Here is a 457,261-nt window from a genome sequence, read left to right on the forward strand (position 1 = left end):
GGCCGCAAGCTGAACGTGCCCGTCTGGGTGACGCCGGGCCACGAGGACGACACGGTGACGATGTCGCTGGGCTACGGCCGCGACGGCCTGCACGAGCAGGTGGCCAAGGCGGTGGGCTTCAACGCCAACGCCCTGCGCACCATGAAGGCCCCCTGGTTCGACGGCGGCGCCACGCTCACCAAGGTGCGCGGCAGCTACAAGTTCAGCCTGACCCAGACGCACTGGCGGATGGAGAACCGCCCGCTGGCGCTGGACATGCCGCTGTCCGAGCTGAAGAACCCGTCCACCGCCACGGAGCACACGCTCCACCGCGTCAAGGGCGAGCTGAAGCTCGGCTTCCAGAACAACCTGCCCGACTTCGACTACAACAAGGGCCCCAGCAATCCGCAGGGCTACAAGTGGGGCATGGCCATCGACCTGTCCCGCTGCACCGGCTGCAGCGCGTGCGTGATTGCCTGCCAGGCGGAGAACAACATCCCCGTCGTGGGCAAGCAGCAGGTCTCGGTCAGCCGCGAGATGCAGTGGCTGCGCATCGACCGGTACTTCGAGGGCAGCGAGAGCGACCCGCGGATGGTCATGCAGCCCGTGATGTGCGTGCACTGCGAGAAGGCCCCCTGCGAGTACGTGTGCCCGGTGAACGCCACCGTGCACTCGGACGAGGGCCTCAACGACATGGTGTACAACCGCTGCGTCGGCACCCGGTACTGCTCGAACAACTGCCCGTACAAGGTGCGCCGGTTCAACTACCTGCACTACACGGCGGACAAGACGGCCACCGAGAAGATGCTGATGAACCCGGACGTCACCGTCCGCAACCGCGGCGTGATGGAGAAGTGCACGTACTGCGTGCAGCGCATCGAGCGGGTGCGCATCGACGCCCGCGTCGAGAAGCGGCTCATCAACGAGAAGGAGCTGCAGACGGCCTGCCAGCAGACCTGCCCCACGCAGGCCATCACGTTCGGCTCCCTCAACGACCCGCAGCAGCGCGTCACGCAGCTCCACGAGGACGAGCGCGCGTACAAGCTGCTGCACGAGCTCGGTACCCGTCCGCGTACCGCGCACCTCATCCGCGTCCGCAATCCCAACCCCGCCCTCGAGCCCGCCGCGCCCGCCGCTGCGAACCAAGGGAGCCACTAAGCCATGGCTGAAACGACTGCCACCGCTGCCCTCGATCCGCTCGAGCCGCGGCCCCTCGTCGCGCCACACCACGACGACGCGTCCCTGACCGAGACACTGCTGGACCATGTCTGGCGCAAGCCGGGCAAGGGCTGGTTCATGCTCTTCGGCCTGACGCTCAGCGCCCTGGGCCTGCTCGTCATCGGTGTCACCTACACGCTGGCCCGCGGTATCGGCGTGTGGGGCAACAACCAGCCCGTCGGCTGGGCGTTCGACATCATCAACTTCGTCTGGTGGGTCGGTATCGGCCACGCCGGTACGCTCATCTCCGCCATCCTCCTGCTCTTCCAGCAGAAGTGGCGCACGAGCATCAACAGGTTCGCCGAGGCCATGACGCTGTTCGCCGTCATGTGCGCGGGCCTCTTCCCGCTGCTGCACACCGGCCGTCCCTGGTTCGCCTTCTGGCTGTTCCCCTACCCCAGCACCCTGGGCGCGTGGCCGCAGTTCCGCTCGCCGCTGGTGTGGGACGTGTTCGCCATCTCCACGTACCTCACGGTGTCCGCGCTCTTCTGGTTCGTGGGCCTCATCCCGGACCTGGCGGCCCTGCGTGACGCGTCCAAGAGCAAGGTGCAGCGCGCCATCTACGGCCTGTTCGCGCTCGGCTGGCGCGGCTCCGGTCGGCACTGGCACAACTACAAGATTGCCTACCTGCTGCTGGCCGGCCTCTCCACGCCGCTCGTGGTGTCGGTGCACACCATCGTTTCGTTCGACTTCGCCGTCTCCCTGCTGCCCGGCTGGCACACCACCGTCTTCCCGCCCTACTTCGTGGCCGGCGCCGTGTTCAGCGGCTTCGCGATGGTGATCACCCTCATCATCCCCGCGCGCAAGTACCTGGGCCTGCGGGACGTGATTACGGACCGGCACCTGGAGAACATGAACAAGGTCATCCTCGCGACGGGCCTCATCGTGTCCTACGGGTACCTGATGGAGCACTTCGTCGCCTGGTACTCGCAGAACCAGTACGAGATCTGGACCTTCTACGTGAACCGCGCCACGGGCCCCTACGCCGGCGTGTACTGGCTGATGATTGCGTGCAACGTCATCACCCCGAACATCTTCTGGTTCAAGAAGGCCCGCACCAACATCGCCATCATGTGGGTCGCGTCCATCGCGGTGAACATCGGCATGTGGTGCGAGCGGTTCATCATCATCGTCACCTCGCTGAGCCAGGACTTCCTGCCCTCGTCGTGGGGCCTCTACACCCCGACCTGGGTGGACTGGTCCATCTACATCGGCACCCTGGGCCTGTTCGGCACCCTGTTCCTGCTGTTCCTCAAGTTCGTGCCCGCGGTCGCCATCAGCGAGGTGAAGGAGCTCCAGCTCGAGCTCAAGCACGCCGCCCACCACCACGGCACTGACGGTGCGAGTGCCGGCGCTGGCACCCTCACCCACGGAGCGCACTAGAGCCATGGAAGCCACCGTTCTGAATTCCTGGGTCCTGGCCGAGTTCCCGACGCCGGACTCCCTCGTCTCCGCCACCCGTCAGATGCGGGAGAAGGGCTTCGAGGGAATGGACACCTACTCTCCGTACCCGCTGCACGGCGGCTCGGAGGCCCTGGGCCTGCCGCCCTCGCGCGTGCCCTTCATCGCCCTGTGCGGCGGCCTGACGGGCGTCGTCACCGCGCTGGCCATGCAGACGTGGATGAACACCATCGACTACCCGCTCAACATCGGTGGTCGTCCGTTGCTGTCCCTGCCGGCCTGGGTGCCCATCACCTTCGAGCTGGGCGTGCTGTTCGCCGCGTTCGGCATCTTCTTCGGTCTGCTGGGGCTCAGCCGCCTGCCCCAGCCGTACCACCCCGTCTTCGAGTCCGAGGACTTCCGCAGCGCCTCCACGCACGGCTACTGGCTGAGCGTGCCCCAGGCGACGGGCACGGACGCGACGCCGGTCATGGATCAGCTCAAGGCCCTGGGCGCGACCCAGGTGACCCTCGTCACGGGAGAGAAGGAATGAGGTGGCTCATCCCCGCCGCCGGACTCGCCGCGCTCACGGGCTGCAACGTCAGCTCGGAGTTCCTCCAGCGCATGGAGCACCAGGCGAAGTACGAGTACTACGAGGCGTCCGACTTCTGGGCGGATGGCCGCGCCATGCGCACGCCCCCCATGGGCACCGTGCCGCGTGAGCGCTTCGCCAAGCTGCCCGAGCTGAAGGACCCGGCGCAGCGCCAGGTGGCCCTCACCGGCCGCAGCGCCGGCCAGCCGGTGGCCCACCTGCCCATCACGGTGGACCAGAACCTGCTGACCCTGGGTGAGAAGAAGTACAACATCGTCTGCTCGCAGTGTCACGGCGTGCTGGGCGACGGAAACAGCGTCGTCGCGGAGAACATGGCGCTGCGCCTGCCGCCCTCGCTGCTGGACCTGGAGAACAAGCCGGACGGCCACTTCTACGTGGCCATCAACGAGGGCTACGGCGTGATGCCGTCCTTCTCCGGTGAGCTCGACCTGCGCGAGCGCTGGGCCGTGGTCGCCTACGTCCGCGCGCTCCAGACGGCCCGCAATACCCGCACGGACGGCCAGCAGCCCGTTCCGCAGGAGAACCGATGAGTCCCCCCGTCACCACCTCGCACACGGAGCTCGGGCCCTACACTGGCACCCCGAAGCTGATGGTGCCCGCGTTCGCCGTGGGCGTGCTCGGCCTGCTGGCCACGCTGGGCGGCTTCTTCGCCACCGGCGCCAAGTCCGAGACGGCGCACGCCTACCTGATTGGCTTCACCTACTGGGTGGGCATCAGCGTCGCCTTCCTCATCATGCAGGCCATCTTCCACACGGCGAAGGCCAAGTGGCTCATCGTCCTGCGCCGCACCATGGAGACGGCCTCCGCGGTGATGCCCGTCTTCTTCGTGCTGGCCCTGCCGCTGCTGGCCATGGCCGTCTACCTGTACCCGTGGTGGCCCGGCTCCGAGCTGACCAAGGGCTTCTCCAGCCTGGAGCTGGAGCACCTGAGCCACAAGCAGCACGGCTACCTGAACAACGGCATCTTCGGCGTTGGCGTCCGGAACATCATCTACTTCGGCCTCTGGTCCTTCGCCGCCTGGCGGCTGCGGGCCTGGAGCCTGAAGCAGGACACCGAGGGCGGGCTCGACCTCACCGTGAAGCAGCGCAAGTTCTCTCCGGGTGTGCTGCCTTTCCTTGCCCTCACCATCACCTTCGCTTCTTTCGACTGGCTGATGAGCCTCACGCCGCTCTGGCAGTCGACCATCTTCGGCGTCTATTACTTCGCCGGAAGCTTCCTGGCGGCCTTCTGCATCCTGACCATCGTCACGGTGAACGCTCAGGGCAAGGACCTCTACGGCAGTCTCGTGAAGCTGGACCACTTCCACAACCTCGGCAAGCTGATGCTCGCCTTCACCGCCTTCTGGGCCTACATCGCGTTCTCCCAGTTCCTGCTGATCTGGATCGCGAACATCCCGGAAGAGGCGCCCTGGTACGGCATCCGCATCTTCGGCGCGTGGCGGCCGCTCTCCATCGCCCTGTTCTTCCTCCACTTCCTGCTGCCCTTCTTCGTGCTGCTGTCCCGCAACCTGAAGCTGCAGCCCCGGAAGCTGGCGGTGGTGGCGGTGTACCTGCTCATCATGCACGCGGTGGACCTGTACTGGCTGGTGTGGCCGGCGCTGACGGGTAACGCGGGCCCGACGTTCCACTGGTCGCTGGTGACGGCGTTCTTCGGCGTGGGCGGCATCGCGGTGGGCTTCGCCCTCTTCCTGGCGCGTGGCCAGTACACGTTCACGGTGAAGGACCCCTACATCGCCGAGTCCCTGAGGTACGTGCAGCCATGAAGAAGACCCAGTCTGAGCTCGAGTCGCGAGTCATCGTGGGCCCGCACGGCGTGGCGGCCGAGGAAGACCACCTCGTCATGGGCAAGGTGGTGGGCATCGGCGTGGGTTCGCTCGCCATCTTCGCGGTGGGCATCGTCTGGGCCTGGTGGATCCAGGTCCGGACCATGGCGGACATCCAGCCGGACGGCCCGCCGCCGCGCCCCGCGGCCATGGGTCAGTACGAGATTGGCATCGTCAACCAGCGCCAGTTCCAGCAGGACTGGCACGCCGAGGACAAGATTGGCGGGCAGGACCAGGCGCTGCGCGCCGGCTGGGGTGACCAGCCGGGGGTGAAGCAGCACCCCACCCTCGACGCGGCGATGAAGACGGTCATCGAGCAGAAGCGCAACCCGCCCCCTGCTCCGGCGCCCGAGCCGACCCCTGCCCCGGAGACCGCTCCCGGGCAGACGCCCCCCGCACCGCAGCAGTAGCCTTCGCCGTTTCCCTGTCGTAAGAGCCGTCCTGCAATGATGTCCACCCGCTCCCACATCTTCCCGCGCGCCCGCCGCGCGGGTCTCCTCGCCGCGGCGGCGCTGGTGCTGGCCGTCGCGATTCCGGCCTCGGCCATGCCGGGCGCCGGGAAGACGCCCCGGGCCATCCTGGAGGCTCAGCAGGACCTGCCGCCGCAGGTGAAGGGCGTGGACGTGCAGGAACACCTCGGGGAGCTGGTGCCCATGGACACCCGCTTCCTCGACGCCTCCGGGCGCGAGGTGCGGCTGGGCGATGTGCTGCCGAAGTCGAAGCCCACCCTGCTGACGCTCGTCTATTACAACTGCCCCATGCTCTGTAACCTGGTGCTCAACGCCCAGGTGCAGGCCATGAAGGAGCTGGGGCTCGAGCTCGGCAAGGACTACGAGGCCGTCACCGTCAGCATCGACCCCGAGGACACCCCCGCCCAGAGCCTGGACCGGCGGCGGCGGCACCTGCAGTCCATGGGCAAGCCGGAGACGGCCCCCTGGCACTTCCTCACCGGCACGGACGCGGAGATCCGCCGGCTCGCGGACGCGCTGGGCTTCAAGTACGTGTACGACGAGAGCACCAAGCAGTACGCCCACGCAGCCGTGGTGCACGTGCTCACGCCAGAAGGCAGCATCTCCCGGTATCTCTACGGGACGACGTTTCCCCCCTCGGACATGAAGCTGGCGTTGCTGGAGGCGGCCAACGGCCGCGTGGGTACCAGCTTCGATCAGATCATCCTGTCCTGCTTCAAGTATGACACCGCCACTCGGCGGTATGGCTTCTACATCTTCGGGTTCATCCGCCTGGGCGGCATTGCCGTGTTCTGCGCCCTGGCGACGATGCTGATCTATTTCTGGAGGCGCGAGCTGAAGAAAGGCGCGGCGGCATGAGCGAGCTTCTCAACGATATCCTGTTCCTCCCGGAGGCCGCGTCGACGTTCGCGGAGCGGATCGACTTCCTGCATCACTTCGTCGTCGGTACGACGATGGTGATGTCCACGGGCGTCGGTCTGGCGGCCCTGTTCTTCTTCTTCCGTTACCGCCGCCGCCTCCCGGCGCAGGCGACGGAGTACGTGGTCCCCACGCTGAAGACGGAGTTCCTGTTCGTCTCCGTCCCTCTCGTGTTCTTCCTGGCCTGGTTCGGTATCGGGTTCCGGGACTTCACGTGGGTCACCACGCCGCCCAAGGACGCGATGGACGTCTACGTCATGGGCAAGCAGTGGATGTGGAAGTTCTCCTACCCGGAGGGCCCCAACGGGGTGAACGTGCTGCACGTGCCGGCCAACCGCCCGGTGCGCCTGCTCATCACCTCGCGTGACGTGCTCCACTCGTTCTACGTGCCGGCCTTCCGCATCAAGATGGATGCGCTCCCGGGCCGCTACACGCAGATCTGGTTCGAGGCGACCAAGCCGGGCACGTACCAGGTGCTGTGCACCGAGTACTGCGGCCTGTCGCACTCGAAGATGCTGGCCGAGGTCGTCGTGCTCCCCGAGGAGGAGTACGAGAACTGGATCCAGGAGCAGCGCCGCGGCCGCCTGCAGGACCGCCAGGACGCGCTGGCGGACAACTCGCTGGTGCCGCCGGTGGCGCGCATGGTGGAGCAGGGCCAGGTGCTCGCGGGCACCCAGGGCTGCCTCAAGTGCCACTCCGTGGACGGCTCGCAGCACATCGGCCCCACCTTCCTGGGCATGTATGACCGCGTGGAGCAGCTCGAGAACGGCGAGACCATCCGCGTGGACGAGGCCTACATCACCCAGTCGATGATGGACCCGGGAGCCCACCTGGTGGCGGGCTACCAGAACGTGATGCCGACCTACCAGGGCAAGCTGCAGGGCCCGGAGACGGCCGCCATCGTCGAGTACATCAAGTCGCTTCGCACTCCGAACGTCCGTGAGGGCGCCTCCGAGGGACCCGCCTATGACGCCATCCAGTAGCATCGCAGCCCCGGGCGCCACCCCCGCGCCCGAGGAGCATCACGACCACCACCCGAGCTACCTGGTCGACGGCACCACCATCAAGTCGTGGCTGCTGACGGTCGACCACAAGCGCATCGGGATCATGTTCCTGTTCTGGGTCCTGCTCTTCTTCCTCGTGGGCGGCATCTTCGCGCTGCTCATCCGGGTGGAGCTGCTGACGCCGGGCCCGACCATCATGGACGCGATGACGTACAACCGTACGTTCACGCTCCATGGCCTGGTCATGATCTTCCTGTTCATGATTCCGGCCATCCCGGCCGTCTTCGGCAACTTCATGCTGCCGCTGATGCTGGGCGCCAAGGACGTGGCCTTCCCGCGGCTGAACCTGCTGTCGCTCTACATCTACCTGGGCGGCGGGTTCATCGCGCTGTGGGGCATGCTCAACGGCGGCCTGGACACGGGCTGGACGTTCTACACCCCGTACAGCGCGCACACGACGACCACGGTGGCGCCGGTGCTGTTCGGCGCGTTCATCATCGGGTTCAGCTCCATCGTCACGGGCATCAACTTCATCGTGACGGTGCACACCATGCGCGCGCCGGGCATCACCTGGTTCAAGATGCCGCTGTTCGTGTGGGCCATCTACGCCACCAGCTGCATCCAGGTGCTGGCCACGCCCGTGATTGGTCTGCTGCTGTGCCTGGTGACGGTGGAGAACCTGTTCGGGTTCGGCATGTTCGACCCGGCCCGCGGCGGTGACCCGGTGCTCTTCCAGCACCTGTTCTGGTTCTACAGCCACCCGGCCGTGTACATCATGGTGCTGCCGGCCTTCGGCGTGATGAGCGAGATTGTCTCGACCTTCAGCCGCAAGAACATCTTCGGCTACCGCGCCGTGGCCTACTCCAGCCTGGGCATCGCCTTCGTCGGCTTCTTCGCCTGGGGCCACCACATGTTCGTGTCCGGCCAGTCCACCTTCGCGGGCGGTCTGTTCGGCGTGCTGACCATGCTGGTGGGCGTGTTCACCGCCATCAAGGTCTTCAACTGGGTGGGCACCGTCTACAAGGGCGCGGTCGACTTCAAGACGCCCTTCGCCTACTTCTGCGGCTTCCTGTTCTTCACCGTGTTCGGTGGCATGACGGGCATCGCGCTGGGCACGGTGTCGCTGGACGTCCCCTGGCACGACACCTACTTCGTGGTGGCGCACTTCCACTTCATCATGGTGGGCGCGACCATCATGGCCTTCCTGGCCGCCCTCCACTACTGGTTCCCGAAGATGTTCGGGCGCACGTACCACGAGGGCTGGGGCCTGGTGTCCGCGGCGCTCATCATCCTGGGCTTCAACGCCACGTTCATTCCCCAGTTCCTGCTGGGCAACAACGGCATGCCCCGCCGCTACTACGAGTACCCGGAGCGCTTCCAGGCGCTGAACGTGGCCTCCACCGCGGGCGCGTCCCTGCTGGCGTTCGGGTTCGTCATCATCGCCATGTACCTGACCTACTCCCTGGTGTACGGCAAGGCGTCGGGCAAGAACCCGTGGCGCAGCAAGGGCTACGAGTGGATGTCCGAGTCTCCGCCGCCGACCCACAACTTCGTGGGGCCGCAGCCGGTGTTCCCGGAGGAGCCCCACTTCTACGTGGATCCCAAGAAGGCCGAGGTGCCCGATGCAGTCTAGTTCTCACGCCGCCGGGGGCGTCCTGCCCGTCCCCCGGCTCGCCGGCCACTTCGCCTCGCTCGAGGTGCAGAACCACGCCGCGCGCCTGGGCATGTGGCTGTTCCTGGCGACGGAAATCCTGCTCTTCGCCGGCCTCTTCATCTGCTACGGCGTCTACCGCTTCCTCTTCCCGGAGGCGTGGGCCGCCGCCAGCCGCAGCCTGGACCTGACGCTGGGCACCGTGAACACGGTGGTGCTCATCACCTCCTCGCTCACCGCGGCGCTCGCGGTGCACTACGCGAAGGAGGGGAAGAACAAGGCGGTGGCGGTGCAGATTGCCCTCACCCTGCTGATGGCGGTGGGCTTCCTCGTCATCAAGTACTTCGAGTACCACCACAAGTTCGCGATTGGCACGCTGCCGGGCCGCTTCTACTCGTACGAGGGCATCCAGCTTCCTGGCGTGCCCATGTACTTCACGGTGTACTTCTGCGCGACGGCCCTGCACGGCCTCCACGTCGTCATCGGCATGGTGGTGCTGGCCTTCTCCATGGTCCGTGCGCTGAAGAAGGCGGACTTCGGGCCGAACAACTACACGATGGTCGAGCTGGGCAGCATGTACTGGCACCTCGTCGACCTGGTGTGGATCTTCCTCTTCCCGATGCTGTACCTCGTCTGAAGGGTTCCTCCACCATGGGCATTGCCAACGAATCCCGGCAAGAAGAACAGAACATGCGCGAGGAGCACCACGGAGCGGGCCGCTACTGGCTCATCTGGGGCCTGCTGCTGGTGCTGACGGTGGTGACGGTCGTCACGGGCCGCATCCACATCCCGACGTGGGGCCTGGTGCTGGCGCTCGTCATCGCCACCACCAAGGGCGCGCTGGTGGCGCTCTACTTCATGCACCTGGCTGACCACCGGGGCGCCAACCGCCTGGTGTTCGCCGTCTCCATCTTCTTCGTGGTGCTGATGCTCGCCGTCCCGCTGGTGGACCTCGGAACCCGCTTCCGCGGCGCCACCCCGCCGGGCTCGACGTACAGCGACATGCAGGCCATCGACATCGGCGCGGGCGCCGAGCAGGGCCGCTACGGCGGCGGGCTCCGCAAGGAAGGGAAGATGGGCGAGGAGTCCGGCGCGACCAAGCAGTAAGGGCTGCGGGGGCGTCCACCGCCCCACTCCACGCCACGCGGCGCCGAGGGACTTCCCCGGCGCCGCGTTGCTTTTGCGGGCTACAGCATCACTTCGAAGTTCAGAGCCAGCGCGGTGTCCGTGGACACCTTGCCCGGGGGCGGCGCGCTGTCGTGCTTCACCAGGAAGCTGGTGCCCAGCGAGAGCTGCTTGGTGAGCCCCACGGACAGCTGCGTCTGGCTGTTGAACAGCATGCGCGACTCGCCGATGACGCTCACCAGCACCTCCACGTCCTCCTTGAAGGTGACGTTCTGCGCCAGGCCGTAGCGGAACACCGCGCCGAAGCGGGGGCCGCCCAGGTCGACGTCCGGCAGGTCCAGCCGCGTGGGGTAGTACTGGAAGCGCGTTTCGTTGGCGTAGCGGAAGGCCGCATCCGTGCGGAGGTAGGACTCGCGGCCCTTCTCCTTCTTCTCGTCCCACCAGAGCACGCCCAGACCGCCTTCGCCGTAGGTGCGCGACTCCACGCTCTTCACGTGGTCCGTCTCCGCGCCCGCCAGCAGGTAGCCGCTGATGACCTCGGTGAAGCGCCGGTCACCGCGCAGCTCCAGGCCCGCGTTGAACGCCACCACCTGCGACTCGGTCTCCGCGCCTTCCACCTCGGGCGGACGGCTGCGGCCATAGGAGCCGTAGGACTTGATGGCGTAGATCCAGTTCTCCGTCGTGCGCTGGGCGCTGGCGAGGCCGCTCACCGTCAGGGTGGAGGCGTTGCCCGTCAGCGAGATGAGGCCCAGGCCGATGGTGACGTCCCACTCCCCCTGCTTCTTGTCCGTGGCGGGACCGGCGGCGGGAGCCGGGGCGGCGGGCTGCGTGGCGACGGCCGCGACGCGCTCGGCGGCCTCGGCGGCGCGGGCACTGGCCTCGGCGGCGCGCTCGGCGGCAACGGCAGCGCGCTCGGCCGCGGCGGCGGCGCGCTCCTCCGCGGTGGCGGGGGCGGACTCGGGTGCGGCGGCCGCGGCGGCCGTCGTGGGAGCCGCGGGCGTGGAAGAAGCAGGCACAGGCGCCTGGGCCTGCAGGGACGTGGCAATCAGGAATGCAGCGGAAAGCATCGGGTCTCCAGGTCAGCGGCGCCGGCGAAAACTCATGTCCGGGTTCGGAAAACCTGTCGTTCCCCCCCGATGCCGACGCAGCCCCCTTCCTGCTCCAAAGGCGTGCCCCGCTTCAATGGCTTCTTGGTCGATTTTGAACGGAGGCCTGCCCTGGTGGGTCCATTCGCACCACCACCTTCACCCATCTTGCGAGAAAATCCGCGCTGGATTGAGGCCCGCCTCTCCCCGTCCCTGCGCATCCCCGACACGCTCATCATTGTGAGAAGGACGGAAGAGCGGACGAGCGGCCACCGCGGGGCTGCTGCGAAGGGACGCCGGCGCGGTTACCCTCCGCCGCCATGCATCTGGTCGTCGCCAACGAGGCACAGAAGGTCGAACGGGACCGCCACACCTATGCCGCCTGGGGCTCGCCCCTCACCGTCGAGCAGTTCCTCCAGCGCGAGCTCCGGCTGCGCGCCCACCCGTGGAGCCAGGCGCACATGCGCACCTGGCTCCTGTGCGACGACTCGGGCCGGGTGCTCACGTCGTGCGAGACGTTCCGCACCGGCAGCGTCCTGCGCGGCGCCGATGGCCAGGAGAGCCCAGGCGACAGCTTCATCATCGCCAGCGTCTTCACCGAGCCCGCGCTGCGCGGCCATGGGTATGCCACGCGGCTGATGGACCTGGTGGCGGCCGAGCTGGAGCGCACCGAGCCCCAGGCCCACGCGGCCGTCCTCTACTCCGATGTGGGCGCGCGCCTCTATGGCCGCTCCGGCTACCAGGAGGCCCCCGCCTGGGACTGGCACCTGCCCGTGCTCAGCAGCCTGGCGACGCGGCAGGTGGACTCGCTGCTCGAGGACGCGGACGTGCCCGCCGCGCTCGAGCGGATGCGGCGGCCCGAGGTGCCCTTCTTCCTGTGGCCCGACGCCCCGCAGGTGGACTGGCACCTGGAGCGGGAGCGCATCTACGCGGAGCTGCTGCGCCGTCCCCGGCCACGGGCCTGCGGCGCGGTGGTGGGCGCGTCCACGGCGCTCTGGGCCATGGTGGCCCGGCTTGGCGAGCTGGTGGTGCTGATGCTGGACGCGCGCTCCGAGGACGACGCCGCCGCGCTGCTGGAGGCCGCCCGGGCCCAGGCCCACAAGGCCGGGCTGGCGAAGGTGGTGCTGTGGGAGGAGCCGGGCACCATGCCGTGGGTGGCGCGGCTCCCCGATGCCAGCCGCGAGGCCCGGGACGGCTCGCTGCCCATGTTGCGTCCCCTGCGAGCGGGCCTGCCCGCCGCCGCCGACATCCACTTCCCTCGCGCGCTGTGGGCATGAGCGGACCCGCGCCCAAGCCCGTGGAGTGCACCCGCTGCGGCGCCTGCTGCGTGGCGCCCGACATCGCCGCGCTGGACAAGCCCCTGGGCCTGCGCTGCCCGCACCTCCAGGCGGACAACCTCTGCGGCGTGTACGAGCAGCGGCCCGCCATCTGCCGCGACTACCAGCCGGACGAAGTGTGCGCCCTCATCGAGGCGCCCACGCTGGAGGAGCGCGTGGAGAAGTACCTGGGCCTCTTCGGGCTCCAGTCCGAGGCCCGGGCCCTGCGCGAGCAGGGCTGCGCCTCCATGCGCATGGCCCGCCGCCTGGCCGCCCTGCCGCGTCCCGGCAGGAGCCAGGGCTAGGCACCGGGCCCGCGGACAACGGCGCTTGTCGTCACCGCGCACGGGCGTTATCCCCCGGCCGTGCGATTCCAGCCCACCCAGCCCTTCGTGCCCGCGCCCGGCCTGACGAACGAGCACGCACAGACCATCTACGCCTCGCTGGTGCGCCCCACCCGCACGCCCGCGCTGCGGCGGGAGCGCCTGGAGCTGCCGGACGGCGACTTCGTGGACCTGGACACCTTCGACGGTCCACCAGGAGCGCCGCACGTGGTGGCGCTGCACGGGCTGGAGGGCTCGTCCCGCGCCGGCTACGTCACCGCCATCCTCCGGGGCGCGCAGACCCGCGGCTGGGGCGCCACCGCGCTCAACTTCCGCTCGTGCAGCGGTGAGCCCAACCGGCTGGCGCGCTCGTACCACTCGGGCGACATCGACGACGCGCTCCGGGTGCTGAACGAGACGCGCGCCCGCGTGACGGGCCCGCTCTTCGCCGTGGGCTTCTCGCTGGGCGCCAACGTGCTGTGCCGGCTGCTGGAGGCGCTGGGCGACGACGCACCGGTGGATGCCGCCGCATCCGTCAGCGCGCCGTATGACTTGGATGCCTGCTGCCGCAAGCTCGACGCGGGAGGCCCCTTCCACCTGCTGTACCGCGAGCGCTTCCTGCGCACGCTGAAGCAGAAGGCCCGCCACAAGCTGCGCCACTTCCCTGGCGCCTTCGACGGCAAGGCCCTGGAGGCGGCGCGCACCATCCGCGCCTTCGACGACGCCGTCACCGCCGTGCTGCATGGCTTCCGCGACGCCGCCCACTACTATGCAGAGTCCTCCGCGGGCCCCTGGCTGCAGGCCATCCGCCGGCCCACGCTGCTGCTGAGCGCGGCCGACGACCCGATGCTGGAAGCGCCCGTCATTCCGCCCGCCGCCGCCGACAACCCCTTCCTGAGCATCGTGCTGACCGAGCGCGGCGGCCACGTGGGCTTCGTCGGTGGCCAGGTGCACCGGCCCCACTTCTGGGCCGAGGCGCAGGTGCTGGCGTTCTTCGACGCCGTGCGCGCCCAGGCCCGCGCGCCCTGAGGCGGCGCGCGTCAGCCGAACGACAGGAGGATGCCGAGCTTCGCCGTGGGCTGGATGTCGATGAAGCTCCAGCCGTGGAAGTCCGCGGGCTCCAGCGCCTCGCGGAACTGCTCGTCCACGCCCTCGATGCCCGGGCTGTAGAGCCGCATGATGCTGACACCGCCCCGGACGAAGAAGGTCAGGCGCCGCGGCGCCTGCCACTCGAAGCCCAGCAGGGCGCTGGCGTAGGAGTAGCCCACGCGCTCGAAGGAGTGGATGGGCATCTGCGTGCGGTCCACGATGCGCCGCTCCAGGCCCTCGCCGTTCGCGGGCCGCGCGTGGCCCGCCTCCAGCGTCAGCGCGGGCGTCAGGCTTCCCTTCCACGGCAGCAACGTGAGCCCCAGCCGCGCGCCGGGACGGACGCCATTGTGCGTGCCGCCGACGTGAAGCCGAACCATGCGCGTGGGACGGAAGGAGAGCGAAAGGCCCGCGCCCTCCGGCGCGCTGGCATCCAGCATGAGCCCGAAGGGGGCCAGCCGCTCCGGGTCCTGGGTCCGGCGCTGGAGGAGCCCCGATGCCAGGGCCGGCTGAGCCGTCAGCATCACCCCGACCGCCGCCAGCGCGGATACCGCCCCCATGTACCGCCTCCCGTGACGCATGCCCGCTCCCGCCCGTCCTCCCACCCCACCGCTCCGAATGGCCCCTCGGGTGAAGCTAGTGCTCACTCGCCACCCTGCATTCGCGTCCGCGCGTCGCCGTGGTTGCCCGCCCGGTCAGCGCGGAGCGGGAACCCGAGTCCCGCGGCTCCGCGCGCCCTGCATCCAAGGCGAGACGGGCTCCGGAAGGCCCCCCCGCCTCACCGGAACCCGCGCCCGTTCCACCGTGCCGGCGCGAACGTGCCGCGCTCCGCCCCCACGAAGCACAGCAGGTCCGCCCGTCACGCCCCCCGTCCCGCGCCCAAGCCACTCGTCGTGCCCGGCCCTGCTGGCGCGAACCCGCCGCGCTCCACCCCCATGAAGCGCGGCAGGTCCGCCCCTCTCCCCCCACCCTGCGCCCTGCCCTGACCACGAGCCGGGTCCTGCCGGCACGTCCGCCGCCGCCCCGCCCCCACGAAGCGCCGTCCTGCACGCGCCGTCCTGCGTCCCCCATCCCACCGAGGCCTGCCTCCCCACTCCAGGCACCACCCCGGTTCCGTCCCCGCCCCTGCAACCCGCGACACGCTCCGGCTCCTCACGCCCGCCAACCGACCCCATCCGCCGGCCCGCGTCGCACCGTGCCCAACGCCATAGCATTCGCCGTGCCGGGACCTCCGAAGGGCAAAGGCCAAGTCAATTCAATATGTTGAGAGCGCAGGGCGCGAAGCGCCGGGTCCGAGGACGGACAGGGGCCGGAAAAAACTACGTCCGCGGCCCGAACGGCCTGTCCCGGAGTCCCGGCCCACTGTCGAAGAGGCGGCGGGACCTCATGACGCGAACCGGTCGCGACCCGCGCGAGGACGGCCGCTCCGGCGTGCCAGGTTCACGGCGCAACAACCGCGGGACTCATGAGCGGCCCGGCCAGGCAGCCCAGGCGATGCGCCAACGAATCGCTTCGCCCGAGCCGCGTCAGGCGCTCAGGCCCGACCCACGGGCGGACGCAGCACGCGGAGCAGGTCCTGCGCGAGCAGGTCATGCACGGCCTGCTTCAGCGCACCGAGCAACTGGTGGAGCGCCTCCGCGGTATCCCCGTGGGCCTCCACCACGCGCTCATGCTGCCCATCGAAGATGCGCAGCCGGCCGGGCACCAGGGCGATGACGGGCTGCGTGGGGTGGCGCTTGCGCAGCAGGCCCAGGAAGAGCGGGTGGTCCTCGTCCGGGCGGCGCAGGTCCACCACCACCAGCGCGGGGGGCCTAGACGCCAGCGCGGCGAAGGCGTCATCCGTGTCCCCCGTCGCGGAGACCGCCAGGCCCGGCGCCTCGAGGATGCGCCGCAGCAGCTCGCGCGAGGGGACATGGGGACTGACGACGAGGACGCGGCGCATCTTGCCCTGGAATCTAGCCCTTCCAGACGACGATGGCGGCCCCCAGGAAGGCGACGCACGAGCCCACCACCCGAGGAAGCGTGGCCGGGCGGCCCTCCACCATCGCATCCCAGACGAGGCTGGTGATGAGCTGCGCGGCCATCAGCAGCAGCGTGCACTGCACGGCGCCCAGGCGGCTCATGGCCCAGGGCATGCCCAGGACGATGACGACACCACACAAGCCCGGCACCAGGTGCCAGGGCGTGAAGCCGCTCAGGCGGCCCTGGCCCGCGGCGGCCTCCGGCCACAGTCCCGGCACCGCGCGCAGGACCAGGAACACCCCGAAGGTGGCCACCGTCGCCACCACCATGTTGACGAGGACCGCGCTCATCAGGCCCCACTGGCCGGCGAAGCGACGGTTGAGACCAGCCTGGGCCACGACCGCCAGGCCGGCCAGCATGGGAACGAGCGAGATGAAGCGCATGTGGCGCGCTGGGTACCGTGAACAGCGCCTACCTGCAAGCCACCCCCCCAGGTCCGCGATGAGGCTGGCGAAACCCAGGATGACCGGATAGTTCCCAACGCGTCGATGCCGTCGCCCACCGAGCTCCACTTCGACTGCGGCACCCTCGTCGCGCCCTCGCTGCCGGAGGACGCGCGCCTGAGAGCCCTGTTCCAGAAGGATGGGCGCACCGGCGTGTACCGCGCGCCGGCGTGGCACTACCGCGAGGTGGTGCTGCGGCTGCGCGAGCTGGGCATCCCCTACGAGGACAAGGCAAAGCGCTTCGCGCCCCTGGAGCTGCCCCTCACCTCGCCCATCGAGCCCTTTCCCCACCAGCAGCAGGCGCTGGACGCCTGGACGCGCGCGGGAGGCCGTGGCCTGGTGGAGCTGCCCACGGGCGCGGGCAAGACGTTGCTGGCGGTGCTGGCCATCGCCCACGTGAAGCGGCCCACGCTCGTGGTGGTGCCCACGCTGGACCTGATGGCGCAGTGGCAGGGCGTGCTCGCGCGCCACTTCTCCGTGCCGGTGGGCCTGCTGGGCGGCGGCGTGAACGACCGGCAGCCGCTGACGGTGACGACGTACGACTCGGCGGCGATGCAGACGGAGTTCCACGGCAACCGCTTCGGCCTGCTGGTGTGCGACGAGTGCCACCACCTGCCGGCGCCCAGCTACCGGTTCATCGCGGAGGGCTCGCTGGCGCCCTACCGGCTGGGCCTCACCGCGACGCTGGAGCGCACCGACGGCGGCGAGCGCGTGTGCGAGGAGCTGCTGGGCCCGCGGGTCCACCACACGGACATCCGCCAGTTGCAGGGGCAGTACCTGGCGCCCTACGAGGTGAAGCGCATCGAAGTCCCCCTGACGCCCGACGAGAAGGCGCGCTACGACGCGGCGCGGGCGCTGTACCTGGGCTTCGTGCGGCGGCTGGGCGTGCCGCTCTCCGCGCCGGACGGCTGGGCGCGCTTCCTGGCGCAGAGCCAGCGCAGCGACGAGGGCCGCGCCGCGTACCGGGCCTACCGCGAGCAGCGGCGCATCGCCCTCACCTCCAGCGCCAAGCAGGAGGTGCTGTGGCGCATGCTGCTGGAGCACCGCGAGGACCGGGTGCTCGTGTTCACCGACGACAACGAGACGGTGTACACGCTGGCGCGGCGGCTGCTGCTCCCCGCGCTCACGCACCACACGCCCGTGCCGGAGCGCAAGGCGCTGCTGGCGGCGTTCGCGTCGGGCGAGCTGCCCGTGCTGCTCACGTCACGGGTGTTGAACGAAGGTGTGGACGTACCCGAGGCTCGCGTGGGCGTGGTGCTCAGCGGCAGCGGCAGCGTGCGCGAGCACGTCCAGCGCCTGGGACGCATCCTGCGCAAGCGCCCGGGGAAGCGCGCCCTGCTGTACGAGGTGTGCTCCGCGCAGACGGCGGAGAGCAGCATCAGCGAGCGGCGGCGCCAGCACGGGGCCTACCAGGAGGGCTCCTGAGATGCTGACGCGCGAGCGGCGCGAACGCCTGCTGCGCCAGCGTGACTCCGCGCTCGGCGCCCACCGGAGGGCCCCCGCGGTGCGGACGCGGCGTCCCCAGGCGCCTCGCTCCACCTTCACCGGAGGCCGCACGCGATGCTGACGCGCGAGCTCCTCAACTTCCGCGTGCGCCAGGGCGTCCTGCGCCCCGCCTTCGTGAAGCGGGACGACGCCGAGCTGCTGGCCTTCGCCCAGGCGCTACTCGCCGAGGTGGCGGCCTCGCGCGGCGGCCAGTGCGACGACGTCGAGGAGTCCCTGGGCCTGAAGGCCGGCGCCTTCAGCAAGCCCAAGGTGGCGCGCGGGCTGGTGAAGCTGGTGCTCGACCGGCTCCTCTTCGATGAACCCGCGCCCGGCGTCACCGAGGCCCGCTGGGAGCGCCTGAAGGCCGCCGGGCAGGTGCTGCGCGCGCTGCCCCCCGGCGCCACCGTGGAGGACTTCGAGGCCCGGCTGTCCCAGGCCCTGCCCGTCCCCCTGGCCGAGGCCCGCGAAGCCCTGTACGCCGACCTGCCCGGTCACCGGCGGTTGATGGGCTGGGATGGCGAGGCGCTCGACGCGCAGGGGCTGGTGGACCGCTACAACCTGGCGCTGGCGCAGGGCCCCCTGCTGTCCGCGCGCAAGCTGCGGCTGCGGGCCCAGGCCCCGGAGCTGCTGCGCGTGCGCAAGGTGCTCCGGTGGCTGAAGTTCTGCCGCCTGGTGGCCGAGGTCTGGCGCGACGGCGACAACTGGGCGCTGGACGTGGAAGGCCCGGGCGCGATGCTGGCCCTCCAGAAGAAATACGGCCTGCAACTGGCGACCTTCCTGTCCGTCGTCCCCGTGCTGGAGCGCTGGGAGCTGACCGCCACCGTGGAGCCGTCCCGGCGGCAGGCCACGCTGATGCTGAGCCACAAGGACCCGCTGCGCTCGCCACTTCCCGCCGCGCTGGGTCACATCCCTCCCGAGGTGGCGGCGCTGGCCGAGGGCTTCGTGGACGACAAGTGGGAGCTGGACCTCACGCCCCTGCCCCGGCACGTGGGCGCCTCCGGGCTGTGCGTGCCGGACCTCACCTTCCGCCACCGCGAGTCCCGGCGCGAGGTGGCGCTGGAGCTGTTCCACGCCTGGCACGCGGCCCCCCTGGCACGCCGGCTCACGGAGCTCCGCTCGCGGCCGGACGCGGGCCTGCTGCTGGGTGTGGACCGTGCGCTGGCGAAGGAGGCCGCGGAGCGGGAACAGCTCGAGGCCCACCCGCAGGTGGTGCTCTTCAACGGCTTTCCCTCGGCGCGAAAGCTGCGCGAGCGCCTGGCCCGGATGGAGCCAGCGGCCCCCGGAAGGGGGCCATGAGTGGCGCGCTCGCGACGGACCTGCGGGCGTCAGCTCCGCGGCTTGAACTGCGCCGCGAGCACGCTGAGGATTCGGATGGACGTCCGGTCGAGCTGCTTGGCCCGGCGCATCAGCCGCCGCAGCTCGGCGGACTCGCCGTAGTCACTGGGCGGCTCGGCGGCCCACTTCACCTCCTGCACGGGCTTGAGGCCCAGCGCCTCGTCCGCGGAGATGGAGAGCACCGTGCACAACCGGCGGAACGTCTGGATGCTCGGCAGCATGTGGCCGCGCTCCAGCCGGCCGTAGACTTCGCTCGCGATGCCAATCCGCTCCGCCACGTCGGCCTGGGTCAGGTTCAGGCGGGTCCGTGCGAGGCGCGCCGCTCCTCCAAGGCGGGATGCGAGGGTCTTTTCCATGGGTCGTTAACCTACCGGGTCCGCACATGTCGATATGACTTGAGAGGTTGGCATCCAAGAACTTCCTGAGTAGTCTTGTAGGTAGGCAACCTCGTGCGTTTGGCCAACCGCACAGGTCTTGATTGACCGGCGCGAAGAACATGCTGACCTTCTTGTTCGTGGATGAAGACCCGCGCTCGCTCGCGGCGCTGCGGCGGCTCGTGAGAGACCTGCCCGGCAGCAAGCGCTTCGCACGGGGCATGGAGGAGGCGCTCATGCTCGTGCGCGAGGAGCCGCCCACGGTGGTGGTGACGGGCGACCTCCTCCCGGATGGGGACGGGCTGGGGCTGCTGCAGCAGGTGCGCGCGCGGCATCCTCGGACGGCCTGCGCGCTGCACGCGGTGATGCCGCCGCTGGCCCGGGACATCACCTGGATGGACCGGGCCGCGCCGCCCAGGGAGGTGCACGCGCTGCTGCGGACGCTGGGCGCCGGATTGGGCATCCACCCAACCCGGGACAGCGGCCAACGCCGATAGGACCTTCTGGGTCGGGACCACTCGGAAGAGCATCCCCGGAACGCCCGCGTTAAGGTGCGCTCCCTCTCGCGCCATGAAGCTCTACGCCATCAGTGACCTGCACCTGCGCCACAACGACAACCGCCTGGCGCTCCAGGCGCTTGCGGCCCACCCGGAGGACTGGCTCATCGTCGCGGGCGACGTGGGCGAGACGCTGGCGGAGATGGAGCTCATGCTGAGCACCCTCACCCAGCGCTTCCGCCAGGTCATCTGGGTGCCCGGCAACCACGAGCTGTGGACGATGCCGTCCGAGCAGCCCCAGCTGAAGGGCGAGGCGCGCTACCAGCGGCTGGTGAGCCTGTGCCGCAGCTACGGCGCCCTCACGCCGGAGGACCCCTACCCCCGCTGGCCCGGCCCCGGCCCCGAGCGCGTCATCGTCCCCATGTTCCTGGGCTACGACTACACGTTCCGCCCGGACCACGTGCCCGCGGACAAGGCGCTGGAGTGGGCCTGGGAGGACGACCTGCTGTGCACCGACGAGGTGCTCCTGCACCCCGAGCCCCACGCGAGCCGCGCCGCCTGGTGCGCCGCGCGCGTCGCGTCCACGCAGGCCCGACTGGACGCGCTACCCGCGGGCTGCGCCACGGTGCTCATCAACCACTACCCGCTGCGCTACGAGCACGTGCGGCTGCCGCGCATCCCCCGCTTCTCCATCTGGTGCGGGACGAAGCACACCGAGGACTGGCACACCCGCTACCGGGCGGAGGTCGTCGTCACCGGGCACCTGCACATGCCCGCGACGCTGTGGCGGGACGGCGTGCGCTTCGAGGAGGTGTCGCTGGGCTATCCCGCGCAGTGGAAGTACCGGGGCGTGCGCGGCCTGGACAGCTGCCTGCGCGTCATCCTTCCCGGCCCCACGCCGTAGACATGCGAAGCCCCGGGCGCCGCTCGAAGCGGAGCACCCGGGGCCTCATCGGCGCGGACCAGGCCCGCGCCGTCACTTCAGACCTGGGAGGCTACAGCTCGTCGTAGGAGCCGATGAGGACGATGTTCTGGAAGCCGCCCTTCGCGCCGTAGACCTCGATGTAGTAGCGGCCCGCCGGCGCGTTCATGATGTTGCACACCTCCGACTGGTGGTTCTCCACGCTGCGGCAGTCGTAGTCGAAGTGCGTCGGGGCCCCGTCGCGCTTGACGTAGAGGTCGGGGTTGCCCTTGCCCTCGCCCGTCTGGATGTAGACGTTGTTCTTCCCGCTGCCCGGCACGAGCTCCGGCACGTCGAGGATGAACACCTGCGAGGAGCCCGGCGCGCCCGAGAGGTTCTCGACCGCGATGCCGCTCTGGATGGGAACGTAGCCGCCCTTCCAGGTCACGGTCAGCGACGCGTTCGTGTACGCGCTGAAGCCGTTCAGCATCACGAACCAGGTGCCGTGCTGCGGCGCGGGGAAGGTGCAGACCTCGTTGTTGCCCGAGCGGTACGGACGGCAGTCGTACGTGGAGGTGGTCGGCGCGTTGCCGTACCGGACGTACATGTCCGCGTCACCCGTGCCACCGGACAGGGTGAAGGTCAGGTCGTAGGCGCCCTCGGGGATGGCAATCTCGTAGTACTTCTTCTCGTTACGGTCGCCCGACACGACGATGGGCTCGTCCTTGACGATGGGGTCCGTCTCCGGAGGCGGAATCGGCACGCTCACGCCGACGGCCTTCCACGCGTTCGACACCGACTCGATGGTGGCGGCGTCGTAGCCCAGCTGCTCCGCGGCCTGCTCCGTGGCCACCTTGGCGGCCTCGAAGTTGGACGACGGGAGGAGGAGGTCCGCGTTGGCCTTGTAGAAGATCTGCGCGGCCTTCTCGATGCCGATGCCCTGGACCTCGATGGTGCTCCTGCCGCGCGGGTGCACGCCGCCCTGCGACAGGAGGTAGAACGCCAGGTTGGAGATACCGGAGCTGAAGTGCACGCCGGTGCCGGTCTGGTAGTTGTGGTAGTGGTCGAGCGACACGCCGTCCAGCGCCGGGTCATGCATGTAGCGCAGGGCGTCGCCCGGGGTGGGCGGGGTCCACACGGTGTCGCCAATCAGCCAGTGCCGCGGCAGGACCTCGTTCGCGCCGTCGCCGTACCACTCGCACACCGCGCCGAAGATGTCGGACATCGACTCGTTCAGGCCGCCGGACTCACCCGAGTAGATGAGGTCCGACTCGTGGTCCGTCACGGCGTGCGTCAGCTCGTGCGCCGTCACGTCCAGCGAGGTGGCCAGGTTGCCCGCGGTCACCCCGTCACCGTCGCCGTACACCATCTGGCCCGCGATGGTGTCCCAGAAGGCGTTCGCGTAGTTGACGCGGTGGTGCACGGTGCTGATGAGCACGCCACCTGCGTTGTCGAGGGAGTCGCGGCCGAACAGCTCCGAGTAGCAGTTGTAAACGGTGCCCAGGTGGTCGTAGTTGGTGTTGACCACGGAGTCCGCCACGGGCGCCTCGCCCTCACTGCGGACGCGCGGCCCCGGAATGGCATCCAGGTTCTGGCCGTCGTGGAGGCGGCGGTTGATGGCCTCCTTGATCTGCGGGATGCGCAGCATGACATCGCCATTGCGCGCGTCGACCAGGACCCAGTCGTGCACCGGCGTCTGGTCCGGCTTCTCGCCGCGCTGGACGACCTTGTACATCAGGCGCAGCTCGTCATCGATGCGCCAGTACACGAGCTCCGGGTTCTTGTCGGTGACCCAGCCCGGCTGCGTCTCACGGTCGGAGTCCACGGAGGACACCGCCACCGCACCGGCGATGGTCGCCTTGAGGTCGGCCTTCAGGTCGCTGCGAACGTTGGTGTTCGCCGCGAAGACCTTGCCGTTGCGGGCGTGCACGCGAAGCTCGCCGCCCAGCACCGCGATGTTGTTGTGACGTACGGCGTAGCGATAGTGGCTGTCGCCCCGCTTGTCCAAGTAGCCCTGCTCGAAGACGAGGTTCTTCGGGTCCAGCCGGAACATCGGCGCCAGGGTGTCGATGACCGGGGCCAGCGCGGACGCGTTGAGCGCCTTGGGACCGGCGGCGGAAATCTCAGGCAGCGGAATCGACAGGTTCGTCAGGAACTGCGCCGCCTGCTGGCGGTCCTTCTGAACGACCTTCGCACCATTCTCCAGAACCGCGGACTTCGTGACATCCGACGACTTTTCAGCCTCCGGAGCAGGGGTGGACTCATTGCAACCCACGACAACGGACAGCGCTGCGATACCGAGCGCGCCACGCACTCTCTTCTGCACCATGTAATCCTCCTAAGCGGAAAGATTAGGAAGCACGATGCCACAGGCCTGACCTGAATTTCAAGGTTGTGCGATTATTTCAGTTATTACCTACTTCTTAGATTTCGAGTTATTTGCCGATATTGCCTACGTTCCGTGAGCCTACGGGGTTCACTTTAAGTGCCATCCCGTATTCGCAGGACGTGTCAGGTCGTCCGCGTCCCGCCCGGTTTTCACGCCGGTGCCGCGACCGCTGCGCGGTTCACCCGGGCCCGTGCCCATGCACGCGAGGGGCTGGAATCGGCGGGGCTGGCCATTACGCTCCCCATCCGGGAGGCAACGATGCGCGCACTGCAACTGCAGCGGCTGGACGGGCCTGAGGGGCTCCAACTGGTGGACCTGCCGGAGCCCGAGGCGGGGGACTCGGTCCTCATCGATGTGGTGGCAGCCGGGGTGAGCTTTCCGGACCTGCTGCTCACCCGGGGGCAGTACCAGTTGAAGCCGGCACTTCCGTTCATCCCGGGCGTGGAGGTGGCCGGGGTGGTGCGGCAGGCGCCCGCGGGCGCGGCCGTGAAGCCCGGGCAGCGGGTGATGGCCTTCAGCTTCGGGCTGGGCGGCTTCGCCGAGGTCGCAGCCATTCCACCGGAGATGGTGTTCCCCATCCCCACCCACTGGAGCTTCGAGGCAGCCGCGGGCGTGGTGATGAACTACCACACCGCCCACTTCGCGCTGCACCGGCGAGGCCGGCTGAAGGCGGAGGAGATTGTCGTGGTCCACGGCGCCGCGGGCGGCGTGGGCACGGCGGCGGTGCAGGTGGCGCGCGGCGCGCAGGCCCGGGTCATCGCCGTGGTGAGCGACGCGCGCAAGGCCGAGGTCGCGAGGCAGGCCGGCGCGCACGAGGTGCTGCTGTCCACCGAGGATTGGGTCGCGCAGGTCCGGGAGAAGACGGGCGGCCTGGGCGCCAACGTGGTGGTCGACCCGGTGGGCGGCGACATCTTCGACAAGAGCCTCAAGTGCCTGGCGCCCGAAGGGCGGCTGCTGGTGGTGGGCTTCACAAGCGGACGCATCCCCGAGGTCCAGGTGAATCGCCTGCTGCTGCGCAACATCGACGTGGTGGGCGTGGCGTGGGGCGGGTTCCTCCTCCACGAGCCGTCCCTGACGCCCACCATCGCCAAGGACCTGGAGGCCATGGCGGAGCGCGGGGTGCTCGCGCCCATCGTGGGGCCGGTGTTCCCACTGGAACAGGGCGCGCAGGCCCTGCGTGAGCTGGAGGCAAGGCGCGCGACGGGCAAGGTGGTGCTGCGCATGCGCGAAGGCTGAGCCGCGCGCGGCCCTGGGCCGTGCGAGATGGACTGACAGCTGGCTCGGCGCGCGACGGGTGCAGAGGTCCTGCGCACGAGGCCAGGCTGAGCCGCGCCTGAAGCGGCCCCACTCGAGCAGGGCCGGGGGCTGGCTCGGCGCGCGGCGGCCGCGGTGATGCCGCGCACGAGCGCTGGCTGAGCCCCGCCTGAAGCAAGGCGGTGCGAGCTGGGGCCCGACGCAGCTTCGATGTGCGCTGATTGACCGCCGGGCATGCGGCCGGCCGTGTGTGACCGAGCCCGGCGCTGCCACCGCCGCGGCAGGCGCCCCACCTTGTTGCAGGAGGTGACGGCACCATGGCGGATGACCCCTTGGAGCGGCAGCACCAGCGCGAGCGGGAAGAGGAACGCAGGCGGCTGCGCGAGGAAGAGACGAAGGACCTGGAGGTGGAGTCCCACCGGGGACCACGCCCCCTGGAGGGCTACGCGGGGGGCCACACCACGTGGACCGGACAGCAGGACGATGACTCCGCCCGCCGCGTCCACGCGAGGGATGCCGACGCCTCCTGGGAAGCCAGCGAGCGGCAGGCCCGGCTGGAACCGGAGCCCGAGGCCGACACACCCGACACGGAGGACGCCCAGCCCCGTCGCGACACACGGGGACCTGAGACGCGGCGCGGGTAACTCGCCGTCCGAGCCTCGTCGGGAGGGCGCGCCCTCCCCGACACCTGGGCCACGCCGCACTTGCCCGCCCCGGGTTCCTCCGGGCACGCGTCCCCCGGAATGGACGGCTCGCGCGGAAAGAGGCCCGAGGGCCCGTTTCAGCGCAGCTCGGGCACCTCGCGCTCCAGCGTCTCCGCGGCGCGCGCGTCCTTGGGGACGCCGAAGCGCTGGCGCGAGCACGCCAGCAACTGCCCGGCATAGACGGTGTCCTCCAGCGCCTCCTGGTAACGCCCCGCCTGCGCGAGCGTGCGCGCCCGCTCGTCCACCAGCCGGGCCAGGATGCGCGCCTGCTCCGCGTGTGAGAACAGGCGGACCACGGAGCGCGCGTCGAAGCACACCAGCGTATCGAACTCCATGCTCAGCGTGGCCGTACAGGCCTCGCGGATCTGCTGCAGACTCGCGTCCAGGGAGGCCTCCGCCCGGGCCCGGGCGAGGTCCGGAGCCAGGCGGCCAAGCTCACGCACGGCATTCAGGGTGAAGGCGTAACGCAGGACGGGCATGCGGATGAGGACTACACCCCAGCCACGCGGTTTCATCCAGTCACCCGGTGTGCCCAGCCCCCTCCCCGGGCCTGTCGCGCGAGAACGTCACTGGCCGGGATGAAACCCCGCCGACTACAGTTTCACGTCGCGCGCCGGCCACCCCCACCAAGGACGACGAGAGCATGAAGGACCTGGACGCCATCCTCCGCGCACGCACGCGCACCCAGGGCCCCCTGGTCCTCGCCACCGTGGTCGCCGTCGCGGGCTCGGCGTACCGGCGCCCCGGCGCGCGGATGTTGATGGGTGAGGACGGGTGGCTGGCGGGCGGCATCAGCGGCGGCTGCCTGGAGGCCGACATCGTCCGCAAGGCCTTCTTCTGGACGGCGCAGGGCCCTCGCCTGCTGCGCTACGACTCCACCAGCGACAGCGCGGAGGACGAAGGCGCCTTCTCCTTCGCGCTGGGCTGCAACGGCGTGGTGGACGTGCTGCTGGAGCGCTGCGAGGCCGGCGCGGAGGAGGCGCTCACCTTCGCCGCCCAGGCCCGCGAGGCGGGACGCCGGGCCGTGGTGGCCACGGTGTACCGGGGGCCCTCGAACACCGTGGGTTCGCGCCTGCTGCTCCGCGACGACGGCACCGAGGCGGGCAGCCTCTCCGGCGCGCTGCGAGACGCCGTGCGCGAAGCGGCGCGCGAGGCCCTGGACGCGGGACGCACCTGGAGCGGCCCCTGCGGCGGCGCGGACGTGCTGGTGGAGGTGGTGGACCCGCCCCACCCGCTGGTGCTCTTCGGCAGCGGCTTCGACGTCGTCCCCGTGGTGAACCAGGCCGCGAGCCTGGGCTGGCATGTCACCGTGGTGGCGGACCGGACCGCGCAGAGCCTGCGAAATCGCTTCCCCCGCGCGCACGCGGTGGTGCCGGCGAAGGCCCCCGACGCCCCGAACGCGGTGCCGCTGTCGCCGCGCACGCTGGCGGTGCTGATGACCCACAGCCTGCCGCAGGACCGCGAGCTGCTGGCGCGGCTGCTCCCGCGTCCGCTGCGCTACCTGGGCGTGCTGGGGCCCCGCTCGCGCACGGACCGGCTGCTGGCGGAGCTGCCCACGGCGCCCACCCCGGCGCAGCTGGAGAAGCTGCACGCGCCCGTGGGCCTCGACCTGGGAGCGGAGGGCGCGGAGGAAATCGCCCTGGCCATCATCGCGGAGCTGCAAGCCGTGGTAGCGGGCCGCGAGGGCGGCAAGCTCCGAGAGCGCCGTGCCCCCATCCACACCGCGGCCCCACCGCCGGTGCGGAGGCTCGCGTGAGGGTGGGCGTGGTGCTGCTCGCCGCGGGAGGCTCCTCGCGGCTGGGGCACCCCAAGCAGCTCGTCCGATACCAGGGACAAACGCTGGTGCGGCGCGCCGCCGAGGCCGCCGCAGCCGTGCGGTGTGGCCCGGTGGTGGTGGTGCTCGGTGCCGCGCACGACGCGGTGGCCGCGGAGCTGACCGGCCTGTCCGTGCGCACGGTGCACCATGCGGGCTGGGCCGAGGGGCCCGGCGGCTCGCTGCGCGCGGGGCTGCGTGCGCTCACCGGCGGGGACGCGGCGCCGCTGGAGGCCGTGCTGGTGATGCTCTGCGACCAGCTTCGCGTGGACGCCGCGCACCTGCGTGCCCTGCTCACCGCCTTCGAGCGCACGCGCGCGCCCGTGGTGGCCTCCGCCTACGACGGCACCCGGGGCGTCCCCGCCCTCTTCGCTCGCGACGTCTTCCCGGAGCTGGAAGCGCTGAGCCCCGCGCAGGGCGCGCGCGGTGTGATTGCACGTGAGCCCTCGCGCGTGGCGGAGGTGGCGCTGCCTGGCGGTGGCGACGACGTGGACACGCCCGAGGATGTCGCGCGGCTGACGTGAGCCACGGCTCGCGCCGCGTCCGTCACCTCGCCGATACGCGCATCGGCCCCGGGGAGGGGGGCCTGGTACGGCAGTGCGTGTTGCCAGCGCCGCGCACCGTTCCCCACCTTCTCCAGCACGACGACATTCAGCGGAAGGGGTCTCCATGTCCAAGTTCAGGTTCCCTGCGGTGCTGGCCGCCTCGGCGGTGCTGAGTTTCTCGGTGGGCTGCGCCAGGAAGGCCAAGACGTCACAGGAGGGCATGCCCCCCACGGCGCAGCAGATGCCCCAGGACCAGGAGGGCCTGCCGCCCAACGCCCAGGCCGAGATGAAGCGGGACTGCCCCATGGAGGTGCCCGGTGCGATGGCGCGCGCGGAGGACATCCCGGAAGGCGTGGCCCTCATCATCGTCACGCCTGAGACGGACAAGGTGGCGGACCTCCAGCAGCGCAGCCGCCGGATGATGCAGTTCCAGCAGGAGCACGGCACGGGCGGCAGCGGCATGGCGCAGCCCCCGGGCGTGGACTACGACGAGATGGGCGGACGCGAGGAGCCTGGCTCGGCGGGTGCGCCGTCCGTGCCGTCCGTCGCCAGCGTGCACGACTCCCCGCAGGGCGTCGTCATCGTCTACACCGCCGTCGACCCGGCCCGGCAGGGGAAGCTGAGCTCCGAAATCCACCGGAACGCCCAGTACCTGGACACGGGCAAGTGCCCGGGCATGGCGGCGGATTGAGCCCCACCGCCGCGCCTCACGCCAGCGGCGGCAGGTGCGTCAACAGCCGCTGCAGGTCCGGCTGCAGCTCGTCCGGCGCGGCGCTGGCAAGCACGTCCTCGGGATGGGTGCCCCACGTCACGGCGTAGGTCTTCAGCCCCGCGGCCTGGCCCGCGCGCACGTCCAACGCGGTGTCCCCCACCATCCACAACCCGCCCGTCCCCAGCGCCGCCAGCGCGTGGTGGATGACGTCGGGCGCGGGCTTGTGCGGAAAGCCATCCGTGCCCTGCACGTGGTGCAGCAGCGGGCCCAGCCCCATGGCGTCCACGAAGCGGCGGGCCATGTCGGGGCGCTTGGTGGTGGCCACCGCGAGCAGGTAGCCCCGCTCGCGCAGCGTCCGCAGCACTTCCAGCACGCCGGCATAGGGCCGCGAGCGCCGGTGGAAGTGGAGCGGATAGTGCTCACGGTAGGCCGCGCACAGCGCGGGCACATGGTCCGGCGCGAACTGGCTGTACATCCAGTCGAGCGGGTGGCCGATGAGCGCGCGAACCTGCTCGTAGGTGGGCGCCGGAAGGCCGTGCCGCGAGAAGGCGTGCAGGAAGCTGTCGATGATGTCCGGCAGCGAGTCCACCAGCGTGCCGTCGAGGTCGAAGAGGATGCCGCGAGAAGGAGAAGCGCTCACGGGCCTTCCATATCCCCTCCGCCGCCCGCTGTCCCCCCTCGGGATGCCTCAGGGCGAGGCCTGCCGCGCGGGCGAGGCAGCGGCCGGCTCCAGCACGCACAGCCACAGCCGCTCTTCCTGCACGCAGCGCGTGCCGCGAATGGCGCGGAACTCGTGAAGCCGCTGGGGAATGGAGAGGTAGATGGTCTCCGGATCCAGCCTGCCTGCCCGGACATCGTCATCCAACCCCAGGCAGTACGGCTGGGCGCGCGCGTCATCCAGCCGCGCCACGTAGCCGCTGTTGAAGGTGAGCCCCAGCCGGTACGCGCGGTAGGCCCAGGGCTCGAAGTTCATGGGGCCCGCGCGGCAGCCCCGCCCCGAGCCGTCGTGCATCTGCGGCGGGTACATCACCAGGTGCTTGCGCCCCACGGCCGCCGCGCGCAGTGCCTCCGACGGAGGCGCGGTCCAATCCGAACCTCCCTGCGCCTGCCGGCCCTGCCCCAGGTTGAGGTCGAAGCCCTGCAGCACCACCGCCAGCGCCAGCAGTGACGGCGCCAAAGCGGGCCGCGGCAGCCGGATGAGCACGAGCGCGGAGCCCAGCGCCAGCAGGTAGTACAGCGGCCACACGAAGCGGCCGGAGGAACGGAACGGCTCCACCCACCGCATCACCGGTGCGTACAGGCTGGAGATGTCCGCGAGCAGCTCGCCGCGCAGGGTGATGCGGGAGGACAGCGCGAAGAAGAACAGCCCCAGCGCCACCAGCCCCACGGGAACGAACCGGCGCCACAGCCGCGCCACGGCCGGCGCGTCGCGCGCGACCAGGACGAGCGAGGCCCAGAGCGCGAAGAGCACACCGAGCCCCAGATAGCCGAAGCCCTCGTACTGGGCCCCCTGCCGGGGCAGGGCCCTCAGGAAGCGCGACCACACCGCGTCGCGGTGGTAGCCCAGCGGATTGATGAACGTCGCCAGGTCCGCGGAGAAGCCACCGAACGCGTCCGCGCCCAGCGTGCGGACCGTGCCGAGGTAGCCGAACACGTAGAAGAGCGCGAGCACGGCGCCCACGTTCACCACGGCCCCCAGCACCGGCCACCGCCAGGGCAGCCGCCTCTCCAGCGCGGTGCGCACGCACAGCGACACCGCGAGCGCCACCACCATGGCGGCAATCACCGGGTGCACGCCCGCGGCGAACACGCACAGCGCCAGCGCGATGCCCAGGGCCTGCTTCGCCTCGCGGGCGTCCCGCTGGGGCACCAGGTGCAGCCCCACCAGGAGGACCAGGGTCCAGTGCGCGCACAGGGCCTCGTGCGACATGCTCATGCGCGCCAGCAGCGTGGGCGACAGCACGAGCAGACCGCCCACCAGCCACTGCTGCGGCACCGACGCGCCCATCCGCCGCGCCACCCAGGCAGCCGCGGCGCCCTGGAGCATCAGGCACGCGCACATCCACGGGCCGATGTACTGGAAGTCGACCGGCAGCAGCGCGGAGAACGGCCGCAGCAGCACGCCCACCCAGGGGATGGCGTCCATGTAGCCGAGCGTCGTCCCGAGCGGATGGAGATACCCGTTGATGGCGCCCAGCGGGAAGCGCAGGGGCTCGTTGCGGAAGAACAGCCAGCCCAGCAGGTGCTGACTGAAGTCGTCACGGAAGAGCCACGCCAGCCGGGTCGGGTTCAGCGCCGCCGGGCCGTACAGCGCGAGGAAGGCCAGCAGCCCCACGCCAGCCGCGCCCAGCGGCCCCGCCTGCGCGGTGGCGAACGAGGTGACGGCCGCCAGGGTGCGCCGCAGCCGCTCGGGCAGGGCGGGCCTCATGGGCGGCACTCACCCAAGGCAGCGGAAGCAGAGGTGTCGCGCGCTTCGGGCATGGAGGCGCCGCTTGAAGCACAGCCGTTTCCGGCGCGTCAAGCCGCCCCCGCGCAGGCGGGAGCGCCGCTTGACTCCAGCTCCATGGCATCCACGTCCACGGGCTCGGCGGTGAGCCGCCAGAGCGCCTCCTCGAGGAAGCGCACCGCGCCGCGCAGGTCCGACGATGCGGCCTCCGGGGGCGCGCTCCGGGCCCGGGCGAGGCGCTGCCGCACCGACTCGAACGCCCGCTGCGTCCGCTCGGTGTCGTCTCGCGCGGCCCGCGCCTCCGCCAGGTCCACCGACGCGCGAAGCAGCCAGGCCAGCTCACGCAGCACCGGGTCGTCGCGCAGCTCCGGCGCGCCCTCCAGCACGACGAAGCTCGCCTCCGCCGCCGCGGCGTCGCCCACGCATGCCTCCACCACGGCCCGGTACACCGCGAAGCGCAGCACCTGCCCCCGCGACACCTGGCCCAGACCTGACACCGCCTCCGACAGCCGGGCCCAGGCCTCGCTCCACGCGCCCAGCGACAGCTCCGCGCGTCCCAGCTCGCCCAGGGCGCAGCCCTCCAGGAGCCGCTGCCCCAGCTGTCCGCCAATCCGGGCCGCGGCCTGCAGGTGCTCGCGCGCCTCCTGGGGCCGGCCTTCCTCCAGCAGGTAGCAGCCCAGGTTGAGCCGCGCCAGCGCGTGCCCCGCGCGGTCACCCACGCTGGCCGAGCGCGCCATCGCCTCCTCCAGCAGGCCCATGGCCTCGCGCGTGCGGCCCATCTCGCCAATCGCCACCGCGCAGTTGGTGAGGAAGCCCACCTCGAACGTCACGTCGCCCACGCCGTGGAACAGCGCCTGCGCCGCGCGCAGGTGGGGAATGGCGGCCTCCGCGCCGCAGCGCGCCTGCTCCACCAGCCCCAGGTTTCCCACGGTGTAGGCCTCCAGCCAGCGGTCGCCCTCGGAGGACAAGAGCCGCGCGTCGCGCACCAGCGCCCAGGCCTGGGACAGCTCGCCCTCGTGACGGGCGACAATCGACAGGTCCACCAGCACGCGCTTCTCGCCCGCCACCGCCCCCAGCGTCCGCAGCAAGGCGCACGCCACCTCCAGGTCCTTGCGCGCCAGGTCCAGGTGCCCCGCCTCCAGGTACACCCGGCCTCGCACCGCCACGGCCTCGGCCACCAGCCGGGGCGCCACCCGCACCCGCTCCGCCCGCGCCAGCGCCGCGTCCAGCCGCTCGAGCAGCAGCCGCACCGGGCCTCGCGCCACCACTTCCGGCTCCAGCGCCACCAGCGCCTCCAGGGCGCGCTCCACCGAGCGAGCGGTGACGGGCGTCACGGCCAGCGCGTTGTCACAGGCCGCCAGCAGGTTCTCCCGCTCCTGTGCCAGCCGCTGCAGGGCCTCCGCGCCGTCCTGGCAACGCACCTGCGCGCGCAGGCTCCGGGCCAGCCCCAGGTACCAGTCCGCATGTCGCTCGGCCAGCTCCGCCGCCGAGCCCTCCTCGGCGAGCCGGGCCGCGGCGTACTGGCGGATGCTCTCGTACTGTCCCAGCCGCGCCTCCCCGCCAGGCAGCTCCGCGTCCAGCACCCGCAGGAGCGACTTGGAGCGCAGCGACTGGAGCACGTCCAGCACGGCGGGCCCGTCCGAAGGCAGCCCCAGCACCGCCTCCGCCGCCTCCAGCGTGAAGCCGCCGCGGAACACCGAGCACCGCGCCAGCGCCGCGCGCTCCTCCGGCTCCAGCAGGTTCCAGGACCAGTCGATGGCCCCGCGCAGCGTCGCCTGCCGCGCGCGCCCGTCCCGGCGCCCCGCGCGCAGCAGCTCGAAGCGACGCGACAGCCGCTCGCGAAGCTGCCCCACGCTGAGCAGCGCCATCCGCGCCGCGGCCAGCTCGATGGCCAGGGCGATGCCATCCAGCTGCCTCACGATGTCCGCCACCAGGGGCGCCTCCTCCGCCGTCAGCTCGAAGTGCCCCCGGGCCTCGCGCGCCCGCAGCGCGAACAGGCGCACCGCGTCCGCGCGGGCCAGCTCTTCCAGCCGGGACTCGCCCTCTTCCGGCACCGACAGCGGCGTCAAGTCCAGGAGCCGCTCGCCACTCAGCCCCAGCGCCTCGCGCGACGTGGCGAGGAAGCGCGCGCGTGGCGCCAGTTGGAGCCAGCGCCCCAACGTGGCGGGCAGGTGCTGCACGGCCTGCTCCAGGTTGTCGAGGATGACGAGCACGTCCCCGCAGTCGTTCAGCGCGCGCCCCAGCCGCTCCACCGGCTCGGTGGGGTCGCCATCGCCGCGCAGGGTGATGCCCAGCGCCTGGCCCACGGTGAGGCAGAGCGCCTCCACCGTCCGGGCCTCGGCCAGCTCACACAGCCAGACGCCGCCTTCCCACGCGCCCGACTCCAGCTCCAGCGCGCCGACGTACGTCGCCAGCCGCGTCTTGCCCATGCCACCCGGGCCCAGCAGCGTGAGCAGCCGCGCGCCGTCCGCCAGCCAGCGGCGGAGCACCCCCAGCTCCAGCCCCCGGCCCACCAACCCATCCTGGAGCACCGGCACATTGCCCTGCCTGTCTCGCGGCGCGCGCGGCACCCCGAAGCGACGCTCCGACAGGTGCGCGGGGAGCACCTCCACCAGCGCCACGGCATCGTCGATGCCCTTCAGCCGGAAGGCGCCCAGGGGCCGCACCGCGGGCCGGCCCAGGGCCTCCAGCGCCTGCGCCGCCTGCGCCCACGCGCTGCCGCTCACCAGCACCTGCCCCCCATGGCCGGCTGCGGCCACGCGCGCCGCCACGTTCACCATGCGCCCCAGGTAGTCGGTGCGGCCGGAGCGTGCGTCAACCCGGCAGTCGGGCTCTCCCACGTGCACGCCCATGCGCACCCGCAGCCCGCGGAACAGCAGCCCGCGGGAGCCCACCTCTTCCGCCGCCTCCGGCTGCGCGAGGATGTCCGCCGGCCACGCCGCGCGCAGCAGCGCGTCCTGGGCCTCCAGGCACCACGCCAGCGCGTCCAGCACGGAGGGGAACGCAATCATGAAGGAGTCGCCCTGCGTCTTCACCTCGTAGCCGGTGCTGCCCACCAGGAGCGAGCGCAGGACGCGGTCATGGACCTCCAGCGCGCCGCGCATGCCGGCGCCACAGCGCTCCCACAGCCGCGTGGAGCCCTGGACGTCGGTGAAGACCAGGGCCACCGAGCCCTCGGGAGGTACCGCGGCGGCGGCCGGCGGCTCGTGCCCGGGCAGAGCCCTCAGCATGCTCGCCGCCGAGCCTGCCATCCTTCTCGAGGACCCATCACCCATCATCGCCCGCTCCTGCGATGCCAGTTCCCGCTGAAGAGATGACACCACGCGGGAGCCACACCGCCCACGCGCGACGGGCACATGCTCCGGGCCTCAACACAGGCAGCATCCATCAACCGACGGAAGCTCGCGGACGCGTCCACAACGCCACGGCCCCCTCGTCCCGCGAGGCACGTCCCCCAGGTCCTCCCGCGCCCCACTCCCGGCAGGCATCGACTGTCCGTGACTGCAAACATCACCCGGGGGTGCCGGTTGACCGCACGCATTGGTGGCGCAATTTTGCGCGCCGGCCATCCCGCCTCATGCCCGCACTCCTCGAAATGGCCTCGCCCGGGCACTCGCACCGCGAGCCTCCCGGCGACCTGGACCCACTTGGGGAGTCGATGAAAAAGACACTGTTTTCGAAGACGTTGCCGATGCTCGCCGTGACGACACTGGGCCTGGTCGGCTGCGAGCCCATGACCTCGGAGGCACCGCCGCCCGCGGGCGTGCGGGCGCAACCACAGGAGTCGGTCAACGGACTGTCCTTCAATGGCCTGTCGTTCAACGGCCTGTCGTTCAACGGGCTGTCGTTCAACGGGCTGTCCTTCAATGGCCTGTCGTCGACGGCCTTCTCCACGTGGTTCCAGGCCAACCCCACCCTGGCCGACATGGCGATGCGCTACGTGGTCCGCTGCGCGGTGCCCGCGGGCCAGACGCGCAGCTACACGTCACCCTCCACCGGGTTGCAGTACACCTGGGAGGGCGGGCTGGGGCTGGCCCCGGGTTGGGCCTCGGGCGCCGCGGCCACGCTGGCCGAGCAGCAGGTCGTCTCCGCCTGCCTCGCGGCCCATGGCAACCGGCTGGGTGAGTCGCTGCTCATCTCCGTCCTGGGCCGCGACGGCATGGGCAACGTCATCCCGTACACTGCGGGCGAGCTCTCCACCTACTCCCGGCAGGAGTCGTGCTTCTTCGGCAACCTCTTCCTGGACGAAGGCATCCACGTTGGCGCGGACCGCGCGCCGCTGGGCCCCCAGGAGAGCACCTCACGCGCCTGCGCGGGGCTGCTCCACGACGGCACGGAGGCGCAAGTCCCCTGCGCGCCAATGGTGTACGTGGGCGCCTGCGCGTCGCACTGCGCGCTGGACGCCAGCGGCCTCTTCTACGAGTCCTGCACGCTCGACGGCGTCACCTACCTCCCCATCACCACGCGCCTGTCGCCCGCGGATGTGAAGGAATGTGGGGACGGCGTGTGCCAGGCCACCGAGCAATGCGGCACGTCCAGCCGGTACGACAGCTGCGCACTGGATTGCGGCCCCTGCCCCTGAGCGGCGCGAGCGTCCGCTGGTAGACGCTTCGCCACGCGCTGCCCGCGGAATGCATTGGAAGGTGCATGGGCGTGACTACTTCCCTGGAACCCCTTGCCCTGGCGGTTCGCTCCCATGCACCTCCTCCCTGCCCACCTCCTCTTGCGCCTGCCCTGCGCGCTGCTCGTCGCGAGCGCGCTGCTGGCCTTCCCCTCCCACGCCCAGACCACGCCACTGGAGGACAACAACCGCATCACCGCGGGCTACATCGAGCTGGCCTATGACATTGGTGGCCTGCTGGACCCCAACCTCACCCCGGGCGGCGCCAGCGCCGTGCGGCCCAACTGGTTCGTCTTCGCGCCACACGCCTCCCGCACCGGAGGCGAAGGGCTGCTCGGCGCGTCGCTGGCCCGGAGCATCATCCGCGCCGCCCGCGGTCAGCCCTCGCTGTCGCTCCAGCAGGCGCTGGGCCGCGTCGGCCTGTCGGCCCACCTGCACCTGTCCGTGGAGCAGCTGGGCCTGCAGCTGGTGTTGTCCGGCCTGCCCTTCGACGCGGCGGCCTCGCTCGCCTCGCTCACGACGGCGCTGAACGCCGCGGCGCTGCTGGACCCGCGCACGCTGCTCGCCACCGCGGCCCGCTTCGCCGCGCTCTACGCGAGCGCCCCCGGCTGGCACCCGCTCGACAAGGCGGAGCGCGTGGTGGACACGCTGGAGCGCACGCTGAACGAGAGCAACCTCGCCATCTTCAATGACATCGGCGGCTCCGGGCGCCTCTACATGAACTGGCGCGCCAGCGCGGGCGTGGTGACGCCCGAGCGCGTGCTGACGGAGTTCACACTGGTAGACGCGGTGCCCGCCCAGTCCCGGCTGGCGTATGACTACGCGCTCGCCCACGCCTTCGACACGCCCCGCCCGTTCGAGTTCGACACCCTCTTCCCGGGTATGCACTGGAAGAGCCTGCTGGTGGCGGCCTTCGCGCTGTACGAGGAGGCCCGCCTGGCGCCCACCCCGGCCGCGCGCGATGCGCTGATTGCCATGGGCAACAACTACATCGCCTGGCGCGAGCAGCACGACATGGCCCAGCCCGTCTTCTCGCCCGCCGTCCAGCGCCCGGACGAAGTGTCACGCGTCGAGCTGCTGCGCGCCATCACCCCGCTGCTGTCCACGGACTTCGGGACGATGACGTGGACCTATGCGGACTTCGCCTACAGCCAGCCGGACCGGGACGGCAACCCGCTCACCTCGCCGCCCACTGAGTACAACTGGGCCGTCTTCTGGGACCGCTGGACGGGCATCCTCTTCGCATTCGACGCGGCCTATCTTCAGCCCACGGCGCTCTGGGTCATGCCTGAACCCCTGGTGGACCCCACGGCGGCAGCGAACGGAGGCTGAGCGCGCATGGGTGAGTCGGGGCCTGGGGGGGGCCGGAAACGGGGACGGCGGGACAGGCCTCGCGAGGCCTCTGATGCGTCGCATGCCGCCGCGAGCGACGCGCCAGATGGCTTGACGCCCCCGGATGGCCGGGAGACCTTCCCAGCCCCCATGAGACTTGCTCCGTCTTCCGAGCCCGGTCGTTCCTCGGAGCACGCCCCCTCCACCGAGCTGCCCGCTCACGCCGCCGACGAAGCCGGCCTGTCCGCCGAGGCCCGCCTCTGCGTGCTGCAGGAGATGATGGGCGAGGCCTTCTTCACGCTCGACGCCCGCGGCTGCGTGCGCGAGCTGAACGCGCGCGCCGCCGCCCTGCTGGGCCTGCCGGCCGAGCAGGTACGAGGCCGCGAGCCCTGGCTCGCCCAGCCCGAGCTGGCGGGCACGGCGCTCCATGAGCGGCTGATGACGGCGCTCACCGCGCGCGAGGGCGGACGCTTCCTCGCGGAGTTGCCGTCGCGGACCTGGTTGGAGGTGACGGTCCGCGTGGTGGGCGACGAGACGTGGGTGCTGGCCGCCGACATCACCCAGCGCCAGCTCGCCGAGAGCGAGGTGGCACGCATCGAGGAGCGCTACCGCCAGCTGGGTGAGCGCTTCCAGGTGGCGCTCGACTCGGCACAGATGGCCGTCTGGGAGACGAACCTCGTCACCGGCCAGGTGTTCCGCTCCGAGGCGCATGACCGGCTCTACGGCTACGCGCAGCCCCAGGCGGAGTGGACGCACGAGAAGTTCCTCGCCTCCATCCACCCGGAGGACCGCGCGGAGGTGGAGGCGCAGGTCTCCTCCATCTTCACCCAGCACGTGGACGCCTATACCTCCACCTTCCGCACCCGCTGGCCGGATGGCAGCTGGCACTGGCTCACCAGCCGCGCGCGCGTGATTCGGGACGCCAGCGGCGACGTGGCGGTGGTGCGCGGCGCCATCCTGGACATCACCGCGCTGAAGGAGACGGAGGCCGCGCTGCAGCAAGCGGTGCGCACGCGGGACGACTTCCTCTCCATGGCCAGCCATGAGCTGCGCACGCCGCTGACCTCGCTGCGGCTCCAGGTCCAGACGCTGCGGCGGCTGGGGACCACCGCGCCCACGGAAGTGCTCGGCTCGGACAAGGTCGCCGGGAAGCTGGACAACACGGAGCGTCAGCTCCGGCGGCTGGGCGCGCTGGTGGACAACCTGCTGGACGTCAGCCGCATCCAGACGGGGAAGCTGGACTTCCAGTTCGCGGATGGGGACTTGTCAGGGGTGGTGACGGACGTCGTCTCCCGCTTCACCGAGGAGGCACGGCTGGCGGGGGTGCGCCTGGACGCGCACGTGGACACTCCGGCGCAGGCGCGCTTCGACCGGCTGCGCATGGAGCAGGTGGTGAGCAACCTGCTCAGCAACGCCTTCCGCTACGGCGCGGGCAAGCCCGTGAAGGTGTCGCTGACGTGTGAGCCGCAGGTCATCCGCTTGAGGGTGCAGGACAGTGGCCCAGGAATCCCCTCAGCGGACCGCGACCGCGTCTTCGAGCGGTTCACCCAGGGCGACAACGCCCAGCGGCGCGGCGGCCTGGGCCTGGGGCTCCACATCGTCCGGCAGATCGTCGAGGCACACGGCGGCCGCGTCCACGTGGAGGAGGCGCCCGGTGGCGGGGCCGCCTTCGTGGTGGAGTTGCCGCGGTAGGTCTTGCGACCTCCCGCCTCGCGGGGAGGGTGTGACATCCACGCTTGAACACATGCGGGGGCTGCGCCACGTGCCTCGAACCGCTCACCCTCCGATTTCTTACACCCTGACGCCTTCCGGAAAGGACATGGCGCCATCAATGAACCGGGGCTTGCCAAACTCGTGCATCATGCAGTCACGGTTCGATGCCCGGCGGATGCCGCATGCGCCTGATGCATGCTCGCGCCGGCCTTCCGCCTGGAGGCGCTCGCATGTGGGTTGAGAGCATCATCATGCCGCGCGAGGATGACCTGGCGCCCTACGTCCCCGCGCCCCAGCGGGACCGGCGCAGCGGCCTCCAGTCCGCCATGGACGAGAGCCGGAAGCTGCGCGACGCGGTGCAACGCTTCGTCAGCGCCCATGACTTGTCGGACGGAGTGAAGTGGCTCAGCGAGCCGGGGTTCCTCCCCGTCATCACCATCCACTGCACGGACTTCGCGCTGGCCAGGCTGCGCGAAGCCGCGGACTTCGTGGTGGGCTGCGCCGCGCCCATCGACGCCTACCCCCCACTGGTGGGGACGCAGGGCCAGGTGGCTCCCGAGGCGCTGCTCACGTCCACCCTTCCGCACCTGCAGCACCGCGTCTGAGCGCGCGCTAGGGCGTGGGGATGCGCCGGTAGCGCGCCGCGCAGAGCTGGTAGACGGCGTACCCGACGAGCCCCAACGCCACCACGCCCAGAAGCCAGGGTCCGAAGGGCTGCGCCGCCAGCGTCCCCAGTGCCTCGCCCAGGCCCCCGGCTTCTCCCGGGTCCGCTCGCAGCGCGGCCTGGATGAAGAACCAGCCCACCAGCAGGAACACCACGCCCCGCGCGGCGACACCGGCCTTGCAGATGCGCTCGACCTCGGTCCGCCTGCGCGCGGCCAGTCCGGACAGCGACAGCTTCTCCAGCATGCGCCCCTTCCAGGCCCGGTAGAGCTGGTAACCGGCGAACGCCATCACCGACACGCCCACGAGGACGACCAGGGCCTGACCGAAGGGCTGGGACAGCAGCTTCGCGGTGAGGCTCTGGTTGCCGCCGCCACCGCCATCGCGGCCCTGGAAGACGTTGAACGCGGTGAGCGCGAGACTGGCGTGGAGCACCCCGCTGCCCGCCATGCCCACCCGCGCCGCCACGCCTTTGCCGGAGCGGCCCTTGCCTTCCAAATCCCAGGCGGCCTGCGCGAAGCGCCAGAGCGCGAAGGCCAGCAGCCCCACTCCCAGCAGCACGAGCAACACCGAGCCGAAGGGCTGGCGCGCCACTTCCTCGACGGCGCCGTGGGTGTCCGTCGTCTGGCCTCCCTCACCCGCGGCCAGCATCAACGCCAACACGCCAATCACCGCGTAGACGGCCGCACGCGCGGTGTAGCCCGCCCGGGCCGCCCACACCACGCCGCTCCGGCTCGCCTCCCGTCCTGTCCGAGTCACCCGCTGGATGTCGGGCCGACGCAACGTCCCGGTCGCCATGCCTCGTCGTTCCTTTCCGGTGCCACCTGCTCCAGGGCCACCTGCCGCAACCGAGAGGACACGATGCACATGGCCATGCCGCTCCCCAACGGGCGCTCGCCCGGCCGGCCGCCCAGTCCCTTTGGACAAGGGTCCGCCTCAACCGAAGCGCGCTTGGAACGCACGCAGGTTGGGTCCATCGCCCCGGTGTTCGTAGACGGCGAAGACGACATGCTCGAAGGCGCCAGGCAGCGAGCTCAGCGCGAGGGGCCTGACAGGAACAGCGCGGCCCGGTGCGACGTGTATGAGGTCCACCAGCCTACCGGTGAAGGACGACCCGGGAGCCACACCTACCCTGGCGCCAGCTGAATTCGTGGCACGCGGCGCCGGAGTCGTGCAGGAATCCGCGCCATGAAACTCTTCTATTCGCCCGGTGCCTGTTCGCTGTCGCCGCACATCATCCTTCGCGAGGGTGGCTTCACCTTCACGCTCGAGAAGGTCGACATCCGCGCCAAGAAGACGGAGACGGGCGCGGACTTCGTCGCCATCAACCCCAAGGGCTATGTCCCGGCGCTCCAGCTGGATGACGGCAGCCTCCTGACGGAAGGCCCCGCCATCGTCCAGTTCCTCGCGGACCAGGTCCCCGACAAGAAGCTGGCCCCGGCCAACGGCACCCTGGAGCGCTACCGCCTCCAGGAGGCGCTCAACTACATCTCCACGGAGATTCACAAGGGCTTCAGCCCCCTCTTCAACCCGGCGTTCCCGGACGAGGGCAAGCGCCTGACGCGTGAGAGGCTGGCGCTGCGCCTGGGCGTGATGGAGGCCGTGGTGGCGAAGCAGGCGTTCGTCCTGGGTGACCAGTTCACCGTGGCCGACGCGTACCTGTACACGGTGCTCAACTGGACCCGTCACACCCAGGTGGACCTCGAGCCCTTCCCGGCGCTGCGCGCCTACCACGCGCGCGTCGCGGACCGCCCCTCCGTGCAGGAGGCGCTGAAGGCCGAAGGCCTCGCGAAGTGACGACCGCCTTCGTCAAGCTGCTCGTCGCGGACAGCACGCGCTCGGTGGCCTTCTATGAAGCGCTGGGCTTCGAGCGCGTGAGTGCCGAGCCGCCCTTCGTCCACCTCCGGTGGGCGAACGCGCTGGACGTGTACCTCATCACCCCTCCGCCGCAGCTGAAGCTGGAGGGGCGACGCGGCACGGGTGTCCTCATCGGCTTCCGGGCCGAGGCACCGCACACCGTGGACGAGGTGCTCCTGCGGGCCCAGGCCCAGGGCGCCGCCGTGGACGGCCCCACGATTCAGCCCTGGTACACCCGGGAGCTCATCGTCACCGACCCCGACGGCTACCGGCTGAACTTCATCGAGCCCGCGTAGTCCGTTCCACCGCCGGACGGGACGAGCGGCCTTCCTCCAAGGCCGCCGTCCCCCACGCCGCGTGTTGACGCCGTGCGTTCCAAGCACGCCCCCCTGCTCCTGGGCTGGCTCCAGATATACTGGCAATCCACTAAAACCAGGAGGTCGCATGCGAGGACTTGTCGGAGCAGTGCTGGCCGTTGGACTGCTGATGGGCTGCGGAGGAATCGAGGAGGCCGCGGAGCCCCAGGGCGTCGGCGACAACGGCGAGGTCCAGGCGATGGCGTGCAGCGACTGTGGCTGGCTCTTCGTGCGCTGCATGTCGCGCGCGCAGACGCCCGAGGCAGAGCAGCAGTGTGAGGAGTCGCGGCTGCTCTGCGAGTTCACCTTCTGTGAGTGCCCAGGCCTCGGCTGTCCCAGCGCGCAGGCGGAGTAGTTTCGCGGTGGGTTGACGCCTGTCGTCCCTGCACGTCGACCTGGAAGGACAGGTCGGCGTGCAGGCGCGGCGACGGCGCCCGGCAGGCACCTCCCCGAGCGGCTTCACGCCGCGGACGTGGTGCATCGCCTCGAGCCGTGGAAGCGGGTTCCTCCACCGGTTACGGTGCGGGCCTGCTGTCCCATGGAATCCCGCGTCGCCGCCCTCTTCGCGCACGTCCGCGAGCACGCCGAGAACCGCCCAGGCGTCTACCGGATGCTGGGGCCGTCCGACGAGGTGCTCTACGTAGGCAAGTCGGTGCGCGTGCGCACGCGGCTGCTGTCCTACTTCCGCGCGGACGAGCATGAGAAGGCCGCGGAAATCATCGCCCATGCGCACCGCATCGACTGGGAGTACACGCCCAGCGAGTTCGCCGCGCTGCTTCACGAGTTCCGGCTCATCAAGGCGCAGCGGCCTCTCTACAATGTGGAGCACAAGCGCGACCGGGGACACTGCTTCATCCACCTCACGCGCGAGGCCGTGCCACGCCTGCGCGTGGTGGGCCGGGTCAACGGCGAGAGCGGCGACTACTACGGGCCCTTCCACGGCCGGAGCGCCGTGTCCGACGTGGTGCGCGCGGTGAGCGACCTGCTCGAGCTGCGCGACTGCGCGGCGGACACCCCCATGAGGCTGGCCGACCAGGGCCAGCTCTTCCCGCTGAAGCAGGAGCCGCTGTGCATGCGAGGCCAGCTCTCCCGCTGCCTGGCGCCGTGCGCCGCGGGCTGCACCCAAGCCGAGTACGGCGCGCGCGTCGTCCAGGCCCGCGCCTTCCTCGAAGGCACGTCCGACACACCGCTGACGCTGCTGCGAGAGCGCATGGCGCTGGCGGCCCGCAGGCTCCAGTTCGAGTACGCCGCGGAGCTGCGTGACAGGGCGGAGCGCCTGGAGCAGATGCGAGGCTGGGTGGTGGAGCTGAGCCGGATGCTCAAGCGCCTCACCTTCGTGTACCCGGTGCCCGGACACGGCGGCGAGGACCGCGTCTACGTGGTGCGCAGGGGCAGCGTGCGCGCGGAGCTGCCCGCGCCCGTCACCCCCGAGCAACACCGGGCGCTGGAGGCGACGGCCCGCGAAATCTTCGAGCGGCCCGAGCCGGAGACGCTGGGCTTCCGCGCGCACGAGGCGCAGGAGGTCATGCTCATCGCCCGCTGGTTCCGCCTGCACCCCGAGGAGCTGAACGTGGGGCGCTATCAACCGGCAGGGCCCATGTGTCCAACTTGTTAACCACCGCGGGCAGCCGAGCCTGACAACCCTGCTCCTTCGATGTCGCACCCTCCAGGGCGACGTCAGCTCCCTCGCTCCAATCGACGAATCGGGCGGTCTGTTCGCCGGAAGCGCGAGAAGTATGGCCCGAGGATGCGCCCGCGTTCGGCTGCTCGTGTGCGGTGCCGTCCGGCGGCCCGCGTCGCCCCTTCAACAGGTGCCCATCCCGCTCATGCGCCCTTGGCCTCGAGCAGACCGCGGATCTTCATCGCATCCGCCTCCTCCACCGGGTTGTAGATCAGCAGGGTCAGGTCAGGCCGGCCATCCACCGCGAAAGACGAATACTCCAGCGCGATGGAGCCAAGCACGGGGTGGCGCAGCCGCTTCACGCCCTCGCCGAAACTTCTCACATCGTTGTCGCGCCACATCGCCGCGAACTCCGGGCTGTCACGGCAGAGCTCATCCACCAGCGGTTGCACGGTCTGAGCCGCCCCGGCGCGTGCCGCGTCGCCGCGAAACACGCCGACCACGAAACGCGCCACCGCTTCCCAATCGAAATTGAGCTCGCGCGCCCCCGGGTTCAGGAAAAGCTGGCGCAGCACATTGCGGCGATCCGGCGGCAGCGTGCCATAGTCGGTCAGCACGACCGTCGCGGCGCGATTCCAGGCCACGATGTCCCAGGTCGCGGTGCGCACCATCGCCGGGCAAACGCCCATGGCGTCCAGCACGCGCTGCAAGCGCGGCGTGACACCTCCAAAGGGCCGATACCGCACCTCCGGCGGCCGGCCCAGCCCCAGCAGGAACAAGTGCTCGCGCTCGACGTCGGTCAGCATCAATGCCTGCGCAATGCGGTCCAGCACCTGCGCCGAAGGCGCGCCACCGCGCCCCTGCTCCAGCCAGCTGTACCAGGTGGGGCTGATGTTGGCCCGCTGGGCTACCTCTTCGCGCCGCAGTCCGGACGTGCGTCGCCGGCCGGCCGGATAGCCCAGCGCGACAGGATCGAGACGGGCGCGCCGCTCCCGCAAATAGGCGCCGAGCGAAGACTCCTTAACCATGAGCCCATCCTGTTGAACGTTATACCTGGATAATCTCTCGACTTTAACAGGATGGCCAACACGCCCAGAGTGCTTCTGCACACACGAACAGGAGGCGCAGATGCGCGTATTCGTTACCGGTGCCACCGGCTGGGTCGGCTCCCGGGTGGTCCAGGAACTGCTGTCGGCCGGACACCAGGTGCTTGGACTGGCCCGCTCGAAAGACAAGGCGGCGCGGCTGGCCCAAACCGGCGTCCAGGTGCTGCATGCCACCCTGGATGACCTGGACCGCCTGGCGGACGCGGCGACGCGGTCCGATGCCGTCATCCACACGGCCTTCAATCACGATTTCTCGAAGTTCGCCGACAACGCCAGACAGGACCAGCGCGCCATCGAAGTGCTGGGCGAAGCCCTGGCCGGAACGGACAAGCCTCTGCTGGTGACCTCCGGCGTGGCGCACCTGGCTTCCGGCCGCGTCGCCACCGAGGCCGACGTGCCCACGGACCACCCTGGCTATCCACGCCGCTCCGAATTCGCGACCGTCGCGCTGGCCGAGCGTGGCATCCGCGCGGCCACGGTGCGGCTGGCCCCCTCTGTCCATGGCCTGGGTGACCACGGCTTCATTCCCATTCTGATCCGGCTGGCGCGCGAGACGGGCGTCTCGGCCTACATCGGCGAGGGACTGAACCGCTGGTCCGCCGTGCACGTGTCGGATGCCGGCCGCCTGTATCGACTGGCGCTGGAGCGCGGCGTGACCGAACGCGCCTATCACGCCATCGCGGAAGAGGGCATCGCCATGCGAGACATTGCTCAAGCCATCGGCCGCCGCCTGGGCGTGCCGGTCGAGCCTCGAGGCCACGAGCACTTCGGCTGGTTCGCGGACTTCGCCGGGGCCGACATGCCAGCCGCGAGTGAACGCACGCGCGCGGTGCTGGGATGGCAGCCCAACGGACCGGCGTTGCTGGCGGACATCGAGCATCCTGGCTACTGCGAGGATTGAGGCCCAGCAAACGGTCGCGGCCCATTCCATGCGCACCTCGTGCTCTCGTTGGGCAGCATGACGGCCGGGGGGAAGACGCGACTGCGCAGTCTTCCCCGAACGGCAAGCGCGTCAGCCGGGTGAACGCACGGGTTCGCGTCATTCGCCCCCGCTGGGAGCATGAAAGGCTTTGCCCCACGGCTGACACGCTCAAGTCAGACGCGACCGTTCCCGAGGGGCCAGACCGCCGTCGATTCCTGACGTGGGTCACGGCCTCTCCCACGTTGATGACTGCCGCCCGGCTGGGGCTCGACATGCCCGAGGCCGAGGCGGCAGCGCCGAGCCCCTACCTCGCCGTCCAGACAGATGGGCGCGGTGTCATGCCCCTGCTTCGCACGGAGATGGGGCAGGGCATCACCACGGCCGTGGCCGCGCTCGTCGCCGAGGAGCTCGGACTGACGCTCGACAGGGTCGACGTGCGCGGCGCCGACGCGGACCCTCGCTGGGTCATCCAGCTCACCGGCCTGTCGTCGACAATGCACTTCCTCACGGGCCACCTGAAGTTGCCCCGCGAGTACCGTACCGCGAACCCTCACCCCTGAGCTGTCCGATGGGACGGTGGCAACTCCACCTCCGCCGCCCACGCCTCCACGGCCCTGCCTTCAGTAGTACTTCGCGCAGGCAGCCCAGTTGGCCATGTAGCACTCGCCCTTGTGGATGCGACCAACGCCTTCAGGGCACCTCCCCGGCTCCGATGTCGCCACCTTCACCCAGCACTTCGGGCGCTGCGCCAGCTCGGAGGCAAAGTCGTCACCGAACCCGTCCAGGGTGGTGCCGCGAAGCACAACAACGGCCACTGCCGCTCCGGCCAGCAAGACAGCAATGACAATCGCGAACACCCTCATCCGATTCATGACGTCCCCCGGGGAGTCAGCGAGGATACAGCGACTCGGCGGATGGTGCGCCTGACGGTGCTCGTGGTCGTGCTGGGCTCGGGCCCAGCGCCCGGTGCCGGTCCATCCGCGACCTGCAGATCCGAGCGCGGCTGCCCTGGACACCTCCTCCAGGCCCCGGGGCGTCCCAGTCCCGGGGCCTGGCCCCACACGCCAAGAATCAACAAATGTGGGGATGCACCGCATATTCAAGTCTTTCGGCTTACACAGTCCTTGCAATATGACCGGTAGCGGCCACGATGACCGACGATACCCTCAGCGCCGAGCACGCCCCCTCTGCTGAAAGCGGAACCGGAGCAGCGGCGCTCGTCCTTGCCTATACGCGCAACGCATTCATCGAGGATGAGCGTCATGGGCTCGGCAGGGGCGCGACGCTCCTGGGGCGTGGCGTCCCCCTCTTCTCCCGGATCGCCCTGGACGATGCCCGGCTCTCCCGTGGCCATGCGCGCATCGAACACGTCGGGGGGACCTGGTTCGTCGAGGACCTGGGAAGCCACAATGGCACCCAGCTCAATGGACGACCGCTCACGGGGCGCGCCGCCCTCGCGTGGGGGGATGTCCTTCGCATGGGGGACACGCTGTTTGTCTTCGCCGAGGCCTCCGAGGCCCCGAAGGGAGCGCAGCGTATCGACGGACTGGTGGGAAGCAGCGCGGCGCTGACCCGGCTCCACCGCGACCTCGAGCGGGCGGCGCGGCATGAGCAGTCCGTGCTCATCCTGGGCGAAACCGGGACGGGCAAGGAGGTCGTGGCGCGCGCGCTCCATGAACGGAGCGGCCGGAAGGGGCCCTTCATCGCGCTCAACTGCGGAGGCGTCGCGGAGAGCGTGCTGGACAGCGAGCTGTTCGGGCATGTGCGCGGGGCGTTCACTGGCGCGGCGGCCTCCCGGGACGGGCTCCTGCGCGAGGCGCATGGGGGCACGCTGTTCCTGGACGAGCTGGGGGAGATGCCCCCCATGCTCCAGGTCAAGCTGCTCCGCGTGCTGGAGACGCGGCAGGTCCGAGCCCTGGGAGGAGCGCAGGAGGTCCCCATCGACGTGCGGGTGCTCGCGGCCACCCACCGGGACCTCGTCTCCCAGGTGACCCAGGCCGCCTTCCGCGCGGACCTCTATGCCAGGCTCGTCCAGTGGCGCCTCCTGACGCCCCCTCTGCGCGAGCGCCGCGAGGACATCGCGCCGCTCGCGCGCCACCTGCTCGGCCGCATGAAGGCCGAAGCCCGGCCCATCGACGTGGGCCTCGCCGAGGCCCTGCTCCTGCACGACTGGCCACTCAACGTGCGGGGCCTGCTCAACGTGCTCTCCATCGCGGTCATCGCCTCGGACGGAGGCCCCCTGAAGCTGGGGATGCAGGTGGAGCACGAGCTGGAGGCGGAGCGACGGATGCTGACGGCCGGGGCCCCCGCGGTGGCGTCAGCGGAGGAGGGGCCGTCCCCGCCACCTGCTCGGCGCCCGGCGCGCGCGGTCGAATCCACCCCCCAGGAGCTGGAGACCCACCTGCGCGCGTACCAGGGAAGGGTCGCGGAAGTCGCCCGGCACCTCGGGTGCTCGCGGCAGCAGGTGTACCGGTGGATCGAGGACTTCGGACTCGAGCTGGACCACTACCGCGCTCCGCCGCCCCGCCTCGCCTGAGGCTGCCCAGAGGGTCCCATGCGTCCTTTCCTTCCCCTCGCGATGTTGTCCGTGATGGCGACGCTCAGCGGCCAGGACTGTGCTGAGCCCAGCGCATCCGGGCCGCAGGCCCAGGCCTCCCGCGAGGCCACGCCCCTCGAACCGAACCACGTCAACCCGCAGGCGCCCAGCCCTACCGGCTGGGCCGGAGTCGACGGCGGCAGCGTCTTCTTCCGGGCGCGGTTCGACGGGGGCGGCATCTGGACGGGAAGCGATGGGCGGCGCTACCGAATCATCGAGAGTCCGCCGGTGGACCCGTGCCTGCCCGCGGTCCTTCAAGACGCGGGCGCCCAGCTCAAGCTCTACACCGTGACCGACGTCGACCTGCGCCACAACGTCTGCGAGGGCAAGGGCTATCACACGCAGAACCCCCAGGAATGCTCACCGGACGCGGGCAACTTCTATGAAGGGAAGGCCGTCATCATCCCCGGCTGCTGGCTGCCGGACGGAGGCTTCAACGACGGGGGCGGCGCCGCCCCCTGCTTCACGGCGAGCTGCACGACGGGCGCGGTCGGCGTTTGCGCGCACTGGGGATACCTCCCGGATCAGGAGTGGGATGGAGGGCCCCCGCTCGCGCGGCTGTTCGAGGCGTGTGTGCGGGCCGCGCGCGCCGACTACAACGGCGACGGCGAGTCCTTCACGTGCCAGGGCACCTACGTCGACTTCGTCGACGGCCATGGCATCCAGACCCAGGACACCTTCGACGGCGGAGGGCTTCCACCGCTGCTCTTCGAGGCCGCCTGGAGCGAGCAAGGCGCCGTGCCCTTCGGCGTGATGCCGGATGGCGGGAGCTGCGTGCGGCCGCGTTACACCCCTTCCCCCCTCTCCAGAATCCGAGGAGCGCCAGGGACGCAGCTGACGGCGAGCTACGACTGCCAGCAGCCCGGTGACGCGGGGACGCCCTTGAGGAAGTACTTCGATGGGGGCGTGCCCTTCCTGTTGCTGACCCAGACCTGGAAGAACGAGTACTGCGTCACGGACGATGGGAAGGATGGTGGGCTCCGCATCCATTGTCCCGCGTGCGGCGGGGACCCCCTGGGGCCCAGGACCTGCCAGGGTGGGAGCTGCGCGTCCCCTCCGCTGCCGTGAGCGCCTCCGCCCCGGGGAGCTGGGAGCCGCCCCCAGCGTTCGACGAGTACCGCCTCATCCGCCTGCTGGGCCAGGGGGGAATGGGCCGCGTCTACCTGGCCGAGGACACGGCACTCCAGCGCAGGGTCGCCATCAAGTTCATCGGCGCGGAGCGGTCCGGCCCGGGCCCGCGCGACCAGCTCTTCACCGAAGCCCGGGCGCTCGCCCGCCTCCGCCATCCGAACGTGGTGATGGTGTACCGGGTCTCGGAGGTGGGCGCCCACCCCTACCTGGTGCAGGAGTTCCTCCCGGGCGTCTCCCTGAGGAGCCTGCCCATGCCGCTCCCGCCGGAGCGGGTCCTGGCCATCGCCCTGGGCCTGGGACGGGGACTGGCCGCCGCGCACCGCGCGCAGGTGCTCCACCGCGACATCAAGCCGGACAACGTCATGGTGCTTCCGGATGGCGAGGTGAAGCTCGTCGACTTCGGGCTCGCCCTCTCCTGGGCGGCGGGTCCGGGGGAAGACGCGCCCGCGGCCCGGCCCCCCGCCCCCATCGCCGGCACGCGCGGTTACATGGCGCCGGAGGCCTTGCGCGGCGAGCCGCCTGGCCCGCGGGGAGATGTCTATGGCCTGGGCATGGTGCTCCACGAGCTGCTGACGGGCCATCGCCCCCTCGACGCGCCCACCGCGAGCGGGGCAGTGGATGAACCGCTGGCTTTCGAGGCGCGCCCTCCCGGCTCGGAGCCGGCGCCGTCCGAAAGCGGGCTCGGCGCCCGGCTGCGCGCCATCATCCGCCGGTGCCTCGAATACGACCCGGCACGGCGCTTCGCCTCCGCCGACGCGCTGTGCGCGGAGCTCGAGCGGCTCGCGGAGCTCGCGCGGCTGGAGGGGGCCGGCGACGCGGTGCCGGCCCCTCCGGGCAACCCCTACCGCGGGCTCCAGGCCTTCGACGCGGAGCACCGGGGGTTCTTCTTCGGGCGTGGCGCGGAGGTCCGCGCCATCCATGAGCGCCTCCGCGCCCAGGCGCTGGTGCTCGTCGTGGGGGACTCAGGGGTGGGCAAGTCCTCGCTGTGCCGGGCGGGAGTGTCACCGCGCGTCACGCAAGCGGGGCTCGGGGACGGCTGTGCCTACACCGTGCTGGCGCTCATGCCCGGGCGCCGGCCATTCACGGCGCTGGTCGCCGCGGTGGCGGGCCGGCTCGGCCTGTCCGAGGAGACGCTGGCGGCCCAGGCGCGGCATGAGCCCGCGGCACTGGCGCGGGCCCTGCGGGCCGCCGGGCCCGCGCGAGGCACCCTGCTCTTCATCGATCAGCTCGAGGAGCTGTTCACCCAGAGCGAGCCGGACGAGGCGTCCGCCTTCACGCAGGTGCTCGGGCACCTGGCCATCCTGGCCCGGGGGGTGCGCACCCTGGCCACGGTGCGAGGGGACTACTTCACGCGGCTGGCGGCGCTGCCGGGGCTGGAGGATGAAGTGGCGCGCGCGCTCTTCCTCGTCAGGCCCCTGGGCCCGGAAGGAACGCGCGAGGCCGTGGTCGGTCCGGCGCGCGTGACGGGCGTCGCGTTCGAAACGGAGGCCCTGGTGGACACGCTCGTGGCCTCCTCCGCCCGCGCCCCGGGGGGACTGCCCATCCTCCAGTTCACGCTCGCCGAGCTGTGGGATGCACGAGACCGGGAGACCCAGCGCATCCAGGAGGCGTCGCTGGAGGCGCTCGGGGGCGTGGCCGGAGCCCTGGGCCGGCACGCGGACGGGGCGCTGGCGGCGCTGCCCCCCGACGCGCGGCTGGCGGCTCGCGGCCTGCTGCTGCGGCTCATCAGTCCGGAAGGCGCCCGGGTCCGTCGGACCACCCGGGAGCTCGGCGCGGAGACCGCCGCGAATCGCACCGCGCTGGAGGCCCTGGTCCGGGCCCGCCTCGTCGTGGTCCGGCAGGACGGCGAGGCGCACGTCCACGAGGTGGCGCACGAAGCCCTGCTCGAGGGTTGGTCCACCCTCCGCGGCTGGCTTGAAGAGGCCCGCCAGGAGCGGCAGGTGCTCGAGCGGGTGCGGCTCGCCGCGGCCGGCTGGGAGCGCGCGGGCCGCCCCACCTCGGCCCTGTGGAGCCGGCGTGAGCTCGACGTGGTGACCGCGGCCGGCGCGCTCGCGCTGACGCGGCAGGAGGCGGCTTTCCTCGCGGCCTCGCGGCGGGCCCTCCGGCGCACCTTCGCGCGGCGCCTGGGGCTGGCGCTGGCCCTGCCCCTCACCGCGATGGTGGCCGGGGGCGCGGCCTGGCTGAAGGGTCGCCACGCGCTGGAGCGCACGGTGCAGGCGCACCTGGATGAAGCCCGGGCGTCCATCGCCGAAGCCCGGACTCACCATGCCGCGGCGAAGGCCGCGCGCGCGGACGCCTTCCAGCGCTGGGACGCTCGAGGGGAGCGCGCCCTCACTGGTGCTCCGCTCGCGGGAGATGGAGGCGAGCCGGAGGAGACCTGGGCCGAGGCACGAAGGAGCGATGGCGTCGCGGACGAGGCCTACCAGCGCGCCACGCAGGCGCTCGACACCGCCCTGCTGCTGGACGGCTCGCGGCGGGAGGCCCGCGGACTGCTCACGGAGGTGCTGACCGGGCGGATGGAGCTGGCGGAGTGGTTCTTCCGTCCCGGACAGCGGCGCGAGGCCCTGCGCAGGCTGGCGAGCCTCGATGACGACGGCACCAGCCAGCGCCGGCTCCTCGCACCGCCCGTCCTGGACCTCGCCACGGAGCCGCCGGGCGCGGAGGTGCTGCTCCAGCACGACACGGGCGTGCCCGGAGGCCCCAGGCTGTCCGAAGGCATCTCCCTGGGCCGGACGCCCCTCGCGTCGCGCACGCTCGCGACGGGCCCGGGGTCCTACGTCCTCACCTTCCAGGCACCGGGCTTGGCGCGCGCGGTCCTGCCGGTGGTGCTCTCGTCGGGAGAGAACCTCCAGGCGCGCATCCCCCTGCCGCGGGCGGCCGACCTCCCCGAGGGCTTCATCTACATCCCCCCAGGCCGCTTCCTCTTCGGCAGTAGCGACGACGAGGCCCTGCGGCGCGAGTTCCTCCAGGCGCCCCCGCTCCGGCAGGTGACGACCGAGGGTTACCTCATCGCCCGCCATGAGGTGACGTTCGCCGAGTGGCTCGCGTTCCTCGATGCGCTGCCCCCCGACGAGCGGAGGCGACACACGCCCGGCGTGCGCTCAACGGCCGGCGCGCTGGCGCTCACCCGGGAGGAGACGGGCTGGCGGCTCATGCTGCAGCCCACGCGGCATCCCCTCCACGCGAGCAGCGGCGAGCCCATCCGCTACCCGGGCCGCGCCCACAGGGCCGTGCAGGACTGGTTGCGCTTTCCCATCTCGGCCATCTCGCTCGAGGATGCGCGGGCCTACCTCGCGTGGCTGGACCGCTCCGGACGCGTCCCGGGAGCCCGGCTGTGCTCCGAATACGAGTGGGAGCGCGCGGCGCGTGGCGCGGACGCCCGCCTGTTTCCCATGGGCGACCTGCTCGCGCCGGACGACGCGAACTTCGATGAGACCTATGGCCGCCAGCCGCTGGGCTTCGGTCCCGACGAGGTGGGCGCCCACCCTGCTTCCGCCAGCCCCTTCGGGGTGATGGACATGGCCGGCAACGTCATCGAGTGGGTGCGGTCGGTCCGCGAGCCCGGGGAGGCAGTGGCCCGCGGCGGGTCCTGGTACTACGACCGCATCTCCAACCGCTCCAATTCGCGAATGCCCAACGAGCCCTCGTTGAGGGACATCCGCGTCGGGCTCCGCGTCTGCGCGCCCGCCCCGGCTCCGCGTGACGCCCCGTGACGTGACCAGGGCCATCCGCGTCCGGACATGTCCGGACATGTCCAGGACCGGCGCGCGCACGCGACAGCGCCCCCTCGGCCACTGCGACCACCCTCTCAGTGCGGGCTGGCACATCGCGTGCTCATGGGGACGCCCGAGCCCACGCCGGGCTCCTCGACCCCCAGAGAGGTTTCACTCATGAAGCAGAGCAAGCTCTTCGGCCTCCTCTTCGTCCTCCCCATGCTGATGCTCAGCACCTCCGCCCACGCATTCGACATCAATGGGACGTACACCTCCGAGGCCGGCGAATTCGTCCTGAAGATCACCCAATCCCACGATTGGGACGGCTCCTTCAGCGGGACCTACTTCACCCAGTTCACCCCGGTCGGCCCCTTGAGCATCCCCGTCTCGGGGACCTTCCACTTCGTCAACAACCCCGACGGTAAGCTGGTGCCGCTCGCCCTCTCCTTCTCGGCGATGATGCGGCCTGATGCGGGCTGGCCCTATGTGCTGTTGGACGCCTGGTCGGGCGTTCTCACGCAGCCCGGCAGCATCTCCGCGACGGGCGTGAGGACCTTCCTGCCCGCGGGCGGCCCGGGCGTGATGTCGAGCCTCGGAACCCACACCCTGGACTGACGCCGGGAACAGTCGAGCCGCAGGCAGGGGAGGCAGTGGCGCAGCCAGGCCGCGCGCATCGCGAGCGGAGTGGCCGAGCGTCACCGCCTCCCCGTCCACGTCAGGGCCCGAGGCGCAAGCCGGCGGCGCTGTCCCCCCGGATGTGGCGCTGCTCCCCGCACCCACCCACCGAGGCGTGGTGGTTAGTACGTATGGCCATGTCAGGGGCGCGCCGTATGACGTCCACGTGCCGACACATGCACGGCGTGGACAAGCACCAACGCCTTGCTCCAGTGTGCGCGGCACCAACACGCCCGCTCCGAGGAGGAAGGCATGAGGACGACGCTCGCCGCGATGGCCCTGGTTCCCACCCTGCTCGCGTCATCCACCGCGTGGGCCGCGGTGACGGTGCGCTACCACAACCGCGATTCGCGCGGCCACACGTGGCCCGTGGTGTGTAGCGGCGTGAAGACGTCGGTGACGTTCGGAAAGAGCCAGACGGCCTCCGTCACCATCCAGGGCTCCGGGCCCTGCTCCGTGAAGACGGACGCGGGCACCGTGGTCCTCAAGGGTGGGGAGGACCTGGAGATCAAGGACGGCCGCATCCTGGTCAAGTGAAGGCACCGGCCAGCCGACCTCCAGGCCGCCCACTCGCCACCAGAGCACTCACCTTTATATTAAGTTTCGACGGATTTAGCCTACTTCGGCACCAAATAAGACTCCATCGCATTGAAGTTAGCCCAGAACGGACCCATACTGCATTGCGTCACTCTTCCGGGTGGAGGCGCAATGAAGAAGTGGTTTGCGGTGGCCCTTCTGGTGGGCGTGGGCATGGCGGGGTTGCTGGTAGAGCCCGCGGAGCAGTTGAAGCGAGGGGGGCCCATCAACACGGCGGACACGGCGTGGCTCCTCACGGCGACGGCGCTGGTGCTGCTGATGACGCCGGGGTTGTCCTTCTTCTACGGCGGGATGGTGCGGCTGAAGAACGTGGTGTCCACGCTGCTTCAGAGCTTCATCGCGATGGCGGTCATCAGCCTGCTCTGGGTGGTGGTGGGCTTCAGCCTGAGCTTCGGGGACAGCTTCCACGGCCTCATCGGCGACCCGCGCACCTTCTTCATGTTCAGCGGCGTGGGCGGTGACACGCATCCCGACCTGGCGCCCACGATTCCCCTGATGCTGTTCGCGCTGTTCCAGCTCAAGTTCGCCATCATCACCCCGGCGCTCATCACCGGCGCGTTCGCCGAGCGCGTGCGCTTCAAGGCGTACGTGCTCTTCATGGTGCTCTTCACGCTCGTCATCTACGCGCCGCTGGCCCACTGGACGTGGCATCCGGAAGGCTTCCTGCGGCAGTGGGGCGTGCTCGACTTCGCGGGCGGCACCGTGGTGCACATGTCCGCGGGCTTCGCGGCGCTGGCCGGCGCGCTGGTGCTGGGCCGCCGCCAGGTGCACGTGGAGAACGCGGCGCACACGCCCGCCAACATCCCCTTCGTCATGCTGGGCACGGGCATGCTGTGGTTCGGCTGGTTCGGCTTCAACGCGGGCTCGGCGATGTCCGCCTCGTCGCTGGCCACGCTGGCCTTCGCCACCACCAACACGGCGTCCGCCGCGGCGATGCTGGGGTGGATTGCCTTCGACTGGCTGCGCGGCCGCAAGCCGAGCGCCATGGGCGCCTGCATCGGCGCGGTGGTGGGCCTGGTGGCGGTGACGCCCGCGGCGGGCTTCATCACCGTGGGCCAGAGCATCGTCGTGGGTCTCGTCGCCAGCTTCGTGAGCAACGCGGCGGTGCACTTCAAGAGCCGCACCTCCGTCGACGACACGCTGGACGTCTTCCCCTGCCACGGCCTGGGCGGCGTGGTGGGCATGGTGCTGACGGGCGTGCTGGCCAAGGACGTGGGCCTCATCCACGGCGAGACGCGCACCTTCATGATGCACATGCTCGCGCTGGTGCTGGTGTCGGTGTTCTCCTTCGTCGGCTCGTTCCTGCTCTACAAGGTGGTGGACCGCCTCGTCCCGCTGCGCGTCAGCCGTGCGCACGAGGACGAGGGTCTGGACCTCAGCCAGCACGGCGAGACGGTGGGCGAGTCCGTCATCGTCCCCGTGCCCCAGCCCGCGCCCACCGCGACGGCGGCGGTCGCCACCGAGCCGGCTCCAAGCGGTCCGTCGTTGCCGCAGCCGGCCTGAGCGCCCGCTGGCGCTGAGCGCCATGCCGCCGCTCGGAGGCTCGAGCGGCGGCACGGGCTCATCGACGGCGCATCCCCAGAAGTGAGGCGCTCAGTACGGGTTCGCACCTGGCGGCTTCCGACACCCATGCCGCCCCAGACGGGCATCGATGAGCGGCCATTCGCACCAGGGCGACAGCAGGTTGGCGGCGTGCAGCTTCCGAGCTCAGCGCCGCCCCAGACAGGCATCGCGCACCGCCGCTCGAAGCCCGGGCAGCGGCTCAGCTCCCGACGCGAATCGCGCACCGCCGCTCGAAGCCCGGGCGGCGGCTCAGCTCCCGACGCGAAGCACGCACCGCCGCTCGAAGCCTGGGCGGCGGCTCAGCTCCCGACGCGAAGCACGCACCGCCGCTCGGTGCCGCGAGCGGCACGCCCGGCGCAGGCGCCAATACCCTTAGGAGCTCTTCTTCCTCGCGGCGGGCGCCCGCCGCTTCCGCGCCGCCGTTCGGGCCGTCGCGGCTTCCGGCATGGGCCCCGTCGTGGGCGCCCCCGTCTCCGAGGTGGGCTTCTGCCGGCGCTTCAGGCGGCGCGGCGGCAGCAGGTCCGGCTCACCGGGCACCTTCTGGGCCATGAAGATGGCGGCATCCAGCTTGTAGAAGTTCCGGGTCCGGTACCACGTCAGCGCGGACTCGTTGTTCTCGGCCACCTCCAGCACCAGGTGCGTGCAGCCCCGCGTCCGGGCCAGGTGCTGGAGCTGATCGAGCATGAAGCTGCCCACGCCCCGGCCCTGGTAGTCCGGATGGACGGCCAGCTCCTCCACGAAGAGCGGCCGCATGCCCCGCTTCTCGAACCAGCGGGGATTCACCCAGTTGTCGTCGCCAGTGGCCTCGAAGGCGCACTCCGAATACCCGACGATGCTGCCATCCACCTCATAGAGGAGCTGTTCGATCCACTCCGAGGTGTAGACCTCCAGGAAGCGCCGCTTGGAGCGGGGCCGCTGGTACTCCACCGTCTCGCGGTTCACGTCCCGGAAGACGAGCTTGAGGAACTCCCAGGTCCGGTTCAGGTCGCGCCGGTGGATACGACGCACTCGGACTTCGAGAGAGTCCGCGGGTTTGGGAGTCTTGGCCTTCGGCATACGCCCGCCTCCTTAGCAGGCCGCTGGAGGGACGCCCAGTCTCGTCGCATGCCACGCTCCGGCTGGGTGCGATGCGACATCAGGAGGGTTGCCTCCCAGGGGGGTGGAAGGATGGAATGGGCGAAGTTTCCCTGGAATGCCCTGCCTGAAAGCCTCAGCCCGATGACTCGACCCTCTGACGGCGACCTCCGTATCGATGAGGTCCTGCGGAACACCTACCGGATTGTGTCCCTGCTGGGGCGAGGCGGAATGGGTTCCGTGTACCTGGCCCAGCACCTGCGCCTTCCCGGCAAGCAGGTGGCGGTCAAGGTGCTGCGCGGCGGAGACCACCTGACGCCGGAAATCTTCGCGCGCTTCCGTCGCGAGGCGGAGATTGCCTCCCGTCTGGGTCACCCGAACATCGTCGAGGTGCTCGACTACGACACCCTGGAGAACGGCAACCCGTTCCTGGTGCTGGAGTTCCTGCGCGGAGAGAGCCTCCAGGCCCGGCTGGAGCGAGGGCGCCTGCCCATGGAGGACGTGGTCTCCTTCACCCGGCAGATCGGCTCCGCGCTCCAGGCGGCCCACGGGGCGGGCATCATCCACCGCGACCTCAAGCCGGCCAACGTGTTCCTGGTCCCCACCGACTCCGGCGGCGTGGTGGGCGAGCGCGTGAAGCTGCTCGACTTCGGCATCTCCAAGGTCCTCAGCTCCCAGACGGTGCAGACCCAGGAGGCGACCATCATCGGGACGCCCCAGTACATGTCGCCCGAGCAGGCGCAGGGGAAGAACCGGGAGATTGACGCGCGCACGGACGTGTTCGCGCTCGGGTGCATCGTCTACGAGATGATGGCCGGCAAGCCCGTGTTCGGCGCGGGCAGCCTCGCGCAGATGATCTTCCGCGTCGTCTACGAGCCGCCCGAGCCCCTGGCCCCGCTATGTCCCGAGGCCTCGCCGGAAGCCATCGCGGCGGTGATGCGCGCGCTCGCCAAGAGCGTGGACGAGCGCTATCCGGATGTCTCCTCCTTCATCGCGGACCTGACGGGCACTCCGTTGCACTCGCTGTCCACGGCCGTGGGGAACCAGGCCGCGCCGAGACCCCAGGCCCCCATGTCGGGCGTCGCCCTGCCCTCGGACGGCCCGCCCTCGCTGTCCTCCACAGCGCCTCCGGGCAGCCTCAAGGTGCCGCCGGACACGGGACGTGAAGGCTTCGATGCCACCCTGGCGCCCGGCACGGGCCGGCTGGGCCTGACGCCGGCCCCGGGGCACTCCGCCACCGGGCAGATGGGCGTCGCCCAGGCGCAGGGTTTCCAGCCCTCCGCGACGGGGCAGATGGGCGTCGCCCAGCAGCAGGGATTCGCCCCTTCCGGCACCGCACAGCAGCAAGGCGTCGGACCTTCCTCGACGGGACACATGGGCGTGGCTCAGCCGTCGGCGACGCCCTTGGTGGATCCACCGGGCCTCGAACCCACGCTCATCTCCAAGCAGGTCCCGGCCATCCCCGCGCCCGAGCGGCCAGCGCAGCCGTCCACGGCCGTGAGTGTCCCCGTCCCCATCCCGGGCGCCGAGGCCCAGGCCGCCGCATCGCTGCTGGCCGCCACGCCCTCCTCCGTGACGCCCGCCGCGCCCAAGGGCCGAGGCGCCTTTGTCGGCGCCACGGCGGCGGTCCTGCTGGCCTCAGGCGTGGGCCTCGTGTGGTGGCTGAAGGGCACTGCCTCGGACTCGGGTGCGCCCAAGGCGCCCGTGACGGACACGCGCGCTGCTCAGCAGGGCGCCCCGCCCGCCACCGACACGAAGCAAGCCGCCGGAGACACACAGCAGGCCGCGACGCAGCAGCCCGCCGCTGGTGACTCGCAGCAAGCCGCGGCGCAGCAGCCCGCCGCTGGTGACTCGCAGCAAGCCGCGGCTCAGCAGCCCGCAGCCGGCGACACGCAGCAAGCCGCGGCGCAGCAGCCCGCAGCCGGCGACACGCAGCAAGCCGCGGCTCAGCAGCCCGCCGCGGGCAACGACACGCCGCAGGTGGCCGTGGCCACCACGACGCACAAGCCAGCCACCGTCCGCCCGTCGCGCCCCGAGCCGAAGGAGGAGCTGCCCGAGCAGGTCCGCAAGCTCTTGAAGGAAGGCGAGAGCGCGCTGGCCTCGGGGGATGCCGCCCGCGCCATCGCGCTGGCTCGCAGCAGCCAGCGGACGCAGCGCTCCACGGCGGCGTACTCACTGCTCACCCGCGCCTACTGCCAGCAGAAGGACCTGGGCGGTGCCGTGAGCGAGTGGCCGAAGGTCGCGTCAGCGGAGCGTGCCAAGGTCCGGAAGTTCTGCCAGAAGCACGACATCGAGCTCTGAAACAGCGGGCCATCCGCGAAGGGGGGCCCTCATGCATCACGAGGTGATTCGCTTGAGAAACATGGTCGCAGTGATTGTCGCGGCAATCGCGCTGGGTGCCTCGCAGGCCCTGGCCGCCGCGCCGGTAGAAGCGGGCAAGGTGTACTCTGGCACGGAAGGCGAAGAGGTGGCGGTGGTGCCGCTCTCGCCGCGCTCCGACAAGAAGTTCATCCTGAGGGTGAAGGGCACGGGCTCCGACTTCGACGGCCTTGTCCTCCCCTGCGAGCTGAACGACTGGAGCACCCGCAGCACCGAGCAGTTCAACTACAGCACCCAGTGGCAGGGCCGGAAGTACACGGCGCTGCACCAGCGCGACACGCGGTACGAGCTCTACGTGCCCGGCCGTCAGCGCGCCATCCGCGTGTCCTTCGACGAGAAGAAGACCGCCGCGCTGAAGCCCGAGGAGGTCTACGCGCAGCACCAGAAGCAGATGGCCGACGGTACGCTGAAGAAGGTCATGGCCTTCAACCGCAAGGGTGAGGAGGCCGGCCAGGACAAGGAGTACGCCAACACCGTCCTCGAGATGAACAACGCCTGCGGCACGTCCGTGGCCGCCCGCATCGACTGGAGCAGCGTCGACGAGGACCAGCTCAAGGAGCTGAGCATCTCCAGCTACTGCGGCACGCCGCTGACCGTCCTCAAGGACCTGTGCGGCAGGTCCTCCATCGCGAAGCAGACCATCCAGGAGAAGGTGAAGCGGGTGAGCTGCCGCTTCGGCCCGGAGCTGGCGCCGAAAATCGAAGCGGACCACGTCATCTGGACGACGACCCGCGAGGCCAGCAACCAGGACAAGTTCGCCACCAAGTTCTTCAAGCAGAACCTGTAGTCGGAGCCTTCACGATGCGAATCCAGCGTTTCGCCTTCGCGGCGATGTCGTTCGCGTGTACCGCCGCCCTGGCGGCCGAGCCCATCCAGCCCCCCTGGGGCAAGGAATCGAACCTCGGCGAGAAGATGATGATGGAGGCCACGTCGGTGTGCACCGACGGCAAGGGCCACTTCGTGGTGCTCACGCCCGACGACGAAGACATCAACGCCGCCCTCTACTACGGCGATGGGAAGCAGTTCGTCCAGGTGGCCCACCCCGGTCCGTACACGTCGCCCACGTCCTTCCTGGACCCGCGCTTCTTCAACAAGGGCGCCAACCCCAACTTCCGTGGCATCGACTGGCGCGTGATGTCGGAAGTGGAGATGGATGCCAAGGAGCGCACCTGCGCCCTGCGCTGCGGCGAGAAGCAGCTGCCCCTCACCATGCTGGAGGGGGAGCAGGCCTCGGAGCTGCTGCGCAAGGCCACCTTCCTGCCCAACCCGCAGAAGTTCGCGCCGTACGCGCTGCTGCGTGACACCAAGGGCGTCTACTACTTCGTGGACCGCGGCTTCCACGAGGCGGAGAAGAAGAACTTCCGCGTCTTCATCGGCCCGCGCGGCAACCTGAAGCCGCAGAAGATGACCAACGTCATCGCCGACTCGGAAGGCGAGATCTTCTCCACCAAGCGCGGAGACCTCCGGCTGCTGCTCGACAAGTCGAAGCCCGCGCAGTGGATTGAGAACTCCAAGCGCCGCCTCGAGCTGCGCCAGGTGCCCGTGGAGGAGAACCTCCCGCTCATCTACAACGAGCTGGGTGTGTACGAGGGCGCCCGCCTGGGCACGCCCTGCGACGACCAGTAGCCGTCCGCCGACGCGTACGGGCCCGCGGGCCGGGAGCTGGCGTCCCCTGACGCCCTCCCGGCCCGTCGTGCGTCTGGGGTCCGTGGCTCCCCGCCGGAGCAGGGCTGGCTTCAGGAAGACGCCTCGCGGCGCTCCTCCGCATGTCGTCTCCAGTCGTGGTCGCCGGGTGTAGGCCGACCTCACCACCACTCCTGCGCGGAAAGGGCCATACTCCCGAGGGGGGATTCCGCGGCGCACGGGCACAGGCTCAACATGGGCCCCCTCCATGGGCAGAAGATGCGGCCCGATGCCTCCACCCGGTGGGAGGCCACGCAAGGGGGAGACACCGATGCAACCTGCCGTCTGGGTCCTGGGGCTCGTGAGCCTGCTCTCGTCCGGGCTCCTGGTCTTCACCGCCGTCCGGCTCGCCTCCGTGAGGAAGCGATTCAAGCCCGTGCTCGACGTGGAGGCGGAGCGCCAGCGCGTCTTGGGTGAGCTGGAGCGCGCGAAGGCGGAGTCCGCGCACACGCTGGCCCTGGAGCGCAACCGACTTGCAGCCGAGCTGACACGGACCCGGGAGGACGCGGATGCGGCCATCCGAAGCGCGATGGCGGACCTCGCACGGGCGAAGGAAGAGAGCGAGCGCGCCATCGCCCAGGAACAGGCCCACGCGAGGGCAGAAGTCACCCGCATGCGGGAACAGACCCAGGCAGAAGTCGCTCGAATGAAGGAGCAGGCGGAGGCAGCCGCCCGCGAGGCGGAGGTTCGGCGACAGCAGGCGCAGAGCGAGCGCGCCCATCTTGAGAACGCCATTTCCAAGCTGGCCGCGGAGCTGCGTCCCCTGGAGGAAGAGGCAGTCCTGCGCTCCTACGGGCTCTACAAGCCCATCTACAACTTCTCCACATCGGAGAAGTACGAGGAACGCCTGGAGGACATCCGCGAGCAGCAGAAGGCCATGCTCAAGGACAAGACGGCCGCCTATTGCACGACGGAGTGGGAGGTCAACGGCAGCAAGGCCGAGGGCCGCAAGCAGACGGAGCGCACACTGAAGCTGATGCTCCGCGCCTTCAACGGCGAAGCGGACGCATGCGTGGCCAAGGTGACGTACAAGAACGTCAAGGCCATGGAGGCTCGCATCCAGAAGGCGGCCGACGCCATCACCGACCTCGCGAAAATCCAGCAGTGCTTCATCGCCCCCAAGTACGTGGGCCTCAAGCTGGATGAACTGCACCTCGCGCACGAGTACCAGGAGAAGCTCCAGCAGGAGAAGGACGAGCAGCGGCGCATCCGCGAGCAGATGCGCGAGGAAGAGGCCGCGCAGCGCGAGCTGGAGCGCGCAAAGCTCGAGGCCGAGCGAGAAGCCAGGCGGGACGAGGAGGCTCTCCGCAAGGCGCGCGCCGAATTCGAGCGGAGCAGCGGCGCGCAGCAGCAGAAGCTCCAGGAGCGCATCGCCGAGTTGGAGCGGCGGCTGGCCGAGGACCTGGAGCGCCAGCGCGCCATCTCCCAGGCCCAGCTCACCCGCACCGGGCACGTCTACGTCATCTCCAACATCGGCTCATTCGGGGAGGACGTCTTCAAGGTGGGCATGACGCGGCGGCTCGTCCCGCAGGACCGCATCGACGAGCTGGGCGACGCCTCCGTCCCCTTCGAGTTCGACGTCCACGCCATCATCCGCACGCAGGACGCCCCCAAGCTGGAGGCCGAGCTGCACCGCACCTTCGCCCACCGGCGCGTCAACCGCATCAACGAGCGCAAGGAGTTCTTCCGGGTGAGCCTGGACGAAATCGCCGAGGCCGTGCGCAAGCACCACGGCGACTTCGAGCTCACGCGCGTCGCCGAGGCCGCCGAGTACCGCAAGTCACTCGCGCTCATCGAAGAGGAGCAAGGCACGGGGGTGTCCACGCCACGACGCCCCGCCGCTTGAGACCGCGGCTACGACGCAGCGGGCCAGACTCCTGTCGGACAACGCGGTGCGTCTACCGCGTCACGTCTGCGTGGCAGCAGGCTGCTTGCCTGGCGTGCGCGCCCACTCGTTGGAATCCCAATGACGTCATCCGTCCTCGTGGTGACATGCGCTTCGACCGGAGGCGCTGGGACGGCTCTGGAAACGTGGCATGGTGCGCTCGCCATGGCCGTCAGCATCTTCGACCTCTTCAAGATTGGGATTGGACCTTCCAGCTCGCACACCGTCGGCCCCATGCGGGCAGCGCGCATGTTCGCGCGCAAGCTGGCGGACGCGGGCCACCTGGAGCGGCTCACGAAGCTCAAGGTAGAGCTGTTCGGCTCGCTGGGCGCGACGGGCAAGGGACACGGCAGCGACAAGGCCGTGGTGCTGGGCCTGCTCGGAGAGACGCCGGAGGCCGTGGACGTGGAGGCCGTGCCCGCGATGATTTCCCGCTGGCGCGCGGAGGGCCGCCTGGCGTTGCTCGGCCAGCGTGACGTGACGTTCCGAGACGGCGAGCACCTCGTGATGCACCGCCGGCGCTCGCTGCCCTTCCATCCCAACGGCATGCGCTTCACCGCCAGCGGCGCGGACGGCGTGGAGCTGGTGTCGACCGTCTACTACTCCGTGGGCGGAGGCTTCGTCGTCGACGACACGGCGGCCGCCGCGGGCAAGGACCCGCTGAGCAAGGACACCACGCCCCTCCCCTTCCCCTTCCAGTCCGCCGCGGCGCTGCTCGCGCACTGCGAGCGCGAGCGCATGAGCATCAGCTCCATCATGCTGGCGAACGAGAAGACGTGGCGCGACGAGGCGGAGATTCGCGCGGGGCTGCTGCGCATCTGGGACGTCATGCAGGCCTGCGTGCGCCGCGGCTGCACCAGCGGGGGCATCCTCCCCGGAGGCCTCAAGGTGGAGCGCCGCGCCGCCGGGCTGTACCAGAAGCTCATCAGCCGCCCCGAGGCCGGGCTCACCAACCCGCTCACCGTGCTGGACTGGGTGAACCTCTACGCCCTGGCCGTCAACGAGGAGAACGCGGCGGGCGGCCGCGTCGTCACCGCGCCCACCAACGGCGCGGCGGGCATCATCCCCGCGGTGCTGCACTACTACTGGCGCTTCGTACCGGGCGCGAACGAGGACGGCGTGGTGCGCTTCCTGCTCACCGCGGGCGCCATTGGCGTGCTCTACAAGGAGAACGCCTCCATCAGCGGCGCCGAGGTGGGCTGCCAGGGCGAGGTCGGCAGCGCCTGCTCCATGGCCGCGGGCGCGCTCACCGAGGTCATGGGCGGCACGCCGCTCCAGGTGGAGAACGCGGCGGAGATCGCCATGGAGCACAACCTGGGACTCACCTGCGACCCCATTGGCGGCCTGGTGCAGGTGCCCTGCATCGAGCGCAACGCCATGGCCTCCGTGAAGGCCATCAACGCCACGCGCATGGCGCTCTCCGGCGACGGGCGCCACTTCGTCAGCCTGGACAAGGTCATCCGGACCATGCGCGACACCGGCCGCGACATGAAGGACAAGTACAAGGAGACGGCGCGAGGAGGCCTGGCCGCCAACGTCCTGGAAGTGGCGAACCTGAGCGTGGGCCTGCCGGAATGCTGAGCAGCAATCGTCCTGGGGCGTAGCGCTCACGCTGTGGGTGTCTTGCACGTCAAGCCGCGTCCCCTCTAAGACGCGGCGCAGGAGCGCGGCCCCATCGAGCCGCGCCCAAAGGACACACCCCGTGCTCAAGAAGATTCTCGGTGGCCTTGCCGCCGCCATCCTGCTGTTCGTCGGCTTCATCGCCACCCGTCCCGACACGTTCACCACTCAGCGCAGCGCGGTGCTCCCCGTGTCCGCGGACATCGCCTTCGCGCGGGTGAACGACTTGCGCCGCTGGTCCGACTGGTCCCCCTGGGCCGCCCTTGACCCGCAGCAGAAGAACACGTACTCCGGTCCGGAGTCGGGCACGGGCTCGAGCCAGTCGTGGGTGGGCAACGACCAGGTCGGTGAGGGCCGGATGACCATCACCGACAGCAAGGCCAACGAGCAGGTCACCCTCGAGCTGGAGTTCATCAAGCCCATCGCCTCCACCAGCACCACCACCTTCACCTTCAGCCCCGCCGAGGGTGGCACCCAGGTCGTCTGGACCATGTCGGGCGACCACAACTTCCTGAGCAAGGTCATGAGCCTGTTCATCGACATGGACGCGATGATTGGGAAGGACTTCGAGAAGGGCCTCGCGAACCTGAAGACAGTCGCCGAAGCCGACGCGAAGAAGCGCGCCGAGGCCGAGGAGAAGGCCCGCGCGGAGGCCGAGGCTGCCGCCGCCGCGCAGAACGCCGAGGCCGCTCCGGCCGTGGCCGCGCCCGCGACGCCCTGATGCACGCGAGACGCTCCCGTGGAAGCAGAGCCCCCCCTGGGAGCGTGAGGCCCCGCCGCCGGCGTGGCTCAGCCGCCCGCGCCGGACCGCCCCGCGAGCAGGCCGAGCACGAAGGCCAGCACGGCCAGGAGTCCCGCCCACAGCGGTGGGATTCCCTTCGTCTTGGAGGCACCGGCCGCCCCCGAGACGCGCACCGCCCCGGCCTCCTCTGGAACGATGAGCCGGACCTTGATGACGGCCTGGGTGAGCACCGCCTCGACGTCGTTGAGGAAGCGCTCGTACTCCTCGGCCTGCATCTCCAGCGGCTCGCCGTGGTGGAGCTCGTAGCGCTTCGCCACCGCCTCGAAGTTGCGCAGCTGCGCCTCACGCTTCGACACGTCCACCCAGCCACACGTCAGCGAGGGCCCGGCGCCCTTGCGCGGCACCAGGGAGATGGCCTGCCGTGCCAGCTTCCCGCCCGCGGTGCTCGGCCCCTCCGGCTCATCGATGCGCAGCACCCGGTGGGGCCCTCGCCCGTACATCTTCTTCGACAGCGCCTCGCGAAGCTGCTCCGCGAGCAGCGCCGAGTGGTTGGCGAACATCGTCCGCAGTGCCGGTGCCTCGTCCGCCGCCGCCACCTTGGCGCCCAGGGGCTCCAGGGGGCTGAGGCGCACCACGCCCGCGCTGGCAAGGGGCTCACTCGCGCGCGGAGCGCTGGAGCGCTTCTCCCCTCCCGCCGCAAGCCAGCCCGTGGGCTTCGCGGAGGCCCCGCCACCGCGCGCCAGGGGCGGCTTCGGCGGAATGACGTCCGTGCGCACCTCCGTGGCGGGAGGCGGCGGTGGTGATGCCGCCCGCGAGGGCTTCCCACCGGCACGTGAACGTCCAGAGCGAGGCGCGAGCCGCTCCTCCTCCGGGAGGCCCATCCGGGTCTCCTCGGTGAGCGGCTCCACCGGCCCCATGCGCGCGTCCTCGAAGCGGGGCTCCACCGGCCCCATGCGCGTCTCATCGGAGCGAGGCTCCACCGGCCCCATGCGCGTCTCATCGAAGCGAGGCGCCCTGGAGGCCCTCCGCGACTCCGCGGGGCCCATGCGCGTCTCCTCGGGGCGCGTCAGGAGCGGGATGTCCCGCGTCGCGTCCTCGTCCTCCTCGGGATGCGACAGGAGCGGGATGTCCCGCGTCGCGTCCTCGTCCTCCTCCGGCGCGATGCGCGTCTCCTCGGAACGCCCCGGGCGACCGGGCCGCCTGTTCCCGTCAGACATGTCGTCCCTCTCCGGGACGAGCATACTTCAAGGGCGGGGCGGCGCCGCTTCATGGACGCCGCCCGTCCGGCTCAGGCCCCCGCCACCGGCGCCGGCGCCTCGCCGCGCGGCAGGACGGCCTGCAGCACCAGGCCCAGCGCGACCACCAGCACGCAGCCAATGACGTTGAACCAGAGGTAGCCGATATCGGAGAGGAAGAAGAGGGCAATCACCGCCGCCTGGGAGAGGACGGCCGCGGCGAACACGGCATGGCCGCGCACGTGCTTCACGAAGAAGGCCACCAGGAAGATGCCCAGCACCGTGCCGTAGAAGATGGACCCCAGGATGTTGACCGCCTGGATGAGGTTGTCGAGCAGCGACGCGAAGGTCGCGAAGCCCACGGCGACCAGCCCCCAGAACACGGTGAACAGCTTCGAGGCCACCAGCACGTGCCGGTCCGAGGCGTCCCGGCGGAACACGCGGCGGTAGAAGTCCACCGTCGTCGTCGCGCCCAGGGCGGTCAGCTCGCTGGCGATGGAGCTCATGGCCGCCGACAGGATGACGGCGATGAGCAGGCCGAAGAGGCCGCTCGGCAGCCAGCGCTTCACGAAGGTGATGAAGATGTAGTCGGAGTCCTTCGTCTCCGCCCCGGGCAGCGCGCGGGCCACCATCTCCTTGGCCTCCTTCCGGACCGCGCTCGCCTCCTGCTGCGCGCTCCGGAGCAGGGACCGGGAGGCCTCACCGGCCGCGGCATCTCCCGCTTCGACTGCCGCGAGGTAGCGCTCCACCTCCGCGCGCTTGCCGGCCTGGACGTGCTCCCACTTCGCCTCCAGCGCGGCGTACTCGCCGGCCTGCGCCGTGGCCTGTACGCGCGTGCGCAGCGTCTCGTTGAAGAGCAGCGGGGGCGTGCTGAACTGGTAGAAGACGAAGACGAGAATCCCGACGAAGAGGATGAGGAACTGCATCGGGATTTTCAGCACGCCGTTGAAGAGCAGCCCCAGCCGGCTCTCGGTGACGGAGCGCCCCGACAGGTAGCGCCCCACCTGCGACTGGTCCGTGCCGAAGTACGACAGGGACAGGAAGAGGCCGCCGGTGATGCCGGACCAGAAGTTGTAACGGTCCTGCACGTCCAGGTCGAAGCTCACCACGTTCATCCGGCCGAAGGCGCCGGCGACATCCACGGCCTTGCCGAACGACACGTGCTCGGGCAGCTGCCAGATGATGACGAGCGCCGCCACCACCATGCCGCCCATCATCACCACCATCTGCTGCTTCTGCGTCTGGCTCACCGCCTTGGCGCCGCCCGTCACCGTGTAGAGGATGACCAGCGCCCCCATGGCGATGACCGTGGGCTCCAGCGGCCACCCGAGGATGGAGGACAGGATGATGGCCGGCGCATAGAGGGTGATGCCCGCCGCCAGTCCGCGCTGGATGAGGAAGAGGAAGGCGCCCAACAGCCGCGTCTTCAGGTCGAAGCGCGACTCCAGGTACTCGTACGCGGTGATGACATTCAGCCGGTAGTAGATGGGGACGAAGATGGCGCTGATGATGATCATCGCGATGGGCAGTCCGAAGTAGAACTGCACGAACCGCATGCCGTCTTCGTAGGCCTGCCCGGGCACGGACAGGAAGGTGATGGCGCTCGCCTGCGTGGCCATCACCGCCAGCCCGATGGTGGGCCACTTCAGCTCGCGGCCACCGCGCAGGTACTCCTCACTGGTGCCCGCGCCACGGGACTTCCAGATGCCCCACCCCACGATGAACGCAATCGTCCCGCCCAGGACGAACCAGTCGAGCCCCGTCATGCGTACACCTCGGTGAGGGCCCAACACACGGCGACGAACACCACGAAGGTGCCCATCACCAGCAGGTAGATGTTGCGCCACGAGCCGAGCAGCGGCGGGGCGTCGTCGAGCTCCGGCCGGGGCGCGGGGGCCTCGGTGGCGGGCTCACGGGGAGTCAGGTCGGGGGCGGTGCTCATTGCGAGAGGATGTTGGCCAACAGGCGGTAGGCGCCGGGAACACCGGCGGGGAGCTGACGGAAGAAGGAAAGCCCCGTGTAGACGAAGGTGCCCTTGCCGTGACGGGCGACCAGCAACGAGCCCTGGAGCGGCGCCTCGCCAGCATCATGCATGGAGAACACCGGACGGTAGCGGCCATCCCACGACGACGCGAAGTAGAGCCCGCGCTCCTGCACCCAGCCCTCGAAGTCCGCGGGCGTCAGCGCGTTGGGCGCGCGCAGCAACGGCTCGTTGGCCGCCAGCGGCGTCATCGCCGCCGTCTCGTCCGTCACGCGGTCGCGGCCAATCTCCAGCGGGTAGGGACTCACCAGTGAGGTGAGCGGCCCCACGCGGCTGTTGGTGTTGTACTGGACCACCAGCCGGCCACCGCCCTCCACGTACCGGAGCAGCCGCTCGCGGTAGGCGGAGAGGTGCGTGTTGGCGTTGAAGGCGCGCACGCCCACGAGGATGGCGTCGAAGCGCTCCAGCGGCTCCGACGCGAGCCGCGCATCGGGCAACAGCGTCACCTCGTAGCCCACCTCGGCCAGGCTCTCCGCCACGCGGTCCCCCGGGCCGGGGATGTAGCCAATGCGCCGGCCCTTCGTGGCCAACGAGAAGGGCACCAGCGTGGCCACGGATGGCTGACGCACCGTCAGCGGAGGAATGTGCGCGTAGGACACCGAGCGGGCCTTCCACGACCAGGCGCGGTCCCCGACGTCCACCCAGACGCTCAACGTCCCCTTCTCCGTGGCGCCCTTCGGCGGCGTCACCTGGAAGCGCAGGGTGCGCTCGTCTCCGCGCGACGCGAGCTTGAGCTCGACGGACGCGGGCTCCACGCGCCATCCCGGCGGCGCCTCCAGCCGGAGCGTTCCCGGGGCGTTGTCCATCCCCGCGGTCACCACCACCGGCACGGACCGGCTCTCACCATTGGGGAACATGATGACGTCCTGCGCCAGCGTCGCGGTGACGGGCGGGACGATTTCGAAGTCCCGGTAGAGCTCTCCTCGCACCGGGTCCGTCCAGGCGTAGACCACGGGCCGGACGGCGCGGAACCGGCGGCCCGCCACCTCGTACTCGAACGTGACCGCCAGCGCGGACGGCCCTTCCGGATGCCCGGTGAGCGCGCGGTCCTTTTCGTCCAGCGCGTAGAGGCCGCCGCTCACGGGCTGACGGAGCCAGTACGGCGTGGAGATGGGCGCTGACACCGGAAGCGGCACCGAGCGCTTGAGCCGAACGGGCGCATTCTCTCCCAGCACCTGCCCCACGGCCTCGGGCTTCGCACCCGGGAGCGTCATGCTCACCCACTTGAGCGAGGCGGGTGAGCGGTTCAGCGCCACGGCTTCCACGTCCACCGCCACGCCCGGAACCCCCGAGGGGCTGGCGGCGCGCACCTCCAGGAACAGGCCCGCGCATGCGGCGATGAGGGCCTCCGTCTCACGCAGCTTGACGGCCTTCCACGGGTGGGAATCCGGCAGCGCGGACAGCGCCTCGTGCACGCGGACGAGCGCGGGCAGGGAGCGGTGAGGCGCGGACGCATCGAAAGCCTTCGTCGCGGCGCTCACCGCGCGGGCCACGGCCTCGGTGCCCTTCCAGCGCTTCCACGTGAAGTCGAGCCCCTCGAACACGTCACGCTTCGGCAGCGTCCCCGCCAGCGGTGTGAAGTACTCCGGGATGGGACCGCGCTCGGCCGCCACGCCGAAGCCCTGGCTCTTGTGCTGGCTCCGGCTCTCCGCGGCCACCTCACCCCATGAACGTCCCAGCAGCGCGTCGTAGCCACCCACGTCCACCTGGAGGTAGCGGGACATGTCCTCGTCCGGCCTCCGGTTCCAGTGGGAGACGTTGTGCAGCAGCCGGTCCGCCTTCCAGGGCTTCACCTCGGTGAGCTGCTCGGGGAAGCGCTTCGGGTCCGCCGCGGCGACGAAGGCCTCGGCCGCCAGGAGCGCGGAGGCCGTGTGGTGGCCGTGGTTCGGCGGCTGCGTGGTGAAGCGGGTGATGATGACGTCCGGCTGGAAGCGCCGGATGGCGAGCACCACGTCCGCCAGCACCGCGTCATGGCCCCAGATGCGCAGGGCCTCGTCCGCGCTCTTCGAGAAGCCGAAGTCCCGCGCCCGGGTGAAGAGCTGCTCGGCCCCGTCCACGCGCCGCGCGGCGAGCAGCTCGTGCGTGCGGATGAGGCCCAGCATCGCGTCCTGCTCGCTCCCGATGAGGTTCTGCCCGCCGTCACCACGCGTCACGGACAGGTACCCCGCGCGCAGGCCCCGTGCGCCCACCAGCCATGCGAGCAGGCGCGTGTTCTCGTCGTCCGGGTGCGCGGCGACGTACAGCACGCTGCCCGTCACGCCGAGCCGCTTCAGCCCCGCGGCGATTTCGCCTGCATGCGGCTGCCGTGAAGGCTGCGCGTTTGCCGTCGACCCGAATCCAAGGCTCATGGCCAGCGTCATTCCAACGAGGAACAGGTTCCGCATCCGGTCGGACCCTACAACATGACTCCCGCACGCGCGCGGGCTGCGTGCGCTGTGAGGTGACGCATGCCGGCACGGCCGCACATGACGTGTGGGCCCGCACTTCTGGTGGCATGCCAGCGGCGACCTGTTATCACGGCATGCCGTGACGTCCTCGTTCTCGACCGCGTGGCTTCGAGGAGATGCGAAAGCGCTCTCCTTCCTTCCCGATGACTACCGACACCGAGAAGCCCGCGCCCGGGCCGTGGCCGCAGCCGCGTCGCGAACGGTGTCGCCCGTGCTGCTCGACGTGCTGGGGGCACAGAACGCGCGCCTCGCGCCCAGTCCCGCGCGTGAGCGTAACCTCGCGTTGCTCGCCCGGCCCGGCACCGTCGCGGTGGTGACGGGCCAGCAGATGGGCCTCTTCCTCGGCCCGCTGTACACGCTCTACAAGGCCGCCTCCGCCATCGTCACGGCGCGCGCGCTCCAGGAAGAAACCGGCCGCCCCTGCGTCCCCATCTTCTGGCTCCAGACGGAGGACCACGACCTGCCGGAGATTGACCACTGTGTCATCCCACGCCCGGGCGGCGGGCCATGTCGACTGGCGCTCGAGCTTCCGGATGCAGCAACGTCTCGAGCGCCCATCGCCCACCGCCACCTCGGCCCGAGCGTCCTCCCCGCCCTGGCCGCCCTCCGCGCCGAGCTGTGCGCCGAGCCCCACGCGGAGGAACACCTCTCCCTGCTGGAGCGGGCCTACCGTCCCGAAGCCACGCTCGCGGGAGCCTTCGCCGACGTCCTCTCGTCCCTCTTCGCCGAAGAAGGGCTCCTCTTCCTCGACCCGCGCGACGCACGGCTGGCACCGCTGGCCGCCCCCGTGCACCGCTTCGCGCTCCAGGAAGCCGCGGCGCTCTCCGCCGCGCTCGCGGTCCGCGTGGAGGCGCTCTCCGCCGCGGGCTTCGCGGTGCAGGTCCACATCCGCCCGGGCGCGCCCCTCAGCTTCTTCTCGCCGGACGCGGTCGACGGTCCACGCTACCGGCTGGACCCGGCAGGCCCCGACGCCTGGAGCCTCGTGGGCCACCCGGACAGTGCCTCCATCCGCCAGGACGCGCTGCACACCGCGCTGGAGCGCGAGCCCCTCCGCTTCACCACCTCCGCGCTCCTGCGTCCCCTGCTCCAGGACACCTGGCTCCCCACGGCGGCGTATGTCGGCGGGCCCGGCGAGCTGGCCTACTTCGCGCAACTGGCGCCGCTCTATGCGCACGCGGGCCTGCCCATGCCGCTGGCCATTCCCAGGGCCGGCTTCCGGGTGCTCGACGACCGCACGCGCCGGTGGCTGGGCAAGCTGGGGCTCCATGCCGACGAGGTCAATGTTCCTCGCGACGCCCTGCTGACGAAGCTGGCCACGCGCGATGCGCCCGAGCTCCTGGAGACGCCCGAGGCCCTGGAGGCGCGCCTGTTCGGCACCTTCGCCTCGCAGCTGGAGGAGCTCGCCGGGCCGGTGACGGCGCTGGACGCGAACCTCCAGGACGCGCTCCAGCGCACGCGGGCCACGGTGCGCGTCGCGGTGTCCCGGCTGACGGGCCGCTACCGCAGCGCGCTCGCCCGCCGTGACGCCACCGCCGCCGAGCGGGTGGACCGGCTGCGCACCTTCCTGTTTCCGGACGATGCGCCCCAGGAGCGCGTCCTGGGGCTGCCCTACTTCGCCTGCCGCATCGGCACACGCGCCTTCACGCGGATGGTGCTGGACGCGTGTGTGCCCTTCTCCGGCGACCAGAAGGACCTGACGCCATGAGCACCGCGGGAACGACCTACGGCATCGACGTCCTCGCCTTCGGTCCGCATCCGGACGACGTGGAGCTGTTCTGCGGCGGGCTCCTGGCGAGCATGGCCGCCCGGGGCCACCGCACCGGCATCGTCGACCTGACGCGCGGGGAGAAGAGCTCGCGCGGCACGCCGCAATCCCGCGCCGAGGAGACGCAGGCTGCCTCCCGCGCGCTGGGGCTGGCCCACCGTGAGAACCTGGAGCTGCCCGACGGCTGGGTCAATCCATGGTCCGGCTTCGAAACCCCCGAACCCGAGCGCGCGCGCACCGCCGCCGTGGCCCGCGTGGTGGAGGCGCTGCGGCGCCTGCGGCCGGAGCTCGTCATCGTCCCGTGGGAGAAGGAGCGGCACCCCGACCACGAGGCCACCAGCGCGCTGGTGACACGCGCCCTCTTCTTCGCAAGCGTGCGCAAGTTCGACGCCGAGCCCGCTTCGGAGCCCTTCACGCCGCGGCAGGTGCTCTACTACCCGCTGCGGCACCTGGCGGAGCCCAGCTTCGTCGTCGACGTCTCCGCCGTCTATGAGCGCAAGCTGGCGGCGGTGCATTGCTATGCCAGCCAGGTGCAGCCCCGCCCGGATGCGCCACCCACGCTGGTGGGCTCGCCGCTGTCGCTGTCGTCGTTGGAGGCGAGGGACGCTTTCTATGGCGCGCAGATTGGCGTCTCCCACGGCGAGCCCTATGTCGTGCGCGAGGCGCTGGGGCTGGCAGACCCGCTCGAGCACTTCCGCAGGAATAGCTTCGCGAGGCCCCTGTTCTTCCCGGCACGCACATGAATGCCCCGCTCAACGTGGCCATCACCTGCTTTCCGACCTTTGGCGGTAGCGGCATGGTCGCCACGGAGATTGGCCTCGCCATGGCCGACCGGGGTCACCGCGTCCACTTCATCGCGCGCGATTTGCCGGTGCGGCTCCACGGGAGCAACCGCAAGGTCTTCTTCCACGAGGTGACGGAGAGCGACTACCCGGCGCTCCAGCAGTCCAGCACCTATCCCATCGCGCTGGCCTCCAAGATGATTGAGGTGGCCAACTACGAGCGCCTGGACGTGCTGCACGTCCACTATGCGGTGCCCCACGCCACCGCCGCGTGGATGGCGCGCGAGGTGCTGGGCCACAAGGCCCCGCGCGTCGTCACCACGTTGCACGGCACGGACACCACGCTGGTGGGCATCGACCCCAGCTACCTGCCGATTACGCGCTTCTCCATCATCCGCAGCGACGCGGTGACGGTGCCGTCGGCCTACCTGCGCCGCGAGACGTGGCGGGGCTTCGACATCCCGGAGAGCGTCCCCATCGACGTCATCCCCAACTTCGTGGACACCGCGCGCTATGCGCCGGTGCGCGACCGCGCCTGCCTGCGCGCGCTCTTCCCGGCGCTGCGCGAGCACGAGCCGGTGCTCATCCACATCTCCAACTTCCGGCCGGTGAAGCGCATCGCCGACGTGGTCGCCATCTTCACCGAGGTCCACGCGCAGCGGCCCTGCCGGCTGGTGATGATTGGGGACGGCCCGGAGCGCTCTCCCGCCGAGCGCATGCTGCGCGAGCGGGGCCTGGAGGGCCGCGTCGCCTTCCTCGGCAAGCAGGACCGCTTCGAGGAGCTGCTCGCCGCGGCCGACGTCTTCCTCCTCCCCAGCGAGCAGGAGAGCTTCGGGCTCGCTGCCCTGGAGGCGCTGAGCTGCGGCATCCCCGTGGTGGCGAGCGACCTGGGCGGAATCCCGGAGCTGGTGCGGCACGGGGAGACGGGCTTCCTGGCACCCCTGGGTGACGTGAAGGCCATGGCCGGGCACGTGCTCACCCTGGTCGAGACTCCGGAGCGCTGGGCGGGCTTCTCGCGCCGGGCGCGGGCCCATGTCCTGGAGCACTTCCAGAAGGAGCCCGCCATCGACCGGTACGAGGCGCTCTACCGCCGGCTGCTCACGGGGCCCCTCCGTCGCTGACGCAGGAGCCCCGGAGCACACCGGGCTACTTCTTGTTCTTCCAGTCCGCCAGCGCCTTGGAGACCTGGTCACGGAAGAAGAAGTTCTTGTCCTTCTGCCCGAGGTCCCACGCGGCCTGCGCGGCCTTGCGGGCATCCGCGTACTTGCCCATGCGCGACAGGACGTCCGCGCGAATCCAGTGGTTGTACCAGGTGGGGTTGGCGGCCACGGCCGCGTCCGCGTGCTTCAGCGCGGCGGCGTAGTCCTTGGTGGTCTCCGCCACGTAGGAGGCCGCGCTCGCGTGCATGCCGGCCGTGCTCTTCTGCGCCTGCTCGATGTTCGCCTTCGCGAAGGTGGCCGTGTCCACCTGGATGGGCACGGAGATGCGCAGCTTCTCCCACTCCAGGTCCAGGCGCGTGCCGGTGTCGGTGGTGTCGGAGAAGACGTACGTCAGGCGCTCACGCGACGGAATCGCGGTGGTGGTGGCGTTCACCGAGGCCACGTCCTTCGAGGCGTCATACGGCGCGCCGCCCCGCCACAGGCCCAGGTCCGTGTTGAGCATCACCTTCCAGCCCTTCTGCGAGGGCAGGCTGACGATGGCGTAGGAGCCGGCCGGCACGGCCTTGCCGCCGAAGGTGACGGGGTGGCTGAAGGTAATCTTCGTCGCCGCGTTGGCGCCGCTGCGCCACGGCTTGTCATTGGGGACCAGCTCGCCCCAGATCTTCCGGCCCTTCACGGCGGGGCTGGAATATTCGACGGAAATCTCGGAGACACCCACCTCCTGCGTCACCTTCGCGGCGGGGCTGGGGGCCGGCAGCTTGAGCTGCGCCAGCGCGGGCATCGCCGTCAGGGTCATCAGCGCGGAGGCCACTCCGCTGAAAATCACGTTCCGCATCGTCCTCACTTCGTCCTTTCCCGACCCGGAGGGGTCGCAGAGCCGGCGGAGTGTATAGACGAGGTCTGGCTCCACCTCACGTTTGACCTCGGCCTGCACCGCGTCATGAGGCGGCCGTCCAGGGAGGGGCTCGGGCACCCTCTACACACGAACGGCGGTGGACATTCCGGAGCACGTCGTGGTTCCCCCGCGCGCCCACACTGGCCATGCTGCGCGCCAGGGAGTCCCATGAAGCTCACGCGGCTCGAGGTCCACCACTACCGGAACGTCGTCCCTGGCACCTCGCTGGTGTTCAGCCCGTCGTACAACCTCGTGCTGGGGGAGAACGGCACCGGGCGGACGACACTGCTGGAGCTCATCTCCACGGTGCTGGGCTCGGACTTCTCCGGCCTCATCCACGAGCCCTTCGCGCTGGAGTACGACCTGGCCTTTCCGGGCATGAAGCTGCACGTCTTCGTCCGGAACGAGCGGAACGCTCCGCCGCCAGACCCGGACGCGCCGGTCCGCAAGGGCGCCGAGCTGATGCCCCTGCGCACGCCCGTGACGGCCGAGTCCGCGCTGCACCCTCGCATCGAGGTGGACGTGCAGTTTCATTCGCCCTCGGCGCGGCTGGTGATGCGCGCGGACGCGGAGGGCATCGACTGCAAGGTGGACGGCGAGGCCGTGTGGTCGCGGAGCATGCACTGGAGCTTGCTGGACCGCTCTGTATGGACGCTGCTGTTCATGACGGCGCAGTACATCGACGCGGGCATGAAGGACCGGCTCAAGGACCTGCTGCGCCGCACCTTCCTGCTGGCGCCCCAGCGCTTCGATGAGGCGCTGGGGATGTTCGAGCGCATCGGCGCCATCCGCTACGCGATGGAGGTGCGGGACGGCGAAGTGTTCCCACTGGGGCTGATGGCGCTGCCCACGTGGATGCCGGGTTGGCTGCGCGAGCGCGTGGAAGAGGCACCTCCGGCGGACGTACTGGAGCTGACGCACGATGCGCGCGAAAGCAGCTTCCTGGCGCGCTTCGTTGCGCTGGCGGACTTCGAGGCGGGGCGCTTCCGCGTGGAGGTGCTGGAGAAGCGCCCGTTCGAGAATGGCGGGCGCGTGGGCTTCGGTGGCTTCGGGTTCCAGTTCAGGCGCCGTGACGGCCGCGAGGTGACGCACGAAGCGCTGGGCTTTGGCCAGAAGCGCCTGCTGTCGCTGCTGTACTACCTGGATGTGAATGAGGACTTCGCCATCGCGGACGAGCTGGCCAATGGGCTGCACCCGCGCTGGGTGGAGGCCGCCATGCGGGAGCTGGGGGCGAGGCAGGTGTTCCTCGCGAGCCAGAGCCCGCTGCCGTTCGAGCACATCCTCTTTTCTTCCGCCGAGGCGCTGCGGGCGTCGCTCCTGCTATGCGGCAACACGCGCGAGGACGGCCCGGAGCGCATCGCGTGGAGGAACCCCACGCACGAGGCCGCGGGCCGGCTCTTCGACGCACACGGCCTGGGAGCGCACCCGCTGGCGGAGCTGCTGCGCCAGCACCTGTTCTGGTGACCTTCCCCAGCACCTGCACATGAACCGGCCAACCCCTGGCAGGGAAACCCCGTACGGGGGTCGTTAGCCGCCCCCGGATGACACCATCTCAATCAAGCTGGTATTGTTTGAACGACAACCTGCCAGACAAGAGAGAGCGAGATGACTGGCCCCACCTCTGGTCCTTCTAGTTCGTCCTACCCTGACTTGGAACGGCTGAGAGTCGAAGGCGAACTGCGGCTCAGGGAGGCCGAGCTGGAGTTCAAGAGAAGGGAGCAGGAGAACACTCGAAAGACCGCTGCGTTATCATCGCCTGTTATCGTAGCGATTTTCTCAGCATTGTTCGGCGTTCTAGGAACAGGGTTGGGCGCAGGCCTGCAAGGCTACTGGAATGCAAGCCTTGAGCAGCAGAAGTTCGAATACGGCCTCCTTGAACGCGCCCTTGCAACCGACGACAACTCCCTCGCAGCCAAGAGGCTGCTATTCCTCGCAAGAAGCGGAATCATCAACAGGCTCGATCGAACACAGATCGAACAAATGGCGGCAGAGCCCTCTCAACTCCCACTGTACGACCAAGGCAAGCTCGCCGGCGTTTCCGCCAGGAAAATCATCAACGCCGTCGAGGCGTATCGCCAGACCCATGGCGCATACCCCGACACCCTGACAAGGCTCAGTGAGGAGTACCCTCAAATCGAAAACGAAATATCACTCCTCGGGAAGACCAAAATCCAATACACCCCAGATCCGGATCGCGGATACATATTCAAATTCGCAGGCCAGGATGGATATCTTGGCACGCCTGACGACAAAATTCACGACAAGACAGGCCTGACTCATTGACCCAATACGTTCTGGCCTCAATCCGAGAGGACAGCTCAGGTGAAACCGACGCGCCAGCGCAGCATGGTGCGGCGTACGAGTGGCTTCAGGGACATATTGGCGGGCAGTGTCGAAAGGTGAAGCCTGGTGGGCTGTTTCTCGTATCTGGGCCATTCGCAGAGCAGTCACGGTTCGCCGCCCGAGACCAATCCCACACCGCGCGTGTCCGACTGGAGCAGCACCGCCCAGCCCACGCTCGTGTCCTCTCCTTCCTCGACGCCTGCCTCGCCGGGGCCCGGGCCTGGGGCGCCATGCTCGCCTCCTCCACACGCCCCCTGGTGCATCAGACAATCCGCCGGAGCCACAAAGAGAAGTGCATGAGCAAGTACTATCAGCTATCCGAAGACTACTTCCTTGACCATGGCATTACCGCCGGCCCCACCCTACCAGATGAAAGCATCATGGCGGGGAAGCGGGTCGAGGCCGACGTACTGCCAGAATTGATCTTCGAAATAAGCACCCCTGACGACGAACCGTGCCAACACTTCATGAGCGGCGGGGCCGTCATCGTCAGTCAGCGCTTCATCGAAGTGCTGCGCGAGGCCGGCGTCACCAACTTCCAGGTATTCCCAGCGCTTCTCATCAACCCAGAGACCCAGAAACAACGCACGGGGTTCTTTCTGTTCAATGTGCTCGGAATAACAACGGCCGCAGATATGCAGAGATCATCCTTCGACGTCTTGATGGAGGCAGGCACGGGAGGGCCGGACGTCCCCTTGGTGTCATTCAAGCAAATCGTGCTGGATGCGACCAAGGCGCGCGGGCTGCATATGTTCAGACTGGCGGAATCCCCCAGCGTCCTGGTCATTGACGAAACAATAAAGACAGCGCTCAAGGAGAACCGTCCAGAAGAAGGCTGGGGGATTGTACTCGAGGAAATCGAACACGCCCCCACCTGACCCCTCCTCTGAGCATGAGACGGATAGGGGCGCTGGTGAGGGTGGCGGACTGAAGCGAAGGGCCCGAGGGTTGGACGGGAGCGCTCATCGTCTCGGAGGAACTCAAGGACGCCCTGGAGCGCATGAAGGCAACGGGGGTGAAGTTCACGGAGGTATCGCCTTCTCACCCACGACTTCATGAGCTCGGCTCGTACGCACGGGCCCGAGGTGAACCCTGGCCATCACCTCCTGCGGATGAGCAACTCGGCGACGGCGCGAGCAGAGGCGTCCGGGTCGTTGGCGAACTCTGCGGGCACCATGCCGTTGAGCCACAGTGAAGCGAAGCCGTGCACGATGGACCACGCGGCGAGCGCGGCAAGCCGCTCATCCTTCTCGAACCGCCCCCCGGCCAGGCTGGAGAGCCCCTGGTGCAGGGCCGCTTCCGCGCGAGCCTGCGCGGCGACGAGCGCCGAATCGTCCCGGTTGTACAGGTCCGGGCGATTCATGACCTCGAAGTGCGCGCGGTGCCGGATGGCGAACCGCACGTAGGCCACACCCAGCTCGACGAAGTCCCTGGAGCGCTCGCGCTCGGCGGCCAGCTCGTCCGCGAGCAGGGTGTAGCCCTCCTCGGCGAGCGCCGTGAGCAGCCCCGCCTTGTCCGCGAAATGATGGGTCAGCGCAGCGTGTGAGACCCCCGCTCGCCGCGCCAGGTCGCGCAGGCTGAGGCCGGCAGGCCCGCCCTCCTGGATGGCCGCGATGGTCGTGTCGAGCAGGGCTCGGCGCAAGGAACCGTGATGATAGGAGCGACGCGTCACCTGCCCACCCTATCGCATCTTTCCATTGACAAGTTCCCCATCGAAATGAATCTTTCCAATGGAAAGATTGAACGCTCGCAAGGAGCTGTGGATGGAGCCGCTCATCGCACTCGTCGTTGTCACACTCGTGCTGCTCACGTTGGGGGCCCTGGGCGTGAAACGGCTCAGGCCCTGGGTGGTGCCGCTTCGCGGCGGGCTCGCCGTGATGTTCCTGCTGACGGGAGGAGCCCACTTCATCGGAATGCGTGAGGACATGATCCGGATGGTCCCCCCTGTGCTGCCGGCGCCAGGATTGATTGTCACGGTGACGGGCGTGCTCGAACTGCTGGGGGCCGCTGGCCTGCTCTGGCGGCGCACGGCCCCCCTCGCCGCCGCATGTCTCTCGGTCCTGCTCGTCCTGATGTTCCCGGCCAACGTCTACGCGGCCATCGCGGGCGTCATGACAGCGCCCTATGACCAGCTCCTGCCCCGGACCTTGATGCAGATTGTCTTCCTCTCCGCCACGATGGCCGTCGTGGTGCATGACGTCCGCGCCCGTCGGCGCTCCCCCCACCTGTCTCTTTCACCTGTCAGGCAATCGTGAGCGCTGCCGCCCATGAGCGGCACGGAGCTTCTGCGAGCTGGGGGACTCGGGTCCTTGATGCACCCGCTGAGGCAGCTCGTCTGACTCGCCCCCAGCAGTCAGGCCACAGCAGGCGCTGCGCTGACCTGTTGGGCGTCAGGCGGGGGCTTCGACTCGCGAGACCTACCGCCTGTCGCTCGTTCAAGAGGCTTCACGCCGCTGGCGTGGACTCGTAGCCGGCGTCGCGTAGCGCCTCCACCATGGCCGTGAGCGAGGCGGAGGACGGGTCGTGCTGCACGTGCACCTTGCCCTCTTGCAATTGCACCTCCACGTCACCGATGCCCTCCAGGTTGTGGAGCGCCTCGGTGACGTGGCGCACGCAGGAGTTGCACGTCATTCCAGAGACCGCGAGGGTGATTCGCTGCGAGCTGCGCATGGACTTCGTCCTTTCATCAGGTGAGCGGGGCGGAGCACCTCGCCCGCCCCACTGAAAGGACGCGGCATCGCCGCGTGCATTACAGGTGCTGCCCCCTTGAGCACGTCGATGCCGTCCGCGCGCATCCGGGCCGCACTGGCCGGCCCAGCCACGGTGCTCGTTGGGTGCTGGTACCAACCATCGTGGTCCTCGGGTCGCGGGTTGCCGCGCACCTGGAGCACGGTGGACATCCCGCCCATGTCGATGAAGCTGAACGGCCCGTGGCCGCCCCGCCTGGGCAGGCCGTTGGGCGTGATGCCTGCCCGTCGCGCCCATCGTCATGTACTCGGGAGCTATCCGGCGCATGCGCCGAGCCCTCCCCCGCCACCAACGTCAGTGCCAGTCCCAAGAAGGCGGCTGTCCGCCCGCCCGGCGGGCATCCCGTCTCCAGCTGCAGTTCCTCCAGCTTCGGGGCTCAAGGGAGGCCCTCGTCGGGCTGTAATGGACGGAAAGGGGGACGCGTCATCCGGGGCATGAGCGGCAGCTTCGCCGCTGCGCAACCACAGGAGTGCGAGGCATGCAGACCCCGGTCCAGAAACTCCAGCTCGTGCAGGGAGGGGCTACGCCCAGTGCGCGTGACGAGTTGCCCATCCTGGGAATGACGTGCGCGAGCTGCGTCCGCCGCGTCGAGACGGCCCTTCAGAAGGTGGAGGGGGTAGAAGAAGCTTCGGTGAACTTCGCCACCCAGCGCGCGCAGGTGCTCTATGACCCGCGGCGCACCAGTCGCGACGTCCTCGCGCGCGCCGTGGTGGAGGCCGGGTATGAGGTCCCCGCGCCTGCTCCGGCGGTCCGCCCGGAAAGCGTGGAAATGGACGTGCTCGGCATGACATGCGCCGCGTGCGTGCGGCGCATCGAAAAGGCCCTGGGGGCGGTTCGAGGCGTCGCCTCCGCGTCGGTGAACCTGGCCCTCAAGCGAGCGAAGGTGACGTACGACCCGAGCCTGACGTCGCCTGCGCAGCTTGCGGAGGCGGTGAAGCAGGCCGGGTACCAGGTCCCCGACGTGCCGCGCGCGCAGGGCCGTGAAGGCAGCGCGTCCGCCCGCGGCGCGGAGGCCGCGGATGCTGCGGAGGAGAAGGAGCGACAGGTCCTGAAGAGGGACTTCCTCCTCGCCCTTGTGCTGACCGTGCCGCTGCTGGTGGTGGCGATGTCCCACGGAGCCATTCCCGGGAGCGACGGGCCGTGGGGCCGGTGGCTGCAGTTCCTCCTGGCCACGCCTGTCGTCTTCGGCCCGGGGTGGCGCTTCTTCCGTCTGGCGTGGGCGGCACTGAGGCACCGGGCGGCGGACATGAACACCCTCGTGGCCATGGGCACGGGCGCCGCCTGGAGCTACTCGACGGTGGCCCTCGTGGCGCCGGGGCTCTTCCCCCACGCGGAACACGGTGTCGTGCCGCACCTCTACTTCGAGGCGGCCGCGGCCATCCTCACCTTCGTGCTGCTGGGCAAGCTGCTCGAGACGCGGGCCCGCAAGCGCCTGGCGGATGCGGTGCGAGGGCTCGTCGCGCTGCAGCCGAAGATGGCGCGCGTGGTGGAGGGCGACGTCGAGCGGGACGTACCCGTGGAGGCGCTCACCGTGGGAAGTCTCGTGCTGGTGCGGCCCGGGGAGCGGGTGCCCATGGATGGGGAGGTGGTCCGCGGGCAGTCCGCCGTGGATGAGTCCATGCTGACGGGGGAAAGCATGCCCGTGGAGAAGGGCGTGGGGGCGCCCGTCTTCGGCGGCACCCTCAATCAGAGCGGCGCCCTCACCTTCCGGGTGACGCGCACGGGCGGGGACACGGCACTCGCGCGCATCGTGGAGGCGGTGGAGCAGGCCCAGGGCTCGCGCGCGCCCATCGCCCGTCTGGCGGACGTGGTGAGCGGCATCTTCGTGCCGGTGGTGCTGGTCATTGCCACGGTGACGTTCGGGGTGTGGCTGGCCCTGGACCCGACGTCCGCGGGTCTGGCCACGGCGGTGGAGCGCTTCGTGGCGGTGCTCGTCATCGCCTGCCCGTGCGCGCTGGGGCTCGCCACCCCCGCGGCGGTGGCCGTGGGCACCGGTCGCGGGGCGGAGCTCGGCGTGCTGGTGAAGGGCGGAGCGGCGCTGGAGGCGGCGAGCCGAATCGACACGGTGCTCCTGGACAAGACGGGCACCCTCACCGAGGGCCGGCCGACGTTGACGGACGTGGTGGACCTCTCGGGAGAGGGCGAGGAGGCGCTGCTCGCGCTGGTGGCCAGCGTCGAACGCGAGAGCGAGCACCCGGTGGCCCGCGCGCTGGTGGAGGGCGCGAAGGAGCGGGCCGTAACGCTCCAGCAACCGACGGCCTTCCGGGCCGAGGCCGGCTTCGGCGTGGAGGCCGAGGTGGATGGCCGGCGGGTGCGGGTGGGCACCGAGGCGTGGCTACTGCAGGTGGGCGTGTCCACCCTGCCGCTCGAGGAGGAGGCGGACCGCCTCTCCGCTGACGGGCGCACCCCCTCCTTCGTGGCCGTTGACGGGAGGCTCGCGGGCCTGGTGGCGGTGGCGGACCGGCCCGCCCCCAACGCGCGCGCTGCCGTGGAGGCCCTCCAGGGCATGGGCATCCATGTGGCCATGGTGACGGGGGACCGGCGCAGGACGGCCACCGCCGTGGCCCGCGAGCTGGGTATCCACGAGGTGCACGCGGAGGTGAAGCCCGAGGACAAGGCGCGCCTGGTGGCCCAGCAGCGGGAGCAGGCGAGGACGGTCGCCATGGTGGGGGACGGCATCAACGATGCGCCGGCTTTGGCCGGAGCTCACGTGGGCGTGGCCATCGGCAGTGGCACGGACATCGCCGTGGCGGCCGCGGACGTGGCGCTCCTGCGCGGCGGCGTCGCGGGACTGCCCGGGGCCCTGCGGCTGGCGCGAGCCACGCTGCGCACCATCCGGCAGAACCTCTTCTGGGCCTTCGTCTACAACGTCATCGGCATCCCCATCGCCGCCGGGTTGCTCTACCCCTGGACGGGCTGGCTGCTCTCCCCGGTGCTCGCCAGCGCGGCCATGTCGCTCTCGAGCGTCTCGGTGCTGGCCAACTCCCTGCGCCTGCGGCGCTTCCACCCTGCCTGAGCCGGGTCGCGCCCCGTGTGGAATGCCCACGGGGCGCTGTTGTCCATGCGCGCCCATGCCGAGGAGGCGCCTGCGCCCCGCGAGGGCCAGGTGCGCGTGGAGCGCGGCCCCCCGCCCGCATCGAGGTACATGAGGGGAAACGGGTGCGACATGAAGAGGGTCCGCGACGAGCAGCCGTCCTGAGCTAGGCGCTGGCGTCGGCAGCCGCCGCGGCCTTCTTCGCGCAGCCGCAGTCCAGGCACCCGTTCGCGGCGCACCCGCCACACACCTGCTCGAGGGCGCCCTTGAGGGCTCTGCGCGCGCGGTGGAGCCGCACCCCCGCGTTGTTCTCCGTGACCCCTGCCTCGGCCGCCACGTCCTTCACGCTGCGCTCCTCGAGGTCGACCTTGCGGAGCATGTCCGCGTACTCGGCCTTCAGCGTGGGCAGAACCCGGTGCATGCACTGGCATATGTGCGCGGGCGCATCGTCCGGGGTGTGGCTCTCCTCCGGGGCAGCGTCCTTATCGTCGCTCAGCACCTCCTGCCCGCCACGGCGGAAGTGGTCCGCCACCACGTTGCGCAGGACCTGCTGGAACCAGGCGACGGCCGCCTCGGCCTCACGCGGGGCGGCGCCTTTCTCCAGCACCTTCACGAAAGCGGCCTGTACGAGCTCGTCCGCGAGCGCCGCGTCCTTCACTCGCCGCTGCACGAAGGCGACGAATGCTTCGCGGTGGCTCAGCAGCAACTGCATCAAATCCTGGCTCATGGACGGACTCATCACCATACCGAGGGGGATGGCATCAATATGGAGCAGATGCGCCTGGGGCGCATGGCCGTCCGCCCGCCCTCCCTCCGAGGCCCGCGGGAGCGGCGGGGCCTGACGTGACGGGGGCGCAGTAATGCTGCCGCGCCGGCTCGCGTCCTTCGGGGAGAGGTCACTTCATCCACTTCTTCCCCACGAGGTACCCGGTGGCACACCCGAAGTCCGCGCTTTTCACCGCATTCGCTTACCTCTCGCTGCTGGCCGCGCCGCTCGCCCTCGCGGGCCCCGTACCTGGCCGGGCAGCGCACGCCCACGCTCCCCCTCGGTCCACGACGGAGTCACCCATGTTCAGCACGCAGCTGCGCTCAACCTCATCGCCAGTGCAGGCCGGAAAGCCCACCACGCTGGCACTGCAAGTACGGAACGCACAGGGCCAGCCCGTGCCCACGCTGCCCCTCTCGCACGGCAAGCCCATGCACCTGTTCATCATCTCCAAGGACCTGCAGCGCTTCGAGCACCTGCACCCGGAGCCTCGGGGCGATGAGTTCGTGCTGGAGCACACCTTCGACACGGGTGGGGACTACACCCTGTTCGTGGACTACGCGCGCCCGGGCGGCAGCGCCCCGGTGGAGCGGCATGCGCTTCGGGTGGAGGGCCCTCCCCGTCCCACGGCCGCGCTCGCTGAAACGTCCGGGACGCAGCACAGCGGCGGGCTTGCCTTCACGCTGCATGGAGCCGACGCCGTGCGCGTAGGCGCCGGCGCCCGTCTGCACATCGCGGTCGCTGACGCAGCGACAGGCCGGCCCGTGGACGACCTCGAGCCCTACCTTGGGGCCATGGCCCACTTCGTGGTGCTCAGCGAGGACGGGCAGGACTTCCTCCACGTACACCCGCTCGACACCAAGGCGGGCCAGGGCGTCGCCGCCCACGCGGTGTTCCCTCGCGCCGGCCTCTACAAGCTCTGGGTCCAGGTGCAGCGCCAGGGCCAGGTGGTGACGGTCCCCTTCGTGCTGCGTGTGCAGGTGGGCGCACCGCCCCAGGGGGCTCACCCGTCCCATCACTAGATGCGCTTCAGGGAAAAGCCGCGGACTGTAACGTTCGGCCTCCCCCGTTCGTCAGTCTCGGCAAGGGAGGCGGGAGGCGACCCACTGTGGGCATGCCACCGTCTCCCACCACACGCTGGAGCGACGAACATCCATGGGAGCAGGACATCACCACGGCGGCCACTCGCATGCACACGGACAGCCGCGGCTCGGGCGCGCCTTCGCCTGGGGCATCGGGCTCAACCTCGCCTTCGTGGCCGTGGAGGCCACCTATGGCGTCCTCGCCAACTCCCTCGCCCTGCTCGCCGATGCAGGCCACAACCTGAGCGACGTGCTCGGCCTGGCCCTCGCCTGCGGCGCGAGCGTACTGGCACGACGCGGACCGACCTCGCGGCACACCTATGGGCTGAAGAGCGCCTCCATCCTCGCGGCCCTGTTCAATGCCCTGCTGCTGCTGGTGGCCGTGGGCGGCATCGGCTGGGAGGCCATCCAGCGGTTCGGAGAGCCCGCCCCGGTGGGCAGCACCACGGTGATGACCGTCGCCGGCGTGGGCATCCTCCTCAATACCGGCACGGCCCTCCTCTTCTGGAAGGACCGCAAGAGCGACCTCAACGTGCGCGGCGCCTTCCTCCACATGGCGGCGGACGCGGGCGTGTCGCTCGGGGTGGTACTCGCTGGCGCCCTCATCGGGTGGACCGGCTGGGCGTGGCTGGACCCGGTGGTGACGCTGGTCATCGCAGCCCTCATCCTCGTCTCCACCTGGGGCCTGCTGCGTGAGTCGCTCGCCCTCGTCCTGGACGCAGTGCCTGCCGGGGTGGACCTCCTGGCGGTCCGCGAGCTCCTCGAGCGGGAGACCCGCGCGCGCGACGTGCATGACCTGCACGTGTGGGGCATGAGCACCACCGAGGCGGCCCTCACCGCCCACCTCGTCCTCCCTCACGGCACAGTCGACGACCAGCGCCTGGCCCATCTGCGCAATCAGCTCCACAATGCCTTCGGCATCGAGCACGTCACGCTCCAGGTGGAGACAGGCGAGCTTTCGGGCCGGTGCGCGGTCTCGTCCAACTGCACTCCCGATGCCTCCGCCGCACCGACACACGCCCATGCCTGACGCCTCAGCCCCCCCTGCTGCCCGACTCGCCGCGCTCCTTCAGGCGGAGCAAAGGCGGTTCCTCGGCTTTCTCACGCCCCGGCTCGGGAGCCACGAGGCGGCGAGGGACCTGCTCCAGAGCGCGCTGCTCAAAGCCATCGAAAGGGGCGAGTCCCTCCGAGAGGAGGAGAGCGCCAGGGTCTGGTTCTTTCGCGTCCTGCGCAATGCCCTCGTCGACACCTACCGCCACGGCGACGCGGAGAGGCGGGCGCTCGAGGTCCACGCGCGCGAGGTGGCCATCGCCGAGGAGGCGTCGCAGGCGTTCGAGCAGCACGTCTGCGCCTGCGTCCAGCTCCTCGCCCAGGCGGTCAAGCCTGAGTACGCGGCGGTGGTGCAGGCCGTGGACCTCCAGGGGCAGAGCATCACGGAGTACGCCGCCACCGCGGGGCTCAGCGCCGGGAACGCCCGGATTCGGCTCCACCGCGCCCGGGCGGCCATGGGCCAGCGCCTCATGGAGCTGTGCGGGACGTGCTGCGCCCAGGGCTGCCAGGACTGCCTCTGCGAGGAGCCCCGGCCCAGCCGGTAGTCACCCGGGCGGCCATGCGGTCGCCATGGGCTCGGGCGCTGGAGGCCATGGCCAACGCGCAGGCGCTCATGGCGACAGGGAGCAAGCCAGCCCTGGAGCCCAAGCCAGGCCGCCGCAGCTCGCTAGAACTGCCCCGCCCGCGCCTGGTCGAAGTCCACCCGGTGCTTCATGTACAGGGTGTCCAGCATGTGGTTGCTGATGGGGTTGGCGTTCCCATCCGTGAAGCGGTGCACCACCGCGCCCTTGCCCGCGTCCTTCAGGAAGGCCGCCGGGTCGATGCTGCCGCCCAGGCCGGTGAGCGTGGGCACCGGGTCCGCGTTGTTGATGTAGTGCACGTACTTCGGCCCATCCACGTAGCGCGTGGACGCCGCGCCGAAGGTCTCCACGCTGAGCTTGCCCAGCGTCTGCTCGACCTGCGCCTGGGACATGCCGTCCTCGATGCGCAGCCGCTTCGCCACGTCATCCAGCGCCCGCGCGGTGATGAGGCCGCCCTGGCTGTAGCCCATGAGGTGCACCTCACGGCCCGCCTTCAGCTCGCTGTAGAGCGTGTCCGCCAGCGTATCCACCGCGGGGTTGTGGCCCTTGTCCAGCTTGTCCGCCACGCACTGCGCCAGGTCCGCCACCAGCCCCTGCGTCGCGTTGTGGATGCCCACCACCTTCGCGTCCGCCGTATTGGCGATGGCCTGCATCTCGCCGAGCTGCCCCGACGTGGGCGTCAGGATGCCGTTGACGTAGAGAATCGTCTTCGACGGGTTCGGGTTGTCCAGCGGCGTCACGCCCGGGATGTCCTTCAGCGGCGTGTCCGGCGGGAAGGTCTGCCCCTTGGCCCCCACGAACTTGCCGTCGTTCATCCGGTCCGGCTTCACGTCCCCACCGAAGATGCGCTTCAGCTCGTTGACGTGCGCCGCCTGGAAGACGTCCTTGCCCATCTCGATGAAGCGGGGCACGTCGGCGACGCCGCCCTTGATGGCGTCCACCACCCCGCCCACCAGCGAGTTCTTCGGGGCCGCCGTGGGCGCCTTCACAGTCGGAGGGGAGACGGCGCTGCGGCTGCGGTCGATGGTGCTCACGAAGGCCTCCTGCCCGGCGGGGGGACGGGTGTTGTCCCCATCTTCTCAACGAAAGGGAGGGAAGTTGCGTCTGCCTCCGCAGAACCGGCCGATCCACACGGAGGGAGCGCGACGCGACGCATCAAAACGCCACCTCAGTGCGGCGTGTGTGGCTCGACGTCATCGTGGTTCAACGTCTGCTCCACGTGCTCGCGCTGGAGGCGGCGCGTGGCCGTCTCCTCCTCTTCCGTCCGCTGGCGTCGCTTCACCAGGCCCTGCGTCTCGTCCACGAACCAGAACACCACGCGGAAGAAAGCGGCGATGACGGTGATGAGCAACGAGGAGAGGACCCAGCTGAGCACGTAGCCCGGCCAGCCGCCCACCGTCACGCGGATGACCAGCGTCCCCGTGAGCGGCACCAGCGCGAACGCCACGTAGTGCGACACGCAATAGGGACACGACACCAGGTAGCCCAGCCACGTGTCCTTGCCGCCCAGCCGCGCGCGCAGCGGCGCGAAGATGCGCTCCCGCGACAGCGTCTGGGACACGCCCATCACCACGGCGGAGACGGCGAGGAGCTGGAAGAGGTCGCCCATCCCTCCAAGGTGGAGATGACGCAGCGGGCAAGGAATACCCGCCCTCCAGGGCGGGCCCTGTCCGCCCACTCGCCCCCTGCCCGCCGCACAGCTTGCGGCCCTGTCGAGCCGTGAACGCTCGGAAGAGACTTCCGTGGGGCTGGCTGTAAAAACGACCGGTTTCCGCCCTTAAGCATGGGTCGGCATGGATGCAAACCCCTGGACTCACTGGGAAACGGAGTCGCCACCCCCTGGCACGCCGGTCGCAAAGGGCAACCCCCCGTAGCGACATCGCGTTTCCCCCAACCAGATCTCTTTTTCCCCGAGAGACACCATGCAGGCTTCCAACTCCTTCGCCTCCCCTGATTCGCTCTCCACCTACCTGTCGGAGATCAACCAGTACCCGCTACTCACCCAGGCGCAGGAGCAGGAGCTGTCGAAGCGCTTCCGCGCGGGAGACCTGGCCGCGGGCCACCAGCTGGTGACGGCGAACCTGCGCTTCGTGGTGAAGGTGGCCTACGAGTACCGCTCCTACGGCCTGAAGATGTCCGACCTCATCCAGGAGGCGAACATCGGCCTGATGAAGGCGGTGCAGAAGTTCGACCCGGACAAGGGCATCCGCCTCATCTCCTACGCCGTCTGGTGGATTCGCGCGTACATCCAGAACTGCATCCTCAAGAACTGGAGCCTGGTGAAGCTGGGCACCACGCAGGCGCAGCGCCGGCTCTTCTTCAGCCTGGCCCGCACGCGCCGCGAGCTGGAGAAGATGGGCGCCGGCGAGGCGAACGTCGTCAACGCCGAGGAGATTGCGCGCAAGCTGAACGTGAAGGCCTCCGAGGTGCGCGAGATGGAGCAGCGCATGGGCGGCCGCGACCTGTCCCTGGACGCCCCCATGGGCGAGGACGGCGACGCCACGCACCTGGACTTCGTCGAGTCCGAGTCCGCGTCCGCGGTGGACGAGGTGGCCGACCGCCAGCAGGCCGACCTCACCCGCGAGCTCGTGCAGCGCGCCCTGCGGCGCCTGGACCCGCGCGAGCGCTTCATCATCGAGCAGCGCGTCATGGGTGACGCGGAGATGACGCTCAGCGAGCTGGGCGAGCACTTCGGCTTCTCGCGCGAGCGCGCCCGTCAGCTGGAGATTCGCGCCAAGGACAAGCTCAAGCTCGCGCTGGCCACGCTGATGGCCGAGGCCGGCGTGGACGAGTCCACGCTCAGCGCCTGAGCCACACCGTTTATTGGGGAAGAAGACGGCGCTCCAGCCCGGCCCGGCTGGAGCGCCGCCTCCCCGCACCGGCCCGACCCAAGCTGCTCGAGCCGGAACTGCTGGCAAGCGTCAGGAACGCGCCAGATATCACCTGGAAATCTCGAATTAAACGCAAATCTGAGCTTCTAGACACACGGCTCTTTTGCAGGCCACAAGCGGCGTCATCCCGCTCGGGCGAAGCGGATGTCGATGCGGCGGGCCTCATGGGCGGCGAAGGCGAGCAGCCGCGCCCCCTCGTCCATCAGCGCGGCGCGGTCCTCACGAGACAGGCGGGAGAACGGGGTGATGTGGAGCGCCGCGACGTCGCGCTCCCGCTCGAGGGTCCAGGTCCCCTTCACGAAGCCGTCGACGAGGAAGGTGGCGAGTACGCGGCCGTTGACGGTGAAGATACGCTGGCGAGCGGCATCCGAGAGGATGCGCGTGCGGTTCGCGTGCGACAGCAGCACGTTGTCGAACTCCGGAAGGAAGCGCACGGGCGCGGGCGTGTCGCCAGCGGGCCGCTGTGCATCCGGGATGTCGAACAACTCGGCACCGTCCGCGTCGCGGAAGATGCGTAGTCCACTCCGGAGCCGCTCCACGACTTCTCGCAGGCGCGGCAGTCCAGACCAGACCTGAAGGTCCTTGACGCTCGCGGGCCCGAAAGCCGCGAGGTACCGCAGCACCAGCGCGTCCAGGGACGTGGTGGGCTCGACGGCCTCACCAAGCCACGACTCGGCCGTGGTGTACACGGTCCGCTCGCCGCGGCCCCAGGTGCCACAGGGCGGCACGACGACCAGCGGCGACAGGCAGGTGACGCCCATGCCCAGCGCATTGGCGTCATGGTGGGGCCACTTCTCCTGAAGCCGCTGTCCCAGCTCGCCCCGGGGAGAGGGCCGCTCGGCCAGCAGCGCACGGCCCTCGGCCACCAGCGCCTGCATCTCCACGCCCGCCAGCTTCTTGCCATGGGCGGAGTGCTTCAGCACCCGCTCCAGCGCGGGTTGCAGCACCGGGCGCAGCGAGCGGCAGTCACGCGCGGTGACGAGGTGCAGCGTCGCGCGCATCATCGCGGTGCGAACCACCTGCCGCTCGGTGAGGAGCCGGGTCAGCGTCTCCCGCTGGAAGCCCTCCAGCCGCGTCCACAGGCCGTAATAGGGAGGATGCGTGGCCTGGGCCTGAAGGCCCACCAGGTGCTCCAGCGCCTCCGGCACGCTGGCCCCGGAGCGCCGCAGCAACCACTGGCGCTGGAGCAGGGCCCGGTTGAGGTCGCGTGTCCCGAGGACCTGGGCGGGCAGGCGTCGGCTCCGGGAGCTGACGCGGGCCCCTTGGGTCCGGCGTGGTGCGGCCGGCCCCGGTTCCGACGCCACGGCCTGCACCGGCGCCAGGGGCCGCGGTCGCTTCGCGGAACGGGAGCGCCTGGCGCTGACCGGGGTGAGGATGGGCAACAACATCAAGAAGGGAATCATGTCGGGCGGCACCTGGTGGAAGTCCTGCGCCCCTCGGGAATGAGCCACCCAGGGGGCTTCGTGCGGACCATCCTGCGACCCGACCCTGACAGTCCTATGTCAGGAATGAGCACCCCTTCGGAACACACCCTCAGCGCCTCGAAAGGCCATGGACGGCCATGACGATGTGCTCGAAGGTGCGCGCGGGCAGCAGCCGCTTGGACAGCAGCGCGACGCGCTGTGACAGATGGCCCACGGAATAGCGCACGTCCACGCGCTGGCCCTCCACGAGCATCAGGACCTTCCGCGCCACCTGCTCGGGTGGAACACCCTCCCCTTCCCCTGCCTCCACCAGGGCCAGGACCTTCTCGAAGACCTCATGGTACGCGGAGCCTGGGCCGGACCGGCCCGCGCGGACCCGGTACTCGCGCACGCGCGTACGGACGTCGCCGGGTTGGAGCAGGGTCGCCTCGATGCCGAAGGCGGCCACCTCCTGCCGGAGGCTCTCGGTGAGCCCCTCCAGCGCGAACTTGCTGGCGCTGTAGAGGCCCTGGAAGGGAAGCCCCGCGGCGCCGCCCATGGAGCTGATGTTGATGATGAGGCCGGAGCGCTGCGCGCGCATCACGGGCAGCACCGCCTTGCACATCCGCAGCACGCCGAAGAAGTTGGTGTCCATCTGCCGCCAGGCCTCCTCGACGGACACGTCCTCCACGGCCCCGGCCAACACGAACCCGGCGCTGTTCACCACCACGTCGATGCGCCCCTCCTCCGCCAGCACGCCCTCCACCACGCGCCGCACGGCCGCGTCGTCGGTGACGTCCAGCACCCGCATCCGGTGGTGCGCCCCATCCTTCGCGGGGTGCCGGCTGGTACCATGGACGGCATGGCCCTGGGCGCCCAGCAACTCCGCGCAGGCCAGCCCGATGCCAGAGGATGCACCCGTGATGAGGACCACCTTGCGCCGCGACTTGCTCATGCGTGCTCCCGCCCAGACTCGCGCCAGACGACGACGTGAAAGGGCATTCTGCCCGCGCCGAAGAGGCGGGACATGAATCTCATCGAGCCCTCCATCCTGGCGGGCGCGGTGGTGGGCACCGTCGCCGGCTCAGGCGCCAGTCGCGAGCTCCGGATGCCAGAGGACTTCCCACGTGTGCCCGTCCGGGTCCTGGAAGTAGCCGAAGTACCCCCAGGGCTGCTCGCTGGCCGGCACGGGGACCGTTCCACCCGCCGACCGCGCCCGCTGGAGGATGGCGTCCACCTCCTCCCGGGTGGCGACCGCATGGGACAGGATGGCGGCCGGCGGGCCCTTCACGGACTCGGGTTGACGTGTGGCCCTTGCCAGCTCCGCGCGCGGGTACAACACCAGTGACAGGTTGCCCTGAAGCGAGAGGGCCACGTGGTCATCCCCCTCCTTCAGCTCGGGCGCGGAGAGCCCCAGCCCATCACGATAGAAGGCGAGCGCACGCGACAGGTCGTCGACGCCCAGCGTGAGGATGTGGAGCGCGGGCCGCATGCGCGGCAGCCCCGGAGCGGCGGCCTGCTCACTCATGACGCGTCCCCTTCCGGGAACCAGAACCGCCGCGCTCGGGCTTGAGGAGCTCGCGCTCCAACGCATCGAGCCGGTCGTTCCAGAAACGTTCGTAGAAGCGCAGCCATTCGAGCGCGGATGCCAGCGGCTCCGGGGCGAGACTGCACCGGTGCGTGCGTCCCTCCACCGTCCTGCGCACCAGCCCCGCGCGCTCCAGCGCCTTGACGTGCTTGGACGCGCCCGCGAACGACATGCTGAAGGGCGCCGCCAGCTCGCCAATGCTCCGCGAGCCCGACGAGAGGCTGCGAAGCATCTCCCGCCGCGTCGGGTCGGAGAGCGCGTGGAAGACCGCATCGAGTTGCTCGGAGCGCTGCTGAACCATGGGGGTGACCATAATGACCTCCTCCCACATTAAACCATCCAGTTAAACAAGACACCAGGGAGACGAGCAGGCCTGCCGTTTCCATTTCGCCGCACGCCTACTGGCGCCAGGGCGTCAACGGGCGCGCGGCACCGCCGAGCCGCTGGAGTGGGCTGGTCCTGGTGTGTTCCCGCGCTACGGAAAGGGGGGCAGCAGGCGTGCGGCACCAGCAGAGCTGGCTGGCATGGGCTGGTCCTGGTGTGTTCCCGCGCCTCGGAAGGGGGGCAGCAGGCTTGCGGCACCAGCAGAGCCGCAGGAGTGAGCTCGCCCTGGCCCACGCTCCGTGTCTCGGGAGGCGCGGGAAGCGGGCGGGCAGCCAGCGGCAAACCCGCCGCGGCCCCTACCGACGCAAATGTCCGGACACGAGCAGCCGGCGGCCAGCACCCCTGTTGCCCCAGCGACGGCCCTGGCCGCGAGCCAACAGCCACAGCACCAGCGGGACAAGGCCCACCGCACCGCCTCCCCCCACCGAGCACCCCTCCCGGGCAGGCACCGCCGCCTCGTCACAGGGCAACCACAGCCGACACTCCGCCCCCGCCTTCACACACGGATGCCCGCCTTGCTCGCCGGTGCAGGGAGGCCCGTAGCGGCCCGCATCGAGCCCCGCCACCGCGCAGCTCCGTGCGCCGTCATTCCCGGTGACACACGCCATGCCCAGCGGACAGTCGGTGTGCGCACTGCACGTTCGCGCGCACGCATCCTCCTGGGCATCCACCGGTGCCCGGACTGGCGGCTGCCGCGAGACCTCCTCGATGGCCGCCAGGATGAAGTCCGCGTGCACGTCCACGCGCGTGTTCGTTCCCGCAGTGCAGGTGAGGTCGCCGAACGAGGTGACACCAGCGAGAGACTCGACGCCATCCACCTCGAGGAACACTGGCCCGCCGCTGTCCCCGCCGCACGACATCGCCGGCGCACCTTCGATGGAGAACGTCCCCGCCTCGACGGCCGAGACGCGCGCCAGGCCGCTGCGGCGGAGTCCCATGCCGCCCTGTCCATCCGCGCCGAACCCCACCACCCGCGCCAGCCGGCCCTCGCCGTCCGCGGGCATCGCCCGGAACGCCAGCGCGAGCGGCGCCACCGGCGCGTCCTCGGCGAGCAGCAACACGCCGATGTCGTTCACTCCGGGCCGCCAGGCGGGATGGAGCCGGCCCTCCACCACCCGGACGCGCTCGGCCGCGGACGCGCGCGCCGTCTCCGTGGAGAACACCACCGAGAACACCCGCGGCGCATCGGCGTTCTCCACGCAGTGCGCCGCCGTCAGCACCACCCTGGGCGCCACCAGCGTCCCCGTGCAGACGATAGGCGCCGCCGCGTCGGGCTCGCCGCAGAATGGCGAGACAGGGACGATGGCCGCCACGAAGGGAAAGCCCGGCTCGGGCTGGCCTCCCACCACGGGCTGCCGCGCCGTCGCGGCCTGTGCCGCGGCGGTGGGCATGGACGACGGTCCGCAGGCCACCGCCAGCAGGAGCAGCACGGCGGCGACCACGCCTTCACTCGTTGGTGAAGTCACCCTGCGGAACGTCCGTGGCCTGGCCCTCGACGTCCCAGTACTTCCACTCACCCGTCTTCTCACCCTTCTCGTACTGGCCCTGCGCGGCCAGCGCGCCGCTGGGATGCCATTCCGAATAGGTGCCCTGGGCACGGTGACCCGCCAGCGTCCCCTCCGCCCACTTCGAACCGTCGGAGCGCCAGGCGGTCCACTTCACCTCGCGCGAGCCGGGCGGGTGGAGCTCCTCGCGATTCTTCTGCCCCTCTTCGTAATAGAGGATCCACAGGCCCTGCTTGAGCCCGCCGCGGTACTCGCCCTCCAGCTGCTTCACGCCGTCCTCGAAGTAGTGGACCCAGCGGCCCTCCATCTTCCCGTCGACGTACGTGCCCTCTGTCTTCAGCGCCCCGTGCGCGTACCACTCCGCCCAGCGGCCGTGCTTCTTGCCGTCGGGCTTCGCGCACCACTGGAGAACGCCGTCTGGAGGCGCCCGACCATGGACCCGCGCGCCGTCCGGACAGGGCCCGGAGGCCCGGCTGCACCCCAGCACTGCCCCGGCGACGAGCGCCAGGGCACCCAACGTCACGAAGCGCCGCATCAGCTGCAGGTGCCCACGCCGCTGCAGCTGCAGTTGTTGCTCGCGAACGTGTAGTCGTCCGACGCCGCCGCGAAGCTGCCCAGGCCGTAGTCGTGCTTGGCGCAGTCCTGCGTGTACGCCGTGGTGCCCACGCAGCGCGGCACGCTGGTGATGCCGCAGCCCTGGCCGCAGCGGCCCTTGCAGCCATTGCCCGAGCCTCCCGTGCAGCCACAGCCCCGGCCCGCCGTGCGGTAGTAGCCGGAGCCGATGTACTGCCGGCCACAGGCGCAGGAGATGTGCGTCCAGCCGCGCTCGGACACGTACTCGTACGAGGTGAGGACCTCCCCCACCGGCACGATTTGCATGAAGCTCGTCTGGCGCTCGGCGGCGTTCTCCACGCGCGTGCGGCCTTCGTCCGGAAGGACCTGGGCGAGCCCCTCGAGCAGCGGCCCGAGCAGCTGTGCCTGGGCCGCGTCGAGCGGGCTGCCCGTCGGCATGAACTGGCCCACGCCCTGGCCGTAGTCGATGTGGAACCCGATGAGGGGGTCGCCAAAGTCGTACGTCACCTCGACGACGTCCGCCTGCGTCTCCACCACCAGCAGCCGCACGGACGCACCGCCAGAGCCATACGTGGCCTCAAGGGTCGTCGCGTCGTGCTGGAGGAGCTTGAAGCCCTCCGCCTCCACCGCTTGCTCCGTCGGCCCGTTGGAACAGCCGACCGCGACCGCCATCGTCAGGACACACAGCAGGAGCTTCCTCATGTCGCGCTCGCTTCCAGGGGTGGGGGAAATTCTCAGCGCCCGAGAAGCTAGAAAGACGCGCACATGGGCGTCAACTGGCTCACCCTGTAATTCAAACAAGCCCGGTCTAGAGTCGTCGGTCCGGCGACGAACGCCGGTACCAGGAGAGTCCCATGCCCCAGAATCGCGCAGCCCTGATGAGCCTTGCCGCCGCCCTGCTGATGGTTGGCTGTGGTGGAGCCATGGAGGAGACCCCGGCGGAGCCTTCCGCCACGGAGTCCGCGTCTCAGGCGCTCTACCCTGAGTACGACCCGAACATTCACTGTCTGGTCTGGTCCCAGTACGTGGACTGCGGCCCCGGCCGGCCGACCATGTACGCCTACTACAGCCCGGACTGGGGCTATTACATCGAGCGCAACGTCTGTGGCGGCAGCGGGCCCATCATCTGCCCGCTGAACTGATTCACAGGACGGGCATCCATCCCCGGCGCGGGCGGTGCTATCAAGCACCGCACCATGCCTGAAACGCCCCCTTCCCTGTTCGATGCGGTGCCCGCGGAGATGGACTTTCCCTCCGAGGAGCGCCGCATCCAGGCCTTCTGGAAGGACCGCCGCATCTTCGAGCGTTCGCTCGAAGCGCGTGAGGGAGCCCCCAGCTTCGTCTTCTACGAGGGCCCGCCGACCGCCAACGGCCTGCCTCACAACGGCCACGTCCTGACGCGCGTCATCAAGGACCTGTTCCCCAGGTACAAGACGATGACGGGCCACTACGTCCCCCGCAAGGCGGGCTGGGACACCCACGGCCTGCCCGTGGAGGTGGAGGTCGAGAAGGAGCTGCGCATCCACGGCAAGGCGGAGATCGAACGCTACGGCGTGGAGCCCTTCACCGAGCGCTGCATCGAGTCCGTCTTCCGCTACACCTCCGAGTGGGAGCGCCTCACCGAGCGCATCGGCTTCTGGGTGGACCTGAACCAGGCCTACGTCACCTACCACCGCCAGTTCGTGGAGAGCGTGTGGTGGGCCCTGGCCGAGCTGCACCGCAAGGGCCTCCTGTACCAGGGCCACAAGGTGGTGTGGTGGTGGCCGCAGGGCGGCACCGCGCTGAGCGCCGCCGAGGTGGGCCTGGGCTACAAGACGGTGGACGACCCGAGCGTCTACGTCGCCTTCCCGCTGCGTGACACGCCAGACACCGCTCTGGTCGTGTGGACCACCACGCCCTGGACGCTGCCGTCCAACATGTACGCGGCCGTCAACCCGGGCGTGGACTACGTCACGGTGGACGCCGGCGAGCGCAAGCTCATCGTCGCCGCGGCGCTGCGCGAGGCGCTGGCGAAGAAGCTCAAGCTGGACCTGCCGGTGCTCGCCACCCAGAAGGGCAGCGACCTGGTGGGCACGCGCTACCAGCCGCCCTTCGACCTCTACCACCAGCGCGCGGGGGAGACGCGGCTGCCGCTGAAGGACGGCGGTGACGACGCGCAGGCCTGGCGCGTGCTGGGCGCGGACTTCGTCACGCTCGACAGCGGCACGGGCATCGTCCACATCGCCCCGTCCTTCGGCGAGGACGACTACGAGGCCTTCCGCAAGGACAAGGCCCGCTTCGCGCAGCCGGACGCGCTGGAGCTGTTCTGCGCGGTGAAGCCGGACGGCACCTTCTCCGACGACGTGCCGCTCGTCGCGGGCCGCTTCGTGAAGGACGCGGACAAGGACATCCAGCGCCACCTGAAGGAGCGCGGCCTCGTCCTCTTCACCGAGCAGTACAAGCACGAGTACCCCTTCTGCTGGCGCGCGGACGACGACCCGCTCATCCAGTTCGCGCGGCCCGCCTGGTACATCCGCACCACCTCGGTGAAGGACCAGGCCATCGCCAACAACCGCGCCGTCAACTGGGTGCCCGAGCACATCAAGGAAGGCCGCTTCGGTGACTTCCTGGCCAACAACGTGGACTGGGCCCTGTCGCGCGAGCGCTACTGGGGCACGCCGCTGCCGCTGTGGGTGCACTCGGAGACGGGCGAGGTGGAGGCCCTCCCCTCGCTCCAGGCCCTGCGCGAGAAGCCGGGCAACAACGTGGCCGAGGTGGAGGCGGAGCTGCACGCCTTCCTCGCCGGCAAGCCCCACGAGGCCAACGCGAAGCACCTCATCGTCCACAAGCCGTGGATCGACAAGGTGACGTACGAGAAGCCCGGCACCCCGGGGCGCTTCCAGCGCGTGCCCGAGGTCGTGGACGTGTGGTTCGACTCCGGCTGCATGCCCTTCGCGCAGTGGGGCTTCCCGCACGCGCCCGGCTCGCGGGAGATCTTCAACCGCGCCTTCCCCGCGGACTTCATCTCCGAGGCCATCGACCAGACGCGCGGCTGGTTCTACTCGCTGCTGATGGTGAGCACGCTCGTCTTCGACGAGGAGACGCAGGCGCGCATGGGCCTGGTGCCCCAGCGCGACTGGCCGCACCCGTACAAGAGCTGCATCGTGCTGGGCCACGTCTCCGACAAGGAGGGCCGCAAGGAGTCCAAGTCCAAGGGCAACTACACCCCGCCGGAAATCATCCTGGACGAGGTGCGCATGGACTTCGCCGTGCTGACGGCCGCCGAGGCCGGCGTGCCCGGCGAGCCCGGCGTGGCGCTCATCGCCCGCGAGGACCTGGAGGGCCTGGACATCCAGGAGGGCGCCAAGGTGCAGCTCTTCCGGCCGGACCGGCCGGACGTCTCCGTCACCGCGACGGTGAAGGCGCACAAGAAGCTCAAGCGCCGCGTGGTGCTGCTGGCGCCCGCCGAGCTCCAGACGCTGGGTGTGGCCCCCTCCGCGCGCGGCGCCAGCGTCATGCCGGTGGAGGTGCCCCGGCTGGCGCCCTCCGAGCGCGTGGTGGTGAAGGACCCGTCCGCCAAGGCCCCGGGCGCGGACGCCTTCCGCTGGTTCTTCTACGCGGCGAGCCCCACCTGGTCGAACACGCGCCACTCGCTGGGCAACGTGCGGCTGTTGCAGAAGGACTTCCAGGTCAAGCTGCGCAACGTCTACTCGTTCTTCACCATCTACGCGAACATCGACGGCTTCAACCCCGCGGCGGGCAACGCGGACGCGGCGGACGCGCCATGGGAGGCCATCCGCCGCAGCCAGGGCTGGCGCGAGGTGAAGGCGCGGCCGGTGCTGGACCGGTGGATTCTCTCCGAGGTCCACCTCGCCCTGCGCGACGTCACCCGCGCGCTGGACACCTACCAGGTGTACGACGCGGCCCAGCGCCTGGTGGCGCTGGTGGACGCGCTGTCCAACTGGTACCTGCGCCGCAGCCGCTCGCGCTTCTGGGCGCCGGGCTTCGAGCAGGACAAGCAGGACGCGTACTTCACGCTCTACGAGGCGCTCACCACCCTCACCTCGCTGGCCGCGCCCTTCATCCCCTTCTTCACCGACGACATGTGGGGCAACCTGGTGCGCAAGCCGTGGCCCACCACGCAGCCGGAGAGCGTCCACCTGGCGCGCTTCCCCACGGTGAACGAGGCCCTCATCGACGAGGGGCTCGCGGCGGAGATGGGCGCGGTGCGGGACCTGGTCTCCCTGGGCCTCAAGGTCCGCACGGACAACCGGCTCAAGGTGCGCCAGCCGCTGTCGCGCGCGGACGTCATCCTCGCGCGCAAGGAGCTGACCGAGCGCGTGGCGGTGTACCGCGACCTCATCGCGGACGAGCTGAACGTCCACGAGGTGCGCTTCGTGGACCCGGGCAGCCCGGAGGCCAACGTGGTGCGCTTCCGCGTGCGCCCCAACCTGCGCGCGGTGGGCGGGCGGCTGGGCCCCAAGCTGGCGCCGGTGCGCAAGGCCTTCGATACCGGTGACGGCGCCGCGCTGCACCGGGAGCTGCTCCAGACGGGCCGCGTGGCCCTGACGGTGGCGGGCGAGGACATGGTCTTCACCCCCGAGGAGCTGGAGACGCTGGTGGAGGCCAACCCCGGCTACGCCGCCGCGGGCATGGGCGTGGGCGTGGTGGTGCTCCACACCGAGCTGACCGAGGCGCTCGTCGACGAGGGCCTGGTGCGCGAGCTGCTCGCCCGGGTGCAGGGCGCGCGCAAGGACCTGGAGCTGGGCTACACCGACCGCATCCAGCTCTGGGTGGACGGCGACGCGCGGGTGAAGCGTGTGACGGACGAGGCGCGGGAGCTGATTGCGCGCGAGACGCTGGCCTCCAGCATCCTCGTGGGCCCCGAGGGCCTCACCGGCCAGGAGGAGGAGGTCAGCCTCAACGGCCTGCCCGCGCGCATCCGCGTGGAACGGGCCTGAGCCCCAAAAGGCTCGGGCTGCCTCATCCCCGTCCGATGAGGCAGCCCGCCACGGTACAGCGGCGCGGCCCCCGCCCACGTGAAAGGAGGGCCGCGCCGGCCTTCACTCAGTTCGCGGTGAAGGTGGTGTCGTTGCGGTACAGCAGGGTCTGCGACCAGTTGGACGTGTAGACGAGCGTGTCCACACGGTACGTCCCGGCCGGACGCGAGGTCGGAATCACCAGCGTCGAGGTGAACGCGCGCGTCTGGCCCGCGGTGAACGCCTGGCTGTAGAACTGCTCGTCAATCAGCGTGTACGGCGACGCGGCGCTGCGAATCTCGTACTTCACCACCAGCGTCTGCGCCGTGGGCGACGTCACCGAGCCAGTGACCTGGAAGCTCTGCCCCCGCGTCACGGTGGACGGGCTCACGGTGGCCCTGGACGTCGACAGCGTGCCCCCCGGCGACGGCAGGTTCGCGTAGAAGCTCTTGAACAGCGCGGCCGCGTTCGGGAACTCCGTCTGGAAGGTGTGGCCACCGTTGCTGTCGACGTTGGAGAGCTGGTGGTGACCGTCCGGCGCCTGGTAGTCGAAGTAGGAGTGGTAGCCGACGTTGTTGGCCGGGTCGAAGATGAACGACAGCATCTGCTGCACGAAGTAGGTGTTGTCGCCGCCGCCCGTGGTGGCCGCGTCATTCACGCCCCATTCGGGCACGGACAGCCGCTTGCCGCGCGCCTGCGCGAAGTTGCGGAACCTGGTGAGCGCCGGGGCGAACTGGACGTTCCAGTTCTCCTGCCACCGGGCCAGCCGACACGCGCCCGTGCACCCGGAGGGAATCGGATAGCGGCCGTTCCACCCCTGGTCATAGAGGTCGAAGCCGATGTAGTCGACGTACGCGTTGCCCGGGTACGTCGCCGCGAGGTCGCTGGCGGAGATGTCGTAGTTCGGATTCCAGTCGAACTCGAAGCCCGCGTTGGGCTGCGCCGTGCGCATGGCCGTCACGATGCGGCGGAAGCACTCGGCGAAGTTCGCCTGCTGGCCGTTGCCCGAGTACCAGGGCATCCAGCTGCCGCTGAACTCCCAGCCCAGGCGGATGATGCTGCGCTGGAGGCCCGCGTTGGCCATGTTGTTGGCCAGGTTCCGGAACCGGAAGTCATAGGCCCCCGTCGCGCACTGCGCGAGCGAGCCCTGCCCGGACGGGAACATGGCCACGGAGTAGTTCAGCCGGCGTCCGGCCTTCGCCCTCACCCACGCGCCCCAGGCGTTCAGCTGCCAGGACGGGTTCTCGATGTTGGCCCAGCTGTCCTTCGGCTGGTGCCCCTGCCCCATCGTCACCTCGTGCCCGAGCCAGGCGGAGTACGCGTTGATGAGGTTGGGCGCGTTGTAGATCTCACCGCGATAGACGCCCGTGATGGGCTGCGCCTGCGCCCCAGCGGGAAGCGCGACGGCCCCCGCGACGGCCAGCAACGACGTGACGGCGGAGAACAGCTTCTGGACTCCCAGCTTCATGACAGCACTCCTCGACGTCGATGATTTCCACAGATTCGGCTTTTACTCGATTAACGAAACCTGAGACATGCTGTCAATCCAGACCCCCTCCCCTCCCCGTCGGAGTCCTGTCGCCTCTGAGTGAAAGTCGCACTTCCTGATGCCGTGGCCGCTGCCTTGACCGGCCTGTCGCAATCCCCGATAAGCGGCTGGCGCCGCAGTTGAGACTGCGACGCAAAACCAAAAACGGGATTGCGGATGTTCTCGGCATTCACCTCGCTCGCCCTGCTGCTCTCGGCGGCCCCCGCGGAGCCGGCATCCGCAGCGCCGCCCCCTCCTTCCGAAGCCGCGCCCGCGCAAGTCCAGCCGCCCACTCGCATCGACAGCGTCACCGTCCCCTATCCGGCGGTGGAGCTGGCCGCGGGGCGTGAAGCGGACGTGGTGCTGCGCCTGACCATCGACGAGCACGGCGTGGTGACAGAGGCGGAGGTGGTGCGCTCGGCGGGCGAGGCCTTCGACGAGGCGATTCGCACCGCCGCCCGCGACTTCCGCTTCGAGCCCGCCCGCGTCGGCGGGGAACCCGTCGCGTGCCAGATTGAGCTGGTCCACTCCTTCCGGCTGGGCACGGACGCGCCCCCCGAGCCCGCTCCCGAGCCCTCCCCCGAGCCGCTTCCGGAGGAAGCCCAGGCAGCCCCGGCGGAGCCGCCCCCGCCGGAGGAGAAGACGCTGGAGACCACGGTGTCGGGCCGCTCGGAGGCGGAGCGGATGCGCCAGTCCGCGGAGGCCGTGCGCGTCGTCAGCACCACGCGCGCGCGGGCGCGCTCGGTGGACATGGGCCAGGTGCTGGCGGCGCAAGAGGGCGTGGAGGTGCGCCGCAGCGGCGGCCTGGGCAGCACCATCCGCTTCTCGCTGAACGGCCTCACCGACGACCAGATTCGCTTCTTCCTCGACGGCGTGCCGCTCGACCTCTCCGGCTATCCCTTCGGCTTCGCCAACGTACCGGTGAACCTCGTCGACTCGATTCAAATCTACCGGGGCGTGGTGCCCTCACGCTTCGGAGCGGACGCGCTGGGCGGCGCCGTCAACCTCACCTCGGCGCCGCTCCGGGAAGGGGCCCATGGCGCCGTGTCGCTGCAGGGTGGCGCCTTCGGGACGTACCGGCTGACGCTGGGCGGCAGCTACCGGCCCGCCGCCCGTGGCTTCTACACCCGGGCCCACTTCTTCGCGGACACCTCCCGGAACGACTACCGGGTGGACGTGGAGGACACCGACGACAGCGGGCAGATTCGCCCCGTCACCGTGAAGCGCTTCCATGATGGCTACCAGGCGCTGGGCGGCGGGCTCGAGGCCGGCTTCGAGCAGCTCGCGTGGGCGGACCGCATCGCCCTGCGCGCCTTCGGCTCCGGCTACGACAAGGACCTGCAGCACAACCTGTCGATGAGCGGCGGTCCCTTCGGCGAAGCGCGCTACGGCGGCACCGCGCTCGGCACGCAGCTGCTCTACGAGAAGGCCTTCTCCGACACGGTGCGCGTGGACGCGCTGGCCGGCTACGCGCGGCAGACCACCGACTTCCAGGACACGTCCCTGTGGGTCTACGACTGGTTCGGCAACCGGGTGGCCGAGCGGCGGGTAGCGGGCGAGCTGGGCGGCGACGCCACGGACCAGACGATCTGGCAGCAGTCCTTCTACGGCCGCGCCAACGCGAGCTGGGACTTGAGCCGGAACCAGACGCTGCGGCTCGCCTTCGCGCCCACCTTCACGGGGCGCACCGGCGAGGAGCGGCGGCTGGTCAGCCCCAGCGACGTGGACCCGCTCTCCGCGGACCGCAGCGTCCTCACCGCCGTCACCGGGCTGGAGTACCAGCTCAACGCCTTCGACGACGCGGTGGAGCTGATTGTCTTCGGCAAGGACTACCTCTACGCGGCCCGGGCCCAGCAACTGCTACCCACCGGCGAGTGGCGCAGCAAGGACCGTGACCTGCACCAACTGGGAGGTGGCGCGGCGCTGCGGCTGCGCGTGGCCGAGCCCGTCTACCTCAAGGTCAGCTACGAGCGCGCCACGCGGTTGCCGCGGATGGACGAGCTGTTCGGCAACGGCGTCCTCATCCGGGAGAACCTCGACCTGGCGCCGGAGACCAGCCACAACGTGAACGCGGGCATCGCCACCGCGCCGCTGCGCACGGGGCTCGGGGTGTTCCGCGGCGAGCTGAATGGCTTCGCCCGGTTCGCGCAGGACCTCATCATGCTCGCGGGCAGGGGCCGCGACTGGACGTACCGGAACGTCTACGGGGCGCGGGCGCTGGGCATCGAGGGCGCAACGGGCTGGAGCTCACCGGGAGGCTGGCTGCACGTGGACGCCAATGCCACCGTTCAGGACATCCGCAACACGTCCAGCCAGGGCACCTACGGCGCCTTCGAGGGCGAGCGGCTGCCCAACCGACCGTCGTTCTTCTTCAACGCCACCGCGCGACTGTCACTGCGCGGCGTGGCCACGGCCGAAGACGAGCTGTCCCCCTTCTGGACCGCGCGCTACGTCCACGGCTTCTTCCGCAACTGGGGCGGACCGGGCATGGTGAGCACGAAGGACACCATCGACAACCAGTTCGCCCAGGCGGCGGGCGTCGGCTACAAGGTCCGGCTGCAGGGCTTCTCCCTGGGCCTCAGCACCGAGCTCGACAACCTCACCGACGCGCGGCTGTTCGACTTCTTCGGCGTGCAGCGGCCTGGCCGCTCGGGGTGGCTCAAGGCCACCGTGGAGTACTGACACAAGCCCGGCCGCCGCCCGCCTCCACAACGCGGGCGGCGCCATAGCGCGCCAGCTTCAGCGCACCTTCACGAGCTGGTAGGCCCAGCCCAGCGTCTCGAAGCGCTTCACCGCGGAGCCGTTACCGTTCAGCTCCCACACGGCGGTGGACGCGTAGTCCTGAGTGGGCAGCAGCAGGAAGGTCCGCCCTTCGATGGAGAAGGCGTAGTAGCCGCCGGCAATCCAGTCCAGGCCCTCGATGGGCGCGCCCTCGCCGGTCTCCAGGTTCACCTGCCACAGCTTCCAATGCGTGCCGTTGGTGACGTCGGCCGCCGTCGGCTCCGCGCTCAGGCCCGGGCTGTCGTCGTGGAACGCCGCCACCACGCCCACGCCGTCGCCGATGTACCGGAACGCAGCCGTCTGACGCCCGCCCACCATGGACGCCAGCGAGCGCGTCCACTCCTCGTCGATGGCCAGCTCACCCGCCTTGATGCGCACCGCGCAGGTGTCCGGCGCGGTGGCGTCCACCACGGGCGCGCCCGCGCTGAACACCCAGTTGCTGAAGTAGATGTTCCCGTCTTCGTCCTGCGTGGCCACGTCCAGACCGGGGCACGGCGCGTCCAGGAGCGCCACCAGGCTGTCATTCTCGTGCGAGTAGACAGCAATCTGGGAGCTGGGGGCGAAGCGATAGTAGTTGCCGTCCGTCCAGTAGAAGGGCTGGAACGAGTAGCCGCCACGCGCCACCACGGCCCGGTCATAGCTGGCGCGCACCACCAGCCCGTCGCGCTCCGTCGCCAGTCCGGGCGACTCGACAGGACCGGAGATGGTCATCGCCTCCGGGTTCCAGACGATGCGCCGCGACTCCTCCAGCTGCATGTACGCAGACGTCCCGTCCGCGAAGTGGTTGAGGTACAGCGGCGCCGTCGCCAGCCCGTAGCTGGCGAAGCTGATCTTCCCCGCCGCCTGGAAGCGCCCGCTGTCGAACACCGAGTAGCGGGTGAGCTCGGGCGCCTCGCCCGCGCCGACGAAGAGCTTCCCGCCAGCCGCGCCAATCGTCGCGAAGCCGGAGTGCTCGCTCGCCTGCTCCAGGTCGAGGCTCGTCACGTCGAGCGAGTCGAACACGCTCACGTACGTGACCGGCGACTCGCCCAGGATGGACGTGGCGAGGCTGTACATCGGCCCGCTCTCCGTCTCGTCGGGATTCACGTTCGGCTCCGAGTCCGACGAGCCACACGCCGTCAGCGAGGCGGCGAGGAACATGAGGGACGTCGTGGATGCAGTCGCCAGACGGCTGCGCTTGCGCATGGGTTTCTCCAAGGTGTGGTGAAGCGTGGACTCAGGTCGGCACCGCGGCGGGCATCGTCGCGGGAGCCTTCTTCTGAAGACGGGGGATGGCGCGGGCGGCGCCCACCAGCAGCAACGCGAGCACGAGGATTCCCACCTCGGTCGCGAGCACGAACGCGGAGCCGGAAGCCAGGGGCAGCCGCTGCATCCGGACCGCGTCGACAAGGGGCACGGCGAAGAGCCCCGCGCTGGCGAGGACCAGGAGGCGGCGCGCGGACGCCGCGGGCGAGCCCTCCACCCACGCGCTGACGATGCCCAGCGCCCAGGCCACGAAGAAGGCGGTGTGCTCCCAGCGGGGACGGTCCTCCAGCTCCGCGGGCAGCAGCTGGTTGGCCAGGAAGAGCACCGCCACCGCCAGCGTAAGCCCGGCGCAGACGCCCGCCGTCAGCCTGGCGAGCACGGTGTCGAAGCGGCTCTTCCCCTGCAGGCGCCGCCGCTCCAGCCAGAGCAGGTTGCCCGCCAGGATTCCGAAGGCGACGAGCCAGGACAGCAGCGCGTAGAGCACCTTGGCGGGGAAGCTGGCCCAGGTCGCGAAATGCAGGCCGTACAGCGGGTCCATCACCTGCGTGTAGAGCGTGCCACCGCCCGTATCGCGCGCCCAGATGACGTCCCCCTCGCGCGTCACCCGCACGTGCGTGAAGGCATGCAGCGAGCCCTCCGTCTCGCCCGGCAGGTGGACCGTGCCGTTCGCGTCCCCCAGGTGGTCGAAGAAGAAGTGGTGGTGCTCTGACCGCGGGAAGCGCGCCTTCGCCAGCGCCAGGGCCTGGCCCAGGTCGGGCGCGCCGCCGGGCTGTCCGGAAGGCGCGGTGGGCGTGGGCCAGTCCACGGCCACATCCGTGGCCTTCACGTCCCCGTCCAGCGCGGCGGACACCACCGCCGGCGTGTACCAGTCCGACAGGCACAGGATTCCGCCGGTGACGGCGAAGACGAACAGGAAGGGCGCGCTGATGACCCCTGTCACCTTGTGCGCGTCCGACCACAGCGTGCGCCGGGACGACTCCGGGCGGAACTGCACCAGCTCCCGCACCAGCCGGCCCAGCTGGATGAGCAGCCCCGTGACGACGAGGAGCAGCAGCACGCCCGACGCGATTCCCGCCAGGTGCTTGCCGAAGGGCAGCGGCTCCAGGAAGTGCATCGCGTTGAGGAACTCGCCCAGGTCGCTGCGCTCGCCGAGCTGCCGGCCCGACACCGGGTCCATCCAGGTGGAGCGGATGGCGCCGTCGGGCGACATGCGCCACAGCCGCAGCCACGGCTCCTCGTCGGTGGGCAGGGAGATGCCGAACCACACGGGCCGCGCCGCGGTCTCCGCCTCCGCCAGCCGCTGGGCGAGCTGGACGGCCTGCGCCTCCGGCACCGCGATGGGCGCGCGGAACGTGGGCTCCTGCCACGGCGCCAGCTCCTCCGCGAAGAGCGCGAAGGAGCCCAGGAAGAACAGCACGAAGAGAATCAGCGACGACAGCACGCCGGACCAGGCGTGCGCGTCCCAGAGGATGGAGTACGAGCGGGGAGACAGCTTCACGTGAGCACCAGGATGGCGGACGACACGGCGGCCACCACCGCCGAGCCCACCCAGGCCCGCGCGCCGCTTCGGGCCAGCAATGCCAGACACGCCGCGAGGACCATCGCCGGCAACACGACCAGGTACGCGAGCAGGTATCGGACGTCCCTGGCGGCGGGCAGCACCGCCACCAGCGCCAGCGTCGCCAGCACCGCGGCCGCGGGCGCCGCCGCCACCGCGGCGCCGATGCGGGCGGCGCCATGCACATGCTTCGCAGCCATCAGCGCGCCCCCACCCAGGCCAGCACCACGCCGAGCGCGCTGACCGGCACCACCCACCGCGTGACGCGCGGCCACAGCGGACCACACAGTGCGAGGACCGGTGCGGCCAGCATCGCCACCACCGTGGCCGTCGTCAGCCCGACGCCCAGCCCCTGTGCCCTCACACCCACGACCACGCCCGCCAGACACGCCACAGCGCCCACGGCGCGGAGCCACCCACGGTGACGGGTGAAGACGCCCTGGGGCGCACGAGCCGTCGTGGACAGGAGCACGGCGATGCCCAGCAGGATGAGCAGGGTCGAAACCGCCATGTTCTCCTCGAAGCAAAGCGCTATTGAGAATCACTCTCAATATCGAGAGGGCGCCATATCACCCCCGCCACGCGATGATGTCAAGACAGGCGCTCAGACGTGGAACGCGCGCTGGCTCGGCATTCCACGCACAGCGGGACGGAGCCGCGCCAGGCTCCGTCCGCGCCGTGACACGCTCAGTAGGGGCTGGCGGTGGGCCGGACGATGATTTCGCTCACGTCCACGTCGGCGGGCTGCTCGATGGCGAAGGCGATGCTCCGGGCGATGGCCTCGGCCGGAATCGCCATCCGCCGGAACTCGCGCATGCCCTCGCGTGCGCCCGGGTCGGAGATGGTGTCGGCGAGCTCGGACGTCGTCACGCCCGGTGAAATGACGGTGACCCGGATGTCACCGCCGACCTCCTGACGCAGGCCCTCGGAGATGGCGAGCACGGCGAACTTGGTCGCGCAGTACACCGCGGCCGTGGGCACCACGGAGTGGCCGCCGATGGAGGACAGGTTGACGAACTGGCCGGAGCGCTGGGCCTTCATGATGGGCAGCCCCGCGGCGATGCCGTGCAGGACACCGCGGATGTTGACGTCAATCATCCGGTCCCACTCGTCCACCTTGAGCGCCTCCAGGTTCGACAGGGGCATGACGCCCGCGTTGTTGATGATGACGTCGAGGCGGCCGTGCTCGGCGCGGGCGAAGCCCATGAAGGACTCGACGTCCTCCCGCTTCGTGACGTCCAGCTTGCGGTAGCGCGCCGAGCCCCCGCCCGCGCGGATGGCGGACACCAGGGCTTCGAGCCGGTCCGTCCGGCGCGCGCCCAGGACGACGTGCGCGCCCCGCTGCGCGAGCAGCCGAGCCGTCGCCTCCCCGATTCCGCTGCTCGCGCCGGTGATGGCAATGACCTTCCCTTCAATTCCAGACATGTGGATGCGCCTCGTGACTGCGGATTGGACGACCGCAATCTGCGCGCTCCCGCCGCGGAAGCAGTACTCCGATGCTCCCGGGTTCTTGCCCAATCCTGCACGAACGTGCGAATGACGCTGGCCTCGAGGGCCGGGCCGCATACGCTTCTCCGCAGGATGATGGCCCACCCCACCCCGAAGCAACCAGCCGAGCTGGCGCGGCTGCTGGAGAGGCACACGCCCGCGGACGGCGTCCATGAGAGCGCCATTCCGCGCGTGTTCCTGATTCGCGCCTCACGGCCCAGCGAGCCCATACATGCCTTGCACGAACCTGCGCTGTGCATCATCGCGCAGGGCCGCAAGCAGGTGATGCTCGCGGACCAGCTCTTCCCCTACGGCCCGGAGCAGTGCCTGGTGGTGTCGGTGGACCTCCCCGTCACGGGACAGGTCACGGAGGCCACGCCTGGAGCCCCCTACCTGTGCCTCCGCGTCGACCTGGACCCGGGACAGCTCAGCGCGCTGATGCTGGAGGCCTCGCTGGAGCCCACCGGGCGCAGGTCCCCCGGACCGGCCATGTCGCTCAGTCCTGCCGAGCCCGCGCTGCTGGATGCGGCCACCCGGCTCGTGCGGCTCCTGGACACGCCCCGGGACATCCCCTTCCTGGCGCCCCTCTGCATCCGGGAGATGCTCTACCGGCTGTTGTCGAGCGAGCACGGCGCGCGCCTGCGGCACATCGCCCTGGCCCAGGAGCGGCTCGACTCCGTCAACCGCGCCATCACCTGGCTCAAGCACCACTACACGGAGCCGCTGCGCATCGAGAAGCTCGCGCGCGTGGCGCACATGAGCACCTCCGCGCTGCACCACCACTTCAAGAGCATCACCGCCATGAGCCCGCTCCAGTACCAGAAGCACCTGCGGCTCCAGGAGGCCCGGCGGCTGATGCTGGGGCAGGCGCTGGACGCGGCCTCGGCGGGCCACTCGGTGGGCTACGAGAGCCCCTCGCAGTTCAACCGGGAGTACAGCCGCCTGTTCGGCGCGCCGCCCGCGCGGGACATCGCCCGGCTGCGCAGCACGCTCCAGGAGGGCAATGCGTCAACTTGACGCACACCCCACCCGGAGCGCCGGGATATGACGTGCGGGTGTCCACCGCGCCGACCCACACCGGAGCGCCGCCGCGCGACGCCCCGGCCGCGCCCCCGAGCCCGCCGCGCTCTGCGTTCCGGCGCACCGCTGGCGACATGGTGGCGCGGCTGTCCTCCAGCGACATCGCGCTGGGCTGGCTCGTCCGCCTGCGCTGGCACGCCGCCGCCGGTCAGGCGGTGACGGTGGCCTTCGCCGTCCGGGGCCTGGAGCTGGAGCTGCCGGTGGCACCGCTGCTGGCGCTGGTGGCCACGACGGCGCTGTCCAACGTGTTCCTCGCGCTCTGGCTCCGCCGCGCGCCGTCCATCCGACCGGGGCTGCTGGGCGCCGTGCTCGCGTTCGACACCGTGCTGCTGACGGGCCTGCTCGCGCTGTCGGGAGGCCCGTCCAACCCCTTTGGCATGCTGTACCTCGTCCACGTGACGCTGGCGGCCATCGTGCTGGGGCCACACTGGACGGCGCTCATCGCGCTGCTCTCCGTGGTGGGCTCGGCCAGCCTCTTCGCCGTCCACGTCCCGCTGCCGCCCTCGGTGAACGTGCCGGGCGCCCACGGGCTGGGCTCGCTCCATGTCGTGGGCATGTGGGTCGCCTTCACGCTCACCGCGCTCATCATCGCCTTCGTCGTCGCCCGCGTGGCCGCCGCGCTGCGGGACAGACAGGCCGCGCTGGCGCGCACGCAGCGGCTCGCGGCGCGCGCGGAGAAGCTCGCGTCACTGTCCACCCTCGCGGCGGGCGCGGCGCATGAGCTGGGCACGCCGCTGGGAACCATCGCCATCGCCGCCAACGAGCTGGACGCCCTCATCCTGGAAGAACCCCAGGAAGCCCTGGAGGACGCCCGCCTCATTCGCGACGAGGTCGAGCGCTGCCGGGACATCCTCGAGCGCATGAGCGCCCGCGCCGGGCAGACGCTGGGCGAGGTGCCCGAGCAGACGACGCCGGGCGCCGTCCTCGCGCGACTCCGGGAGCAGCTCGGCGCGGCGGAGCAGGCCCGCCTCCAGCTCGAGCCCGGGCCCGACGTGCCCTTCTGGTGCCCTGTGCGGGGGCTGGTGCAGGTCTTGATGAACCTGGTGCGCAACGGGCTGCACGCGAGCGAGGCCACCCAGGCGAGCGTCCTCGTCTCCGCGCACCGGGAGGCGGACCGCCTGCGCTTCGTCGTCGAGGACCAGGGCACCGGCATCCCTCGCGCGCTGATGGCCCGGCTGGGAGAGCCCTTCTTCACCACCAAGCCCGCGGGCCAGGGCATGGGCCTGGGGCTGTTCCTCACCCAGACGTATGCCGAGCTGTGCGGAGGCCGCTTGGAATTGAGCTCCGAGGAGGGCCACGGCACGCGCGTGACGCTGGAGCTGCCCTTGCGGACGGAGACGGTCCATGCCGCCGGGTGAGGCGCCGTCCCGAGTGCTCGTCATCGACGACGATGAGCGCTTCCGCGAGCGGCTGGTGCGGGCCTTCGTGCGGCACGGCTTCGAGGCCCGGGGCGCGGCCAGCGCGCGGGAGGCGCTCGACGCCGCGCGGGACTTTCGCCCGGGCTATGCCGTCATCGACCTGCGGCTGCCCGACGGCTCCGGCCTGGAGCTGGTGCGCGAGCTGAAGGCGATGGACGCGAGCACCACCGTCGTCGTGCTGACCGGCTACGGCAGCATCGCCACGGCGGTGGAGGCCGTGCGGCGCGGCGCCACGCACTACCTGGCCAAGCCCGCGGACGTGGATGACATCCTGCTCGCCTTCGCTGGCGCCACCCTCCCCTCCGGTCAGGAGGCCGCGCTCACCCACGAGGTGCCGTCCCTGGCGCGCGCGGAGTGGGAGCACATCCAGCGCGTGCTGGCGGACTGTGGCGGCAACATCTCCCAGGCGGCCCGGCTGCTGCGCATCCAGCGGCGGAGCCTGCAGCGCAAGCTGGCCAAGTACCCCGTCGCCAAGTGAGCGCGGTGGGGTGCGTCAGCAAGACGCACGAGGCGCTGGCCACGAGCCGTTAGGGTCGCTCGCGTCAGGAGGCTCGATGTCCGCGCCACGCTGGAGTGCCCTGCTGCTCACCCTCACCTTGTCGTTCGCCGGAGGCTGCACCCGGACGCCCGCCGACGGCGGGTGGAAGGAGGAGAACGGTGGCATCCAGTGCCAGGAACTCCAACACCTGGCCTGCACGGGCCTCTATGGCGCGGGAGGCAAGGGCTGGGCGGCCAAGGCGATTCCTCCCGAGGTTCGTCCCTACGAGCCCGGCCTCCAGCTCTGGAGCGATGGGTTGGACAAGGCGCGCTTCATCTACCTGCCCCCCGGCACGAAGGTGGAAACGTCGAACCCCGATGAGTGGCGCTTCCCGGTGGGGACCAAGCTCTGGAAGGAATTCAGTTGGAAGGGACGGCGCATCGAGACGCGCTTCCTCTGGAAGCGCCCGGACGGAAGCTGGCTTCGGACCACGTATCGCTGGAGCGACGACGAGAAGACGGCACTCGAGTTGACCAGCGGCGAGAAGAACGTGCCCGGGACGGAGGGCTTCGAAATCCCCAGCCAGGTGGACTGCCAGTCCTGCCACCGCGGGCGCGCGGACGAGGTGCTCGGCTTCGAGGCCATTGCCCTGGCCCATGAAGGCGCGCGCGGGCTCACGCTGGCGAAGCTGGTGGAAGAGGGGTTGCTGAGCCATCCGCCCCAGGACGTCCCCCGCGTCCCCGGCACGCCGGTGGAGCAGGCCGCGCTGGGCTACCTGCACATGAACTGCGGCGTGTCCTGCCACAGCGGCAACCGCATGGCGCTGGGGAGCAGCTCCGGGCTGCACCTTCGCCTGGAGGCAGGTGAGCTCGGCTCCGCGCAGGCCACGGACACCTGGCGCACGTCGGTGGGCGTGAAGGCGTTCTTCCAGACCTCGGGATTGTTTGGAGACAGCGCTCTGCGCGTGGCGCCTGGGGACGTGGCGCGCAGCTCGGTGCTCCACCGCATGAGTCAGCGCGGCGGCGCCATTCAGATGCCGCCGCTGGGCACGCACGTGGTGGACGAACAAGGCCGGGCGCTCATCCAGCGTTGGATTGAGTCCATGCCAGCGGCAAAGAAGGGTGGATAGACAACATGCTCTACTCGGTGGTGCTCCTCCTCCACTCCTGGCTGCGCTGGGGAGTGGTGGTGCTGGGCGTGCTCGCGCTCGTGAAGTCGCTGATGGGATGGAGGCGAGGCAGGGACTGGACGTCCGGAGACCGCGGACTCCAGGTTGCCTTCACCGCGACCTTCGACCTCCAGATGCTGCTGGGGATGACGCTCTACTTCGTGCTCAGCCCGCTCACGCCTCGCAGCCTGGAGGCGCTCCGGATGAACATGTCCATCGGCCAGCTGCGGTTCTTCGGACTGGAGCACCCGCTGCTGATGCTCCTGGCCCTCACGGCCGCGCACGTGGCCTCCGGCCTGTCTCGTCGAGCCACGAGCGCCGTAGCGAAGCATCGCGCCTGGGCCCTGGGCTTGCTCATCACCATGCTGCTCGTCGTCCTCGCCATCCCCTGGCCAATGCTGTCCTACGGCCGTCCGCTGCTCCGAGGCTTCTGACTCCCTGACGAGGAAGGGCGTTCCCCATGGCCTGCCGTGCCGTGCCCGCCTTCCTCTCGTACGCCAGCTATCGCTGACGCGCCTGTCGTTCAGCGCGATGAATACGCATGCGTATCGGAGTAATCCTCTGTTTGAGCGCGTAGAGTGCCGTGTATGCACAGACACGGGACGTCCAGGGGCACGACAGCAATGGTGGCCGCGGTGCTGCTCACCTGGAGCATGGCGCTGGGCGGCTGCGGGAAGAGCAAGGCACGCGAGGCGCTCGCCACGAAGCTGGAACAGCGCATCCGCACCGCCTCGGAGGCGGGAGGCACCTTCCACCTGCCCGAGGTCACGGACTTCGACTGGGACACGCTGCACATCTTCACGCCCTACGTGGGCGCCGACGAAGTCCGGAAATGGCTTGGCATTGAGTGGTCCGGGGCGCGGGATGTCCCCGAATCAGAATGCCTGCTCGTCTTCGTGAAGGGGGACGAGGTGGTCATGGACCTCGACTTTCCTCGCGTGAAGGGCGACTTCGCGGACTTGAAGAAGCATCGCCTCAGCCGGAACGAAGCCCGGTTCGCCGTCCCCCAGGGCGGCATGCGGCTCGAGAACGCCGTGGAGGCGCTCTAAACCTCTAGCCGAGAACGGACTCGCATCCCGTGACATCTCAAGGTGCGCCCAAGGCCTGGACGACCAGGACATCCAGCTCGATGACATCGCCTGGAGCACCTTCGGCGCCAGTCACCTCCACGGACACCCGTTCCGTTCCGGCCGGAGCCGTCAGCTCGCGAGCCGTCCGAACCCACTGCTCGGAGAGCACGGGGCTGGAGAGCGTCTCCGCCTGCAGCTCCCGGCCGCCCGAGTCGCGCCAGCTCACCCGCATCTCGGCAACCAGCGAGCGCCCCGGCGTCCCGCGTGCCCAGAAAGAGGCGCGGTGCGCCCCTGGCGATGCAGCGAACCCCGGCCAGTTATCGAGGTGGACGCCCCAGCCGTGCGGACCGGTCACCTGCACGCGCATGCCCGCTTCGCCCTCTCTCGCTGCGGCGGGCGCTGTCGAAACGGTCGCCGAGTACCACGCAATCCAGTATCCGAGCCCCGTCTCCAGGGAAGCCGTCTCGGCATCGAGCAGATTGGAGGTCGGGGAATGGTCGATGATGGCGGGCTCGCAGGCGGTCAGCGCCACGGCCAGCAACAGCTTGCTCCAGCGCCTCCGTCTCATCGCTCTGCCTCGCGGTCTCGGCCCTCACAGGACAGCGTCCCACGGGCACGCTGGACCGCCTCCGCGTAGTGCCCGCGCCGGAACTGTTGTTCGTGCCGGGCCCAGTGGACGCAGGCGCGCTGCGCGTCCTTGAGCTGGTACGTCAGCAACGAGCCCAGCTCGAAGCTGAGGCGCTCCCGCGTCGCCACCGGCTGCTTGCGCATCGCCTCCTCGAGGTACCTCGCCGCTTGCTCGAACTCGTGCCGACCGCGAAGGACCTCCAGCTCTCGCAAGACGTCCTCAGCGCTCGGAGCACGAACCGGCGTGGGGGAAACGCGGGAGGAAGCCGTCTTCCGACTGGGCGACGCCAGCGGCTGGGGCCGCTCTGGCTCGGGAGGCGCTGGCTCGGGAGGCGCTGGCTCGGCAGGTTCGGCCACTGGCCACTCCAACGTCTGACCCAACCTCACTTGAACTACCCCTCCACTGTGCCGACGGAAGGCAATGGCGCCTTCGTGCAGGGTGACCGCGCCTCCCTCCCCCCGCTCCTCCACCGTGAAGCGCGTGCCCATGACCTCGATGGCGCCGCCTGACACGAGCACGACGGCAGGGGGCGCACCCGGCTGGCGGTGATTCACCGAGAACTCCGCGCGCCCGCGGACCAGTCGCACCCCGGAGGGCTCGCGGCGTACGACGAGCGGCCCCTGGTTCCGGAGGGTGATGCCTCGGGCCGCGTCCATCAGGGCGGCCTCGCCCCCTTGAATCTCCACACCCGCGGCGCCTTCCCGCACCGTCAGGTCGGCACTGGCCTGCGCGACCTCGAGTCCCCCAAGAGAGCGCGCGGCGGGAGCGCGCATGAAGAACACCACGAGAGCCAGCGCCGCCGCCGACGCTGCGACTCCCCAGAACGCAGGACGTCTGTGCCATGCAGGCCTCGGCTCGCGTGCATCCCGCACTCGCGACCACAGCCGGGCCCGGACAGCAGGGGGCATCCCTTGCTCGCGGCGGAGCGAGTCTTCACGCCGGAGCTCTGCGCGGAAGTCACGGGGAGCCATCGTCCACCTCCCATCCCCAGGCCAACAGGCGGCCCTGGGCGCGGCTGATCAGCTTCGACACGTAGCCCTCTGACAGCGAGAGGAGCTGGGCAATCTCGCGCTGGCTCAGGTCATCCAGAATCTTCAATGCCATCACCACCCGCTCCTGCCCCGGCAAGCGGTCCAGCGTCGCCGTGGCGCTGCGCACCGCCTGTCGCCGCGCGAGGGCCGCCTCCGGCGTGGCCTCCGTCTCCGCGGGCTGCACTGGAAACAAGAGGTCGGCGATGCGCTGTCGAAACGTCTTCTCGCGCCGCAGGGCGGAGAACGCCACGTTCTGCGTGACGCGAAAGAGCCAGCCCCTCACATCCTCCTCGCGCAGCCAGGCCTGGTGCTCCCAGGCCTTGAGGAAGACGTCATGTGTGACGTCTTCGGCCCAGCCCGAACGACCGGCCGCATACCGCATGGCCCAGACGTAGACGGCCTCGGCGTGCTCCTCGTAGAGCGTGTCGAATGACACGGGCCGGGCAGGCAGAGCGGGCGGGGCCTTGGAGTGGAGAGCACGCGACATCCATCACCTGAGGACCTACGTTTGAAGCCGAAGAAACTTTCCTCGAAGGTTACTGCCCCCAGGAAAGGAGGGCGCCGGTTTCGAGCCTCGCGCCTCCCCGGGACCACAGCGTCCCGCCCTCGCTCACATGCGACACAGGCCGCAGCAGCCCCAGGGCCACGCGCAGCTCCGCCACGAGACGCTCGGTGAACCGCCACCGGAGCTTCATCCGGGCCCAGCCCGCGGGGGACACCTGGGTACCAGTCTGGTCCGTCACCCAGGCGTCCTGGAGCCGGAAGGCGTGGAGGACGAGTCCCACGCCCGCGCCAGGTTCGAGCTGCAGTCGCTCCGCCAGAGGGAGCCGATAGCTGAAGAAGGCGCCACCTTGCGCCTCGAACACGGTCAGCGCCGCTTCGCGGGACACCCCGAGCCCCGCCTCCGCATCCAGGCCGAATGCCCCCAGGTCACGCCTGACGGAGAGCAGGAGGAGTGGATCGACCCCGGGTCCGCGCCAGAGCGTTCCCAGCCCCAGGCTCAGGTCCAGCTCGGGGCGCGATGGGGCGACAGCGACCTCCGCGGGAGGCTGCAGCACGGGCTCGGGCAGAGGCGGCTCCGGCTCGGGCTGCACCGCCCGCGCCATCTCGGAGAGCTTCTGTGCGACTTCCAGATGAAGCTCCGCGAGCGAACCCCGCCCCACTCGAACGGCCTGTTCGACCCGTTGCCGCGGCCCGGTGGCCTCGAGCCACAGGCCTTCGGGAGTGAGGCTTGCGCGCAGTCGAAGCTGCGCCGGGCTCTGCGGAGAGACCACCGCGAAGCCCTCCTGAATCAGCCTCAGGGCGACCTTTCGCTCCAGCTCCACTCCATCCCACCGCCGATAGTCCTGCGCTGGAAGGGAACGAAGGTCGAAGGAAACCGACACCACCGGGGCCTGGGTCAGGACGGCGATGGAGAGCGCGCAGAACAGAGCAGTCATGCTGTGAAGGTGAGCGTACCGTCGCCCATGGCCCCCAGCCAGCTTCGACCGCCCCTTCACTTCCGGGCCTCCGGACAGGAAAGTTTTTTCGGCCCCGCGCGTAGCCAGGGTCATGACGCTTCCTCGCTACGTGAGCCTCCTGCTTCTTTGCGCCGGCGCGGTCGCCTGTGATGGCTCCGCCGGGTACGGTCATCCCCCCGACGGGGACGAGCCCGATCCGCCGACCGCGTCCGATTCCGTCGCACCAGCGCCAGCGAAGTTCTCCTGCGACGCGAACGCCGTCCCGGAGGAACTGCCGTTGCCCCGGCTGTCCCGGACGCAATTGCTGAACTCGCTTCGCTTCGCCATTTCCCGCGCGCTGCCGAATGAAGCCGACACCATCTGGGCGGAGCTCACGCCCATCCTCGCCAGGTACCCCACGGACCGGCGCACTCCCGCACCCGGTGACTTGAAGGGCGGCTTCAGCCGGCTCGACCAATCCATCCAGCAGACCCAGGTCGACGTCATGTACGACCTCGGCAAGGCCGTGGCCCAGGAGCTCACCAGCACCGACGCGCGCCGCAACGCGCTCCTGGGCAGTTGCGCGAGCGACCGCCAGACCACCAATGACCGAGCCTGCCTGGAGACCTTCATCCGGGAATGGGGCTCCCGCGTCCTGCGCTACCCACTGCCGACGGCGGAGGTCACCGCCTTCGCCGACATCGCCGGGGACACGCCGGTGGACAGGACGGCGGTGGCGGACGTCATCACCACCCTCCTGAACTCGCCCTGGTTCCTCTACCGGGTCGAGCATGGCACCACCGCCGGCCAGCCGGTGAGTCCCCTCTCCGCGTTCGAGCTGGCCTCGAAGCTGTCCTATCAATTCTGGCAAGCGCCTCCGGACGACGCGCTCTGGGCCGCGGCGACCGATGGCTCGCTCCTGACCGAGAGCGGCTTCAACGCCCAGCTCGACCGGATGGTGAAGAGCCCCCAGCTGCGAAGCTCGCTGGACGAGTTCGTCAGCGAGTGGCTGCGGCTGGAGGAGCTGCCGTCGCTGGTGGCGCTCCGGAGCGACCCGGTCTACCAGGCCTTCGTCGGAGCGGAGATGCCCACGGACGCCTCGCGCACCGCGATGTTCGAGGACGTCCAGCTCTCCGCCTGGAACACCGTTCTGTCCGGTGGCTCGGTGAGCGCGTTCCTTCACGACCGGAGGTCCTACACGGCTGACCCCTTCCTGGCCGCCATCTACGGTATCCCCGTCTGGAATGGCGCCGGTCCGGCACCCGTCATCCCGTCCCAGAACCGCAGCGGCCTGCTGACCCGCGCGGCGTTGCTGGCCACGGGGACCGCGTCGACGCGTCCCATCCACAAGGGATACCTGGTTCGAAACGCACTGCTCTGCCAGCAAGTCGGGGCACCTCCGCCCAATGCCAGCGACAGGCCTCCCGCGCCGACGGAGGACATGACGACGCGACAGGTGGTGACCCAGCTCACCTCCGGAGGCAGCTGCGGGGGATGTCATAACCACACCATCAATCCACCGGGCTTTGTGCTGGAAGGGTTCGATGCGCTCGGCCGGGAGCGCAGCGTGGAGCGGCTGTACAACCCGCTGGGCCAGGAGACCGCCGCGCCCTCCGTGGACACCTCGGCGGACGTGTGGCTCTACGACTCCGAGCAGCGAGTCATCTCCAGCGCCGCGGAGCTCTCGCGGATGATCGATGACAGCCAGCTCTTCGAGTCGTGCGTCGCGCAACACTACTTCCGCTTCGCGCACGCTCGCGTGGAGTCCACGTCCCGCGACGGTTGCCTGCTCTCGGAGATGGAGGCGGTCGCGCGCAGCGGCGCACCGATGGCCGACCTGCTGAAGACCGTCGCCAATCATCCCACGTTCAAGCAGAGGAACTTCCAATGAGCAACACACCTGTCTTCCGATGGGACCGCCGCATGTTCCTGCGCGGCGCGGGCGGAGCCGTGCTGGCGCTGCCGCTGCTCCCATCGCTCTTGAGCCCCCGCGAAGCGAAAGCCCAGGCTGCGCAGCGCCCGAAGTGCTTCGTGCATTTCCGTACCCCCCACGGCGCCATCTTTGGCGCGAGCATGTGGCCGGCGGACTCGGCGCTGACGCAGTCCCTCTTCTACGCGGACCACGACGTCCGACGGGGAGACCTGACCGCGACAACCAACGCGAGCGGTGATGCGGTCATCAGCCGGGTGCTGACCGCGAAGTCAACCATGCTCACGCCCACGCTCGTCTCGAAGATGAACATCCTGCGGGGACTCGATTTCCCCCTGTACATGGGTCACAACTTCGGCGCCGCGCTGGGCTACTACGACTTCGACAAGCAGCGGCCCGGCTCCCCCCGGGCGACCATCGATCAGGTGATGGCCTACTCACCGGCCTTCTACCCGAGCGTCGCCTCCGTCCGGAAACGGAGCGTCGCCATCGCCGCATCGGGCACCTCGAGCGGCAGCTGGGGGTACAACACTCCCGGGGTTCGCTCCTCCGGGGTCGCTTCGAGTTCCATCAGCGGCACCGAGAGCTCGCTCGCCCTCTTCGACACCTTGCTGGCCGGCAACAACAGCCCCGGCACCACCCGGCGCCCCGTGGTGGACAAGGTCCTCGAAAGCTACCGGCGGCTGCGCAACGGCAACGGGCGGCTCTCGTCCGAGGACAGGATGCGGCTGGACCAGCACATCGACGCGGTCGCGGAACTGCAGCGTCGGCTGGAGACCACCAGCACCGGCTGCCAGGTGCCGCCCCGTCCCACCACCGACAACCTGACGCTGCGAAACTCCGGTTCCTTCGCGGGAGACCCCGCGAAGAACGTCGAGTACTTCCGGCTCATCAACGAAGTGCTCGCCGTGGCGATGAACTGCGGCGCCTGTCGCATCGCCACCCTCAGCATCGACGAGAACAACCAGAACCTGACGTTCACCACCCGCGCGCCCCAGGGGGAAGACTGGCACAACAACGTCGTCCATCCAGCGACCGTGGCCGGGGCGAACCAGGACCTGGTGGTCCAGTTCAACCAGGTCTTCTTCTCGCAGGTGTTTCTCGACCTCGTCTCCCGCTTCGAGCGGTTCTCGAACGGCGCGGGGGGAACGCTGCTGGATGATTCGCTGCTCGCCTGGGGGCAGGAGAACGGCAACACGCCCCACTTCTCCTTCTCCGTCCCCGTCGTGACCGCCGGGAGCGCGGGGGGCGCCCTCAAGACGGGCAGCTACTGCGACTACCGGAACATCACGCGCAAGGTGAGTGGCGACTCGAGCACGGGCAGCGAGGGCAACTTCCTGTGGGCGGGCCTCCTCTACAATCAGTGGCTCGGCACGGCGCTTCAGGCAATGGGCATTCCGAAATCGGAATGGAGCGAACCCGACCACCCCGGCTACGGCTGGAAGGCGTCGTACCAGTCGACCTACGAGTACTTCTTCACGAACAGGGGCTTCAGCTCGGCGCAGGCCTATCCGGCGTCGATGTGGCAGAAGACCGGAGAGCTGCTGCCGTTTCTCGCGCCCTGACAGACTCGGGGGCCCCGGCCCCCTGGAGCGACGAACAGGCGCGGAGTCCTGCGCGGCACGCGCGCCATACCCGGACCCGGTGGCCTTGAGCTCCTCGGGTTGAAGGAACGGCTCCGCTGGCGACAGGCGGCGGTGGCAGATGGGACACGCGCCGTAGTCGCTCCCGCCGAAGCATCGCGAGCAGACCAGGCGCGCGCAGGGCGACAGCGCGAGCACCGCGTCCTGCGCGCCATAATGGATGCAGGGCTGCTCCGGCGACTGGAACAACCACCCCGGCATCCGCTGCACGTACAACCGGTGAGTGTCGTGAGGCACGCTGCCGGGGAAGTTCCGGAACAACGGAACGAAGGGCCGGTCACTCCCCACGAACGCCGCACAGGTGTCGTAGCTGAAGCGGCTGGACGCAGCCAGGGCTTCGGTGGGCAGCGCGAGCAGCGCCTTGCGCAGGTCGCTGGCGAGGACGTCCCCCCCGCGAGGTCCGCCGCCAACGCCTCCAGGGCCTGCTCCCGCGCGAGTGGCTCTCCGCTCGGCGACAGTCCGGTGGGGAGGAAGACCCGCCCCGTACTCCGGAGCAACAGCGCGGCGGTGCCGCCCGTGAGGTCGAGCGAGGGCGAGCCCATGGTGACTCCAGGGAGGAGGAAAACCGGGCGGAGAGCGGATGCGCTACATCGGGAGTGAGAAGGAAGCACTCCCAGGGCCGCCCCGTGAGGAGCCCTACCAGGGCCCATGGAGCGTTCGCTATCGCTGAAGCACGCGGTTGTCTCCCAGGGCTTCAATCACCACGATGACGCCGTTGCGCGCCCGCTCGTAGCGTCCCGGCGTGTCGTTGCGGGACGTCGCGGTCCACACGGGGCTCACGCCGGACCCGGTTTTGAAATGGACGGTCGTGCGCAGCGACTCGTCCCACGTCCGCCCCTCATCCCAGGCGAACAAAACAGACCATTCACCATGGACGGGGTCCGCGCCCCTGGTCGTACGCATCACGGCCGCGGCGATTGCCGCATCGAAACATTTCGCGGGGGGCGAATGAGGCGACGACCAGGGTGCGCGACGCCCTTCGTATGAACGGCACAACCCCTCGAGAGCCTCCCGTGAGAGCGTCACCCGCTTGGGCACATGTCCATCCAACCTCCGAGCTTCGCCCCTGGTCCTCGACGTCCGGCGGCACCTCGCTCACCGACGCGTCTGCATGGACGCGGGACGTGACTGCCACGCGGAGCACAGGCCTCCGGAGCGCCCCCGAGACACCGGAGCAACTCTGGAGGCTGCTCGTCGACTCGGGCTATTTCCATCTGGCGGGGCGGTCCGCCGACTGGTTCGAGTCGCGCAGGGAGCACTTCCTCGCGCTGGGCCGCCGGACCGCACACCTTCCGGAAATTCTGAAACAAACCACGTGGCACTCGGAGCGCGGCCTGGAGGCAACGCTCTCCATCATGAAGCCCTATCGCGCCACGTGGCTGGTGCATCAACTGGCTCGGCGACAGGGCGGCTCACGCTTCGAATCCGCTCCGGGACAGATGTTGCGAGACATCTACGTCCACAGCGTGGAGCACGCGCAACGCGACCCGGCCTTCCGGTGGCTCGCGTCCTATGTCGAGTCCACGGTGCCCTTCGTCCAGCGAACCCACATGGCCTTCGGCCGACGCGTGGCCCACGAGGGACAGGGCCTGCTGCTTCCCCTGAAGATGCTGGATGTCTCCTGCGACGCGCCAACCCACGTCTCCGTCCCAGGCGTGGAGCTGCGCCCGCCGAACGCCACGGAGCGGACCTTGTTCGCGGAGCACCTCCGCCGCACCCGGCTGGCCGCCTATGTCGAGGCCCTGGACCTGGGCCCCGGGTCGCTGGACTTCGGCGAGGCCGCGCGTCCCTGGCTCGATGCGGGCCTGGAGCGCGAGCGACACCTCCTGCTGGCGCGGCGCGGAGACACGCTGCTCGCCATGGCTGTGATGGAAGTCGGACCGCCCGGCGCGAATCCCTTCCAGCTCCTCGACGCCACGCGACTGTTTCCATGGGATGGCGCCGGCCGGGCTGCCTTTCCCGCACTGATGGATGCGGCACGGCAGTGGTACGCCGCCAGGGGCCGGGACAGCTTCGTCTTCCTGGCCGAAGTGGACGGTGACGCCGAAGCCGCCGGCCTCCAGGACGACACGTCGGGAGCACGGCCCTACCTGTGGCTCATCCCCGCCTCCCTCTCCGCTGACTTTCTTCAACACCTCCATCAGCAGACGGGGAACCGGCTGCTCTCCTGCAATGAAAAGGAACCGTCATGAGCCTGATTGACTCGCTGTACCTGCCCCATGTGCAGTCCACCCGCGCGCGGCTGGAGACCGAAGCCGTCATGCGCGCGCTGCTGTCGCCCGACATCTCCCCGACGCTGCTGGAGCGCTTCCTCATCGAGTGGTCCGCGCGCGGCGCATACATGACCGAGCCCGTGGATGGGTGGATTCGCGGCGCGGGTGAGCGCTGCATCGCGCTGGGGCACGTGAAGGCAGGCCAGGCGCTCATCACCCATGCACGGCACGAGGCGGGACACCACCTGATGACCATCGAGGACGCGCGCGGGCTCGCGCGCCGGTGGAACACCCGCCACGCGGAGCAACTGGACGCGGACGCCCTGGTGGCCCAGCCACCCACCGAGGCCATGCGCCAGTACCGGCAGGTCCATGACGAGGTCATCTCCGGCGACCTCCCCCTGGGACAGGCCGCCATCGAATACGAAGTGGGTTACCTCGCCGTGGCGCTGGTGCCCCGCATCCTCGACAACGTGAAGAAGGTGCTTGGCCAGGAGACGCTGGACCGGCTGACCTTCCTCACCGAGCACGCCGAGGTGGACGTGGGCCACACCGCCCTCAATGAGCGGATGCTGGAGGAGGTGCTTCGCTCCAGCCCCGAGGTGGGCCCGCGGCTGGCGGCCTATGGCTCGCGCGGCCTGGATTGCTACCTGCGCTTCCTCGGGGACTGCCTCAGCGCCTCGCAGGAAAGCCTGCACGCACTCAGCGCGGCGGCGTGAGCCTCCACGAACGCTGCGCCTTCAAACTTTCTGAACCACTTCAGCAGGGCCACGGACGCTGCGACTCTCCGTGGACCTGGAGTGGGAGGAGGCGTCAAACTGCGAGACATGCACTTCTCGCGAGTCGCGCTTCTCGTCCTGCTCCAGCCGCTGGCCGCCCAGGCCGCCGAATACCGCGTGGGCCCTGGCCAGCAATACACCCAACTGGGTGAGGTCCCCTGGGAGTCACTCGAGCCCGGGGACACCGTGCTCATCCACGCCCGGCCCACGCCCTACGCGGAGAAGTGGGTCCTGGGCCGACGCGGCACCGCCGACGCGCCCATCACCGTGCGCGGCGTGAAGGACGCGGAAGGCAACCTGCCCGTCATCGTCGGCGAGAACGCCACCACGCGCTCGCAGCTCAACTTCTGGAGCGAGGAGCGCGGCATCCTGAAGATTGGCGGCTCCAACCGCCCCGCGGACACGATGCCCGCGCACCTGGTGGTGGAGAACCTCCACCTGCGCCGGGCGCGCGGCGCCTTCACCGGCCGCAACGGCGCCTCCACCTACCAGGAGAACGCCGCCGCCATCTTCATCGAGAAGGGCGAGCACATCACCATCCGGGGCTGCGTGCTGGAGGACAGCGGCAACGGGCTGTTCATCGCCAACAATGCCTCGAACATCACCGTCGAGAACAACTACATCCTGGGCAACGGCAATCCCGGCAGCGCCTACGAGCACAACGCGTACACCGAAGCGCTGGGCATCACCTACCAGTTCAACCGCTTCGGACCGCTGTGCGACGGCTGCTCCGGCAACAACCTGAAGGACCGCTCCGCCGGCAGTGTCATCCGCTACAACTGGATTGAAGGCGGCAACCGGCAGCTCGACCTGGTGGACTCCTCGAGCGCCACGCTGCGCGCGTCTCCGACGTATGCGCGGACCTTCGTCTACGGCAACGTGCTGCTGGAGCCGGAGGGCGCGGGCAACCGGCAGGTCGTCCACTTCGGTGGAGACTCCGGCAACACGGCCAACTACCGGGGCACGCTCTACTTCTTCCACAACACCGTGGTGTCCACGCGCACGGACCGCACGACGCTGCTGCGCCTCTCCCACCAGGGCCAGACGGCGCACGTGACGAACAACGTGGTGATGGTGGCCGCGGCCAACGGCAACACGCTGTCCCTCACGGACGCAGCGGGGACGCTCCGCCATGGCGGCAACTGGTACAAGCCGGGCTACGTGAGCACCTTCGGCACGCTCACCGGCTCCGTGGTGGATACCGGGGGCAACCTCACCGGCAGCGAGCCGGGCTTCGTCAGCCTCGCCGGGCAGGACTTCCACCTGAGCCCGGGCTCGCCGCTGAGAGGCCAGGGCGTGACGCTCGCCGCGGAGACCGGTGATTTCCCTGTGGCCTGGCAGTACGTGAAGCACACGCAGGGCGAGCCACGCACCCAGGTGAGCCCCTCGCACATCGGCGCGTATGGCGACGCCGCGGAGCCCGGCACGGAGACCCCGGACGCGGGCACGCCTTCGGACGCCGGCACGGACGCGGGCACCGGCACCCCCGCCGACGCCGGTACGGACGCGGGCACCGGCACGCCGGACTCCGGCACGGGGCCGCAGCAGCCGGATGACGGAGAGGATTCGGATGGCAAGGGCGGCTGCGGTGCGACGGGCCCCGGCGCCGCGGCTTCGCTTGGGTTCATGCTCCTCGGCCTGCTGGGACTCCAGCGCAGGCGCGGAACCTCACGGCGCTGACGTCACAGTGCGGGGCACGCGGGCACCCGCGTGCCCCGAGAAGGTCCGGTGCGGCGCCCCTGACTCATCCGCGCCTCCGGAATGACGCCTCCCGCCTTGCCCGGAGCCGGAGCGCGCGGAATACAGTGTGCGCCCATGACAACCCGGATTGACGTGCGTCCGCTGGCCATGGGCCTCACGCTCGTGCTTGCCTCCGCGCTCCAGCGTGCGCGTCGAAGGTCAAGGTGACGGCCACGCTGACGGGCGGTGGACTCAAGGCCAGCAAGACGCTCGATACGTCCTTCCCCTGCGCCGAGTAGCCCGTATCCTCCCGGCGTGAGGTGGATGCGGCAGGGAGGACATCGGTGGGGCCCGGGCCCCTGGAGAATGGCCCAGGCCCGCCCGCGGCGCTGGACACCGCGAGCACCAACGCGCGGTGGGCGGACGTACCGGACCGTGGTGGCCCTGGCGCGCGTCTCCCGCGCCTTCGAGTATCCCCGCACCATTCTGCACGTCGCGCCTTCCGCGAGCGGCCCCGTCATCGTCAGCGAGGACGACGAGGGCCGCCGCTACCTCCAGTTCGGCTGGATTGGTGCCTTCCAGAGCGCCGTGTGGCCGGGCTTCCCCTTGCGCCTGGAGCTGGACTACACGCGCGCCGTCGCCGCCACGCTGGCCTTCGTGCCCGAACCCACGCGCGTGCTCGTCGTCGGCCTGGGCGGCGGCGCCATTCCGACCTTCCTCCACGCGGTGCTCCCGCGTGCCCACATCGACGCGGTGGAAATCCAACCCGAGGTCCTCGACGCGGCCCGGCGCTTCTTCGGCTTCCACGAGGATGCGCGCCTCCACGCCCACCTCACGGACGGACGGCGCTTCATCGAGACGCCGGGCCCCGCCTACGACCTCATCATCCTGGATGCCTACGGCGCGCGGAGCATCCCCGCCTCGCTGGCGTCACAGGCGTTTCTGCGAGCCACCCAGGCCCGGCTGACGCCGGACGGAGCGGTGGTGGGCAATGTGCTGCGAAAGTCGGGTCGGCCTGGCTCGGTGATGGACCCGCTCTGGAAGGCCAGCTTCCCCCAGCTGTTCGCGTTCGACGTGCAGGAGTCGGACAACCGCATCCTGGTGGGGCTCCCCCACGAGCGAAAGCCCACGCGGAGGGCGCTGCTGGCGCGAGCCGGGAAGCTCGCGCACGACTGGGGCGTGGCCTTCAATCTTCGCGCCCGGGTGCCACGGCCCGTGAGCCGCCTGCGCCCCCGGGCCGCGTCCAACGGCCGCGCCTGAGAAGGCCCAGCCACTGTCTCGCGGAGAGCTGCTGACCCAGCCCACGACGTCATGCCGGAAGCCGGTGCATGGTGCCTCGGAACGCGAGCCAACATGCACCGGTCCGACCGTCGACGGGCAACCTCGGGTCACGCGCCCGCGCGACCTTCAGCTGGGAACGGGCTCGTAGCAGGCGCCACAAACATTATTGAAGAGTTGCTCGAACTCCGTACAGGACTGCCCTGCCGCATTGAAGCACACGCGGTAGCGATTGCGGGGCTGTAGCTGTCCCGGCACCCGGAAGCAAATCGGGCGGCCGATCTGCGGATCGTATTCACAGACGCGACAGGACGCATCCGAGGTGCACGCGGACAGGCTGCCGCAGTCATAGTACTCCGACCAGGCCAGACACGAGCCATAGCCTGCGTTCACACAGGAATGGGTCGACGTCGGCTGGCAGGACTCCGCCAGCGCCTGTCGTGTCTCCGCATCGAGCGCCGTCGCGGAGGTTTCGGCGAGAGGGGCCTCGACGTCCGTCAGGGCCTCCTCGGTCTGCTCCACGCCACAACCCGACAGCAACGACAACACCACGACTCCAACGAAACTCGCGAAGCGCTTCATGTCGTCCCCTTGCTTTATCCAGGCTGATTGCGCCTTAGTCCAGACAAGCGCCAGGAGAAAGCCAGGGGCTTCTGTCTTTGTTCACCAGTTTGCGTGGACTACTTGCCCGCGCCGTCGTACGCGCGCTGCAGGCCCTGGATGTCAATCTTCACCATGCCCAGCATGGCCTCCATCACCCGCCGGGACTTCTCCGGGTCCTTGTCGCCCAGCATCTTTCCCAGCACGGAGGGGATGATCTGCCACGACAGGCCAAACCGGTCCTTGAGCCAGCCACACTGCTGAGGCTGACCACCCCCCTGCAGGAGCTTCGACCACAGCTCGTCCACCTCTTCCTGCGTCTCACAGTCCACGAACAGGGAGATGGCCTCCGAGAACTTGTAGTGAGGCCCTCCGTTGAGGGCCATGAACCGCTGGCCATGCAGTTGGAAGGTCGCGGACACGACCGGCGCCGCGTCCGTGTCCCCCGCCCGGCGCATCTCGAGAACCTTCGAGTTCTTCTTGAAGACGGAAACGTAGAAATTGACGGCTTCTTCCGCGTTGCCGTCGAACCACAGGAAGGGCGTGATCTTCTGCATGGTGCTTGCTCCTCTGTTCAGGATGCGCCCGGGGTCAGGCGCGCCTGGACTGCTTGGACCTTGATTTCACCGGCGGCTCGAAGAGCCCATCGATGTCGATGTACGCACGCGACTCTCGCAGGTGCTCGATGCCCCTCTCCGGCCGCTGGCGCGTCTTGCCCACCAGCATGGAGCCCTGCCACACGCTGTAGAATGACGTCCAGCAGCCGGCGCGGCTTCTCGAGCGGGTTCACGCCCGGTGCCACCTGGCCTCGGCGTAGCGCCCAACATACAGACTGGTCAGTACGCAGTGAACGCCATCCAAGGCCGTCAAGCAGGTGGGTTGCGCCATCCCTCGCGACAGGGGGAGCGGAAGCTTCCAGTGCCACGCGCACGGCGACGCCCTCCCCTCCACGCAATAATGACGCGGTCAGCGTTGCCCCAGGGGGGCCACGGCGGATAATCCGCGTGTATTGGCTCACAGCGGCCGGGCCACGGCTGTCACCGTCCCACCGCCCCTTTCGAACCGGAGTTCCTGGATGCAGTCACATCGCGCGGTCTGGAGCAGACGTCTGCTCCTCGTAGGGAGCGTCATCCTGCTGTCATGCGGGAAGGAGGGAATGGCGCCTCCAGGCGAAGACGCACGGGCCGCCGAACGAGGCCAGGCCCTCAGTCAATGGAAGCAGGCCCCGTCCGCCGCCACCGCACTGGCGCTCGCGCAGGCCTACTTCCCCGACCTCGAAACGCGCCCGGCACCCGCCGCGTCATCGGACCGGCAGCTGGAGGCACGGCTCGCGAGCGACGGCGGCCTGACGCTGACCACGCGAGGGTTGACCTTCCAGATCCGGCAGGCAACCTCCGCCGCGGGCACGCTCCGCCGTGAGCCCTCCGCCGCCTTCCAGGGCGAGCGGCACCTGTGGTGGCCGGTGGGCCCCACGACGCCCACGGCCGAGGGCTGGCGCACCTCCCGTGTCGAGGAGGCATGGATTCTGGACGCGCCAGCGGAAGGCCAGACGCACCGCGCGGAGTACACCGTCACGCTGCCGCCGTCCGTCCGGCGCATCCAGGACACTGGCGACTCCCTCCAGTTCCTCGATGAGCGTGCGCACCCCGTCCTCCGGTTCCACCCCTCGGTGGTACGAGACGCCAACGGCCAGTCCCGCGAGGGCAGCACGCGGCTCACGGGCGGGCGCATGAATCCGCGCACGCAGGTGTTCGACGTGGAGGGCGCGCAGATCCGAATCACCACCGAGGTCTCCCTCGCCGGACTCACCCCACCGCTCGTCGTCGACCCGGGCTGGTCCTCCACCGCCAGCATGGCGACCGCCCGCGGCCAGCACGCCGGTATCCTGCTCGGCACGGGCAAGGTGCTGGTCGTGGGAGGCGTCAACAGCATGGGCTTCGTGCGCACCGCCGAGCTCTACGACCCCGACACCGGCACCTGGAGCGCGGCGGCCGAGCCTGGGATTACGGGCAACGTCACCCAGGGCCTGCTCCTTTCCGATGGCCGGGCGCTCGTGCTGACGGACGGTTCCACGTCGGGGCGTCTCTACGACGCCGCCACGGACACCTGGTCCGCCACGGGCCTCATGGCCTCGGCTCGCGCCCTGTCCACCGTCACCCAGCTCGACTCGGGCCAGGTCCTGGTCTCCGGCGGCACCAACGTCGCGACCGCCGAGCTGTACGACCCAGCGAGCAACACGTTCCTCCCCACTGGTAACATGTCGAGCGTCCGTCGCAGCCACGCCTCGACCCTGCTGAGGGATGGACGGGTGCTCGCGGTGAGCGGCTTCAACACGGACCGCGAGGTGCCAACCGCCGACCTCTACGACCCCGCGACGGGGACGTGGACCGCCGCCGCGCCGCCGCTGGTCCCCAGGCACTACGCCACCGGCACCCTGCTCCCCGACGGCCGCGTGCTGCTCGCCGGAGGACACAGCACGAGCGGTGTCACCAACCACGCGGAGCTCTATGACCCGGTGGCCAACACCTGGACGGCCACGGGCCCCCTGAACTTCCCGCGCAACGGCCACTCCGCCACGCTGCTGCCCGACGGCCGCGTGCTCGTCACGGGCGGCGCCGACGGTTCACGCACACCGCGACCGGAGTCCGAGCTCTACGACCCCGCCACCGGACTGTGGACCGTCGCGGACAGTATGGTGATTGCCCGGGAGAACCACTCGGCGACGCTGCTCCCGTCCGGGAAGGTCTTCACCGCGGGAGGGTTCAGCCTGGCGGGGGCGTCCACGTTCTACGCGGACACGGAGCTCTACGACCCCGGCCTCCAGGGCTGGTCCGCGGCGGGAAGCCTGGGCGGAACGCACGTCGACCCGCTGATGGCGCTGCTGCCCACGGGCCGTGTCCTCGTGGCGGGCGGCCGCGATGCGGGCGGCGCTCCGACGGCGGCCGCCTCGCTGTATGAGCGGTCGACGAACACGTGGTCCGCGGCGGCGAGCCTCGCCGTCGCGCGAGCGGATGCCACGGCGACGGTGCTTGCGTCGGGTGAGGTGCTCGTCACGGGCGGAACGAACGTGGCCGGCGCCCTGGGCTCGTCCGAGCGCTATGCCCCGGACACCAACACCTGGGAGCCCGCGGCGTCACTGGCGCGCCCCCGGCACCTCCACACCGCGACGCGCCTGCCGGATGGCCGCGTGCTCGTCGTCGGAGGCCAGGACGGCGCGGAGGTGCTCGCCTCCGCGGAGCTGTATGACCCGGGCACCCAGGCGTGGACCGCCGCGGCGCCCGCGGCCGTGGCGCGCGCGGGGCATGCCGCTGCCCTGCTCCCCGACGGACGGGTGCTCGTCGCGGGAGGACGTAACGCGGGGGGCACCGCCCTCGCGTCGGCGGAGCTGTACGACCCGGCCACCAACACCTGGACGCCCGCCGCCAGCCTCGCCCAGGCCCGCGAGGCGCTCTCACTGACGGTGCTTCAGTCCACCGGCGAGGTCGTGGCGGCCGGAGGCGCATCGGGCGGCGTGGCGCTGGCCACCACGGAGCTCTATCGCATCGCGACGAACACCTGGACCGCGGGAAGTCCGCTGACGCAGGCGCGCTGGCGTCACACCGCCACGCGGATGCCCTCCGGCACCCTCCTCATCGCGGGCGGCCTGAGCGCGCCGGGGACCTACGCGGACTCGGCGGAGGCGTTCGATACGGCGCTCCGCGTCTGGGCCCCGGTCAGCGCGCCGGACGTGCGCGGTGGCGCCGCCGCCGTCGCCCTCCCCACGGGGGACGTGCTGCTCGCCGGTGGCACGGCCGCGACCACGGCCCAGCGCTACGAGGAGGTCCCGGCGCCCCCAGCCTGGCGCCCCGTCGTCTCTGCGCCGGAGTCGCTCTACCAGACCTGCCCCACCGTCCTCGAAGGCCAGGGCTTCCGCGGCATCTCGGAAGGCTCCTCCGGCAACTATATGAACTCGACCACGGACTTCCCCCTGGTGCGCCTGCACGCCGCCGAGGGCAGCGCGCTGTGGACGCTCCCTGGCACGGACATGTCCGCCACACGCGCCACTGTGCGAGTGCCCGCGGACGTTCCCCCGGGCCCCTATGCCCTGTCCGTGTTCGCCAACGCCATTCCCGGTGGGCGAATGGTGACGGTGCGCGCCAACACCGCCCCCACCGCGGAGGCCGTGCGCCTCACCACGATTTCCGGCATCCCGCAGGACGTCACGCTCACCGCGACGGACCCGGACGCGGACCAGACGTTGACGTGGACGATTGTCACCCCGCCCCAGCATGGAACGCTGAGCGGCACGCCGCCGGACCTCACGTACACGCCCGACCCCGGCTATGTGGGCGCCGACAGCTTCACCTACCGCGTCAGTGACTGCGGGCTCGACAGCAACGAGGCCTCGGTGGACGTCACGGTGGACGCCACCGCGCCCCTGGCCATCACCTGCCCCGCGGACACCGTCCTCGAAGCCACGGGCCCCGAGGGCGCCCCCGGCAACTGGCCCCCCGCGACCGCGACGCCCGGCCCGGGCGGCCCGGTCACCCTCACCTATTCGCCGCCGGAAGGCAGCACGCTGCCGCTGGGGACCACCACCGTCACCGCCACCGCGGAGGACGCCTCCGGTGCCCGCGCCACGTGCACGTTCCTGGTCGAGGTGCGGGACACCACCCCGCCGGAGCTGACGTGTCCTTCCGACATCCGGGTGACCTCCGATGACGAATCGGGCGCGACGGTGACGTTCGAGCTGCCCGAGGCCACGGACGCCGTCTCGCCTTCCACCGTCACGTCCTCGCCGGCCCCGGGCAGCACCTTCCGGCACGGCAACCACACCGTCACCGTCACCGCCACGGACGCCTCGGGCAATGAGGCCCGCTGCACGTTCCGGGTCGCCGTCCAGGCCACGGTCATCTCCATCGCCGGAGGCGGCTGTCAGGCCTCTGGCGGTGGCGCTGCCTCGTCACTGGCCCTGCTGGTGGTTCTGGCGTCGTGGAGCGGCCTGCGCCGCCGCTCGCGCCGCGCCTCGCACTGACCCTTCGGACTCCCTCTTTCTCGAATGGACTTCACCTTGCGTACACAGGCTCGGAGCTGGGCGCTGGCCGCGCTCATCGCGTCCCTCACGCCCAATGCCTTTGCCCAGAGCACCACGGGCGCTCTCGTCCCCATCGACCTGGAGCGGCTTCGCTTCACCCCCGCGGCCACGGACTCCATGCTCGTGGACACCGGACACGTGCTCCCCGAGGGGGCCTACCGGCTGATGCTCATGGCCGGCTACGAGCGCGGCATCCTCCTGCTCAAGGGCAGTGACGGACAGGAGCGCTCCATCCTCGACTATCGCGTCGCGGGCTGGCTCGCGGGCGCCTGGTCTCCCACCGAGCGCCTGGAGCTGTCCGCGCGGCTGCCGGTCATCATCCACCAGGGCGGCAATGGCGCGGACACCCTGGTCGGCGTCTCCACGCCCAGGTCCTTCGGCCTGGGAACCCCGGAGCTCGGCGCCCGCTACGCGCTGCTCCGGCGCGAGGACGGCGCCCCGGTGTTCCTCAGCCTGGGCCTGGACGTGGGCACGCCTGGCGGTACAGCGAGTGCCTTTGGCCGGCAGCAAGGCTGGGCGGGCCTCCAGGTCGCGCCCCGGGTGGCGGTGAGCCGCGAGCTGGGTCCCGTCGTGCTCGGCGCCAGCGCGGGCGTGCGCATCCGCTCCACGGAGAACGAGCCCGGCCGCGACTACGGCACGGAGCTGGAGCAGGGCATCGTGGTGGCCACGCGCGGCAAGGGGCTGCGCGCCGAGGTCGCCCTGCAAGCCGCCGAGTCACTGGTGGAGCCGGACCTCGCGCTGGAGCTGCTCGGCGGCCTGCGCCTGCCGGTGGGCGGTGGCTTCGAGGCCTTCGCGGTCGCGGGCCACGGCTTCACGGACATCCCGGGCACGCCGTCCATTCGCGCGGCCGCGGGCATCGCCTGGGCCCATGAGCCGCCCGCCCGGGAGAACGCGTGCCGCAGCGGAGGGAGCCACACGCCGGAGCAGTGCCCGGCCCTGGATGACGACGGCGACTCGGTGCCCAACGGGCAGGACCGCTGCCCGCTCGAGGCCGGTCCGCCCGAGAACGACGGCTGCCCGGACTCCGACTCGGATGGCGACGGTGTCGTGGACCGCGAAGACGCGTGCCCGAACGAGGCCGGCACCGCCGAGAACAAGGGCTGCCCGGACACCGACTCGGATGGTGACGGCGTCGTGGACCGTGAGGACGCGTGCCCGAACGAGGCCGGCACCGCCGAGAACAAGGGCTGCCCGGACACCGACTCGGATGGTGACGGCGTCGTGGACCGTGAGGACGCGTGCCCGAACGAGGCCGGCACCGCCGAGAACAAGGGCTGCCCGGACACCGACTCGGATGGCGACGGTGTCGTGGACCGTGAGGACGCGTGCCCGAACGAGGCCGGCGTCGCCGCCCACCGCGGCTGCCCCGAACCCGCGCCCGCGCCCCAGGCGCCCACCACCGAAGCGCCAACGCGGCTGCCGACGGAGCACCACGTCCAGTTCCCGGTGGGTCAGTCGACGCTCTCCGACTCGGAGCGGCGGAGCCTGGACGCCATCGCGGACTACCTGAAGGCCCGCCCAGGCGTGTCACTTCGCATCGAAGGGCACACGGACAACACCGGCCCCGAGCAGCTCAATCGCACACTGAGCCAGGAGCGCGCGGACGCAGTGCGCCAATATCTCATTCAGCAAGGAATCGAGAGCTCGCGCCTGGTCGCGAAGGGATACGGCCCCGACCGACCCATTGCGTCCAACGACACGCTCGAGGGACGGAGCGCCAACCGCCGCGTGGAGTTCATCACCAGCACGACAGGTGAATGAGAACACGCCTTATCTCTGAGTGAGAGGACGCACGGATGAAGTTCAATCCGTGCGTCAACAGGCAATTCAAGAACTCGCCTGAGAATCTTTTATGCACGAAACACTTGGATAAGTGTTCAGCGCTTAACTATAACGCCCCCCTGCATTCAACGAGGGGCGTCCATGGGTACGGCGAGAAACAAGCAGCCATTCGAACTGCCAGACTTCTATGTTCCCTGGCCGGCGCGCTTGAACCCCAACCTCGAGGGCGCCCGGGTGCACTCCAAGGCCTGGGCGCGCGAGCTGGGAATCATTGGCCAGCCGAAGGACGGCAGCGCTCCGGAAATCTGGAGCGAGGCGAAGTTCGATGCCATGGACTACGCCCTGCTCTGTGCCTACACCCATCCGGAGGCACCGGGCCCGGAGCTGGACCTCATCACCGACTGGTACGTCTGGGTCTTCTATTTCGATGACCACTTCCTGGAGCTCTACAAGCGCTCACAGGACCAGGCTGGCGCGAAAGCCTACCTGGAGCGTCTGCCTTTGTTCATGCCGGTCGAGCCCTCGGCCGCGCCGCCGCAGCCCACCAACCCGGTCGAGGCCGGGCTGCTCGACCTGTGGAACCGGACCGTTCCCAGCCGGTCTATGGCCTGGCGGCGCAGGTTCTTCGAGAGCACCAAGCACCTGCTGGACGAGTCGAGCTGGGAGCTGTCCAACATCAGCGACCGCCGCGTCTCCAACCCCATCGAGTACATCGAGATGCGGCGCAAGGTGGGCGGGGCCCCCTGGTCCGCGAACCTGGTGGAGCACGCCGTCTTCGCCGAGGTCCCCGACCGGGTCGCCGCCAGCCGCCCGATGCGGGTGCTGAAGGACACGTTCTCCGACGCGGTCCACCTGCGCAACGACCTGTTCTCCTACGAGCGGGAGATTCTGGAGGAAGGGGAGCTCTCCAACGGCGTCCTGGTGATGGAGAAGTTCCTGGGCATCTCCCCCCAGAGCGCCGCCCACCTCGTCAACGAGGTGCTCACCTCCCGCCTCCAGCAGTTCGAGAACACCGTCGTGACGGAGCTGCCGATGCTCTTCGCCGAGCACGGCCTGAACCCGGTGGAGCAGGCCCAGGTGCTCACCTACGTCCGGGGACTCCAGGACTGGCAGTCCGGCGGCCACGAGTGGCACATGCGCTCCAGCCGCTACATGAACAAGGGCTCGGGCGGTGCGGGTGGCTTCTTCCTCGGCCCCAATGGCCTGGGGACCTCCGCGGCGCGGCTGCCGCAGTCACCCACGGCCCTGGGGCTCACGCGCTTCAAGAGCTTCACCCATGTGCCGTACCAGCCGGTGGGGCCGGTGAAGCTGCCGAACTTCTACATGCCGTACTCGACGAAGCCGAGCCCCCACCTGGACGCCGCGCGCCGGGAGTCCAAGGCGTGGGCGCGGCGCATGGGCATGCTGGAGGTGCTGCCCGGCGTCCCCGGTGGCTCCATCTGGGACGACCACAAGTTCGACGTGGCGGACGTGGCGCTCTGCGGCGCGTTGATTCATCAGCACGCCACCGCGGCGCAGCTCAACCTGTCCGCGTGCTGGCTCGTCTGGGGCACCTACGCGGACGACTACTTCCCGGCCCTCTACGGGAACACCCGGGACATGGCCGGCGCGAAGGTGTTCAACGCCCGGCTGGCGCTGTTCCTCCCGGAGGACCCCGCCACGCCGCCGCCCCCGCCCACCAACCCGGTGGAGCGCGGGCTCGCGGACCTGTGGGCCCGCACCACCGAGGGCGTAACCCCGGCCTCACGGCGCCTGTTCCGCAAGGCCATCCTGGACATGACGGAGAGCTGGCTGTGGGAGCTGGCCAACCTCATCCAGAACCGCATCCCGGACCCCATCGATTACGTGGAGATGCGGCGCCAGACGTTCGGCTCGGACCTCACCATGAGCCTGTCCCGCCTGGCCCATGGCGACGCGCTGCCGCCCGAGGTCTTCCACACCCGGCCCATCCGCAGCCTGGAGAACGCCGCGGCGGACTACGCCTGCCTCGTCAACGACGTCTTCTCCTACCAGAAGGAGATTGAGTTCGAGGGTGAGCTCAACAACGGAGTGCTGGTCGTCCAGCGCTTCCTCGACCTGGACCCGGCGCGGGCCGTCACCGTCGTCAATGACCTGATGACGGCCCGGATGCAGCAGTTCCAGTACATCATCGCCAACGAGCTGGAGCCGCTCGTTCGCCACTTCAACCTGGACGGCAAGGCCCGGGACAAGCTGAGCCAGTACGTCCAGAAGCTGCAGCAATGGATGAGCGGCGTGCTCATCTGGCACCAGACGGTGGACCGCTACAAGGAATTCGAGCTGCGCGCCTCCCGCCAGCGGGCGCTGCGCATCCCCTCCGGCCCCACGGGCCTGGGCACCTCCGCGGCACGCATCACCTCGCTGTTCTCCAACCTGCGCTCCGGCGCCTGATCTTCCATTCAACTCGAAAGGCCAATCATGTCGAACATCATCAAGCCGGGTGGAGACACCGAGAAGTCCCAGCTGAGCCTGGGCACGGCCGCGGCGCGCCAGCTCGCGACGACGACCAAGTCCGTTCCGCAGATGCAGGGCATCTCGTCCCGGTGGCTGCTCAAGCTGCTGCCCTGGGTGCAGGTGAACGGCGGCGTGTACCGCGTCAACCGCCGGCTGAGCTACGCGGTGGGCGACGGCCGGGTGACGTTCACCACCACCGGCGCCAAGGTGCAGGTCATCCCGCAGGAGCTGTGCGAGCTGCCCCTGCTGCGCAGCTACGACGACGTCGAGGTGCTGACGGCGCTGGCCAACCGCTTCGAGCAGAAGACGTACAAGGCCGGCGAGGTCATCACCGAGGCGGGCAAGGAGGCGGACTGCATCGTCCTCATCGCCCACGGCAAGGTGAACATGATTGGCGCCGGCAAGTACGGTGACGCCACCGTGCTCGGCGTGCTGGCGGACGGCGACCACTACAGCTACGAGGCGCTGCTGGAGTCGCAGGACTACTGGAAGTTCACGGCCAAGGCCGTCACGGCCTCCACCGTGCTGATTCTGCAGCAGTCCGACTTCGAGGCCGTGGTGGCCCAGGCGCCGTCCCTGCAGCAGCACATCGAGCGGTTCAAGGCCCGCGCGAAGAAGAAGCAGGACACCACGGGCCAGGCCGAAATCGAGCTGGCCGCCGGCCACACCGGCGAGCCGGTGCTGCCGGGCACCTACGTGGACTACGAGACGTCGCCCCGCGAGTACGAGCTGAGCGTGGCCCAGACGGTGCTCCAGATTCACACGCGCGTCGCCGACCTCTTCAACGAGCCCATGAACCAGACGGAGCAGCAGCTCCGGCTGACGGTGGAGGCGCTCAAGGAGCGCAAGGAGCACGAGCTCGTCAACAACCGGGAGTTCGGCCTGCTCCACAACGCCGACCTCAAGCAGCGCATCCACACCCGGCACGGCCCGCCCACGCCCGACGACATGGACGAGCTGCTGGCCACCGTGTGGAAGGAGCCGTCCTTCTTCCTGGCCCACCCGCGCGCCATCGCCGCCTTCGGCCAGGAGTGCAGCCGCCGGGGCATCTACCCCACCAGCGTCGACTTCAACGGCAACATGGTGCCTGCCTGGCGCGGCGTTCCCATCTTCCCGTGCAACAAGATTCCCGTCAGCGACGCGCGCACCACCTCCATCCTGCTGATGCGCGCGGGCGAGAAGAACCAGGGCGTCGTCGGCCTGCACCCGGGCACCATTCCGGACGAAATCGAGCCCGGCCTCAACGTCCGGTTCATGGGCATCAACGAGAAGGCCATCATCAGCTACCTCGTCACCACCTACTTCTCCGCGGCCGTCCTCGTGCCGGACGCGCTGGGCATCCTGGAGAGCGTCGAAATCGGCCGCGGCGCCTGAGCCCTCCTTAACCGGACGACGTGGAGAGGTTTCACATGGCGAATCCATTTCAAACGGGCGCTGACGACACGGCGCGGTTGAGCCTGGGGACGGCCGCGGCGCGCCAGCTCGCGACGACGACCAAGACCGTCCCCCTGATGCAGGGCATCACCCCGCGGTGGCTGCTGCGCATGCTGCCGTGGGTGGAGGTGACGGGTGGCACGTACCGCGTCAACCGGCGCCTGAGCTACGCGGTGGCCGACGACCGCCTCGTGTTCAGCAACGTCGGCGCGAAGGTGCAGATCATTCCGCAGGAGCTGCTCAAGCTCCCGCTGCTGCGTGGCCTGAGCGGCGACGACGAGGTGGTCCAGGCCCTGGCCAGCCGGTTCACCCAGGCGGAGTACAAGGCGGGCGACGTCATCGTCGAGGCCGGCACGTCCGCCGAGCACGTGTTCCTGCTCGCCCATGGCAAGGCGCGGAAGCTGGGCACGGGGCCGTATGGCGAGCCCGTCATCCTGGACGTGCTCGCGGACGGTGACCACTTCGGTGACCAGGCGGTGGCGGAGTCGAACGACGTCTGGCCCTTCACCGTCAAGGCCACCACCCCGTGCATCGTGATGTCGATGCCCCAGCGGGTGTTCGAGGACCTGATTGCCCGGTCCGCGACGCTGCGCGCCCAGGTGGAGCAGTACCGGGAGCGGCTGAAGAAGCCCCAGGACAAGATGGGGCAGGCCGCCATTCCCCTGGCCGCTGGCCACTCGGGAGAGCCCGCCATCCAGGGCGGCTACGTCGACTACGAGCTCGCGCCCCGCGAGTACGAGCTGAGCGTGGCGCAGACGGTACTCCGGGTCCACACGCGCGTCGCCGACGTCTTCAGCGACCCCATGGACCAGACGGAGCAGCAGCTGCGGCTGACCATCGAAGCCCTGCGCGAGCGGCAGGAGCACGAGCTCATCAACAACCGGGACTTCGGCCTGCTCCACAACGCCGACCTCAAGCAGCGCATCCACACCCGGCATGGCCCGCCCACGCCCGACGACATGGACGAGCTGCTCAGCCGGCGCCGGAAGTCGCGCTTCTTCCTGGCTCACCCGCGCACCATCGCGGCGTTCGGCCGGGAGTGCACCCGCCGGGGCATCTACCCGACGCCCGTCGAGGTCCAGGGCACACCGTGCATGGCCTGGCGCGGCGTGCCCCTGCTGCCGTGTGACAAGATTCCCATCACCGAGCAGCGCACCACCTCCATCCTCGTGCTGCGCACCGGCGAGGAGGACCAGGGTGTCATCGGCCTTCGCCGCACCGGCCTGCCGGACGAGGTGGAGCCCGGCCTCTCCGTGCGCCGCATGGACATCACCGACAAGGCCATCACGAACTACCTCGTGAGCACCTACTTCTCCGCCGCGCTCCTCATCCCCGACGCGCTGGGCGTGCTGGAGAACGTCGAGCTCGGTGTTTGACGCTCCCCCCGGGACGGAGCCTGGCGCGTGTCGGCCAGGCCCCGTCCCGGCTGAAGCATGCCCATGCATCCCGCATGGGCCAGCGGCCCGTGCTGGACGGCGACGGACTCGGCCCCCACCGACTTTCGCGCGGGCAGCTGCACCGAGCCGTGCGGCGTCCATGACAACAACCGGTCCGACCATTCCGTCTGCCTTTGCGACAGGGTGGCCGTGGGCCCGGGCAAGGTCCACCGGGCGTGAGTCGCCCGCACGTCTCCCCGCGCCGCCTGGATGAACAGACATCCCGGGCGGCGTGGCCCCGCCCCCATCGGTCGATGGGGGATTGGATTTGTCCCTCCCGGTGGAGCAATGTCTGGCGCCATGCACCGCTCCGAGCAGCTCGGGCTTGTCATGGACCTGGCAGAAATCGTGGGCCCCCTGGGGCTTGGCATCCTGTACGGCGTCCTGGGCCGCATGTTCCTGGTGCCGAAGCTGATGCCGCTGCTGGGCCGCGCTGCCAGCGTGGTCCACTCGCCGGCCAATGTCTTCTTCAGCTACGTGGGGGTGGGACTCTGGCTGGGATTGGCGGTCGCCTGCCATTCCTGGAACGCCCCCACGACGCTCGCCTGGCTCCAGGCGCACCCCGTCCTCCCCATCGAGCCCACGCCCACGGTGCTCCGGGTCGTCTATTTCTGCGCCACCTTCCTCACGGGCAGCGGCCTGGCCACCCTGCCCTCGTCCTCCTCCGAGCTGGAGGCGCCCTGCTCCAGCGGCCCAGACTCCTCCCGAGGCGCGTGACGTGCCATCACCGCGCCCGGCCTGCTTTCCCCATGAGCCGGGGCAGCCAGGCGCAGCGCTCCGGACGGGCAACGTCAGACATCAGCCGCCCGTGCCGGCGATGACACGCTCGATGAGCGAGAGCATCGCGGCGCGGTAGGCCGCGGCATCCGCGCCCTCGCTGATGGCCAGGGCGGCCCGGTCGAACGCGGCCGACAAGAGGCTGGCGAGCGCGGGAATCAGCAGCCCCTCCCCCAGGACGGCGGCAAGCCCCTCCCGCAGCGAGCCCGCGGCGGAGGCCTCATCGAGCGCCATCATCTCCGTATGGCCGAACACCGCCGGACCATCCACGAGGAGCAGGCGCGTGCGGCCGGGAACCGCCATGGCATCGAGATAGGCGAGGCTCCCGGCGATGAGCGCCTCGCGCGCCCCGAGCGCGGGGGGCGTCGCTTCGTCAATGGCCCGGCGCAGCTCGCTGAACTCGCGCTCGAGCACCGCGCGCAGCAGCGCCTGCTTGTCCGCGAAGTGGTGGTACAGCGCCCCCCGCGTCACCGCGGCGGCGGCCACCACCTCCGGCGTCGACGTCTGCGCATACCCCTTCTCCACGAACAGCGCCCTGCTCGCGCTCACCAGCGCCTGCCGTGTCGTCGCGCTGCGCTCGTCATTGCTTCGCCGTGCCCTCGATTGCATACATGCAGTCTGTATGTTACTTCGACCGAAGACAAGCCCCACGGAGAGGAAGCCATGAAAGTCACCAGCTACTACCCGGTCATCATGACGCACGACGTCGCGGGCACCGCGGCGTTCTACACGGCGCACTTCGGCCTCACCCCGCGCTTCACCAGCGACTGGTACGTGCACCTCCAGTCGGACGACGACGCGCACGTGGCCCTGGCCATCCTCGACGGGCGTCATGAGACGGTGCCCGCGGTGGCCCGGGGCACGGTCGCCGGGACGATTCTCAACTTCGAGGTCGAGGACCCGGACGCCGTCTACCGGGACGTGCAGGCGGCCGGCCTCCCCATCCACCTGCCCCTGAGGGACGAGCCGTTCGGCCAGCGCCACTTCATCACCGCCGACCCCAATGGCGTGCTCATCGACGTCATCAAGCCCATTCCACCCAGCGAGGAGTTCGCGAAGCAGTACGCCGCCAGCGCGCTGCCCGTGGCCTGAAGACTGGGCCACGCCTGCGCGTCGTCGGAAGGGCGCCCTGGCGCTCCGCCGGGCTGCCAGCCAGGGAGGCGCCCGTCCGCGTGCCGCCGCGGACGGATGCCCTTCCACGAGCCAGGGAGCACCTTCTGCGCGGGAGGCAGAAGGCGGATGAACAGACGACCCGGTGCGCTTTTCCGAAGAGATCCGGCTGAAGTCCAGGGCGCGTTCTTCCTGGTGAAGGGCCTCTGGCCCCTGGTTCACCCCAGGAGCGTCGCCCGGCTCATGGGCCCCGTCCGCGAGCCCTGGCTGATGAAGACGGTGGGCGGGCTCGTCTCCGCGCTGGGAGCGACGCTGCTCACCGCGCATCAGCGAGGCCGCGTCACCTCCGACCTCCGGCGCCTGGGTGCCTGGAGCTCGCTGACCCTGATGGCCGTGGACATGTCCATGTACGCCGCGCGGCGCCACCGCCGGCCCGCCCTCTACCTGGTCGACGCGGCCCTCCAGGCGGCCCTGTTCGCGGCGCAGTGTCGCGCACGCACCCGCCAGCCCCTGACGGTCGACGTCCGGCCTGGAATCCCCGACCCATCGCGATACGGCGCGGGCGAGCTCGGGCGCTGGAACATCCTGCCCGGGGAGACGCGGGACGCCACGGGCAAGCGGGACATCGTCGCCGAAGGGTCCATGGAGTCCTTCCCCGCGAGCGACCCGCCTTCCTACATGGGCTGAACCTCCGGCCGGCGCGTGCGCGCCAGCACATGCCCCGTGTGTCGCCTGAGGCAGGCGGTGTAAACCGCTGTCGTGAGCGAGAGCTGGGAACGGCGCTTCCGCCGAGAGGTGAAGGAGATGGACGCCGCCATCCGGGGCGTCCTGGCCCGGAGGCAGTCCGACGAGGAGCTCCGCGCCGCGCTCGAGGCGCTGGCACGGCGCGCCCTCTTCCGTTCCTTCACCTGGCTGTGGGGCCCGGCGCTGAACACGCGGGACCGCGTCCGCTTCCGGCCGCTCATCCTCTCCTGCTTCTCTCCCAGCAGCCTCACCGCCGAGGGGAAGTGGGTGAATGCCTGGCGCGGGGAGAACGCCGCGGCGCTCGAGGCCTGGCTCGAGGACGCGGACCGCGCCGACGACGTGGAGCTGTTCCGCCGTCTCTACGCGTGGAAGCTCTCGGGCCTGAAGCCGAAGGAGCTGGACGCCGCGTGGCGACAGGAGGTGCTGCGGCGCACCCAGGCCGCGTCCACGCGCGCGGCGCGCCACACCGCCCTGGCCAAGGTGGACATCGGCGGAGGCAGGCTGGACGAGCCCACCGCCCTGGCGCTGGATGCACTGGACGCGGAGGCGGCCCGACCCTTCATCCTCGAGCACCTCCCCTGGCGCGGGCCCCAGGAGCGCGCGCCCATGTGGACCACGCTGCGCGAGCGCGCCCTCGCCCGAGGGGATGCGGCCCTGGCCTCGGCCGTCTACCGGCGACTGGTGGACGAGCCCACGTGGCATCGCGATGCCCTGGCGCTGGCCCAATCCCTCCAGGACCCGGCCACGCTGGTGCGCGAGCTGGAGGCCCACCACCCCGAGAGCCCCATGCCGGGCGCCGCGGAGCTCTTCGTCGCACTGGCGGAGGCGCGCGGCCGCGACGTGGTGCCCTATCTGCTCGGCCACCTGCGCGCGGTGTTCCCCCGCTGGGGCATGCTGGGCCGCAAGAACGCGAAGGGCCTGCCGGAGCTGCTGACGCTCGCGAGGGAACGAGGCTGGGAAGACGTCTGGGGCGCGCTCCTGCGCACGTCGGCCACGGCGGAGACGTATGACGCCGAGGTGCGGCGGCTGGTGAAGGACACCACCACGGACGTGGCGCTCACGCGACGCCGACTGCTGCAGCTCGCGGGCGCGGGCGGCGAGTGGAACTTCGCCGGGTGGGGTGCGGCCCAGGTGCAGCCGCTGACGGATGCCACCGCCACCGCCCTCTACGCGCGCTTCCCGGAGCTGGTGCGCGGGCCCTTCCGCATGCACGTGGCCTCCGGCTGGCGCGCCGCCTATCCCCAGTTGGTGCAGCGCGCCCTGGAGACCACCGACGAGGAGCTGCTGGACTACCTCGCCAGCCGCGCCGCCATGCACCTCCCTTCCACGGAGGACGCCAGGAAGTGGGGACCGGTGCTCGACGCGCTGGCCGACCACTACGAGGGCCTGCCCAAGGAAGGAGGCGCCTTCGCCCGCCGCGCCGCCAACGCGCTGGGCGCCCTGCCCGCCTATGCCATCTGGAGCTTCGATGCGCTGCTGGAGAAGAACCGGCTGGCGCGGCTGTTCTTCCTCCGCTCGGACGACCACTACCTGGCGGAGCCCCAGGCCGTGAGGGACCTGCTGGAGGCCCCGCAGATTCACGTCCAGGCCCTGGCCTTCCGGCTGCTCGGCCGGAGCTCCGCGCGCGCCCGCGCGGTGGCCGCCCAGAACGTGGACCTGCTCCAGGCCACCCTGCTGCGCCCCCTGCACCGGCGCACGCGGCACGCCGCCTTCGCCGCGCTGGCCAACGCCGCGGCCCACGACGTGGAGACCGCCCGCGTGCTGTTGCCGCGCGTGCGCGACGCCTTCGCGCTGCCGGACACGCGCTACCCCAAGGAGTCCCTGGTGGAGCTGCTGGCCCAGATGCTGGCGCGCTGGCCCCAGCTGCGAGCCCCCGCGGAAGTCCCCACCGTCTTCGGCCCCCCGGCGGAAGGAGGCCGCGCGTGACGGGCTTCCTCTACGCCACCCCCTCGGTCTTCGAGTCCACCCGGGAGCGCGCCCAGCTCAGCCTCACCGCGGACCAGCACCGGCCGGTGCGCTTCCACGCGCGCGTCGCGCGGGACGTGCTCCCGCTCCGGCTGGCGCTCCAATCCCTGGGCGGGCTCATCTGGCATTCGGACTCCTGGAACGGGGAGGGCAGCGGCGCCTGGCTGGACCCGCTCATCACCGTGCACCCCGACCGGCTCTTCTTCGAGGCCTTCAGCCAGGACCTGAGCGCGTACGGGCTCGTCATCGTGGACCGCGAGCGCTTCGTCCCCGAAGGCGAGGTCCACTGCGGCACCACCAACGTGGACTTCACCGCCTGGCTGTGGGCGGCGCTGGCGGAGATGCGCTCCAGCCGGGAGACGCACCTGCGCATCGGCCCGGAGGGCTTCGACGTCCGCACCACCGGCGCGGGAGGCCGCTTCGAGCAGAAGGTGGACGTCCCCGAGCCCTGGGTGCGGGGCCTGCTCCAGCTCCAGGGCGCCATGGCGATGCCGGGCACACGCCTGTCCGTGCGGCCCGTGGACCTGCTCGCGGCGGTGCGCTTCCTCAGCCACACCAAGGCCCGGGTGTCACCGCGCGCGCTGCGCTACGAGATGCAGCCGGGCGAGGACGCGCGGCTGATGCTGGAGCCCTGGGAGCACCCCATTCCCCTGCGAGGCGCGGCCCACGGCTACACGGAGCCACGCACCATCCGCGCCTGGGGCCGGCGACGGCTGCGGCTGCTGGAGCCGCTGCTGCCCTACGCGGAGCGGGTGGACATCTACCTGAAGGGCCGCGCGCTCCCCCACTTCTACGTCGCGCACCTGTCCGACGGCGTGCGCTTCCTGCTGGGCCTGTCCGGGTGGACGGCGAACCACTGGACGCACACCGCGGGGCTGGACCTGCTGCTGGAGCCGACCCACGACGCCCCGCTGGCGGAGCGCGTGCTCGACGTGCTGCGAGCGCGCTTCCATGCCTCGACCGAGGAGGTGGCCGCCGCCCTGGGCGTGGATGTCGCCCGGGCCGCTGGCGCCCTGGCGACACAATGCGCGGCCGGGCGCGCCCTCTTCGACGTGGAGGCACGGCGCTGGCGCCACCGCGAGCTGTTCGCCACGCCGGTGGACCTGGGCCGCCTGTATCCGCCGGACGCCCGCCGCGAGGAGGCGGAGCGGCTGGAGGCCGCGGGCCAGGTGGAGGTGACATCCGCGGCGCCGCGGGAGACGCGCAAGGTGCGCCGGCTGCCCACGCCCGAAGGCCCCGTCACGCGCGAGGTCGTCCTGCGGGACTGGGTGGTCCATGGCCGGGCCGGGCCCCAGGCGGGCCTCGAGCTGGTGATGAACGACGAGGACCGGCTCCTCTTCGGCCGCTGCGGCTGCGACCACTTCCGCGAGCACCTGCTCAACCAGGGGCCCTGTGCCCACCTCCTCGCGCTGCACCGCATGGCACGGGCCCAGCGCCGCGAGCTGGCCAGCTCCGTGCCCACCTCGGACGACGACACGCTCGTCGCGCGGGCGGAGGCGGGGGCCCGGCGGGAGCAGGCGCTTGACCCGGAGGATGGTGATGACGATAACGGCTAGTGCTCACGGGAGAGGCCAGGGCTCGCGGATGAGCCAGGTGTCCCGCGGTGCTTCGCCGCGGGGGTGTTCTGTTCCCTTCTCCTCGCCAGGGTCCCAGCGTACGCAACGCTGGGAGCCCCGGGTCCAAGGCCTCGCAGGTCATCCCCTGGCCTCTTCCGGAGCACCATGAGCTGGCTCGACTCCACCCTGTCCTGGCTCAAGGGGCTGTTCGGCGGCCCCGTGACGCGCAACACCACGGGGCTGGATGCGCCCCTGGGCGCGGACGGCCGCATGCAGGACGTGCTGCGTGAGACAGTCACCACCTCGGGCCCGCTGAAGCCCGGCCACCTCCGGCAGATTCGCCGGGACGCGCGGCTGCTGCCGAAGAAGCAGCGCCGCTACACCCCGGGCCGCAAGAAGTGGATGGACGCGGCCGAGGCCCGGCGCCTCTTCTCCGGCACGCTGCGCACCCGCAACCGGAACCTGCGGGACTTGCTGCCGGACGAGGCCCAGCTGGCGCGATATGGCCTGCCCGTCTGGCGCACCGAGGCGGACGTGGCCGCGGCCCTGGGCGTGTCCGTGGGCGTGCTCCGCCACTACAGCATCCACCGCCCGCGCGAGCGGGTGCGGCACTACGTCACGTTCGCCGTGCCCAAGCGCTCCGGAGGCGTCCGCCAGCTGCACGCGCCCAAGCGCCGGCTGAAGGCCTTGCAGCGCCGGCTGTTGGAGCTGCTGGTGTCGAAGCTGCCGGTGAGCCCGCAGGCGCACGGCTTCGTGGCGGGGCGCTCCATCAAGACGGGCGCGGCGCCGCACGTGGGCCGGCGGGTGGTGCTGAAGCTGGACCTGAAGGACTTCTTCCCGTCCGTCACCGCGGCGCGGGTGCGGGGGCTGCTCATCGCCCTGGGCTATGGCTACACGGTGGCGGCGACGCTCGCGGTGTTGCTGACGGAGGCCGAGCGACAGCCCGTGGAGGTGGAGGGCACCCTCTTCCACGTCCCGGTGGGCCCGCGCGTCTGCGTCCAGGGCGCCCCCACCAGCCCGGCCCTGTGCAACGCGGTGCTGCTGCGGCTGGACCGGCGGCTGACGGGGCTGGCCCGGCGGTACGGCTACACGTACACGCGCTACGCGGACGACCTCACCTTCTCTGGCGACGACGTGGCGGCCGTGGAGCGGGTCCGCGCGCTGGCGGCGCGGTACATCCGGGAGGAGGGCTTCGAGGTCAACCGCGACAAGACGCGCGTGCAGCGCCGGGGCGGTGCCCAGCGCGTCACCGGCGTCACGGTGAATGCGACGCTGGGCCTGTCACGCCAGGAGCGGCGCCGCCTGCGGGCGATGCTGCACCAGGAGGGCCGTGGCGGCGAGGACGCGGAGCAGCGCGCGCGCCTCGACGGACTGCTGGCCTATGTGCGGATGCTCAACCCCGAGCAGGCGGAGCGCCTGGCGCGCAGACGCAAGCCATGGGGGGCATGAGCGGGACGGGGTGCCGCCCCAGGCGATGCCGGGGGCGCACGCCTCACTCCGAGCCTCAGCGCTTGATGGGCCAGGGCCGGTCCCGAGTCCCCGCGGCCCAGTTGTCGTGACGTCCGTCCCAGTACACGACCTGGTACTCCGCGGGGTCGATGTCATCCAGGCAGTGGATGTTGATGGAGCGGAACTCGCCTCCCAGCTCCTCGACGTCCCCTCCCGCGAAGCAATAGATGCCGCAGCGCTTGCAGAACGCGCGGTAGTTCGGGCTCGCCCCCAGCCTGTGCTCGCCCAGGTGCTCCTCGGCCGCCGTGACGCGGAAGCCGCTCGGCTTCGTGTAGGCGTTCGTGCTGCCGAGCTTGGTGCAGATGCTGCAGTTGCAGCGGCTCACCGGCTCCGACAGGTCGAGCTCGGCCTCGAAGCGCACGGCACCGCAGAGGCAACCTCCGGTGTAGCGCTTCATGTTGCTGCGATTCGACGAAGAACCCTGTTCAACCTCGGCCATGACGGAATCTCCCAGAGAGGGGTGGACCAACGCCCACGGACTTAAGCCGCCTGGATGACAGGGGTATGTCAGGTTTCCCTTGGCCTCGGCACGCACCGCTCAGGGCCATGCCGCCCCCCATGCGGAGCCAGTGGACGCACGGCCCCGAGGGTGATGCGCCTTGGCGGGCCGGAACATGACATCGCCAGCGGCGACGCCTCGATGAACGACGCCCCTGGCACCTCGCTGGCGCCAGGGGCGTCTCATGGCGCGGGCCCGCGCCCCCACCAGCCCCCGCGCGCCTTGCGCGGCGGGCTCCGGGCTATTGCACGGTGAACTGCGCCGCGCAGTTGCTCCAGGTGTACCAGCGGCTCCAGTCCGAGGTGGAGACGCCGGTCGCCAGGCAGTACGTCCCCGGCGACAGCGTCGTCGGCACGGCGTGGTCGAGCTGGAAGGTGCGCGTCTGCCCCTGCGTGAAGGCCTGGTTGGCCAGCGGGTTGCTGGCAATGGTGGTGGTGCCGGCGGCGTTGCGCACGTCGAGCTTCACGTTCACCCCGGTGGCGGCCGCGCTCGCCAGGAAGGTGCTGGACAGTCGCACGGTGCCGCCACGGCTCACCGTCGCCGGCGTCGCGGACGAGGACACCCACGTGAAGCCCACCGTGGGCGCGGGGGCGCTGGAGACCGTGAACGAGGTGGCGCAGTTGTCCCAGTAGAGCCACTGGGTCCAGGTCGCGTTCGACACGCCCGACGTCACGCAGTAGGTGTCGTTGGGCAGGTTCAAGGGCACCGCGTAGGTGAGCGAGAAGGTGCGCGTCTGCCCCTGGGAGAAGGACTGGCTGGTGAAGGCCTGCTCCCCCAGCTTCGTGCCGGCGGCGTTGCGGACCTCCAGCTTCACGTTGCGGCCCGTCGCAGCCGCGGCGGCCTGGATGGACACGGAGATGCTGACCGTCTGCCCCGGCACCGCGCTCGCGGGCGAGGCCGAGCCGGCCTGCGTCGTGTACGCCTCGACAGGGGGCGGAGGCGTCGTGGTGCTGCCCGGCAGCGGGAAGTTCCGGGTGGTGTCATCCAGCGCGAGCACCCAGTCGTTGCCGGCACCGCTGCCAGGCGGCGTGAACTGGCGGGTGCCCGTGTTGGCATAGGTGCCCACCACCTGGGTGGCGCCATTGCGCGGGTTGTACCAGGTGGCGCGGACGGTCCCGCCGGAGAGGCGGCTCATGTTCACCGTGAAGGGCTGGCCGGACGCGCTGTAGATGAACGCATAGCCGCCGTCCGAGGCCCGCGTGGCCTGGATGCGGTTCGTCCCCGAGCCCACGCTGGACGCCAGCAGCGCCTGGTCCGGCGTGCGCACCAGCCCGGGGCGCGACTCGATGAGCCGGCGCAGGTACTGCATCTGCGCGGCGCCCGGATGGAGGATGGCCTGATGCCAGTCGCTCTGCGGGCTGAACTGCGGCGGGCGTCCGGGCGCGTACATCTGCCAGACGGCATTGTGTCCGTAGGTGTGGCCGAACGCTCCGGCGAAGACGCTCCAGTAGGCGAACTTGCGGACCTCGTAGTCGTTGGAGAACCCGTTGGCGGTGTTGAAGCAGATGGGGAACTGCTCGTAGAGCGGCTCGGCGTCCAGCACCGGCTTCGCGGGCGGGCGGGCATAGTCGGTGGCGATGCGGTCATACACCGCCGTGTTGGTGCAGTGGCCGTTCTGCTGCATGTTGAAGTCGAGCCACGGCTCCTCGTGGAACCACAGGGTGGACTGGTGCGCGCCCTTCGGGTGGAAGGTCATCAGCACCTTGCTGTAGTCCTCCGTGCCGGACACGCCAATGGCGATGCCCCGGGCCAGCGCGCGCCAGATGTGCTCGTAGCCCACGGGGCTCACGTCCCCCCCCAGCACCCAGATGATGGGCTTGCTGGCATAGCGGTTGCCCAGGAACTGGCCATAGGCCTGGGCGTTGGCCGCGGTGAGGTAGCCCGGCACGTAGGTGCCCCACGCCGGGAGCAGCGCCGTGTAGATGCCGCGCGACTCGGCCTCGTTGATGATGAAGTCGACGTGGTCCCAGTAGTCGTACTGGGTGGCGTTGTTCGGGTCATTGCCCAGCGTGACGGCGGGAGTCGCGAAATTGTCGTTGAGGAAGGGCTTGTCCCCGTGCGCGTTCGGCCCCACCCCCGCGAGGGGCCCCACGCCAACGGCCTGGATGACGTTGAAGCCCCGGTCCGCGCGGTTCTGCAGGTACGTCACCGCCTCGCTGCGGTTGAGGTAGGTCAGCAGCTGCCACGCGGTGTCTCCCAGCCAGAAGAACGGCGTGCCGTCCTCCTTCACCAGGAAGCGTCCATTGCTGCTGACCCGCAGCTTGGGCAGCGGAGACGCGAGCGCCGCGCCTTGGGAGTCCACGTCACCCTCGAGTGGCTCGGAATGGGGACCGCATGCGGCCAGAGCTGAAAGGCAACACAAGGACAGGAGGAATTGACGCATGACGACCTCCGGGTGAGAGGAGCACGACGGCGCCGGGTCCTAACACACCCCGCACGGAGATGTCTTGCAATTCCTGAATTTAGACGCTCCGCGCCGTGAGTCTTCCGCACCCTGTGTCCCATGGGCCTTGGCCCCAGGGTGGAATCGCGCCTGCCCGCCTGGCCTCGGCAGATGACACTGCTCCCTCCCCGTGGTAACCGGACTCTCCCTTCGTTGGTGGTCAAACGGTGTGTACCCACGCCCGGCCACCCGCCCAGGGTGGCCGTTGCGGACCCTCGCGGCCGTCCTGCTGACAAACAGGAGAGAAGAGGCGTGAGCGTCATGTCAAACGCGGCACTGGCCCTGTCCACCGGACGTCGCTACCGTGCCTACACGACCAGACACCTGGAGGAGCTGACGACGCGCGCGGGACTGGCGGCGGACGAGCGGCTCGCGGTGCAAGCGGTGGCGCACGTGCTGCCGTTCCGGACCAACAGCTACGTCGTCGACGAGCTGATCGACTGGGACTCCGCTCCCGATGACCCCATCTACCGGCTCGTCTTCCCGCAAGCGGACATGCTGCCCGCGGACGATGTGGCGCGGATGGCCGACCTGCTGCGCTCCGGCGCTTCGACGCTGGAGGTGAACGCGGCCGCCAATGAGATTCGCGCGCGGCTCAACCCGCACCCCGCGGGGCAGATGGAGCTCAACGTCCCCAAGCTGGCCAATGAAGAGCCCGTCCCAGGCCTCCAGCACAAGTACAAGGAGACGGTGCTCATCTTCCCCAAGCAAGGACAGACGTGCCATGCCTACTGCACGTACTGCTTCCGCTGGGCGCAGTTCGTCGGGGACGCGGACCTGAAGTTCGCCTCGCGGGAAATCGAGCCGCTGGTGGACTACATCCGCTCGCACCCCGAGGTCACCAATGTGCTGTTCACCGGTGGCGACCCGATGATCATGAGCGAGGCGGTCCTCGCGAAGTACATCGAGCCGCTGCTGGAGATTGAGCACCTGGAGGCCATCCGCATCGGCACCAAGGCGCTGGCCTACTGGCCGCAGCGCTTCGTCACCGACGCGGACGCCGACGACACCCTGCGCCTGTTCGAGAAGGTCGTCGCCTCGGGCAAGAGCCTGGCCTTCATGGCGCACTTCTCGCACCCCAACGAGATGGTCCCCGACATCGTCCAGGAGGCGGTGCGCCGCATCCGCGGTACCGGCGCGGTCATCCGCACCCAGGCACCGCTCATCCGAACCATCAACGACGACCCGGCCATCTGGGAGGGCATGTGGCGCACGCACCTGCGCCACGGCATGGTGCCCTATTACATGTTCGTCGAGCGCGACACGGGCCCGCAGGACTACTTCGCGGTGCCGCTCGCCGAGGCCTACGACATCTTCCGCCGCGCATACCAGAAGGTGTCCGGCCTGGCGCGCACGGTGCGCGGCCCGTCGATGTCCGCGACGCCCGGCAAGGTGTGTGTCGACGGGGTGACGGAGATTGGCGGCGAGAAGGTCTTCGTCCTCCACTTCATCCAGGCGCGGGACGCGGAGCTGGTCGGCAAGCCTTTCTTCGCGAAGTACGACGCGAAGGCCACCTGGCTGTTCGACCTGGAGCCCGCACTGGGGGCTCCCCGCTTCCCCTGGCAGAGCGCAACTTCGCAGTCGTAGCGGCCCGCGGCGGGAGGCCGAGATGGGCGGCCTCCCGCCGTTTCCTTTCCGATGCCTGGCTGCTTTCAAGGCGGACAGGCATCGGCGCGGCGCCTTCCTGCGGCGCCGGGCCGTGTTTACCGTGGCCTCATGCTCGGCAACCGTCCCTGGGAGGAGTGGATTTCGGAGTACTCGAAAAGCCACACCCATCCCGTCAACCGCATGTGCCACACGGTGGGCATTCCCATGATCGCGGCCTCGGTGCCGCTGGCCGCCGCGTCGCCGTTCGTCCCCCGCTTGTGGAAGGTCCCCACCGCCCTCTTCGTCGTGGGGTGGACCTTCCAGTTCGTGGGCCACGCCTTCGAGCGCAAGCCGCCCGAGTTCCTCAAGGACTGGCGCTTTCTCTTCGTCGGCCTCCGCTGGTGGGCCGCGAAGGTGGCGGGCCGGGCCTGACTCAAGGCACGCGCGGCGCCGCCGGCGAGTGGATGTGCTCGGGCCGGATGCCCATGCCCACGAGCCGCGCCGGGATGCGCCGCAGGACGGGGGCATGCTGCACCAGCCAGAGCGGGAGCGGCAGCCTGCGGGAGGATGACGGACTCCGCAGCGCGGGACCGAGCACGCGGTTCTGGATGAGGACCTGGGCCCGCTGCGTGATGCGCGTGGGCCACTCCCGGCGCTCCTGCACGTGGCGCAGGTGCATGGACGTCACATGACGGGCCAGCAGCGGCTCGGCAAGGATGTTGGCGGCGGCCACGGCGTCCTGCACGGCCAGGTTGATGCCCACGCCGCCCACGGGCGACATCGCGTGCGCCGCATCCCCGATACACAGCAGCCCCGGCTGGTACCAGGTGCGCAGCCGGTCCACGCGGACGGTGAGCAGCTTCACGTCGTCCCAGCTCGCGATTTCATGGGTCCGGTCCGCGAGGAAGGGCGCCAGCCGCGCGACGTCCTCCCGGAAGGATGCCAGCCCCGCCTCCCGCAGGGCTTCGAAGCTGCCCTTGGCGATGACCCGCCCGCACTGCCACGCATCGCCCCGGTTGATGAGCACGAAAACCTGCCCCTGTTCAAACCGCCCCATCGGGTCTTCAGGGTCACCCGCCTGGCGTGACATGCGGAACCAGAGCACGTCCATGGGAGCGCCCAGGACCTCCACCTCGAAGCCGGCACGCTGGCGCACGACGGAGTTGCGGCCGTCCGCCGCCACCACCAGCGAGGCCCTCACCTCCAGGGCGCCTTCCGGTGTACGCGCCCGGACGCCCACCACGGTCCCATTCTCGCGGAGCACGTCCGTCACCTCCGCGCGCTGGCGCAGGTGGAATCCCGGGTAGGCGGAGGCCTTCCTCGCGAGGAAGTCGAGCACGTCCCACTGCGGCATGAACGCGATGAAGCGCGCCTGGGTGGGCAGGTGGGCGAAGTCCGCGATGACCACGTCGTGGGTGCCGTTCTGGAAGCGCAGCATCGGGGCCTTCTGGTGAGGCAGCGTCAGCAGTTCCTCCAGCCACCCCAGCTCATGAATCAGCTCCAGCGTGGACGGGTGGAGGGTGTCTCCCCGGAAGTCACGCAGGAAGTCCGCGTGCTTCTCCAGGACCGTCACGTCCACGCCCGCGCGCGCGAGCAGCAAGCCCAGCATCATCCCCGCCGGGCCTCCTCCCACGATGCAGCACTGCGTGGTGCGCACCTCGTCAGCCATGTCACCCCTCCGTCCTGTCCACGAGACAGGCACACCCTAGTGCGCCAGGGCTGCCCTCGCAGCCCTCCAGGAGATACCACGGCGAACGACCAGACTTTTCAGGGAGCAACGTATCCCTCTGGCAGAAGGGGGAACGCCGGGGGACGGTTCTCGCCTGCCAGAAATCCAGGTTGCTGACGACCCGTCCGAATCAACCGACACGTCGTCTGGTCCACCGGCAGGAAATTCAGGATTAATGGCAAAATAGTCATTTTGAACTTACGTAGTAATTCGCGGGCACTGGTCGCAATCCCTGACCTCGGCGAGCGCCCGCGAGAGGGGGCTGCCCCTGGCCTGTACGCCGGGGACACCCGGCTCGTGCTCGTCGTCTGTTCTCAAAGGAATCAAACACATGTCGCGTTTCCGCGCTGTTTCAGTGCGCGCTCTTCGGGGCGCGTTGGTGTCATCCGTTTGCCTTGCGTCCGGCGCCTTCGCCCAGGACCTGCGTGGCACGCCCGCGCCGGTCTTCCTGAGTGGCGAAGACGCGCACTGGGGCTATTCACAGACCGTCAGTCCGCAACGCTGGGGTGAGCTCCCGGGCAATATGTTGTGCTCGGCGGGCCTGGACCAGTCGCCCATCGCGCTGGTGACATCCGAGGCGGACCCCTCGCATCCGGCCGCGCCCAGCTTCCACTACGGCACCAGCCGCGTGCGGATGACGAACAACGGCCACACCGTTCAGTTCACCTATGACGCCGGCAGCTATGTCGAGGTGGGCGGCAATACCTACCAGCTCGCGCAGTTCCACTTCCACACGCCCAGCGAGCACACCAAGGACGGCGTGGAGTACCCGCTCGAGGTGCACCTGGTGCACACCGATGCCACTGGCACCCCCGCGCTGGTCGTAGGCGTACTCATCAAGGAAGGCTTCGTGCACCCGGGACTGTTCACCGCGTTCCGCCACCTGCCGAAGCACGCGGGTGAGCACAGCCAGCCGACGGGCGCGGTCATCAACGCCAGCTCGCTGCTGCCGCTCAACAAGACGTTCTTCAAGTACGCCGGTTCGCTCACCACGCCCCCGTGCACCGAGGGGCTCCAGTGGTACGTGATGAAGCACCCGATTGAGATGTCGGACGCGCAGATTGCCGCATTCCAGCGCCTGCCCTATCTCAACCCGAACAACCGCCCCCTGCAGCCGCTGAACGGCCGCGTCATCAGCACGAACCACGGGCACTGAGCACGCGGGACACACCAGGCGTGTCCCCCCGGTAGGGAGGCTCCAGACGTGCGGCCTCCCCTACTCGTGTCCCAGCGGCACCTCCGGCGCGGCGTGGGACGTGCCGCGCTGCAGGCCCACGAGCCCTGCGACGTCGCTCCGCCGCAGGCTCCCGGGGACGGAAGGCGGCGGCTCCGGCCGCGCGCCGTCCTCGAGGACGCCGTGGGAGGGGAAGTTCGCCGTCGCCTCGTGGAACAGCCAGTCCGGCGGCGCGAACTGGATGATGTCATTCGCCGGCTGCGTGAAGAGCAACAGCGTATTCAGGCTGCGAATGGTGTCGCTGATTTCACGAATCTCTTCCAGGGGCAGGTGGACCCCGGCCCGGAACAACTGCTCGTTCGTGAAGAAGCCGAAGTCGTCATACATGTCGATGGACACCAGCCCCTTGGCCGCGAGCTCCTCCCAGATAGCCGAGCCGGGGATGGCGTTGTACCACTGGAGGTAGACGCGGACGTTGTACTTGACCAGCAGCTTCGAGGCGAACTCGATGGTGCGCAGGCAGTCCTCGCGCGTCTCGAACGGGAAGCCGACGACGAACGAGAAGACACACTTGTGGGAGAGCCCCACCGCCTGAAGCATGCTCGCGGCGCGCTCGAGCACCTTGGTGGTGCACCCCTTGGCAATCTTCTTCAGGCCCTCGTCATAGCCACACTCGGCGCCAATCAGCATGTGGTTGGTGATGGGCGCCAGGGCTTCACACACCTCGCCGCGGATGACGTCCGTGGCGCGCGCATCCAGGGTCGCCTGGATTTTCATGCCACGCCGGTGCACCTACCGGGTGACGTCCGCCACGCGCTGGATGTCCAGCGTGTAGAGGTCATCGATGATGCTGAACACCTTGTAGCGCGTGCGCTTGAGGTAGCGCTGCATCCGCTCCAGCCGGTCCACGAAGTTTCCCGCGGACACGCCGCGCCAGCTCCCGAGGAACTTCGTCGAACAGAACGTGCACTTGAACTTGCAGCCTCGGGCGGACTCGATGGAGAGCGACTCGTAGATGCCCGAGGGCAGCAGGTCATAGGCCGGGTCCGGAAGGCGCTCCACCGCGTCCACGGAGGCCAGGCCCCCGTTGGGCTGCAGCCGGATTCTGTCGCCATCGCGCCAGCCGAGCCCCGGCACGGAGGCGAAGTCGCGACCGCCCGACAGTTCCTCGACGAGCCGCACCAGCGGAATCTCCCCTTCCCCCGCGACGATGAAGTCGGCCCGGCACTTCGAGAACACATGCTCGGGATAGCCGCCGGGGTGGATGCCTCCGAGGACCACCGGCAGCGCCGGATAGGCCTCCTTGATGTGCTCGACGACGACTCGAGCGGTGGGCCAGTTCAGGGTATTGCAGGGGTAGCATCTGAAAGAATGTCATTGGCGAACAAAGCGCTCAAGGCACGCCGGATCACCCCGGCGGGCACGCGACAGCCTTTCGCCCCGCGAGGCGATTGCGGCGCGGCCTGGAGTCGTTCTTCCCATGAATGAAAAGCCAGACATCCAGACGGAGACAGCGTCCATGCCTTCCGGTGTCCTGGCCTGGGTGGCGACGCTCCTCCTCGGCGCCGGGCTTCCGCTCGTCCTGGTGCTGGCGGGTGGTGCGTCGTGGCGCGCAGCCGGGATGGGGGCCCTTTCGTGGGCCCTGGGCCTTGCCCTCAAGCTGCCCGTGGCGGGTGAAATCACGGTGAGGCTCACCCCGCGAGGCCCCGCCCGTCTGGCCATGGCGCAAGGGCTCGCGTCGGCGGCGTGCGAGCTCGGCATGGCAGCGGTGCTGTTCCGGTATGCGGACGTCTCCTCCCGCTCGGACGTCGTCTATGCCGTCTCCGCGGGATGTATCGAATGCCTGTTCCTGACGTTGAGCGCGATCCTGACGACGAGCGGCCCCCCGGGTCTGGTCGCCTTGCAATGGGCGGAGGGCGCGCGGAAGTCCCTGTGGATCCGCAACTCCATGTTCGTGGAGCGGGTCATCGCGGTGGCGGGCCACCTGGGCTCCCGGGGTCTGGTGGGCATCGCGCTGCTCACGGGCGCGGTGTGGCCCGCGCTGTTCGCCGTGCTTTCCTTCGCCACGACGGATGGCTGGGCGGCCTTCGGCCTCGAGCGCCGCTGGAACTGGTACTCGCTTCGGACGTTCCGGATGTTCCATGGCGGCTGTGCCGCCATCGCCGCCCTGGAGGTTGCGCTCTTCTTCGTGCTGCTCCAGAAGACAGACGTGTGACCCGGCACATCTGCGCACTCAACAATCGTATGAGTGCACTGCGTGCCCGGAGCCAGTGCTTCCTTCTCGCCGGCGGCGGTGCCACGGCCGCGCGATGGCAGCGACTGGCACGAAGGGGCTGGCCATCGCGATGATTGCGGTACCTGGACAAGCTGCTCCCCGACTATCCGGATGAGGACCGCTACTCGACCTGGTCGCACCTGGCCAGCGACGAACGCTGGCGCGCCATCACGCCGCGCGTCCGGCTCACCCACAGCCCGGGCTTCGCCAACTTCGGCTTCCTGGAGCCGGACGAGAGGCTGCGCATCCACTTCGCCCCCGGCAGTCGCTACGCGTACTCCGGGGATGACATCATCCTGATGCAGCTCGAGCGCGGGCTGGGGCTGGATGTTGGCACCGAGCCATGGCGACGCGTGTTCTACCGGCTCGGCGTGCGGAAGACCCACATGATGTGGCGGCCGGACTTCGCCCGGAACCTCGCCGACGGCTGGACGGCAGAGGGCTCCGTGGAGCCCCACGACGAACGCAGCAAGGTGCGCGGCCAGTTCGATGGACACCACCCTCGACGCTCGTGTGTCTGCAGCGCGGGCGCCGCTGCGTGCGCATCCTGGCCAACGGCGTGCGCGCCCAGGTCGCGTTCCCACACCCGGTGCGCTTCGTGCTCGGCGAAGCCGGCGTGACCCGCGGCGGCTAGTAACGGCCCGGCCCCGCTCCCGAGGAGGGCGGCGTGCCAGCGGACGAGGGAATCGGCGGCGCCAGTGCTCCCACGGTGCCGTAGCCTAACATGCGCCGGATGTTGTCACCGAAGAGGGTGAGCGTGAGCAAACCCAGCAAGACAACCAGCGAGAGCGCCGCCGTCACCGTCACGGCCGTGCCGAGCAGCGAGACGGCCTCCGCCCGCTGCTGCTCCCAGATACGCCGACAGTCGCCCGTCACGACGGTTCCATCCGGCCGACGGTAGAGCCGGGCACACACGCGCCCGCCAGACTGGAGCAGCGCCTCCAGTTCCCGCGTGGTCATCTCGCGCGCGTTGTAGACGGAAAGCCGGCAAGCACCGCAGTGCCGGACACGCGAATCCCCGCGCATGTCCTCCCAGCGCATGTCGCAGGGTGTTGCGATGGTGAGCCGTTCCATCAGGGTATGCGAATCCATGACCGGGGACGTTACGAGACGCGTCCCGCTCCACGCATCGGACATCCGTCCGTTGGACGAATGACCGACCCCTCATGCAGGAGCGAGCGCGGTCGTCGAGGGCCTCATACAGGCGGCCCCACCACGCCCGTGGACAGCACCCAGCCGACCACAGCCCCACCACCGTCCACACCCCGAGCACCGCGTCGAGCAGGCTGTCATTCCACTGCGCCCCCTGCCAATTCAACACGTGAATGTGGTTCGAACCGTTCGTGTGGCCCATCCGCTGTCCATGTAGAGCTGGGGTCACGAAAGTGGCGATGCGGTGAAGCAGGCACCGCGTGAGTCCACATGATTGGCAGGCGTTAATCCGGGCTTCCTGAGCTTGACGCTTTGATGTGGAGGAAGGCACGTCGCTCCGTACGTCTCCGCCAGGCTCCTCGGCTCGCGCTCGAAGCGAAGTGTGGTACGAGAGACGCCTTTCTGTGCACCGGAGGCTCGCTGTGACGTTGTTTCGAGTGTTTCTCGCTTCGCTGCTGGTTGGGGTTGTCGCCTGCGGCGGTTCCGACCCCGTGGTAACTCCGGATGCCGGGCAGTCCACGCCGGATGCTGGCACCGGGACGCCTGACGCAGGCGAAGAGACGCCCGACGCAGGCGAAGAGACGCCGGACGCAGGCGAGGAGACGCCGGACGCGGGTGAAGAGACGCCCGACGCAGGCGAGGAGACGCCGGACGCGGGCGAAGAGACGCCCGACGCAGGCGGGGAGCCCTCGGATGGAGGCTCCGAGACGCCGGACGCAGGCGCGCCGGACGAGGTGAGCGTCATCGACAACTGGGGCTTCGAGGAGTGGCCCGGCGCGCTCCCGGACATGTGGTTCGGGAGCAAGTCGAACATCGCCTCCGACAGCGTGCAGAAGGAGACGACGCGTGCCTTCGAAGGCGAGAACGCGCTCCGGCTGGTCAATACGTCGACCACTCACCGGCGCTTCACCACCCTGGCGAAGTCGATGCCCGCGGGCCGCTATGCCTGCACGTTCCAGGCGCGGGGCGCCGGTGACGTCCGGAACGCCTACTTCGACGACGACTACTCCAGCTACTCGGCCTACACCACGGTCAGCACCGAACAGTGGACGCAGCTGTCGTACAACTTCAACCTCACCAACGACGTCTTCGACACCTTCGAGCTCATCTTCAGCGTCCGGAGCACCAGCGGCGAGCACCTGCTCATCGACGACGTGCGCTGCCTGCGCGCCCCCGAGCCGTGTGACGCGGTCAGCTGCGAGGCCTGGGAGCGCTGCGAGAACGACACCGCGACGTGCGAGCCGCTCTCAGGCCGTTGCAGCGACGCCGCCGACTGCAGCGAGTGGCAGGCCTGCGATGCGACCCACACCTGCGTGGTCGCGGAGAACCGCTGCACCCGCCACGCGGACTGCGCGGGCACCCCGGAGACGCCGGTCTGCGATGTCGCCACGCATCTGTGCGTGGAGGGCGACCCCTGCGAAGGCGTGACGTGCAGCAACCCCGCGACGAGCTGCAACCCCACGACCGGCGTGTGTGAGCTCTCCGAAGGAGCCTGCTTCACCACCTACGACTGCGTCGGTGACCTGCCCGCCTGCGACCCGGAGACCAAGCGCTGCGTCTCCGCGGAGCACCCCGCGAACATCATCCGCAATGGTGGCTTCGAGGCCTGGAACACCTATTCCATCCCCTACCACGGGGACCATCTCATCCCTGACTACTGGTACGGCATCGACAACGGCGTCTCCGACCCGGGCACCGAAATCAAGCCCTCGCGACTGGCGCGCTACACGAACGCGGTGCACGGCGGCTCGGCGGCGCTGCAGTTCGTCGTTCCCATCCAGGTCGCCGAGCGCTTCACGACGGAGAAGTTCGACGTCCCGAGCGGCAACTACTCCTGCTCGTATCGGGTGCGGGGCCACGGCTCCATCCGCCATCGCATCTATTCGAGCGCCGGCTGGAACCCGCAGACCGACTTCCTCGCCGTCGACAGCGACGAGTGGCAGCCGGTGTTCTTCCGCTTCACGGGCAACGTGCGCGACTGGCGCCTGTTCTTCTACCCGAGCCGCAGCGAAGCCGACCGGGACCACCTCCAGGTCGACGACGTCGTCTGCACGAAGGACTAGCGGGCGCGCACGCCGCCACAGGCCCGCCGATGAGGCCCGGAGCGCCCCAGCCGAGGGGACTCCGGGCCCGCGCATTTCGCCAGCCCGAGCTAGCTGATGCTCAGTGACGACACGAGCGCGTCGAGCTGATCCATCGTCTCGCGCATGCCCTGCTCCATGCCGGACGCAAGGACAGCCTCCCGCACCTCCTTTGATGGATACAGCTCTCGCGAGACCATGTGTGTCTTGCCGTCGTGCTCCTCGAAGGTGACGGTGATGGTGACCGCCCCCGCGTCCGCCATCGGCTCGAAGACCTGCGTGTACACGAGCCGCGAGGGCGGATTGATTTCAGCGTACTGGCCGGAGAAGGCCACCTCACTGCCATCCGGGTTGCGCAGCACGTAGCGGTAACCGCCGCCAACGCGAACATCCGCCTCGCAGCTCGCCATGGTGACGCCCTGGCACTTCGGCGCCCACCAGCGCTTCACCAGGTCCGCGCGAGTCCACGCGTCGAACACGATGCGCGCCGGCGCATTGAACTTGCGAGAAATGACGATGGTGCGGTCCGACTCCAGCTCCATTGACGTGAGGCTCATCCCTTCATCCCTTCTTCTTTCGAGCGTGCCGCTGCGTGCCTTCCAGGTCCTGCGTCTTGAGCTCTTCGAGGAGCGAGTCGAGCTGCCCCAGCCGCTCGTCCCAGATGTCTCGGTAGCGCTCCAGCCACGCGTTCAGCTCGCGCAGCGGCTCGGGCCTCAGGCCGTAGAGACGCTGCTGGGCGCGCGCCTCCACGTCCACCAACCGGGCCTCCTTCAACACCCGCAGGTGCTTCGACACCTGCGGCTGGTTGAGGTGCAGCGCTTCTCCAATGGCGCCCACCGAGCGCGCGCCCCCACGTAGGTACTCCACGATGCGAAAGCGGTTCGGGTCGGCGAGCGCCGTGAAGGTCTCAATCACGGGCCATATATTCCCAACGGGACATATTCCCGTCAAGGAATATTCAGCCCGCGGGCTCCCCGTGTCGTGGCGCTCGAACCGCGGGCGTGCTCAACGGCTCAGAGCGTGTAGCCGCCGTCGCTCACCAACGTCGTGCCTGTCACCAGCGCGCAGTCATCCGACAGCAGGAAGCCAATCTGGCGCGCGACTTCCTCCGGCTTCGCATAGCGCCCCAGAGGGGTCGCCAGGGCCGCGAGCTCGGCGAACGCCGCCTCGCGCCCGACCTGCGCCACCCGCTCCGTGAACATGGGGACGGCATCCCATACCGGCGTCTCGACGCCTGCGGGCGCGATGGCGTTGACGCGGATCCGGTCGGCCGCGCCCTCCTTCGCCGCCACCTTCACCAGGTGAATCAGCGCCGCCTTCGACGCGCCATACGCCGCGACGCCAGGCTCGGGCTTCACGCCCGCCGCGGACGCCGTCGCGACGATGGAGCCACCGCGGCCCCGCATCGCGCGCATCGCGGCGCGCAGCGTCAGGAACGCGCCGTCCAGATTGATGGACAGGATGCGCCGCCATTCGTCGAAGCCATGGTCGACAATGGTCGATGCCCCGGCGACGCCCGCGTTCACCACGGCATGGTCAAGCCCCACCAGCCTGGGCGCCAGCGCGCCCCAGAATGCCTCGTCTCGCACATCGCCCACGGCGCGGTCGACCGCGCATGGAAGCACCACCGCCTCCAACGCCTCTCGCGAGAGGTCGACCAGAATCAGCCGTGCGGCGCCTTCCGCGGCCAGATGTCGCGCCACCGCCAGCCCGATACCGGAAGCAGCCCCCGTCACGAGCACGGTTCGATGAATGAATGGAGCCATCACCTCTTCTAGCCGCGCTTTTCGAGCGAAGTCGAGCGGTGCCGACTTGCCGGGCAACGAAGCGTCCTCTTCACGGACGCATGGAACCCTCCCAGTCAGTGGTCGCACGCCTGCTGCGGCTTCACCGTGCGCCCCACAGCAAGGGAGGAAGCGCGTATTCAGCGGGAAGACGGGGGAGTTCCTCGACATCTTCGTGCCAGCTGGCAGCGGAGGCGCCGGGACTGCCGCCACCCTGACGTTCATGCCCTCGAAGCACCACGGCCCGCATTCAAAGGCAGCGGACTGAGAAGGCGGCCACGGCTGCGAATCCAGGCCCGACGAAGCCCCTCGATTGAAACTTCAACCCGCCCCGGTCCGGATGCGCAGCGCTGTCTTCCTGCTGTTGAAGGCGGCCGGGCCCCGACTTCCATTGGATGGAGGGCGCCTGGGACGACTTCGAGGTGCCCTGCTCCCGTGCAATGACATGGCCAGATTCCAATGAATGGGCGCCGCGGCCCCTGGGCTGGAGCGGACGCGCTATGTCTCCGACGAAGAGACAGCGGAGCGCCACCGTCGCTCCTGTGAAGGGATCGCCATGAAGCTCGCATCCGTGTTTCCCCCTCCTCCTCCGACGCTGGCCAGCGTCGGGCTCCTGCTGCTCCGGGTCGTCTCCGGAGCGGCGTTCATGCTGCACGGCTGGTCGAAGATCCAGAACCCGTTCCACTGGATGGGCGCCGAGGCCTCCACGCCGGGCATCCTCCAGGCGCTGGCGGCGCTCTCCGAGTTCGGCGGTGGCCTGGCGTGGATTCTGGGAGCGCTCGTGCCCCTGGCCTCACTGGGGCTCTTCTTCACGATGGCCGTCGCCGTGCACTTCCACGCGGTGATTCGTGGAGACCCCTTCGTCGGCCACACCGGCAGCTATGAGATTGCGCTCCTCTACCTCGTCATCGCTGTCGTCCTGATGACCGTCGGCCCCGGCAGGTTCTCGGTGGACGCATGGCTTCGGAGCAAGCTCACCGGGTTTCGACCGGCCCCGGCCTGACGAGCCCTCCTGGCCCACGTTGCGCGGAGGCGCTGGTCGACGCCCTCGTGGACCGTCTGCGGCGTCAGCGGTTGCCTCGCGCGACCCGGAGGCCCTCCATCTGCCCTGAGCAGGGCGAAGCGTGGGCGCTCCAGGTCCTTCCGGGCGGGAGGCTCGGACCGCCGCCACCTGATGGCAGCGGCGGTCCTCCTGGCGTCGGTGTCACCCAGACCGGCCCAGGCCCGGAGCACGGGGCTCAGCGCGCGAGCGCCAGCTCCGGCTCAGGCACGACGGTCTGCATCAGGTAGCCCTCGTGGCCCGCCGTCGCTTCCGTCACGGTCGAGGTGCCCGGGATGAAGCCACCGGCATTGCCACCATTGCCACCGCAGGCCCCACCGCCACCGGCCGTGGTGACGGAGACTCCCGTCGTGGCCGGGGCGTTGATGCCACCCCCGCCGCCCGCGACCTGGACCGTGCCTGAGACGGAGGCCTGCGTGGGAACGATGAAGTGGACGATGCCACCACCGCCACCACCGCCACCGCCCTCACCGGCGCCACCGTTGCCGTTGAAGCCGTTGGCCCCCGTGCCACCATTGGCCTCGATGAGGCCAGCCATCGTGAGGCCCGAACGCGCCACGATGGTGATGACACCACCGCCGCCGCCGCCCGTGCCGAGGATGGAGGCACCCGCGGTCTGCGGGTTGACGCCGTCCTGGCCGTTCGCGCGGACCGTCGCCCCCGAAAGGATGCTGACGTTGCCACTTGCGGCGATGAGCAGGTTGCCGCCGCCCGCGCCACCTTCCGCGTTGGCTCCCGCATAGAGCCTCGCGCCCGCGCCACCGCCAGCCACCTGCGAGCGCACGGTCTGCGCGGCCTGGAGCATCGAGAGGGCTCGCCCACCGTTGTAGGTCGCCGCCTGGGAGACAGCCACCCCCTGGGGCGCCTCGGAGTTGCCGCTGTCCACGACGCCCGGCTGTACGGTGATGGTTCCGCTCACCGTGATGTTCCCGGTGGCGCGCAGGACGGTGCCACTGGGCACGATGAGCGAGCCCGCCACGTTGATGCTGCTGAAGTGGAGGTTGAGCCCGGAGGGAAGCTGATTCACGCCCGCGGCCGTGCTCAGGTCCAGCGTGTCCCCGTAGTTGACCGTCAGGATGCCTGCCGAGCCGTCACCGTAGAGCCCCTGGGTTCCCGCTGGCCCCTGAGGGCCAGTGGGGCCCGCGGGGCCCGCCGAACCCGCGGGTCCGGTAGCGCCCGGAGGGCCCATGGGCCCCGTGGCTCCCGTGGGCCCCGCCGGCCCCTGGATGCCCTGCTTGCCTTCCGGCCCCACTTCGCCCGCCGGGCCTGCTGGACCGATATCACCCTTGGGGCCCGCCGGCCCCTGGACGCCCTGCTTGCCTTCCGGACCGGCCGGGCCTGCGGGGCCCGCGGGACCGACGTCACCCTTGGGACCCACCGGGCCCTGGATGCCCTGCTTGCCTTCCGGACCAGGCGGACCCGCGGGACCGATGTCGCCCTTGGGACCCACCGGGCCTTCAACACCCTGGACGCCTTGAGGCCCCTGGATACCCGCGGGGCCCGCTTCTCCCGCGGGGCCCATCGGGCCCGTCTCGCCTCTGGGGCCCGCGGGACCAGCCTCACCTCGAGGACCCGCTGGCCCCGCCTCACCGCGGGGTCCCGCGGCGCCCGTCGGACCCACGGGACCGGGAGGCCCCATGGGCCCCGGAATACCAATGGGCCCGATGGCGCCAGGAACGCCCTGCGGCCCCTGAGGGCCCATCTCGCCCTGCGGCCCCTGAGGACCGGGCTCACCCTGCGGCCCTGAGGGCCCCATCTCACCTTGCGGCCCCTGGGGACCGAGCTCGCCCCTCTCGCCTTGGGGCCCCGCCCCACCTTGAGGGCCCGTGGGCCCGGACTCGCCCTGCTCACCCTGGGTGCCGGGGAGTCCGTCACTGCCAGGGAGGCCCTCATCGCCCGTACAGGCGGCCAGCACCATGGAGGCGCAGAGAGAGAGCACCCGGAATTGGGAGAACGCCCGGGAGGGCATCGAAAACACTCGCATCATCTTCAAAGGGGGTTCTTTCAGGGCAGACAGGAGCAGATACATGCAACTCAAAACGAATGCCGCCACTGCACTCGGGCGCAGGTGGCCGGCATCAAACCCTCGCACCCGTCCAGTCAATTCCTGCCACGAAGTCCCTCCTACCGTCCGCCTTGGTGGGACCCCCAACGTCCTCCCCACTTCGTCCGACACACCAGGAGTGTCATGGCGGTCCCTGACGACGGTGACGGGCGGACCGCCATCGCACTGCCGGACCTGTGGGGCGCGTCTCGCTGAGACAAGGGACAGGACCCGGCTTGCCGCCGCGATGCCTTCCGCGAGGGGACGTGACTACTGGCCCGGGCGTTGGAAGCCGCACGCGTACGCTGAAGCCGGCCCGCGGGAAGGGCCCTCTGCATTCCCCCTCTCGAACCGTGAGGGAGCAATGCGGCGCATGACCTACGCTGGGTCCACCCGCACGTGAAGCCCACGCCAGGGGACATTCTTGCCGTCTACCCCCTTGGCTCGACGCCAACACCGAGGGCTTCAACACGTTGGACTCCCTCCGCACCCTCATCTTCACCGAGGAGCGTGAGCGGATTCATGGCGCGCTGGTGGGCAGCTTCGATGCGGTGGACGAATAGCTCCGGTCCACCGAAGAAGCTTCCGCCGAGCCCCTGAACCGCGAGGCGCTGGGTCTCCGTGGTGGATTCGACTCGGAACGTCTGAGGATGCGGCGGACGTCCCTACCGGGGAAGGCTGCACGGACCCGTGGCGTCCACCGCGTAGGCCTCCACCCACTACGAGAAAGTCAGACTGCCGGGCACCAGTTGCCAGGTGCCCTCCTTCTGCTTGACGAAGAAGGTAAGCTGGAAGTCGGTGTCCCCGGTCTCCTTGGAGCTGACGGAGTAGGGGAAGCAGGCCGCGCTGGACTCCTTGAGATCGATGGAACAAGGCGAGTCGGCGTCCTCCACGAGCTCGTACTCCTTGTTCGTACGAAGCCGCTTGAGCAGCTCCCGGAGCCGCAGGCTCTTGGCCTTGAGGCCCAGGCGCTTGGCGGAGGACGGATGGAGCTTGACCTGGGCGTTGGTCTTCAGGAGCTCCTTCCAGATGGCCCCGCCGTTCCAATCCAGGCCCAGGAGGGAGGTCGTGGTGGGCGTGCAGGGAGGGGCCTTGCCCCATTGGGGAGGGAGCTCCAGGGTGACTGTCGCAGCATCGCAGAAAGCCTTGTTGCTGCACGCGGCGTGCATGAAGACGGAGTACGGCTGCTCGGGCGTGGAGGTGCCTCCCGAGTCGCTGAGCGCCAACGTCACCTCGATGTGGGGAAGCAACGACTTGAGGAGGGTACGGCTCGCCTCCTCGAGTTGGGGCAGGCACTCGGCGCGGAGCTTCTCAAGGCTCGCCTTTCGGCGCTGCTCCGATTCCGCCTCGCGGCAGCGGTACGTACCATCGGGACACGGATGCATGGGCACGAACTGGGCGCTCGACGTCAGGGGGATGAGCGCGAGGAGGAGCCATGGGGCGGCGTAGATGGAGCGCATGGGACAGGCCCGGCCTTGTGTTGTTCCACCCAGCTGAAGTCACCCACGATGGCGGGGTGGAGGTGGGTCCGAAGGATTGTACATAGGTTGCAGATACGGTTCTTCACCTTGTCGAGCCGACGCGGCGGGCGCGAGCGGGGGACAAGCCCTGGCGTGCGGTCGCAGACGTCGCCCATGGAGATGGGGACATCATGGAGACTCACGTCCCTGTCGAGGAGCACCTTGCTCGAACGTATCGTGGTGACCAAGCTCGAGGGGCTTCGCACCTTGCAAGGAGTGCGTGAGGTGTCTTGAGGACTGTCCACCCGCGACCGCCAACTGGGCGAGGCTCAGGTCTGCGATGAGAAGAATGCGCTCCTCCAATTGCGCCAGCGGCACGCCCCGGCTCGTCATCGCATGTGTCAGCAGCAATGGAGAGCCGCGGGTCAGTGCCAGCACCAGCGCGAGCCGCCCAGGTGAAGATTCGGGACCTCTGAGGATGCGGTGGGTTTCCCTACCAGGGAAGACTGCACGGGAGCGTCTTGTAGACCACGGGAGAGGCCGCACCGGTGGCATCCACCGCATAGGCCTCCACCCGGAGGGACCAGAGGTATTCCTCGCCGCGAACGGGAGCGCGCGGGCAGTAGAAGTGCTCGCTGCTGGCGCCCTGGTACCAGCCGCTCACGATGACGTTACCGCTCCAGGTCTGGGTCTCCGTGGTGTTCCAGTAGTACGTGAGGGGCGCGGTGCCGGCGCTCACGGTGTTCGTGAACACGGTGTCGCCCGATGCGGCGTTGCGGGTGAACGTCAGCGCGGACGTCAGCGCCTGCTCGCTGCTGCCGAACTCGGGAGCGGCCCCCTCCTCCAGCGCCGGTGAGCCGCACGCAGACAGCGAGGCACTGACCACGACGAGAAGCGCCTGCGGGGACTTGAGCTTCAGCATGCTGTCTTCTCCTGAGGAATGAGGAACCACCGCTGGAGAGGAACACATCACCGCTGCCGCTGGAACAACGCCCCGGGTTCTCCTCGAAGGCAGACGCATCCCGGCGTGTCATACGCATCGTGGCGTGCTCACACCGGGGCGCGTCCGCCCTCACCGACTTGCTTCGACAGCAAGCCTGAGGCGTCGAGCTCGAGATGCGACGCCAGCGAACGCAGGTAGTCCGCGGCATCGAAGACTTCGCCGGGTGAGCGGACGCCAGCGTGTGGGCCATTGACCAGGACGCGCTCGACGGCTTCGGCAACCAGCGGAGCGGTGAAGGCGTAGATGTCTCGCCCGCCGGCTGCGATGCGGCGCTCCTCATCTCCCCGGCGAGCACGCACCTCCACCAGGAATCGCTGCGCGGACCGGCCGGACGCGTCCATCGCAGCGGGAGGCGGTGTGGACGGGTCCCTCAAGTCGGCCAGGGGCTTGGTGTTGAGCCAGGTCCGCGCCTCCATCGCTTGCAGGTGCCGGTGGAGCAGGACGATTTCGGAGAAAGGCACCTCGGCCATCTCCTGCCTGCCAAAGGGGGCGGGAAAGTCCCACTCGGACAGCGCCGTCTCGCCCTTCGGCGCGAGCTTGCCTTCCTCGATGACCACTCGCGGCACGGTGTTGCGGCGGCCCGTGATACGCGTGCCCGACGTCGGCCACCAGGCATCCAGCGCGATGCCGATGCGCAACGCATCCACCTCCGTCCATCCGTCGGTTGCCACGGTGGCGAGCAGGTCGGCGAAGCCGCCATAGAAGCCCACCGCGGGCAGGACGAGTATCCCCGCGTCCTTCGCGGCCGCCGAGTACCGCTCGAACAACACCCGCGCGCTGGGCTGCTCCGCGCTCACATCGAGATAGTGAACCCGGGCGCGCAGCGCTGCCGCCACCATGGCCTCCGCGGTGTCGAGGAACGGCCCGGCGCAGTTGACGACCGCCTCCACTCCCTCGAACGCCCGCGCGAGCGCGTCGGCGTCCTCGAGACTGACGGCGCGAAGCTCTATCCCCGCGCTCCCCCACGCGGCGGAAAGCCGGGCGGGGTCGCGGCCCATGGCCACGACCCGATGGCCACGCCGCAGCAGCTCATCAACGACGAAGCGGCCGGTATGTCCATAGGCGCCGAAGACGGCGATGGCATGCCCGTTCCCTCGGGATGACTCGGAGGCGGTCAAGCGGTTCTCCTCTCACGGCGACGAAACAGACCTGTCTGTTCACGCAGGCTGCGCGGACACTACATACTGGTCTGTATCGCGTCAACGTCCCTGTGCGATGATGCGGAGACGAGGAGGAGCCATGGCGAGGACCCGCGAACGAAACAAAGCCCCCCAACCAGAAGCGCCCACGGAGGTGAGAGAGCGCATCCTCGCGACCGCCTCCGAGCTCTTCTACACCCAGGGCGTCCGCGCCGTTGGCGTCGATCTCGTCGTGGAGAAGGCGGGCGTCGCCAAGACCAGCCTGTACCGGTACTTCGGAACCAAGGATGACCTGATTGCAGCGTTCCTCCAGCGGGAGGACGAGGACTTCTGGGGCGGCTGGGACCGCGTGGCCCAGGCGAACGCCGATGCGCCGCTGGAGGAGCTGGAAGCGCACCTCAGGTGGATCGCCGAACGTGTCGCTCGTCCGAACTACCGCGGCTGCCCGCAGCTGAACGTCGCCGCGGAGTTCCCCGATGCGGACCATCCGGCGCGTCGTGTGGCGACGGCGCACAAGCAGGAACTGCGGCGGCGGTTGAAGCGCCTTGCCGAGCGCCTCGGCGCCGGGCGTCCCGATGAGCTCGCCGGACAGCTGTCCGTCCTCATCAACGGGGCGTTCGTGAGCTCACAGGTCCTCCATGCCAAGGAAGCCCTTCCCTTGCTGCGCAATGCCACGCTCGCGCTCGTCGAAGCCGCGCGCAAAGGGAAGGGTCAGGCCCCGAATCCCGGGTAGTGCGCGAGGGTTCGCGCCGCTGCGGGCCATTGGGCCCCATGGAGCCGGGAACCCCAGGGCGCCCGAGCGGAGGCAGGCCGGCCTCGCGGAGCCGTGGCAATCTTCGATAGACTCTCCACGGCACCCAGGCCTTCCCAGGGGGGACGACCCACCGTGGCTCTTCGATGGCTGTTCGCCGCTCTCAAGTTCGTCGTCGACCACTATGGGATCCTGCTGACAGGCGCCGTCTTCGGCCTCATCGCGGCGGCGCTGCTCTTGCGCAGAAAGTCCATGAGGGCCAAGGCATGTGGCGCGCTCTGTCTCGCCCTGATTTTGCCCTTTCTCTACCTGGTCGGCACTGGGTTCTCGAGCATTCGGGAATGGATTCATCACCACGGAGTGGAGGGTGAGCTCGTCCTCTCTCGCACGGAGCCCTCGGGCACGTTCATCAACAAGCAAGAGGTCCCCAAGTTCGTCGGCTTCATCAAGCTGCCCGAAAGCCAGACGCTCCATCCTATCGAGTTCCCAGACCACAACCTCCTCCAGTGGCCCGATGTCGCGGGTTTTCGTCCGCAGCTCGGAAAGCCATACACCGTGAAGTTCCCCGCCGCCTACCCGTCCCTCTTCATCTTCGACCATGGGAGCAACCGCGGGGCGGCGCCCCAGCAGGAGTGCCTCGAACGGCTGCGGCGACAGTCTGACCTCGTCGCCCAGAATCAACTCCTGCCTGAAGATGCCGCGCTCGGGGAAGCGCTACGGGAAAACACGACGTTCATCACCCGATTCTGCGGCCACCTCGACCGAGGGACACGGTCACAGGCAGGCTCGGCGCCATGACCCCACCGAGTTCCGCGTACGAAACAAATCCGGACACGCCCGCGCACCGCATCCTCGTGTCGCGTCACGCTCCCATGGCCTGGCTTCATCGGCTGTGCCTTCAGAAGACGCTTGCGCTGTCCTCGGTCGCGCTGCTCCTTTCCGCCTGCGGGCCCCGGCCCTACATCTGCGAGTACCGGGTCAACCACGTGGAGCTGTGTGACCAGGAGCTTGCCTCGGGAAACCTGTCGAGAGCGGAGACCTATTGCGACCTGGGCCTGGAGTTCTCGCCCGAGTTCGCGGACTTGTGGGCGCTCAAAGGTCGCATCGAGCGTCTCCGGGACAACCCCGCGAAGGCCAAGGAGCACTTCCTCCGAGCGCTCCGGTATGCCCCGGACCACCAACAGGCGCTCCTGTATCTGGGCTTCACCCACCTGGAGGAGGGAGCGTATGAGCTGGCCCGCGAGCATTTCACCCAGGCGCTGAAGGCGGACCCGAAGCTCCTCGACGCACGGCACGGCCTGGGGAGCGCCCTCATGGCGCTTGGCCGGAGGGAAGAAGCGCGCAAGGAGCTCACTGCCGTGCGGAATGCAGACCCTGGCAATGCCGACGTCCACCGGGCCCTCGGAAGGCTGGAGTTCAAAGAGCGGAACCTGGAGGCGGCCCGGCAGCACGTCTCGCGAGCCACGCAGCTCGCGCCAGAGGATTCGTACAACTGGCGCAACCTGGGTGCCGTGCTGCTGCACCAGCGCCGCTTCAGCGAGGCGGAAGCGGCCTTCCTTCGCTGCATGAGCCTCCCGGAGCCTTATCCCGACTGCCAAGAGGGGCTGGAACGCGCGCGGCGTCTCCCTGAGGAGGCCGCCGCGCCGTCGCCGCCGTGACACGAGCAGCGACCGTGTCCGCGCGCCTGTTGGACGTCTTGGCTGTATCCCGACAACCCGCCAGCGCCGAAGCGGACCCTGGCGGGTTGCCGGAGGCGTCAGCTCCTCACGGGGACGCTCACCACCACGGATACTCGCGGACCCTCACCTTGGAGGCCCCCGAGGTGGTGCTCCCGCTCCCCTGGTCCAGGACGAAGTAATACGTCTGGCCTTCGGTCGCCTCGAAGAGGGGGCTCTCCGAGCAGGCGGCTGGAGCGCAGGACTCCCCCAGGAGTCTCACGCCGCTGCCTTCCACGTAGTACGTCCGGGTCTCCGGCGCCGTGAAGGAGTACACGGAGTCCACCGTGGGACTCCCGGTGCTCTCACACGTGCCGCCGTAGGGGTTCACACTCCCAGGGCCGTAGTCGTTCGTCATCCCGATGTTCGAAGCGGCCACGCCTGGCATGGCATCGGACGCGACGGGAACGGGACGCGCGGTCGCGCACGTGTCATTGGGCGCGCCCAGGTGGGCGTACAGCCTGAAGGCACCCTCGTAGCCACGACTGTCGACATACAGGTAGTAGGTCCCTGGATTGAGCCTGGCGACTCCCGTCCCGACGCTCTGCTGGTAGCCGAGTGCATGGGGCGCGGCGCAGACGAGCTGATCCGCCAGGTTCGTCGTCGAGCAGGCGCTCCTCAGATAGACATACGGGATGAGGGTGCTGTCGACGGTCGGCTCGACCACGAACGAAAACTGCTGCGGCAGGCCGGGCGGCACCGTCACGGTGTAGACGAGGTCGTTCCCGGATTGCATGAACGTGCCGCACGACGGCTCGCCGGCCGTCGGACCGCTGTCGGAGGCGTACGTCGTGTCCCCCCGCTCGAACGCATCTCCGGCGGCATCGAAGACCAGCGGCTTCGCCGAGGAGCACGTGTCGTTGCGCGACGGCGTGTTGGTGGTGACTGTCAGCTCGTAGGAACCGGCGTCGGCCGCCGTCAATCCATCGACCCAGATGACATAGGTCCCCGGGGACTGCCGGCGGAAACGCCTGAAGTTCGGGCGGCCGGAGTCGCACGTGGCGCCGGTCAGGGCCAGCGTGCAGGAGCGAAGCTCACCCGTGTAGAGGACCGGCGTCCAGTCAGGGGCGGGCTGGATGGGCCCCAGATTGATGAAGACGTCCTGCTCCTCGTCCAGGGTGTACACATAGGCGACGTCAGGGCCCCGCAGCGGGCCGCCTGAGCCGCAGACCGAATGATGGTCATTCGACGCGTTGCGCGTGTCGCCTGTGACCCTGGCGACACCGTGCTCGAAGACGAGGGGCTGCGCGGTGCCACACGTCTCGTTCGACGGCGGCAGCACAGGCGCGCGCAGCTTCACCTGCAGCCCGAATCGCCCGAAGGAGGCAGGCCCGCTCGGGCCCTTGTAGGCGCCACCATCCACCCAGAGGAAGTACTCGCCCGGAGGAAGCTCTGGATAGAAGAGCTCCGCGGGCCCCGAAGCCTCGGCCTCGGTGACACTGCACGCCAGCTCCGTCTCAGCGATGGGGCTCGAGCAGTTCCCGGACTCACGCAGGTAGACGACTGGCGCCAGCCGGGCGTCCGTGGGGGTGACGGTCACCTGGATGCTCCGCGACTCCGTCAACGTCAGCCGATAGACGACGTCGTTGCCGGAGGCCCGGGCGGACGGTGAGCAGGAGGGAGAGGCATCCCCGCTCGCGTTGCTGTTGTCGCCCAGCGTCGTGTCCCCCTGGGCCTGGGCCACGCCCTCGCTGTTGAAGACGAGCGTCTCCGCCGCGTCACACGTGTCGTTGTCGGGGGGCACGGGGTTCGTGTCGGTGTACGAGCCCGTCAACGCCACGCCCGAGAAGGCCGAGGGGCCATGCAGCCGCGCGTGGTAGGTTCCCGGCAGCGGCAGCGTGATGGTGCAGGTCTCGCTGGTGGTGCTGCCCGCCGACTTGCAGTCATAGACGCTGGTGTTGCTCGGCGTGGCGCCGAACCGCACGTACAGGTCGCTGTTGCCCGAGCCGCCACGGGTGACGAACTTGAGCTGCGTCGCCCCCGCTGGCACCTCCAGGGTGTAGACGGACGACCAGTCCCAGCTCTCCCCGCTGATGTTCTCCTCCGGCGTACCGTTCGAGAGCGCGATGGAGGGGACGTACGTGCCCGTCAGGCGGGTGCCCGTGAAGTTCCTGACACCGTACAACCGCACGTAATAGGTCCCCGCGAGCGCCTGGGGGATATGGCACGTCCCCTGGTAGTAGCTCCCTGAGGACTTGCAGTCATACGCGCTGCTGTCCGGCGCGGAGCCATGCCGCACGTACACGGCGGCGCCCGCCGCGATCCCCTCCGACTCGAACACGAGGTCGGCCGCTCCCTCCGGCACGTCGAGGGTGTAGGTGCAGGACCACGTGTCGGCGCTCCCGTGGAGGCCCTCCACTGGCACGCCGTTCGACAGCGCCTGGGTGCAGTCGCTGGAGCTGTACGAGCCCATCAGCTTGACACCCGAGAAGGTGCCGGCACCGAACAGCCGCACATAGTAGGTGCCCGCTCGCGCCTGAGGAATGGTGCAGGTCTCACTGGAGGTGATGCCCGAGGACTTGCAGTCGAACGTGCTGCTGTCCGGCGCCGAGCCATGCCGCACGTACAGCGAGGCATTTCCGGTGCCCCCGCTCGTGACGAACTTGAGGTTGCTGGCGCCTGCGGGGACCTCCAGGGCATAGAGACAGGACCAGGCGTCCGCGCCCGCATGGAGGTCATTCACCGGCACGCCGTTCGTCAGGTTCTCGTTGCAGCCGATAGGGATGTACGCGCCGGTCAGGCGAACCCCCGAGAAGGCGCCGGCCCCACGCACCCGCACGTAATAGGTGCCCGCCTGGGCCTCCGGGAAGGTGCACGCCTCGGCCGTGGTGCTCCCCGTGGACTTGCAGTCATACGCGCTGCCGTCCGGCGCCGCGCCATACCGCACGTACAGGTCACCATTTCCCGAGCCCCCGCTCGTGGCGAACCGCAGGCTGCCCGCGCCCACCGGTACCTCCAGGGCATAGGTGCAGGACCAGTCTCCGGCCGCCGCGCCGAGGTTCGTCGCGGAGGAGCCATTGGCCAGGTCGATGACATCGGCACAGGCAGGTGGCGCGGGGGGCGTGTACGAGCCCGTCAGGCTGACGCCCGAGAAGGGCGTGGGCCCATGGACCCGCACGTAGTAGGTGCCCGCCTGCACCGCGGGGATGGCGCACGTCTCATGGGTGGCGCTGCCCGTCGACCGGCAGTCATACGACGTATCGCTCGGTGGAGCGCCGTGCTTCACGTAGAGGTCGCTGTTTCCCGTGCCGCCGGTGGTGACGAACTGGAGGTTCGTGGCCCCCGCTGGCACCTCCAAGGTGTAGACGGAGGACCAGGCTCCCACCGTCCCACTCAGCCCGTTCACCGGCACGCCGTTGTCCAGGACGGTGGAGGTGTAGGAAGCCATCAGACTGACGCCCGAGAAGCTGGTGTAGCCATACATCCGCACGTGGTAGGTGCCCGCCTGCGCCAGGGGGATGGTGCAGGCCTCACTGGCGCCGGTCGCCGACTTGCAGTCATACGCGCTGACCTCCGGGGCGGCGCCGAACCTCACGTAGAGGTCGCCATCTCCCGAGCCGCCGCTGGTGGTGAACTGGAGGTTGGCCGCGCCGGCCGGTACGTCCAGCGTGTAGTGGCAGGACCAGGTCCCCGCGGACGCGCCGACGCCGCCCGTGGGCGCGCCGTTGGACAGGGGGAGGACGCTGGTGCACCCCGGCGGGGCGATGGAGTTGTACGAGCCCGTCAGGCTGACGCCGGAGAAGGCCGCGGGGCCATGCATCCGCACGTAGTAGGTGCCCGGCTGCGCCGCCGAGATGGCACAGGTCTCGCTGTTGGTGTCGCCGGTCGACTTGCAATCGTACGAGGTGTCGCTCACGGGAGTGCCGCGCTTCACGTACAGGTCGCCGTTGCCCGTGCCCCCACTGGTGACGAACCGGACGTTGGTCGCGCCCGGCGGCACCTCCAGGGTGTAGAGGCAGGACCAGTCATGGGCCGCCGCGCCGACACCGCCCTCGGGTGTGCCATTGGACAGGGCGTTGGTACCGGTGCAGCCCACGGGCTTGCCGAGCACATACGAGCTCGTCAGGTTGACGCCAGAGAAGGCCGTGGTGGCGGGACCATACATCCGCGCGTAGTAGGTGCCCGCCTGCGCCACGGGGAGGGTGCAGGTCTCCGCGGAGGTGGTGCCCGTGGACTTGCAGTCGTACGAGCTGGCGTCCGGCGCCGAGCCGAACTTCACGTACAGGTCCCCGTTCCCCGTGCCCCCGCTGGTGATGAACTTGAGGTCCGTGGCCCGCTCCGGCACCTCCAGGGCATAGATGCAGGACCAGCGCTTCCCCAGCGCGCCGATGCCGCCCGTGGGTGCGTCCCGGGTGAGGGGAAGGACGGTGGTGCACTCCGGCGTGTACGTGGCCGTCAGGTTGACACCCGAGAACGGGGTGTAGCCCAGCATGCGCACGTAGTAGGTGCCCGCCCGCGGCTCCGCGATGGTGCAGCTCTCCTGGGTGCCGCTGCCCGCCGACTCGCAGTCACGGGAGTTGACGGTCGGCACGGCGCCGTACTTCACGTACAGGTCGCCGTCCCCCGTGCCCCCACTGGTGACAATCCGGAGGTCGGACGCGCCGGGCGCCACGTCTAGCGTGTAGACGCAGGACCAGTTGTGGATGGCCGCGCCGACGTTGACCGCGGGCGTGCCGTTGGTGAGCCCGATGACGTCGGTGCAACTGTTGGACTGATAATACGAGCCCACCAGGCGAGCTCCGGAGACCGAGGTGTTCCCCAGCACGCGCACGTAATAGGTGCCGGCCTGGGGCGCCGTGATGCGGCAGCTCTCGCTGTTGCTGCCCGCCGTCTGGGACTTGCAGTCCGATGAGCTGTTATTGGGCACGGAGCCGTACTTCATGAGCAGGGTGCCATCCCCCGAACCCCCGGACAGGGTGAACCGGAGGTCGGAGGCCCCGGCCGGCACGTCCAGGGTGTAGACGCAGGAATAGCTTCCCGCTGGCGCGTCGATTCCCTCCACGGGCGTGCCATTGGAGAGGGCGTGGGTGCTGTCACAGCTCGGCGGCCCGACGGGGGTGTACGTGCCCGTCAGGGTGACGCCGGAGAAGTCGGAATAGCCGAGCATCCGTACGTAGTAGGTGCCCTCCCGGACATTGGTGATGACGCAGCGCTCGTTGTTGTCATAGCCCGTGGACTTGCAGGTAGACGAGCTCGTGGTGGGGGCCTCGCCATACTTCACGAACAGGTCGCCGTCCCCCGTGCCCCCGCTGGTGACGAACTCGAGGCGGGTGGCCAGCCCTGACACGGTCAGGGTGTACGTACACGACCAGTCATCAGCCGCCCCGCTGACGTCGCCCATGGGCGTGCCGTTGCCGAGCGGAATGGGGTTGGTACAGCTCGCGGCGGAGACCTGGACCAGGGGCTGGGTCGCCTCGCTCCGCTGCTTCTCGGGCCTGGGCGTGGACCGCGCCGGGGTGTTGGTGGAGGGCTCGCCGCCACATGCGGCCAAGGCGCACGCGAGCCAGGCTGTGGTGAAGAACGTCCCGACTGTGTTTCTCAACGAAAGACTCCAGGGTATGGGAATGCTGCTGCGGCTGGCATCGCCGCGCTCCCCTCCCCTCGCCGCCTCGAGCCACCGAAACGGCCGGCGGGTCCGAGGCCGCCAGGAGCATCTTCCTGAGAGAAACGGGAGTACGGGGCTGCAGCAGTAACTGGAGTAATGATGCAGGGTCTGACATGGCGTCGGCCGCCGCTGCCGAGCACGGGGATGTCTCCGGGGAGGGTATGGCGGACCCCAACTTGCGGGGTCCTCCGCTCCCGCGACGCGCGCCCTTGGCGGCCCACCGAGAGGAGCCTATGTAGCAGGGGCGCGCCAATCTGGCGACACCGGTCGGGCTCGACGGGCGATGGCACGGTCTGGAGGGCCGTCCCATCCTTCGGCCGCTGTCATCAACAGACACATCCGTGCCACGGATGGTGAATGGCTTCGTGCCAAGAGGGGGAACACATGAAGTTGCGATTCGTACCCATGGGGCTGATTCTGGCTCTCGGGACCCCGTGGGGTGCATCTCCCGCCAGCGCACACAGTCAAGGCAGGACCATTGTCGTCGATGACGACGGAGCGGACTGCAAGAACCCCGATGCCCAGACCATCCAGGGGGGCGTGGACCTTGCCATGCCGGGGGACAAGGTCCTGGTCTGTCAGGGCACCTATGCCGGCGGGGTGGTGGTGAACACAGAGCAGCTCACGCTGCGGGCCAAGGGCGCAGTGACCGTCGACATGAACCTGACGAGCTCGACGATTGGCTTCTTGATTCAAGCCCGCAAGGTCGAGGTTCGCGGCTTCGAGATTGTCGGTGTGAATACCTTTGGCGCCCTGGGCATTGCGACCATCGCCCCGTGCACCCGGATGATTGACAACGTCATCCGTGACTTCACCGGGTTCGCGGCATCCGCCATCGGCGTCTTCTTCACCACTGACGCGGAGGTTGAGAACAACACCATCTTCAACAATACCTTCAGCATCTTCGCCAACGGGACGAGCGGCAGCGACTTCGACAAGAACACGGTCCGTGCCAATGGCATTGGCATCTTCCTCGCGGACTCCAGCAACAACGACATCGATCAGAATGTCAGCAAGGGGAACCAGGGCAGCGGCCAGGGCGAGGGCATCTTGCTCTGCGGCAACTCCACCGGGAACAGAATCAGGAACAACAAGGCCCATGAAAATGGACGTGATGGCATCCGCCTGGGGCTCTGCGAGCCGGGAGGCCCGCTCCCGAGCGGTAATCAGGTCAGGAACAACCGCATGAGGGACAATGGTGTCCTCGACCCCGCCGGCGTTGATGCGCACGATGCGTCCACCGGAGATGAGACGGCGGGGACTGCGAATACCTGGAAGAACAACGACTGCCTGACCGACATCCCAGACGGGTTGTGCAAGCGGTAGTGGTGGAGGCCGGAGTCCGAACCGGTCACCGACGGGCGTCGAAGCGGGTGAGGAGCAGCCCTCCATGCTCCTCACTCGCCTGAACAGCGTGGACCCACGAGCGGAGCGTCCGGGCAGAGGTCGAACGCTCACTTGAACTCCGTAAGCGTTCTGAGAGGCTGATTCAACAGCACGGTCACAGGCGTCGGGCCCGGCGCCTGCAAGACGCTTCGACGCGAGCTTTGCCCGAGCTTTCCAGGCCACGGCAGCGGTGAATGCTGAGCGCCGCATCATGCTCCCCAAAGTTCGAGCGAGCGGCGCCGGTGTGGCCCCTCGAGCGACAGCGGCGGATATGATGGTCGCACGCCATGGGGATGTCCGCCGAAGTGCTCGCAATCGGTCCGTTCCGACGCAGGCTGCTGTCCCGATCTGGACGCGCTGCGTGGGCTTGTTGGGGGAGATGACGCGCTCGTCGCCCAATTCACGGCCCTTCGGGCTGCGAACTTCCGGTTCTTCTTTCGAGTCTCGCCAGCGGAATCAAATTGAATGCAGCTCCTGCACTGCGAGGCCCCAAGCCTGTGTCGAGCGCCTTTTTGAGGCGGCGCTGGGGTGCAGGGGCGGCGAGCGAGCGGCTGCGCCACTGGGAAAGCGGGAGGTAGAGTGCCCGCGTCATGAGAGTCCCGCTCGAGCTTCGCCGCGCCTACAAGCTGCTCAACCACGGCCCCACCACGCTCGTCACGAGCGCCGCGCAGGGCCGTACCAACGTGATGGCCGCCGCCTGGGCCATGCCCATCGACTTCGAGCCGCCCAAGGTGGCCGTCGTCATCGCCGAGGGCACCTTCACCCGCGAATTGGTGGATGCCTCGGGTGAGCTCACCCTCTGCGTGCCCACGCGCGCGCAACTGGACGCGGTGTACGCCGTGGGCTCGGTCTCCGGGCGCGACGAGGACAAGTGGGCGTCGTCGGGGCTTCGGGCCGCTCCCGCCTCTTGCGTGAAGGCGCCGCTCGTGGAGGGCTGCGTGGGCTGGCTGGAGTGCCGCGTTCTCTCCGAGCCAGACGCCCAGCGCAAGTATGACTTGTTCATCGCCGAGGTCGTCGCGGCCTGGGTCGAGGACGTGGTGTGGAAGGACAACGGTTGGGACTTCAGCGCCGGAGAGGCCTATCGTCCCATCCATCACCTGGCGGGCGGCGTGTTCTTCGCCACGGGCGAGCGGCTGCAGGCGAGAAGGCCCTGACGGGCGACACCCACAGAGCAATGGACAACCCCGTATCCGTCCCCGCCCTCTTCCCTCCATGCCGACCCTCCTGGCGCTACTGCACATCGTGGGCTGCGTGCTGCTCGCGGCCGTCTTCTTCGCTCCCGCTGCGGTGCCCACGCTCGTCCACCTGCTCAAGGGCATCCTGCGGGAATACAGCCTGATGATGCTGGTGCCGGCGCTCCTCACGGCGCTGGTGGCTGTCTGGCTCGCTCACGTGGACGCGTGGAGGTGGCTGCGCTGGGGGACTGCGACATCCGCGCTGCTTGTCGGCGTCCTCGCCATGTGGCCCGCCGCCTCCGCGTGGCGGTTCGCCAGGGAGGCCGGCATTCCGCTCAGCCTTCGTGAGTATCTCCGACCCCTCGTCGGCGCCCGCCCTCTCCCGAGCCAGACCGTTCGTTTCGCCGTGGTCGAGGGACGCGACCTGCACGCCGACCTCTTCCTTCCCGAGGCCGCCGCACCATCCGGGGGCCGCCCCGCCGTGCTCTATTTTCACGGCGGCGGCTGGCGGGGCGGAGAGCGCGGCTATGCCCGCGCCTGGGCCGACTTCCTCACCGCGCGGGGCTATGCGCTCATCGCCCTCGACTACCGGCTCTTTCCTCCTGCCACCGGTTTGAAGGCCCCGGGAGACGTCAAGTGCGGCATCCGCTGGGTCAAGGACCAGGCGGCCACCTACGGTATCGACCCGGACCAGCTCGTCCTGTTCGGAGAATCCGCGGGCGGGCACCTCGCCACCCTGGCGGCGTACACCGAGGGAGATTCACGCCTTCCGTCCTCCTGCGCCCCCGGGGACACGTCGGTGGCGGCCGTCATCAGCTTCTATGCGCCTGGCGACCTGGTGGCCTACGCCGCGAGCGCCCCTGCTCCGCTCGAAGGCCTCACGGGTGTGCCCCTGGAAGGCCACCGCGAGCTGTACGAGCTGCTCTCCCCCATTCACCATGTCGGGCCACGCTCTCCGCCCACACTCCTGCTCCATGGCGGGGCCGACAGCGTGGTGCCGCTCAGCGCCTCGCAAGCGATGGCCGCGCGGCTTGCCCGGGCGGGCGTTCCCCACGCCCTCTTCACGCTGCCGTATGCGGAGCACGGCTTCGACATCTGGGATGGTGGCTTCGGCCGTCAGCTCGCCCGGGCGCTGGTGGGACGTTTCCTCCAGCAGCACGTGCCCGTCCATTGATGTCGTACCCCGTGTACGGAGAGGTCGATGTGAATGAACTCCATGTGCTCCCGTCATGAAGTGCACAGGGAGCGCAAGAACTTCAAACGAGGAGAAGTCCCATGCTGGCAGTTCGGAGTGGCTTCGAGAGCAGTCGTGCGCGTGAAATCCGGTCGTCCGTGAAGGGCAAGGGCTGGGCGGCGCTCGCGCTGCTGCTCTTGCCGCTGACGGCGGCGGCGGGGCCGGGGCCGAACTACCGCTGGGACGAGTCGCGCAACCGCCCCGGGCCCAACCGCTGCCACGACAGCATGCAGTGCGATGGCGCCCGCACGTGCAGCCCGGCCGGCTGGTGCCAGGGCGAGGCGCGCCCCACGCCGCCGCCTCCACTCCCCCCGCGTGGGGAGCAAGTCCACGGCGAGCGGGGCTGGGGCCCTGGCGGAGGAAGGCCGAGCCCCCAGCGCGGCACCTTCATCCGAAGCAGGCTCGCGGGGCTCGTCCTCGACATCGAGGGCGCCAACCGCGCGCCCGGCGCTGGGCTCGTCGCCTTCCGGGCCAAGTCCAATCGCGAGGGCAACGACAATCAGAAGTGGGAACTGGTGCCCACGCGGGGCGGCTACCTCATCCGCAGCCGCCTCAACGGGCTCGTCCTCGATGTGGAGGGCGCCAACAAGGCCTCGGGCACCCGCGTCGTCACCTGGGAGGCCCACGGGCAGCCCAATCAGGTGTGGAAGCTCGTGCCCGGCCGAGTCCGCAGCACCTACTACATCCAGAGCCAGCTCAACGGCCTCGTGCTCGACATCGAGGGCGCCAGGACGGATGGCTCGGGGCGGCTCATCACCTTCCCCATGAAGCGCGACGGCTCGGCGAACAACCAGCTCTGGCAGCTGGACATCTGACCCGAAAAACCTCGGGGCGCGCCAGACAGCGGGGCATGTACGGAGCCCACGCTCCACCTGGTGCACCACCGAGCATCCGGGCGCCCAGTCCACCTCTGCTTTCGAGTGCGCCCGGCGGGTGGCGCAGGCCCGCGTGCTGTCCGGCGCCTCCTCAATACGGCGCGTCGAGCTGCAGCGCCTGAATCAGCGGCGCGTCGACGGGCGCGAGCATCGCCTCCATTCCCAGGAGCTGGGCTTGCCACTTGCTGCCCCGTTCGGCCGCCCAATCGAACGACGAGAGCTTGTTCTCAGACACCATTGGACGTTCCTTCGTCATGAGGTTGCGCGGGGGCCCACAGGCGCCGCGAGCCGCCAGCCCTTGGCGCGCTCCTGCTCCTGCCAGAGGGTGGCATAAACGCCGCGCTTCGTGAGCAGTTCCTCGTGCTTGCCGGACTCCGCGACGCGGCCCTTGTCGAGCACGACGATGTGGTGCGCCCGCCGCACGGTGCGCAGCCGATGTGCAATCACGACGACCGTCTTCTGCTTGACCAGTTCGTCGATCGCCCGCTGGATTTCGGCCTCCGCTGACGCATCGACCGAAGCAGTCGCCTCGTCGAGGAGCACGATGGGCGCGTCCTTGAGGATGGCGCGCGCGATGGACAAGCGCTGACGCTCACCGCCGGAGAGCGTTCCACCTCCTTCTCCGAGGACGGTGTCGTAGCCGTTCGGCAAGGCAGTGATGAAATCGTGGGCGCGCGCGGCCTTCGCTGCGCGCTCGACTTCTTCACGGGAGGCGTCTGGCCGCCCGACCCGAAGGTTCTCGAGGATGGTCCCGGAGAAAAGGACGACGTCCTGGAACACCATGGCGATGTGCTGGTGGAGCTCCTCGAACGGAATGTCGCGGATGTCGACGCCGCCAATGCGGACGGCCCCCGGACGCGGGATGTCCCACAGACGCGCCACGAGGTGGACCAGCGTCGACTTGCCTGAGCCGGATGCGCCGACGAGCGCGGTGAGTGAGCGCGCCGGGAATCTCACCGAAACACCGTCGAGCACGGCCTCGTCTTCGTACGCGAAGGACACGGCGTCGACTTCCACGTCGAATGTCCGTATCGGCGCCGCCTTCGCGAGCGACTCCGCGAGCGGGCGCTCCGCGAGCAGCCGGTCGACGCGTCCGAGCGCGCGCTGTGACGCTCGAAGCAGGAGCAGTGCCACGCCCAGGTCCGCGACCTGGCGCACGACGCCCACCGTCACGACGAGGAAGACGAGCAGGGCCTCGGGCTGAATCGAGCCGCGCAACGCCAGCGCGCTTCCGGCGTAGGCCACCGCCACGAAGCTCACCTCGACGACGAAGCCGAACACGGCGAGCAGCGGAGAGGGCAAGACCTCCGCGCGGATGAGGGCATCACGCAAGCGCTCCATGGCCTTCACGAAGCGCTGATAGACCTCGCCGTGCCGGCCGAACGCGCGAAGCACGGCGATGCCCTGCACGTATTCGACCACCCGTGCGTTCACATCCGCCGCGGCCTCGAGCACGGCCTCGAACACTCGCACGAAGAGGGGCGTGGTCGCCGCCAGGACGATGAGCGCCACGGGCAGCGCCGCGAGGATGATGAGCCCCAGGCGCCAGTCGAGGAAGCAGAGGCCGAGGCCGACCAGCATCGGGAGTACGAAGCTCGACGTGAAGATGCCGAGGGTGTGTGACCACACGTCCTCGACCAGCGCGACGTCGGTGGTGAGCACGCCGGCCAGCTCTCCGCTCCTGCGCTGCGTGAAGAACCCCATCGGCAAGCGCCGCAGGTGGTCGGCGGCGCGGATGCGGGCTTGCCCCATGAGCGCGTGCGTGGCGATGAAGATGTTGGACATCGCTCCGCCCGAGAACACGAGACGCAGCAGGACGGAGAGCGCGATGCCCGCGGTGAGCCACCACGTCAGATGCATCGACAACCGACGTTCCAGCGCCTCGCGAACGAAGAAGAGGACCAGGGCGTAGGGCGCGGCGACCATGAGCGCCTCGGCGAAGGCGAAGAGCAGACCGCGCCGCAGACGTGCGTCCTCTCGACCTGCGAGCCGCTCGCCGAGCATGAAGACCTTCCGCAGCATCACACCACCTCCATGGCGGTAGCGGGCATGCCCGACTCGCCCAGCGACCAATCCAGCGCTTCGGTGTGGCTGCGCCAGAGACGTTGATACAGCGCACAGCGCGCAAGCAGCTCTTCGTGGGTTCCCTGGTCGTTCACCCGGCCGCCGTCGAGGACGACGATGTGGTCGGCGGTGGCGATGGTCGACAACCGGTGTGCGACGACGAGCACCGTCCGTCCCTCACACAGCTCGGAGAGCGCTTCCTGGATACGCGCCTCGTTTTCTTGATCGGCGAACGCCGTCGCCTCGTCGAGCAACAGCACCGGTGCGTCCTTGAGGATGGCGCGAGCAATGGACAGGCGTTGCTTCTCTCCGCCCGAGAGGCGTGCGCCGCGCTCACCGAGCAGCGTGTCGTACTTCCTGGGAAGCGCCTGGATGAAGTCGTACGCGCGTGCGGCGCGACAGGCGGCATCAATCTGCGCATCGGTGGCATCGGGCCGGGCGAGCCGAAGGTTCTCGCGAATGGTGCCGTGAAAGAGGAACACATCCTGGAAGACCATGGAGATGCGCGAGAGCAGTTCGTCGAGCGGGAGCGTACGCACGTCGACGCCACCGAGTTCGACCGCGCCATCCGTCGCCTCCCAGAGCCGAGGCACGAGCCGCACGAGCGTCGTCTTGCCCGCGCCCGACGGGCCGACCAGCGCCGTGACCTTGCCCGGTGGCGCCTCGAAGGAGACGCCGTGGAGGACCCGAGGTCCGCCGTCCTCATACTGGAAGCCGACACCGCGAAACGCGAGGCCATCGTGCGTGGGCCGCGCGGCGCTCGCGGGAGTCTCGAGGTCCGGCGCCGCGAGAATGGCCTGGATGCGTGCGTTACCCGCCTGGATCCGGTCAACGTTGCCCCATGCAAACATCAGCCGCATCATCGACATGAGGAGCTGTGGCCCGAGGATGAGGAAGAGCACCAGCGCCTCCAGCGAGAGCGAGCCGCGCGTATAGAGCCAGCCGCCCATGGGCACGAGGACGACCAGGCTCGAGCCGATGAGCGCGCCGAACGCGCCGTAACCACGACCGTTGGTGCGCATGAACCCCTCCATCCACGCGATTCCCTCTTCGATGGAGCGCGAGAGCGCGCCGAAACGCTGCGCGGAGAGGCCGAAGGTCTTGATGACGTGGATGCCTCGGAGGTACTCGAGCAGCGAGCTGTTCATCCGGCTCTGGACTTCGTCCCACTGCTGATGCGCCTTCCCGACATCGCGCATGGCGACGGCCATCGCAATGACGGCGAGCGGCGCCATCACGATGCTGGCGAGCGCCATGCGCCAGTCGACCCACAGGAGGGCGACCGCCGTCGCGAGGGGAACGACGAGCGCGGTGACCGCATCGGGGAAGTGATGGGCGACGAACGCCTCAATCTGGTTCACGTCGTCCATCAGCGTCTTCTTCAGCGCCCCAGCACCACGACGGCTGAAGAACGAGAGCGGAACGGCGCCCAGCTTCTTCGCGAGCCTCAGGCGCAGTGCATGAAGGATGTGGTACGCAGCCGTGTGCGCAAGCATGCTCGCGGCGGCAACGGAGACGTAGCGCAACCCGAGCGCGCCCGCGGCAACGAGGGCGAGGGAACGGACCGCCTCGAGGTCTGGTGGCGTTGCGAAGATGGCAGTGGCCATGCGCGCGACGACGAAGAACGGCACCAGCGCGAGGGCTGCCGCCAACGTCGAAGAGAGCGCGGCTCCAGCGACGAGCGACCCCTTCAGCCCGAGGAGTTCCCCGAGTCCCTTGAGCGAGCGTTCCTCGGCCCCTGCGGTGGGAAGGTCGGCGCTCATGACGGCCTCCCCTCCTGGCTCATGATGCAAGTCACTCGCATCATGCAGTCATGATGCGGCTTGTCCGTCCATGCCGGGCCTGTCAGTGCCCGCCGCGGGGCGCGTTCACTCGGTTCCATACCGCCGAGGAAACGCCGGGACCGGGCGTCGGTGATTGGATCTTTTTACCCGTAGACGGAGACGTGGTCGGTTCCCGTGACGCGCGCCGCGAGGAACTCGCTCGGGTTCGAGCCGGAGAGCGACCGGAACTCACGAAGGAAGTGGGCCTGGTCGAAGTAGCCATGCTCAGCGGCCAACGCGGCGCCCCTCAAGGTGCCGTGTTCGAGGTCCCGCAGCGCCGCTCGAAACCGGCGGACCCGCCAGAACGTCTTCGGGCTCAGTCCGACCTCCTCCCGAAACAGGGCCAGGAGGCGCTTCGGGGAGAGGCCCGTCCGGCGGTTGACCTCGGCGACCGACGTGAGGTCGGGTTCCTCGAACGCATCCAGCGCCACGCGAAGCGCGGCTCCCCGCTCGGAGGAGCGCCGCAGTCGCCGCAGGAGGTGTTCTTCGAGCAGTTGGACTCGCTCGAGCGGAGCGGAGGTCTCCATCATCCGTTCACGCAGTGCACGGGCCGGCGCGCCCCACAGCGCCTCTAGCGCGACGGTCTGCTCCGCGAGCGAGTGGGCGGGCACGCCGAAGAAGGGGTACGCACCACCCGGCTTGAATTGAACCCCGACAGTCGCGCCAAGCGCGGTACCGATGACCAGCGGGCTGCTTCGCGGACCGGACACGATGACACCCGGAGCGTCAGTGGCCTCGGTCGAGTGCTCGTCAGCATAGATACGTACCGGACTCTCTCCGAGATGGACGATGAGGTCCTGTGTGCCGGACGGCAGCACACGTTCTCGCGGCGCCTGCGCGACGTAGCTGTCGGTAACCCAGAAGGAGTCCACGAACGTGTCGAGCGGCGCCTTGGGGCGATAGAGCGAGTAGATCATGACGTGTGTTGGCAGCTCTTGCAGATGCCGAAGAGCTCGTGGACGTGTCCCGTGAGGCGAAAGCCAAGACGTTCCGAGACATCGCGCTGGAGCACTTCGAATGCCTCGAACTCGAACTCCACGACCTTCTTGCACGAGGTGCAGATGATGTGGTCGTGGTGGCCTCGCTCGAAGGCACGCTCGTAGCGCTGGCCCTGCCCGGCCGAGAGCAGGGACTCCTGAATCAGCCCAGCCTCCACGAGGAGCGGCAGCACGCGGTAGACCGTCGCGGCATGCGCCTCTGTCTCGCCTTTCGCGCGCACGACCGACAGCAGCTCCTCGGCGGTGAAGTGCCCCTCGTACTCGAGCGCCGCGCGCGCGACGGCGTCTCGAACCCCGGAGCGCTTGAGGCCCTTGGCACGAACGACGACGCGGAGCTGCTCCAGCGCCCGTCCGAGCCCGCGAGAGTCGATGGAAGGAGCGTGAACCCGGCGCATGTGCGCATCATGCGAGCGATTCGCATGGTACTCAAGGCCTGCCGGGGACGGGTAGGTCCCGCAGCGCTACGCTGGCCACACACCAGCCATCCCCTGCTCCGCTCCTGGTCGCGGAGCGGCCGTACCCACACGTGCGACGAGGCCTCGCTCCCTTGCAGGGCGAACGCCGCAGGTGGCAACATTCCTGGCCAAGGGCTTACAGGGGGAACCAATGGCTGTCTCAAGCAACTCACCTACTGGCTTCATTATCGCAGGGGCCGTCTTTTTCGGCGTGCTGGCCTTCATCATCATCGCGGGCCGGGCCGAACATGCCAGGAAGGTCCGCATCCGCACCCAGGGGAGGCGGGTCAAGGCGACGTTGAAGACGGTGGGGTCCGGCGGGCCTTACGTCAACGGCAAGCCAACCACCCGGATGACCTTCCTGGTCCATGAAGAGGGAGAAGGCGAAGACTGGCTGCTGGAGCAGAAGCGCAACCTCTCCAAGCCGGAGCTCTTCCACTTGCTCGTGCCAGGGACGGTGGTGGACGTGATGTATGACCCTGCGGCTCGCCAGAAGGATGTGCTGATTTTCCCGTTCGACGGCGACGCTTCGAGCTGACGCGTGCCTCATGGTGCAGGGCACCACCGAAGGCGCCGGGGCGGCCCCGTTTCAAGGTGCACGGCTGCATCGACAATGGGAGGGAAACCCCATGCACCTCTACCGGTCATCCCGGTCGCCTGTCCGTTCACTGCGCATGGGCCTCCTCGAAAGAGGGGGCTGGCAACATCATCAACGGTCTACCGAAGCGGGTGACACTCGCGGCGCGGGCACGCCCCGAGTGTCTCGTCACCCGGCGGCCGACCTCAGGTCCAGGTGCGCTGCTGGTTGCGAGCGTTCTTCTGGCGGAAGGCGTCCTCCAGGTCCACGCCAACGCGGTTGGCTATGGCCAGCAGGTAGTTGAAGACGTCCACCAGCTCCTCGCCAACCTGGGCGCGCGCCGCGTCGGTCGGTGTGCCGCGGCCCTCGTCGTAGAGCCTCTCGTGGCGGCGCACCGCCTTGAACACCTCGCCGACCTCCTCGCCCATGAGGAAGCAGTTGTGGACGAGGTCCAGCTTCAGCCAGCCGTGCAGGGCCTCCAGCTCGTGGATGTAGCGCTGGTAGTCCTTCATCGAAGCGCCAGGGGGAAGTTCAATCATCCCCTTGTCTTCAGTCACCGCCGGGCACGCGTCAACCTCGGACCGTGCGCGCCCCCCCGTCGCCGGACATCTGCGCCCCCATTCCTCCTCGAGCGCCGAGGCCCTGCCTGGCGCGTTGAGCAGCAGCCGGCGCACGGAGCCAGTGGGAGAGCAGATGCTCCCACTGGAGCTCAAGCGGACCGGCTTGCGAGCGGAGGACGCACGCGTGCGCTGCGACAGAGCGCGTCAGGCGTACGGAGCGGCACAAGAAGCTGCGGCCGGCGCGGCGCGAGCGGCACGCCATGCGAACACCTCTACATGCCTTCCACGGGTGGTAAGGCTCCGCGAGATGCCGTCGACACGCTGCGGCGTCAGCGATTCTCGAGGGGAGCGCTGGCCATCTCGCGTTCTTCGAGCAAAGCGCATGCGTCACAACTGTATCGACCACGAGACTGCAACAGCTCAGCATCCGCATCCGGGTCCGCGATAACTCAGACCCGGGTCAGACATTGTCTCTCGCGTGTCTTTCCTTACCCATCTTCCGCACGCCCGTGTCTCGTGGTCTTGCAAGGGTGCCGTGGCGACAGATTTCTCCTCCGGAGCGGGCGACAGGTGCCCTCCCGGCGCCACGGCACAGCTCCCCCACTGAGAAATGGAGTTCGTGATGAAGCACTCCCTCTTGAGCATGTTCGGGCTCACTGGCCTCATCTGCGCCGCGGGTGCCCCTTCCGCCGCCGAGGCCCAGGTCCCTTCCCCGTCCTGGGTACGCCAATTGGGCGCCAGCCTTGACGAGCAAGCCAACGCCGTGGCCGTCTCGGGTTCGAGCGTCTACGTGGTAGGGCAGACGTCCAGCCAGCTCGGTGCCGACCCGCAGGCCGGCGGCCAGGACGCCTTCGTTGCCCGGTACGACACCGCCGGCAACCTCCAGTGGGTCCGCCAGCTCGGCACCGCGCAGTTGGACCGCGCTACCGCCGCGGCCACCGATGCGGACGGCAACGTGTACGTGGCTGGCACCACCTTCGGGAGCCTCGACTTCTACACCAACGCAGGCGGCATCGATTACTTCATCGCCAAGTACGACGCCGCCGGCAACCGCCTGTGGCTGCGCCAGAACGGCACGCAGATGGATGACTTCGCCACCGGCCTCGCCATCGGCGTGGAGGATACCCTCTACTTCGCCGGCTACACCGGCGGCAGCTTCACCAGCGGCGGGAACCCCAACAACTACGACATCGTGGTCGCCCTCTACGATACCGCGGGCAACCCATACTGGCTCCAGCAGTACGGCACCGCCACGAGCGACATGGCGCGCGGCATCGCCGTCACGCCCGCCCACGAGGTCTACGTCGTCGGCAACACGTACGGCAGCCTCGATGGCACCACCACGCCGGTGAGCACCGACATCTTCCTGCTCAAGCTCAACATCCTCGGCGCTCAGCAGTGGGTCCGGCAGATCGACGCGGGCGACCTCGATGACGCCAAGAGCGTCGCCGTGGGCCCCGATGGCGGCGTCTACCTCGCCGGAGAGACGTTCGGCAGCCTCGACGGCAACACCAACAACGGCGTCGTCGACGTGCTGCTCGCCCGCTACGACAGCGCCGGCAACCGCCAGTGGAGCCGCATGCTCGGCGGCGCGCAGACCGACTATGCGTTCGGCGTCTCTGTCAGCGCGAACAACATCGTGCAGCTCGTGGGCTACACCACCGCCGAGCTCGACGGCAACCCACCCGCCGGCTCCTTCGATGCCTTCTTCACCCGCTACGACGCGCTCGGCACCAAGCTGGGCACCCGCACCCTGGGCACTCCGCTCTCTGACGTCGCGCGTGGCGTGGCCGTGGACGCCTCTGGCAACGCCTACGTGGCTGGCACCACGTTCGGGAGCCTCGGCGGCAACACCAGCGCCGGCGGCTACGACGCGTTCCTCGCGCGATTCTGATTCGAGGCGTCCCGTACGGGCCCGTCCCGGCCTGGCATTCCGGGCGGGCACCCACGCGCCCTTCGCGGTGGTCAGACGCGGAGGACGCTGCTGGGGCCCGGCGCTTTCACCAGCTCCACGGGAACCGCGCCCTCCCCTCAGCAGCGGCAGGCGAGAGGACTCCATTCAGCCCCTGCTTGCGAGACGAACGTCATCGCCCGCCGTGGGAGGGGTAGACCGGTGCCCCGGGCGTTGTCAGATTCCTGGGGAATCGCGTTCGAGGAGGACATCATGGCGCACCGCAGTCGGCTCGCTGGCTTCATCATCGATTGTGAAACCGGTGATGTGGACGCCGCGGCGACCTTCTGGAGTCAGGCCCTGGGGATGTCGCGGGGCGAGCCGTACACGGAGGACGGCGCCACCTACGTGGGCATGGCCAACGCGCCGGGCGGGCTGCACGTCGAGGTGCAGAAGGTGACGCATCCCTCCCGTGTCCACCTGGACATCGAGGCGGACGACCAGGACGCGGAGGCCGCGCGGCTGGAGGCCCTGGGGGCCCGGCGCATCGGCTGGGTGAAGCGCTGGTGGGTCATGGAGGCGCCCACGGGCCACCGCTTCTGCATCGTGAAGATGAAGAATCCGGACGAGGGGACACCGCCGTCGCTCTGGAAGTGAGGCGAGCCCTCGCGGCGTTCTCCAGGCAGCGTCGAGATGCGCCCGAAGGTGCCTGAGTCCTTGTTGAGGCGGTCCGCCGTCACCCCACAATCGCCCAGCCGCTGGCCATGGCAGGTGCGCGTTCAGGCGAAATCGCGCGAGCGTCCCTCGGCGCCGAAGCCCGCCGCATGCCTTCCCGGTGAGCGCCTGCTCCAGGCACGCCGCCACACGCCGAGTCCGTAGGGCTTCAATGGCCCTCGATGCCGCCACCGCGGCTGACGGGGTGTTGCGCCACGAGCAGTCGCGCTGCCCCGGAGGCCCAGCCCTGCCCCCTTGGTGGCTGGGCCGCCTGGGCCGGCCCAGGCCAGTGGCCGTCCCGCGGCAAGCGGATTCACTCCGGTTCGGTGCAGTTGTTGATCCCCTGCGGGTACAGTGCGCGCCATGAATGGCTCCTGGAAGCGCAACACGGCCCTGTTCCTGGGCAGTCAGGCCTTGTCGCTGCTCGGCTCCTCCCTGGTGCAGTACGCGCTGCTGTGGCAGGTGACCTTGCAGACACGCTCGAGTGTCATGATGACGCTCTACATCGTGGCCGGCTTCCTGCCCACGTTCCTCCTCTCGCCCTTCGCGGGCGTCTGGGCCGACCGGTACGACCGCCGCAAGCTCATCGCCCTCTCCGATGCGATGATTGCGCTGGTGACCCTGGCGCTGGCCGTGGTGTTCACGCTGCGCGGCACGGAGCTGTGGCTCTTCTTCCTGGCCGCGGCGGTCCGCTCCGTGGGGACGGCCGTTCAACAGCCGGCGGTGGGCGCGCTGCTGCCGCAGCTGGTGCCCGAGGACCAGCTGATGCGCGTCAACGGCATCCAGGGCACCCTCCTCTCGGTCAACATGCTGGGGGCGCCTGCACTCGCCGGCTTCCTCATGTCCGTGGCCCCCCTGCAGGTGCTCTTCTACATCGATGTGGTGACAGCGGCCCTGGCCATCACCCTGGTGATCTTCTTCGTCCGGGTCGAGGCGCGTCCCCGCGCGCCGGAGCAGGAGGGAGCCTCGCAGCTGAAGGAAATCCGCGACGGCTTCCGGTACATCCGCGGCCACACGCACCTGGTGCCATTCTTCGGCTACCTGGGATTCATCATGGTCCTCATCACTCCAGCCGCGTTCCTCACGCCGCTGCAGACGGCGCGAAGCTTCGGGGACGAGGTGTGGCGGTTGACGGCCCTCGAGATGGTCTTCTCAGTGGGCATGATGGTGGGGGGCGCAGCACTCGCATCGTGGGGCGGCTTCCAGAGCCGCATGCGTACGATGGTCGTATCCAACCTCATCATGGGCGCATGTACCGTGGCGCTGGGCGTGGTGCCCCACTTCGGAGTGTACCTGGCGGCCATGGGGCTCTTCGGCGTGGCGATGCCGCTCTACCACACGCCCGCCACGGTGATGCTCCAAGAGCGCGTGGAGCCGACCTACCTGGGCCGTGTCTTGAGCGTGATGACCATGCTCTCCACGGCCCTGATGCCAATGGCCATGCTCCTCTTCGGGCCCCTGGCAGAAATGGTCTCCATCGAGCGGCTCCTGCAAGTCACCGGCATGCTGATGGTCTTCTTCGGGCTGCTTACCTCGCTACATCGCCGGCTGATGTCCTTCGGCGAGCCCAAACAGACCCCGGCGGAGTCCCAGGAACTGGCCGGCTGAGGGCACGAGCAGTCCCCAGTGCGCCGGTCCATTGGCGACTGGCGTCGCTGGCGAGGCGTAGCCCAGCTGCGGCTTCGCACACCAGCCCACCTCCCCTCGATCCTCGTGGCCGCGGCTGCGGCTCACATGTGGGCACGCCGAAGCACCTGACGCCTGTGTTCCCGCCAGGCGCGGGCCCAGGGCCGCGCTCAGCCCCCGGCCGCGAAACAGCCATGGAGCGATGACGACGCCCAGGATTCGCACCCGGCCCCTGGACACGTCATGAACCCTGAATCCGCGACATCGGCGCCCCGACACCACGTCTTCAGGGCTCACTTGCGCACTCGCCCGTTGGGACATGAATCCCCATCGATGGTGACTCCTCCGGGCTCAACGGGTGAGCACGCGGCGCGGACGTCAGCCCCGCCTACGGACACGGCGCGGGAGAACAGTACGGTTGGCCGGGCATTCGCGAGCAGCAGTTGAAGCGGTCATTGCAGTAGACGGTGACGTCGCCATCCGAGCAGGCATAGACGCCCTGCTCCTGCGACTGCATCGGTTCCTCGGCAGGCGACTCAGCGTCCATCTCGCCACCACATCCCATCCACAGCAGCGATGCAGCCAGCAATACCCCTTTGACGAGCGACTGCATTTGCACAAAGCCTCCTCATTTGGCCGCCTGGATGGACGGCCCTGCGATGATAGCATCGTGCAATGAATTTCCCGCTTCGCCCCTATTGCCCTGGCACGTTGGACGGAGCCGAGACGATGACTGAGTTCAACGTTCCACGAGCGGCGTTCCGCCCCCCCGAAGCGCGACCACCTCGACCCCTTCGGGTGCCGCCACCACGCGAGCGACAGCATCCAGCGTGGACTTCTCCAGAGGATGGCCTGATGGTCACGAGGTGGGCAGGCTTTTGCTGGTGCGGGAGCGCGCCTGCTACTGCTACGCCTGCCGCGCGCCCTCACGCCCTTGCGCGAGCAAGGTCCCTCTATCCTCCAGCAGACACAGCACCTGGTGACGCTCCACCCTCGGAAACCACGCCACCTCTACGCGTGGGCCGCGGCAACGCCTCGAAGCGCACGCTGCCCTCGCCAGCACGATGTGAGGTAGAAAGCTTCGAGGACGATACGCCATGCCCCCCGCGCGCCCCGCCGCCATCACCACCTGGCGCCCCCCGGGATTCCCGGACGTCATGGTCTCACGTGTCGAGGAGGACACCCGCCTTTGGGTGGGCCACTCCACCGCGTATGTCATCACCGTGACGTACGCCGGAGCCTTCGACTTCTGGTACCGCGGGCAGGTCCGCACCCAGGTCGCGGGGCCGCGCCTCAAGCTCAAGGAGCCCGGCGAGGTCCACCGTGACGAACGGGTCCACGCGCCCGTCACCGCCCAGTCGGTCGCCTTCTCCCCGTCCCTGGTGGAAGGCGCGGCACGTCAGCTCGGGCGCGCCGCCATGCCCCACCTGCGCGAGGCGCTGAGCCACGGCCAGGGCCGCACGGAGGCCACGGCGCTCGCGCTCCATGCCGCGCTGACAGCACGAGAGGCGGACGCGTTGGAACTGGACAGCCGCATCACCGAGGTGCTCGGCGCGCTGCTCACCGAGTACGCGGAGCCTCCCGCCCCGCGGAACGTCCCCCCTCACCGCCCTGCGGTGCTGCGTGCGCGGGACTACTTGAGGGCGTGCTTCACCCGGAACGTGGGACTGGACGCGCTCGCGACAGCGGTGGGCCTCAACAAATTCCACCTGCTGCGCCTGTTCCGCGCGGAGCTGGGGCTGCCGCCGCATGAATACGTCACCCACCTGCGCGTGGCGCGAGCCCGAACGCTGCTGGCCCAGGGCATGCCCGCAGCGGAGGTGGCCACCGAGGTCGGGCTGTGCGACCAGAGTCAGCTCAACCGCCACTTCCGGCGCATCGCCGGGCTGACACCGGGACAATTCGTCCGCGCGCTGCGTCCGCGTCAATAACGCCCAAGCCCGGGGGCCCGCCGTGCCCCTATTCCTCGTCCTCCGGCCGCGGCCCCGGTGGCCTGCCCTTCCACGAGGAATCGATGACGCGCGTCCTTCGCCCCTTCGCTCCGCTTCTGCTGGCGACACATCTGCTGGGCGCCTGCGCCCTCTTCGGGCCCATGCCCACCACACCCACCGCTGCCCAGCAAGTCCAGGCCACGCCCTCAAACCGTCATGAGCCTTCCGCGCCCCTCCGGGTGACGTGGCTAGGACATGCCGCATTCGAGGTCGTCTCCCCAGGCGGCACGCGGCTGCTCATCGACCCCTGGGTGAAGGAAAATCCAAAGACACCCGCCGCCTGGAAGGAGCCGTCTCGCTACGCGACGGAGAAGCCGGCCGCCATCCTCGTGACACACGCCCACGGAGACCACGCGAGCGACGTTCCGGAGCTGGCGCAGATCACGGGCTCGCTCATCGTCAGCACCGGCGAGCACCTGCGCGCGATGAAGATTCCGGAGGAGCAACAGCACAGCGTCAACGTAGGCGGGGGCTTTCATGTGGGCGACGTGCGCGTCGACGCTGTGCCCGCGATGCATTCGACGGACCCCGGTGGACGGCCGCTCGGGTACGTCCTCACGTTCGCGGACGGGCGCTCGCTCTACCACACGGGTGACACGTGGATGTTTGGCGACATGTCACTCATCCAGGAGCTGTTCCACCCAGACATCGTTCTGCTCGCAGTCGGTGGTGGACGGTGGGCGCTGGACCCACGCACGGCGGCGCTCGCCATCCGCAAGTACTTCCGGCCCTCCATCATCGTCCCCATGCACTATGGAACCTTCGAACCGCTCGCGGAGGAGCCCGAGGTGCGCGCCGCGTTCCCCGATGACGCCCGCGTGCGCATCCTCACCCCGGGCCAACCCGCCGCGCTCTGAGCACACAGCTCAGCGTGGTGCTGGAGCGCGCTTCACCCCAAGCTCGCGCCTGAGAATTTGACCGAGCGGCCGTTCCCCGTGCGCGCGCCGCGGCTCCGCCGCGCACCGTACTCCCGCGTCACGTCCGTCAGCAGCGCGTCCTTGCTCCCGAAGGAAGGTTTCCCTCAGGGCCCGCCCTGAATGCACCACCGCCCGGCTCACGTGAGAAGCCGGGCAGTAGCGGGGAGGATTAGAGGCCGTCGTGGTAGCAGAAACCGTAGCCGCGGTCGAAGCCGCCACCGGCGAGCGCGTAGCCGACGTAACCCAGCTCATCGCCCGGGCCACACTCGGAGCGGGCGCGGTGGTAGGGGTAGCACTCGCCCTTGCCGTCGCGGTTCAGGTCGACACACACACCGCGCGCGCCCTCGGTGCCGCAGAACTCAGCGAACTCCAGGTTGCAGGTCTCGCCAATCAACGCGGGGTCGAACGCGAAGCCGGACTGTTCGAGGACGGGCTGCTCGACGCACAGGCCGTACACGCCACAGATGGTGCCGGAGGGACAGCCGGGGTTGGGTGCCATGAAGTCACACGTCTTGAGGCACTGGGCGTTCTCCGACAGCAGGTCGGTGCAGGCGAAGCCCTGCTCGCAATCCGTCGAGGCCAGTTCGTGCTCGCTCGCCGCCTCGGTCTTCGTGCAGGCCTCTCCCTGGACCTTGGTCCCCAGCGCGCGCTCCAGCGTGCCGTCGGAGGCTGCGTAGTCATCCGGGACGCAGGTGGTGTCCGGCAGGTTCGCCGTCAACGAGCCCTGGCGAGGGTCGCACCCACCCTGGCGCACGGTGTTCCACGTCGCGAAGCGAATCCACCGGCACTCGCCCCCCGGAACCACCGCGCTGCCCCAGTACGGCGCGTTGAGGGGCGGGGCATCCACCGATTCGCGCAGCGTCACATTGGCCAGCGCGCCAATGGTCTGCTGCGGAGACACCTTCACCGCGAGCAGGAGCGTTCCCGCGTCGGCGACGAAGAACTTCTCCATGGGTGAGCCCTCGTCCTGATAGCCGAAGACGCAGCGATCACAGGCGAAGGTGTTGCCTCCGCCCACGGACAGGTCATACAGGCCGGGCGCCGTGTTCACGTCGAGGCGGATGCGCGCGGGGTCCGCGAACGCCGGGTCACCCAAGCTGTTGAAGGTGCCGCGGTACGTCGGCTGCGGCGAGTACATCGCTGGCGTCAGCCCGATGCCGTTGGCCAGCTCCCCCATCGTGATTTCGGTACAGCCCTCGGGAGGTTGGAGCTTCTGCGCCTGCGCCTCCACGGCCTTGATGGCTTCCTGTTCGGGCGCCGGCTCCTGTGTCTCCTGGCCACAGCCAACCAGACCTGCCAGCAGCACCGCGCTCCACTGCATTCCCTTCACGTTCGCTGCCTTATGAAGCGGGAACGACATGTCGTGTCTCCGATTCCTCTCAGACGATGTCTGAGTTGCTTTGCCCGGACGCGCCGGGACCTGGTGAACGCTGATTCACGTGATGGAGGTGAAGCAGCGCCCCGGCCGTCGACTGGCGAGATGGAGGTTCGAGATGCAGCGATGTCGGCCTGCGCAGCAGATTAGCGAAATCCAACTGAGAATATCGCTCTCAGAATCCGCTAATTCACAACCATGTCAGACTTGAAGGAAGTGGGCCGGTGCAATGGAGCTGAAAAGAGCCGCTGAAGGGCGACGCACGCGCCATGCGCCGGGACGGCAGGTTTGGAAATGGGGACAGTGCCGAGTCGAATGGTGTATCGCGCCATGGCGCGCCCCAAGCCAGTCCGGCCCCACGATGCGCCGACTCCACCTCACGTGTCTTTCACCGCCGCAGCTTCTCGTTGTCGGAACGCACCGGGCGTCACGCCCACGCTTCGCTTGAAGGCCTTGCCGAAGGAGCTCTCCGTCTCGTAGCCCACGGCGCGCGCCACCTCCGCCATCGACCGGTGCCGCTCCCGCATCAAGCCCATGGCGCGATGCATCCGCCACCGGGTGAGGTACGCCAGCGGCGCTTCTCCCACCAGGGAGCGGAAGCGTTCCGCGAACACGGAGCGGGACATGCTTGCGATTCGAGCAAGTCCCTCCAACGTCCACGGTGCTTCGGGCTTCTCGTGCATTCGCTGCAACACCGCGCCGATGCGCGGGTCCACCAGCGCGCGTAGCCAGCCGTTCTCCCCGGAGGACGACGCCATGTGCGCTCGGAGTGCCTGCACGAAGAGCACGTCGGCGAGCCGGCCAACCACCGTCTCGTAGCCTGGCTGCTTCGCCTCGATTTCGGATGCCACGAATCGCAGCGTGGACTCCAGCCAGCGTGGCGTCGACTCCGCGTCGCCCTTCACGTGCAGCAGCGTGGGCAGGTGCCTGATGAGCGGGCTGTGCGTCTCTCCCTCGAACGTGAATGAGCCCACCACCAGCGTCACCGCGGCGCCCCCTCCGCCATAGTGGAGAAGGCCTCCACAGCGCATGTGGCCGCGCGTCGCGTACACCTCCGAGATGGGGAGCGCCCGTGTGCCCTTCCTGTCTCGGAGCACGAAGCGCACACCCGCGGGGATGAACACGAAGTCCCCTCCCGCCAGGGACAGCTCCTGGTCATCCGTGGACAGCAGACAGCTGCCTCGCATCACCGCGTAGAAGAGCGGGAACGGACACCCGTCGACACGCATGCCCCACGGCGCGGTCATCTCGTAGCGGGCGTCCACGCGGCTTCGCAGCCGCACGCCACGCAGCGCATCCGCGAGGACGTCCATCCCCGGCGGCTGGGTTCCGGACGATTGGACGAGAGAAACGGACTTCTGGCGCATGTTCGTCCTTTCCACGAGGACTATAGGTCCAGGCGCATCCTCACTGGGGAGACACAGCGCCATGAAGGCCATCCAATTGCGCGAGTTCGGCAGCCCCGAACAACTCCGTCTCGAAGAAGTGCCCGTGCCGACGCCGGGCGACCACGAAGTCCGCATTCGGGTCCATGCCGCCGGGCTCAACTTCACAGACCTGGGTCAGCGGGAGGGACGGCTGCTCGGCACGCCTCCGCTGCCCTTCATTCCGGGGCTGGAGGCAGCGGGCGTCATCGACGCGGTGGGCGGTTCGGTCCAGGGTCTCGCGCCGGGGATGCGAGTCGTCGCGCTCCTCCCCAACCAGGGAGCCTTCGCGGAGTACGCACTCGCGCCCGCGTCGGCGCTGCTACCGATCCCAGCGGCCGTGTCCTTCGAACAAGCGGTGGCGCTGCCCGCGCAGGCTCCCACGGCCCTGCTCGGTTTGCGCGTGGGCGCTCGTCTCCAGGCAGGGGAGTCCGTCTTCATCCCCTCCGCCGCGGGCGGGGTGGGCACATTGCTCGTGCAGCTCGCCAGGAAGCGAAGGGCGGCGCGGGTCATCGGCGGCGCGAGCAGTGAGCCCAAGCGTGCCCTCGCGACACGGCTCGGCGCGGACGCGACCGTGGACACCACGCAGCCGGACTGGCCCGCGCGAGTCCGGGAGGCCACGGGTGGACTTGGAGCGGATGTCGTCTTCGTCTCCGGAGGGGCCGAGGCTGGTGCGCGTGGCCTCCAAGCCCTCGCGGCCCGGGGCCGGCTGGTGCTCTTCGGCGCGGAGAGCATGTTCGACTCCCAGTGGAACCGCGAGCAGATGATGGGACTGGTCGCCCAGAACCAGTCCATCGTCGGCTTCGCCACCTTCACACTCCCCTTGGAGGAACGTCAGGCGGCGCTGCGCGAGGCGCTCTCCCTCGTCGAGGTTGGCACCCTCCAGGTCGTCGTCGGGCAGACCTTCCCCCTGGCGGACGTGGCACGAGCCCATCAAGCCCTGGCGGCGAGGGCGACCACCGGCAAGGTCATCATCCGCGTTGCCAGCCATTGAGGGACTGTGGATGTTCGGCGCACCCGTAATGCCTGGAGTCAATCCGCCGCCCGTCACCACTGCGGGCTCGAACGGGACGGTGGCGGCCACCGGCTCCAACACCTTCGTCGTGGGACGGACAGGCAGCCCGGCGGGCGCTGGTGCATCCGCCCGTTCGGACGCGAGGGCGGGTCTCTCATCCGCTTGCTCACTCCAACCCCACCCGGCATGTGACGGGGAATGGCCTGTACAGCTTCGCCCTCCTGCCAGAGGGGAGAGACGGCACGGACTCGCGTCGACCCGGCACCCCACGTATGGCTTTGCCCCGGAGTTGCGGCTGCGAATGCGAGAGACGGACCGCTGGGGACGCATGTACGGCGGCGTCCATCGGTGGCGACCTCGTCGTGGATGCGCAGGGCAACATGGTGACGTCGGGCAAGTTCAGCCATGAGACGGACCCGGGCGACAGCCCCCTGAATCCCTACCAGGCTGGCCAGGAGTGCACCTACGTGGCCAGCTACGGGCCCGACGGCAGCCACCGTTGGTCTCGAGCCGTGGGAGACGGACTGTCGCCGACGCTGCTGGGCCTGAACCCTTGGGTGAGGTGTTCTTCCTTGGCCTCCTCGAGGAGCTGGAGGTCATCCGCGTGGCTCAGACGGAGGACCCCTCTGAAGATGGGGGATTCGCCCTCCTCGTGAGGCTGTCGCCCTGAAGCCCACCCTGTCCTCCGGGATGGGGGCCTACATCCCGAACCAGTCGTCCCCCGACATGAGATTCAGGACATGGGCGGCAACAGGCTCCACCACCTCCTTGTGGCTGCGGGATGGGAGGGACTCCCGCACGAACGTGGAGCGAAGTACGGTTACGGGAGGCGCGGAGCGGCTGCCCACGCCCGCGAAGCAAGCCCGGCCCCCTCAGGAGAAATGCGGTGGCTGCGGGACGCGCTGTGGCCTCCTTTGCGCACCGCTCAGAGGCAGTACGATGTCGGGTAATAACACTCGGACACGTTCGTCGAGTACCAGGTCCCGTAGATGCAAATCTGCTGACGGCGTCGGGTGGCGGTCTGCGTGCAACACCCATCCCGCACCCATTGGGTCGAGTTATGGGAACAGGCGGCCGCCGTCACGGTGCCCTCCTCGGCCTGGGGCGGAACAGCCTCCCCGGAGTATGGCGCGAGCTCGGGTGACACCTCCGCCCCTGGCATCTCCCCCTCAGCACCGCATCCAGCGACCAGCGCACTGACTCCCACGAGCATGGCCAGCATGGGCATGGAATGGAATCTCAAGAGGCTGCTCCTTTCGCATTTGGCATTGCGAGGCTTAGCGTGCCCCCCATCTGGATGCGAGGGTGAATGCACAGACGGTGCTCGCCCCTGGACACTCTTCCCGGAGTGGAAACATCCACGGCCACGGTGGCATGGCCTCTCCGTCTGGCTTTTTCGGGAATCATGACTGGCGGGTCGCGCTTCTCCCGCGCGCAGGTCACTCATGGGGCAGTGGGAACGTCCACCTCGCCGCGGGCAAAGAGGAAGGGCCTCCCGCCCGCGAAGTGGTCGTGCTGGGGGACTTCAATGCTTCCACGCAGAACGAGCACGGCATGCCATCGCCCGGGGGGCACCGCCCCCCGGACGGCAATGGGGCTGGAGCTTCAACATCTCCCCCGCCTGCGCTCGGACGCGGCCTCTGCGTCCGTCGGCTTCATGCCGGCTGCGGGCCCGTCCGCCGTGGGCCTCCCACACCGCGCTCCATTCTCCGCGAGTCCTCCAGCCTCCGCCGGTTGGCGCCGAGCAAATCACTGCGGGTGAGGATGCCCACGACGCGCGTGGGCGCGTCGCGGTGCACCACCGGCAGCCGGCCCACGCCCTCCTCCACCATCAGGTCCGCCGCCTCGCGCAGCGAGCTGTCCGCGTACGCCACCGCCGGAGGACGCTTCACCAGCTCGCGCACGCGCCGGCCCGTGGCGTCGCGGCCGTCCAGCAGGTCGCGGCGGGTGACGACACCGACGAGCACCCCGCCAGCCACCACCGGGAAGCCCTGGTGCGTGGTGCCCGCCGAACCGGAGGCGAGCCACGCGCGCACCTCTTCCAGCGGCCGGTCCGCCTCCAGCGACACCACGGGCCTGAGCCCCACGTCGCGCACCAGCGCCTGTCCCAGCGCATCCACGCCGTACTCGGTGAGGACGCGCCCGCCGCGCCGGGCCAGCTTCTCCGTCATGATGGAGTGGCGCATCATCAGCGCGGACACGAGATACGCCGCCGCACAGCCGCCCAGCAGCGGCAGCAGCCCCATGGGCTGGCGCGTCGTCTCGAAGGCGAACACGACCGAGGCCAACAGCGCACGGGACGCCCCCGCGAAGATGGCCGCCATGCCCACCAGCGCCGCCACGCGCACGTCCACGCCCAGCCCCGGCGCCAGGTGCGTGGCCAGCAGCCCCAATCCGGAGCCCAGGCCACCGCCCAGCGTGAAGAGTGGCGCCAGCGTGCCGCCCGAGGTGCCGCTGCCCAGCGCCACCGACCAGGAGATGAACTTCATCGCGCAGAAGAACAGCATCGCCGTGCCCACGAAGCGGCCGGAGAGGATGTCCTCGATGTTGATGTAGCCCACGCCCAGCGTGCGAGGGGAGAAATAGCCCACCACGCCCACCACCACCGCGCCCAGCGCTGGCCACCACATCCAGTGCAGCGGCAGCTTCTCGAAGGCGTCCTCAATGGCATACACCGCGCGGGTGACCAGCATGGAGGCCACGCCCACCGCCGCGCCCAGCACCACGTAGAAGGCGAGCGCGGCGCCGCTCGGGGGCAGGAGGTCCGGCATGGCGAACGCGGGCGCGCCCCCCACGAAGGCCATGCGCACGCCCGTCGCGGTGGCGGTGGCCAGCGCCACGGGGATGACGGAGCGGGGCCTGTACTCGAACAGGAGCAACTCCACCGCGAGCAGCACCGCGGACACCGGCGCGCCGAATGTCGCCGCCATGCCCGCCGCCGCGCCCGCGGCCAGCAGGGCCTTGCGCTCGTCCGCGGTGACGTGGAGCAACTGCCCCACCAGCGAGCCCAGCGCGCCGCCCGTGGCGATGATGGGCCCCTCCGCGCCGAAGGGGCCGCCGGTGCCGATGGCCACCGCCGACGACAGCGGCTTGAGGAACGTCATGCGCGGCGGGATGCGGCTCTGATTGTAGAGCACGTTCTCCATCGCCTCGGGGATGCCGTGCCCGCGGATGGCGCGCGAGCCATAGCGCGCCATGAAGCCGACGATGATGGCGCCCACCACCGGCACCACGATGACCCACGGGCCCAACGTGTTGTCCGCCGGGGACACCGGCGCGGTGCTGAAGCGGCCGAAGAAGGCGATGTTGGTGATGAGCTCGATGAGCGAGCCCAGCGCCTGCGCCACCAGCCCCGCGGCCAGCGCCAGCACCACGGCGATGGCGCTGATGAACACCACGCGCCGGTCCACCGACTCCATTGCGCGCGGCGTGCGCACGCCCGCGAGCGCCGGCCCCATCGACGGGGCCACCGGCAACGTCTCCCGCGCCTCGGGGCCGCTGCCCTGGCCCTCCTCGACGCGCTCCACTTCAGGCCGCTCCATCCACCTTCTCCTTGCGCCGCCCGCGCGGCTTCGTCTCTTCCTCGAAGAAGAGCGGCGGCGAGTCGCCGTCCAGCCCCAGCTCCGACACCAGCGCGGACAGTCCGCGCGCCAATCCCTCGCGTACGCCCGGCTTCAGCCTCCGCAGCCCGGCGATGAGCTGGGCCTGGGCCATGGGCGGCGCCTCGCGCAACAACGCCCGGCCCGCTGGCGCCAGCGACACCTCCACCCGGCGGCCGTCCTCCGGCGAGGGCCGGCGCGTGACGAGCCCCCGTTCGATGAGGCGCGCCACCACCGCCGACACGCTGCTCTGGTGCGTGAGGGTCTGCTCGGCCAGGGTGTTGATGGAGCAGGGGCCGGCCTCCGCCAGCCGCTGCAGCACGAAGAGCTGCGCGCCGCTGATACCCACCAACCGCTCGGACGCTCGGGCCGAAACGCGCAGGAGGCGCACCAGACGGCGGATGCCGTCCATCACCTCTCGCACCTCGCCCTGCTCCGCACCTGCGACCTGATTTATATGGGAGCCCATGTAACTTGAGCGGAAGGTACGCGCGGGGTGTGCCGGCCGCAATCAAAACGCGTGGTGCCGGCCAGGCGGACAGGCGCCTGGACTTCCCGCGTGAATCACTCGGCCTGATGGGGGCGTAGGCTCCCGCGAGCGGATGCCAGGCAGTGGAGCGCCAGACAGTCGACAAACCCCACTCACTGCGGGCCACCGCCGCGGTCCTTTGGAAGCACGCCCCCGGATGCCCCCTGACCATGCGTGAGCCCATGGCAATGACGACGTGGCTCTGCTCGTCCACCCGTTCGTGAAGGCTGACGCTTTCGCGAATGATGTTCGCCCCGGGGTACGCGCACGCGAAGCGCGCACGGGACCCGCTGCTCGCGGCGCTGCATCGGTGGGGCTGGCGGCGCACGATGGGCGGGTGCGCGCTCCTCCACGAGGGGCTCGGGCGCATGCACACGCTGGAAACGAGCGTGACTGCGCGGCGGACTGCGGACGGCCTCCCCAATGTCACCGGGCTTGCGCCTATACCGACCATACGGTATGCCGCCTCCATATGCCCCGCCCGCCGAAACGCGCGCCTGAACGAGGCGATGCGAGGACCCGACTCCTCGAGGCCGCTCGCGAGACGATTCGCACCAAGGGCTTCACCGCGACCTCGGTCGACGAGCTCTGTCAAAGCGCCGAGGTGACGAAGGGCTCGTTCTTCCATCACTTCAAGAGCAAGGAAGCGCTCGGCGTGGCAGCCGCGGAGCACTGGGCCGAGACGACGAGCGCCCTCTTCGCGGGCGCGCCCTACCACGCCCCCAGCGACCCACTCGAGCGGGTCCTGGCCTACGTGGCCTTCCGCAAGTCATTGATCGCGGGAGACCTGGCTGAGTTCACCTGCCTGGTGGGCACGATGGTGCAGGAGGTCTACGCGAGCTCGCCGGACATCCGCGATGCCTGCGGCGCGAGCATCCTCCGCCATGCCGAAACGCTCGAGGCGGATATTGGCGCCGCCATGAAGAAGCGGCGCATCGCAGGGGGCTGGACGGCCAAGAGCCTGGCGCGTCACACCCAGGCGGTCATTCAAGGCGCCTTCGTTCTGGCCAAGGCGGGGAACGATCCCGCCCTGGCACGCGAAAGCCTCGATCACCTCGACCGGTACATCCGCCTCCTCTTCGGCTGCCCCCTCAAGGAGAAATCACAGCCATGACACAGCCCTCTCAGCTTCACTGCGCCTGCGGACAGGTCCATCTCCAGGTGGAGGGCGCCCCCATCGTCAGCGCTGAGTGCTGCTGCACCAGCTGCCGTACGGCAGGCACCCGGCTGCAGTCCCTCCCCTTGGCCCGACAGGTCCTGGGAACGAATGGCACCACGCGCTTCGTGCTCTACCGCAAGGACCGTGTCCGCTTCCTGGAGGGCACCGGCCAGCTCAAGGAGTTCCGCCTCACGCCTGAGGCGAAGACCCGCCGGGTCGTCGCCTCCTGCTGCAACACGCCCATCTTCCTCGAGTTCGAGAGTGGCCACTGGCTCAGTCTCTATGGAAGCCTCTGGCCCACGGGGACGCTGCCCCGGCTCGAGATGCGAACCATGACAGGCGACCTTCCGGCCGGCGTGGTGCTGTCCGACGATGTCCCGAACTACAAGACGCACTCGGGGTTCTTCTTCGTCAAGCTGCTCGGTGCGTGGCTCAGGATGGGATTCCGCAGCCCGAAGCTCACCTTCATCAACGGAGCGCTCCAGGCCTGACGCTGAGGGCATGCTCGCGGTTGAGCACGCGCCCTCGGAAAACAACCTTGATGCTCGCCGCTATCGCTTGTTGACGAGATAGCGCAGGGCCGAGATGAGGCCGGAGAAGCGGAACGAGGGGTCGATGTACCGCTCGATGACGTAGAAGGCGAAGTAGTAGGCGCGACAGAACGCCCAGATGGCGAGGCCGAGCAGGAGCAGGATGCGCCAGTCAGGCAGCTGCATGAGGATGAGCGCCGACGCTACCAGGCCGATACCAACGAAGAGGAGCGCCTTCACCCACATCCATCCGTGCGATTGCAGGTCCCGCATGCGCGAAACCTACACCGCGTCGGAGCACTCGGGCAGGGGCAGGAGCAACACATGCGCAGCTCCATCTCTCGGCCCTCCAACAGGCGAGGTGCTGAACCTGGCGCAGCCCCTCCCCACAATGCGCTGCCCACGCGCGTGAAGCGCCGCTCCTGGAGCACGCGCAGCGAGGCCTCGCTATGCTTCTGGAAAGGGCCGCGCGTCGCTTCACACAACCGGCCGGCACGAGGACAGCGAATGGACGATGATCGCTCCGAAGGCTGGGAAGAGATCGCCGATCGATTCATCGCCGCACGCTCACGAATCGGCGCCGACCTCGTCCAGGACTGGGCCAGGCGCCACCTGCGCGCGGGCGACGTGGTGCTGGACATTGGCTGCGGCTCTGGCGTGCCAATCGCCGAGGTGCTGCTCGCGGCGGGATTTCGCGTCTTCGGCGTCGACGCCTCCCCCACGCTCGTCGCGGCCTTCCGCCGGCGCTTTCCCGCGGCGGAGGCGGCGTGCGAGGCAGCGCAGGACAGCGTGTTCTTCGGCCGCCGGTTCGATGCGGCCGTGGCGATCGGCCTCATCTTCCTGCTGAGGCCCGAGGCTCAGCGTGCCGTCATCGCCCGCACGGCACGCGCTCTCGCGCCGGGCGGCCACTTCCTCTTCACCGCCCCGCGCCAGGCCTGCGGCTGGACCGACACGCTGACCAACAGGCCCTCGCACTCGCTTGGCCTCGATGCCTATCGCGAGCTGCTCGACCAGTCCGGCCTGCGCCTCGTCGCCACCTATGCCGATGAAGGGGACAATCATTACCTTCACGCAACGCGCGCCCCCGGCTGATTGCCGGCAGATGTCCCGGAACGGCAGCTAGAACTTTTGCGAGGGCTGAGCGCGCCCCCCCTCGCGCGGGAGCATGCAAGCTCGCCTCCTCCGGTTCGACGCCTTCACCTCGCAACGCCGCGCCGGCAACCCGGCCGCCGTGCTGCTTCTGGGAGCTCGCCCAGGGAGGCGCGCGGGTGCTTGCGGGTGGGCGGCTCACACGGACGGTGAGGACGCAGCCGCCACCGGCGCCCCCCACCCATGGAGGAGCGCCGGACGGCCGGAGCTGCTACTGCGGATCCCACCCCGCGTTCACCGTCATCTGGTCCAGCGCACGCACGGTGACGTAGGGGACGAAGCCCGCCGCGCGCGAGCGGGTATAGGCGTCCGCGACGTGAGCGGCCTGGGTGGCGTAGTCGGTGGAGAGCACCAGCTTGCCGGCCGCGCGGACCCGGGCGGCGTTCGTCCGGTTCTCCTCGCACCAGCCTTCGTCGCAGGGGTTGTCGTCGGACCAGTACATGTCCTCCATGCCCAGCCCGTCGATGGCGGGCAGGTAGGCGGGGTCATCCACCAGCTCCGGGGAGTTCTGCGGCATCACCTTGAAGGCCGGGTTGCGTGCCTTGGCGTACTGGCTGATGCGCTCGATGAGGGCCACCATCTTCCGCGCGAGGTCGGCGCGATTGGTTCCCGCGGAGTTCGCGGGAATCTCCTCGTACGTCACCACCATGTCCAGGTAGCAGCCGGTGAAGCCCGCGGCGAGCGCCTGGTCGATGCGGCCCTGGACGATGGGCCACCATCGCTCGTCCCAGTACTTCACGTACTGCTCGTTGGGCCAGCCGCCCACGGGGCCGAGCTTCAGGTCGTCAGGTACCTGGGACCACTCGGGGCGGTAATTCTCGATGGCGCCAATCTCGAAGTACGCGAGCACCTGCTTGCCCTGGGCCTTGAGCGCGGTGATTTCGGCAGCGGTGAACCAGTCATCGTAGCCGTCGCGCGCCAGGTCGACGATGGCGAGGTCGAACTTCGAGGCCGCGATGGTGTCGAGCTTCCCCTGGGGATAGTTCGTGAGCTGGTAGGTGAAGCTGTTGACGCCCTCCCACCCCAGGGGCGTGCCGGCGTCGGTTCCCGTTCCCGCGTCGGAGGGTGTGCCCGCGTCGCCAGGAGTCCCCGCGTCGCCGGGCGTGCCCGCGTCCGAGGCGGCGACCTGGATGCGCACCACGAGCAGGTCCAGCAGCGACGCATCCGCCGTGGACGTCGTGCGGTAGCGCAGCTTCACCGGGCCTCCGCTGACGAAGCGCTGGGGAGACGTCAGCGCGAGCGACGTGGCGGTCCACGTCCAGGACTGCGCGAAGGTGTTGTCGCCCACCAGCACCCAGGCGCCCCCCTCGTAGTCCCACGCCTCGAACAGCCAGCGCATCTGCGACTTGTGGGGCCCTCGATAGTTGATGCCCACCTCGGCGGCGATGACGTCGGCGGCGCCCACGTCCGAGGGGAGCGCATACGTGCACGTGGCGGAGCTGCCGGGCGAGAACTCGACGTACTCCGCCCAGCGGTCCTGCGTACCCGACAACGTCTGCGTGTGCAGCCCCTGGACGGTCTGTCCCGAGCCAATGTAGCCACTCGCGACCTGGAGACTGGCGCACGTCAAGGTTCGCGAATCCGCGAGGACAGCCGCGTCCCCGCTCCGCTCCGCGCTGTCCGCGCTTCCGGAGGAACCACCACAGGCGAACAGCGCGATGCACCACAGACTTGTCCACCCTACTACCGCGACTCGCATGTGCTCTCCCTGTCGCCGAAGCCAGGCCCGGCCCTGATGTCGATGCGCTCGGCGAGCGCGGCGGGCTTTACCGTCAGACGCGTGGAATCAGCAACGCGAAGTGACGCGCGACACGCGAAATTCATCCATGGGCTGGAACATTCGTTTCTGTCTGTGATGGGGTCTGGCCTCTGGTGGAAATTTGAAGCCCGCATGGGGAGGCGTGCGCCATCCCCTCACACGCCTGGCCCGCTCCGACGAGGACCTCCACCGGCCTGAAACACAGCTCGGACGGCCCCCCTCGATAGAGCCCCTATCCGTCAGATGCTCCTCGTCACTGATTGGACAGCGCGGTTCGAAGACTGTCGAGGAGATAGGAGTTGAGCTCCTCGCTCGACAGCTTCGGCTCTGCCCTGAGCCTGGCCCGGGCGAACTGCCGCCATTCATGCATCTCACGCGGCGTCGGCTGGCGGGACATGTCCGCGGGCATGCCTCGATAGGCGTGGAACAGGAATTCGTAGGCCTCTCGGATGAAGCGATCGATGTTGAGCTCCGCGGGCTTGCTCATGCCCGTCAGCTCGTTACGCACCGCATCGCTGATGGCGTACTTGAGCGTCTCCGGGGTGAGCTCCGGGTCGTCCTTCAGCTTCTCCGCCGCGAAGGCGCGCCAGCGCTGCAGCTCTTCCGACGTGGGGGCGCGAGACGTCCCCAGGTAACAGAGGGACACCCAGCCAATGGCCTCCATGATGTAGCGATCGATATGGGCGGGGGACAACGTCTCCACGCCCAGCGCCTGCGCCCGGATGGCGTCGGTGATGGCGTTCCGGAGCTCCTCCGGAGCCACCTTTGGATTCTCGGCGAGCTCCGCGTTGGCGAAGGCGCGCCAGTGCGCCAGCTCCGCCGGGGAGGCGTGGCGCTCGCGGCCCTCGTAACACAGCGACACCCACCTGACGGCGTCGTCGATGAACCGGTCGATGTTCTCGGGCGACGTGGAGTCCGTGCCCGTCATCTTCGCGCGGAGGGTATCGGTGATGGCGTACTTGAGCGCCTCCGGAGACATCTCCGGGTCCTCCCGCAGCTTCTCCGCCGCGAAGGCGCGCCAGTACGTCATCTCCGCCGGCGTGGCGCAGCGCTCCTCGCCCTGGTAGCAGAGCGTGACCCACTTGACGGCATCCTCGATGAATCGGTCGACGTTCTCCGGTGACGTCGAGTCCATCTTCGTCACCTTCGCCCGCACCGCGTCGATGATGGCGTACTTGAGGTCCTCCGGCTGGATGTCGGGATTCTCCCGCTTCTTCTCGGCGGCGAAGGCACGCCACTGGCGCATGTCATCCTCGGTGGCGGAACGCGCGTTGCCCTCGTAGCACCAGCTCACCCAGCTGATGGCTTCGCGGATGTACAGGTCGATGTTCTCGGGCGTCGCGACATCCAGTCCGTCCCGCTGGAGCCGCAGCTCGTTCGCGATGGCGGAGCGGACCTGTTCAGCGGTGATTTTCGGGTCCTTGGCTCGGAGCTCACGCGCGAAGCCCAGCCACTGGGACCGCTCCGGCCCGCGCGGCCACCGGTCGCCCTGGAAGGTTTCCCGGTAGGCCTCGTCGATGCAGCGCGCCAGCCGTTCGTCGGTCAGCACCCCCAGCAGCGAGGGAAGGACCTCCTTCGCGTGGGCCGCCTGCTGCACGGCGGTGGAAGGGCCCAGGGACTCGGTAGCGTAGTAGCGGGCGGCCGCGACCGGCGCGGCCCCCTGTGCCGAAATCACCGAGCCGAGCAGGTCCACGAACGCGCGGGCGGAGCGCACGTCCGCCACGGCGCTAGCATTGGACACAGCGACAGAAGGCAGACGCTCACCAATCCTCGTCATGAATCCCCCAGGCGACTGAATGCTCATCGCCTGGAGGGGTTAAGAGGCAGGGCCCGAGGGCGATAGGCCCTTTTTCGGAAATTGCCCCGGGCGGCCCTTCCCCGCGTCAGCGCCGCTGGCGCAGCGCCGGGATGTTGAGCAGTCGCTGCTCCCACGTGCCAGACAGATTTCCGTCCACAGCGCAGCCATGACGAGCTTCTTCCGGCCCATCGCCTTCATCCAGCCGATGTCCCGGCCATCCCAAGCGTGGCATGGAAGACCCGCCACAGCGCCGTCGATGGCATGAGAAGGTCCTTCAGGAGCGCGGCACATGAGCGATTTCGACACGGCGTGGCATGTGGAACATGCGGGCACAACGGGGGCGGACCGCGTGCTGGCCCTGACGCGAGGTGACGCGACGGTGCTCGTGGTGGCGGATGGGGCGGGGAACTCACGACGTGGCGCCGAGGCCGCGGAGGCCGTGCTTCGTGGCGTCCAGGACGCCATGGAGGCCGGGACCGACGTGGAATGCGCGGAGACCTGGCGCGACGTGCTGGTGCGGTGCGACGCGGAGCTGGTCGCCTCGGGACAGGGTGGTGAAACCACCGCCGTGGTCACCTGTGTCACCACGCGGCAAGTGGTGGGGGCCAGCGTGGGGGACTCGGAGCTGTGGCTGTTCCAGGGGGGCGAATCGACCGCGCTGACGGAGCATCAACACCGCAAGCCCCTGCTCGGCAGCGGGCTGGCGCGGCCCGTCGTCTTCGAGCGCGAGTGGCGAGGCGGTGTGCTCCTCGGCGCGACAGACGGGCTGTTCAAGTACGTAGACCTTCGCCACATCCAGGAGCGTGTGAGCCTCGCCGACGCAAATACCGCGGTGCTCGCACTGGCAGCGATGCCTCGACTCGCGAGCGGCGCGCTCCCGGATGACGTGGGTCTCGTCCTGTGTCGCCCGAGCGCTCCTCGCCCCTGATTCCGTTCTGGCACTCGCAGGGGTGTTCGCCATGAGCGAGGTCATCCGCTTCTAAAGCGGCACCAATGACCACGGCGGGTGCTCGAACTTCGCTCCATCCCCACTGCGGCCGCAGGGCAGGACCTGGCCCACCAGCGAGCACTCCTTCCAGGCCAGGAAGTTCGAGAACATGCTCGGCCGCATCCCGATGGACCTTCGTCAGGAGCTCCGCGCATGGCAGGAAGCAGGCGGCGCAGCCACTCCCCACCACTCTCGGCCCCCTCCTCAAGCAGGGCCGACCAGGGCATCCGTGGGCGCAAAGGGCGGGCACGGCCCTGACACCGCCTCGGCGCACGGCAGTGCTCGCCCCAGCCGCCTCCTCCTGGCACCAGCCCGCCGCACTGCAAGAGGGCTCCCATTCCGCCGATACGTGTCGGTTACCAGCTCGACTGGAGCGCCGCTGGTCCGCCAGCGTCAGGGGGAGGCACTCTCCCAGGTTCAAACGCGATGGCTGCCGTCGGTGTCGTCAGGGTCCGCATGGACGACTGCTCCGCCCATTCCAACACCACCAGCGCCGGCACCTCCTCCGCCGCCGGCACCACCGCCCCCTCGTCCGCCACCCTTGTCGCCGCCCTTGCCCCCTCCTCCGCCGCTGGGACGCAATGGGCCCTGGTCGGGAATCGCGAGCCCATCGGGGATGGGCTCGAGGTCGAGCGCCCGGCGGATGAAATCGCGCAGCGACACGACCAGCCGCGCGGTGCCGACCTTGCGCCCGGCGACCATGTCCGCGGCAGCCTCCGCGGCGAGCCGCACCTGCTCCTCGGTGCCGAGCAGCATCACGTCCGACAGCGCCGCCTCGACCGCGTCGCGCGTGCGCCGACGGCGTTCGAGCGCCGGGTGGTCGAGCGGCGACGCGAGCACGAGGCCCGGGTCGGGTTCCTGCTCGAGTGGCTCGCCAGCCGCGAGCCGACGGCGCATGTCGCGCAGGTGGGTCGGGTCCACGACGAGCTCACCGGTGAATGAGCCGCCGAGCGTCTTGTATGCGGCGATCAGCGTCTTCAGCCGCTCGTTGATCTGGCGGTTCTCGCGTTCGCGCCGGCGCTGCACGGTCTGCATCACCACCAGGCGGATGCTGACGACGACCAGCGACACCAGCACGAGGCTGGCCAGCGTCGCCGCGAGGCCACGCCAGGAAGTGAAGTCGAGAGAGCTCATCATCGCCACGACGATAGCGCGTCCACCGCACGGTCGCCTCGACGCGCTCGCGTGTACCGCTGACCTGTCTTGCAGAGGAAGCGCTGCCGAACCAGCTTGGCGCATCCTCGCGCGTATCGACGGCTTCTGCTCCGGCGAGAAGCGCTGAGCAAAACGCCGTTCTGGGAGGCTGGAGCGAGCGCCCCCGCGCCGCGGGATTGGGATATTTGACGAGGTAACCAAGCGGTACAAGCTCACGGGCCTCGACTCGAAGGACAAGCAACTCGAGGACGCGCGGGTCTGCGTCGACGCACGCCAGCCCAATACGTTCAAGGAGAAGTCGTAGGCATCCAGCCTCCGAGCAGACCCGGCCCCTGGCTTCCGGCCAGGGCCCCTACTTCGAGGTTCGGGGCAGCCGGCATGGAAGCTCCTGCTTTCGCCGTCGCGCCCCTGCGATTCCGCCCGGATGCGCCCGCCGTGGCGCTCCTCGATACCGCGGGCAACCTTCCCCCCAGGCCCAGCACACCACAGGAGAGGCCATGCGCCCGGCCGAGGCGCTCGAAGCTGCGCTCCAGCTTCTCCGCCGGAACCCTCCGCCCCGTACAACAGCGCCTCGGGAATCGCCGCTGAATCCGCCGACGTCAGCGCACCCGCATTCCGGCGGATGACTTCTTCGCGGCGCTCTTCTTCCTGGCCGAGGCGGTTTTCGCCTTTGCGGCCGCCGGCTTCCCTTCTCCTCGCGTCGCCTTCGCCTTTGCTGCCGCCTCCATCGCCTTTCGGGCTTCGGTCTTCTCACCGTTCCGCAGCGCGAGCGCCGCGGCGATCCACTCCGGTGCGTAGCTCGAAGTACACCCCTTCGGAATCGGGCGCGGGTCCCAGCGACCGAGGCGCTCGCCGATGGCGATGGCCTCCGAGGTGTACGCGGGCAGGTGGAGGCCAATCCAGACCAGGCAGAAGTTGATGCCCTCCTTCACCCGGTACGGTGCGTCCGGGAGCTCACGCTCGATGCGCTCCAGCGTCGCGCCTACGTCGAGCTCCATCTCGAGTCCTCGTGCGATGCGCCCGGCAAGAAGCTTCCATCCGGCACGGCGAGGAAGCTCCTTGCGGCCGTCCATCCACTTTTTCTGGAGCCTCGGGGCGACGGGCGCAAGAACGAGCACGCGACTGACGAGCTCGTCGACCAAGGTCTGGTTCGAGAGTGGCTCGAGGAGCCCGCGTGCCTCCTTCTCGGTGAGCGCCGCGGGGTCGAGCAGCATGCACGCGAGGATGCGCGCATCGTGATTGCCGGTTTCCCACAGCTCCAGTCCGAGCCCGTGGTTCGTCCCCAGCGTCGCTGCGAGGCCACGGATCTTGCCGAGCAGCACGCCGAAGACATTGTCGCCCGCCCCGTCGCGCACGTAGCGCTGGCGCACCTTCTCGTCACCCTGGCTTTCGAGCTGCTTCATCACCTGGGACAGCGTCATCGTTTTCGGCATGGGGAGCACCTCGGCGGGCGGTGGATTGAGAGCGGCCGGAAGGGTGACACGACAGGCGCCCACGGTCGAGGAACGCTTCCAGGCACTGCCAACACGCAGAGGCTCAGAGCCAGTACTGGCGAGTGAAGCACTCGGCTATCCAACGCTCCACCTCCTTTCTGTCGCGGGAGTCGCGTGGGCCAAGAGCGGCGTTGCCAAGCTTCTCCCGGAGGCGAGCGATCTCCGATGAGCAGTCCCGGGTTTGCACCAGCGTTCCGCCCTCGAAGAGCAGTTCGTGCACCGTGCGGAACTTCCATGCAGGGTGGAAGCCCATGTGCACATAGAGCTCCCGGATGAAGTCGGCAGCGAGGAGGAGTCCTCCAGTGAAAGGGGCGTGGGCAGACAGCGTACTGTAGGCGAAGCAGTGGAACTGCTCCGAGTAGACGGGTTGCTGTTCGAACAGGGAAGGCCCCTTGCCGTTCTGAGCTGCGCTCGCCTCCTGGGCGGATAACCCAATGTAGAGCTGCTGGAGGCGCAGCGACTCGGCGATGACCTCGTAGGTGCACCAGTAGCCGCGATGGCAGTCCGTCGAAATCATCGCAGGGGAGAGGCCGTGCCGCTCAGGCTCGAAGAGGCCCTCTCCGCGCTCAGCCGCGAGGACAAACTCTTGTCCTTGGAAGATGAGGGTGTCGCTGATTTGTGCGGTCATGGCACCTGCAGTGTAAGCTGGTGCCACTTCCCGAGGACAGGGCCACCCTGTGCAGAGCGTCGCCCACCGTGGCACCACGGGGGCGACCATCAGTGCAGCGTCGATGTCTCGCCCAGCTCGCGGAGGCCGAGTTCCTACTGCTCCGGGAAGATGGGCGGCAGAGCTTCCACCAAGTCCACGAAGTGGGTGTGGGCGGACTTGAGGTAGTCGAAGAGGGCGCGCAGGCGCTGGCGCTCCACTTCGCACCGGCCACTCCGACACGAGCGGGAGTGGCCGGCGCCTTCTCAAGACATGCGACGCGTCACCACTTCTCGACTGCAGAGATGATGGATTCGATCATCCCGGCAGTGATTTCCTTGCTCACGTCGACAAGAGCGCCCTCATGGCCATGAAACAGGCCTCCGGCCTTGCTGTAATCAACGCCAAGGGAGACCTGATAGGGAATGAGGACACTGGTCAGGGGATTGCCATGGATGTAGGGACCAATCCAGGGCGGCCACGGGCCAGGATCATCCGGTTGCGGCCTTCCCACGGCGCTCCCGAGGTTCGTCAACGCGATGGTCGCAACCTCCTCCCCGAGCACCGGCTCGATACTGCTGGAGAGCTGCTGCGCGTACCAGGCATTGAGCGCCTCCTCTTTGTACTCGATGTCGAGCCCATGCCAGTCCCGCATGCGAATGGCCTCCGCGAGCACCCGGTTGCCCTGATAGAGCGCCAGCGCGATCTTCTCCTCGTCGCGCGAGAAGATCAGCTCCCCGAACTTCTCGAAGAACTCCGGATCGCGCTCGTCGATGAGCTCGATGAGTACGTCGTACTCACCTTGAATCAGCTTGAGGTGCTCGCTCTTCAGGTCGAGGCGCGCGAGGCTGAAGTTGTCGCGAAGCTCGGGAATGCTCTCGGCCACCACCCCGTCGGCCAGAATGAGGCCGCGGAAAATCTCTCTGATTTCGTGGATGACACCACCAGACGCCTCCGCTTCGGAGGAGGCACGTGCGTGTGCTGGCGCCCCCGCTCCGGCGACAGCGGCCAGGAGCGCGCAGCATATCAGCGAGCGAATCGAATGTTGCATGCAGCCCTCTCGATCCAGGTTGTGAATGCTCAGACTCAGTGAGCAGCGCCAACACTAATCCAGACAAGCAAATCCAGTCAAACCCGCCAACATCGGAGCCAGCTTCACGTTCGCAGGCCGGGCCGTGGCTCACACGCTGCGCCCACGCAAGCCACGGCCCGGATCAACCGCTGCTGCAGATGCTCCAGGTGAATTTGCCTCGTTTTCGAACAGTCCCATCCGCTGTGCGTAAAGGCCCCCACGATGCCGAAGACACATCCTCCTACGACCCGGAGTTCCGGCAACGCATTGCTAAGCTGCACCGGGCTGGTCGGTCCGCGAAGAGTCTGGCGGCCGAGCTCGACTGTACCGAGCAGAGTATCCGCAACTGGAGCAAGCAGACGGGTGGTGCTCCCAGCAGCGCTCACAAGCCCGGCTCCGGCGCGGACGAGAAGGCCGAGTTGGAGAAGCTGAAGTGCAAGGTACGCACTCTGCGGGAGGAACGCGGCATCCCAAAAGAGCCGCGGCCTGGTTCGCTCAGGAGGCCGCGGCGACGCCCAGGCGGCGTACCGACTCGTGGGGGCGAACCAGACCGTTCATGCCGTTTCCACCCGCTGCCGCGTGCTGGGTGTCTCGTCAGAGCGGCTACCGTGCCTGGCGTACGCGGCCGCCCTCGAAGCGAGCCATGGCCGACGACGCCCAGCTGAGCGAGCGAATTCTCGCCATCCATTCCAAAAGTCGCGAGACGTACGGGGACCTCGCATCCACGCGGAGTTCGCCACCGAAGGCGTCCGCGTCGGCCGCAAGCAAGCGCTACCTCATTCCCGCCGCTGATGGCATCCCGGCCTTGGCCCACGCGTATCGCCATGAAGCGGGCCAGTGGAGGCACCTGGAGACAACGGTAGTCAGCTTCCATGAAATGGGCGGCGCCACGGCCACGGGGACGAACGCCCTCGCGACGGCGAGCCGCCTGACGTCCTCCATCTCCACGCCGGACCCGGACCGGCTCGCGGAGTCCGAGCTGGAAAGGGCAACAAGGACGCAGCCCGGTGAACGCGGTGGTGCCGGAGCTCGGCCACACCGCCTACGGCATGTGGGTGTCCATGGAGGCGCAGCGGGCCCGCTCTACGCCTGGAAGGCGGTGGGTGAGTTCCCCTCACTCATGCTCCCGCTGCGCTGGGAGATGAACGGCAAGCTGGTGGAGCCAGAGCAGCTCGCGCTAGCGCCCACGTCGACCGTGGCGCTGCGGTTGCGCGGGCGCCTGCTGCTCGTCGCCGCGGCTCGGTCCGCCCGCTTCTACGACGCGAAGACCAAGAAGCGCCTCGCCGCCCTCAAGGGAGTCCACAGCACGCGCTTCTGGCCCAAGTAGTCCCGGAGGCCGCGCGCTGCCTCGCGCCGCTGGCGGGGCTGCTGCTCCGGACGTTCGCACCGGATGGCTCCGCCTGCTCTCGGTGTGGAGGCCGCAGGAGGGCGCTGGCGTACCTGTAGGCCCCCCGCGCAGTGAGCGCCATTCTGGAACACCTGGAATTGCCCTCGCGACCTCCGAAGCGGACCCCGGCACGAGAGCCGCACCAGAGCATGATGTGCACTGAGTGCTCGCCCTCGCGGACAAGGTATCTAGCTTGCGGTGGACGCTCCCCGCGACTGGAGTCCGGTATCTCCTCGCATGCCACTGGATGATGTCCAAGCAACACCAGACGGAGGCATCACCATGATGAACCGGATGAAATGGCTGGCGGGAGTTGCAGTGCTGCTGACGGGCGTGGCCTGCGGGCCCATGGAGGCAGGCGAGGAACCAAAACCGGACACCGAGGCCGACATCCCCGAGGTCAACGACGTCAACGACGTCAACGCTGCCTCCACGGTACCCTGTTTGACGCAATGTCTGCTCGAGCTGCAGTCGTGCCTGCCGCCCTGTCTCGACAGCGGAGCAAATACATACTGCGTCACCTACTGCGTCAACACGTATACGGCCTGCACCGCTGCCTGCGTGCTCTGACGACTTCCGTGTGAGGCCGTTCCTTCTCGGGGGCATGGACTCCGTGGAAGTCCACGGCTCCATGCCCCCGATGTGATGGAAGGGCGCTGGGTACGAGCGTACGGCGACAACGCAGAGGCACGCAGTGGAGTCAACCTGGGCACCGAGGCGGGTGATGCCCAAGCGTCTTCAATGACATCCACGTGGAAGCTCCGGAAGCCGACGCAAGACATCGACCTCCGGGGCCCAAGGCCACAAGCTCGAATCCTGTATCACGCGCAGAGCAGACCCTGGAGCTGGCTGGGAGCTCGCGGTTGACGTCGTGCAGCGCCGCCGAGCCCCGCACCACCTCCGCCGTCGGCCCCTCGCGCTGCACCAGTTCATCCGGCGTCTCGGACTCGCATGGTGTGGCTCCAGGGCCACCAGGGCCTTTTCCAGGCCTGAGCCCGCGCCTCATCCCGCGCGGCGCTGGCGCCTTTGGAGGCGGACGGCGTCCAGCCAGCGCCCATGCTGTTGCGCGAGCCGTGCCCGCTCCAGGATGCGCGCGCCGGGCCCCAATCGCTCCTCGGTGCGCACGCCCAGGTCGGCGGCCACCTCGGCGGCGGCCATGGCGCCGGTGAGGGCAGCGCCCTCCATGTAGCCCTGCGCGTCCAGGCTGGTGTGCTCGCCGCAGAAGTGCAGGTTGCCCACGCGCTCGATCTCCGAGCCCGCCACCGTCGTGTACTGCCCGACCTTGTAGGCCGCGTAGCTGCCCTTCGTGAGCGGATAGGTGGGCCACACCATCCGCGACACCCTTCCGTTGGACGCCGTATTCACGCCCGGGAAGACGCGGTTGAAGCCCTCGATGAAGTCGGCGGCCTGCTGCTCGGGTGTGCCATTGCCGATGTCGAAGCCCTTCTGGCCACCGACGAAGTTGGTGATGATGCCGCTCTGCCCGGGCTGCAGGCGGCTCGTCTCCCACGTCTGCATGTAGCCCACGTCCGTGTACGTGCTCCCGTCCGAGCGGTACTGTGTGCGCCACGGCCGCGAGGAGAAGCCCACCATCAGCTTCGAGTTGGTGCCGTAGCCCAGCTCCGCGATGGCCCGCCGCTTCACGTCCGGCAGCGTCACGCGCAGGTCCACCTCGCGAAGCAGCGTGAAGGGCAAGGCGAGCACCACATGGTCCGCCGTCACCTCCTCCGTACCGCCGCCGCCCTTCTCGAAGGAGAGCCGGTAGCGCCCGTCCGACAGCGACTCCAGCCGCGTGAGTCGACGCTCCAGGTGGAGGGCGGACGCGTCCAGCGCATCCGCGAGCTTCTGCGTGAAGGTGTCATTGCCCTCCTTCGCGTGGAAGCGCTCGTCGGATTCGCCGAAGAGCTCCAGCCGCGTCGTGTCCGTGGAGATCAAGGTGAGCAGGTTGAGCGAGTTGGAGACGTCCGTCTCCAGGCCGAACTCGCCCGTGTAGGCCACCTCCAGGAGCTGCCGCGCCGGGTTGCTCGTGGGGATGTCTTGCTGGTCCAACCACGCGCGGATGGAGAGGGCGTCGAGCGCCCCGGCGCCGTTAGGGTCGCGGTACGTCGGTATTGCGTCCGGGTCCGTCATCGTGCCGAGCGCACCGTCGATGGCCAGGGCGATGGGCTCGAAGCCGCGGAGGAGCTCCTCGTCCGTGAGCGTGCGTCCGCCGAACCAGGCCACGAGCTGCGCCAGCGTCGTGTCGTCCTGCAGGTAGTCGAGCAACTCGATGCCCAGCTCCGCCGCCAGGTCGTGCATCGTGACGTGCCCGGTGTCGATGAGCTCGCCGCCCAGCTCGCAGTGTTGGCCCTCCGGGAAGGTGGTGCGGTCGGTGAACATGCGACCGCCGAAGCGCTTCGCCGCGTCATAGACGAAGGTCGAGACGCCGAGCTTGTTCAACCGGTAGGCGCAATGCAGCCCCGCCATGCCGCCGCCCACCACCACGACGCGCTGGGACGGGTCCGGGTCGCCGCCACAGGCCGTGAGCGCCAGGGCCCCCGCTGTGCCCGCAGTGAGGCGAAGGAAGTCGCGACGGTGGAGACGCGCCTGCTCACGCCGGAGCGCGGCGTATTCGGCGGGAGGGATTCCCGCGGCCAGCGCGCCGCGCACGGTGCGCAGCGTGCCCAGGACGAAGTGCATCATCGGGGTGCGAGCCATGCTGCCTCCTGGTTCAAAGACAGTCATCCTTGGAAACCACCCGCGCCCCGTCGAACGCTTCAAATCCGCCAATGTCTTTCAGTCTTCATCTCGCCCCGGCGGTGTGGCGGATTGAACAGACAACTGCCCCAGAGGGCCGGGGTCGGCATGGCGGCGGACAGCTCGCGCACCCGTCGGGTCCGTCCGGACGAGCCGCTGGCCCCAGGCCATCAGCAGCTTCTCCACGAGGTCGTCGCTCAGCGCAGCTCCGAGCGTTGGCGCGGGCACCTCGTAGCCCGTGTCCAGGGGAAGAGGAAGGCGGCAGGTGCGCGCGGTAACAGCTCAAGGTCATGGGGGCCTCAATCGGGACGCATTGACGTCCACGACTGAGGGGGACGATTGGGGAGGCATTGGCCTGGGACTCCCGGCCAAAAAGGAAGGGCGGTGTGACGCTGGGTGAAGCGGGCGGCAGCGCACACTCCCTGCCTCGAGGGCAGGGGCGCTCCCTCCTCGCCGGCGGAGTCGGGACGCTCACCGCGGAAGCGGACGCGCGCCATCGGGCGAGCCGTACACGGTCGACAGGATGCCCGCTGATTTAATGCAACGGTGTCGCGCGGCCTGTCTCTTCCAGTCAGCGGGGGAAATGGTTGCTCCCCGAAGACTCCTGAGAGGACGAAATGAAGGCGGCGACACGGTACCTGGTGCTTCTCTCCATGCTGGTGGTGGGCTGTGGTGACACGAGCAAGGGGGAGGTGGACGGAGAGGGGGACGGGGACGGAGATGGCACGGACTCCGCGCTCAAGTGTGACACCGTGGGCTGGTGCACCACATGGGCTTCAGACGGCTCGGAGGTGACGGATGCTCCCCCGCTGACGGGAGGCACGCTGAGCGACGGCCTCTATCGCAGGGAGCGCGGCACCAGCTATCCGTTCGCCATGCTCGTCAAGGGGAAGTCCATCCTCTTGCTGGAGGAGGAATGGTGGAACGATTTGGGGACATGGAAGGTGGAGAATGGCCGTCTGGTCATTACCATCACGAGCCGTTGCACCAACACCGAGACTGAAACCTCGCACGACCCCTGGACCTGGACCCATGCCTTCGCGGTCAAGGACGGCGTCCTCTTCACGCAGAACCTGGACTACAGCGACATGCCCATCGTTGCCTGGCGCAAGGTGGAGTCGCTGTGCGAGGAGAGCGCCTCGTTCAAGTGCATGGAGAGCAACTGCGCCTGCGAGTTCACGAGGAACACGCCCATCTACGGTCAGAAGAGCTGCTTCTGAGCATGGGCCTCGGTGAGGGCTCCTCACGGAGAGGCCCCCCATCTCCCTTCTCCTGAGGGGAGGTGCCATCCTCGCGCCCCTCCGAACTGACGGGACGTATCGACCGCTTCGTGGATGAGCGAATGCAGCAAGGCCACGTGCGCGAGCTCCAGTCCCGAATCCTGTATCGTTGGTTCGGAGAGGGCGGGGAGGAAAGCTCCTTGGAGGCATCAAGCAGCAGCAGTGCCTGGGGTTGAGCTCAAGAGAGACATGTCGAGGTCGCCGCGGTCGTCCCAGACGCCGGCGCCTTCGAGGGCGACCGCGATGATGAGGCGAAGCGCGCTGGAGCGGTCTGGGAAGGCACCGGCAGCATCGTCAGCCTCGCTTTCTCACCGGACGAGCCTGTCCGACTCTTCAGGGGGCTACCCCCCCCCCGCTGGGCACACGCCGGCCCAAGTGGCCCATGCAGACCGCAGGAGCGTGGGCTTGCAGGTGATGGGTGCTCAGGTCTGCTCGCGAGCAGACCCATCATGGGCGCGAGGCTCGAAGTCACGCTGCCGGTGGGCTGACGACGACCGGCACGCGTCATCCCTCAGCGAATCCAGCCCGCCGCTCGAAAGACCCGCGCGTAGATGTCGCGGATCACCGGCTCCTTTCGGCGGTTGTACTCCATCACATCGTCCATGCCTTCGGCGGCGATGTACTTGACCGCTGCGTAGCGCTGCCGGTCGTCGTCGTGCTCACGCAACCAGTCGCGGAACATGGCATGGCGAATCACCTCGGGGCAGTCCGGGCCGAACACATGCAGGTTCACGCGCGGCGCGGCGAGCCGCAGGCAACGGTGCTGATGCCAGGACGGCTCGCGGACGATGAGGTCGTAGCCCAGGCTTTCGAGGGCAGGCACATAGTCGTCCTCGCGCGTGGGGTCGGCGACGACGAGGTCGATGTCGATGACGGGCTTGGCGGGAAGACCCGGCACGGCGGTCGAGCCGACGTGCTCGACCTGCATGGCCGATGCGCCCATCACCCCCCGGATGGCCACGGCGAGCTCCGCGTAGCGCGCCGGCCATCCGGCGTCATAGGGAACGACTTCAACCTTCTCCGGCGCGGGTTTTCCTTTGACCCAGGGGTCCTCGTCTGGGTTGGCATCGTGATGACGCATGATGTCTTCGGGGCGTGGCATGCCTGGCATTCTCCTTCGGCTTCCCGTTGAGGCCCATGAGAAGATTGAAGTTGGCCTGTTCTCGCGGAGTCCCACTCGCTGTGCGAAAAGGACCCCACGATGCCGAAGACACGTCCCCCATATGACTCGGAGTTCCGGCAACGTATCGACTTTTCCAATGGGCCCATTACGTTCACCAGGTCACCCCGAGGTCACGAAGGGTCTGGTACGTAGCAGGATGGGGGTGGCCCTCCGCATCCGTGGAGGCCGGGCCATGCCGCCAGCGCCGGTGCAGACCTGCCCCGGCCGGGGAGCCCGGCGGGCGCGGACTTCATTCCTGGCGCCCGGGGAACCTGAAGGCTTTCGGGTTGTCAATGACAGCCAGCGTGATGGCACCTGCGTTCCCTGCCCTACTGCTTGAGCGCAAGGCCATCGCGCCAGGAGGGAATCGCCGCGCCGGCCTTGGAGTGGTAGGCTGACCCTTCATGCGCGCGACCAAGCGGGGCAGTGCGTCCCTGGACGCGAGTACGGGCAACGGTCCGGGGGATTACGATTACCCGGGGATTCGATGAAGCGGAGCGCAGTGTGGCGCCTCTCGCTGGAGCACTTCGCGCATTGCCTCGGCACGCGCCGTGTCACCTGCACGCGTATAGGCAACGCGGAGCCCCCAGGCACTCAGCAGACGGACCATGGCCAGTGGGGTCTTCTCGTGATGCTGCTCCAGCACCTGGAGTGAGGCAGGGTTCGCCGTGCCGGTGAGCACCTCTCCAATGCTCACACAAACCTCGAAAGAAGCGCGGCCCTGCACCGAACCGATGACCGAGCTGGGAAGGTCAATCATGGAGAGGGCTTCCTTCGCCAGCGCGAGCCCCTGCGCGGGCGCGTTCTCGCACAGCATCAGGATGGTCCCCTCGCTCGCGCGTTCCATCGCTCGGACGATGGGGGGACGCCCCGCCCAGTCGACGCTCGACAGCTCCCGGCGCGCTGAGGCGGCGTCACCGTAGAAGGCATAGGCCAGGGCACGCGAGTTCGCGAGGTAATAGGCGCCATCCGGCAACCGGTTGCTCGGCGCGAGAACCTGTTGGTAGACAGCGAGTAGCGCGCTTGGGTCAGGATGCAGAAAAGCCACGGTGGACCTACGACGCGCCGACCGGGCCTTCCAGAAGGCAAAGGCCATGAGCCCCGCCAGGAGCAAGACGCCGAACAGCAAGACGGAGCCCACCTGCGAACCGGCGCGACCGAGCGCCTCCGAGGAGGGCGGCCCCGGCGGCTTCCTACCACTGAACATGAAATAGAAGATGGCGTACGCGGCGATCAAGAACGGCCATAGCTTCATCCAGCGTTTCCAGGGTAAGCCAGTACTACTCTGACGAACTGACTCGAGATAGCGCGCGTTCTCTTCACGGGACATGTAAGCACTGTAGCCTGTCGCGCACACAGCGCCACGGACGCAGGGCTTGTCCCGGCAGCATCCCTCTCACACTTCGAGCATGTGGGCCGCAGGTGTCCTCAACTCGCAAGGGCACCTGCTGCGCGCCCTACCGGCCGCGGCTGTGGCGTCAGCGGCCGGAGCTGGGCCGCGGAGTCCAACGTCGCAGCCTCCGACTCCGTGCAGGCGGACGACATCGTAGAGCGCTGACGCGAGCCTTGTGAATGCGACTACGGCGCCGGAACGGTGATGTTCATCTTCACCGGACGATGTGAGTTGTCACCGGTCCGCGGGAGGAACTGGAGCCCCCGGGTGCTGATGGCCTGGGACACGTATAAGCCATCGATGCGCAGCCCGGTGTCCGGACCACGCGGCTTCAAGCCCGTGCGTGCGCCAATATCATTCGGGTCGCTGTCCACCACCTTGTTCCAATCCCCGCCCAGAACGAGCAGCGGGTCACTGCGGTTTGCGAATGCCACCACACTGTCCGCCATCCGGGCGTAGGGGCTGCCCGGGCCCGTCTGGCAGCGTGGGGGTGGCATGTGCAGCGACGCGAGACGAACCCAACGGTTGTTATGGAGTTGCACGTCCACCCTGGCTATCCACCGGGTCATGATGACGCCATCCGGGCAGGGACTGGCGTCCACCCCTTTCACCAGCTGCAGCTCGCCGATTCGCTTCACCGCGGACTTGCGGATGATGACCGCGCTCCCCTGCCGGTCCTCCGACGAGGTGTCCTGACGAACCGCCCATCCGTCTCCAAGGATGTCGCGCATCCGGACGTACTTCACCTCCTGCAAGAACACGATGTCCGCCTCGGGGCCAATCGTGTTCCAATCCCTGCGAGCCGCCTCGGCCCGGTGAAAATCAAGGTTGGCCGTCACGACACGCAACTGCTCCTGCGCCATCGCCGCCGGCAACGGCGCGGGCTGCTCCACGCGAGCCCACGCCGCGCCGGACGCCACCATCACCGCGAGAACCGCACCTGTCAGGGCTGCCCACCGCTTCATCATCACACCTATCGCATTCGGAGAATGGCGTCATCACGGCGCCGACACCCAAAGCACAAAATCAATGATTATATTAAAAACCACGAATCCCACCGCCTTCGCCGTGAGCCGCCTGAGAGGCATTCCATGAGCGCACGGACGGACGCTTGCTCAAGGTGTCTGGCTTCCACGTCGAGGCCGCGTTGCCCCGGAGCGCCGTCGGCATCATCCGCACGCCGCACCGCATCAACCGCCGTCGGGCAAACGCTCCCGCTCGTCGAACACCACTCAAGCAGCGGTGCTCCCATCTCGATGTCATTCCCCATGAGCCTCCCCTGGAAGCCCCCGTGAGATGTTGGTGCGTGCTGCACGCCTGCCGAAACAGTGCGTTGAGCGGTTGGCCGGGCCGCGTCCAGAGCTGGCGGGGCAAATGGCTTCTCGTGCTGGTGCCATCTTCGACGTGCCGTTGTGCGTCCCCGAGCGCCCTCACCGATGGGGACTCGGCACATGCGGTCGTGGGCCGGCGGCGCTGGACCGGGACACGTCACCGCGAGCGGCCGTGGAGGCCCCCTGCAGAGGTCCCCATATCGGCTGCCTCAGTAGAGCAGCGAGCGCAGCGGGACCGTGGCGAACACGGGACGACCGCTGCCGAGCTGTCCATGGGAGTTCCAGCCCCACGCCCAGACCGTTCCGTCCGTGCGCACTGCCAGGGAGAAGGTCTCGCTCGCGGCCACGGACGTCGCGGTGAAGACGGAGGTGCCGTCAGCCGCCATGACAGGGACCGGGGCCAGCGAAATTGCATCCATCGGCGCGGCGGTGCCCAGCTCACCGTAGCCGTTGAGTCCCCACGCGAACACCCCTCCATCCGAGCGGGCCGCCAGCCCGTGATAGCGGCCCGGTGACGCGACGCCGCCCCCGCTCCAACCAGGGACCTGCGTGGGGACCCGACGGTCGAGCTGCGTGCCGTCCGCGAGCTGCCCATACTCGTTGTCCCCCCAGCCCCAGAGCGTGCCTCCCGAGCGCACCGCCATGGACGAGAAGCTCCGGGCGCTGATGGACTGCACATTCGTCAGCCCCGACACCTGCACCGGCGTCAGCCGGTTCGCGCCCGAGCCATCACCCAGCTCTCCAGAGAAGTTGCTTCCCCATGCCCACACCGTGCCGTCCGAGCGCAAGGCCAGGGAGTGGTACATCCCCGCCGCCACCGCGACCACCTTGGACACGCCCGGCACCAGCACCGGCGCGAAGCGCGTCGTGGTTGTCCCATCCCCGACGCTGCCATGAGCATTGTAGCCCCAGGCCCACACGGTGCCGTCCGAGCGGAGCGCGAGCGCGTGGAAGTTGCCCGCCGCCACCGCCATCACATTGCCCAGGCCGAAGACCTGCCCCGGGACGTCCCGTCCGTCCGGGGTGGAATCCCCCAACTGCCCATAGGTATTCGAGCCCCACGTCCACACCGTGCCATCCGAGCGGACCGCCACCGAATAACTGCTGGCTGCCGCCACCGCCCTCACTCCCGTGAGCCCCGACACGGCAACCGGCACGCTGCGAATGGAGCGGGTGCCATCCCCCAACTGGCCGGAGCGGTTGTCACCCCAGGCCCAGACGCTGCCATCGGAGCGCACCGCCAGCGCGTGGGCGTCACCCGCGGCCACCCGGGTCACCCCATTGAGCCGCGTGGCGGGCGTGGGCACCGGGCGGGTGATTTCCGTGCCGTCGCCCCGAGCACCGGTTCCTCCGTCCCCCCAGGCCCACAGCGACCCGTCCGAGCGCACCGCCATCGAACGGCCGCTCCCCGCGGCCGCCGACACCACGCCTGTCAGCCCCTGGACCGCGACTGGCGAAAACCGGGTCGTCTGACTGTCATCACCCAACTGCCCATACAGGTTGTAGCCCCAGGCCCACAGCGTTCCATCCGAGCGCACCGCCATCGAATGCCACGAGCCCGCTGTCACCGCCACGGCGCTGTCCAGCCCGGGCACCTGCACCGGCACGGCGCTGAAGGTCGGCGTCCAGGTGCCGATTCCCAGCCGGCCATTACCGTTGCTCCCCCAGGCCCACACGAGCCCATCCGAGCGCACCGCCAGCGAATGGTCGTCTCCTGCGGCGACGGACACGACCCCTGTCATTCCCAAGACGGAGCCGGGGGAGAAGCGGTCCACCTGGGTGTTGTCCCCGAGCTGGCCGACGTGATTCCTGCCCCAGGCCAGGAGCGTCCCATTCGCGCGCAGCACGATGGAGTGCTGGCCGCCCACAACCCCCAGGAGCGCATTCGTGATGCCCGGCACCTGGACCGGCGTTGAACGGGACGTCGTGCTCCCAATGCCCAGGTTGCCGTGACTATTGGAGCCCCAGGTCCACACCGTGCCGTCCGAGCGCACCGCCAGCGAATGACTGTCTCCCGCGGCGACGGACACGATGCTCTCCAATCCCGGCACCTGGACCGGCACCCGGCGGGACGTCGTGTCTCCCGTCCCGAGCTGACCGTGGCTGTTGTTGCCCCAGGCCCAGACCGTACCATCCGCGCGTAGGGCCAGGGAAAAGCTCCGGCCCGCCGAAACCGACAACATGCCGCTCAGCCCCAACACCTGGACCGGAGTCACGCGGGTGAAGACGGTGCCATCCCCGAGCTCACCCTGGCTGTTCCCCCCCACCGCCCACACCGTGCCATCCGGACGAATGGCCAGGGAATGGCTCAAGCCCGTGGCGACCCGGTTGTAGGTCGAGGACAGCGATAGCGCATCCGTCCCCTGAAGCCCGCCCGCCGCCAGGGCTGGGCCGCAGAAAAGACATGACAGAAACGCCAGACAGGCCCAGCGAAGCCGGGCGAACTCAAGACGCATCGTTGAATGCATGTTCAGGCTCCAGTTTCGACGAGGAATGACTTTCAGGCAATTCCGGACAAACCACTAACACACATCAACTGAAGGCAGCGAGCCCGTCACCCCACCGCCGGGACCTGGCAGTGGTGCGATGGTCCATCCGAGTCCAATGGCCAACACTCAACTCCAAATTCCTGCCATGGGTCGCCCTGCTGGCTCACGATTCGAGCAAGGCGGGCCTCGCAGCAGCGCGCGTAAGGAAGTCCATCCGGTGAACCGGCTCTGTCTTCAGCGTGAAGAAGGAGCTCCTGACGACGGCGTCGTCCCAGTAATTGCCTTGCGGCCCATGCTGCACCGGCTGCCTCGATCTGCCGGCGCTCGCTGGGAGTCCTCACAGCCGCGCTGACTGCCTCGGTCCGCATGGGGCAGCAGCCCTCGAGCACCATACCGAGTGCCACCAGCACCCCATGCCAGTCGCAGCACTCTCCCGTAGCCCGAAGCCGGGTTCGAGCGTTGCGGCCTCGCGGTGCAGTGGGCCCGGTCGCCCCCGACGCGGCACTCGAAAGCGGAGGCCAGGTCCGCCCCATCGCACATGGCGCGCTCTCACGAGAGCACCACGCGCTACTGACTGAAGCCGGTGCGCCCGTAGCCGTTCGACGTTTCGTTCGCGAACGAAAGGCGCACCGCTTCTGGACGTGCGGCTACCGGGCCTGCCAGTTGAGGTGCCAGCCCCAGGTATTGGCCTGGGCGGGGGTGATGAGCCTGTCCCAGTTCCGTGGCGCTCCTGCACCACGTGTGGTTCCCCTCGGAGGAGTAGGCAGACGCCTACAATCGTCAGCGCCGCCAGTCCACGCTGAGCTACGTGAGCCCAGCGGAGTATGAGCGGCTCGCCTCACCGGTAGCACCGGCAGCATAACCACGCTGTCCACGGAGCCGGCTCTCCCGCACTTTGTGTGGTGCGCGTCGCGGCCCCAAAGGACACGGGGACGACCGCTCCGCCGCTCTTCCCGAGGGAAGACCGATACGCTGTCTATCGACGATGGTCTTGAATCCAGATCTCCCTGCCCAAACAGCTCGATTGGCAGCTTGGCGCGTCTGCCTACGCTCCTGAGGGGAACCACACAAAGTGCGGGAGCGCCACGGAACTGGGCTACTCCCACTACACCTCTTCCCACCCTCGAACGCGAACAGGAGGTGAGGGGGAAATACCGTTTCGCGCGTTACTTCGCGTGGAAATGCAGAGACGGTTTCCGGAGCCCTACGCCCATCCTGGGCGCGGAGGCTTCAACCTCAACCAACAGCATCAGGGGACAACACCATGAAGCGAGCTTCCATCGTTGTTTCGGCGGTGATGATGTCGGTCGGGTTTGCCAGCACGGCACTGGCGGCCCCCATCTACGTGAATGGCTACATCTGCGAGGCGACGTACACCAAGCAACCCAACGTCCTCTTCGGCCAGGGTTACGTGGTCGTGCAGGTGAACGCCGGGGCGAACTGCACAGGGAGTTCCCTCGGCCAATACTACTACCTGGGCTCGGGCGCCTCGTCCGCCGGCCACCAGTACAGCGAGGCCGAGCGCCTGAGCCTGTTCGAGCGCGCCACCCAGGCCGCCACCCAGGGCACGAGGGTCGAGCTGCGCGTGGAGGGCACGGCGGGCGTCGGCATCATCGACACCGCGTACCGCGGCGACTGACGGCGGACGGGCTGTCGCGCTCCTCGACGAGTACCAGCGCCGGGGGGCGTGGGTGTGCCCAGGTGTTGCAGAGCACCGTGGTTGAGGGGGACCGACTTCGTTTCGGACCGGCAAAATGATGGGAAGTGGTCGCGGGAGGGCGCGTCAGCCTCCTGTGTCAGGAGAGCTGTCGCCTCGAAGTACGGGCCGAGCTGACGATGCCCTCCGCGCGCCTCGCTCACCCGCATTGACGCACTGCCGCAAGTGGCCTTGACGCACCTCATGGCACACCACCCACGCTCATCCGGGACGCTCCGCCAGTCCGGGGGCATGCCCAAATCCCGGTCCTTGGATGGAGGCACTGGCATTACGAGTCGATGAGGGTGAGGTCCGCAACGCGCAGCGTGTGTTTCTCCTTTGCCACCCGCATTCCGAAGCTGCGAAGTCGCCGGACGCCGTCCTCCTCGGGGCCGTAGGCCACATCGAGGAAGGCCTCGACTGGGATGTTGTTGGGGGCCCAGATGTCGCCGACGCGGTGCAGCCAGTCCTCGGGTGAGAGCCACATCGCTCCGGCACCTCCGATGACCACGCCGGTGACCTCGTCTCGGCAGTTCGCGAGCTTCGCCACGAGTTCGAGGAGAGGCCGCGCGCTCCCCTCTGGACCGAAGCCCCAGCGTTCAGGCGCGCTCGGGTCAGGGGCTCGCGCCAACTCGGGAACCCCATCGTAGAGCCCGACGAGTCCATCGCCCAGCGGAGAACCTGGCGGCCGAAAGCGCTCCAGGCGCGAAAGTGCGGCCATTTCTGCGCCCTCAAGCGGGGGCGGAGCCGGGGCTGGAGGAGGAGAGCCCGGCCCAGGCTGCGGCGGTGGAGTCGACATCGCTGGCCAGGGCTTCTTCCAGTCCTATCAGATTGTCGCCAGTTGCTCCGGCGACATCACCATCGTGGGGGCTACAACGGCGTCGTGGATTTCAGGCAGGGCCCGCTCGCCTCGCCTCTGGACACGGCCTTCATCGCCCGGTTTTCCGCCGATGGTACGCCCCGCTGGAGCCATCTCTTTCCTGACGTGAAAGGCAGTGAGGCACCCGGGCTGGCGGTGGATGACGACGGGACCTTGTATCTGGGTGGAACCATCACCACCGCCTTCAGCGGAGACGGCAGCTACGACGGCGACTTCTTTCTCATGCGGTTCACTCCCGGAGGCCCCCTCGTGTGGTCAGGGCCGTGATGTCGCTCGAAGTGAACTCGCCGGTCGTCCCCGCGGAGAAGCAGGAGTTCATGAGCGAGCCACCCGTTGTGGCCGTGGTTGGCATCCCAGGAATATGATTGGCGTCCATTCCTGCTGGGCCTTCGTTGCCCGAGGAGCCTCCGCAGGAGATGGCCCGGTTGCAATCGTCCGAGTGGCGGAGCCCGATTACCTGGCCAAGCTCGTGGGTTATTACATGCTCAATCGTGTCGTCGGGATGCGATGCGGGCCCGGCGTTGATCTGAATCTGCTGGAACGGATTGCCCCCCGATGGACCCCCACTTGTGGCGCCTCCGCTGGGAAGGACAGGGTTGGTCACAAAGTCGATGGATCTGAAGTCCGGGGGCGGACAGCAATGAGGGCATGTGATACATATGTCGGGGATTTTGAGCAGGCTTTGAAGGAGCTGGACGGTCTGGCGCTGCTCTACCTGCATTGGCAGCGCGTTCGCCAAGTGGCTGAAATTGATGCGCCCCAGTGTGCGCCTTGTTCGCACCACTGCGGTGCATTCCCCCCCAGGACAAAGCAGTGGGAGAGCGGAGCCTGCTCGAGGAGTTGTTTAAGGGTATTCGTCCTTGGCGTCGGGCGGTGCGGTGGTGTCGGGACGGTCCTCACCCGCAGGTCTTGCAACCTCCCGTGCGTCAACTGAAGTACTCGCCAGGGACGCGGGCCCTGTCACTTGACAACCCGCGGTTCCCTCGTTACCACAAGGCAAACCGCTGACGTTCGAGGTTGATGCGCAGGAGGCCTAGATCACCCTGAGGCCCCGCCCACACACTGGGCGGATATCGGCTGTTGAGACAGCCGAAGGGGGCGTCGTGTGCCCCTCTCCCGCATCAAATTGGTAGGATTCCTCCGTGAACGTCTCACGCAAGGAGCTGCGCGTCCTGAACGTGCTGGCTCAGGGCGGGCGTATTCTGAAGCACAAGGATGAGAACGGGAAGTTGACCCATGTGGCGTGTGTCACGCCGGAGGGCTGGCAGTTGTCGCTCTGCACGCTGGAGGTCTTCCAGCAGTTGAAGCGGCGAAAGCTCATCTCCTCGGTGAAGGGCGGCCCGTACCTCATCACCAGACTGGGGCTTCAAGCGCTCTGCGGAAGTTCAAAGACACGCTAGGGGCTGTCTCTGATTAGCGCAGCCAAAGAAGCATGGATGCAACGCGCAGGACGGCGAGGTAGCTGGTCGCCGTCTTTCCGCAGCGTCCTGATGCGCCCGGACGACCGATGCGTCAGCAAGGGCACCAAGCTCATCCACATCGAGCCGCAGCGCCTTGAAGATGGCTTCCCCGCGTCCTGTCTTCGTCGAGCGATGGAACCGATTGTAGACCGTCTTCCAGTGACCGAGCCGCTCGGGCAAGTTCCGCCACTGCCCCCCGGTCTTCACGCGCCACACCACTGCATTGATGAAGTCATGGTCCCCTCGCATTGAGCGCTGGCCGCTCCTGGAGCCCAGCAAGGGCTTGATGCGGCCCCACTCGACATCGCTCAGTTCATGTCGGCGCACAACCCGCGTTGCGCATGCCTGGTGCCAGGCAGCAACTTCGATTGAGCCCCTGCCCCAACGTGCCAGATAACCGGCACGCCGAGTCGAATCTCGAACACGAGCTCAGGGCCAGCCCTAGCCCTCCCATTGGAGGCATCGCTCCTGCTGCTCGGCGGTGAGCGACTTCACTGCACACGTCGCGAGCCGCCCCCCTTCCCTACCGCCGGGGTCGGGGTCGCTGGACAGTATCTCCAGCACTCGGCCTACATTCGGTGGCCCCCATCCAGCCGGCTTCACCACCTTCCCGTCGCCCTGGAGCTCCGTCTTGCCTCCCAGAGCCTCGCGCAAGTTTGCGCCGGCCACCTCGTTGAAGCAGTCCTGGTAGGTGTCACAGACGGCTGGCCTCGCAGAAGTCGCGGAGCGCCTGGGCGTCCGCCAGCGCGTTGTGCGGCACCCGGCTGGTGCTCGCCGTGTTGAAGCCTGGCAGGCGTTGGAACTTCATGTCGAAGTCTGGCACCGGCTGCATGCGCCCCGGGCCGGAGACGAGCAACTTCAGGAGGTGCTCGAAGTCCGTCGGCCAATCCGCGACGACGACCATATGCCCCACCACCCGCTCCCGCATGAACCTCGCCAGCTTCAGCGACGCAAGCTCGCGCGGCATGACCTCGCTGCCAAGGTGGGGGACGACGTGCTGCTCCACCCATGGGTCGGTCGGTCCCACCCATTCGACCGCGACATAGAACGACTCCTGAGCGGGGTCGGCCGGCACGAGAGCGAGGGACATCAACTCGCCGCCGAAACCATTGAATTCGGCGTCCAGGTAGTAGCGCATCACTTTCTCCTTGTGTTGGTGCTGCGATAACTGGCAGCGGTGACCAGCGCTCGGACGCTGGTGGCGCCCCGACGTTTCTCTGCGCGGACATCCTGGGCTGTGCGCAACACGTCGCCGTCTAATGCCGCGAGCACTCCCTCAGGCGGGGGCGGAGCCGGGGCTGGAGGAGAGCCCGGCCCAGGCTGCGACGGTGGAGTCGACGATGGAGCGCACGCCGCGACTGGATTGGGCGGGACTGCTGGGCCGGACGTTCGCGCTGGATGGCTTCGCCTGCTCTCGGTGTGGTGGCCGCAGCAGGGGCTGGCATACCTGACGGCCTCCGCTGGGGGACGCGCCATTCTGGAGCACCTGGCATTGCCCTCGCGGCCTGCGATGCTGGCCCCGGCACAGCGTCCACCCCAGAGCGCGTGGGGTTGAGCCCAAGCACCCACAGTCACCTGGAAGCCCACGCCCCTGCGGCCTGCCGCCGGGATGGGCCGCTTGGGCCGGCATGTGCCCCGAGGGGCCGCACAGCCGCTGCTCCGCCCCGGCGCACGGCCCGCATGTCACCTTCCAGCGGCCCTTCTTGGCCCCGCTTCACCAGCCCGCCGCCCTCAACAGGGCTCCTCTCCATCCTCTACTTTGCCTCATCGGGATTCCTCGGGAAGTCGTGCGGCACCGGCACGGGCGCCCCACCCCGAGCGGATTCAGGACGATTGCGACCGAGCCAGACGTCACGCCCTTTCCGGCCGTCGCTGGCGCTTCGGCGTTGGCCGCTTCTCCGCCCATGTCAGGAGCTCGTCGAGTGCCGGACAGAGCGACTGCCCCCACTCGGTCAGGTGGTACTCGACTTTGGGCGGCACCTGCGCGTGAACGATGCGCGCGACGATGCCGTCCTGCTCCAGCTGCCGAAGCTGCTGGATGAGCATCTTCTGCGAGATGGCTGGAATTGAGCGCTCCAGTTCGGAGAACCGCAGCTTCTTCTCACCGAACAGGTGGAAGAGGATGACCAGCTTCCACCGGCCTTCCAGCATCTGGATGGCATCCTCGATTCCGCTGGCCGCCGTCACTGGCGTATGGTGCTCATGCTTACCCAAAAGTATGTACCCCACTTTTTCGTGTGTTCTTGTGGAACAGCACCGTACTCATTACATGGTTGAGGATGCAAACGACGCCCAACCTGTCCCCTCGCCTGCCCGCCCCAGTCGCTGGATACTTCGCACACGAGACGACCAGCCCCGCGGCCGTGGCACGGTGTTTCACCGAAGATGCTCTCGTCGTGGATGAGCGCCACGAGCACCGCGGGCGCGCTGCCATCGAAGCGTGGAACGCTGCCGCGAACGGCAAGTACAAGCTCACGACGGAGTTGCTCGCGGCGGAGTCCGACGGACCTCGCGCCACGGTGCGTGCGAAAGTGGCGGGCAACTTCCCAGGCAGCCCCATCGAGCTCCGCTTCCGCTTCACCCTCGCAGGTGGGCTCATCTCTCGACTGGAGATTGCACCATGAGTTTCGACCTCGAACTGAAGAACCGGCGCGCGCTTGTCACAGGAGGCACGAAGGGGGTCGGCGCGGCGGTCGTCGCGGCCCTCGTCGAGGCCGGCGTCAAGGTTGTCGCAACCGCACGTACCGTGCCCAGCGACACGGCTGGTGTCCACTACATCGCAGCCGACGTCACGACCGTCGAAGGCTGCGCGCAGGTAGCGCGCGACGCGCTCGCGCACCTCGGCGGTATCGACATCCTGGTCAATGTGCTCGGCGGCTCGAGTGCTCCCGGAGGTGGCTTCGCGGCGCTCGGCGAGGACGAGTGGCAGAAGGAGCTCAATCTGAACCTGATGCCCGCGGTTCGGCTCGACCGAGCGCTCTTGCCGTCGATGCTGGCACAAAGGGCGGGCGTTATCGTGCACGTCACGTCCATCCAGCGCGAGCTGCCCCTGCCGGAATCAACGACGGCGTATGCCGCAGCGAAGGCAGCACTGTCGACCTACAGCAAGTCGCTGTCAAAAGAGGTGGCGCCCAAGGGCGTGCGGGTGGTCCGCGTCTCGCCGGGCTGGGTGGAAACCGAAGCCTCGGTGCATCTGGCCGAGCGCCTCGCCGCGCAGGCCGGGACCGATTATGAGGGTGGCAAGCAGATCATCATGGAGTCGCTAGGTGGAATCCCGCTCGGCCGCCCGGCCAAGCCCCGCGAGGTCGCCGACCTCATCGCGTTCGTCGTGTCCCCGAGGGCGGGCTCCATCACCGGCACGGAGTACGTCATCGATGGCGGCACAGTGCCAACGGTGTGAGCGATGGCGCCGGATGAGGGCAGCACCCAATCCCGCCCAGCCCCCATCCGCGCCATGCGAGAACAACGGCGGCGATGTTTGCAGCCACCCAATCAGCCCCCGAGTGAGGCTTCAGTGGGCATGAGCCCGGCGAAGCGGATGCGCGCCAGGCTGTCGTGGGCCCGCAGCCCTCGCCGCCAGAGCTCTCGAAAGACAGCGGCCGCCAGCCACTCGCTCGGGGCCGTGCAGTAGGCCGAGTGTGGATGGCATGCACAGCGCGGAAGAGCCCGCCCAGGGCACAGGGAGATATGCTATTCCGCGAATGTGTCGCTCTGGGACCTATTTCGGAAGAAAGCGCCAAGACCGCCGTCGCCTCCCCCACTCCCGGCAACTCCAGCGGAGGGGATCATCGAGGAGTTCGACATCGCCGATGCGGTGGGGACGATCCGTCTGACCACGGGTGAAACAGTCCGTTTTGGCAGATCCACTTGTAAGTTCGAGCCCGCGGTCGGTCTGGCCGTCCGCGTGCTCGCGGTTGAGGTCGGACCCCACACGCGTGTTCGTGCGACGCGTGTTGAACTGCGTGCCGACGCAGATGAACACGAGCGACTCCTGGACGAGCGAGAGCGTGCCGCTGGCCTCCCAGCAATAAGCTACGCGTCCAACGAAGAAGGCCCACTGCTCGCAAAGCTATGTGTGGCGACCCGGAACCCCATCCCAGACCGCGCTGCGCTGCGAGCGCTCTGGGAGAAGGCTGGGCTCAACGATATCGCGAAGCTCGACTTCGTCCCCGGTCCCGTCGCCGAAATCAAGCAGCGCTCGTTCCAGGTCCTCTTCGGAGCGGGCCCGTTCGACTCGGTTCTCGACCAACGCTTTCGGCCACAGGGTGCTCCGCTGGGCGATGGATTCGTCGGGTTCTACGATGGGGTGCCCGAGCTGGCGAGTGCCCCTGACCCGCGTGCTGCGAATAGCTGGGGCTTCGGCCCGGAGGGGAGCGCGCGGCCTCTCCTCGAGCTCGTGGCGAAGCTCGCGAGCTGCCGAGACGAGGTCACCGGCGTGGTCATCGGAGGAGCCGGAGCGATGTGGCTCTCACCCGAGGAATGGCTACGCCGCGTCGACGACCTCTGGAACCCCCACAACATCCCGGTCGAGGCATTCCTCGATGTGGCCTACGGCCCCGAGGAGGACGGCGCCCGGCGACTTCGCAGCTTCGGAATGCGAATGGCATTGGCGTTGCCGGACATCGAAGTGGACGACCCACTCGCCGCGGCGGACGACGTACGGCATCGGTTGTGCGAAAGCGTCGTCTGGGCCGCGTGCCGCGTCCTCGCCGGTGAAGACGCGCTCCGGAATGCTCCACCCGAAGTATCACTCCCCATTGGACGCACGGTGAGGGTCCGGGTCGAGGAAGGCCGCGTATCGTTCCGCGTCGTCGGCTACACAGGCCCGGAGAAACACATGCTGCGCGTCGCGGATCTCACCCTCATCGATTCGTAGTGCCAGCGCCTCCATCCACGCGACGAATGGCTCACGCATGCGTCGCGGGAAGGGCACTTGCGGCAGTGCGTCAATGCAAGTGAGCAAGGCTCGCGGAGGGCATCGTCAGCTCGGCGCGTGCTCCGAGGCGACAACGCTCCTGACACAGGGGGCTTCGGCTACTCGGCATCCAACGCCCCAGATGTTCCAGCCTTCCGACGTTTCGCGATGATGACCTGGATGGCGACCACCGTGAGGGCCCCAAGGCTGAGGCTGATGATGGCGGCTGGTGTCAGCCCGTCTGGCCAAGGGTTTCCTCCCGCCCTCCCAGGCGTGCCCTTTCCTGCAGCGATAAAAAAGCAGGCGGCCCCCCACGAAATCGCAATCGACAGATAAGGGTGCTTCACGACCTTCCGGACGAAAATTGTAAGGAGCCCTACGCTCGCGACTCCGACAATGTAGTTACAGAGCATCAAGAGTAACTTCATCCACTCCTCCAACGAGGAGTCTGAGCGTCCTTCGTCAGACAGGTCAACCCATCCGCCCAGCATGGAGGTGAGCACCTGTGCCCTGAGCTTCGTCCGTTTCCGTGGCCGCTGATGTGGAGGCAGCGGCCTTCCCATGCCGCAAGCTGGCCTGCTCCCGCTCCGGCTATTCCGCCTGGGCGAGGCGGCCCGGGTCACAGCGCCGCAGGCACGACCGCGAGCTGGCACGAAATCACCTGCTCGATGAGCCGCCAGAACCAATGCTGGGACAATGCCGTCGCCGAGAGCGCCTTCAGCGGCTTGAAGACGGAGGTCGTCCACACGCGCAGCTTCCGGACGCACGAAGAGGCACGACGGGTGCTTTCGACTACATCGAGGTGTTACCGGAAGCGTCGTCACTCCTGACGCGGCTACGTCAGTCCTGTGGAGCACGAGCGAACGGCTGAGGTGCGACGCCGCTTGTACCCTCCGGTCAGGGTTCCCGTGGGCGACGTGGTTTCCAGCAGGAGGCGGATGTCGTCTCCGGATTGCGCAATGCGCATTCCTGCTCCGCCGCATCATCCCCTCCTGAGCGCAGCATCCCTCAGCGCCGCGGGCCTCTCGTTGGTGGCCGCAGGAGGGTGCTGGCATACCTGACGGCCCCCGGTAGGGAGACGCGCCATTCTGGAGCACCTGGCATTGCCCTCGCGGCCTGCGATGCGGCTCCCGGCACAGGGTCCACCCCAGAGCGTGTGGTGTCGAGCCCAAGCGCCCACAGTCACCGCGAAGCCCTCTCCCCTGCGGCCTGCCGCCGGGATGGGCCGCTTGGGCCGGCATGTGCCCCGAGGGGCGGCACAGCCTCTGCTCCGGCTCGGCGTACGGCGCACAGCCCGCGTGTCACCCTCCAGCGGCCCTTCTTGCCCCCTTCGCCAGCGCGCCGCCCTCAACAGGGCTCCTATCCGTGGCATCGGCCCCGGCGAGTGGAGGTCTTGAGAGGGCCGTGAGGGCCCCGGTGGCGTGCTCCGCGAAAGCCAGGTTGAACGTCACGACGGTGAGCGACGATGGCACTACAGCGGAGGCAGAATCAGGCGCTCGATAATCGCCGCTGTACCTGGGACTGGCCTCGTCGGTGTCGTTCTCCACGAGCGGGCAGCCCGTCAGGAACGCGAGCAACAGCAGCGCCCACGGAGGTGCCATGAACCATTGACAAAGGGGGCCAGGCTCCCTCGCCGCGGAGCGCGCATCATTGCGTTTCCAAGGACCGGGGCATTGCGCACCTGGACGGCGAGGCGCACCGGAGAGCCCTTTCGCCGCGCCCCCAACAGGTGCACCGCTCGCTTAATCGGGGGCGGGGCAACCGAGGGAGTGCGCACCTCCATTGAAGGGCATTGAGGCCCGCTGGAGGCGCCCCGAAAGCGGGGCATCAGCGGCCAGGATGCCGTTGACGCCCCGCCCTTCCCGGCTACTGCTTGGAGCTGCGCAGGTACCGGTAGAACTCGGACTCGGCCCCCAGGAACAGCGACGTGGAGCCGTCCACGACGTCCGGGTAGGACTCCAGCGTCCGCATGAACTGGTAGAACTCCGGGTCCCTGCCGAACGCCTCCGCGTAGATCTTCGTCGCCTCGGCGTCCGCCGCGCCGGTGATGTCCTGGGCCTTGCGATAGGCCGCCGAGCGAATCTCCTTCAGGTCACGCTCACGCTGCCCCCGGACCTCCGCCGCGCGGCCCATGCCTTCCGAGCGGGAGCGCTCGGCGATGCGCTTGCGCTCGGAGATCATCCGCTCGAACACCTTCACCTGGACCTCGTCCACGTAGTTGATGCGGCGGATCTGCACGTCGACCAGCTCCACGCCGAACTCCTTGACGATCTCCGCGGCCCGGAGACGAATCTGGCGGGTGAGCTTGTCCCGGCCCTGGGAGACCTGCTCCAGCGACTCGGCCCGCTCCGTCTCGGCGGTGTACTCGTCGTCCTCGAAGGGCCGGTTGGTGGAGCGAACCGCTTCAATCAAGTTGAACGACGCGATGGTGTTGCGCGTCTCACCGTCGATGATGTCATCGAGCCGGGACTGCGCGTTGCGCTCGTCCCGCAGGCGCTGGAAGAAGCGCAGCGGGTCCACGATGCGCCAGCGCCCGAAGGTGTCCACCCAGATATATTTCTTGTCCTTGGTGGGGATCTGGTTCGGGTCGCCGCGCCAGTCCAGCCACCGCTTGTCGAAGCGGTTCACCGTGTCGACAAAGGGCATCTTGAAGTGAAGGCCCGGGTCCACGATGGACGAGCCCTTCGGCTCGCCGAACCGGGTGATGACGGCCTGCTCGTGCTCGCTCAGGGTATAGGTCGCGGAGAAGCCCACCACCACGACCAGGGCGGCCAACACGCCGAGAGGAATGACAAGGCGGCTCATCGGCGGCCCTCCGTCTGGCTCACGCCCCCGGACACCGCGGGGTCGGTCGCCTGCATGTTCAACAGTGGCGTGAGGCCCTTGACGGACTCGTCCAGGACGACCTTCTGTCCGGCGTTCCGAAGCACCTGGCTCACGGTCTCCAGGTACATGCGGCGGCGGGTGACGTCCGGCGCCTTGCGGTACTCCTCGTAGACGCGGGCGAAGCGGTCCGCCTCACCCTTGGCGCGGTTCACGCGTTCGATGGCGTAGCCCTCCGCGCTGCGCAGCGCCTCCTCGGCCTCGCCCTTCGCCCGGGGGATGACGCGGTTCAGCTCGGCATAGGCCTCGTTGATGACGCGCTCCTTCTCCTGGATGGCCTGGTTCACCTCGTTGAAGGACGGCTTCACCGGGTCGGGCGGGTTCACGTCCTGGAGGACCACCTGCTGGATGTCCACGCCCGTCTCGTAGCGGTCCGCCAGGTCCTGGAGCAGCAGCTTGGCCTGGGTCGCCACCGCCTGACGGCCCGTGGTGAGGACCTCGTTCACCGAGTGGTCTCCCACGACGGCCCGCATCGAGGCCTCGGAGATGTCCCGGAGCATGCCCTCCACGTTCTTCACCTTGAAGAGGTACTTGTACGGGTCCTTGATCTTGTACTGGACGATCCACTCCACCACCGCGACGTTGAGGTCACCGGTAAGCATGAGCGACTCGCGCTTCATGTCCGAGGACTCCGCCGCATAGGTAGAGCCCATGCGCGAGCGAGACGCCTCCGTGCGGAAGCCGAACTCCGCCTTGAGCTGACGCTGCACCGGAACCTTCACGATGCGGTCCACCCAGAAGGGCATCCGGAAATGCGGGCCCGGCTCCACTGTTCCCACGAAGCGCCCCAGCCGAAGGATGACGCCCACTTCGTCCGGCTCGACCTGGGCGTAGCTGGTCATCAGCCCCAACAGCAGGAACATCCCCAGCAAGGCGAACAGGATACGGCGCCCCAGCCCAGGCCCCAGCTGCCGCTGGAGCTCACGTAGGACCTCTGACGGATCCCGCCCATTGGGCTCGGACTTCATGACGCGAGGATTCCATGACATTCATCTGTCTTCCCCCGTCAAGGCGGTTCATGCAAGGAGGTCCACGAGAATTCCTGCCAGCCGGGCACCGAGCGCTCACGCGCTTGACAGGCTGCGCTACAACACGTGGATTGATGCGCCCCTTGCGCGCCCGGAACGCCCGGGCACGCAAGGGGCAGTCCGGCTTCGGTCCGTCCGGCCCGCGCCGGATTGAAGGCCCGCATGGCGCCCGTCACGAGCAGCAAGATGAGGCCGCCTGCGATGGCCCGCCATTCTGGAGCACCTGGCATTGCCCTCACGGTCTGCGAAGCGGGCCCCGGCACAGCGTCCACCCCAGAGCGCGTGGGGTTGAGCCCAAGCTCCCAGCGAACAGCCGCCCTGCGAAATCGAGTCGCAGTTTCCGGTCCAGGTGGGGAACCCCACCGGCTCGGCGCGGAGGGTCAGCGCAGGCGTCCGGACGGGGGCGCGGCACGACTCGGTAGAGGAGAGCAAGCCCTCCTCGGCCACGAGGCGGGTGGCGCCGAGGGGTAGCGCGCGGATCTCCACATAGGCGAAAGCGGTGCCCTTGAGGGCGGACGCGTCCACCTCGGGAGCGCCCTGCACGCAGAGCCGGGCCTCATGAGCCCGCGCGGGGGCCGGGGTGAAGCGCACGAGGACCTGGCGCTCTCGTCCTCGCGTCGAGGAATTGCTCTCAGGTGCTGTCGATGATGGAGAAGCCGGAGCCCTCCAGGACCATCGACACCGGCTGCACGGCCGCCGGCGAGGCATTGCGCATGGTGAAGAGGTGCTCCGCGGAGGACCAGCCGGCGTCCACCTCGCCAAAGTCGAGCGACTCCCGGTCGATGATGAGGACGGAGGTCGGCTCGGGCTCGTCCGAGCACGCCAGGAGAAGAGAGGGCATGTCGGCCAGCAACAGGCGGGACAGAAACATGTTGCGGAACATACGCGTCATCTGGGGTGAGCGAACGAGCGAGCGGCCTGGCGGAGCCACCTCAGGCCCCCACCTGTACGTCGTGGGCCGCATTTCCTGGTCGAGGTTCCGCTCCACACGATGCTCCGTACCGGCGGCCTCCGCTCAGGGGATGCCCCAATGGCGCGTCCATTCCATGGGCGAGCCCGGCGCCACGGTATGGTTTCCGAGCGAGCGGGCACACCCTGCGCCGCCGCCACGCTCATGGGCGTGCGCGTGTCTACCTTCGTGAGGACGCAGAGCATCGAGGCGCTGACGCGTGGAGCATCCGCCACGGGGGTGCATCGCCTCGACCTTGTGGCAGGGAGATTCGTGATGCGCACCCACCGCTGGAGCTCGGCGACGGTGTTCGCGGTGGGGCACTCGACGCGCTCCATCGAGGAGTTCGTCACGCTCTTGTGGACGCACGGCGTGGCGACCGTGGTCGACATCCGGACGATTCCGCGTTCGCGTGCGAACCCACAGTTCAACAGCGATGGGCTGGAGGAGATGCTCCCTCGGGTGGGCATCCGCTACGTGCACCTGGCGAAGCTCGGAGGACTTCGCAAGAGGAGCAAGTCGGCGGGTGGCGAGAACGCCGCGTGGCGCAACGCGAGCTTCCGCGCGTACGCCGACTACATGCAGAGCGAGGAGTTCGAGGAAGGACTCTCCGAGCTGCACGACCAGCTGGTGTTCGGTCCGCCGGCGTTGATGTGCGCGGAGGCGTTGCGCTGGCGGTGCCATCGCTCACTCGTCGCGGATGTGCTGGTCTCTCGCGGTGCGGAAGTGCTGCACCTCGAGTCGGCCACGCGTGCCACACCACACCCACTGACCGCCTTCGCACGAGTCAGGCGAGGACATGTGACCTATCCGGCCGACGAGAGCAGTCCCTTTCGCGAAGTCGAGGCACAGTCCACCCCATCCTGAGCCTCGCTGCGCCCCTGAGGCCCGGGGAGCACACGGCGATGAGCGCTGGCGAAAACTGGTGAAGGCGCTCAAGGAGCTGGCCGGGCACCCGAACCTCTCCACCACCTGGTGCTGCATGCACCTGAGCCCGGCGGCCGGGTCGGTGGCCATCCGGATGCTGGAGGGAGCGAAGCCAGAGGCGCAAAATTTGAGTCCACGGGTGAGTCCTCGGCAGTCCCACCTGTTTCCCTGAGTCCCCTCCAGTCTTGGAGACATTTTGGAGACGAAGCCAGGAGCTCACTGAGCCACTGGTGGAGCCTCCGGGCTCGCGTCGGTAGGCCGCTTCGGGGCGTTCCTCCTTCAGGAGTGGTGTGCCACCGCGGCCTTCACCCAGCGCAGGATGCTCGCCTCGTCAATGTCCGCGGCGCTGCGCACCTTGAGGTGGCGCATGGTCTTCCCGGTGCCCTCGAGCTTTCCTTCCGGGTCGTCGAGCTTCTCCGGGGGCGCCATGATGCTGAGGGCGGCGTAGGTCGTCGAGGTGTAGAGCGCACAGAAGCCGCCCTTCAGCTCGTAGTAGGGCATGCCCCACTTCATGGACTCGCGAGCGCCGGGGGCGGCCTTCTTCACCAGGGCACGCAGGGCCTCGAGGTGCTCGCGCCGCTCCGGGGGCTGCTGCGCGAAGAAGGCGTCCGCCGGGGCGCCGAGGTCCTCGCGGCGCAGGTACTGGCGGGCAGGGGCCTTTTTCGCGGCCGCGCTCTTCGCCGGCGCCTTCTTCGCGGCCGCGCTCTTCGCCGGCGCCTTCTTCGCGGACGCGCTCTTCGCCGGGGTCTTCGCGGGCGTCTTCCTGGCGGTGCTCTTCTTCGCAGGGGTCTTCTTCGTGGGCGTCTTCTTCGCCGTCACCTTGCGTGCTGCCATCCGTGCCTCCGAGGCCCCGGACCGCCGGGGCGGGCGGAAGGCTACCCCAGCAGCGGAGGACGCATGGGCATGAAGGGGAACCAGCGGGCCACCTCGGATGAGATCTACAAGCATGCCGGGGAGATGAGCTACCGCTTCCAACTTCGCGGCGGCCCCACATTCAGCCGTCCTCCTCTCGTCCGGGCACCTGAGGGCGGATGCGCCGGTTTTTCTGGCTTGAGCAGGACAAGGTTGCGGTGACCCTCCATGGGGGGCTTTTGACGCGTGGATTGGAAGCTGCCGCCACTTGGTCCCGAACCAAGGCGAAGGGGCGTCCAGGGGTTATCAGCGGTTCACAACCTGCTGTAATCCCTCGGGTTTCTGGGTCTGGGCTGGTCCAACCGTCGCATCCAGTAGGTCAGGGCACCAAGGATTTTGCTGCTAGTTTGCTGCTGGGCCCCGGGTTGGTACCGCCGGTGGCCTCGGGTTCCGGCCGGCTGCTGACCGTCCGGGAGGTCGCGGAGCGGCTGGGGGTGTGCCGAGCCACCGTGTACCGGATGTGCGAACGGGGCGAGTTGTCCCACGTTCGCCTCTCCAACGCAGTGCGAATAGAGGCTGAAGCCCTAGAGAGAGTCATCAGGAGACCTTCGCAGGCTCACGTGTAGGCCATCTCCTCACCACATACTTCGGCCTCTGGTCAAATGGCATCTGCGAAAGAGCGCGGCGGCGTCCAACCATCCCAGGCCCCAGGTTCGGTTCCTGTCGAGGTCACTCTCCTACTTCCCAAGTCCGCAGAAGCAGGGCGGTTTTCTGTCTAGCGGCGTTCAGGTGCGTTCACTCGATGTCGTTGCGGGGGGCAGAATTGACTACTTCAACCAGAAGGAGAGGCGCCCCGGGCGCCGGTGAACACCTCGCTAGGGGCGGGGATGTTCCCTCAACGTCCCCAACGCCCCGTCTCTTGTCGCATCCACACCTACACTCTCCTTCATGTCCTCACCCAGCTCATGGGCGCTGCCACTGGCGAACTCCTTGAGCCGCTGCGCGAGTCGGTTGTCGAGGAGGGAGGCCCGCCCGCCGACCTCGTGCTCGACTACCTCGTAGACTGCGCAGTGGACCGCCTCGCGGAACTGGCCCGGTGGCTGTGGGCACGGTGGTGCTCCCCTGAATTGCGGCACCGCGTCCGCAGTCACCTGCGCATGGCCATCCTGCTATGCGTGCTCCTCAACCCGGCCAAGCCCATACTCCCTGTCGTGCAGTTGTGCGGGAAAGGTACTGGTGCGTGCGAGAGGCTGGCCGTGGTGCGCGGGCAAGCTGATGCAGAACCGGGACCTGAGGAGAGCTCGTCCTTGGCAATGACGGTGGAAGAGCCGAAGAAGGGGCGCAAGCCTCAACTGCCCGGCACATAGTCCAGGGGCCCCCGTCAGCGGCCCTCCTAAATCCCTATGCACCAGCCCGCTCCCTCAACAGGGCGCCCGTCCTTATGCTCTGGCGTGTCGGCCACTCCTGAAGGTAAGACCCGCTCTTGGTCTGGCCCGCATCGCGAGCTGAAGGAGCACATGGACGGACGCGACCTATACCCGGAGCAAAGCGCCCCTTGTCTCTGGCTGTGGGGGGGCGGGTGAGCAGCCATGCCTTCAAACGCGCCCTCACTGCTACCGGGTATCTGACCGCCGGTGGCAAGCCCGCCCCCGGGCTGGTGCGCACAACGGACCCTGCGGCAGCACGGCTACGGGTCATTCTCAAGGACGCCAGGGTTGGCCTGATGGCCGACGCGGTGTTCACGGCGCAGAGTACGCCCGCCGCCGTCTTCAAGGATTCGGGAGACAGCATCCCGACGGATGAAGATGTGACGAAGTGGCACGAGGCCGCATGGAACGTCGGCGTTGCGCCGCTCCTGTGGATTGTGACGCCCACTGAAGTCCGCCTCTACGACTGCTATGCGTCACCTCCCAAGAAGGGCGCGCAGGGAGCGGCGAAGCCACTCGACCGCTTCAAGCTCGATGACGAGGACCGCCTCCGTACGCTCGACGCAATGTGCGGCCGTCTTGCGACAGAAACCGGCGCTTTCTGGTCGAGCCCTCTCGGGGCTCACATTGACCGTCGGCATCGCGTGGACCGCGAGCTCCTGAGTGAAATCAACGCTCTGGAAGAGCAGTTGACCAAGCTTCCTCCCGCGCATCCCGACTCGCGAGCCCGAACCCCTGCCGAAGAGATTAAGAAGTCGCGCGACTTCGCCCAGCGGCTAATCGGACGGTGCATCTTCACTTGGTATCTAATTGACCGAGGGCTTGCCCAGCCGTTTCTTCCCGAAACGCTTCCCCACGATCTCAACAAGCTGTTTGGGACGCCTCACAGTGCGTTTCAGCTCTTCAATTGGCTGCGAGAGACCTTCAATGGGGACCTCTTTCCCATGGACGATCCAGGGGCGGAACACACCCGGTTGAGTGAGGCCCATCTCGCCCTTATGCGGGAATTCATCCAGGGCCGGAGTCTGGTTCCCGGCCGTAGCGGGCAGGGGCGGCTGTTCCGGTTCCGGTTCGATGCCATTCCTGTCGATCTGATCAGTTCCATTTATCAGCAGTTCGCGCGTTCGAGCGCCGAAGAGGTGGCTCGCGTCCAGGGACTGCACTACACACCGGTCGAACTCGTCCATCTCACGCTTGACCCCGTCTTCGAAGGTCTGCCCGCCTCGGCCCGCGTCATTGATCCAACATGCGGCTCTGGCGCCTTTCTTGTCGAGGCGTTCCGGCGTCTGGTGTGGGCGAACACGGGTGGCAAGGCGGCCTCACGGGCTCTGGTTCGCAACATCCTCTACACACGCCTTTTCGGAATCGACATCAATCGAGCAGCCCTGGGAATTGCCGCGTTCAGCTTGTACCTAGCCGCGCTGGAACTCGACGAAGAGCCCATCACCGACGCCTCCGACCTGAAGTTCGACCGGCTCATCGGCACTACATTGTTCGAAGCTAATGCCATCGGGGACATGCTCCCTCCAGTCGTGGCAGGTAAGCCTTTCGAAGCCGTAGTTGGCAACCCGCCCTGGACCTTTGACAGCCGAAACAAGGCCTTGCCGCGCAAGAAAGGCGCGAAGGGGAGCGCGCCCCGTCCCCGGCGCAGCCCGGACCAAGCCTTCTTGAATGTCGCCGCAACGTTGGCCGGTGAAGCCGGCCGCATTGGCATGGTCATGAAGGCATCCCCCTTCTTTTCCAGGGACGAACACGCCGTCGAGGCGCGCAATAGCCTGCTCCAGAAGTTACGGCCTGCCGCCATCGTCAACCTGTCCGCGTTGAGGAAGGAAGAGCTATTCCCGGACGCGGACGGACCGGCACTGCTGTTCTTCGCGCGATGCGCCCTCATGCCTCGCGGCGATCAGGTTCTCGTTGGCTCCGTGCCCTGGACGCCTGACTTCCGGCGCAACGGCGTATTTCATGTGGGCCCGGGCGAACTGCGCTCCGTTCCACTCGCGCGCGTGCTCAAGACGCCGGCGCTCCTCAAGGCTGCAACGTTTGGCACCCTCCGGGATAGTTGGTTGATCGAGCGGCTAGAGCGCGAGTTCCCGACCCTTGATGAATGGCTGAACAGCGTCGGGATCCGCGCAACGGAGTCCAGAGGCCAGGGCTTCCAGGTGAAAGGGGATCCCAACCCTCCTCCAAAGCGTTTCTATGAACTGAAGACCCTAGTACCAAAGCAATACAGCCCGTTTCGCCTGGACGAGGAGCAACTGGAGCTCTTCACCCTCCCGACCCTGCACAGAACTCGGGAAGAGGCCATCTACAACGGCCCCTTGCTGATATGCCCCAAGGCCAGCTTCACGCGGGCGGCGGAGCCGGGTCGTTACGGCGCGGCCATCAGTTCCAACTCCCTGCTCTACACGGAGAACTTCTACGGCATCTCGTTCGAGAAGCACGACTCTGCGTGGGCCTATGCCCTTTGCGGGATTCTCAATTCGAGCCTGACAGCGTTTCAGCTTGCGTTTGGCGGAGGGGCCTTGGGGCTAGAGCGCTCGACAGTAGAGCCGCAAGACCTCCTCTCCCTCCGGGTACCTGACTTGAGAGCGGTGGATGTCGAGGCACTGATGCGGCTCATCCGAGCAGAAGCCCGCGCAGCCGAGGCTCCGAATCCGAGGGCTCTGGGCGAACTCGACGATGCTGTCGGCGAGCTCTATGGTCTGGAACGGGACGAACTCGTTCTCGCCGTCGAGAGTGTCCATCGCTCTCAGATGTTGCTCTTCGAGGGCCGGTCCCGGAGAGAGAGCTTCGTCAAACCTCCGCAAAGTGAGACCTTGCAGAAATACGCTGCGGCCGTCGTTCAAGTCGTGGACGACTATCTGCGAGCCAAGGGGGAGCGGCATCTGGAGGCAACCATCTACGCGCGACCGCTCCTAGCCCCAACCTGGGATGCCCCTTCGGCGGGCCTCACTACCGTCCGGTTCACGATGGTGGCCGGCCCTCCGACCAGCACGCCCGCTGTCATCCTGAGCCCGGGGTCAGAACTCGACACGCTCGCGGAACATCTTCGTGGGAAGCTGGCTGCGGACCTGCCACCCTACCTTAATGAGCGGCGCCAACTGCGCATCTATCTCCAGCACGACCTCTACATCGTGAAGCCCAGCGAGTCGCGCTACTGGAGCCGTACTGCGGGCCTCAATGACGCCGACATCATTCTGGCCGATCACTGGTTGGGAAAGCGGAATGCAACTCGGGCCTGATTTACCGGTGGGTGTCCCTTCCTTTGACCTGTCCGAGGACGAGGTCGAAACCGTCATTGCCCTTACGTGCCGGGGGGCACGGGAGGCCCGAGCAAACGTCACTCCGGGGATGCTTGAAGTCCCTATCTCCATCAGGGTGCGAAAAGCGATGCGCCAGGTGAAGAAGCAGCTCGGACTGACGAACCTCGAAGTCCGTGGTGAGCACGAGTTGGAGGACATGTCCACCAACGATTCCTCATTGCTGGGGAGGATCGACATCACCCTGAAGTTCCGACGGCAATTCGGTGACGAAGATGATTACATCGCCATCGAGTGCAAGCGCGTGGGAGCGGGCGGCGCTTACAGCGTGCTCAATGGACGCTACGTCTCCGAGGGCGTGGCTCGCTTCGTGAATGGACAGTATGCTGTCGGCCACGCCTGGGGATTCATGCTCGGCTACGTCCTGTCACTCCCCGTAGACCAAGTCATCGATACCATTGGCACCCGCCTCTGCAAGGACTATGGCAAGGACGCTAAACTGACTCCCAGGACATGCCACCAGGATGCCCTGACCGTTAAGGTGGGCCGTTTGGTTCAGCAGTCGGGGCACACAATCCGTCTGTGCCACCTCTTCGTGGACATGACACCCGCAGCATAGGCCTGACCCCGTTTGGGATGGGCCCGCCGCTGCTAACGGATTCCGTTTCACCCAGGGATCCTGGCCCGCTCACCGTCGAGCCACCGTCCCGAGCGCCTCATCATCGCGTCCAGGTCCGCGTCGGTGGTGAGCCGGCTGAACAGGAAGTTCTCCCCTGCTTGGTGGGATAAGGATCTGAGAGAAGGCTTCGGCCCCGCACCTGTTCGGTGTGCGGGCGAGGCGTGATCAGTCGGGCGGAAGGGGGGTGAACGCCATGCTGAGCGCCGCGAGGAAGCTATTGGCCTCGACTCTCACCTGGAGGATGGCGGCGGCCATCCTGTTCGCGTTGGCCGAGCATCTTCGGGATCGGGTGAGGCACGGGCAGTAGTGCTCGGGGAGAGGTCTCGCTGCGGATGAGGCGGGACTCCTCCTGCCTTCGGAGACGACCGCATCGTCGAGGTGCGGTCACGCCCACTCACCCCAGGAGAGCTGCACGATGACGAAAGGCATCAGCCTGTCCGCCGAGCTGGTCGAGGTGCGGTGTGCCATCGAGGGGGCTCGATTCCTCGCGGATGCACTGGCCTCGCACTCGCTGGACAGCCGAGAGCAGGAACTGCAAGCCCCCGTTTCCATCACCGCCATCCTCGTACTCGCGGAACTCCGGCTTCGCCAGGTCGAGCGGGTACTTCGCGGGGAGGAAGACCCTCAGCACCTGTGGGCCCCGCACAACGATGTCACTCCGGACAGTGGCCAAGGAGACGAGCAGGACGTGGTTCTCCGGCCGTGGAACCAGGCCGAAGAGGACGCAGCCCCCCCAGCCCGGAAGAAGACGGAGCGGGCCGGGCCAAGGAAGCGGCGAAGACAAGCTCCGCCACCGGAGCCAGTGCCGTCAGCGCAGCCCGAGGGCAGCGGAGAGTAACCTGCTCCTGGCGGGACGCCGAGCTGGGACGTGATCCACCGGCAGCGAAGGCCGGGCATGCGGTGGACAGGGCCCCGCGCAGCCGAGCTGGTGCCGGCGTCCTGTTCTTTAGCTCTCCGGGCGTGAACCCGGGCCGCTTTCGGTCACGCCCCCAGGCGGTCGCGAAAACACCTGGAGAGGTTTGCCACTGCCTACTTAACTCCGGAAGTCCATCAGGGGGCCCGCCCCCTCGTGCGCGAGGAGCGCGAGGGCCTACCCAGGGGAGGGGGTGCGGTCATCAGGATCTAACGGGGGTAGGCAGCTCCGCCCGGATGAGCCCAAGAAAATTTCGAGGCCACCCCACCATCCGGGGCCCTCTTGAAATTAGTGCGCGTTTCGGCGATCGTGATCAGCAGGCTCGGAGCATCGTGATCAGTCGGAGCGAAGCGACGCTGGGCTCAAGTTGACGGATTCTCCTCCTTGCGGCGGGAGGGCCCCTTCACGGTGAGCCGGTGGGCTCGGTGGAGGACCCGGTCGCAAATGGCGTCCGCCACAGTAGGGTCGCCCAGGTGGTCGTGCCACTTTGTGGTCGGCAGTTGGCTGGCGATGATGGTGCTGCGCGCGCCATAGCGGTCCTCGAAGACCTCGAGCATGTCCCGGCGCTCGCCGTCCTTGATGGGAGCCAGGGCCCAGTCGTCGATGACGAGCACGTCGACACGGGCCAGTCGGGAGAGAAACGCGGCGAAGGAGCCCTCCGCGTGCGCGAGCGCCAATTCCTCCAGCAGACGCGGGGCCCGACGGTAGAGCACCCGATGGCCGCGACGAATCGCCGCCTGCGCCAGCGCGCACGCCAGGTACGTCTTGCCGGTGCCCGTCATCCCGGTGATGACGATGTTCTGCTTCTCCTCCACCCAGCGGCACTGGGCGAGCTGACGCACCAGGGGCTTGTCGAGCTCCCGCTTCGCCGTGAAGTCGATGTCCTCGACGCAGGCGCCGGAGATGCGGAGCTTCGCCTCTCTGAGGTTTCTGCCAATCCGGGCGTTCTCCCGGGCCAGCCACTCGGCCTCGACGAGCAGCGCGAGTCTCTCGTCGAAGGCCAGGCTGCTCATGTCCGCCAACTTCTGCTGCTCCTCCCAGGCGCGGGCAAAGGCGGACAGCCTCAGCGCCTGGAGCTTCTGCAAGGTGGGTTGGTTCAACATCTCGGGTGTCCTTTGTCGTTGGTGGCCTCATCGGACCTCGGGCACGGCCGCCATGGCCGTGCCCGAGGCCCCCTTCCGAGTGGAGAGGCCTGCAATCCACTCAGTGGTAGTAGTCAGCGCCGCGGACGTTCTCGTGCGCGGCGGCCGGCTGCGAGGAGGGCTCTTCGGCCGGCAGCGGGGTGGCTTCCAGCCCCTTCTCCAGCAGCAGTCGCACGTGCCGGCTGCTGCGCGCGTGCGCTCGCAGCGCCCGGCCGCATGCGAGCTCCAGCCGCGCGTTGCCATAGCGCTTCGCCAGCCGCAGCAGGCCCAGGCAGCTGCGGTAGCCCACTTCCGGGTGGGGCCTGTCCTGGAGGATGGCCTCCACCAGCGACTGGGTAAGGGGGCCCACCTGGCTCGCCCACTGAATGAAGCGCGAGGGGCTCCACTCGGCATGGGCCCGGTGGGCCTTCGGCATGTGCTCGGCCACCGTCGTGTAGCCGCCCACCTTCGCGCTGCGCACGTGGACGGCCACTCTTCGGCCCCGCTGCAGCAACTCCACGCTGGTGGCGGTGAGGCGCGCCTCCAGCACCTGACGCGCCAGGCTGTAGGGCGCCGAGTAGAAGTGGCCATGGACGTCGACGTGGTAGTCGATGTTCACCTTCACCCGCTTCCACTCCGACACCGCGTACCGCGTCGGCGGCAATGGCTTGAGGGCAGGCCTGTCCAACTCCTCGAAGAGCTGCGCTCTCGACTTGCCGTACAGTCGCATGGGCCTGTCGTTGAGCACCGCCACCTGCTCGGCAATCGCCTCATTCAACTCCCGCAGCGAGGTGAAGACGCGGTGACGCAGCCGGGCCAGCACCCAGCGCTGCACCAGTTGCACCGCCCGCTCCACCTTCGCCTTGTCCTTGGGCTTGCGCGGGCGCGCCGGCAGCACCGCCAGTCCGTAGTGCCGTCCCAACTCCTCGAAGGTGCGGTTCACCTCCGGCTCGTACCGGTCCGCCCTCGTCACCGCCGACTTCAGCTGGTCCGGAACGATGAGCGCTGGCGCCCCACCGAAGGCCTCCAGCGCGCGCACGGTGCTGCCGACGAAGTCCGTCAGCTTCTGGCTCCACGTGGCCTCCGCGTACACGTAGCTGGAGGCCCCCAGCGCCGCCACGTACAACTCCGCCTCCCGCACCTCGCCGGTGCCACCGTCCACCACCGTCGGCTTCTTCCCGGAGTAGTCGACGAACACCTTCTCACCGGCCTTGTGCGCCTGCTTCATCGTCAGCCGGTGGCGTGCCAACCACTCCCGGTACACCTCGCAGAACTGCGTGTACCGGTAGCCTTCCGGGTGCCGCTCCAGGTACTCCAGGTGCAAGAGCTCCAGCGTCACCCCGGGTCGCTTGCGCTCCTGGTGTATCCACACCGGGTCCGGCAGCGGCCGCTCCGTGCCCGGCGCGCACTTCGGGCCGTACAGCTGGCGCTCCAACTCCTCCTCCTCCAGCGCTTCCACCGCCTCCCACGTCAACCCCAGGTGCGCCGCACGGCTCATCACCTTGCCCACCACTCCAGGGCTGACGCCCACGCTTCGCGCCACCTCCCGGTGGCTTCGCTTCAGGCCCCACTTCTGACGGATGATTTCTCGAATGCTGTGCATCGGCAGTCTCTCGGTGGCCATGGCCGCTCTCCCTCCGGCGGCCTTCTTGCCAGGACTGCCCAGCGCTCATTCGGCTCCGAACCCCCTGTTCACACAGCCGAACTCCGTGTCCACGTGGCCGAACCTCCTGTCCACGATGGGCCGAACTCGGTGATCACGATGCTCCGATCTGAGTGTTCACGATGGGCCGACGCGCGCAATTAGACCTGTGAGAAGGGAACCCCTGTCCCCTGGAAGCGGGGGCCTTGCCCAAAATCGATAGCCCTACCGAATAGCGAGGAAGGCGAAGCAGGCCAGAAAGGGCTGCCGAAACGAACCCGAGCCGCAGCACTATCGCTGTTGAAACTGTGTTTCTATTTCACGAGCCGTAGCTTCACCCGCAGCGCCTGCGTCTCGGACGGGCTTTCCATCTTCGTGTTCGCCAACTCAGCGCGGAGCTGGCGAAAGATGGCGAGCTGACGCTGCATGGTGCCTTCCAACATTCGGCGGGCCTTCTCCAGCTTCCTCAGGTCCGCGTCTTCCAGCAGCAGCACTTCGGCGGCGAGTCGTTCACGCAGCGGCCCGAGGACGGCTTCTTCCTCGGCCAGCTTCATGCTGAGGGCGCTCTTCACCACCCGGGCCATGTTGCCCAGGCTCTCGTAGATGGCCGGGGGGATGCGCTCCGTCTCCGCATTCTCCTGAGCCATCTTGAGCGCGCAGGCCAAGGGCTCCACCACGGCCATCGGTAGGCCCGGAAGCTCGCTCAGCACGTTCACGGTATGCTCCACCCCCAAGAGGAAGGCGCTCGTCCGCGCCGCGTCCTTCGGCGGTGAGGGGACGGCATCCACGGCCTCAACGAATCCCGTCACCATCATCAGTGTTGCGAGGCGGGCTGGTTGATGGACGAGCGATCCGCCTGGTTGATGGGCATCACCGAGCGCGAGCGTCAGCGAGCGCGCTCGGTGATGGGAGTGGCCTACAGAGCGGCGTCGTCGGTGTCGAGCACGCGTGCGAGTACGTCGCGCTCGACGAGCTTTTTCTTGCGACGCGCGGCCTCGCGAAGCGCAGTGGTGGCGAGCCGGTCGATGTCGCGGTGGGCGCCGGAGGCGGCCTCGTGGAGCATCGCCATTGCGTCAGAGGAGAAGAGCTCTCGCTCGCAGCCCGCGTTCTTCAGGCGCAGGCGGAGGTACTCTGCGGTGTCATCGGGCTGAAGCGCGTCGATGGTAAGCCGGCGTGCGAGGCGGGAGGCGAGGCTGCGGTTACGACGCATCGCGAGCCGCGAGTCGAGCTCGGGCAGGCCGACGAGGATGAGGGAGAGGAGCGCCTTCGAGTCCCACTGGTAGTTGAGGAGGATGTGGAGGTGGTCGAGCACGTCCTGGTGGAGCAGGTGCGCCTCGTCGAGGAGGAAGACGGGGTGGACGCGCTCACGACCGAGGTCCTCCACGTGGCTGGACACGGCGTAGAAGACGGAGGCGGCGGTGGCGGACGGCGTGAGCCCGAGGGCGAGACACAGCTGGCGGTAGAAGTCGCGACGGCCCAGCGTGGCGTTGTGGCAATAGGTGAGGCGGAAGCCCGCCTGGGGTAGCCGGTGGCGGAGCGCGCGCAGGACGCACGTCTTGCCGACGCCGGGCTCGCCCACCAGCATGACGCTCTGCCGCTCGCGCACGGCTTCGCAGAGTTCCTCGACGAGGCTCGTCTTGGAGGCCGGCAGCCAGAGGTCCGCGTCGGCAATCTCCTTGGAGAAGGGCGCCTCGGAGAAGCCGAAATGGGTGACGTAGGCGGGCGTCATGACTCACCTGCATCGCGATGCCGAGGAGGACGCCCGACGGCGCGGTCGAGGAAAGCGAGGGGCGGGTCAAACGCGGGGTGTCGCCGGTACGTCTCGTCGTGGACGGGAGGCCGACGCAGCGGCCTGTTGCGGCGCGCGTTCTTCACCGCGTCGACAGGGTGGAGGGTGTAGCGCTTGCCCTCGAATTCGGCCCAGGGCGCCTCACCCATGTCGACAGGGCAGCGGCACAGGTGCACGAGGCGCCCGGCGAGGTGGCCTGCGTCGAGCTCGTAGTCGGCCCCATCGACAGCGACGGTGGTGTCGCGCCGCACGCGTCAGCGGGTACGGGTGGTGAGGGCCTCGCGCAGCTTCGCTTCGTCGAAGCCATCGGGCGCTCGGGGCGCGGCCTCGAAGACGGTTTTCGGTGCCGCGCCCATGAGGGCAGCGTGCGGCGTGGCGTGGTAGTGCGCGTCGAGAAATGCGCAGAGGCGGACATTGACGTCGTGCAGCGAGGCGACGGGCCCGAGGAAGTCGAGGCAGCCCTCGCGCAGCGTGCGCCAGAAGCGCTCCATCTTCCCGCGGGCGGGGGCGTCGTAGGGCCGCGCGTGCAAGAGCGACGTGCCGATGCGAGCGCACGCGGTGGCGAGCGTCTCGCCCCGGTACGTGGCGCCATTGTCCAGGTAGAGCGCGTCCGGTGGACCGTGCTTGCGCAGGGCGCGCACCATGAGGCCAAGCATGTCCACCTCGCGCTCGGTGTGGTGGGCCTCCAACGCCACGACGTACCGACTCGCGTCGTCCAGCAGCGCGTGGATGCGCAAGGGCAGCGACTTGCCCCCGACGGTGAGTCCAGGCCCGTGACACACGTCCGCGTGCCACAGGGCCATGGGGCGCTCGGCCTGCCAGCGCAGGCGCGTCTTCGTGCCGCTGCCGTCGCGCATCCCGATGCGGTCGAGTCCTGCTTCCGCGAAGAGGCGGCGCACCGTCGTCGCCGAGACGGCGGCCTTCTCGAGCCGGCCATCGGTGACGAGCGTGCGCAGGATGAGCGTCACGGACGCGGACGGGTACTCCCGCCGGATGTCGAGCAGCAACTCGCGCTGGGCCGCCGAGAGCTGCTGGGCGCGGCCCTTGTCGCTGCGGTCGCGCGGGGCGAGGCCTGAGAGGCCGCGCTTCTTGTACGCGTAGTACCAGCGCTCGAGCGTGGCCGCCGAGTAGCAGTGGCTCACCTTGGCGCCCGGCGGCACGAAGCGCTGCTGGGCGAGGGACTCGAGCGCCGAGGCGAGCTGGCCTCGGTCCATCTGCGCCTGGGTGAGGGCGCCGATGACTCCGTGGCGAAACACCGCCACCGCCTCGGCGTGGGACTTCGGAGTGAGGCTCTTCATTTTGCGCGGACTTCCCGTACCGCCCCCTCATCCCGGCATGGGCCTCTTGGGAGCGCAGACGCCTACCGTCCCGCCGGAGGCAGGTCTTCGAGGACGGGGCGTGTCGGGTGGGACGGACTTCTAAAGCGGGGCGAGCCGATGGCCGCGGAGCAAGCCCCTCAGTGAGCGCGCTCGGCTCCCCGGAACGAACAGGCGGACAGCGAGGGCGGTCCCGTCGCCGGGAGCGCCAAGGCGGCGTCTGTCGTCGCCGCTCGTGCGGCCACCGCGCGAGCCGTCCAGTCCGCGGGCGCCGGCCGCACGCAGCCCAGGAGCGTCCCGCGCCTGGCCTCCCCGGCCCAGCGGCAGAGGGCATCCCAGCGCCCAGCGCTCCCTGGCCCCACCACCTCCCACGGACTCACGCGCTTGCGTACCGCCGCCGCCGGCAGCGACTCGAGGCCCCACAGGGCCAGCGCCCAGGCGATGGCCGCGAGCGAATACAGCTTCCTGCCCAGCACCTGCGCGGGCACTACCGTCTGCGACACGCCGCACGCACGGCAGCGGTAGCGTCGCACGCGCAGCTCCACGAGCACCGGCGACGCGCCAGCGTCCAGCGGCCCGCGCACCTGGCGGCTCCGGCTGCCATGCCCATGAAGCCCCAGGGGCGCTCCCACAGGGCGGCTCGCCGCGCCGCAAGCGGCGCAGCTCGCCGGACGTACCGCCGACACGGACGGCATCTGTGCCGCCCAGGACTTGACGCCGACGCGCGTCCGTACGACTCCTTGGGTGCCTCGCTTCTCGCTCACACGTCGAGCGGGGCGCTCGACCTGTGAGCGTGTTGGCGCACGCTCCAGGTCACCTTTCTCGCGCGCGAGCTGGCGAACACCGCCGCGCCCCGTCCTCTCTGAGTCCCGTGGACTACCTCACGCACCGTGGCGCGCCAGAATCCGGCTCATTGCTGGACTCTGCGCGGCCTGCAACATCCCTTCCCGGTAACCAACGCGCTCGTCGCGACCGCGATCTCCATCAACCACTTCGCTCAGCAACAATCAGCGTCCTGCGGGTGTTGTCGAAGACTTTGAATTCGTCCGTCTTCTCCAGTTCCTCCTCCAGCTGCTCAGCGACAATTACTCCTCCCCACCAGCGACAATTACTTCTCCCCATCTTGAGTGAAGGCGTCGGTACATGCCGCCGGACGAGGAGGAGTTCCGGTGGCGGTCACGGACGCCCAGGTGAGGAAGCTGATGGAGGAGTTGACGAAGCACGGAAACCTCGGGCTCGCCGCGGCGAAGGCCGGGATGGACCGCAAGACGGCCAGGAAGTACCGGAAGCAGAAGCAGCTGCCGTCGGAGGTGAAGCCGCCGCGCGACTGGCGGACCCGGCAGGACCCCTTCGAGGAGGACTGGCCCGCGCTGGCCGAGCGGCTGGCCCAGGCGCCCGAGCTGGAGGCGAAGACGCTCTTCGAGGAGCTGCTAGCCAAAGCGCCTGAGCGCTACCAGCCGGGGCAGCTGCGCACGTTGCAGCGGCGGGTGCGGCAGTGGCGAGCTCAGGCGGGCCCGGCCAAGGAGGTGTTCTTCGCGCAGGCCCACCGGCCGGGGGAAGCCATGCAGACGGACTTCACCTGGGGGACGGAGCTGGGCGTCACCGTGCGCGGGGAGCCGTTCGCGCACCTGCTGTGCCACCCGGTGCTGCCGTACTCCAACTGGGAATGGGTGACGGTGTGCCAGTCGGAGTCGCTGGCGGCCATCAAGCGGGGCGTGCAGGCCGCGCTCTTCCAGCTGGGGCGGGTGCCGCGCTACCACCAGACGGACAACTCGACGGCGGCCACGCACCGGCTGGCCGACGGCAAGCGGGGCTTCAACCCGGAGTACCTGGCCCTCATGCAGCACCTGGGCATGGAGCCGAGGCGCTCAACGGCGCCCTCAAGCGACGGCTCACGCAGCACCTGCTGGTGCGCGGCAGCGCCGACTTCGACAGCGTGGCGGCGTACGAGACGTGGGTGCAGCAGGTGGTCACCAAGGCCAACGCCCTGCGCTCGGAGAAAGTGGCGCAGGAGTTGGCCGCCATGAGGCCGCTGGCGGTGGAGAAGCTGCCCGAGTACAGCGAGGTGGACGTGCTCGTTACCGGGTGGAGCACCATCCGGGTGAAGCACAACACGTACTCGGTGCCCAGCCGGCTCATCGGCGAGACGGTGCGGGTGCGGCTGTACGACGAGAAGCTGGAGGTGCTGCACCGGGGAGAGGCGCAGCTGACGGTGCAGCGGCTGCACGGGCGTAATGGGCATCGCATCAACTACCGGCACCTCATCTGGAGTCTGGTGCAGAAGCCCGGGGCCTTCGCGCAGTACCGCTACCGGGAGGACTTGTTCCCCTCGCTCACCTTCCGGCGGGTGTACGACGCGCTGAGGCAGCAGTTGGAGGAGCGCAAGGCGGACATGGAGTACCTGCGCATCCTGCACCTGGCCGCCTCCACGCTGGAGGCCGACGTGCAGGCCGCTCTCGAGAAGCTGCTGGCAGCCGGGGGCCTGCGGAGTGCGGAGGCGGTGAAGGCCGCAGTGGCGCCGGTGCGTTGCGAGGTGCCGCACCTGGCCGTGCCCGAGGTGGACCTGAGGGCCTACGACGCGCTGCTCACCGAGGGCCAGGAGGTGGCGTCATGAGTGCCGCCTCGCAAGCCCCGGCGCTCACCGTGCTGCTGCGCGGGCTGAAGCTGCCAGCCCTGGCCGCCCACCACGAGGAGTTGGCGCGCCGGGCCGAAGCCGGCGGCTGGGGGTACACCGAGTACCTGCGCCAGCTGGCGGAAATGGAGGTAGCGCAGCGCCAACAGCGGCGCATCGAGCGGCTGCTGAAGTCCAGCCACCTGCCGGCGGACAAGACGCTGGGCACCCTGAAGCAGGACAAGCTGCCGGTGAAGGTGCGCCGCCAGCTGCCGGCCCTGTGCGAGGGGGGCTTCGTGGAGCGGGCCGAGAACGTCCTCGTCTTCGGCCTGCCCGGCCGGGGCAAGACGCACCTGGTAGCCGCGGTGGGGCACGAGCTGGTGCAGCGCGGCTACGCGGTCCTCTTCGTCCCCGCGGTGCTGCTGGTGCAGCGGCTGCTGGCGGCCAAGAAGGAACTGAAGCTGGAGCAGGAACTCAAACGGCTGGATGGCTACGACGCCGTCATCCTCGACGACATCGGCTACATCCAGCAGGACCGGGAGGAGATGGAGGTGCTCTTCACCTTCCTGGCCGAGCGCTACGAGAGGAGAAGCGTGCTGCTGACCAGCAATCTGGTCTTCAGCCAGTGGGACCGCATCTTCAAGGACCCGATGACAACGGCGGCCGCCATCGACCGGGTCGTCCACCACGCGCTCATCCTGGAGATGACCGGCCCCTCCGTGCGCGACGAGCAGGCCCGTGCTCGTGCGGAGCGGGAGAGGGCCCCGGCCCCGCGCGAAGAGGGCTGAGCACCAGCGCCGCTTCACGCAGCGAGGATTGTGCCCGAGGAGGTGAACCACCCGAAGCCAGCGGCAACGACGACGACGTGAACGCGTTCTGAAGATCAAACCCGATGGGGAGAAATAGTTGTCGTCGAGGGGAACGAGTAGTTGACGCTGAGGATCCAGCCGGGCTCGCATCCTGCCGTTCTCCACGCGGCTCAATCGTTCCAACTTCCAGGCCGTATCTGCGGCCTGCGCGACGCAGGTCGCTTCGGGTACGGAACTGGGAGACAGGGCAGCGAACCACGAATCGAGGAACGCCTCGTAGGCGGCCGGGTCTTCACCAGGAAGAAGGAGATGGGCGGCCGAAAAGCCGAAGCGGATGGCATTGAGCGAGGAGGCAGCCTTGCCCTCGGCAGTCTTCGGGCCCTTCGAGCGGGCACCGTTAATCGCGGCTTGTGCGGCCTGCATGGCGGTTCTGACGGTCTTCATTCATGAATTGTGAAGTGCCTTCGCCACTGTGGGAACGGTCTTCTTGGCGACGGAACTGGTCATGACGAGCTTCTCGGCCATGAACAGTCCTCGATTCATCGCGCATCTCGCCTCTGAGGCTTCGATCTTCGCCTATCTTCAAGAAGAGCAGGAACGCACCCGCCAGCACGTCTATGCACTCGCCGCGAGCATGGATCTGGCGCTCTTGCTCTCAGCTGCATCCGACCCCCTGCGCAACCTGCTGGAGTGGCTCAGCAAGAAGAACGACGTGCTCAGCCCGCGCAGACAGACCCTGTTCCAGAAGGCCACGAGCACTGGGTGTGGCGCCACATCCAGGGCACGCGCAGCTTGCTGCCGCCCGAACTCATCGAGGGCTTCAAGTCCCTGCGTCAACTCGAACGGGTGGCCACCGTCCTTCTCGCTCTCCAGCGGCGCATCGGACCCCTGCTCGCAGCGGCACGAGAGAAGCCGGCTCTGCGTGTCTTGCTCGAAACGAATGCGGAGAAGCAGATGATGGCCGCCTTCGCTGACTTCACGGCCGAGAGACTCGGCATCGAGTTGGCGCATCGAGAGATCGCCGCGCTCGCCGTCCTCATCGGATACGAGGAGCCCACCTCTGACAAGGAGGAGACCACCAGGCGGGTGCAGAAGTGGGTCAACGCGCGCCAGCACTCCAAGGAGATCCTGGCTGCGCTGAGACAGCTCGCCAGCGGGAGTTCCCTGGCCAGGAACGCGGCGGAAGGGACGCGGAGCGAAGCGCCCCGGTCCTCCGCATCCCCTGGTCTCGATGAGCAGGGCAACCCAGCCATGAACCCCCAGGGGGGTGGAGATGATGGAGGGGACCGAATCTCCCCATCTTCAGGGGGTAGAGATGGATAGAGGTAACGACTCCTTCCCTCTCCAGGAGAGACCAATTTCCACTGTAACCTCCCGCCATCTCTAGGCTTTTTCTTCGGACAGCGAGTCTCGACATTGCCGCTCAGAACCGGGGGCCCTTGGCCAGGTGCCCCATGAACGAGGCGGCAAGATGCGGAGGTCAAGACTCACTCGAAGCCCCAGAACCCCTTCCCCGTTCAAGGGGATCAAGATGAGGGGGCGGTCATGTTGTTCACCCCCTCATCACGATTCCGGACAGGGTGTTGAACCCACTGAAGGAGTGATTCCGAGGGGTTGCAGACTCCTGAAGGCTGGACAGTTCCAGCCCGCCATCGGGTGGTGCGCGTCAATCTCCCGCGATGCCAAGTCCCTGGAATTCCTCGGGGGTGGGGCGTGAACGAGGAGGATTTGCAGGCGCATCTGGGCGTGCTCCTGTCCCGGACGCTCACCCGCCTACGTCGTCGGCCCCGAGCGTACCCGCACACCGCGCTGGTGGGAGTGAGCGTGAAATGGGACGAGGAGCATGGCACCCCGCTGCTGGTGCAGTTCGTCACCCTCACGGGCGAGCACGTCCACGCTCAAGCTTATGATTTACCCGAGGGACGGCTCACGGGCGGACAGCTCATCGACTGCATCCGGGAGGTGCTCCGGCGGGCCGATGCCGTGCCGCCCGCTCGGCGCGGAATCCGCCAGGTGCACGTGGTGACGCATGAGGCCAGCAGTCTCCTCGCCCTCTTTCCGTCTGCCGTGACCGAGGCGCGCGTGGAGCAGGTGGGCAAGGCACACCACGGGCGGCTGGAGCGCGTGAAACGCGACGAGGGCACCTGGGACGTGCGCTTGGTGGACGTGTCCAGCTACTTCCCGAAGATTCCCCTGGAGGAAATCGCCCGGACCGTGGGCCTTCGCCGCCTGGACGTGGACGGACCGCACCTCGCCGAACTGAAGCGGACGGACCCGGCACGACTGGTGGCCCATGCAGCCCGGGATGCGGAGGTGCCCCTGCGTGCCATGCGCGGCTTCCGGGAGAGCGTGCTGCGCGAATGGAACATCGACGTGCTCGGCAGCCGCACCCTGCCGTCCATCGCCTCCGCCATCTTCCGCCTGCACTTCGCCCGCAGCGGCCCCGCTCCGGTGAAGAAGCAGCAGGTGGTTCGCAAGGTGAGAAAGGGCGTGACCTTCCGGGATGAGCCTCGCGTGGAGCAGGTCTTCGACGGAGACCCGCGCGTGCGCACCCTGGCCTGCCGCGCCTACTGGGGCGCGCAGTCGGAGGCGTTCCGGCGCGGATTCCACGTCGGAGCCTTCGCCGAGTACGACGCGGTGAGCCTCTACCCGCATGCGGCGCTCCTCCAGCCGCTGCCCCATGCCAGAACGCGGTGGGAGCGCCTGGAGTCCCTCGCCCAGGTGCAAGACTACGAGGGCTTCGGCACCTTCAACTTCGTCTTCCCGGAGGACACGCGCTACCCGTGCCTGCCGGTCCACCGCCAAGGTGTGCACCGCCTCGTGTTCCCGTTCCAGGGCACCACCTCCTGCACGCTGGCCGAGGTGCGCCTGGCGCTGCGCATGGGAGCAAAGGTGGCGCTGGTGGAAGCACATGGCTTCAAGCCCGGCTCGCGCGAGCGCGACCACGACGTGGGCCGCTACATGCGGCACTTCCTCCAGCAGAAGGGGGCCGCCAAGAGGGGCAGCCTGGAGTACGCCACCGCGAAGCTCTTCGCCAACGCCTTGCTGGGCAAGCTGGCCGAGCGCATGCGGAGTTCGGGGCTCTTGGATTTCGAGCGCGAGGCGCAGCTGCGGGGCTTCGGTCCGGGATTGGGAGCCGCCATCCACAGCTCGCCGGGGCTGCGCGCCGCGCTCAAGGGGCCGCACGACGTGGGCAGCGCCTTCGCACCGGAGTGGGCCACGTTGATTCTGGGTCGAGCCCGTGCCCACATGGCCGACATCACCTCGCGTGGCGCCCTCCTCGTCTCCACCGACGCCATCATCTGCCCCGAGGAACTGGACCTGCGCTGTGAAGGGCTCGACGCGCTGGAGAGCGTCGGCAGCGGGATGCGCCTGGAGCACCGGGCGGATGCCGTCTTCATCGCCCGCGCTCGCCTCTATGCCCTGCTGCAAAAGGTGGAGAACGTGCGGCCAGGTGAGCCGGTCCTGGGCGCGGATGACACCTGGGCCGTGGTGCGTGTGGCCCGCCAGGGCACGAGCGAGTCGGAGAAGGACTTCGCGCAAACGCTCCTGGCCTGCCTGCGCGAGGGGCGGGACGTGGCCCCGACGCGCATCAGGAAGCGCCGGCTGACAGCAGAGGCAGCCGTGCGCGAGCACAAGCCCATCCACTCCGTGGTGGAAGAGGAGGTGCGCACGGGCTTCTCGTGGGACGGTAAGCGCCGGCTGCGCGACCGTGACTGCAACCTCTTCACCCAGAGCACTGACACCATGCCGTACCAGACTCTCGCACGCCTGGAGGCGGGTGAGCGTCAGCGGCAGGTTCAAGAGAGAGGTGTGCGCCTGAAGAAGTCACGAGTGCCGGTCCACAAGGTGGAGAAGGCCCTCGCCCTTCTGCGCAGCGGCAAGAGCGTGCGAGCGGTGGCCAAGGAACTGGAACTGGCCCGAGCCACGGTCGGCGACATCAAGAAGCGCGCTGGCGTGGGCCCCGTGCAATCTGGCGAAGGAGGCACCGATGAGTAAGCCCCCCATGGACACGGACGACATGCAGCAAGAGGAGGCGCTCTGGGACGCGAATGACGTGGCTCGCTTCGTCAAAGCCTCGCGCTCGTGGGTGTACCAGCGCGCTCAGGCGGGCCAGCTTCCCTGCGTGAAGCTCGGCGGGCTGCTGCGCTTCGAGCCGGCAGCGATCCGGGACTTCATCCGGGGCCAGGGCACCAAGATTCGCTAGGTCTAGGTCATAAGACCTCTGAGGTCATCACTTGAGGAGGTCCTCATGGGTTCCATCTACCGCAAGAACAACAAGTGGTACGTCCGCTTCAAGGACGGGCACGGCCGGTGGCGCGACACCGCCACCCAGGCCAGCACGAAGACCGCAGCGAAGTCCCTTCTGCACGACCTGGAGCTTCAGGCCGACCGCCAGCGGCGCGGCCTGGAGCCCCTGCCCGATCACCGCAAGCAAGTTACCTTCGGAGAGGCCATGGATGTGTGGAAGACCGAGGTGGGCAGTCGGCTCCGCTCGACCACCATCATCGCCTTCAGCGAGAAGCACCTGCGTGCGGAGCTGGGCCCCCTCCTCCTCGAGGGCATTACGCCCTCGCAGTTGGAAGTGCTGCTCAACGCGAAGGCTGGAGAGCTGGCCCCCAAGTCGGTCAACCACCTGCGCGCCTACGTCCACCGAGTCTTCGAGCTGGCGCTCCGGCGCGGACTCTTCACCGGCCTCAACCCCGCCAAGACCGTCCCGCGTATCAAGCAGCCGAAGCGGCTTCCGCAGTATTTGAAGGCCGAGGAGGTCCCTCTGATGCTCGCGGCCCTGGAGCGCCAGTGGCGGCCCCTGTTCGCCACGGCCGTCCACACCGGGATGCGCAAGGGCGAGTTGCTGGCGCTGCGCAAGTCGGACGTGGACCTCAAGGCAGGCACCATCCGGGTGGGCCGCTCCCACGCGAGCGACACCACGAAGGGCAACCGGGAGGACCTGCTGCCCATCGCGGTGGGCCTGGTGCCCTACCTGCGCGAGGCCATCGCCACGTCACCCTCGGAGCTTCTGTTCCCTCGGGAAGATGGCACGCAGCACCGGCCGGACGTGGCCCTGCACAAGGTGCTGCGCCGGGCCCTGGGACGCGCGGGGCTGGTAGAGGGCTACAACGGGTGTGGCTCCCATCCTGATCATGCTGCGCGCCGCACCTCGGCCCGCTGCGGCGCAAGCGTGAGGCGCATGGCCGCGTCCCACCGTTCCGAGAGCACCAGGGCGCGCAAGTCCAGGATGTGCTGACCGGACGCCTCCTTCCAGCGGGCTCCAGGGCGCTTCATGCGCAGGGTGACGAGAGACTTGCAGGTGGCCTCCACGTTGCCGCTGCCAATGGGCAGCCCCCGCGCTCGCGCCTCCGCGTAGTGCATTCGCTCGCCGTGGTTCTCCAGGTAGGTGAGGGCCTCGTGCACCGGTTGGCCGTCGCCGAGGACGACATGCCGTTTGCCGCTGGCGTGCAACGCGATGGCAATGGTCCACGCCGCCCCGGGCGTGTTGAGAAGGGACAGCTTCCACTTCTCACGCAGCGCGGAGGCCTTCTCTTCCCCAGCCACCACGCGCGCCGCACTCCCAAGCTTCTCCATCAGGTGCCAGAAGTCCACCAGGCGCGCCAGCTTCTTGGCCCCGGGGGCGTGGGTGGCCAGCGCCTCGTCCAGCAGGGCGTGCAACTCAGGAGCGCCATCGGTGAGGACGACGACGGACAGGTCGCGCCGTCTGGAAACCAGGGTTTGGACGTCGCGGGCCAGGCGCTCGGCAACCTCGCGGGCCTCGCCCCGCGGCATCCGCCCGTAGCGGAGGGTGCCCAGCGCTTCGCCGTGGGCGTCGTGGAAGGAGAGGCAGGCCGCGTAGGCCATGCGCCAGACGACGTCCACCGGGCGCGTGGGGGCGCCCTTGCGAGGGCGGCCCACTGGCCGCTTCTTCGGCTCCTCCATCGGCACGGCCACCCTGTCCATGCTGACGCTCACGCCGCGGGTGCCTCGGGGCACTCGCAGCTCCCGGGCCTGCGCCGCCTCCACCCGAGGCCGCTGGCCGCCATACAGCGCTCCCACCGCATGCCCCACCCGCTCGAAGGAGGCACGGCAATAGGGCAGCACGCCCACCTGGCGCGCCGTCGCCTCCGCCTCCCGCGAGGTGCCCCGGGCCAGCAGGTACGCCATGGGCACCGCCGCCTCCGGCAACCAGCCGTCAGCGACGCACCCGGCTTGGACGCTGATGGTGTCCACTGTGGGGCCATTGCGCTCACCCACCCGCCGGTAGAGGCTTCTCTCTATTTCGACGGGGCCTTGCCGCGTTTTGTACGTCGCCGCGTACCGTCCGACTCGGACGTAGGGCTGGCCGTCGATGAGGACTCGTGCCGCGTCGAGGTCGAGCCCTCGAAGCAACCTCCGCTTCACCAACCGCTCCGTCCGCTCCGCTCCGGCATTCACCTCCTGCCATGCGGCGTCGAACGCGGCCAGGTCCCCTCTACTCGCCCCCTCCACGCCTCGGTGGGCGCGCTTCAGCGTCTCCTCCAACTCCTTGACGCTGTCCTCGAACCCTTCCGGCACTTCGATGGTGACCTTCGGCATCGTTTGATGTCCTCCGGTGGCACAACCCACCAGAAACCTCTCATTCTGCCGGCTACCAGGCTCACAGTGAGCCCCCTACCTGGCTGCTCACTCGTTGCTCAGTTCCAGAGCCACACCCGCTACAACCACGTCTGTCGGCGCAAGGGCTGCGGCTACAAGGTGAGGAATCGTCACGGGATGCCCGAGCCCTGCCCCCGCTGCGGCATGAAGCTCTGGTCACGGGCACTCCCTCGCCCCCTGCGCTTCCACGACTTGCGGCATACCACGGCTACCCTGCTGCTCAAGGCGGGCGTTCCGGTGGCCACTGTGCAGCGCATCCTGCGCCACTCGGACCCGGCCATCACCACCGAGGTCTACGGCCACCTGGACGTGGAGGACATGCGCAAGGGCCTCGACCAGCTCGACTTCGCGGCGCCCGAGCCGACCCCGGCCGAGTAATCTCCCAGAGCCGCCGGCGGAACGCCCCCGCCGCTTGCTGCTGCGCTGCTGGCCGTCACCTAGCAAAAAGCCCTGGAGTGAAGCTGACCCAGTCCCGCGGCTCTCCCGCACATAAGCATGCCGCCTAAGTCCGTGCGGGAATCGCAATCCATCCTTTAGTAGCCTGGTAGTAGCCTGGGTTCCGTTATGTCCTAGTGGCTCGGTGGAGCCCGGCGATAGAACTCCACCCGCCAATGGAGGATTGAAATGAACTCTCCCAGGGAGGCCCTTCTTGAGCTGATTCGTCGGAGTGACTCCCGGACCGTGGTGTCCTTGGTGGAAGGCCTGCTTCAGCTCATCAGAATTCCAGAGAACATGCTTCTGCTGGATGCGGCACTGTCGAGCACCGCGCAAATGCGCTTTCTGGATGCCGTGCAAGAGGATATCAGGGCTTACTTCGATGAGTTCGGCGATGAGGTCCTGAACACCAGCGATGTAGCGAAGCTACTAGCCGTCGCTCCGGAGGCGGATGATGCACAAGCCCTGGTGGTTGCACGAGCCATGGCATTGGCGCTGGACACAGTCTTTGGCCCCACGTTCGCCCTGAGCTTCAAGCACCGAGGGTCCCTGCAGCTCACTCCCGGGCGCGCTTTCCCTGTTCAGGAACCCCCACTTAAGCAACTCCTAGGCAAGAACCTCAATACGAACCCGAAGCATCTTGAGCTCGGGCTCGACGCGGTCCAACACCTTCGCCTTGCACCAGAACAGCTGGCTCCCTTCAACATCACCCTGGACTGGTCCGACGATGGGCTGCTCGCACCGTTGAAGGAGGGAGCCGCCATGTCCATTGCCGCGACCAACGCCTCGCTCAGGGACTTCCGATGGGCTCAGTTCGAGCGTGACGGGCAGATCCTCTTCTTCGAAGTCACACCAAAGAATGAGGAGCAGCAGACGCGCATTCTTATCGAGTTGCTGGAGAAGGCCGAGAAGGCTGGAACACGCCTGCTGGTGTTCCCCGAGCTCTGCCTCACGAACGCGCTAATCGAAGTCGTTCGGAAGTGGTTCCGAGCCTCTACCCGACAGCTCTGCCTTCTTGTGGCCGGAAGCGCTCACGTTGAGGTGGAAGGCAGGCGCCTCAACCGCAGTGTGATGTTCCTTCAGGGCGGTCCAGAGTACACCCACGACAAGATGCGACCCTTCGCCTTCGGCGACCCGCTTCGCACCGAGGACATCTCGACGAGTCCCAAACGGGTGACGCTGCACATGTCCGGTGCATGGTCCTTCGTGTCGCTCATCTGCAAGGACTTCATCACCCGGGAACTGGTCAACCTGCTCGCGGAGCTGCGTGCGAGCCTCGTGTTCGTCTCCGCCATGACCCCCAAGGCGGATGCGTTTCAGGACTTTGCCCATCAGCTGGCCACCCAGGCCCAGTCGATGGTGCTAATCGCCAATATTCCAGAAGTTCCGCCGCCGACACCTCCGCAGGCCCCATCTAGCGGGGCTGGAGCTTCTTCTGTTCAACAGGGGTCGAATCAGGGGGCAGCAGTCGTGGCGGCAGCTGGCTCGACTGCACAAAGCATCGAAACTACTGCCCATTTGGGTGCCCCCTACGCTTTGCTCGCCCTTCCTAGGAGAGGCACCAAAATCTCGTTCCCGCCTCATTCGCCCCCCTGCCTGCTCACCGTCCGACTCTCTCCGGATGCACAGTTGACCGAGATCTTGACCGTCACTTGACTGTAGGTTGACTGCTCTCTATATTGTGGGCCATACATAGGAGGCGGCATGAACCTCGAGAGGGTGCTCGCCCGTATCCAGCACCATGCGAGAACGGATGGAGAGGAGCTTCGGAGGCTGTCCCGCGATGTGGGAAGGGAACTGCCCCGAGGCCGGCTTGAAATCCTCAGAGAGCTTCGCTCAGGGCTCGCTTCGTCGAGCAGCGAGGTTACAGACCCATTTGCTCGGGGCTATCGCGCTGCATTGGACGATCTGATTGCCGCTTACGATGCCGCCATCATGCCCGCGCAAGAAGCGCGCGTGGCTGCGGATATCGTCAAGCTCCGCCCCACCCTCCAAAAGGCTCTATCCATCTTTCATAAGGGGAGCCAGCGCCTGACCGACGTCGCCAGAGAATTGGGCGACGCCGACATGGGCCTCGTCTCACGCTGGTTGGGCGAACTCCGGAACCTAGGGCTCATCGAGATCTACGCTCAGGATGCAGCCAGCGCACGCGACAAGCCCTATCGCCTGACGGAGCGGGGACGGCAGGTACTTGAGCGGCGCAAGCGCAGCTTGTCCGAGGAGTCCTCCATCCTGCTTCGGCTCGCCACGGAGCTGTTCTCCCTCCTTGCGCACGAAGGACGTGTGCTGCGCTCCACCTTCCAGGAGCTTGCGGAGGAGGAACTGGAGAGGATGGACTTCGATACCCGAGAAGTATGCGATGCCATCATCGAGGAGGCTGAAGACAAAGGCTTGCTTGAGAACGTCAATGAAGTGCTCGTCGAGCGATTCGACACTGCCGCTGATATCGTGCAGGGACAGCTTGAGAGTGCGCTCGCCAAGGAGCCTTCCCATCTTCCTCCAGCCTTGGAACTCCTGAGCCGTGAGCTACCAGCCCAGACGACTCCCATCATCGTGACCTCCAAGGGACGAGACAGCTGGAACCGTTTTGTCGTCCAGTTCCAGAACGTACTCTCTAAAGAGAATGCTCTTTCCAACCTCAAGGTGGTGACCTGGGCAGACCTCCAAGGAGGCATTGAGTTCCCATCGAAGGAAAGGTGTGCCCTGGTCTTCGAGAGCGGAACACTCGCCAGTGGAAGAGCCCGCCAGCTTGCGGAGAGCAGCCTTGGAAACCAGCCAGCGGAGACGTTCGTGTTCGTAACGGACGCGGAACCAAAGATCCCAGATGTCAGGCCGCTCATGGTCAGCCCGTGGGGAGCCTCGTATGCCCGTGCGTGACCTCGCGGCACTCCGAGACCTTATTCGGATGGATCCACGTGTCTCTGAACCCAAGCAAGAGCAGCTCTTGCAGCACGTGGCAGAAACCGGTGCGCTCCTAGAAGGGCACTTCCTGCTGCAAGGAGGGATGCACAGCGAGCATTTTCTTCGCTTCGCCCAGTTAGGCCGTTCCCTGCCTGCCATGCATCTCATCTCGGAGCAACTCGAGGCTCTTTTGCCCTCGCTTGCACACAGGACACAGGTGCTCTGCCCCGAGACCGCGGGATTCTTCCTGGGCCACGCCATGGCACAGCGGCTCGCAGCGCAGCTTGTCGTCAGCGCCGTCGATTCGAGGCGCCGACCGACAATGCTCCTCCGGACCGGAACCCTGACCCCTGGCAGGCCCGTTCTAGTCATTAATGATGTCTCGACTACGGGATCCTCTCTGGATCCGCTGGTGCAGCTCGCCAAGGATGCAGGGTGCGACATCGCAGGAGTCGCCGTTTTTGCCGCTTGGAAGATGGATTCTTTCCACCAATGGAAGACTCGAAGGAGCCTTCGGGGCGAAGCGTTGGTGGCGGGAATGTGGGAAACATACGACGCGGGCCCCAACTGCCCGGGTTGCGCTGCGGGCAGGCAGCTCCTACCTGCAATGGAGTTCAACTGAGGCCCCGGATACGACGCAGTGCTAGGAGTTCCCGTCATACCCTTGTGTAAGGGCCTACCGACGCTCATTCACAGGTCCGGCGTGACTTTCAGGACACCCTCGGGCCGTGGCGGATAGTCCGCAAAGAAGAAGGCGAAGGCCCCGTCTTCCTGACCGGGCCTCCCCTCGCTCTGTGCCTGCTCGTTGCCCTCCTTTAGCTTCGCCTTCTGCCAGAGCCCCTGGGCTTTGTCCCACGTCTCGATAAGGTCCAGCAACGCCTCCAAACGCCCTCGGGCCTCGTCACACCAAGCCTTGCTCTGGCTCCGGTACCATGGCTCATAGCCCGGCCGCTGGGCATCGAGCTGCTCCTGGAAGAGAATGTCGAAGCGCGCCTTCAGGTGCTTCCGCCAATCAGTCTTCGAAGTGCCTGGGAACAGCCTCGTAATCTGGAAGAGTTGTCGCTCCAGCTCCGACATGAGAACCTGCATCCTGACCCAGCGGTGCTCGGAGAAGTGCGGGCTGTGCGTGCCAGGGTAGCGCTCCAGCAGTCGCTCCGCCGCGCACCGGCCCTTGGCCTGGATGCCCTTGATGACATCTGGTGGCATATCCAGGTTGAGTCCCCCCTCATTCTTCTCCAGGAAGAGCTGGACGATGCGTTCCCGGTAGCTGGGCATCCCCGCCTGAGCGTTGTCGCGGTAGCTCTGGGTCATCTCGAAGATGGCGCGCAGGAAGCCGGGCATGTCCTGGATGGACGTGCGCTGGGGACGCGCCTTGTCGAAGTCCCGAGGGAACGGCAACAGCACGGAGTCACGCGGGTCCTTCCGCTCCGTGTCCCGCTCGCGCTGGTTCAGGACGCTGGGGAGGGGTGAGTCATAGAGGGTGATGCCGAACGTCGGGCGCAGTGGCACCCAGGCATCGAAGATATGGATGGGGAAGTTGCTGGTAATGCCACCATCACTCAGCCAGTGCTCCTCCGCGTCCTTCTCCAGGTCCGCCAGCCTTGGCGGGCCGAAGTGCCCCCTGGGCACGTAGGCCGAGTCATGGAGGGAGTAGAGCCGCACCGCGCTCAGCAACACCGGGAAGCTGAGACTCAGCCTCGTGGCCACCACCAGCGGGATGTCCTTGCCCATGGGGAAGCGGAGAAACTCCTCGGCGTCCTTGTCACGCAGGCAGACGGACTGCTCCGGGCGGTTGGCCTCGCCCCACTTCACTAGTGCGTCGACGACAGGCTTCGGAAAGAGCCCCACCATGTCGCGCTTCCTGAAGAAGAAGGAGCGACTGCCGCGGCGCATGGGCAGAATGTAGGGCTGCCCCAGCGTGAGGTTGCTCGTCACCAGCTTGAAGTGGATGCCTTTCTCCTCCAGTTCTCGCACCGTGATAGGAGGGGCCTCGGGCCCTCGGCCCGCCAGCGCGTTGAGCTGCACGTGCAGCCAGTCCGTCAGAGCCAAATTCGCGCCATTCTTCAGGTGTGCCGTGGGACCGGCGCTCCCTGGGCAGATGCCGAACTTGTGCTGGTCCTTCTTGTCCAGCACGGAGACAACGGCCTTGAGGGCCAGCCCACCCGCCACCAGTCCCCCCACCGTCGCGCCCACCCAGCAGACCGTCAGGACCACCAGCAGCACCAGTGCACCCAGCACCTTGCTCCCAAGGCCCGGCGCCTGAAGCCAGACCCAACTCCAGCCCAGCAGACCGCTCGCCAGGAGTCCCGCCACCACCAAGCCCGTCACCGTGCCAGCCCGGTATTGAGGCCCGACCGAACGCTCGCAGACGGTCTTCAGAGCTTCCACCCGCTCCGCTCGCTGTGCAATCCTTCCGATGTGTCGGAGGACGCGGTGTATCCGACCGTCACCCGATGCTCCTAGCTCCTCGTCCGTAGCGAGCCTTGCCCGCTCCAGCGAGGCCGACTCTTCCTGCCAGGCCACGAAGGCTTCGAACAGAGGCCTGCCTTCGTCCGAAGGCTTGAAGAGGCCCTTCACAAAGCCCGGCCGCACCAGTTCCTCGTTCATCTCCGCCAACCGGACGAAGCCGTAGGAGCCGGAAGCGAGTTCCTGGTCGGGCCCCATCACCTTCCGCCCGTACTCTGCGGCGGCTGCGGCGGCCGCAGCAATGGCTCCGGCGGAGGCCCCTCCAATCGAGTGGAAGCGGTACCGGCGGGCCAAATTGAGGATCGCAGGCGGGTAGACGACACCGCTCGTCACACCGCCCTTCATGATGAGGTCGCACTCCCGCTCTGGGCACTCGTTCAAGCAGCCCCGCTCAAGATTCTGCATCCGAGCGATGTCGCTCTTGGTATCGCGCATGGTTGCCCCCACTCACTGCGGCTGCCGCAGCCAGAGTGAAAGCAAACCAGAATGGGTACGCGCTCGCGCAGACAAAAAAGTCCACAGCTGCACGGGCAACGTGCGGCCTGGGTCCACAAGCCTGCGCGTACATACGAGAGAGGCCCCCCTTGCCCGCCTCAGGAGGCCGAGCCTGTGCGCTAGAGCGGCTGTGCGAGCAGGGCCGCGCGGCGACCCACGCGAGGGCCGCCGCAGGACGGCCCCATGGCAATGAGGGCCCCCAGCCGGCGTTGGCAGCGTCGCAGCCTCATCCTCCCCCACGATTGGAGGCACCCGCCCCGGCCGGGGCGGCTGGTAAAGGGGGGTGGCCAACGACTGCCGGCTGCGCCCACAGGGGGGCAACAGCGCACCGTAACCCTCTGCCCCAATCATCAGTTCCCAGGCAAAGCCCCACGGTGGGGTCAATGCCCTGATTGAGACATGGCCCCCCCTTCGGAACTACTGTTCCGCCCACCTGCTCAAGGTGGCTGTCCCCCTGGCCACCGTGCAGCGCCTCCTCCGGCACTCCGACCCGGCCATCACCACCGAGGTCTACGGCCACCTGGACGTGGAGGACATGCGCCGGGGCATCAACCAGCTCGCCTTCCAGGCGGATCCGCCCGCCGAGGCGCCGGAGCTTGCCGCTGGGGACGCACCCCCGCCGCTTGCTGCTGGTTTGCTGCTGGAGGGTGACGGAGGAAAAGAGAAAGGCCCAGGAGTCCTCGCGAAAGTCCGCGAAACTCCTGGGCCTTTTATGGTCGGGGAGACAGGATTTGAACCTGCGACCCCTTGGTCCCGAACCAAGGCCGGGGAAGCGGTCCAGGGTTCGCCCCTTCTGACGCCCTGTCCTGGTCGCGCCTCGAACCACCCGAGCAGCCAGGGGCTCCACGGGAGCCCGTGGGAGCCCCTCCGTAGCGTAAGCCCTGGTGAGGTGTGGCAGGGAAGGAGCAGGTGGAGGAGCGCGGGTGGGAGTACCGGCGGAGGCAGTCGGAGGGGGCGGTGCTGTACGAGGCGGAGAGGGACAACCTCGCCACGCTGCTGGCGGAGGCAGGTGAGCTGGGACGCGGCCTGCCCCGGTACGTGGAGCGGGACTTCGCCAAGTACCTGAAATGCGGAGCCCGCGTGTCTCCCTCCAGCGGCCCTTCTTGGCCCCCCTTCACCAGCCCGCCGCCCTCAACAGGGCCCCTCTCCGTCCTATACTTTCCGTCACCCCCGCGGGCCGCGGCAGGGGCTGTGAGTCCAGCGTCTTCCGTCACCAGCCTGCGCCGGGCACCTGCCGGACGGGGACGTTGATGCGGTTCCACATGTTCGTCATCGCGACGAACAGGACGAGCTGCGCGAGCGCGGGCTCCTCGTAGTGCCGCGCGGCCGCGTTCCAGACGTCGTCGGGCACCGGGTCCGAGCGGTCGCTGAGCCGGGTGGCTGCCTCGGCGAACGCCAGCGCCGCGCGCTCGGCGTCGTTGAAGAGCGGCGACTCCCGCCACACCGCCACCGCGTGGAGGCGGTCATCCGTCTCGCCCCCCTTGCGGGCCTCGCGCACCCCCATGTCCACGCAGAAGGCGCAGCCGTTGATTTGACTGGCGCGCAGGTGGACGAGCTCGAGCGTGCGCTCGGGGACACTGCCCTGCTTCAGGGCCTTCGCCACCGCCATCAGCGGCTGCAGGACGTCGGGGTGCACCATCGCCGGGTTCTTCATTCGTGCTTGCATGGCCAGCTCCTTCGGGGTTCATCGGGTTTTCAAAGGCATGACGAATCCCGAAAAGGAGATGTGACCGATGCACGAAAATGACGGGCTGGCGGGGCGATTCGAGGCGCATCGGGCCCATCTTCGCGGGGTGGCCTACCGCATGCTCGGCTCGCTGGCCGAGGCGGAGGACGCCGTCCAGGAGGCCTGGTTCCGGCTGAGCCGCGCCGACACCGGGGACATCGACAACCTCGGCGGCTGGCTCACCACGGTGGTGGCCCGCGTGTGCCTGGACCTGCTGCGCGCCCGCGAGGCCCGGCGCGAGGAGCCGCAAGGCGTGGGCGTGCCGGAGCCGCTGGTGAACCGCGAGGGCGGCGCGGCGACCCCGGAGCAGGAGGCGCTGCTCGCGGACCAGGTCGGGCTCGCACTGCTGGTGGTGCTCGACACGCTGTCGCCCGCCGAGCGCATCGCCTTCGTGTTGCATGATTTGTTCTCCGTCCCCTTCGAGGAGGTTGCGGCCATCGTGGGGCGCGAGCCGGCCGCGGCGCGGCAGCTCGCGAGCCGCGCGCGGCGCCGCGTGCAGGGCGCAGCCACACTTCCCGAGTCCGAGCTCACGCGCCAGCGAAGCGCCGTCAACGCGTTCCTCATGGCCCTGCGCGCGGGAGACCTGGACGCGCTGCTCGCGGTGCTGGACCCGGAGGTGGTGCTGCGGGGGGACCGTGCCGCCCTCGCCCCGGGCGCACCAGCGGAGATTCGCGGTGCGCGGACCGCCGGCCCGCTGGTGCTCAAGGTGTCGCGCGGCGCCGTCGCCGCCCGGCCAGCGCTCGTCAACGGAGAGGTGGGGCTCATCGTGGCGCCGGGAGGACGGCTCAGCCACACACTGCGCTTCACGCTCAAGGACGGGAGGATTTCCCGCATCGACGTGGTGGCCGAGCCCGCGAGCCTGCGCGCGCTCGAGCTGTCGGTGCTCGACGTGGGGTGAGGGGACGGCGCGCCCCTTCAGGAGCCCCTCGCACCAGCCTCGCCCCGATTCGACGGATGCCGGGGGCCAGCGCCCCCGGCGCCAGGAGCTCGAAGCCGACGTCCGCGAGGACGATTTGCGCGACCATCGCCTCCAGGCTGTCGCCACCCGTGGTGAGCACGTAGCTCCGGGCATCCAGGGGCTCGATGCCGGTCAAGTCCCGAATCGTGTGGAGTTGGTCGGGAGGAGGGTCGGGGGAGGGAAGCTCCTTGGCGGCGTCATGCAGCGGCAGGGACATGGCGAGGTAGCGGCGATCATCCCAGACGCCGGTGACTTCGAGGGCGACGGCGGTGATGAGGCGCAAGGGCTGCGGCTACAAGGAGAGGAAGCGTCACGGGATGCCCGAGCCCTGCCCCCGCTGCGGCATGAAGCTCTGGCCACGGGGGCACTCCCTCACCCGCCTGCGCTTCCACGATCTGCGGCACACAACTGCCAACTTCACGGCCAGCGTCGGGGTGGAACTCGAGGTGGACCTTCATCGCCGCTGGCCGAGCCGGTTACTGATGCGCTCCTCGACCTGCTCCCAGGGTACCGTCTTCACGCTCCCATTGAGCACTTCACGAGCCCGGCGCTCCAGTTCCGCGGACCACTCGGACTGGGCCTCCGGGTCCTCAGCCCCGTGCTCCAAGCTGAGTAAGAGCTTGTGGGCAACCTCGGCGCGCTCCTCGGCAGGGAGCAGCAGCACATCCGAGAGGAAGTCTTCCTTGGCCGCCAGGGTGCAGAAGTTCAAGCCCCGCACCCCGCACGAACAATGAAGGCCAGCCCCGAACGCCCGTCGGAGGTGAGCCCCCGCCGCTTGCCGCTCGTTTGTTACGGGTCTCCTCGACATCAGAAAAACGAAGGGCGCGGACCCGAGGATTTCTCCAAGGATTCCGCGCCCTTTGAATGGTCGGGGAGACAGGATTTGAACCCGTGGACACGGGGTGCCCCAAACCCGCGACGGCACACGCCTTTTGCTGAATCGTGAGTGAATCCAGGCACTTCGAGCCCACAGGTGAGTCCTCGGCAGTCCCACCTGTCACCCGAGTCCCCTCCAGTCTTGGAGACATTTTGGAGACGAAGCCAGGGGCTCACTGAGCCCCTCTATGGGCGAGGCGTGAGGGACTGGAAGCTGCCGCCACCTGGTCCCGAACCAAGGCCGGGGAAGCGGTCCAGGGTTCGCCCCTCCTGACGCGCTGTCCTGGTCGCGCCTCGAACCACCCGAGCAGCCAGGGGCTCCACGGAAGCCCGTGGGAGCCCCTCCGTAGCGTAAGCCCTGGTGAGGTGTGGCAGGGAAGGAGCAGGTGGAGGAGCGCGGGTGGGAGTACCGGCGGAGGCAGTCGGAGGGGGCGGTGCTGTACGAGGCGGAGAGGGACAACCTCGCCACGCTGCTAGCGGAGGCGAACGAGGTGGGGAGAGGCCTGCCCCGGTATGTGGAGCGAGACTTCGCCAGGTACCTGGAGTGCGGGGTGCTGGCGCACGGCTTCGCGCGGGTGCGCTGCGAGAGGTGCAAGGACGAGCTTCTCGTCGCCTTCTCGTGCAAGGGGCGAGGGGTGTGCCCCTCCTGCAACGCGAAGCGGGCGCATGTGACGGCGGTGCACCTGGTGGAGCAGGTGCTGCCGTGCGTGCCCTACCGGCAGTGGACGCTGTCCTTTCCGCATCGGGTGCGGTGAGTGCTGCTCAAGGACGTAAGATTGCTCTCGGACGTCCTCACCGTCTTCCTGCGCGCGGTGTTCGCCCTACAACGTCGGCGAGCGCGGAGGCAGGGCATCCGTCATGGGCAGGTCGGGGCCGTCTCTTTCATCCAGTTCTTCGGCTCGGCCTTGCAGGTGACGCCGCACTTCCACTCGCTGGTGCCGGACGGCGTCTTCGTGCCGGGGGAGGACGGCGTGCGCTTCGAGGCGTTGCCGCCACCCACGCAAGCAGAGGTGGAGCGGTTGCTGAGGGTGGTGCGTCACCGAGTGCTGCGCCTGCTGGAGAAAAGAGGGGCCCTGCCCGCGCAAGGGCCTGAGGACGCGCGGCAGGCGTACCAGGCGCACTCCCTGCAGCAGCGGCTGCGCTGGACGGAGGTGGACGTGCGGCCCCCTCCCCGAAAGCAGCCCCGGTGCGCCTTCCTGGAAGGCTTCTCCCTGCATGCCAATACGCACCTCCATGCCAACGACAGGCAGGGGCTGGAGCGGCTGTGCCGCTATGGGGCGCGTGGCCCGCTGGCGCTGGAGCGACTGTCGCGGATGGAGGCTGGCCGCCTCGCGTACCGGATGAAGCATCCGCTGCCCGACGGCACCACGCGCCTCTTCTTCACCGGGCTGGAGCTCCTCCGTCGTCTGGCGTCGCTGGTGCCTCCGCCTCGGACAAACCTCACAAGGTTCCACGGCATCTTCGCTCCAGGCGCGAAAGTGCGGCCATTTCTGCTCCCTCAAGCGGGGGCGGAGCCGGGGCTGGAGGAGGAGAGCCCGGCCCTGGCTGCGACAGTGGAGTCGGCGAAGGAGCGCACGCCGCGATTGGATTGGGCGGGACTGCTGCGCCGGACGTTCGCGCTGGATGTCTTCGCCTGCTCTCGGTGTGGAGGCCGCAGGAGGGTGCTGGCATACCTGACGGCCCCCGGTGGGGGGCGCGCCATTCTGGAGCACCTGGTATTGCCCTCGCGGCCTGCGAAGCTGGCCCCGGCACAGGGTCCACCCCAGAGCGCGTGGTGTTGAGCCCCAAGCACCCACAGTGACCTGGAAGCCCACGCCCCTGCGGCCTGCCGCCTGGCTGGGCCGCTTGGGCCGGCATGTGCCCCGAGGCACGGCACGGCCTCTGCTCCGGCCCGGCGCACAGCCCGCGCGTCACCCTCCAGCGGCCCTTCTTGGCCCCTCTTCACCAGCCAGACGCCCTCAACAGGGCTCCTATACGTCCTATACTTCACGGCGCAGCGGTTCAAGGCCTATGCGGAAGCGCTGGGCAACCGCTTCGTCCAACGAGTCCTGCCGTCTTCCGCCGCGAACCCCTCCCCGCCGCCCTTCTTCGCGGAGGTTGTCGGCTGCCCTCACAGCGTCGTAACAGCCCATCTCATCGACGCCGCGGGGGAACCCACCCTGGCGGCCCGGGATGAAATCCTCGCGTTCTTCACGCGGCGACTGCGCGGGGGCGCCGAAGGCACGCAGCCCTGACACGCGAACTGACGCCGAAGGCCGCCGCGCAACCTTCGGCACAGCGCAAAAGGCTTTCGTGTGGCGTTCAACGTCCAGAGGACCTGAAGCGCGTCCACGTGGACCTTGAGGACAACGCAACCAGGAAGAGCCCTCTGCTCCAAGCAAAGGCAAGGAGCCGAAAGTCAGACATGGACCTTAGGGCGAGCAAAGCACGCCCACCTGAATACCCAGTATTGACTGTTGTTCTGGCGAAAGCGGATGCAGCCGCAGGATGATGACTGCTGGCGTCTCGCATGCTGTCGCACCAGTCTCGTGTGATACAACCCGGGCATGATGCCCGAGATACAGCAACTCCATCAGGCCATCGCCCATGGCGTCTACGATGAACGGCCAGACGGCGGCTGGGTACAGGCGACTTATTCATTCCTGGCCATCACCCTCTTCCAAGAGGAGTCCGGCCTGTATCGCCTCGTTGACGGACAGCAACGCTCCTTCGTCGTGGCTGACGAAGTCAGCGACGCATTCCGCGAGCTCCGTACCCGAATGGCGGCGCTCCACGAAAACGGACACGCCTGGTACACGGCCACACTGACCATGACTGCCGATGGCAACTTCACGTTCGATTTCAACTACGACGAACTACCGCGGTTCGCCATCGTGCCGTCCGCGGGGAAATGGGCTGACGAATTCCGCACCTTCCCACGTCCCGAACTCCAGGATCGCATCCCCGCCCAACCCCGGTGACCTGAGCTCCGCGTCGGCTCCGGCAAGCAGGGCGGAACCAACGCGTCGGAAAGAGCGCGAGGCCCCGGGCCACCACGGAAGGATTGACCGCTCTGGCTCCGCATCAAGGAGGGGTGGGGCCTTCCGCGTTGTCATCGGCGCGGAGTGGGATCCACCAGCGTTCACCCCAGGAGAGGCCCTCGCGAGGGCTGTAGGAGACCGCCACCGCGCGGCCGAGCAGGTATTCGCGAGGCACGAAGCCCCACATGCGGCTGTCGGAGGAGTTGCCCCGGTGGTCTCCGAGCATCAGGTAGTGCCGTGGTGGCACCTCGACCTCCTGCATGGGGCGCCCCTGAAACGAAGCGGGATGCAGCAGGTGTGGCGCACCTGGGAGGTATTCGACGCGTGTCCCCTCGGGTGTGAGGTCCTGCGGTACGCGCTGCCCGTTGAGGATGACGTGTACTCCGTCGAACGCGACCCGGTCTCCAGGGAGGCCCACCAGTCGCTTGACCAGGACGTCTCCGCTGACCGGTGACTCGAAGACGGTGACGTCTCCGCGACGCGGGGCCGTCTCACTGAGCCAGACGTGTGTGAGCGGGATGCGCAGACCGTAGGCGCGCTTGTCCACCGCGAGCCGGTCTCCCACCTGGAGCGTCGGCTCCATGGAGCCCGAGGGCACATGGTAGTGGTCCGCGAAGCTGCCCCGGCCCACCAGGATGATGGCCAGGAAGGTGAGATCCACCACATATCCCACCCACCGCTTCGAACGGGGCTTCTGCTGCACACGGTCCATTGGTTCCTCCTTGCGTCAAAGGCCCCTACGACTGGCGCTCCGAGCGATTGCAGGAGCGCCGAACTGGCCCGTCGCTGGTCGGGACTGCTGCTCCCTCAAGCGGGGGCAGAGCTGGGATTAAGGAGGAGAGCCCAGCCTAGGCTACGACGGTTGAGCGCTCGCAGCGCCCCTGTCCGACGTAAGCGTCCGCGACAAAGCAGCCCGTCGCGGTGTCAAGGTGGCCGCACTGTCCGACGACGCCTCTGGCATACGCCAAGAAGCCCGCCTTGTATTCGGCTTCGGGTGCGTGCGGCCAGAAGCCTTCCGTAAAGCGACGCGAAATCCGGCCCGCGATGGAGGCTGCAGAGCGGCTCGGTGAGAGGGGTTGGGAAACAACCGCGACGTTTACCGGATTGGACAGTCCCCGGATTGGACTGGTCAGTGACGCCGTCTGCTCGAGTCGAACGCGCCCCCGTAGACAAGCAGCCGGGATGGCAGATCGAACACATCCCGGCGAGCCCCGGAGGCGTTCGGGCGTTGCTCCTCATTTACGCCCGAACTCTGTGGAGTACGTTCGGCTTTGTTCTTCAGAGGAAGCGTGCGCCCGAACACGACCCGGCGCCCCGCGCGAACTTTACTCGGAGCTACACGGGCGGGACGCGTCTCGGCTGGGAGCGCCCCGTGCACTTTGAACAAGTGCTTGCTCATCCTCTTCTTGCTGACGGGAGCGCCACACTTTGGACACCGTCGTGGTCGCTGCTTCTGGGCTTGAGATGGAAGAGTTCTCTGAGGATTGGCTGGTCGATTTGAAACAGGCCGCTTCAAACAACGTCGCGCATGATCATCAAGCCTTGAACGAAGCAATCGTTCGGAGCACCAGCGACATTTTTCATAGAGAAAGGTTCTCGGACATGCCTTGAGGTGAGAGGTAAAGGCTTTCTTCGTCATCAGTGCGCGACAACCTGGGCACTGAATCTTGGGACCTTCGAAAGGCTTGCGCGCCAACGAGCCCGCGTCCGTCGGAGCCTGGGAACGGGTGGCGACACTGCCCTGTCGCTTCGCCTTTCCCGTCTTTTGAGGCCTCCGAACGGGTTCCGGCGCGGGCTGTGGCGGCTCGGCAAATACCCCCTTTCCTCCGCAGAAGTAACAGGCCTCATTGCTCCCCCCGCATGGGCAAGGCTTCATGCGAACCTCCCGCACGAAAGTATAGCGTAGGCCCCTGCTATTCAGTCCACACCAGGGGTTGTAGGGCGAACGCGTGTACTGACGTGGGCACGCTAAACTGCGGCCCGGCGCTGCCCCCAGTCCCAAGGTGGAATTTGCGCGGAGAGAGACTCATCCTCGGCTGCGCTACATCGCGTTCTGCCACAGACCGCGCGAACCGCGTAACAACTCAGGCACCCGATAGGCTGCGCCTCCCCACGGCTGCATGACCGCCTTCATGCGAGCCTCTTGCACGTACGCGGCCTTGGGGTGGGTGCTATACAACCCTCCCGTGGTAGCTGATGACTCCGTGCCCATGCGTGGTTTCGCTGGTATGGAGTGTCCATGTTCTTCGGCCGTTCCAGCGAGAATCCGACGTTCATTCCGCATGACCAGATTTCGACGGCGGTTCAGGACCTCATCAAGGAGGCGGACCGGGAGCTCATCCTGGTCACCCCCTACTTCAAGCCTTGGAATCACTTGCAGACTGCGATTCGCACCCGGCTGAAGGCGCGAATCCCCGTCACGCTGATCATCCGGGCCGACGAGATACAGAAGACTGCGCCTTACCTTCAGCCCTTCGCCGACGAGGGGGCGCGGGTGCTGAGCCTGGACCGGCTGCACGCAAAGCTCTACATGAGCGAGAAGCAGGCCGTGCTGACGTCGATGAACCTGCTGGAGACCTCGGCGCTCAACAGCTGGGAGTGCGCGCTTCGTATCAAGGAGAGCGACTCACCGGGCCTTTTCGAAAAGTTCGTCGAGCAGGTAAGGGCCATCCGCGAGCATTCCAGCGCAGTCTCCTTCCCGGGAGGGAGCACACGGGCGTCAGAGCCCGAGGCCCCGCAGGCTGCAAGCTCTCGGGGCAAGCAGACCGACTTGATCCAACACTTCGGAATCAAGAAGACGGACTTGAAGCCGGAGATGATCGAAGCCCGGCGCACCCATCCGCGAGCATATGAGCCGTGGACCGACGAAGAGGAGGCGATGGTTGCCGAACTCGCGCGCCGCAAGCTCAACTCGGACGGCATCGCGAAGATCCTGGGCCGGCAGCCCAGCGCCATCGAGCGGAAGATGAAGGAGTTGCTCGGCTGACCCACGGCTGAGCGGGACGCGTCGAGTGAAGCCGGCGGAAGCCGCCCTACGGGCAAGCTCAGAGGTCCCCAGGCAGGGCGCACTGCCAACCGCGAGCGTCGTACGCCTTCCCTGCCCGCAACGGGGCCCCTCAGCGCGCTCACCATGCTCGTGAGGTCACAGCTGTATGTCTCCCACCTTGCGCACAGCGTGCCGCGCGCCATGAGCATCCATGCCGCAGGGGCCGGATTCTGGGAACGGATGGAGCGGTGTACCCTTCGCGGCGCACAGGCAGCCGACGCTCGCGGCGGACACAGGGAGGGGCACGATGAGTCATCACGAAGAGGGTAAAGGGAAGAGCACCGAAGCGCTCATCCAAGCTTCACTTGAAGGTGATGAGGAGGATGAGCGCGCCTGGGACGCAATCTGGGCGCTGCGTCGCCGAGGGACGCGTGACGTGCTGGACGCGGCCATCCATCTTCTTGGCGAAACTTCCGCGAAGGCGCGAGGGCGCGGCGCAGCCATTCTTGGCCAGCTCGGGGGAAAGACTCCGGCCTTCCCGGCGGAATGTGGCGACGCGCTGATGGGCCAGCTTCGGCGGGAGCAGGAGCCCGCAGTCCTGATGTCCATCGGCGTCGCGCTGGGACACCTGGGGGAGCCGCGTGCCCTTTCAGAACTCATCACCCTGGCAATGCATCCTTCTGATGAGGCGCGCTATGGCGCGGCGCATGGACTGGCTGTCCTGTCTGCACCGGAAGCTGTTGATGCGCTCATCCGGCTTTCGTCCGACGAGGACCGCGACGTTCGGGACTACGCGACCTTTGGCCTGGGCTCGCTGATGGAGGAGGTCGACACCCCCGAGCTGCGTGATGCGCTCGCAGCGCGGCTCGACGACGAGGACCCTGAAATCTTCGGGGAAGCCCTGGTGGGCCTCGCGCACCGCAAGGCCCCACGCGCTGCCGACCCCGTACGCGCGGCGCTTCGTGGCGAGGAGGTCATGGTGTACGCCCTTGAGGCAGCCGCCGCTCTCGGCGACCCGAGCTTCCATCCACTGCTCCTCGCCATTCGCGATTCCCAGCCACCCTCAGGCAGCTACTTCGAAAGCGTCCTGAAGGACGTCCTCTCCCAATTCGAGCAGAGAAACAGGTCCGAGGCAGATGAACAGACCTGAACCAAGCCAAATGAAACCCGGTACCACCGACGCACCTGTCGTCGTCTACCATGACCTCCAGAGCTGGGCCGCGATGCTGGTGCTCGACCTGGTGGCGCTCATTGCCCTCATCGTCGCGCATGTTTTCGATGTGGACCTCGATGTGTTCGGAGTGTTCGCGTACTGCATTCTGGGCAGTTCGGCGGTAATCGCAGTGGTAGGCCGACGACGCATCGAAATGGACCCCACGGGCATCCGGGTCTATCGGCGCGGCAGACTGCGCTTGCAGCGTCCGCTCTCTTCCTTCTCGCGGCTGAAACCCCTGTTCGCAGGGACGGTGGCCATCATCTTTGACGATGGTGCGTGGACCTGGATTCCCTCCGTGGGAGAGGGAACAACCATCTTGGACTTCCTCTCTGCGTCGCGCGAGACAGAGGTCATCCGAGGGCCGACCCGTGGCTCGAATGTGCTCGAGATGCTCGTGACCGCGTTGCGCTTCCCCGCGGGAACGTGTGTCGGCTGTGGCCGCGAGGCCACCACCACCGTGGAGTTCTCGGCGAGCTCCGGATGGGACTTCGTCCTGGTCTCCTGGGGTGTCAGCCGCACGCTGCGGGCGCCGGCCTGTGGGAGCTGCCGGTCTCGGCGAAAGTGGCTCTTCCGAGCGGCGTTCACGCTCCCGGCGCTCGCGATGCTCTACGTCCTGCCCGGTCCGTGGTCTCCGGCGGGGCAACCCGACCCGCTTCGGACTGTCGCCTTCATCGTCGCGGTGTCCTCCTTCGTGGTGCTGGTGCGGTGGGGAGACTCCCTGTACGACCGGTGGATCTTCGGACTCTGGGGCTTCGCCTTGTCGAGAGATACCTCGCGCGTGCGATTGCGCGTGCGTGACCCCGGCCTGCGCCACGACATCGCCGGGCTGGCGCGGTCTCCGGGCACGGGCGTGGCCGCAGTCGATGCCGAGGGCACGATGTACGAGCTCTGAGACCTGCGTCCCCGGCACCTCGCTCACCAGCGGGGCGAGCTGGGATGAGGGAACGACGAAGAGGTTCGCCTCATACGCGGGATGGGAGACCTCCGTCCTGTACTTGCCGCCAAGGCCTCAGGGGCGCGCAGCAACGCGATCGTCGCAGAGGCGCATGGACGTTGAAGTCAAACAATGACATCTTGATGCATCCGTTACGCCATTTTGATTGTAATGGAATCGCATGAGGTGACGTCAAGGGCGGATTTAGAGTGAGACAGTCCGACCTTTTCGGCGGGCCCTCATCAGGAGTGGTCGTTTCATGCGAGTCACCCGTATCCCCCTGCGACGGAGCCTCTTCGGCGCGTTGCTGTGCAGCCTCTCCGTCGCGGCCTGTGGCCCGGCTTCCGAGATGGATTCCGTGGACGAGCTGCCTCCGGAGCGGGGAGCGCAGGAGCAAGAAGTCGTCTACGGCACCGCCAATCGGACGGATGTCTACGCATACACGGCGCGCCCGACACTTCGCGCGCGCGCGGAACAGTCCACCGTGGCGCTGATGCCGCCGTCCGCCATCAACACCACAAACCCCAACAACGTCACCTTCACCGCACCCACGCTGCAGAGCGCCTACAACCTCTGCTCCACACAGCGCTTCCTGAACGACCCGACGCCGGCCATCTGCTCGGGCACGCTCATCGATGACGACCTGGTGCTCACCGCGGGGCACTGCATCACCAGCGCTACAACGTCGGCGAGCGCGGAGGCAGGGCATCCGTCATGGGCAGGTCGGGGCCGTCTCTTTCATCCAGTTCTTCGGCTCGGCCTTGCAGGTGACGCCGCACTTCCACTCGCTGGTGCCGGACGGCGTCTTCGTGCCGGGGGAGGACGGCGTGCGCTTCGAGGCGTTGCCGCCACCCACGCAAGCACAGGTGGAGCGGTTGCTGAGGGTGGTGCGTCACCGAGTGCTGCGCCTGCTGGAGAAAAGTGGGGCCCTGCCCGCGCAAGGGCCTGAGGACGCGCGGCAGGCGTACCAGGCGCACTCCCTGCAGCAGCGGCTGCGCTGGACGGAGGTGGACGTGCGGCCCCCTCCCCGAAAGCAGCCCCGGTGCGCCTTCCTAGAAGGCTTCTCCCTGCATGCCAATACGCACCTCCATGCCAACGACAGGCAGGGGCTGGAGCGGCTGTGCCGCTATGGGGCGCGTGGCCCGCTGGCGCTGGAGCGACTGTCGCGGATGGAGGATGGCCGCCTCGCGTACCGGATGAAGCATCCGCTGCCCGACGGCACCACGCGCCTCTTCTTCACCGGGCTGGAGCTCCTCCGTCGTCTGGCGTCGCTGGTGCCTCCGCCTCGGACAAACCTCACAAGGTTCCACGGCATCTTCGCTCCAGGCGCGAAAGTGCGGCCATTTCTGCTCCCTCAAGCGGGGGCGGAGCCGGGGCTGGAGGAGGAGAACCCGGCCCTGGCTGCGACAGTGGAGTCGGCGAAGGAGCGCACGCCGCGATTGGATTGGGCGGGACTGCTGCGCCGGACGTTCGCGCTGGATGTCTTCGCCTGCTCTCGGTGTGGAGGCCGCAGGAGGGTGCTGGCATACCTGACGGCCCCCGGTGGGGGGCGCGCCATTCTGGAGCACCTGGTATTGCCCTCGCGGCCTGCGAAGCTGGCCCCGGCACAGGGTCCGCCCCAGAGCGCGTGGTGTTGAGCCCCAAGCACCCACAGTGACCTGGAAGCCCACGCCCCTGCGGCCTGCCGCCTGGCTGGGCCGCTTGGGCCGGCATGTGCCCCGAGGGGCGGCACGGCCTCTGCTCCCGCCCGGCGCACAGCCCGCGCGTCACCCTCCAGCGGCCCTTCTTGGCCCCTCTTCACCAGCCAGACGCCCTCAACAGGGCTCCTATCCGTCCTATACTTCCCGGAGCAGTTCCCGGCGCGCGTGGAGGCGCTGGTCCGCGAGTCCCCACCGAAGGACCTGTCCCGTCGCCTTCCACCTGTGTGGTCGGCGGTGGAGGCGCGGGTGGAGGGATGGCCGCGGACCACCTCGTACGCGGTGTCATCGGTGGCAGCGGTGCTGTCGGGCGCCGTGCGGAGGGCGGTTGGCGTGCTGGACGCAGACGCGGAGCGCTTCCTGTCCTGGTTCCCCGGCTTCCGGGAGCGTGTCCTCGCCGCGTCGCAGGTGTCGACCGAGCGGAGCTACTCGCGCGACTTCCTGGAGGACATCGAGGTGGATGCCCGGCTGATTCGGGAGCACCTGGAGCGGAAGCGGCAGCGGGAGGAGCAGGCACGGGAGGAGGAGATGCGGCGCGTAGTGGAGGCGTCTCGTCAGCGCGACCTGGAACGCCAGCGGGAGTTGATGGCGCAGCAGGTGGAGGCCTCGCCGCCCAGGCTCGACGTGGAGGCGGCTCCGCCCCGGGTCGTTGTGGTGCTGCTCAACCCGGTTGGGCCGGTGCAGCCGCTCGACATGGAGGTGTGCTTCCCGGAGGCGCGGCTGCGCACGCTGCTGGACTATGTACGGCTGCTGAAGACCTTGAGCATGAGCAATGACGCGCTGGCGGTGTTCGAGGCGCAGGGCCTGACGGTGGCCACCTGGACGTCGGAGGCCACCGCGTGGGGGGCGTTGCTCACGCGGCGCATGGAGCTGGCCTTGCGCTTCGGGGAGTTGTTCCAGGGGCCCTGGGCCTGACCGCGCGTCCCGGTGCTACCTTCCGTCCGCATGGCGATCATCCTTCCCCAGAGCCGTTGTCCCATCTGCAACGAGCTGGCTCAGAGCCGCCCATTCATCGCCACGTCGGGGAGCACGTTTCCCCCGTCAGACCCACTGTGGGCATTTGGTGATGCGCCATTGCACCAGGATTGCCTCGCCACCTGGGAGCACCGCATCCGGTTTGCTCGTGGCTACTTTGACCGTGTGCGGGAGGTCGTGTGGATGGACCAGGGCTTGTTGTTGCTCGAGGGGCCAGGGTGGTTCCTCCGTTGTGGTCCGCCCCTCTCCGAGAAGCTCATCAGCCGCGCGGGCGCTTCACCTCACTTTCGCGGTGCTCGCCCGGGCGAACCCTACTTTGCGGAAGTGTTGTTGGCGGAATGGCCCGTGTCGCTCTACACGCGCTGGAACGAGTGGCCTGAGTATGCGGCGGGGGCATTCCGGGGAGGACGCGTTGGAGCGTTGCTTCACGCCGTCGAGTCGGTCATGGAGCAGGTTCAGCGGCTCGTGCCGGACATGGCTTCGCTGAATGAGCTGCGGCGGCAAGCCATGGAGCGCGCTCCCGGGCCTTGAGCCTCTGGGCGTTGATAGCTTGTCGTTCGCGCCTGCTTTCCTCCTCGTGCGCTCGGAGAGGCGGTGTCCATGCGTTCGCTTGCGTGCGTTGCACTTCTGGCCTTCCTCACAGCCTGCGCCTCGTCGGCGCCAGCTCACGGTCCGCATGGAGGCTCCCTCAAGCGGGGGCGGAGCCGGGGCTGGAGGAGGAGAGCCCGGCCCTGGCTGCGACAGTGGAGTCGGCGAAGGAGCGCACGCCGCGATTGGATTGGGCGGGACTGCTGCGCCGGACGTTCGCGCTGGATGTCTTCGCCTGCTCTCGGTGTGGAGGCCGCAGGAGGGTGCTGGCATACCTGACGGCCCCCGGTGGGGGGCGCGCCATTCTGGAGCACCTGGTATTGCCCTCGCGGCCTGCGAAGCTGGCCCCGGCACAGGGTCCACCCCAGAGCGCGTGGTGTTGAGCCCCAAGCACCCACAGTCACCTGGAAGCCCACGCCCCTGCGGCCTGCCGCCTGGCTGGGCCGCTTGGGCCGGCATGTGCCCCGAGGGGCGGCACGGCCTCTGCTCCCGCCCGGCGCACAGCCCGCGCGTCACCCTCCAGCGGCCCTTCTTGGCCCCTCTTCACCAGCCAGACGCCCTCAACAGGGCTCCTATCCGTCCTATACTTTTGAAGTAGCGCGGGCCGCCCAGCGCATCCATCGCCGCGAGGTTCTGCTCCAGCGACTCCTGCGTGTTGTTGAAGAACTTCAGCTCGTTGACGGAGCCATGCAGCCCGCCCTCCGCGCTGGCCCCGTTGTCGGAGATGACCATGACGAGCGTGTTCTCCAGCTCGCCGCTCTCCTCCAGGAACTGGAGGAGCCTGCCGATGTGGTGGTCCGTGTGCTCCAGGAAGCCCGCGAACACCTCCATCATCCGCGCGTAGAGCCGCTGCTCCTCGGGAGACAGGCTGTCCCAAGCCTGAACGTCCGGGTCATGCCGGGAGAGCTGGCTGCCCGGCGGCACGATGCCCATGGCGAGCTGACGCTGGAAGACCTTCTCGCGGTAGGCGTCCCAGCCATCGTCGAACTGGCCCCGGTACCGGTCCGCCCATTCCCTGGGGACGTGGTGGGGCGCGTGCATGGCGCCCGTGCAGAAATAGAGGAAGAAGGGCTTGTCGGGCGCCACCTGCTTCGTATCGGCGATGAAGCCGATGGCCCGGTCCACCAGGTCCTCCGTCAGGTGGTAGCCCTCCTCGGGTGTCCTCGGTGGGCGGACCTGATGATTGTCGTGCACGAGGTCCGGGTAGTACTGGTGCGTGTCTCCACCGAGAAAGCCGTAGTAGCGCTCGAAGCCGCGCCCCAGCGGCCAGCGGGAGTAGGGCCCGGCCGCGCTCGTCTGCTCCGCGGGCGTGAGGTGCCACTTGCCCACGCAGTAGGTGTTGTAGCCCTGCCCGGCGAGCATCTCCGACAGGAAGCCGTTCTCGAAGGGGATGGAGCCGTTACGCCCCGGGTAGCCCACGGAGACTTCCCTGATGGCGGCCATGCCGTTGGAGTGGTGGTTGCGGCCGGTGAGGATGCACGCGCGCGTGGGCGAGCAGAGCGCGGTGGTGTGCATGTTGTTGTAGCGCAATCCCCCCTGCGCCAACCGGTCCAGGTGAGGCGTGCGGATGGGCGAGCCATAGCAACCGAGCTGCCCGAAGCCGGTGTCATCCAGGACGATGAAGAGGACGTTGGGCGCCCCGGGCTTCGCGCGCAGCGGCGCGGGCCATGCGGGAGAGGACTCCTCGTCCGTCCTTCCGATGATGCCCGGGAACGCCGTCCCGGGCGGGTATTCCTTGAGCGACATGGCGTGGCCTCCACGAGGACTCGCGGGCGCGTGGGTGGCCCACCTCCTCGTGGAGGGAGATATGCACGCGGCCCGAAAACGCCCCCTGTCCCCCAGGTGGGCACGAGCAGCCGGAGCGCCGCACGCCGAGAGCGCCGCGGTGGCGCGTCTTCCATCAGAAGAACCGCGTCAGGTAATTGTTGCTCCGGTTGGCCTCGGCGGAGCCGTCCTCGTTGTACCCCAAGACCTCGCAGGTGACCCAGCCAACCGGCGGGACGGAGCTGAGGATGGTCCTCGTCTCGCCAGGTAGAATCGGCTCGTCGAGGGTGAGGACCGCGCTCACGACAGAGCCCGTGCAGCCCACCACGTCGAGCACGCCAGGACGGCCGTTGTTCCGGATGCGCACCTCGGTGTGCCCGGACGACGTGCTCACCATGCTGGTGATGGCGAGGTCGACTCCCGACGGGAAGTCACGCGTGTAGATGAAGGCGAGGGGGCTGCGGGGGCTCTGACAGTTGTTGATGAAGCCGCCGAGCGTGGGATTGCTCGCGTAGCAGGAGGACCAGTCGGAGCGGAAGGTGTACATGGTCGCATCGCTGCCATTGGCCCCCGCGCCTGGAACACGCATCCGGACCTTCGCGAAGGAGCCCGTGGTCCCCGGCGTCCACGCCGAAGCGGGGAGCACCATGGGCAGGTTCCAGGCGTAGAGGTCCACCCCATCGCTCGTGGTGTAGCTGACCGTCGCGGAGGTGGTCGTCGAGCCCGCGTTGATCCACGTGCTCCCCGCCGCGTACTGGAGCACCACGGCTTGAGAGGCCTGATGGGTGTAGCCCCCGAAGCCAATGCTCCCGGTCGTCGAGGAGACGACCTGCCCATCGACAGGGGACAACATGCAGGCCGAAATGAAGACAGACGCTACCGACAGCAGGAGATGACGCATGCATTCCTCCAGGGTCGCCCGGGCCAGGAGTGGTCCGCGGCGCAACACCTGGGACGCGGCGGGCGTCAACCCTTCAGCATTTCTCCAGCGCCCCGCCCCTGGGACGGGTAGGACTGTCAGGTATCATGCATCGGGACGCTCCGGCGACTACAGCCAGCTCGCCTCGCGCCGGCCCAGCTCCGTCAGCACGCGCTCCGCGGCGCGCACACCGAACCAGTTGGCCTCCTCGAACAGGCCCATGCCGCCCAGGTCCGAGTGCGCGAAGTGCAGCGCGGGCCCCAGGCTCTCCGCCGCGGCTCCCTCAAGCGGGGGCGGAGCCGGGGCTGGAGGAGGAGAGCCCGGCCCTGGCTGCGACAGTGGAGTCGGCGAAGGAGCGCACGCCGCGATTGGATTGGGCGGGACTGCTGCGCCGGACGTTCGCGCTGGATGTCTTCGCCTGCTCTCGGTGTGGAGGCCGCAGGAGGGTGCTGGCATACCTGACGGCCCCCGGTGGGGGGCGCGCCATTCTGGAGCACCTGGTATTGCCCTCGCGGCCTGCGAAGCTGGCCCCGGCACAGGGTCCACCCCAGAGCGCGTGGTGTTGAGCCCCAAGCACCCACAGTCACCTGGAAGCCCACGCCCCTGCGGCCTGCCGCCTGGCTGGGCCGCTTGGGCCGGCATGTGCCCCGAGGGGCGGCACGGCCTCTGCTCCCGCCCGGCGCACAGCCCGCGCGTCACCCTCCAGCGGCCCTTCTTGGCCCCTCTTCACCAGCCAGACGCCCTCAACAGGGCTCCTATCCGTCCTATACTTCCAGGCGGTGCGGTACTTGGCGTTGATGGCGATGTCGACGACGTTCTCGACGATGACAAGCCGGTAGCGGTGGTGCTCGATGAAGCGCAGCACGTCGAACATGAGCAGGCGCGAGCGGGTCTTCGCCTCGTCGGAGAGCGGGTCTTCGAACAGGCCTTCCTCGATGTCGGGGAGCTTCGACCCGTTGGCCTGCGACCACTTGGTGCACTCGGGGGAGGCCCAGAGGATCGTGGTCGACGGGAAGAACGACGGCCGTTCCTGGTGCAGGTCGACGATGGCGTGATCGGTGCTCTGGTGGTTGGCCGCGTGGAGAATGCCACGGCAACCCAACGTAGGTGTTTCACAACGTCCCCGGTTATGGGCGGTCGATTCCTGTGAACGTTTCGAGCATGTTCTTGGCGTGGGTGGTGGCGTCGTAGGGCATGTCGCCGAGGCCCTTGGTGGTGGGTTCGGTGGTGACGGGTTCCCAGAGTTCGTTGGTGTGGCCGGTGGCGAGGGCGAGGAGCGCGTGGCGAACGGCGGTGTCGCGGGCGAGGATCTCGTCGCTGGCGCCGGGGCGCTTCTGGCCGACGATGCCGTGCATCTCGGTGCCGTGCACGGCGGGTGCACCCGGAAGGCGACCGATGGCGAGCAGGTGTGCTCGTCCTCCGGCGGCCGCGTGCGCGAGCGCGCCGCGGACCTGGGGCAGTGTGAAGGAGTAGTTGGTGAGCAGGGCGCTGCGGACCCGGATCGGGCTGCGCCCGTCAGTGTCAAATGTGGCGATGATCTTCCGGGCGCGGCTGCGAGGGATGCGGTTGCGGTGGGAGAACTCGCCGATCAGGTCAGCGAGGGTTCCGGGGTCGAAGTCCTCTGTCCGGTGGTCGACCCACCAGTCGGTCTCACCGGTGGTGCTGCTGAACAGGATGTCGACGTCGCGGTGGCGTCCGGACTCGAGCACGCGCATGGGGTGATCGGCGAGCACGCTACCGGGCTGGTCCCGGTCTCCGACGACAGCGATGACGTCGTTGTCGACCCCGTGGGCGGCGCCGGGATCGGGCGACTGGGTCTTGCTCATCGTCTCGGCGAGGACGTGCGCGTCGACGGTGAGGAGCTGTTCGGGGTCGTCTTGGATGCCGAGGGCGGTGAGAACGGCGTGGGCGCGTTCTTCGGCGCCCCATGCGGGAACCTGGCGAGAGGGCATGCCGGAGAAAGCTGCCAGGTGGTGGTAGAGGCCGTCGGCTGAGGGGGCGGCGAGCAGGGCGAGTGCGGAGAAGGCGCCGGCGCTGTGGCCGGTGACGTTGCCCGGATCGCCGCCGAATCGGGCGATGTTTTCGCGCACCCATTGCAGGGCAGTGGTGATGTCTTGCAGCCCGAGGTTCGACGCTTCGGCGAGCCTGCCGCCGTACTGGGAGAGGGAGCGCCATCCGAAGGGACCGAGGCGGTAGTTGATGGACACGCCGATGACGCGGCCGGTCGCGGCGAGGCCGGATGCGTTGGAGGTGGTCTGCGTGTTGGCGCCGAGCGTCCATCCGCCGCCGAAGACGTAGACAACGACAGGGAGGGGTTCGTCGCCGGCATCTTCGGGTGCCCAGACGTTGAGGTTCAGGCAGTCTTCGCCGAACCCGTTGTCAGCCTCCAGCCAGCTCGTGTTCCCGGCCTGCAAGGGGGCTGGACCCTTCTGGTCATAGGGCAGGTCGGGGTTGAACGGGAGCAGGGTGGGGCGGCGGAATCGTCCGGCGGTGGCGAACGGGATGCCCAGCTAGGAGCGCACGGCGTGGTCGGTGCTGAGGGTGCTGTTGGTCATGGGTGAGTACTTTCTGGAAGCTCAGTCGGTGGGGGCAGTGGTGGAGCCGCCGCTGTCTCTGTCGGCGGCGAGGGTGGCGCGGAGTTCGGCCCAGTGGTGGAGGCGTTCGGTGATGGTGCGTTCGTATCCGCCGGTGGTGGGTTCGTAGAACGTCTCCCGCGGCATTCCGTCAGGGAAGTAGTTCGCGCCGGAGAACCCGGTGTCGGTGTCGGGGTCGTATTGGTACCCCTTGCCGTAGCCGAGGTTCTTCATCAGCCGGGTCGGGGCGTTCAGGATGTGCGCCGGCGGCATCAGCGACCCGGTGCGTTTCGCCGCAGCGTGGGCTCTGTTGAAGCCTCGGTACACTCCGATCGACTTCGGTGCGGTTGCCAGATACAGCACCGCCTGGGCGATCGCGAGCTCTCCTTCTGGGGAGCCGAGTCGTTCGTACACGTCCCAGGCGGCGAGGGCCCACATCCTCCGCCACACCTTCTGCTCCCGACTGGCGATGGCGGGCGCCCCGGCGAAGGCCATCCAGGAAGCTGGCCGGGCACCAGAACCTCTCCACCACCCAGCGCTACATGCACCTGAGCCCGGCGGCCAAGTCGGCGGCCATCCGGATGCTGGAGGGGTCGAAGCCGGAGGCCCAAAATGGAGACGGGCTGGAGACCATGAAGATCTCCAGCCCGTAACCAAGTAATTCTGACTACTTAGGTGGTCGGGGAGACAGGATTTGAACCTGCGACCCCTTGGTCCCGAACCAAGTGCTCTACCAGGCTGAGCCACTCCCCGATATGTCCCCTCGCCGGCGGGTCCTTCTCGGGACCGGCGAAGTGCGGGCGGTAGTACCCGAGCCGCCCAGCTGAGTCAACGGCCTCGGATCATCTTTTCTTCCGCCCCACCCCACCGGGAGCGGCCCACCGGGCAGGCGCTCCCCGGGTGGGCATCGACTCCGCTTCCCAAGTCCAAGAAATTCCTGTACTCCCGGTTAATTTCCCGCCTCGCTTCATTTGACGAGGTAGACACAGGATTGTTGCACCTCGAAGCCATGACGCCGCCCCCCGTCGTCCTCATCTCCGATGACGAGCCCCTCATCGTCTCCGCCCTCGCCCGCGAGGGGAAGCGGTCCGGGCTGAACTGCATCTCGGACACCACGTCCGAGCGCGTCCTGGAGCTCGCCCGCGAGCACCGACCGGCCGTCATCATCCTCGACATCAACCAGCACCAGGACGGCAGGGACCTGCTCGCCCAGCTCAAGCAGGACCCCAGCACCCGCGACTGCAAGGTCATCATCCTCAGCGCCGTCGAGGACCAGTTCACCCGCCACGTCTGCTTCGAGCTCGGCGCCGACGACTACGAGGTGAAGCCCTTCGACCCCACCTTCATGGCCCGCGTCGCCCGGCTCGCCTCCTCCGTGGCGCGCCCCCGGACCTGAGAGGCGGCCCCCTCAGGGCCGCAGCGAGCGGATGGCCTCCGCGTAGTCCTTCGCGCCGAAGACGTAGCTGCCCGCCACCAGCACCGTGGCCCCGGCCTCCACCACCCGCTTCGCCGTGGTGGCGTTGATGCCGCCATCCACCTCGATGTCCACGTCCTTCAGCCCGCGTGCGTCCAGCATCCCGCGCAGCCGGCGCACCTTGTCCACCGTGGACTCGATGAAGCCCTGCCCACCGAAGCCCGGGTTCACACTCATCACCAGCACCATGTCCACGTCGCCCAGCACCTCCTCGATGGCCGACAGCGGCGTGCCCGGGTTCAACACCACCGCCGGCTTCGCCCCCGCGTTGCGAATCTGCTGGAGCGTCCGGTGCAGGTGCGGACTGGCCTCCACGTGCACCGTCAGCACGTCCGCACCCGCCTTCACGAAGGCGTCCACGTAGCGCTCCGGCTCCACGATCATCAGGTGCACGTCCAGCGGCTTCGTGGCCACCCGCTTGATGGCCTCCACCACCACGGGACCAATCGTGATGTTCGGAACAAAGCGGCCATCCATGACATCCACGTGAACCCAATCCGCGCCGGCGGCCTCGATGGCGCGGACCTCCTCGGCCAAGCGGCCGAAGTCACAGGACAGGAGCGAAGGAGAGATACGAACGGGGCGGCGGCTCATGGCGCGCTTCATAACCGCAACCCGCGCCGCGGCTAAGGCCGAACGCACCCCGCAGACGTCCACCCGACAGCCTGGGACTTGCCAGGTGGGCCCCCGGGGGCAGGGCCCGGTGTACCCGTGCTAGAACTTTGTAGCCCTTCGCGGCCGCTGGCCGCTTCTCACGGAGCCGCCCGGTGCTCGCTCAACCCGCCCCACAGCCCGAGCTGAACCGCCGCCTGGCGAAGCTCACGTCCATCCTGGATGTCGCGAAGGCGATGAGCGCCGAGCGCGACCTCGACCTGCTGCTGCCGCTCATCCTCTTCGAGGCCAGCAAGGTGGTGGAGGCGGACCGCTGTTCGCTCTTCATCCTGGACCGCGAGCGCAACGAGCTGTGGAGCAAGGTGGCCCAGGGCTCGAAGAATGAAATCCGCCTCCCGGTGGGCAACGGCATCGCGGGGCAGGTGGCCCAGACGGGCGCCGTCATCAACATCCCCGATGCCTACGCCGACGCCCGCTTCAACCGCTCGTTCGACATCTCCAGCGGCTACCAGACGAAGACCATCCTCTGCGTCCCCATGCGCGACGCCGGCGGCGAGGTGACGGGCGTCATCCAGGCCCTCAACAAGCTGAACGGCGCCAGCTTCGACGCCGAGGACGAGGAGCTGCTGCTCGCCCTGGGCGCCCAGGCCGCGGGCGCCATCGAGAACGCCCTCCTCCACGAGGACATCAACCGCCTCTTCGAGGGCTTCGTCTCCGCCTCCGTCGTCGCCATCGAGTCCCGAGACCCGACCACCGCCGGCCACTCCGGCCGCGTGGCCGACCTCACCGTGTCCCTGGCCCAGGCGCTCGAGCACCTGTCCACCGGCCCCTACGCCCACACGCGCTTCTCCGCCGGGGAGATTCAGGAGCTGCGCTACGCCTCGCTGCTGCACGACTTCGGCAAGGTGGGCGTGCGCGAGCCGGTGCTGGTGAAGGCGGAGAAGCTCTACCCCCACGAGCTCGAGGGCCTGCGCGCCCGCTTCCAGCTCGCGCGCAAGGACCTGCAGCTGCAGAGCTACCGCCGCCGCCTGGAGGCCGTGAAGGTGCGCGGCCAGGCGAACCTGGCGGAGATCGAGGCCGAGGAGGAGGAGCGGCTCGCCCGCGAGTCGAAGCAGCTCGACGAGGTGCTGACGTTCATCCTCTCCTGCAACCGCCCCACGGTGCTCGCGCAGGGCAACTTCGAGCGCCTCCACGAGCTGGGCGCGCTGCGCTTCGTGGACGCCCACGGCCAGGCCCAGCCGCTGCTGCTGCCCGGCGAAATCCAGTCGCTCTCCATCGCCCGCGGCACCCTCTCTCCCGAGGAGCGCCGCGAAATCGAGAGCCACGTCGAGCACACCTACCGCTTCCTGTCCCAGATTCCGTGGACGCGCACGCTGCGCCGCGTGCCGGAGATTGCCTACGCCCACCACGAGAAGCTGGACGGCACCGGCTACCCCCGCGCCGAGAAGGACATCCCCGTGCAGTCCCGGATGATGTCCATCTGCGACATCTATGACGCGCTCACCGCGAGCGACCGGCCCTACAAGAAGGCCGTGCCCCATGCGCTCGCGCTCGACATCCTCAAGCGCGAGTCCGACGCCGGGCAGCTGGACGCGGCGCTCTATGCCGTCTTCGTCGAGGCCGATATCCCCCGGCGCGTGCTCCAGGGCGTCAAGTAGCCCCGGAGCCCGCCGCAGCTCAGCCCTGGATGGTGTGCAGGCGGAGGCTGTTGATCTTCCCCGGCTGCCCCACCGGTGCGCCGAAGACGATGACGATGCGGTCGCCCTTGCGGCCCAGGCCGCGCGCCAGGAGCTCCTCCTCCACGCGCTTCACCATGGCCTCCGTGTCCTGGATGGGCTCCAGCACGCGCGGCACCACGCCCCACAGCAGCGCCAGCCGGCGGCGCACCTCCTGGTTGGGGCTGAAGGCGACGATGGGCACCGTGGGCCGGTAGTGCGACAGCAGGCGCGCCGTCACGCCCGACAGGGTGAAGGCGGCAATCAGCGAGGCGTTGCTCGCCTTCGCCGCCTCGCACGCCACGCGCGCAATCACGTCCGGGAAGTGGCTGGGCAGGCCCAGCGGCGTCTCCAGCGGCCGCATCAGCGACTGCGTGGTGCGCGCGGAGGACTCGGCCGCCAGGATGATGCGCTCCATCATCTGCACGGACTCGATGGGGAACTTGCCGCTCGCCGTCTCGCCCGAGAGCATCACCGCGTCCGCGCCGTCGAACACCGCGTTGGCCACGTCGCTGGCCTCGGCGCGCGTGGGGCGCGGGTTGTCGATCATCGAGTTCAGCATCTGCGTGGCCACGATGACGGGCAGGCCGCGCAGGTTGGAGCGCCGGATGATGTCCTTCTGGACGGCCGGCACTTCCTCGGGGGGAATCTCCACGCCCAGGTCGCCACGCGCCACCATGACGCCGTCCGTCTTGTCGAGGATGGCGTCCAGCCGGGCGATGGCCTCCGGCTTCTCCAGCTTGGCGATGATGGGCACCGTGCGGCCGACCTCCGCCATGGCCTGGCGCGCGGTGTCCAGGTCGGACGGCTGGCGCACGAAGGACAGCGCGATGTAGTCCACGCCGGCCTTGATGCCAAACACCAGGTCCTCGCGGTCCTTCGGCGTCAGCGCCTCGGCGCGCACCGCCACGCCGGGCAGGTTGATGCCCTTGTTGTTCTTCAGCGTGCCGCCGTGGATGACCTGGGTGCGGATGAGCTTCTGCTTGTCCGTCTCCAGGACCTTCAGCTCCAGCAGGCCGTCATCCAGGAGGATGCGGTCGCCCGGGTTCACGTCCGCGGCCAGGAAGGGGTACGTGGTGGAGACGATGTCGTCCGTGCCCGGCACCGACTCGTCCGTGGTGATGTGGAAGGTGCCACCCTCCTTCAGCTCGGTGCTGCCCTTGACGAACCGGCCGGTGCGAATCTTGGGGCCTTGCAGGTCGCCGAGGATGCCCACCGCCTTGCGAACCTTCAGCGACGCGGCACGCAGCTTCGCGATGTTCTCCGCGTGCTGCTCATGGCTGCCGTGGGAGAAGTTGAGGCGCGCCACGTCCATGCCGTTCTCCAGGAGCGCTTCCAGCATCTCCTGGCTCTGGCTGGCGGGACCGAGGGTGCAGACAATCTTCGCTCTTCGCATAGAGCCCGTGAGGATGGGTTTCCCTTACGGCAGCGTCAAGCACGCTGCATGGGCCGCTTCGCTCGGTAAACCGGTAAATGAGCCAGCGGCCGAAGCGTCGCTCAGCCGCGCAACAGCATGCCCAGATTCTCCCGCTCCCAACGCAGTGCGGCGGCGTAGTGCGGGAAGGTCCGCTCGCGCTCGCGGAAGGCGCGCGGGTGGTGCACGCGGCGGCCCCCTCGGCCCGTGCTCGGGAAGAGCTGGTGGAGCATCTCGTGGAACACGATGAACTCCACGAAGAAGGAGGGCACGTCCGGGCTGTCCAGCATGGGGTGAATGCGAATCTCGCGGGTCTGGTGGTCGTAGACGCCCAGCCGGATGGACTTGCGGCGGCGGCGCGGAGGCATGCGCCCCCAGCCGATTCGGGCCTGGATGAGGCCCTGGAAAAAATCGCGGTTGGTGGCGTCGTAAAGCGCCTGGAGGTCGAAGCAGCGCCCGCGCGGGTTGAGGTCCGCGTCGGATTCGCGGCGGAGCTGGCGGATGCGCGGCTGCTGGCCGCGGATGTACTCGTCCAGGATGGCGCCCGCGCTGCGGTGGCCCCGGCCCGCGTAGTCCGCCACGGCGCGCACCACCGGCTCGGGCGCGTCCAGGAACATGTGGTGCAGCCGCAGCGCCAGCACCGTGGAGCCGCGGCGGAAGGACACCATGGTGGACCGGTTGTCCGTCACCGACAGCCGCACCGGCATTCCCAGGTCGGCGCTCAGCCGCCACGCCAACGACTCGGCGCGCGACCACAGCTCCTCGCGCGTGGGCGGGCGCGTGACGATGCGCGGGGCCTCGTCCGGCACGAGGTTGAGCGGCGGCCGCGACGTGGGCGGCGCCACGGGCCGCGGCGCGGGCGCCACGGGAGCGGCGGTTCCTCCCTCGGGCCGGGGAGCGGCCGTGCTCTCCGCAGCACGGGTGGCCGCAGAGAGACCTCGGGGGAAGAGCGACGTCTGTCGGAATTGCTCGAAGGACACGCGGCTGCGCATCGTACCCCGCACTTCTGGGGACTCAAGGGCGGCGGCCCCTGCCCGCCTCCTCACCGTCAGCCCGTCAACCGCGCTCGCACGCAGCGTCCACTAGCGAGAGCGGAAGGCAGGCGAGCGTACGACGCCTTCACGGTGCGGGCGGCTCGGCGTGCCGGGATTTGAGCAGCCGCTCCAGCCGCTCCGGCTCCATGCGCACCACGAAGGTCTTCTCGCGCGTGAAGGTCACCTGCCCCGGCGCGCCGCCCTTCACCTTCCGGACGAACTTCGCGGGCACGTAGCTCACCTCGCCGCGGGGCTCGCCCTTCGCGCCCGAGTGGTGCAGCGCCAGGTGCGCGGCGTCCAGCAGCGCCTCCTGCGCCACCTCCTGCCCCTTCTCCAGCGGCAGCACCACGTGGCTGCCCGGCACGCCGCGCGCGTGGAGCCACAGGTGCCAGGGCCGCGCCACCTTGAAGGTGAGCGTGTCGTTGTCCGCGGAGCCGCGCCCCACCCAGATGCGCGCGCCGCCGTGGCCCACGTACTCCTTGAAGGGCCGGCCCTCCTGCGCGCCCTCGCCACCGGCCGGCAGCTGCAGCACCTCCGCCTGCGCCAGCAGCGCGGCGTCATCCATCCGCTCGATTTGCGCGAGCGCCTGCTGCGCGTGCGCCACCTCGCGCGCCAGCTCCGCCTCGCGGTGGCGCGCCTGCTCCACGCCGCGCAGCAGCCGCCGGTACTGGTGGAAGTGCCAGTCCGCCTCCTCCTTCGGCGTGCGCTTCGGGTCCAGCGTCACCCGGACCTCCTTCACGCCCTCCTCCGTATAGGCGGTGAGCACCGCCTCGGTGGCGCCGCGCTTGAGGCGGTAGAGGTTCTGCGCGAGCAGCTCGCCCACCTCGCGGTGCTTCTCCGCCTCCGGGCCGCGCGCGGCCTCGGCGCGCACCTTCTCCAGCGTGCGGGAGGAACGCTTGAGGCGCGCGCGGTACGGCTGCGCCAGCCGGCGGCGGATGGTCTCCGAGCGGCTGGCCTTGTCGCGCGTGCCCAGCAGGCGCTCCGCGGCCTGGGCATACGGCAGCGCGTCCGCGTCCTGGGGAACGAGCCGCGATGGCTGGCTCCGCGCCTTCTCCAGTGCCTCGGGCGGTGGCGGCTGTGGCGGCGCCCAGGTGGCGCCCGGGTAGAGGTTGCGGCGCGGCCCGAAGCCCTCACCGGAGAGCATCAACACCCGGCCGTTGTCGCTGAGCAGCAGCAGGCCGCCGGGCGCGCCCACCTCCAGCACCAGCCGCCGGCGCACGTCCTCGCGCTCGAAGTCGAGCACCACCACCCGCTCCGCCTCGAGGAAGCGGGCCCCCTGGAGCTTGAAGCCCGTCAGCTCCTGGCGCAGCCACCGCTGGAAGGGCGCGGGCTCGCCCGGCGTGGGGAAGCGATCATCCGCGACCGAGACGCGCGCCAGGTCCCCCTCGGCGCACAGGCACAGCAGGATGGACCTGCCCGGCACGCGCAGCTCCACGTAGGCGAGCCGAGGCAGGGGGCACCACGCCTTCTGCGCCACCGCCCCGGTGAGGCGCGCTCCCACCTCCGCCACCACCTGCTCCAGCTCCACGGGACGCAGCGACATGGGCACTCCGGGTCCTGAAAATGAAAACGGCCCGGCGGGTTTCGCCGAGCCGTTCACCGGACGTCAACTGCCGTCCGCTCATGACGACGGGACTGCTCAGGACTCCGGGGTGACCGGGGCCGCCGCCGTCTTGCTGGCGCGCTTGCGAGCCGGGGCCTTCTTGGCCGCCTTGCGGGCGCCCTTCTTGGCCGCCGCCTTCTTGGTCGCGGTCTTGCCGGCCGTCTTGCGAGCGGTCGTCTTCTTCGCCGACTTCGCCGCCTTCGCGGTCTTGGCAGCCTTCTTGGTCGCGGACTTCGCAGCGGTCTTCTTCTTAGCGGCCATCAGAATCCTCCAGTTCGTGGTTGGCCCCAGTCAACCGGGGCCCTGCACTCTTCTTGATGGGAGTGAGTGCTTGAAGTGAATGGTACGGGCGACATGCCAGTGTGTCAACGCATGGTGATGTATTGCATCGCGCGCGAGGCCGATTTTTCGGCATCGAGCGCTGCCGGAGGCCCCGAACGCCACCTCGCGGACACTCGCGAGCGCATCCGGGGTGTCGCGCGCGAGGCCGATTTTCCGGCTCCGGACACGTTCTGGCCACTTTCGCGCCGGCCTCCATCGCGCGTCGCGCCGCATGCGCGCGCGGCACGCGGCGCTTTCCGTCGTGGGGTGCGGCGTCTACGGTGCGCCACCACATGAGCGCCTCCGAGCAGACCTTCCCCGAGGACTTCACCTTCGGCGTCGCGACCGCGGCGTACCAGGTGGAGGGTGGCATCGAGAACGACTGGGCCGAGTGGGAGCGCGCCGGTCGGCTGAAGGAGCCGGGCGCTCGCTGCGGCGCCGCGGTGGACCACTGGAACCGGTACGAGGAGGACTACGCCCTGGCCCGCGCGGTGGGCGCCACGGCGTTCCGCATCTCCCTGGAGTGGGCGCGCATCGAGCCGGAGCGCGGGCGCTTCGACGAGGCGGCGCTGGAGGCCTACCGGGAGCGGCTCTTGAAGATGAAGGCCCAGGGCCTGCGGCCGGTGGTGACGCTCCACCACTTCACGCACCCGACCTGGTTCCACCGGGAGACGCCCTGGCACCAGCCGGCCAGCGTGGACGTGTTCCGCCGGTACGCGCGGCGGTGCGCGGCGCTGCTGGAGGGGATGGACGCGCTCGTCATCTCCTTCAACGAACCCATGGTGCTGCTGCTCGGGGGCTATCTGCAGGGCGCCATTCCTCCGGGCATCGCGGACGGCCCCACCACCATGAGGGCCATGGAGAACCTGGTGCGCTCGCACGTGGCCGCGCGGGAGGAGCTGCTGTCCCGGCTGGGCCGCGTGGAGCTGGGCATCAGCCAGAACATGCTCGCCTTCGCGCCGGACCGGTGGTGGCACCCGTTGGACCGCGCGCTGGTGAGGCTCGGGGCCCAGGCCTACAACCATGCGTTCCACGAGGCGCTGGCCACCGGCAAGCTGCGCGTCAACATGCCGGGTGTGGCCTCCACGCGCGTGGACATCCCCGGGGCGCGGGACTCCGTGGAGTTCATCGGGGTGAACTACTACACCCGCGCGCACCTGCGCTTCGTGCCGCGCCCGCCCTTCATCGAGTTCAAGTACCGGGACATCCACGGCCGGGGGCTCACGGACATCGGCTGGGAGGACTGGCCGGAGGGCTTCCTCCAGACGCTGCGCGACGTGAAGCGCTACGGGCGGCCGGTGTGGATTACGGAGAACGGCATCGATGACCGCGGCGGCGCCCGGCGGCCCCACTACCTCCACTCCCACCTGGCCCAGGTGCTGGCCGCGCGCGCGCAGGGCGTGGACGTGCGCGGCTATCTCTACTGGAGCCTGCTCGACAACTTCGAGTGGCTGGAGGGCTGGGGCCCGCGCTTCGGGCTCTACCACGTCGACTTCGACACGCTCCGCCGCACCCCGACGCCCGCCTGCGACTACTTCCGGGCCGTGGCCACCCAGCGCCGGCTGGTGCCGCCGAGCGCCGTCCGCCCGTCGGGCGTCTGAGCGGAGCGCCGCCTCCAGGGCGCGGCGCTCCTCCTTATATATAGAGGTGGCGCGACGAGGCTCCGCTCAGCCCAGGGCCGCGCGGTAGTCCACGTCCTGCTCCTCGCCCGGGCCCGCGGCGTCCACCTGGGCTTCGGTGAAGAAGCGGCGCACGCACGCCTCCACCGCCTCGGGCGCGTCGAGGACGTTCACCTCCGCACGGAAGGCGGCGGCGCCGTACAGGCCGTGGGCGTACCACGCCAGTTGCTTGCGGAAGGAGCGCACCGCGCCCAGCGGGTCCCCGACGAAGTCCAGGTGCGAGCGGAAATGCGAGAGCACCAGCTCGCAGCGCTCCTGCGGCGTGGCGGGCGGGCCGCCCAGCAGCTCGCGAAAAATCCACGGGTTGCCCAGGGCCGCCCGGCCAATCATCACGAAGTCGCAGCCGGTGGTCTCCTGCATGCGCGCGGCGTCCGCGGGCGTCTTCACGTCCCCGTTCCCGATGATGGGCAGCTCCGGGAAGTGGCGCTTGAGGTCCGCGATGACGCGCCAGTCCGCCTGCCCCGAGTAGCCCTGCTCGCGGGTGCGAGGGTGGATGGCCAGCCCGGCGCAGCCCGCCTCCTGGAGCGCGCCGGCCACCTGGAGGTAGTTGAGGCTGCGGGCGTCCCAGCCCGAGCGAATCTTGCAGGTGACGGGCAGGCCGGTGGCCTCGCGAATGCGGCGGACGATTTCGGCCGCGCGGGGCACGTCACAGAGCAGGCCGCTGCCCGCCCCGTTCTTCACCACCTTCTTCACCGGGCAGCCCATGTTGATGTCGATGATCTGCGCGCCCGCCTCGCGCCCGACGACGGCCGCGCGCGCCATGGCCTCGGGCTCGCCGCCGTAGATTTGCAGCGAGTAGGGCCGCTCCACCTCGGGGTCGAAGCGCAGGTACTTCAGCGTCCGCTGGTTGGCGCGCATCAACCCCTGCGAGCTGACGAGCTCGGTGGGACAGAGCGCCGCCCCCAGGCGGAAGGCGAGGACGCGGAAGGGCATCTCGCTCACCCCGGCCATGGGGGCCAGGATGTACGGATTCGGCAGGCTGTAGGGACCAAGCTGCGGCATGAAGGGCGGGGAACCTAGCGGATTTGCCGGAGACATGGCGCAAGCGGTGAGCAAGTGCCTGCGCTCGGGGGACCTAACGGTTAAGGTCCGTGCCCATGTTCCGCTTTCGCCTCGGGAGCATTCCCGTCGAAGTCCACCCCAGCCACCTGCTGGTGTCCGGCACCCTGGCCTTTTCGTCCGCGACCGGGGCCGGTGCCCAGGCAGGCTGGCCCTTCCGCGAGGTCTCGGGAGCGCCCGCGCTGGGCCAGGCCAGCGCCATGGCCATCTACGTCCTGTCGTGGATGTTCATCGTCTTCGTCTCCGTGCTCATCCACGAGATGGGGCACGCCCTGGCCAGCCGGCTGTTCGGCTACCGGCCGAGCATCGCGCTCGTCTGGATGGGCGGCCACACGCTCCCCACCGATGCCCCCGGCCCCTTGCCCTGGAAGCGCGACGTCCTCATCACCGCGGCCGGTCCCTTCTTCGGCTTGATGCTGGGCGTCACCAGCGCGATTGGCGCCGCCATCTTCGACGGGCGGTCGCCCGCGCTCGACTTCTTCCTCCGCGCGTTCGCCTTCGCCAACTTCGTCTGGGCAGTCCTCAACATGCTGCCCGTGCTGCCGCTGGATGGCGGGCGCATCACCACCGCGCTGGCCACGCGCATCTTCGGCCCGCGGCGGGGCTTCGTGCTGGCGCAGTCCCTGGCCCTCATGGTGTGCGTGGCCGCCGTCGTCTACGCCATGCGGACCGGCGCCATCCTGCTCGCCCTCATGTTCGCCATGTTCGGCCTGCAGTCCTTCCGCGTCGTGGCGGAGGCCCTGCGCGGAGGCCAGGCCCAGAGCGCCCCACTCACGGGCCCGCTGGCGGAGAAGCTGCGCGAGGCGCGGGAGGCGCTCGACGTGGGCCGCATGGACGACGCGCGCCGGCTGGGCGCCTCCGTCCTGGAGGCCACCGAGGGGCTGACGCCGAAGCTGGCCAGCCACGCCCACCACCTGATGGGCTGGATTGCCCTGAAGGAAGGCCACGGCCGCAAGGCGCTGGACCACTTCTCCCAGGTGCAGGGCCTGCCCGTGGAACCCCACGCGGTAGCGGCGTCGTTCTCGCTGGTGGGGGATGACGCGCGCGCGGTGGAGTGGTGGAAGCAGGCCTGGCAGGCGTCCGGAGACCGGACGGTCATGCACGAGTACGCCGGCACCCTCATCCGCCTGGGCCGCCAGCCGGAGGCGCTGAAGCTTCCGGGCGTGGACCCGGAGGCGGCCTTCTCCTGCGCGGAGCGAGTGCTCTTCATCCGGGGGGCCTACTCGGAGGCCGCCGCGGTGGGCGAGGAGGCCCTGAAATACGCGCCCAGCGCCACGCTCGCCTATGACGCGGCGTGCGCCCATGCCCGCGCGCGCAATGTGCCCGAGGCGATGCGGCTACTGCGCCGCGCCACGGAGCTGGGCTTCACCGATGGGGCCTATGCCGCGTCGGACGAGGACCTGGCGCCGCTGCACGGGTACCCCGCATTCGAGGAATGGTTGACGGAGCTGCGCCAATCCGCGGCCTCCTGACAGAGGCATGACAGGAGGGGGTGTTGATGCGGGGTGAGGCTGAGCAGCTTGCAGCTCGGCTCACCAGCGCACGAGGCTCCCTTGCAGACACCGTCCCCAGCTGTTCCCGCGGCGGATGAGCGCCTCAACTGGCTCTCCTCCATCCCCTTCTTCGCCGTCCACCTGATGTGCCTCTTCGTCTTCGTCGTCGGGGCGAAGCCGGTGGACGTGGCCGTGTGCGTCGGCCTGTACGTCGTGCGGATGTGGGGCATCACCGCGGGCTACCACCGCTACTTCTCGCACCGGGCCTTCAAGACGGGACGCGTCTTCCAGTTCATCCTCGCCTTCGTCGGAAGCATGTCCGCGCAGAAGGGCGTGCTGTGGTGGGCCGCGCACCACCGCCACCACCACCGCCATTCGGACCAGGGGGAGGACATCCACTCGCCCCTGCAGAGGGGCTTCTGGTGGAGCCACGTGGGGTGGATTCTCTCCGACAAGTACAACGACACCCGCATGGAGGGCATCAAGGACTTCGCCCGCTTCCCGGAGCTGGTGTGGCTGAACCGCTTCCACATCGTGCCGTCCATCATGCTGGCCGTCGCCCTCTACTTCATCGGCGGCTTCTCGATGCTGGTGTGGGGCTACTTCGTCAGCACCACCCTGCTGTGGCACGGCACCTTCACCATCAACTCGCTCAGCCACATCTTCGGCAAGCGCCGCTACAAGACGACGGACACCAGCCGGAACAACTGGCTGCTGGCGCTCATCACCCTGGGCGAGGGGTGGCACAACAACCACCACTACCACCAGAACACCGCCAACCAGGGCTGGTTCTGGTGGGAGGTGGACCTCAGCTACTACTCGCTGAAGGTGCTCTCCTGGTTCAAGGTGGTGGAGGGGCTGCGGCTGCCCTCCGAGTCCACGAAGTACGCCTTCCGCAAGTACAGCGAGGCGGAGCGCGCGGAGCTGGCGGCGCCCACCCGCTTCTGGGGCGCGTCTGGCGCCCGGGCCCAGTTCGTGGCGGCGAAGGCCGCGGGCGAAGCGGCCCGTGCCGCCGGTGACGCGGCGAAGGCCGCGGGCGACAAGGTGCGCGAGGCGCTGACGGCCGCGGCCGACCACCTGCCCACCTCCGCGCCGCCGCCGTCGGCCCTGCTCAAGCGGCGCTAGCCGCCCGACGGAGGGCCGGCCCGCTCGCCGCGGTGCCGGCCTTGCCTGGCGGCACGCCGCCGCGCCCAAACCGCGACGCCCGTGTCATGGGCGGATGCTGGTGGAGGGCGCCGCTTCACACATTCACACCACGAACCTTGAAGCCGCCGCCACGGCACTGTTAGTGGGACCTGCAATGATAGCAGGTGATGCACCCGCTCCGGACCCGGCGCTTCAGCGCGCGGTCTGGGTCCGTCTGCGCGCGGCGTTGAGCCGCTTCTCCCTCACCGCCCTCCAAGCGTCCAATCGCCTGCGGCTCCCCGGTCCCTCGGTCCTTCCGGTGGCGGGCGCGGTGGTGGGCCTGTACAGCGGGCTGGCCGCCGGCATCTTCTCCAACCTCATCGGCCTGGTGAGCGGCCTCACCTTCGGCGCGGCCACGCTCAAGCACACGCTCCGCCAGGACCAGTTCAAGTCGCTCCTGGACGCGTTCGCCGCGGCCCGGTGGCATCCGGAGTACGCCTTCATCGGCGTGCCGCTGGCGGGCGGCGCGCTGCTGCTGTCGCGCATCATCGAGCCGGGCGGCCCCCGGGACGAGGTGAAGCGCCGGCTGCGGCTGCTGGCCCTGCTGACGCTGGGCGCGCTGTCGCTCTACTACCCGCTGGTGGCGCTGTCCGCGCTCAACAGCGTGTTCGGCCACACGCACGACCTTCCCGAGACGCTCGCCCACCTGCCGTGGTGGGTGATGTTGCTGGCCCCCACGCTGGGCGGCGTCCTGGTGGGCCGGCTGCTGCGCGACCGGCCCGAGACGCACGGCCATGGCGTGCCCGAGGTGGTGCGGGCGGTGAAGAGCGGCGCCAACGCCCTGCCCGCGGACCGGGGCCTGCTGAAGCTGGTGGCCTCCGCCGTCACCATTGGCAGCGGCGGCTCGGCGGGCCGTGAGGGCCCCATCGTCTATGGCGGCGCGGCGTTCGCCTCCACCGTGGGCCGGGTGCTGGGCTTCAGCCGCAAGGAGCTGTCCATCCTCCTGGCCTGCGGCGCGGGCGCGGGCATCTCCGCGTCCTTCAACGCCCCCATCGCCGGCGCCGTGTTCGCGATGGAAATCATCCTCCGCGAGTTCGAGCTGCGCGTCTTCTCGCCCATCATCCTGGCCAGCGTGGCAGGCACCCTGGTGAGCCAGGGCGTCCTGGGCGAGTCGGCCATGCTCCGGCACGTCCCGTACGAGCTGGTCAGCGGCGGCGAGGTGCTGGCCTACGCCGGCCTGGGCATCGGCTGCGGGCTGCTGGCCTTCACCTTCGTGCAGCTCCTGCACGGCATCGAGCACTACTTCCATGGGCATGGGAAGGGCCGGCTGTCCCCCTGGCTCGCCAGCAAGCCGCTGCCGCTGCGCGCGGGCCTGGGCGGGCTGTGCGCCGGCGCGCTGGCCTTCCTCAGCCCCACGGTGTGGGGCAGCGGGCACGACTACATCAACCTGGCCGCGCTGGGACGGCTCCCCTTCGTGTTCCTCATCACGGCGTGCCTGCTGAAGCTGGTGGCCACGGCCATCACCATCGGCTCGGGCGGCTCGGGCGGAACCTTCTTCCCCGCGGCCGTCATCGGCGCCATGGCGGGCGGCGCCTTCGGCACGCTGGTGCACTACTTCTTCCCGGACAGCACCGGCCCCAGCGGCGCCTACGCCCTGGTGGGCATGGGCGGCGCGGTGGCGGCGCTCAACCGCGGCCCGCTCACCGGCATGATGATGCTGTACGAGCTGAGCGGGAACCACGACATCATCCTGCCGCTGATGGTGACGTGTACCATCGCCTCCGCGCTCTGCCACTACCTCACCGAGCGCAAGGCCCCGAAGGTCCAGAGCGACTCCGACCTGCTGGAGGCCACGCCGGTGCGCTCGCTGATGACGCACCAGACGCCCGTGCCCGCCGGCACGCCGCTGCGCGCCCTGACGGACCTGCTGCTCACCTCCGAGGCCGGCACCCTGCCCGTCCTGGACACCGTGGGCCGCCTCTACGGCACCGTGCAGGTGGAGCAGCTGCGCGAGGTGTGGCGCGACGAATCCGTCTACCCCCTGCTGGTGGCCAGCGACCTGGCGCGCAAGCTGCCCGCGCTGGCCCCCGACGCGAACCTGGCCCATGCCCTCCACGTGATGGACCAGGAGGACGTGGATGCCCTCCCCGTCACCTCGCCGCCGGGCAGCGCCACCTGTGGGCTGCTCACCCGCGCCGCGGTCCGCCGGTTCCTCTTCGCGCAGCATGCGCAGGCCCACGCGGAGGGCAACTACCCCATCAGCCCCTCCGAGGCGCACTGACGCCCCGCGCTCAACGCAGGGGGAGGATGGAGGATGACGCCGTGCGCGCCGTGCCCATGAGGCTGCTGTAGGCGGAGAGGTACTGGCCGGCCATCCGCCGGGGCGTGTACGTCAGCGCCCACGCCCGCGCGCGCAGGGCCAGCCGCATGCGCAGCGCGGCGTCCTTGCGCAGCAGCTCCAGCGTCTCCACCAGCGCATCCACGTCATCCGGCGGCACGAAGCACGCGGCCCCGTCGCCCCACACCTCGCGCAGCGACGGGAGGTCCGCCAGCACCAGCACGCAGCCGGCCAGGGCCGCCTCCAGCGCGCTGAGGCCAAAGGGCGCGTACCGCGCGGGCAGCACGAAGACGGCCGCGCGCGACATCCACTCCGCCAGCACATGGGGCTCCACGTGGCCCATCCACTGGAGGTGGCGCGGCTCCGCCTTCCGCTCGGAGGGATGCCTCGCGTCGCCCGCGAGCTTCACCGGCCAGCCCAGGCGGGGCGCGGCGGCCTCCAGCGCGGCGATGTTCTTCGCCTCATCCCAGGGGCTGCCCACGTAGAGGATGAAGGGCTCCCGCTCCGAGCGCGGCGGCACGCGGTCCGAGCGCCGGCCATGGGGAATGACCTCCGCCGCGGCCAGCGGGCCATAGTGTGCCTGGAGGGCGTTGAGCAGGTCCATGCTGGGCGTCACCACCCGGCCGGCCGCGTGGAGTCCCGCGGTGACGGCCTCTCGATAGCGCGCATGGTCCGGCGGGGGCTCTTCGCCTCGCACCGCCCGCCACCACGACAGGCGGCAGGCATGCCCCACCACCAGGGGCTTGCGCAGCCACGCCAGCGCGCCGTGCGCGTAGCCATTGAGGTGCACCACGTCCGGGCGAAGCCGATGCTCCAGGTCGAGCAGCCACTCCCCGGCGGAGCGCACGTCGTCCCAGGCGTCGTCCATCCACTCCAGCCGGAAGCGGCCTTCCTCGATGGCCAGGTTGGGGATGCCGCGCGCCTCCGCCCACTGCGCGCTGGTGAGCGGCGCCCCCATGGTGGCCAGCGTCACCTCCACGCCCTGTGGCGCGAGCGCGCGGGTCAGCTCCAGCGCGTACGTCCAGACATCCCCCACGGCATCGGCCGTCATCAACACCCGCCGCACCCAGCCCGAGGTGACGCCGCTGCCCGGCGCGTACCGGCCCGCGCGTGGCACGGCGTCGGTGTCCAGCCCTTCCGCTTCGCTCGCGATACGCATCCGCCGACTGTTCATGGCTCCCCCGCACGGCCCCACGACTCGTGGAGGCAACGTAGGCCAAGCCCCTCCACGCGAGGATTGCCCCACCGCACCGCTTCCCTGCACGGCACCCGATGGATGGGATGCCGAGGACCCACCCGGGCCCCTCCTTGTCCGTCCGCCGCGCCAGGGGATAAGCCCCGGGTGGTCCTGGCCGATGGACGCCCCAAGGGTCATGCTGGGAACACGAGAGGCCCTCCATGGAGATTCTCCGAGCGACTCCGTCCGAGCACACGCTGCTGCGAAACCTCTACCCGCTCTACCTGCACGACCTGAGCGAGTTCGGCGTCGAGTACACCTTGGACGAGCAGGGACGCTGGCGGCCGGACTTCCTGCCCACGTGGCTGGTTCCCGCGCCCGAGGTCCATCCCCTGCTGCTGCGCTGGGAGGGCCGCGTGGTGGGCTTCGCCTTCGTGGGCCAGGCGCCCTTCCCGTACATGACGCCGGGGCGCGACTACCGGATGAGCGAGTTCTTCATCCTGCGCAGCGAGCGGCGGCACGGGCTGGGACGGCTCGCCGCCCGAGCGGTGTTCGACCGCTTCCCGGGCATCTGGGAGCTGTCGCAGCTGCCCGGCAACCGCGCGGCCATCGCCTTCTGGCGGAGCGTCATCGACGAGTACACGGGGGGCGCCTTCGAGGACACCTTCATCGACGGCGCGCCTGCCCAGGTCTTCGACAGCCGGCAGCGCGCGCCGCCCCGCCCGGGGCGATGAGCCACGCGCCGCCGTGAGCCGGCCTACTTCGCGTCCGGCGCCGGGGGCTTCGGCTCCGCGGCCTTCGGGTCCGCGGGCTTCGCGCCGGCGGGCTTGCGCAGGGGGCACGCGACAATCGCGCCGGTGGGGTCGATGGCGTCGTTGCCGGACTCGACCTTGAGAATCTTCCGGTCCTCGCCCACGACGAAGGTGTAGCGCTTGGGCGCCGACAGCAGCGGCATCTTCACGTCGTAGGCGGTGACGACGTGGCCCTCCGGGTCGGGGATGAAGGGAAAGGGCGCCTTCAGGTCGGCCTTGAAGCGCGCGAGCGTCTCCGCGTCATCCATGCTGATGGCCAGCACCTGCCCCTGCACCTTCTCGACGTCCGCGTAGCGGTCCCGGTAGGCCTTGAGCTCCCGGGTGCAGCCCCCCGTGAAGGCCTTGGGGAAGAAGGCCAGGATGACCGGCCCCTGCTTCACCATCTCCGACAGCGTGTAGACCTTGCCGGCGGAGTCCTTCGCCGTGAAGTCCGGCGCCGTCTCACCGGCCTGGGGAATGGCACCGCTGAAGAATCCCGCAACGAGCAATGGCACGAGCATGCGGCGGACTAAGTAGGTCGCCAGAAGTTCTCTAACAAATCGCGCAGCCAGAAGCCCTCGGCGAGGCAGCCTGCCTTGCGGAGGGCGTCCTGGGGCGAGAGGGCTAGCACCCACTCGATGGCGGCGTCGACGTGCTGCTCCACCGTAGGGTACTGCCGATTGGCCGACACGTGCTGCTTGAGCGGACGCCAAAGGTGGTCCATGCAGTTGAGCTCCGAGCGCTGCTTGGGCAGCAGCACCAGGTGGATACCGAGACGAGCGGCGAGCCGCTGAGACTTCTGGGCGGTGTGACAGCTGGCCCTGTCGAGCACCAGCAGCAGTGAGCGACCGGGGTAGGCAGCGCGCAGTGCACGCAGGAAGGCCATGAAGTCCTCCTGCCTGCCGCGCCGGGTCGCCATGACGACGCGCCTGCCGGTGCGTGGATTGATGGCGCCCCACAGCGTGCGCTTGGCATTCTCGCCGGTAATTTTCACCAACGCCTGCTCGCCTACCGGAGTCCACATCGCGCGCAGCGGTGGAAACCAGCGCAGCAGCGTGCTGTCCATGACAAGCAGCACCGCCCGGGGCCACTGGCGCTTGAGCCGCTTCAGACGGCGAACAAGGCCCCCTTTTTCTGCCCCGGGTGAGGCGCCGCCGTCGCATACACGTACCGCGGCCGCTTCCACGCCAGGCCCGCCTCATGCAACCGTCGGCGCAGCGTGCGGGCTGACACCTCGAAACCCTTGCGCTTCAGGTGGGTGCACAGCAGCGGCACCGTCCAGCCATGGCTGGCCCAGCCCGCCTTCTCGGGACTGGCGCGTACCACCCTGCGCAGACGCTCAGAGGTCAGACGCGGGGCTTTTCTGGGCCGCCCTGAGCGCGGGGCATCCACCAGTGCGGACGGGGTGCGCTTTGTCAGGTAGCGCTCCAACCAGAAGTAGACGGCCGGCCGACTCAAGGCCGCCAGGTGCGAGGCCTCGCCCGGGCCTTTGCCCTCGGCGATGAGCTTGATGGCGAGAAGGCGGCGGAAGTGGCGGGCATCGCGTGCCTGCCGCAGCGCCCGCTCCAGCTTCCGCCTGTCGTATGCTGTCAGCCCCAGCTCGGCAGGGCTCCTTGCCGGTCGCATGCCCTGGAAGCTGTGCATGCGGCCGGAATTTGTCTCGGAACTTCTGGCGGCCTACTTAGACAGGACTTCGCGCCCGCAGGGCAAGGTCGGGCCTACTTCGCCGCCTCCGCCATGCGGGCCCAGACGGCGGACGCGGCCTCGCGCGCCTGCTCGGCCACCACCGTGGGGCTCACCGACAGCGGCCGGCGCGCCCACATGCGCCACACCCCGTCCACCATCACCGCCTCCACGTGCCGGCTACCGAGGCCGAACACCACGTGCCACGCCAGGTTCTCCGCGGTGAGCGGCGTGGCGGGCAGGTAGTCCAGGATGAGCAGGTCGGCGATCGCCCCCTCGCGCATGGGCCCAATCGAGGCGTCGAACATCTGCGAGGCCATGCGGTGCCCGTTGGCCAGGTAGCGCAGCACGTCGATGGGCTGCCCCGCCTCGCGCGAGCGCAGGTAGGCCGCCTGGGCCTCCGCGAACAGGTCCGCGGACACGCCGTCCGCGCCCAGCGTGGCGCGCGCGCCGAACTTCAGCGCCGGCGCGTAGCCCACCTCCAGGCCCTGGTTGGCGCGCGGCGTGTGCACCAGCCAGGCGCCGGTGGCAATCACCTGCGCGAGGTCCGCCCAGTCCAGGTGGCCCACGTGCGCCAGCTGGCTCCTGGGCGACAGCAGCCCCGCTTCAAGCAGGCGCGACACCGGCGAGGCACCGAAGTTCTCGTTGGACAGGCGCTCGTCGAGCGGGTCCTCGGCGAGCGGCAGGTGCAGCCCGCCATTGCCCAGCGCCTTGAGCGCCTCCGCCAGCCCCGTCAGCGCGTCCGGCCCGAGCGTGAAGCTGGGCGCCGCCCCCACCTGCCCCCGGAAGCGGCCCTGCGCCTTCTTCGCGAAGCTGACCGTCTCCTCCAGCCCCTCTTCCCGACCGAGCGCGCCCATGCGGTCCGACACCGCGTAGGCGAGCACGCCGCGCACACCCACCTCGTGGAGCCCGCGCGCCACCCGCACCAGCGAGCCCGAAATCGCCTTGGGCGATGCGTGCAGGTCGCACACGGTGGTGGTGCCACACTGGAGCGCCTCCAGGCCCCCGGCGCACGCGGCCACCTGCACCGCGTCCAGGTCGAGCGCGTTCTCGTAGGGCCAGACCACCTGCTCGAGGATGTCCTGGTAGCTCTCCTGCGGGGGGCGCGGCATGCCACGGCCCAGCACCGCATGCAGGCGGTGGTGCGCGCTCACCAGCCCCGGGAAGACGAGCTTGCCCGACAGCGTCACCACCTCGTCATCCGCGACGGGCGTCAGGTCCGGCCCTCGGGCGACGATGCGTTCCCCTTCGATGCGCAGGTCCACACGCTCGACCAGCGCCGGCTCCAGTTCGACGACGTAACCACCCTTGAGGACTGTGCCCAACCATCCCTCCGGACGCAGCGCGTGCGTGTGTCAGGGCCACCTCCCGCCAGGCCCACGAAACAGCCGGGACGTTAACACTGTCGCTCCCGTGCGCGAGCGCGCAGGTGGTGGACTCCTACCCGCCGTAATGACCACAACACTGTGCGCGGACGGGCGCCTACACGTAGACTGCGCGCACCTTGGTGCTGGAGCAGAACCCCAATCAGGTGGGTCGCTACCGACTGTCCTCGCGTATCGCGACAGGCGGAATGGCGGAGGTGTACCTGGGGCGCCGCATCGACGATGACGGCAGTCGCGGCCCCGCTGTCGCCGTGAAGCGCCTGATGCCGCACCTGGCCTCGGACCGGCGCGTGGTGCAGATGTTCCTCAACGAGGCGCGCATCACCGCGCAGGTGCGGCACCCCAACGTCGTCACCATCATCGAGCTGGGCATGGAGGGCCATGAGCCCTTCATCGCCATGGAGCTCCTGGAGGGCCGCTCCTTCGCCGAGCTGCGCCAGGAGGCCGCCGAGCACGGACAGCGCGTGCCGCTGGGCATCACGCTGCGCGTGCTCGTGGAGGCGTGCCGGGGGCTCGACGCGGCGCATCGCGCCGTGGACGAGGCCGGGCGCCCGCTGCGCATCGTCCACCGCGACTTCACCCCGGACAACATCCACGTGGGCGTGAATGGCGCGGTGAAGGTCATCGACTTCGGCATCGCCAAGGCGGACGCGCTCGGCTCGGGCACGGAGCCCGGGGTCCTCAAGGGCAAGTTCTTCTACATGTCGCCGGAGATGATCGCCGGCAAGCCGGTGGACCACCGCGCGGACCTGTTCGCCGCGGGCGTCATGCTCTACGAGCAGCTCTGTGGTCGCCGGCCCTTCACGGGCCTGTCCGCGGACGAGGTGCTGGGCCGCATCGCGGAAGGACGCCCCCGCCCGCCCACCGCGTTCGACCCGTCCGTGCCCGCCGCGCTGGAGCAGGTGTGCCTCACCGCGCTGGCCAAGGAGCCGGCCGCGCGCTTCGACAGCCTCGAGTCCTTCATCGGCGCCATCGAGGCCATTGGCGGCGCCGCGGAGATGGCCACGGCCGAGCAGCTGGCCACGTACGTGGACTCGCTGTTCCCGCCCGACCGCGACCCCAAGCGGCTGGCCCTGCGCCGCGCGCGGATGGCGGACCCGTCCCACGGGAGTACGCCGCCGCCACACGAGCGGCCCATCCTGGGCGCGGTGGAGGTGCCCGCCGCGTGGCCCCAGGTGTCACGGACCACGAATCCCGACGCGCCAACCGTGGCGGGCGCCACGAGGCAGGCCGGCGCGGGCACGGCGACTCCCATGGAGCAGGCCCTACCGCAGCAGGGGGGATGGCCCGCGAGCCTTCCTGGCATTGCGGACGCGCAGCAGGGTGTCGGCGGATATGCCGCCACCTCCCAGCCTGGGGCAGGGCCCGCGACGCCTCCACATTCCACCGCACGGCAAGGAACGCCAGCGCGGGAGGCCGGCGCCCTGGTGCCGGGCATCTCCCCCGAGGAGTCCGGACGCAAACAGCGCGCGCGGCGCGGACCGCTCGTCGCGGCAGTGCTCGCGATGAGCACGGTCGTCGCGGGAGCAGCCTGGTTCTTCACACGCCCCACCCCGCCTCCCGCGGAGCAGCTCGCCCGGGCGGAGCGCGCCACCTCGCCGGAGGCCAAGGCCTCGGCGTTGGAGGGACTCGCGTCGGATGAGCGCGCGAGCGCGGAGGACCTGAGCCGCGCGGGCACGCTGCTGCTGGAGGCCCAGGCGCACGCCCAGGCCCTGGAGCTGGCGGAGCGCTTCGTGGCGCGCTTTCCCGAGGACCTCGAGGGCCACCTGCTCGCCGCGCGCGCCGCCACGGAGCTGCGGCTGGGCAAGCGCGCCGAGCGCGCCATCGAGTCAGCCACCGCGCTGGCCCCCAAGGACATCCGTCCCTCCCTCGCCCTCGCCGAGCTGCGCGAGCGACAGGGCGACCTGCCCGGGGCAATCTCGGCGCTGGCAGCGGCCCACGCGCTCAAGCCGCGCTCGGCGGAGGTGACGCCGCGCTACGGCCTGCTGCTGTCCCAGAGTGGCCGGCTGGACGAGGCCGCCAGCGTGCTCTCCGCCTGGACGCGCTCGCACGACGATGCCGCAAGCCTCGCCGAGCTGGGCTTCGTGCGCTTCCGCCAGCAGCGGGTGGACGAGGCCGCCAGCCTCCTCAAGCGCGCCATCCGAAAGGACGCCCGGCTCGGCGTGGCGCACTACTACCTGGGGGCTGTCCTCTTCCGCCAGGGAGACACCGCCGGTGCCGAGCGCGCCTACCTGGAAGCGGACCGCCTCTCCCCGGAGGACCCGCGGGCACTCGCCTCCCGCTGCCAGCTCCATGCGCACACCGGTAACGCGGCGGGCGTCACGGAGGCGAAGCGCGCGATGGCCGAGCGATTCCCCACGCGAGCCGAGGCCCTGTCCGCGGAGTGCGCCGCGGTGAATTGACGCGAACACTTCGCGCGCGGCCGCCCCACGCCCATTACCTTCCAGGCCATGCTTCCTCACCGTCCCCGCCTTGCCCTGATGGTCCTGCTCGCCGGTGCCGCGGCGTGCTCGTCCTCGAACACCGCGCGCCCGCAGGAGCCGGACGCCGGCGTCACCCTCCCCGTAGAGGAGGAGCCCACGGTGCCGGAGCGCACGGCCTGCGCGGGCCTCACCGTGGGGCCGGGCACCTACGACTGGACGGTGGAGCACGACGGGCGCACGCGCCACTACCGCGTCCGCGTGCCCCCGGGCTACGACGCCACCCGGCCCACCGCCGCCGTGCTGGCCTTCCATGGCTTCGGCTCCAACGAGCTGGAGATGGAGGGGCTGATGGGCCTGTCCACCCTGGCCGACGCGGAGGGCTTCCTCGCGGTGTACCCCCGGGGCCTCAGCGCCTCGGAAATCAACGGCAGGGGGACGGACGGCACCAGCCGCGGCTGGAACGCGGGCGCCTGTTGCGGCACCGCGTGGACCGCCAACGTGGACGACGTGGGCTTCGTGGACGCGCTGCTGACGGACCTGGACACGCGCGTGTGCGTGGACCCGCGCCGGACCTTCGCCACCGGCTTCTCCAACGGCGGCTTCTTCTCGTACCAGCTGGCCTGCAAGCGCGCGAGCCGCTTCGCCGCCATCGCCCCCGTCGCGGGCATGGAGGGCGCCAGCCCGTGCACCCCGTCGCGCCCCGTGCCGGTGCTGCACATGCACGGCACCGCGGACAACGTCATCCGCTACGAAGGCGGCAACAACCTGGGCCCCTTCGGCGGCACCTACCCGTCCGCGGAGGAGTCCGTGCGGCGCTGGGCCGAGCGCAACGGCTGCACGGGCCCCATCGTGGAGACGTACCAGCAGGGTGACAGCACCTGCGCCGCCGCCACCGGCTGCTCGCCCGAGACGGCCACCGCCTCGCTGTGCACCGTGCAGGGCGGCCAGCATACGTGGCCCGGCTTCACGGACTTCAACCACGGCGGCACCCCGCACCTGGACGCCACGCGCGAGGCGTGGAAGTTCTTCCAGAGCCGTCCACGTCCCTGAGCCTCACGAGGAGCGCCCCGCCATGCCTTCCCCCGCCCTCATCATCAACGCCGATGACCTGGGCTACGACCCGGCCGTCACCCGCGGCATCCTCCGCGCCATGCGCGAGGGCGTCGTGTCATCGGCCACCTTCATGGTGAACACGCCCTGGTCCGAGGCCGCCGCGCGCGAGGCGCGGGGCCTCTCCATCGGCCTGCACCTCAACCTCGCCCGGGGGACGCCCGTGTGGAGCGGCTTCCCGCGCGCGCTGCTCGGCGAGGACGGCGGCTTCGTGGAGGCCCGTGCGGACAGCCTCCCCGCCGACGTGGTGGAGGCGGAGTCCCTCGCCCAGCTCGCGCGGCTCGCCAGTCTGCTGGGCCAGCCCGCCACGCACGTGGACGTGCACAAGCACCTGCACCTCCATCCGGGCGTGCTCGAAGGGCTGGCCCGGGCCGCGCGAAGCGTGGGGGTGCCAGTGCGCTCCATCGATGCGCGAATGCGGCGCGCGCTGGAGTCCCACGGCGTCGCCACCAACGCGCACTTCGTGGGCGACGCGGGCGCCGAGGCCTACTGGACGCTGGAGCGCTTCGAATCGGCGCTCGCCGCCCTGCCCCGCGACGGCGTCATCGAGCTGATGTGCCACCCGGGCTACCGGCCGGAGACGCTGAAGAGCGGCTACGCCGCCCAGCGGGAGGTGGAGCTGGAGACCTTCCTCCACCCGCGCGCCCGCGAGGCCCTGGCGCGCGCGGGCATCGTCCCCTGCGACTTCCGCGTCCTCACGAGCGCGAGCTGAGCAGGTCGAGCGGGAGCTCACTCGGGGGGCGCCGCTCCACGGAGAGCACGTTGCGCACCCGCGCGAGCAGCTCCTCCGGGCGGTAGGGGCGCTTGCACAACGCCGTGCCCTCATGCGCCCACCAGGGCCGCTCATCCCCCGCCAGCAGGATGGGCACCGGCCTCGCGCGTGGCAGCGTGGCGAAGGTCTCCAGGAAGACGCCCGTCTGCCCCTGCGTGGCGCTGGTGGACAGGACGATGAGGTCCACGGGCAGGTGGGTGGCGCGCCGCAGCGCCTCGGCGCCGTCGCGCGCGGTGAGCACCTCGAAGCCCTCCGCGAGCAGCACCCGCTCCGCGGCGGCCTCCTGGGCCCGGTCCTCGTCCAGCAGCAGCAGCCGGTGCGGCAGCCGCTTCACGTCGTGCGGCGCCATGCGCGGCAGGGCCAGGCTGAAGGTGCTGCCCTGCCCCTCCGCGCTGCACATCGACAGCCCGCCGCCGTGCAGCCGCGCGATGGAGTGGCTGATGAAGAGGCCCAGCCCCAGCCCTCCGAAGTTGCGGTGCGACACGTTGCGCGCCCGGTAGAAGCGCTGGAACACCCGCGCCTGGTCCGCGCCCGGGATGCCGATGCCGTGGTCCTTCACGTGGATGCGCGCCTCGCTGTGGGAGCGCTCCACCGTCACGACGATGGGCTCCTCGGACGCGCTGTACTTGTGCGCGTTCTCCAGCAGGTTCACCAGCACCTGCTCCAGCCGATCCCGGTCGCCCCGCACCCAGACGCGCTCGCGGGGCACCTCCACGGTGAAGGGCCGCTCGAAGGCCGCGCGGAAGTGGTCCACCACCTCCGCCACCAGCTGCCCCACCTCCAGCGGCGCCAGGTCCAGCGCCAGCTTCCCCGCGTCCAGGCGCGACGCGTCCAGCAGGTCATCCACCAGCCCCACCAGCCGGTCCACCTGCCGCTTGGACTTGAGCACCGTGGCCAGCTCCACCGGCTGGCCCGACGCCAGGCGCCGCTCCATGGTGAAGAGGCCCAGCTTCAGCGGGGTGAGCGGCGTCTTCAGCTCGTGGCTGGCGATGGAGATGAACTCCTCACGCACCTGGAGCGCCGCCTTCGCCTCGCGCAAGAGGCGCGCGTTCTCCACCGCCACCGCGAGCTGGTTCGCCGCCGCGCCCCACAAGTCCAGCTCCCGCACGGAGAAGGACGTCCCCGGCTCCTTGTAGAGCAGCAGCAGGCCCACCGTCCGGCGCGGCGCGCACAGCGGCACCGCGGCGAAGATGGAGCCCATCGAGTCGCCGTAGCCCCGCTGGATGCCCAGCTGCGCCTGACGCAGCGCCAGGGCCTGCCGGAACGGGTCCGCCTGGGAGTCGAAGCTCGCCTCGGGCGCCTCCGTGCCGGCCAGGTCCGACACCGCCACCCGGCGTAAATCGCCCCCCTCCTCGCAGAGGAAGACCTCGGCGCGGCGCACGTGGGCGCAGCGGACCAGCGCCACCACGGCGGCGGCACAGACGCTGTCCACCTCCAGCGTCTCGCCCACGGAGCGGGCAATCTCCTGCACCGCCTGGGAGAAGGCCCCCTCGTCGTCCACGCCCGAGGGCTCCACCACCAGCCAGGCGCCCGCCGCCTCGCCCGCCGAGGCGGGCTTCACCTGCACGCGGACCTGCCGCAGCGCCCGGGTGATGACGTGGCCCGTGTGGGGCACCCCCTCACGGATGGCGCGCTCCACCGCGTCCAGGCTCCGGGTGCGCTCGAGCGCGTCCCGCAGGTCGCCCCCCGCATGGAGCGTCACACCCGTCTTGTGGGCGAATCCCTCCTCGCACCACTGCACGCGCAGGTCCGCTCCGACGCGGACCAACGCCAGCGGAAGGCACGAGAATGCATCTTCGACGTCGGCAGGAAGCGGCATGTGCTCGGGCAGGGGAAATGACGCCCCTGGATTATGGGCCCCCGCCAGGACGGCAACGGGGGGGCCCCCGCATTCCCTCCTCCCGGGCGCCAGCCGCGTTGGCAGGCGGACATCGAAGGGAGGGATGACACGCGGCGTTGGTGTGGTAGACGACAGCGTCATGCCCTCGCAGCCGTCCAAGGAACTGCAGACCTTCCCCAACCCGGCCCCCGATCGCGACTACGAAATCGCGTTCGACGTCCCGGAGTTCACCTGCCTCTGCCCGCTCACCGGCCAGCCGGACTTCGCACGCTTCAAGATTACGTACGTGCCGGACCAGAGCTGCATCGAGCTCAAGAGCCTCAAGCTCTACATGTGGGCCTACCGCAATGAGGGGGCCTTCCACGAGAAGGTCACCAACACCATCGCGGACGACATCATCAAGGCCATCCAGCCGCGCAAGCTCACGGTGGTGGGCGACTTCTTCGTGCGCGGCGGCATCGGCACCATCGTCACCGTCACGCACGACAAGTCGAAGCAGCCGGCCTGAGCGGCGCCCGCGCCGTCAGCGGGCGAGCTGCTCCACCAGCGGCGCCCACTGGGCCTGCGTGAAGTAGAGGCCCGTGCCCGCCGCCGTCATCAGCGCGATGGCGGCGGCCAGCGCCCACTTCAGCCTCCCGCCCTGGCGGGCGCGGCCCGTGTCGAACACCTCCACCGCGGCGTCCAGCTCGTGCGGCCGCATGAGCTGCTGGGCCTCCGTCTCCGTCAGCTTCTGCCGGTGACGCAGGAAGGCCACCAGCAGGGCCGCGTGCGACACCTGCACCTCCTGCGCGAGGAAGACGTCCAGCTCGCGGCGCATGGCGGCGGCGTCCGGGAAGCGGTCCTCCGGCTTCACCTCCATGGCGCGCTGGATGATGCGCACCAGCGGCGCGGGGACGTTGGGCGCCACCTTGGAGAGCGGCGTGTACTTGCCGTCGCGAATCCTGGCGAAGACCTCGCCCGCCGTCTTGCCGTGGAAGGGCCGCGCGCCGGAGAGGGCTTCATAGAGCAGCACGCCGAGCGAGAAGATGTCCGTGCGCCCATCCAGCGGCGCGCCCGTCACCTGCTCCGGAGACATGTACGACGGCGTCCCCACCGCCATGCCCTGCTGGGTGAGCGCCTCCAGGCCCACGTCCTTGGCGATGCCGAAGTCCATCAGCTTCACCTCGCCGGACTTGGTGAGCATGACGTTGGCGGGCTTGAGGTCGCGGTGGATGATGTGACGGAAGTGCGCGTGGTCCAGCGCGCTGGCGATGCGCGCGGCGATGACGCCGGTGACGTCGGCCGGCAGCGGGCCTTCCTTGATGAGCGTGTGGAGGGTGGGCCCGTCCACCAGCTCCATCACCATGAAGAGGCTCTCGTTCTTCTCCACCATGTCGTACAGCGTGACGATGTTCTGGTGGCGGAAGGCCGCGAGCGCGAGCGCCTCGCGCCGGAAGCGCGACAGCGTCTCCCGGTCGCGCTGCCCCTCCGGGAGCAGTTCCTTGATGGCGACTTCGCGCTGTAGCATCTCGTGCAGGCCCCGGTACACCAGGGCCATGCCACCACGCCCCAGCTCTCCGAGGACGCGGTAGGCACCAATCTTCCGATGACGGACGGACTTCGCAGCAGGGGGCACGGCGCGCAGGCTATCGAAGCAGGCGCACAGCGTCGACAGGGCGATGTGGCCGCCCGCTGCCGCACGGGGTCCGAACAATCATGTCCTGGCCCCGCATGAAGAAAGCCCAGCTCCTCCTCCCGGTTCTCGCGCTCTTCACCTTCAGTGGCTGCGTCCACCATCACCACCACGACTCGCGTCCAGCCAAGTCGAAGAAGTTCAAGCGCAAAGGCAAGCGCTGCCATCCGAGCCAGTACTGGGACGGCACCGAGTGCCGGCACAAGGGCAAGGGCAAGGGCGCCCGCAAGCACGACGGGTGACGGCGGCCCACGCGGGGACGGCGTCCGTGTCACGGTGAGGCTGTCCCTTGGAGGCGTCGGGGGCGGTAGGGTGCAGGCTGCCCATGCGTGCCGAAGCCTCCCTGCCGCGGTTGAACACGCCTGCTCCGCGCCTCGCGCCGAACGAGCTCCGCGAGGAGCGGTTCACCCTGCTGGACGGTGGGACGGAGGCGTACCCGCGGATGCTGGAGGCCATCGCCTCCGCGAAGGTCCGGGTGCACCTGGAGGTCTACACCTTCGAGCGGGAGGGCATTGGCGCGCGGTTCCTCGAGGCCCTGGTGGAAGCAGCGCACCGGGGCGTCGCGGTGAAGGTGGTGGTGGACGGCTGGGGAAGCATCGGCGCCAGCCGGCACCTCACGCAGACGCTGAGGGCCGCGGGAGCGAAGGTGCGCGTGTACAACCCGCTCACCTCGCTGTGCACCGGCCGCTCGTGGCGCAACCACCGGAAGATTCTCCTCGTCGATGACACGGTGGCATTCCTCGGAGGCATCAACATCGGGGATGCCTATGCGGCCCATGGCGACACGCCCGGCTGGGCCGACCTGGCGCTGGAGCTGCGGGGCGACATCTGCCGGCAGCTCGGGGCCAGGTTGAATGCCGGGGCCTCGACGCTGGAGTCGGACACGGTGAAGCTGTTCCTGTCCGGCTTCGGCGGCGGGCACCGGCTGCGCAAGCGCTACCTCCAGGCGATTGATGGCGCGAGGCACGAGGTGGTGCTGGCGCACGCGTACTTCCTTCCGGACAAGGGCTTCATGCGGGCGCTCAAGCGCGCCTCCCGGCGGGGCGTGGCGGTGCGGCTGATGCTGGCCGGGCGCAGCGACGTGGTGTTCGCGCGCGCGGCGACGATGCGGCTGTACCGCGACTTCCTTCGCGCCGGGGTGAGCATCCACGAGTGGACGGCCTCCACGCTGCACGCCAAGGCGGCGCTGGTGGACGGGACGAAGCTGCTGGTGGGCAGCTTCAACCTGGACCCGCTGTCGCTCGTGAACCTGGAGACGCTGGTGGAGGTGGAGGAGCCCGGCGTGGCGGCCCAGGCCCAGCGGTGGCTGGACAAGCACCTGCGCGCCTCCCGGCGGGTGTTCCTGGAGGACTGCGCGCGCTCGGGGCTCCAGCAGTGGCTGCTCGACATCGTGGGGCTGGCCGTCGCGCGCTTCGCGGAGCGCTTCGCCAGCTTCATGGGGCGGCGGCGGAAGCGGTAGCTCGCGGGCGTGGCCCGAAGCAGGAGATGTCGACCGGGGCCTTCGGCTGCCCGCATATCGGGCGCTGGCCCGGAAGGTGGACACCCCATGCGGTTCCCGCTGCACCCGGTGCCCAGGGACCGTACACTCCGGCCAGAACGACTCATGCCTCCTCGCCGCCCCCCGCAGCCCGTCCTCGCCGCCATTGACGTGGGCACCAACGCCGTCCGCCTGGAGCTCGCCCGGCCCGACGCCGATGGCGCGCTCGAAACCCTGCACCAGGAACGCGACGCCATCCGTCCCGGCGAGGGCGTCTTCGCCACCGGCTCCATGCCCGAGGAGACGGCCGAGCGCCTGCTCTCCACCCTGCGCCGCTATGCCGCCCTCTGCCGCCGGCACAAGGCCCAGGTGCGCGCGGTGGCCACCAGCGCCCTGCGCGAGGCGAAGAACAGCAGCGACATCGTCCGCCGCGTGCGCGAGGAAGCCGGCCTCAACCTGGAGGTCGTCAGCGGCAAGGAGGAGGCCCGCCTCATCTGCCTCGGTGTGCTCCACCGCAAGCCGCCCCAGACGCGCTCGCTGCTCATCGACATCGGCGGCGGCAGCACCGAGATCGCCACCGCCATTGGCGAGAAGCCCGACAACCTGTGGAGCCTCGCGCTCGGCTCCGTGCGCCTCACCGAGGTCTTCGACGCCTCGCGCACCGTGCCGCCCCGGCAACTGCGCCTCATGCGCAGCTTCGTCTCCGACGTGCTGCAGAAGACGCTACCCCCCACGGTGCCCAACGTCCCCCGCGTGGCGCTCGGCTCGTCCGGCACCATCAGCGCCGTGGTGTCCTTCGCCGCCGCGGAGGACAGCGGCAACGCCACCGTCCGCCAGCTCACGCAGACGGTGGACACGCTGGCGCAGATGCCCCCCGAGCGCCGCCGCAAGCGCTTCGACCCGCGCCGCGCGGACATCATCGTCTCCGGCGCCGTCATCCTGGAGGCCGTGGCCAAGTACCTGGGTGTCGAGTCCGTCAGCGTCGTCAACCGGGGCCTGCGCGACGGCATCCTCGTGGACCTGCTCTACCGGCAGGACGAGCACCGCGAGGACCACAGCCTCGCGGACGCCGCCCTGGCCATGGGCAAGCGCTTCTACTTCGACGAGAAGCACGCCCGCCAGGTGGCGCGGCTGTCGCTCGGCCTGTTCGACAACCTGGCCGCCCTGCACCAGCTGCCGCTGTCGGCACGCCCCTACCTGGAGGTGGCCGCCCTCCTCCACGACGTGGGGCACGCCGTCAGCTACGAGCGGCACCACAAGCACACGTACTACCTCATCCGCCACGCCGACCTGCCGGGCCTCGCCGACCGGGAGCGCGAGCTGGTGGCCCGCATCGCCCGCTACCACCGGCGCAGCCCGCCGGAGCTGGCCCACTCTGGCATGGCGGGCCTCACCCCGGCCGAGGCACGGACGGTGCGCAAGCTGGCCACCCTGCTGCGCGTGGCCAACTCGCTGGACGTCAGCCACCACCAGCCCATCAAGGACTTCAAGGCGACCAACGGCCGAGACGGCGTGGCGCTGCACCTCCACACGCGCCACCCGGTCGACCTGGAGCTGTGGAACGCGGACCGCGAGGTCATGAACTTCCGCCGCGTCTTCGGCAAGCGGCTCACCTTCCACGTCCACCACACCTCCAGCCGCTAGTCCCCGCTCCCACGGCCGCTGGGCGGAAGAGGAGGCGGCGCGCGCTTTGCCCCCATCCGGGCGAATGCCCACGCTCCAAGTCTCACGGGGCCGCGTCCGCGCAGGCCCCGCTACGTCTTGGCAACAGCGCCCCGAGGGGGCAGGAGCGCACGCGATGAAGGCAGTCGTTTTCCATGGGATTGGGGACATCCGGCTCGATGAGGTGGCGGAGCCTCGAATCGAGAAGCCAACGGATGCCATCGTCCGCCTGACGGCGAGCGCCATCTGCGGCACCGACCTGCACATGATTCGAGGAACCATGCCGGGCATGAAGCCGGGCACCATCCTCGGCCACGAAGGCGTGGGCATCGTCGAGGCGCTCGGCGACGACGTGCGCAACCTCAACATCGGCGACCGGGTGGTCATCCCCTCCACCATCGCCTGTGGCAACTGCGCGTACTGCCGCGCCGGCTACTACGCCCAGTGCAACGACGCCAACCCCAACGGCGCCAGCGCGGGCACGGCCTTCTTCGGTGGTCCCCAGGAGACGGGGCCCTTCCATGGCATGCAGGCGGAGAAGGTGCGGGTGCCCTTCGCGCACGTGGGCCTGGTGCGGATTCCCGAGGGCGTCACCGACGAGCAGGCCATCCTCATCTCCGACATCTTCCCCACCGGCTACATGGGCGCGGAGCTGGCGGAAATCAAACCCGGTGACACCGTGGCGGTGTTCGGCTGCGGCCCCGTGGGCCTCTTCGCCATCGTCAGCGCGAAGCTGCTGGGCGCCGGCCGCGTCTTCGCCATCGACTGCCACGAGGACCGGCTGGACCTGGCGCGGGCCCAGGGCGCCGAGGTCATCAACTTCGACGAGGAGGACCCGCTCGAGACGCTCAAGCGCCTCACCAACGGCATCGGCGTGGACCGCGCCATCGACGCGGTGGGCGTGGACGCCATGCACGCGCACCACGGCCCCGCGGCGAAGAAGGCGCACGAGGAGAAGGCCGAGTTCAAGCGCGAGGTGAAGGAGGCCGCCCCCAAGACGAACCCCAAGGGCGACAACTGGGTGCCCGGCGACGCGCCCGCGCAGGCCCTCATGTGGGCCGTGGAGGGCCTGGCCAAGGCGGGCACGCTGTCCATCATCGGCGTCTACCCACAGCAGGTGCGCACGTTCCCCATCGGCATGGCGATGAACAAGAACCTCACGATGAAGATGGGCAACTGCAACCACCGCAAGTACATCCCCAAGCTGCTGGAGCTGGTGCGCACCGGCGTGGTGGACCCCACGGCCATCCTGTCCCACGTGGAGCCCATGGGCAGCGCCATCGACGCGTACCGCAACTTCGACGTGCGCAAGCCCGGCTGGGTGAAGGTGGAGCTGGAGACCACCCAGCTCCAGTAACCCCTCCAGGGGCCCACGCCGCTCACGCGTCCAGCAGCAGGCACGAGTCTCCGAACTCGTGCCCCAGGTAGCCGCGCGCCTCGGCGTGCGCGGCCACCTCCTGGAGCAGCGGCAGCGGCGCGAAGGCCTGGAGCAGCGCATGGTGGCTGCTGCCCGGCTCGTGCACGCCGGTGAGCAGCCCGTGCACCAGGCGCGGGACGAAGCCGGGCCCCAGGAGCAGGTCCGTCACGTCCTCGCCCGCGACCAGCCAGCCGCCGTGCTGGGCCGCGCGGCCCTCCAGGGCCCGCACCACCGTGGTGCCCACCGCCACCACGCGTCCGCCCGAGGCCCGCGTGTGCAGGATGGCGTCCACCGTGGCCTCGGGGATGTCCGAGCGCTCGGGCCGGGGCAGCGCCGCGTCCAGCGCCGCGTCCCCCGTGGAGGACAGCCCCGCCGCATGGGTGAGCGACGCCAGCCGCACGCCCCGCCGCCGCAGCGCCAGCAGCACGCTCCACGTGAGGGGCAGGCCCGCGGAGGGGGCCTCCGCGGACCAGGGGCGCGCGCCATAGGCCGTCTGCACGTGCCACAGCGACAGCGGCGCTTCCATGTACGCGTACTGCACCGGACGCCCGCTCCGGTAGAGCCCGGACCAGAGCGCGGCGCCCGTCGCCTCGAAGGCCACGCGCAGCAGGCGGGGCGACGGCGGCAGCACGGCTTCGACACGAGCCTTCAGGCCGCCCACCACGAGGCCCGCGCCCACGGGCAGCACGGGCGGCGGTGGCCGGTCCTCCGTGCGCCTGCGCCAGTCCCCGACGCCGAACAGCACCGCCGTCCAGGCGCCGTCCGGCTCGCGCGACAGCAGGCGCAGCTCGATGCGCTCTCCCGACTCCGTGCGCCCCGCCAGGGACGCGGGCAGCGTCGCCGCGTCGTTCACCACCAGCAGGTCTCCCGCGCGGAGCAGCGAGGGGAGCTCCGCCACCCGGGTGTCGTGGAAGCGGCGAGCGCGGGGCTCGACGTGCAGCAGGCGTCCTTCCTCGGGACGCTCCGCGGGCCAGCGCGCGGGGTTCATGCCGCCTCCAGCTTCGCCGCCTCCAGGCGGGTTCCCGACGGCAGCGACTCGGCCTGCCATGCCACCAGGTCGACGAGCCGAGCCGCCACCGCCTCCGGCCGGCTCAACCGGGAGTAGTCCCCGTCCGGCACGGCGTCCCGGTACATCCGCGTGTCCATCTCCCCGGGGTCCACCGTCAGGAAGCGCACGCCCGTGCCCTCCAGCTCCGCCGCCCAGACGCGCCCCAGGTGCTCCAGCGCCGCCTTGGACACGCCATACGCGCCCCAGCGGGGATAGGCGGACACCGCCGCGTCCGAGGTGATGTGCATGACGAGCCCCTTGCCCCGCACCGCCATGTTTCCCGCCACCGCCTTGGTGAGGCGGAAGGGGCCCACCACGTTGACCTCCAGCACGCGCTGCAGGTCCTCGCAGGCGGTGTCCAGCAGCAGCGGCAGCGGCGTGGGGCCCAGCGTGCTCGCGTTATGGATGAGCACGTCCAGCGGGCCCACCAGCGCGGTGGCGGCGCCCACCATCGGGTAGATGGCCTCCTTGTCGCCCACGTCGTAGGCCAGCGCGTGGGCGTCCAGCCCCTCCCAGCGCAGCGCCTCCGCGACGGACTCCATCTCCGCGGCGTGGCGGGCCACGCCTACCACCCGCGCGCCCCGGCGGGCGAAGCCGTTCATCAGCGCCAGCCCGAGCCCCCGGCTCGCGCCTGTAATCAGAATGCTCTTGTCGATGCGGACCATTCGCGTGTCCTCCCTGCGCCTGGAGATAAACGCGGTCCGCCATTCCATTGGCGCAGAAGCCAAGGCCTTGGCAGATTGCCAATCCATGAACGACGATGACCTTCCCGGCAGGCTGGCCCGCAACATCCGCTCGCTGCGCGAGACGCGAGGCGCCACCCAGGCACAGCTGTCCCGCCTCGCGGGCGTCCCCCGCGCCACCTGGGCCCACCTGGAGTCCGGTGCCGCCAACCCGACGCTGTCCGTGCTGCACCGCGTAGCCGCCGCGCTCCAGGTGTCGTTGGAGGAGCTCATCGCGAAGCCCCGGGCGAGCGCCCGGCACTATCCCCGCGCCACCCTGCCCGTCCGGATGCGCGGTGGAGGCACGCTGCGCAAGCTGCTGCCGGACCCGCTGCCCGGCATGGAGTTCGACCGCGTGGAGCTGCCACCCCAGGTCCGCGTCACCGGCGTGCCGCACACGCCCGGCACCCGGGAGTACCTGGCGTGCGAGGCGGGAGAGCTGCTGCTCGTCGCCAGCGGGGAGCGCTTCCTCCTCCAGCCCGGCGACGTGGTGGTGTTCCGGGGGGACCAGAAGCACTCCTACGAGAATCCTGGAACCCGAACGGCCGTGGGTTACTCGGTCGTCCTGCTGGCGCCTTCCATCTGAGGACGCCAGGGCCGTCCGGCGGGAGAGGTACACTGGGGGCATGGCGCACCTCTCGCGAGTCCTCACCGTCATCCTGGGTGCCGTACTCGGCGCGGTCGGGGCATGGCTGCTGCTGAAGCCCGCGTCTCCGTCGCTGCCGGACACGCCTTCCGTGGTGCAGCAGATGCGGGACGTGGCGCGGCTGGAGACGCTCGACGTCGCCCTCTACAAGAAGGTGTCCTTCACGCCCGAGCCGCAGGCCACCGACGCGCTCTGGAAGGACGTGCTGAACTGGGCGCGCTACACGCTCCAGAATCCGCACGGCCGCGCCATCGTCTTCGCGAACGCGCACCTGGGCTTCGACTTCCAGCGCTTCGACCGCTCCCATCTCCAGGTGACGGGCACCCGCGTCTACGTGGTGCTCCCGCCGCTGGAGGTGAAGGTGGAGCTGCGTCCGGGAGAGACGGAGGTCATCGACTCCAACCTGGACAGCGAACAGACGGCGCAGCTGCTGGAGAAGGCCCGCGCCGCCTTCGAGCAGGAGGTCCGCGCGGACGGGCGCCTCCAGCGGCGCGCCCGGGAGTCGGCGGAGCGCTCGCTGCGGGCGCTGCTGCTCACGCTGGGCTATCGCGAGGTGGTGTTCGTGGACCGACTTCCCGCGGGCACCGCGGGCTGAGCGCGCCTCACCCCGCGGACAGGCCCTCTTCCGTCAGCCGGAAGGTGCCCGGGATGCCATCCGGCGAGGGCATCAGCCGCGCCAGCGACGCGCAGGCCTCGGTGTCCGACTCGCGGCACACCACCGCCAGCTCCCTCCGGCCCAGCGACACGCGCAGGGGGACGTCTCCCGCGAGCTGCGCCAGGGCCTTCCGCTGCGGCGCCAGCAGCAGCCGCGCGGCGTCATGGCCGTCCCCCTCCGCCACCGCCCACAGCCCCGAGAAGGCCTCCGCCAGGCGGACCTCGCCCTGGTCCACGAGCACGGGCCGGACTGGCGCCACGTTCGAGGACAGGTTGCGCCAGGCCGCCGCGTCCGCCGACTCCAGCGTGAGCCCGGCGGGCGCCAGCGCGGCCTCCGGCAGGTAGCGCACGAACTCGGCGTCCTCCAGAACGTAGAAGACGTCCAGCCCCGCGGGCCCCGGCCGGTGCAGGGCGCCCACGGCCTTCGCCGCGAAGCCCGCTGGGCGCAGCACCGGGCGCAACCGGGCCTCCAGCGCCTGGCCCTCCGCGCTCAAGCCCGAGGACAGTCCGCCCAGCCGCGCCGCCAGCGCGTCCGCGTAGGCCGCCAGGCCCTGCGTACCCGGGGACTCCTGGTATGCGGCGTACAGCGAGCCCACGTCCACGCGCCCGACGCCCCCCGTGGCGAGCTTCACCAGCAGGTCCTTGCCCTGCCGCCGGAACGCAATCCGGGCGCGCCCCAGCGCGGCGGTGAGCGCGGCGGTGAACTCCGGGCGCAGCACCTGCTCCCGCGGAACGGGAGGCGGCAACTCCACGGCCTCCAGCTCCTCCTTCAGCAGCCGCGCCTCGGCGTCGAAGGGGTCCCTGGCCAGCGCATCCGCGACGTAGGCGCGCGCCTTGTCCGTCTCGCCGCGCCGCAGGCCCAGGACGGCCAGCACCTTGAGCACCTCGGGGTCACCCGGGGACTGCGCGAGGACCTCGGTCAACAGCCGTTCGGCGTCGCCGTTGCGCTCCAGGCCCAGTAACGCCCGCGCCAGCCCCAGCCGCACTGGCACGTCGCGAGGGAAGTCGCGGCGCAGGGACTCCAGCAGGGGCAGCGCCTCGCGCTCGGCGCCCGCGTTGACCAGGGCATGTGCCAGGGCCAGCCGCAAGGAGGGGCCCGGGCTGCGCTGCGCCTCGGTGCGAAGCAGGGCCAGCTCCGCATCGCTCAACGTCTCACCCGCTTCCACCTTGCGGCGGACGCGCTCCAGGCTCAGGGGGGCACTCACCCGCGCCAATCTAGTGCCCCGGAGGAGCCAACCCAACCGCTCGCAGTGGGCACCTGGCTGAGCGCCATGGCTCGCTCCGCGGGAGCCCGGGCACGGCGACTCGCGGCCCGGCGGTCCTCCGAGGTCCGGCAGTCCGTCAGTGCCTGCTCGGCTGCTGTGGCTCCTGCATCGCCGGAGGCCGCCCCATGCCGGCCGCGGGCGTCTCGTCCTTGAGCATCCCGCGAATCATCTCCCGCAGCTCGGCGGAGTCCTCGTGGCCATGCGCGGAGACCGCGTGCGCGACGGCCGCCTGGAATACCTCGTCCTCCTCGCCGGCAATCGTCAGCGTGCAGTGGGTGTCGCTGGGCGCCTCCCGGCAGTCCATCATCTTGCGAGACATGGTGGTGTCCTCCTGCGTCACAGGTGGACACGCCCGACCACCGCCACAAGGGAGGGACAGGCAGCCAGGGCCCGCCTGCCGGGCCCGGACCGCCTTGGGACTCAACATGCGTTGAGCGTGGCCACGAAGAACGCGCTCAGCGCGCCGTATAGCCGCGCGGAGATGGCGTCGTACTGCTGCTGTGCCTCGGGCGTCTCGAAGTACTGGTCATTCCACGAGCCCATGCCGCCAAAGACGTCGGACAACAGGTAGGCGAGCAGCCCGCGCAGCTTCGCCTCGGACAATCCCAGAGGCAGGAACAGCGCCATCGAGCCCAGCTTGCGCTCGAAGACCTCCACGGGCCAGGCGTCGAAGCCCGCGGCCTTCGCGGCCTCTAGATAGGCCGGCATCCGCTCCGGCGAGAGGTCCCCATAGCGTGGCGCCTGGCCTTCGAGCGCGAAGAGCGCCAGCTTGAAGGCATCCGCGAAGCTCGAGCCCTGCTCGGTGGCGAAGCGGCTGGCTTCCCGAAGCGCCTCGATGAAGTCGCGCCGCGCATCGTCCCAGGCAGGCCCCGCGGGAACGGGGGCGGGCCCGCGCCCAAGCTCCTGGAACAGGAACATCTGGTACACGTCGGGATTGGATTGGAGGCGCAGCAGCTCCTTGCCTGGAATGCGTCCGGCGAGCTCCTCCGGCGAGAACACGGGCCGGATGCATCCACGCAAGGGCTCGGGGACCACCAGCTCCGCGCCATGCGCCCGGCAGGCCTGCTGCAATGCCATCATCAGGTTGCCGGTCAGCATCGACCGGAGCCCGTCCGGTGGCATCGCCCGGAGCCGGGCCTCGAAGTCCTCGGCCGAGACGGGCGACTCGCCCTCGGCCAGGAACTGGTTCTGGTCCCGAGCGATGCGCTCCCACGCGTCCCTGGCGAAGGGCTGGGCCGCCACCAGGTCCGCGAACTGCTGCGGCGTGGTGGTTTCCGTGATGAGGAGCTCCTCCTCCTCCGGGACGAACTCCGCCCGCCGGTCGGGAGGTAGCAGCATCTCGGCCATCAGTGCGTCCGGGTCGCTGGTGTAGAAGCACGGGCGGAGCGCCTCGGGGATGTTCACTTCCGCGCCCAGTCGGCGGACGGTGGACTGGAGCGCCTTCACCAGGTCGCTCCCGCGCAGGTCGTAGTGCACGAAACCGGCCGGGGAGCACAGATAGTCCGCCACCTCCGCGGCCGACACCGCGGGCCGGTCGTTGAGGACGTTGTTCTCGGAGATGGATTCCGCCCAGACCTCGAAGATGCGGTCCGCGTGCGACTGGGCGCGCGCGAAGTCCACGAGCTGCCGCGCGGTGAGGAGGTACGGGCGACTGTGGTGCGTCCGCAGGAGGAAGAGCGAGGACGTGCCTCCCGAGGACAGCTCCAGCACCACGCCGCCGGTGTTGGCGAACGCGGCGGCGATGTGCGCGGGAAGCGTCTCCGCGCTGGACGTGCCGAAGTCCACCACGCGCGCGGACAGCGGCCCGCCCTTCGTCAGCTGCTCGAGCCATTCGGCCAGCGGCAGCTCACGGCCATCCTGGAACTGGACACCCAGCGAGTACGCCTGGGGCACCGCGAGTCGCCGCAGCGACCAGCCCTCACCCAGCTCCGCTTCCAGTGCTTCGAGCCTCTCGGGCCACCGGGCGCTGTCGCCTTGCAGCAGCGAGGTCACCAGCACCACGCAAAGGTCATCCACCCGCACGCACTGCCTCCATGGGACTCAACGCGACGGAAAGCGCCGCGCCGGAGGTCAGACAAGCATGTCGGGAGCAGGATGAAAACGCTCCACGGCGCCGCCCCCGGCCTGCGCCGTTGCACGTCTCGAGGCCCTCGTCGGCCGCGGGCCGACCTGAAGGCTCCCGGCCGCAGGCTCACTCCAGGCGTCCCGAGAAGCGTGAGCTGCCGCCAGGAGACCGGCCGGCGGCGGACGGCCCGGAGCCTCAAGCTCAGGCGGGAAGCGCCGCGCACGGTGGGGCCAGGACGCCGGCCGGCGGCGGACGGCCCAGAGCCAGGAACTCGGGCGAGGAGCGCCGCGCACGGTGGGACCAGGACGCCGGCCGGCAGTGGACGGCCCGGAGCCTGGAGCTCAGGCGGGAGGCGCCGCGCACGGTGGGGCCAGGACGCCGGCCGGCTACGGCGACCGGACGGCCCGGAACCTCAAGCTCAGGCAGGAGGCGCCGCGCCCGGCGCGGGGGGCCCGTTCTCCGAAGCACCGGTGTCGGCCTGCGCCAGGAAGTCATCCAGCGCACCCACGTCGATGGGCTTGCGGAACACCGCGTCCACCAGCGCGAGGTTGGCGCGGTTCTGTCCGCGCACGTCCATGCCAGTAACGATGGCCAGCAGCGCCTGGGGGGACTTCTTGCGCAGCTCGCGCGCCAGCTCCCAGCCGCTCATCTCCGGCATCACCGCGTCCAGCAACGCGGCATCGTAGCGGCGCCGGTCCCACATCCCCATCGCCACCGCCGGGCTGTGGGCCACCTGCACCTCGTAGCCTTCCTCGCCCAGCACCTCGGCCATCATCCGGGCGTTGTCCAGGTCGTCGTCCACCACCAGCACGCGGCGCGTCTGCTGGAAGCGCCGAGGCCCCGCGGGGCGCATCACCTCGGCGCGCGAGGGCTCCGCGCGCGCGCCCGTGGCCGCGGCCCCATCGTGCACACGGGGCAGCCGCACCACGAAGGCCGCGCCCTTCCCCGACAGCGGCACCTCCGCCGTCAGCTCGCCGCCCCAGCGCTCCACCTGCGCCCGGGCGACGGCCAGGAACAGGGACAGCTGCGGCGCGCCGGCGTCCCTGCGCAGCGGGTCGAAGAGGCGCGCCAGCTCCTCGGGTGCGTAGGGAGCGCCCTCGTCCTCGATGCGCAGCGTCAGCCACGACAGGCCATCCGCGCGGGTGGCGACATGCAGTCGGCCACCAGACTCCATCCGGTCTCTCGCGACGAGCAGCAGGTTCACCACCAGCTCGCGGAAGAAGCCCGCGTCCGCGCGCACGTTGCCTGGCCCGCCCAGGTCCAGGTCCACGGAGACGGGCTGCTCGCGCTGCTCCAGCTCGCCGCGCGCCAGCTCCAGGGCCTCGCGCACCGTCTGGTCCACCGGCACGTCCGTGGGCTGCTCCTGGGTGCGCTGGATGTTGAACTCCTGCAGCCGCGCCACCAGCTCGCCAATCTGCTGCACCGTCTTGTCGAGCGCCTCCAGGTGCTCCGGCTTGAACTCACGTTGCAGCAGGGTGATTCGCAGCCGCAGCACGTTGAGGAAGTTGTTGAGCGCGTGTGCCGCGCCGCTGGCGAGCTGCCCCAGCGCCTGCTGGCGGGTGCGCTGGAGCAGCCGTCCCTGCAACCGGCGCAGCTCTCCGTGCGCGCTCTGGAGCGCCTTCGTCTTGTTCACCGCCTCCGTGCGGTCGGTGAAGGTCTGGATGGCGCCGGCCAGCTCGCCCTCTTCCTCCCACACGGGCGTGGCGCTCAGCTCCAGCGTGGCGGTGTCGCCGCCGGGGCGCTCCACCACCATCATCACCCCGCGCACCGGCCCCTTCTCCTTGAGGGCCCGCAGGAAGGGCATGTCCGCGAGCCTGAAGGGCTCGCCCGTGAGGTGGCGCGCGTTCACCTGCGTCAGCACGGGGTTGATGGTGCTCGCCGCGCGGGCGCCCACCACCGCGCGCATGGGCACGCCCATGAGGCGGCTGACCGGCGGCGTGGCGAAGGAGACGGTGCCGTCCACCTCGGCCAGCATGATGCCCACGTCCACCTGGTTGAGCACCGACTCCATCACCGCCGCCTCGCGGAAGCGGACCTCCTCCGTCTTCAGGATGCGCGCGTAGGACGCCTGGGCCGCCGCGTCCGCCTCCCACACCAGTTCCGCCATGAGCTCCGCGACCTCGGGCTCGATGAAGCCCCCGTTGCGGCGGGCGTAGACGTGCAGCATCACCTCTTCCAGGGACTTGAACTCGCGCGACAGGTCCTCGGGGTCGAAGTTCTGGCTGTAGCGGTAGGCCCCGTGCGGGCGGACCACCTCCGGCCACAGCCGGACCGCGTCGTCGGGCCGATCCCTGAGCAGGCGGGCCAGCTCGTCGAGCATCCGGCGCAGCGGGGCACGCAGGTCCCTTCCGGGGACCTCCACGTCATACGTCTCCGCGCGCAGGCGCTTGGCCCACAGGCGCGCCACGCGCTCGCGCTCCTCCTGGAGGAGCCTGGACAGGGCCTGGATGGGATTGACGTCGGGCACGTTCAAGTCAGCAAGCTGTTCATGCCTGCCCGCCATGGCCACCCGGGCGCCCGCCCGCCTGCCCGCTGCGGTGGCACCACCTGCGTTGCAATCGCCCACTGCCCAGCCCACCTTCCGGGGGAGGATGGCCGTGCGCGAACGCGACAAGAACGACGTGCTGGAGTCGCCCTGGCTCTCCCAGCAGGCCATGGCGCAGCTGTTCCGGGGGGAGCTCAGCCGCTCCGACACCTGGCGCACGCGCCTGGACACCACCACCAACTGGGCGCTCACGACGACGGCGGCGGTCATCTCCTTCGGCTTCGCCTCGGCGGAGAGCTCGCACGTCACCTTCCTGGTGGGCATCTGGATGGTGGTGTCGTTCCTCCTCATCGAGGCGCGGCGCTACCGCTACTACGACTTGTGGAACCGCCGGGTGCGCCTGCTGGAGGATGGATGGTGGGCCCCCATGCTCCGGCGCGAGCCGGTGGACCCGGACGCCCTGCGCGAGCTGGCCCTGGAGCTGGAGCGGCCGCAAATCCAGCTGTCCCTCTTCTCCGCCATCTCCACGCGGCTCAACCGCGCCTACGGGCCCATTCTGATGGTCCTGATGATGACGTGGTTCGTGAAGGTCTACAGCCACCCGAAGCCGCCCGTGGACCTCGACGAGTTCCTGCTCCGGGCCCGCGTGGCCTGGATTCCCGGCGAGCTGGTGACGGCCATCCTGCTGATGCTCACGCTGACGGCGTCCTACCTGTTCATCTCGTCCTTCTTCATCCGGGCGCCCCTGGGCGAGCTGAGGACCCGTCCCCGGGGCCGCCGGGCCGCCCTGTGGGAGTCCTTCTACCGGCCCTACGCCATCCACACCCGCCGCCGGCCCACCCGGCGCCCCCGCCCGTCCTCCACGACCGAGCACTGAGGTCCCTGGTGGACGCCTACCCACCCGGGAGGCGGCTGGGGCGACCCCAGGGGTGTGCCTTCCTCATGGCCGCCATGCCTCCGGCTGAATGCCGGGCGTTTTCGTTCTTTCGACGCCAGAGAAATTGTGCTGTGAATCCGCACCCATGGCGAACACCCGCACTGTCACGATCATCAATGGCGATGGCATTGGCCCCGAAGTCATGGCGGCCACCGTGCGCGTCCTCGAGGCGCTCAAGGTCCCCCTCGAGTTCGAGTACAAGGATGCAGGCACCGAGGTGGTGGCCAAGTACGGCACCAACCTGCCGCACGAGACGGTGGAGGCGGTGCTGCGCAGCGGTATCGCGCTCAAGGGCCCCACGGGCACGGTGGTGGGCGGCGGGCTGCCGTCGGCCAACGTGGGCCTGCGCAAGCGGCTGGACCTGTACTCGTCGCTGCGGCCCGTGAAGAGCGTGCCGAACGTGAAGACGCGCTACGAGGGCGTGGACCTCGTGGTGGTGCGTGAGAACACGGAGAGCCTCTACGCCGGCCTGGAGCACATCATCGTCCCGGGCGTGGTGGAGTCGCTGAAGATCATCACCGAGAAGGCCTCCACGCGGATCGCCCGCTTTGCCTTCGAGTACGCCCGGAAGAATGGCCGCAAGAAGGTCACGGCCGTTCACAAGGCGAACATCATGAAGCTCTCGGACGGCCTGTTCCTGGACTGCTGCCGCAAGGTGGGCCGTGAGTTCCCGGAAATCACCTACGAGGAAGTCATCATCGACAACCTCTGCATGCAGCTGGTGAAGGACCCGACCCGCTTCGACGTGCTGGTGTCGGAGAACTTCTACGGCGACGTGCTCAGCGACCTGTGCGCGGGCTTGGTGGGCGGCCTGGGCGTGGTGCCGGGCGCGAACATCGGCGAGCGCACCGCCGTCTTCGAGGCCGTGCACGGCACCGCCCCGGACATCGCGGGCAAGGGCATCGCGAACCCCACCGCGCTGATGATGTCCGCGGTGATGATGCTGGACTACCTGGAGATGGGTGAGGCGGCGCGCCGCATGGAGAACGCCATCTGGAAGGTGTACAGCTCGGGCGAGGTCCGCACCGGCGACCTCGGTGGCAAGGCCACCACCCGCGAGTTCACCGACGCCATCATCGGCGCGCTGTAGTCCTCGCGGCGCAAGACGCCGTCACACGAAGCCCGGGCGCCTTCACGGTGGCCCGGGCTTCTTCGTGTCCGGGCTGTCCGCCACCGAGTCTCGTCCGCGCTTCGGGGAACCGCGGGGGTTATACCGGCGTGAACTTCACGCCGGTGGCATGGATGCGTTCCAGGGCCTGCTTGATGTCCTCGGAGACGACGAGGGCCATGGTCCACCCTTCCGTGCGGAACACCTTGGCTTCGCCCGCCTTGCTGGGGTCGATGCGCAAGTCATCGACCGCGTAGTACTGACCGACCTTCTCGGGCAGCCCGTCTTCCGGCTTCCAGAACTGCACCTTGGAAGCCTTCTCATCGATGCAGCGGATGAGCTTCGTGGCCACCAGGAGGAGGTACTGGTCCGGATGGCCTTTGATGCCCACCGGAATCGTCTGCACATCGTCCCGGGCCAGTTCCACGAAGAGGGTGGCGACCTTGACGTGGACAATGGGTGCAAGCCCCACCCCTGCCAGGGAAAAATCCAGCGCCCTGCCCGGCTCGTCGATGGGAACTTTCAAAGGGCCTTCGACCTGAACGGGCCGCCCTGCCCTGAACATCCACGGATCGTCGACTTCCTGGCCGCGCGAGTCCTCAGGGTCTCCCAAGTACCAGTTACCGGCCTGGACGTCCTCGGCAATCCTGAAGAAACGACTCGGCATGATGTGGTTCTAACCGTTACTGCCCGCGCGTCACGAGCAAGTTGAGCTCCGTTCCTGCCGTGGCGACCTCCCTGGCCAATTGTTGAAGGGCTCTGGTCAGGGCCGCACGGCACTCCTCTACCTTGCGACAGTTCTCGGTGGCAGCGTTCAGGCGCTCGTAAACCCGCTCGTGGTACTTCTGCGGATGGGGCCCGCTGTGGCGCGCGACGGGCACGATGTTCTCAGGGTCCTTCAGCTCCATCCCAGCCTTCTTGAAGATCCTCCTGAACCGCGGCGTCCAGGGGCCACCGCGCACGGTGGAGACACTGTTCTTGTTGGTGGCGAGGTGATGGTTCTCTGAGCGCCCGCTCCGCATGTCCCGGGCCGCCATGGCGACCGCGTTGGGAGCCAGCACGACGGTGAAGCCATCAGCTGCCATCGCCACCGACCGCACCCTTCCAGTGGCCGTATAAGGAAAGCCTGCCTGTGTCTCCACCGCGAGCGCCGCCTGCGCCGAGCCCGGTAGCCGTGAAGTCTTCGCAGCCAGGCCCGCCGTATTGCCAATGGCCGCGGTAGCCAGCATGACGAAGACGCGCGCAGCGTTCTCTCCAAGGACTTCGCCGTATGCCGCGCCCGCGTCGCTCAGTTGCTCGAAGGAGGTCGCCCGGTCCACCTCGCGCACGAGCACCATCCACCCGTCCAGGATGCGCCACACCGTGTCCGCGCCCAGGTAGGCGATGGCGGTGGCTGTCAGCAGCGCCGCCACTCCCTTGCTCACCGGCTCGGGCAGTGCCCACAGGAGCAGGTACATGCTGACGGAGGCACTTACCGTCGCCAGCAGCACCTGCGGGTCCGCCATGTCCTCCAGCGCCTCGGCCGTCTCTTCCCAGACCGAGTCCATGGCGATGGCCATGGCCAGCGAGTACTTACCGTCACTGGCCAGCAACGGGCCTTCGGCCAGCAGGCGCAGGCAGTCGCCGGGCTGCGACTTGCGCTCGCACCAGCGGCCATAGGCGCGCGTCAGCTCATCATCCGCATAGGACGCCAGAAGACGAGGGCCATCCGGATTCGATTCTTCCTCCTGAGGAATGAGCCGGGGGGCGCGAGGCTGGTACAGGTACACCCCGCCTCTGTCTGGGACTCCGAAGAGCTGACGGGCCTCTCGCAATGGATTGGCGAAGGGCCGGATGTCTCGGGCGAGCACCACCACGGCCTCCTCGAATTCGTCCTCGTCCAGTTCGACGGGCCCGGCGCCGGTCTCCGTGAATGGCATGTGGACCACGGGAGGCCCATCCCCCATGTCCAGACGTACAACCCGGGTGGTCGAACAGCCCGTGACAGCAAGCGCCAACGCCAGCCAGATGACCGCATGCGCTCTCATCCCTGTCCTCCGGTTCCGGGCGTGTCCCCCCGTTCCAAACCGGAGTATCAGAAATCCCTGACACCCTCCGAGGCGCCCAGTACCGGCCTCAGGTAGGAGTGAGAATCACGCGTTCGTTCGCCCTGCTTCAACTTCGGGCCACGACAAGGCAATGGGGGCACCGGGCGCCCCTTCTTGGCAGAGGACACCAAGCCTCCCCCACCGAGAGCGCCGAGCCCGTCAGCCGACCGTGACCTTGCGCACGCCCCGCGCCTCCAGCAGCGCGGGCAGGCGCTCACGCTGGTCGCCCTGGAGCACCAGCGTGTCACCCTCCACCGCACCACCGCAGCCGAGCGAGTTCTTCAGCGCCTTGAGCCACACCTCGCGCTGGGGCGCGGGCAGCTCCAGGTGCTCCACGACCGTGACTTCCTTGCCGCCCCGGCCCTTGCGCTCCATGCGGACCACGGCGCGCGCGGGCCCCTTGGGCTCGGCCTTCACCGGCGCCGGAGCCTCGGGCGCGGCGGGCGCCTGAGGCAGGGCATCACGCTGCGCCGCGAGCCCGGCGAACGGGTTGTTGAACGGAGCCGCCGGCGCAGAGGGCGGCTCCTGCTTCTTGTCACGCTTGCCCATGGCGCGAGTGCGGCGTCCTCAGTGGTTGTGGCCCGCGTGGTCGTCGTGGGCATGGCCATGGCCACCGGCCGGGCGGGGCCGCGGCGGAGGCAGCACGTCGAAGGCGGGAGCGCTCGGGTTCCCATCCGCCATCACCAGCGCGTAGAGGAACGGCGCGGAGGGCACCGCCTCGCGGCCGTTGACCAGCACCAGCGGCGTGCCCTGGATGTTGTGGCGCATGGCGTAGCGCGAGTCCTCCTGGAGCTTCGCCGCCGTGGCCGGGCTGCTCATGCACACCTCGAGCTGCGAGCGCGGCACCGAGCCGGACGACGCAATCTCCACCGCCCGCTCCGTGTCCAGCACGGCCTGGGCGGCGAAGAGCTTCTCCCGCAGCTCCCAGTAATCCGGCGCGCCCTCCAGGCAGATCTGCGCGCGGGCCGCCACGCAGCGCACGCTGGGCGCATCCGGACCACGGCGGGGAATCGCCGGGTTGCACGCGCCGTCCAGCGGGAACTGGCGGGCCTCCAGCGACATCTTCCCTTCAGGGACGCGCTTCTTCAGCACGGCCAGCTCCTCCACCAGCGCCTTGCAGTGGGGGCACTTGCTGTCCGTCCACTCGACAATCTTCACCGGTGCATCCACCGGCCCGTAGCGGTGACGCGCGGGCGCCACGGCTGGCTGCGGCGTCTCGCTGCGGTACGCGGCCAGCGCGTCCGAGAGGAACTGCTGATGCTGCGGTGGCAGGGAGCGCAGGAACTCCTCCAGCGACGCGGGCGCCGCGGGCGCCTCGGTCTGCTGCCGCGGCGTCACGCCGGGCGTCGGCGTGCTGGCCACCTGCGGAGGCGCGGGCGGCAGCAGCGCGGCCCCCGAGGCCTCCGACGCCTTGGGCGTGGCGCGGCCGGGGAGCAGCGTCGCGATGAAGACCGCGGCCGTGACGCCCACCGTCCACTTCAGCGTGGCCCCCCACTCGCCCGCGCCGGGCAGCAGCGGCCCGGGCAGTCCCTTGATGGCCACACCGGCGAACACCAGCACCAGCGCATACGTCGCGAGGCACGTGGGGCACATCGCGCCCGACTGCGCGCTGGCCACGCCGAAGACGACCACGGACGCGATGCCCGCGGCGGCCACCAGCCGCAGACCATTGGCGGCCGGGCGCACGTCGCGGCCGGAGCGCGCCCAGGCCAGGTACAGGGCGGACAGCCCCACCGCCGCGAGCCCCCAGACGAGCCCCAGGCCCGCCACCGGCAGGCCCAGCAGGTCATGCACGCGGCTGGCGAAGGCGGAGTTCCACACCGTCTCGCAGTTCACCGTCTCGGAGACACCACACACGGTGGCGCCGCCGCCGCGCAGGGTCAGCAGTTGCATCCACTGGAAGATGGACAGGGCACTCTCCGCGAGGCCCAGGACCAGCAGCGCCACCGCGCCGCGAGTCGCCACGGGAGTGGACGAAGAAGAAGACTTCGAGCTCATGCATGCTCCGGGGGCGGGGTCATCAGAACGAGGAGGCGGGCGGCATCCGGGCCGTCATTGGTGACGCCGTGCTCGGCGCCCGCGGGGGCGAAAATGGCGGCGCCGGGGCCGTGGGATTCCTCTTCGGCGCCCACGCGGAAGCGGCAGCGGCCGTCGAGGACGACGTACACCTTGTCCGACGTGGCGTGGCGGTGGGGCTTCTGGGTCTGCCCCGGCTGGAGGCAGTACACGTCCAGGAAGAACCGCCCGGACTGGAACACGTTGTGCTTCAGGAGCTTCTCCGGTGAGAAGTCCTGGAAGGACGACAGGTGCTTCACATCCATCGTGGCATTCGCTCCTTCGCCTCTATATAGCGACGGACATGGAACCGCTGTCTCTGCATTTTCTTCATGAGAAGGCGGGCGCCCGCTTCGGCGACGTGGGCGGCCGGGAAACCGTGGCCGGGTATGGAGACACGGAGGGAGAGTACCGGGCCGCGAAGGCGTCCGTGGCCCTCCATGACGCCTCCTACCGCGAAACCCTCCGAATCACGGGAGAGGACCGGGTCTCCTTCCTACACGGGATGGTCACCCAGGAGGTGAACAACCTGCCCGTGGGCACCGCGGCCTACGCCGCCATGCTTACCGCCAAGGGGGCCATGGTGGCGGATGCCCGCATCCTCAAGCGGGAGTCGGACCTCCTGCTGGACCTGGAGCCCGGGACCGGCGCCAAGGTGCGGGAGTTCCTGGACAAATACCTCATTTCCGAAGACGCCGAGCTGCACGAGGCCACGGGAGAGCTGGCCCTGCTCCGGCTGCTCGGGCCCCGGACGGAAGCCGTCCTGTCCGCCGCCCTGGGCAGCCCCCATGCGCCGCTGTCGCACCACGCCACCCGGACGGCCACGCTGGCGGGCCAAGAGGTATGGCTGCTCGGCAGCGCCGCCACGGAAGCTCACGGGGTGGACGTGTGGGTGCCGCGCGCAGGGCTGGAAGCCGTCTGGCAGGCCCTGGCCACCGCTGGCGCCGCCCACGGCTTGACGCCGCTGGGCTACGAGGCCCTGGAGCTGCTGCGCGTGGAGGCCGGCGTGCCCCGGTACGGCCAGGACATGGTGGACACCACCATCCCGCTGGAAGCCAACCTGGCGAACGCCATCTCCTACAACAAGGGCTGCTACATCGGGCAGGAGGTCATCGCCCGAGCCACCTTCCGCGGCCACATGAACCGCAAGCTGACGGGCCTGCTGCTGGGCGACGCGGACGTGGCCCCCGGCACCGAGCTGCGGCGAGGGGAGAAGAAGGTGGGCTGGCTGACCAGCGTGGTGCGGTCACCGGTGGCGGGCCAGCGGGTGGCCCTGGGCTATGTGCACCGGGACTCGCTGGAGCCGGGCACCGAGCTGACCCTGGCCGGGGGCCCCGCCACGGCGAAGGTGGCGGCCCTCCCCTTCTCCGCCTGAAGCAGTCCCAGCATACTGGTGAGCCATGCCCACTGGCTCACCGAGCACCCTGCCTCGTCCCGCGCTGCTGCTCGCGGCGCTGTCCCTCCTCCTAACGACGGGCTGCTTCGACGTCCAGCAGGACCTCTGGATTGAGCCGGGCGGCTCGGCGCGGCTGGTGGTCGACATGGGCCTGCCCAAGTCAGTCACGGCCCTGGCGCGGCTGGGCGGCGCGACGGACGCCAAGGCGCAGCTGCTCGCGAGCGCGCGCGAAGCCGAGCAGGCGCTGCGCGAGGACCCGGAGGTCACCCAGGTGATGCTCCGGGACTACGAACAGGAGGGACAGGTCCATCTCGTCTATGACGTGACGGTGAAGGACGTCACCCGCCTCCCGGACCTCTACCGCCGCGCCGCCGAGAAGCATGCAGCGGGCCAGCAAGCGCCGAAGGACGCGTGGGACTTCCGCATCGAGCGCCAGGGCGGGAACTACGTCTACACCCAGCGCTTCCACCCGGAGAAGGCCCTTGTCACGCCTCCGGTCGGCACGGGCGACGAAGCCACGGACCAGGCGGCCCGGGAGCTCGCGAAGGGCATGGCGAAGGCGATGCTCGTCAACAACCGCCTCACCCTCCGTATCCACGGCCCCGGCATCGGCGAGACGAACGGCACGGTGAACGAGCAGAAGAACACCGTGGAGTGGAAGCTCAACCTGGCGGAGCTGATGGACGCGCCCGCCGAGGGCCGCGAGTTCCGCGCCGTCGTCCACGACGGCGAGCCGCTCTGGCTGTGGCCGGTGGTGCTGGGCGTGCCCCTCGCGGTGCTGCTGCTGGCCGTCACCGCCGCTCGGAAGCGGCGCGCGGCCGTCGTCAGATAACGCCCTCCCCCTGACGCGCCTGTCGCGGCAGGACGGCCACACCTGTCGCCTCACCACAGTCATTCCAAGAGCTTCGCGCTGGAACGGACCTTGCTGAAGCGAGCGTCCGGGCATGAAACGCGCGGCCTCGCTGACATGGCTGTCCTTCCTCACCGGCACGACCGTCATGGCGTCGGAGATGGCGGCATCCCGACTGGTGGCGCCCTACTTCGGCAGCAGCACACCCGTCTGGGCCGCGCTCATCTCCCTGGTGCTGGGGGGCATGGCCCTGGGGGCGCACCTGGGAGGCCGCGCGGCGGACCGGACCGAAAGCCTGAGGCCCCTGCTGAGCGCGCTCTGCCTCTGCGCGCTCACCCTGGCCCTGCTGCCCTTCCTCGCGCGGGCGCTGCTGCCCGGCGCCACGGCCGCGTTGATGGGAGGACGCCTGGCGGAGGCGCTCGGGCGCGTGGCCCTGCTCGTCCTGGTGGCGCTGCCGCCCCTGCTGGTGCTGGGCGCCGTGGGGCCCTACGTGCTGCGCGTGGGACTGGCGGGCGTGGCGTCGGCGGGCGCGCACGCGGGTCGGCTGTCGTCGGCCTCTACCCTGGGCAGCATCGCGGGGACGCTGCTGGCGGCCTTCGTCGTGCTACCCCTGCTGGGCACCGCGCGCACCATGGCGCTCTTCGCGGCGGTGCTGGGGCTCACGGCTTCGTGGCGCCTGGGGTGGCGTTGGCGGCTTCCCACGGTGGGCGTGCCCGTGGCGGCCCTCGCCCTGGGCGTCCACGCCCTCCCCCGCAGCCCCGAGGCCGTGGAGGTGGCCGAGTCTCCCTACGCCTTCATCCAGGTGCTGAAGGACGCTCGCGGCACCCGCGCGCTCGTGTTCGATGAAGGCTACGCGGTGCAGAGCATCCACAGGCCCGGCCTGCCCGTGCGCGGAGAGGTCTTCGGCCACTACCTGCTGGCCCCCGCCATGGCCCAGACAGCGCCCCAGGCGCCGCGCGTCCTGGTCCTGGGGCTGGGCGCGGGCACGAGCGCCCGGGGCCTGCGGGAGACGTACCCGGGCGCGGAGGTGGTGGGCGTGGAGCTGGACGCGGAGGTGGTGCGGCTGGGCCGTGAGCACTTCGACCTGCCCGCCGAGGTGGAAGTCCACATCGGCGACGCCCGCGCCTTCCTGACGAGCGACGCACGCCAGTACGACGTCATCCTCGTCGACGCGTTCCGCTTCCCCTACGTCCCCTTCCACCTGACGACGCGCGAGTTCGCCGCCGCGGTGGCCTCGCGCCTGAAGCCCGGGGGCGTGGCCTGCTTCAACGTGGGGCGCTACCAGCAGGAGCGCGCGGTGGTGGAGGCCCTGGGCGCCACGCTGGCCACCGTCTTCCCGGAGGTCCAGGCCGCCGACGCGCTCAACCACAGCAACACGCTGCTCTTCGCCGGAGCCCCGGGGCTCGGGGAGCGATTGGCGGCGCGCACACCGTCACTTCCCGCGTCCCTGCGCCCGCTGGCGGAGCGCGTGGCCGGAGAGCTGAAGCCGGTGCCCGCGGGCGAGCCCCTGACGGACGACAAGGCCCCGGTGGAGCTGCTCACGGACGCCATCCTCCTGCGGGCCTTCTCGAGTGGGAAGGGGCTCCCATGAGGCGCCTGCCCGCCATGCCGGAGTTCCTCGCGCCGCTGCCGCTGTGCGCGGTGGCGCTGATGGCGGTGAACGACCGCTGGCTCAAGCCCACCTTCCACAACGCCCTCACCGGCAAGCTGTCCGACGTCGCCATCTGCTTCTTCCTGCCGCTCTACGTGTCCGCGCTGCTGGCGCTGGTGACACGCTGGCCCAGGGCGCGCAGGGTGGCCGTGGGCGCGGGCTTCACCGTGTGCCTCTTCACCGCGCTCAAGGTGTCCCAGCCCGCCGCGGACCTCTTCTGCGCGCTGCTGCGCCCCCTGGGCGCGCCGCTCGGCCTCTCGCGCTTCCAGGCCTGGGCCGACCCCACCGACCTCGTCACGCTGCCGCTCGTCTGGGCCGCGGTGCACTACAGCCGCGCCACCTCCCGCCAGCAGCCATCCACCCCCGCCTCAACCCCCACTGGAGTCACCGCGTGAAAGCCCTGCTGATGAACCTCGCGACCGCGGCCGTGCTCGTCATGACCGCCCTGCTGCTCGTCGCGGACTCGGCCAAGGAATGCTCCCACTCGGCCCAGGACGTCACCTTCGACGTGGGCCACAACACCTGCGGGCTGCCGGGCATCCTCCGGGTGAGCACGGCCGAGGCCCAGTGCGTCCTCGACGTGGAGGTGGACGAGCGGACGGGCCTCCCAGCGGCTGGAGACGTCTACGGAGGCGCCGTGGACCTCCGGCAAGGCAACAACTGGTACCTGGCGGATACGAACGTCTTCATCACCCTGAGCGCGGACGGGGGCACCCTGCCCACGGACGCGGGCAGCGGAAGGAGCGTCGAGGTCAACCGCACCTGCGAGGTGCTGCCCGAGGGCGAGGTCCTCCGGCTGAGGTGCACCGCGCGCAAGGCGGACCTCGCCAACGAGCAGGTGCATGCCTGCGAGGCCATCCTCACGCCCCGCTGAGGCCCCCGGCGGCCAGCACGCCCACGACGCCGCCGCCCAGCACCAGCCACGCGGAGTTGACGCGATAGCGGATGAGCAGCACGGCGGCCACCGCCGCCAGCGCCACCGGCAGCGGGCTCACCAGCACGGCCCGCCCCAGCTGCCAGGTCACCACCGCCATCAGCGCGAGCGACGCCACGTTGACGCCGTCCAGGAACGCGCCGGCCATCCACGAGCGGCGCAGCCGAGGCACCAGGGGGCCGCTCAGCGCCACGAAGACGAACGCGGGCAGGAAGATGCCCGCCGTGGCCACCACCGCGCCCGAGGCCCCGCCCACCACGTAGCCGATGAAGGTGGCCGTGGTGAACACCGGCCCCGGCGTCACCTGTCCCACCGCCACCGCGTCCAGCAGCTGCGCCTCGGTGAGCCAGCCGTTGCGCTCCACCAGCCCCGAGCGGAGGAAGGCCAGCAGCACGTAGCCGCTGCCGTACAGCACCGAGCCCACCTTGAGGAAGAAGAGGAAAAGACCGTGCAAGGTGAAGGGCACGGCGGAGGCGGCCGCCCCCATGGGCAGCAGCGGCCAGAGCGGCGCGACGCCCGCGAGAGGCGCCTCCGGCCTGCGTCGCCCCACCGCGCGCCATGCGAGCACGAGGAGGCCCGACAGCAGCAGCAGGAGCAGCTCGTTCACGCCCAGGAAGGCCGCGATGACGGCCGCCAGTCCCACGCCGGCGGCCAGCGGTGTGCGCACCACCGTCCGCAGCAGTCCCCAGAGCGCCTGGGCCACCACGGCGATGATGACGGCCTTCACGCCGTGCAGCACCGCGTCCACCTTCGGCAGCGTGCCGAAGCGCGTGTATGCCCAGGCGATGGCGGCGACCATGAAGAAGGCGGGCAGGATGAAGCACGCACCCGCCACCAGCAGGCCAGGCCAGCCCGCGCGCCGGTGACCGATGTGGATGGCGAGCTCGGTGGAGTTGGGCCCCGGAATCAGGTTCGTGGCGCCGAGCAGGTCCACGAACTCCTCGCGGGACAACCAGCGGCGGCGGCGCACCACCTCGTCCTCCATCATCGCGATGTGCGCCGCCGGCCCTCCGAAGGCGACCGTCCCCAGCCGGAGGAACAGCACCGCCAGCTCACGCAGCGCGGCGGCGCGGTCCCCCGGCGATGCGGAAGGCGCGGAGAGCTCGCTTCGCGGAGGCGGGGCAGGGTTCATGGGCGTCAGCGGCCCCCTACTGCGCTGGCGCGGTTCACCGGCGAGGTCAGCGCCGAAAGGTCGCCGCGCGGAAGCGGGGCTGCTCGCCTGGGCACCGCGCCTCCCCAAGCGCGCCGGCACGGCACGCCCGAACTGGCATGGAGGACGACAGGTCGCCGCACGGAAGCCAGGGAGCGTGAATGCGCGTTGAGCGTCCCGCGGCGCGCGGGCGTGGCCCACCAGAGCCAGGCCGCCACCACCTGGTCACCGGGCAGCGCCCATGCGCGCCGACCGGCGCACGGTCCAGACGGCGGCCGCGCCCGGACAGGCACGTCCGCCCCAGGAGGCTCAGGCGGGAACCGCATCCGGCTGTCGGTCGGGGTGGGCTGCCTGGAAGGCCGGCAACGCCTGGCACTCGGACTCGATGCGCAGCAGCGTGGGGTACGGCGCCAGGTCCACGCCGAAGCGGCGCGCCCCGTAGAGCTGCGGCACCAGGCACACGTCCGCGAGCGACACCGTGTCCCCCACGCAGAAGCGCCCGGCGGTGAGCTGCACCGCCGCCTCGAGCGCCTCCAGGCCCCGCGCGTTCCAGTAGGCCGACCACGCCTTGTCGTCCGCGTGCAGCTCCTGCTTCACACGCTGCATCACGGACAGGTTCTGCAGGGGCTGGATGCCGGAGTTCACCATCTCCGCCAGCATCCGTGACCGGGCGCGCAGGTACGCGTCCGCGGGCAGCAGCGCGGGCGCCGGGAAGCGCTCCTCCAGGTACTCCAGCACTGGCAGCGACTGGGAGAGGCGGCGCGCCGTGCCGTCCGCCTCCGTCCACTCCAGCGTGGGCAGCGTGCGCATGGGATTGACCGCCCGGTACGCGGCGCCGTTCTGCTCCCCGCCATCCTTCACCAGGTGCACCGGGACGTAGTCGAACTTCAGCCCCTTCAGGTGCAGGCCGATGCGCACCCGCCACGACGCCGAGGAGCGCCAGTAGCTGTAGAGCCGAAGGCCCGTCATGGCCCCTTCACCACCTTCTGGGAGATGCGGCCGAACACGCTGCGGCCCTCGGCATCCAGCATCTCGATGTCGATGGTGTCGCCCGGCTTCATGAACGGCGTCTTGGGCGCGCCCTGCTCAATCGTCTCAATCATGCGGCGCTCGGCCAGGCAGGAGATGCCCCGCTCGCGGTCCGCGTTGGACACCGTGCCGCTGCCCAGGATGGTGCCCGCCGTGAAGCTGCGCGTCTTGCTGATGTGCTGGATGAGGTCGAAGAAGGAGAAGTGCATCTCCGGGCCCGCATCCGTGTCGCCCACCTGCTGCCCGTTGAGCACCGAGCGCAGCCGCAGGTGGATGCGCCCGTCGTGCCACGCCGCGCCCAGCTCGTCCGGCGTCACGGCGAAGGGGCTGAAGGCCGTGGCCGGCTTGCTCTGGAAGAAGCCGAAGCCCTTGGCGAGCTCGTTGGGGATGAGGTTGCGCAACGACACGTCGTTGGCCAGCATCAGCAGCTTGACGTGACGCGCCGCATCCGCCGCCTTCGTGCCCTGCGGCGTGTCGCCGAGGATGGCGCAGACCTCGCCCTCAAAGTCCAGGCCCCAGGCCTCGTCGGCCAGCGGGATGTCCGCGGTGGGCGCCAGGAAGTCACCGGAGCCGCCCTGGTACACCAGCGGGTCCGTCTTCAACGTCTCCGGAGGCTCGGCGCCGCGCGCCTTGCGCACCAGGATGACGTGGTTGAGGTACGCGCTGCCGTCCACCCACTCGTACGCGCGCGGCAGCGGCGCCAGCAGCGCGCTGATATCCAGCGGCCGGCTCTGCACCGTGCCCGCTTCCAGTTGGGCGTCCAGCGCGCGCAGTTGAGGCTCCTTCGCCTCCCAGTCGTCCAGCGCGGCTTGCAGCGTGAGCGCCACGTTGGTGGCCAGCGCATAGGCTGAGTTGTCCCGCTTGACGACGATGAGGCGGCCGTCACGCGTTCCGTCCTTGAGCGTCGCGAGCTTCAATGCCGGGCTCCCTGGCGGCCTCTGAGGAAAACGGCCGGGCCGCCTCGTGTGTCAGGGCTTTTCCGCCGGGGCTCCAGGGGTGTCAAGCAAGACGGACACGCGACACCGGAGAAATGCGAACGGCCGACACGTCACGCACATGCCCTCACGCGCCGACGCGCACCGACGCCACAACGAGGGGTGCCCGCTGCGAGAAGTGGCGCTTCAAGCACGCCGCCGCGGCGCCGGCTCGCCCGCAAAAGGAAACGCACGGGCGGAACCGGCCGCCCGTGCGCTCCCTGCTTCCTTCACTCACGACCGGAGCGGATTCACGGCCTCCGGGCAATGCCAGTACGTGTACTCGCAGATCTCCCGCTCGGCGTCGCAGGGCACCTGGATGATGGAGATGGCCTCGCAGGGGTGGCGGGGCGTCTTGCTGTCGCCTCCGCCCCTCGTGCGGCCTTCGTCGGGGACCTCCTGCGCCGAGGATGGCGGCGCCACCACGGCATGGTTGCCTGGAACGGCCGCGCTCCGGGCGGGGCCTCGGCCCTTGCGAGAAGTCCCGCGCGAGTCCGGGCGCGACTCCTGCGTTGGAACCACCGGCGGCGCCGACTCCACCGGCAGCAGCCCCGGAGCGGCGCCCAGCACCGCACCCAGGACGTACGACATCGTGTTCATGAATCCCCCTCGCCGGCTGCCACCGCCAGCGCACCCCTTCGGCGCGCCGGTACCGGAGCAGCGGCAGGGACGTCAGTACCAGGTGGGTCTGACATTCCCGGCCCTTCGGGACAGGGCCGAAGACAGGTGCCGTCGGCGGTGCATCCTGCCCCCCGCTCTAGACGTGTCACCCATGGCGGCTAGGATGGCGCGCCCCGCCCGGAGCCTGTCACCGTCATGCCATTCCAGATCACCGTTCACTCGCAGGACCGCATCCTCGAGGTCGTCTATCCCCCGCAGGTCACCACCGCGGACCTGACCGAGTACCTGGCCGACGTGAAGAAGGCCATCACCGACCTCGCCGGTGAATGGTCCGCCCTGGTGGATCAGTCCCAGCTGCGGGTGATGCCCAGTGACGTGGTGACGGCCATGGCCAGCCTCAACGCCTACGCCCAGCTCCACGGCATGAAGCGCTCGGCCCGGGTCGTCAGTGACGCGCCCTCCGGCCTCCAGGCCTGGCGCATGACGAAGCGGGCCATGCTGAGCATCCCCACCCGCACCTTCGAGACCCGGGCGGACGCCCTCCAGTGGCTGCGAAACCCCGACGCGGATTGAGGCGCGCCAGGTCTGTCCGCCAGCAGACAGCAGGAACGCCTTTTTTCACCTATATTGCGGCGGCCCGCCCCTGAAGGGGGTGGGCCTCACATCTCCCGTAGGAGTGGTCGTCTCATGCGTATCCCCCGGACCGGCGCCCGCAGGAAGCTGCTCGGCGCGCTGTTGTGCACCCTCTCCGCCACGGCCTGCGGGCCGGAAATGGCGTCCGACTCCGCTGGAGGCGGCGGCACCACGGAGCAGCCGGTCGTCTATGGCAACGACGACCGCATGGACGTGTACGAGCACCCCGACGCCATCCTGCGGCAGTACGCCATGCAGGCCAGCGCGGTCATGATCGACCGGTACGATATTGACGACACGGACCCCAACAACGTTGCCCTCGCCAGCCTCCCCCTAGGCGAGGCGATCGGCCTCTGCCCGGGCCAGCGTTTCTTCGATGACCCGTCGCCCGGCTGGTGCTCGGGCACGCTCATCGACGACGACCTGCTGTTGACCGCCGGCCACTGCGTGACCGGTGCCGCCGACTGCAGGGACTACAAGTGGGTCTTCAACTTCTACCGGCCCAACGCAAACGCCGTGCAGACCCTCACCACGCAGGACGTCTTCAGCTGCAAGGAGATTGTCGCGCACCACTATGGCACATCAAACGGCCGGAACCTGGACTACGCCATCATCCGCCTGGACCGTCCGGCGGCGCCGCGCTTCGCTCCCGCCCCCATCCGGGCGGGAAACAGCGCCATCCCCACCGGCACCAACGTGGCCGTCATCGGCTCGGGCAGTGGTATTCCGCTCAAGATTGACTCGGGCGGCAGCGTCCGCAACAGCCGCGCCAGTACGCTGGACTACTTCGTCGCCACCACCGACACCTTCGGCGGCAACTCCGGCTCCGCCGTCTATGACATGACGGACCGCACCATCGCCGGCATCCTGGTGCGTGGCGATGACGACTACGTCTACCAGAACAACTGCTACGTCGTGAACGAGTGCTCGGAGACCGGGTGCACCGGCGAGGCCATCACCTACGTCCGTCCGGCCATCGAGGCGTTCTGCGCCACCCACACCAGCGTCCGGCTGTGCAACTCCACGCCGCCGCCGCAGACGAACTTCACCTTCACCGCCAGCGGCACCTACAACGCCACGGTGAACACCACCCGGCACGTGGTGGAGCTCGAGGCCGGTCAGAGCCTCACCGTGGGCACCTGCGGCGTGACGGGCGCCACCGCCACCGGTGACACCTGGCTGCGCGTCAACGGCCCCAGCGGCATCGAGGTCGGCTCCAACGACGACGGGTGCGCGGAGGGCCGCGGCTCCAACCTCGCCCTCACCGCCGTGGCCGCCGGCGCCTACGAAATCATCGCGGGCTGCTATGGCACCACCAGCTGCAGCGGCACCGTGGCGTGGACCATCGGCACCAGCGCCCCGCCGGCCACCTCGGGCACGTTCAACTACAGCGCGGTCAACACCAGCAGCGCGCGGCAGAACACCACCAACGAGGACGTCACCCTGACCGCCGGCCAGCGCATCTCCTTCGGCACCTGCAACGTGGCGGGCGCCTCCGGCACCGGTGACTCGTTCATCCGCCTGTACAACGCCGCGGGCGCGCAGGTGGCGTCCAACGACGACGGCAACGGCTGCGGCTCGCTGTCGCACGCCACCTACACGGTGCCGGCGGGCGCGGGTGGCACGTACCAGATTCGCGCGGGCTGCTACGGCAACACCAGCTGCAGCGGCACGGTGGGCTGGACCATCCAGTAATCACGTTCCCCTCAGGACGTGAGCACGGCGGGGCGCGCCACTCCTTCTCGGAGGGGCCGCCCCGCTGTCGCGTCTGGCGCCCATCACCGGGTTGAAAGTCCTTCACTCGAAACGTTAATTTTCCACCATCTTGCGGCGGTCTCCGGAGTGCATGCGGTGCTGAGGATTCGGCCCGAGCAGATGGCGTCCCTCGACACCTCGGCGCGCGGCGTCTACGTGTCCAGCGTCACGCGCTTCCTGCGCGCGCAGCTGCCCGGCGAGTGCGCGGGCCTGGGCGAGCCCGAGCTGCGCGCGCGGGCCGAGCGCGGAATCACGGCGGCGAGCGCCCATGGCATCACCGCGCGCTGGGACGTGGCCCGCTTCATCGCCTGCCAGCTCTGCCTGGGCGAGCACTTCGACACAGACCCCGCGCATCCCTGGCCCCGGGCCGTGCTCGCACGGCCGGACCTGCCCCCTTCCCGGAAGATGGACTGGATTGAGCGCCACTACCTGCGGCCGTTCCGCAGGCGTGCCCCCGCCGCGCCCTGAGGCCGCGGGCAAGCTCCGACACGACTCCCGATGCCCTACCTCCCCCTGCGCTGCGACTGGACGCACTTCGCCCCTTCCCAGGAGACGCTCGCCGTCACCTACGACCCGCCCGACGAGGGCAGGCTCGTCTCCGTGCGGCTGGAGGTGCGCGACTACGCGAACACCCTCGTGTACCAATCGGATGCGCTCGACTGCCGGGACGGTCCGGCGGACGTCACCTGGACGGGCGCGCTGAACGTGGGCAATGACGCCCGCCACGAGCCCTTCGCCACGCCCTTGCGCGCGCCGTACACGCTCCAGGTCGACGCCGTCATCGAAGCGGACGAACGCGACGGCCTCCGCCAGCCCGAGGACCTGCCCAACACCGAGCTGGACAGCGTGATGCCTTGCGAGGCCCGCAACGAGGAGCCCCTTGCGGAGGGGCGCGTCCCGCCGCCACCGCCCTCCACCACCGCGCGGGTCGACGTCCTCTACCATTCGGTGGAGGTCGTCCGCGGGCCCTGGCTCGCCACCGGCGAGGCGTTCGACCGCGGCACGGCCGCCAGCATCTGCCACAAGCTCAACCAGCTCGGCTATTACGCCGGGCCGCCGGCGCGGGTGGCGGTCCACACGGACCTGCTCGACAAGGCCAAGGAGCGCTTCCTGCGCAACCACGGTGACCTGCGCCGCGCCGTCGAGGCCCCCACGGACGACCAGTTCGAGGACGCGCTGGACGGCGCGCTGGCGGACGCCCATGGCGCGCGCCCGACGCTGGCGGATGCCCAGAGCCACCCCATCCCGGAAGGCACGGCCCTCCCCATGGGAGCCGGAGACCCGCTGCGCGTCTACGTGGAGGCCGTCGGCTTCGACGAGGACCTCGCCAACCAGACCGACGAGTTCATGCGGCAGATCCCTCCCAACCGGAACAACGGGGCCATCGACTGGGGCGCGCTGCACAACAAGACGACCAGCGAGGCCGGCAAGCTCAACCGCCCGCTCGTGCCGCTCGAGGCCGTCATCTACCTCAAGGGTCATGACGGGAGCCGGGTCGCCGCCCCCCGGGCCGTGGGCGCGGTGCGGGTGGACTGGTCCGCTGCCGAGCCTGGCGAGGACGTGTCCCACCTGCCCCTGGATGACCGCCTGCACTGCGGGACGCGGGCCTATATCAACCGCGTCCTCCACAGCGACTTCGTCGACCTCACGCACGACGGCAACACGAACTGCCCCGAGGCCTACGGCGGCATCCGCACCCGGGTGGACAACTTCCGCAACCCCTTCTGGCGGGAGCCCCAGCCCTACGCCCCCCATGCCGCGCCCACGGAGGACGCCGGGAGGAAGGTGCTCTGGGTGCCGGCCTTCACGGATGGCGACGCGCATCCGAGCCGCGTGGGACGCGCGGGCATCTACTTCCAGCCCTCCCTGATTGCGGGCGACCGCTACCGGGTGCGCGCGCGGCTCAGCTACGCGGGCCGCGACAACGCCCTCGCGCTCGAGGCAGCCAATCCCGTCTGCCAGTACGAGACGCGCCCCATCGTCGTCTGGCGGCGGGTGGAGGTCTTCGGCATCGTGGGCTGGCCCCTGCGCGACCATGGCCACCTGCCGCAGCAGTGCCGGGCCCGCTATGCGGAGGCCTACCTGGAGGTCGACTTCTCCCGCACGCGGTACCGGCGCATCTCCGAGGTCATCGACGACGCCGACTACGCGAGCTGGTTCAACCACATCCGGACGAACATCAAGCCCTCCGTCGCCAGCGTCGTCGGCCTGCTGGACACCACGCAGGTGCACGACGACAGCCCCGTCGTGCGCCTCGCCCCCGACGCGGAGCTCACGTCCGACCAGAAGAACGACATCTGGACGTTCGTCAGCGACATGTTCAACGAGCTGGTGAGCACGCCGGACGTCCCCAGCGCTGGCGGATTCCTGCTCTCACGCATCTCCGACAAGCTCCGCACCGGACATGCCCCCTGCGGCGGCATCGTCATGCTCGAGTACAGGCTATCGGACGACATCCGGGAGGCGCTCAGGACCTCGGACGTGGGAGAGATTCCCACGACCTCCAACGGCAACGGCGACCTGATGGGCATCATCGACCAGAGCGTGAACGCGAACGCCGACTACGTCTTCACCCACGAGGTCGGCCACTGCTTCTGGCTGACGCACCATGAGGCCTCCTCGGGCGTGGTGCGCGAGCACCACGATGCGTTCGACCACAACTGCATGATGAGCTACCCCGACTGGGACGGGGTCCGGCCCCAGTATCCGCACCAGGCGCCTGACCGCTACGACCCGCACTTCTGCGGCAAGTGCAACCTCAAGCTGCGCGGCTGGAACATCACCCACGACGACATCCTGGCGCTCGACGCGCCCGCCGCTCCCGACGCGCTCACCACCCTCTTCTATTACGACCGCGCCGACCCCGGGCTGCAGTGGGACGTCGAGCTGGGACACGTGCGAGACGCCTTCACCCGCGTCTCGCGCGGCCCGTTCCGCGAGCGCTACTTCGACCGGAACGCGGACTTCAACACCTGGATACAGGACCTGGGTGACTGTGACGTCTATCACCATGTCACCCACGGGAACGTCCGCTGCTCGAGGCACGGGTCGCGGCTCGCGTCCATGGACATGGCCATCCCGCGCTACCCGACGTGGTGCCGGAATGATGAGGCCAAGGTCGAGCGGCTCGAAGCCGAGGAGCGGCAGCTCTGCGTGGACACGGGCTTCGACCCCAACGCGCTCACGGCGTGGGCGAAGAAATCCCTCATCACGCCGGAGACGTACTGGCATGACCTGAGCAGCGTCATCCAGTGGACCGTGAATGGCGACGACTCCAGCCAGGACGTCGAGTTCACCTACGAGCAGCTTCAGCGGGCCTTCAAGCAGGGCCGCAGGCCCCCTCGCCTGCTCGCCTTCTTCAGCTCGTGCCTGCTTGGCTGGGAGAAGCGCTTCGCCAGGCTCTTCATCGACAAGGGCACGCCCTACGTCATCGCCTTCCGCAGTCGCTACCAGACGTCGCAGGCGCTGCCGTTCAGCCAGGAGTTCTACCGAATCCTGTCGCTCGGTCAGTTCGCCCCCAACGTCGTCAGCAACGCGTTTCTATCCGCCGCCCTGGAGTACCCCCACGCGGAGCCGTGCCTGTTCACATCGGACGGCATCATCCGCTGCACCGCGGAGACCCGGTCGGGACGGGCCGCGGCGGTGCACGAGCTCCAGTGGAAGGACAAGGCCTTCGACGAGCCGCGCTTCCCGGCCCCGTGACGCACGGTCGGGGGGCCGTGCCGCCGCTCCCCGAGGTGCTGCTGCCGGGTGGCGGACGCCCCGGCATGCGGCGCCATCCCGCCCTTGACAGCCTCGGAGCCGAGGTCTAACGCAAGGCGCCATGAGCACTCCCCAGTTCCCGCCCTCTCCGACGCGCGCCATCAGCAACGAAGGCCCCTTCCGAGCCCTGCTGCTGGAGAACATCCACCCGTCCGCGGGGGAGATGCTGGCCGCCGAGGGCTTCCAGGTGGAGCGCCTCTCCTCCGCCCTCAAGCCGGAGGAGCTGGCCGAGCGGCTGAAGGGCGTGCACCTGCTGGGCATCCGCAGCAAGACGACGGTGCCGCTCGCCGCGCTGGAGCACGCGGAGAACCTGCTCGCCATTGGCGCCTTCTGCATCGGCACCAACCAGGTGGACCTGACGTCCGCCAACACGCACGGCATCCCCGTGTTCAACGCGCCCTTCAGCAACACGCGCAGCGTGGCGGAGATGGTGATTGCGGAAATCATCGTCCTGACGCGGCAGCTCTTCGACCGCAGCCGCGAGGTCCACGCGGGCCAGTGGCGCAAGGTGGCCACCGGCAGCCATGAGGTGCGCGGCAAGACGCTGGGCATCATCGGCTATGGCCACATCGGCTCGCAGCTGGGCGTGCTCGCCGAGGCGCTGGGCATGCGCGTCCTCTACTACGACGTGATGACCAAGCTGCCGCTCGGCAATGCGCAGCCCTCCGTCACCATGGAGGAGCTGCTCGGGGCGTCCGACTTCGTCACCCTGCACGTGCCCGCGCTGCCTTCCACGCACATGATGATGGGCGCCGAGCAGATTGCGCAGATGAAGAAGGGCGCCTGCCTCATCAACGCCAGCCGCGGCACGGTGGTGGACATCGACGCGCTGGCGCGGGCGCTCCAGTCCAAGCACCTGGGTGGCGCCGCGGTGGACGTCTACCCGGAGGAGCCGGAGAGCAACTCGGACGGCTTCGTCACCGCGCTCCAGGGGCTGCCCAACGTGGTCCTCACGCCGCACATCGGCGGCTCCACCGAGGAGGCCCAGGCCTCCATCGGCAAGGAGGTGGCCACCAGCCTGCTGAAGTACTTCAAGGCGGGCGCCAGCACGGGCGCGGTCAACTTCCCGCACATCGAGGCGCCGCTCATCCCGGGCACGCACCGCATCCTCAACGTGCACCGGAACACCCCGGGCGTGCTGCGCGACATCAACCGCATCGTCTCCGACCTCAACGCCAACATCCACGCCCAGGTGCTCAGCACGGACGCCAACATCGGCTACCTGCTGATGGACCTGGACCAGGACGTGTCCGCGCAGGTGTGCGAGGCCATCGCCGGGCTGGAGACGGACATCAAGACGCGCATCCTGTCCTGACGTCCGGCGCCCTCAGGCATCCAGCACCTTGCCCGGGTTGAGGATGCCCTGGGGGTCCAGCGCGCGCTTGAGGGTGCGCAGCAGGGCCAGCTCCGCCGGCGCGCGCGAGTAGCCCAGGTAGTCCTTCTTCAACAGGCCGATGCCGTGCTCGGCGGAGATGCTCCCGCCGTGCTTCTGCACCAGCGCGAACATGGTGGGGTCCGCCTGCTTCGTGTGGGCCAGGAACTCCGCCTTGTCCATGGCGTCCGGCTTCATCACGTTGACGTGCAGGTTGCCGTCGCCGATGTGGCCGAAGAGGCAGATTTCCCAGCCGGGATAGCGCGCGCTGAACACCGCCTCCAGCTCCGCGCAGAAGGCCTCCAGTCCCGCCACGGGCAGGGAGATGTCATTCTTGTGCGGCAGGCCGGTGGCGGAGAGGCTCTCGCTGATGCCCTCGCGCAGGGCCCACAGCTCCGCCGCCTGCGCCGCGCCCTGGGCCTGGACGCCGTCCGTCACCAGCTCGCGCTCGAACAGCGAGCCCAGCCAGCCCTCCACCGCCGCGGCGTCCTTCGCCTCCGCCTCCAGCAGCACGTAGCAGCCGCTGGGCGTCTCGAAGGGCGGGCGCAGCTTGCGGTGGCGCTGCAGCCGGTCCATGCACTTGTCGGTGAAGAACTCGTAGGCGGAAATGGTGAAGGCGGGCTGCCGGCGCGCGTCGCGGAACAGGCGCAGCACCGCGGCCACGTCCGGCACGGCGAAGAGGAACACGTCCTGCCGGCCGGGGAGCTGGGTGAGCTTGAGGGTGGCCTCGGTGATGACGCCCAGGGTGCCCTCGCTGCCGATGAAGAGCTGGCGCAGGTCCGTGCCGGTGTTGTTCTTCTCCAGCGCGCCGTTGAGCTCCAGCACCTCGCCCTGGGCGGTGACGACCTGGAGCCCCAGCACCCACTGCCGCGTGAGGCCGTAGCGGATGACCTTCACCCCGCCCGCGTTGGTGGCGATGTTGCCACCCACCGTGCTGGAGCCCTTGGACGCGAAGTCCACCGGCCAGGTGAGGCCGTGCTCCGCGCAGTGGTGATGGACGGCCTCCGTCACCGCGCCCGCCTGCACGCGCACCGTGTTGCCGAGCAGGTCCACCGGGCCCATGCGCGTCATGCGCTGGAGCGACAGCACCACCTCTCCCCGGGCCGCCACCGCGCCACCCGCCAGGCCCGTGCGGCCACCGGAGGGCACCACGGCGACGCGGTGCTGGTGACACAGGGCCAGCAGCCGGGCGACCTCGTCCGTCGTCCGGGGAAGCGCGATGGCGGCGGGGGCGGGCGTGTAGACGCGCGTCCAGTCGCGGCCGTACTCCTGGAGCTCCGCTGGCTCCCGGGTGAGGAAGTCGGCGGGGAAGCCCTCGGTGATGGCCTGGAGGAAGTCGGCGGGGAGCGCTGCGGTGGACATGCCTGTAGGCGTATTGCAGCCGCCCCGCCGTGACAAGGTGCAGCATGGGGCGGCCGTTGGGCGGTGGCATTGGCCCCGGGCCGCGCCGGATCCGCCAAGGAATCAGGGGGAGGACGTATAGGGCGTGGGCACATGGCGGAATCCGCCCGTTTTCAGCCCCTCCGCGAGGAACCCCTCATGCCGAAGTCCCTGTCCCGGTGCGTCCTGGCCCTTCCCCTCTTCGCGGCGCTGTTCGCCGCGCCCGCCGCGATGGCGGAGGATGCCCCCATCGGCAGGTCCTATGTCTTCACGACCGTGGACGACTACAGCATCAGGCTCGATGGCGTCATCAATGTCACGGGTGTGCTCCACGGCGAGGAGGAACCCCGGACCGTGACCTTCAAGGTCATCCTATCGCATGGCGTTGAGGCGAATTTTCAGACGTTGGGTGGCCGCTGCGACCGGATGGCGCTGCTCGCCATGACGAAGCCTGGCGCGTACCTGTTCACCATGTCAGTGGAAACGCATCCGAGCAATTATCGCCAGTTCGCCTGCAAGCTGACCCGCGTCCCCTAGCCCCCCACGCGGATGGCACGAACGACGCCCATGGGGACGAATCGACGAACGTGGCTGGCGTTGGCGCTGACCGTGGCGGGCCTCCTCGCGGGGTGCTCATCGGGCGCAGGCCCCACGGATGAGGACGCTGACGGGGATGGGGTCGCGGACGCAGCGGACTGCGCGCCCGATGACGCGAGCCAGTGGCGACTCCTGGAAGGCTACGCGGACGAGGATGACGACGGCGTGGGCGCTGGCGCGAAGCGCGAGGTCTGCGCTGGCGAACAGCTCCCGGCGGGCTGGAGCCCGCAGAGCGGCGACTGCGCTCCCGACGACGCAGCCCGTTGGCGTGAGCAGGCGGGGCTCTACCTTGACCAGGACGGGGACGGAGCGACCACGGAAGGCCCGGTGACGGCCTGCGTGGGAGACACGCTCGAGGGCTACCGCGAACAACCGGGCGCGCCTGACTGCGATGACACCGACGCCCGCTTCGCGGCCTCCATACAGGTCTGGCCTGATGGGGACTTCGACGGCATCGGCAGCGGCGAGCCCATCTCCCACTGCGAGGGCAAGGACCTGCCCCGGGGCTACGCGGCGGTCGACGGAGACTGCGCGCCGGAGGACCGCGCTCGCTCGACATGGCGCGACTACACCCACCGGGACGCGGACGGAGACGGCTTCACCGTGCCCGAGGAAGGCCGGGTCTGCTCCGGTCTGACACTGCCCGCCGGCCATTCCCTGGAGGCGCGCGGCCTGGACTGCGACGACACGAACGCCGCGCAGTGGAGGGAGCGCACCGTCTACGTGGACGTGGACGGAGACGGCTTCGGCAGTGGCGCCCCCGTCACACGGTGCGCCGGCCACACGGCGCCTCCCGGCTACGCGCTGGACCGCGAGGACTGCGCCCCCGAGGACGACACGCGGTGGCAGTGGCGCTCGTATGCCCACCGGGACGCGGACGGAGACGGCGACACGGTTCCCGAGCAGGGCGTGACCTGCAGCGGCGCGGAGCTCCCTCAGGGCTATGCGCAGTGGCCCACCGGCAATGACTGCGACGACCGCGATGCCACCGTCATGGTGAGCTGGCTCGTGTACCCGGACACCGATGGTGATGGCTTCGGTACGGGCACGCGGCAGACCTTCTGCGCGGGCCGCCAGATGCCCACGGGCTACTCGGCGGTGAACAGCGACTGCGACGACGCGAACGCCACCGCCTGGCGCTTCCTGGCCTATTCGCACCGGGACGCGGACGGAGACGGCTTCACCGCCCCAGCGACGGGAACGGTGTGCTCGGGCCAGACGCTGCCCTCCGGCTACGGCACGGCGCCGCGCGGGAGCGACTGCGACGATGCGGACCCGGCCCGGCACACCACCGTCCAGGCCTGGGCGGACACGGACGGAGACGGCGTGGGCGCGGGAGACGCCGTGGCGCTGTGCACGAATGGCACGGTGCCCGCCCCCTGGTCCGCGCTGAGCACGGACTGCGCGGAAGAGGACCCGACGCGCTGGCGGGGGATGTCCTACTTCCACGTCGACCGGGACGAGGACGGCCACACGCGGCCCGAAAGCGGCTCGGTATGCACGGGCACCACCCTGCCCGAGCCCTACTTCACCCAGGCCACGGGCAACGACTGCGATGACGCGGACGCTTCGCTCTACCGCTGGGCCGTGCTGTACCCGGACGCGGATGGTGATGGCGTGGGCACGTCCCCGCGCGAGAGCTCCTGCATCGGCGCACAGGCGCCCTTGGGCTTCTCGTTCAAGGGCTACGACGTGGACGACTCGGATGCCTCCATCCAGGAAGACGCCGAGGACGACCTGCTGGTGGACCTCATCCTCCAGTAGCCCGCGGGCCTGGGCGACACGAGTCACTGGCGACCCACTCGACTCAACACGCTCCGGGTGGCAACAGCAACGTGAAGAACGAGCTCTCCGATGCGCCCCGAGGCCGCTCTCGGAACCCTCCTCGGGGCGCCGCCAGCACACCCCTGTCGTTCGCACACCCCACCTCCTTCCGAGCGGAACCTCACATGCGACTCGCTAGCCCCGCGTGGCTCTGGGCCCTCCTCCTCGCCCTGTCGGCCTGTTCCTCCTCGAGTACGTCGTCCCCCGGGGATGGTGGCACCCCATCCCCCGATTCGGGCACCGAGCCCGGGCGCATCTTGGGGCAGGCCGTTCTCGAAGGGGCCTCGTCCCACGACGGCATCTCCGTCTCGCTCCAGGGCAGCGGGATGAGCGCCACGACGGATGCGGAGGGCCGCTTCACCCTGGAGAACGTCGCCCCGGGCACCCACACGCTGGTGGCTCGCAAGTCGGGCTACGGCGAGGCCCGCCAGTCCGTGACCGTGCAGTCGGGTGGAACGGCCTCCGTGCGGCTCGACCTCCCCCGAGGGCGAGGCGGCATGCTGGGCACCGTCCAGGTGGAGGGCCTCCTGGACGCCTCGGGCGTCACCGTCACCCTGGTGGAGACGGGCGCCAGCACGACGACGGACGCGCTGGGACACTTCACCTTCACCGACCTGTCCCCGGGCATCTACACCGTGAGGCTCCAGAAGACGGACTACCTCACGACCGAGCAGACGGTGGACGTGCGGGTCGGCGGAGCCACCCTGGTCACCATCCACCTGCCGCGTGAGCGGGGCAGCGTGGCCGGTGTCATCCAGCTGGACGTCGCCGCCCCCCATGCCGCCACGGTCGTCACCCTGGTGGAGGCGAACGTCACCACGACGACGGATGTCGACGGCCGCTTCGTCTTCGAGAACGTGATGACGGGCACGTACACCGTGCAGGCGCGCCGGGACCACTACGCGGAGGCGCAGCAGTCCGTCGAGGTGCGCGCGAACCAGCAGAGCCAGGTCACCCTGACGCTGGCGCGCCTGCGCGGAGACGTGGTCGGCACCGTCGCGCTCTCGGATGGAGCCAGTCCCTCGGGCGTCCGCATCAGCGTGACGGAGACGGGCGCCACCGCGGTCACGAATGCGCAGGGCGCGTTCTCCATCACCGGCGTTCCCACGGGGACGTACGCCTTGACGGCCCAGAAGGACGGCTATGCGACGGGACAGTCTTCCGTCACGGTGCGCGCGGGCGTGGAGACGTCCGTTTCCATGACGCTGACCCGGGCGCAAGGCAGCGTGACGGGCACGGCCCTGCTCGAGGGCGCGAGCAACCACGCGGGCATCACCGTCACGCTTGCGGGCACGGGGGCCTCCACGACCACGGACGCCCAGGGCCGCTTCACCCTCAGCAACGTTTCCTCCGGCACGCACACGGTGGAAGCCCGGATGAGCGGCTACGCCGTGGCGCGGCAGTCCATCGAGGTGCGAGCGAACCAGTCGACCACCGTCTCGCTCTCGCTGACGCGCGAGCGTGGGAGCGTGGCCGGCGTGCTCCAGCTCGCCGACGGGAGCACGCCGGTGGACATCACCGTCACCCTGGTGGGGACGGCCTTCAGCACGCGCACGAATGCCGCGGGCCAGTTCTCCCTCAGCGGCGTGCCCACGGGCGCATACACCCTGGAGGCCCGGAAGGAGCGCTTCGCCGCGACCCAGCACGCCGTGCAGGTGCGCGCGGGCGAGCAGACGCAGGTCAACCTCACGCTGGCCATCGCGCGGGGACACATCGCCGGCGTGGTCATGCTGGAGGGCGGAACCACCACGTCGGGCATCTCCGTGGCGCTGGTTGACGGCGATATGACGCTGACGGATGCCCAGGGGCGCTTCGCCTTCAATGACCTCCCCACGGGGACCTATACCCTCACGGCCTGGTGGACGGGCCACGGCGTGGAAGAGCGGACCGTGGAGGTCCGGTATCAGGAGACCACGACGCTCTCCATCACGCTGCCGCGCCTGCTCGGCGAGGTGACGGGCACCCTCCAGCTCGAAGGCGAGAGCAACCACGCGGGCATCTCCGTGTCGCTCGACGGCCATGACGCCACGGCGACGACGGACGCCCAGGGCCGCTTCGTCCTCCAGGGCGTGCCCGAGGGGCCGCACCTCCTGTCCGCCTGGAAGGCCCACTACGCGAAGGCGGAGGCGGCGCTGGACGTGAGCGCGGGCCAGTCCAACCCGGTCAGCCTGTCGCTGAACCGCCTCGAGGCCCCGGTGCTCACGGCGCCCGCCCTGGCGGTCCAACAAGGCTACCTGAAGCTGACGGGCGCCCACTTCGGCGAGGCGCGCGGCGACATCACGGTCTCGATTGGCGGCGTGGACGTCGACGAGTACGTCACCTGGTCGGATGCGGAGGTGGTGGTGCGCGTGCCAGGGAGCCTCTCCTCCGGCGTGCACGAGGTGGTCATGTCCCCTGACGTGGCCTGGCGGCCCGCAGCCACGGCCTCGCTCCGCGTGCTCCGGCAGCGGACCCTGGCCCATGACGCCCTCTGGGGCATGGGCGTCCGGCCCGACAACACCGTCACCGTCTGGGGCCCGTCATCGAACGACGTCACCCGGGTTCCGGCCGGGCTCGCGGACGTCGTGAGCGTCGCCGCGGGGGAGGATTTCGCCGTGACGCTGAAGGCGGATGGAAGCCTCGTCACCTGGGGCGGCTCGACCGCCCTCCCCGTGCCCGCGGACCTGTCCGACGTGGTCGACATCCACGCGAACGGCACCTATGTCCTCGCCCTCCGGAGCAACGGCACGGTGATGGCCTTCGGGACGGAGCCCTCCGCGCAGACCCGTGTCCCGGAAGGGCTCCAGGACATCGTGGGAATCGCTGCATCGAAGGATGCCGCCCTGGCGTTCAGAGCCGACGGCGCCGTCATCGCGTGGGGGGAGAGCGCCGATGGCCAGACCGCCGCGCCGGCGGACCTGACCCACTGCGCGGCCATCGCGGGCGAAGCCTCCGACCAGCGCCTGGTGCTCCGGCAGAACGGCACCGTCGCGCACTGCGGGGACGTCGCTCCCTCGTTCCTGCCGCCGTCGGGCCGGGTCCTCCGCGTTCCCGCCCGATAGTCCCCAGGTCGCGTCAGCGCTCCGTCTCCGCCACTTGAAGACGGAGCGCGCCACCCGAGCAGTGGACATGCCGCCTCTCCTGCATTTCAAGGAATACAGGTTGCACACGACACCGTGCCGGAGGAACACTCCGGTATGCTCGCACCCCAACGGAGAGACGCGGCGATGATGGCCCCGGTTCAGCTCGACGCGCCCGACATCCAGGACGTGGTGCGGGGCCTGACGCTGGGGCTGGCCTACGTGGGCACGGTGCTGGTGGTGGCCCACAACGCGCAGCCGCCCTCAGCCGACGACTGGGCGCGCTACTGCGAGCTCATCGCGCGCCATCAAGGCACGGCCACCGCGCAGCTCGTCCTGGCGGAGGGACCGGGCCCGAACGCCACCCAGCGGCAGCAGGCGCTCAACCAGGTCCCCAAGGACTACGTCATTCCTCCCACGGCCGTGTTCACCCGGTCCGCGCTGGTGCGAGGCGTGGTGTCGCTCTTCAACTGGTTCACCCCCCGGGCGATGCGCGCATTCGTCCCCGGGGACATCGCCGCCGCCGCCAGGCACCTGGGGATGAGCGAGGCCCAGGTGCAGCGGCTGGTGGACGTCGCCCAGGCGGTGCGGCCCGAGGGCCCCTAGCGGCGCACGGACTACGGCTTGATGCCCTGCCGGATGCGCAGCTCCTCGACGCCCTTGAGCGTCTTCGGCGCCGCCAACAGCAGGTCCTGGCTGATGAGCTTCCCATCCGCCGGGACGCACTTCCCGGAGACGCAAGCGGAGTACGCGGGACAGGGGGACTCGCACTGGAAGGACTCGGGGGACACCTGGCAGGTCTCCGCGCAGTAGCCGGACAGACATGACTCGTGCCGCGTGCACGGCTGCCCATCCGGGAGCTGGCACAGCTTCGTGGCGCCACACTGCGAGGGCGGCTTGCACTCGGCGTCGCTGTCGCAGCGCCCATCATCCCGGCTGCACCTGCGCTCCGCGTTGCAGAAGAAGCTGGCGCAGTCCCGGTCCTGCTCGCAGGGCTGCTCCGGCTCCAGCAGGCAGACCTGGGAGCCGAGCGCGTTGACGCACGAGAGCCGTCCCGGGCAGTCCGCCTCGGTGGCGCAGTCCTTCCCCAGCGGCACCGTGCAGCCCACCCCGGGCTCACAGAAGCCGGTGATGCACTGGGTGCCCGCGTCGCAGGGCTGTCCCTGGGAGGCCAGACACACGCTCCCGCCGTTGCGCGTCTCGCACGTCAAGCCCCTGCCACAGTGGCCGTCCGGGCACGGCGCGCCCGGGCCGGGCTCTCCCGCGCGGTGCGCGGCGAGCAGGGACGCCACCGTCCCGAGCAGGATGAAGGTCCCCACCGCCATCACCGCCCGGCTCATGGGAAACGCCTTCGCGGCGGGCGGGGTCTGCATGACGTCGAAGGCCAGGGCCGGCCCTTCCACGAAGCGCGTCTCCGGCAGGGCCGCATCCTCCACGCGCAGGTGGAAGGTGAACCGCCCCGGCGGCATTCCGGGCGGCACGCGAAGGCGGACGGTGACTCGCTGCGCGGCCTTCGAGGGGAGCTCGCGCTCCGCATCGCCCTCCAGGAAGAACCACTCACGCCGTGAGCGGGGGCCGGGGACCACCGTCAGCCGCGCGCGCACGGACGCATCCAGGACGTTGGTGACGAGGAAGACGGCCTCGCCCATCCCACTGGAGGACAGACGAGGGGCGTCCGTGATGGCGGAGACATCGAAAGCGCGAGACATCGACCTGCTCTCTTGGAGGACCGTGCGGAATCAGCGCGTCAGCAGCGCTCCCCCTCAGGCCCGGTGGTTCCCCCGTCACCCGGCCTGCCGCGGAAGGCTGTTCACTCCTTCAGTCGCCCGGGCGGCGCACCCGCGGCGGCGCCACGCCCCCCGCCAGCAGGGACTGGGCCCCTTCCCACGCGCCGTCATCCTTCCACGCGGCGGCGCCGGGCGAGGACGCACGCGGGCAGCCCGCCTGCGCCTCCCGGATGGAGGGCGGTTCGTGCGGTGGAGGCCGCCGCGCGGGCGCCGCGTAGGCGGAGAACGCCTCCGGCCCCAGGCCCCAGGCCGCGAACACGTCCGGCTCGAGCGCGTCAGGCACGCCCCGCATGGGCGGGGCCCCCCGGGGCCACGGTGAAGACTCCCGGACGTCGGTGCACGGCGCCTCCTCGGAGACGACGGGCGACAGGTGGCTCGGCGACATGTCACTCCTCCTTCAACGGCAGACGGATGAGCAGCGGCTGGGGCTCGGCGGCGAGCACCTCGGGCCCCAGCTCGAGCAACTCCCCCTTGGCCCGCACCTCCAGCCGCCCGAGCGACGCCATGGGGGGCACGCGGGGAAACCGGAAGCAGCCCCGGGCATCCGTCCGCGTGGTGAGCTTCAGCGTCGGCAGCTCCACCAGCGCGCCCGGAATCGGCACGTCACCCGGCCCGACGACACAGCCCAGCAGCGCCTCCGCGGGCGTCTGCGCCTGGGGCACGGCGGGGAAGAGCACCCGGTGGATGACGGGCGAGGCGCGCTCGCGCCGCACGGGGACGCGCAGGCGGAAGCAGGGCCGCGGCGCGGTCCTCAGCCCCGCCCAGACGGTGGTGGGCACCGGCGTGAGCTCCACCTCGAAGTCCGCCTCCTCCATCGCCGCGAAGACGAGTTCGCCCAGCAGGCGGTGCGCCCGCTCCGGAGACTCCGCCCCCGCGGTGATGAGGTAGCAGACCGAAATCTGCAGCGGCCCGCGTCCACCGCCACCGCCCCGGACCGGCAGCGCGGGCCCCAGCTCCAGCAGGTAGAGGCAGACGCCTCGCTCGAGCGATTCGCGGTCCGGCACTCCCAGGAACACCGGGACATCGCCGGCAATGCGGCCCACCCACGCCTTCAAACGTTGATCGACTTCGTCGATCATCCGGACCCCCCGTCCTGGGCCGGTCGACCCGGGCTGTCACAGCCCGGTGCTCTCCGGGCTTGCAACGTGTCACCGGCCTCCGAGTGCAGGTATTGACCGAAAGGGCGGAGGGACGTCGGACCTTCAACACCCTTCGGGAAACCCCTGACACGCGACCCAACCCGCCGGAATGCCGAGGGAAAAGAAGGCACACAACTCGCGCGCATCCGTGACGGATAATTCCACGACGCGCCTCCCCCTCGCGCACCGGGATTCCTCCACCATGGCCACGAAAGTCAGCGACAGCCCGCGTCCCCTCCCCTCGATTCCGCCGCGCACCGCCGTGGCCAGGGACACCCAGCCGCCCGAGGCCGCGAAGCCGGCCCACGCGCCCCCGGGCTGGAACGCGGACCGCTTCGAGTCCACCCGCGCGCCCCGGCCGCTCGTCTGCACCGTCCCCACGCCGCCGCCGACCGCGCCCGTGGAGCCCGCGCCGGAGCCGGAGGCCGACACGGCCGCGGTGGACTCGGACCCGATGACGCACATCGCGTACCTGTCCTCGGACGCGCTCCAGGGCCGTGACAGCCCCTCGGCGGGGCTGGATGCCGCGTCCGCGTACGTGCAGCAGCACGTGCAGAAGTACGGCCTCGTCGGCCCCAACACGAACAACCCGGACAACCCCTTCGAGCAGCGCTTCGACGTGTACTCGTTCACGGGCAGGCCCGGCGCCCGGGGCGAGGCGGGCGAGCACGCGCACGCGCCGGGAGCCTACGGGCACGCGCTGTTCGACAACGGCTTCTACCTCGACGACGCCATGCCCGCGGAGACGCTCGCGTTGCTCAACCAGAAGTACGAGCAGGCGATGAGCGCGCGCGGCCTGCCCCTGGCGCCGCCGCGCGAGGGCACGCAGCGCGGCGTGGAGGAGCTGCGCCAGCTGGCCTCCGCGTCCGGACAGGCGGTGAACACGATGGCGCTGCTGCCGGGCTCGGGGCCGAACAAGGACGAGGTCATCGTGGTGATGGCGCACCTGGACCACGACGGCGTGGACCGCCGGGGCAACGTCCTCAACGGTGCGGACGACAACGCCTCCGGCAGCGCGGTGCTGATGGCGGCGGTGCCGGAGCTGGCCGAGGCGGCGAAGCGCGGCGAGCTGGACCGCTCCGTGCTGTTCCTGTGGACGGGCGCTGAGGAGAAGGGCCTGGTGGGCTCGCAGTACTTCGTGGACCACCCGATTCCCGGCCTGGGCCTGGAGGAGATTGCCGGCGTCATCAACGTGGACATGGTGGGCCGCTGGGACGACCAGCGCCTGTCCGTGGTGGACACCGACTCGCGCGGCCAGCCCAACTACTTCCGCGAGGTGCTGGCCCAGGCGAACGCGCAGCTCGCGGACCCGTTCGACCGCATCAACCAGGACATCAACGTGTTCCGCGACCGGCAGGACGGCGCGTCCTTCGGGCGCAAGGGCGAGGACGTCCTCTTCATGTTCGAGGGCCTGTCCAACCCCAACGGTGGCGGCGACCTCATCCCCGAGTACCACCGGCCGGACGACGACATCGACCTCATCCTGCGCGACAACGGCGGCGAGAAACCGCGCCGCATCAAGGATTTGATGGTGAACGTCATCGAGCTCGCGGCCAACCGGTCCGCCGCCGAACCCTGAATTCACGGCGGCGAGGGGGACCGCCAATGTCGGATATCCGCGAGGAAGCGGCGTCTTTTCACCGTGATTCTCCACGGCGCCGCTTCTTTTTCCGCCCGGTCGCGCGAATGATGGCCACCGGGCCGGAACACGCTGGAACACGACATGACGATGGCGACATCCTCGACGAGACGACGAAGGGCATTTCCCCTGGGACGGCACGGCGCCGCACTCGCGTGTGCCCTGGGGCTCGGGGCCGCGACACCGGCCCTGGCCCAGGACGGGTCGGACACCCCTCACTTCTTTGGCCTCATGCTGGACGCGGGCGCGCCCCACGGCGTGGGCCTGTCCGCGGTGCTGCGGCCGCTGCCGTGGCTGCGTCTGCAGGCGGGCCCCACCACCAACACGCTCAGCTTCGGCCTGCGCGGCGGCCTGAGCGTCCTGCCAATGCAGACCTTCATCGCCCCGTCCTTCAACGTGGAGGCGGGGCACTACTTCGGCTCGGACTACAACGAGGTGGTGGACTGGCTGGGCGCCAGCCCGAGCCGCGGCAGCGAGAACATCCGCGACGTGACGTACAACTACGTCACCGGCAGCGTGGGCCTGGAGGTGGGCTCGGCCAGCCGCTTCAACTTCTTCCTCCACCTGGGGCTCAGCTACGTGGACCTGGGCGTGGATGACGCGAGCGCCCTGCTCCAGGACGCCACGGACGACCCGGACGTCACCGCGCGGAATCTGTCCGTGCGCGCCACCATGCCCTCCGTGAAGCTGGGCTTCATCCTCTACTTCTTCTGAGCCAGGAGCCGATGACCATGCGAAAGACCTCCATCCGCGCCCTGCTGCTCTCCAGCATCGCGCTGCTCGCCACCGGCTGCGAGTCCCTCTTCTTCATCGAGGCCGAGGCCGAGGAAGTCTGCAAGACGGAGCGCGACCTGTCCTTCCCCGCCGCGCTGCCCATCACCGTGAACGTGGAGCGGAGCATCACCTTCCCGCTGGGCGACCTCGCGGACCCGCTGCCCGATGACACCGAGGTGGAGACGGAGCTGCGGCTGCGCCTCTTCGAGGTGACGGCCGACACCGACCTGAGCGGCATCGAGCGCGCCAGCGTGTCCGTGCGCGAGCCGGGCGGCAACCAGACCCACGTCATCGGGGAGTACACGCGCACCAGCACCGCGGCCCGGCGCTCCATCCAGCTCACCAGCACCGGCCCGGTGGACCTGCTGGACCTGGCCCGGGAGCCCGAGCTCGAGTTCATCTTCGACGCCCGGGGCTCGCTGCCCTCGGAGGACTGGACGGCCTCCGTGCGCGCCTGCGCGGGCGTGAAGGCGAACGCCAACTACTTCGACCTGGTGTTCTGAGCCAGGCGCCCCTCGGGGCGCCGCCGCTACCGGTGCCCGGAAGCCGTCGCGTGCTTCCGGGCCGCCACGGGCGCGGCCACCGGCTCGGGCCGCGCGGTCGGCTGCACGTGGAGGAACTCCCGCCGCGTGCCCATGACCAGGTCGAAGAAGGGGTGCGTCACGCACCAGTTCGCGTTCTGGTCCCTGCCCATGTGGTGGTCGTAGTGCCACGGCAGGTGCTCACGCGCCCACTGCGGGTCCAGGTGCGCGCGCCGGTGCACGAAGTAGTAGTTCGCCGCGCAGGCCCACACCGTCCCCACGAAGAAGGGCGCCACCGGCAACAGCGGCGCGTGCGCCAGCGCGAGCACCGCCAGCCCCAGCAGCTCCTTCGTCTGCGCCGACCAGGTCCACAGCGAGCGCATGTACTGGTCATCCACCATGTCGTTGCGCCGCGACTTCTGGTGATGTTCATGCCAGTGGAAGCTCCAGAAGCTCTTCCGGTTCTTGCCCAGGCCGTGCAGCACGGACCTGTGGAGCACCCATTCGCCGAAATTGGAGTAAACCCAGCCCAGGGGGATGCCGATCATGGTTGCCTCCGGCGGAGCGCCCGGCCGACGCTCCGCTACCAATAATGACTATTTGGTCACTCTTTTTCTACCGCGCAATGGATGGGAGCGCACGTCAATGGCGAGCCGGAGCGGCACGCGGGCGGACGACGCACGGGAGACGGACAAGCGGGCCAGCCGGCCGGGCAGCCGCCGCGAGGCCCACCGTCGCGAGCGGATGCAGGAGCTGGAGGACGCCGCGCTGAAGCTCTTCCTGGAGCGCGGGCTGGACGGCGTCACCATCGACGACATCACCCAGGCGGCGGGGGTGGCCAAGGGGACGTTCTACCGGTACTTCGAGGACAAGGCGGCGCTGGTGGACGCGCTGCTGGAGCCGGTGCGCCGCGAGCTGCTGGCGGGCCTGGAGACCTGTGGCCACGCCCTGGCGGACGCGCGCAACGTGGAGGCCATGTTCGACGCGTATCGGGCCATGGCGGCGGTGATTGCCAGCGCGCTGCTCCAGTACCCGGGCGTGGTGCGCCTGTACCTGCAGGAGTGCCGGGGCCCCGCGGTGGGGGCGCGGACGAAGGTGGCGGAGCTGGCGCGGCTGGTGGCGCGACACGCGGTGGACATCACCGAGAAGGCGCACACCCACGGGCTGCTGCGGCCCATCCGTCCGGCGGTGAGTGGACTGGCGGTGGTGGGCGCGGTGGAGCGGCTGCTGCTGGCGGTGCTGAGCGAGGAGGACATCGGCAACCCGCTGGAGTTGCCGGACGCGCTCACCACGCTGGTGCTGGACGGGCTGCGGCTGCCTCCGGAGGCCCGCCGCGGGCGCCGGAAGCTGGACGGAGGCCCCAAGCGCCCCTAAGGGTGGAGGGGTGGGACGCAAGCGGGCGGCACAGCGTGGCGGCGGGATGACGGTGCCCGGTTGGGCGTGGTGGCTTCCGTGCGCGCTGGCGCCCGTGGTGCTGCTCAACGTCGCGGTGGCGTGGTTCGGCGGCAGCTTCGTGTCGCCCCTGTCCTTCTCGTTCCTGAAGGCCAAGGCGGGAGCCCTCCAGGCATACCTGGAGCACCGGCCGTCGTGCCTGCTGGAGGGCCACGCGCCGCTGGAGCCGCTCATCGACGCGGCCGAGCGCCGGCACCGGATTCCGCCGGGCTTGCTGCGCGCGCTGGTGCAGGTGGAGTCGGAGACGCGGGTGCACCGCATCTCCCCCGCTGGAGCCATGGGGCCCGGCCAGCTCATGCCGAGCACCGCGGCCATGCTGGGCGTCAAGGACCCGTTCGACCCGGAGCCCGCGATTGATGGCAGCGCGCGCTACCTGGCCGAGCAGCTCCGGCGCTTCAAGGACGTGCGGCTCGCGCTGGCCGCGTACAACGCGGGGCCCGGGTCCGTGAATGGCCGGGTGCCGCGCAACGGCGAGACGGAGTACTACGTGCCCAAGGTGCTCGCGGCCTGGGAGCTGACGCGGCCTCCGCCGCCGCCTCGCCGCGCACCGGCGGCGGCACGGCCCACGGCCCGGTCGAAGCAGGCGGCTCCGGCGCGCGCGAAGGCGCCTGCCTCCGTGGCGAAGGAGGCCAAGAAGCCCTCGCCCCCTGTCGCGAAGGGCCAGGGCTGAGTGCCTCGGCGGCAGATGCGCTGTGCCATCAGGGATGAGCGCAGCGAGGGCGCCCCAAGGACACGTCCTCCGAAGCGGTGGCATGTCGTTGTCGCTTCTCAAGCGTCAGGTGTATTGCCGCGCCAGCTTCGCCCCGTCGCATGCTGCTCACCTTCTGACTCGACTTTCGCCCTTTTGGGCTGTGTGGCCCAAGCAAGGGGGCGAGGGTAGGACGGGCTGAGGGTAGGAGAAGAGCGGCCATCGAGGCCAGCTGAGTGAGGTGTCCGGCAAGACACGCCTCCTCCAGCACCTTCGAGGTCTCCCGATGGCCGCCTCCCAGTTGTATGCACTGTTGCAAGTCTTGCAGCTGGTTCGGCCGGCATTTACTGAGCCCTCGTTCCTGCGCTTCCTGGTCCTGTTCGCCGGCTGGGTGAGCTGTGGCGGCACGCACGCGGTCACCGGGGCGCTGGTGGCCTCGGGCGTCGCGGGCGTGCAGCACCATGCGGCCTTCCATCGCTTCTTCTCGCGGGCTCGCTGGAGTGCGGACGAGGTAGGCCGACTGCTACTTCTGAAGCTGGCGGCCCTGGGGCCCGTGCGGCTGGTCCTCGACGACACCCTGTGCAGCCACAAAGGGCCGAAGGTTTTCGGCCTGGGCAGCCACCTGGATGCGGTGCGCTCCAGCCGGGCCGTGCATGTCTTCTGCTTCGGCCACGTCTGGGTGACGCTCGCGGTGCTGGTGCACGTCCCCTTTGCTTCGCGCCCCTGGGCGCTGCCCGTCCTCTTCCGGCTCTACCGCACCCAGGCCGAGTGCCAGAAGAAGGGCCTGCGGCACCGGAAGAAGACGCAGTTGGGCCGAGAGCTGGTGGAGCGTGTCCTCGCCTGGCTGCCCACCGGTTGCCTGGAACTCGCCGCTGACGAGGCCTACTCATGCAGCACCGTGCTCGAGGGCTTGCCGCAACGACTCATCTTCGTCGGCGCCATGCGCCCAGACGCCGTGCTGACTCGCCCGCGCACGCAGCGCTGCCGCTCGCCGAAGACGGGCCGGTGGCTGACGCGAGACGTGCCGGTGCCCAAGCCCGAGGCCCTCGCACGAGATGGCGCGCTGCCTTGGCAGCGGATGACGGCCTTTCTCTACGGCCAGTCGCGACAGGTGGACTGCAAGGAATTGGTGGCTCGGTGGAAGAGCGCGGCCGGAGCGCGGATGCTCAAAATCGTCATCGTACGGATGACGGGCGGCAGCCGGCCCCTGCGAGTCTTTTTCTGCACCGACGCCTCCCTCACCGCCCTCCAGGTGGTGGAAAGGTATGCTTTCAGGTGGAGCATTGAAGTGCTCTTCCGGGACTTGAAGCAGCTGCTCGGCTTCGCCGACTCGCGAGCCCGCCGCCGCCTGGCCGTGCTGCGCACCGCGCCCTTCGCAGGCTTGAGCTACACCCTGCTCGTCCTCTGGTACATGGAACTGGCCACCAGTTGGCAGCAGCTGAAGCTACCTCTGCGGCCCTGGTACACCACCAAGACCACTGTCAGCTTCGAGGATGTCTTGCGCCTGGCTCAATCCACCCTGGCCCGTACCCGCTGGCACTCGCCGCGTCGACTTCGCGCCAACTTACGCGCTGCCTCCCGTGCCACGCCCTCCCAAGGGCGCGCGGCGTAGACCTCCGCGCGCGCTCCCTCGCCCCAAAAGGGCGAAAGTCGAGTCTGAACCTTCGGTCCACACGAAGCGCGGGAGAGCCACGGAAGCGGGTCACGCCCAACGCGGTGGCGTAGCAGTGAGCGTGCCGACCGTGTACGACAGTCAACCATGCTGGCATCCCGAGCGACCGTCGTAACGGCATGGTATTGGATTGGCGAGTACGATGCATGGGGGGCACCTCGTGGGACAGTTCGCAGTAGACAACCCAACGCCGCTGCCATTCGAGGCGCTAGCCCTCACCGATGAAGAGACTCGTCCTGCCCTGATACTGATCGCGAAGGCCACCTACACCATTGGCGAGAATGGGCTGCATTTCGCCGATGAACAGGTCCCCGTGAATGCCGCGGGTGAGTTCTGGGGCGCCCCCGGGGAGTCCAGCTACCGGTACGAGCCCGAGGTGGCCCTCACCAAGGTTGCCACGGACGTGGTGCTGCTGGGCCACGCATACGCCCCCGCCCGGGGAACAACGGAAACCCTGGTGACGCTTCAGGTGGGCCCCTTGAAGAAGGCCGTGAGGGTGGTGGGAGAGCGCACGTGGTTTCGCAGCCTGGGACGCGTGTCCATGACGAAACCTCACCCCTTCGAGCGCATATCCCTCACCTGGGAACGTGCCTTCGGCGGCTGGGATAGGAGCCACGAGGACTCGAAGAAGCACACCTTCGAGCCGCGCAACCCGGTGGGCGTGGGCTTCCGCGCGAGCCCACGTCATTTCGAGGAGGGCCTGCGACTGCCCAACCTTGAGTCTCCCGAGCATCCACTTCGCGAGTTCGGCCAGTCTGTCCCTCCTGCGGGCTTCGGTTTCACCTCGCCTCACTGGAACCCGCGTGCGGCCCTGGGCGGCACATTTGACGAAGCCTGGGCGAAGACGCGAAAGCCGCGGTGGCCCAGGGACTTCGACAGGCGATTCTTCAATGCGGCGCCTTCAGGCCAGGTGGCTTCGGGCTACCTGCGAGGCGACGAGCCTGTCGTCATTGCCAATGCCTCGCCGCAAGGCCGTCTCGCGTTCCACCTCCCGGGCATCCCGCCACCGCAGGTGACAGCGGTGGTGGCCGGTGGAGCGGACGTTCAGCCCGAGATGCGCCTGGACACCGTCATTCTCGACACGGATGCTCACCAGGTGCAGTTCCTATGGCGGACATGCCTCCCCCTGCACAACGGGCCTCATGACGTGCGTGCCCTCGCGGTGCGCGCAGAGGGCTTCGCAGCTGCGAACCCTTGAGGCACGCTCCCTCTGGCTCAACCTCACCAGGAGGCAACAGTGGCGAATACTGTCGGCGTCAACAAGATGTCCGTGGTGACGAAGGACTCCAACGGCACCACTGTTGCCTTCCCAGACGTGTGCAAGACACCCTGGTGTAGCCCCCTGAAGAGTCGGACAGGCTCGTTCGGCTAATAAGCGAGTCTGAGCATGGAGAAGAAGAGCCAAGAGGGAGCCCCTGAGGGGGCGGAGAAGGGCAAGCGCCGTCGGCGGTATTCGGCGGCGGAGAAGCTGCGCCTGGTGACTGAGTGCGAGGCGCCGGGCAGTAGCGTGTCCCTGGTGGCGCGGAAGTACGGCATCAGCCCCAGCCAGCTTTTCCGCTGGAGGCACCTGAAGGAGGCGGGCGGCGTGTCCGGCCTGCGGGCCGGGGAGGCCGTGGTGCCCGAGTCCGAGGTGCAGGCGCTCAAGGCCCAGGTGCGAGAGCTCCAGCGGCTCTTGGGCAAGAAGACACAGGAGGCGGAAGTCCTCCGGGACGCGGTGGAGTTGGCCCGCGAAAAAAAACTATTGTCGCCCGCGGCCTTGTCGAAGCTGGGAGGCATCCTGTGAGCGCGGTGGCCCGGACCCTCGGCGTGTCCCGCTCCACCCTGCATCGTCCCTTGGGGGCTCGGGAGCCCCGCCGCCCAGACGCTCATGCCGACGCCGAGGCGCTGGAGGGACTCAAGGCCGTCGCCCAGGAGCGCGCCACGTACGGCTACCGCAGGGCGTGCGCCGTCCTCAACCGACAGCGCCGGGCAGCGGGGAAATCGCCCGTCAACCACAAGCGGGCGTACCGGCTCATGCGCGACGCCCAACTCCTCCTCCAGCGACACACAGGGAAGCCTACTCGTACCCACGAGGGCACCATCATCACGCTGAAGTCCAATCTGCGCTGGTGCAGCGACGGCTTCGAAATCCGCTGCTGGAACGGCGAGCGCGTCCAGGTGGCCTTCAGCCTCGACTGCTGCGACCGGGAGCTCATCGCGTACCGTGCCTCCGTCGAGCACCCCACCGGCCTCACCATTCAGGATTTGATGGCCGAGACGGTGGAGGCCCGCTTCGGCCCGGGCACCTCGAGGGCGCCCCACCCGGTGGAGTGGCTGTCGGACAACGGGCCCGTCTACACGGCCAAGGACACGCGCGATTTCGGCCGGAATCTGGGCCTGGTGGTATGCACCACGCCCGCCTACTCCCCGGAGAGCAACGGCATGGCCGAGGCTTTCGTGAAGACGTTCAAGCGCGACTACGTGTACGTCAACGACTTGCCCTCCGCTTCCCACGTCCTCACCCGGTTGCCCGTCTGGTTCGACGACTACAACCGCTGCCACCCTCATCGCGGATTGAAGATGATGTCACCCCGCGAGTTCCGTAGTGCTAACTCTCAACCCTGAGCTGTCCGATTTGACGGGGGCAACTACACACCCAGCCCTGCGGGGCCCGTGCCCATTCCCTACCCCAACATCGCGAAGTCCTCGGACACGGCCCAGGGCACCACCTCGGTGAAGGTGGAGGGCAATCCCGTCTGCGTGAAGGACTCCAACTTCTCAACCAGCACGGGAGACGAGGCTGGCACGGCGGGCGGAGGCGTGGCCTCGAGCAAGACGAAGGGCAAGGCCGAGTTCGTCAACTTCTCCTTTGACGTGAAATTCGAAGGGAAGAACGTGGCACGAGCCTTCGACCTGATGCTCCACAACGACAAGAACACCCCGCCCTTTCCCTTGATGCAGCCGCCCGTGGTGGCCATGGGCAAGGACGCGGGGCCCGTGAAGTGCCTCGTCTGCGACAAGGAACTGTGAAGCCCATGAAGCCCACCTTGCAGACACACGACGAGGAAGCTCCCACCACGCCGGAGTCCTGGCTGGCGCCTCGACAGGGATGGATGGCGGGCCGTGACGAGGACGGCAGGCTGCTGGTGGACTTCCCGGGCAACCCTGGCGGCCCCGCGGCCGCGACACTGGCCATGCCCATGGACACGCAGGCGGCGAAGGCGGCGGTGGCCCGCCGACAGGCGGTGATGCTGGTTTTCGAGCGTGCGGACCCGCGCCGTCCTCACGTCCTTTCCCTGGTGTACACGCCAAGTGAGACGCCGCTGCTGGACTCGGTGCTGGAGGCCACGGCGGCCCAGCCTCCGGAGGACGTGCGGGTGGATGGCAAGCCCCGAGCGCTCGACGTGAAGGGAAGCGAGACGGTGTCTTTCTCCTGCGGGGCGGCGCGCGTCAGCCTCCAGCCCCAGGAACTGCTGCTGGCGTGCTGGGACGTGCGGGTGAAGCTGACGCGCCAGGAGCTTCTCCTCCAGTGCGGGGAAGCCAGCTTCCTCCTCCAACGAAACGGACGGGCGGTGACTCGGGGCGTGCGCATCGAGTCCCACGCGGAGGACACCCAGCGCATTACCGGCGGCGTGGTGGAGGTGAATTGACGTCATGGCGGCGCCAGCATTGAGCGACGAGCTCTTCCTCAACTGGGAGAGCTATGAGGAACAACTGGGGGAAGCGGAGTTCCACTGGGCGCAGCGTGAGCGACAGCTGGACTCTCCGGAATACCGGCTCCCTCAACTGAGGGAACGCGAAGAGCGCCTGCTGGCCAGCGAGGACATGCTGGTGCTGGGAGGCGCACCGGTGGCCTGGCGCCTGTTGGTACCGGCCCTCGAGTCGGAAACGCCCGCGCGCATTGCCGCGGCGACGCATGCGCTCCTCCTGGGCCGGGAGCCGGGCATCGAGGAGACACTGCTGAAAGCGATGGAGGGCGAGACCGAGGGCGTGCTGCCCGCCATGGCTTCCGCCATGCAGCGGGCGGACGCTCAGGTACTGCCGAGCGGACTGTCGCGGCTGCTGACGGCACCTTCCACGGCCCTGCAGGCCACGGTGCTGGAAGTGCTGGGGGCCCATGGCGCGGTGCCTGTGGAGGCCGTCCTGTCGCTGCTGGAGCACGAAGACTCACGCCTGGTGGCCACCGCGCTCCGTGTGCTGGTCCAGGCCATGAAACCACCTCCACCCTCGCGACAAGTCCTGGAGCAACTCCTTGCGGCCTCCGAGCCCGAGGTCCGGGACGGTGCCCTGGAATGGGGTCTCGTCACCGGCCAGCGAGCGGCCTGGGCAGCGTGTGCGGCACTTCTCTGCACGCCCGATGCCCGCCTGCCCCGGCTGCTGTGGGCCCTGGGCGCCGACGAGAAGGAGGTGCTCAGGCTGGTGGCGCTGCTGGACAATGCAGACATCCGCCCGGACGCACTCTGGGCCCTGGGCTTCTCCGGGTGGAAGGTGGCCATGGAAGCTTGTCTGCCGTGGATGAGCGACGAGGCGGCCGCATTGGCCGGCGAGGCCTTCTCTGCCATGACGGGCCTGCGCCTGGAGGGCCGCTATACCTCGTCGCGCATAGAAGACGCGGCGACGGTGCTGGATGAGAATCCCGAGGCAGACGTGCGCCGCGGCATGGAGGAACTGCTGCCCCTGCCCCACGTCCAAGCGGTAACGGACTGGTGGAGAGAGAACCACGCCCGCTTCAGTGCAGGCCAGCGATACCTGCAGGGCAGCCCCTGGGCCGCCAATACCCTGCTGGACGCACTGGAGGCGACCCCGCTGCGTCGCCGTCACGCCCTGGCACTGGACGCTACGCTGCGCAGCCGGGGCGCGGTGCGCATTCCTACGCGCGGCTGGGTACACCAGCAGGTGGCTGCCCTGCGCGCGGCACGCGCATTGGGCCCCCGCGCCTTGGCGCGCCCCTTCACGGAGGGACTCTCGTGAAGCCCTCCAACTCCCTTCGAGCCGAGTGCCCACCGGGCACCATTGCCGTGACGGGCCTGGGCATGACGTCCTCACTGGGGCTGACGGCGGTGGCCTCCTGCGCCGCGGCTCGGGCAGGGGTGACGCACTGGGCTCCCCTGGAGATTGAAGAAGCGGACGTGAAGAATCTGCGGAGTGTGCCGCTGAAGGGGCACGCAGCGCGGGGTTACACGGACGGATTCTCCGGCGTGGGCCGTCTGCTGAGGCTCGCGGACGGCGCGTTGGCGGACGTACTGGAAGATGCCAGGCTCAAGCCCGCAGACGTGAGCCGCACCGGCATCTTCCTCTGTGTCGCCGGTGACTTGTACGCGCGCGTGCGAAGTGAGTCGGTGCGATACGAAGAAGGCGTGACACCGGAGCTGGCCGAAGCCCTGGAGGAGGAAGCTGCAGAGGCGCGCAAGGAGGCGCGTGCGCACGTGGGCAGGCGGCTCCTTCCCCAACTGTTGACGCTTCACGGACTGGGTATTCCCGAGGGTGCGCAGGACTACTTCACCGGAGGCGCCGCTTCCTTCGCCAGCGCCCTGGCTAGAGCAATGGAGCTCCTGCGCAGCCGTATGGTGGACCGGTGCCTGGTGGGAGGCGTGGACAGCCTCGTGGAAGGGGCCGCGCTAGAGGACGCGTACGAGCTGGGCCTGGTGCGCACGCCAGAGTCGGCGGTGGGCTTCTTCCCCGGCGAGGCCGCGGCCTGGGTACTTCTGGAGCGCGCGGATGCGGCGCGAGCACGCAATGCTGCCGCGCTGGCCTGGATGGGGAACGTGGCCGTGGAGAGAGAGTCCTTCCACCGTTTTTCGGGTGACGTCCCCGTCGGAGCGGCCCTCCTGCGCGCAGTCACCTCTTGCTGCAGTGGACGGAAGCCCGAAGAGACGGGCCTATTGCTCGCCAACCTCAATGGCGACGAGTGGCGCGCTCGAGACTTGGGGCTCGCCCTCTCCGAAATGAAGGAAACAGGCTTACCCGCGGACGCGCCTCGCTGGTACCCCCCCGCGTCCTTCGGCGAGGTGGGCGCAGCGACAGGCGCAGTCTCCACGTGTATGGCAGTGCGGGGCTTTGCCCGGGGTTATGCGGGCGCGTCCTCGGCGCTGGTATTGCTGCTGGCGGACGATGAAGCTCGGGGCGCATTCTTACTCCACGACGCGAAGACGAGCTGAACACGACGGAGGCGAGCCATGGCAGACGACAAGGCCCTACAGGAAGCTCGGGCCCGCTACGAGAAAGCCAAGGCGGAGGCGGACGACGCGAAGAAGGCGGCCGACGAGGCTCGCGCCCGGGCGAAGGAGAACGAAGGGCGGCTGAAGGAAGCCCAGGAGAAGCTCAAAAAAGCCCGCGAGGAGCGCAAGGGCGGCATCGGCAAGGCCGAGAAGGAGCTGAAGGAAGCAGCAGGCCCCGAGAAGGAGGCTGCCAAAGCAGAGAAGGCCGCCGAGTCAAAGGAGCGCGCAGAGCACCTCTCCGCCATCATGGCGGCCGACAGCCACAAGCACGGCGAGCAAGAGGGATGTGTCACCCGGTGCATCTGGGACAAGGCGCAGCCGCCCACCTGGAGGCGCAAGTGTCTCTTCAAGGGCCACAACCACCGGGAGAACGGTGTGAAGTACCAATTCGCCAACGAGGCCGACTGGTACAACCTGGACTTCCGGGACAAGAATGGCGCGCCACGCAAGCGGCTGAATCAGCAGTTCAGCGATGCGCAACTCGGACGGCGCAAACAGGTGAACAACCCCACCATCAGCAAGGATTGCTGGTGGATGAGTAATTACGGCGTCAACTTCCGGACCAGCAGTCGGCCCTGGGCAAACGACGCCCATCACCTCATCCCGATTGAGTCACTCGCAACGTTCTTCGGCGACAAACTCCTGGTCCTTCAGGCCGCGAAGTACAACATCAATACGGGCGTCAACATCATGATGCTCCCCACCCAAGAGAAGTACGGGCGCATCTATCAACTTCCCATTCATCCTTCCAACCACCCCGACTACAACGAGGCAGTCAAGAGACAACTCAAGGGCATCAAGAACAAGCTGAACAAACGCGCAGAGAAGTCAGGTGGACATCCCGACCTCTCGGACGCAACCGCCAGTGGCTGGAAGGAAGAACTCAACAATTTCTCGCTCGACGTGCGTCCACGCATCCGGGAGAAAGCGGTCGAGTCTTTGCAAGCCAACCTGCTCCTCCATATCAACGACGCTCTCGGGGCATGACTCCCAATACGCGACATACATTTATGGAATATTTCATTCTCGAAATGCGCCTGACGCCGGAAAACTGCACCATCAGTGAGAGCCCCGAGCCACTGGATAGCAAGCAGTGGCGAATTGCAGAGGGCGAGAGAATGGGGGAGCACTATTCTTCCAACACTCAGTTGCAGATGGACAAGCATCACAAGGGATTGGGCACCCCCGACTTCCTGCACAATACGCTGTTGCTTCCAATGGTCTCAAAGAAGTTACGTGCACTCCTTGAGGCAGAAGCCGACACCGAGATCGAGTACCTGCCGTTTGTGCTGCTTAATCACAAGGGACGTGCAGTAGAACAGGAATTCTATATCGCAAATATCATCGGTACCCAGGACTGTGTCGACCGAGGCAGGACGGAAGCCCGTGAGTCGGCGCTTGAACCCGGGCAATACTCTGGACTTTTCAGGCTATTCCTTGACCCAGGCCGCATCGACCCGAAAGCGAAGCTCTTTCGAATCAGCGCAAAGCCCACGGTGCTCATCGTTCGCAGTGACCTGCGGGCCGCAATGGAGCGCGACGGAATCACCGGTACGCGCTACATAGCAATGGGCGAGAAGTGCATGATTTATTGAGAGCCGCAGTGCATCGGAACTCCTTTTCACGCCATGAAGCTAGAGACCGTCCGCGAAAATACGCAGTTGCGTCTGCACGATGCTCTCGAACTATGCATCCAAGGGCCGAAGGACTTATCGAGCAAGGCACACTTTTTGAGTTCATACTTCTATCGGCGGCTCGCGATTTGCGAACTGCTGATAGAGGCACGCTCGGACCGCTTCGCGGCATTTCTCAGTAAGTCGGCGCAGGCGCGTCGGCATTTTCTCAGACTTGTGGCTCAGGGGCAGAACGCCGACCCAGAATTCATCTGCGCAAGCCGGAACTTCCCCTTTGTCGATGCACTCGCAGCCGGGCAGATCGAGCTTGCAGTGGAGTTGGCGCGACTCTCGCCAGACCATCAGGCCCAGGGTGCCGAATATGAAGATGATTTCCTCCTCCATCGCTTTCTTCAGCGCTTCACTCTTAGCCTGTGCGGAAGGGAGGCATTTGACTTTCCCGCCATGCTCCAGCGCTGGCAACAGGTCATTGGCTGGACGTTCGACCCGTACATGCGCGCCTGCCAGGCCCTGCTGGACAGGGACGTAGCCGAGCTGAATGAGGGGCTGCGCGACGCCATTGCCTCACGACAGAAGTCCTTCGAGGAGGAGAAGAAGCAATCCGTGCCGCAAGACAGGCGCCTCACAGAGGGATATGTCTTCATGAACGGCCTGGCCTTTTTGCGCTTGGCCGAGTTGCAGGACATGCCTGTGCAGCGCGAGTACCGCATGATACCCAAGTTCGCGCGCATACCACTTGGGCCCCCACTGCCTCATGATTCGTGGATGCACCCTGAAATGGGCATGCCACGATAGGGGGCACGCTCATCACCACACCAGCAGCCTCTGGGAGGGCACCATCGAACCGGGAACTGCGCCCGCGGGGCCTACTTCGCAGCCGCTGCGGGAAGCGGCAACGGCGCGCTTTCGAGCACCCGCTGCGCCTTGAGCGTCTGGCCGTACTCCGTCGTCTCGTACACCGTCCCCCGGGCCTCCTGAGCCCCGTGCCGCCTCAGCTCCGGCGAGTCCAGGACGTAGCCCACCCGCAGGCGCAACTCACGCACCGCCTCGAGCGGGAGCGTCTCTGCCGGCTCGGTGCCGTAGGGCGATGCCGCCGTCAGCGGCAGCGGCAGCACCACGCGCCGGCGCGCCGTCTGGCCCGCGTCCACGCGGGACACGGCGGGGACCTCGGGCGCCTCCACGAGCATGTTCTCCGGCACCGGCAGGAGCATCCGCGCGACGACGACGTGGCTTCCCCCCAGCTCCACGTAGGCCTTGTCTGGCGCGAGCTGGCGCCGGCCCGTGGGCCCCTCATCGTACAGTCCGTCGACGAGCCAGAGCGCATGGGCGCCGCGGTTGTGCACCTCGTAGGAGAGCACCAGCGCCTCCGCGGTGCGCTCCACCGGCTTCACCTTCAGCTCCACGTCCGCCTCAGCCACGCGTGTCCTCCCGCTCTCGGCGGGGCCCATGGACGCTCGCGCACAGCCGAGCAGCAGCAAGGCCCCCACGCCCCATCCTACCCAGCCGGGTGCGCTCATGCCGGCACCTTCGGGCTAGTAGCGCGGCCGCGTCGGCAGGTTCAGCTCGTCGCGGAGGTCATTCTCCGTGGAGCGGTCCGCCTCAATGCGCGGCGTGCTCGGGTCTCCGTCGTGGTCATACGGCAGGCCCACCGTGGACTGCTCCACGTTGATGACGCCGTCCGTCTCCCCGCGCGGCAGCGTGCCCGTGACGAAGTCCGAGGCATGAATCAGCTCGTGGAAGAGGCCCACCACCGGCGGCCGGCTCATCCACTCCTCGTCGCCCAGGGAGATGCGCGACGGGTTGTAGTTCACCTGCGAGTCGGTGCCCTTCCCCGGCTTCCCGTCCGTGCCCATGTAGCCGTCATTGAAGTTCGTGGCGCCCGCGGTGTTGCCCCGGGTCGTCTCGCGGATGGTCGTGGACCGGCCGCTGCCATCCAGCCGGCGCAGCAGCGCCTGCCCTTCCGGCAGCGAGCGGAGCGCGTCCAGGTCCGACTGCACGCGGGCCGTGAAGTCCGCGTTGCCCGTCACCGACACGGAGCGGCCCAGCGTCTCCGCGTCCGACAGGTCGACCACCTGCCGCGAATCGCCGGCCTCCAGCTCCCGCACGTCGTCGTCTTCCTGCACGTAGAGCGTGTCGTCGCCGGCATCTTGCCGGACGGTGTCCCGGCCCAGGCCTCCCGCAACCGCGTCGTTGCCCCGGCCTCCCACCAGCGCGTCGTCGCCACGGCCGCCCAGCACCTGGTCATCGCCGTCGCCCCCGGAGACGAAGTCACTGCCCGCGCCTCCGTCCAGGTAGTCGCGCCCCGCGCCGCCGGACATGCGGTCATTGCCGTCCAGGCCATACATCACGTCCCGGCCCTCGCCGCCGTACAGCCGGTCATCCCCGGCGCCCGCGTCCAGGTAGTCGTCGCCGCCCGCGCCGCGCAGCGAGTCGTTGCCGGCGCCCCCTCGGATGACGTCGGCGCCCTCTCCTCCGTCGAGCATGTCGTCGCCCGCGCCGCCCACCAGCGTGTCGTCGCCCGCGCCCCCTTCGATGCGCACGCCCTGGGTGACGCTCGCGTCCACGGTGATGGTGTCGTTGCCGTCACCGCCCCGGATGACGGCCGTCCGCGCCTGCTCCGCGGTGAGCGTCACCGTGTTGCCCCCCGAGCGCACCTGGAGCCCGCCGTCCGCCGTCTGGGAGACGGTGGCGGTGTCGTTACCGCTGGAGAGCTCCACCACGGTGCGGCCCGCGGCGTCGGTGGACACCGTCGGCGCCACCGCCCGAGCCGAGGAAGGAGGGCTCGCCGGCGCGGGGGCTTCCGCCTTCTGCCCCGCCCCCGCGACGAAACCATCCACCTCCGACAACACCGGCTTGCGCGAGGGGGCCGCCCCGCGCGGCGCGGTGTCGAAGCCGTCGCGGAAGCGACCGGCGACCGCGTTCTTCACGGCATTCCCTTGGGGCTGCGGCCTGGCCTCGCTGGGTGACTTCTGCGCCACCTTGGGCTCCACCGTCCGGGTCTGGGGGGAGGACGACGGACGGGAACCGGCGCTTCCAATCGAGGACATGTCGCTGTTCCAGGGGGAGTGGAGGGCTGCGGGGCAGCCGCATCCACGGTCCGGATGCGGAGGAAAAGCCCTGTGTGCAATTATCGCAAATGCACGTCCCCGAGTTGCCTCACGCCAGCGCGCGCGCCGCCGCCGGGTCCAGCCACACCTCCGCGTCCGGATGGAGCTGGAGGAAGGAGGCGGGACAGCGCGGCGACACGGGGCCCCGCACCATGGCGCGCACCGCCGCCGCCTTGGCCTCGCCGAAGGCCAGCAGCACCGCCCGCCGGGCCTGGAGGAGGCCGGCCATGCCCAGCGTGAGCGCCTCCAGCGGGACGCGGGTCGCGTCGTCCCCGAAGAGCATCGCATTCGCCTCGCGCGTCTCGCGGCTCAAGCGCACCCGGTGGCACCGCGCCCGCAGGCCGTCCGAGGGCTCGTTGAAGGCCAGGTGCCCGTTCGCCCCAAGCCCCAGCAGCACCAGGTCCAACCCGCCCGCTTCGGCAATCCGGGCGTCGTACCGCTCGCACTCCGCCTCCGCGTCCGCCGTGGCGCCGTCCAGGAAGTGGATGTGTTCCGGCGCCAGGTTGACGTGCTGGAAGAGGTGCCGCTCCATGTACGCGCGGAAGCTGCCCCCGTCGTCCGCGGAGATGCCGAGGAACTCGTCCAGGTTGAAGGTGCGCACCTGGGACAGGTCCAGCCGGCCCTGCCGGTAGAGCCCCACCAGCTCCCGGTACACGTTGAGCGGCGTGCGCCCCGTGGGCAGCCCCAGCACCAGCGACGGCCGGGCCGCCACCGCGCTGGCGATTCGCTGGGCGCACGCGACGGCGGCCTCCCGTTCGGAATCGAAAACGCGGATGTTCACCAGTGTCTCACTCCCCGAAGCCAGGCCCGGAACATAGGCACGCCGCCCAGGCCCATCCAGGGCATGCGCTCCGGGCCCGCCGCTGAATCGCGCCCCAGCCAGCGCTGGCAGCGGTGGCATGGCCCACCGGCAGGAGCCCCGAATGCGGGTCCGAGCCTGTCGATAACGCGACTTGTCAACACTTCCCGCGGACAACGACAGCGCGACCGTCCCGAGGCGCCCGCCGCGAGTGGCTGGAAGGTCCCCGGGTGAGCGCTCGTCGAAACTTGGGCGTCGCGTCCGTCGCCGGGCGCGATAGAACGTTTCTCCATGAAAGTCGCCGTGCTCACCGGCGGGGGCGACTGCCCCGGCCTGAATGCCGTCATCCGCGCCGTCGTCCGCCGCGCCAACGCCCACGGCTTCGAGATGATGGGCCTCCGAGATGGTTGGAAGGGGTTGCTGGAGGACAACCACTTCCGCCTCACGCGTGAAACCACGTCCGGCATCCTCCACCGGGGCGGCACCATCCTGGGCACCTCGCGCGTCAACCCGTTCAAGGTCGAGAATGGCCTGGAGCGCGTCAAGCGCGCCGTCGAGCGCAATGGCATCCACGCCATCATCGCCATCGGCGGCGAGGGCACGCTGTCCGCCGCCACGCGCATGTCCCAGGAAGGGCTGCGCATCGTCGGCGTGCCGAAGACCATCGACAACGACATCAACGCCACGGACTTCACCTTCGGCTTCGACACGGCGGTGGCCATCGCCACCGAGGCCATCGACCGGCTCCACTCCACCGCCGAGTCACACAAGCGTGTCATCGTCTGCGAGGTGATGGGCCGTCACGTGGGCTGGATTGCCACGTACGCGGGCATCGCTGGCGGCGCGGACGTCATCCTGGTGCCGGAGATTCCCGCCGACCTGGAGAAGGTGGCCGAGCACATCCAGCGCCGCCACGCCGGCGGCCGCACCTTCTCCATCGTCGTGGTGGCGGAGGGCACGCGCATCAAGCTGTCCGCGGATCAGCAGGAGCAGCTCGTCACCAGCGGCGCGCTCGACGAGGCAGGCAGGCCGCGGCTCGGCGGCGTGGGCACCATCCTGGCGCAGGAAATCGAGCGGCGCACCGGCTTCGAGACGCGCGTGTCCGTGCTGGGCCACATCCAGCGTGGCGGCGCGCCCACCGCGCATGACCGCGTGCTCGCCACCCGCTACGGCGTCCATGCCTGCGACATGGTGGCCCGCGGCGAGTTCGGGAAGATGGCCGCGCTGCGTGGCAACGACATCATCAGCGTGGACCTGGCCGACGCCACCCGCGAGCTGAAGCGCGTGCCGCAGGAGTTCTTCGAGGTCGCCCAGGTCTTCTTCGGCTGACGCGGCGCGACATCACGGAGCGCGGATGATGCGGCGCCACGCGCTCCGTTAGCATCGGTACCTCTCCCCGTTCACAAGGAAGGGTGCCGATGCTGCCTGGCCGCATGATGGACTTCCCGCTCACGCTGAGCCACCTCCTGGAACGTGCGCGGACGTTCTTCCCCCGCTCGGAAATCGTCAGCCGCAACCCGGACAAGTCGCTGCACCGCTACACGTACGCGGACTTCTACGAGCGCACGTGCCGGCTCGCCAACGCGCTGACACGCCTGGGCGTGAAGGCCGGCGACCGGGTGGCCACGCTGAGCTGGAACCACTACCGGCACCTCGAGGTGTACTACGGCGTGCCCTGCATGGGCGCGGTGGTGCACACGCTCAACCTGCGGCTGCACCCGAACGACCTGGGCTACATCGCGCGGCACGCCGAGGACACCGTGGTGGTGGTGGACCGCTCGCTGCTGCCGTTGTTCGAGAAGTTCAAGGACGCGGTGCCCAGCATCCGCCACGTCATCGTGGTGCCGGACGCGGGCCCGGCGCCCGAGGGGATGCTCGACTACGAGGCCCTGCTGGCCGCCGAGTCGCCGCGCTTCGACTTTCCCGAGCTCGATGAGAACTCGGCGTCGATGCTCTGCTACACGTCGGGCACGACGGGCAACCCCAAGGGCGTGCTCTACAGCCACCGCTCCACGGTGCTGCACGCCATGGCGTGTTGCATGGCGGACGTGACGGGCATGCGCGAGGTGGACGCGGTGATGCCGGTGGTGCCCATGTTCCACGCCGCCGCGTGGGGCCTGGCCTTCGACACCATCCTCACGGGCGCGAAGCTGGTGTTCCCCGGGCCGCACCTGGACCCGCCGTCCCTGCTGGACCTGATGGCGGCGGAGAAGGTCACGATGGCGGGCGGCGTGCCCACCATCTGGATTGGCATCCTGGCGCTGCTGGACCAGTCGCCGGGCAAGTGGGACCTGAGCAGCATGCGGTCCATGCTGATTGGCGGCTCGGCGGCGCCTCCGGCGCTGATTGAAGGCTTCCGCCAGCGGCACGGGCTGGAGGTGGTCCACGCCTGGGGCATGACGGAGATGAGCCCCGTGGGGACCATGGCGAAGCTGAAGGGCCCGATGCGGCAGGCCGCGCCGGAGGCCCAGGCGTCGGCGCGCGCGTCGCAGGGCTTCGCGCTGCCCTTCGTGGAGACGCGCGTCGCCAGCGACGACGGCAAGCTCCTACCCTGGGATGGAGAGACGATGGGCGAGCTGGAGGTCCGCGGCCCGTGGGTCGCGTCGTCCTACTTCAGCGACGAGGGCGCGGACCGCTTCACCCAGGATGGCTGGTTCAAGACGGGTGACGTCGTCACCATCGACCCGCAGGGCTACGTCCGCATCTGCGACCGCAGCAAGGACGTCATCAAGTCGGGCGGCGAGTGGATCTCCTCCGTCGCGCTGGAGAACGCGTTGATGGCGCACCCTGCAGTCCTGGAGGCGGCCGTCTTCGCCGCGAAGCACCCCAAGTGGGACGAGCGCCCGCTGGCCGCGGTCGCGCTGAAGGAGGGACAGAGCGTCACCAAGGAGGAGCTGACCGCGCACCTGGCCGGCCAGTTCTCGAAGATGTGGCTGCCGGATGACTACGTCTTCGTCCAGCAGGTGCCACGCACCTCGACCGGCAAGTTCCTCAAGACGAAGCTGCGCGAGGACTACGGTGACCACCTGCTCAAGAACCTGAAGCAGGAGGTCGGGACGTAGGTCGCGCACGGCGCTGGAAGCGGAGGCATTGCCCTCCAGGACCGCCGGATGCTCACGAGCGAATGGGCATCAACCTCGACAGAAAGGCGCCTCCGCGCGGGCAAGGGCTCCACGCGGAGGCGCTTTCATTTCCATGCCACTGAGTCTCGCCACGGCATGCCCATGCGCCGAGGCAACCGACTCGCCTTTCGCATAAAGCCCCCCAACAGATGACAGCCTGCCTTCTATTGAGCGGGTATGTGCAGTGAGTACCGTGGTGCTGAGCCGCCAAGTGGTGGTCGTTTGAGATGGCCACGTCCACACGGTCCCCACCGCGAATGGGTGGTTGTCGACTACCGAACCCAGAGACTTCCCCAAACACACACGTCACGCCCCAGGCGTTGACCGAATTCGCCTACCTACCAGACCATCCAAACGGCACCTCCAGACGCAAGAGTTTCTCACCGAGCAAGAGCACCGTGCGCACGAGGTCGCAGGTCGGACAGCGGTGCGTTGTCTCTGAGTCGAAGCCTTGGAGGACACACAATGAAGAGCAAATGTCCATCCTGGTTGGGATTTCTGCTGACGGTTGTCTTGGTGCCGACAGGATGCAGCGATACTCCTGAAGGAGCGCAAGCCCTCATCAGCCTCGCGCCCTCCTCATTGACGGAAGCGCAAGTGACCCTCCAGCAACTCGACCGGCTCTATGAGACGGATCCAGAGGCTGCGCGAGAGGCCGTGCGGAAACTGCGCCCGAAGCTCGATGAACTGAACCACCTTGTTGCGCGTGTCGAGATAGCACCGGAGCACTTCGTCGAGTTCTACGATCCGCAGGCCGGCGGCATCCTCATCGCGGAGCGCGCGCCCATTGAGAATGGACGCCTCCTGCGGGACATGGATGTTGCAGGGCACTCCGCAGTCGAGCTCTATCGGCGGCTCACGGGAGGCGCCACGCCGCCAGAAGCCCTGGTCCAGGCCGAAGCGCGGAGAGAGAGCGCCGCCTCCTCCCGCACGCACGACCCGACAGCCTTGGAAGGATTTGCCCTGGAGCATGTCGGGCCTCCCGGAGACGACCTCCCATCCGTCACCCAGTCCTGGACGGGGACCGATGGCCAACTCTGGAGAGATACCGTTTGCTTCAAGAGCGGAGACCGTTCCGACTGCTTGCCCAACAGAACCGGCAATGGGGGGACGGCTTCGAACGCCAAGACCTCCTTCGCAGAGCTCGCTCCCTATCGGGGGAGCGTAACGATGCGGCGCTCATACGACAATGTCCTCAGAGAAGTCTGGCCCATCTTCGCGGGAGAGCATTGGTGGTTCTTCCAGTCCAGTGCAACCTACGCTCCTTGCCCGAGCTGGCAGGCCTGCGGCACGCGGGAATACTATCTTCGCAATCATCAATGGGATGTCATCGATGGGGAGGGCGATGGCTATCACTTCGCCACTGCCTACAGATGGAACTGTTCATGGATTGCATGCGACGCTCGTCCGTGAATCCGACTGCATGAAATTCGTGCAGCGCGCCGCATCCGGCGATGACCAGGAAATGCCAGGGCTTCGTATATCTCTTGGCGACATCAACCGATGTCCCTTCCAGGAGAGAGAAGCATGTTTGGAGCCTTGCGAATTCCCAAGCTCGTGACAGCCCTTGCGTCCGCCATCGTCGTGCTCGTCTCGGTCCCGGCATTCGCCGGGACTGTCTTCTTCGATACGACGGCCGCCATGCGGAGCGCGGCGGGCTTTCCCATCACGAACCGTCACGACGTGAAATGGGACTACGCGAACCGGAGCGCGGAGGCGGTATGTGCCCAGCACGGTTATGCCCGAGGGATGTACACCGGCGAGCAGGCCGGTGAGCTGATGGGCATCCACTGTTTCACCCACGACATGGTGACCTGGCAGGACGTCCCCGGCAGTGACGTGCGGGCGTGGGCCCTCTGGGATGGGAACTCCACCGCGCTCAGTTCGCAGGCGGCATACAACGCGGGGGCCATCGCGGATCGTGAGTGCGGCTCCACGACGGCGACGGGCTTCTTCACGGGCTTCCACGATACGTCGGCGGACCTCGTCGGACTGAACTGCATCTCGAGCACCTACGTGGTGCGTCGCGGTGTCGACAACGATGACCCCCGGTACCCGTTCCTCCATGGCCTGAACCCGCCGCTGACCTCGTGGTGGTACCTGCGCTTGTCCATCAACCGGGTCTGCCAGGACTTCGGCTACTCCACGGGCACGATGGACAACTACGTCAACACCGGTGTCCCGTTCGTGCTGAACCTCGGACTCAAGTGCATCTACTGAGCTTGAAGTGAAGAAGGGGGGCCCCTGGCGTGAGCGGGCCCCCCTTCGTGCGCGTCAAACCAACGTTTCGACTTCGAGCTCAGTTGCCGCCGAAGCAGACGCCGCCGCAGGTGGTCTCCACCTGGCCGTCTGGCCGCAGGAAGCGGTCCACCTGCTCGCGGCCGTCATCGTCCCGGCGCACGCCCTCGTGGACGGCGTTGTCCTCGGCGGGCAGGTCCGCGAAGGTGCCGGGCAGCGGCGCCGGCAGGCCGAAGTCGAACTGCACCAGCGCCGAGCCATCCACCGTCCCCTCCTCCGCTGGGAGCATGGGCACGCGCCACGTGGAAGGAAGCTGCTGCGTCAGCCCCATGGCCCGGGCGTGCAGCTCGGTGGCGACATTGGGGACCTGCGCGTCGCCCAGGCCGTACTGCACCAGCACCCGGCGCGACGCGGGTGCGCCGGGGTACAGGTCATTGAGGACGTGCGGCGCGTAGGTGAGCGGGTCGATGCGGTCGAACACCGTCTGGGTCAGCGCGGCGAACTTCTGCTGGTCCAGCGCGTCGGGCACCGCCTGGGCGATGGCGCCCAGGAACATGCTGAAGGGCCGCGCCCGAAACATCATCAGCGAGAAGTCCGCCCCGCCCACGCTGAACACCGCCCGCGAGACATGCGGCGACAGCGCCACGTACGTGCCTCCCAGGATGTGGCCCTGGCTGATGCCGTAGAAGTACGTCTGCTCCGGGTCGTAGACGCGCACGCCATTGTCCTGGAGCTCCGGCAGCGCGGCGAGCGTCGTCCGCGCCGCGTAGGTGACGGCCATCTGGTTCACCATGCCCTGGTGCACGCGGTCGGTGAAGCGCATCGTCTGGTCGGGGGCGGCCGCCATCGCCTGGAGCACGCCCGGCGCATCCGCCTGCGACATGCCCCACCAGTCCACCGTCAGCACCACCATGCCCGTGGCCTGGATGAAGGGCCGGACGAAGGAGCCATCCGCCTCGGCCTGCCGCCCGAAGAAGCCGTGGCCGTACTGGAGGAAGCGCACCGGCGCCACACCCTGGCCCCACACGCTGCGCGGAATCTGGAGCGTGAAGGGCACCTCCGCGTCTCCGTTGCGGCGCACGCGGCCCTCCTCGTCGCGCGCGAGCAGCGCTCCCGGCTGGTCGCTCTCCAGGAAGAGCGGGACGCGCAGGGTGCCAGTGATGCGCCGGGCCACGTTCGCGTCCACGTCATCCCGCACCTCCGACACCGTGACGACGGGCGGCGTGGCCTCCATCGCCTCCATGGCCAGGCGACGCACGTCCAGCATGTCCCGCGTGACGTTCTCCTCGGACTCGGTGGTGAAGTCCCACGCGAGCTGGAGCTCCGAGCGCGGCACACCGGCGGCCTCCAGCGCCGGGAAGATTTCGGTTTCGTACCGGGCGGCCAGGGGCGCCAGCAGCGGGTCTCCAGCCGTCTCGCCATCGCGGATGCGCCGGAAGCCCTCGGGCACCGGCACCGGCGTGCCGTCCTTCGCCGTCAGCCCTCGCAGGGCGATGATGTAGCGGGCCGAGTTGCGCAGCCGCGCCACGGGACGCAGCAGCAGCGCCCGGCGCGCATCATCCGGCGCCCGGGGGTCCAGCTCCGCGAAGTGGAGCACGCCCTCGCCCCGCTCCGCGTCGAGGAACACGGTGCTCCCGCTCGTCTCCGCCGTGGGGCTCGACACCGAGGGCAGGCTCGCGCCGTCCACGCCCCCCGGGAAGAGCGCGAGCACCTGCGAGCCGTGGGAATAGCCATCCGCCGGGTGGAGGTCCGTGAAGTCGAACACGGTGCCACCCTGCGTCTTCAGCTTCGCCGCCTCCGTCAGCCGCACGCGGTGGCCCGACGGGAGCGCCGCATCCTCCTGGAGGTAGTAATCCGAGGGGTACGGCAGCAGACAGTCATGCTCGGAGGCCAGCGGGTTGCAGCCCGTGGGCACCACCAGGGGCGGCAGCTCCGCGCCCGCGTCGGGCTGTCCCGCATCGGGGACGCCCGTGCCGGCATCCGGTGGTGGCGTGCCTTCATCCGAATCGCCGCAGGCGGGGGTCACCGCCAGCAGCAGCACCGCCCATAGCCCTGCCCCGTAGCGCTTCATCCGCATTCTCATGTTGTCGCTCCTGATGGGTTCGCGGAGTGCTCGTCTGCTCCCCGGTTCGATGAAAGCGGACGTCACGGGCGTGTGAAAGGTGGCGTGCGTCATGGCACGCGGCCACGGCGCCCCGGGCGAGCAGGCGAAGGGAGCACCCGACAGACGGTGGACAGTTGGCGCGCGCCCATGGCGGTCGAGTGCCCGGATTCCGCAGCGCGGTTTAAGGTGCGGGCACCATGCCGTCCGTCAAGCAACTGCGCCCGTTCGCCCTGGCAACCCTGGAGGCCTTCCTCGATGCCTCGGGCCGCGTCGTGCTGGTCCAGCAACCCCCCGAGCCCGTCTTCCAGCAGGTGGCCATGCGCCTCGGCGAGGCACGTACGGTGGGTATGGCCCACCGCAGCCGGCTCGTGGACCGGCTCTTCGTGATGCTGCGCGGCTTCGACGCCCTGGAGGTTCACTTCCTCCGGCCCGAGGTGGACGGACAGGAGCTCTCGGTGGGACGCATCGAGGGCTGCGCGCTGGTGGTTCCCGAGCCGTCCGTGTCCAAGCACCACGCGACGCTGCGGTGGCACGCGGCGGCCGGGGACTGCTCGGTACGCGACGCGGGCTCCATGAATGGAACCTGGGTCAACGCCTCGGCCCTGCAGCCGGACCAGGAACGCATGCTCAACGACGGCGACGCGCTGGCCTTCGGCGACGCCCAGTTCCTCTACCTGCGCACGGAGACGCTGCACGCACATCTGCGCATGGCCAGCCCCGGCCGGGGCTGACGGGCCCGGGGCGCTCCGCTCCAGTCCGCGCGACCCGCCACCTGGAGCGGCCCCGTATTCATTGGAATGGAACCTCCGTTCCACGCGTAGTGGGGTCAACCCAGGTGGGCAGCCCGGCAGAGGGCCTCTCCACCGACTGGTTGCCCGCGCTCCCGTCCGATGACACCGCTCACCCTGCCCTCCGGTCGCTTCCTGCGGCGCAAGTCACCCTCTCCGGCTATGACTCCTCCCCCCAACGTCAAGGGAGCACCGTAAATGGGCAGGTTGCTGTTCCTCCTCGTCTTCAACGTGGGTGCCTGGGCCGTGCTCCGGTCGCTGTGGCCTGGCCTCCTCCAGAGGTGGCGCCTGGGTGTCTTCGTGGGCGGGACCTTCCTGTCGCTGGTGGCGTGGGCCTACTCCGCGGTGGCCGGCCGCCATGCCCAGCTCCCGGTGGGCGACGCGGCCCTGCGCGTCTTCTCCGTCGGGTGGTCCGTCGCCATCATCATGGTGGTGCTGGTCGGCGCGCCCTTGCTCCTGCTGCGCAGGTGGCTGGAGCGCCCCGCCCGGAAGCAAGCGCAGGCCGCCGAGGCCACTCCCGCGCCGGTGAACCTGGGCCGCCGCAACCTCCTCACCCACGCCGGCCGCGCGGTGCCGCTGCTGGCGGCGGGGACCAGCTCGGTGGGCCTGGCCAACGGCAACGCGCAGTTCTCCATCCGCGAGGTCGACATCCGGCTGCCCGGCCTGCCCCCGGCCCTGGACGGCTTCCGCATCGGCCAGATTACGGACGTCCACGTGGGCACCTTCATCGACACCCGCTACCTGCAGGACGCGGTGCGGGCGATGAACGACGCCCAGGTGGACCTCCAGGTGATGACGGGGGACCTCATCGACGACCTGGAGCAGCTCGACGGCACCATGGCCGCGCTGTCGGAGTGCAAGGCCCCGCACGGCATGCTCGCCATCCTGGGCAACCACGAGCACTGGCGCGGCCTGCGCGCCATCCGCCGGGCCTACGCAGACGTGGAGGCGCGCGGCGGCCCCGTGCGCCTGCTGGTGGACGCGTCCCATGCCTTCGAGCACGCCGGGCAGCGCGTGCGCGTGGTGGGCGTGGACTACCCCATGTCGGGGCGCAGCCACCGGGTGAAGGCCGAACGCATGCAGGAGTCCGCGGAGGTCGCCTTCCGCGACGTCGCGCCGGGCGAGGTGGTGCTCTGCCTGACGCACCACCCGGACTTCTTCCCGCTCGCCGCCGAGCGCGGCGCCCGGCTCACGCTGGCCGGCCACACCCACGGCGGGCAGGTCGCCTTCCTGGGCGTCCCGGCCTTCTGGTTCGCCTTCAAGTACATGCTGGGCCGCTACCGCCAGGGCGACCACCAGCTCTACGTGTCGGGCGGCACCGGGCACTGGCTGCCCTTCCGCATCGGCGTCCCCGCGGAGGTGACGGTGCTCACCCTTCGGGCGTCGGGAGCGCCGGCTGCTGGCCGTACGTCTTGAACTTCTCGAGGACGCGCGCCATCTCCGCGCCGTCCAGCAGCACCGGCTCGCCCACCTGGAGCGCCCGCCAGTACATGGCGGCCAGCGTCTCCACCTCCACGGCCAGCTTGAAGGCCGCCGCCAGGTCCCTGCCCACCGCCACCATGCCGTGGTTCGCCATCAGGCACGCCTTGCGCCCCTCCAGCGCGGCCAGCACGTTGCGAGCGAGCTCCGGCGTGCCGAACGTGGCGTAGGGCGCGCAGCGCACGTCGGTGCCTCCCGCCGCGGACACCATGTAGTGGAAGGCGGGGATGTCCCGGTGCAGGCACGCCAGCGTGGTGCAGAACATGGAGTGCGCGTGCAGCACCGCGCCCACCTCCGGGCGCGCGGCCAGGATGTCGCGGTGGAGCTGCCACTCCGAGGACGGGCTCCGCCGGCCCTCGTGGCTGCCGTCGAGGCGCATGAAGACCAGGTCCTCCGGCACCAGCGTGTCGTAGTCCATGCCGGTGGGCGTCAGCAGGAAGCCGCCCTCCACGCGCACGCTCAGGTTGCCGGAGGTGCCCTGGTTGAGCGACGACGCGTTCATCCGCCGGGCGGTGGCAATCATCAGCTCGCGCAAGGCGAGGTGCTCCCACGCGCCGCTCATGACGCCCTCCCCCGCCGCTCCGGGAAGAGCGACAGCAGGCCCGCCTCGGTGGCCGGACACACGCCTCGCTCGGTGATGAGCGCCGTCACCAGGCGCGCGGGTGTCACATCGAAGGCGTAGTTCGCCGCGGGGCTCCCCTCCGGCGTAATCCGCACCGTGGCCACCTCGCCCGACGCCAGGCGCCCGGTGACGTCGCTCAGCTCGGTGCCGTCGCGCTGCTCAATGGGAATCGCGCGCACGCCGTCCCGCAGCGTCCAGTCGATGGTGGGCGACGGCAGCGCCACGTAGAAGGGCACGCCGTTGTCCTTCGCCGCCAGCGCCTTGAGGTAGGTGCCAATCTTGTTCGCCACGTCGCCCTGGGCCGTGGTGCGGTCCGTGCCGACGATGCACAGGTCCACCTGCCCGTGCTGCATGAGGTGGCCCCCCACGTTGTCGGCGATGACGGTGTGAGGCACGCCGTGCTGCCCCAGCTCCCACGCGGTGAGCTGGGCGCCCTGGTTGCGCGGGCGCGTCTCGTCCACCCAGACGTGGACCGGGATGCCCGCGTCGTGCGCCTGGTACACGGGCGACAGCGCGGTGCCGAAGTCCACCGTGGCCAGCCAGCCGGCGTTGCAGTGCGTGAGCACCTCGAGCCGACCCTGCCGCCCCTTGCGCGCCCACGCCTCTTCCAGGAGCTTCAGGCCATGCGCGCCGATGGCGCGGTTGATGGCCACGTCCTCGTCGCTGATGGCCTCGGCGCGGCGCAGGGCGGCGGCCACGCGCTCGGAGGGCGGCAGCGGCGCAAGCACCTGCCGCATATCGTCCAGCGCCCAGTGCAGGTTGACGGCGGTGGGCCGGGTGCCGCGCAGCACCGTGAGGGCGTGCTCCAGCGCGCCGTCGGAGGCGTCCGCGCGCAGGGCCAGCCAGACGCCGTAGGCCGCGGTGGCGCCGATGAGCGGCGCGCCGCGCACCTGCATGCTCCGGATGGCGTGGGCGGCGGCCTCCAGCATCCCCAGCCGCACCGTGACGAGCGCGTGCGGGAGCCGCGTCTGGTCGATGGCCTCCGCGGCCTCGCCGCCGGGCGCGAGCCAGATGGAGCGCATCGGCTTGCCATGGACCTTCATTTGCGCAGCACCCGTCCGGCCACGGCGGACAGCTTCTCCACCATCCCCGCGTCCCAGGCCGAGGGCGCGGTGATGATGGCGTGCTCCAGGGCCTTCTGGCATCCCTGCTCGCACGGCCCGGCGTGCGCGCCGAGCAGGGGCACCACGTTCTTCACCAGCCCCTTCGCCTTGCCCGCGTTGCCCAGCAGCACGGAGACGACCTGGTCCACGGTGACGGCGTCATGGTCCGGGTGCCAGCAGTCGAAGTCGGTGACCATGGCCACCGTCGCGTAACAGAGCTCCGCCTCCCGGGCGAGCTTGGCCTCCGGCATGTTCGTCATGCCGATGACGTCGCAGCCCCAGCTCCGGTACACGTGGCTCTCCGCCCTGGAGGAGAACTGCGGCCCCTCCATGGCCAGGTACGTGCCGCCCCGGCGCACGACGACGCCCAGGCCCTCACAGGCGGAAATCACCGCGTCGCCCAGCCGCGAGCACACGGGCTTCGCCATGGAGACGTGGGCCACCAGCCCCGTGCCGAAGAAGCTCTTCTCCCGGGCGAAGGTCCGGTCGATGAACTGGTCCACGATGACGAAGGTGCCCGGCGGGTACTCCTCGCGCAGGCCGCCCACCGCGGACAGCGAGAGCAGGTCCGTCACGCCGCTGCGCTTGAGCGCGTCGATGTTCGCGCGGAAGTTGATGTCCGTGGGGGCCAGCCGGTGCCCCCGGCCGTGACGCGGCAGGAAGACCACGCGGTGGCCCCCGAGCATGCCGAAGCACAGCTCGTCCGATGGCTCGCCGAAGGGAGAAGTCACCTTCTTCCATTCGACGTCCGTCAGTCCGTCTATCTGGTACAGGCCACTGCCGCCGATGATGCCGATGACAGGTGAGGTGGAGGTGGACATGCGGCGGGCTCCCGGTCAGCGCGGGCACGAAGGCCGTGCCGGCGCTGGGGAGCGTAGGAGCCGGCGTGGGCCCCGGCAAGCCAGGGCGCAATCCCCAGACTACGGCGCCGTGATGGCGGAGAGCCTGCCGACCTCGTCCGGCGACAGCGTGAGCCTCGCGGGCTCGAACAGGGCCCCGAGCTGCTCCAGGGTCCGCGCGCTGGAGATGGGCGCGCCGACGACACGCTGAGCACGCAGCCAGGCCAGCGAGACGGCCGTGACGGACACGCGGTGTGCCGCCGCCACCTCGTCCAGGGCAGCGAGCAGGGTCAGGTTCCGAGGCTGGGACAGGTAGGCCTCCGCGGCCCCCGCGCGTGAGGACGCCACCTTCTGTCCTGGCCGGTACTTGCCGGTGAGGAACCCCGACGCGAGCGACCAGTACGGCAGCTCCTTCAGGCCCTCCTTCTCCAGCAGGGGCACCAGGGTGCTCTCGGGCCCACGCTCGACGAGGTTCCAGTGGTCCTGGGAGACCTCGAAGGCGCGGAGCCCATTGCCTCGGGAGAACGCGAGCGCCGAGGCGAGCCGCTCGGGCGAGAAGTTCGACGCCCCAGGGCGCGGACCTTGCCTTCCTTCACCAGGGCGTCGAACGCCGCGAGGTACTCGGGCTGCTCCACCTTCGGGTCGTCCTCGTGCGCGTAGTAGAGGTCGACGTAGTCCGTCTGGAGACGCTTGAGCGAGCCCTCGATGGCGGCGCGGATGTTCGCGGCGGACAGGCCCGGCTGCGCCTTCCACTTCGCGACCTTCGTCGCGACGAGCACCTTGCTCCGATTCCCCCGGGCCGCCATCCACTCGCCGATGAGCTGCTCGGACTCGCCGCCCTTCGCTCCGGGCGCCCCAAACGACAAAGCCATCAGTGACTTCCTTTACGGTTGAGTCCCGCTCGCTGGGGCGCCTCCGCGCCGCCACGCATCGAGGGAGAGGTGGTCGAGATGCACGGTGGCGATGAGCACCACGTAGAACCCGAGGTAGATCATCTGGATGCTCGCCGCGTTCCAGTTCTGCGCGGAGCAGGCGCCGCCAATCAGCAGGAGCATCATCAGCGTGCCGGCCACGAGGACGCTCCGGACCTTCACGCCGACCAGGAGCAGCACGCCGACGAGCGCCTCGGCCACGGGAATCGCCAGGCTCACCGCGTAGACGAGCGACGGCGGCAGCGGGCTCTGCCCGAAGGAGTCGCGCATGCCAGCCGCGAAGCCCGTCAGGTTGGGGAGCCGCACGAGCCCGTGCAGCGCGATGTTGAGCCCCAGGCCGATGCGCGCGAGGCCATACGCCAGCCGCTGGTTTCCCAGGCGGTCCGTGTCCACCTCCGTCTGGCTCATGGCAACACCTTGCGCTGGGAGAACTCGCGGAAGAGGCGGAGGAACATCGCTTCACTGTCGACGACGTCGCCGAAGCCCGCCTGCCGAATCTTGGTGGTGGAGGTAATCACGTCCCAGTCGCACCGGAAGATGAAGTCGCCAAAGGGCCAGGCGGCGAGCTGCGCATAGGGCACGTCGACCAGCCCATGCTTCTCGACGATGCGGCGCCACACCGGTGCCTTGTCCGCCATCATCTCCCGCAGGGAGAGGGTCTGCGGTGGCGCCAGCTCCATGCCGAAGTGCCGCGCGAAGGCGGGCCACACCCGGTTCCAGCGGAAGATGTCGCCGTTGGTGAGGTTGTACGCCTCCCCGCCCGGCGCCTTCAGCGCCGCCCACTCGGAGCCCACGGCGAGCTGCCGGGCGTCCGTCACCTGTGCGAGCCGCCCGTAGCACTCCGCCGTCCCCGGGAAGCGCAGCGGCAGCCCCAGCTCCTTGGAGATGGCCGCGTAGACGCCGATGACCATCGCCAGGTTCATCGGATTGCCCAGGGCGAAGCCACACACCACGTCCGGCCGGAGCACCACCGCGTCCCACGGCCGGCCGGCGGCCCGGGCACGGAGGTAGTCCTCCTGGTCGTAGTAGAAGTTCGGCGGCATGTGCCGCGGGTCGTCCTCCCGCGCGGGCGTGACGAAGGCACCCAGGTGCGCGCCGTAGTACTTGGCACCCTCGTAGAGGACCACGCGCCGGAGCGTCGGAGCGCTCGCATCGACGGCCTCCGTGAGGTTCCGCAGCATGGCGAGGTTCACCGCCACCTGCTCGTGCGGGTCCGCCTTCTCCTGGTAGGCGGCGAAGAAGACGTGGGTGACGTCCTCCAGGTCCGCCAGCGCCGCGCGCGTGGCGTCGGCATCGGTCAGGTCCACCGAGAGGAAGCGGGCGGCCGTCTCGAAATCCGGCGTCCGCCGCGACAGCGCCGTGACACGCCAGCCGGGCTGGGCCGTGAGGTGCTCCACGAGATTGCGGCCGATGACACCCAGGCCGCCCGCCACCAGGGCGTGCGCTTTCCGAGGAACGTTGCTCATGCAAGGTCTCCTTGGCCCATACATCGCGGGCAGCGAGGCGGAAAACAATCCACGCCCGCTCGAAATCATCATTCGATAGCGTCGAAGAATGGATCGCTTCGACGCCATGCAGCTCTTCATCGAGATTTCGGAACGCGGAAGCCTGGCGGCGGTGGCGCGCGCCCGAGGGGTCGCACCGTCCACCGTGACGCTGGCGCTCCAGCAGCTCGAGGCTCGGCTCGGGGTCCAGCTCTTCGCGCGGTCGACGCGCCGCCTGTCACTGTCCTCGGAGGGGGAGCGCTACCGCGAGGACTGCCTGCGCATCCTCGCGGACCTCGCGGAGAGCGAGAGCGCCGTCACCGGCCAGCGCGGCGCCCTCACCGGGCGCCTGCGCATCAGCACCACCAACGACTTCGGCCGGTCCCGCATCGCCCCGCTCGTCCACCGCTTCCTGCGGATGCACCCCGGCGTACGCATCGAGCTGCTCCTGAGCGACACCGTGGTCGACCTCATCGAGGAGCGCATCGACGTGGCGCTGCGCTTCGGTCCCCTGACGGACTCGCGCCTGACGGCGCGCCGCATCTTCACCAGCCGCCGGGTGGTGTGCGCCGCGCGCGCCTACTGGGCCAGGCATCCACCGCCCACGCACCCCAGCGAGCTGGCGCGCCACAACTGCCTCGTGCTCGCCCGGCGCGGTGCGCCCCAGTCGAGCTGGCCCTTTCGCGACGAGGCGGGGCGGACATTCCAGGTGCGCGTCTCAGGGGACCGGATGGCCAATGACGGCGGCGTGCTCCGCGCCTGGGCCCTGGAGGGCGCGGGCGTCATCCTGAAGACGGCCTGCGACGCCGAGGCCGACCTCCAGGCGGGAAGGCTGGTCCCCGTGCTCGAGCCGTTCGCGCTCCCCGCGACGGAGCTGCACGCGGTCCACACGGCGGGCCGCAGCCCGAGCCGGCGGCTGTCGGCCTTCCTCGACCATCTCGAGGAGAACCTCACATCTCCCGAGGCCACACGAGAGGCCCCGGCACGGGCCGCGAAGGGCAAGCCTCCGCGTCCCGCGACACCGTGACAGCTCGAGCTCCGGGACCGCTCAGGGGGTGATGTAACAATGCGTGTTGCCGAGTCCCCCATCTCCCCAGGGGCAGTCGGACGGGCATTCCGACATGCGCTCCATGCAGCACACGCCGTCGCCACAGACAGGGTCGATGAGGGACAGGGAGTCGGTGTCGGTAGCGGTCTCCGGGAGCGCGTCGCCCTCACCAGGCTCCATGACAGGTCCGCAGGCCAGCAGGAACGACGCACTCAACGACACCACCACGGCCATGGCGCTTCGCATGGGAATACCCTCGCAGTCGAATGGGGGATGAAGCGCCCGCCACTCTTCCACCCGGCACGCCTTGAAACCAGACACGGGGCAAGAGCTGTCAGCCCGAAAACAATGACAGACAGCGTCAAGCTTTCATCACCCGCCCGAGCTCAGGGCTGCCCGAGCGCGAACGACGCCATCCGGTTCTTGAACACCTTGCCGGGGTCCTCCAGGACATCGTTGTGCCCTGCCCCGGCCACCGTCTCCACCACGGCCTGGGGAAAGAGCTTGCCCAGCCGGCGTCCCATGTCGACGGGGATGAGCGTGTCCTCCTCGCCGTGGATGATGAGCACGGGCAGCTTCACGGAGGTGGCCTTGGAGGCGGTGTCGTACCGGTCGCGCATCAACAGTCGCGTGGGCAGGAAGGGGAAGGCCATGGCCGCGATGTCGGAGATGGACGTGTAGGGGCTCACCAGCATGACCCGGGCGCCGTGTCCTCGGCGCGCCATCTCCACCGCCACGCCCGTCCCCAGGCTGCGGCCACTGAGCACCGTCTGCTGGGCCGTCACGCCCTTCGCGCGCAGCCAGGTCAGCGCGGCCTCCGCGGCGGCGTAGATGTCCTGTTCCGTGGGACTGCCGGGTGATGCGCCGTAGCCTGGATACTCGACGGCCAGGAAGCCCAGACCCCGCGCCTCCATCAAGGTCCCCAGGCCCACCTGTCCCAGCAACTCTTCACCATTGCCGTGAAAGTGCACCACCGTCGGCGCACCGGGAGGCGCGGGCAGGTAGAACAGGTCCACGTACAGGCCCTCGCCGAGGGGAAGTCGGCTGAAGCCTTCGATGTTCTCCAGGGGCGGCGTCCTTCTGGGCGCCGGATAGAGCAGGGAGCGCTGCAGCGCGAACGCCGCCACGCACAACACGAGGTACAGCGTTCCGAAGGTGGCCAGTACGAGGAAGAGCATGCGGCGCAGCCGAGGCATGACCGCAGTCTGCCCCACTCCACGACGCGACGCGACACCTCGTGACGCCTCGCGCCGTCAGGCCGAATGGCAGACTCACCCTCGATGCCCCTGGCAGATGCGGCATTGAAGGTGCACGATAGGCATTGAGCAGCTTCGTCCTCGACACGCCGTTCAGAGACTCGAACATCCCGGGCCCAGGCTCGGACTGGAGCAGGCGTGATGTCTCCGTGGGTGCTGGGCCATTTCCTGGAGGAGCGGCTTCCGTCCTTGCGCGAGCTCGGCACGCCCGCCTCCGTGGACGCGGCCCGCGCGATGCGGCGCCTGGAGCGCTGGCGCCGGCAGGAGCCCCTCACGCGCGACGCGGTCTGGGCCCAGCGGCTGCGAACCTCGGGCATCACCGAGCAGGAGCTGCACACCCTGCTGGGCGAATCTCCAGAGTCCTTGCACGCGCGCATGGGCGGCCCTCCGCCATGGCTGCATGCCATTGAATGCGCCTACTCCGCCGACGTGGCCGCCCCGCTGGAATGGCCGCGACCCGCCCCACCGGGTGCGGCGCTCCTCGCGCTGGTGGAGCCGCTCGTCAGCGCCGCACATGCCCGGCTCGTGTCCGCCCTGAGCGAATGCCAGCAGGAGACACCCGGCGCGCCCTTCGAACCGGCGAGCGCGGCCCACATGCTGCTCACACCGCTTCCCCGGACGCTGATGCCGCTCCTGGGCCGCACGCTGGCGGTGGAGCTGCAGGCGGCCCAGCTCGAGGGCCAGCTCCAGGGGGCCACCTCGGAAGAGCGCTTCCAGGACTTCGTTCGCCAGCTCCGGCGCCGGGAGGTGGCGCTCGACATCCTTGCCCGCTACCCAGTGCTCGCGCGTCAGGCCGTAGAGCGCATCGAGCATTGGGAGAGCGCGAGCCTGGAGCTGATGCAGCGGCTGGCCAGGGACGCCGACGCGCTGGGGCGCCACTTCCACGGTGGCACCGCGCCGGGCGCGCTGGTGGACATCCAAGGGGGCCTGTCGGACCCGCACCGGGGAGGGCGCAGCGTTTGCGTGCTGCGCTTCAGCTCCGGGTTGCGGCTCGTGTACAAGCCCCGGCCGCTCGCCGCGGAGGCCGCGTTCCAGCAGCTCCTCGTCTGGCTGAATGCGCGAGGACTCACGCCGCCGCTGCGCACGGTGGAGGTGCTTCTCCGGGACGGGTACGGCTGGATGGAGTTCGTGCAGGCCGCGCCCTGCCATTCGTCCGAAGCGGTGCGGCGTTTCCACCTGCGTCAGGGCGGGCTCATCGCGCTGATGTACGCGATGGACGCCATCGACATCCACTACGAGAACCTCCTCGCGGCGGGAGAGCACCCCGTGCTGGTGGACCTGGAGACGCTCTTCCACCCGTACACGCTCGCCCGCTCCCTGCGGAACGTGGAGGCTCAGCCCGGCGCGGTGCTGGATGGCACCGTGCTCAAGAGTGGGCTGTTGCCCCAGCCCGTCTGGCGCTCGCGCGATGGCACCGAGGTGGACTTCAGCGCGCTGGGCGCCGGCGCGAGCCAGCTCACGCCGCTGGGCTACCTGATGCCGACGGAGCACGGCACGGACCGGCTCCGCTTCGAGCGACGACGACTGGAGATTCCCGGCGCGGCCAACCGCCCCCGGCTGGAGGGTCAGGACGTCTCCGCGCTGGAGCACGCGGAAGCGCTCACCGAAGGCTTCTCACACATGTACCAGCTGCTGGTGGACCACCGTGACGCGCTGCTCGCGCCCGGTGGTCCGCTGATGGCCTTCGCGGACGCGCCCGTGCGCGTGCTCTTCCGCGACACCACGAGCTACGGCGCCCTGCTCCATGAAAGCCTGCATCCCCACGCCCTGGGGGATGCGCTGGACCGGCAGCGCTTCTTCGACCACCTCTGGCTCGCCGTGAAGGAGCGCCCCGACCTGGACGCCCTCATCCCCCTGGAGCAGGAGGAGCTCCAGCGCGGCGACGTGCCTCACTTCACCACCCTGCCCGGCTCAAGGGACTTGTGGTCGGGCGCGGGCCGGCAGCTTCCCCACTTCTTCGACGACACCGGCCTGGAGCGCGCGCGGCGGCGGGTGGAAGGCCTGTCACCCGATGACCATCTGCGGCAGCGAGCCCTGCTGAGCAGCGCGCTGGACCGGGTCCGGCTGGCGAACACTCCCGGCGCGCGTCCCAGCTATCCGTTCCGCGAGGCTTCCGAGCCCGCCCACCCGGACGCGCTGCTGACGACGGCGCGACGCCTGAGCGAGCGGCTGGTGGCCCTGTCCTTCTCCGGCGCGGGACATTCCCACTGGCTGTCGCTCGACTTCACGCCGTCGAAGGAGCTGCTGCTCTCACAGGCCGGCGCGGACCTGTACCAGGGGCTCCCTGGCATCGCGCTGGCGCTGGGTTACCTGGGCGCCCTCACGGCCGAGGAGCGGTTCACCCGCGCGGCACGGGGCGCGGTGCGCCACCTGACGTGGCGATTGGAAGTGGCTCCCGCACAGGTGAGCGGAATCGGCATCCTCAATGGCTGGGGCGGAATCCTCTATGCACTGACGCACCTGGGTGCCCTGTGGCGGGATGACTCGCTGTTGGAGAGCGCGGGGACACTCCTGGAGCCCCTCGCCTCAGGCGCGGCGCAGGACGAACACCTGGACCTGGGCGCGGGGTGCGCGGGCGGCATCCTCGCGGTGATCGCATTCCTGGCGCAGCGCCCGTCCGAGAAGGCGCTCCATGTCGCGCGGACCTGTGGAGAACGGCTGGTCCAGCGCGCCGTGCCCCAGGCACACGGCGTAGGCTGGCCTTCCCCCGCGTCCGGAGGACAGGCCCTCTGTGGGCTGTCACATGGCGCCGCGGGCATCGCCCTGGCGCTGCTGAGGTTGTCCGCCGCCACGGGAGAGACGCGGTTCCGGGACACGGCGCTCGCCGCGCTGGAGTACGAGCGAAGCCTCTATTCTCCCGAGGCGAGCAACTGGCCCGACCTGCGCGCCGATACCGGCACGCACGGAGGCGAAGGCCCGAGCTTCATGTACGGCTGGTGCAACGGCGCCCCGGGCATCGGGCTCGCGCGGGTGGCAGGACTGCCGCTGCTCGATGATGCCCGGGTGCGCGAGGAGATTGCCGCGGCGGTGCATGTCACGCGCGAGAAGGGCTTCGGCTTCAACCATGGCCTGTGCCATGGGGACCTGGGCAACGCGCTCTTCTTGTTGGAGGCGGCACGCGCCCTGCGCGACGACGCGCTCCTGCGCCAGACCTACCGCCTCGCGGGCGGCATCCTGCACGGCATCGACGCGCACGGCCCGCTACACGGGCTCCCTGGCAGCATCGAGACCCCCGGGCTGATGGCTGGCCTTTCGGGCATCACCTACGGACTGGCGCGCCTCGCAGCACCGGAGCGGGTGCCTGACCTGCTCTCGGTGGCGCCACCTGAACTCCGGAACCGCAAGGGTTGGCGGTCCGCGGGCAGTCCCTCCACAACCCAAGAGGAGCAGCACCATGAGCCACAGCGACAAGAAGCACATTCTCCGCGCCTGGCGTGACGCTGACTACTACGACAGCCTGTCTGACGCGGAGCGCGCCGCGCTGCCCGCCAGCCCCGCCTCCGTCATGGAGCTGGACGACGCGACGCTGGCCTTCATCACCGGCGGCGACACCGAGTCCACCTGCCCCAGCAACCCCACGCCCGCCCAGCGCACCTGTCTCTTCACCCCCTGCGGGACCTCGCACTGCTGCGCCTGATGCATCGCGGGTCGTGAACTGACGCCAGGACCACAGCTTCAGGGGAGCGGTGGAGCCGTGCCGCTCCCCTGTCGCGCACATGGCCCGGCCTCAAGTGCCGACCCTGGCCGTCCAGGAATCCGTCGCCCCTTCAGGTGTCGCCACGAACAACGTGACGCGGCTCCCCACGGCCGCGGCCCCCCAGTCCGTCACCTGGACAATGTTTGGTGCGCCGCCTGACACACGGACGGTGACGCTTGCCTGAGTATGGCTGTCGTTGACCGCGACGTCCCGACGCTGGCCGTCGACCTCGAGCGTCAGGGTGACATCGCCGCTCGTGGCGCGCATCACCTGGGCTGGGAAAGGGGTCCCGCTCTTGAGGAACAATGGGATGATTCGGATGGCCACCATGTCGACTCCTAGCGAGAGGAGGTTGCGTCAGCGGGAGTGGACCCTTTGCTCTTGAGCTGTACCGGTACCGCGATGCCCAGGAGCCCCATCATCTCGACAGCCTTGGCCGCATCGAGCGTGACGCCCACGAAGCCATCGAACTGCCAGCCTCGATTCTCCTGGTTCTCGAAGAACAAGGTCCCCCCGCTGAGCTTGAAGGGGGCAAGCACCTGCCAGCTCACCCCCAGGAGGAACCCTGGCCCTCCCCGTCGCCGCGCATCACCATGGTTGTCCGCGGTCACGGCCGCGACGCCAATCTCCGCGGAGAGAGAACGCGCGAAGCGCTTCGCGTCGAACCAGAACTGCTCATCACCTCGGAGGCAGCCGGCAGGACACACGGAGACCGCGACGGGATACACGAGGTCATTCATCCTCGTGAGATAGACGGCCCCCGAGGACAGCGAGTACCCCCGCCGCTCCGCCTCTGCCTCCAGGATGTCCTCATGCCCATCCGCCAATTCGGCGGTGACCACGACCACCGCGGCCATCTCTTCCACGCGGGCGTCATGCGCGGCCTCCGCCTGGTCAACGGCTTCCAGATGATGGGCGACCGTGAGCAGGCTTCTCGCTGACTCCAATGCCTTGAGCGCTTCGTTGGAACAGCCACCCTTTGCGCCTGGGTCCAGAGTGCGCCCCAAATCACTGGACACTTCCGAAATGGCCTTGCCCGAAACGTCTGCCGCCAGGTTCTTCACCTCGTCGGCATGTTCGCTGAGGCGCTCCTGGCACGTGTCCTCGACCGAAGCGCCGTCTGGCGGTGGCGTCATTGACGCAGCCTTCTCCAGGCAGCGAGCGGCAGTGCCAATGAGCGCCTGAGGCGTCTCACCCAGAGCCCCTTCCTTGAGCAGCCCGAGACAGGTCTTGGCCCCCGCCTTGAACGTGGCGAGCCCTGCGTCTGTGAGCAGGCCTGATTCGACTTCCTGCTGAGCCTCCAGGTTGAGGCGGATCAACGTCTCATCCGTTGGAACCCACCGCTGGGTGGATGCGCTCTGCTTGAACCCAAAAAACGTGAGCAGCGCGGGAATGGTTCGGGTGTCATCCCTCAAGCGCGCGGATTTGAGCAACTCGAACTTGAGCTCATCCGGGTTGATGGAGGCGTTCGACTTCCAGTCTCCCTTGTGGTCGTGCAGTGCCTGGTCGATCTTCTTCAGCACGGTCAGGTCGAACTGCTTCAACTCCTCCTTGAGCGCCCTTTTCACATCCTCGGATGGGGTGAAATAGTAGGTGAGCCCGACACGGACCTTGTCTCCCGGAAGCACGCGCTCCGAGATATGCACCATCCAGGAGGTGGCATCCCCGAAGGCTTCCGCCTGCGTGGGCTCACCGCCCCCTATCGTGTACGTTGCTTGGAGCCGCGTGTTTTCACCTCGGAAGGGGTCCACGCGCTTGGGACATCGCAGGGTGTATCCGCGCGTGCCGCTCTCGAAGAGCTTGCACAGCGCGGGTCCCAGCTCACCTCGCGCGGGCGCTTCATCCGTCCCTGACCCTCCGGCGAGGGCTCCGCTCGAGAGGAACATCAGCACAGCGGGGAGAATCCACACCCGCTTGCACAGCGTCATGCGAAGCGTGCTCATGGCGCGGGCGCCTCCTCGGCAGGGAGAATCTGGATGTCGAACTTGCCGATCCGTGATTCCGCCCCTGTGCCTCCGCTGCCGACCAGCCCGAAACGCACCTGCGCGGTCGTGGGGGCCGTCACGGCGCCCTTCAGGCGGACCTCCCACCGAACCACGCCCACCGTCACCATCCCCATGACGATGTTCGCCGTGGTCGTCCGTGTGGAGCGAGCCTGCGCGGCATCGCCCTCCATCAGCGCCACCGGCGAATCCACCCCGCCAAAGACCTCCGCATAGATATCCAGGTTGTTGATGGGCTGTGACTGGTCATCCACGGCTTGCACATAGATGTGTTGCGCTTCGGTCTCCCCCACCTTCAAGACAACGGGCTCCACCGGAAAGGGCGTGAGCCGGACCTTCGAGATATCGGGAACGATTTCCACCGTGACCTGGGCCAGACTGGCGGAGGGGGACGCATCTGGCTCCCCCAGATTTTCGGGCCGGGCCAGCGAGGCCGCGAGCTGAGCGACGCCATACGGCGCATCCGGCTTCACGCGGAACCGGAGACGCGCGGCGCCTCGCAGTCCCGTCCCTTCGTCAAAGCCTGTCGTGCCAACCAAGGGCCCCGAGTCCTGGGCGTCGAGGAGCTCGAATCGGGAGTCATCCAGCTCGAGGAACACGACCTGGACGTCGTCCACCGCATAGGCGTCATCATTCAAGGCCTGAACGACGAACACGCCCTCCTGCTCAGGTCTCAATTGGAGGGGTTGCTCGGCGGGAAGCCGCGTCACCAGCTTGCTCGCTGGTGCCGAGCGGTCCTCCACACATGCCAGCAATGTCAGGACAGGAAGAAATGCCATCCACCGGATGAGGCCCTTCACGCTTCCCCCTCGGACAGCCTTGACGTGACACGCCACCGCCCCCACGACGCGTCCTGGAGCATACAGCCGATATGTCAAACAGGCAACACAGCCCCCTGTGAGTCAAACGCAACCAGGTGCCGTGACGCAGCCGTGTCCACGGCGGCACCAGGGCTGTCTCGTCCAAGCATTGAGGCAGAAGAAGTGCTGCCTCTAACCGAACAAGCCCAAGGATGCGGGTGGCGTGAAGCCAGGGAACACCTTCGCCAATGACACACCGGGTCGGCAGGCGCGCAGGGCTTCCGCCAGCGGAGCGCGCACGTCCGTCCACGCGGGGACGTCGCGGCCGTCCTGCAACCGGTCCGTCTCCAGCGGCTCGAAGCGCCCGTACACCTTGCCGCCCTTCACGCCGCCCCCCAGCACCAGCATCGCGCTGCCCACGCCATGGTCCGTGCCGCGGCTGCCATTCTCGCGCACCGTGCGGCCGAACTCGGTCAGCACCACCACTGTCACCTGCTCCAACCGGGGTCCCAGGTCCTCGGCGAAGGCGGACAGGGCACCGCCCAGCTCCTGGCAGCGGTTGGCAAACGCGCCCGTCGCGCCCCCTTGGGCAGCGTGTGTGTCCCAACCGCCAAGCTCGGTGGCCGCCACTTCCAGCCCCACCTCACCGTGGATGAGCCGCGCGATGTCCCGCAGCCGCTGCCCGAGCTGCCCCTTCGGGTACGCCACCTGCGTGCGTGAAGGCAGCTTCGCCAGCCGGTCCTCGTCGAGCTGGGACATCGCCTCGAAAGCGCTCTGCCCCGTCGTGCGCAGCGCCTCGTCCACGGCACCCGCATAGAGCGCGCTGAACCCCCGCGTGGCCTCCTCGCCTCTGCGTCCGCCACGCAGCCGGAACTCCTCCAGGCGCCCCATCGCCACGGCGCCAGCATCTCCGAACAGGGCCCGGGGCAGCGTGGGCTGTAGCGCCACCGCCCGGAGCGCGGCGCCCTCCGCCTCATCCAGCGAGCGATTGAGCCAGCCATCGGGCGTGGACTTGCGCCCCGGCGTACCGGACTCCACGAAGTCCTGCGCGTCGAAGTGGGAACGCACGGGCTCTGGCAGCCCCACGCCGTGAAGTACCGCCAGCCGGCCGTCCCGCCACAGCGGCATCAGCGCCTCCAGCCTTGGATGCAGGCCAAAGGGCCCCGACAGCTTCAATGCGGCATCCGGCCCCGTGGCCTTCAGCGCCAGCGTGGGCCGTGCCCGGTGATACGCCGCGTCCTCCACCGGCGGCACCAGCGAGAGCCCGTCCGCGCCTCCACGCAGGAAGACCGTCACCAGGGTGCGACGCGCGGATGCGGGTGGACTGGCCGCGAGCGCCCGTCCGAGGAAGCCGGGCACCATGGCGAAGGCCGCGCCCGACACGCCCAGGGCGCGCAAGAGATGGCGGCGAGTCAGCAACGTGCTCATGACTTCTGGCACTCCAGAGAATCGATGTGGGACCTCCGCAGCGGCAGGTGCCCATCCTCCAACGCCCGCCCACGGCGAAAGTTGCAGGCCGCTCCGCACATGGAACCCAGGAGCTTACAATGCAGCGCCAGGCACGCGGGCCAACACCGATGACCGCGACGAACCGCTCCGGCCATTCAGCGCCGCATGCACTGAGCCGGCAACGCCCCCGCGTCCGGGCACAGCCAGCGTCCGCATCAGCGCAGGCCATCCAGGAGCGCGGCGAGCTGCTCCGGTTGGGATGCGAACGGCGAGTGTGAGGACTCCAAGGTGTCGACAGTGAAGGCGTTTCCGGGCGTGAAGGCGTTGGCCTCGCGAATCATCAGGTCCTGGAGGGCGGGAGCCAGCGCCCGGTCCTGGGCGCAGCGAATGTAGCTGCGGGGAATGCGGCCCCAGCGCTCCTTCGTCGCGCCGACCTTCGACGTCCACAGCGATAGAGGAAGGTCCGGCGTCAGGCTGAGTGCGAAGGGCATGAAGGCCGCCCGGGGCACGTCCTGATAGTACGCCTCTCGGAGGGACTCCAGGTAGGCGAGGCTGCCGCGTGGGTTGATGCGCACTGCCCCCAGCTTCGCCGGGTCACCCTGGAAGAGCGCCTCGCCGTAGCCCGTGCGCGCCTCGGGCAGTGCCCCATATCCACTGGCGCTCCCCAGGCGCAGCGGGCAATACGCGCTCAGATAGACGAGCCGGCCCATGAGCTGGGGCGCCAGCTCTCCTGCTCGGGTGATGACGGTGCCGCCCGCGCTGTGTCCCACGAGCACGGGCTTCGCTCCACCAGCCCCGCGGCGCAGCTTCTCCAGGGCAGCCACCACCGCGGCAGCGCAGTCCTCCAGCGTGACCTCCGCCAGGGGCGAGCGCTCCTCGCCAAGCCCCGCCGCATTGCCCGTCACGTAGGCGCTGGGGAAGCGGGCGTTGAGACCATGGCCGGGAAGGTCGATGGCCATGACTTGATGTCCCCGCGCGGAGAGCGCCTCCGCGACGCGCGTCCAGTGCAGGGCGTTGTGCCACGCACCATGCACCAGGAGGAAGGCGCGTCGTGGACCCTGGCCGCGGGCAGCGGCGGCGAAGGCGTTCCGCATCGGGAGCATCCCCGCTCCGATGAGGGCGCTCGTCATCACGTCACGGCGGTTCATGGGTGCCTCATCCGATGAAGGGGACGGGTGTGCGCATTCGCGTCGAGAGACCGGGCGAGCCGCTCGCGGCGACTCGCGAGCTCCTGAATCTGAAGGTCGAGCTCCGCCAGCCGCTCGCGGTGGAGTGCGAGCGCATCCGGGCAGACGGCTCGCGTCGCCTCACGGAGCATGCAGCGCGGAAACGTGGAGATGTCCTTCAGGGAAAAGCCCATTCGGATGAAGTGGGCCACCTGCATCACCCGCTGCACCGCCTCCGCGTCGAAATCCCGATAGCCATTCTCGCGGCGCTGCGACGAGAGGAGCCCCGCCTTCTCGTAGTGCCGGATGGAGCGCGCACTGCACCCCGTGCGCAGGGCAAGTTCACCAATGTTCATCTCGCTCTCCTGGAAACGGACGCTAGCGCCTGACACCCGTGTCAAGGTCAAGCCTCGCTTCAGGCCCCTGGTGTATGGACCTTCGTCTGTCCGGTAATGGGCTGGAAGGCCGCGCCTCCACGGGTCCCGGCCGGAGCGTCGGCGCCCCGGGCGTGGGGGCGCCGGCTGTCACGGAGCTCGGCGCGCTGGAGCAGGCCGAGGCACGCGAGCCCGAGCGCGGCCCCCATCGGCGCGTCGCCAGCGGAACGTCAGCCCGGCGTGGCCCGCCATCTGACGGCGACCCCCACCGAGGTCGAAGGGAAGCTCGAAGCCGCCCTCCGCTCGGACTTCGAGAGACGGGCTCAGTCGGTACGCGATGCCCAGTGAGCCGCCCGGCGAGGCCAGCAGGTGCGTGCCGGCGAAGCGGCCCTGGAACATGGTGAGCGGTCCCGCGACGGACCCCATCAGCGAGGCGCCTCCCGTGAGGGTCCAGGCTCGCCCCAGCCGATAGTCGACCAGTGCCTGTCCACCGAGACGGAGGTTGACCGGTTCGGTGTAGTTGTTGGTGACGGGCACGTACCAGACGCCCGCGCTCGGAGCGAGCGACACCGTCCACGATGGCGTGTCGAGGAGCCGATGCCGGGTCCCGAGCTCGAGCCCCAGGAGCGTGAGACGACCGCCCCAATCCCAGTTCTCACCTGCCCCCTTGCGGAAGGTGAGCTCCGGCATGGGCAGATAGGCCCGCTCCCGGCCGCGCTCGAAGGCAATCGCATTCAGGGAGACGCCCACGTCGGTCGTCCCGACGGGAGTCGTCGCCGCGCCGAGGTTCCGCACTCCGCCGAGGCAGCCGGAAGTGCAGACGAGAACCCCACTGGCCCACAGTGCCTTCATGACGTGCCGCTGCGTCATGGCGGCCACGCGAAGCGAACCCAGACGGGGTGGTGGTCGCTTCCGGCGGGCCGCCTGTCCACGCCGCGCTCCAGCGGCGACAGTCCTCGGGCGAAGACGAAGTCGAGCGGGAAGCCGCCAATCACCGAATCCACGGTGTCCCCCACGCCCTCAGAGGCCCATTGAAATCCACGCCCCGAGAACAGCTTCACGACCTGCTCGAGGCTGCCCGGGTCGGAGGTGTTGAAGTCACCAGCAATGACTTGCACGGGCCCCATTCCGTCGACCGCGTCGATGATGGTCTCCGCCTGGTCGAGCCGCCCACCGAGCCCGACGATGGGCGTCGCATTGTGCGCGGAGACCGCCTGGACAGGCGTCCCGCCGATGTCCAGCGTCGCGATGACGGCGATGCGGCGCTGCTGGTGGTACGGGTCGTCATGGGGCAGGTGGACCTTCCGGTCCGTGGTGATGGGCCACCGGCTCAACACCGCGTTGCCGAAGTCACCGCCATCCACCTGCACCGATGCGGGGTAATAGACGTAGGCCAGCCCGAGCTCCTTCGCGATGCGATCCACCGCGGTGGCATCCATCTCCTGCATCACGATGACGTCCGCCTCCGAGAGTGGCGTGCGCTGGAGTGCGGTGATGGCCTCGGTGACGTTCTCCGCGAAGGCGAGGTTGAACGTCACGACCGTGAGCGAGGAGGCCGCCTGCGTGGCGACAGGACCGGGCGCTCGATAATCTCCGCTGTACCTCGGTCCGGCTTCATCGGTGTAGTTCTCCGCGATCGGGCAGCCCGTCAGGAGCGCGAGCATCAGGAGCACCCACGCCGGCGCGGCGAGCCGCCGGGGGGAGCCGTGCCGCCAGCCGCCTTCTCCCGTGCCAGGCAGCGGTCCCACGAGCCCATCCAAGCTGAGAGGCCCCTGCTCCGGCTCAAACCCCCTCCTCCGATGGAAGACGTGCCGCCGTAACGCGACCGACCTCCACACGGTCCGGCGTGCTGCATCGCGCTGCGAGGATGAACTCATTGGCGGCCCAGAACGGCGCGGGGCGCCAGAGATTCCACCCATCGCGGACGCTAGAGCAGTACCGCTTCCTCGAGTGGAGGCAGGGCCGCGGAGAGAACACCCCTTGGTTGGATGGCAGCCCGCCCTGCTGCCCGTGCCCCTGCGCACGAAGCCACGTTCGCGCGGGCGGGCAGGAAGCAGAGCGCTCGTCTTGGGCACGGCGCGACTGCATCCCTGGCGCCCCGCTTCGTCCGCATGCACGGGCACGGAAGCCGAGGGCACGCTTCGCTATTGCTTCTGGAACTCCGGTGAGCCCAGCAGCAGCCCGGCGATGAGCGGGACGTCCACGGGACGCGGCTCGCCCACCGCGCTGGCGGCCTCGGCGCGCTTGGAGAGGGCCTCCAGGATGGTGGCCCGGGTCTGGTCCGAAGGCGGCGCGCCCAGCAGGGCGTGGCCCAGCGCGTCCACCCAGCCCTCCTCGGTGGGCGTCGCGGGCGTGGCCAGCGACTTCAACGCCACCTGCGTCCCCGGCATGCGGCCGGAGACCAGCTCCAGGCTGAAGTTGAGCCGGGCCACCAGGGAGCCACTGTTCACCCACGGCTCGGCCACCTCGGGGAAGCCCGTGGGCGCCGGGGCCCGGAAGAGCGGCTCGCCCATCTTCGCCAGTGACTGCACCAGCCTGGGACGCACCGTCAGCTCCGCATGGGTGGCCCGCAGCGCGGACACCACGAACTCGAAGGGTGTCTTCACCTTCGTCCCGCGTGCCTCGGGCGCCCAGAACTCGGGCGACTGGAAGAGCGCGCGGTACACGGTGGGCAGGTCCCCCTCCGAGTCGAGGAACACCTTCGCCACCCGCTCCACCAGCGCGGGCGGCGGCGTGTCCGAGACGAAGCGCCGCGCCAGCCGGGTCGCCACGTGGCGCGCGGTGGAGGGATGGCGCGCCAGCAGGTCCAGCACCTGCTCCCCGTCCGCCATGCTCCGCTGGCCCGGGATGCGCTGCCCCAGCACCGTCTTGTCCTCCGCGTCGTGTGCCCGTCGCCGGAAGAAGAAGGCGGGCGCCTTGCGGGGCTTGCGGATGCTCCAGCCGGTGAAGCAGCGGGCCACCTCGCGCACGTCCTGCTGCGTGTAGCCGCCGTCCACGCCCAGCGTGTGCAGCTCCAGCAGCTCGCGCGCGTAGTTCTCGTTGAGGCCGGGCTTCGGCGCCTCGGGCTCCTCGTCCTCCTCGGGCTGCGCCGTCTCCTCCAGGCGTGAGGGCATGCCGTCGCGGGTGCTGCGCCAGTTGTCCAGGTAGAAGAGCATCGCCGGGTGGCGGGCCGTGGCTCCGAGCAGCTCGCGGAAGCGGCCGAAGACATTCGGACGGATGGCGTCACGCTCGTACGACGTCACCATCCACCGGACCGCGCCCTTGTCCGCGGACACGTTGAAGTGGTTGAACCAGAAGTCCACCAGCACCTCTTCGAGCTGGTTGGGGCTCTCCACCGCCCGCAGCAGCTTGGCGGCGGACTGCTCCATGACGATGCGCGCGGGCCGCAGAGGCTCGCGGCCGTCGAGCAGGGCTTGCTCCCGCTGTTTCCGCGGCGGGTAGTCCCGCACCAACTCCGCCATGGACATCGTCAACGTGGGCAGTTCCTGGAGCTTCGCCTCCAGCGCGGGGGGAAGGGGCGCCCCCGGCCGGGCGAGCTGCGACTCCATCCACCCTTCCACGCCCAGACGCCGCATGTCCGCCAGCGCCTGCGTGGACGGCCCGAACGCCAGCCTCCGCAGGACGTGGACCGCGCGGGCCTCATCGAAGGCGGGCCGCTCCGCCATGGCCGTCGGCGCCGCCGTGGCCGTGGGGTGCGGTCCGCCCGCGCATGAGAGCACGGCAATCGCCAGGAATCCGACAGGCAGCAGTCGCATGACAGAAGGGGAACACCGTGGGACGCCAGAAGTTACGTCACGAAGATGCGAGGCAGGCACGTGGGCCGCAAGCCGTTGCCACCGACGCGCGGGTGCGCGTGGACCTGGACACCGACGGCGACGTGCGGCGTGTCGCCTCCCATGCCTGCTGCGGGTGGACGCGCCCCAGACGCCCACCTTCATCGACGCGGCGTGAGCGCGGGCCGAGCGGCCGCGCCGCACCCCGCGGCGCTGACCTCAGGCCGCTTCGATTTCCATCCGGTAGCCCACGCCGCGCACCGTCTGGATGGCGAAGCGGGACGTGCTGTTCCACCCCAGCTTCTTCTTCAGGCTGGAGACGAAGTTGTCCACGGTGTGCGGGTCCACGACGACGTCGCGGCCCCACACCGCGTCCAGGATTTCGTCCCGGCGCAGCACGCGCTCCCGCTCGCGCACGAGGAAGGCGAGCAGGTCGAACTCCGTCCGCGTCAGCTCCACCGGCGTGCCCGCGGGCGTCTCCACCTTGCGGCGGTCCAGGTCCAACCGGTAGCCCGCGAAGCGCAGGCCCTTCACCGGGGCCGCGCCGGAGCGGCGCACCAGCGCCCCCACGCGCGCCAGCAGCTCGCGCAGCCGGTAGGGCTTGCCCAGGTAGTCCTGCGCGCCCGACTCGAAGCCCCGCACCACGTCGTCCTCCAGGGTGCGCGCGGTGAGCATCAGCACGGGCGTCGTTACGCCCTCCTCCCGGAGCGCGCGGCACAGGGTGTAGCCGTCACCGTCCGGCAGCATCACGTCCAGCAGGATGAGCTGGAAGTCGCGCCGGGCCAGGTGCTCGCGCGCCGCGCGCACGCACGTGGCTTCCTCCACCGCGTAGCCCCCCTGGTTCTCCAGGTTGTCACGCAGCGCGAGTCGCAGGTTGGCGTCGTCCTCCACCAGGAGGAGCGCGGGAGTGGATGAGGTCATGTCATCACCGTGTGAGGAAAGCGAAGCTCGAAGGTGGTGCCTTCCGGACTCGAAGCGGCCACGTGCAGCGTGCCCCCGTGCACGCGCATGATGCGGCGGCACAGGGCCAGTCCCAGGCCGCTGCCGGGCGCGTCGTGGCCCTGGCCGGGCAGGCGGACGAACTCCTCGAAAGCGCGCTCCCACTGGGCCCGGGGGATGCCCACGCCGTTGTCGGAGAAGCGCACCCGGCCATCCGCCAGGGCCTCCACCCGCAGGCGCACCGGGCTGCGGGTGTTGTAGGCGCAGGCGTTGCGCGCGAGGTTGGAGAGGAGCAGGCGCAGGAGCTGGCCATCCGCGCGAAGGGTTCGCTCCCCCACATCCGCCTCCAGCTCCACGGGCACCTTGGACCAGGCCTCCAGGTCGCGGCGCAGCTGGGCCACCAGCTCGTCCAGGCGCACCGGCTCCAGCCTGGGCACCCAGCGGCCCTTGTCGATGCGGTTGAAGGACAGCAGGTTCTCCACCAGGAAGCCCAGCCCATCCGCTTCCCGGACGATGCGCGCCGGGTAGTCCCGCGCGTCCGTGCCCTCCGCCAGGCGCCACTCCAGCGTCTCCGCCAGCAGCCGGATGGAGGCCAGCGGCGTGCGCAGCTCGTGCGACACCGTGGCCACGAAGTCACTCTTCAGCTCGAGGAAGCGCAGCTTGCGGTGCTGCGCCACGAAGGCCAGCGCGGCGATGCCCAGGGCCAGCACCGCGCACAGGGCCACCATGCCCGTCTTCAGCCGGTAGCGCCGCTCCAGCGCGCCCTGGGCCCGCGCCCACTCCGGCGTGTCCACGGACAGGGGCAGCGCCTCCAACGGCAGCACCTCCGCGTCCGCCAGCAGCCGCACCTGCCCGTCCGCTTCGAGCAGACCGCGCTCCCGCATCTCCCGCGTGAGTGACTGGAGCAGCGCGCCCGCGTCCACCGCCACGCCTCGCACGTGGCTGCCGCCGCGCGGCTCCAGGTACCACCCCGAGCGCACCAGCGCGGGGCCTGGGAGCGTCCGGGGCAGCGGCAGCGGCTCGGCGGCGAGCTCGGCGGCGCGAGCCTCGAAGTCGTCCACCGGAGCGCCCACCTTCGCGGAGAGCGCGGCGATGCGCTCGCGCAGGAAGTCGAAGTCCGCGGGCGTGAAGCGCGCGCGGCGCAGGAGCAGCAAGCGCTGGAGCCCATCCAGCCGCCCTCCCCGGCCGTCCGCCAGGCCGTCGCGCACCAGCGAGTGCATCAACTGGGGTACGGGGTCGCCCCGCTCCGCCAGCGACTCCAGCACCACCAGGAAGCCCGGCACGTCGCGCGTGGACGCGAGCACGTACTGCGAGCGGTGCTGGAGCAGCGCCATCAACGCCACCGTGGACGCGCGCCGGTCGCCCCGCGCCAGGGCCCGGTCCACCTCGCGAATCAGGGCGAGCCGCTCCGCCCAGGGGTCCTCCGGCTCGTCGGCCCGCTCCGTGCCAGCACGCAGGCCCGCGTAGCGTGCCTTCGCGGGGGCGTCGTCGCCGGTGTCATGGAGGGCCAGCCGGGGCAGCAGCTGCGTGCCCCGCTCGCGCAGATAGAGGCCCGCGGCGGGCGCGAGCGGATCCAGGGCGGCGGCCTCCAGGGCTGGGCGCGCCGCTTCGAGCCTGTCTCGCAGCGACTGGGCCAGGGAGGCGCGGGCGTACTGCTCCAGCGCCTCGCGACGGGAGTCGAGCGAGGCCTGCGCGTCGTCGCGCTCGGCGGCGAAGATGCGCTGGAGATAGCCCAGGCCCCAGGCCAGCCCGACGAAGCCGAGCAGGAGCGCGATGAGGGTCGGCAGCAACCGGCGGAGCATGGGTGCGGCTCAGTTCCCCAGCGCGGGCACGTCGTCGAAGTCCGAGCTTCCCGCCGGCACCAGCCGCTCGAAGCGGTCCTTGCGCGTGTCCAACGCCTGCGCCTTGCGGATGAGCGCCCCCAGCTCCACCACGTCCTTCCGGCCGCGCAGCGGCTCCCCGATGCCGTCCCACAGCGCCAGCAGCCGGGGCCAGTCCAGGGCGCGTGTCCAGAAGGAGCCCCGCAGCTTCTCCGCGAAGGCGGAGGCCACGTACGCCAGCCGCGTGGACGCGGTGGCCCGCCCGTAGTCGGAGCGCAGCGTGCTGGAGGGCATCAGCATCTGCACCCGGCGCCAGCTGGTCGAGGTGCCCTGCTCGTACCGGACCCGGAGCATCCCGAAGGCGATGGCGGGACCGCTCAGCTTCACCTCGTGGATGGCGGTGACCGTTTGACCGGCGGCCAGCGGGAAGAGCTCCGTCTCGTCGCCGGCCTCGAGCGGCTCGGGGGACGGCGACAGGTACTCGTACCCCACCAGCCGATAGCGGGCGACGGACTGCCGGTTGAACTCCACCTGGACGCCCACCTCGCGGACGGCCTCGCGGGCCGTCACGGAGATTCGCACCACGTGGTAGCCCTTGCGGCTGGGCGAGGGGAACCCCTCGACGTAGAGCTGGAAGGGGCCGTAGGGCTCGCCTTCGTTCCCCTGGTTGAAGCTGTTGATGAAGGCCTCCGTCCGTACCACGCCTTCGCCAGGCAGGACGTCGCGCGACAGGTAGTCACGCGCCACGGCGTAGGCGCCGGTGTCCACGGCCACGGGGAACTCCGAGACGCGCGACTCCTCCGTGTCGATGGTGGGGTTCACCCCGAAGCCGCGCGTCTCGATGCCGGACACCGGCTTCCCCAGCGACGCGCGATAGACGGTCTGCCAGGCACCATCCGGCACGAGCACGGGCAGGTGCTGCAACGTCCACGCGGGTGCTCGCTCGCGGTCGTTGTCGGACGGCGTGGGCGCGAGGACGGAGGGACGTGACGGAGCCGTGGGAGCGAGCGCCACCTCCACGCGCGTCTCCTGTCCCGTCTTCACCACGAGGTCCGTCCGGGAAAGCGCCTGGAACGACTCCTTCTCGAAGCGGAGCGAATAGGCGCCCTCCGCCAGCTCGGGGAACCGGAAGCCGCCCTGCGCGTCCGTCACCGTGGAGCGGGACTCCGCCAGCACCGACGAGGTGGCGGTGACGCGCACTTCCGGAACCGGGCTCCGGTCGCTGGCATGCACGACGGTGCCAGAGAGAATCCCCGCCGCCCGCGCTGGCGCGGCCAGCAGCAGAAGGACGACACAGAGGGCATTGCAGAGGGTGGGCTTCATGGTGGGTGCCATCCCGGGCCACGCACGCCGTGACCACCCTGGGGAGGTACCTGCAGCGTGCCGCAGGCGGGCCCTCCGTTCATCATGGTTTCATCATGTCATGGAGGTGAGAAGGGCACGTCCAGCACCGGCCGCTTCCTCGCGTCCGGCAGGTCGTAGTGCCACCACTCCATGCGGTTGCGCTTGAAGCCCGCGCCCTCCATGGCCTCCCGCAGGATTTCGCGGTGCTTGCGCGACGCCTCGGAGCCACCGGCGTAGCCGTGGTGCGCGGCGGGGCTGAAGGTGTCGAAGGGGGTGGGCATCTCCAGCTCCTTGCCGTCCAGCGTCGTCAGCGTGAGGTCCACCGCCCCGCCCCGGTTGTGGTTGGAGCCGGTGCGAGGGTTGGCGACATAGCCGGGCACCGGCATGATCTTCCACATCTCCCACTGCACCGCGCGAGGCCGGTAGCAGTCGTACACCTTCAGCCGGTAGCCCTTGGCGCGCAGCGCGGCCGCGGCCTTCTTCAGCCGCTGCGCCGACTCGGGCAGCAACAGGCAGCGGGCCGTGTCCGGGTACACCTTCCGCTTGAGGAAGTTGTCCTCCGTCGCGTAGCGCAGGTCCACGACCAGGTCCTCCACCACCGTGGTGGCATCCACCAGCGGCGCGGCGGCCTTCGGCGTCCCCGCGTCCTCGGCGAGCGCGGCGCCGGAGACGAGGCCCAGCGCGGCCACCACGCCCCAGCCCGCGCGCGGCGTCATGCGGGCTCCGTGTAGCGCGTGGGGTCCGGGACGCCCGCCTCCTCGAAGCCCTTCTTGCGCAGCAGGCAGCTGTCACAGCGCCCGCACGCGCGGCCCTGGGCATCCGGGTCGTAGCAGGAGTGTGTCAGCCCGTAGTCCACGCCCAGCCTCACGCCCTCGCGGATGATGTCCGCCTTCGTCAGGCCGGACAGCGGCGCATGCACGGTGAAGCGCGCGCCCTCCACGCCGGCCTTGGTCGCCAGGTTGGCCATCGCCTCGAACGAGCGGATGAACTCCGGCCGGCAGTCCGGGTAGCCGCTGTAGTCCACCGCGTTGACGCCGATGTAGATGTCCGTGCTGCCCACCACCTCCGCCAGCCCCAGCGCCAGCGAGAGAAAGAGCGCGTTGCGCGCGGGCACGTACGTCACGGGGATGCCGTGGCTCATCTCGTCCGCGGGCCGGTCCTTGGGCACCTCGATGTCCGCCGTCAGCGCGGAGCCGCCCACCTGCCGCAGGTCGATGGACACCACCCGGAAGTCCGTCACGCCCATGGCCGCGGCGACCTTCTTCGCCTGCTCCAGCTCGACGGCGTGCCGCTGCCCGTAGGCCACCGCCAGACAGACAGGCTCGAAGCCCTTCGCCCTGGCCATGGCCAGGCACGTCGTCGAATCCAGCCCCCCCGAAATCAACACCACCGCGCGCTTCGCCATCAATCCCTCCGCTCTCCCTGCACGGTGTACACCGTCGTACAGGTCGTCGGCTGGCAATTGCAGTTGCGGGTGCCTGGCAGGAAGACGTCCGTGAGCGAGCCGCATGCCAGCGACACGTCGTAGCCATTCTCCGTGGGCCCCGGCACCGAGCCGTCGGGAATGCCTCCGTCGAACTGGCGGCAGTCGCGGTTGAGCGCGCGCGCCTGGCTGTCGCTGAAGAGCGTCACCTTCAGCGTCTCGTCGATGGCGGAGTCCTCGCAGCCCGTGCCACACGTGGCGCGCGGCGCGACGGCCCGCAGGTTGGACATGGCCTCCTGCCCTGTATAGGCCGCGTTGCGCGAGTAGTTCTGCACGGTGAAGTAGCCCGTGCCCGCGTCCGTGTCGCGCGAGAAGGTGCCCTCGAAGAGGAACACGCCCGCGTCATTCAGCTGCGCGAAGTCCGGCACCGAGGCGTCGCATGTGGTGCGTGCGGCATCCAGGCGCGCCTCGAAGTGGAAGGTGCCGAGCACCTGGTTGCCCGGGTACACCGGTTCGGAATAGCAGGCCATCGCCACGGCGACGGCCGTGACGGGCAGGGCGGCGAGAGCAAGGCGCTTCACGTGCATGGCGCGGCAACGCTACACGGCTAGGCGCCATCCAGCACGCAAAGGGCCAGCGCGCGGAAGGTGTCCCCCCGGGCAAGCACCTCGCCTACATCCACCTGCGCCGGGTCCCCACCCCGCACCTCGGGGTCCAGCCGCGCCAGGACGCGCCCCGCGGCGAGCGAGGCCGGCACGGCGCGGAAGGCCGCCACCGCCGCCGCGTCCAGGCCCGGCACCGGTCCGGGACGCGCAAGCTTGACGCCGTCCTCGCCCAGCGCCAGCGCCAGCGCGCACAGGTAGCTCAGCTCGGAGGCCCCGAAGCAGGACAGCGCCCCCGCGCCCAGCACCAGCACGTCGCCGCTGGCGAGGTACGCCTCCACGCCGCCCACCGGGTCCACCACGAGCTGCAGCTCACCCGCGCCCAGCGAGGACAGGACCGGCCGAAGCGCGGCGGCGAGCCGGGGCAGGCGCTCGGCCGTGACAGGCACCGCGTCCGGCGGCACCGGATGCGCGAAGCCCGAGGGCACGGGCAGCGTCGACACCGGCGTCTGGGGCGCCGCCGCGTCACTGGAGGACAGCGCCGCGCCGATGCCATCCGCCCGCTGCGAGGCCTCTGTCTGGCCCAGCGCCCGCAGGGCCTCCGCGTAGAGCGTCCAGCCGTCCACGTCCAGCGGCTGCTCACGAAGCAGGTGCGGCCAGATGCGGGCGGCCAGGGCCACGCCTTCGGGCACCGTGGAGAGGTGCTCGGCCGCCATGCGGGTGACTTCGGGGGACAGCTGCTCCGCGTCGAAGAGGCGCGCCGCGAGCCGCGCCGCCGGCGACACGAGCTGCGCGTCCAGGTAGCCGCGGAGGATGGCCTCCAGCACCGCGGGCTCGTCGGTCAGCCGCTCGCGCAGGCGCAGGGCCTCGCCGGTGAGGCCGCGCTCCTCCGCCAGCCGCGCGCGGCGGGCCAGGCGCTCGTCCGTCTCCGGGAGGCGCTCGAGCTGCACGGCCGCGTCCGCCACCATGCCCAGCGCCTCGTAGGCGTCCGCCAGCCGCTCGCGGTACGGGTCCGCGGCCTCGGCACCGGCGGCCTGCTCCAGCCGCTCCACCAGCGACACGAAGACGGCGGGCTCCTCGCCCAGGTCCACCAGCGACAGCAGGTGCCGCAGGGAGTGGCGCTGCGCGGGGTCATCGACCAGGGCCTGCTCGAAGGCCTCGCGCGCCTCGGGGAGCTGCTCCAGCGGGCTGAGCAGCAGCTCGCCGCGCTCCAGGTGCAGCACCGCGCGCGCGCCCGCGTCCGGCTCCTCCTCCGCGAGCTGCGCCAGCGTGCGCACGCAGGCCTCGTAGCGGCCCAGCTCCAGCTCCAGCGCGTGGCGCATGCGCAGCAGCGGCTTGCGGCGCGAGGGCCAGCCGTCCGCGGCCATGGCCAGCGCCTCCACCCGCACCGTCGCGGGCTGCGCCTGCACCTGCGCCAGCACGGCCTCCGCCAGCGCCTCCGGGAGCTGCTCCAGGCCCGGAAGCAGCAACGTGAGACGGGCAGCGAAGCCCGGCTCGGGCGCCAGCTCCTCCAGCGCGCGCAGGCGCGGCATCAGCGGGGCCGATGCCGAGCGCAGCACCTCGTCCCGCAGCACCACCGCGAACGCGGCGTCGCGCGCGGCGGACAGGCCCGCCAGCTCCAGCAGGCCCTCCGCGTCACCTTCGACACGCAGGCCGTCCGCCAGTGCGGAGGCATGCGCCGGGTCCGCGTCCTCCAGCGCGGCCAGGGCCCACAGGGCCTCCCGCGTGCGCGCCTTGTCGCCCGCCTGCGCGGCCATGGCCAGCGCGTCCGTGAGGTCGCCCGCGGCCATGGCGGGCGCGAAGCCCACCTCCAGCGCGCGGGCGAAGGCGCCCAGCCGGCCGAAGCGCTCCGCGAGCTCCGAGGGCGCCAGCATGTCCGGCGCCTCGGTGGCGATGCGCTCGAACACCTCCAGTGCCTCGCCGTGCTCGCCCGCCTTCTCCCAGAGGCCGGCGGCCTCCAACAGCAGCGGCGGGCGCTCCTCGGGGGCCGCCAGCCGCGCGGCCTGGAGCAGCGCCCGCGCCGCGCGCGGCGTGTCGCCGGAGGCGCGGTACAGGTGGGCCACGCGCAGCGCGGCGTCGACGTCCGGCTCCACCGCGGCGGCGTCCTTCGCCGCCTTCAGCGCGTCGGGCAGCTGCCCCGCGGCCTCGAAGCCTCGCGCGGCCGCCAGGAGCAGCGCCTGCCGCTCACGGCCGGAGGCCAGCTCCGCGCGCGCCACCTGCACCTCGGCGCGCCGCGCGGGGGCGTCCTTCAGCAGCGGCTCCAGCGCCTCCAGCGCGTCCGCGTAGCCCGCGCCCGAGACGCCCCGGGCCACCACGGCCTCCAGCGCCTCGCGGGCCACGTCCTCGCGGCCCGCGTCCTTCGCGAGGCCGGCCAGCTCCAGCCGCAGCACGGCGGCCTCGTCGGCGTCCTCCACGCGCGGCACCAGGCGCTCCAGCGCCTCCAGCAGCCGCGTGGGCTCGCCGCGCTGACGCAGCCCCGCCACCAGCGCGTGGAGCGCGGTGAGGTCCTCCGGCGCGGCCTCCGCGGCGCGCTGCGTGAGCGCCCAGGCCGCGTCCTCGTCCGCCAGCGAGCTGGACGCCACGGACGCGGCGGCCAGGAGCAGCTCCGCGGCGCGGCGGCCACCCGCTGCCTCCGCGCCCGCGGCGTACACGTCCAGCAGGTCGCCGTGACGTCCCAGCGCCTGCAGGCCGGCCACCGCCCGGTCGATGACGGACGCATCCGCGGGGCGCAGCCGCGCCAGGGGAAGCAGCGCGTCGATGGCGTCCTTCGGGTCGTCGCAGAGGTCCGCCGCGCGGCGGTAGAGCGCCTCGGCGGTGGCGGCGTCCTCCGCCTTGCGCGCCAGTTGCAGCGAGGCCCGGTAGAGGCCCGGCGCGTTGCCCGTGCGCGAGTGGACCTCGGCCAGGAGCGACAGCGCCTCGCGGCCCCGCTCGCCCTCCGGCTCCAGCGCCACCACGGCCTCGAAGGCATCCGCCGCGTCGTGGAACGCCCCCGCGCCCAGCGAGGCGTGCCCCAGCCGCAGCCAGGTCCGCGTGCGCACCGGCACCGGCAGCGCGTCCCCGCCCACGTCCAGCAGGCGGCGGTCATAGGGCCGCGCGGCGACGGCCCCCCCACCCTTCGCGGCCAGCTCGGCGCGCGCGGCCAGGGCGTCCACGTCGTCCGAGGCCTCGGAGAGGTATTCGTCGAAGGCCACCGCGGCCAGCAGCGCCTCACCCGCATCCAGCAGGCGGGTGGCGCGCTCGCGCAGGAGCGGCAGCGCCTCCTGCGTGGGCAGGGCCGCGGCGCGCTGGGCCAGCAGCTCCGCGAGCCGGCGCACGTCGCCCGCCGCGCGCTCGCGCACGCGCTCGAAGGCCTCCGCGCTCGCGGGGCTCAGCTCGAAGGCCTGGTCCTCGCACAGCAGCGCCCGCTCGCGGGCACCGGCCGCGCGGAAGGCCCGGGCGGCGGCGAGATAGCTCTCCGCGGCGGCCGCGGCCTCCTGGCGCTGCGCCCTGCGCAGCATCAGCTCGGCGAGCGCCTGGTGGTCCTCGGCCTCCTCCAGGAAGGCGAGGTGACGGGCGAAGACGGGCTCGCGGAACGGGTCCGCCTCCAGCAGCACCGCGTCGAACTCCGCGGCGTCCGCGTGGCGCTTCGCCTCGTGCAGCAGCTCCGCCGCCTGGGCCGTGAGCTCCAGGTCGTCCGGACGCGCGGCGCGCGCGGCGATGAACGCGGCGGCGGCGGCGTCCGGGCGCCCGGCGCGGTCTCGGTACAGCACCGCGGCGCGCAGGAACAGCCCGGCGCGGCGCTCCGCGTCCAGCTCGCCCTCGGCGCACTCCTCGTACCAGGCCGCGAGCTCCGCCAGGCGGCCGTCGTCCTCCAGGAGCTTCTCCAGCAGCCCCTCGGCCTCCGCCAGCGTCCGGTCCTTGCGCAGCGCCGAGCGCAGCAGGTCCTCGGCCTTCGCCACGTCCGACAGGACGCCCAGGTTCAGCCGCGCCAGCCGCAGCAGCACCGCCGCGGCCTCGCGCGCGTCGTCCAGCAGCGGGAGCGCGCGCTCCAGCCAGCGGGCCTCCGCCTCCGCGTCGTCGCGGCGCTCCGCCAGCGCGGCGCCCAGCTTCGCCGTGCCCAGGTCCACCGCCAGGGCGAAGGCGCGCTCCAGCGCGTCCTCCGCGGAGGCCGGGTCCAGCTTCACGTCACGCAGCAGCTTCGCGCGGTAGCGCTCGCACGCGGCGGCCTCGGCATGCTGGCCCTGCGCCTCCAGCAAGTCCCTCGCGTCCGCCAGCGCCCGCAGCGCGTCGTCCGCGCGCCCCAGGTCGACGGCGAGCCGCGCCTCTTCCTGGTAGGCGGCGAGCGCGTCGTCCTGGGCCCCCGCCTGGAGGCTCAGCGTGGCCACCTGGCGCAGCTCCGCGAGGAGCTCCACGGTCCGGCCCGCCTCCCGGTACAGGGCCGCGAGCCGGCGCCGAAGCGGCAGCGGCTCCGACGCCATCGACGCCGCGCGCGACAGCAGCGAGGCCGCCACGCCCGCGTCCACGAGCACCTCGCGGGCCCGCGCCGCCAGCTCGACGAGCCGCTGCACGGTGTCCTCGGAAGGCGTCAGCGCGTGCGCGTGGGTGACGCGCACCTCGAAGGCGCCGCGCGGGTCGTCCTTCTCCAGCAGCGCGGCGAGCCGCAGCACCGCCGGCTCGCACAGGGGCCGCTCGGCCAGCAGCTTCCGGTAGGCAGACACCGCGCGCTTCGTCTCGCCCGCCTGCTCGGCGAGCTCCGCCAGCCGCAGCCACGTGGACTCCGCGGCCTCCGGCGCGCCCCGGAAGTCCGCGGCGGCGGCGAGCGCGTCCTGGAGTGGCAGCGCCTCGATGACGGCGCCGCGCAGGTAGAGCAGCTCCGCCAGCGACGCCAGCTCCGCCCCCTGGGCGGGCACCAGCGCATGGGCCTTGCGCGCCAGCTTCAGCGCCCGGTCCAGGTCGTGCGCGCCGCGCGCGTAGCCCGCGCCCTCGCGCAGCAGCGCGGCGGCTTCCTGGGGCGTGGCGCTCTCCGCCGCCGCCTCCAGCAGCGCGGCGGCCTCACGCAGCTCGCCGCGGTCCGCGACCAGCGACACCAGCCGGCGGCGCACGGCCGCGTCGGACGGCGCCAGGCGCAGCGCCTGCCGCAGCGCGGCCTCGGCGGGCACCGGCTGCTCCAGCCGGTCCAGGTAGAGGCCGGCCAGCTCGGCGTACAGCGCGGCCGCTTCGGCGGACGGCACGTGCGGCGCCTCGGCGGAGAGCAGCTCGGCCAGCGCGGCCCAGTCCTCCCGGGCGCGCAGCACGCGCTGGAGCGCGGCGGTGGCGTGCGCGTGGCGAGGCGCCAGGGCCAGCGCGGCCTCCAGGCTCTGCCCCGCCTCCTCCAGACGGCCACCAGCCTCCAGCAGCGCGGCGCGCGCCAGCAGCGCCTCCACGCGGCGGGGCGCGGGGCCCTGGAGGGCCGCCTCGGCGAGCGCGGCGGCCTCTTCCTCCGGCTGGCCGTCGCGGCGGGCCAGCTCGGCGAGCGCGAAGAAGGCGTCACACCGCTCCGACGCGGGCAGCTCCAGGTCGATGGCGGCGCCCAGGGCCTCGCGAGCGAGGCCGCGCTCGTCCTTCTCCACCAATGTGGAGGCCAGGGCCAGCAGGCGCTCCCGGGCGCGCGTGGCGAGGTTGGCGTCGGCGGCCACGGCGCGGCGCCAGACGTCCAGCTCCGCGGCCTCGTCGCCCGTCTCACGCGCCAGCTCCGTCAGCGCGAGCAGCAGCGGCGCGGGGCGGCGAGAGCCCTTCGCGGCCTCCGAGAAGTCGTCGCGCGCGGCGGCCACCCGGCCCGCGGCGCGGTGGAGCACGGCGCGGCGGGCCAGCAGCTCCGCCCGCGCCTCGCCCGAGGCGGCGGACACGAGGGTGCTCAGCAGCTCCAGCCGCTCCGACTCCTCCTCCGGCGTGCCCGTGCCCGGCGGCGGCAGCAGGTCCAGCAGCGCCTGCGCGGCCCAGGTGTCGTGCGGCTCCTCCAGGCGCAGGCTGCGCAGCGCATCCACCGCGGTGTTCGCGCGGCCCAGGCCCAGCGACAGCTCCGCCAGCTCGCGGCGGGCGGCGCGGCGCGGCTCTCCGGCGAGGCGCGGCCACAGCTCCACCAGCAGGTCCGCCAGGGCCTCGCGGGCGCCGGCCTTGCGGTGCAGCGACGCCAGCTCCACCCGGGCGTCCAGGTCCTCCGGCGCGCGGGCGCAGTACTCGGCCAGCAGGCGCCGGGCGGCGTCCGTGCGGCTGGCGCGCACCGCGGCGGTGGCCGCCTTGCGCGTCAGGGCCACGCGCTCGCTCTCGCGCGGCGCGTCGCTGTCCGCGGGCGGCAGGGCCAGCACCGCCTCGAAGTCCTCCAGCGCGGCGCGGGCGTCCGTCGGCAGGCGCAGCTCGCCCCGGCGCTGCCGCGCGGGCGCGAACGTCGCGTCGCGCTCCAGCGCGTCGGCGAGGAAGGCCTCCTCGCGGGAGGTCCCCGCCGCGAGCAGCGACGCGCGGAACAGCAGCTTCGCCCCGGCGCGCGCCTCCGGCACCAGCGCGGCCCGGCGCGCGTACAGGCGCGCGGCCTCCAGCTTCTCGCCGCGCTCCAGCTCCAGCTCGGCCAGCGACTCCAGCACCTCGGCCGCCAGCGGGCCCTCGGGGCTCGCCTCCAGCGCGGCCGTCAGGCGCATGAGCGCGGCGGCCTTCTCGTCCCGCTCCAGCAGGGCGCGAGCGCTCTGGAGGAACAGCGGCGCGGCCTCCTCGGCGCGGTCGGCGCCCATCAGCGCCTGGGCGCGGCTGGCCCACAGCTCGGCCAGGGCCTGCGACTCCCCCGTCTCCGTGTAGAGCGCCTCCAGGCGCGCGGCCAGGGCGTCATCCAGCCGGCGCAGCGGGAAGGCCTGCGCGTAGGCGGCGATGGCACCCTCGCGGTCGCCCAGCATCTCGCACGCGCGGCCCAGCCGGGAGCGCACGTCCGCCAGCTTCTCCGGCGCCGCGGTGCGCGGCAGCGTGGACAGCAGCGTCTCCAGCGCACGCCGGGCATGCTCGGGGCGCTCGCAGCGCAGTGACAGGTCCGCCAGGTCCAGCAGCACCGCGGCGTCCGGCGCCAGCCGCGCGGCCTTCTCCAGCGCCACCAGCGCGTCGCCCACGCGGCCCAGCCGCGCCTCCAGCACCCCGGCCAGCTCGCGCAGCGCCGCCGCCGCGAGGCGCTTGTCGCCCTGCGCCTCCGCCACCCGCGCGCGCACCTCCAGCGCTTCGGCCAGCCCGGCCATGTCGGCGCGCTTGCGCTGCAAGGCGCACAGCTCGCCCAGCGCGGGCAGGTCGTCCGGCTCCGCGCGCAGCACCTCCTGAAGCGCGTGGACCGCCAGGTCCAGATCGAAGGCGAGGTCCCGCGCGGCCACCGCGAGGCGGCGGTACTTCTGCGCGCGCTCCTTCAGGTCCGTGGCCAGCCGCGCCAGCGAGGACAGGCAGCGTGTCAGCAGCGCGCCGTCGCGACGGGCCTCGGCCAGCGCCAGCAGCGACTCCAGCGCGGGCCGATGGTCGCCGTCGGCCTCCAGCGAGAGCAGCAGCAGCCGCTCCGCCTTCTCCGGCTGCTGCAGCTTGCCCCGGTACAGCTCGCCCGCCTCGGCCCAGGCCGCCGCGCGCTTGCCCGGCGCGTCCTGGAGCGCCGCGGACTTCTCCAGCGCCTCGGCCAGCTCCTGCGCGCGGCCGGTGGCGCGGAAGTACGGAATCAGCTCCTCCAGCGCCACCGCGTCGCGCGGGTCCAGCGCCAGCGCGGCCTCCAGGTGCTCCCGCGCGCGCGCCGGGTCGCCCAGCCGCGTGCGGTAGAGGCGCGCCAGCGCGTGGTGGCTGGAATGGGCGGCGTGCCGCACCCCTTCCGAGCGCGGCGCCGGCCCCGCCAGCTCCAGCGCCTGCTGGTAGCCCGCGAGCGCCTCCTGCAACCGGCCCAGGCTCTCCGCGACGCGCGCCGCGGCGAACAGCGGCTCGGGCTCGCCGGGCAGCAGCGACACCGCCTCGCGGAAGCGCAAGAGCGCGTTCTCCGGCTGCTTCAGCCCTTCGTCCCACACGCGGCCGGCCATCAGGTCGGCGTGGCCCACCCGGTCCAGCTCGTGGCGGCCCATGGCCACCTCGCGCAGGCGGTCCAGGGCCTTCAGCGCGCGCAGGTGCTCGCCGCCGCGGTGGCACAGCTCACCCAGGAGCAGCAGCGCGTCCGGGTGGTCCGGCGCCAGCCGCAGCGCGGCCTCGCAGTGCAGGCGCGCGCCGGCGATGTCGTCCTCGGTCTGCGCGCACAGCCGCGCCAGGTGCACGTGCGCGTCGGCGGCCTCGGCCGGGTCGCGGGCCAGCGCCGCCAGCCGGCGGTAGGCGCGCACCGCGCCCGCCCGGTCCCTCGCCTGATCCGACGCGCGCGCCAGGGCCTTGAGGGACGGCAGGTGGTCGGGCTTGAGCCCCAGCAGCTCGTGCAGCGCCTTCACCGCCACCTGCGGCGCGGTGTCTCGCGAGCAGCGCGCGGCGGCCTCGGCGGCGAAGAAGGCCGCGGCCTCCTCGGACGTGCGGCGCGCGAGCGCGCACAGCGCCAGGTAGCGCTCGGCGGCGCGGGCGCCCTCACCGCGGCGCTCGCGCACCACGGCCTCGCCCCAGAGCGCCGCGGGGCTGCGGTCGCGACGGCGTTGCAGCGTCGCCGCCACGTCCAGCGCCAGGTCATGCGCCTGCGGGTCGGCCACCATCAGCGACAGCAGCCGCTCGGCGGCGAAGGGGTGCGCGTCCTGCGCGTCTCCGGCCTGGAGGTACGCCTGCCGCGCCTCCGCCAGCCGGCCCTGCGCGATGAGCGCCTCGGCGTCGGCGAACGCGCGCGCGCCCTCCAGCGCCAGCAGCAGCTCCTCGTCCGGCGGCGACGGCGGCGGCAGGCCTCCCGCGGAGAAGCGCAGGCGCAGGCCCGTGCTGGAGACCTCCGCGGCGGACAGGCGCGCGGTGTCCAGCATCGGCATCTTGTAGCCGCGGCTCACCGCCGCCAGTTGGCACAGCGCGGGCAGCACGCGCGTGGAGAACCCGGTGGCCCCGCGCACCTCCACGTCCGGCACCAGCGCCAGCGCGCCCACGGCCGAGGACAGCAGCCCCGGCACCTGCACGGACGGCGTGGAGGAGAAGCCGTAGAGCCGCACGTCATAGAGGTAGACGGCGAGCCGCTCCCCGTCCGCGTCGAACGCCACCTTGAAGGTGAAGGGCGTGCGCTCCGGCGCTGGCAGCCGTCCCTGGCCTTCGAGATACCCGGGACGGAAGTGCAGCCGCAGCTCCTCGATGCCAGCCAGGCGCCCGGCCAGCTCCGCCACCCGGCGCGTCACCAGGTCCGCGTCGACGGACAGCTCGAGGAAGCCGAAGAGCAGCTTCTTGCGCTGGTAGCGCGTGGCCCCCGCGCTGACGTTGAAGGGGAAGCTGACGTCCGGAATCTGCAGTGCGAAGTCGGAGATGCGCAGGCCCGGCAGGACCTCCAGCGCCGGGAAGCCCACGAACGCCCTGCGGTCCAGCAGGCGCAGCTCGGGGGCGGCGGCGCGTGCATCCAGCGCCGTGGCGGGCTTGGGAGAATCGCTTTCGGTAGCCATCGCGGGAGGAGGGACGTTAGCACGAGGCCCAAGCCCTCGAAATTTCTGGCAAACCCCCGCTTGTGGAGCAGGCAACGAGACGTGATGGCGACTCGCATCCCGCGTGAAGGAACGGGCTGCACCCTGGGCCGAAGTCGGACAAGATGCGCCCCGCGTGTTGGCCCCCGACTCCCTCGTCCTCGACGGTCGCTTCCGGGTTCTCCGTCCGCTGGGTTCGGGCGGCATGGGAGAGGTCTATCTGGGTGAGCAGGTCTCCCTGGGCCGCAAGGTGGCCATCAAGGTCCTGCACCATGACCTTCACGCCCAGGCCGGCATGGCGGAGCGCTTCAAGCGTGAGGCGCGGCTCCTCTCCGCCGTCGAGCACCCGGCCGTGGTGCGCATCGTCGACTTCGGCGAGTCCGGTGACCACGCGTGCCTCGTCATGGAGTTCGTCGAGGGTGAGAGCCTGTATGACGTCCTCACCCCGGGGCCCATGCCCCCCGGCCGCGCGCTGCCGCTGCTCCAGCAGCTGGCGGAGGGCCTGGCGGCGATCCACGACAAGGGCATCATCCACCGCGACCTGAAGCCGGAGAACGTCTTCATCTCCAGGAGCGCCCGGGGCGAGCAGGCCCGGCTGCTGGACTTCGGCATCGCCCGGCTGGTGGAGCCGGATGCCTCCAGCAGCGTCAGCCAGGTGGGCGTGGTGCTCGGGACGCCGGAGTACCTCTCCCCCGAGCAGGCCGTGGGCGCCAAGGTGGACACGCGCAGCGACCTGTACTCCTTCGGTGTGCTGACCTACCGCGTGCTGTCCGGGCGGCTCCCCTTCGACGGCCCGCTGCCGCGCAACTTCCTCTCACAGCACGCCTCCGCCGCGCCGCTGCCGCTGGACCGGGCGGCGCCCACGTTGTCGCGCTACGTGGGCCTGCTGTCGCTGGTGATGCGCCTGCTGGAGAAGGACCCCGGCAAGCGTCCCCAGAGCGCGCACGAGCTGGCGGACGCGCTGGCCGCGGCGCACTCGGCCCTCTCCGCCTTCACGCCCGGGCTGGGGACTCCGGCCTATGTCCCGCCGCCGGGAAGTGGCGCCACGCCCTCCTCCGGCACCGCCGTGTTCGGCGCCGGGAGCGCGAGTGGCGGCACCTCCGGCCCGACGGGCACGGCGGCCTTCGCGGGCGCAGCCCCTGCGCCCCAGGCGGGCAGTGGCACCGCGGCATTCGGAGCGGCCCAAGGCACGGCCTCGGGCGCCCAGCCCGTGGCGGGTGCCATCCGGACCGGGACGGCGCCCTTCGGGATGAGGTCCTCCGGCAGCATGGCCACGGTGACGGGCGGCAGCGCGTCGGTGGTGAAGCCGCAGAACCTGACGGTGATGCTCACCGACATCCAGGGCTTCACCGAGCGCACCAGCCGGCAGACGCACGAAGAGAACGCGCGGATGCTGGAGACGCATGACCGCCTGCTGATGCCCCTGGTGAAGGAGCACGAGGGCCGGCTGGTCCAGAAGCGCGGCGACGCCTTGCTGGTGGTGTTCCGCTCGCCCACCTCGGGCGTGCTGTGTGGCATGGCCATGCAGGACCGGCTGTGGCACCACAACCAGACGGTGCCGGAGGCGGACCGCCTCAACGTGCGCGTGTGCCTGCACGCGGGCGAGGTGCTCGCCACCACCGACACGGTGCTGGGCGAGCCCATGGAGGTCGTCGAGGCCGTGGAGCACGTGGCCAGCGCGGGCGAGGTCACCTTCACGGAGGCGGTGAACCTGGCGCGCAACCGCGCCGAGGCCATCGCCGAGCCCTGCGGCACCATCACCCTCCCCGGCCGCGAGGAGCAGCTCCAGCTCTACCGCTGCCAGCGCGCCTCGGAGGGCCCTCCGTTCGGCGACCGCTTCGCCTCGCAGAGCGGCAAGCGGAACACGCTCGCGCCGCTGCTGTCGCGGCTCCAGGCCCCCAAGCTTCCCGCGGGGTGGACGGACGTGCTGCGCCGCCGGAAGCGAGAGGCGCTCATGGTCGCAGGCGCGGTGGTGCTGGTCGCCGGAGGCGCCACGTGGTTGGGGCTGAGCAACGACCCGGGCGCGAAGGCCTTCGCGCTCCTGGAGGACGGCAAGCTGGACGAGGCCCTGGCCCTGCTGGACGGCGCGACCGACGAGGAGAAGGAGCTGCCCTCGGTGAAGCGCGCGCGGGTGGCGGCCCACCACGCGAAGGGCCACCACATCAGCGAGCGGACCGCCCTCAACCACATCGAGGAGGCCGCGCTCGAAGGCGTGGAGGAGCAGATTCTCGACGGGCTGGCGGAGGACTACGGCAAGGAGCAGCTCACCGTCCTGGAGCGGTCGCTGGCCCGGCTCCCCAAGGAGCGCGTGCGCGCCCGCTACGAAGACCTGGCCGAGGAGCCCCACTCACTGCGCCAGTGGGGCGCGCTGCGCTACCTGGAGTTCGCCAAGGCCGCGGGCGGCGTGGACCTGGTCCGCGCGTACAGCGAGGCCCTGAACGCGCAGGACTGCGGCATCCGAACCCAGGCCGCCAACCGGCTCGCGGCCCTGGGCGACGCGGACGCCATCCCCGCCCTGGAGCGCATCGTGGCCCTGCCCAAGGAGAAGGGCTTCCTGGGGGGCAAGGACTGCGGCCACGACGCCGCGGCTGACGCCATCAAGGTGCTCAAGAAGAAGCGCGACTGAGCCGCAGCGCGGCGGACATCAGTCGTCCCACCTCGCGTGCCCCTTCTTCTTGCCGCGCCCGCGACGATGGTCGTCATCGTCCCAGTCATGGCGCCGCCCCTTCACCTTCTCGTCCACCCGGAGGAGCCTGCGCGAGTACGCGTCGAAGTCCAGGTGCAGGTGGCCTCGCGCGCCGCGCGTGAAGGCGTTGAACTTCACCCGCCACACGTCGCGCCCCTTACGGTCGGCGTCCTTCAGCCGGCACTCGTAGCCACGCGAGCGGCACTGGCTGAAGCCCAGGTTCACCGCTTCCTTGTACGTCATCGCCACCGGGCGCGGAGGCGGAGGTGGCGGCCCGGGCGAGCGCGAGTGCACGACACAACCGGGAGCGAGCAGCAAGCAGCCAAGAAAAAGGGCGAGTCGCATGCCACCCATGACGCATCAGCGCGCCGCATCTTCAAAGGCACGCAGGGTATGGGCACGCCGCTGGAAAGTTACAGTCCTTCAGGCGAAGCGAAGGCCACGAACAGCTCTCCCGCGAGGTACGAACGCGAGCCCTTCGCGGCGGGACGGATGTAGTCGTTGACCACGGGCCCGCCCTGCTCCAGCTGGTGCTTCGAGGGGAAGGACAGGTTCAACCGGCCGCGCGCCACACCCTTGCCGCCCCGGTGGATGAAGGTGACGGTGCCATGGGCATCCACGCCCTCCACCACACCAATGTGGGTCATCCCGTCGTTTCGGCGGCCGTCGCGATTGCGGTCATACGTCTCGCGGAAGAAGACGAGGTCCCCCGGCCGCGGCGGTTGATGATGGACGGCGCCCACCTCCAGCGCGCGACGGAAGATGCCGGAGACGGCGTTCTCTCCCGCCAGGAAGCCGTGGGCCACCAGGTCGATGCCCGCGGAGCGGTACGCCAGGCGCACGAAGCCGGAGCAGTCATCGGGGACGCTGCGGCTGATGCGGCGCAGGGTGCGCACCCCCACGAGCTGGATGGAGCGCTGGACGATGGAGCCCCCCATCTTCGACGGCGTGAGCAGCACATCCCAGAACCGGCCCGACGTGCTCGCGGGGCCCGTCACCTGCTCAGCGGCGCGCAGCGTGGCCTCCAGGACGCCCGACGACATCCACCGGGAGGCCATCGCGGCGGGCGCGGCCTGCTCCACCGCCGTCACCGGCACCGTGTCGACGCGGGCCGCGGGCGCGGCCACCGTCACCTCCACGGCCTCCGTGCCGCCGGTGGGCTCCGGCGCCCGTGTCTTCACGGTGGCGCACCCCACGAGCGCGAAGAGGGGCACGACGGAGAGCAGTCGAAAGCGGAGCGGCATGAGGGCCCGCATTCAAGAGCACCTCCGGGGTCGTCCGCCAAGGACTCGCGGTATCAGCCCTCCCAGGTCTCGAGGAGCGCGCGCACCCGTGCATACCTCTGGAGCAACGTGGCGCGATGAGCACTGAGCATCACCATCGAACCAATGACCAGCAGTCCCAGGATGAACAACGACGCCGCGGCGACACGATGGTCGCGCATGCCGAAGCGCACGAGGTTGGCGGCGATGCACGTCACCAGGAAGCCGGTGCCCAGATACACGTAGGAGCGGATGCGCAGGGCGATGCCGCAGACCACGCCCACCACGCACAGCAGCACGCACAGCAGCATGGCGCGGCCATCGTCGAACATGAGCGGCCGCCAGGCCGCCGCGATGTAGATGGCCGTGACCGTCACCGCGCGCAGCTGCGTGTAGAGCAGCAGGTCGAGCTCGCCACGGAACACGCGCAACAGCGCGAGCAGGGAGAGCCCCGCGGGGACAATGAAGTACGTCGGCTCCCCTGCCCCGGTCGCTTGCCACCCCATGAACAGGGCGGCGTTGAAAGCCAGCACCGCCGTCGTCGACGCCAGGCCGCGGCACTCCGGGCGCATTCCGAGCGCGAGGAAGTGCGCGGCGTGTCCCACCAGCAGCAGCGCCATGTGGGCCGGCGCCCCCCACGGTGCGGACAGCAGGCCCGCCAGCGGGAAGAGGTATGCCCCCAGCAACATCGGGCCGCGGAGGCTCGCCAGGCCCGAGCCCTCGCGCTGCGCGAAAAAGTAGAGACCGGTGAACAGCGCCCCACCCACCAGGACCACGAGACTGTCACCCGGTCCCGGGTGCTCGCCCATCCCCAGGACCCGCACGCTGAGATAGCCCAGCGCGAGCACGACCTGGGCCACGTAGCCGGAGGCTGTCGCCTGCTCCTTCACCGCGCGGCGAACCAGGACGAAGAACAGCACGCCCAGCGTCACGCTCGTGAGCAGGCCCTCGCGGAGCGCGTCGGCGGAGGCGCCCACGAGGACCAGACTCAGCAGCACCTCGGTGAGCGCGACCGCGGTGAAGCCATGTCCCACGCTCCCGCGCAGCGACTTGCCGGCCACGAAGAGCGCCAGCACGGCCAGCAGCGCGCTCGCCGCGCCGAAGTAGGGAAGGATGAACTCCGCGCCCCGGCCACTGGAGTACACGGCGCCCAGGTACATGAGCCATCCGTGGACGGCCGCGAGCGACGCCAGCCATCCCACCACTTCCCAAGCACGGCGACGCCACACCACCGTCCACGCGGCGCCCAGCGCGAAGAGGAGGCTCAGCGGCGTCCCCACGTGCTCCAGTTCCCGGAGCCCCACGAGTGACAGCAGCGCCATGCCCCAGCCCCCATGGTGCAGCACCGTGCCCACGCGCGCGTCTCGGGCATCCAGGACCGCTCCAGCGAGACACAGCACCAGCCCCGCGGCGCTGACGACAGCCGGCACCCACAGCAGGGGCACCGCCGCGACGAGCGTCGCCCCCAGAAGGCCCATGGCCACACAGGCCATGTCCCGCGTGCGGGTCACCATGAGCACACAGGCCGTCAGGCCCATGCCCAACGCTGCCGGGAGCGGCAACGCACCGGGCCCCGAGACCAACAGCCGTTCCAGCAGCAGCCCCCCCAGGGCGCTGGCACTCCCCAGCCACAGCGGCGTGCTCCACGCGCCCTCCAGCTCGGGCAATACCGTCGCGAGGCCTCTGCGGAATGCCTCCTGGACCTTCTCGGACTGACACGCAGCCGCCAGCACCGCGGCACCGAGCAACACGGCGATGAAGGAGCGCCCCACCTCCTGCTGCCAGTCGCCGAAATCCCCGAAGCCGCCCAGTCCCAGCGAGGCCAGAGCCAGGGCCCACACAGCGGGGATGAGCAGCATCCGCTGCGACAGCAGGAACGTGGCTAGCACCAGCACGCCGCCCAGCGCCGCGACGTGAGCCGGCGTGGGTTCCTGCTGCAAGGAGAACGCCGAGACGACCATCGCCAGGATGACGGCCGCGGGTCGCAGCACCCTGTCCGGCGAGCTCCAGAAGAAGCGCCACACGCGCTCCGGCCACCGGTGCTCCAGGATGGCCAGCGCGAGCAACAGCAGGATGACAACGGGCCGGCTCTCCGGGATGACCAGGAGCAGCAGCGAGGACGCGCCGATGCGCAGGAAGGGAAGCGGCCCTGGCATCGCCACCAGCGACGCGGCGAGGAGGCAGAACATCATCGGGGAGGAGAACGACAGCCCGACAATCACGAGGGCGGCGACATGCACCGCCACGGCAGCGAGCCAACCCTGCACCCACGTCGACAGGGTACGTCGGGGTGACTCCTCGCGAGTGCCCAGCAACAGCGATGCAGCGAACGGAACATGCGCAACCACTCGGACCAGCGCGAGCGCTAGCAGCGGCATGAACACGCACCACCCAGGCGGGTCGCCAAATCCAAGCTTCCCCAGAAGCGCACTTTCACCCAGGCGGCCACTGGCCCCGAACACCAAGGCGCCGACAGTGAAGGGCACCGCGAGGGAGGCGAAGAAGGCGAAGCGGGTCGCCCGGGTCCACAGCAGTGGCAGCACGACGGTGCACACGACCAACGGTGGCAACGCCGTCCCCTTCCAGCGCGATACCACGTCGAACAGCACTGCCGTGGACGCCAGCGTCGCCACCCACGCGAAGCGGTGACCGCCCGCCAATACACGCAGCACCGAGGGCACGACCTCGAGCACCGCCAGGACGCCCAGCGCCACTGCCAGCCCCAGGAGTGCTTCGGGCCCCACGAGCTGGAATCCGAAGAACGCATGGTACGCAGCCACCCCGAGGCTCAGCGAGGCGGGCAGCGCACGCGCGGTGAGCAGGGCCGCGAGCGCCGCGCCCAGCAGCAAGAACACGCGCCCGTCCGCGTCACTTGCCTGCAGGGTGAACAACGGGAACACGAGCGCCACGAGCCCAGCCCCCCGGGTACTGTGGCTGTGACCCCACCGCGCGGCGATGAGCGAGGCTCCCAGCGCCCAGCAGGCGAACGCCATGATGGACATGCCAGGAGACATCCATCCGCCCCAGGGCGCGAAGAGCTCCGGGATGTCATGCACCAGGACGAGCGCAGCCAGGACGACGGCCAGCGGGCGCACCTGCGGCACGTTCCGCGACGCCAGGACAATGGCACCGGCCGCGACGAGTATCACCGCCGCCAGAGCGGGCGCCTGGGCCAGGACACCCCAGGCAACGGCGAGCAGCGCATAGCCAACGGTGGGAGGCCCGAGCCACCGCCACAGCCCGCCTCGCGTGCACAGAAACGCGAGCACGAGCGCCGCGGCGGCAATCGCCAGCGCGACCCAGGGCGAGGAGACCTCAGCCACCAGTCGCGGAAGGACCGACACGGCGAGCACGGAGGCCATCTCCATGGGCTGGGCGCGCTGAAGCGCCCAGGCACCGGCCACCGCGGCGGCGCCGCACAGGGCGACGCCCATCACGGACACGAAGCCGTCACCCACGAACATGCCCAGGAAGAACCCGGTCAGCGATACGCCACCAGCGACGATGGCCAGCAACCAGCGTGTGCGCTCGGTACACAGCATCGCCACCCCGGCGAGCACCAGCGCCAACACGCCTGCCACGACGGACGCGGCCGGAGCCCCCAGCAGGCTCCAGGCCTGGAACGGCAGGAGCAATGACAGGCCCGCGCCCACGGCTGTCAGGAAGAAGCGCTCCACCAGCAGGCCCAGCGCCAGGCACAGCAAGGCCAGCGCCAGCACGCTCCAGAAAGACGGGCGCGCGTCCGGTCCGGCCATGCCCCAGAGGACGAAGAGCGGACTCGCCACCGCGGTTGCGCGCAGCAACACTTCCGACAGGGCCCGCTCCCGTGCATTGCCCGTGCGCTCACTTCGCCACAGGAGCGCGACGCCGAGCACCGCGCCCACGAAGATGAAGGGCAGCGCGGAGAGCGCGCCGAACTGGAGCGGGAGCGACTCGGTGACGGTGTAGCCCAGCCTCGCCTTGAGGGCGTCGATGACGCGCTCCACGGGCCCGGGGATGAGCTGGGAGAAGGAGGCGTAGGCGAGGTAGGTGCTCGCGTAAGCCGCGTAGAGCCATGGGGCGCGGGCAACGCCTCCTCGAGCCAGGTTCAGCAGCGTCCAGGTGGTGACGGCGGCCGTCAGGAAGAACGCTGGAGGCGGCGCGAGCGCGGCCGCGACGAGGCTGAGCGCCTGGAGCGCCACCGCGCCCAGTGAGAGCGTGTCGGCCGCGCGCTCGGGCGGCAGGGCGCGGAAGCGGAGCGCCGTGGCGAACAGGAACGCGGCGAACGGCGAATACGTGCCCAGCGAGACTTCAACCCCGGCGTCCACCAGGGCGACATGCAGCCGGACGAAGTAGAGCGCCAGCAGGTAGAGCGGCGCTCCCAGCGCGAAGACGAGCGTGGTGTCCTGACGCGGCTGCGGCGTGGGCCGCGAGGACAGCAGGAAGAAGAGCACACACGGCAGGGCGTCGAACCCCAGCGCGAAGCCACCTGCCCGCGCGGCGAGCGGCGCCAGCCCCATCATCAGGGTGCTGGCCACGAGCGCGGCCTGGACGATGGGGCGGGATGCGGCGTCGAAGTGCTCCGCGGGCCTTCGGGCGAGGAAGGCCGACACGCCCGCCCATGCCAGCAGGAGCGGGATGAGCAGCACATTGCGAACACCGCCCAGTTGCAGCGCGTCTCCCAGCGCCATGGGCCCGAGCGCGATGCCCGCGAGCGGAGCGACCGCCGAGCCGATGAGGCCCAGGATGTTTCCGGCATTGCGCAGCGTCTCACGCCGCGCGAGGTACGCTCCCCAGATGGAGAACCCCGCGGAGGAGCCCGCGGTCAGCCCGAAGACCGTGAGCGAACGGACGTTGGAGGACATCCCCGCCCAGCTCTCGAACACGAAGTAGAGCGTGCCCGACAGGATGAGGAACGCCCCCACGAACCACATGATGCTCTCGTAGAGGAACGGCCTCCAGACGCGGTTCCACGAGGACGTCTCCTCCGCGAGGCGGGCGAACAGGCTGTCCAAAGGTGGAGGCTCGACATACGGCTCCGCGGGATTCGGGGGCAACGCGTGGACGTCCCCCACGGCCATGTCGCGCCGGGCCGGCTCCGCTTGCGACACGGCGTCCCCCGGCGTCCCCCGTGACGGCTCGAACGCGCGGGATGGCACCTCGGTTCCAGCAGCGCCGCGTGAAGCCAGCGCCTCCACCACGGATTCTTCGGCGCGGGAGACACTGCCTGGCCCCGCGGCCTCTTCAGCGTGGGCGGCGGCCCCCGCCACCTCAACGCGTGGAACCGAAGTGGCTCCGCCCCCCGCGACCTCCAACTGCGCGGTCGTCACCGCTCGCGCGGCGGCGTCACCACCGTCCTGTGGCAGCTCCGTCAGCACCGCGAGGAGGATGCGTGTCTGCCGTTCGTATCGCTGACCGATGAAACGCTTGGCGCTGAAAGGAACCTCGGAAGGCTCCCACCGGGTCATCTCGTCGAGCAGGAATTGGATATGGGCGAGCTCGGCTTCGATGACCGCGCGAGAGCGCTCCACCATCCGCGCGCCACAGAGCGCACACCAGAAATCGTTGCCACGCCGCTCATCACGGCAGTCAGGGCAATACATGCATCCCCCCAGCTACAACGACCGTGCCACTCCAAAACCCCATGAAGGCAGACACAGAGCGTGGTCCCAGCCACCAGCACAGCGGTTTTCGCTGCTTCCGGGCCGTGGCACCTGTGCATCCGATTGCACAGCGCGTGCGTGGGAGGGAACGCACCCACCGCCCCACCGGCGGCCACTGGTCCTCCGCCCCAGGCTGTGAAACGTTGCCGCCATGAGCACGGAAGAACTGACGCTGCGGCGCATCGAGCCGCGGGATGACGCCGCGGTGGCGGACATCATCCGGACGGTGATGCCGGAGTTCGGCGCGGACGGTCCGGGGTTCGCCATCCACGACCCGGAGGTCTCCGCGATGTCCGCGGCCTACGCACGGCCCAGGCATGCCTACTTCGTCGTGGAGCGAGCGGGCCGCGTCATCGGTGGTGGAGGCATCGCCCCGCTGGAGGGCGGAGACACGGGCACCTGCGAACTGCGGAAGATGTACTTCCTGCCGGAGGCGCGCGGGCTCGGTCAGGGCGAGCGCCTGCTGCGCCGCTGCCTGGAGTTCGCGCGAGAGGCGGGTTTCCAGCGCTGCTACCTGGAGACGCTGGCGGGAATGAACCAGGCCCAGAAGCTCTACCGCCGCATGGGCTTCGAGCCGCTGTGCGCCCCCCTGGGGAACACCGGCCACTTCGGCTGCGACCACTGGTACGCCCTGGACCTGTCCAGGCCACCCGCCTGACGCGAACGGCCCCCTGCCCTGTCAGCGGCCTCGGGAGCGAGCCGGTACCTCCTCCCGTCCGAGACACCATCTTTCGAGGCAGGAGGCCAATCATGGCGACGCAGCAGGACAAGAAGGGACGGAAGCTGGACACCCACGACGCGCCGGAGCGCCAGCCCCGAAAGGCGGACTCCGGAGACGTGTCAGGTCAGGGCCGCGAGCGACGGGATGACACCGACGTCTTCCCCGCGGACCGGAACGCGGGGGACTTCGGCACGCATGGGGGCGAGAACAAGCATGGCGCGAAGAGACGCGCCTAGCCGGCGAGCCCCGGTGAGTGCGAGCGCCAGGGTGGCCCGCGAGTCCCCGCTGTCCGGACCCGCGGCCACGCCGCCCCGTCCGGACAAGGCCCCCTTCGACATCACCGAGGTGCTGGGCCGCATCCGCGAGACGGTGCGCCACTTCGCGGACGCGGCGATGTTCGCGCTCGCCGCCCGGGGGCATGACTCGCTCTTCGAGCAGCTCGTCGCCTGCATCCTCTCCATCCGCACGCGTGACGAGGTCAGCCTGCCCGTCTCACTCGCCCTGCTCCAGCGCGCCTCGACGCCGGACGCCCTGGCGCGAATGTCCCCCGAGGCCATCGACGCCATCATCCAGCCCGTCACCTTCCATGAGCCCAAGGCCCGGCAGCTCCACGCCATCGCCGTGCGGACGCGCGACGCCTTCGGCGGCGTGCTGCCATGTGACGCCCAGGTGCTCCAGTCCTTCAAGGGCGTGGGCCCCAAGTGCGCGCACCTGGCGCTGGGAATCGCGTGCGGCCACGAGGCCATCAGCGTGGACATCCACGTCCACCGCGTGACGAACCGCTGGGGCTACGTGCAGGCGCGCACGCCCGAGGCCACGATGGAAGCCCTGGAGGCCCGGCTCCCCCGCGACTACTGGGTGGAAATCAACCGGCTGCTGGTGCCCTTCGGCAAGCACGTCTGTACGGGCACGCGGCCGAAGTGCTCCACGTGCCCGGTGCTCGAGTTCTGCCAGCAGGTGGGCGTGAAGGACGCGCGCTGAGCCCTAGCGGTCCTGCCCCAGAAGCTGGGTGGCGCGCCGGGCCAGCCGCCGCCAGGGGTTGGTGCGCCCGCCGTTCTCCAGGTTGATTTCCTTCGAGTGCCGCAAGTCCTTTGCCCAGCCTCGCACCAGCTTGCGGACGAAGGCCGCGTCGTGGATGACGAGCGAGCCCTCCTTCAGCTTGTTGAGCGACAGCGAGTCCAGGTTGGTGGAGCCCACCACGGCGAGCCAGTCGTCCACGAGCAGCGTCTTCGCGTGCATCATCGACGGCTGGTACTCCCAGATGCGCGCGCCCGCGGCCAACAGCCGCTCGTACGTCGAGCGCTGCGAGGCGCGCATCACCGGCACGTCGTGGTTGGGTCCGGGCCCCAGGATGCGAATCTCCACGCCCTGACGGCACTTCTCCTCCAGCTGCTCCAGAATCGCGTTGGGCGGCGAGAAGTACGCGTTGGCAATCCAGATGCGCTCGCGCGCGGCGGCAATCACCATCCGCACCATGCGCTCGGCGTCGGTGAGCCCCAGCTTGCCCGCGCTGTCGATGAAGCCCGCCGCGCAGGGCCCTCGGGCCTCCGCTTCGGGGAAGGCGCTGGGGGGAATCAGCCCGCCCCCCGACTCCTGCCAGTGCCGGGCGAAGGAGAGCTGCATGCGACGCACCTCGGGCCCCTCGACCCGGACGTGCGTGTCGCGCCACTCGTCCGGCGTCAGGCCGTCGCCTTCCCACACCCTCCAGATGCCGAAGCCGCCGGTGTAGCCGATGCGTCCGTCGACGATGACCAGCTTCTGGTGGCTGCGGCCCAGCAGCCGGCCCAGCACCTTGCCCGCGAGCAGCCGGTAGTAGTGGACCTCCACGCCCGCGGCCGTGAGCACCCGCTCCACCTTCTGGTCGAAGTCCCGGTCGCCGCGAATCTCCTCGCTGCCCACGGGGTCCACCACCACGCGGCACGCCACGCCCGCCCGCGCCCGCTCCACCAGCGCCTCCACGACGCGGTCCGACAGCTCGCAGGGCCGCCAGATGTAGACCAGGATGTGGACGCTGCTGCGCGCGGCGCGGATGTCCTCCAGCATGCGCTCGAAGACGGCGCTGTTCTCCAGGAGCTCCAGCGAGTGGCCGGGAATCAGTCCCACGCCTGTGGACTGGTACAGCGCGAAGGAGAAGGCCTCCGGCCCTGGCGGCAGCGTGAAGGGCCCCTGCATCTCATGCCGCGCGCGCTCCGCGCTGCCAGAGAAGCCCAGCGCCCCGGGCTTGGGAATCAGGTCCTCCAGTGCCTGCGGTTCATCCATGCGAGCAAGCTAGGGACGCCACCCCGTCCCTGGAACGGCCCGCCCGCTCGCCTGCTCGCGCCTCACGCTTCCCGTTGCCGCGCGGCGGCATGCTGGCCACACTGCGCCCGTCCTCTTGCTTCCAGGAGCGCCAACCATGGTGGATGAGACCCGTCCGACAGCGCACGAGCTGCTGTCCCTCCCTCGCCTCGCGCCGCTCGTCCCCATGCTGTACGTGGCCTGGACGGACGGGGAGCTCACAGCCGAGGAAATCCGCGCCATGGGCTCCGCCGCTCGCGCGCAGCCCTGGCTCGACCTGCGCTCCAACACCGTGCTGGCGCGCTGGCTGGACCCACTGATGCCGCCCAGCCCCGGCGAGCTGGCCCAGGTGCGCGAGCACATCCGCCGCACCGCGGAGCGCCTGTCTCACAGCGAACACAAGAACCTCGCCGAGCTGGGCGCGCAGCTCGCCCGGGTGGGCAACGGCGACGAAGGCCTGCCCGCGCCCATGCCGGAGCTGACGCGCGCGCTGACGCTGCTGGAAGAAACCCTGGGCGTCTCCGGCAGCGAGGCGGTGCGCTCGCTCGTCCCCGCTGCATCACCCACCCGCGTCGAGACGCGCGCGCCCACGTCCTTCGACCCGAAGGCGCTGCGCGCGGTGCTGGACCGGACGTATCCGGAGACACGCGCCCAGGTGCGCCAGTGGCTGGCGGACCCGGCGTTCCGCTACACGGACACCCGTGACACCACGAAGTACCGGGACCAGGTGCTCACCTGGCTCAAGGCCATGGCCGACCAGGGTCTGGGCCGCATCGCCTTCCCCGCTGGCAACGAGACGAGCGCGGACCTGGGCGCCTTCGTCACCGCCTTCGAGACGCTGGCCTATTTCGACCTGAGCCTCGTCGTCAAAGCCGGCGTCCACTTCGGCCTCTTCGGCGCGAGCATCCTCTTCCTCGGCACGGAGAAGCACCACCGGAAGTACCTGCCCCAGGTGGCCTCGCTGGAGCTGCCCGGCTGCTTCGCCATGAGCGAGCTGGGCCATGGCTCCAACGTGCGGGACGTGGAGACGGTGGCGCGCTACGACGCGGAGGCCGGCGAGTTCGTGGTGCACACGCCCACGGAGACGGCGCGCAAGGAGTGGATTGGCAACGCCGCGCGGCACGGGCGCATCGCCACCGTGTTCGCCCAGCTCGAGGTGGGAGGCCGGGCGCTGGGCGTCCACGCGCTGCTGGTGCCGCTGCGCGACGCGGCCGGGCGCGTACTGCCCGGGGTGCGCATCGAGGACTGCGGCGAGAAGATGGGCCTCAACGGCGTGGACAATGGCCGCATCTGGTTCGAGCACGTCCGCGTGCCTCGGGAGAACCTGCTGGACCGCTTCGGCCAGGTGACCGAGCAGGGCGAGTACACCAGCTCCATCACCGGCGACTCCAAGCGCTTCTTCACCATGCTGGGCACGCTGGTGGCGGGCCGGGTGAGCGTGGCCTCCGCGGCGCTGAGCGCGGCCAAGAGCGGGCTCACCATCGCCGTGCGCTACGGTGATTTGCGGCGCCAGTTCGGCCCCGCGGGCGACAAGGAGTTCCGCCTGCTGGACCACCAGGCCCACCAGCAGCGCCTGCTCAAGCCGCTGGCGAAGACGTACGCCCTGGACTTCGCGCTCGAGTACCTGGTGGAGCGCTACGTGAATCGCACCGAGGAGGACGCGCGCGAGGTGGAGTCGCTGGCGGCCGGCCTCAAGGCCTACAGCACCTGGCACACCACCGCCGTCCTCCAGGAGGCACGCGAGGCGTGCGGCGGCCAGGGCTACCTGGAGGCCAACCGGCTGGCGGCGCTGAAGGCGGACACGGACGTGTTCACCACCTTCGAGGGCGACAACACGGTGCTGATGCAGCTGGTGGCCAAGGGCCTGCTCACGGGCTACCGTCAGCGCTTCGAGGACGACCGCGTCTTCGCCGTGCTGAAGCTGCTGGCGGACCGGGCCACCAGCGTGGTGGACCGCAACCCCTTCGCCGCGCGGCGCACCGACAGCGACCACCTGCGTGACAACGACTACCACCTGCGCGCGCTGCGCTTCCGCGAGGAGGAGGTGCTGGCCACCGTGTCGAAGCGCCTGCGCAAGCGGTTGACGGCGGGCATGGAGGCCTTCGAGGCCTTCAACCAGGTGCAGGTCCACCTCCTGGAGCTGGCGCACGCCCACGTGGAGCGGCTGGTGCTGGAGCAGTTCCTCGAGGGCGTGGCCGAGGTGAAGGACCCGGGCCTGAAGACGGTGCTGGGCCGCCTGTGCGACCTCTACGGCCTGTCCTGCCTGGAGTCCGCCAGCGGCTGGTTCCAGGAGCACGGGTGGCTGGAGGGCACCAAGGCGAAGGCCATCCGCAAGGAGGTGACGCGGCTGTGCGCCGAGCTCCGCCCGGACGCGGTGGCCCTGGTGGACGCCTTTGGAGTACCGGACACCTGCCTCGCCGCCCCCATCGGTCTGGGCCACCTGTCGCCATGAGGTGAACGTTTGGCGCAGGCAGGCACTGCACGCCTGCCTGCCCATGCGCAGCTTCCGGGTGCCATGACACGACACGTGACGATTGTGCTGTGTGCCCTCGGGTGGCTGGCGGGCTGCGCGACGATGTCTCCGGTGGAGCACGCCGCGGCCCTGGAGGCCCAGAACAAGCAGCGGGTGCAGCAGCTCACCGAGGAGCTCTACAACCTGCGCAAGCTGGACCGCATCTCGGAGTACATCGCCGAGGACTTCGTGGACCGCTCGCAGGGCGCTCCGCGCGACGTGGTGGGGCCCGCCGCCATGCGCCAGCAGGCCGAGGCCAGCTTCCAGGCCTTCCCGGAGCTGAAGTTCGACATCCTCCACCTCCTGGCGGACGGCGACCTGGTGCTCGTGCACTGGAAGGCCACCGGCCCGGACCCCAAGCAGGTGGACGAGGCCGGGACGGCCAGGGACCTCCAGCTCCAGGGGCATTCGCTGTACCGCCTGCGAGACGGCAAGGTGGTGGAGGCGTGGGACATCTCCGACCGCCTCTCGCCGCTGCTCCAGCGCGGCTACAAGGTGGTGCCGCCCACGCTGTAGCCGCTAGCCACCGGGCGCGCGGAACACCGCGCCGTCCTGGCCTTCCACCACGAGGCTGGCGCCGTCCGACGGCGACACCCGGAGCGCCACGCGCGGCTGCCCACGGCGGTCCACCAGCACCAGGCCCGGCGAGCCAAACTCGTCCGCGCCCAGGATGGCCCGGGGCCGCCCATCCGCGTCCGACAGCTCCAGCCGCGACGAGCCATCCACCTGCAGGCCCACGGCGAACAGCTCCACGCCGCCCGGCTTCGACAGCGTCAGGCGCGGGGCCTCGTCCGAGTACACCATCAGCTCCGCCAGGGACTCCCCTTCCGCGGTGGAGAAGCGGAGCCGGGGCGAGCCGTCCTCCCCCACGCCCAGCAGCGCCCGGGGACGGCCCTCGCCGTCACGCAGCACCAGGCCCGCGTTGCCCTGGGCGTCGGTGTCCAGCGTGGCCCGCGTCTGGCCGCGCGCGTCCGTCAGCACCAGCCGGGACGCGACGAGCGTGCCGGAGGCCCCCTCCTCCTCGGGCAGCGCCGCCAGGCCCAGCCCCAGTCCCGCCAGCGTGAGTGCGCCGAAGGTGAGCCCCTGCCACCGCCGGCAGCTGCGCTCCAGGCGCGCCATCCGTGATTCGAGCGAGTCCATTCGACAACCTCCTCCCGGCGAGAAGCTAACGGAAGTGCGGCCGGCGTGCGCGCCCGACTGTCCAGCAGTGACGCGACTCATACCCCGGCCGTGGTCGCTTCGCCCCGGGAGCCCTATTGGGCATTCAGCTCTTCCAGGAAGGCCCCATGACTTCACGACTCCGGCTGTTGCCGCTGCTGGCCCTGCTCACCGTGACGACCTGTGTGCGCAACCCCGCCACGGGCAAACGCATGCTGTCGCTCGTCTCCGAGAATGACGAGATTGCCCTGGGCAAGCAGAGCGCGGAGGAGGTGCGCGGCTCCATCGGCCTCATCCAGGAGCCCAAGGTGCAGGAGTACGTGGCCCGGGTGGGCCTGCCCATGGCGAAGGCCTCCGAGCGGCCGGAGCTGCCCTGGACGGTGCAGGCCGTGGATGACCCGGTGGTGAACGCCTTCGCCCTCCCGGGCGGCCCGGTGTTCGTGACGCGCGGCCTGCTCACCGCGCTCAACTCCGAGGCGGAGCTGGCCTCCGTGCTGGGGCACGAAATCGCCCACATCACCGCGCGCCACTCGGTGGAGCAGCTCTCCCAGGCCCAGCTCGCCCAGGCCGGCCTGCTGCTGGGCAGCGTCCTCAGCGAGGACATTGCGCGCTTCGGGGGCCTGGCCGCCGCCGGGCTCCAGCTGCTGTTCCTCAAGTACGGCCGCGACGACGAGCGCCAGGCGGACGAGCTGGGCTTCAAGTACATGCTGAACGATGGCTACGACGTGCGCGCCGCTGCCAACGTCTTCGCCACGCTGGACCGCGTGGGCAAGGCCGCGGGCGGCGGGCAGGGCCTCCCCACGTGGCTGTCCACCCACCCGGACCCGGGCGACCGCGTGAAGGCCGCGCAGGCGCGCGCCGCCGAGGTCAACGTGGACGTCAACCAGCTCAAGGATGGCCGGGAGGAGTACCTCGCCATGCTCCAGGGCATGGCCTACGGCGATGACCCGCGCCAGGGCTTCTTCCGGGGCAACGTCTTCATGCACCCGGGCCTGCGCTTCCAGCTCACCTTTCCCCAGGGCTGGAAGACGGCGAACCAGCCGCAGCAGGTGGCCGGCGTCAGCCCTCAGGAGGACGCCATCGTCGGCCTGGTGCCCACCGGCAACATCGCGCCGCAGGAGGCGATGCAGCGGTTCCTCTCGCAGGAGGGCATCCAGCCGGTGAGCGCCGCGCCCACGGGCTTTCCCCAGGGCGCCGCGTTCTTCCAGGCGCAGACGGAGCAGGGCGCCATCGCTGGCGTCACCGCCTTTGTCACGCAGGGTGGCACCACGCTCCAGTTGCTGGGCTACACGTCCGCGCAGCAGCTCCCCGCCTACGAGGACGCCTTCCGCGCCACCTTCTCCAGCTTCGGCGAGCTGACGGACGCCTCGGCGCTGGCCGTGCAGCCCGCGAGGATCGAGCTGGCCAAGGTGCCGTCGCCCATGACGCTGCAGCAGTTCAACGAGCAGAACCCGTCCACCATCCCCGTGGAGGAGCTGGCCATCATCAACGGCGTCCAGCCCGGGGACACGCTGCCCGCGGGCCGCACGGTGAAGCGCGTGACGGGTGGGGTGAAGTCCACGCCCTGAGGACGGTCGCCTCGCCTCAGTGGGCGGGGAGGATGTCGGGGCCGCGCCGGATGGGACGGCCCCCGCCGAACAGGAAGCCCAGCTTGAGCTGCGCGATGCCCGTGTTGAAGCCCTTGAAGGCAATCGAGTCGTTGGTGGAGGAGTCCACCGTGCCCAGCACGGGATAGGAGAATCCCACCTCGGGCATCAGGCGGAAGCTCTCGGTGACACGGAACGCATAGCCCACGGAAGCCCCCACGCTGAAGATGTTGACGGAGGTGCCGTCATTGCCCACGTCGCCGGAGAAGTGCGTCCAGAGGACGCGAGGCCCCAGCACCAGCTCCGAGCCCCCTTCCGTCTTGAAGCCCACCAGCAGCGGGACGGCCAGATTCACATAGTTCGTCGACAGCTCCTCGCCGTCGTCCCATGTCCCATCCATGAAGGCGCCCGACACGGACGGGGCCAGTGAGATGGCCTTGAGCGGGTCATTCGGCTGCGTCAGCAGAAACTTGCTCTGGAACTCCACCAGGGACGAGCCAAACCGAAAGCCCAGGTCCACCCGCTCCGACGCGCCGTAGCGAAGCGCCAGGTCGAAATGGGGGTAGACGCCGCCCTCCACGGAGCCGTCCTCCCCGAAGCCCGCCGCACCACCAAGCCCTGGCTCGATGGCAATCTGATAGCGGCCCGCTCCCAGCGTGTCCGCTGTCTGGGTATGGCTCACCGACGTGCAGCCTGCTCCCAAAGCAGCCATCACCAAGGACGCAACCGTCAAACCATAGCGAATCATGGTCCCCCTCCAACGCCTTCACTTCCCGGCCGAAGGTGGCGAGAGGCCTGGACGGCGAACAGCATCGAACATTCACGCCGAATTATCTGAAACCCGATTTTCCCTGGCGGGCGCGAGGCGCATCATGAGCGACATGAGCCTCCATGAACGCGAGCGGCTGACGAAGGCCTACGCGGCGACGCGTTACGTCGTCCGGCCCCATGCATGCACCCGTGGCGTGGAGCAAATCCTGCGGGCGGGTGCCCTCCACCCCGCCTTGGACGCAACGCTTGCGGCCCGAGGCCACCGCGAGTGGGCCTTCCTGACGGCGTGGAACCCCGGCTCGCAGTGGCGGAGCAACGAAGAGAATCGCCGCGCGCAGGAGCGCCTGGTCGCGCAGCTCATCGCCGGAGGTTGGGTGGTGGCGCCCGCACTCGGCGAAGCGGATGACGGAAGCTGGTGCGAGCAGAGCCTCTTCGTCCCCGGACTGCCACGCGAGGAGGCCGGGCGCTTCGGGCGTGCCTACGGGCAAGTCGCCGTGCTCGTGGGGCGCACGGGGGGCCGGGCGGAGCTGCTGTTCTGCGAGGAGGCCCACGCTCCGGCGCCGTGACGCTCCAGTCCTGCCTCAGCCTCCCGCCGGGCTTCCGGCGCCCGGACGCAGCGCCTGAGCCCAGCCCCTGAGGCGCCGTGACGCTCCAGCCCTGCCCCAGCCTCGCGACGGGCTTCCGGCGCCCGGGCGCGGAGCCCACATGGCCCATGGGGTTCCGGGGGCAAGGTGACCCTCACCGCGGCCCCTGGGACGCCCCTGCCGGGCGTCCGGTGCTCAAGCGCGGAGCCCACGGGATTCCGGTGGGCAACGAGCCCTCTCCGGCGTCTCTGCGGCCCCAGCTGGGCCTCCACCCGCGGCGCGGGGCGCCTCCCTTGCTCAGGGAATGGGGCCCCGAGGCTGACCCGCGGCGGGCACGGAGCCGCTGCCGCCCACCGCGCCGTCACCCGGGTTCTCCGGGATGACTTCAATCTCGCGCGCGTTCGTCACCTGGCGGGTGAGCTCGTCGAACTCGACCTCCAGGACGCGGCCCGGCCGGTCCGCGAGGCCGAAGCGGATGCGCCAGTAGTTGGGGCGCACCTCCACCGCCTCCCCGGCCTCGGCCAGCACCAGCGCGTTGTTGCGCGCGTATTCCTCACCGGCCTGAACGACGTCTCGAGTGCCCAGCTCCGTCTGGACGGCAGCCGAGCTGGGAGGGATGGGGGGACGGCCGGTGGGGCCCGTCGCGCAGGCCATGGAGGCCAGGATGGCGCCGGGCAAGAGGAACCGCGGGACGATGCGATATCGGATCGGCGGCATATGCCCATGTTGAGCACGCTTCGTGCCACATGCAGGCAAGGGAGCCGGAAATCGTCCAGCGGTGAACCTACCCCCGGTGCGGAGCCTGGGCGCCCCCCTACCGGGCAGGACACAGCCCCTGTGCTCGCCTGGGACGGAACGCGCCCGCTCGGCAGCGCAGAGCCTGAGCGGCGCTACGCACCGCAACCCCGCCCCTCGGAGCAAGCCCGGGACGGGACGCGCCGCAGTTGGCGCTAGGCCCGCGGCGCGACACACCGCAACCTCGCCCCTCGGAGCAGGCCTGGGGCGGGACGCGCCGCAGTTGGCGCTGGGCCATCGCGGCGCGACGCACCGCAACCCCGCCCCTCGGGGCAAGCCCGGGACGGGACGCGCCGCAGTTGGCGCTGGGCCATCGCGGCGCGACGCACTGCAAGCACCCACCCGGCGCGGGCCCATGCGACACCACGCCGGGAGGCAGCCCGCTACTTCGCCGGCGAAGGCGACGGCGTGATGGCGCGCTGCTTCTCCACCACCTCGTCGATGATGCCGTACTGCCGAGCCTCCTCGGCGCTCATGAAGTAATCGCGCTCGGTATCCTTCTCGATGCGCTCGATGCTGTGGCCGGTGTGCTTCACGATGAGGCCGTTGAGGTAGCTGCGCAGGCGGAGGATTTCCTTGGCCTGGATGTCGATATCCGTGGCCTGGCCCTGAGCGCCGCCCAGCGGCTGGTGAATCATGATGCGGCTGTTGGGCAGGGCGTAGCGCTTGCCCTTGGCCCCCGCCAGCAGCAGCAGCGCGCCCATGGAGGCCGCCTGCCCGACGCAGATGGTGGACACCGGACACTTCACGTACTGCATGGTGTCGTAGATGGCGAGGCCCGCCGTCACCGAGCCACCCGGCGAGTTGATGTAAAGGTTGATGCCCTTGTCCGGGTCCTCCGACTCCAGGAAGAGGAGCTGGGCCACGATGATGTTGGCCACGTCGTCATTGACAGGCGTGCCCAGCATGATGATGCGGTCCTTGAGGAGCCGGCTGTAGAGGTCGTACGCCCGCTCGCCGCGGTGCGTGGTCTCAATGACGAAGGGGACGTTCATGACGCCCCTACCCTAATCGCCCTTCCGCCGCCGCGCCCGCCCCTTCTTCCCGGAGCGTACGCTGCCCCACGCTTCGGCGCCCGGGCCCCCCACCCGCCAGGGGGCCTCAGCCCTTGTGGCCCGTCATGTCCTCCGGACGGACCCACTGGTCGAACTGCTCGGGCGTGACGAACCCCAGCGCCACGGCCGCCTCCTTGAGCGTCGTGCCGTCCCTGTGGGCCGTCTTGGCGATTTTCGCCGCGTTGTCGTACCCGATGTGGGGGTTGAGCGCCGTGACGAGCATCAGGCTGCGCTCCAGGTTCTCCCGGATGCGGGGCCGGTTGGGCTCGATGCCCACCGCGCAGTGCAGGCGGAAGCTGCGCATGCCGTCCGCCAGCAGCCGGCAGCTCTGGAGCACATTGTGGGCGATGAGCGGCTTGAAGACGTTGAGCTGGAAGTTGCCGGACGCCCCGCCCAGGCTGACGGCCACGTCATTGCCCATCACCTGGGCGCACAGCATGGTGAGCGCCTCGCTCTGGGTGGGGTTCACCTTGCCCGGCATGATGGAGCTGCCCGGCTCGTTCTCCGGGATGGTGATTTCCGCCAGGCCCGAGCGCGGCCCCGACGCCAGCCAGCGCACGTCGTTGGCCACCTTGAAGAGCACCACCGCCAGCCCCTTCAGCGCCCCGTGCGCCTGCACCAGCGCGTCGTTGGCGGCCAGCGCCTCGAACTTGTTGGGCGCGGTGACGAAGGGGTGGCCGGTGAGCTGGGCCAGCTCCTGCGCCACGCGCTCGGCGTAGCCCCTGGGGGCGTTGAGGCCGGTGCCCACCGCCGTGCCGCCCAGGGCCAGCTCCAGGAGGTGCGGCAGGGTCCGCTCGAGGTGGGCCTTCGCGTGGTCCAGCTGGGCCACGAAACCGCTGAGTTCCTGCCCCAGCGTCAGGGGCGTGGCGTCCTGCAGGTGGGTGCGCCCCACCTTCACCACGTCCTGGAACGCGCGGGACTTCTCCGCGAGCACGTCGCGCAGCGCCTTCAGCTCCGGGAGGACCTGCTCGGAGATGGCCGTGACGGCGGCCACGCTCATCGCCGTGGGGAAGACGTCGTTGGAGCTCTGCCCCTTGTTGACGTCGTCGTTGGCGTGGACCTTGCGCCCCTCGCCGCGCTCGCCGCCCAGCAGCTCCGAGGCGCGGTTGGCGAGCACCTCGTTGGTGTTCATGTTCGTCTGCGTGCCGCTGCCCGTCTGCCAGACGCTCAAGGGGAACTCGGCGTCGTGTTGACCGGCCAGCACCTCGTCCGCGGCGCGGATGATGGCCTCGCCCTTCTCCTTCGCCAGTGTGCCGTTCTCCACGTTGACCCGCGCGGCGGCCTTCTTCACCAGCACCAGGGCGCGGATGAGGGCCAGCGGCATGCGCTCGGTGGAGATGGCGAAGTTCTGGAGGCTGCGCTGCGTCTGCGCGCCCCACAGCCGCTCGGCCGGGACGTCGATGGGACCGAAGGTGTCTTTCTCGGTGCGAACGTTCTTCGTGCTCACGCGTGGGGCTCCTGCGAATCGAGGCGAGCCCCTTCGATAACAGGCCGGAGCCCCCGCGCAGGGCTCCGGCGTCACCTTCTTCGTTGGGCTCTGAGCACTACACCCGGCGCTCGACGCGGGGCGTGCTCCCCGAGTTGCCCAGGCCGGACAGCCAGCTGTACGTGCGCCGCAGCGGCGCGGTGCCCGTCGCCGACGGCGGCGTGAAGGCCCACAGCAGCAGGTACACCAGCAGCGCCGTGCCCCCGGACACGGCCAGCGCCACCACGAAGGCCACCCGGACCAGCGCCGCGTCCACCCCCAGCTCCCGCCCCAGCGCCGCGCACACACCGGTCAGCAGGCGCCCCTCCACGCCCCGGTGCATCGGCTCCGTGCGCGAGCCGCAGTGCGGACACCGCCGGACCTCCAGGCTCACTTCCTCGGTGCAGGTGGCACAACGTCTCTTGGCGTCCATCACGTCTCCCTTCCGGGCCCGATCCCACTTGGCGTCGGCGCCCCGCATTCCTACCTACGCGCCCCGGCGCTCCTCATTGCGTACCCGCCGGGACGAACTGTTGATTTACAGATTTAACGACAGTGCTGTTGACACAGTTACAGGCAAGCAGGCAAAGATTCACGCCGCACTTCCCTTTTGCACTCGTAGGACTCATTTTCCGAGCCGTCCACTCGAATTTACAACGCACCAAGACAAAGGAGCCCCGATGTCGGACCAAGCCCCCTCTGTGAAGCCCCCGGCGTACGGCCCGGGCGTGGTGGTGAAGGGGACCTGGCACCCGGACTACGCCGAGGTGCTCACCCCCGAGGCCCTGGACTTCGTGGCGAAGCTGGTCCGCACCTTCGGGGAGCGCCGGGTGGCCCTGCTGGAGCGCCGCAAGGCCATGCAGGCGGCCTGGAGCAAGGGGCAACGCCCGCACTTCCTGCCGGAGACGAAGGCCATCCGGGAGGGCGACTGGACGGTGGCCCCCCTGCCCGCCGACCTTCAGGACCGCCGCGTGGAAATCACCGGTCCGGTGGACCGGAAGATGGTCATCAACGCGCTCAACTCGGGCGCGAACGTCTTCATGGCGGACTTCGAGGACGCCAACAGCCCCACCTGGGACAACGTGGTGCGCGGGCAAATCAACCTGCGCGACGCGGTGCGAGGCACCATCTCCTTCACCGCGGAGAACGGGAAGCACTACGCCCTCAACCCGAAGCGCGCCGTCCTCTTCGTGCGCCCCCGCGGCTGGCACCTGCCGGAGCGGCACATCGAAATCGACGGCAAGCCCATCTCCGGCGCGCTCTTCGACTTCGGGCTCTTCTTCTTCCACAACGCCCGTGAGCAGCTCGCGCGCGGCACCGGCCCCTACTTCTACCTGCCGAAGATGCAGAGCCACCTGGAGGCCCGGCTGTGGAACGACGTGTTCCACCTGGCCCAGTCGGAGCTGGACATCCCGCGCGGCACCATCAAGGCCACCGTCCTCATCGAGACGCTGCCCGCCGCGTTCGAGATGGACGAAATCCTCTACGAGCTGCGCGAGCACTCGGCCGGCCTCAACTGCGGCCGCTGGGACTACATCTTCAGCTTCATCAAGACGCTCCAGTCCGACACCAGCGTGGTGCTGCCCGACCGCGGCCAGGTGACCATGGACAAGGCGTTCCTCAACGCCTACTCGCAGCTGCTCATCCAGACCTGCCACCGCCGCAACGTGCACGCCATGGGCGGCATGGCGGCCTTCATCCCCATCAAGGGAGACGCCGCGGCCAACGAGGCCGTCATGGACAAGGTCCGCGCGGACAAGCTGCGCGAGGTGAAGAACGGCCACGACGGGACGTGGGTGGCCCACCCCGGCCTCGTCGCGGTGGCGCGCGACATCTTCGACTCGCACATGAAGGGCCCCAACCAGCTCTCCAACAAGCGCGAGGACGTGAAGATTGGCGAGGCGGAGCTGCTCAAGGTGCCCTCCGGCACCCGCACCGAGGAGGGCCTGCGCCACAACATCCGCGTGGGCATCCAGTACACCGCCGCGTGGCTGGGCGGCCTGGGCTGCGTGCCGCTCTACAACCTCATGGAGGACGCGGCCACCGCCGAAATCTCCCGCGCGCAGGTGTGGCAGTGGCTCCACCACGGCGCCTCGCTGGAGGACGGCCGCAAGGTGACGCCCGCCCTCTTCCGCGACGTGCTGGGCGAGGAGATGGCCCGCCTCGAGAAGGAGGGCGCGAAGGAGCGCTACGGCGCCGCCCACCTGGAGCGCGCCCGCGTCCTCTTCGAGCAGCTCTCCACCGCCAGCACCTTCGAAGACTTCCTCACCCTGCCCGCCTACGACGCGCTGGACGCTCAGCGCTGAATCATCCGCAGCAGCAATCCATCACCTTTACCGAAGCGAGGAGCCCACGATGTACGACGCCACGCCGACGACGACCGATGCCTCCCCTCACGCCAAGCTCCACGCTCAGCGTTTCGAAGGCATCAAGCGCAACTACACCCCGAAGGACGTGGAGAAGCTCCGCGGCTCCGTCACCATCAGCTACACGCTGGCGGAGATGGGCGCGAAGAAGCTCTGGGAGCTGCTCCACACCGAGGACTACATCAACGCGCTCGGCTCGCTCACCGGCAACCAGGCGGTGCAGATGGTGCGCGCGGGACTGAAGGCCATCTATCTGTCCGGCTGGCAGGTGGCGGCGGACGCCAACTCGGCCGGGCAGATGTACCCGGACCAGAGCCTCTACCCGGTGGACAGCGTCCCCACCGTGGTGCGGAAGATCAACAACGCCCTGCGCCGCGCGGACCAGATTGACCACGCGGAGGGCCGCAAGGACCGCTACTGGTTCGCGCCCATCATCGCCGACGCCGAGGCCGGCTTCGGCGGCCCGCTCAACGCCTTCGAGCTGATGAAGGGCATGATTGAGGCGGGCGCCGCCGGCGTGCACTTCGAGGACCAGCTCGCCAGCGAGAAGAAGTGCGGCCACATGGGCGGCAAGGTGCTGGTGCCCACCAGCCACTTCATCCGCACCCTCAACGCGGCCCGCCTCGCGGCGGACGTCATGGGCGTGCCCACCCTGCTGGTGGCCCGCACGGACGCGGACAGCGCCAAGCTGCTGATGAGCGACGCGGACGAGTACGACCACGCCTTCATCGACAAGAAGGCCGGCCGCACCGCGGAGGGCTTCTACCGCCTCAACGGCGGCCTGGACTGCGCCATCGCCCGCGGCCTGGCGTATGCCCCGTACGCGGACCTGGTCTGGTGCGAGACGAGCACCCCGGACCTGGTGCAGGCGAAGAAGTTCGCCGAGGGCATCCGCGCGAAGTACCCGAACAAGCTCCTGGCCTACAACTGCTCGCCGTCCTTCAACTGGAAGAAGAACCTGGACGACGCCACCATCGCCAGGTTCCAGCGCGAGCTGGGCGCCATGGGCTACAAGTTCCAGTTCGTCACCCTGGCCGGCTTCCACGCGCTCAACTTCGGGATGTACGAGCTGGCGCGGAAGTACAAGGACCGCGGCATGGCCGCCTACAGCGAGCTGCAGCAGGCCGAGTTCGCGGCGGAGAAGGACGGCTACACCGCCACGCGCCACCAGCGCGAGGTGGGCACCGGCTACTTCGACCAGGTGGCCGAGGTCATCTCCGGCGGCAACGCCAGCACGCTCGCGCTGACGGAGTCCACCGAGGCCCACCAGTTCTAGGAACCGGCTGAAGGCTCCCGCCAAGGCCGCGGCTGACGGGCAGCACGCCCGTAAGTCCGCGGCCTTCGGCCATTTTGGGCCTCATGCGCAACTTCGCCGGGCGGCCGGGCGATAATGGGGTTCGAGAGGTCCGACACGTGCGTGGTGCGCGTCCCGGGCCGAGACGGAGCCGCCATGACCCGCATCAACGCCTTCACCGGTCCCCGGATTCAGTCTGCCACCACGCAGGCGAGCAGCGGCCCTGCCAGCACGGGCTTCGGCGCGCTGGTGAACCCGATGGCCCCCGCCAACCGGCCTGGGGACCCGCTGATGGTATCGGGGGGAGCGGTGGTGGCCTCGGCGCTCGCCTCGGTGGGCAGCTCGCCGCACAACGGCCTGTTGAACTCCTACCTGTCCGCCGTGGGCCGCGGCCCCCTCGCGGAGGATGGCTCGCGGGCGGCCACGCCGGCCCCCGCCGGCTCGGAGCAGGCGCGGCAGGAGCAGGTCATGCTGGAGCTGGCCGAGCTCTCCGCCGCGACGCTCTCCAACTCCATCCTGCACATGGGCAACAAGATGAAGGTGGACCTCGAGCGGGAGTAATCCGCCAGGTTCTCAGCCCTTCTTCTTGTCGCTCTTCGCGTTGTAGGCGGCGCGCTGGCCTCGCTGGAGCTCGGGGGCTTCACGCCACGGCACGTCGACGTCGGTGCGCTGCCCGCCATTCTGCTCGGTCACGTCGTTGAGGAACTCGGCGCGTCCCTCGGAGGGGACGCGATCTCCGTCCGCCTCGGGGTCCTTCTGCTTCTCTGGATCCAACGGGATGCCCGCGCCACGCTTGAGGTAGTCCTTGGGGTCCATATCTCCCAAGGTGGCGATGGTGGCCGTCGGTGCGCAGAGGGCGAACGGCCGGGCGGGCCCCTGGTGGCTCAGTTGAGGTACTTGGGCCGGGGTGGCTCGGCGGGCTGCTGCTTCATCAGCTCCAGCCCCTGCCGCGTGAGGACGAAGCGCACCACGCCGGAGCCGCGCTCGGTCTCGATTTCGGCCTCGAAGGCAGGCCCGGCGATGCCGCCGAACGAGACGTCCTTGCGCAGGTTCACCACCCGGCCGCTCAGCATGTCTCCGGCCACCTCCCTTGCCCCGTCACCGCGCTGGTGCAGCTCGTAGGCCGCCTGGTGCAGCGTCATCGCCAGCGAGGGCGACAGTGGCTGGTTGCTGAAGAGGACGGAGATGAGGACCCAGTAGGGAGGTGCCTGGTCGGTGGACATCGCGCCCCCATCCTAAGCGCCTGGCGCGGCGGAGGCCCGAGGAAGTGAACGCCCGGAGACACCCGGCTGGCGCGCTAGCGGGTGGGCAGCTCGCGGCAGGTGATGCCCTCCAGGCCCAGGCGCTCCACGGCGTCCTTGAAGCGCTCGGTGCCGACGATGGCCGTCACGAAGTTGCCCACGCGGAAGAGGTCCCGGTCCGTGACCTACCCCGCGCGCGGGCGACGGCGGGAGGCAATGCCCTCGGCCAGAGCGACCTGCTGCTTCCAGTGGCCATAGAGCCGTCCCTGCGAAGCCAGCCGGTCCAGCTTGCGCTGCGTCGCCTCGTCCACCGTCCCGGGCGGTGCATCGCGGAAGGGCGTCCCGGGCAACGGCATGAAGGTGTGCCCGTGCACCCGCGCGCCCAGCGCCGCCAGCTTCTCCATCAGCGCCACCGTGGCCTCGACGTCCTCGGGCGCCTCGCCCGGCAGGCCCAGGATGAAGTCCACGTTGGGAACGAAGCCCCCCTCCACCGCGATGCGCGTGGCCCGCACCACCGTCTCCACGTCGTGCCCACGGCGCGTGCTCTGGAGGATGCGCTCGGAGCCGGACTGCCCGCCGATGATGAGGTTGTCGTTGTGGACGTAGCGCTTGAGCAGCGCCAGCGCCTCCGGCGTGACGTGCTCGGGCCGGACCTCCGACGGGAAGGTG

390 protein-coding genes, 1 tRNA gene and 10 pseudogenes (2 of these 401 only partly in view) are annotated in these 457,261 nt (G+C 69.5%); 215 read left to right on the forward strand and 186 right to left on the reverse strand.

Annotation, left to right across the window (positions count from 1 at the left end; all coding sequences use genetic code 11):
• The 11 genes in view from VZL07_RS06885 to VZL07_RS06935 are tightly spaced (at most 36 nt apart) and all read left to right on the forward strand, a layout consistent with a single transcriptional unit that may run on beyond the window.
• Positions 1–1,137 carry the 3' end of a TAT-variant-translocated molybdopterin oxidoreductase gene (locus VZL07_RS06885; RefSeq protein WP_426757250.1) on the forward strand. Its footprint begins 2,058 nt before the window's first position, so only the last 1,137 of its 3,195 coding nucleotides appear in the window; its start codon lies beyond the left edge, outside the window; it ends in the stop codon at positions 1,135–1,137.
• A gap of 3 nt (positions 1,138–1,140) precedes the next feature.
• Complete coding sequence (gene nrfD, locus VZL07_RS06890; protein WP_426754548.1) at positions 1,141–2,580, forward strand: NrfD/PsrC family molybdoenzyme membrane anchor subunit; 1,440 nt, start codon at positions 1,141–1,143, stop codon at positions 2,578–2,580.
• A 4-nt stretch (positions 2,581–2,584) separates the two neighbouring features.
• Complete coding sequence (locus tag VZL07_RS06895; protein ID WP_426754549.1) at positions 2,585–3,130, forward strand: DUF3341 domain-containing protein; 546 nt, start codon at positions 2,585–2,587, stop codon at positions 3,128–3,130.
• Positions 3,127–3,720 carry a c-type cytochrome gene (locus VZL07_RS06900; RefSeq protein ID WP_426754550.1) on the forward strand — a complete coding sequence of 198 codons (594 nt, stop codon included), beginning with the start codon at positions 3,127–3,129 and terminating at the stop codon, positions 3,718–3,720. Before VZL07_RS06895 ends, VZL07_RS06900 begins: the two co-directional genes overlap by 4 nt.
• Complete coding sequence (locus VZL07_RS06905; protein WP_426754551.1) at positions 3,717–4,952, forward strand: hypothetical protein; 1,236 nt, start codon at positions 3,717–3,719, stop codon at positions 4,950–4,952. Before VZL07_RS06900 ends, VZL07_RS06905 begins: the two co-directional genes overlap by 4 nt.
• Positions 4,949–5,422 (forward strand): hypothetical protein, encoded by a 474-nt coding sequence (locus tag VZL07_RS06910; RefSeq protein ID WP_426754552.1) that lies wholly within the window; start codon positions 4,949–4,951, stop codon positions 5,420–5,422. Before VZL07_RS06905 ends, VZL07_RS06910 begins: the two co-directional genes overlap by 4 nt.
• Before the next feature lie 36 nt (positions 5,423–5,458).
• Positions 5,459–6,340 carry an SCO family protein gene (locus tag VZL07_RS06915; RefSeq protein ID WP_426754553.1) on the forward strand — a complete coding sequence of 294 codons (882 nt, stop codon included), beginning with the start codon at positions 5,459–5,461 and terminating at the stop codon, positions 6,338–6,340.
• The gene (gene coxB, locus VZL07_RS06920) at positions 6,337–7,383 is read left to right on the forward strand and encodes a cytochrome c oxidase subunit II (RefSeq protein ID WP_426754554.1); all 1,047 of its coding nucleotides are present in this window, start codon (positions 6,337–6,339) and stop codon (positions 7,381–7,383) included. The genes VZL07_RS06915 and coxB overlap by 4 nt, the downstream gene beginning before the upstream one ends.
• On the forward strand, positions 7,367–9,037 hold the full coding sequence (gene ctaD, locus VZL07_RS06925) for a cytochrome c oxidase subunit I (RefSeq protein WP_426754555.1): 1,671 nt from the start codon (positions 7,367–7,369) through the stop codon (positions 9,035–9,037). Before coxB ends, ctaD begins: the two co-directional genes overlap by 17 nt.
• Positions 9,027–9,692 carry a cytochrome c oxidase subunit 3 family protein gene (locus tag VZL07_RS06930; protein WP_426754556.1) on the forward strand — a complete coding sequence of 222 codons (666 nt, stop codon included), beginning with the start codon at positions 9,027–9,029 and terminating at the stop codon, positions 9,690–9,692. The genes ctaD and VZL07_RS06930 overlap by 11 nt, the downstream gene beginning before the upstream one ends.
• Before the next feature lie 14 nt (positions 9,693–9,706).
• The gene (locus tag VZL07_RS06935) at positions 9,707–10,162 is read left to right on the forward strand and encodes a cytochrome C oxidase subunit IV family protein (protein ID WP_426754557.1); all 456 of its coding nucleotides are present in this window, start codon (positions 9,707–9,709) and stop codon (positions 10,160–10,162) included.
• A gap of 80 nt (positions 10,163–10,242) precedes the next feature.
• Here the strand turns inward: VZL07_RS06935 and VZL07_RS06940 are convergent, their stop codons facing one another.
• On the reverse strand, positions 10,243–11,247 hold the full coding sequence (locus tag VZL07_RS06940; RefSeq protein WP_426754558.1) for a DUF481 domain-containing protein: 1,005 nt from the start codon (positions 11,245–11,247) through the stop codon (positions 10,243–10,245).
• Positions 11,248–11,585: 338 nt separating this feature from the next.
• Here VZL07_RS06940 and VZL07_RS06945 point away from each other — a divergent pair, with 338 nt between their 5' ends.
• The 3 genes from VZL07_RS06945 to VZL07_RS06955 are packed head-to-tail and all read left to right on the forward strand — an operon-like array spanning position 11,586 to position 13,933.
• Positions 11,586–12,542: a GNAT family N-acetyltransferase gene (locus tag VZL07_RS06945; protein WP_426754559.1), complete on the forward strand. Its 957-nt coding sequence runs from the start codon at positions 11,586–11,588 to the stop codon at positions 12,540–12,542.
• The gene (locus VZL07_RS06950; RefSeq protein WP_426754560.1) at positions 12,539–12,886 is read left to right on the forward strand and encodes a YkgJ family cysteine cluster protein; all 348 of its coding nucleotides are present in this window, start codon (positions 12,539–12,541) and stop codon (positions 12,884–12,886) included. The genes VZL07_RS06945 and VZL07_RS06950 overlap by 4 nt, the downstream gene beginning before the upstream one ends.
• A 60-nt stretch (positions 12,887–12,946) precedes the next feature.
• Entirely contained in the window at positions 12,947–13,933 is a 987-nt protein-coding gene (locus VZL07_RS06955; protein ID WP_426754561.1) for a hydrolase, read from the forward strand.
• An 11-nt stretch (positions 13,934–13,944) separates the two neighbouring features.
• On the opposite strand, the gene VZL07_RS06960 is transcribed toward VZL07_RS06955, so the two are convergent.
• The 3 genes from VZL07_RS06960 to VZL07_RS06970 form a co-directional block, all read right to left on the reverse strand.
• A complete protein-coding gene (locus tag VZL07_RS06960; RefSeq protein ID WP_426754562.1) occupies positions 13,945–14,550 on the reverse strand; it encodes a hypothetical protein in 606 nt (201 codons plus the stop codon).
• Between the two features lie 974 nt (positions 14,551–15,524).
• Positions 15,525–15,932, reverse strand: coding sequence for a response regulator (locus VZL07_RS06965; protein WP_426754563.1), 408 nt, complete (start codon positions 15,930–15,932; stop codon positions 15,525–15,527).
• A 13-nt stretch (positions 15,933–15,945) separates the two neighbouring features.
• On the reverse strand, positions 15,946–16,395 hold the full coding sequence (locus VZL07_RS06970) for a DMT family transporter (protein ID WP_426754564.1): 450 nt from the start codon (positions 16,393–16,395) through the stop codon (positions 15,946–15,948).
• A gap of 105 nt (positions 16,396–16,500) precedes the next feature.
• Here VZL07_RS06970 and VZL07_RS06975 point away from each other — a divergent pair, with 105 nt between their 5' ends.
• Positions 16,501–17,880 (forward strand): DEAD/DEAH box helicase family protein, encoded by a 1,380-nt coding sequence (locus VZL07_RS06975; RefSeq protein WP_426754565.1) that lies wholly within the window; start codon positions 16,501–16,503, stop codon positions 17,878–17,880.
• 135 nt (positions 17,881–18,015) lie between these two features.
• The gene (locus VZL07_RS06980; RefSeq protein ID WP_426754566.1) at positions 18,016–19,236 is read left to right on the forward strand and encodes a DUF790 family protein; all 1,221 of its coding nucleotides are present in this window, start codon (positions 18,016–18,018) and stop codon (positions 19,234–19,236) included.
• 29 nt (positions 19,237–19,265) lie between these two features.
• Here VZL07_RS06980 and VZL07_RS06985 read toward each other — a convergent pair whose 3' ends face one another.
• Positions 19,266–19,631, reverse strand: a complete 366-nt coding sequence (locus VZL07_RS06985) for a helix-turn-helix transcriptional regulator (protein WP_426754567.1) — start codon at positions 19,629–19,631, stop codon at positions 19,266–19,268.
• A gap of 140 nt (positions 19,632–19,771) precedes the next feature.
• On the opposite strand from VZL07_RS06985, the gene VZL07_RS06990 reads away from it, so the two are divergent.
• A complete protein-coding gene (locus VZL07_RS06990; RefSeq protein WP_426754568.1) occupies positions 19,772–20,146 on the forward strand; it encodes a response regulator in 375 nt (124 codons plus the stop codon).
• Positions 20,147–20,219: 73 nt separating this feature from the next.
• Positions 20,220–21,050: a metallophosphoesterase family protein gene (locus tag VZL07_RS06995; protein ID WP_426754569.1), complete on the forward strand. Its 831-nt coding sequence runs from the start codon at positions 20,220–20,222 to the stop codon at positions 21,048–21,050.
• A 91-nt stretch (positions 21,051–21,141) separates the two neighbouring features.
• Here the strand turns inward: VZL07_RS06995 and VZL07_RS07000 are convergent, their stop codons facing one another.
• Positions 21,142–23,376 (reverse strand): M4 family metallopeptidase, encoded by a 2,235-nt coding sequence (locus tag VZL07_RS07000; RefSeq protein WP_426754570.1) that lies wholly within the window; start codon positions 23,374–23,376, stop codon positions 21,142–21,144.
• A gap of 318 nt (positions 23,377–23,694) precedes the next feature.
• On the opposite strand from VZL07_RS07000, the gene VZL07_RS07005 reads away from it, so the two are divergent.
• Positions 23,695–24,672, forward strand: coding sequence for an NADPH:quinone oxidoreductase family protein (locus VZL07_RS07005; protein WP_426754571.1), 978 nt, complete (start codon positions 23,695–23,697; stop codon positions 24,670–24,672).
• A gap of 335 nt (positions 24,673–25,007) precedes the next feature.
• Positions 25,008–25,334, forward strand: a complete 327-nt coding sequence (locus VZL07_RS07010) for a hypothetical protein (RefSeq protein WP_426754572.1) — start codon at positions 25,008–25,010, stop codon at positions 25,332–25,334.
• Between the two features lie 137 nt (positions 25,335–25,471).
• Here the strand turns inward: VZL07_RS07010 and VZL07_RS07015 are convergent, their stop codons facing one another.
• Positions 25,472–25,873 carry a hypothetical protein gene (locus VZL07_RS07015; protein ID WP_426754573.1) on the reverse strand — a complete coding sequence of 134 codons (402 nt, stop codon included), beginning with the start codon at positions 25,871–25,873 and terminating at the stop codon, positions 25,472–25,474.
• A gap of 164 nt (positions 25,874–26,037) precedes the next feature.
• Here VZL07_RS07015 and VZL07_RS07020 point away from each other — a divergent pair, with 164 nt between their 5' ends.
• From VZL07_RS07020 to VZL07_RS07030, 3 genes are all read left to right on the forward strand, one after another.
• A complete protein-coding gene (locus VZL07_RS07020) occupies positions 26,038–27,150 on the forward strand; it encodes an XdhC family protein (RefSeq protein ID WP_426754574.1) in 1,113 nt (370 codons plus the stop codon).
• Positions 27,147–27,731, forward strand: a complete 585-nt coding sequence (locus VZL07_RS07025) for a nucleotidyltransferase family protein (RefSeq protein WP_426754575.1) — start codon at positions 27,147–27,149, stop codon at positions 27,729–27,731. Before VZL07_RS07020 ends, VZL07_RS07025 begins: the two co-directional genes overlap by 4 nt.
• 145 nt (positions 27,732–27,876) lie before the next feature.
• The gene (locus VZL07_RS07030) at positions 27,877–28,443 is read left to right on the forward strand and encodes a hypothetical protein (RefSeq protein ID WP_426754576.1); all 567 of its coding nucleotides are present in this window, start codon (positions 27,877–27,879) and stop codon (positions 28,441–28,443) included.
• Between the two features lie 16 nt (positions 28,444–28,459).
• Here VZL07_RS07030 and VZL07_RS07035 read toward each other — a convergent pair whose 3' ends face one another.
• The 3 genes from VZL07_RS07035 to VZL07_RS07045 all read right to left on the reverse strand — a co-directional run bounded on the left by VZL07_RS07035 (position 28,460) and on the right by VZL07_RS07045 (position 34,140).
• Entirely contained in the window at positions 28,460–29,104 is a 645-nt protein-coding gene (locus VZL07_RS07035) for an HAD family hydrolase (protein WP_426754577.1), read from the reverse strand.
• A 48-nt stretch (positions 29,105–29,152) separates the two neighbouring features.
• Complete coding sequence (locus tag VZL07_RS07040; RefSeq protein ID WP_426754578.1) at positions 29,153–30,892, reverse strand: DUF6311 domain-containing protein; 1,740 nt, start codon at positions 30,890–30,892, stop codon at positions 29,153–29,155.
• Positions 30,893–30,981: 89 nt separating this feature from the next.
• Positions 30,982–34,140, reverse strand: coding sequence for an ATP-binding protein (locus VZL07_RS07045; protein WP_426754579.1), 3,159 nt, complete (start codon positions 34,138–34,140; stop codon positions 30,982–30,984).
• Positions 34,141–34,568: 428 nt separating this feature from the next.
• Here VZL07_RS07045 and VZL07_RS07050 point away from each other — a divergent pair, with 428 nt between their 5' ends.
• The 4 genes from VZL07_RS07050 (at position 34,569) to VZL07_RS07065 (ending at position 39,181) form a co-directional block, all read left to right on the forward strand.
• Positions 34,569–35,492 carry a hypothetical protein gene (locus tag VZL07_RS07050; protein ID WP_426754581.1) on the forward strand — a complete coding sequence of 308 codons (924 nt, stop codon included), beginning with the start codon at positions 34,569–34,571 and terminating at the stop codon, positions 35,490–35,492.
• 114 nt (positions 35,493–35,606) lie between these two features.
• On the forward strand, positions 35,607–36,863 hold the full coding sequence (locus VZL07_RS07055; protein WP_426754582.1) for a hypothetical protein: 1,257 nt from the start codon (positions 35,607–35,609) through the stop codon (positions 36,861–36,863).
• Between the two features lie 6 nt (positions 36,864–36,869).
• Positions 36,870–38,555, forward strand: a complete 1,686-nt coding sequence (locus tag VZL07_RS07060; protein WP_426754583.1) for a PAS domain-containing sensor histidine kinase — start codon at positions 36,870–36,872, stop codon at positions 38,553–38,555.
• A 251-nt stretch (positions 38,556–38,806) separates the two neighbouring features.
• Positions 38,807–39,181 carry a hypothetical protein gene (locus VZL07_RS07065; protein ID WP_426754584.1) on the forward strand — a complete coding sequence of 125 codons (375 nt, stop codon included), beginning with the start codon at positions 38,807–38,809 and terminating at the stop codon, positions 39,179–39,181.
• Between the two features lie 7 nt (positions 39,182–39,188).
• Here VZL07_RS07065 and VZL07_RS07070 read toward each other — a convergent pair whose 3' ends face one another.
• A complete protein-coding gene (locus tag VZL07_RS07070) occupies positions 39,189–40,037 on the reverse strand; it encodes a DUF1206 domain-containing protein (protein ID WP_426754585.1) in 849 nt (282 codons plus the stop codon).
• A gap of 390 nt (positions 40,038–40,427) precedes the next feature.
• Here VZL07_RS07070 and gstA point away from each other — a divergent pair, with 390 nt between their 5' ends.
• From gstA to VZL07_RS07090, 4 genes are all read left to right on the forward strand, one after another.
• On the forward strand, positions 40,428–41,036 hold the full coding sequence (gene gstA, locus VZL07_RS07075; protein ID WP_426754586.1) for a glutathione transferase GstA: 609 nt from the start codon (positions 40,428–40,430) through the stop codon (positions 41,034–41,036).
• Positions 41,033–41,392, forward strand: coding sequence for a VOC family protein (locus tag VZL07_RS07080; RefSeq protein WP_426754587.1), 360 nt, complete (start codon positions 41,033–41,035; stop codon positions 41,390–41,392). The genes gstA and VZL07_RS07080 overlap by 4 nt, the downstream gene beginning before the upstream one ends.
• 148 nt (positions 41,393–41,540) lie before the next feature.
• Positions 41,541–41,807: a hypothetical protein gene (locus VZL07_RS07085; protein ID WP_426754588.1), complete on the forward strand. Its 267-nt coding sequence runs from the start codon at positions 41,541–41,543 to the stop codon at positions 41,805–41,807.
• Positions 41,808–41,990: 183 nt separating this feature from the next.
• Positions 41,991–43,067 (forward strand): UvrB/UvrC motif-containing protein, encoded by a 1,077-nt coding sequence (locus VZL07_RS07090; protein ID WP_426754589.1) that lies wholly within the window; start codon positions 41,991–41,993, stop codon positions 43,065–43,067.
• 209 nt (positions 43,068–43,276) lie between these two features.
• Here VZL07_RS07090 and VZL07_RS07095 read toward each other — a convergent pair whose 3' ends face one another.
• Entirely contained in the window at positions 43,277–44,101 is an 825-nt protein-coding gene (locus VZL07_RS07095) for a helix-turn-helix transcriptional regulator (protein WP_426754590.1), read from the reverse strand.
• A gap of 100 nt (positions 44,102–44,201) precedes the next feature.
• Here VZL07_RS07095 and VZL07_RS07100 point away from each other — a divergent pair, with 100 nt between their 5' ends.
• Both VZL07_RS07100 and VZL07_RS07105 read left to right on the forward strand, forming a co-directional pair.
• Positions 44,202–45,080, forward strand: coding sequence for an SDR family oxidoreductase (locus VZL07_RS07100; protein ID WP_426754591.1), 879 nt, complete (start codon positions 44,202–44,204; stop codon positions 45,078–45,080).
• Positions 45,081–45,346: 266 nt separating this feature from the next.
• Complete coding sequence (locus VZL07_RS07105) at positions 45,347–45,661, forward strand: molybdopterin cofactor-binding domain-containing protein (protein WP_426754592.1); 315 nt, start codon at positions 45,347–45,349, stop codon at positions 45,659–45,661.
• A 60-nt stretch (positions 45,662–45,721) separates the two neighbouring features.
• On the opposite strand, the gene VZL07_RS07110 is transcribed toward VZL07_RS07105, so the two are convergent.
• Positions 45,722–45,916: a hypothetical protein gene (locus VZL07_RS07110; RefSeq protein WP_426754593.1), complete on the reverse strand. Its 195-nt coding sequence runs from the start codon at positions 45,914–45,916 to the stop codon at positions 45,722–45,724.
• A 335-nt stretch (positions 45,917–46,251) separates the two neighbouring features.
• On the opposite strand from VZL07_RS07110, the gene VZL07_RS07115 reads away from it, so the two are divergent.
• From VZL07_RS07115 to VZL07_RS07140, 6 genes are all read left to right on the forward strand, one after another.
• Positions 46,252–47,637: a sigma 54-interacting transcriptional regulator gene (locus VZL07_RS07115; RefSeq protein WP_426754594.1), complete on the forward strand. Its 1,386-nt coding sequence runs from the start codon at positions 46,252–46,254 to the stop codon at positions 47,635–47,637.
• 18 nt (positions 47,638–47,655) lie between these two features.
• On the forward strand, positions 47,656–48,765 hold the full coding sequence (locus VZL07_RS07120; protein ID WP_426754595.1) for an ADYC domain-containing protein: 1,110 nt from the start codon (positions 47,656–47,658) through the stop codon (positions 48,763–48,765).
• Positions 48,762–52,541, forward strand: a complete 3,780-nt coding sequence (locus VZL07_RS07125; protein ID WP_426754596.1) for a protein kinase domain-containing protein — start codon at positions 48,762–48,764, stop codon at positions 52,539–52,541. Before VZL07_RS07120 ends, VZL07_RS07125 begins: the two co-directional genes overlap by 4 nt.
• A 177-nt stretch (positions 52,542–52,718) precedes the next feature.
• Positions 52,719–53,156 carry a hypothetical protein gene (locus VZL07_RS07130; protein WP_426754597.1) on the forward strand — a complete coding sequence of 146 codons (438 nt, stop codon included), beginning with the start codon at positions 52,719–52,721 and terminating at the stop codon, positions 53,154–53,156.
• Positions 53,157–53,468: 312 nt separating this feature from the next.
• Positions 53,469–53,753 (forward strand): hypothetical protein, encoded by a 285-nt coding sequence (locus tag VZL07_RS07135; protein WP_426754598.1) that lies wholly within the window; start codon positions 53,469–53,471, stop codon positions 53,751–53,753.
• Between the two features lie 171 nt (positions 53,754–53,924).
• Positions 53,925–55,316 (forward strand): ammonium transporter, encoded by a 1,392-nt coding sequence (locus VZL07_RS07140; RefSeq protein WP_426754599.1) that lies wholly within the window; start codon positions 53,925–53,927, stop codon positions 55,314–55,316.
• A gap of 432 nt (positions 55,317–55,748) precedes the next feature.
• On the opposite strand, the gene VZL07_RS07145 is transcribed toward VZL07_RS07140, so the two are convergent.
• Positions 55,749–56,432, reverse strand: coding sequence for a GNAT family N-acetyltransferase (locus VZL07_RS07145; protein ID WP_426754600.1), 684 nt, complete (start codon positions 56,430–56,432; stop codon positions 55,749–55,751).
• Positions 56,433–56,594: 162 nt separating this feature from the next.
• Between VZL07_RS07145 and VZL07_RS07150 the strand changes: the two genes are divergently transcribed.
• The 6 genes from VZL07_RS07150 (at position 56,595) to VZL07_RS07175 (ending at position 64,738) form a co-directional block, all read left to right on the forward strand.
• Positions 56,595–58,751, forward strand: a complete 2,157-nt coding sequence (locus VZL07_RS07150) for a protein kinase domain-containing protein (RefSeq protein ID WP_426754601.1) — start codon at positions 56,595–56,597, stop codon at positions 58,749–58,751.
• Between the two features lie 61 nt (positions 58,752–58,812).
• Positions 58,813–59,616: a hypothetical protein gene (locus tag VZL07_RS07155; protein WP_426754602.1), complete on the forward strand. Its 804-nt coding sequence runs from the start codon at positions 58,813–58,815 to the stop codon at positions 59,614–59,616.
• Between the two features lie 14 nt (positions 59,617–59,630).
• Positions 59,631–60,455, forward strand: coding sequence for a hypothetical protein (locus VZL07_RS07160; RefSeq protein ID WP_426754603.1), 825 nt, complete (start codon positions 59,631–59,633; stop codon positions 60,453–60,455).
• Positions 60,456–60,783: 328 nt separating this feature from the next.
• A complete protein-coding gene (locus tag VZL07_RS07165) occupies positions 60,784–62,358 on the forward strand; it encodes a DUF4041 domain-containing protein (protein WP_426754604.1) in 1,575 nt (524 codons plus the stop codon).
• A 204-nt stretch (positions 62,359–62,562) separates the two neighbouring features.
• The gene (locus VZL07_RS07170) at positions 62,563–63,978 is read left to right on the forward strand and encodes an L-serine ammonia-lyase (protein WP_426754605.1); all 1,416 of its coding nucleotides are present in this window, start codon (positions 62,563–62,565) and stop codon (positions 63,976–63,978) included.
• 121 nt (positions 63,979–64,099) lie between these two features.
• On the forward strand, positions 64,100–64,738 hold the full coding sequence (locus tag VZL07_RS07175) for an SRPBCC family protein (RefSeq protein WP_426754606.1): 639 nt from the start codon (positions 64,100–64,102) through the stop codon (positions 64,736–64,738).
• Positions 64,739–64,806: 68 nt separating this feature from the next.
• Here the strand turns inward: VZL07_RS07175 and VZL07_RS07180 are convergent, their stop codons facing one another.
• From VZL07_RS07180 to VZL07_RS07195, 4 genes are all read right to left on the reverse strand, one after another.
• Positions 64,807–65,976, reverse strand: coding sequence for a hypothetical protein (locus VZL07_RS07180; protein ID WP_426754607.1), 1,170 nt, complete (start codon positions 65,974–65,976; stop codon positions 64,807–64,809).
• A gap of 71 nt (positions 65,977–66,047) precedes the next feature.
• Entirely contained in the window at positions 66,048–67,760 is a 1,713-nt protein-coding gene (locus VZL07_RS07185) for a sodium:solute symporter (protein WP_426754608.1), read from the reverse strand.
• Positions 67,757–67,936 carry a hypothetical protein gene (locus VZL07_RS07190; RefSeq protein WP_426754609.1) on the reverse strand — a complete coding sequence of 60 codons (180 nt, stop codon included), beginning with the start codon at positions 67,934–67,936 and terminating at the stop codon, positions 67,757–67,759. The genes VZL07_RS07185 and VZL07_RS07190 overlap by 4 nt, the downstream gene beginning before the upstream one ends.
• On the reverse strand, positions 67,933–70,419 hold the full coding sequence (locus tag VZL07_RS07195) for a PIG-L family deacetylase (protein ID WP_426754610.1): 2,487 nt from the start codon (positions 70,417–70,419) through the stop codon (positions 67,933–67,935). The genes VZL07_RS07190 and VZL07_RS07195 overlap by 4 nt, the downstream gene beginning before the upstream one ends.
• Before the next feature lie 88 nt (positions 70,420–70,507).
• On the opposite strand from VZL07_RS07195, the gene bshC reads away from it, so the two are divergent.
• From bshC to bshA, 3 genes are read left to right on the forward strand one after another with little or no spacing between them, the layout of a single operon-like run.
• Positions 70,508–72,187, forward strand: a complete 1,680-nt coding sequence (gene bshC, locus VZL07_RS07200; RefSeq protein WP_426754611.1) for a bacillithiol biosynthesis cysteine-adding enzyme BshC — start codon at positions 70,508–70,510, stop codon at positions 72,185–72,187.
• Entirely contained in the window at positions 72,184–72,990 is an 807-nt protein-coding gene (gene bshB1, locus VZL07_RS07205) for a bacillithiol biosynthesis deacetylase BshB1 (protein WP_426754612.1), read from the forward strand. Before bshC ends, bshB1 begins: the two co-directional genes overlap by 4 nt.
• On the forward strand, positions 72,987–74,150 hold the full coding sequence (gene bshA, locus VZL07_RS07210) for an N-acetyl-alpha-D-glucosaminyl L-malate synthase BshA (RefSeq protein ID WP_426754613.1): 1,164 nt from the start codon (positions 72,987–72,989) through the stop codon (positions 74,148–74,150). The genes bshB1 and bshA overlap by 4 nt, the downstream gene beginning before the upstream one ends.
• A gap of 25 nt (positions 74,151–74,175) precedes the next feature.
• On the opposite strand, the gene VZL07_RS07215 is transcribed toward bshA, so the two are convergent.
• Positions 74,176–75,033: a DUF2911 domain-containing protein gene (locus VZL07_RS07215; protein WP_426754614.1), complete on the reverse strand. Its 858-nt coding sequence runs from the start codon at positions 75,031–75,033 to the stop codon at positions 74,176–74,178.
• A gap of 219 nt (positions 75,034–75,252) precedes the next feature.
• Between VZL07_RS07215 and VZL07_RS07220 the strand changes: the two genes are divergently transcribed.
• From VZL07_RS07220 to VZL07_RS07230, 3 genes are all read left to right on the forward strand, one after another.
• Complete coding sequence (locus VZL07_RS07220; RefSeq protein ID WP_426754615.1) at positions 75,253–76,548, forward strand: AAA family ATPase; 1,296 nt, start codon at positions 75,253–75,255, stop codon at positions 76,546–76,548.
• Between the two features lie 141 nt (positions 76,549–76,689).
• Complete coding sequence (locus tag VZL07_RS07225) at positions 76,690–77,367, forward strand: hypothetical protein (protein ID WP_426754616.1); 678 nt, start codon at positions 76,690–76,692, stop codon at positions 77,365–77,367.
• A 356-nt stretch (positions 77,368–77,723) separates the two neighbouring features.
• The gene (locus VZL07_RS07230) at positions 77,724–78,305 is read left to right on the forward strand and encodes an imm11 family protein (RefSeq protein WP_426754617.1); all 582 of its coding nucleotides are present in this window, start codon (positions 77,724–77,726) and stop codon (positions 78,303–78,305) included.
• A 221-nt stretch (positions 78,306–78,526) separates the two neighbouring features.
• On the opposite strand, the gene VZL07_RS07235 is transcribed toward VZL07_RS07230, so the two are convergent.
• A complete protein-coding gene (locus VZL07_RS07235) occupies positions 78,527–79,069 on the reverse strand; it encodes a TetR/AcrR family transcriptional regulator (protein WP_426754618.1) in 543 nt (180 codons plus the stop codon).
• A gap of 88 nt (positions 79,070–79,157) precedes the next feature.
• On the opposite strand from VZL07_RS07235, the gene VZL07_RS07240 reads away from it, so the two are divergent.
• The gene (locus VZL07_RS07240; protein ID WP_426754619.1) at positions 79,158–79,682 is read left to right on the forward strand and encodes a DoxX family protein; all 525 of its coding nucleotides are present in this window, start codon (positions 79,158–79,160) and stop codon (positions 79,680–79,682) included.
• Between the two features lie 190 nt (positions 79,683–79,872).
• On the opposite strand, the gene VZL07_RS07245 is transcribed toward VZL07_RS07240, so the two are convergent.
• A complete protein-coding gene (locus VZL07_RS07245) occupies positions 79,873–80,097 on the reverse strand; it encodes a heavy-metal-associated domain-containing protein (protein WP_426754620.1) in 225 nt (74 codons plus the stop codon).
• Positions 80,098–80,653: 556 nt separating this feature from the next.
• Between VZL07_RS07245 and VZL07_RS07250 the strand changes: the two genes are divergently transcribed.
• Positions 80,654–83,191, forward strand: a complete 2,538-nt coding sequence (locus tag VZL07_RS07250; RefSeq protein ID WP_426754621.1) for a heavy metal translocating P-type ATPase — start codon at positions 80,654–80,656, stop codon at positions 83,189–83,191.
• A gap of 184 nt (positions 83,192–83,375) precedes the next feature.
• Here VZL07_RS07250 and VZL07_RS07255 read toward each other — a convergent pair whose 3' ends face one another.
• Positions 83,376–83,936, reverse strand: a complete 561-nt coding sequence (locus tag VZL07_RS07255; RefSeq protein WP_426754622.1) for an RNA polymerase sigma factor — start codon at positions 83,934–83,936, stop codon at positions 83,376–83,378.
• 341 nt (positions 83,937–84,277) lie between these two features.
• Between VZL07_RS07255 and VZL07_RS07260 the strand changes: the two genes are divergently transcribed.
• The 3 genes from VZL07_RS07260 to VZL07_RS07270 all read left to right on the forward strand — a co-directional run bounded on the left by VZL07_RS07260 (position 84,278) and on the right by VZL07_RS07270 (position 86,652).
• Complete coding sequence (locus tag VZL07_RS07260; protein WP_426754623.1) at positions 84,278–84,997, forward strand: hypothetical protein; 720 nt, start codon at positions 84,278–84,280, stop codon at positions 84,995–84,997.
• A gap of 133 nt (positions 84,998–85,130) precedes the next feature.
• Positions 85,131–86,087 (forward strand): cation diffusion facilitator family transporter, encoded by a 957-nt coding sequence (locus tag VZL07_RS07265; protein ID WP_426754624.1) that lies wholly within the window; start codon positions 85,131–85,133, stop codon positions 86,085–86,087.
• Complete coding sequence (locus VZL07_RS07270) at positions 86,080–86,652, forward strand: sigma-70 family RNA polymerase sigma factor (RefSeq protein WP_426754625.1); 573 nt, start codon at positions 86,080–86,082, stop codon at positions 86,650–86,652. Before VZL07_RS07265 ends, VZL07_RS07270 begins: the two co-directional genes overlap by 8 nt.
• A gap of 122 nt (positions 86,653–86,774) precedes the next feature.
• Here the strand turns inward: VZL07_RS07270 and VZL07_RS07275 are convergent, their stop codons facing one another.
• Both VZL07_RS07275 and VZL07_RS07280 read right to left on the reverse strand, forming a co-directional pair.
• Positions 86,775–87,722, reverse strand: a complete 948-nt coding sequence (locus VZL07_RS07275) for a hypothetical protein (RefSeq protein ID WP_426754626.1) — start codon at positions 87,720–87,722, stop codon at positions 86,775–86,777.
• 134 nt (positions 87,723–87,856) lie between these two features.
• Complete coding sequence (locus VZL07_RS07280) at positions 87,857–88,297, reverse strand: hypothetical protein (protein WP_426754627.1); 441 nt, start codon at positions 88,295–88,297, stop codon at positions 87,857–87,859.
• 313 nt (positions 88,298–88,610) lie between these two features.
• On the opposite strand from VZL07_RS07280, the gene VZL07_RS07285 reads away from it, so the two are divergent.
• Positions 88,611–89,498, forward strand: a complete 888-nt coding sequence (locus tag VZL07_RS07285) for an RNA polymerase factor sigma-32 (RefSeq protein ID WP_426754628.1) — start codon at positions 88,611–88,613, stop codon at positions 89,496–89,498.
• Positions 89,499–89,701: 203 nt separating this feature from the next.
• Here VZL07_RS07285 and VZL07_RS07290 read toward each other — a convergent pair whose 3' ends face one another.
• The 7 genes from VZL07_RS07290 to VZL07_RS07320 all read right to left on the reverse strand — a co-directional run bounded on the left by VZL07_RS07290 (position 89,702) and on the right by VZL07_RS07320 (position 95,734).
• A complete protein-coding gene (locus VZL07_RS07290; RefSeq protein WP_426754629.1) occupies positions 89,702–91,030 on the reverse strand; it encodes a winged helix DNA-binding domain-containing protein in 1,329 nt (442 codons plus the stop codon).
• A gap of 82 nt (positions 91,031–91,112) precedes the next feature.
• On the reverse strand, positions 91,113–91,937 hold the full coding sequence (locus tag VZL07_RS07295) for an SDR family oxidoreductase (protein WP_426754630.1): 825 nt from the start codon (positions 91,935–91,937) through the stop codon (positions 91,113–91,115).
• Positions 91,938–92,066: 129 nt separating this feature from the next.
• Entirely contained in the window at positions 92,067–92,510 is a 444-nt protein-coding gene (locus VZL07_RS07300) for a VOC family protein (RefSeq protein ID WP_426754631.1), read from the reverse strand.
• On the reverse strand, positions 92,503–92,883 hold the full coding sequence (locus VZL07_RS07305) for an ArsR/SmtB family transcription factor (protein ID WP_426754632.1): 381 nt from the start codon (positions 92,881–92,883) through the stop codon (positions 92,503–92,505). The genes VZL07_RS07300 and VZL07_RS07305 overlap by 8 nt, the downstream gene beginning before the upstream one ends.
• Positions 92,884–93,250: 367 nt before the next feature.
• Complete coding sequence (locus VZL07_RS07310) at positions 93,251–94,396, reverse strand: S1 family peptidase (RefSeq protein ID WP_426754633.1); 1,146 nt, start codon at positions 94,394–94,396, stop codon at positions 93,251–93,253.
• A gap of 4 nt (positions 94,397–94,400) precedes the next feature.
• Positions 94,401–94,982 carry a toxin-antitoxin system YwqK family antitoxin gene (locus VZL07_RS07315; protein ID WP_426754634.1) on the reverse strand — a complete coding sequence of 194 codons (582 nt, stop codon included), beginning with the start codon at positions 94,980–94,982 and terminating at the stop codon, positions 94,401–94,403.
• An 11-nt stretch (positions 94,983–94,993) separates the two neighbouring features.
• The gene (locus VZL07_RS07320) at positions 94,994–95,734 is read right to left on the reverse strand and encodes a hypothetical protein (RefSeq protein WP_426754635.1); all 741 of its coding nucleotides are present in this window, start codon (positions 95,732–95,734) and stop codon (positions 94,994–94,996) included.
• 152 nt (positions 95,735–95,886) lie between these two features.
• Between VZL07_RS07320 and VZL07_RS07325 the strand changes: the two genes are divergently transcribed.
• Positions 95,887–96,174, forward strand: coding sequence for a hypothetical protein (locus VZL07_RS07325; RefSeq protein ID WP_426754636.1), 288 nt, complete (start codon positions 95,887–95,889; stop codon positions 96,172–96,174).
• Between the two features lie 54 nt (positions 96,175–96,228).
• The gene (gene ileS, locus VZL07_RS07330; RefSeq protein ID WP_426754637.1) at positions 96,229–99,972 is read left to right on the forward strand and encodes an isoleucine--tRNA ligase; all 3,744 of its coding nucleotides are present in this window, start codon (positions 96,229–96,231) and stop codon (positions 99,970–99,972) included.
• A 106-nt stretch (positions 99,973–100,078) separates the two neighbouring features.
• Here ileS and VZL07_RS07335 read toward each other — a convergent pair whose 3' ends face one another.
• Positions 100,079–101,458, reverse strand: coding sequence for a glycoside hydrolase family 26 protein (locus VZL07_RS07335; protein WP_426754638.1), 1,380 nt, complete (start codon positions 101,456–101,458; stop codon positions 100,079–100,081).
• Between the two features lie 237 nt (positions 101,459–101,695).
• Between VZL07_RS07335 and mxcH the strand changes: the two genes are divergently transcribed.
• Positions 101,696–104,200, forward strand: coding sequence for a TonB-dependent siderophore myxochelin receptor MxcH (gene mxcH, locus VZL07_RS07340; protein WP_426754639.1), 2,505 nt, complete (start codon positions 101,696–101,698; stop codon positions 104,198–104,200).
• 57 nt (positions 104,201–104,257) lie between these two features.
• Here mxcH and VZL07_RS07345 read toward each other — a convergent pair whose 3' ends face one another.
• The 5 genes from VZL07_RS07345 to VZL07_RS07365 form a co-directional block, all read right to left on the reverse strand.
• On the reverse strand, positions 104,258–105,484 hold the full coding sequence (locus VZL07_RS07345) for an MxcI (protein ID WP_426754640.1): 1,227 nt from the start codon (positions 105,482–105,484) through the stop codon (positions 104,258–104,260).
• Between the two features lie 31 nt (positions 105,485–105,515).
• Positions 105,516–107,042 carry a PepSY-associated TM helix domain-containing protein gene (locus VZL07_RS07350; RefSeq protein ID WP_426754641.1) on the reverse strand — a complete coding sequence of 509 codons (1,527 nt, stop codon included), beginning with the start codon at positions 107,040–107,042 and terminating at the stop codon, positions 105,516–105,518.
• The gene (locus VZL07_RS07355; RefSeq protein WP_426754642.1) at positions 107,039–107,302 is read right to left on the reverse strand and encodes a hypothetical protein; all 264 of its coding nucleotides are present in this window, start codon (positions 107,300–107,302) and stop codon (positions 107,039–107,041) included. Before VZL07_RS07355 ends, VZL07_RS07350 begins: the two co-directional genes overlap by 4 nt.
• Positions 107,302–107,613: a hypothetical protein gene (locus tag VZL07_RS07360; protein ID WP_426754643.1), complete on the reverse strand. Its 312-nt coding sequence runs from the start codon at positions 107,611–107,613 to the stop codon at positions 107,302–107,304. Before VZL07_RS07360 ends, VZL07_RS07355 begins: the two co-directional genes overlap by 1 nt.
• Before the next feature lie 176 nt (positions 107,614–107,789).
• On the reverse strand, positions 107,790–108,527 hold the full coding sequence (locus VZL07_RS07365) for an SDR family oxidoreductase (protein ID WP_426754644.1): 738 nt from the start codon (positions 108,525–108,527) through the stop codon (positions 107,790–107,792).
• Positions 108,528–108,683: 156 nt separating this feature from the next.
• On the opposite strand from VZL07_RS07365, the gene VZL07_RS07370 reads away from it, so the two are divergent.
• From VZL07_RS07370 to VZL07_RS07395, 6 genes are all read left to right on the forward strand, one after another.
• Positions 108,684–109,607 (forward strand): AraC family transcriptional regulator, encoded by a 924-nt coding sequence (locus VZL07_RS07370; protein WP_426754645.1) that lies wholly within the window; start codon positions 108,684–108,686, stop codon positions 109,605–109,607.
• Positions 109,608–109,645: 38 nt separating this feature from the next.
• Complete coding sequence (locus VZL07_RS07375) at positions 109,646–111,028, forward strand: ATP-binding protein (protein WP_426757251.1); 1,383 nt, start codon at positions 109,646–109,648, stop codon at positions 111,026–111,028.
• Complete coding sequence (locus tag VZL07_RS07380; RefSeq protein ID WP_426754646.1) at positions 111,015–111,566, forward strand: response regulator transcription factor; 552 nt, start codon at positions 111,015–111,017, stop codon at positions 111,564–111,566. The genes VZL07_RS07375 and VZL07_RS07380 overlap by 14 nt, the downstream gene beginning before the upstream one ends.
• Positions 111,567–111,642: 76 nt before the next feature.
• Complete coding sequence (locus VZL07_RS07385; RefSeq protein ID WP_426754647.1) at positions 111,643–112,695, forward strand: hypothetical protein; 1,053 nt, start codon at positions 111,643–111,645, stop codon at positions 112,693–112,695.
• A gap of 5 nt (positions 112,696–112,700) precedes the next feature.
• Positions 112,701–113,168, forward strand: a complete 468-nt coding sequence (locus tag VZL07_RS07390; RefSeq protein ID WP_426754648.1) for a hypothetical protein — start codon at positions 112,701–112,703, stop codon at positions 113,166–113,168.
• Positions 113,169–113,357: 189 nt separating this feature from the next.
• Entirely contained in the window at positions 113,358–113,783 is a 426-nt protein-coding gene (locus VZL07_RS07395; RefSeq protein WP_426754649.1) for a hypothetical protein, read from the forward strand.
• A 37-nt stretch (positions 113,784–113,820) separates the two neighbouring features.
• Here the strand turns inward: VZL07_RS07395 and VZL07_RS07400 are convergent, their stop codons facing one another.
• From VZL07_RS07400 to VZL07_RS07415, 4 genes are all read right to left on the reverse strand, one after another.
• Positions 113,821–114,372, reverse strand: a complete 552-nt coding sequence (locus VZL07_RS07400) for a hypothetical protein (RefSeq protein ID WP_426754651.1) — start codon at positions 114,370–114,372, stop codon at positions 113,821–113,823.
• Positions 114,369–115,205, reverse strand: a complete 837-nt coding sequence (locus tag VZL07_RS07405; protein WP_426754652.1) for a FecR domain-containing protein — start codon at positions 115,203–115,205, stop codon at positions 114,369–114,371. The genes VZL07_RS07400 and VZL07_RS07405 overlap by 4 nt, the downstream gene beginning before the upstream one ends.
• A gap of 184 nt (positions 115,206–115,389) precedes the next feature.
• Positions 115,390–115,950 carry an RNA polymerase sigma factor gene (locus tag VZL07_RS07410; protein ID WP_426754653.1) on the reverse strand — a complete coding sequence of 187 codons (561 nt, stop codon included), beginning with the start codon at positions 115,948–115,950 and terminating at the stop codon, positions 115,390–115,392.
• Between the two features lie 49 nt (positions 115,951–115,999).
• The gene (locus VZL07_RS07415; protein ID WP_426754654.1) at positions 116,000–116,902 is read right to left on the reverse strand and encodes a hypothetical protein; all 903 of its coding nucleotides are present in this window, start codon (positions 116,900–116,902) and stop codon (positions 116,000–116,002) included.
• Positions 116,903–117,014: 112 nt separating this feature from the next.
• Between VZL07_RS07415 and VZL07_RS07420 the strand changes: the two genes are divergently transcribed.
• Together VZL07_RS07420 and VZL07_RS07425 are read left to right on the forward strand one after the other, a co-directional pair.
• Positions 117,015–118,793, forward strand: a complete 1,779-nt coding sequence (locus VZL07_RS07420) for a DUF1592 domain-containing protein (RefSeq protein ID WP_426754655.1) — start codon at positions 117,015–117,017, stop codon at positions 118,791–118,793.
• A complete protein-coding gene (locus tag VZL07_RS07425; RefSeq protein ID WP_426754656.1) occupies positions 118,790–120,397 on the forward strand; it encodes a DUF1552 domain-containing protein in 1,608 nt (535 codons plus the stop codon). Before VZL07_RS07420 ends, VZL07_RS07425 begins: the two co-directional genes overlap by 4 nt.
• Before the next feature lie 165 nt (positions 120,398–120,562).
• Here VZL07_RS07425 and VZL07_RS07430 read toward each other — a convergent pair.
• Positions 120,563–120,676, reverse strand: a pseudogene (locus VZL07_RS07430) (hypothetical protein); the annotation flags it as partial.
• A gap of 1,154 nt (positions 120,677–121,830) precedes the next feature.
• Here VZL07_RS07430 and VZL07_RS07435 point away from each other — a divergent pair.
• The 4 genes from VZL07_RS07435 to VZL07_RS07450 all read left to right on the forward strand — a co-directional run bounded on the left by VZL07_RS07435 (position 121,831) and on the right by VZL07_RS07450 (position 126,407).
• Entirely contained in the window at positions 121,831–122,667 is an 837-nt protein-coding gene (locus VZL07_RS07435; protein ID WP_426754657.1) for a hypothetical protein, read from the forward strand.
• Positions 122,664–123,407, forward strand: a complete 744-nt coding sequence (locus VZL07_RS07440) for a hypothetical protein (protein ID WP_426754658.1) — start codon at positions 122,664–122,666, stop codon at positions 123,405–123,407. Before VZL07_RS07435 ends, VZL07_RS07440 begins: the two co-directional genes overlap by 4 nt.
• Positions 123,408–123,515: 108 nt before the next feature.
• Positions 123,516–125,147: an MYXO-CTERM sorting domain-containing protein gene (locus tag VZL07_RS07445; protein ID WP_426754659.1), complete on the forward strand. Its 1,632-nt coding sequence runs from the start codon at positions 123,516–123,518 to the stop codon at positions 125,145–125,147.
• Positions 125,148–125,582: 435 nt separating this feature from the next.
• A complete protein-coding gene (locus VZL07_RS07450) occupies positions 125,583–126,407 on the forward strand; it encodes a spermidine synthase (RefSeq protein ID WP_426754660.1) in 825 nt (274 codons plus the stop codon).
• A 147-nt stretch (positions 126,408–126,554) separates the two neighbouring features.
• Here the strand turns inward: VZL07_RS07450 and VZL07_RS07455 are convergent, their stop codons facing one another.
• The 3 genes from VZL07_RS07455 to VZL07_RS07465 form a co-directional block, all read right to left on the reverse strand.
• Positions 126,555–127,007, reverse strand: a complete 453-nt coding sequence (locus VZL07_RS07455; protein WP_426754661.1) for a hypothetical protein — start codon at positions 127,005–127,007, stop codon at positions 126,555–126,557.
• A gap of 98 nt (positions 127,008–127,105) precedes the next feature.
• The gene (locus VZL07_RS07460) at positions 127,106–127,582 is read right to left on the reverse strand and encodes a VOC family protein (protein ID WP_426754662.1); all 477 of its coding nucleotides are present in this window, start codon (positions 127,580–127,582) and stop codon (positions 127,106–127,108) included.
• A 34-nt stretch (positions 127,583–127,616) separates the two neighbouring features.
• Positions 127,617–127,766, reverse strand: coding sequence for a hypothetical protein (locus VZL07_RS07465; protein WP_426754663.1), 150 nt, complete (start codon positions 127,764–127,766; stop codon positions 127,617–127,619).
• Positions 127,767–128,181: 415 nt separating this feature from the next.
• On the opposite strand from VZL07_RS07465, the gene VZL07_RS07470 reads away from it, so the two are divergent.
• From VZL07_RS07470 to VZL07_RS07495, 6 genes are all read left to right on the forward strand, one after another.
• Positions 128,182–132,039, forward strand: coding sequence for a kelch repeat-containing protein (locus VZL07_RS07470; protein ID WP_426754664.1), 3,858 nt, complete (start codon positions 128,182–128,184; stop codon positions 132,037–132,039).
• A 24-nt stretch (positions 132,040–132,063) separates the two neighbouring features.
• A complete protein-coding gene (locus VZL07_RS07475) occupies positions 132,064–133,860 on the forward strand; it encodes an OmpA family protein (RefSeq protein WP_426754665.1) in 1,797 nt (598 codons plus the stop codon).
• A gap of 162 nt (positions 133,861–134,022) precedes the next feature.
• Positions 134,023–136,290: a family 2 encapsulin nanocompartment cargo protein terpene cyclase gene (locus tag VZL07_RS07480; protein ID WP_426754666.1), complete on the forward strand. Its 2,268-nt coding sequence runs from the start codon at positions 134,023–134,025 to the stop codon at positions 136,288–136,290.
• A gap of 27 nt (positions 136,291–136,317) precedes the next feature.
• A complete protein-coding gene (locus tag VZL07_RS07485) occupies positions 136,318–137,727 on the forward strand; it encodes a family 2B encapsulin nanocompartment shell protein (RefSeq protein WP_426754667.1) in 1,410 nt (469 codons plus the stop codon).
• A gap of 35 nt (positions 137,728–137,762) precedes the next feature.
• Positions 137,763–139,163: a family 2B encapsulin nanocompartment shell protein gene (locus tag VZL07_RS07490; RefSeq protein ID WP_426754668.1), complete on the forward strand. Its 1,401-nt coding sequence runs from the start codon at positions 137,763–137,765 to the stop codon at positions 139,161–139,163.
• A 360-nt stretch (positions 139,164–139,523) separates the two neighbouring features.
• On the forward strand, positions 139,524–139,940 hold the full coding sequence (locus VZL07_RS07495; protein ID WP_426754669.1) for a hypothetical protein: 417 nt from the start codon (positions 139,524–139,526) through the stop codon (positions 139,938–139,940).
• Between the two features lie 81 nt (positions 139,941–140,021).
• On the opposite strand, the gene VZL07_RS07500 is transcribed toward VZL07_RS07495, so the two are convergent.
• A complete protein-coding gene (locus VZL07_RS07500) occupies positions 140,022–140,609 on the reverse strand; it encodes a TetR/AcrR family transcriptional regulator (RefSeq protein WP_426754670.1) in 588 nt (195 codons plus the stop codon).
• A 54-nt stretch (positions 140,610–140,663) separates the two neighbouring features.
• On the opposite strand from VZL07_RS07500, the gene VZL07_RS07505 reads away from it, so the two are divergent.
• The 5 genes from VZL07_RS07505 to VZL07_RS07525 all read left to right on the forward strand — a co-directional run bounded on the left by VZL07_RS07505 (position 140,664) and on the right by VZL07_RS07525 (position 146,824).
• Positions 140,664–141,092 (forward strand): VOC family protein, encoded by a 429-nt coding sequence (locus tag VZL07_RS07505; protein ID WP_426754671.1) that lies wholly within the window; start codon positions 140,664–140,666, stop codon positions 141,090–141,092.
• A 261-nt stretch (positions 141,093–141,353) separates the two neighbouring features.
• Entirely contained in the window at positions 141,354–141,797 is a 444-nt protein-coding gene (locus VZL07_RS07510) for a hypothetical protein (protein WP_426754672.1), read from the forward strand.
• Between the two features lie 72 nt (positions 141,798–141,869).
• Positions 141,870–143,780 (forward strand): gliding motility protein, encoded by a 1,911-nt coding sequence (locus tag VZL07_RS07515; protein ID WP_426754673.1) that lies wholly within the window; start codon positions 141,870–141,872, stop codon positions 143,778–143,780.
• Positions 143,777–145,375: a hypothetical protein gene (locus VZL07_RS07520; protein WP_426754674.1), complete on the forward strand. Its 1,599-nt coding sequence runs from the start codon at positions 143,777–143,779 to the stop codon at positions 145,373–145,375. The genes VZL07_RS07515 and VZL07_RS07520 overlap by 4 nt, the downstream gene beginning before the upstream one ends.
• Before the next feature lie 165 nt (positions 145,376–145,540).
• Entirely contained in the window at positions 145,541–146,824 is a 1,284-nt protein-coding gene (locus VZL07_RS07525) for a reverse transcriptase family protein (protein ID WP_426754675.1), read from the forward strand.
• A 55-nt stretch (positions 146,825–146,879) separates the two neighbouring features.
• Here VZL07_RS07525 and VZL07_RS07530 read toward each other — a convergent pair whose 3' ends face one another.
• Positions 146,880–147,323: a GFA family protein gene (locus VZL07_RS07530; protein ID WP_426754676.1), complete on the reverse strand. Its 444-nt coding sequence runs from the start codon at positions 147,321–147,323 to the stop codon at positions 146,880–146,882.
• A gap of 301 nt (positions 147,324–147,624) precedes the next feature.
• Positions 147,625–149,685, reverse strand: coding sequence for a DUF4038 domain-containing protein (locus VZL07_RS07535; protein ID WP_426754677.1), 2,061 nt, complete (start codon positions 149,683–149,685; stop codon positions 147,625–147,627).
• 402 nt (positions 149,686–150,087) lie between these two features.
• Between VZL07_RS07535 and VZL07_RS07540 the strand changes: the two genes are divergently transcribed.
• Positions 150,088–151,413 carry a KamA family radical SAM protein gene (locus tag VZL07_RS07540; RefSeq protein ID WP_426757252.1) on the forward strand — a complete coding sequence of 442 codons (1,326 nt, stop codon included), beginning with the start codon at positions 150,088–150,090 and terminating at the stop codon, positions 151,411–151,413.
• Between the two features lie 129 nt (positions 151,414–151,542).
• Positions 151,543–151,845 carry an Mpo1-like protein gene (locus VZL07_RS07545; RefSeq protein ID WP_426754678.1) on the forward strand — a complete coding sequence of 101 codons (303 nt, stop codon included), beginning with the start codon at positions 151,543–151,545 and terminating at the stop codon, positions 151,843–151,845.
• 1 nt (position 151,846) lies between these two features.
• On the opposite strand, the gene VZL07_RS07550 is transcribed toward VZL07_RS07545, so the two are convergent.
• Positions 151,847–153,082 (reverse strand): FAD-dependent oxidoreductase, encoded by a 1,236-nt coding sequence (locus VZL07_RS07550; protein WP_426754679.1) that lies wholly within the window; start codon positions 153,080–153,082, stop codon positions 151,847–151,849.
• A gap of 391 nt (positions 153,083–153,473) precedes the next feature.
• On the opposite strand from VZL07_RS07550, the gene VZL07_RS07555 reads away from it, so the two are divergent.
• Positions 153,474–154,298, forward strand: a complete 825-nt coding sequence (locus tag VZL07_RS07555; protein WP_426754680.1) for a carbonic anhydrase — start codon at positions 153,474–153,476, stop codon at positions 154,296–154,298.
• 60 nt (positions 154,299–154,358) lie between these two features.
• Here the strand turns inward: VZL07_RS07555 and VZL07_RS07560 are convergent, their stop codons facing one another.
• Complete coding sequence (locus tag VZL07_RS07560) at positions 154,359–155,093, reverse strand: hypothetical protein (RefSeq protein ID WP_426754681.1); 735 nt, start codon at positions 155,091–155,093, stop codon at positions 154,359–154,361.
• A 15-nt stretch (positions 155,094–155,108) separates the two neighbouring features.
• Positions 155,109–155,597 carry a B12-binding domain-containing radical SAM protein gene (locus VZL07_RS07565; protein ID WP_426754682.1) on the reverse strand — a complete coding sequence of 163 codons (489 nt, stop codon included), beginning with the start codon at positions 155,595–155,597 and terminating at the stop codon, positions 155,109–155,111.
• Between the two features lie 199 nt (positions 155,598–155,796).
• Here VZL07_RS07565 and VZL07_RS07570 point away from each other — a divergent pair, with 199 nt between their 5' ends.
• Entirely contained in the window at positions 155,797–156,531 is a 735-nt protein-coding gene (locus VZL07_RS07570) for a hypothetical protein (RefSeq protein ID WP_426754683.1), read from the forward strand.
• Between the two features lie 134 nt (positions 156,532–156,665).
• Complete coding sequence (locus VZL07_RS07575) at positions 156,666–157,211, forward strand: hypothetical protein (RefSeq protein WP_426754684.1); 546 nt, start codon at positions 156,666–156,668, stop codon at positions 157,209–157,211.
• A 10-nt stretch (positions 157,212–157,221) separates the two neighbouring features.
• Here the strand turns inward: VZL07_RS07575 and VZL07_RS07580 are convergent, their stop codons facing one another.
• A complete protein-coding gene (locus tag VZL07_RS07580; protein WP_426754685.1) occupies positions 157,222–157,665 on the reverse strand; it encodes a hypothetical protein in 444 nt (147 codons plus the stop codon).
• A 500-nt stretch (positions 157,666–158,165) separates the two neighbouring features.
• On the opposite strand from VZL07_RS07580, the gene VZL07_RS07585 reads away from it, so the two are divergent.
• Positions 158,166–159,806 (forward strand): invertase recombinase-like protein, encoded by a 1,641-nt coding sequence (locus VZL07_RS07585; RefSeq protein ID WP_426754686.1) that lies wholly within the window; start codon positions 158,166–158,168, stop codon positions 159,804–159,806.
• Between the two features lie 89 nt (positions 159,807–159,895).
• On the opposite strand, the gene VZL07_RS07590 is transcribed toward VZL07_RS07585, so the two are convergent.
• The 3 genes from VZL07_RS07590 to VZL07_RS07600 all read right to left on the reverse strand — a co-directional run bounded on the left by VZL07_RS07590 (position 159,896) and on the right by VZL07_RS07600 (position 161,590).
• Entirely contained in the window at positions 159,896–160,381 is a 486-nt protein-coding gene (locus VZL07_RS07590) for an SRPBCC family protein (protein WP_426754687.1), read from the reverse strand.
• A 4-nt stretch (positions 160,382–160,385) separates the two neighbouring features.
• Positions 160,386–160,739 carry an ArsR/SmtB family transcription factor gene (locus tag VZL07_RS07595; protein WP_426754688.1) on the reverse strand — a complete coding sequence of 118 codons (354 nt, stop codon included), beginning with the start codon at positions 160,737–160,739 and terminating at the stop codon, positions 160,386–160,388.
• A gap of 98 nt (positions 160,740–160,837) precedes the next feature.
• Positions 160,838–161,590, reverse strand: coding sequence for an SDR family NAD(P)-dependent oxidoreductase (locus VZL07_RS07600; RefSeq protein ID WP_426754689.1), 753 nt, complete (start codon positions 161,588–161,590; stop codon positions 160,838–160,840).
• A gap of 574 nt (positions 161,591–162,164) precedes the next feature.
• Here VZL07_RS07600 and VZL07_RS07605 point away from each other — a divergent pair.
• On the forward strand, positions 162,165–162,611 hold the full coding sequence (locus VZL07_RS07605; RefSeq protein ID WP_426754690.1) for a DoxX family protein: 447 nt from the start codon (positions 162,165–162,167) through the stop codon (positions 162,609–162,611).
• A gap of 235 nt (positions 162,612–162,846) precedes the next feature.
• On the opposite strand, the gene VZL07_RS07610 is transcribed toward VZL07_RS07605, so the two are convergent.
• The 4 genes from VZL07_RS07610 to VZL07_RS07625 form a co-directional block, all read right to left on the reverse strand.
• Positions 162,847–164,118, reverse strand: a complete 1,272-nt coding sequence (locus VZL07_RS07610; protein ID WP_426754691.1) for a DUF7151 family protein — start codon at positions 164,116–164,118, stop codon at positions 162,847–162,849.
• A 1,313-nt stretch (positions 164,119–165,431) separates the two neighbouring features.
• Positions 165,432–166,172: a hypothetical protein gene (locus tag VZL07_RS07615; protein ID WP_426754692.1), complete on the reverse strand. Its 741-nt coding sequence runs from the start codon at positions 166,170–166,172 to the stop codon at positions 165,432–165,434.
• 493 nt (positions 166,173–166,665) lie between these two features.
• Entirely contained in the window at positions 166,666–167,094 is a 429-nt protein-coding gene (locus VZL07_RS07620) for a hypothetical protein (RefSeq protein ID WP_426754693.1), read from the reverse strand.
• 128 nt (positions 167,095–167,222) lie between these two features.
• Positions 167,223–168,293 (reverse strand): saccharopine dehydrogenase family protein, encoded by a 1,071-nt coding sequence (locus tag VZL07_RS07625; protein WP_426754695.1) that lies wholly within the window; start codon positions 168,291–168,293, stop codon positions 167,223–167,225.
• 121 nt (positions 168,294–168,414) lie between these two features.
• On the opposite strand from VZL07_RS07625, the gene VZL07_RS07630 reads away from it, so the two are divergent.
• The 3 genes from VZL07_RS07630 (at position 168,415) to VZL07_RS07640 (ending at position 170,723) form a co-directional block, all read left to right on the forward strand.
• Positions 168,415–169,047, forward strand: a complete 633-nt coding sequence (locus VZL07_RS07630) for a TetR/AcrR family transcriptional regulator (RefSeq protein ID WP_426754696.1) — start codon at positions 168,415–168,417, stop codon at positions 169,045–169,047.
• A gap of 153 nt (positions 169,048–169,200) precedes the next feature.
• Positions 169,201–169,863, forward strand: a complete 663-nt coding sequence (locus VZL07_RS07635) for a hypothetical protein (RefSeq protein ID WP_426754697.1) — start codon at positions 169,201–169,203, stop codon at positions 169,861–169,863.
• Positions 169,860–170,723 (forward strand): tetratricopeptide repeat protein, encoded by an 864-nt coding sequence (locus tag VZL07_RS07640; protein ID WP_426754698.1) that lies wholly within the window; start codon positions 169,860–169,862, stop codon positions 170,721–170,723. Before VZL07_RS07635 ends, VZL07_RS07640 begins: the two co-directional genes overlap by 4 nt.
• A 118-nt stretch (positions 170,724–170,841) precedes the next feature.
• On the opposite strand, the gene VZL07_RS07645 is transcribed toward VZL07_RS07640, so the two are convergent.
• Positions 170,842–176,322 carry a PPC domain-containing protein gene (locus VZL07_RS07645; RefSeq protein WP_426754699.1) on the reverse strand — a complete coding sequence of 1,827 codons (5,481 nt, stop codon included), beginning with the start codon at positions 176,320–176,322 and terminating at the stop codon, positions 170,842–170,844.
• 447 nt (positions 176,323–176,769) lie between these two features.
• On the opposite strand from VZL07_RS07645, the gene VZL07_RS07650 reads away from it, so the two are divergent.
• The 4 genes from VZL07_RS07650 (at position 176,770) to VZL07_RS07665 (ending at position 180,995) form a co-directional block, all read left to right on the forward strand.
• Positions 176,770–177,711 (forward strand): right-handed parallel beta-helix repeat-containing protein, encoded by a 942-nt coding sequence (locus VZL07_RS07650; protein ID WP_426754700.1) that lies wholly within the window; start codon positions 176,770–176,772, stop codon positions 177,709–177,711.
• Between the two features lie 650 nt (positions 177,712–178,361).
• Positions 178,362–178,925 carry a flavin reductase family protein gene (locus VZL07_RS07655; protein ID WP_426754701.1) on the forward strand — a complete coding sequence of 188 codons (564 nt, stop codon included), beginning with the start codon at positions 178,362–178,364 and terminating at the stop codon, positions 178,923–178,925.
• A gap of 58 nt (positions 178,926–178,983) precedes the next feature.
• Positions 178,984–180,120: an alpha/beta hydrolase fold domain-containing protein gene (locus tag VZL07_RS07660; protein WP_426754702.1), complete on the forward strand. Its 1,137-nt coding sequence runs from the start codon at positions 178,984–178,986 to the stop codon at positions 180,118–180,120.
• A 101-nt stretch (positions 180,121–180,221) separates the two neighbouring features.
• The gene (locus VZL07_RS07665; RefSeq protein ID WP_426754703.1) at positions 180,222–180,995 is read left to right on the forward strand and encodes an RICIN domain-containing protein; all 774 of its coding nucleotides are present in this window, start codon (positions 180,222–180,224) and stop codon (positions 180,993–180,995) included.
• A 151-nt stretch (positions 180,996–181,146) separates the two neighbouring features.
• Here the strand turns inward: VZL07_RS07665 and VZL07_RS07670 are convergent, their stop codons facing one another.
• From VZL07_RS07670 to VZL07_RS07690, 5 genes are all read right to left on the reverse strand, one after another.
• Positions 181,147–181,293 carry a hypothetical protein gene (locus VZL07_RS07670; protein ID WP_426754704.1) on the reverse strand — a complete coding sequence of 49 codons (147 nt, stop codon included), beginning with the start codon at positions 181,291–181,293 and terminating at the stop codon, positions 181,147–181,149.
• A 14-nt stretch (positions 181,294–181,307) separates the two neighbouring features.
• Entirely contained in the window at positions 181,308–183,077 is a 1,770-nt protein-coding gene (locus VZL07_RS07675; RefSeq protein ID WP_426754706.1) for an ABC transporter ATP-binding protein, read from the reverse strand.
• Complete coding sequence (locus VZL07_RS07680) at positions 183,077–184,882, reverse strand: ABC transporter ATP-binding protein (protein WP_426754707.1); 1,806 nt, start codon at positions 184,880–184,882, stop codon at positions 183,077–183,079. Before VZL07_RS07680 ends, VZL07_RS07675 begins: the two co-directional genes overlap by 1 nt.
• 164 nt (positions 184,883–185,046) lie before the next feature.
• Positions 185,047–185,859, reverse strand: coding sequence for a DUF6597 domain-containing transcriptional factor (locus tag VZL07_RS07685; protein WP_426754708.1), 813 nt, complete (start codon positions 185,857–185,859; stop codon positions 185,047–185,049).
• Positions 185,856–186,335, reverse strand: coding sequence for a Fur family transcriptional regulator (locus VZL07_RS07690; RefSeq protein WP_426754709.1), 480 nt, complete (start codon positions 186,333–186,335; stop codon positions 185,856–185,858). The genes VZL07_RS07685 and VZL07_RS07690 overlap by 4 nt, the downstream gene beginning before the upstream one ends.
• Before the next feature lie 211 nt (positions 186,336–186,546).
• On the opposite strand from VZL07_RS07690, the gene VZL07_RS07695 reads away from it, so the two are divergent.
• Positions 186,547–186,933, forward strand: a complete 387-nt coding sequence (locus VZL07_RS07695) for a hypothetical protein (RefSeq protein WP_426754710.1) — start codon at positions 186,547–186,549, stop codon at positions 186,931–186,933.
• Between the two features lie 245 nt (positions 186,934–187,178).
• On the opposite strand, the gene VZL07_RS07700 is transcribed toward VZL07_RS07695, so the two are convergent.
• A complete protein-coding gene (locus tag VZL07_RS07700; RefSeq protein ID WP_426754711.1) occupies positions 187,179–187,511 on the reverse strand; it encodes a MazG nucleotide pyrophosphohydrolase domain-containing protein in 333 nt (110 codons plus the stop codon).
• A gap of 643 nt (positions 187,512–188,154) precedes the next feature.
• Between VZL07_RS07700 and VZL07_RS07705 the strand changes: the two genes are divergently transcribed.
• From VZL07_RS07705 to VZL07_RS07715, 3 genes are all read left to right on the forward strand, one after another.
• Entirely contained in the window at positions 188,155–189,426 is a 1,272-nt protein-coding gene (locus VZL07_RS07705; protein WP_426754712.1) for an SBBP repeat-containing protein, read from the forward strand.
• Between the two features lie 270 nt (positions 189,427–189,696).
• Complete coding sequence (locus VZL07_RS07710) at positions 189,697–190,080, forward strand: VOC family protein (protein ID WP_426754713.1); 384 nt, start codon at positions 189,697–189,699, stop codon at positions 190,078–190,080.
• Between the two features lie 420 nt (positions 190,081–190,500).
• Entirely contained in the window at positions 190,501–191,745 is a 1,245-nt protein-coding gene (locus VZL07_RS07715; RefSeq protein WP_426754714.1) for an MFS transporter, read from the forward strand.
• A 406-nt stretch (positions 191,746–192,151) separates the two neighbouring features.
• Here VZL07_RS07715 and VZL07_RS07720 read toward each other — a convergent pair whose 3' ends face one another.
• The gene (locus VZL07_RS07720) at positions 192,152–192,376 is read right to left on the reverse strand and encodes a hypothetical protein (protein ID WP_426754715.1); all 225 of its coding nucleotides are present in this window, start codon (positions 192,374–192,376) and stop codon (positions 192,152–192,154) included.
• 484 nt (positions 192,377–192,860) lie between these two features.
• On the opposite strand from VZL07_RS07720, the gene VZL07_RS07725 reads away from it, so the two are divergent.
• Both VZL07_RS07725 and VZL07_RS07730 read left to right on the forward strand, forming a co-directional pair.
• On the forward strand, positions 192,861–193,694 hold the full coding sequence (locus VZL07_RS07725; protein ID WP_426754716.1) for a helix-turn-helix domain-containing protein: 834 nt from the start codon (positions 192,861–192,863) through the stop codon (positions 193,692–193,694).
• Between the two features lie 83 nt (positions 193,695–193,777).
• A complete protein-coding gene (locus VZL07_RS07730) occupies positions 193,778–194,611 on the forward strand; it encodes a metal-dependent hydrolase (protein WP_426754717.1) in 834 nt (277 codons plus the stop codon).
• Positions 194,612–194,840: 229 nt separating this feature from the next.
• Here the strand turns inward: VZL07_RS07730 and VZL07_RS07735 are convergent, their stop codons facing one another.
• Both VZL07_RS07735 and VZL07_RS07740 read right to left on the reverse strand, forming a co-directional pair.
• Entirely contained in the window at positions 194,841–195,992 is a 1,152-nt protein-coding gene (locus VZL07_RS07735) for a hypothetical protein (RefSeq protein ID WP_426757253.1), read from the reverse strand.
• Positions 195,993–196,423: 431 nt separating this feature from the next.
• A complete protein-coding gene (locus VZL07_RS07740) occupies positions 196,424–197,413 on the reverse strand; it encodes an AraC family transcriptional regulator (RefSeq protein WP_426754718.1) in 990 nt (329 codons plus the stop codon).
• Between the two features lie 61 nt (positions 197,414–197,474).
• Here VZL07_RS07740 and VZL07_RS07745 point away from each other — a divergent pair, with 61 nt between their 5' ends.
• A complete protein-coding gene (locus tag VZL07_RS07745; protein ID WP_426754719.1) occupies positions 197,475–198,464 on the forward strand; it encodes a quinone oxidoreductase family protein in 990 nt (329 codons plus the stop codon).
• Between the two features lie 1,676 nt (positions 198,465–200,140).
• On the opposite strand, the gene VZL07_RS07750 is transcribed toward VZL07_RS07745, so the two are convergent.
• Both VZL07_RS07750 and VZL07_RS07755 read right to left on the reverse strand, forming a co-directional pair.
• Positions 200,141–202,027: a chloride channel protein gene (locus VZL07_RS07750; protein WP_426754720.1), complete on the reverse strand. Its 1,887-nt coding sequence runs from the start codon at positions 202,025–202,027 to the stop codon at positions 200,141–200,143.
• Complete coding sequence (locus VZL07_RS07755; protein ID WP_426754721.1) at positions 202,014–202,553, reverse strand: MarR family winged helix-turn-helix transcriptional regulator; 540 nt, start codon at positions 202,551–202,553, stop codon at positions 202,014–202,016. The genes VZL07_RS07750 and VZL07_RS07755 overlap by 14 nt, the downstream gene beginning before the upstream one ends.
• 532 nt (positions 202,554–203,085) lie before the next feature.
• On the opposite strand from VZL07_RS07755, the gene VZL07_RS07760 reads away from it, so the two are divergent.
• Both VZL07_RS07760 and VZL07_RS07765 read left to right on the forward strand, forming a co-directional pair.
• Positions 203,086–203,727 (forward strand): TetR/AcrR family transcriptional regulator, encoded by a 642-nt coding sequence (locus tag VZL07_RS07760; RefSeq protein WP_426754722.1) that lies wholly within the window; start codon positions 203,086–203,088, stop codon positions 203,725–203,727.
• Positions 203,724–204,263, forward strand: a complete 540-nt coding sequence (locus VZL07_RS07765) for a GFA family protein (protein ID WP_426754723.1) — start codon at positions 203,724–203,726, stop codon at positions 204,261–204,263. Before VZL07_RS07760 ends, VZL07_RS07765 begins: the two co-directional genes overlap by 4 nt.
• Before the next feature lie 60 nt (positions 204,264–204,323).
• Here the strand turns inward: VZL07_RS07765 and VZL07_RS07770 are convergent, their stop codons facing one another.
• Positions 204,324–204,575, reverse strand: coding sequence for a hypothetical protein (locus tag VZL07_RS07770; protein WP_426754724.1), 252 nt, complete (start codon positions 204,573–204,575; stop codon positions 204,324–204,326).
• Positions 204,576–204,809: 234 nt separating this feature from the next.
• On the opposite strand from VZL07_RS07770, the gene VZL07_RS07775 reads away from it, so the two are divergent.
• A complete protein-coding gene (locus VZL07_RS07775) occupies positions 204,810–205,394 on the forward strand; it encodes a class I SAM-dependent methyltransferase (protein WP_426754725.1) in 585 nt (194 codons plus the stop codon).
• 268 nt (positions 205,395–205,662) lie between these two features.
• Here the strand turns inward: VZL07_RS07775 and VZL07_RS07780 are convergent, their stop codons facing one another.
• Both VZL07_RS07780 and VZL07_RS07785 read right to left on the reverse strand, forming a co-directional pair.
• A complete protein-coding gene (locus tag VZL07_RS07780; protein WP_426754726.1) occupies positions 205,663–207,021 on the reverse strand; it encodes an endo alpha-1,4 polygalactosaminidase in 1,359 nt (452 codons plus the stop codon).
• Between the two features lie 442 nt (positions 207,022–207,463).
• Positions 207,464–208,987 carry a hypothetical protein gene (locus VZL07_RS07785; RefSeq protein ID WP_426754727.1) on the reverse strand — a complete coding sequence of 508 codons (1,524 nt, stop codon included), beginning with the start codon at positions 208,985–208,987 and terminating at the stop codon, positions 207,464–207,466.
• Positions 208,988–209,297: 310 nt separating this feature from the next.
• On the opposite strand from VZL07_RS07785, the gene VZL07_RS07790 reads away from it, so the two are divergent.
• Positions 209,298–209,936 (forward strand): protein phosphatase 2C domain-containing protein, encoded by a 639-nt coding sequence (locus tag VZL07_RS07790; RefSeq protein WP_426754728.1) that lies wholly within the window; start codon positions 209,298–209,300, stop codon positions 209,934–209,936.
• A 477-nt stretch (positions 209,937–210,413) separates the two neighbouring features.
• Here VZL07_RS07790 and VZL07_RS07795 read toward each other — a convergent pair whose 3' ends face one another.
• The 4 genes from VZL07_RS07795 to VZL07_RS07810 all read right to left on the reverse strand — a co-directional run bounded on the left by VZL07_RS07795 (position 210,414) and on the right by VZL07_RS07810 (position 214,341).
• The gene (locus VZL07_RS07795; RefSeq protein WP_426757255.1) at positions 210,414–211,133 is read right to left on the reverse strand and encodes a hypothetical protein; all 720 of its coding nucleotides are present in this window, start codon (positions 211,131–211,133) and stop codon (positions 210,414–210,416) included.
• Positions 211,134–211,750: 617 nt separating this feature from the next.
• Complete coding sequence (locus tag VZL07_RS07800; protein WP_426754729.1) at positions 211,751–212,554, reverse strand: DNA alkylation repair protein; 804 nt, start codon at positions 212,552–212,554, stop codon at positions 211,751–211,753.
• Positions 212,555–212,687: 133 nt separating this feature from the next.
• Positions 212,688–213,272, reverse strand: coding sequence for a hypothetical protein (locus tag VZL07_RS07805; protein ID WP_426754730.1), 585 nt, complete (start codon positions 213,270–213,272; stop codon positions 212,688–212,690).
• Positions 213,273–213,573: 301 nt separating this feature from the next.
• Complete coding sequence (locus VZL07_RS07810) at positions 213,574–214,341, reverse strand: hypothetical protein (protein ID WP_426754731.1); 768 nt, start codon at positions 214,339–214,341, stop codon at positions 213,574–213,576.
• Between the two features lie 243 nt (positions 214,342–214,584).
• Between VZL07_RS07810 and VZL07_RS07815 the strand changes: the two are divergent.
• The 3 genes and pseudogenes from VZL07_RS07815 to VZL07_RS07825 form a co-directional block, all read left to right on the forward strand.
• A pseudogene (locus VZL07_RS07815) lies at positions 214,585–215,130 on the forward strand (transposase); the annotation flags it as partial.
• 352 nt (positions 215,131–215,482) lie between these two features.
• Positions 215,483–215,689: a hypothetical protein gene (locus VZL07_RS07820; protein WP_426754732.1), complete on the forward strand. Its 207-nt coding sequence runs from the start codon at positions 215,483–215,485 to the stop codon at positions 215,687–215,689.
• Positions 215,690–216,031: 342 nt separating this feature from the next.
• A complete protein-coding gene (locus VZL07_RS07825; RefSeq protein ID WP_426754733.1) occupies positions 216,032–216,319 on the forward strand; it encodes a hypothetical protein in 288 nt (95 codons plus the stop codon).
• A gap of 432 nt (positions 216,320–216,751) precedes the next feature.
• Here the strand turns inward: VZL07_RS07825 and VZL07_RS07830 are convergent, their stop codons facing one another.
• Positions 216,752–218,446, reverse strand: coding sequence for a flavin monoamine oxidase family protein (locus VZL07_RS07830; protein WP_426754734.1), 1,695 nt, complete (start codon positions 218,444–218,446; stop codon positions 216,752–216,754).
• A gap of 656 nt (positions 218,447–219,102) precedes the next feature.
• Between VZL07_RS07830 and VZL07_RS07835 the strand changes: the two genes are divergently transcribed.
• A complete protein-coding gene (locus tag VZL07_RS07835; RefSeq protein WP_426754735.1) occupies positions 219,103–219,705 on the forward strand; it encodes a hypothetical protein in 603 nt (200 codons plus the stop codon).
• A gap of 209 nt (positions 219,706–219,914) precedes the next feature.
• On the opposite strand, the pseudogene VZL07_RS07840 reads toward VZL07_RS07835, so the two are convergent.
• The 5 genes and pseudogenes from VZL07_RS07840 to VZL07_RS07860 form a co-directional block, all read right to left on the reverse strand.
• Positions 219,915–220,055 (reverse strand): annotated as a pseudogene (locus VZL07_RS07840) (IS256 family transposase); the annotation flags it as partial.
• 221 nt (positions 220,056–220,276) lie between these two features.
• Positions 220,277–220,867, reverse strand: a complete 591-nt coding sequence (locus VZL07_RS07845) for a GrpB family protein (protein ID WP_426754736.1) — start codon at positions 220,865–220,867, stop codon at positions 220,277–220,279.
• 532 nt (positions 220,868–221,399) lie between these two features.
• A complete protein-coding gene (locus VZL07_RS07850; RefSeq protein WP_426754737.1) occupies positions 221,400–222,182 on the reverse strand; it encodes a hypothetical protein in 783 nt (260 codons plus the stop codon).
• Positions 222,183–222,505: 323 nt separating this feature from the next.
• Positions 222,506–223,288 carry an endonuclease/exonuclease/phosphatase family protein gene (locus VZL07_RS07855; RefSeq protein WP_426754738.1) on the reverse strand — a complete coding sequence of 261 codons (783 nt, stop codon included), beginning with the start codon at positions 223,286–223,288 and terminating at the stop codon, positions 222,506–222,508.
• Between the two features lie 572 nt (positions 223,289–223,860).
• Positions 223,861–226,119: an RCC1 repeat-containing protein gene (locus tag VZL07_RS07860; protein WP_426754739.1), complete on the reverse strand. Its 2,259-nt coding sequence runs from the start codon at positions 226,117–226,119 to the stop codon at positions 223,861–223,863.
• Positions 226,120–227,404: 1,285 nt separating this feature from the next.
• On the opposite strand from VZL07_RS07860, the gene VZL07_RS07865 reads away from it, so the two are divergent.
• Positions 227,405–227,779: a hypothetical protein gene (locus VZL07_RS07865; protein ID WP_426754740.1), complete on the forward strand. Its 375-nt coding sequence runs from the start codon at positions 227,405–227,407 to the stop codon at positions 227,777–227,779.
• A gap of 346 nt (positions 227,780–228,125) precedes the next feature.
• On the opposite strand, the gene VZL07_RS07870 is transcribed toward VZL07_RS07865, so the two are convergent.
• Together VZL07_RS07870 and VZL07_RS07875 are read right to left on the reverse strand one after the other, a co-directional pair.
• Entirely contained in the window at positions 228,126–228,557 is a 432-nt protein-coding gene (locus VZL07_RS07870) for a hypothetical protein (RefSeq protein WP_426754741.1), read from the reverse strand.
• 388 nt (positions 228,558–228,945) lie between these two features.
• Entirely contained in the window at positions 228,946–229,437 is a 492-nt protein-coding gene (locus VZL07_RS07875; RefSeq protein ID WP_426757256.1) for a M57 family metalloprotease, read from the reverse strand.
• Between the two features lie 421 nt (positions 229,438–229,858).
• Here VZL07_RS07875 and VZL07_RS07880 point away from each other — a divergent pair, with 421 nt between their 5' ends.
• A complete protein-coding gene (locus VZL07_RS07880; RefSeq protein ID WP_426754742.1) occupies positions 229,859–230,116 on the forward strand; it encodes a YjhX family toxin in 258 nt (85 codons plus the stop codon).
• Here the strand turns inward: VZL07_RS07880 and VZL07_RS07885 are convergent.
• The 3 genes from VZL07_RS07885 to VZL07_RS07895 all read right to left on the reverse strand — a co-directional run bounded on the left by VZL07_RS07885 (position 230,102) and on the right by VZL07_RS07895 (position 232,363).
• Entirely contained in the window at positions 230,102–230,503 is a 402-nt protein-coding gene (locus tag VZL07_RS07885) for a transposase (RefSeq protein ID WP_426754743.1), read from the reverse strand. The two genes, VZL07_RS07880 and VZL07_RS07885, sit on opposite strands and share 15 nt — an antisense overlap.
• 367 nt (positions 230,504–230,870) lie before the next feature.
• Positions 230,871–231,314 (reverse strand): hypothetical protein, encoded by a 444-nt coding sequence (locus tag VZL07_RS07890; RefSeq protein WP_426754744.1) that lies wholly within the window; start codon positions 231,312–231,314, stop codon positions 230,871–230,873.
• 713 nt (positions 231,315–232,027) lie between these two features.
• Positions 232,028–232,363: a winged helix-turn-helix transcriptional regulator gene (locus VZL07_RS07895; RefSeq protein WP_426754745.1), complete on the reverse strand. Its 336-nt coding sequence runs from the start codon at positions 232,361–232,363 to the stop codon at positions 232,028–232,030.
• A gap of 92 nt (positions 232,364–232,455) precedes the next feature.
• On the opposite strand from VZL07_RS07895, the gene VZL07_RS07900 reads away from it, so the two are divergent.
• From VZL07_RS07900 to VZL07_RS07915, 4 genes and pseudogenes are all read left to right on the forward strand, one after another.
• On the forward strand, positions 232,456–232,800 hold the full coding sequence (locus VZL07_RS07900) for a nuclear transport factor 2 family protein (protein ID WP_426754746.1): 345 nt from the start codon (positions 232,456–232,458) through the stop codon (positions 232,798–232,800).
• Positions 232,797–233,576, forward strand: coding sequence for an SDR family oxidoreductase (locus VZL07_RS07905; protein ID WP_426754747.1), 780 nt, complete (start codon positions 232,797–232,799; stop codon positions 233,574–233,576). The genes VZL07_RS07900 and VZL07_RS07905 overlap by 4 nt, the downstream gene beginning before the upstream one ends.
• A 303-nt stretch (positions 233,577–233,879) precedes the next feature.
• Complete coding sequence (locus VZL07_RS07910) at positions 233,880–235,052, forward strand: hypothetical protein (RefSeq protein WP_426754748.1); 1,173 nt, start codon at positions 233,880–233,882, stop codon at positions 235,050–235,052.
• A 695-nt stretch (positions 235,053–235,747) separates the two neighbouring features.
• Positions 235,748–235,918: pseudogene (locus tag VZL07_RS07915) on the forward strand (integrase core domain-containing protein); the annotation flags it as partial.
• 1,039 nt (positions 235,919–236,957) lie between these two features.
• Here the strand turns inward: VZL07_RS07915 and hflC are convergent.
• From hflC to VZL07_RS07930, 3 genes are all read right to left on the reverse strand, one after another.
• Positions 236,958–237,896: a protease modulator HflC gene (gene hflC / locus VZL07_RS07920; protein WP_426754749.1), complete on the reverse strand. Its 939-nt coding sequence runs from the start codon at positions 237,894–237,896 to the stop codon at positions 236,958–236,960.
• On the reverse strand, positions 237,893–238,942 hold the full coding sequence (gene hflK / locus VZL07_RS07925; RefSeq protein ID WP_426754750.1) for an FtsH protease activity modulator HflK: 1,050 nt from the start codon (positions 238,940–238,942) through the stop codon (positions 237,893–237,895). The genes hflC and hflK overlap by 4 nt, the downstream gene beginning before the upstream one ends.
• 691 nt (positions 238,943–239,633) lie before the next feature.
• A complete protein-coding gene (locus VZL07_RS07930; RefSeq protein ID WP_426754751.1) occupies positions 239,634–239,873 on the reverse strand; it encodes a hypothetical protein in 240 nt (79 codons plus the stop codon).
• A 354-nt stretch (positions 239,874–240,227) separates the two neighbouring features.
• Here VZL07_RS07930 and VZL07_RS07935 point away from each other — a divergent pair, with 354 nt between their 5' ends.
• Together VZL07_RS07935 and VZL07_RS07940 are read left to right on the forward strand one after the other, a co-directional pair.
• Positions 240,228–240,818 carry a DUF488 family protein gene (locus tag VZL07_RS07935; protein ID WP_426754752.1) on the forward strand — a complete coding sequence of 197 codons (591 nt, stop codon included), beginning with the start codon at positions 240,228–240,230 and terminating at the stop codon, positions 240,816–240,818.
• A 58-nt stretch (positions 240,819–240,876) separates the two neighbouring features.
• The gene (locus VZL07_RS07940) at positions 240,877–241,050 is read left to right on the forward strand and encodes a hypothetical protein (RefSeq protein ID WP_426754753.1); all 174 of its coding nucleotides are present in this window, start codon (positions 240,877–240,879) and stop codon (positions 241,048–241,050) included.
• A gap of 107 nt (positions 241,051–241,157) precedes the next feature.
• Here VZL07_RS07940 and VZL07_RS07945 read toward each other — a convergent pair whose 3' ends face one another.
• A complete protein-coding gene (locus VZL07_RS07945) occupies positions 241,158–241,712 on the reverse strand; it encodes a DUF1801 domain-containing protein (RefSeq protein WP_426754754.1) in 555 nt (184 codons plus the stop codon).
• A gap of 197 nt (positions 241,713–241,909) precedes the next feature.
• Here VZL07_RS07945 and VZL07_RS07950 point away from each other — a divergent pair, with 197 nt between their 5' ends.
• The 4 genes from VZL07_RS07950 to VZL07_RS07965 all read left to right on the forward strand — a co-directional run bounded on the left by VZL07_RS07950 (position 241,910) and on the right by VZL07_RS07965 (position 247,934).
• Positions 241,910–242,356: a helix-turn-helix domain-containing protein gene (locus tag VZL07_RS07950; protein WP_426754755.1), complete on the forward strand. Its 447-nt coding sequence runs from the start codon at positions 241,910–241,912 to the stop codon at positions 242,354–242,356.
• Between the two features lie 953 nt (positions 242,357–243,309).
• Positions 243,310–246,399: an HsdM family class I SAM-dependent methyltransferase gene (locus VZL07_RS07955; RefSeq protein WP_426754756.1), complete on the forward strand. Its 3,090-nt coding sequence runs from the start codon at positions 243,310–243,312 to the stop codon at positions 246,397–246,399.
• On the forward strand, positions 246,383–247,036 hold the full coding sequence (locus VZL07_RS07960) for a hypothetical protein (protein ID WP_426754757.1): 654 nt from the start codon (positions 246,383–246,385) through the stop codon (positions 247,034–247,036). Before VZL07_RS07955 ends, VZL07_RS07960 begins: the two co-directional genes overlap by 17 nt.
• A 475-nt stretch (positions 247,037–247,511) precedes the next feature.
• The gene (locus tag VZL07_RS07965; RefSeq protein ID WP_426754758.1) at positions 247,512–247,934 is read left to right on the forward strand and encodes a hypothetical protein; all 423 of its coding nucleotides are present in this window, start codon (positions 247,512–247,514) and stop codon (positions 247,932–247,934) included.
• 437 nt (positions 247,935–248,371) lie between these two features.
• Here the strand turns inward: VZL07_RS07965 and istB (VZL07_RS07970) are convergent, their stop codons facing one another.
• The 6 genes from istB (VZL07_RS07970) to VZL07_RS07995 all read right to left on the reverse strand — a co-directional run bounded on the left by istB (VZL07_RS07970) (position 248,372) and on the right by VZL07_RS07995 (position 254,572).
• Positions 248,372–249,112, reverse strand: coding sequence for an IS21-like element helper ATPase IstB (istB, locus tag VZL07_RS07970; RefSeq protein WP_374270940.1), 741 nt, complete (start codon positions 249,110–249,112; stop codon positions 248,372–248,374).
• 100 nt (positions 249,113–249,212) lie between these two features.
• Entirely contained in the window at positions 249,213–250,733 is a 1,521-nt protein-coding gene (gene istA / locus VZL07_RS07975; RefSeq protein WP_426757258.1) for an IS21 family transposase, read from the reverse strand.
• Positions 250,734–251,086: 353 nt separating this feature from the next.
• On the reverse strand, positions 251,087–251,488 hold the full coding sequence (locus VZL07_RS07980) for a hypothetical protein (protein WP_426754759.1): 402 nt from the start codon (positions 251,486–251,488) through the stop codon (positions 251,087–251,089).
• Positions 251,489–251,688: 200 nt separating this feature from the next.
• Entirely contained in the window at positions 251,689–252,501 is an 813-nt protein-coding gene (locus VZL07_RS07985; RefSeq protein WP_426754760.1) for an ExeA family protein, read from the reverse strand.
• A gap of 314 nt (positions 252,502–252,815) precedes the next feature.
• Complete coding sequence (locus VZL07_RS07990) at positions 252,816–253,859, reverse strand: DDE-type integrase/transposase/recombinase (RefSeq protein ID WP_426754761.1); 1,044 nt, start codon at positions 253,857–253,859, stop codon at positions 252,816–252,818.
• A 158-nt stretch (positions 253,860–254,017) separates the two neighbouring features.
• Complete coding sequence (locus VZL07_RS07995) at positions 254,018–254,572, reverse strand: transposase family protein (protein ID WP_426754762.1); 555 nt, start codon at positions 254,570–254,572, stop codon at positions 254,018–254,020.
• Positions 254,573–255,046: 474 nt separating this feature from the next.
• Between VZL07_RS07995 and VZL07_RS08000 the strand changes: the two genes are divergently transcribed.
• From VZL07_RS08000 to VZL07_RS08030, 7 genes are all read left to right on the forward strand, one after another.
• Entirely contained in the window at positions 255,047–255,904 is an 858-nt protein-coding gene (locus VZL07_RS08000) for a hypothetical protein (protein ID WP_426754763.1), read from the forward strand.
• Entirely contained in the window at positions 255,901–256,491 is a 591-nt protein-coding gene (locus VZL07_RS08005; RefSeq protein WP_426754764.1) for a Mu transposase domain-containing protein, read from the forward strand. Before VZL07_RS08000 ends, VZL07_RS08005 begins: the two co-directional genes overlap by 4 nt.
• Positions 256,488–257,276, forward strand: a complete 789-nt coding sequence (gene istB / locus VZL07_RS08010) for an IS21-like element helper ATPase IstB (RefSeq protein WP_426750246.1) — start codon at positions 256,488–256,490, stop codon at positions 257,274–257,276. The genes VZL07_RS08005 and istB (VZL07_RS08010) overlap by 4 nt, the downstream gene beginning before the upstream one ends.
• Before the next feature lie 813 nt (positions 257,277–258,089).
• On the forward strand, positions 258,090–258,620 hold the full coding sequence (locus tag VZL07_RS08015) for a hypothetical protein (protein WP_426754765.1): 531 nt from the start codon (positions 258,090–258,092) through the stop codon (positions 258,618–258,620).
• Between the two features lie 390 nt (positions 258,621–259,010).
• The gene (locus VZL07_RS08020; RefSeq protein WP_426754766.1) at positions 259,011–261,296 is read left to right on the forward strand and encodes a DNA polymerase; all 2,286 of its coding nucleotides are present in this window, start codon (positions 259,011–259,013) and stop codon (positions 261,294–261,296) included.
• Positions 261,289–261,504, forward strand: coding sequence for a helix-turn-helix domain-containing protein (locus VZL07_RS08025; RefSeq protein WP_426754767.1), 216 nt, complete (start codon positions 261,289–261,291; stop codon positions 261,502–261,504). The genes VZL07_RS08020 and VZL07_RS08025 overlap by 8 nt, the downstream gene beginning before the upstream one ends.
• Positions 261,505–261,549: 45 nt before the next feature.
• Positions 261,550–262,545 carry a tyrosine-type recombinase/integrase gene (locus VZL07_RS08030; protein WP_426754768.1) on the forward strand — a complete coding sequence of 332 codons (996 nt, stop codon included), beginning with the start codon at positions 261,550–261,552 and terminating at the stop codon, positions 262,543–262,545.
• Here the strand turns inward: VZL07_RS08030 and VZL07_RS08035 are convergent.
• Positions 262,440–263,867, reverse strand: coding sequence for an ISKra4 family transposase (locus VZL07_RS08035; RefSeq protein ID WP_426750373.1), 1,428 nt, complete (start codon positions 263,865–263,867; stop codon positions 262,440–262,442). The genes VZL07_RS08030 and VZL07_RS08035 overlap by 106 nt on opposite strands.
• A 177-nt stretch (positions 263,868–264,044) precedes the next feature.
• On the opposite strand from VZL07_RS08035, the gene VZL07_RS08040 reads away from it, so the two are divergent.
• The 4 genes from VZL07_RS08040 (at position 264,045) to VZL07_RS08055 (ending at position 267,885) form a co-directional block, all read left to right on the forward strand.
• The gene (locus VZL07_RS08040) at positions 264,045–264,305 is read left to right on the forward strand and encodes a tyrosine-type recombinase/integrase (protein WP_426754769.1); all 261 of its coding nucleotides are present in this window, start codon (positions 264,045–264,047) and stop codon (positions 264,303–264,305) included.
• 246 nt (positions 264,306–264,551) lie between these two features.
• Complete coding sequence (locus tag VZL07_RS08045) at positions 264,552–266,018, forward strand: nitrilase-related carbon-nitrogen hydrolase (RefSeq protein ID WP_426754770.1); 1,467 nt, start codon at positions 264,552–264,554, stop codon at positions 266,016–266,018.
• 48 nt (positions 266,019–266,066) lie between these two features.
• Positions 266,067–267,239 carry a hypothetical protein gene (locus VZL07_RS08050; RefSeq protein WP_426754771.1) on the forward strand — a complete coding sequence of 391 codons (1,173 nt, stop codon included), beginning with the start codon at positions 266,067–266,069 and terminating at the stop codon, positions 267,237–267,239.
• A 181-nt stretch (positions 267,240–267,420) separates the two neighbouring features.
• A complete protein-coding gene (locus VZL07_RS08055) occupies positions 267,421–267,885 on the forward strand; it encodes a phosphoribosyltransferase family protein (protein ID WP_426757259.1) in 465 nt (154 codons plus the stop codon).
• 68 nt (positions 267,886–267,953) lie between these two features.
• Here VZL07_RS08055 and VZL07_RS08060 read toward each other — a convergent pair whose 3' ends face one another.
• Positions 267,954–269,651, reverse strand: coding sequence for a hypothetical protein (locus VZL07_RS08060; protein ID WP_426754772.1), 1,698 nt, complete (start codon positions 269,649–269,651; stop codon positions 267,954–267,956).
• A gap of 1,783 nt (positions 269,652–271,434) precedes the next feature.
• Positions 271,435–271,890 carry a carboxymuconolactone decarboxylase family protein gene (locus VZL07_RS08065; RefSeq protein WP_426754773.1) on the reverse strand — a complete coding sequence of 152 codons (456 nt, stop codon included), beginning with the start codon at positions 271,888–271,890 and terminating at the stop codon, positions 271,435–271,437.
• A 67-nt stretch (positions 271,891–271,957) separates the two neighbouring features.
• Between VZL07_RS08065 and VZL07_RS08070 the strand changes: the two genes are divergently transcribed.
• The gene (locus VZL07_RS08070) at positions 271,958–272,848 is read left to right on the forward strand and encodes a sigma-70 family RNA polymerase sigma factor (RefSeq protein WP_426754774.1); all 891 of its coding nucleotides are present in this window, start codon (positions 271,958–271,960) and stop codon (positions 272,846–272,848) included.
• 514 nt (positions 272,849–273,362) lie between these two features.
• On the opposite strand, the gene VZL07_RS08075 is transcribed toward VZL07_RS08070, so the two are convergent.
• Positions 273,363–273,617 (reverse strand): addiction module protein, encoded by a 255-nt coding sequence (locus tag VZL07_RS08075; protein WP_426754775.1) that lies wholly within the window; start codon positions 273,615–273,617, stop codon positions 273,363–273,365.
• Positions 273,618–274,152: 535 nt separating this feature from the next.
• Here VZL07_RS08075 and VZL07_RS08080 point away from each other — a divergent pair.
• The 3 genes from VZL07_RS08080 (at position 274,153) to VZL07_RS08090 (ending at position 276,744) form a co-directional block, all read left to right on the forward strand.
• Positions 274,153–274,539 carry a transposase zinc-binding domain-containing protein gene (locus VZL07_RS08080; RefSeq protein ID WP_426754776.1) on the forward strand — a complete coding sequence of 129 codons (387 nt, stop codon included), beginning with the start codon at positions 274,153–274,155 and terminating at the stop codon, positions 274,537–274,539.
• A gap of 21 nt (positions 274,540–274,560) precedes the next feature.
• A complete protein-coding gene (locus VZL07_RS08085) occupies positions 274,561–275,565 on the forward strand; it encodes a transposase (RefSeq protein WP_426754777.1) in 1,005 nt (334 codons plus the stop codon).
• A 765-nt stretch (positions 275,566–276,330) separates the two neighbouring features.
• Entirely contained in the window at positions 276,331–276,744 is a 414-nt protein-coding gene (locus tag VZL07_RS08090; RefSeq protein ID WP_426754778.1) for an immunity protein YezG family protein, read from the forward strand.
• Between the two features lie 103 nt (positions 276,745–276,847).
• On the opposite strand, the gene lepB is transcribed toward VZL07_RS08090, so the two are convergent.
• On the reverse strand, positions 276,848–277,516 hold the full coding sequence (gene lepB, locus VZL07_RS08095) for a signal peptidase I (RefSeq protein WP_426754779.1): 669 nt from the start codon (positions 277,514–277,516) through the stop codon (positions 276,848–276,850).
• A gap of 728 nt (positions 277,517–278,244) precedes the next feature.
• On the opposite strand from lepB, the gene VZL07_RS08100 reads away from it, so the two are divergent.
• The 7 genes and pseudogenes from VZL07_RS08100 (at position 278,245) to VZL07_RS08130 (ending at position 284,552) form a co-directional block, all read left to right on the forward strand.
• Positions 278,245–278,415, forward strand: coding sequence for a hypothetical protein (locus VZL07_RS08100; protein ID WP_426754780.1), 171 nt, complete (start codon positions 278,245–278,247; stop codon positions 278,413–278,415).
• A gap of 628 nt (positions 278,416–279,043) precedes the next feature.
• Positions 279,044–279,790, forward strand: coding sequence for a phospholipase D-like domain-containing protein (locus tag VZL07_RS08105; RefSeq protein WP_426754781.1), 747 nt, complete (start codon positions 279,044–279,046; stop codon positions 279,788–279,790).
• A gap of 307 nt (positions 279,791–280,097) precedes the next feature.
• On the forward strand, positions 280,098–280,940 hold the full coding sequence (locus VZL07_RS08110; protein ID WP_426754782.1) for a HEAT repeat domain-containing protein: 843 nt from the start codon (positions 280,098–280,100) through the stop codon (positions 280,938–280,940).
• A gap of 10 nt (positions 280,941–280,950) precedes the next feature.
• On the forward strand, positions 280,951–281,898 hold the full coding sequence (locus VZL07_RS08115) for a hypothetical protein (RefSeq protein ID WP_426754783.1): 948 nt from the start codon (positions 280,951–280,953) through the stop codon (positions 281,896–281,898).
• Between the two features lie 301 nt (positions 281,899–282,199).
• Positions 282,200–282,628, forward strand: a pseudogene (locus VZL07_RS08120) (trypsin-like serine protease); the annotation flags it as partial.
• Between the two features lie 79 nt (positions 282,629–282,707).
• Positions 282,708–283,577, forward strand: coding sequence for a transposase (locus tag VZL07_RS08125; protein ID WP_426754784.1), 870 nt, complete (start codon positions 282,708–282,710; stop codon positions 283,575–283,577).
• Positions 283,578–283,805: 228 nt separating this feature from the next.
• Positions 283,806–284,552, forward strand: a complete 747-nt coding sequence (locus tag VZL07_RS08130; protein ID WP_426754785.1) for a hypothetical protein — start codon at positions 283,806–283,808, stop codon at positions 284,550–284,552.
• Between the two features lie 1,191 nt (positions 284,553–285,743).
• Here VZL07_RS08130 and VZL07_RS08135 read toward each other — a convergent pair.
• The 7 genes and pseudogenes from VZL07_RS08135 to VZL07_RS08165 form a co-directional block, all read right to left on the reverse strand.
• Entirely contained in the window at positions 285,744–286,946 is a 1,203-nt protein-coding gene (locus VZL07_RS08135) for an arylsulfatase (RefSeq protein ID WP_426754786.1), read from the reverse strand.
• Positions 286,947–287,100: 154 nt separating this feature from the next.
• Positions 287,101–287,865: a hypothetical protein gene (locus tag VZL07_RS08140; RefSeq protein ID WP_426754787.1), complete on the reverse strand. Its 765-nt coding sequence runs from the start codon at positions 287,863–287,865 to the stop codon at positions 287,101–287,103.
• 147 nt (positions 287,866–288,012) lie between these two features.
• Positions 288,013–288,162, reverse strand: a pseudogene (locus VZL07_RS08145) (twin-arginine translocation pathway signal); the annotation flags it as partial.
• Between the two features lie 304 nt (positions 288,163–288,466).
• Positions 288,467–288,985: a hypothetical protein gene (locus tag VZL07_RS08150; protein ID WP_426754788.1), complete on the reverse strand. Its 519-nt coding sequence runs from the start codon at positions 288,983–288,985 to the stop codon at positions 288,467–288,469.
• A gap of 25 nt (positions 288,986–289,010) precedes the next feature.
• Entirely contained in the window at positions 289,011–290,393 is a 1,383-nt protein-coding gene (locus tag VZL07_RS08155) for a carboxylesterase family protein (RefSeq protein WP_426757260.1), read from the reverse strand.
• Between the two features lie 66 nt (positions 290,394–290,459).
• On the reverse strand, positions 290,460–290,894 hold the full coding sequence (locus tag VZL07_RS08160) for a hypothetical protein (protein WP_426754789.1): 435 nt from the start codon (positions 290,892–290,894) through the stop codon (positions 290,460–290,462).
• Positions 290,895–291,132: 238 nt separating this feature from the next.
• A tRNA-Pro gene (locus VZL07_RS08165) sits at positions 291,133–291,209 on the reverse strand.
• Positions 291,210–291,465: 256 nt separating this feature from the next.
• On the opposite strand from VZL07_RS08165, the gene VZL07_RS08170 reads away from it, so the two are divergent.
• Positions 291,466–291,852, forward strand: coding sequence for a response regulator (locus VZL07_RS08170; RefSeq protein WP_426754790.1), 387 nt, complete (start codon positions 291,466–291,468; stop codon positions 291,850–291,852).
• A gap of 12 nt (positions 291,853–291,864) precedes the next feature.
• Here VZL07_RS08170 and rpe read toward each other — a convergent pair whose 3' ends face one another.
• Positions 291,865–292,524 (reverse strand): ribulose-phosphate 3-epimerase, encoded by a 660-nt coding sequence (rpe, locus tag VZL07_RS08175; protein ID WP_426754791.1) that lies wholly within the window; start codon positions 292,522–292,524, stop codon positions 291,865–291,867.
• Between the two features lie 173 nt (positions 292,525–292,697).
• Here rpe and VZL07_RS08180 point away from each other — a divergent pair, with 173 nt between their 5' ends.
• Positions 292,698–294,200 (forward strand): GAF and HD-GYP domain-containing protein, encoded by a 1,503-nt coding sequence (locus VZL07_RS08180; RefSeq protein WP_426754792.1) that lies wholly within the window; start codon positions 292,698–292,700, stop codon positions 294,198–294,200.
• Between the two features lie 19 nt (positions 294,201–294,219).
• On the opposite strand, the gene pyk is transcribed toward VZL07_RS08180, so the two are convergent.
• From pyk to VZL07_RS08200, 4 genes are all read right to left on the reverse strand, one after another.
• Entirely contained in the window at positions 294,220–295,653 is a 1,434-nt protein-coding gene (gene pyk / locus VZL07_RS08185; RefSeq protein WP_426754793.1) for a pyruvate kinase, read from the reverse strand.
• 101 nt (positions 295,654–295,754) lie between these two features.
• Positions 295,755–296,675, reverse strand: coding sequence for a hypothetical protein (locus tag VZL07_RS08190; RefSeq protein WP_426754794.1), 921 nt, complete (start codon positions 296,673–296,675; stop codon positions 295,755–295,757).
• 115 nt (positions 296,676–296,790) lie between these two features.
• A complete protein-coding gene (locus VZL07_RS08195) occupies positions 296,791–298,248 on the reverse strand; it encodes an NFACT RNA binding domain-containing protein (protein ID WP_426754795.1) in 1,458 nt (485 codons plus the stop codon).
• A 96-nt stretch (positions 298,249–298,344) separates the two neighbouring features.
• Positions 298,345–298,569 (reverse strand): hypothetical protein, encoded by a 225-nt coding sequence (locus tag VZL07_RS08200; RefSeq protein WP_426754796.1) that lies wholly within the window; start codon positions 298,567–298,569, stop codon positions 298,345–298,347.
• Between the two features lie 353 nt (positions 298,570–298,922).
• Here VZL07_RS08200 and VZL07_RS08205 point away from each other — a divergent pair, with 353 nt between their 5' ends.
• Positions 298,923–300,230 carry a glycoside hydrolase family 1 protein gene (locus VZL07_RS08205; RefSeq protein ID WP_426754797.1) on the forward strand — a complete coding sequence of 436 codons (1,308 nt, stop codon included), beginning with the start codon at positions 298,923–298,925 and terminating at the stop codon, positions 300,228–300,230.
• A gap of 66 nt (positions 300,231–300,296) precedes the next feature.
• Here the strand turns inward: VZL07_RS08205 and dusB are convergent, their stop codons facing one another.
• The gene (gene dusB / locus VZL07_RS08210; protein ID WP_426754798.1) at positions 300,297–301,310 is read right to left on the reverse strand and encodes a tRNA dihydrouridine synthase DusB; all 1,014 of its coding nucleotides are present in this window, start codon (positions 301,308–301,310) and stop codon (positions 300,297–300,299) included.
• A 95-nt stretch (positions 301,311–301,405) separates the two neighbouring features.
• Here dusB and VZL07_RS08215 point away from each other — a divergent pair, with 95 nt between their 5' ends.
• The 3 genes from VZL07_RS08215 (at position 301,406) to VZL07_RS08225 (ending at position 306,266) form a co-directional block, all read left to right on the forward strand.
• On the forward strand, positions 301,406–302,839 hold the full coding sequence (locus VZL07_RS08215) for a TPR end-of-group domain-containing protein (protein WP_426754799.1): 1,434 nt from the start codon (positions 301,406–301,408) through the stop codon (positions 302,837–302,839).
• Between the two features lie 81 nt (positions 302,840–302,920).
• Complete coding sequence (locus VZL07_RS08220; RefSeq protein WP_426754800.1) at positions 302,921–303,985, forward strand: acyl-CoA desaturase; 1,065 nt, start codon at positions 302,921–302,923, stop codon at positions 303,983–303,985.
• A gap of 175 nt (positions 303,986–304,160) precedes the next feature.
• Positions 304,161–306,266, forward strand: a complete 2,106-nt coding sequence (locus VZL07_RS08225) for a chloride channel protein (RefSeq protein WP_426754801.1) — start codon at positions 304,161–304,163, stop codon at positions 306,264–306,266.
• 10 nt (positions 306,267–306,276) lie between these two features.
• Here the strand turns inward: VZL07_RS08225 and VZL07_RS08230 are convergent, their stop codons facing one another.
• Positions 306,277–307,482 carry a glycosyltransferase family 4 protein gene (locus VZL07_RS08230; RefSeq protein WP_426754802.1) on the reverse strand — a complete coding sequence of 402 codons (1,206 nt, stop codon included), beginning with the start codon at positions 307,480–307,482 and terminating at the stop codon, positions 306,277–306,279.
• A gap of 239 nt (positions 307,483–307,721) precedes the next feature.
• Here VZL07_RS08230 and VZL07_RS08235 point away from each other — a divergent pair, with 239 nt between their 5' ends.
• Positions 307,722–308,234 (forward strand): GNAT family N-acetyltransferase, encoded by a 513-nt coding sequence (locus tag VZL07_RS08235; protein WP_426754803.1) that lies wholly within the window; start codon positions 307,722–307,724, stop codon positions 308,232–308,234.
• Between the two features lie 23 nt (positions 308,235–308,257).
• Here VZL07_RS08235 and VZL07_RS08240 read toward each other — a convergent pair whose 3' ends face one another.
• From VZL07_RS08240 to VZL07_RS08255, 4 genes are all read right to left on the reverse strand, one after another.
• A complete protein-coding gene (locus VZL07_RS08240) occupies positions 308,258–308,812 on the reverse strand; it encodes a peroxiredoxin (RefSeq protein ID WP_426754804.1) in 555 nt (184 codons plus the stop codon).
• A gap of 8 nt (positions 308,813–308,820) precedes the next feature.
• The gene (locus tag VZL07_RS08245; protein ID WP_426750664.1) at positions 308,821–309,357 is read right to left on the reverse strand and encodes a transposase; all 537 of its coding nucleotides are present in this window, start codon (positions 309,355–309,357) and stop codon (positions 308,821–308,823) included.
• Between the two features lie 41 nt (positions 309,358–309,398).
• The gene (locus tag VZL07_RS08250; protein ID WP_426750665.1) at positions 309,399–309,917 is read right to left on the reverse strand and encodes a helix-turn-helix domain-containing protein; all 519 of its coding nucleotides are present in this window, start codon (positions 309,915–309,917) and stop codon (positions 309,399–309,401) included.
• A gap of 92 nt (positions 309,918–310,009) precedes the next feature.
• Positions 310,010–311,299 (reverse strand): amidohydrolase family protein, encoded by a 1,290-nt coding sequence (locus tag VZL07_RS08255; RefSeq protein WP_426754805.1) that lies wholly within the window; start codon positions 311,297–311,299, stop codon positions 310,010–310,012.
• A 248-nt stretch (positions 311,300–311,547) separates the two neighbouring features.
• On the opposite strand from VZL07_RS08255, the gene VZL07_RS08260 reads away from it, so the two are divergent.
• From VZL07_RS08260 to VZL07_RS08270, 3 genes are read left to right on the forward strand one after another with little or no spacing between them, the layout of a single operon-like run.
• Positions 311,548–313,761 carry a protein kinase domain-containing protein gene (locus VZL07_RS08260; protein WP_426757262.1) on the forward strand — a complete coding sequence of 738 codons (2,214 nt, stop codon included), beginning with the start codon at positions 311,548–311,550 and terminating at the stop codon, positions 313,759–313,761.
• A 48-nt stretch (positions 313,762–313,809) separates the two neighbouring features.
• Positions 313,810–314,832, forward strand: a complete 1,023-nt coding sequence (locus VZL07_RS08265) for an extracellular catalytic domain type 1 short-chain-length polyhydroxyalkanoate depolymerase (protein WP_426754806.1) — start codon at positions 313,810–313,812, stop codon at positions 314,830–314,832.
• A 22-nt stretch (positions 314,833–314,854) separates the two neighbouring features.
• Entirely contained in the window at positions 314,855–315,604 is a 750-nt protein-coding gene (locus VZL07_RS08270) for a carbohydrate deacetylase (RefSeq protein WP_426754807.1), read from the forward strand.
• On the opposite strand, the gene VZL07_RS08275 is transcribed toward VZL07_RS08270, so the two are convergent.
• Complete coding sequence (locus VZL07_RS08275) at positions 315,588–317,483, reverse strand: ATP-binding response regulator (protein ID WP_426754808.1); 1,896 nt, start codon at positions 317,481–317,483, stop codon at positions 315,588–315,590. The genes VZL07_RS08270 and VZL07_RS08275 overlap by 17 nt on opposite strands.
• A gap of 160 nt (positions 317,484–317,643) precedes the next feature.
• Here VZL07_RS08275 and queF point away from each other — a divergent pair, with 160 nt between their 5' ends.
• Positions 317,644–318,012, forward strand: a complete 369-nt coding sequence (queF, locus tag VZL07_RS08280; protein ID WP_426754809.1) for a preQ(1) synthase — start codon at positions 317,644–317,646, stop codon at positions 318,010–318,012.
• Positions 318,013–318,027: 15 nt separating this feature from the next.
• Here the strand turns inward: queF and VZL07_RS08285 are convergent, their stop codons facing one another.
• Complete coding sequence (locus VZL07_RS08285) at positions 318,028–319,041, reverse strand: serine/threonine-protein kinase (RefSeq protein WP_426757263.1); 1,014 nt, start codon at positions 319,039–319,041, stop codon at positions 318,028–318,030.
• 158 nt (positions 319,042–319,199) lie between these two features.
• Here VZL07_RS08285 and VZL07_RS08290 point away from each other — a divergent pair, with 158 nt between their 5' ends.
• The 4 genes from VZL07_RS08290 (at position 319,200) to VZL07_RS08305 (ending at position 323,672) form a co-directional block, all read left to right on the forward strand.
• Entirely contained in the window at positions 319,200–319,418 is a 219-nt protein-coding gene (locus VZL07_RS08290; RefSeq protein WP_426754810.1) for a hypothetical protein, read from the forward strand.
• Between the two features lie 83 nt (positions 319,419–319,501).
• Positions 319,502–320,635: a phospholipase D-like domain-containing protein gene (locus tag VZL07_RS08295; RefSeq protein WP_426754811.1), complete on the forward strand. Its 1,134-nt coding sequence runs from the start codon at positions 319,502–319,504 to the stop codon at positions 320,633–320,635.
• A 144-nt stretch (positions 320,636–320,779) separates the two neighbouring features.
• Positions 320,780–322,297 carry an HD domain-containing protein gene (locus VZL07_RS08300; protein ID WP_426754812.1) on the forward strand — a complete coding sequence of 506 codons (1,518 nt, stop codon included), beginning with the start codon at positions 320,780–320,782 and terminating at the stop codon, positions 322,295–322,297.
• A 154-nt stretch (positions 322,298–322,451) separates the two neighbouring features.
• Positions 322,452–323,672, forward strand: a complete 1,221-nt coding sequence (locus tag VZL07_RS08305; RefSeq protein WP_426754813.1) for a zinc-dependent alcohol dehydrogenase — start codon at positions 322,452–322,454, stop codon at positions 323,670–323,672.
• A 22-nt stretch (positions 323,673–323,694) separates the two neighbouring features.
• Here the strand turns inward: VZL07_RS08305 and VZL07_RS08310 are convergent, their stop codons facing one another.
• Both VZL07_RS08310 and VZL07_RS08315 read right to left on the reverse strand, forming a co-directional pair.
• A complete protein-coding gene (locus tag VZL07_RS08310) occupies positions 323,695–324,720 on the reverse strand; it encodes an S-adenosylmethionine:tRNA ribosyltransferase-isomerase (RefSeq protein ID WP_426754814.1) in 1,026 nt (341 codons plus the stop codon).
• The gene (locus VZL07_RS08315; protein WP_426754815.1) at positions 324,717–325,445 is read right to left on the reverse strand and encodes an SDR family NAD(P)-dependent oxidoreductase; all 729 of its coding nucleotides are present in this window, start codon (positions 325,443–325,445) and stop codon (positions 324,717–324,719) included. The genes VZL07_RS08310 and VZL07_RS08315 overlap by 4 nt, the downstream gene beginning before the upstream one ends.
• Positions 325,446–325,530: 85 nt before the next feature.
• On the opposite strand from VZL07_RS08315, the gene VZL07_RS08320 reads away from it, so the two are divergent.
• Positions 325,531–326,088 carry a helix-turn-helix domain-containing protein gene (locus tag VZL07_RS08320; protein WP_426754816.1) on the forward strand — a complete coding sequence of 186 codons (558 nt, stop codon included), beginning with the start codon at positions 325,531–325,533 and terminating at the stop codon, positions 326,086–326,088.
• A 40-nt stretch (positions 326,089–326,128) separates the two neighbouring features.
• Complete coding sequence (locus VZL07_RS08325) at positions 326,129–326,743, forward strand: DUF4230 domain-containing protein (RefSeq protein ID WP_426754817.1); 615 nt, start codon at positions 326,129–326,131, stop codon at positions 326,741–326,743.
• A gap of 7 nt (positions 326,744–326,750) precedes the next feature.
• On the opposite strand, the gene VZL07_RS08330 is transcribed toward VZL07_RS08325, so the two are convergent.
• The 4 genes from VZL07_RS08330 to VZL07_RS08345 form a co-directional block, all read right to left on the reverse strand.
• On the reverse strand, positions 326,751–328,007 hold the full coding sequence (locus tag VZL07_RS08330; protein ID WP_426754818.1) for a tetratricopeptide repeat protein: 1,257 nt from the start codon (positions 328,005–328,007) through the stop codon (positions 326,751–326,753).
• A 136-nt stretch (positions 328,008–328,143) separates the two neighbouring features.
• Positions 328,144–328,386 (reverse strand): DUF1059 domain-containing protein, encoded by a 243-nt coding sequence (locus VZL07_RS08335; protein WP_426754820.1) that lies wholly within the window; start codon positions 328,384–328,386, stop codon positions 328,144–328,146.
• Between the two features lie 101 nt (positions 328,387–328,487).
• Complete coding sequence (locus VZL07_RS08340; protein WP_426754821.1) at positions 328,488–330,089, reverse strand: hypothetical protein; 1,602 nt, start codon at positions 330,087–330,089, stop codon at positions 328,488–328,490.
• A gap of 461 nt (positions 330,090–330,550) precedes the next feature.
• Entirely contained in the window at positions 330,551–332,710 is a 2,160-nt protein-coding gene (locus VZL07_RS08345; protein ID WP_426757264.1) for a response regulator, read from the reverse strand.
• A gap of 13 nt (positions 332,711–332,723) precedes the next feature.
• On the opposite strand from VZL07_RS08345, the gene VZL07_RS08350 reads away from it, so the two are divergent.
• Together VZL07_RS08350 and VZL07_RS08355 are read left to right on the forward strand one after the other, a co-directional pair.
• A complete protein-coding gene (locus VZL07_RS08350; RefSeq protein ID WP_426754822.1) occupies positions 332,724–333,494 on the forward strand; it encodes a DUF2270 domain-containing protein in 771 nt (256 codons plus the stop codon).
• Positions 333,495–333,639: 145 nt separating this feature from the next.
• Positions 333,640–334,644, forward strand: coding sequence for an isocitrate dehydrogenase (NAD(+)) (locus VZL07_RS08355; protein ID WP_426754823.1), 1,005 nt, complete (start codon positions 333,640–333,642; stop codon positions 334,642–334,644).
• 118 nt (positions 334,645–334,762) lie between these two features.
• On the opposite strand, the gene VZL07_RS08360 is transcribed toward VZL07_RS08355, so the two are convergent.
• The 5 genes from VZL07_RS08360 to VZL07_RS08380 all read right to left on the reverse strand — a co-directional run bounded on the left by VZL07_RS08360 (position 334,763) and on the right by VZL07_RS08380 (position 339,070).
• Complete coding sequence (locus tag VZL07_RS08360; RefSeq protein WP_426754824.1) at positions 334,763–335,329, reverse strand: imm11 family protein; 567 nt, start codon at positions 335,327–335,329, stop codon at positions 334,763–334,765.
• Between the two features lie 16 nt (positions 335,330–335,345).
• Positions 335,346–336,689: an AHH domain-containing protein gene (locus VZL07_RS08365; protein WP_426754825.1), complete on the reverse strand. Its 1,344-nt coding sequence runs from the start codon at positions 336,687–336,689 to the stop codon at positions 335,346–335,348.
• Positions 336,690–336,908: 219 nt separating this feature from the next.
• Complete coding sequence (locus tag VZL07_RS08370; protein WP_426754826.1) at positions 336,909–337,298, reverse strand: translation initiation factor; 390 nt, start codon at positions 337,296–337,298, stop codon at positions 336,909–336,911.
• Between the two features lie 18 nt (positions 337,299–337,316).
• The gene (locus tag VZL07_RS08375; RefSeq protein WP_426754827.1) at positions 337,317–338,747 is read right to left on the reverse strand and encodes a thioredoxin domain-containing protein; all 1,431 of its coding nucleotides are present in this window, start codon (positions 338,745–338,747) and stop codon (positions 337,317–337,319) included.
• Positions 338,744–339,070, reverse strand: coding sequence for a cupin domain-containing protein (locus VZL07_RS08380; protein ID WP_426754828.1), 327 nt, complete (start codon positions 339,068–339,070; stop codon positions 338,744–338,746). Before VZL07_RS08380 ends, VZL07_RS08375 begins: the two co-directional genes overlap by 4 nt.
• Before the next feature lie 38 nt (positions 339,071–339,108).
• On the opposite strand from VZL07_RS08380, the gene VZL07_RS08385 reads away from it, so the two are divergent.
• From VZL07_RS08385 to VZL07_RS08405, 5 genes are all read left to right on the forward strand, one after another.
• On the forward strand, positions 339,109–340,179 hold the full coding sequence (locus tag VZL07_RS08385; RefSeq protein WP_426754829.1) for an aminomethyltransferase family protein: 1,071 nt from the start codon (positions 339,109–339,111) through the stop codon (positions 340,177–340,179).
• 25 nt (positions 340,180–340,204) lie between these two features.
• Positions 340,205–341,032 carry a hypothetical protein gene (locus tag VZL07_RS08390; protein WP_426754830.1) on the forward strand — a complete coding sequence of 276 codons (828 nt, stop codon included), beginning with the start codon at positions 340,205–340,207 and terminating at the stop codon, positions 341,030–341,032.
• Positions 341,033–341,144: 112 nt separating this feature from the next.
• On the forward strand, positions 341,145–342,641 hold the full coding sequence (locus tag VZL07_RS08395) for a spermidine synthase (RefSeq protein WP_426754831.1): 1,497 nt from the start codon (positions 341,145–341,147) through the stop codon (positions 342,639–342,641).
• A complete protein-coding gene (locus VZL07_RS08400; protein ID WP_426754832.1) occupies positions 342,638–343,096 on the forward strand; it encodes a hypothetical protein in 459 nt (152 codons plus the stop codon). Before VZL07_RS08395 ends, VZL07_RS08400 begins: the two co-directional genes overlap by 4 nt.
• Entirely contained in the window at positions 343,093–343,575 is a 483-nt protein-coding gene (locus VZL07_RS08405; protein ID WP_426754833.1) for a hypothetical protein, read from the forward strand. The genes VZL07_RS08400 and VZL07_RS08405 overlap by 4 nt, the downstream gene beginning before the upstream one ends.
• Here VZL07_RS08405 and chrA read toward each other — a convergent pair.
• The 4 genes from chrA to VZL07_RS08425 form a co-directional block, all read right to left on the reverse strand.
• Positions 343,562–344,767: a chromate efflux transporter gene (gene chrA, locus VZL07_RS08410; protein ID WP_426754834.1), complete on the reverse strand. Its 1,206-nt coding sequence runs from the start codon at positions 344,765–344,767 to the stop codon at positions 343,562–343,564. The two genes, VZL07_RS08405 and chrA, sit on opposite strands and share 14 nt — an antisense overlap.
• Before the next feature lie 327 nt (positions 344,768–345,094).
• Positions 345,095–345,754, reverse strand: coding sequence for a maleylacetoacetate isomerase (gene maiA, locus VZL07_RS08415; RefSeq protein WP_426754835.1), 660 nt, complete (start codon positions 345,752–345,754; stop codon positions 345,095–345,097).
• Positions 345,751–346,731 (reverse strand): fumarylacetoacetate hydrolase family protein, encoded by a 981-nt coding sequence (locus VZL07_RS08420; RefSeq protein ID WP_426754836.1) that lies wholly within the window; start codon positions 346,729–346,731, stop codon positions 345,751–345,753. Before VZL07_RS08420 ends, maiA begins: the two co-directional genes overlap by 4 nt.
• A 291-nt stretch (positions 346,732–347,022) precedes the next feature.
• On the reverse strand, positions 347,023–347,388 hold the full coding sequence (locus VZL07_RS08425; protein ID WP_426754837.1) for a hypothetical protein: 366 nt from the start codon (positions 347,386–347,388) through the stop codon (positions 347,023–347,025).
• A gap of 216 nt (positions 347,389–347,604) precedes the next feature.
• Between VZL07_RS08425 and VZL07_RS08430 the strand changes: the two genes are divergently transcribed.
• The 5 genes from VZL07_RS08430 (at position 347,605) to serA (ending at position 354,874) form a co-directional block, all read left to right on the forward strand.
• A complete protein-coding gene (locus tag VZL07_RS08430; RefSeq protein ID WP_426754838.1) occupies positions 347,605–347,982 on the forward strand; it encodes an STAS/SEC14 domain-containing protein in 378 nt (125 codons plus the stop codon).
• Between the two features lie 114 nt (positions 347,983–348,096).
• Positions 348,097–349,737: a trypsin-like serine peptidase gene (locus VZL07_RS08435; RefSeq protein ID WP_426754839.1), complete on the forward strand. Its 1,641-nt coding sequence runs from the start codon at positions 348,097–348,099 to the stop codon at positions 349,735–349,737.
• A gap of 180 nt (positions 349,738–349,917) precedes the next feature.
• Entirely contained in the window at positions 349,918–350,265 is a 348-nt protein-coding gene (locus VZL07_RS08440; RefSeq protein ID WP_426754840.1) for a hypothetical protein, read from the forward strand.
• Between the two features lie 30 nt (positions 350,266–350,295).
• The gene (locus VZL07_RS08445; protein WP_426754841.1) at positions 350,296–353,499 is read left to right on the forward strand and encodes a hypothetical protein; all 3,204 of its coding nucleotides are present in this window, start codon (positions 350,296–350,298) and stop codon (positions 353,497–353,499) included.
• 121 nt (positions 353,500–353,620) lie between these two features.
• Entirely contained in the window at positions 353,621–354,874 is a 1,254-nt protein-coding gene (gene serA, locus VZL07_RS08450; protein ID WP_426754842.1) for a phosphoglycerate dehydrogenase, read from the forward strand.
• A 12-nt stretch (positions 354,875–354,886) separates the two neighbouring features.
• On the opposite strand, the gene VZL07_RS08455 is transcribed toward serA, so the two are convergent.
• A complete protein-coding gene (locus tag VZL07_RS08455) occupies positions 354,887–356,293 on the reverse strand; it encodes an FAD-binding oxidoreductase (protein WP_426754843.1) in 1,407 nt (468 codons plus the stop codon).
• A 177-nt stretch (positions 356,294–356,470) separates the two neighbouring features.
• Here VZL07_RS08455 and VZL07_RS08460 point away from each other — a divergent pair, with 177 nt between their 5' ends.
• From VZL07_RS08460 to VZL07_RS08475, 4 genes are all read left to right on the forward strand, one after another.
• Positions 356,471–356,848: a hypothetical protein gene (locus VZL07_RS08460; RefSeq protein ID WP_426754844.1), complete on the forward strand. Its 378-nt coding sequence runs from the start codon at positions 356,471–356,473 to the stop codon at positions 356,846–356,848.
• Between the two features lie 30 nt (positions 356,849–356,878).
• A complete protein-coding gene (locus tag VZL07_RS08465; RefSeq protein WP_426754845.1) occupies positions 356,879–358,672 on the forward strand; it encodes a hypothetical protein in 1,794 nt (597 codons plus the stop codon).
• Between the two features lie 185 nt (positions 358,673–358,857).
• Entirely contained in the window at positions 358,858–361,773 is a 2,916-nt protein-coding gene (locus VZL07_RS08470) for a carboxypeptidase regulatory-like domain-containing protein (protein WP_426754846.1), read from the forward strand.
• Positions 361,774–361,908: 135 nt separating this feature from the next.
• Entirely contained in the window at positions 361,909–362,397 is a 489-nt protein-coding gene (locus tag VZL07_RS08475) for an STAS/SEC14 domain-containing protein (protein WP_426754847.1), read from the forward strand.
• Between the two features lie 11 nt (positions 362,398–362,408).
• Here VZL07_RS08475 and VZL07_RS08480 read toward each other — a convergent pair whose 3' ends face one another.
• The 3 genes from VZL07_RS08480 to VZL07_RS08490 all read right to left on the reverse strand — a co-directional run bounded on the left by VZL07_RS08480 (position 362,409) and on the right by VZL07_RS08490 (position 364,657).
• Positions 362,409–363,500, reverse strand: a complete 1,092-nt coding sequence (locus VZL07_RS08480; RefSeq protein ID WP_426754848.1) for a hypothetical protein — start codon at positions 363,498–363,500, stop codon at positions 362,409–362,411.
• A 109-nt stretch (positions 363,501–363,609) separates the two neighbouring features.
• Positions 363,610–363,963, reverse strand: coding sequence for a hypothetical protein (locus VZL07_RS08485; protein ID WP_426754849.1), 354 nt, complete (start codon positions 363,961–363,963; stop codon positions 363,610–363,612).
• 1 nt (position 363,964) lies between these two features.
• Positions 363,965–364,657, reverse strand: coding sequence for a carboxypeptidase-like regulatory domain-containing protein (locus VZL07_RS08490; RefSeq protein ID WP_426754850.1), 693 nt, complete (start codon positions 364,655–364,657; stop codon positions 363,965–363,967).
• A gap of 262 nt (positions 364,658–364,919) precedes the next feature.
• Here VZL07_RS08490 and VZL07_RS08495 point away from each other — a divergent pair, with 262 nt between their 5' ends.
• The 3 genes from VZL07_RS08495 to VZL07_RS08505 all read left to right on the forward strand — a co-directional run bounded on the left by VZL07_RS08495 (position 364,920) and on the right by VZL07_RS08505 (position 367,633).
• Entirely contained in the window at positions 364,920–366,296 is a 1,377-nt protein-coding gene (locus tag VZL07_RS08495) for a M28 family metallopeptidase (RefSeq protein ID WP_426754851.1), read from the forward strand.
• Between the two features lie 144 nt (positions 366,297–366,440).
• Positions 366,441–367,070, forward strand: coding sequence for a hypothetical protein (locus tag VZL07_RS08500; RefSeq protein ID WP_426754852.1), 630 nt, complete (start codon positions 366,441–366,443; stop codon positions 367,068–367,070).
• Positions 367,071–367,087: 17 nt separating this feature from the next.
• The gene (locus VZL07_RS08505; RefSeq protein ID WP_426754853.1) at positions 367,088–367,633 is read left to right on the forward strand and encodes a hypothetical protein; all 546 of its coding nucleotides are present in this window, start codon (positions 367,088–367,090) and stop codon (positions 367,631–367,633) included.
• 26 nt (positions 367,634–367,659) lie between these two features.
• On the opposite strand, the gene VZL07_RS08510 is transcribed toward VZL07_RS08505, so the two are convergent.
• On the reverse strand, positions 367,660–368,199 hold the full coding sequence (locus VZL07_RS08510; protein ID WP_426754854.1) for a sterol desaturase family protein: 540 nt from the start codon (positions 368,197–368,199) through the stop codon (positions 367,660–367,662).
• A 97-nt stretch (positions 368,200–368,296) separates the two neighbouring features.
• Here VZL07_RS08510 and VZL07_RS08515 point away from each other — a divergent pair, with 97 nt between their 5' ends.
• The 13 genes and pseudogenes from VZL07_RS08515 to VZL07_RS08575 all read left to right on the forward strand — a co-directional run bounded on the left by VZL07_RS08515 (position 368,297) and on the right by VZL07_RS08575 (position 380,089).
• Positions 368,297–369,025, forward strand: coding sequence for a TetR/AcrR family transcriptional regulator (locus VZL07_RS08515; protein WP_426754855.1), 729 nt, complete (start codon positions 368,297–368,299; stop codon positions 369,023–369,025).
• A gap of 46 nt (positions 369,026–369,071) precedes the next feature.
• On the forward strand, positions 369,072–369,773 hold the full coding sequence (locus VZL07_RS08520) for a lytic transglycosylase domain-containing protein (protein ID WP_426754856.1): 702 nt from the start codon (positions 369,072–369,074) through the stop codon (positions 369,771–369,773).
• A 304-nt stretch (positions 369,774–370,077) separates the two neighbouring features.
• Entirely contained in the window at positions 370,078–371,403 is a 1,326-nt protein-coding gene (locus VZL07_RS08525; protein ID WP_426749769.1) for an IS701 family transposase, read from the forward strand.
• A gap of 220 nt (positions 371,404–371,623) precedes the next feature.
• Positions 371,624–372,661 (forward strand): DUF2169 family type VI secretion system accessory protein, encoded by a 1,038-nt coding sequence (locus tag VZL07_RS08530; protein ID WP_426754857.1) that lies wholly within the window; start codon positions 371,624–371,626, stop codon positions 372,659–372,661.
• Positions 372,662–372,700: 39 nt separating this feature from the next.
• A pseudogene (locus VZL07_RS08535) lies at positions 372,701–372,793 on the forward strand (DUF4150 domain-containing protein); the annotation flags it as partial.
• Between the two features lie 57 nt (positions 372,794–372,850).
• Positions 372,851–374,067, forward strand: a protein-coding gene (locus VZL07_RS08540; protein ID WP_426749965.1) for an IS3 family transposase whose coding sequence is annotated in 2 segments (ribosomal slippage) — positions 372,851–373,193 and positions 373,193–374,067 — 1,218 coding nt in all. Because the reading frame shifts where the segments join, the coding sequence is not laid out codon by codon here.
• Positions 374,068–374,094: 27 nt separating this feature from the next.
• Positions 374,095–374,472: pseudogene (locus tag VZL07_RS08545) on the forward strand (DUF4150 domain-containing protein); the annotation flags it as partial.
• A 5-nt stretch (positions 374,473–374,477) separates the two neighbouring features.
• Positions 374,478–375,092: a DUF6484 domain-containing protein gene (locus tag VZL07_RS08550; protein ID WP_426754858.1), complete on the forward strand. Its 615-nt coding sequence runs from the start codon at positions 374,478–374,480 to the stop codon at positions 375,090–375,092.
• Positions 375,093–375,096: 4 nt separating this feature from the next.
• Positions 375,097–376,413, forward strand: coding sequence for a TIGR02270 family protein (locus VZL07_RS08555; protein ID WP_426754859.1), 1,317 nt, complete (start codon positions 375,097–375,099; stop codon positions 376,411–376,413).
• Positions 376,410–377,600 carry a beta-ketoacyl synthase N-terminal-like domain-containing protein gene (locus VZL07_RS08560; RefSeq protein WP_426754860.1) on the forward strand — a complete coding sequence of 397 codons (1,191 nt, stop codon included), beginning with the start codon at positions 376,410–376,412 and terminating at the stop codon, positions 377,598–377,600. The genes VZL07_RS08555 and VZL07_RS08560 overlap by 4 nt, the downstream gene beginning before the upstream one ends.
• Positions 377,601–377,618: 18 nt before the next feature.
• Positions 377,619–378,647 carry an AHH domain-containing protein gene (locus VZL07_RS08565; protein WP_426754861.1) on the forward strand — a complete coding sequence of 343 codons (1,029 nt, stop codon included), beginning with the start codon at positions 377,619–377,621 and terminating at the stop codon, positions 378,645–378,647.
• Entirely contained in the window at positions 378,644–379,255 is a 612-nt protein-coding gene (locus VZL07_RS08570; RefSeq protein WP_426754862.1) for an imm11 family protein, read from the forward strand. The genes VZL07_RS08565 and VZL07_RS08570 overlap by 4 nt, the downstream gene beginning before the upstream one ends.
• Positions 379,256–379,288: 33 nt before the next feature.
• A complete protein-coding gene (locus VZL07_RS08575) occupies positions 379,289–380,089 on the forward strand; it encodes a hypothetical protein (protein ID WP_426754863.1) in 801 nt (266 codons plus the stop codon).
• 71 nt (positions 380,090–380,160) lie between these two features.
• Here the strand turns inward: VZL07_RS08575 and VZL07_RS08580 are convergent, their stop codons facing one another.
• The 3 genes from VZL07_RS08580 to nagB all read right to left on the reverse strand — a co-directional run bounded on the left by VZL07_RS08580 (position 380,161) and on the right by nagB (position 383,182).
• Positions 380,161–380,712, reverse strand: coding sequence for a hypothetical protein (locus tag VZL07_RS08580; protein WP_426754864.1), 552 nt, complete (start codon positions 380,710–380,712; stop codon positions 380,161–380,163).
• A 114-nt stretch (positions 380,713–380,826) separates the two neighbouring features.
• On the reverse strand, positions 380,827–382,341 hold the full coding sequence (locus tag VZL07_RS08585; protein ID WP_426754865.1) for a M91 family zinc metallopeptidase: 1,515 nt from the start codon (positions 382,339–382,341) through the stop codon (positions 380,827–380,829).
• A 109-nt stretch (positions 382,342–382,450) separates the two neighbouring features.
• Positions 382,451–383,182 carry a glucosamine-6-phosphate deaminase gene (gene nagB, locus VZL07_RS08590; RefSeq protein WP_426754866.1) on the reverse strand — a complete coding sequence of 244 codons (732 nt, stop codon included), beginning with the start codon at positions 383,180–383,182 and terminating at the stop codon, positions 382,451–382,453.
• A gap of 309 nt (positions 383,183–383,491) precedes the next feature.
• On the opposite strand from nagB, the gene VZL07_RS08595 reads away from it, so the two are divergent.
• The 4 genes from VZL07_RS08595 (at position 383,492) to VZL07_RS08610 (ending at position 388,542) form a co-directional block, all read left to right on the forward strand.
• Positions 383,492–384,529 (forward strand): 6-phosphofructokinase, encoded by a 1,038-nt coding sequence (locus tag VZL07_RS08595; protein WP_426754867.1) that lies wholly within the window; start codon positions 383,492–383,494, stop codon positions 384,527–384,529.
• Between the two features lie 89 nt (positions 384,530–384,618).
• Positions 384,619–386,262 (forward strand): long-chain fatty acid--CoA ligase, encoded by a 1,644-nt coding sequence (locus tag VZL07_RS08600; protein ID WP_426754868.1) that lies wholly within the window; start codon positions 384,619–384,621, stop codon positions 386,260–386,262.
• A gap of 525 nt (positions 386,263–386,787) precedes the next feature.
• Complete coding sequence (locus VZL07_RS08605) at positions 386,788–387,735, forward strand: hypothetical protein (protein WP_426754869.1); 948 nt, start codon at positions 386,788–386,790, stop codon at positions 387,733–387,735.
• Between the two features lie 114 nt (positions 387,736–387,849).
• Positions 387,850–388,542, forward strand: coding sequence for a hypothetical protein (locus VZL07_RS08610; RefSeq protein WP_426754870.1), 693 nt, complete (start codon positions 387,850–387,852; stop codon positions 388,540–388,542).
• A gap of 79 nt (positions 388,543–388,621) precedes the next feature.
• On the opposite strand, the gene VZL07_RS08615 is transcribed toward VZL07_RS08610, so the two are convergent.
• Positions 388,622–390,643 (reverse strand): hypothetical protein, encoded by a 2,022-nt coding sequence (locus VZL07_RS08615; RefSeq protein WP_426754871.1) that lies wholly within the window; start codon positions 390,641–390,643, stop codon positions 388,622–388,624.
• A 218-nt stretch (positions 390,644–390,861) separates the two neighbouring features.
• On the opposite strand from VZL07_RS08615, the gene VZL07_RS08620 reads away from it, so the two are divergent.
• Positions 390,862–391,395 carry an FHA domain-containing protein gene (locus VZL07_RS08620; RefSeq protein ID WP_426754872.1) on the forward strand — a complete coding sequence of 178 codons (534 nt, stop codon included), beginning with the start codon at positions 390,862–390,864 and terminating at the stop codon, positions 391,393–391,395.
• 255 nt (positions 391,396–391,650) lie between these two features.
• On the forward strand, positions 391,651–392,868 hold the full coding sequence (locus VZL07_RS08625) for a metallophosphoesterase (RefSeq protein WP_426754873.1): 1,218 nt from the start codon (positions 391,651–391,653) through the stop codon (positions 392,866–392,868).
• On the opposite strand, the gene VZL07_RS08630 is transcribed toward VZL07_RS08625, so the two are convergent.
• The 6 genes and pseudogenes from VZL07_RS08630 to VZL07_RS08655 all read right to left on the reverse strand — a co-directional run bounded on the left by VZL07_RS08630 (position 392,822) and on the right by VZL07_RS08655 (position 397,893).
• Positions 392,822–393,493: a class II aldolase/adducin family protein gene (locus VZL07_RS08630; RefSeq protein ID WP_426754874.1), complete on the reverse strand. Its 672-nt coding sequence runs from the start codon at positions 393,491–393,493 to the stop codon at positions 392,822–392,824. The two genes, VZL07_RS08625 and VZL07_RS08630, sit on opposite strands and share 47 nt — an antisense overlap.
• A complete protein-coding gene (gene mtnA, locus VZL07_RS08635) occupies positions 393,490–394,596 on the reverse strand; it encodes an S-methyl-5-thioribose-1-phosphate isomerase (protein WP_426754875.1) in 1,107 nt (368 codons plus the stop codon). The genes VZL07_RS08630 and mtnA overlap by 4 nt, the downstream gene beginning before the upstream one ends.
• On the reverse strand, positions 394,593–395,477 hold the full coding sequence (locus VZL07_RS08640; RefSeq protein WP_426754876.1) for an S-methyl-5'-thioadenosine phosphorylase: 885 nt from the start codon (positions 395,475–395,477) through the stop codon (positions 394,593–394,595). The genes mtnA and VZL07_RS08640 overlap by 4 nt, the downstream gene beginning before the upstream one ends.
• Positions 395,478–395,576: 99 nt before the next feature.
• A pseudogene (locus tag VZL07_RS08645) lies at positions 395,577–396,367 on the reverse strand (aldo/keto reductase).
• Positions 396,368–396,379: 12 nt separating this feature from the next.
• Positions 396,380–396,835: a MauE/DoxX family redox-associated membrane protein gene (locus VZL07_RS08650; protein ID WP_426754877.1), complete on the reverse strand. Its 456-nt coding sequence runs from the start codon at positions 396,833–396,835 to the stop codon at positions 396,380–396,382.
• Positions 396,832–397,893, reverse strand: coding sequence for an SDR family oxidoreductase (locus tag VZL07_RS08655; RefSeq protein ID WP_426754878.1), 1,062 nt, complete (start codon positions 397,891–397,893; stop codon positions 396,832–396,834). The genes VZL07_RS08650 and VZL07_RS08655 overlap by 4 nt, the downstream gene beginning before the upstream one ends.
• 88 nt (positions 397,894–397,981) lie before the next feature.
• Here VZL07_RS08655 and VZL07_RS08660 point away from each other — a divergent pair, with 88 nt between their 5' ends.
• A complete protein-coding gene (locus VZL07_RS08660) occupies positions 397,982–398,938 on the forward strand; it encodes a LysR family transcriptional regulator (RefSeq protein WP_426754879.1) in 957 nt (318 codons plus the stop codon).
• 21 nt (positions 398,939–398,959) lie between these two features.
• Here VZL07_RS08660 and VZL07_RS08665 read toward each other — a convergent pair whose 3' ends face one another.
• Positions 398,960–399,205: a hypothetical protein gene (locus tag VZL07_RS08665; protein ID WP_426754881.1), complete on the reverse strand. Its 246-nt coding sequence runs from the start codon at positions 399,203–399,205 to the stop codon at positions 398,960–398,962.
• Between the two features lie 140 nt (positions 399,206–399,345).
• Positions 399,346–400,155: an alpha/beta hydrolase gene (locus tag VZL07_RS08670; protein ID WP_426754882.1), complete on the reverse strand. Its 810-nt coding sequence runs from the start codon at positions 400,153–400,155 to the stop codon at positions 399,346–399,348.
• A 201-nt stretch (positions 400,156–400,356) separates the two neighbouring features.
• On the opposite strand from VZL07_RS08670, the gene VZL07_RS08675 reads away from it, so the two are divergent.
• Positions 400,357–403,653 carry a type 2 lanthipeptide synthetase LanM family protein gene (locus VZL07_RS08675; protein ID WP_426757265.1) on the forward strand — a complete coding sequence of 1,099 codons (3,297 nt, stop codon included), beginning with the start codon at positions 400,357–400,359 and terminating at the stop codon, positions 403,651–403,653.
• The gene (locus VZL07_RS08680) at positions 403,610–403,852 is read left to right on the forward strand and encodes a mersacidin/lichenicidin family type 2 lantibiotic (protein WP_426754883.1); all 243 of its coding nucleotides are present in this window, start codon (positions 403,610–403,612) and stop codon (positions 403,850–403,852) included. Before VZL07_RS08675 ends, VZL07_RS08680 begins: the two co-directional genes overlap by 44 nt.
• Positions 403,853–403,942: 90 nt before the next feature.
• Here VZL07_RS08680 and VZL07_RS08685 read toward each other — a convergent pair whose 3' ends face one another.
• The 16 genes from VZL07_RS08685 to VZL07_RS08760 all read right to left on the reverse strand — a co-directional run bounded on the left by VZL07_RS08685 (position 403,943) and on the right by VZL07_RS08760 (position 429,159).
• A complete protein-coding gene (locus VZL07_RS08685) occupies positions 403,943–404,242 on the reverse strand; it encodes a hypothetical protein (protein ID WP_426754884.1) in 300 nt (99 codons plus the stop codon).
• Positions 404,243–404,250: 8 nt separating this feature from the next.
• Positions 404,251–405,561, reverse strand: coding sequence for a hypothetical protein (locus VZL07_RS08690; protein ID WP_426754885.1), 1,311 nt, complete (start codon positions 405,559–405,561; stop codon positions 404,251–404,253).
• A gap of 290 nt (positions 405,562–405,851) precedes the next feature.
• Complete coding sequence (locus VZL07_RS08695; RefSeq protein WP_426754886.1) at positions 405,852–406,571, reverse strand: hypothetical protein; 720 nt, start codon at positions 406,569–406,571, stop codon at positions 405,852–405,854.
• Between the two features lie 336 nt (positions 406,572–406,907).
• Positions 406,908–408,143: a DUF1501 domain-containing protein gene (locus VZL07_RS08700; RefSeq protein WP_426754887.1), complete on the reverse strand. Its 1,236-nt coding sequence runs from the start codon at positions 408,141–408,143 to the stop codon at positions 406,908–406,910.
• 236 nt (positions 408,144–408,379) lie between these two features.
• Positions 408,380–409,312, reverse strand: coding sequence for an alpha/beta hydrolase (locus VZL07_RS08705; protein ID WP_426754888.1), 933 nt, complete (start codon positions 409,310–409,312; stop codon positions 408,380–408,382).
• Complete coding sequence (locus VZL07_RS08710) at positions 409,309–409,686, reverse strand: MerR family transcriptional regulator (RefSeq protein ID WP_426754889.1); 378 nt, start codon at positions 409,684–409,686, stop codon at positions 409,309–409,311. Before VZL07_RS08710 ends, VZL07_RS08705 begins: the two co-directional genes overlap by 4 nt.
• Positions 409,687–409,854: 168 nt before the next feature.
• Entirely contained in the window at positions 409,855–410,454 is a 600-nt protein-coding gene (locus VZL07_RS08715; RefSeq protein WP_426754890.1) for a hypothetical protein, read from the reverse strand.
• A gap of 116 nt (positions 410,455–410,570) precedes the next feature.
• On the reverse strand, positions 410,571–411,452 hold the full coding sequence (locus VZL07_RS08720) for an endonuclease/exonuclease/phosphatase family protein (RefSeq protein WP_426754891.1): 882 nt from the start codon (positions 411,450–411,452) through the stop codon (positions 410,571–410,573).
• Positions 411,453–411,848: 396 nt separating this feature from the next.
• The gene (locus tag VZL07_RS08725; RefSeq protein ID WP_426754892.1) at positions 411,849–413,459 is read right to left on the reverse strand and encodes a DUF1800 domain-containing protein; all 1,611 of its coding nucleotides are present in this window, start codon (positions 413,457–413,459) and stop codon (positions 411,849–411,851) included.
• A gap of 237 nt (positions 413,460–413,696) precedes the next feature.
• A complete protein-coding gene (locus tag VZL07_RS08730) occupies positions 413,697–414,398 on the reverse strand; it encodes a response regulator transcription factor (RefSeq protein ID WP_426754893.1) in 702 nt (233 codons plus the stop codon).
• Positions 414,395–416,218 (reverse strand): sensor histidine kinase, encoded by a 1,824-nt coding sequence (locus VZL07_RS08735; RefSeq protein WP_426754894.1) that lies wholly within the window; start codon positions 416,216–416,218, stop codon positions 414,395–414,397. The genes VZL07_RS08730 and VZL07_RS08735 overlap by 4 nt, the downstream gene beginning before the upstream one ends.
• A 9-nt stretch (positions 416,219–416,227) precedes the next feature.
• Positions 416,228–417,559 (reverse strand): YfbK domain-containing protein, encoded by a 1,332-nt coding sequence (locus tag VZL07_RS08740; RefSeq protein WP_426754895.1) that lies wholly within the window; start codon positions 417,557–417,559, stop codon positions 416,228–416,230.
• A gap of 98 nt (positions 417,560–417,657) precedes the next feature.
• Positions 417,658–418,296, reverse strand: coding sequence for a D-alanyl-D-alanine dipeptidase (ddpX, locus tag VZL07_RS08745; protein WP_426754896.1), 639 nt, complete (start codon positions 418,294–418,296; stop codon positions 417,658–417,660).
• Positions 418,293–418,985, reverse strand: coding sequence for a 7-cyano-7-deazaguanine synthase QueC (gene queC / locus VZL07_RS08750; RefSeq protein WP_426754897.1), 693 nt, complete (start codon positions 418,983–418,985; stop codon positions 418,293–418,295). The genes ddpX and queC overlap by 4 nt, the downstream gene beginning before the upstream one ends.
• Positions 418,985–419,590 (reverse strand): hypothetical protein, encoded by a 606-nt coding sequence (locus VZL07_RS08755; RefSeq protein ID WP_426754898.1) that lies wholly within the window; start codon positions 419,588–419,590, stop codon positions 418,985–418,987. Before VZL07_RS08755 ends, queC begins: the two co-directional genes overlap by 1 nt.
• Positions 419,591–419,610: 20 nt before the next feature.
• Positions 419,611–429,159, reverse strand: coding sequence for a flagellar hook-length control protein FliK (locus VZL07_RS08760; RefSeq protein ID WP_426754899.1), 9,549 nt, complete (start codon positions 429,157–429,159; stop codon positions 419,611–419,613).
• 154 nt (positions 429,160–429,313) lie between these two features.
• Here VZL07_RS08760 and VZL07_RS08765 point away from each other — a divergent pair, with 154 nt between their 5' ends.
• Positions 429,314–431,803, forward strand: coding sequence for a protein kinase domain-containing protein (locus VZL07_RS08765; protein ID WP_426754900.1), 2,490 nt, complete (start codon positions 429,314–429,316; stop codon positions 431,801–431,803).
• An 18-nt stretch (positions 431,804–431,821) separates the two neighbouring features.
• On the opposite strand, the gene VZL07_RS08770 is transcribed toward VZL07_RS08765, so the two are convergent.
• The 3 genes from VZL07_RS08770 to VZL07_RS08780 all read right to left on the reverse strand — a co-directional run bounded on the left by VZL07_RS08770 (position 431,822) and on the right by VZL07_RS08780 (position 438,638).
• The gene (locus VZL07_RS08770) at positions 431,822–432,208 is read right to left on the reverse strand and encodes a hypothetical protein (RefSeq protein WP_426754901.1); all 387 of its coding nucleotides are present in this window, start codon (positions 432,206–432,208) and stop codon (positions 431,822–431,824) included.
• Positions 432,209–432,276: 68 nt separating this feature from the next.
• Positions 432,277–433,119 (reverse strand): NlpC/P60 family protein, encoded by an 843-nt coding sequence (locus VZL07_RS08775; protein WP_426754902.1) that lies wholly within the window; start codon positions 433,117–433,119, stop codon positions 432,277–432,279.
• Positions 433,120–433,160: 41 nt separating this feature from the next.
• Positions 433,161–438,638: a hypothetical protein gene (locus tag VZL07_RS08780; RefSeq protein WP_426754903.1), complete on the reverse strand. Its 5,478-nt coding sequence runs from the start codon at positions 438,636–438,638 to the stop codon at positions 433,161–433,163.
• Between the two features lie 280 nt (positions 438,639–438,918).
• Between VZL07_RS08780 and VZL07_RS08785 the strand changes: the two genes are divergently transcribed.
• The 3 genes from VZL07_RS08785 (at position 438,919) to VZL07_RS08795 (ending at position 440,469) form a co-directional block, all read left to right on the forward strand.
• The gene (locus tag VZL07_RS08785) at positions 438,919–439,425 is read left to right on the forward strand and encodes a GNAT family N-acetyltransferase (protein WP_426754904.1); all 507 of its coding nucleotides are present in this window, start codon (positions 438,919–438,921) and stop codon (positions 439,423–439,425) included.
• 92 nt (positions 439,426–439,517) lie between these two features.
• A complete protein-coding gene (locus VZL07_RS08790) occupies positions 439,518–439,724 on the forward strand; it encodes a hypothetical protein (protein ID WP_426754905.1) in 207 nt (68 codons plus the stop codon).
• Entirely contained in the window at positions 439,702–440,469 is a 768-nt protein-coding gene (locus tag VZL07_RS08795) for an endonuclease III domain-containing protein (RefSeq protein ID WP_426754906.1), read from the forward strand. Before VZL07_RS08790 ends, VZL07_RS08795 begins: the two co-directional genes overlap by 23 nt.
• Before the next feature lie 3 nt (positions 440,470–440,472).
• On the opposite strand, the gene VZL07_RS08800 is transcribed toward VZL07_RS08795, so the two are convergent.
• Positions 440,473–441,747: a phospholipase D-like domain-containing protein gene (locus VZL07_RS08800; RefSeq protein ID WP_426754907.1), complete on the reverse strand. Its 1,275-nt coding sequence runs from the start codon at positions 441,745–441,747 to the stop codon at positions 440,473–440,475.
• 136 nt (positions 441,748–441,883) lie between these two features.
• Here VZL07_RS08800 and VZL07_RS08805 point away from each other — a divergent pair, with 136 nt between their 5' ends.
• Entirely contained in the window at positions 441,884–444,217 is a 2,334-nt protein-coding gene (locus VZL07_RS08805; RefSeq protein ID WP_426754908.1) for an acyl-CoA dehydrogenase, read from the forward strand.
• 75 nt (positions 444,218–444,292) lie between these two features.
• Entirely contained in the window at positions 444,293–444,793 is a 501-nt protein-coding gene (locus tag VZL07_RS08810) for an ester cyclase (RefSeq protein WP_426754909.1), read from the forward strand.
• 3 nt (positions 444,794–444,796) lie between these two features.
• On the opposite strand, the gene VZL07_RS08815 is transcribed toward VZL07_RS08810, so the two are convergent.
• On the reverse strand, positions 444,797–445,417 hold the full coding sequence (locus VZL07_RS08815) for a hypothetical protein (protein ID WP_426754910.1): 621 nt from the start codon (positions 445,415–445,417) through the stop codon (positions 444,797–444,799).
• A gap of 146 nt (positions 445,418–445,563) precedes the next feature.
• On the opposite strand from VZL07_RS08815, the gene VZL07_RS08820 reads away from it, so the two are divergent.
• Complete coding sequence (locus VZL07_RS08820) at positions 445,564–447,003, forward strand: M48 family metalloprotease (RefSeq protein WP_426754911.1); 1,440 nt, start codon at positions 445,564–445,566, stop codon at positions 447,001–447,003.
• A gap of 16 nt (positions 447,004–447,019) precedes the next feature.
• Here VZL07_RS08820 and VZL07_RS08825 read toward each other — a convergent pair whose 3' ends face one another.
• Entirely contained in the window at positions 447,020–447,769 is a 750-nt protein-coding gene (locus VZL07_RS08825; protein ID WP_426754912.1) for a hypothetical protein, read from the reverse strand.
• 124 nt (positions 447,770–447,893) lie between these two features.
• Here VZL07_RS08825 and VZL07_RS08830 point away from each other — a divergent pair, with 124 nt between their 5' ends.
• Positions 447,894–448,358 carry a DUF3293 domain-containing protein gene (locus VZL07_RS08830; protein ID WP_426754913.1) on the forward strand — a complete coding sequence of 155 codons (465 nt, stop codon included), beginning with the start codon at positions 447,894–447,896 and terminating at the stop codon, positions 448,356–448,358.
• 315 nt (positions 448,359–448,673) lie between these two features.
• Here the strand turns inward: VZL07_RS08830 and VZL07_RS08835 are convergent, their stop codons facing one another.
• The 4 genes from VZL07_RS08835 to VZL07_RS08850 all read right to left on the reverse strand — a co-directional run bounded on the left by VZL07_RS08835 (position 448,674) and on the right by VZL07_RS08850 (position 452,124).
• Positions 448,674–449,093, reverse strand: coding sequence for a hypothetical protein (locus VZL07_RS08835; RefSeq protein WP_426754914.1), 420 nt, complete (start codon positions 449,091–449,093; stop codon positions 448,674–448,676).
• Between the two features lie 461 nt (positions 449,094–449,554).
• The gene (clpP, locus tag VZL07_RS08840; protein ID WP_426754915.1) at positions 449,555–450,166 is read right to left on the reverse strand and encodes an ATP-dependent Clp endopeptidase proteolytic subunit ClpP; all 612 of its coding nucleotides are present in this window, start codon (positions 450,164–450,166) and stop codon (positions 449,555–449,557) included.
• A gap of 106 nt (positions 450,167–450,272) precedes the next feature.
• On the reverse strand, positions 450,273–451,673 hold the full coding sequence (gene fumC, locus VZL07_RS08845) for a class II fumarate hydratase (protein ID WP_426754916.1): 1,401 nt from the start codon (positions 451,671–451,673) through the stop codon (positions 450,273–450,275).
• A gap of 97 nt (positions 451,674–451,770) precedes the next feature.
• Positions 451,771–452,124 (reverse strand): PspC domain-containing protein, encoded by a 354-nt coding sequence (locus VZL07_RS08850; RefSeq protein WP_426754917.1) that lies wholly within the window; start codon positions 452,122–452,124, stop codon positions 451,771–451,773.
• Positions 452,125–452,371: 247 nt separating this feature from the next.
• Here VZL07_RS08850 and aceB point away from each other — a divergent pair, with 247 nt between their 5' ends.
• The 3 genes from aceB (at position 452,372) to VZL07_RS08865 (ending at position 455,912) form a co-directional block, all read left to right on the forward strand.
• Entirely contained in the window at positions 452,372–453,997 is a 1,626-nt protein-coding gene (aceB, locus tag VZL07_RS08855) for a malate synthase A (protein ID WP_426754918.1), read from the forward strand.
• Positions 453,998–454,046: 49 nt separating this feature from the next.
• A complete protein-coding gene (gene aceA, locus VZL07_RS08860) occupies positions 454,047–455,333 on the forward strand; it encodes an isocitrate lyase (protein ID WP_426754919.1) in 1,287 nt (428 codons plus the stop codon).
• A gap of 174 nt (positions 455,334–455,507) precedes the next feature.
• On the forward strand, positions 455,508–455,912 hold the full coding sequence (locus tag VZL07_RS08865; RefSeq protein ID WP_426754920.1) for a hypothetical protein: 405 nt from the start codon (positions 455,508–455,510) through the stop codon (positions 455,910–455,912).
• A gap of 12 nt (positions 455,913–455,924) precedes the next feature.
• Here the strand turns inward: VZL07_RS08865 and VZL07_RS08870 are convergent, their stop codons facing one another.
• The 4 genes and pseudogenes from VZL07_RS08870 to VZL07_RS08885 form a co-directional block, all read right to left on the reverse strand.
• Positions 455,925–456,167: a hypothetical protein gene (locus VZL07_RS08870; protein ID WP_426754921.1), complete on the reverse strand. Its 243-nt coding sequence runs from the start codon at positions 456,165–456,167 to the stop codon at positions 455,925–455,927.
• Between the two features lie 68 nt (positions 456,168–456,235).
• A complete protein-coding gene (locus tag VZL07_RS08875) occupies positions 456,236–456,574 on the reverse strand; it encodes a hypothetical protein (protein ID WP_426754922.1) in 339 nt (112 codons plus the stop codon).
• Between the two features lie 74 nt (positions 456,575–456,648).
• Positions 456,649–456,762 (reverse strand): annotated as a pseudogene (locus VZL07_RS08880) (double-CXXCG motif protein); the annotation flags it as partial.
• Between the two features lie 15 nt (positions 456,763–456,777).
• Positions 456,778–457,261, reverse strand: partial view of a TIGR04013 family B12-binding domain/radical SAM domain-containing protein gene (locus VZL07_RS08885; RefSeq protein ID WP_426754923.1) — the 3' end only. 800 nt of this gene lie beyond the right edge of the window; only the last 484 of its 1,284 coding nucleotides appear in the window; the start codon falls outside the window, past its right edge; the stop codon is at positions 456,778–456,780.

It is taken from the genome of Pseudomyxococcus flavus, assembly GCF_050038885.1.
Taxonomy (GTDB): domain Bacteria; phylum Myxococcota; class Myxococcia; order Myxococcales; family Myxococcaceae; genus Myxococcus; species Myxococcus flavus.

Coding starts and splice junctions, on each gene's coding strand:
- VZL07_RS08770 (WP_426754901.1), bottom strand. CDS start 432,208: ATGCGACTCGCCCTTTTTCTTGGCTGCTTGCTGCTCGCTCCCGGTTGT.
- VZL07_RS07410 (WP_426754653.1), bottom strand. CDS start 115,950: ATGTCGCGTGCTCTCCACTCCAAGGCCCCGCCCGCTCTGCCTGCCCGG.
- VZL07_RS08260 (WP_426757262.1), top strand. CDS start 311,548: ATGGCGGAGGTGTACCTGGGGCGCCGCATCGACGATGACGGCAGTCGC.
- VZL07_RS08360 (WP_426754824.1), bottom strand. CDS start 335,329: ATGCCGAGTCGTTTCTTCAGGATTGCCGAGGACGTCCAGGCCGGTAAC.
- VZL07_RS08430 (WP_426754838.1), top strand. CDS start 347,605: ATGCCATTCCAGATCACCGTTCACTCGCAGGACCGCATCCTCGAGGTC.
- VZL07_RS07170 (WP_426754605.1), top strand. CDS start 62,563: ATGGCCGTCAGCATCTTCGACCTCTTCAAGATTGGGATTGGACCTTCC.
- VZL07_RS08795 (WP_426754906.1), top strand. CDS start 439,702: ATGGCGCGAAGAGACGCGCCTAGCCGGCGAGCCCCGGTGAGTGCGAGC.
- VZL07_RS07525 (WP_426754675.1), top strand. CDS start 145,541: ATGAGCTGGCTCGACTCCACCCTGTCCTGGCTCAAGGGGCTGTTCGGC.
- VZL07_RS07810 (WP_426754731.1), bottom strand. CDS start 214,341: ATGCAACATTCGATTCGCTCGCTGATATGCTGCGCGCTCCTGGCCGCT.
- VZL07_RS08690 (WP_426754885.1), bottom strand. CDS start 405,561: ATGGTGCATATCTCGGAGCGCGTGCTTCCGGGAGACAAGGTCCGTGTC.
- nrfD (WP_426754548.1), top strand. CDS start 1,141: ATGGCTGAAACGACTGCCACCGCTGCCCTCGATCCGCTCGAGCCGCGG.
- VZL07_RS08815 (WP_426754910.1), bottom strand. CDS start 445,417: ATGGACTCGCTCGAATCACGGATGGCGCGCCTGGAGCGCAGCTGCCGG.
- VZL07_RS06895 (WP_426754549.1), top strand. CDS start 2,585: ATGGAAGCCACCGTTCTGAATTCCTGGGTCCTGGCCGAGTTCCCGACG.
- VZL07_RS07650 (WP_426754700.1), top strand. CDS start 176,770: ATGAAGTTGCGATTCGTACCCATGGGGCTGATTCTGGCTCTCGGGACC.
- VZL07_RS07990 (WP_426754761.1), bottom strand. CDS start 253,859: ATGAAGAGCCTCACTCCGAAGTCCCACGCCGAGGCGGTGGCGGTGTTT.
- VZL07_RS07095 (WP_426754590.1), bottom strand. CDS start 44,101: ATGGTTAAGGAGTCTTCGCTCGGCGCCTATTTGCGGGAGCGGCGCGCC.
- VZL07_RS07185 (WP_426754608.1), bottom strand. CDS start 67,760: ATGACGGGGCTCGACTGGTTCGTCCTGGGCGGGACGATTGCGTTCATC.
- VZL07_RS08685 (WP_426754884.1), bottom strand. CDS start 404,242: ATGGTGGCCATCCGAATCATCCCATTGTTCCTCAAGAGCGGGACCCCT.
- VZL07_RS07560 (WP_426754681.1), bottom strand. CDS start 155,093: ATGAAAATCCAGGCGACCCTGGATGCGCGCGCCACGGACGTCATCCGC.
- VZL07_RS08035 (WP_426750373.1), bottom strand. CDS start 263,867: ATGCCGAAGGTCACCATCGAAGTGCCGGAAGGGTTCGAGGACAGCGTC.
- ileS (WP_426754637.1), top strand. CDS start 96,229: ATGCCTGAAACGCCCCCTTCCCTGTTCGATGCGGTGCCCGCGGAGATG.
- VZL07_RS07750 (WP_426754720.1), bottom strand. CDS start 202,027: ATGGAGCGGCCTGAAGTGGAGCGCGTCGAGGAGGGCCAGGGCAGCGGC.
- VZL07_RS08790 (WP_426754905.1), top strand. CDS start 439,518: ATGGCGACGCAGCAGGACAAGAAGGGACGGAAGCTGGACACCCACGAC.
- VZL07_RS07740 (WP_426754718.1), bottom strand. CDS start 197,413: ATGCGCCAGAAGTCCGTTTCTCTCGTCCAATCGTCCGGAACCCAGCCG.
- VZL07_RS07830 (WP_426754734.1), bottom strand. CDS start 218,446: ATGGCTCGCACCCCGATGATGCACTTCGTCCTGGGCACGCTGCGCACC.
- VZL07_RS08290 (WP_426754810.1), top strand. CDS start 319,200: ATGTCCTGGCCCCGCATGAAGAAAGCCCAGCTCCTCCTCCCGGTTCTC.
- VZL07_RS06905 (WP_426754551.1), top strand. CDS start 3,717: ATGAGTCCCCCCGTCACCACCTCGCACACGGAGCTCGGGCCCTACACT.
- VZL07_RS08295 (WP_426754811.1), top strand. CDS start 319,502: ATGCGTGCCGAAGCCTCCCTGCCGCGGTTGAACACGCCTGCTCCGCGC.
- VZL07_RS08110 (WP_426754782.1), top strand. CDS start 280,098: ATGAGTCATCACGAAGAGGGTAAAGGGAAGAGCACCGAAGCGCTCATC.
- VZL07_RS08680 (WP_426754883.1), top strand. CDS start 403,610: ATGAGCCACAGCGACAAGAAGCACATTCTCCGCGCCTGGCGTGACGCT.
- VZL07_RS07600 (WP_426754689.1), bottom strand. CDS start 161,590: ATGGCTCCATTCATTCATCGAACCGTGCTCGTGACGGGGGCTGCTTCC.
- VZL07_RS07865 (WP_426754740.1), top strand. CDS start 227,405: ATGAAGCGAGCTTCCATCGTTGTTTCGGCGGTGATGATGTCGGTCGGG.
- VZL07_RS07260 (WP_426754623.1), top strand. CDS start 84,278: ATGTTCAGCACGCAGCTGCGCTCAACCTCATCGCCAGTGCAGGCCGGA.
- VZL07_RS08205 (WP_426754797.1), top strand. CDS start 298,923: ATGAGCGCCTCCGAGCAGACCTTCCCCGAGGACTTCACCTTCGGCGTC.
- VZL07_RS07790 (WP_426754728.1), top strand. CDS start 209,298: ATGAGCGATTTCGACACGGCGTGGCATGTGGAACATGCGGGCACAACG.
- VZL07_RS08115 (WP_426754783.1), top strand. CDS start 280,951: ATGAAACCCGGTACCACCGACGCACCTGTCGTCGTCTACCATGACCTC.
- VZL07_RS07230 (WP_426754617.1), top strand. CDS start 77,724: ATGAGCAAGTACTATCAGCTATCCGAAGACTACTTCCTTGACCATGGC.
- VZL07_RS08500 (WP_426754852.1), top strand. CDS start 366,441: ATGACGATGGCGACATCCTCGACGAGACGACGAAGGGCATTTCCCCTG.
- VZL07_RS08480 (WP_426754848.1), bottom strand. CDS start 363,500: ATGTCTCGCGCTTTCGATGTCTCCGCCATCACGGACGCCCCTCGTCTG.
- VZL07_RS08670 (WP_426754882.1), bottom strand. CDS start 400,155: ATGCCTCGGCTGCGCCGCATGCTCTTCCTCGTACTGGCCACCTTCGGA.
- VZL07_RS07180 (WP_426754607.1), bottom strand. CDS start 65,976: ATGTCTGACGGGAACAGGCGGCCCGGTCGCCCGGGGCGTTCCGAGGAG.
- VZL07_RS07690 (WP_426754709.1), bottom strand. CDS start 186,335: ATGCGCCGGGTTCACGCTCCTTCCATCGACTCTCGCGGGCTCGGACGG.
- VZL07_RS08800 (WP_426754907.1), bottom strand. CDS start 441,747: ATGGATGAACCGCAGGCACTGGAGGACCTGATTCCCAAGCCCGGGGCG.
- VZL07_RS07085 (WP_426754588.1), top strand. CDS start 41,541: ATGCGAGGACTTGTCGGAGCAGTGCTGGCCGTTGGACTGCTGATGGGC.
- VZL07_RS07280 (WP_426754627.1), bottom strand. CDS start 88,297: ATGGGCGACCTCTTCCAGCTCCTCGCCGTCTCCGCCGTGGTGATGGGC.
- VZL07_RS07335 (WP_426754638.1), bottom strand. CDS start 101,458: ATGAAGCTGGGAGTCCAGAAGCTGTTCTCCGCCGTCACGTCGTTGCTG.
- VZL07_RS08515 (WP_426754855.1), top strand. CDS start 368,297: ATGGCGAGCCGGAGCGGCACGCGGGCGGACGACGCACGGGAGACGGAC.
- VZL07_RS06970 (WP_426754564.1), bottom strand. CDS start 16,395: ATGCGCTTCATCTCGCTCGTTCCCATGCTGGCCGGCCTGGCGGTCGTG.
- VZL07_RS07710 (WP_426754713.1), top strand. CDS start 189,697: ATGGCGCACCGCAGTCGGCTCGCTGGCTTCATCATCGATTGTGAAACC.
- VZL07_RS08170 (WP_426754790.1), top strand. CDS start 291,466: ATGACGCCGCCCCCCGTCGTCCTCATCTCCGATGACGAGCCCCTCATC.
- VZL07_RS08355 (WP_426754823.1), top strand. CDS start 333,640: ATGGCGAACACCCGCACTGTCACGATCATCAATGGCGATGGCATTGGC.
- VZL07_RS07445 (WP_426754659.1), top strand. CDS start 123,516: ATGCACTTCTCGCGAGTCGCGCTTCTCGTCCTGCTCCAGCCGCTGGCC.
- VZL07_RS08390 (WP_426754830.1), top strand. CDS start 340,205: ATGCCCACTGGCTCACCGAGCACCCTGCCTCGTCCCGCGCTGCTGCTC.
- VZL07_RS07795 (WP_426757255.1), bottom strand. CDS start 211,133: ATGATGAGCTCTCTCGACTTCACTTCCTGGCGTGGCCTCGCGGCGACG.
- VZL07_RS08570 (WP_426754862.1), top strand. CDS start 378,644: ATGACTCCCAATACGCGACATACATTTATGGAATATTTCATTCTCGAA.
- VZL07_RS08735 (WP_426754894.1), bottom strand. CDS start 416,218: ATGCTCCGCCGGTTGCTGCCGACCCTCATCGCGCTCCTGCTCGGCTTC.
- VZL07_RS08400 (WP_426754832.1), top strand. CDS start 342,638: ATGAGGCGCCTGCCCGCCATGCCGGAGTTCCTCGCGCCGCTGCCGCTG.
- VZL07_RS07360 (WP_426754643.1), bottom strand. CDS start 107,613: ATGGCGGTTTCGACCCTGCTCATCCTGCTGGGCATCGCCGTGCTCCTG.
- VZL07_RS06960 (WP_426754562.1), bottom strand. CDS start 14,550: ATGGGGGCGGTATCCGCGCTGGCGGCGGTCGGGGTGATGCTGACGGCT.
- VZL07_RS08385 (WP_426754829.1), top strand. CDS start 339,109: ATGGAACCGCTGTCTCTGCATTTTCTTCATGAGAAGGCGGGCGCCCGC.
- VZL07_RS07380 (WP_426754646.1), top strand. CDS start 111,015: ATGCCGCCGGGTGAGGCGCCGTCCCGAGTGCTCGTCATCGACGACGAT.
- VZL07_RS06995 (WP_426754569.1), top strand. CDS start 20,220: ATGAAGCTCTACGCCATCAGTGACCTGCACCTGCGCCACAACGACAAC.
- VZL07_RS08785 (WP_426754904.1), top strand. CDS start 438,919: ATGAGCACGGAAGAACTGACGCTGCGGCGCATCGAGCCGCGGGATGAC.
- VZL07_RS08040 (WP_426754769.1), top strand. CDS start 264,045: ATGCCCGAGCCCTGCCCCCGCTGCGGCATGAAGCTCTGGTCACGGGCA.
- VZL07_RS08740 (WP_426754895.1), bottom strand. CDS start 417,559: ATGAAGCCCACCCTCTGCAATGCCCTCTGTGTCGTCCTTCTGCTGCTG.
- VZL07_RS07495 (WP_426754669.1), top strand. CDS start 139,524: ATGCACCGCTCCGAGCAGCTCGGGCTTGTCATGGACCTGGCAGAAATC.
- VZL07_RS08195 (WP_426754795.1), bottom strand. CDS start 298,248: ATGTCGCTGCGTCCCGTGGAGCTGGAGCAGGTGGTGGCGGAGGTGGGA.
- VZL07_RS06915 (WP_426754553.1), top strand. CDS start 5,459: ATGATGTCCACCCGCTCCCACATCTTCCCGCGCGCCCGCCGCGCGGGT.
- VZL07_RS07730 (WP_426754717.1), top strand. CDS start 193,778: ATGACGCGCGTCCTTCGCCCCTTCGCTCCGCTTCTGCTGGCGACACAT.
- VZL07_RS08490 (WP_426754850.1), bottom strand. CDS start 364,657: ATGATCGACGAAGTCGATCAACGTTTGAAGGCGTGGGTGGGCCGCATT.
- VZL07_RS08620 (WP_426754872.1), top strand. CDS start 390,862: ATGCCGTCCGTCAAGCAACTGCGCCCGTTCGCCCTGGCAACCCTGGAG.
- VZL07_RS07220 (WP_426754615.1), top strand. CDS start 75,253: ATGAAGCTCACGCGGCTCGAGGTCCACCACTACCGGAACGTCGTCCCT.
- VZL07_RS08595 (WP_426754867.1), top strand. CDS start 383,492: ATGAAAGTCGCCGTGCTCACCGGCGGGGGCGACTGCCCCGGCCTGAAT.
- VZL07_RS07755 (WP_426754721.1), bottom strand. CDS start 202,553: ATGGGCTCCCATATAAATCAGGTCGCAGGTGCGGAGCAGGGCGAGGTG.
- VZL07_RS08520 (WP_426754856.1), top strand. CDS start 369,072: ATGACGGTGCCCGGTTGGGCGTGGTGGCTTCCGTGCGCGCTGGCGCCC.
- VZL07_RS07860 (WP_426754739.1), bottom strand. CDS start 226,119: ATGCATTCAACGATGCGTCTTGAGTTCGCCCGGCTTCGCTGGGCCTGT.
- VZL07_RS08870 (WP_426754921.1), bottom strand. CDS start 456,167: ATGGACCCCAAGGACTACCTCAAGCGTGGCGCGGGCATCCCGTTGGAT.
- VZL07_RS06935 (WP_426754557.1), top strand. CDS start 9,707: ATGGGCATTGCCAACGAATCCCGGCAAGAAGAACAGAACATGCGCGAG.
- VZL07_RS08510 (WP_426754854.1), bottom strand. CDS start 368,199: ATGATCGGCATCCCCCTGGGCTGGGTTTACTCCAATTTCGGCGAATGG.
- VZL07_RS07715 (WP_426754714.1), top strand. CDS start 190,501: ATGAATGGCTCCTGGAAGCGCAACACGGCCCTGTTCCTGGGCAGTCAG.
- VZL07_RS08625 (WP_426754873.1), top strand. CDS start 391,651: ATGGGCAGGTTGCTGTTCCTCCTCGTCTTCAACGTGGGTGCCTGGGCC.
- queF (WP_426754809.1), top strand. CDS start 317,644: ATGCCCTCGCAGCCGTCCAAGGAACTGCAGACCTTCCCCAACCCGGCC.
- hflC (WP_426754749.1), bottom strand. CDS start 237,896: ATGAGCCGCCTTGTCATTCCTCTCGGCGTGTTGGCCGCCCTGGTCGTG.
- VZL07_RS07100 (WP_426754591.1), top strand. CDS start 44,202: ATGCGCGTATTCGTTACCGGTGCCACCGGCTGGGTCGGCTCCCGGGTG.
- VZL07_RS07845 (WP_426754736.1), bottom strand. CDS start 220,867: ATGCCACGCCCCGAAGACATCATGCGTCATCACGATGCCAACCCAGAC.
- VZL07_RS08465 (WP_426754845.1), top strand. CDS start 356,879: ATGGGGACGAATCGACGAACGTGGCTGGCGTTGGCGCTGACCGTGGCG.
- VZL07_RS08250 (WP_426750665.1), bottom strand. CDS start 309,917: ATGCGACCGGCAAGGAGCCCTGCCGAGCTGGGGCTGACAGCATACGAC.
- VZL07_RS07050 (WP_426754581.1), top strand. CDS start 34,569: ATGAAAAAGACACTGTTTTCGAAGACGTTGCCGATGCTCGCCGTGACG.
- VZL07_RS07345 (WP_426754640.1), bottom strand. CDS start 105,484: ATGCGCAAGCGCAGCCGTCTGGCGACTGCATCCACGACGTCCCTCATG.
- VZL07_RS08370 (WP_426754826.1), bottom strand. CDS start 337,298: ATGGGCAAGCGTGACAAGAAGCAGGAGCCGCCCTCTGCGCCGGCGGCT.
- VZL07_RS07000 (WP_426754570.1), bottom strand. CDS start 23,376: ATGGTGCAGAAGAGAGTGCGTGGCGCGCTCGGTATCGCAGCGCTGTCC.
- VZL07_RS07510 (WP_426754672.1), top strand. CDS start 141,354: ATGGGCCCCGTCCGCGAGCCCTGGCTGATGAAGACGGTGGGCGGGCTC.
- VZL07_RS07460 (WP_426754662.1), bottom strand. CDS start 127,582: ATGCAGAAGATCACGCCCTTCCTGTGGTTCGACGGCAACGCGGAAGAA.
- VZL07_RS07405 (WP_426754652.1), bottom strand. CDS start 115,205: ATGCGCGCTCCCGCCGCGCGCTCTCTTGGGGGACTCGAGGTCGCGCAG.
- VZL07_RS08760 (WP_426754899.1), bottom strand. CDS start 429,159: ATGGCTACCGAAAGCGATTCTCCCAAGCCCGCCACGGCGCTGGATGCA.
- VZL07_RS08265 (WP_426754806.1), top strand. CDS start 313,810: ATGCTTCCTCACCGTCCCCGCCTTGCCCTGATGGTCCTGCTCGCCGGT.
- VZL07_RS07640 (WP_426754698.1), top strand. CDS start 169,860: ATGACCCCACCGAGTTCCGCGTACGAAACAAATCCGGACACGCCCGCG.
- VZL07_RS07030 (WP_426754576.1), top strand. CDS start 27,877: ATGTCCAAGTTCAGGTTCCCTGCGGTGCTGGCCGCCTCGGCGGTGCTG.
- istB (WP_426750246.1), top strand. CDS start 256,488: ATGAGTGCCGCCTCGCAAGCCCCGGCGCTCACCGTGCTGCTGCGCGGG.
- VZL07_RS07265 (WP_426754624.1), top strand. CDS start 85,131: ATGGGAGCAGGACATCACCACGGCGGCCACTCGCATGCACACGGACAG.
- VZL07_RS08725 (WP_426754892.1), bottom strand. CDS start 413,459: ATGCGACTGCTGCCTGTCGGATTCCTGGCGATTGCCGTGCTCTCATGC.
- VZL07_RS08375 (WP_426754827.1), bottom strand. CDS start 338,747: ATGAGCTCGAAGTCTTCTTCTTCGTCCACTCCCGTGGCGACTCGCGGC.
- VZL07_RS07850 (WP_426754737.1), bottom strand. CDS start 222,182: ATGAAGCTATGGCCGTTCTTGATCGCCGCGTACGCCATCTTCTATTTC.
- VZL07_RS08565 (WP_426754861.1), top strand. CDS start 377,619: ATGGCAGACGACAAGGCCCTACAGGAAGCTCGGGCCCGCTACGAGAAA.
- VZL07_RS07055 (WP_426754582.1), top strand. CDS start 35,607: ATGCACCTCCTCCCTGCCCACCTCCTCTTGCGCCTGCCCTGCGCGCTG.
- VZL07_RS08705 (WP_426754888.1), bottom strand. CDS start 409,312: ATGAACCGCCGTGACGTGATGACGAGCGCCCTCATCGGAGCGGGGATG.
- VZL07_RS07480 (WP_426754666.1), top strand. CDS start 134,023: ATGGGTACGGCGAGAAACAAGCAGCCATTCGAACTGCCAGACTTCTAT.
- VZL07_RS07570 (WP_426754683.1), top strand. CDS start 155,797: ATGAATGAAAAGCCAGACATCCAGACGGAGACAGCGTCCATGCCTTCC.
- VZL07_RS07060 (WP_426754583.1), top strand. CDS start 36,870: ATGGGTGAGTCGGGGCCTGGGGGGGGCCGGAAACGGGGACGGCGGGAC.
- VZL07_RS07440 (WP_426754658.1), top strand. CDS start 122,664: ATGAGCCTGATTGACTCGCTGTACCTGCCCCATGTGCAGTCCACCCGC.
- VZL07_RS08600 (WP_426754868.1), top strand. CDS start 384,619: ATGCTGCCTGGCCGCATGATGGACTTCCCGCTCACGCTGAGCCACCTC.
- VZL07_RS07505 (WP_426754671.1), top strand. CDS start 140,664: ATGAAAGTCACCAGCTACTACCCGGTCATCATGACGCACGACGTCGCG.
- VZL07_RS07415 (WP_426754654.1), bottom strand. CDS start 116,902: ATGACTGCTCTGTTCTGCGCGCTCTCCATCGCCGTCCTGACCCAGGCC.
- VZL07_RS07965 (WP_426754758.1), top strand. CDS start 247,512: ATGACGAAAGGCATCAGCCTGTCCGCCGAGCTGGTCGAGGTGCGGTGT.
- VZL07_RS08455 (WP_426754843.1), bottom strand. CDS start 356,293: ATGTCCACCGCAGCGCTCCCCGCCGACTTCCTCCAGGCCATCACCGAG.
- VZL07_RS07935 (WP_426754752.1), top strand. CDS start 240,228: ATGCGCACCCACCGCTGGAGCTCGGCGACGGTGTTCGCGGTGGGGCAC.
- VZL07_RS07620 (WP_426754693.1), bottom strand. CDS start 167,094: ATGCTGAAGCTCAAGTCCCCGCAGGCGCTTCTCGTCGTGGTCAGTGCC.
- VZL07_RS08065 (WP_426754773.1), bottom strand. CDS start 271,890: ATGCAAGCACGAATGAAGAACCCGGCGATGGTGCACCCCGACGTCCTG.
- VZL07_RS08070 (WP_426754774.1), top strand. CDS start 271,958: ATGCACGAAAATGACGGGCTGGCGGGGCGATTCGAGGCGCATCGGGCC.
- VZL07_RS08660 (WP_426754879.1), top strand. CDS start 397,982: ATGGATCGCTTCGACGCCATGCAGCTCTTCATCGAGATTTCGGAACGC.
- VZL07_RS08200 (WP_426754796.1), bottom strand. CDS start 298,569: ATGGCCGCTAAGAAGAAGACCGCTGCGAAGTCCGCGACCAAGAAGGCT.
- VZL07_RS07325 (WP_426754636.1), top strand. CDS start 95,887: ATGCCCCAGAATCGCGCAGCCCTGATGAGCCTTGCCGCCGCCCTGCTG.
- VZL07_RS07120 (WP_426754595.1), top strand. CDS start 47,656: ATGCGTCCTTTCCTTCCCCTCGCGATGTTGTCCGTGATGGCGACGCTC.
- VZL07_RS06990 (WP_426754568.1), top strand. CDS start 19,772: ATGCTGACCTTCTTGTTCGTGGATGAAGACCCGCGCTCGCTCGCGGCG.
- rpe (WP_426754791.1), bottom strand. CDS start 292,524: ATGAGCCGCCGCCCCGTTCGTATCTCTCCTTCGCTCCTGTCCTGTGAC.
- VZL07_RS08445 (WP_426754841.1), top strand. CDS start 350,296: ATGCCCTACCTCCCCCTGCGCTGCGACTGGACGCACTTCGCCCCTTCC.
- VZL07_RS08030 (WP_426754768.1), top strand. CDS start 261,550: ATGGGTTCCATCTACCGCAAGAACAACAAGTGGTACGTCCGCTTCAAG.
- VZL07_RS08380 (WP_426754828.1), bottom strand. CDS start 339,070: ATGGATGTGAAGCACCTGTCGTCCTTCCAGGACTTCTCACCGGAGAAG.
- VZL07_RS07695 (WP_426754710.1), top strand. CDS start 186,547: ATGGCTGTCTCAAGCAACTCACCTACTGGCTTCATTATCGCAGGGGCC.
- VZL07_RS07705 (WP_426754712.1), top strand. CDS start 188,155: ATGAAGCACTCCCTCTTGAGCATGTTCGGGCTCACTGGCCTCATCTGC.
- VZL07_RS07420 (WP_426754655.1), top strand. CDS start 117,015: ATGACGCTTCCTCGCTACGTGAGCCTCCTGCTTCTTTGCGCCGGCGCG.
- coxB (WP_426754554.1), top strand. CDS start 6,337: ATGAGCGAGCTTCTCAACGATATCCTGTTCCTCCCGGAGGCCGCGTCG.
- serA (WP_426754842.1), top strand. CDS start 353,621: ATGAGCACTCCCCAGTTCCCGCCCTCTCCGACGCGCGCCATCAGCAAC.
- VZL07_RS08240 (WP_426754804.1), bottom strand. CDS start 308,812: ATGCTCGTGCCATTGCTCGTTGCGGGATTCTTCAGCGGTGCCATTCCC.
- VZL07_RS07960 (WP_426754757.1), top strand. CDS start 246,383: ATGCAACTCGGGCCTGATTTACCGGTGGGTGTCCCTTCCTTTGACCTG.
- VZL07_RS06900 (WP_426754550.1), top strand. CDS start 3,127: ATGAGGTGGCTCATCCCCGCCGCCGGACTCGCCGCGCTCACGGGCTGC.
- VZL07_RS08045 (WP_426754770.1), top strand. CDS start 264,552: ATGAACTCTCCCAGGGAGGCCCTTCTTGAGCTGATTCGTCGGAGTGAC.
- VZL07_RS08495 (WP_426754851.1), top strand. CDS start 364,920: ATGGCCACGAAAGTCAGCGACAGCCCGCGTCCCCTCCCCTCGATTCCG.
- VZL07_RS07875 (WP_426757256.1), bottom strand. CDS start 229,437: ATGCAGGTAGAGCAGCGCCAGACCGTCCAGCTCCTTCAAAGCCTGCTC.
- VZL07_RS08710 (WP_426754889.1), bottom strand. CDS start 409,686: ATGAACATTGGTGAACTTGCCCTGCGCACGGGGTGCAGTGCGCGCTCC.
- VZL07_RS07745 (WP_426754719.1), top strand. CDS start 197,475: ATGAAGGCCATCCAATTGCGCGAGTTCGGCAGCCCCGAACAACTCCGT.
- pyk (WP_426754793.1), bottom strand. CDS start 295,653: ATGCGAAGAGCGAAGATTGTCTGCACCCTCGGTCCCGCCAGCCAGAGC.
- VZL07_RS07155 (WP_426754602.1), top strand. CDS start 58,813: ATGGTCGCAGTGATTGTCGCGGCAATCGCGCTGGGTGCCTCGCAGGCC.
- VZL07_RS06945 (WP_426754559.1), top strand. CDS start 11,586: ATGCATCTGGTCGTCGCCAACGAGGCACAGAAGGTCGAACGGGACCGC.
- VZL07_RS07770 (WP_426754724.1), bottom strand. CDS start 204,575: ATGCGGGACCTGCAATCGCACGGATGGATGTGGGTGAAGGCGCTCCTC.
- VZL07_RS07250 (WP_426754621.1), top strand. CDS start 80,654: ATGCAGACCCCGGTCCAGAAACTCCAGCTCGTGCAGGGAGGGGCTACG.
- VZL07_RS07825 (WP_426754733.1), top strand. CDS start 216,032: ATGATGAACCGGATGAAATGGCTGGCGGGAGTTGCAGTGCTGCTGACG.
- VZL07_RS08755 (WP_426754898.1), bottom strand. CDS start 419,590: ATGCACGTGAAGCGCCTTGCTCTCGCCGCCCTGCCCGTCACGGCCGTC.
- VZL07_RS08025 (WP_426754767.1), top strand. CDS start 261,289: ATGAGTAAGCCCCCCATGGACACGGACGACATGCAGCAAGAGGAGGCG.
- VZL07_RS08585 (WP_426754865.1), bottom strand. CDS start 382,341: ATGTCCTCGATTGGAAGCGCCGGTTCCCGTCCGTCGTCCTCCCCCCAG.
- VZL07_RS07160 (WP_426754603.1), top strand. CDS start 59,631: ATGCGAATCCAGCGTTTCGCCTTCGCGGCGATGTCGTTCGCGTGTACC.
- VZL07_RS07145 (WP_426754600.1), bottom strand. CDS start 56,432: ATGCCGAAGGCCAAGACTCCCAAACCCGCGGACTCTCTCGAAGTCCGA.
- VZL07_RS07105 (WP_426754592.1), top strand. CDS start 45,347: ATGACTGCCGCCCGGCTGGGGCTCGACATGCCCGAGGCCGAGGCGGCA.
- VZL07_RS07320 (WP_426754635.1), bottom strand. CDS start 95,734: ATGAGGAAGCTCCTGCTGTGTGTCCTGACGATGGCGGTCGCGGTCGGC.
- VZL07_RS07115 (WP_426754594.1), top strand. CDS start 46,252: ATGACCGACGATACCCTCAGCGCCGAGCACGCCCCCTCTGCTGAAAGC.
- VZL07_RS08485 (WP_426754849.1), bottom strand. CDS start 363,963: ATGTCGCCGAGCCACCTGTCGCCCGTCGTCTCCGAGGAGGCGCCGTGC.
- VZL07_RS08335 (WP_426754820.1), bottom strand. CDS start 328,386: ATGTCTCGCAAGATGATGGACTGCCGGGAGGCGCCCAGCGACACCCAC.
- VZL07_RS08525 (WP_426749769.1), top strand. CDS start 370,078: ATGGCCGCCTCCCAGTTGTATGCACTGTTGCAAGTCTTGCAGCTGGTT.
- VZL07_RS08630 (WP_426754874.1), bottom strand. CDS start 393,493: ATGAGCGGCGCGTGGGAGCACCTCGCCTTGCGCGAGCTGATGATTGCC.
- VZL07_RS08365 (WP_426754825.1), bottom strand. CDS start 336,689: ATGAGAGCGCATGCGGTCATCTGGCTGGCGTTGGCGCTTGCTGTCACG.
- VZL07_RS08160 (WP_426754789.1), bottom strand. CDS start 290,894: ATGTGGGCCCTCGCCGCCTGGGACGTGTACGAACGACTCGGCTCCCCA.
- VZL07_RS08005 (WP_426754764.1), top strand. CDS start 255,901: ATGAGGCCGCTGGCGGTGGAGAAGCTGCCCGAGTACAGCGAGGTGGAC.
- gstA (WP_426754586.1), top strand. CDS start 40,428: ATGAAACTCTTCTATTCGCCCGGTGCCTGTTCGCTGTCGCCGCACATC.
- VZL07_RS07150 (WP_426754601.1), top strand. CDS start 56,595: ATGACTCGACCCTCTGACGGCGACCTCCGTATCGATGAGGTCCTGCGG.
- VZL07_RS08470 (WP_426754846.1), top strand. CDS start 358,858: ATGCGACTCGCTAGCCCCGCGTGGCTCTGGGCCCTCCTCCTCGCCCTG.
- VZL07_RS07255 (WP_426754622.1), bottom strand. CDS start 83,936: ATGAGCCAGGATTTGATGCAGTTGCTGCTGAGCCACCGCGAAGCATTC.
- VZL07_RS07390 (WP_426754648.1), top strand. CDS start 112,701: ATGCTCTACTCGGTGGTGCTCCTCCTCCACTCCTGGCTGCGCTGGGGA.
- VZL07_RS07700 (WP_426754711.1), bottom strand. CDS start 187,511: ATGATTGAACTTCCCCCTGGCGCTTCGATGAAGGACTACCAGCGCTAC.
- hflK (WP_426754750.1), bottom strand. CDS start 238,942: ATGAAGTCCGAGCCCAATGGGCGGGATCCGTCAGAGGTCCTACGTGAG.
- VZL07_RS08230 (WP_426754802.1), bottom strand. CDS start 307,482: ATGCGTATCGCGAGCGAAGCGGAAGGGCTGGACACCGACGCCGTGCCA.
- VZL07_RS07485 (WP_426754667.1), top strand. CDS start 136,318: ATGTCGAACATCATCAAGCCGGGTGGAGACACCGAGAAGTCCCAGCTG.
- lepB (WP_426754779.1), bottom strand. CDS start 277,516: ATGGACCGTGTGCAGCAGAAGCCCCGTTCGAAGCGGTGGGTGGGATAT.
- VZL07_RS07805 (WP_426754730.1), bottom strand. CDS start 213,272: ATGACCGCACAAATCAGCGACACCCTCATCTTCCAAGGACAAGAGTTT.
- VZL07_RS07660 (WP_426754702.1), top strand. CDS start 178,984: ATGCCGACCCTCCTGGCGCTACTGCACATCGTGGGCTGCGTGCTGCTC.
- VZL07_RS08090 (WP_426754778.1), top strand. CDS start 276,331: ATGATGCCCGAGATACAGCAACTCCATCAGGCCATCGCCCATGGCGTC.
- VZL07_RS08305 (WP_426754813.1), top strand. CDS start 322,452: ATGAAGGCAGTCGTTTTCCATGGGATTGGGGACATCCGGCTCGATGAG.
- VZL07_RS07820 (WP_426754732.1), top strand. CDS start 215,483: ATGCTCCCGCTGCGCTGGGAGATGAACGGCAAGCTGGTGGAGCCAGAG.
- VZL07_RS08320 (WP_426754816.1), top strand. CDS start 325,531: ATGAACGACGATGACCTTCCCGGCAGGCTGGCCCGCAACATCCGCTCG.
- VZL07_RS08730 (WP_426754893.1), bottom strand. CDS start 414,398: ATGACCTCATCCACTCCCGCGCTCCTCCTGGTGGAGGACGACGCCAAC.
- VZL07_RS08235 (WP_426754803.1), top strand. CDS start 307,722: ATGGAGATTCTCCGAGCGACTCCGTCCGAGCACACGCTGCTGCGAAAC.
- VZL07_RS07245 (WP_426754620.1), bottom strand. CDS start 80,097: ATGCGCAGCTCGCAGCGAATCACCCTCGCGGTCTCTGGAATGACGTGC.
- VZL07_RS06975 (WP_426754565.1), top strand. CDS start 16,501: ATGCCGTCGCCCACCGAGCTCCACTTCGACTGCGGCACCCTCGTCGCG.
- VZL07_RS08310 (WP_426754814.1), bottom strand. CDS start 324,720: ATGAACCCCGCGCGCTGGCCCGCGGAGCGTCCCGAGGAAGGACGCCTG.
- VZL07_RS08825 (WP_426754912.1), bottom strand. CDS start 447,769: ATGATTCGCTATGGTTTGACGGTTGCGTCCTTGGTGATGGCTGCTTTG.
- VZL07_RS08135 (WP_426754786.1), bottom strand. CDS start 286,946: ATGTCGCTCAAGGAATACCCGCCCGGGACGGCGTTCCCGGGCATCATC.
- VZL07_RS07605 (WP_426754690.1), top strand. CDS start 162,165: ATGAAGCTCGCATCCGTGTTTCCCCCTCCTCCTCCGACGCTGGCCAGC.
- VZL07_RS07300 (WP_426754631.1), bottom strand. CDS start 92,510: ATGAGTGAGCAGGCCGCCGCTCCGGGGCTGCCGCGCATGCGGCCCGCG.
- VZL07_RS07655 (WP_426754701.1), top strand. CDS start 178,362: ATGAGAGTCCCGCTCGAGCTTCGCCGCGCCTACAAGCTGCTCAACCAC.
- VZL07_RS08105 (WP_426754781.1), top strand. CDS start 279,044: ATGTTCTTCGGCCGTTCCAGCGAGAATCCGACGTTCATTCCGCATGAC.
- VZL07_RS08655 (WP_426754878.1), bottom strand. CDS start 397,893: ATGAGCAACGTTCCTCGGAAAGCGCACGCCCTGGTGGCGGGCGGCCTG.
- VZL07_RS08140 (WP_426754787.1), bottom strand. CDS start 287,865: ATGCGTCATCTCCTGCTGTCGGTAGCGTCTGTCTTCATTTCGGCCTGC.
- bshB1 (WP_426754612.1), top strand. CDS start 72,184: ATGAGCACCGCGGGAACGACCTACGGCATCGACGTCCTCGCCTTCGGT.
- VZL07_RS07675 (WP_426754706.1), bottom strand. CDS start 183,077: ATGCTGCGGAAGGTCTTCATGCTCGGCGAGCGGCTCGCAGGTCGAGAG.
- VZL07_RS07490 (WP_426754668.1), top strand. CDS start 137,763: ATGGCGAATCCATTTCAAACGGGCGCTGACGACACGGCGCGGTTGAGC.
- VZL07_RS07615 (WP_426754692.1), bottom strand. CDS start 166,172: ATGCGCTCCATCTACGCCGCCCCATGGCTCCTCCTCGCGCTCATCCCC.
- VZL07_RS07395 (WP_426754649.1), top strand. CDS start 113,358: ATGGTGGCCGCGGTGCTGCTCACCTGGAGCATGGCGCTGGGCGGCTGC.
- VZL07_RS07140 (WP_426754599.1), top strand. CDS start 53,925: ATGAAGAAGTGGTTTGCGGTGGCCCTTCTGGTGGGCGTGGGCATGGCG.
- mtnA (WP_426754875.1), bottom strand. CDS start 394,596: ATGAAGGTCCATGGCAAGCCGATGCGCTCCATCTGGCTCGCGCCCGGC.
- dusB (WP_426754798.1), bottom strand. CDS start 301,310: ATGCCGCAGCTTGGTCCCTACAGCCTGCCGAATCCGTACATCCTGGCC.
- VZL07_RS07685 (WP_426754708.1), bottom strand. CDS start 185,859: ATGATCTACTCGCTCTATCGCCCCAAGGCGCCGCTCGACACGTTCGTG.
- VZL07_RS06965 (WP_426754563.1), bottom strand. CDS start 15,932: ATGCGCCGCGTCCTCGTCGTCAGTCCCCATGTCCCCTCGCGCGAGCTG.
- VZL07_RS07530 (WP_426754676.1), bottom strand. CDS start 147,323: ATGGCCGAGGTTGAACAGGGTTCTTCGTCGAATCGCAGCAACATGAAG.
- VZL07_RS07550 (WP_426754679.1), bottom strand. CDS start 153,082: ATGGCTGACGAGGTGCGCACCACGCAGTGCTGCATCGTGGGAGGAGGC.
- VZL07_RS07985 (WP_426754760.1), bottom strand. CDS start 252,501: ATGACGCCCGCCTACGTCACCCATTTCGGCTTCTCCGAGGCGCCCTTC.
- VZL07_RS07800 (WP_426754729.1), bottom strand. CDS start 212,554: ATGAAGCAGCTCGAAAGCCAGGGTGACGAGAAGGTGCGCCAGCGCTAC.
- VZL07_RS07905 (WP_426754747.1), top strand. CDS start 232,797: ATGAGTTTCGACCTCGAACTGAAGAACCGGCGCGCGCTTGTCACAGGA.
- VZL07_RS07775 (WP_426754725.1), top strand. CDS start 204,810: ATGGACGATGATCGCTCCGAAGGCTGGGAAGAGATCGCCGATCGATTC.
- VZL07_RS07070 (WP_426754585.1), bottom strand. CDS start 40,037: ATGGCGACCGGGACGTTGCGTCGGCCCGACATCCAGCGGGTGACTCGG.
- chrA (WP_426754834.1), bottom strand. CDS start 344,767: ATGAACCCTGCCCCGCCTCCGCGAAGCGAGCTCTCCGCGCCTTCCGCA.
- istB (WP_374270940.1), bottom strand. CDS start 249,112: ATGTTGAACCAACCCACCTTGCAGAAGCTCCAGGCGCTGAGGCTGTCC.
- VZL07_RS07305 (WP_426754632.1), bottom strand. CDS start 92,883: ATGGTCACCCCCATGGTTCAGCAGCGCTCCGAGCAACTCGATGCGGTC.
- maiA (WP_426754835.1), bottom strand. CDS start 345,754: ATGACGGGCCTTCGGCTCTACAGCTACTGGCGCTCCTCGGCGTCGTGG.
- VZL07_RS07135 (WP_426754598.1), top strand. CDS start 53,469: ATGAGGACGACGCTCGCCGCGATGGCCCTGGTTCCCACCCTGCTCGCG.
- VZL07_RS07760 (WP_426754722.1), top strand. CDS start 203,086: ATGCCCCGCCCGCCGAAACGCGCGCCTGAACGAGGCGATGCGAGGACC.
- VZL07_RS08665 (WP_426754881.1), bottom strand. CDS start 399,205: ATGCGAAGCGCCATGGCCGTGGTGGTGTCGTTGAGTGCGTCGTTCCTG.
- VZL07_RS07870 (WP_426754741.1), bottom strand. CDS start 228,557: ATGGCCGCACTTTCGCGCCTGGAGCGCTTTCGGCCGCCAGGTTCTCCG.
- VZL07_RS08460 (WP_426754844.1), top strand. CDS start 356,471: ATGCCGAAGTCCCTGTCCCGGTGCGTCCTGGCCCTTCCCCTCTTCGCG.
- VZL07_RS08675 (WP_426757265.1), top strand. CDS start 400,357: ATGTCTCCGTGGGTGCTGGGCCATTTCCTGGAGGAGCGGCTTCCGTCC.
- VZL07_RS08435 (WP_426754839.1), top strand. CDS start 348,097: ATGCGTATCCCCCGGACCGGCGCCCGCAGGAAGCTGCTCGGCGCGCTG.
- VZL07_RS08820 (WP_426754911.1), top strand. CDS start 445,564: ATGACTTCACGACTCCGGCTGTTGCCGCTGCTGGCCCTGCTCACCGTG.
- VZL07_RS08615 (WP_426754871.1), bottom strand. CDS start 390,643: ATGAGAATGCGGATGAAGCGCTACGGGGCAGGGCTATGGGCGGTGCTG.
- VZL07_RS07540 (WP_426757252.1), top strand. CDS start 150,088: ATGTCAAACGCGGCACTGGCCCTGTCCACCGGACGTCGCTACCGTGCC.
- VZL07_RS07765 (WP_426754723.1), top strand. CDS start 203,724: ATGACACAGCCCTCTCAGCTTCACTGCGCCTGCGGACAGGTCCATCTC.
- VZL07_RS08350 (WP_426754822.1), top strand. CDS start 332,724: ATGGCCGTGCGCGAACGCGACAAGAACGACGTGCTGGAGTCGCCCTGG.
- VZL07_RS08850 (WP_426754917.1), bottom strand. CDS start 452,124: ATGGACGCCAAGAGACGTTGTGCCACCTGCACCGAGGAAGTGAGCCTG.
- VZL07_RS07930 (WP_426754751.1), bottom strand. CDS start 239,873: ATGTTTCTGTCCCGCCTGTTGCTGGCCGACATGCCCTCTCTTCTCCTG.
- VZL07_RS07855 (WP_426754738.1), bottom strand. CDS start 223,288: ATGATGAAGCGGTGGGCAGCCCTGACAGGTGCGGTTCTCGCGGTGATG.
- VZL07_RS07665 (WP_426754703.1), top strand. CDS start 180,222: ATGCTGGCAGTTCGGAGTGGCTTCGAGAGCAGTCGTGCGCGTGAAATC.
- aceB (WP_426754918.1), top strand. CDS start 452,372: ATGTCGGACCAAGCCCCCTCTGTGAAGCCCCCGGCGTACGGCCCGGGC.
- VZL07_RS08605 (WP_426754869.1), top strand. CDS start 386,788: ATGAAGAGCAAATGTCCATCCTGGTTGGGATTTCTGCTGACGGTTGTC.
- VZL07_RS07090 (WP_426754589.1), top strand. CDS start 41,991: ATGGAATCCCGCGTCGCCGCCCTCTTCGCGCACGTCCGCGAGCACGCC.
- queC (WP_426754897.1), bottom strand. CDS start 418,985: ATGGCGAAGCGCGCGGTGGTGTTGATTTCGGGGGGGCTGGATTCGACG.
- VZL07_RS07680 (WP_426754707.1), bottom strand. CDS start 184,882: ATGAGCGCCGACCTTCCCACCGCAGGGGCCGAGGAACGCTCGCTCAAG.
- ddpX (WP_426754896.1), bottom strand. CDS start 418,296: ATGACGCCGCGCGCGGGCTGGGGCGTGGTGGCCGCGCTGGGCCTCGTC.
- VZL07_RS06930 (WP_426754556.1), top strand. CDS start 9,027: ATGCAGTCTAGTTCTCACGCCGCCGGGGGCGTCCTGCCCGTCCCCCGG.
- mxcH (WP_426754639.1), top strand. CDS start 101,696: ATGTTCTCGGCATTCACCTCGCTCGCCCTGCTGCTCTCGGCGGCCCCC.
- VZL07_RS07385 (WP_426754647.1), top strand. CDS start 111,643: ATGTCCGCGCCACGCTGGAGTGCCCTGCTGCTCACCCTCACCTTGTCG.
- VZL07_RS07020 (WP_426754574.1), top strand. CDS start 26,038: ATGAAGGACCTGGACGCCATCCTCCGCGCACGCACGCGCACCCAGGGC.
- VZL07_RS07590 (WP_426754687.1), bottom strand. CDS start 160,381: ATGAGCCTCACGTCAATGGAGCTGGAGTCGGACCGCACCATCGTCATT.
- VZL07_RS07225 (WP_426754616.1), top strand. CDS start 76,690: ATGACTGGCCCCACCTCTGGTCCTTCTAGTTCGTCCTACCCTGACTTG.
- VZL07_RS07015 (WP_426754573.1), bottom strand. CDS start 25,873: ATGCCCGTCCTGCGTTACGCCTTCACCCTGAATGCCGTGCGTGAGCTT.
- VZL07_RS08425 (WP_426754837.1), bottom strand. CDS start 347,388: ATGAACACGATGTCGTACGTCCTGGGTGCGGTGCTGGGCGCCGCTCCG.
- VZL07_RS06985 (WP_426754567.1), bottom strand. CDS start 19,631: ATGGAAAAGACCCTCGCATCCCGCCTTGGAGGAGCGGCGCGCCTCGCA.
- VZL07_RS08285 (WP_426757263.1), bottom strand. CDS start 319,041: ATGGCCCTGGTGTACCGGGGCCTGCACGAGATGCTACAGCGCGAAGTC.
- VZL07_RS08650 (WP_426754877.1), bottom strand. CDS start 396,835: ATGAGCCAGACGGAGGTGGACACGGACCGCCTGGGAAACCAGCGGCTG.
- VZL07_RS08215 (WP_426754799.1), top strand. CDS start 301,406: ATGTTCCGCTTTCGCCTCGGGAGCATTCCCGTCGAAGTCCACCCCAGC.
- VZL07_RS07130 (WP_426754597.1), top strand. CDS start 52,719: ATGAAGCAGAGCAAGCTCTTCGGCCTCCTCTTCGTCCTCCCCATGCTG.
- VZL07_RS08225 (WP_426754801.1), top strand. CDS start 304,161: ATGATAGCAGGTGATGCACCCGCTCCGGACCCGGCGCTTCAGCGCGCG.
- VZL07_RS08245 (WP_426750664.1), bottom strand. CDS start 309,357: ATGGACAGCACGCTGCTGCGCTGGTTTCCACCGCTGCGCGCGATGTGG.
- VZL07_RS07285 (WP_426754628.1), top strand. CDS start 88,611: ATGCAGGCTTCCAACTCCTTCGCCTCCCCTGATTCGCTCTCCACCTAC.
- bshA (WP_426754613.1), top strand. CDS start 72,987: ATGAATGCCCCGCTCAACGTGGCCATCACCTGCTTTCCGACCTTTGGC.
- VZL07_RS07950 (WP_426754755.1), top strand. CDS start 241,910: ATGCGCCGGTTTTTCTGGCTTGAGCAGGACAAGGTTGCGGTGACCCTC.
- VZL07_RS07475 (WP_426754665.1), top strand. CDS start 132,064: ATGGACTTCACCTTGCGTACACAGGCTCGGAGCTGGGCGCTGGCCGCG.
- VZL07_RS07555 (WP_426754680.1), top strand. CDS start 153,474: ATGTCGCGTTTCCGCGCTGTTTCAGTGCGCGCTCTTCGGGGCGCGTTG.
- istA (WP_426757258.1), bottom strand. CDS start 250,733: ATGCACAGCATTCGAGAAATCATCCGTCAGAAGTGGGGCCTGAAGCGA.
- VZL07_RS08805 (WP_426754908.1), top strand. CDS start 441,884: ATGGTGGATGAGACCCGTCCGACAGCGCACGAGCTGCTGTCCCTCCCT.
- VZL07_RS07010 (WP_426754572.1), top strand. CDS start 25,008: ATGGCGGATGACCCCTTGGAGCGGCAGCACCAGCGCGAGCGGGAAGAG.
- VZL07_RS07065 (WP_426754584.1), top strand. CDS start 38,807: ATGTGGGTTGAGAGCATCATCATGCCGCGCGAGGATGACCTGGCGCCC.
- VZL07_RS07455 (WP_426754661.1), bottom strand. CDS start 127,007: ATGAAGCGCTTCGCGAGTTTCGTTGGAGTCGTGGTGTTGTCGTTGCTG.
- VZL07_RS08055 (WP_426757259.1), top strand. CDS start 267,421: ATGCATCTCATCTCGGAGCAACTCGAGGCTCTTTTGCCCTCGCTTGCA.
- VZL07_RS08300 (WP_426754812.1), top strand. CDS start 320,780: ATGCCTCCTCGCCGCCCCCCGCAGCCCGTCCTCGCCGCCATTGACGTG.
- clpP (WP_426754915.1), bottom strand. CDS start 450,166: ATGAACGTCCCCTTCGTCATTGAGACCACGCACCGCGGCGAGCGGGCG.
- VZL07_RS08575 (WP_426754863.1), top strand. CDS start 379,289: ATGAAGCTAGAGACCGTCCGCGAAAATACGCAGTTGCGTCTGCACGAT.
- VZL07_RS08315 (WP_426754815.1), bottom strand. CDS start 325,445: ATGGTCCGCATCGACAAGAGCATTCTGATTACAGGCGCGAGCCGGGGG.
- VZL07_RS07500 (WP_426754670.1), bottom strand. CDS start 140,609: ATGCAATCGAGGGCACGGCGAAGCAATGACGAGCGCAGCGCGACGACA.
- VZL07_RS08050 (WP_426754771.1), top strand. CDS start 266,067: ATGAACCTCGAGAGGGTGCTCGCCCGTATCCAGCACCATGCGAGAACG.
- VZL07_RS08275 (WP_426754808.1), bottom strand. CDS start 317,483: ATGCCGCTTCCTGCCGACGTCGAAGATGCATTCTCGTGCCTTCCGCTG.
- VZL07_RS07190 (WP_426754609.1), bottom strand. CDS start 67,936: ATGAGCACCGCCCCCGACCTGACTCCCCGTGAGCCCGCCACCGAGGCC.
- VZL07_RS07835 (WP_426754735.1), top strand. CDS start 219,103: ATGAAGGCGGCGACACGGTACCTGGTGCTTCTCTCCATGCTGGTGGTG.
- VZL07_RS08555 (WP_426754859.1), top strand. CDS start 375,097: ATGGCGGCGCCAGCATTGAGCGACGAGCTCTTCCTCAACTGGGAGAGC.
- VZL07_RS07365 (WP_426754644.1), bottom strand. CDS start 108,527: ATGTCTGGAATTGAAGGGAAGGTCATTGCCATCACCGGCGCGAGCAGC.
- VZL07_RS08875 (WP_426754922.1), bottom strand. CDS start 456,574: ATGTCCACCGACCAGGCACCTCCCTACTGGGTCCTCATCTCCGTCCTC.
- VZL07_RS07630 (WP_426754696.1), top strand. CDS start 168,415: ATGGCGAGGACCCGCGAACGAAACAAAGCCCCCCAACCAGAAGCGCCC.
- VZL07_RS07045 (WP_426754579.1), bottom strand. CDS start 34,140: ATGCTGAGGGCTCTGCCCGGGCACGAGCCGCCGGCCGCCGCCGCGGTA.
- VZL07_RS07005 (WP_426754571.1), top strand. CDS start 23,695: ATGCGCGCACTGCAACTGCAGCGGCTGGACGGGCCTGAGGGGCTCCAA.
- VZL07_RS08440 (WP_426754840.1), top strand. CDS start 349,918: ATGGCGTCCCTCGACACCTCGGCGCGCGGCGTCTACGTGTCCAGCGTC.
- VZL07_RS08270 (WP_426754807.1), top strand. CDS start 314,855: ATGCCTTCCCCCGCCCTCATCATCAACGCCGATGACCTGGGCTACGAC.
- VZL07_RS06980 (WP_426754566.1), top strand. CDS start 18,016: ATGCTGACGCGCGAGCTCCTCAACTTCCGCGTGCGCCAGGGCGTCCTG.
- VZL07_RS07900 (WP_426754746.1), top strand. CDS start 232,456: ATGCAAACGACGCCCAACCTGTCCCCTCGCCTGCCCGCCCCAGTCGCT.
- VZL07_RS07195 (WP_426754610.1), bottom strand. CDS start 70,419: ATGCGGAACCTGTTCCTCGTTGGAATGACGCTGGCCATGAGCCTTGGA.
- VZL07_RS07370 (WP_426754645.1), top strand. CDS start 108,684: ATGATGGCCCACCCCACCCCGAAGCAACCAGCCGAGCTGGCGCGGCTG.
- VZL07_RS07785 (WP_426754727.1), bottom strand. CDS start 208,987: ATGACGAGGATTGGTGAGCGTCTGCCTTCTGTCGCTGTGTCCAATGCT.
- VZL07_RS07425 (WP_426754656.1), top strand. CDS start 118,790: ATGAGCAACACACCTGTCTTCCGATGGGACCGCCGCATGTTCCTGCGC.
- VZL07_RS06910 (WP_426754552.1), top strand. CDS start 4,949: ATGAAGAAGACCCAGTCTGAGCTCGAGTCGCGAGTCATCGTGGGCCCG.
- VZL07_RS07720 (WP_426754715.1), bottom strand. CDS start 192,376: ATGCAGTCGCTCGTCAAAGGGGTATTGCTGGCTGCATCGCTGCTGTGG.
- VZL07_RS07240 (WP_426754619.1), top strand. CDS start 79,158: ATGGAAAGATTGAACGCTCGCAAGGAGCTGTGGATGGAGCCGCTCATC.
- VZL07_RS07580 (WP_426754685.1), bottom strand. CDS start 157,665: ATGGAACGGCTCACCATCGCAACACCCTGCGACATGCGCTGGGAGGAC.
- VZL07_RS08325 (WP_426754817.1), top strand. CDS start 326,129: ATGGCGCACCTCTCGCGAGTCCTCACCGTCATCCTGGGTGCCGTACTC.
- VZL07_RS07295 (WP_426754630.1), bottom strand. CDS start 91,937: ATGAGCAAGTCGCGGCGCAAGGTGGTCCTCATCACGGGTGCATCCTCT.
- VZL07_RS07890 (WP_426754744.1), bottom strand. CDS start 231,314: ATGCGCTACTACCTGGACGCCGAATTCAATGGTTTCGGCGGCGAGTTG.
- VZL07_RS07995 (WP_426754762.1), bottom strand. CDS start 254,572: ATGCCGTCCGTGTCGGCGGTACGTCCGGCGAGCTGCGCCGCTTGCGGC.
- VZL07_RS08550 (WP_426754858.1), top strand. CDS start 374,478: ATGAAGCCCACCTTGCAGACACACGACGAGGAAGCTCCCACCACGCCG.
- aceA (WP_426754919.1), top strand. CDS start 454,047: ATGTACGACGCCACGCCGACGACGACCGATGCCTCCCCTCACGCCAAG.
- VZL07_RS08830 (WP_426754913.1), top strand. CDS start 447,894: ATGAGCGACATGAGCCTCCATGAACGCGAGCGGCTGACGAAGGCCTAC.
- VZL07_RS08505 (WP_426754853.1), top strand. CDS start 367,088: ATGCGAAAGACCTCCATCCGCGCCCTGCTGCTCTCCAGCATCGCGCTG.
- VZL07_RS06940 (WP_426754558.1), bottom strand. CDS start 11,247: ATGCTTTCCGCTGCATTCCTGATTGCCACGTCCCTGCAGGCCCAGGCG.
- VZL07_RS08610 (WP_426754870.1), top strand. CDS start 387,850: ATGTTTGGAGCCTTGCGAATTCCCAAGCTCGTGACAGCCCTTGCGTCC.
- VZL07_RS07545 (WP_426754678.1), top strand. CDS start 151,543: ATGCTCGGCAACCGTCCCTGGGAGGAGTGGATTTCGGAGTACTCGAAA.
- VZL07_RS08475 (WP_426754847.1), top strand. CDS start 361,909: ATGCTCGCACCCCAACGGAGAGACGCGGCGATGATGGCCCCGGTTCAG.
- VZL07_RS08640 (WP_426754876.1), bottom strand. CDS start 395,477: ATGTCCACCTCCACCTCACCTGTCATCGGCATCATCGGCGGCAGTGGC.
- VZL07_RS08775 (WP_426754902.1), bottom strand. CDS start 433,119: ATGCGGGCCCTCATGCCGCTCCGCTTTCGACTGCTCTCCGTCGTGCCC.
- VZL07_RS07270 (WP_426754625.1), top strand. CDS start 86,080: ATGCCTGACGCCTCAGCCCCCCCTGCTGCCCGACTCGCCGCGCTCCTT.
- VZL07_RS07945 (WP_426754754.1), bottom strand. CDS start 241,712: ATGGCAGCACGCAAGGTGACGGCGAAGAAGACGCCCACGAAGAAGACC.
- VZL07_RS07400 (WP_426754651.1), bottom strand. CDS start 114,372: ATGAGACGGAGGCGCTGGAGCAAGCTGTTGCTGGCCGTGGCGCTGACC.
- VZL07_RS08700 (WP_426754887.1), bottom strand. CDS start 408,143: ATGAGCACGTTGCTGACTCGCCGCCATCTCTTGCGCGCCCTGGGCGTG.
- VZL07_RS07725 (WP_426754716.1), top strand. CDS start 192,861: ATGCCCCCCGCGCGCCCCGCCGCCATCACCACCTGGCGCCCCCCGGGA.
- VZL07_RS07735 (WP_426757253.1), bottom strand. CDS start 195,992: ATGCAGTGGAGCGCGGTGCTGCTGGCAGGTCTGGTTGGCTGTGGCCAG.
- VZL07_RS07355 (WP_426754642.1), bottom strand. CDS start 107,302: ATGGCTGCGAAGCATGTGCATGGCGCCGCCCGCATCGGCGCCGCGGTG.
- VZL07_RS07470 (WP_426754664.1), top strand. CDS start 128,182: ATGGCGCCTCCAGGCGAAGACGCACGGGCCGCCGAACGAGGCCAGGCC.
- VZL07_RS08395 (WP_426754831.1), top strand. CDS start 341,145: ATGAAACGCGCGGCCTCGCTGACATGGCTGTCCTTCCTCACCGGCACG.
- ctaD (WP_426754555.1), top strand. CDS start 7,367: ATGACGCCATCCAGTAGCATCGCAGCCCCGGGCGCCACCCCCGCGCCC.
- VZL07_RS07435 (WP_426754657.1), top strand. CDS start 121,831: ATGAAGCCCTATCGCGCCACGTGGCTGGTGCATCAACTGGCTCGGCGA.
- VZL07_RS07670 (WP_426754704.1), bottom strand. CDS start 181,293: ATGGTGTCTGAGAACAAGCTCTCGTCGTTCGATTGGGCGGCCGAACGG.
- VZL07_RS07165 (WP_426754604.1), top strand. CDS start 60,784: ATGCAACCTGCCGTCTGGGTCCTGGGGCTCGTGAGCCTGCTCTCGTCC.
- VZL07_RS08865 (WP_426754920.1), top strand. CDS start 455,508: ATGACCCGCATCAACGCCTTCACCGGTCCCCGGATTCAGTCTGCCACC.
- VZL07_RS06950 (WP_426754560.1), top strand. CDS start 12,539: ATGAGCGGACCCGCGCCCAAGCCCGTGGAGTGCACCCGCTGCGGCGCC.
- VZL07_RS08835 (WP_426754914.1), bottom strand. CDS start 449,093: ATGCCGCCGATCCGATATCGCATCGTCCCGCGGTTCCTCTTGCCCGGC.
- VZL07_RS07040 (WP_426754578.1), bottom strand. CDS start 30,892: ATGAGGCCCGCCCTGCCCGAGCGGCTGCGGCGCACCCTGGCGGCCGTC.
- VZL07_RS08780 (WP_426754903.1), bottom strand. CDS start 438,638: ATGGTGGAGCGCTCTCGCGCGGTCATCGAAGCCGAGCTCGCCCATATC.